Below are 323,101 nucleotides of genomic sequence, written 5' to 3' on the forward strand. Positions count from 1 at the left end.
ACGTCATGAAGGAGAAGAACGGCAGCAGCACGGCGCCGGTGGCGTACATGTGGTGAGCCCACACCGCGATCGACAGGGCCGCGATACCCATCGTGGCGTACACCAGGCCGCTGTAGCCGAAGATGGGCTTACGCGCGAAGACCGGGAAGATCTCCGAGACGATGCCGAAGAACGGCAGCGCGATGACGTACACCTCGGGGTGACCGAAGAACCAGAACAGGTGCTGCCACAACATCACTCCGCCCGTCGCCGGGTCGAACAGGTGCGCACCCAGATTCCGGTCCACCCACAGGCCGATCAGCGCGGCGGCCAGCAGCGGGAACACCAGCAGGATCAGCAGTGACGTGATGAAGATGTTCCACACGAAGATCGGCATCCGGAACATGGTCATTCCGGGGGCGCGCAGGCACACGATGGTGGTGATGAAGTTGACCGCACCGAGGATCGTGCCGACGCCGCCGAGCGCCAGGCCGATGATCCACAGGTCCGCGCCGACACCCGGGCTGTGCACACCGTTCGACAGCGGCACGTACGCCGTCCAGCCGAAGTCCGCGGCACCGCCGGGGGTGATGAAGCCGGCCGTCGCGATCAGTCCGCCGAACAGGTAGAACCAGTAGCTCAGCGCGTTCAGACGCGGGAAGCTCACGTCCGGCGCACCGATCTGCAGCGGGACGATATAGTTCGCGAAACCGAACACGACCGGGGTCGCGTACAGCAGCAGCATGATCGTGCCGTGCATCGTGAACAGCTGGTTGAACTGCTCGTTCGAGAGGAACTGCAGTCCCGGCACCGCGAGCTCGGTACGCATCAGCAGCGCCATCAGGCCACCGATGAGGAAGAACGCGAACGCCGTGACCAGGTACATGATCCCGAGCACCTTGGGGTCGGTGGTCGTGATCATCTTGTAGATGAACGAACCTTTCGACCCGGTGCGGGCAGGGGCCGGTCGCGACGCCGTCAGCGTTCGGGGTGGAGACAGTTCGATCTCGGGGTTGGCAACCATGCTGACATGGTCGGACGTCCGAGGGTTCCGTCACGAGGGCCTAAGGTCCCGACAGTTCCCGCCGACGGACACCAATTCTCCCGACCTCGGCGCGGACCGGGCCGCGATGTGCTCGCCGTCCGCGGGCTCGGGCACCTGGGGCTCGGGCACCTGGCCCGCTCACCCTCACGCGAGTGCCACCGCTTTGCGCGCGATCGCGAGTTCCTCGTCGGTGGGGATGACGAGCACCTCGACCGCGGAGTCCTCCGCGCTGATCCGTCGCTCGCCTCGCTGCGGCGACTCGTTGCGAGTGTCGTCGACCACAATACCCAGACGGCCCAGTCCCGCAAGGGCATCGCGCCGGACGTCGACGTTGTTCTCCCCGACCCCACCGGTGAACGTGATGACGTCGACGCCACCGAGTTCGACGAGATACGCGCCGATGTACCGGCGCAGCCGGTGCACGTACACGTCGTATGCGAGCTTCGCGTCCGGGCTGCCGTCCGCGACCATCTTCAGCACCGACCGGAAGTCGTTTTCACCGCAGAGTCCCTTCAACCCGGAGTGCCGGTTGAGCAGGTCGTCGATCTCGTCCACCGTCATGCCCGCATTCCGGTTGAGGTACAGCAGGATTCCCGGATCGAGGTCGCCGCTGCGGGTTCCCATCACCAGGCCCTCGAGCGGTGTCATGCCCATCGAGGTGTCGATCGCCCGGCCGCCACGGATGGCCGACGCCGACGCCCCGTTGCCCAGATGCAGGACGATCTGGTTCAGGTCCGCGAGGTCGCGGCCGAGGAACGCGGCGGTCCGGCCGCTCACGTACTCGTGCGAGGTTCCGTGGAACCCGTAGCGGCGCACCCGATTCGCGCGCGCCACTTCCGTGTCGATCGCGTAGGTCGCCGCGGCCTCGGGCAGTGTGTGGAAAAACGCCGTGTCGAACACCGCGACGTGCGGGACGTCGGGCAGTTGAGCCATCGCCACCTCGATGCCCACGACGTTCGGCGGGTTGTGCAGTGGCGCCAGCGTCGACAGTCGGCGCAGTTCACGCAGGACGCCGTCGTCGACGATCGTCGGTTCGTGGAACACCGCACCCCCGTGGACGACGCGGTGCCCGACGGCCACGATGCCGCGCTCGCGCAGCGGCGGCCCGGTCTCGGCGATCACGTCCTCGGCCGCGTGCAGGCCGGCCGTGTGGTCGGCGATGCGCAGTTCGCGGTCGATCTCCCCACCCGGGTAGCGGTACACGATGCGGCCGGCGGACTCACCGATCCGTTCCACCAGGCCGGTGCCGACCGATTCGCCCGCGACCGGGTGCACCAGCTGGAACTTGATCGACGAAGAACCCGAGTTGATCACCAGCACAACGGGTTCGGTCACGACAGTTCCTCCTGCGCCTGGATCGCGGTGATCGCGACGGTGTTGACGATGTCCTGGACCAACGCGCCGCGCGACAGATCGTTCACCGGCTTGTTCAGTCCCTGCAGCACCGGTCCCACCGCCACCGCACCGGCGCTGCGCTGCACGGCCTTGTAAGTGTTGTTGCCGGTGTTGAGATCCGGGAACACGAACACCGTGGCCCGGCCGGCCACCTCCGAGCCCGGCAGTTTCGCGTCGGCCACCGACGGCTCCACCGCCGCGTCGTACTGAATGGGACCCTCCACCAGCAGGTCCGGGCGCCGCTCGCGAACGAGTGCGGTCGCGGTGCGCACCTTGTCGACGTCGACTCCCGATCCGGAGTCCCCCGTCGAGTACGACAGCATCGCCACGCGGGGGTCGATCCCGAAGCGGGCGGCCGTCGCAGCCGACGAGATCGCGATGTCCGCGAGCTGCTCCGCCGTCGGATCGGGCACGACGGCGCAGTCGCCGTAGGCGAGGACCCGGTCCGACAGGCACATGAGGAAGATGCTCGACACCGTCGACACTCCCGGCTGGGTCTTGATGATCTCGAGCGCCGGACGGATGGTGTGCGCCGTGGTGTGCGCCGCACCGGACACCATGCCGTCGGCAATACCCCTGTGCACCATCATGGTTCCGAAGTACGAGATGTCGGTCATGATCTCTCGGGCCCGGTCGACGGTCATGCCCTTGTGCGCCCGCAGCTCCGCGTACTCGGCGGCGAAGTCCGTCACGTGGTCGGATCGGGCGGGGTCGAGCACCTCCGCCGTCGAGAGATCGACCCCGAGTTCGGCGGCTCGGCCGCGGACCTTGGCCTCGTCACCGAGAATCGTCAGGTCCACCACCTGGCGGCGGAGCAGACGGCCGGCGGCCCGCAGGATGCGGTCGTCCGATCCTTCCGGCAACACGATGTGCTTGCGGTCCGCGCGGGCGCGGTCGATCAGCTGGTACTCGAACATCTGCGGTGTCGTGACCGACGGGATCTGCAGGCGCAGGCGCTCGATCAGCGTCGGGGCGTCCACCCGGCGCTCCACCAGGCTCAGCGCGGTGTCCACCTTGCGCAGCGAGCCCACGGCGACCCTGCCGCGTGTCTGCGCCGCGGTGTGTGCGGTGTCGAAGGTCCCCATCTCCGTGCTCAGGATCGGCAGCCGCGGCTTGAGCCCCGCCATGAGTTTCGCGATGGCCGGGTGCGGGGCGATCCCGCCGTTCATGATGATCCCGGCGAGAGACGGAAATCCTTCGGCATCATGCGCGTTCATCATCGAGAGCAGAACGTCGGACCGGTCACCGGGCACGATCACGACGGCGCCCTCGACGAGCCGCTCGAGGATGTGCTCGGCGGTCATGCCGCCCACCATCACCTTCAGCGCCTCCCGCTGCAGCAGCGCCGTGTCACCGCTGTACAGCTCGCCGTCGACGGCGTCCAGCAGTTCGGCCATCGTCGGCGCCACCAGCAGCGGGATCTCCGGCAGGCTCCACGCCGGTACCCCCAGTGGCTCGAGGGCCGTGGCGTACTCGTCGAGCAGCTCCGGCGCGCACCGGTTCGCGACGATCGCCACGAGGTGCGCGTGCTGCGACGCCAGTTCCACCGCACACATCTGCGCCAGCTGCCGCACCTCGTCGGGGCTGCGGTGCAGGCCGCGCAGGGTCAGCAGTACCGGGGCCTCGAGGTTCGCGGCGATGCGCGCGTTGTAGCCGAGTTCGCTGGGGCTCGCGACGTCGGTGTAGTCGCTGCCGACGACCACCACCGCGTCGCACTCGGCGGCCACCTCGTGGTAGCGCGAGACGATGTCGCTCAGGGCGCCGTCCGGATCGGCGTGCACCTGCTCGTACGTCACGCCGAGGCACTGTTCGTAGCTCAGATCGGCCGTCGTGTGCTCGATCAGAAGTTCCAGGATGTGGTCCGTCTGGTCGGCGGCGCGCGCGATGGGACGGAACACTCCCACCCGCGCCGTCGACGCGCACAGCATCTGCAACACCCCCAGCGCCACCGTCGACTTGCCCGTGTCTCCCTCCGGGGAGGCGATGTAGACGCTCGACACCGTGCCCGAAACAGCCATGAGCGACAGCCTAGTGAGGATCGCGCATAATCGGCGTCCATGAACGACTCGGTCAGTGATTCGGCCTTCCCGGACGTCCGGTGGGGCTCGGACACCAGCTTCCTGCGCCGGCCCGCGACGGCCTTCGCCGCGACCCGGCTGGGGTCGTGGACCATCCGCTCCCTCGCCGGGGTGGACCGGCGGCTGCTCACGCGCAGCAAGGGCCGCTTCACCGTCCTCGGGCCGATCGGGGCGCCCACCGTGCTGCTCAACACCGTCGGCCGCAAGTCCGGGCAACGCCGCACCAGCCCGCTGCTCTACGTCCGCGACACCGACCGACTGGTCGTCGTCGGCAGCAATTTCGGGCAGCAGCACCACCCGGCGTGGACGTCGAACCTGCTCGCGCAGCCCGAGGCCAGTGTGACCATGGCCGGACGCGAGATCCCCGTCCTGGCCACGCCGGTGACCGGCGCCGAGAAGGACCGGCTGTACCGGCGGTTCGTCGAACTGGCCGGCGCCTACGCCGTCTACCGGGGCCGCACCGATCGCGACCTCCGGATGTTCGTACTCACGCGCCGCTGAGCAGCGCCGCTGTGTGGCTGTGTGAGGTCAGACCACCGACGGACGGTCGATGTCGGAGACGTCCGCGCCCGCGGCTTCGAGTCGCTCGAACAGTTCGTCGGTGCTGTACTTCGAGGCGAACTGCAGCTCGGCGTCGGTGATCGGCACGGCCTGCAGCCACGTGGTCACGTCCTCCTCGCGGTCGACGAGGATCTCGAGCGTGGCCCAGATGAACGGCACGACGAGCAGCACGTGCCGGGTGGACCGACCGGGATCCGCCGCGTGAACGGCGTTGGGAACGATGGTGTTCGGGGTGACGTGCAGCGATCCGGACGCCACTTGGAACGCGCACTGCGCCAGCACGTCGGACAGCAGCCGGTAGTCGGCGCGGCCGACGGTGATCAGTTCGGTGCGGATCGGACGGCCGTCGTCGGTGGTGACGTTGGTCGGGAAGCGCACCATGTCGAGCGTCGCGTACGACGCGTAGCCCGGGCCGGGGCAGCCGTCGCCGACCGCGATCGACACCTCCGCCGGCTCCTCGCCGTCGCCGTCCGGATCGACGGGTGCCCGGAACCGCAACACCTGCGGCGACACACCGAAGACCTCACCGATTCGGTGTGCCGCCGCCCGGACTTCTTCACTCGCTTCCATGGGAACGAGCCTAGAGGCCGCTCCCGGCGGAACCGGCGTCAGGCCAGCGCGCGCAGACGCGGCGCGAGATCCCGCTCGAACAGGTCGAGGAAGCGCTTCTGGTCGTGGCCCGGCGCGTGGAAGACCAGGTGGTTGAGGCCCGCATCGAGGTACGGCTTGATCATCTCGACGGCCTCGTCTGGATCCGACGAGACGATCCACCGCTTGGCGACCTGCTCGATCGGCAGCGCGTCGGCGGCGGCCTCCATCTCGATCGGGTCGTCGATGCTGTGCTTCTGCTCCGCGGTCAGCGACAGCGGTGCCCAGAATCGGGTGTTCTCCAGTGCCGCCGCCGGATCGGTGTCGTACGAGATCTTGATCTCGATCATCCGGTCGATGTCCGCGAAGTTGCGGGCCGCCTTCTCGGCGCCCTCCTTCACCGCAGGGATCAGCTTCTCGGTGTACAGGTCCATGCCCTTGCCGGACGTGCAGATGAAGCCCTCGCCCGCGCGGCCCGCGTACCGCGCGACCACGGGGCCGCCGGCCGCGATGTAGACCGGAATGCCGCCCTCCGGCACGTCGTAGATCGACGCGCCCTTGGTGCTGTAGTACTCGCCCTCGAAATCGACGCGGTCGCCGGTCCACAGATCGCGCATCAGCTGCACCGACTCGCGCAGCCGTGCGAACCGCTCCTTGAACTCCGGCCACTCGCCCTTGAAACCGGTGGCGATCTCGTTGAGCGCCTCACCCGTACCCACACCGAGCATGACGCGCCCCGGGTACAGGCAGCCCATCGTCGCGAACGCCTGCGCCACCACTGCCGGGTTGTAGCGGAACGTCGGGGTCATCACCGAGGTACCGAGCTGCAGCCGCTGGGTGCGCTCGCCGACCGCCGTCATCCACGCGATCGAGAACGGGGCATGACCACCGTTGTGCCGCCAGGGCTGGAAGTGGTCGCTGACGGTGACGCTGTCGAGGCCGTGTTCCTCGGCCATCACGCCGAGCTCGACCAGATCGCGCGGCCCGAACTGCTCCGCGGACGCCTTCAACCCCAACTTCAATCCCTGTACCACCGGTTCTCCGATCGTCTGCCCGATTCGCTGTGGCTTCGAGTATGCCCCGCGTCACTGCCGGGGCGCAGACTCCGGTGTCAGTGATGCTCGACGAGATGCGGATCCGGCTTCCAGTCGTAGACCACCGACGTCCGCAACGCGATGTCCTGCAGCGAGCGTCTCCTCCGGTCCACGGCCACCCAGAACAGCCCGAAGCCGAACAGCACGCACAGCACGGCGCGGGCCGCACACCGCGGGAAGCGGACGAGCTGTCCGTTGCGGCTGACCAGGCGCAGCCCCATGGCGACCGCCCCCACGGTGCGGCCACTGGTGGACCAGCACACCGTGAGATACAGCACGGACAGCGCCACGAACGTGGTCGCCGACAGCAGGAACTGCGCCTGCGGGAACCGAAACTCCTGCGGTGAGAACAACAATCGCGTGAAGATCAGCCCCATGTAGATGACGCCCATCAGGAACAGCACCACCCCGATGTCGATCAGCGCGGCCAGGCCACGCGTGACGATGCCCGCCGGCCGGTGCTCCGGATCAGGGCGACGGAGTTCGGTCATGCCTCGTCACCTGCACGACCCTCACGTTCCTCACGACCGAACAGGCGGCCGACGAAGCCGGCGACGGCGTCGTCGGCCGCCATTCCCTGCGAACGGGCGCCCCGCACCGCCTCGGTCGACATCGTGCTGGTCGATTCCCGGATGATCCGCGGCAGGTCGACGCCCTCGATGACCTCGTTGGACAGCCCGACCAGGTCGACCCGCCCGATCACGGCGTCGACGTCGACCGAGGCGGCGATCCGGTCCACGTCCACCTTGGCGGCGATAGCGTTCACGTCCACGCGGTCGACGATCCGCTCGATGTCCACGCGCGCGGCCACGGCGTCGACATCGACGCGGTCGAGGATCGGCGCGATGTCCACGCGGGCGGCGATCGCGTCGACGTCCACGCGGTCGACGATCCGCTCGATGTCCACGCGGTCGACGATCCGCTCGATATCGATGCCCTCCGCGATCGCATCGAGGTCGACGTGCTCGCGGACCACCGCGGTGATGTCCACTTCGGTGAGCGCCGCGGCGACCACCCGGCGCACCACCTCCCGCAGCACGCGGTCGACGACGGCGTCCGCCGCCCGGAGGGTTTCGGCGCCCCGCGACTCGAGGAGGGCCAGACCGGCGTCCACCCCGGGCACTCGGCGAGCGAGATCGAGCGTGGTGCCCGCCGCGTAGCGCAGCGCGTCGCCGAGGAATGCGACGGATCCGGCCACGACGCGGGCCGGATCGGGGGTTCGGTTGCCGTCCATATCGAACATCCAAGACCGAACGGGCGCAAAATGCACCCCCTCGGTCCCGCCGGGGCCCGGAAGCCCCGCGCCGACACGGCGTCCACGGATATGCTGTCGTGAGCTTCATTCAGCCAGAAAGCAATTCAGGCCTTTCGGCCGGAGGTGCGCGATGCGAAGCTCTGGGGCGAGGGACGGTGCCCAGCACCGAATCCTGCACTCACTCACTCTCGTCGGGGTGCTGGTGGCCTCGCTGCTCGGCGCGACGCTCACCGCGCGGGCCGCGCCGTCGAACGTCGCGTACGTGGCCGGGACGGTCCAGGTGAGCGATCGGGTGACCCGGATATCGGTGTACTCACCCTCGATGGACCGGGTGGTCACCAGCGACGTCATCCATCCCACCGGGGGCGGTCCCGCACCCACGTTCTACCTGCTCACCGGAATCACGGGCGGCGAGGACGGCGTGTCCTGGTACAACAACACCGACGTCACGAACTTCTTCGCGGACAAACACGTCAACGTGGTGCTGCCGGTGGGTGGCAAGTACTCGATGTACACCGACTGGGACGCCGACGACCCCGTGCTGGGGCGCAACAAGTGGCAGACGTTCCTCACCAGGGAGTTGCCGCCGGTGATCGACCGCCAGTTCGGGACCACCGGCGTCAACGCGCTCGGCGGAGTGTCCATGGCGGCCGGTCCGGTGCTGGACCTCGCGATCCAGGCACCCGACGTCTACCGCGCCGTCGGCTCGTACAGCGGGTGCGCGGGTACCAGCGACTTCAACGGGCAGGCGATGGTCCGCTCGATGGTCGAGGTGCGTGGCGGCGGCAACGTCAACAACATGTGGGGGCCGGGCGGCGGACCGCAATGGATCGAGCACGACCCGGTGGTGCAGGCAGAACGATTGCGCGGCAAGGTGTTGTTCCTGTCCGCCGCATCCGGGATGCCCGGTGCGATCGATCGCCTCGACCCACTGATCGCGATTCCGCAGGGCCTCGTCGGCGGCCTGCTGGAGTCGATCACGATGCGCTGCACCGCGGTGATGGACGCCCGGCTGCGCTCGCTCGGGATCCCCGCGACGGTCGTCTACCGGGACGTCGGTAGCCACACGTGGGGCGTGTTCGAGGCCGAGATGCGGGACTCGTGGGCAGTGCTCGGTCCGGCGATCGGGGCATGACGGATACTGGATCCGTGAGCACCGACGAGCGGAACCCCGGCTGGACGTACCTCATGGACATGGACGGAGTTCTCGTCCACGAAGAGCACATCATTCCCGGCGCCGACGCCTTCCTCACCGAGCTGCAGGAGGCCGGCACGCCGTTCATCGTGCTGACCAACAACTCGATCCGCACCCCCCGCGATCTGCGGGCGCGCCTGCTGCGCAGCGGACTCGATATCCCCGAGAAGTCGATCTGGACGTCGGCCCTGGCGACGGCGACCTTCCTGAAGAATCAGCGTCCCGGCGGAAGTGCCTACGTGGTGGGCGAATCGGGGCTCACGACCGCGCTGCACGAGATCGGTTACGTGCTCACCGACAACGACCCCGACTACGTCGTGCTCGGCGAGACCCGCACCTACTCGTTCGAGGCGATCACGACCGCGATCCGGCTCGTCGAGCGAGGCGCGCGGTTCATCGCCACCAACCCCGACGCCACCGGCCCGTCCCGCGAGGGTTCCCTCCCCGCAACAGGTTCGGTCGCGGCGCTGATCACCCGCGCGACGGGACGCGAACCGTACTACGTGGGCAAGCCGAATCCGCTCATGATGCGGTCGGCACTGCGAGCGATCGGGGCGCACTCGGAGAACACGCTGATGATCGGCGACCGGATGGACACCGACGTCGTCTCGGGCCTCGAGGCCGGTCTGCAGACCATCCTGGTACTGAGCGGCATCTCCACCCGGCAGACCGTCGAGACGTTCCCGTACCGCCCGACACTCGTGCTCGACTCGGTTGCCGACCTGGTGGGACGCACCGCGAATCCGTTCTGACCCCGGCGTCTCACGTGATCGCCGCATACGCGGCCTCGACCAGCCGGTGCGCCCGGCGGTCGCCCGCGAAGTAGTCGCGTTTGAGGTTCGGCACGAACGCGAACGCGAGCCCGCTGCCGGGATCGCCCAACCCGACAGCGCCACCCGCACCCGGGTGCCCGAACGCATCGGAAGCCACGTCCGGAAGTTCGAAACTCTGGGCGGGGCGCATGAACCCGAGCCCGTACGCACTGTCGGTGAGCAGCACCCGGTCGCGTCCGCGCACCCGAACCCGGATCGCGTCGTCCAGCGTCCGGTGACTCAACGTCACCCCGTGCACCAGATCCCGGTAGAAGCGGGCGAGGGCGCGGGCCGTGGTCACCATCCCGGCGGCCGGCCAACCGCCGCCGAGCAGCACCGGGTCGTTGTACGACGCGGCCGGATTCGCGGTGGCCCGGAAGATCAGCGAACCGGGCTCCGCGTACGCCGCGCCGATCCTGGTCTGGGTGGCGATGTCGGTCAGCTCGGATTTCGGCTCGCCCCGCTTCGGGACGCTGATCCGCGCGGCCCGCGCGATCGTCCCCGCCGGGGCCCCGATCCACAGATCCGAACCGAACTCCTCCTGCACGAACTGCCCCACCGTCGCACCGGTGTGCCGTCTGACCAGTTCGCCGAGCAGCCACCCGAACGTGAGCGCGTGGTAACCGAAGTCGGTGCCGGGCTCCCATTCCGGGTGCTGCCCGGCCAATCGGTCGGCCATCGCGACGGGGTCCGCGGCCTGCGCCACCGTCACCGGCCCGTCGAAGGCCGGTAGTCCCACCTGATGGGTCAACAGGTGTTCGAGGGTGGCGCCGCCCTTGCCGTGGCGGGCGAACTCCGGCCACCAGTCGGCGACGGGGTCGTCGAGGCTCGCGTAGCCGCGCTCGACGAGCAGCAGTGCCGCCGCCGACGTCACCGCCTTGGTGCACGAGAACACCACGCACGGGGTGTCCCACGACCACCTGCGCCCGGTCCGCCGATCGGCGACGCCGCCCCACAGATCGACAACGGGCCGGCCGTCGGCGTACACGGCCACTGCGGCGCCCAGGTTCTGCCCCTCCGCGAAGCTCTCCTCGAATACCTCGCGAACACCGCTGAACGCCGAATCACATTGACCCTGAACAGATGCCATGAACACCTCTAATCGGGCATCCCCCGGAGCGGCCCCGATGCCAGGCTATTGCGCGCGGCGGACCCGCGCATCCGGTTCGGCGTCAGCGCAGCGACGTCGGCACGCCCGCCACCATCAGCACCACCGACTCCGACTCGGCCGCGACCGCGGAGTTGACCTTCCCGAGCAGGTCCCGGAATCGTCGGCCCGCGGGTGTCGGCGGCACCACGCCGCTGCCCACCTCGTTGCTGACCGCGACGACGGGCATCGTCGCCCGGCGCAGCGCACCCAGCAGGTCCGTGATGTCGGCGTCGACGGCAGTCCAGTCGCCGCCGGTCCACACACCGTGGTAGTCCAGGCGCGCGGTCAGCCAGGTGCCGAGGCAGTCCAGCAGCACCGGCTCCCGGGCGTTTCGCAGCGTCGGCACGACATCCGAGGTCTCGACCGTTGTCCACCCCGGCGGCCGGCGGGCCCGGTGCAGCGCGATCCGCTGCGCCCACTCCCGGTCGCCCTCCCGGACACCCCCGGTCGCCAGGTAGGTGACGCGGGGTTCGGCGGCCAGCAGCGCCTCGGCGTACGTCGACTTGCCGGCACGCGCCCCGCCGAGGACCAGCGTGCGCGACGCATGCCCGGATCGCACGACGGGTTCGCCGACCGGTACGGTCGTTCCGTCGTCCACGACGCGAGCACCCCACGGCGCCAGTCGATCCGACAGTTCGGGCGTCGGCGGGTTGTAGTGGCTCAGGTGCACCGCGACGACGTCGGAGGTATCCGTGACCGCACCGGCCTCGCGCAACGCGGCGAGGGTGCGCGGGAACGTCGTCAGATCGTGGTGCCCGGCACCGAGATCGGTGCGCGTGCCGAAGGTCTCCTCCAGGAACACCGCATCGAAGCGGGCATCCCGGACCGCCTCCAGCGTCGACCCCGGCAGCGGCCCGGTGTCGGTGGCCCACAGCACGCGGTCGCCGTGAGGACCGGTGATGTCGTAGAGCACGCTGTCCCCGTCGCGGAACACCCGATGCGCGGCCGCGAGGACCCGGATCGTGTAGCCGTCCAGCACGATTCGGTCGCCGGGGACGACAGGGACGAACCGCACCGGATCGTCCGGCCCCACCCAGTCGCGGCACAGGTCGAGCGCATCGGCCGGGCCGACCACGTCGAGTGGGCGGTCGCGGCGCACCCACGAGCGGAACAGCAGCGCCGCCGGATTCAGGTGATCGGGGTGGGCGTGCGTGAGCAGGAGGTGTCGCACGTCGGCCAGCGAGCGTCCGGCGCGCACGGCGGCGCGGGGGACGTCCGGGCCGCAGTCGAGCAGGATCGCGTCGTCGATCAGGCCCGCGGTCTGCCCGCGGATCTCGCCGCGCTCGGCGGCGACGTGGCACGACGCGCACACGCAGAAGGGGTTGGGCCACCCGTCGGCACTGCCGGTGCCCAGCAGTACGACCTCGATGGTCCAACCCCTTCCGTGCGTGTCAGCGCAGCGCCTGCGCCAGGTCCTCCAGCAGATCCTCCGGATCCTCGAGGCCCACCGACAGGCGCACGACGCCGTCGGACAGGCCGATCGCGGCACGCCCCTCCGGCCCCATCGCGCGGTGCGTGGTGGTGGCCGGATGGGTGATGAGCGACTTGGAGTCGCCGAGGTTGTTCGAGATGTCGATGACGCGCAGCTTGTTCAGCAGCTCGAAGGCACGCTTCTTGCCCTCACCGTCGGCCGAATCGAGCTCGAACGTGACGACCGTGCCACCACCGCTCATCTGCGACGTCGCCAGCTCGTACTGCGGGTGCGACTCGAGGAACGGGTACTTCACCCAGCGGACCGCCGGGTCGGACTCCAGGAACCGTGCGATGCGCAGTGCGCTGTCCACCGAGTGACCCACGCGCAGTGGCATCGTCTCGAGGCCCTTGAGCAGGGTGTGCGCGTTGAACGGGCTCAGCGCCGGGCCGGTGTGCCGGATCAGCTGCTGCACCGGGCCGTCGATGTAGTCCTTCGGGCCCAGGATCGCGCCGCCGAGGACGCGGCCCTGACCGTCGATGTGCTTGGTACCCGAGTACACGACGACGTCGGCGCCCAGGTCGATGCTGCGCTGCAGCATCGGCGTCGCGAAGACGTTGTCGAGGACCACCTTGGCGCCCGCAGCGTGCGCCATCTCCGACACCTTGCGGACGTCGACGAGGGTCTGCATCGGGTTGGACGGCGTCTCGAAGAACACGGCCGTGGTCGGCACCGACAGCGCCCGCTCCCACTGGTCGAGGTCCTCACCGTCGACGAAGACAGTCTCGACGCCCCACCGCGGGAGGATCTCGTTGCACACCACGAAGCACGAACCGAAGAGACTGCGGGCCGCGACGAGGCGGTCACCCTGGCCGAGCAGCGCGGCCAGCGCGGTGAACACCGCGGACATGCCCGACGCGGTTGCGTAGCAGCCCTCGGCGCCGTCGAGCAGCCGCAGCCGCTCCTCGAACATCTTGACCGTGGGGTTGCCGTAGCGGGAGTAGACGAAGTGGTCGACCTCGCCGGTGAACGCCTGCTCCGCGGCCTCCGCGGACTCGTACACGAAGCCCGAGTTGAGGTAGATCGCCTCGGACGTCTCCTCGAAACCGGAGCGCAGTGTGCCGCCGCGGACGCCGAGGGTGGCCGGGCGGACGGACTCGGGAAGCTGCTTGCGGAAGGAGCCGCCCTGCGGGATCGCGCTCACGACTGCGTCCAGGGCAGGCCGACGGCCCGCCACCCGGAAGTGCCACGGCGGCCGTCCGGGCCGAGTCCACCCTCGAAGCCGTCGAGCACGTTGTACGACGGCCCGATCCCGGCGGCGGTCGCGGCCTCGGCGGCACCGATGGACCGCTGGCCGGAGCGACACAGGAAGATCACCGGTCGCGCGTCGGCGGTGCCGACAGTTCCGTCCTGGGCGCCGCCGACGATCCCGGCCTCGACGAGCTGGTCGACGAAGGACTCGTTGCGCGCACCCGTGGGGTAGCTCACCCATTCGATGAGCACGGTCCGGCGGTCGATGGCCGACGTGTCGGGGACCCCGACGTATCGCCATTCCGCGTCGGTCCGCACATCCACGAGCACGGCTTCCGGATGCTCGCGCAGCAGCTCCCAGGCTTGCTGCGGCGTTATGTCACCTGCGTAGCTCACCGCTCCAGCTTTCCACAGAGTCCGATCGGGGCTAGCACGCGGATCGTGCGAAACCCGTGAACCGGGCCGTCGGGCGCGTCAGTCGCAGACGAGCCAGCGGTCGTCGCCCAGCACGAACGTCCATGTGGAGGTCGTCGCGCCCTTGTCGTCCTTCGCGGAGATCCGGACGTCGGCGGTCGCGGAGTCGCCGTCGACGACGGCGTTGTCGAGCGCCTCGACGACCACCTCGCCCTCGCGCCCGGCGATCGGTGACCGGTCCTCGGCGAAACCGTCGCACACCATGCGGTCGAGTGCCTCGGCGTCGTCGTTGTTGCTCGCGCGGACGAAGTCGGTGGCCGACGCGTTGAGCCGGTCGGCGTCGGACCGGCTCTCGTCGGCGGGCCGCAGCAGCGCCGAGACGACAATTCCGATCATCAGGATCGCAACTATTGACACCGCGAGGATGAACGGCTTGGCCGTGGTCCGCGAGGGATCGTCGACAGGGGCGTGCTCGTCGCTCATACCTGCAAGTTTCGCGTGTCCGCACCCGCGGCGTGCACCCGGGTCCCACACAACGCGGGGCACAAATCTCGCTTGTGGCCCCTCAACCTCGAGCGCAGTACCGTCGGTGCGCCGACCCCCCGACCATGAGGTGCGAGCAGTCGTCGGGTTCTAGCATGAAGGCGGGGACACCGTGAACTCCCGGGAATTCACACCCGCCCCCGCTCCGCGACACCCCAAGTAAGGCGGGGCTCAGTTTAAGCTGGAGCCTCACGCATTCGTGTCGCAAGCACACGTACGTCCGTCCAATCGAAAAGGTAGTTCGCCTCAGATGACTGACCAGACTCGTCCACTGCGCGTGGCCATCGTCGGTGCCGGCCCCGCCGGAATCTATGCCGCCGATGCGCTCATGAAGTCCGACACCGAGGTGAGCATCGACCTGTTCGAGCGGATGCCGGCCCCGTTCGGGCTCATCCGGTACGGCGTCGCACCCGACCACCCGCGGATCAAGGGCATCATCACCGCCCTCCACAAGGTGCTCGACAAGGATGCGGTCCGCCTGCTCGGCAACATCGACTACGGCACCGACATCACCCTCGAGGACCTGCGCCGCTTCTACGACGCGGTGATCTTCTCGACCGGCGCCAACGCCGACCGCGCCCTGAACATCCCGGGCATCGATCTGGACGGCTCGTACGGCGCCGCGGACTTCGTGTCCTGGTACGACGGCCACCCGGACGTCCCGCGCACCTGGCCGCTCGAGGCCGAGAAGGTCGCGGTCCTCGGTGTCGGCAACGTCGCGCTCGACATCGCCCGCGTGCTCGCCAAGACGGGCGACGAACTGCTCCCCACCGAGATCCCCGCGAACGTCTACGAGGGCCTCAAGAACAACAAGGCCGTCGAGGTCCACGTGTTCGGCCGCCGTGGCCCGGCACAGGCCAAGTTCACGCCGCTGGAGCTGCGCGAACTCGACCACTCGCCCACGATCGAGGTCATCGTCGATCCCGAGGACATCGACTACGACGAGGGCTCCGAGATAGCTCGCCGCAGCTCCAAGCAGGTCGACATGGTCGCCAACACGCTGCAGGACTGGGCCATCCGCGACCAGGGCGACCGCCCGCACAAGCTGTTCCTGCACTTCTTCGAGTCCCCGCACGAGGTGCTCGGAGAGAACGGCAAGGTCGTCGGTCTGCGCACCGAGCGCACCGAACTCGACGGCACCGGCAACGTCCGCGGCACCGGCAAGTTCAACGACTGGGACGTCCAGGCCGTGTACCGCGCCGTCGGCTACCTGTCGCAGAACATCCCGTCGATCCCGTTCGACGACCAGGCCGGCACGGTGCCCAACGAGGCCGGACGCGTCATCGGCGACGACGGCAAGCACATGGACGGCACCTACGTCACCGGCTGGATCAAGCGCGGCCCCGTCGGCCTGATCGGCCACACCAAGGGCGACGCCAACGAGACCATCGCGTGCCTGCTCGAGGACGCCCCGAACTTCGCGGGTGCGGCCGAGCCGGCCGAGGACGCCATCATCGAGTTCCTCGAAGGCAAGGGTGTCCCGTACACCACGTGGCAGGGCTGGTACCGCCTCGACGCCCACGAGCGTTCCCTCGGCGAGCCCGAGGGCCGCGAGCGCATCAAGGTCGTCGAGCGCGAGGACATGCTCCGCGCCAGCGAGCCGCACAAGGCCTGATTTTTCGGGCCTCCAGCTGAAGGGTCCCTTCGTGCGCTGTCAGCGTACGAAGGGACCCTTCAGCTTTTCGCGGGGCATGATGAACACGTGTTTGACGCGCACGTGCACATCATCGACCCGCGGTTCCCGCTGGTGGAGAACAACGGCTACCTGCCCGATCCGTTCACGATCGACGACTACCGCGCCCGGATGGCCGGGTTCGGGGTGGACGGCGGTGCGGTGGTGACGGCGTCGTACCAGGGCACGCTCGGCGGTCCGCAGTTGCTGGCGGCGCTGCGCGAACTCGGCGAGGGCTGGGTGGGTGTCACCCATCTCGATCCCGACGCCACCGACGAGGACATCCTCGAACTCGACCGGGCCGGGGTGCGCGGCATCCGGTTCAACCTTCGGCGCAGCGCCACCGACGTGCAGGTCCTCACGACGCAGGCCCTGCGCGCGTACGAGCTGGCCGGTTGGCACGCCGAGTTCTACGTGGATGCGACGCTGCTGCTGTCGCTCGAACCGGTGTTCGCGAAGCTGCCGGCCGTCAGCATCGACCACCTGGGGATGTCGACACGCGGGCTGCGGTACCTGCTCAACCTCGTCGACCGCGGCGCCAAGGTGAAGGCCACCGGCTTCGGGCGGACCTCGATCGACGACGTCGGCGACGTCCTCCGGCAGATCCACGCCGTCAATCCGAAGGCGCTGATGTTCGGCACCGACCTGCCCGGCACCCGCGCCCGCCGCGCCTTCGAGGCCGCCGACGTCGACATCATCGCCGACGCCGTCGGGGACGATCTCGAGGCGGTGCTCGGCGGCAACGCACGCGAGTGGTACCGCTGCCCGGCCTGACTCACAGCGCCAGTACCGCGCCCAGCCACAGCCCGACGGCGAGCAGCGCCCCGAACAGCTCGACGAGGATCGATAGCCCCACGGCCTTCGTGGCGTGCACCGTCGAGGTCCACGCGTCGCGGTGGGTGCGGTGCCGAGCGGCCTCGGCGACGTAGGTTCCGAGCAGGAAACCGAGCAGCAGCCCGACGACCGGGACGACGAAGAACCCGACGATCCCCACCAGGCCGCCGAAGATCACCGACCGTCCCGGAACACCGGCGTCGCGCATGCGCCTGCCCGGCCACGCGTACTTCACCACACCCGACGCCACGAGCAGCAACATCGCGACCGCGAACACGGCCCATCCGGCGGCGGTGGCGTCGAGGATCGCCCACACCAGCAGGGCTCCGGCGATCAGCAGCGTGCCCGGCAGGATCGGCACCACGATGCCGACCAGCCCCACCAGCATCACCAGACCGAGCAGGACCAGGACCCCGGTGCTCACGCCGGCCCGCTCACTCCGGTACGACGACGCGCACCCGCGAGGCCGCCTCGCGGGCCCGCTCACGGGCCGTGTCGACGTCGGGTCCGGTGGACACCGCGACCCCCATCCGACGACGGGTGAACGCCTCGGGCTTGCCGAAAAGCCGCAGATCGGTCTCCGGTACCGCCAGCGCGTCGGCGACGCCCTCGAATGCCACGCCGACCGCTTCGACACCGCCGTAGATCACCGCGGACGCGCCGGGTGCGGCGAGCGTGGTGTCGACCGGCAGGCCGAGGATCGCGCGGGCGTGCAGTTCGAACTCGGAGAACCGCTGCGAGCGCAGCGTCACCAGACCGGTGTCGTGGGGGCGCGGGCTCACCTCGGAGAAGTAGACGTCGTCACCCTTGACGAACAGCTCGACGCCGAAGATGCCGCGGCCGCCGAGCGCGGTGGTGACCTTCTCGGCCACGTCGCGCGCGGCCGCGAGCGCGGCGGGGCTCATCGCCTGCGGTTGCCACGACTCGATGTAGTCGCCGGAGTCCTGCAGGTGCCCGATGGGCTCGCAGAAGTGGGTGCCGTCGACGGCGCGGACGGTGAGCAGGGTGATCTCGTAGTCGAAGTCGACGAAACCCTCGACGATCACGCGCCCCTTGTTCACGCGGCCACCCGAAAGGGCGTATTCCCACGACTTTTCGAGGTCGTCGGCGCTGCGGGCCACGGACTGCCCCTTGCCCGACGACGACATCACCGGCTTGATCACGCACGGGAAACCGATCCGCTCGGTGGCGGCCCGCACTTCGTCGAGGGAGTCGGCGAATGCGTACGGCGACGTCGGCAGACCCAGTTCCTCGGCGGCGAGACGGCGGATGCCCTCGCGGTTCATCGTCAGCTGCGTCGCGCGGGCGGTGGGGATGACGACGGCCAGACCGCGCTCCTCGACCTCCGCGAGGGCCTCCGTCGCGATGGCCTCGATCTCGGGCACCACGAAGTGCGGGCGCTCGTCCTCAACCAGCCGCAACAGTTGCTCGCGGTCACCCATGTCGACGGTGTGCGCGCGGTGCGCCACCTGGTGCCCCGGCGCATCGGCGTAGCGGTCGACGGCGATCACCTCGACACCCAGCCGCTGCAGCGCGATGATCACTTCCTTGCCCAGTTCGCCGGAGCCGAGCAGCATCACGCGGGTCGCGCTCGGGCTCAGCGGGGTGCCGATGCGGGCGGGGACGTCAGAAGGAATCTCGAGGGGCATGGCTCGGACTATATGCGGTCGACGCTGGGCATACTGTCGCGATGACCCTGGGACTCGACACCCGCCTGACGCTGCTCGCGGCGGGGCTGATCTTCCTGCTGGCCCTGCTGCTCGGTGTGTGGAAGTACCGGCAGATGGCGACGTCGCCCGATCATCTCGCGCACCCGTACGTCGACATCGCGCACCGCTCGGCACTGATGTATTCGTTTGCCACGCTGCTGGTGTCGGTCTTCGTCGAGCTCAGCGACTGGCCGACGGCCGTGAACGCGACGTGCGCGGGGATCCTGGTGTTCTTCTTCGTCGCGGCCATCGGCAGCTACATCGCACACGGCGCCCGCCGCGACACCACCAACCAGTTCGAGCGCCCCGACGCCGCGCTGCGTGTGGCGATGATCGCACTCGTCGTCGGCGAGGTGGGCGCGTTCGGGGTGCTGCTCGCGGGCTTCGTCGCGGCGCAGCTGCTGTAGCCGGTCAGTCGTGCGCCTCGACGTGCGCCAGGAAGTCGAGCACCGCCGCGTTGAACACCTCGGGTCGCTGCTCGGCGCACGCGTGTCCGGCGTCCGGGACGTACATCAGTTCGGCGTCGGGGATCGACCGCGCGATCAGCTCGGTGTGCCGGCGCGGGATCGCGTCGCGTTCCCCCACGATCACGAGCGTGGGGACCCCGATCGTGGAGAGCGCGTCGACCGGGATGTGCGGATGCCGAACCATCAGCTCGAGCAGTTCCCGGTGCCGCCGGACCTTCGCCGACAGCGGCGCGATCGCCCCCGCTGCCAGCCACGCGAGCGTCGCGGGAATCCGGAACCGGGCACCGAGCCCGTGCGGATCGAGGTTGGCGCCGTTGACGATCAGCGAACGCACCCGACGCGGGTCGCGCAGCGCCAGGGTGAGCGCGGTGTTCCCGCCGTCGCTGTACCCGAGGATGTGCGCGCTCTCGATACCGAGGGCGTCGAGCACCGCTTCCACGTCGTCGGACAGGCGTGCGAAATCGAGGGGCCCGTCGCCGCGGGTGGACTCGCCGTGCGCACGCGTGTCGAGCGCGAGCACCCGGTAGCGCTCGGCGAAGACGGGCACCTGCGCCGCGAAGTACCCGAGGTTCTCACTGTTGCCGTGCAGCAGCACCAGCGGTTCCCCGGCGCCGCGCTCCTCGTAGTGCAGCCGCGCGCCGGCGGCATCGACGAATCCCACCCGCTCAGCTCGGCGGCTGGTGGATCGAGAGCACGTTGCCGTGCGGATCGTGGAACCACGCGACCCGGGTGCCGTCGGGCGCGGTCCACGCGGCGTGATCGTCCTGATCCATGCCCTGATAGCGCAGGAAGTCGACGCCCTTCGCGCGGAGCTCGTCGACGGTCGCGGACAGATCCGCCGTGCGCCAGCCGAGGACGGTGTAGCCGGTGTCGGCCTTCGACTGCACGAGGGTGACGCGCAGTTCCGTTCCGCCGCCCCCGTCGACGACGAGTGCGAACGGGGTTCGCTCGGTGACCGTCAGACCCAGGGTGTCGACGTAGAACATCGACGACACGTCCAGATCGGTACTGGCCAGGAACGCGACGAGTTCTCCGGGGAAGGCCATGTCGTCAACTGTGCGCCTCGACGGCGGTCGGCGACAAGTCACCGCAGCTCCGTGACCCGGACCACAACCGGCGTACGGGACGGGTTACCGTCACAGGAACGGAGGTTCGACCATCACTCAGGAGGAATTACGTGACTACCGCAGGAGCTGAGCGGAAGGGCCCGTTGACGGGCATCCGCGTCGTCGAATTCGCCGGAATCGGACCGGGCCCGCACGCCGCGACGCTGCTCGCGGACCTGGGCGCCGACGTGGTGCGGGTCCAGCGCGCGGGGATGCTGCCGGCGGAGGGCCAGGTGGGTGATCAGACCGCGCGCAACCGCCGCGTCGTCGAGGCCGACCTGAAGAATCCTGCCGACGTCGAGAAGGTCGTCGAGCTGCTGGGGCGCGCCGACATCCTGATCGAGGGCTTCCGTCCGGGTGTCATGGAGCGCATGGGCCTGGGCCCCGACGTCGTCCTGGAACGCTGCCCGCGTCTGGTCTACGGCCGCATGACGGGCTGGGGCCAGGACGGTCCGCTCGCGCAGTCTGCGGGCCATGACCTCAACTACATCTCGCTGACGGGCGTCCTGCACGCGGTGGGACGCAAGGGCGAGCGCCCGGTGCCGCCGCTGAACATGGTCGGCGACTTCGGTGGCGGCTCCATGTTCCTGCTGTTCGGTCTCCTCGCGGCGCTCGTCGAGCGTCAGACGTCGGGCAAGGGGCAGGTCATCGATGCGGCGATGGTCGACGGCACCCTCGCGTTGTCGCACATCATCTGGAACTTCCGCCGCATCGGCATGTGGTCGGACGAGCGCGGCGTGAACTTCCTCGACGGCGGCGCCCCGTACTACGACACCTACGAGACCTCCGACGGCAAGTACATGGCGGTCGGCGCGATCGAGCCGCAGTTCTACGCCGAACTGCTGAAGGGCCTCGAGCTGGATCCGGCGGCCCTGCCCGGCCAGCAGGACGCGAGCCGCTGGCCCGAACTGCGCCAGATCCTCACCGACAAGTTCCTGAGCAAGACCCGCGACGAGTGGACCAAGATCTTCGACGGGACCGATGCCTGCACGACGCCGGTCCTCACGTTCACCGAGGCACCGAACGATCCGCACATCGCGGCCCGCGGCAGCATCATCGAACTCGAAGGGGTCACCCAGCACGCCCCGGCACCCCGCTTCTCGCGGACCCCCACGACCACGCCGCAGCCGCCCGCACGGGTGGCCACGGATGTCGACACTCTCTGGCGCTGAGCACCTTTCACGGCTCGGAGCCTCATCTCCGCCGATCGACCTTCGCCACCGACGGCAGTCACCACGGGCCGGACACCTCGAGTGTCCGGCCCGTCGGCGTTTCTGCAACTCGTTCTCGGATCGGGACGGACCCTGGCAGCCCTGCCACCTCCGTGGCGTCCCACTTCTTTTCTCCCGCTAATTACTCTCGAGTAACCCTCCGGCACAGTCGATTTCACAACAAACAATCCGGACGGTCGTTCAAGTTTCGCCTTGATCGATCAAGCGTAAATTCCGCTTATGCCGGGTTTCGAATGCGTGTTAGGTGAAACACGTTCCACTCCCCAATCGAGAACGTTCGCATTCCGAATCCAGGAGTCTCATCCATGACGAACCGATGGCGCCGAACAGCGCTCACGACGGCGGCCGCGGCTGCCGGCAGCCTGCTCTTCTTCACGGGAAGTGCCACGGCGGAACCCGCGCAGAACCCGCCGACCGGATCACCCGTCCTGCTCGCCGACGACCCCGGGCCGTCCGAGTTCGCGACCCGTGTCGATCTGACCATGCCGACCCAGATCAAGACCGGTATCGAGATCGACCTCAAGTCACAGACATTCGGCGTCGACGCCAACAAGGGTGTCAACGGCGGCATGGTCCAGTTCCTGGTCGACGGGGTCGAGACGGGGGCGCAGATCAAGGCCGGCAGCACCGGACTCGCCACCCTCAAGCACACGTTCACGACCGCCGGGCCGCACACCGTCTCCGTCCAGTACCTCGGCGGCGGCAAGATCACCGGCGTCACCGACACCGCCGCGGCGAGCAGCACCCAAGGGACCATCACGGCCGTCGAGCAGGACGTGGCCACGGTCGTCGAGATCCTGCCGAACGACACCCCGTCGAGACCGGCGTCCAGGCCACTCTCAAGGCCAAGGTGTCCCTGCAGTCCGGCGGGATTCTGCCGATCCGCACCAACGGCAAGGTGAGCTTCTACGACGGCGACGACCTGCTCGGCACGGCAACGTCGATCCTGACGGACGGCACCGCCAGCATCAAGGCGACCTTCCTGCACTCCGGCACCCGGACCGTCACCGCGCGGTTCTCCGGCAACACCGGGTTCGCCCCGTCCACCTCGGCGGACACCCCGCTGGAGGTGCAGCACAAGGATCTGGCCACCAGCACCACCCTGCTGGCACCCAACAGCGGCCGGGCCGGTCAGCCGGTCACGCTCACCGCGACCGTCACGGCGCAGCTGCCGGCCGACGGAACCGTCCAGTTCCTCTCGGGCAGCACGCCGCTCGGCGCACCGGTGCCGGTCGTCGACGGTGTCGCCACGGCCGCACACATCTTCGAGGAAGCCGGCGAACACTCGGTCACGGCGGTGTTCACGGGCACCGGCTTCGTCACGTCGACGTCTGCGCCTGCACCGCTGAGCATCTCGGCGGCCCAGCCCGGGGACACCACCACCACGGTCACCGCCCCGGCAGCCACGATCCCGGGTATCCCGGTGACCCTGACCGCGAACGTCGCCCCGGCGCCCTACGGAGGCACCGTGCAGTTCTACGTCGCCGACACCCCCGTCGGCGATCCGGTCTCGGTCGTGAACGGCTTCGCCTCGATCGGTCACTCCTTCACCGACGCCGGCACGTTCCAGGTCACTGCGCGCTACAGCGGCCACATCGCGGCCAACCCGTCGACGTCGGCAGCAGCCGCCGTCACGGTCGTCGGCCCCGGCGGCGGAACCGGCTCGGTGGAGCTGCCGTCGTTCGGCTCGCTCACGCTGCCGTTCGGCTCCTGACCGAACGGTCCCACTCCCTCCCCTACTTCGAATGTCAAGGAACGCAGCATGACCGAAAATTCGACCAGGCGATATCTCACCCCGTTGTGCGCGACCGGCCTCGCAGCCGGGCTCGTGCTGTCGGGATCCCCGGCATCGGCCGCCACCACGACCACCCCGTTCGACGCCCAGTGCCGCGCCGCGGCAATTCTCACCGTCGACAAGGTGGCACAGCACGTGTTCACCGTCGACGGCCCCGCCCGGGTCGATCCGGGTGAGACGTTCACCTACCGAATCCAGCCGGCGCCGTCCGCCTTCCCGGACAAGGAGAGCATCGCCACCACGACGAACGTCTCCCGCATGAAGATGGACTACCAGCTTCCGGACAACGCAACATTCGTCGGCGCAGAGGTGGTCCCGGGCAGCGGCATCGGCATCTCCGGCACCCCCGCGAACGTGCTGCGGATCAACGAGAGCGGCGAACCCGACCCGGCCGGCACGATCCTGCGCCTGTCCGGCGACAACGAGGTGATCGGCAACAGCCCCAAGGCCGACAAGAAGAGCCAGGGCGGCATCGTCGCCGAGAAGACGAAGAACTATCTGAACGGCACGCCCAGTTCCGACGGCTCGACGTGGTTCCAGTTGCCGGCGATCGACGTCACCCTCACCGCGGGCGCCGGTGGCGAGATCACCCCGAAGCTGCGGACCGGCGGCAGCGCAGCGAACCTGGGCGACGAGGGCAACTACAACACCTTCCTCGCTCTCGCGGTGGCTCTGGGCGGCAACCAGTGGGCACCCACGCGCTGTGTCCCCAAGGACGCCAAGGACGACTCCGCGCCGCTGAACCGCGGTGGCGGCCCGCTCGCCACGATTGCGGTCGGCGAGCAGACCGGCAACGTCACGACCACGCAGGTGACAGCTCCCGAGACGGCCGACGCCGGTGAGGCGGTGCAACTCTCGGCCACGGTCACCCCGAACCCGAACGGCGGCAACGTCGCGTTCCTCGTCGACAGTGTCGTGGTCGGTGAGGCTCCGGTGATCGACGGCACGGCGACCCTGTCCCACGTCTTCACCGGCGGATCGCACAACGTGGCCGCCCGGTACGTCGGTAACGGCACCTTCCGTCCGTCGCTGTCCGCGGATGCCACGATCGTGGTCGCCGGCGGTGGATCCGGGAGCGCGATCGGCTCCCTCGAACTGCCCTCGCCGGGCTCGCTGACGGCGCCGTTCGGCTCCTGATCGCCTGACCGGCACGGTGGTGGGTGGGGACCTCGGCGGCCCTGCCCACCACCGTCGTCACACCACCAGGGCCGGTTCCACGGCCTCGGTGCCGACACCCAGCGCCGAGTACGCCGCCGCCACACCGGCCACCGCCCGTCGGAGTTCGTCCACCGGGCGTGCGTACGGCAGCCGGATGAAGCGCTCGAAGGCACCCTCGACACCGAAGCGCGGGCCGGCCGCGAGCACCACGCCGTGACTCGGCGCGGTCGCAGCCAGCGCCGTCGACACCGCGGCGGGCATCCGCAGCCACAGCGACATGCCGCCGGACCCGACGGTCGGCGCCCAGTCCGGCAGCCGCGCCGACAACTCGTCGAGCATCGCGGCGCGCTGTACCCGCAGCAGTGCGCGGCGCTCCGCGATCGGCTCGTCGCCCAGCGCCAGCAGGTGGGCCGCGGCCAGCTGGTCCATCACCGGGGTGCCGAGGTCGAGGGCCGAGCGCGAGCCGGCGAGCCGGGCGATCAGCTCCGGATTCGCCCGAATCCACCCCACCCGCATGCCACCCCAGTGGGACTTGGAGATCGAGCCGACCGTCACCACGTCGGCACCGGACGTGTCGCGGGCCAGGGCGGCCACCGGCGGCGGCGGGGGCCCGTCGAGCCAGACGTCCACCATCGTCTCGTCCACCACCAGCGTCATCCGGGTCTCGCGGGCGATGCGCGCCAGTTCCGCCCGCCCCAGCTCGTCGAGGCACAGCCCGGTCGGGTTGTGGAAGTCCGGCAGCAGGTACGCCATCCGAGCGGCGGTCTGTCGCGCAGCCCCGCGAATCGCGTCGAGGTCCCAGCCACGCGACGTACCGCCCTCGGGACGCACGGGCACCGGGACCGGGCGTGCCCCGACCCGCCTGATCGCTTCCAGCGCGTTGGGGTAGGTCGGGTGATCGACGAGAACCCGCTCGCCCGGCGCGGTGAGCACTCCGAGCAGCAGCCGTAGCGCATGCTGCGCACCCGACGTGATCATGATCTGGTCGGTGGACGTCTCCAGACCGCGCGCACGGTACCGGGCCGCGACGGCCTCCCGGAGCACCGCGATGCCCACCGGCTCCATGCCGTGCGTCGACAGGAACGGGGGAAGCTCGTGCAGCGCAGCGCCGTAGGCTTCCTCGACCTCCGCGACGGGCGCCACCATGGCCGCGTAGCTGAGATCGACGAGCGGTTCGTCGGACGGCGGAAGGTGGCGTGGTCGCTGTTGCGCCGCAGCACGGTTCACCGAATCAGGCAATGCAACGGTGGTCCGCGACCCCTGCCGGCTCAGCACGTAGCCCTCGTCGCGCAGCACCGCGTACGCCGAGGTGACGGTGGTGCGGCTCAACTCGAGCTCGGCCGCGAGTTCCCGTTCGCTCGGCAGCGCCGACCCCAACGGAACCCGACCGTCGTGCACCAACAGCCGGATCCCGTCGGCGAGCGCACGGTACGCCGGACGGGACGCCCTCCGTCCCCCGTTGTCGTGCCAGGCCCCGAGATCACGAGCCAGCGACCGCGCGCTCAGTGCATGCATCATCATGCAGTCCAGCGTGCCCGTTCTGGCCCTTCATTTCAAAGCCAATCGTTTCCCAGACTGGTCGACATGAGCACCCTGATCACCTTCCTTGCCATCGCCGCTCTCGCCGCTTTCGTCTACCGCTACATGCCGAAGGAACGGCAGGGATCGCCGTTTCACCTCGAACAATTCCGGCCTGCAGCACCTTTGGCGGGAATCTTCGACGACGGCGCCTCCCCGGCCACAGCGGAGCGGCGCGCCGAGGCGGATTCGGCCCGACCGGGGGCCGAGCAGTCCAGCAACCGCGCACTGGACTGCTCGGGCTCGGACCGTGCGCCCCAGGATCCGGCGGACACCGGGAGCGATATCGTGGCGACGTGAGCGAGACCGGAACGGACGCGGTACTGGACGGTCTGCGTGACGTCCTGGTCGGCCGCCTCTCCGACATCGGACGCCGGTTCTCGGCCGTGCTGGCCGACGCCGTGCCGCACACCGCGCTGGTGATCTTCACTCGCGAATGCACGGGCCGTCCCCGCAAGGTCGCCGGCGATCCCGCGATCGTCGACCGGGTGACGATCGCCGAATTGGATTCCCTGCGAGCAGATCTCGATCACGGCCGGACGTTCCGCGGTCGCGCCGAGATCGCGGGACGTCCGCGCGAGGTGTACGCGATCCTCGACCGCACCGACACCCTGCTCGTGATCGTCCCGTCGGGCACGCTGTCACGGACCGCACCGCTCGAGTCCGTCCGGTCGATGTTCGGCATCGTCGCCACCGGCATCCAGTTGCAGGTGCAGGGCGCGAGCCCCGCGTATCTCGCGGAATCCCGCGCCGCTTCGGCCGAACGCGCCCGCACCGTCGCCGAACTCACCGAGGTGCATGCCACGACGCTCGAGACGCTGCTGGCGACGCTGCGGTCCGGCGACCTCGACGACACCCGGGCCCGGGCCGCGGCACGGGAGGCGGCGTCGGGCGCGCTCATCCGGTTGCGGACGACGGTCGACACGCATCGCGAGTTGGCCGAGGAATCCGTCGTCACCGCCTTCGCCCGTCTGCGCGGCGAACTCCGCGGACTGCTCCGGCACCGGGACCTCGAACTGGATCTCGTCGAGCCCGCGGTCGACGGCCGCGCCGTGCCCGGCGAGGTGGCGCACGGCGCCCGCGCGGTGGTGCGGGGCGCCGTCCTGTCGCTGTCCACGCAGACCGGACTCAGCCGGATCCGTGTGGCCTGGACCTGCTCGGAATCCGAACTGGTGGTGGACATCCGCGACGACGGGCGCGGACTGGCCGACACCACGGACCTCGAGCGTCAACTCCGTCCGCGGGTGGAGACCCTCGACGGCACACTGACGACCGAGTCGACGTCGGGCTGGGGTTCACGGGTCGTCGCGACCCTGCCGCTGCGCACCCGGACCACCGCGCCTCCGACGCACCACGCCCTCACCGACCTGGGCCCGCGAGAACTCGAGGTGCTCGGGCATCTGGTCGCCGGCCGGCGCAACCGGGCCATCGCCGAACGCCTCGGGGTCAGCGAGAGCACCGTGAAGTTCCACGTCGCCGGTGTTCTGCGCAAACTCGACGTCGCCACGCGCGCCGAGGCGGCCGCCCTGGCCGGCGAGGCCGGCATCCGGCCCGTCCCCTGACCGTTCGGCCAGGTCCACCTCCCCGATCGACCAGTCCCGGTACCGCCCGCCGGTGACTAGCCTCGTAGTCGGATGCGCACGCCAGCATGGGTGTGCCCGCGCGTTCACGTCGACCGAATTGGAGTGGAGAAACCATGCCGCAGCAGGTACGGGGCGTCATCGCCCGCTCGAAGGACGCCCCCGTCGAACTGGTGACCATCAACATCCCCGACCCCGGGCCGGGCGAGGCCGTCGTCGCGATCGCGGCGTGCGGCGTCTGCCACACCGACCTGACCTACCGTGACGGCGGCATCAACGACGAGTTCCCGTTCCTCCTGGGGCACGAGGCCGCGGGCATCGTCGAGGCCGTCGGTGAGGGCGTCGACACCGTCGAGGTCGGCGATTTCGTCGTCCTCAACTGGCGCGCGGTGTGCGGAAAGTGTCGCGCCTGCAAGCGTGGTCGTCCGCAGTACTGCTTCGACACCCACAACGCGAAGCAGAAAATGACGCTCGAGGACGGCACCGAACTGACCCCGGCACTGGGCATCGGCGCGTTCGCCGACAAGACCCTCGTCGCGGCCGGCCAGTGCACCAAGGTCGACCCCACCGCCGATCCGGCGGTCGTCGGACTGCTCGGCTGCGGCGTCATGGCCGGCATGGGTGCCGCGATGAACACCGGCAACGTCACCCGCGGCGACTCCGTCGCGGTCATCGGCTGCGGCGGCGTCGGTGACGCCGCCGTCATGGGCTCGCGCCTGGCCGGCGCCAACAAGATCGTCGCGATCGATCGGGACCCGAAGAAACTCGAGTGGGCCGTCGAGCTCGGCGCCACCCACACCATCGACGCGTCGAAGGTCGACGACGTGGTCGAGGCGATCCAGGACCTCACCGACGGCTTCGGCACCGACGTCGTGATCGACGCGGTGGGCCGCCCGGAAACCTGGAAGCAGGCGTTCTACGCCCGCGACCTGGCCGGCACCGTCGTCCTCGTGGGCGTCCCCACCCCGGACATGACCCTCGAGATGCCGCTGGTCGACTTCTTCTCGCGCGGCGGCTCGCTCAAGTCGTCGTGGTACGGCGACTGCCTGCCCGAGCGCGACTTCCCGATGCTCGTCGACCTGTACCAGCAGGGTCGGCTGCCGCTCGAGAAGTTCGTGACCGAGCGGATCAAGCTCGAGGACGTCGAGCAGGCCTTCGAGACCATGCACCGCGGCGAGGTGCTGCGCTCGGTGGTGGTCCTGTGAGCGGGGTCCTCAGGGTCGACCGCGTCGTCACGGCGGGCACGTTCGAGCTCGACGGCGGCAGCTGGGACGTCGACAACAACATCTGGCTCGTCGGCGACGACGACGAGGTACTGGTGATCGACGCCGCGCACACCGCGCAGCCGATCATCGACGCCGTCGGCGGCCGCAAGGTGGTCGGCATCGTGTGCACGCACGGGCACAACGACCACGTCACCGTCGCCCCGGAGCTGTCCAAGAAGCTCGATGCGCCGATCTACCTGAACCCGGCCGACGACGTGCTGTGGCAGATGACCCATCCGGGTGTCCGCCACCTCGCGCTCGAGGACGGTCAGCGGATCGCGGTGGCGGGCACGGATATCCAGGCCATCCACACCCCGGGCCACTCCCCCGGCTCGACGTGCCTGTACCTGCCGGAGGCGGGAGAGCTGTTCTCCGGCGACACCCTGTTCTCGGGTGGACCCGGCGCCACCGGACGCTCGTTCTCGGACTTCCCGACGATCATCGGCTCGATCCGCGACAAGCTGTTCGCACTACCCGCGGAAACCCGCGTCCACACCGGTCACGGCGACGACACCGCCCTGGGCACCGAGGCACCGCACCTCGAGGAGTGGATCGCCCGCGGTCACTGACCGCCCCCCCGACAGCTGAAGGGTCCCTTCATGCGCTCGCAGCGTATGAAGGGACCCTTCAGCTTGCACGTGCGCCAGCGCTCCCGCCTCCACGGCGAACGCCTGCGCCTGCAGCACCGTCACCGCGTCCCCGACGAGGGCGAGTCGCCAGCCGACGCGGGCGGCGACGAGTTCACGCGAGAGCACCGCCTCCACACCCGCCGTCCAGCCCGGCGACATGAGTAACCAGCTGACCCTGCGCCCTGACCGCCCTGCAACCAGCGCCCGCGCCCGCGGTTCGGCGGCGCCGCGAACGACCGCAGGCCGACGTGGAACGCAGCGTTCGATCGGGGGTCCTGCAGCGGATCCGCGACCCGGTCGGGAAGTTGATCGCATCTCCGACGATTACACGAGCACTTGAACCTTGTGACCGAATCCTCCTCGTGCCCAGCAATTCCCAGGACGTTCGCGAGCGGACTCACCCCGCCGGAAGGCGTCACCACATTCTCACCCGCCCGTAACGCATCCGTCACGGACGCTATGTTTCATGACATGCAACAGTGATTCACTCAATGAAACACAGTCGGACCACCGAGGAGTTCACATGGCGCTCGACCCCGCAGATCTGACCGTGATGTGCCTACCCGAGGCCGGCGCGCCGGATCGCCCGGATCTCGCGACCCTCGCCCGGACCACCGACACCCGTTTCGTCCTGGCGGTGTTCACCAACCTGGCCGGCAAGCCGTGCGCCAAGCTGGTGCCCGTCGAGGCGGTGGAGGAACTGCAGGAGGACGGCGTCGGCTTCGCCGGCTACGCCGCCGGAGCGATGGGTCAGGTGCCCGCGGATCCCGATCTCGTCGCCGTCCCCGACGCCGCGTCGTTCACCCCGATCCCGTTCGTGCGCCCCGGCCTCGCGCTGGTGCACTGCGACCCGCACGTGCAGGGCGAGCCGTGGCCCTTCGCCCCGCGCGTGATCCTGAAGAAGGTGCTGGGACAGGCCGGCGACCTCGGCCTCGAGGTCAACGTCGGCACCGAGATCGAGTACTTCCTCGTCGACCGCGACGGGGACGGTGGTTTGCGCACCGCCGATGCCCTCGACACCTCCCGGCGCCCCTGCTACGACGCTCGCGACGTCACCCGCATGTACGAGCACCTCACCGCGATCTCGGCCGCGATGAACCAGTTGGGTTGGGGCAACTACGCCAACGACCACGAGGACGGCAACGGTCAGTTCGAGCAGAACTTCCAGTACGCCGACGCCCTCACCACCGCCGACCGCGTCGTCACGTTGCGCTATCTCATCTCCGTACTCGCCGAACAGCGCGGTATGACGGCGACGTTCATGCCCAAGCCCTTCGCCGACCGGACCGGCAGCGGCATGCACATGCACCTGTCGCTGTGGCGAGACGGCGCACCGGTCTTCCCCGACCACACGGACCCGCGCGGACTGGGTCTCTCGCCCACCGCTTACGCGTTCATCGGCGGCATCCTCGAGCATGCCGGCGGATTGCAGGGTGTGCTCGCCCCGACGGTCAACTCCTACAAACGAACCGGGGCCACCTCGACGAGCAGCGGTGCGACGTGGTCGCCGCGAAGGCCGACGTACGGCGGCAACGACCGCACCCACTACCTGCGGGTGCCGGACGCCAGCCGCGTCGAGTTGCGCGGCGGCGACGGTTCCGCCAACCCGTATCTCGCGTCGGCGGTGACCGTCGCGGCCGGGCTGGACGGCATCCGCCGCGGCACCGACCCCGGCGAACCCGGCGGTGGCATCTGCCCCGACGACCTGCCGATGACCCTGCTGCACGCGATGGATGCGCTCGGGAAGGACGCCGTGGTCACCGGCGCCCTCGACGCCGCGGGTCCCGGCGTGGCCGACTACTTCACCGCCCTCAAGCGGGACGAGTTCTTCGAATGGCACAGCACGGTCACACCGTGGGAGGTCGACAGCTACCTCACCGCATTCTGACCGCCACCGCGAACAAAGGGAGACAACACATGTGCGGAATCGTCGGGCTTCATCTCCGGGAGCCCTCACTGTATCCGCGGCTCGGTGAACTACTCACCGGGATGCTCGGCCAGATGGTCGACCGCGGACCGGACTCTGCGGGGATGGCCATCTACGGCGACCCGGTCTGGTCACCGGCCGGGCACGCGACGGTGTCGCTGCTCGGCGCCGACGCCACCGCGCAGTCGTTGGCCGCCGCAGTCGGGAGCACACTGGGCGTCGTCGTCACCGGCGTCGACATCGGCCCGAACACGTTGCTGCACGCACCTGTTCCGGCGTCGGCGCTCGCCGACGCCGCACTCGGCGAAGCGCCCGGTGCGATCCTCATCGGATTCGGCGACGACGTCACGGTACTCAAGGGCATGGGCGACCCGGTGGACCTCGCACACCGATTCGGGCTGCCCGCCGCGTCGGGCCGGCAGGGCGTCGCGCACACGCGCATGGCCACCGAATCCGCCGTCACCGCAGCGGGTTCGCATCCGTTCGCCGTCGGACCGGACCAGTGTCTGGTGCACAACGGATCGTTCTCGAATCACCTGAGCGTCAAACGTGAACTCGAGGCCGAGGGCGTCGCGTTCGACAGTGAGAACGACACCGAGGTGGGCGCACGCTTCGTCGCGAAGCAGCTCGCGGAGGGTGTCGACCTGGAGAAGGCCCTGCGTCTGCTCGGCGAGCGGTTCGACGGCTTCTACACGCTGCTCGTGTCCACGCGGGACTCGTTCGCGGTGGTGCGCGACCCCATCGCGTGCAAGCCCGCGATCATCGCCGAGCACACCGGCTACGTCGCGATGGCGTCCGAGTACCGCGCGCTGGCCGGCCTGCCCGGCATCGAGAGCGCCCGCATCTTCGAACCCGAACCGGAAGAGGTTTACGTATGGCACCGCTGACCGCCACCCCGACCACCACGTACGACGTCTCCGACGTCGGGACCCGCGGGCTCAACGCCGCACTGCAGTCCACCGCGGCGCCGGCAACGGTGACGGTGGTGGAACCGGCCGGTGCGCATGCCCTCGCGTGCGGCCTGGACGCCCCGATCGACGTACGCATCGACGGGCACGTCGGCTACTACGCGGCCGGCATGAACCAGCGTGCGACCGTGACGATCGACGGCAATGCCGGTGTCGGCGTGGCCGAGAACATGATGTCGGGCACCGTCCGCGTCACCGGCGACGCATCGCAGTCGGCGGGCGCGACCGCGCACGGCGGCCTGCTCGTGATCGAGGGCAATGCCGCAGCGCGCTGCGGCATCTCGATGAAGGGCGTCGACATCGTCGTCGGCGGCAGCATCGGCCACATGAGCGCGTTCATGGGCCAGGCCGGACGGCTCGTCGTGCTCGGCGACGCCGGTGAGGCGCTGGGTGATTCGCTGTACGAGACCCGTATCTACGTGCGCGGAACCGTTGCCTCCCTCGGGGCCGACTGCATCGTGAAGGAGATGCGCGACGAACACCGGGCCGAACTTCGGGAACTGCTCGACGCCGCGGGTTTCGACGCCGACCCCACCGAGTTCACCCGTTACGGCTCGGCCCGCAGGCTCTACAACTTCCACGTCGACAACACCTCGTCCTACTGACGCGCGCCATTTCCAGGAGGCCCCATGACCACGCACACCCCCGGGCTGCGCGAATCCGCGACGTTCGACCGCGACGTCATCCACGAGATCCAGCGCGCCGCCGAGACCGGCATCTACGACATCCGAGGATGGGGCGCCAAACGAAAGCTCCCACACTTCGACGACCTGTTGTTCCTGGGCGCATCGATGTCCCGCTACCCACTCGAGGGTTATCGCGAGCGTTGTGACACCGACGTCGTGCTCGGTGACCGCCACGCGAAGTACCCACTGCACCTCGATATTCCGATCACCATCGCGGGCATGAGCTTCGGCGCGCTGTCCGGTCGGGCGAAGGAGGCCCTGGGCCGCGGCGCGAGCGAGGTGGGCACCTCCACCACGACCGGGGACGGCGGCATGACGACCGAGGAGCGCGGGCAGTCCAAGCACCTCGTCTACCAGTATCTGCCGTCGCGGTACGGCATGAACCCCGACGACCTGCGCAAGGCCGATGCGATCGAGATCGTGCTGGGCCAGGGCGCCAAGCCCGGCGGTGGCGGAATGCTGCTGGGCCAGAAGATCACCGACCGTGTCGCCGGGATGCGCACGTTGCCCGTGGGCGTCGACCAGCGCAGCGCGTGCCGACACCCGGACTGGACCGGCCCGGACGACCTCGCCATCAAGATCATCGAACTGCGGGAGATCACCGGGTGGGAGAAGCCGATCTACGTGAAGGTGGGCGCCACCCGCACGTACTACGACGTCAAGCTCGCCGTGAAGGCCGGAGCCGACGTGATCGTCGTCGACGGCATGCAGGGAGGCACCGCCGCGACGCAGGACGTGTTCATCGAGCACGTGGGCATCCCCACGCTCGCCGCGATCCCGCAGGCCGCGCAGGCGCTGCAGGAGTTGGGTGTGCACCGGACACCGGGCGGGGTGCAACTCGTCGTGTCGGGCGGCATCCGCTCGGGCGCCGACGTCGCGAAGGCCATGGCTCTGGGCGCGGATGCCGTCGCGATCGGCACCGCAGCGCTGATCGCGTTGGGCGACAACCATCCCCGCTTCCAGCAGCAGTACGAGGCGCTCGGCTCGGCGGCCGGCTTCTACGACGATTTCCAGGCCGGACTCGACCCCGCAGGCATCACGACACAGGATCCGGAACTGCAGAAGAACCTCGACCCGGTCGACGGCGGACGCCGCCTCGCGAACTACCTGCGCGTGCTGACGATGGAGGCACAGACCCTCGCCCGCGCGTGCGGCAAGTCCCACCTGCGCAACCTCGAACCACAGGACCTCGTCGCACTCACCGTCGAGGCGTCGGCGATGGCGCAGGTGCCGCTCGCGGGCACGAACTGGATTCCCGGCCGAATCTGATGCGGGACAGGGCGAGGCCGGGCCCCGCGTCGCGGGGACCCGGCCTTCGTACCCGGCGGCCGGTCAGGCCTGCGGGTCCGTGGGCGGGGTCTGCCCCTCACCCGACGATCCGAGGAACGCCAGCAGCTTGTTGATGATGCCGAGGAAGCCATCGAGTTCGGCCGACATGTTTTCTCCAATCTGTGTGGTGTTCAATGCATGTACCCCACGAAGGGGCACATCGATCTTGTACCCGGAGGCGGTGAAGATCTAAACCCCCCATCTCCACAAAAACTTTCGTGTTCCACGCAGGCCCAGGTGAGAGCGATGCCGAAGCCCGAGCGGCGGCCGGGGACACGCCCGGGAGCCCCCACCCTCCGGGTCGGGTCCACTGCCAGTGGACCGAACGCTACTGTGAGGCAATGAGCCCGTCCAAGCGCCCCGTCCACCACGACACCGCGCAACGCGAAGTGCCCGCCGACACCCCCACCGGCGTCGACCTCGAGCGCGTCATCGCGACCCAGGTCCGCAAACTCCGCCTGGCGAGCGGACTCTCGGTGGGCGACATGGCCGCGAAGGTCGGCATCTCCAAGGCGATGCTGTCCAAGATCGAGAACGCGCAGACGTCGTGCAGCCTGTCCACCCTCGCGCGCCTCGCTGCCGGCCTCGACGTGCCGGTGACGTCACTGTTCCGCGGTGCCGATTCCACGCGCGACGCCGTGTTCGTCGAGGCCGGCAGCGGCGCGGTGATCGTCGGACGCGGCACCCGCGTCGGCCACCACTACGAGCTGCTCGGCGCGCTGCGGGGACAGCACAAGCGGCTCGAACCGGTGCTCGTCACCCTCACCGACGCGAGTGAGGTGTTCCCGCTCTTCCAGCATCCGGGCACCGAGCTGATCTACATGCTCGAGGGCGAGATGGTCTACGGCCACGGCGAGAGCGAGTACCGACTGAAGCCCGGAGACTCGCTGCTTCTCGACGGTGAGGGCCTGCACGGGCCCAACGATCTGGTGCAGTTGCCGATCCGCTTCCTTGCGGTGACCGCCTATCCGGACAACCATCAGGAGTGAGGGGTTGCCTCCGGATCCACGGACGCAACCCGAACTTTCATTTGAGTTGAAATTTCATAGAAGGTAAGCCTATGCTCACCGCGCATCGTCGCCGTGTGGAAAGGCCCCTCCATGAGATCTGCTCGATCACGAACCGCTCGCCGGTCCGTCCTGCTGTCCGGCCTGGTAGCCGCGGCTCTCGTCGTCGCCGGCTGCGGTTCGAGCGAACCCTCCACGGAGTCCGCCGACAGCGACTTCGAAACCGTGACGATCGAGCACGCCCTCGGCACGGCCGTCATCACCGCCGAACCCGAACGCATCGTCACGCTGGGCCAGGGCTCCGCGGAGACCGCGATCGCCCTCGGCACCGTGCCGGTGGGCATCGAGGCCTACGAATGGGGCAGCGACGAGACCGGATACCTGCCGTGGATCCACGACGCGATCACCGACCGAGGCGCGCAATTGCCCGTGCAGTTCACCGGCGGCAGCGAGATCGACATCGAGGCCGTCGCAAAGCTCGACCCGGACCTCATCCTGGCACCGTGGTCGGGTGTCACCCAGCAGCAGTACGACGCCCTGAGTGCCCTGGCCCCCACCGTCGCGTACGCCGAGAAGGCGTGGACGACCACATGGGAGGACCAGATCAGGGTGATCGGGAAGGCGATGGGCAAGGCCCCCGAGGCCGATCAGGAGATCGCGAAGATCAAGGCGCAGTTCGCCGATGCCACGGCGGCACACCCCGAGTACGCGGACGTGTCGTTCTCGTTCGTCTACAACACCGGCCCCGGCACACTGGGCGTGTTCTTCCCGGACGAGCAGCGCGTAGCGATGGTGCGCGGCCTCGGATTGCAGGTCGACCCGATCGTGAACACCCTGCACGAGACCGAGGGCACCGACTCCGCGCTGATCGGTCTGGAGAACGCGCACCTGCTGAAGGACTCCGACCTGCTGTTCACGTTCTACTCCGACGACGCGAACCGCGCGGAGATCGAGGCTCAGCCCGTCTACCGTCAGATTCCCGCAATCGCACGCGGCTCGGTGGTGGCGCCCGAGGATCAGTCGTTCGTCACCGGGTCCTCGATGATCAATCCGCTGACCGTGCCGTGGTCGCTCGAGCGCTACGTCCCGATGATCGACGAGGCTGTCGCCCAGCTCGGCAACTGATCACTCGTCGTCTCCGCCGGATGCTCCGCCGGCGCGCGCCTGCCCGTCGCGTTCGGCCTTGAAGCGGTTCCACTCGCTGCGGAGCATCCGGTTGTCGATGATCCAGCCCATGTAGTCGCGCATGTTCAGCACCCGCTCGTACGCGGGCCCGTCGGGATCGGTGTGCGCGAGCGCCTCGGCCGCCAGCCGCCGCTGATTCTCCAGATACGCGTGCTCGTTCTCGAGAAAGCCACCCCACACATCCGAATCCATTGCGTAGTAGTGGGTTCGGTCGCGTGGTTTCCGGACCAGCTTGACGAATCCGCGGTCGATCAACCGGCGCACGTACGTCGACACCGAACCGCGGCTCGCACCCAGTTCGGTGGCCAGTTCCTCGGCCGTCACGCCGGGAGTGTCGTCGATGAGCAGGTACCCGGCGATCCGTCCCTCGATGCGCGAAGCGCCCGCCGACTGCCAGTAGTCGGCGAACCGCTCGACGAACCAGCGCGAGAAGTCCGCACCGGTCGCGGGGCCGCCGCCGTCGGTGTTCGTGCGCTCGCTCATGTACCGCCTCGAAATCCCGTCTCCCGAAACTCTTGCCGACGAACATTATGCCGACGGCAGAGCGGGCGACGCGACACGGCGACGCGGCCGCAGCCCGTCGGATGACGAACAGCGGCCGCGTGGACCGTTCGAGAATCTACGTGCGCTGCTCGGTGGTCGCGACGCGCGTCGCGAGCGCCTCGGCGGCGTCCGCGACGGCAACCGGATCCACCGGCCCCGAACCTGTCACCGTGACGGCCATCGTCTCGGTCACGTACGCGGTCTCGCCGTGCTCGGTGACGTCGAGACCCTCGTGCTCGTCCTCCGGGCGTACCCGCAGACCGATGGTGACCTGGATTGCCTTCGCGATGAGCCAGGTGACCGTGAACGAGTAGGCCAGCACCACGACGACCGCGAGCGCCTGCTTGCCCAGCAGCCCCAGGCCGCCGCCGTAGAACAGACCCGCGACACCGTTGGGGGCGTCCTCCGTCGCGAGCAGGCCGATCAGCAGCGTGCCCAGGATGCCGCCGACCAGGTGGATGCCGACTACGTCCAGGGCGTCGTCGTAGCCGAGACGGAACTTGAGCGACACCGCGAAGCAGCACAGCGCACCCGCGGCGGCGCCGATGACGAGCGCACCGATCGGCGACACCGCACCACACGCCGGCGTGATCGCGACCAACGCGGCGATGAGTCCGGACGCCGCGCCGAGCGAGGTCGGGCGTCCCTCCCGCACTCGCTCCACCAGCAGCCACCCGCAGATGCCGGCGCACGCAGCGGCCACGGTGTTGAGCACGACGACGGACGCGGCATTGTCGGCGGCGAGCGCGGAGCCGCCGTTGAAGCCGAACCAGCCGAACAGCAGGATGCCCGCACCCAGCAGCGTCAGAGGAAGGTTGTGCGGCCGAGGCATGTTCGGGAACGCGTGCCGCTTGCCGAGCACCAGGACCATCGCCAACGCGGCGATACCGGCGTTGATGTGGACGGCGGTGCCGCCCGCGAAGTCGATGGCTCCCAACTTGTTCGCGATCCAGCCGCCGACCACGCTGCCGTCGTCGGAGTCGAACGCGAACACCCAGTGGGCCACGGGGAAGTACACGAGCGTGACCCACAGGCCGGCGAAGAGCATCCACGCCCCGAACTTGATGCGGTCGGCCAGCGCACCCGAGATGAGCGCGACCGTGATGGCCGCGAACAACATCTGGAATCCCGCCACCAGCGCCGGCGGCAGGCCGGGCTCCGCGGACGGCTCGAGCAGTTGCCCGAGTCCGACGAACTCGAGCGGGTCGCCGAGAATACCCAAGCCGCCCAACGAGTTACCGAGAACCGTCGAGTAGCCGAACAGCACCCACAGCACACCGACGACGGCGAACGATCCGAACGTCATCATCATCATGTTGAGGGAGTTGCGGATGCTGACCATGCCGCCGTAGAACAGCGCGAGACCCGGGATCATCAACGCCACGAACGTGAATGCCGCCAATAACCATGCGGTGTCGGCGGCCGCGAGAGCCTGTTCCATATCTGCCCACCTTGCGTCGGCCCGTCTTACACGGGGAATCGAGGTCACCCGAGAGTGAACGGCGGCTGTAAGGCCTGCAAGTAGCTGCGGTGAACAGTGCGTAACGGGGTCCGCACAGGATCTGCGGGTTGCCATTGTTTCATTTCATGCAACACTGTCTCTCATCAAGAAACCCTGCGACTGGAGGTCTGAGATGACAGAAAAGGCGACGGAGCGCGCACGGATCGTGATCGTCGGAGGCGGGCTCGAGGGCCTGGCCATCGCGTGGCAACTCGCCGACCGCGGCGAGACCGACGTGCTCGTCCTCGAGCGGGACACCCTGTGCGGGGGCATGACGGGCAAGTCCAGCGGAATCGTGCGCTGCCACTACGGCGTTCCGTCGTTGGCCGCGATGGCGTGGTACGGCGTCGAGGTGTTCGGCCGGGCCGACGAGATCTTCGGCACCGACATCGGATTCCGACAGACCGGATACGTCGTCGGCGTGGGTGAGAACAACGTCGAACCCCTGCGCGCCAACATCGAGATGCACCGCACGCTCGGCGTTCCCGTCGACCTGGTCGACGCCGACGCGGTCCGCGCGCTGTGGCCCGGAATCCACCTCGACGACTTCGCGGGCTTCGCCTACGAGCCGCTCGGCGGTCACGGCGACGCCTACATGACCGGTATGGCGTACGGTGCCCGGGCCCGCGCACTCGGCGTACGGATTCGTCAGTCCACCAACGTTGTTCGCCTGATCTCCGACGACTTCGGAGCCGTCCGCGGCGTCCTGTGCGCCGACGGAACCGAGATTCTGTGCGATACCGTCGTACTCGCGACCGGGGTGTGGAGTCCTGCCCTCGCCGCAACCGCGGGCGTCCACCTGCCCATCCGGGCCCAGCGCGAGCAACTGGTGCTGGTGGATCAGGGTGCGCCCACCCCCGACGTCCCGACATTCTCGGATCTGGTGAACTTGCAGTACATTCGACGCGAACCCAACGGTCACCTACTGGTCGGCAACAGCGATCACTCGAATCCCGAGATCGCCGATCCGGACGCCTATCCCAACCGCGCTACCGAGGACTTCGTCGAGACCGCGATCGGCAGACTCGACCGCATCCTGCCCGACATGCCGGATCCGCGACTCGCGTCGTCGTACGCGGGCTGTTACGACATCACTCCCGACTACAACCCGATCATCGGGCCCTCGCCCGCCGCGGGCCTGTTCCTGGCCGTCGGCTTCAGCGGCCACGGCTTCAAGATCTCGCCGGCCGTGGGGCGTCTGGCGGCCGATCTACTGCTCGACGGGATCAGCAGCGACCCCGCCGTCGACGGGAACGACTTCCGCTACAGCCGCTTCGACGAGGGCAAACCACTCGCGAGCCTGCACCCGTACGCCGGGGCCGGCGAGATGCGCTGACCTCTCGGACGAATCAACGCAGCGTCGCGAGAACGCCTCGGCCACCGTCCCATTCGCCCAGCAGCGCGGGCCCGGTGGGCTCGCCGCCGACCGGCCGATGGTGCACGACCACGGTGGTCCCACCCGCCTCGATCACGGTGTCGGTGCCGTCCGCGGAGACCCGCACGTCGGACACGACGGGGACCGGGGCATCTGCGACGCCCGTCCCCCACGCGTGCGCGGAATTGTCGATCTTCCGGGGCTCGGCGTCGTCGACGTGCACGAACTGGTCCGCCTCGTGTCGGCCGCCGTGGACGGCATCGAGCAGTTGCTGCACGAACACCGGGTCGGTGGTCGCGTCGTAGACGTACCGGCGGCCGAGCACCGAGTGCTCCATCTCCCCGGCCGGGCGGGCGCCGGGCAGCGGCGCCGCGCGGTACGTCAACGGCACCTGCCAGAGCGTGCCGTCGGCGTCGCGCACCAGATGCACCTCGATGCCGACCTCGCCGTCCGGATCGTCGAACCGGTACGCGCCGATCGGCTCGATCGCCGGCGACGCACCGTCGTAGTACGGGGACGACGGGAGCCAGGCCGCGATCAGCTCCGGCTTGGTGGGTGACAGCTGTGCCGCGTAGAGGAGGGCCATGTCCCCGATGGTAACCGGCGTGCGCCTCCGCATCCCGAAACGCCGAATGTCACATGCGTTCAGTCGAACTGAACGCATGTGACATTCGGTCACACACGAGCGGGTGAGGTCAGGCCAGGATGTCGTGGCGGACGATGGTCTCGTCGCGGCCCGGGCCGACGCCGATGCACGAGATCCGCGCGCCCGACAGCTCCTCGAGCCGCAGCACGTAGTTCTGCGCGTTGACCGGCAGCTCCTCGAAGGTGCGGCAGTGCGAGATGTCCTCCCACCAGCCCGGCATCTCCTCGTAGATCGGCTTCGCGTGGTGGACGTCGGTCTGCGTCATCGGCATCTCGTCGACGCGCACGCCGTCCACGTCGTAGCCGACGCAGATCGGGATGGTGTCCAGGCTCGACAGCACGTCGAGCTTGGTGAGGAAGTAGTCGGTGATGCCGTTGACGCGGGTCGCGTAGCGGGCGATCACGGCGTCGAACCAGCCGGTGCGGCGGGCGCGGCCGGTGGTGACGCCCACCTCGCCGCCCTGCTTGGCCAGGTACTCGCCGTGGTTGTCGAACAGCTCCGTCGGGAACGGTCCCGAGCCGACACGCGTCGTGTACGCCTTGAGGATGCCGAGCACCGTCTCGATCTTGGTGGGGCCGATGCCCGAACCGACCGACGCGCCGCCCGACGTCGGGTTCGACGACGTCACGTACGGGTAGGTGCCGTGGTCGACGTCGAGCAGCGTGCCCTGCGAGCCCTCGAGCAGCACGGTCTCGCCGCGCTCGAGCGCCAGGTTGAGCTGCAGGCGGGTGTCGGCGATCCGGTGCTTGAAACCGGCGGCCTGCGTCAGCACCTCGTCGACCACCTGATGCGGGTCGAGAGCCTTGCGGTTGTAGATCTTGACGAGCACCTGGTTCTTGAACTCCAGGGCGGCCTCGACCTTCTGGGTGAGGATCTTCTCGTCCAGGACGTCGGCCACGCGGACACCGACACGCGCGATCTTGTCCTGGTAGCAGGGCCCGATACCGCGGCCCGTGGTGCCGATCTTCTTGGCGCCGAGGAAGCGCTCGGTGACCTTGTCGATGGCCACGTGGTACGGCATGATCAGGTGCGCATCGGCGCTGATCAGCAGCCCGCTGGTGTCGACGTTGCGCTCCTCGAGGCCCGCCAGCTCCTGCAGCAGCACACCCGGGTCCACCACGACGCCGTTGCCGATCACGTTGGTGACGCCCGGGGTGAGGATGCCCGACGGAATCAGATGCAGCGCGAACTTGTCGCCGTTCGGCAGCACCACGGTGTGTCCGGCATTGTTGCCGCCCTGGTACCGCACGACCCACTGCAGGCGTCCGCCCAGTAGATCGGTAGCTTTGCCCTTACCCTCGTCGCCCCACTGGGCACCGATGAGGACGATTGCCGGCATTTCGCTGTCTCCTACGGTCGACGTACAGCCATGTACGACTGCATGGTCCTGCCGTGCTGTAGGCAGTGGCCGGACGCACAGTCTAGCCGAGACCGACCGTCGTCCAGCCCCCGAGGTGTCCCGACGCGCACCGAAACCACTTCCGACCACCCAGACTGTTTGCAGCGGCCGCGTCGGTTCGGGTAGACATCGAAATGCCCTTGCGTGCGGTGGTCGCGTCGTGCTCGCCCACCCTCCGCAACGCCACGATCCGAACCGCCGCGTCGGAGACAAGCAAGGAGTGTCATGGTTCCCGTAGTGCTCAAGTGCGGCAACGCGCCGCTACCGCTGGCGCTGCGGTCGCTCGACGTCCTGAGCGTCCCGGCCCTGCCCGACAAGGACGACTTCGACGAGGCATTCGCCAAGATCGAGACGTCCGAGAAGCCGCGACTGATCGTCGTCGGCGACGACGCCGCGTTCGCGGCCGCGCTGACCCGGCTGATGCGGACCGATCGGCTCCACGTCGAACTCGCCTACGTGCCCGAGGAACGAACCGACGCCACCCACGCCTACGGACTGCGCACCGGCTCCAAGGCCGCGACGATCGCCGTGTCCGGTGTCGCCCGTTCCACGCCGCTGATCCGCGACGACGCCGGCATCGCGCTCGTCGGCGAGGCCCTCGTCTACGGCTCCGAGCACGCGGGCGAGCTGGTCGGCGAGGCCTACGTCGACGACGAGCGCCTGTTCTCCGGCACCGTGCCCGGCATGCGGATCGTGCCCACCCCCGAACTGCCGGGCCTGCGTGCCACCGTCGACAAGCGCCGCTGGTTCGGTGGCCACCGGTGGCTGACCGGACGCGCCGTCCAGCTCGGCTCACCGGCCGCAGTGCTCACCCGCGACGGCGTCCGCACCCCGCGCGCGGTCAAGCGTTCGACGTTCTACCGGCACGACCAGGACTGGCTGCTCGTCTGCGCCGCCTGAGCCCCGTCCGCCTGGATACTGGGGTCATGTACTCCGACGCGCGTCCCCGCGCCAGCCTCGTCCGCCCGAGCCCGGTGTTCCTGGGCATCGTGGCGATCGCCGCCGTCGGCGGGGTCCTCGCGTGGCGGGCGACCGGCAACGAGATGTCGGGCCGCATCGGGGTGTTCCTGCTCGTCGTCGCCGGCTGGGTCGTCACTCTCTGCCTGCACGAGTTCGCGCACGCCTTCGTGGCGTGGCGGAACGGCGACCGCGACGTCGTGATGCGCGGCTATCTGACGCTCGACCCGCGCAAGTACACCCAGCCGCTGCTGTCGATCGGCCTGCCGGTGGTGTTCCTCGCGCTCGGTGGCATAGGTCTGCCCGGCGGCGCGGTGTACCTGCAGACCGGACTGATGCCGCCGCGGACGCAGACCCGCGTCAGCCTCGCCGGCCCGGCGGTGAACGCGGTGGCCGCGATCGTGCTGCTGGCGGTCATACGGCTGTTCGGCCTCGACGGCGACCATCAGGTGTTCTGGTGGGGACTGAGCTTCCTGGCATTCCTGCAGGTGATGGCGACCGTACTGAATCTGCTGCCGGTGCCCGGGCTGGACGGCTACGGCGCCCTCGAACCACACCTGCAGCCGAGCACGCGGGCCTCGCTCGACAAGGTCAAGCCGTTCGGGTTGCTCCTGCTGATCGCCCTGCTGTTCGTCCCGCAGATCAACACCGTCTTCTTCGACGCGATCTACTGGTTGTTCGAACTGTCCGGTGTACCCGACGTCTTCGCGATGTTCGGCAACTACCTCATGCAGTTCTGGCGCAGCTGAGTCGCCACGTCACGAACGCGACCGCACCGACCCCGATCGGTTCCTGATCGGGGTCGGCCGGTCACATGGCATGACCCAGACGCCCCCGCCCGAGCCGGAGGAGCAACAGCGCGAGTGTGTGGCCCTCCGGTCCCAGGTCGTCGAAACGCGACAACACCCTCATTTCTCGGGTGTGCACCAAGCGGGTGCCGCCGCCGAGCATGCGTACCTCACCGATCAGGCGGGAGAGTTCGGTGCGCTGCTGAATCGCCGCGAGAATCTGTGCGTCCAGGCGGTCGATCTCGCTGCGAAGCTGCTCGATGTCGACGTCCGATCGACGGTCTGCCGAGGGGGTGGCCGACATGTTCGTTGCCTGTGCGCTGGTCATGCCGTAAACGCTAGGTACACGTCCGCGTAGGCACGTAGGTAGTTCACTACCCGATCTCGCCCGGCGCACATCACCGCAGGTAGGACACCCATCCGCGGCCGTCGTCCGAGCGCAGCGCCGCCGCGTGCCGCTTGCGCAGCACCTCGCACACCGGTCCCGGCACACCCTCCCCGACGGTCCGCCCGTCCACCTCCACCACCGGCGCCACCCCGGCCGACGTCCCGGTCGCGAACACCTCGTCGGCGATGTAGAGCTCGGTGAGGTCGACGGCCCGTTCCACGACGGGGATGCCCTCCTCCGCGGCGAGGGTGAGCACCGAGCGCCGGTTGATGCCGTCGAGGATGTCGCACGAGACGTCGGGGGTGATCAGGGTGCCGCCGCGCACCAGGAAGATGTTGGCCGCACTCAGCTCGCACACGTGCCCCGCGCCGTCGAGGAAGATCGCGTCGTCGTAGCCGGCGTCGATCGCGCCCTGCTTGGCCAGCACCGAGTTCACGTACGCGCCGTTGACCTTGGCCCGCGACGGGATCGCGTAGTCGGGGATCCGCCGCCACGTGCTGGTCCCGAGCCGCATCCCGTCCTGCGGCACGATCGGCACCGCGTCGTAGACGAACATCGACACGACGGTGCGGCAGCCGCGCACCCGGGTGCCCGGGATCGACTCGTCGACGTGCACGGTGGCGCGGACGAAGACGTCGGATGTGGGCGCGTTCGCCGCGACCAGTTCCCCGGCCACCGCCACGAACCGGTCGAAGCTCCACTCGTCGGCGAAGCGGTCGATGCCGATGATCCGGCAGGACTCGACGAGCCGCCGGTAGTGGTCCCGCAACCGGAACGCCGAGCGCACGCCGGCGTCCACGTGGACCGGGAACACCGTGTAGACACTGAGCCCGTAGAGGACCGCCGAGGTCGCGACACCGAGGGTGGCCTCGGCGGCCGGGACGAGTCGATCACCGAAATACACGTGGGGATGCGGATCAGCCATGCCCCGAGATCGTAGGGAACGGCGCTCGGACGCGACAGCGAGTTTCGGCGTGGGGGTCCACTGCTCGTGCCCCGGCGCGCAAACACCGCTGCGGCCGTCGGGAACGGGCGCCCACGCTACGTCGAGTTGAGTCGCAGCACCTCCCGGGCCGCGGTCGCCAGCGCCGCGCGCAGGGTCGCCGGGGCCAGCACCTCGACGCCGGGCGCGAGGGTGAACAGCTGGTCGGCCGCGACGTCCTCGGCCTCGAGCCTCAGATCGACCGTCACCCAGCCCTGTTCGTCCGGATCGGAGGCCGGCACCTTGGCGGCCTCCTCGCCCACCACCGCGGGCAGCCGACGCCACGCGTACGGGGAGAGCCGCACCCGGCACGGAAAGCGCAGCAACGCCCGGTCGAACTCCGCGGTCGACGCCGACCACCAGGCGGCGAGGTCGAACGACTCCGGCCGGCGCGCGCGTTCGTCCAGCATCTGCGCGGCGTCGATCCGCGACACCCGGTACGAGAGCGTGCGATCACGATGCCGGGCAACGAGATACCAGACGCCGGCCTTGGCGACCAGGCCGAGCGGGTCGAGCGTGCGCGACGTCTCCCGCGCGCCCTTGCGATAGCGGATCCGCAGGCGTCGGCCCTCGAGCACCGCCGCTGCGACAGCCGCCAACTCGCCCGTGTCCGACGTCCTCGCGAACCAGCCCGGCGCGTCGACGTGCAGGCGCTCGCGCCACAGCAACGCACCCGTCCGCAGCGGAAGTGGCAGCGCGCCCAGCAGTTTCGACTCCGCGCGGGCCGTGACGTCCGCCAGACCCAGATCGTCGGCGAGCCCGGGGATACCCAGCAGCATCAGCGCCGACGTCTCCGCCCCGGTCATCCCGCTGAGCTTGGACTGCCAGCCGTCGAGCAGGCGGATGCCACCGCCCGGGCCGCTCTCGGTCCACACCGGCACACCGGCGGCCTGCAGCGCCGCGACGTCGCGGTAGACCGTGCGGACCGAGACGTCGAGCTGCTGCGCCAGCCGTGCCGCAGTGGCGCCGGGACTGCCCTGCAGACGCAGCATCAGGTCGAGGAGCCGGCTCGAGCGCATGCCCGCAGCCTACGGAAAATCACTGACACAAGATGTCAGTGATGCGGTCGCACACTGAAGGCATGGCAACCTGGCAGGAGTTCACCGAAGCGGCGCCGGCACTGGCCGACGCCGTCCGCGCGCGGCTCACCGCGCACAGACACCACGTCCTGGCGACGCTGCGCGCCGACGGCTCGCCGCGCGTGAGCGGCACCGAGGTCGAGACCTTCCGCGGTCTACTGGTCCTCGGATCGATGCCGGGCGCGCGGAAGGTCCGGGATCTGCACCGGGATCCGCGGTACGCGCTGCACTCGAATCCCGGCCACCACACCATGGAGGGCGGCGACGCCAAGATCTCCGGCCGGGCTCGCGAGCTGACCGGCGAAGAGAAGCGAGCGATCCTCGACTCCTATCCGGAGAATCCCGGCGACGACGCACAGATCTTCGAGCTCGGCATCGACGACGTCGTGCTCACCACCGTCTCGGACGACCGCCTGCACGTCGACCTCTGGCGTCCCGGCGCCGACGTCGTGAGGACCAGCCGGTGAGCGCGCCGGATCTCACCGGGAAGGTCGCGCTGGTCGCCGGGGCGACGCGCGGCGCGGGCCGGGCCATCGCCGTCGAACTGGCCCGCGCGGGCGCCACCGTCTACGCGACCGGACGCAGCAGCCGGGTCGACGGCCGGTCCGAGATCGGCCGACCCGAGACCATCGAGGAGACCGGCGAGCTCATCGCGGCCGCCGGCGGGAACGGCGTCGCGCTGCGCGTCGACCACCTCGAACCCGATCAGGTGCTCGCCCTGGTCGAACGCATCGACGCCGACCACGGCCGCCTCGACATCCTCGTCAACGACATCTTCGGCGGCGACCGCTACGCCCAGTTCGGCACCACACTGTGGGAGCACGACCTGGACGGCGGTCTGCGGATGCTGCGGATGGGAATCGACACCCACGTGATCACGAGTCACTTCGCGCTCCCGCTGCTCATCCGCCGGCCGGGAGGACTGGTCGTCGAGATGACCGACGGCACCGCCGAGTACAACGTCGCCTACCGGCACCAGGTCGGGTTCTTCTACGACCTCGTCAAAGCGGCCGTCCAGCGGATGACCACCGCGCAGGCGTACGAGCTGGCCCCGCACGGCGGCGCGGCCGTCGCGGTGACGCCGGGCTGGCTGCGGTCGGAGAACATGCTCGACGCCTTCGGCGTCACCGAGGACAACTGGCGCGACGCCCTCGATCAGGTGCCGCACTTCGCGATCTCGGAGACACCGACGTTCGTCGGCCGGGCGGTGACCGCGCTGGCCGGGGACCCGGATGTCGGCGAGTTCAGCGGCCGGGTCGTCTCGAGCGGGCAACTGGCGCAGCGGTACGGCGTCACCGACGTCGACGGCTCCCGGCCCGACTGTTGGCGGTACCTCGTCGAGGTGCAGGACCCCGACCTGCCGGCGAACACCGACGGCTACCGCTGAGCGACCGCCGGTCCGCAGGCCGTCACCACGTCAGGTCCTCCTGGCACCGCGATCCCTCGACACACGATTCGACCTGAACGGTGGCGTGGCCGAGGCCGTGCGCATCGAGCACGGTCTTGGCCGCCGCCAGCACCCGCTGCGAATCGGAATCGGTCGTGAGGTGCACCGTCGCGACGTCCATGCCGGTGGTCAGCGTCCACACGTGCAGGTCGTGCACGTCGGAGACGCCGGGGACGGCACGCAGATCGGCCCGGACGGCGTCGACGTCGACGTTGGCGGGTGAGGCCTGCGTGAGGATCCGCAGCGCCGATCCGGCCAGCTTGAGCGCGCGGGGGACCACCCACAGCGAGATCAGGACACCGACGACGATGTCGGCGTAGCTCCAGTCGAACAGCACCAGCGCGGCGCCGGCGATCAGGACCCCGACGCTGCCGACGGCGTCGGCGAGCACCTCGAGGTACGCGCCGCGGACGGCGAGCGAGTCCTTGGCGTCGCCGCGCAGCATCAGCATCACGACGATGTTGGCGGCGAGTCCCGCGGCGGCCGTCAACATGAGCGGGACGCCGGGGATCTCCGGCGCGTGGCCGATGCGGCCGATGGCCTCGTACATGACGAACGCGGCGACGCCGAGCAGCAGGACGGCGTTCGCCATCGCGGTGAGCACCTCGGCGCGATGCCACCCGAACGTGCGGGCCGCCGCCTTGGAACCCTGCTTCGCCAGCAGCAGCGCGACCAGCCCCATCGACATGCCGACGACGTCGGTGAGCATGTGGCCGGCGTCCGCGAGCAGGGACAGGGAGCCGATGGCGAGCGCGACGACCGTCTCGAGGACCAGGAAGCCGACGAGGATGGCCAGGGCGATCACCATCTTGCGGATGCGGGTGGGCGTGGGCCCTACCCCGTTCGCGGCGGCGGTGTTGCCGTGGCTGTGCCCGTGACCGGCTCCCATGATGGACCTCCTCGTCGGTTCGGCCCATCATATGCATGTATTCGCATATATGAAAAGGCTGTCAGAGGTCCGGCCGGTAGGCGGGTCTGGGCACGGTCGGCGGCAACGTCGCGATCGCCGAGATCCGTTCGAGCCCCGCGACCCGCAACAGGTCGACGATGAGCGAACGGATCTGCGCGAACACCACCGTCGCGGAAATGCCCGCACCCTCGACCAGTTCGGGTTTCAGGCCCGACGCCGCCGTCCGCAGCACCCGCGCGGCCTCCGCCTGGTCCGGCTGCTCCCCCGGTTCCGCGAGAATCATCCGGCGCAGCACGTCGAGGGCCTGAGAGAGCTTCTCGATCTCGTCGACCAGGCGCGGGTCGAGAATCTCGTCGTCGCGCACCAGCGTGAGCGATCGGCGCGACAGGACGCGGATGTTACGCATCGCGTTGTCGATCGGGTCGGCGGTCGCGGTGAGCCTGGCGAGCCGGGCCCGGCTGCCCCAGTAGAGCGGGGAGATCCGGCTGATCTCCTTGCCGCCGGACAGGTTGCTGCGAAGGGAATCGATCGCCGGCTGCGTCTCCCGGGCCTTGCGCAGGGCCTTCTCGATCGGCTTGGCATCGTTCGCGATGAGCCCGTCGGCCACCAGTTGCAGGACCTCGCTCGCGGTCGCGAGGATGCCGGCGGCGTCGCGTCGGGCTCGCCGCACCGGATGCGTCGGCACCACCGCGACGACCGCGATACCCACGAGCCCTCCGACGAGGGCGTCGACCATCCGCTCGAACCCGGCGGCGTCACCGGGCGGAAGCAGCGTCGCGACGAGCACCGCCGACGTGCCGGCCTGCATCGAGAAGATCGGGCCGGACCCGATCAGCACGGCGGTACCCATCGCGAGCGTGACGACCAGCGTGATCTGCCACGCGCCGGTACCGATCAGCGAGATCAGCAGGTCACCGATACCGATCCCGACGGTGACACCACACACCAGTTCCACCGACCGGCGCATCCGCGCACCGAGCGACAGTCCCAGCGAGACGACGGCGGCGATCGGCGCGAAGAACGGTCTCGTGTGCCCCACGACCTCGGTCGCGAACCACCACGCGAAACCGGCCGCCAGACCGCACTGCAGGATCGGCAACGCCGACGCGCGCAGACGACGGACGTTCGCCGCTGCGCGCGCTCGGCCCGCCGCCGGGCTGGGAACGAAGCGGCTAGCCGAGACCAAGTGCTTCGGCTGCCCGCGGATCGCTGTCCTCGAGCAGGTCCAGGCAGCGGGCGTACTCGTCGTTCTCACCGATGGCCTGCGCGGCCTTCGCGAGGACGGCGACACAGCGCAGGAAACCGCGATTGGGCTCGTGGCTGTAGGGAACGGCACCGAAGCCCTTCCACCCGTTGCGGCGCAACTGGTCGAGTCCACGGTGGTAGCCGGTACGCGCGTACGCGTACGCCGTGATGGTCTGCCCCTGCTCGAGCGCCGCCTCCGCGAGATACGCCCACGCGATGGACGCGGTGGGGTGCTCGGCGGCGACCTTCGCCGGGTCCTCGTGGTTGAGCAGCGCCGATTCCGCGTCCTCGTCGCCGGGGAGCAGGGTGGGCTGTGGTCCGAGAAGATCACCGAATGACGTCATGGCGTCCATTGTGCCGCCATCGGCCGGAAGGCCGATAGGCTGCCCACCAGTTGATCTCGCTCCCGGACCGAGAGGCGTCACGTGCCCGACCAGAACGACAATCCGACCAGCCCGGCCGCCGGTCCGCAGCGCATCCGGCCGACGGCGCCGAGCACGAAGAAGGATCGGCGGCGCGGGGGCAACCGCGGTTGGATCGTCGCGTCGACGTTGGCGGTGGTCGGCGTCCTGGCCGCGCTCGGCGTGACCGGGTTCGTCATCGCCCGCACCGGCGCCCAGGACCCTGACGAGTCCCGCGTCCGGAACGCCGTCGACACCTTCGCGCAGGCCCTCGACTCCGGCAACCTGGGCGCCCTGCAGTCGTCGACGTGCGGCACGCTGGCGGACTTCTACCGCGACATCCCGCCCACCGACTTCGCCGGCGTGCACCGCGACGTGGTCGCGCACGGCGGTGTCCCGGTGGTCACGAGCGTCGACACCGTCCAGATCACCGGGGACACCGCGATCGCTCAGGTCACCGCGCACACCGAGGCCGATCCGTCCGATGCGTCGCCGCGCACACTCGACCTCGAGCGAGTCGACGGCACCTGGAAGGTGTGCGACCGCGAGTAGCGCACCGCCCCCGAAACGCGTTTTGCGCACTTATCGCGGGTTTCCCGTCCCGGGAACTGCGATAAGTGCGCAAAACGCGAAAAGGGTGACTAGCCGGCGGAGACGGAGCGTCCCGCGGACTTGAGGTCGTTGCAGGCCTCGATGACGCGGGCGGTCATACCGGCCTCGGCCTTCTTGAGGTAGCTGCGCGGGTCGTAGACCTTCTTGTTGCCGACCTCGCCGTCGATCTTCAGGACGCCGTCGTAGTTCGAGAACATGTGGCCGGCGATCGGACGCGAGAACGCGTACTGCGTGTCGGTGTCGACGTTCATCTTCACGACGCCGTAGCGCAGCGAGTCCTCGATCTCCGACTTCAGCGATCCCGAACCGCCGTGGAAGACGAAGTCGAACGGCTTCGAGCCCGCGGACAGACCCAGCTTGGCGACGGCCGTCTCCTGGCCCTCCTTGAGCACCTCGGGCTTGAGGACGACGTTGCCCGGCTTGTAGACGCCGTGGACGTTGCCGAACGTCGCGGCCAGCAGGTACTTGCCGTTCTCGCCGACACCGAGCGCGTCGACCGTCTTCTCGAAGTCCTCACGCGACGTGTACAGCTTGTCGTTGATCTCGGCCTCGACGCCGTCCTCTTCACCGCCGACGACGCCGATCTCGACCTCGAGGATGATGTTCGCGGCCTTCGACAGCTTCAGCAGCTCCTGCGCGATCTCGAGGTTCTCGTCGATCGGCACCGCCGAGCCGTCCCACATGTGCGACTGGAACAGCGGGTTCCGACCGTTGTTCACGCGCTCCTGCGAGATCGCGAGCAGCGGGCGCACGAAGGTGTCCAGCTTGTCCTTGGGGCAGTGGTCGGTGTGCAGCGCGATCGTCACGTCGTATTTGGCGGCGACGACGTGCGCGAACTCGGCGAGCGCGACCGCACCCGTCACCATGTCCTTGACGCCCAGGCCCGAGCCGAACTCCGCGCCACCGGTCGAGAACTGGATGATGCCGTCACTGCCTGCGTCCGCGAAACCCTTGATCGCGGCGTTGATCGTCTCCGACGACGTGCAGTTGATGGCGGGGAAGGCGAAGGAGTGCTCCTTGGCGCGGCCGAGCATCTCGGCGTAGACCTCGGGAGTTGCGATAGGCACGGCGGCTGTCCTCCATGTGACGGTTGATGGCGCGGCCGACTGTGACGGCGCGCCGGTTCTCTATGCAGTATGGCAACCCGTACGCGCCCCCGCCTCCCTTGGTGTCCGGACCGTGTCGGCTCACCCGGCCCGGTGGACTCAGCGGTCTCTCAGCGGCCGCCGGTAGTCTGGTGCGCGTGAATGTGCTGGCAGCCTCGGAGCCCGTGACCACGAATCTCGCATTGCTGCCGGGATTCCTCGATCCAGTGAATCTGCTGAACTCGTTCGGCACCTGGATGCTGATCGGCCTCCTACTGGTCGTCTTCATCGAGTCGGGTCTGCTGTTCCCGCTCCTGCCGGGCGACTCGCTCCTGTTCACCGCCGGTCTCATCGCGGCGTCGAAGTCGGCGGAGGTGGAACCGTTCGCGCCGCTGTGGGTGCTGATGGTGACCATCCCGATCGCCGCGGTCCTCGGCGACCAGGTGGGCTACCTGATCGGCGCGAAGGGCGGCTCGGCCCTGTTCAAGTCGAACGACGCGAAGGTCTTCAAGAAGAGCTACATCGACGAGGCGCACGCCTTCTTCGAGAAGCACGGCCCGGCCACCATCTTCCTGGCCCGCTTCGTGCCGATCGTGCGCACCTACGCGCCGCTCGTCGCGGGCGCGTCGAAGATGAAGTACTCGACGTTCATCACCTACAACGTCATCGGTGGCATCGTGTGGGGCGCCGGCGTCACGCTCCTCGGTTTCTGGCTCGGCCAGATCCAGTTCATCGCCGACAACATCGACTACATCTTCATCGGCATCGTCCTGGTGTCGGTGGTCCCCATCATCGTCGAGGTGGGTAAGCGCTACTTCGGTTCCCGCAAGGCGCCGAAGACCTCTGTCGAGGGCGTCGAGCCCGTCGAGCCCGTGCGGACCCCGAACGACCCCACCGCTTGACGATGACCATTGCGGCCGGCTCCTTCGGCCCGCTCGAATCGGCCGGTCCCGCACTGGTCTGGATCATCGTTCTCACGTTCGTCTTCCTGGAGTGCGCACTGATCATCGGGCTGTTCCTGCCCGGTGACTCGCTGCTGGTGACGGCGGGCATCGTGCTCGCGACGCACGAGGCGGGCGCGCAGCACACGTGGGCGCTGTCAGCCGGCGCGATGGGCGCCGCGATCGCCGGCAACCAGGTGGGCTACGCGATCGGAAAGCGCAGCGGCCACCATCTCGTGGCCCGCCGCAACGGCAAGTACGTCAATGCGGCGAACCTGCACAAGGTGAACGTGCTCCTCGACCGGCACGGCTTCTGGGCGGTCCTGGTCGCCCGCTGGATTCCCTGGGTCCGGACGCTGTGCCCGATGGTTGCGGGTGCCGCGAACATGGACCATCGGCGCTACACGATCGCCAGCAGCATCGGTGCGGTCGTGTGGGCGCCGGTGCTGCTGATGATCGGCTTCTACTGCGGTTCCCTGCTCGAACGGGTGCCGTGGCTGATGCCGCTGGTACTCGGGCTCCTGGTGACGCTGCTCGTGATCGGCACCGCCGCGGGAGTGTGGAGCTATCGCCGCGAGATGGCGAAGCCGGCCGAGGACGTCGAAGTCGACGACGTCCACAACTGACGCTCGGTCACCGACGCTTCGGGTATCCGGCCGCCGACACCAGGTACGCCGATTCCATCAGCAGCCAGCCGCCCAACTGCACCGACAGGTCCCGTTCGGCGATGTCCGACGGATGCACCGACCCGTCGGAGAACGTCGCGATCCCCGAACCGAGGCCCGGTAGCTGCGCGGGAATGCTCCAGTCCTTGCCGAACAGCGGCAGCTCCTCGACCTGGAGCCGGTTCTCCCACGCCGCCTCCGCCGAGCCGAGCACCAACTGCGCGGCGAGTTGCCGGGCGCGGACGTCCTCCGGGGCATCGCCGGGCAGCATGAGCGCCACCAGCGCCAGGTATCGGGCGAGCAGCCCGTTGAACAGGCCGCCGTCGCCACCTCCCCCGTCGCGGATCACCCCGCCGCGCGTGAGTCGCTCGTCGATCGCGTCGACCAGACGGTGCACCCTCGACAGGTGCCGGGGTGCACCCATCCGGACCGCCAGCTCCGTCTCGAGGCTGAGTACCGTGCCCTGGCAGTACGAGTAGATGTTGCGTTCGATCGTGCCGTCGGACCGGATGCCGTCGAAGATCAGTCCCGTCTCCGGATCGCGGAGCGTCTCGTCGATCCAGTCCGCGATCGCCTGCGCCCGCCACAACCGGCCGAGCCGGGCGAGTACCAGTCCGGCCGGCCCGTTCGCCGGGGTGTTGAAGAAATCGGAGTTCCTACGCCACGGGATCCCGCCGCCGGAATCGGGTGACCAGGCATCGAACAGTTGCGACTCGAGTGTCGACAGCGCTTTGCGGCTGTCGATCAACTGCATCCGCTGCGCACGTTCGAGCGCGAGCGCGAGCCACGCCATGTCGTCGTAGTAGTTGTTGGTCCAGCCCGAGATGTTCCGGAAGCGGTGACCGCGAATGAGCCGCGCGAGCCGACGCCGGCGGCGTGCGGTGGGGTTTCGTTCCGCGGCGTCGACGGTGCAGTTGATGAGGTTCGCCTGCCACCAGTAGTGCCAGTTGACGAACATCCGTTCGCGCCGCACCGCGGGCCACGCCACCACCGCGAGCGCGGTCCCCGGCATCCCCCACACGCGGCGAATGTGCCGGGTCATGACCGCCTCCTCGGCGGCGTCCGCCCGGGCAGACCATTCGCGCTGCATGCCCCGATCTTGCCTGGGCGCCGGTACTTTTGCTACCGGACTCGCTGGTATGTGCCGCGCGGTCCGGTCACCACGCCCGGCCGAGATCCGCGTGCTGACGGATCCAGGTGTGCATCGCGATTCCCGCCGCGACTCCGGCGTTGATGCTGCGGGTGGACCCGAACTGAGCGATCGACACCGTCATCGACGCGACCGCGTGCCCCTGCTCGGTGACGCCGGGCCCCTCCTGCCCGAACAGCAGCAGGCAGTCCCGCGGCAACTCGACCGTCTCGATCGGTACCGACCCCGGGGTGTTGTCGACCGCGACGACCGTCAGCCCGTTCTCCCGCGCGAACGCGGCCAACTCGTCGAGATCGGTGTGGTGGACCAGGTGCTGGTAGCGGTCGGTGACCATGGCGCCGCGCCGATTCCAGCGTCGACGCCCGACGATGTGGACCGCGGCGGCCGCGAACGCGTTCGCGGTGCGCACCACCGTCCCGATGTTCGAGTCGTGCGCGAAGTTCTCGATCGCCACGTGCAGCGGGTGCCGTCGGGAGTCGATGTCGGCGACGATCGCTTCCCGCGTCCAGTAGCGGTACGCGTCGACGACGTTGCGGCGGTCGCCGTCGACGAGCAACTGCGGGTCGTAGCGCTCGTCGGTCGGCATCGGCGTCTCGTGCTCGTCCGCCCACGGGCCGACGCCGTGCGGGTGCTCGCCCCACTCGGTGGGACCCGCCGCGTCTGCGTCGTCGGCGAGCGGGGTGTGCATCTTCGGTTCCTCGGTGGTCAAAACGTCTCGTTCGAATCGGGGGCGACGGTGAACCCGTGCCCGGTCTCGTCGTTGGTGCACGTCACCGACGACGCCGTCGTCGCGCAGGTGTACCCGAGCTTCGCGAGCGGGGTACCCGGCGCGAGGACCGGTTCGGTGCCGGAGCCGGACGTGTAGAGCTGCCCGCCCGAGCACATGAATGCGCCGCGTCCGGTGTCCTCGACGCGGATCCCGTTCCCCCAGCTGACCATGCAGTCCTCGGGCCGCGGCGGCACCGGTGTGGTGACGCCCTCGCACCCGGCCTCGGTGCGGCCCGGCAGCCGCACGATCCCGCACGTGAAGGTGCCGTCGGGCGAGGAGAAGAAGTACGACTCGTTGCGCTGGAACTGCACGTCGGTGAGCGTCGTGGTGGCCGCCGCGGTGGTCGTGGGCGCCGTCGTGGTGGTCGTCGGGGCCGTCGTCGTCGTGGTGGTGGGCGGGGCCTCGGATGTCGTGGTCGTCGGCGCTGCGACGGTAGTGGTGGGTTCGGCCGCCGGTGTCTGCGCCGAACTTCCGCACCCGGCAAGCGCCGGCACGGCGGTCAGCGCCGCGGCCACTCCCAGCCACGGCAGAAATCCCCGACGCACACCCACTCCTGACCGATTTCTCGACGCCATCCGCCGTCACCGAACTCTAGTCGTCCACACCGGCACTCGATTCAGGCGCGGCTGAGTACCTTGTTCGACAGCCGCGCCAGCCACGAGGGCGAGATCCCCGATGCCGCGGCGAGGACCCGGGCCTGAGCGCCGACAGGGAAGTGCACCTTCGGGAACCGTCCCCGATTCCGGGTGGCGTCGAACACAGCCCGCGCGACGTGCTCCGGGGTGAGCCGCACGCCCAGCGACCGGGTGCTGCCGATGGACATCCCGCGGATCATCCCGGTCCGCACGAACAGCGGCCACACGTCGAGCACCCGGATGTCGTGGCCGCGCCACTCCAGTTCGAGTGCCTCCGTGAGTCCGCGCACCGCGAACTTGGTGGCGCTGTACGTCGCGAGTTCGGGCTGGCCGTAGATCGCCGACGCCGACGCCAGGTTCACCACCTGCGCTCCCGGCGTCTCCTTCAGGTACGGAAACGCCGTGTACATGCCGTTCATCATGCCGACGACGTTGATGTCCACCATCCGCCGCTGTGTCTCCAGGGGAATGTCCTCGAAGTGCCCCGACGCCAGGACACCGGCATTGTTGACGAGGACGTCGAGTCGACCGTTCCCCGCGGTGAACTCGGCCAGACGCAGCCGCCACTCGTCGGCGTCGGTGACGTCCAGGACGCCGGTGCGGGCCCGGCCGCCCTGCGCGACGATCTCCTCGCGCAGGGAGCCGAGCCCGTCCTCGTCGATGTCGTATGCGCCCACGAAGTACCCGCGGCGCGCGAACTCGAGGGCGGTCGCGCGGCCGATCCCCGCCGCGGCGCCGGTGACGAACACGGTGGGCCGAGATGTCGCTGCCATGCCGTCAGGCTAGGCGCTGCGGGACGAAACCGTGTGCACTCAGGCCGAGTTGGTCACCGGACGCTCGTCGGGGGCCGTGTCCCGGTCGGCGGTCGGGCGCGGCACGGTGAACGTCGCGGCGACGCACGCGATCGCGACGGCGAAGCATGCGATCGTGTACCAGATGTTGCCGATCGGATCACCGTTCGTGGTGACGCCGTCGACCGCCCCGAAGAAGTCGGGCAGGGCGCTCAGCCACAACCCGCCCATCACCACGAGGTACACGACGGCGTAGATGCGGACGAAGTCGTTGGAGTAGGCGGGAACGTCGGAGGTCCTCGACCGCAATCGGGACCACTGCTTGACCAGCAGCGGCACCGCGACCACCGTGACGGCGACGAGTTCGGCCGCGTAGAGGACGCCGCGGACCGTGTCGCTGCCCATGCCGAAGACCGTGGCCGGGAGCGGCAGAACGAACACCCCGACCGACGCCACGAGGCCGACCACGACAGTGCGCCACACCAATTCGAGCCCGGAGAAGTGCCGTCCCCCGTCCACGTGCCGGCCGACGAAGAACTGGACGCACAGCGCCAGCGACATCGGCCACAGCGCGGCGAACACCACCACACTCGGCAGCGGCACCGAGTCGAAGAACGGCAGGTTGACCTTGTTGTCGAGCATCCACTCCCACCACCGCAGCTGCGGTCCGAGCTGGTCGAAGATCTCGTAGAACGCGTGGTGGACGAAGCCGACGCACACCGCGCCGAGGAACACCCCGTAGCGCCGGAACACGCCGAGCATGCGGACGAGCTCGAACGCCAGCGTGGCCATCAACGGATAGATCGCGATGATGTACAGCGGCAGTCTGCCCCACAGGAAGTCGACGGTGAACACGTTGTGCGCGAACATCGTGCCGAGGTATTCCTCGGTACCGAACGTGCCCGGGAAGTAGATGGGCGGCTCGATCACGAACAGGAACGCGGTGGCGCCGAACCACAGCACCAGGTTGGTGGGATCGCCGTGCCGGCGCAGCCGCACGATCGCGTACACGAGCGCCAGGACCGAACCGAGGACGATGGTCAGCTCGAGGACGGGCAGCGTCCAGTTCTCCAACGCCGCCGGGTTACGCAGCTCGAAGAAGCCGCCGGCCTCCTCGCACGAGAAGCCGAGCCGGGTCGCCAGGTCCTCGAACGTGGGCGTACACAGGTCCGACATCAGTTCACCCCCGACGACACCGGCGCGGCCGAGTACCAACGGGTGCAGTCGTCACCGGCGTCGTAGCGGGTGAACCACTCGTCGGCCAGCACCGGCAGGTTCTCGTGCGTCGGGTTGTGGCCGGGCATCTGGCTGCGGACGGCGCCGCGCAGCGCGGTGAGCTGCTCGCCGATGGGGAGGCCGTCGAACGCGCGCGGCATCGGACCCTTGGTCAGGTACGGCGCGAGGGTGGTGAGCACCCGCTGCTTGACCCGGTGCCGCGCGAACATCGACAGCGAGTCGACCTTCCGCTCGGACAGCGGAACATGCTGGTTGAAGCCGGCACACGCGATGCGGATGGACTTCATGACGTGCGCGAAGATCGACGGCGCCATCCGCATCCGGTACAGCTCGTTGCCGACGATCGAGTTGTAGATGATCAGTGCCGAACTGCGGTGCTCGACCTCCTCGACGAAGTGCCACAGGAACAGCGACGCGACCCGGTCGTCGCCGGGCCGGAACAGGGTGGCCTCGTTGTCGAGCATGAGCTTGAAGACGGGCGTGAACGTCGCCTCGAGGTCGGCGGTGTACGCGAGCCGGTAGTTGATCGAAGTGCGCTCGGTCAGCAGATCGAACTCGCCGACGACCGCGTCGAGGGTGTTCTGCAGGCCCGGGTAGCTGCGGATCAGCCCGTTCACGTGCTGGCGGTGTGCAGTCGAGTGGTGGCCCTCCTGCCTCATGAACGCCACCGCCTCCTCCGCGACCTCGGGGTCGGTGATGAGGGGCTTGGCCTGCAGGATCAGCTTCACGATCATCTTCTCGAAGCCGATGGCCAGGAACGACACCGCGTTCGACATGCTCGACCAGGCCGGGTTGTCGGGGTTCCACAGGAACGGGACGTCCCCGTCGTCGAAGCCGAAATCCATCTTCCGGGGCTTGAGATCCGTCATGCGCACTTACCTCGTTCGTCGTCGGTGCGGGCCCGTCCGGGCAGGCCGGGGCCACGATCGCCGCAATCATACGATCGACTTGTCATTTGTATGATTGGTTTCGACGAAATCGTCGCCACCTGCGCGGGGACCGGCCGCACGGCTGGTACGGTCCGGCCGTGGCACGCAGACGCGGATGGGGCGGCAAGCCGCCGGTCGACGACGACGAGGCCGCGCGGCGGATCGTCGCCGCCGCGGTCGAGGGGATCTCCCGCACCGGATCGGCCGTCAGCATCGCGGACGTCGCCGAATCGCTGGGCGTGATCCGGCAGACGGTGTACCGCTACTTCCCGAGCGCCGACGCGCTGATGCGGGCGTCCGCGATCGCGTCGGTCGGCGACTTCCTCGATCGCCTCACCGACCACGTGCAGGGGCGCCGCGATCCCGCCGACGCCCTGGTCGAGGCCGTCGTCTACACGCTCGACGACGTCCGCCGGACTCCGCACCTGGGCATCATGCTCTCGGGCGCGCACTCCCACACGGACGGCATCACGTCCGACGAGGCGCAGGCCTTCGGGCTCACCATGATCAGGCGCTTCGACGTCGACTGGGAGCGGCACGGCTACGACGACGCGGCCCTGAGTGAACTCGTCGAGCATCTGTTGCGGACGATGCAGTCGTTCTTCGTCTCCCCCGGCAACCCGCAGCGCCCGGACGCCGAACTACGCCGTTACCTGCAGCGATGGCTCGCTCCGGTGATCGTCGCGCAGCCCGGTTACGACGCTGCCGGGCGCACTTCGGACGACTAGGCTGGGTGGCGTCAAGAAGAGAAGGCCATGAATCACCCACGCATCGTTCGCACCGTCTGCTTCATCACCGTCGGCTACCTCATCGTGCTGTCGGCCTGGCTCGGCTGGCTCGTCGAGCACACTCCCGAGGGCACGATCCCGTACCAGATCGGCGGTCTTCTCGCGGCGTACGGCTCCATCCTCGGGCTGGGCATGATGTGGGCCGACCGCCCCACCCGGTCCGAGCGCAAACTGGCCAGGCACGGGATCGAGGGATGGGCGACCATCCGCCGCGCGCAACCGCTGCGCCGGACGGTCGACAACGGCCAGCTCACCGAACTCGATCTGGCGCTGACGGTGCCCGGATCCGAGTCGTACACCGGCACCGTGGTTTACGAGGTCGCGCGCGAGTTCCGCGAGCGCTTCCTCCCGGGCGAGACGATCTCGATCCGCGTCGACCCGCGCAATCGCGATCGAATCCTGATCTACCCCTAGCCCATTCGCTTCCGGGCGTGTCGGCCCAACTCGATCATCCCCTCGACGAGCAGCAGTTGCGCGGCCGCGTACGAGGCGAGGATCGCGCCCTCGGCCACGGCCCGCGTCTTCTCGCCGCGCAGGAAGAGCTTGCGCACCACGATCGTTCCGTCGGAGCCGGTGAAGAGGAGCCCGCCGAGGCCGAGCCAGCTGCGGCGGTCGCCGCGGTTGGGCATCGGCAGTCCCGCGACGTCCGAGGCGCCGGGCGCGAGCGCGGGATCGGCGGCGAGCGTCGCGGTGGTGCCGAGCAGCGCCCCGTACCCGGTGAGGGTCTTCGCGACGGCGGGAGCTTTCGCGTGCAACAGGGTTGACGCGCCCGCCCAGGCACCGAGTCGCGGGAGAACCGCCGCCCGCCGCGGCTTGGCGCCCCGACGGACCAGCAACGACGAATACGTCGTCTGCATGACGCCGAACGACGTGGCGCCGCGGCGCAGGCGGGCGTCGACGTCGGGGTCGATCATGAACACGTCACCGACGGTGGCGGCGGCCAGGCCCGCCACGAGCAGCGCGGCGTCGGCGGTGTCCAGGTCGTCGCGCCGGCGCAGGACCCGGGTCGCGAGCGCGGGCGCGATCAACGGCTTCGCCACCTGCTGGACCCGCTCCCGTCCGGTGACCGCACCGAAGATCGTCGCCGCCGTCGCCCCGGCGAACACCGCGTGCTCGAGTCCCCACTTCTTGCCGCTCGCGAATGCCATGCCCACTCCTCGTGTCCGATCCGGCACGACGGCCTTCGCTGGGAGCGCCGTGTCCGATTTCGCACGACCGTACCGCCGCGCCTCTCCCTTCCCTGCCTTTCCCCTCCCCGCGTTTTGCGCACTTGTCGCGGTTTCCGGGGCGCCGAACCCGCGACAAGTGCGCAAAACGCGAGGGGTAGACATAGATAGTTAGCTTATGTAATTATTATCTTCCGTGAGTTCCACCGATCCGCAGTTCCGAGACCTGCTCGTCGAGCTGGTGAGCAACGCCCACCGGTTCACCCGACTCGCGTCGGCACTCTCCGTCGACGACCGCCCCCGGCCGTGGATGCGGGCACTGTCACTACTCGAGGAGCAGGGCCCCATCCGGATCAGCACCTTCGCGCGCCTCGACCGCTGTTCCCAGCCGTCGGCGACGGCGCTGCTCAAGCGCCTCGGCGAGGAGGGGCTGGTATCGCGCCAGACGGATCCCGACGACTGCCGGGCCGTCCTCGTCGGCATCAGCGACGACGGACGACGCTGGCTCGCCGAGGCCCGCCACGAGGTCGCCGACGCGCTGACGCCACACTTCGCGCACCTCGAGCCGGAGCAGGTAGCCCGCATCTCGGACGGACTGGGTGAACTCCGGGCGATCATCCGGACCGCCGCAGCAGAGCGCTGACCACCACGACATCACCCGAGGAGGGATACGTGAGCACCACGACCGCACCGGCCGCGAGCAAGCCGAGCATCCTGCATCAACCGAAAGCGGTGTGGGCCGTCGCCTTCGCCAGCGTCATCGCCTTCATGGGCATCGGGCTCGTCGACCCGATCCTCAAGCCCATCGCCGAACAGCTCGACGCCACCCCGTCGCAGGTGTCGCTGCTGTTCACCAGCTACATGCTGGTCACGGGCGTCGCCATGCTGTTCACCGGCATGATCTCGAGCCGCATCGGAGCCAAGAAGACGCTGCTGTGGGGCCTGGCGATCATCGTGGTGTTCGCGGCGGCGGCCGGCACGTCGGACACCATCAACCAGATCGTCGGCTTCCGTGCCGGCTGGGGTCTGGGCAACGCACTGTTCATCGCGACCGCCCTCGCGGCGATCGTCGGCGCTGCCAGTGGCGGTGTCGCACAGGCGATCATCCTGTACGAGGCGGCGCTCGGCATCGGTATCGCCGTCGGACCGCTGGTCGGTGGAGTGCTCGGCAACATCAGCTGGCGCGCACCGTTCTTCGGTGTCGCGACGCTCATGGCCATCGCCTTCATCCTGATCATGGTGATGCTGCCCAAGGCGCCCAAGCCGACGCACCGGACCTCGCTGGCCGCACCGTTCCTCGCGTTGCGCCACCGCGGTCTGCTGACGGTCGCGATCACCGCGCTGCTCTACAACTACGGCTTCTTCACGCTGCTCGCCTACACCCCGTTCCCGCTGGACATGGGCGCGTACTCGATCGGCTTCATCTTCTTCGGCTGGGGTGTGGCGCTGGCGATCGCGTCGGTGTTCCTGGCCCCGCGCCTACAGCGCCGCTTCGGCACGCTGCCGATGATGATCGCCGCCCTCAGCCTGTTCGCCGTCGACCTCGCGGCGATGGCACTGTTCACCGACTCCAAGCCGGCACTGGTGGTGTGCGTCGTCCTGGCGGGACTGTTCCTGGGCGTCAACAACACCCTCATCACCGAGACCGTGATGATCTCGGCGCCGGTCGAACGTTCGACGGCGTCGGCCGCGTACAGCTTCGTCCGCTTCGTCGGCGGCGCAGCGGCTCCGTACGTCGCCGGCAAGCTCGGCGAGCACAACGTGCACGTGCCGTTCTGGGTGGGCGCCGGATGCACCGTCCTGGGCATCCTGGTCCTCGCCACGGGACGAAAGGTGCTGGCGCACGTCGACGATCACGATCCCGAACCGCACAGCGTCGAGGAGGCCGTCGCCGTCACGGTCGGCGACGCCGACTGAGGTCGGTACCCTTCCCCCTCCCCCTCCCTGTCCCCCTCCCCCTCGCGTTTTGCGCACTTGTCGCGGAAATCCCGGTGCCCCGGGCGCGACAAGTGCGCAAAACGCGTTCGGGGGTCAGGTGGCCGGGGTGTGCACCAGGTCGACGTACTCCTGCGGCAACTCCTCGAACGACAGCTTGGTGACGCTCGACGGGCCGGAGTGGTACGAGTCCTCGCCCTGGATGAGCCCGTCCTCGTCCACCGGCCACAGGATCAGCTGACGGAAGACGACGAGATAGTCGGCCGCCTCGTCGTCGACCGGGATGCCGATCTGCGCGGCATACGAGCCGGGGTAGATCTGCTTGAGGAAACCCTCGGTGACCAGGCAGTGGTCGTCGACGACGAGCCGGTCGAGCTCGTACTCGAGGATGTTGGTGCGGGTCGCGAGGAAGTCGATGTAATACGTCTTCACACCCTCGGTGCCCTTCGGCCCGACGTCCTGGCCGCCGTTCCAGAAGTGGTAGTCGGGAGCGGGATTCAGCGTCGCCATCAGCCGATCCAGGTCCGGGGCGGCCTCCGCCCGCATGTGCTCGATCACCGCGCCGAGAACGACTCGGTGGCGGGCATCGGTGGTGACGGCGAGGCGCTGCTCGAGCAGTTCCCACGTGCGATTCGGGTCGATCACGGCCATGTGCGAATTCCTTTCCGGTGAAACGAACTTCGCGACGATCGTCACCCATCGGACCCGTACCGGTCACCCGACGCGCGTCGACCGTTCCGCCCGTCGGGTCCGACGAGCGTCGGGCGCCGGTATCGGGCGTCGGGCTCAGAAGCCCGAACCGAACACCTCGGACGCCGCCAACTCGGTAGACGACAAGGCCATCCGCCGGATCATCAGCACCAGCGTCGCCGTGAACCGGTCCACCGAGTCCTCGAGGTTCCAGCCCATCTCAGCCTCGAGGTGCGCCAGTCGAGCGGCGACGGTGCTGTGATGGACGTGCAGTTCGGCGGCTGTGCGTCGTAGGGACTCCGTTCCTCGACTGGACCGAGCATGCCCGGGCCCCGCCGGGAGGGGATCCCCGTCTCCCGGTCCACGGGATCCCGGCTCCCCGCGTTTTGCGCACTTATCGCGCCCCGGGCACCCCGGAAGGCGCGATAAGTGCGCAAAACGCGAGAGGAGGGGGCGTCAGAGCAGGCGGCGCGCGGGGGCCGAAGCGGCGACGACGGCGAAGGCCGGTTCGGGCAGGCCTCGGTCCGCGGCCAGGCGGCGGGCGGTGTCGATCGCGTCGTCGACCTTCTCTGCGGGGAGCAGTGCGATCGCGGAACCACCGAACCCGCCACCGGTCATGCGCGCACCGAGCGCCCCGGCGACCATCGCGGCCTCGACGGCGGTGTCGAGCTCGGGGCACGAGACCTCGAAGTCGCGGTGCAACGACATGTGCGACGCGTACAGCAGTCGGCCGAACTCCGCGAAGTCCCCGGATTCCGCTGCCGCCACCGCGAGCCGGACGCGGGCGATCTCGCTGATCACGTGCCACGCCCGACGCCGCAGGACGTCGTCCTTCAGCGACCGGACCGCGTCCGCGCGCTCCCGCCCCCGATCGGCCAGTACGCGCAACGACGCCACCCCGAGCCGACGCGTCGCCCGCTCCACCGCCGCCCGACGTTGCGCGTACTGCCCGTCCGCCAACCGGTGCGGCGCCCGGGTGTCGATCACCAACAGCGACAAATCCTCCGGAACGAACGGCACGTGCGACACTTCACCCGACGCCGAATCCAGCAGCAGCGCAGCCCCTTCCGATGCACGCAGCGACGCCGCCTGGTCCATTCCGCCGGTGGGGGCGAGGGCGACGTCGTTCTCGGCCCGCACGCACGCCGCTGCCAGATCCGCCCGATCGGCGTCCGGAACCAGCGCGAGCGCGAGCGAACATTCGAGCGCCGACGAACTCGACAGCCCCGCGCCGATCGGCACGGTGGACACGCACACGGCATCCACTCCGCCGAAATCGCCAGTGAGCAAGCCCTTCTCGCGCAGTGCCCAGATCACGCCAGCCGGGTACGACGCCCACCCCGCCGGCCGTCCGGGGCCGATGTCGGCGAGCCGGCCGGCCCACGGGTCGCCGTTCGACGACCGCAGCCGGATCAGCCCGTCGGTACGACGCGTCACCGCGACCGCGGTGCTGTGCGGCAACGCGATCGGCAGGCACAGCCCGCCCGCGTAGTCCACGTGCTCGCCGATCAGGTTGACCCGACCGGGTGCCGCCCACACGCCGTCCGCGCCCACGCCGAACTCGTGGCGGAACGAATCCGTCACCGCCGCAGCGAGTTCGGCGTCGGAACGGGCGTCGAACCAGACCGTCACGGCGCGACCTCCCGGAATCGTGCGGCGATCCGCTCGGGCGTGGTGTCACTGATCCACGCGCCCATCCCGGATTCGGAACCGGCGAGGAACTTCATCCGGTGTGGCGAACGCATCAGCGAGAACACCTGCAGGTACAGCCGTCCCAGGTCACGGCCTGCGCCGATCGGAGCCTGGTGCCACCCTGCGATGTACGGCAGCCGATCGACGCCGTCGAAGAAGCGGTCCAGCCGACCGAGCACGTCGAGGTAGAGGTGCGAGAGCTCGTCGAGTTCGGCGTCGTCGAGCTCGGTGAGATCGGCGACATCCCGGTGCGGCGCGACATGCAGTTCGACGGGCCACCGCGCCGCAGCGGGCACGTACGCGGTCCAGTGCTCGCCCTCGACCACCACGCGGGTACCGGCGCGCCGCTCGGCGTCGAGGACGTCGCGTAGAAGCGAACGGCCCGTGCGCTTTCGGTGCTCCTCGGCCTGACGCAGCAGCGTGGTGGTGCGCGGCGGCAGCGTCGGATACGCGTAGATCTGACCGTGCGGGTGCGACAGCGTCACCCCGATCTCCTCGCCGCGGTTCTCGAAGCAGTACACCTGCGCGACGGACGGCAGCGCCGACAGCTCGTGTGTCCGGTCCCGCAGCGCCTCGAGCACGGTCCGCACGCGGGAGACCGGCAACTGCGCGAAGCCGCGGTCGTGGTCGCCGGTGAAGCACACCACCTCGCACCGGCCGTCGGCGGCGCGCTGCGGCCAAAGACGCTCGCCGTCAACGAGTCCCGGAACCTCCTCCGCTGCCGAACCCAGCGACGGGAAGCGGTTCTCGAACACCGCGACGTCGTAGTCGCCGGCCGGGATCTCGGTCGCCGGACGTCCGGGCCGCGTCGGGCACAGCGGGCACTCGTCGGTCGCCGGCAGGAAGGTGCGGTTCATCCGGTGCGCGGCGAGCGTCACCCACTCCCCCGTCAGCACGTCGAAGCGCATCGTCGACGCCGCCTCGACCGGTGCCAGGTCACGGCCGTCGTGCAACTCGCGTGTCACTACCCCACTTGCGTACGGCTCGGTGTCGTCGAAATAGATCAGCTCGCGCCCGTCGGACAGGCGTGTCCGCGTCTTCCGGATCGGCATCGGAACACGATATGCGACAGCCACTGTTCCGTCGCCGACCATCCGGTTTGGTGTCGCCGCGGGTTGTGTGTGAGCATGCTCGAGGCTGTTGCACCGTGACGGGGAGTCACGGGACGGCCGGGGGAACGAAACACATCGAAAAACGGGGGATTCACATGAAGCTTCGCAGCTTTGCCGTGCGCGCATTCGGCGCCGCGGCCATCGCGACCGCCACCATCACGGGCGTCGCCACCACCGCGGGCGCCGCACCGGCACCGGCGCCGCTCGTGCACACGACGATCAACGGACCCACCCTTCCGGTGCTGGGGCAGAACGACTTCTGCAACGGCCTCATCGACACCGTCGTCGAGACCGATCCGGCGCGACCGGGTCTCGCGACCATCGCGTTCACGCCGCGTGTCCTGAACGGTGTCGGGCCGGGCTGGGCCCAGAACCCGGTCTGCCGGATGAAGGTCGCCGTCGGATGGAATTTCGGGATCTTCACCGGGCAGCTCAGAGATGTCGAACTCCTCGCACGCCAAGGCGAGACCGTCCGAACCGAGATCAATCCCGGTTCCGGGCTCGCGAGGCTGACGATGCAGGTGAGCCCGATCGGCCCCTGGTACAACGAACTGCGCCCGCAGGCGGGATACGGCGTCGTCAGCGCGTTCCTCCTCGTCCCCTGACCGGACGCACTTACAGCTGAAGGGACCCTTCATGCGCCGCGAGCGCACGAAGGGTCCCTTCAGCTGTTGAGAAAAGGCGCTTACCTCAGACCCAGATCGTCGAGGCCCAGGAGCGAGCGGTACTCGAGGCCCTCGGCGGCGATGACGGCGTCGGCGCCGGTGGCGCGGTCGACGACGGTGGCGACACCGACGACGATGGCGCCGGCGTCACGCAGTGCCTTGACGGCGGTGAGCGGCGAGTTGCCGGTGGTGGTGGTGTCCTCGACGACCAGGACGCGCTTGCCGACGACGTCGGGGCCTTCGATCTGACGCTGCATGCCGTGTGCCTTGGCGGCCTTGCGGACGACGAACGCGTCGATCGGCCGGCCCTCGGCGTGCATGACGGCCATCGCGACCGGGTCGGCGCCCATCGTGAGGCCACCGACGGAGGCGAAGTCCCAGTCGGCGACCAGTTCGCGCAGCAGCTTGCCGATCAGCGGTCCGGCCCGGTGATGCAGGGTCGCGCGGCGCAGGTCCACGTAGTAGTCGGCTTCCTTGCCGGAGGACAAGGTGACCTTTCCGTGCACCACCGCCAGCTCGCGCACCAGCGCGGCGAGCTCGTCGCGATCCGTCATCGGCCGCTCCCATCATCGTTCGAAGTCAGTGACTTTTCGTCGTGTCGAGCCTAGCGAGGCGGCCAGGTCACGGCGCTGGCGGCCCTATGCGGCCTGCTCGGCGGCGGACGCGTCGTCCGCGCTCGTGGGCATCTGGAGTGTCGCCGCCTCGAACAGCGGTGCCGCGGCGATTCCCGCGGGCCGCGCGAGCAGCGACGCGGGGAACGTGCGCAGCGAGTCGTTCAGTTTGCGGGCCAGATCGTTGTAGACGGTGACGGCGCCGGCGAGACGCGTCTCGGTCTGGTCGATCTCGTGTGCCGGGCGGACGAACGCCCAGTCGCGGCGCAGCGCGGGATAGCTGCGCGCGGTCCCCATCAACGACGCCAGCGCGGCGGAGAGAGCGTTCTCGGCGCCGGCCTGTCGGCCGAGGTCCAGATTCTCCTCGCGGACCCGCATCGCCAGGGAACGCGCCCCGGTGACCGTGCTGACCAGTTCGCGGCCCACGGTGTCCGCGACGGCGAGCACGAGACCGGGCACGTACTCGCAGCGACGGTCCTGTTCCACGTGGATCAACGACAGCGCGGTGCGCAGATTGGCGTCGAGGCGGCGCAGGTTCCGGTTCACCGACGCCAGCCAGGCCACAAGAATCACAACAACAACAAGAACAACACCCGACACAGCAACCACAGCTGCGGAATCTACTGAAACAGGATCCGAGCCGCTATTCGGGAACGGGTTCAGGGGCGATCGGACGGCCGGGATCGTGCGCGGCGGGCTGCATCGCCGGCGGTTCGACGGCCGGCGGCAGCACACGCAGCATCCCCGACAGCCGGGCCACGACCTCGATCGCGGCGTCCCAGTCGCGGCCGGTACTGCCGATCGGGAGCGAACCGAGCGTCCATTCCCCCTCGCTCCACAGCATCTGCAGCTGCGGCGGCACCGACTCGGTGAACGCCACCATGCGCTGATCGCACACGCGGCGCGCGATCTCGAGATCGGTCGCGAACACGACGCGCGGGCCGATCGCGCCCAGCAGGTTCAGGTCGCTGTCGCGCGGCGGAGGCGTCGACTTCAGGCGCAGATCGATGTCGACGTCGGAGCCCACCTCCCGGTGCACCGCGACGATCGTCGCCGTGTCCTCGAGGTCGAACAGCACGAACTGCTCGCCGCGGCGGACGCCGCGCACGACGTCCACGGCGCCCAGGTACTCCTGCTTGGCGAGGGCCGCCCGATGCCACTGCGACGGCAGATGCTCGTCCGCGGTGTTGTAGGTGTACCCCTGCGCCTTCGCCCAGATCTGCCGCACCCGACCGGTCTGGTCACGACGCGAACGATCGACATAGAGCAGCACGACAGCACCCGCGAGCGCTATCACTGCCAATCCGAACCACATAGCCGTCATCGAGGGTCAGCCTAGCCACTCCCGGCGCACTTCCGGGCATCCGGTGCCGCGAGTCAGTTACCGAACTCGGGAAGCGTGGTGCCGATGATCAACTTCGCGGTGAGGGTGCCGTCCTTCACCTTGTCGCCCTGCACCAGCACCGACTCGCCGGGCTTCAGTTCGGCGATGCTGTTCGCGGTCAACGAGATGAGCGAGGTGTCGGGCGTGGTCTTGACGGTGATCGTGGTTCCGCCGAGCCCGTCGATGGTGAGAGTGCCACCGTCGTTGGCGGTGATCGTGCCCATCGCCGTCCCGGCGTTGCCGATGACGTCACCGATGCCACCGGGCAGGTTCTCGAAGGGCGAGGTGGTCTCGGGTTCCGTCGTCGGCGCACCCGCACGGGGCGGGACGGCAGGCGCCGAGGTCCGCGGCGAGGGCGCGGCCGCGGTGTCGCTCTCGTCGGAGTTCCCGTTCAGCATCAACCCGACGATCAGGCCCAGCGCCAGCAGCACCACGCCGGCGCCGACCGCCGCCCACAGTCCCACCCGGCGTCCGGGCTTGTTGCCCGGACCGTTCTCGAGTGGCGGGACCTCACCGGTGGGTGGCTGTCCGGGCGGCGGGTAGCCGCCCGGCGGGTAGCCACCTGCGCCGTAGTAGGTCGGATACGCCTGTGTCGCGTTCGGCGGCGCGGCCTGCGGGTCGTAGCGCGGGTCGTACGCCGGATACGCCTGCGTCGGGTACGCCTGCGTCGCCTCGGGGGCCTGCGCGCCGTACGCCTGGTACGGGTCGGCCGTGTAGTACTGCTCGGTCGGCTGCTCCGGGGCCGGCGTCCCGACCGGCCCGAGCTGCTGGGTCGGGCCGTCCGCGGGGCGGGCCCACTGGACGGTCTCGTCCGGCGCCTGCTGCTCGGCCGGGTCGTATGCGCGTTCCTGCGGAGTGCGCGGATCCTCGGGGTTGGTCATGGGGCGGGCCTGCTCTCTTCCGTCCGGGCGCCGACAGTTCAGGGTAGATCCGGATTCTGAGATCCGTCTGAAGCCCGCGAGCCGCGGAATTTCTCCATGTCCCGGCGCTCGCGTTTGGTGGGCCGGCCCGCGCCCCGGTCACGCCGCGGGATCGACGCGATCAACTCCGGCGACGGCGGCGGCGGGCTGTTGTCCTGCAGGCACTCGGCCGCGATCGGCGGGCCGACCCGTTTCGCGACCGGCCGGACCACGACGACGATCCGTTCGCGCCCGGCGATCCGCACCCGCACCTCATCCCCCGGCTTGACCTGCACCGACGCCTTCGCGGCCGTCCCGTTCACCCGGACATGACCGGAACGGCACGCCGACGCGGATTGCGAACGCGTCTTGAACAGCCGCACCGCCCACATCCAGCTGTCGAGGCGGGCACTCGTCGGATCGGGGTTCGGGGTCGGCACGTCGCCCAGGCTACCGAGGCTCCCGTGGGCCGGAATCGTCCCTCGTGGTGGGAGCCTGCCGCGCCTGCACCGGGGCGGCATCCGCCCTGCAAGAAGCCGGTTTCGTCGCTCGCCGAAAGTCCCTGTTCCAGGGAAACGACCCGCTGGGCGGGACGGTCCGCTGTCACGTGGTTCACACGGCCATAGCGTGAATTCATCGCAAGAACCGTGAGGTCTGGTCCGATCCGGGCCGGCAGCTCACGCTCGTGGAAGGACAGTTTTCGTGAACGGACAGGATTCGGCACTGGGGACCACCGCTTCGTTCGACGTCGTCGTGGTCGGCGCGGGCGTCGCGGGACTCTACGCGGTACACCGGTTCCGTCAGCAGGGTCTGACGGTCCGCGCCTTCGAGGCCGCGTCCGGCGTCGGCGGCGTCTGGTACTGGAACCGCTACCCCGGCGCCCGCTGCGACGTCGAGTCCGTGGACTACTCGTACTCGTTCTCCCCGGAGCTCGAGCAGGAATGGGACTGGAGCGAGAAGTACGCCACCCAGCCGGAGATCCTCGCCTACCTCGAGCACGTCGCCGATCGCTTCGATCTGCGCCGCGACATCCAGTTCGACACCCGCGTCACGTCCGCGACCCTCGACGAGGAGACGCTGCGCTGGACCGTCCGCACCAACCGCGGCGACGTCGTCTCGGCGCGCTTCTTCGTCGTCGCCGCGGGTCCGCTGTCGAACGCCAACACCCCCGACTTCGACGGCCTCGACACCTTCGCCGGCGACGTCTTCCACACCGCGCACTGGCCCCACGACGGCGTCGACTTCAACGGCAAGCGGGTAGGGGTGATCGGCACCGGCTCGTCGGGCATCCAGTCGATCCCGCACATCGCCGAGCAGGCCGACAAGCTGTTCGTGTTCCAGCGGTCGGCGAACTACAGCGTCCCCGCCGGCAACGCCCCGCTCGACGACGCCACCCGCGCCGAGCAGAAGGCCAACTACGCGGAACGACGCCGGCTGTCGTGGGAGTCCGGTGGCGGCTCGCCGCACCGCGCGCACCCCAAGCTGACGCTCGAGGCAACCGAGGAGGAACGCCGCGCCGCGTACGAGGAGCGCTGGAAGCTCGGCGGTGTCCTCTACTCCAAGACGTTCCCCGACCAGCTGACCGACCAGGCCGCGAACGACGCCGCCCGCGAGTTCTGGGAGGAGAAGGTCCGCGCCGTCATCGACGATCCCGCGATCGCCGATCTGCTCATCCCCGACGACCACGCGATCGGCGCCAAGCGCATCGTCACCGACAGCGGCTACTACGAGACCTACAACCGCGACAACGTCGAATTGGTCAATCTCAAGGCCACCCCGATCGTCGGCATGGACGCCGCGGGTGTCAACACCACCGAGGCCCACTACGACCTCGACGCGATCGTCCTCGCCACCGGGTTCGACGCCATGACCGGCTCGCTCGACAAGCTCGACATCGTCGGCCGCGGCGGGCAGTCGCTGAAGGAGAAGTGGGCTGCCGGCCCCGAAACCTACCTCGGTCTCGGCATCGACGGCTTCCCCAACTTCTTCAACCTCACCGGGCCCGGTAGCCCGTCGGTGCTGGCGAACATGGTGCTGCACTCCGAACTCCACGTCGACTGGGTCGCCGACGCGATCGCCTACCTCGACGACCGCGGTGCCGCGGCGATCGAGGGCACACCGGAGGCCGTGGCCGACTGGGTCGAGGAATGCCGCACCCGCGCCGAGGCATCGCTGCTGAACACCGCGAACTCGTGGTACCTCGGCGCCAACATCCCCGGCCGCCCGCGGGTGTTCATGCCGTTCCTCGGCGGCTTCGCCGGCTACCGCCAGATCATCACGGAGGTCGCCGATTCCGGCTACAAGGGCTTCGCGATCCTGGAGGGGTGATCGCTGCATGACGGCGGAGGCCCGGCACCTGTGGTGAGGTGCCGGGCCTTCGCCGTATCCATTACTTCGACAGGTTCAGCTGCACAGCAGCCCGCACGAGGGCCGCGAACGCCGCACCGTCGATCTCGTCGTCCTCGTGGAAATCGATGGCACGTCGGGTGTTTCCCTCGAGGCTCGAATTGAACATCCCCGTCGGGTCGTCCAGCGATGCACCCTTGGCGAACGTGACCTTGACGATCTTCTTGTACGTCTCGCCGGTGCAGATCATCCCGGCGTGGGACCACGTCGGGACCCCGCGCCACTTCCATTCCTCGACGACCTCGGGATCCGCGCGGTGCACCAGTTCCCGGATCTCGGCGAGCTTCTCGCCGCGCCAGTCACCCAGTTCCTCGATGCGCTGATCGATCAGGTCGGACGGCGCGAGCACACCGTCGGCGTTCTTCGAACTGTTCGTGGCCATGTCGCGGTCGCTCTCTGCGCGTGGGGTTCTCCGGTCACCCGAGTATCGACGACGGCGGGGCAGACCGCACCACGAATCGGAGCGAAAGCGGTTGTCAGAAAGGATGCCCCGTGATGAGACCCAGAAGCTGGAGTGGCATCGCCAGGAACATCGAGCCGACGTAGAGCGGATACCGGATCGGGTCACCCGCGAGGTACCCCTCCGCCAGCCAGGACGTGATATCTGCAGCCGATCCCATTCGTGCACCCCTCCAGTAGTCGGTTCACCCTGCCTGTCGGCGATGCGGGTCCGAACGTTTCAGTCCACGCATTTCACGTTACGGCCGGTACCGCTCGTGCTAGGTTCCCCCGAGCGGTCGGGACGTCACACCGAGACAGGGAGCTCACGTGCGAAAGTTGTTCGCAGGACTTGCAATAGCAGCCTCGACCATACTCCTGGCAGCGGGTACCGCGCAGGCCGCGCCGACCCCGCCGCTCGCTGTGCCCGACGGCTTCTTCTCCGGCATCCCGCCGGAGCTGATCAATCCGGCCGGCTCGCTACCCGGCTCCAACGACTTCTCGTGCAAGCCCACCGCCGAGCATCCCGAACCGGTGATCCTGGTACACGGCACCGGCGGTGGGCAGCAGACCAACTGGGGCAAGTACGCGCCGCTGCTCGCCAACGAGGGCTACTGCGTGTTCGCCCTGACCTACGGTGGGGTGCCCGGGATGCCGTGGCCGGTGAGCGCGATCGGCGGGATGCTGCCGATCGAGCAGAGCGCGCAGCAGTTCGGGCAGTTCGTCGACCGGGTGCTCGCCGCGACCGGGGCGTCGAAGGTGAATGTCGTCGGACACTCACAGGGCACGTTGATGCCCAGCTACTACCTCAAGTTCCTGGGCGGTGCCGACAAGGTGGACAAGTACGTATCGCTGGCGCCCCTGTGGAAGGGCGTCGACGCGCTCGGTGTCTCGCAGCTGGCACCGGCCGTCAAGCGTGCGGGGCTCGAGCAGGTGCAGGCCGACACGGTCGAGAAGCTGTGCGGGGCATGCTTCCAGATGGCGGCCGGTACCGACTTCATGAACAAGATGAACGAAGGTGGGCCGTACGTGCCGCAGGTGACGTACACCAACATCATGACCCGCTACGACGAGGCCGTCGTCCCGTACACCGCCGGGTTCGTCGAGGCCCCGAACGCCACCAACATCGTCGTGCAGGACGGCTGCGCACTCGACTACGCCGAGCACGCGGGCATCGCCGCCGACCCGATCGCAGCCACGCACGTGCTCAATGCGCTGGACCCGGCGAATCCGCGTCCGGTGCCGTGCTTCTTCGTCCCGCCGTTCACGGGCTGAGGCCTTCGGCCCGTGCGCCTTTTCGGTAGTGCGTACTACCGAAAAGGCGCACGGGCGCGCAGCGCCTAGCCCAGCACCAGACGATCCCCGTCCTCGGAGACGGTCACCGGCACGGTGTCGCCGTCCCGGACGGTGCCCGCGAGGAGCAGCTTGGCGAGCTGGTCGCCGATCGCCTGCTGGATGAGGCGCCGCAGCGGACGGGCGCCGTACAGCGGGTCGTAGCCGCGCACCGCGAGCCACAGCCGCGCCCCGTCCGACACCTCCAGCGTGAGTCGGCGCGCCGCGAGACGGGTTGCCAGCTGGTCGAGCTGGATGTCGACGATCGACTCGAGCTGCTCCTCCGAGAGCGGGTCGAAGACGACGACGTCGTCGAGCCGGTTGACGAACTCCGGCTTGAACGCCGACCGCACCGCCGCCATCACCTGGTCCCGGTCACCGCCCGCACCGAGGTTGGAGGTGAGGATCAGGATGGTGTTGCGGAAGTCGACCGTGCGCCCCTGGCCGTCGGTGAGGCGGCCGTCGTCGAGCACCTGCAGCAGGATGTCGAAGACGTCCGGGTGCGCCTTCTCGACCTCGTCGAACAGCACCACGGTGTACGGCCGGCGTCGCACCGCCTCGGTGAGCTGCCCGCCCGACTCGTAGCCGACGTAGCCGGGAGGGGCGCCGACGAGCCGAGCCACCGAGTGCTTCTCGCTGTACTCCGACATGTCGATGCGCACCATCGCGCGTTCGTCGTCGAACAGGAAGTCCGCCAACCCCTTCGCGAGCTCGGTCTTGCCGACACCGGTGGGGCCGAGGAACAGGAACGATCCGGTGGGCCGGTTCGGATCGGCGACGCCGGCCCGGGCGCGGCGCACCGCGTCCGACACAGCCTGCACCGCTTCGGTCTGCCCGACGACCCGCTTGGCGAGTTCGGTCTCCATGCGCAGCAGCTTGGCGGTCTCGCCTTCCATCATGCGGCCGGCGGGGATGCCGGTCCATGCGGCGACGACGTCGGCGACGTCGTCCGGGCCGACCTCCTCCTTGAGCATGACGGCTCCGTCGGACGCCCCGTCCGACACGGCCGCGGCGGCCTCGAGCTGCTTCTCCAGCTCGGGGATCCGGCCGTAGCGCAGCTCGGCGACCTTGCCGAGGTCGCCGTCGCGTTCGGCGCGTTCCTCCTCGCCGCGCAGCGCCTCGAGCTGCTCCTTGACCTCGCGCACCGAGTCGATGGCGTTCTTCTCGTTCTGCCAGCGGGCGGTGAGCTGACGCAGCTTCTCCCGGTCGTCCGCGAGTTCCTCGCGCAGCTTCTCGAGCCGCTCCTTGGACGCGGCGTCGGTCTCCTTGGTCAGCGCCATCTCCTCGATCTCGAGGCGGCGCACGGTGCGTTCCACCTCGTCGATCTCGACGGGACGCGAGTCGATCTCCATGCGGAGGCGCGACGCGGCCTCGTCGACGAGGTCGATCGCCTTGTCGGGGAGGAAGCGCGAGGTGATGTAGCGGTCCGACAGCGTCGCGGCGGCGACCAGCGCCGAGTCGGTGATGCGCACGCCGTGGTGCACCTCGTAGCGTTCCTTGAGGCCGCGCAGGATGCCGACGGTGTCCTCGACGGACGGCTCCCCGACCAGCACCTGCTGGAACCGGCGTTCGAGCGCGGCGTCCTTCTCGATGTACTGGCGGTACTCCTCGAGCGTGGTGGCACCGACCAGCCGCAGCTCACCGCGGGCGAGCATCGGCTTGATCATGTTGCCGGCGTCCATCGCCGACTCGCCCGTCGCGCCGGCACCGACGATGGTGTGCAGTTCGTCGATGAACGTGATGACCTGGCCGGCCGAGTTCTTGATGTCATCGAGCACGGCCTTGAGGCGTTCCTCGAACTCGCCGCGGTACTTGGCGCCGGCCACCATCGACCCGAGGTCGAGGGAGATGACGGTCTTGCCGCGCAGCGACTCCGGGACGTCACCGGCGACGATGCGCTGTGCGAGCCCCTCGACGATCGCGGTCTTGCCGACGCCGGGTTCGCCGATGAGCACCGGGTTGTTCTTGGTGCGCCGGCTCAGCACCTGCACGACGCGGCGAATCTCCGTGTCGCGGCCGATCACCGGGTCGAGCTTGCCCTCGCGGGCGCGGGCGGTGAGGTCGGTCGAGTACTTCTCGAGCGCCTGGTAGCTGCCCTCCGGGTCGGGGCTGGTGACGCGCGCGCTACCGCGGACGGCGGTGAACGCGTCGCGCAGCGCCTCCGGGGTGGCGCCGTGCCCGACGAGCAGCTTCGCGACGTCCGAGTCCTCGGCGGCGAGCCCCACCATGACGTGCTCGGTGGAGACGTACTCGTCGTCGAGTTCGGTGGCCAGGTGCTGCGCCGACGTGATGGCGGCGAGGGCCTCGCGGCCGAGTTGCGGCTGGGTGGTGGCACCGGTGGCCCGCGGCAGCCGGTCGACGATGACCTGCGCCTCGCGCCGCACCACCGTCGGATCGACCCCGACGGCCTTGAGCAGCGGCGCAGCGATGCCGTCGGTCTGGTCGAGCAGCGCCACGAGCAGGTGCGCGGGCCGGATGTCCGGATTGCCCGCCGCGGCCGCGGACTGCAACGCAGCCGTCAGCGCGGCCTGGGTCTTGGTGGTGGGAGAGAACGAGTCCACTGGTCACCTTCCTTGCGACGAACGAACGTAAGCATTGTGCCGCGGCGGACGGATCCGTACGGCTGTCGTTACCCTCAACGAACGAAACCTTGAGTCTGTTCCGCTCAACTTCGACAATATCGAAGAGATTTCCCCCACGGTCGGCGAGGCCACCACCGGGACACCGTCCGGCGCGGTGCACACTGGTATGCGGTGCCGGTCGGTTTCCCACGCCCGGGCCAGGAACACGCGAGGGAGGACGACGTGGACACGGCCGAGATCGGGCTCATCCGCTCACTTTTCACTACCGTCACCGCGTCCCCCGGCCACCGCGACCGCTTCGCCCGCACCTTCTACACGCAGTTCTTCGGACGGCTCCCGCAGTGCCGGTCGCTGTTCCCGGCCGGGATGGACGCGCAGCGCGCGAAGCTGGTCTCCGCGGTCGAGTTCATCGTGCGCGGGCTCGACGACACCGATCGCCTGCTACCGTTCCTCGCCCAGCTCGGTCGCGACCACCGCAAGTACGGTGTCGAGCGCGAGCACTACGCCGCCGCCGGCAACGCCCTGCTGGACGCGGCTCGCGACGTCGACTCGGACGAGCCGTGGAGCCCGGAGAGCGACGCCGCGTGGCGGGAGATGATCGCGCTGATCACCACCACGATGTCCGACGCCGCCGACGCCGACGACTTCCCGGCCCTCTGGGGTGCCACCGTCGTCGGTCACGAGCGGGTGCTGCGCGACCTCGCCATCATCCGCCTCGAGTGCGACTCACCGATCCCGTACGCGGCCGGCCAGTACGTGAGCGTGCAGATTCCGCAGCGGCCGCAGATGTGGCGCTATCTCTCGCCCGCGATCCCGACGAACCCGTTCGGCCAGATCGAGTTCCACGTGCGGCGGGTCTCCGGCGGGTGGGTGAGCCCGGCGATGGTGAACGAGACGGCGGTCGGGGACCGCTGGCAGATCAGCTCTCCGCTCGGCGGCCTGCACGTGGACCTCGCGAGCGACCGGGACGTGCTGATGATCGCGGGCGGCACCGGCCTGGCCCCGCTGCGCGCCCAGGTGATGGACATGGCGCACCGGGGGATCAATCCGCGCGTACACCTGTTCGTCGGCGGCGCCTACCCGTGCGACCTGTACGACATCGAGACGCTCTGGCATCTGTCGCTGAGCAACCCGTGGCTCACCATCGTCCCGGTCACCGAGGAGGACGAGAACCCGTGGTGGCACCCGTATCCGGTGCTCGAACCGCCACACGGCTTGCACCAGCGACTGCGCGGGCCGATCGGCGCCGTGGTGAGCCGCTTCGGATCGTGGGCCGACCGGCAGGTCCAGATCTGCGGTTCGCCGTCGATGGTCAAGACCACCGCGTACGCGTTGCAGCGGGCGGGCACTCCGGTCGAGGCCATCTCGCACGACCCGCTGCGCTGAAACGGCCCACCCAGCGGGAGCACCCGTGGAATCCGTCGCCCGACCGGACTAGTGGACTCGAAACACACTGTCGCGCAGATTCATTCGACACGCGCACGGTGAGCCGAGGTCGTTGACGCGACCCGTGTCACACCCCTAGTGTCGGCGCATCCAAGCATCCGCTTGCCATCCGTCGTGTCTCCACTGGAGGTAACTGGCATGAAGTTTCGGCACTCAGCGCTCGTGGCGTCGATCGCCGTGTCCGCGTTGACCCTCGCGGGCTGTTCGAGTTCGGCGGCCGACGACGAGGCGTCCGACAGCGGGCCGTTCCGCGTCCTGGTGACCGGGGCGATCAGCGGTCAGGGATCGTTGGCCGCGAACGCGCAGACCTCGATCCTCGCCGCCAAGGCCGGCGTCGAGCAGGTCAACAAGGACGGCGGAATCGGCGGCCGCCAGGTGGAACTCACCGTCACCGACGACGGCGGCGACGCGACCAAGGCCGTGTCCAACCTGCGCGACGCGATCAATTCCGGCAAGAGGCCGGACCTGTACCTCAACTCGGGTCCGTCCACGGTGTCCGCGGCGACGCTCCCGATCCTGAAGCAGAACAAGATCCTCTCCTTCAATGTCGGTCCCACCAACGACTCCTCGGACCCGGCGCAGTTCCCGCTCAACTTCGACCTGTCCCCGTCGCCCACCGAGTACGCGGTGTCGATCGCCCGGTACGCGAAGAGCAAGAACTACCAGCAGGTGGGCGTCATCCACGGCAGCAGCGCCTACGGTGAGGCCTTCGGCCAGGCGATGGACGACGCGCTGTCCGCCGAGGGCGTCAGCGCATCGGGCGCCGAGGAGTACGACGTTGCGGCCCTCGACATGACGGCGCAGCTGCAGGCGCTCACGAACAAGGGGACGCAGGCACTAGTCATCGACGCCTACGGTGCGCCGTTGGGCTATCTGCTCTCGAGCCTCGAGCGTCTCGACTGGAACATCCCGCTGATCGGCAACACGTCCGTCTCCGGCACGGCGCTGATCGCGAAGCCGGCCCCCGAGGGCGCGCTCGGTACCCGGGCGGCGTCCAATCTCGTGATGCAGGTGTTCCCGAGCACCGTCTACGACGCGTCCGACGCCGCCGTCAACACGATGGTCGACGCGATGGCCTCGATGGGATCGATTCCCTCGACGCTGATCCTGGCCGACAACTACGACCCGTTCGGCCTCGTCGCCGCCGCCGCGAAGAAGGTCGGATCCACCACGGACGCCACCGAACTCGCGAAGGCACTCGAGGATCAGGACGTGCTCGACGACGCGAAGACCGCGTTCCTGCCGCGCTACCACTACTCGGCGCAGTCGCACGCCCCCAACCTCGCCGACGACGGCTACCGCTTCGTGCCGCCGAGCAAGGTGGTCAACGGCCAGTACGGCAATCCGGCAGCCGCGTGAACGAAGGACTCCGACCATGACGACGACATCACCGCTGCACGCACCGAGTCCGCCACCGGGCGGTTCGGTCGAGGACCGGCTGCGGGCGGTCGAGGACACCCTCGCCGTCCTGCAGTTGGAGGGCGCCTACTCGCCGGCGTGGGATTCCGGCGACGCCGACGCGTGGGCGGCGCTGTTCACCGTGGACGGAGTGTTCGAACTCGCGCAGGTCGGGGCGGTCCCCGGCACCACGGTCCGGGGACGCGACGCTCTCCGACAGTTCTGCGTCGACTTCACCGCCACGACGTCCGGGATCCATCTGCTCAACACTCCCTCGATCGTGCTGGACGGCGACGAGGCTACGGCGCGAGTACATTTCGAGTTCCGGTCGGGCGCCTCGTCCGACACCGAGACCCGCCACGCCCACGTCGCGGGCCACTACACGGTGCAGTATCGGCGAACGCCGGAAGGCTGGCGAATCGCGCATCGACGGGAGGTGGCGGTGCGGCGCGACCGAGGCTGGTTCCACTCGTACTGACCCCGGCCCGGATGTAGGCTCGCGTCGGCAGCACCCCGTGTCCGCGACCGGAGGAGATCCGATGCCCGACCACCCGATTCTCGTGCTCGCTGCCACCGGCGGGCAGGGACGTGCGGTGTGCACCGCACTGCTCGAGCGTGGTGCACCGCTGCGCGCCCTGGTCCGGAACCCGAACTCGTCCGGCGCCCGGGCCCTCGCCGAGCGTGGCGCCGAGATCGTCACCGGGTCGCTCGACGACGCGAACTCGTTGGCCGCCGCGATGACGGACGTCGCGGCGGTCTTCGCGATGACGACCCCGTTCGAGTCCGGTGTCGACGCCGAGATCGATCAGGGACGCACGATCATCACCGCGGCCGGGCGGGCGCGGGTGCCGCACCTGGTGTTCAGTTCCGTCGCGGGCGCGGACCAGGACAGCGGTGTCCCGCATTTCGAGAGCAAGCGGGTGATCGAGGCGGATCTGAGGTCGAGCGGTCTGGCGCACACGATCCTCGGGCCCACCTACTTCTACGACAACGCGCTCGGCGGCGAGGACCGGATCCGCACCGAGGGGGTGCTCGACCTGCCGCTGCCGCAGGACCGCCCGCTGCAGCAACTCGATCGTCGTGATCTGGGCGCCTTCGCCGCGCACGTCCTGCTCTCCCCCGAGTCCTTCTCCGGACGCCGCATCGAACTGGCAAGCGACGCGCCGACTCCCGAGGCCATGGCCGCGGCACTCACCGCCGCGATCGGGTCGCCGGTCCGGTTCGAACAGGTGCCCCTCGGCGCGATCGAGAGCCCCGACATGCACGCGATGTGGTGGTTCCTCAACGGCCCCGGCTACCGGGTCGACCTGGACGCATTGCACGCGGAATTCCCGGACGTCGGCTGGACGTCGTTCGCGGACTGGGCCACCCGCACGTTCGGGACGGCGAGCTGACGGCGTGCACCACATCCCACCCATGCGACCGGTCGACCGCGGTCGCCCCGACACTCCCCCGCCCCAACGGGGTTGGGTCGTGGGGGTCTGGTTCGTCGTAATCGTGTCCGCGGGCGTCGCACTGAGCGTCGCACCACCGTCCACCGGCCTCGCAGTCGTCAGCGCCCTGGTGACGTGCGTCGGCGGGGCACTCGCTGCGGCGGCGACGGCCCGCACGCTGCGGGAGAACCGCGGGCTGCGGCTGCCGTGGTCGGGTCGGCCCCCGGTTCGTCCCCGGCGATGGGACCTGCTGTCGGGTAGCGGAGCACCCATGGTGGCGTTCGGAGCGGGCGTCTTCGGCCGCACCGTGGGAAGCCCCACTACGGCTGTGGTGCTGCCGATCGCCGTCGTAGCCGTACTCACCGGCGTCCTGTGCGCCGCCCAGTGGCGGCACAACCGCCGCGTCGTCACCTCGTGACCTGACATTCACACGGTTCCACCGAACCGGGGACAATATCGGCATGCAGCAGGATTCCTGGACCGCGACCGTCGTCGAACACCACCGTCTCCGCAACGATCTGGCGGTGGTGCGTCTGATCGGCGACCCCGTTCCGTTCCGTGCCGGACAGTACGTCGACGTCGCTGTGCCGCAGCACCCGCGGTTGCCGCGCCGGTTGTCCCCGGCTTTGCCGCCGTCGCTCGACGGCAAGCTGGAGTTCCATGTGCGGACGGTGCCGGGCGGTTGGGTGAGCCGCAGCATCGTCGAGGACACTCGGCCCGGCGATCGGTGGCAGATCTCCTCGCCGCGCGGCGATCTCCGCATCGACGAGGACGGCCCCGCCGTGGTGGTGATGGTCGCGGGCGGCACGGGCCTGGCCCCGCTGCGGGCGCTCATCCTGGATCTGCTGCAGGTCGAGAATCCGCCGCAGGTGTACCTGTTCGTCGGGGGCCGCACCGCCACCGATCTGTATGCGTCGGACATGCTGTGGGTTCTCACGCAGCAACTGCCGTGGCTCACCACGGTTCCGATCGTCGAGGACGTCACCGATCCGGGCGGGCCCGACGAGTGGTACGACCGCATCGTCGCCGAGGTGGGGCCGGTCAACTTCCACGAGGACGATCTGCTCGAGGGCACCCTCGCCGACGTCGTCGCCGATCACGGCGCCTTCGTCGACCACCAGGTGCTGCTGTGTGGTTCGCCGGCGATGGTGCAGACCACCCGGGAGCGGCTGATCGCCACAGGAACCCCCGCCGAGGCCATCCGCGCCGACCCGTTCTGACGGATCGGCGCGGGCGGCGTTCGGATCACACCGAGCGCGCGGCGCCCTCCCAGAACTGTGCGCGCAGGGCCTTCTTGTCGAGCTTGCCGAGCGGGGTCAGCGGCAGCGCGTCGACGAAGTCCACCGACTTGGGTGCATGCACGGAACCCTTTGCCGACCGGACGCGTTCGACGAGTTCGGCCGCCTCCACCGTCTGCCCGTCGCGCAGCACGACGCACGCCTTGACGGCCTCGCCCCACTTCTCGTCGGGCACTCCGACGACCGCGACGGACGCGACCGCGGGGTGCCCGGAGATGACGTCCTCGATCTCGCGCGGGAACACGTTGAAGCCGCCGGTGACGATCATGTCCTTCTTGCGGTCGACGATGTAGAGGAAGCCGTCCTTGTCGGCGCGGGCGATGTCACCGGTGTGCAGCCACCCGCCGCGCAGCGCCTCGGCTGTCTCCTGCGGCTTGCGCCAGTACTCCTTCATCACCAGCGGCCCGCGCACGCAGATCTCGCCGAGTTCGCCCTGCGCCACCTCGTTCAGGTCGTCGTCGAGCAGGCGGACGTCGAGCCACGGCACGGGGCGGCCGCACGACGCGAGTCGCTCGACGTTCTCCGGGTCGTGCTCCTCCTTGCGCATGACGGTGATCGTCATGCCGCACTCGCTCTGCCCGAAGTACTGGAAGAAGATCGGTCCGAGCTTCGCGATGCCCTCCTGCAGTCGCGACGGCGACATCGCGGCGGCGCCGTAGAACAGTGTCTGCAGGCTCGAGACGTCGCGGGTCTCGAGATCCGGGTGGTCGAGCAGCATGTAGATCATGGTGGGCACCAACATGGTCGAGGTGATCTTGTACTTCTCGATCGCCTCGAGGACGGCGCCGGGCTCGAACGCCGGCAGCACCACCAGCGAGCCACCGCGCATCAGCGTCGGCACGAAGAACGCCATGCCCGCGTGCGACAGTGGCGTGCACGCGAGGAACCGCATCTCGTCCGGGAACTGCCATTCGGCCATCTGGATCTGCGGCAGCGTCACGCCGGAGCGGAACGTGTTGACCACGCCCTTCGGCTTACCGGTGGTGCCGCCCGTGTAGACCATGCTCGACGGGTCGTCGCCGTCCACGGCCGCGGCCACCAGCCGCTGCGGCGCGAACGTCTTCGCCAGTTCGAGGATGTCGACGCCCACCTCGGAGGGGCCGAGCGAGAACAGATTCTTCAGCGTCGGCACCGTGGCCTTCAGCTCCGCCGCCCGGCCCTCGAAGGCCGTCGGGTCGAAGATGAGGGTCTCGATCTCGGCGTCGCCCAGGATGTAGCTGTGGTCGTCGAGCGAACCCATCGGGGCGAGCGCGGTGTTGCGGCAGCCGAGGATCATCTGCGAGCCCACACTGATGAGGACCTCGGGGCGGTTCTTCGACAGCATCGCGACGGTCGAGCCCTTGCCGACGCCCAGCGATTCGAGGGCCTGCCCGAAACTGCTGATCTGGTCGCGCATCTGGCCGCCGGTGAGCACGACGTCACCGAGGTAGAGCGCCGGCCGGTCGGCGTTGCGCTCGAGCGCGGTGATCAGCAGGTCAGCCAGGAAACGCGGGCGGTGGAGAAGGTCGTCGAACTCGTCGGTCATGTGTGTTCCTTCTGCGTGCACGGATCCGACGGCAGCGCTGCGCGCGCCCGTCGCGCCGGGTCGGCCAGTGTGGCCCGGGTCACCGACACGATAACCGCATTACGGCAGAACTGGAACCTGTTACACCTTCCCGCCCGGCCCCGCACCCCTCAGTTCCGGCCGTCGAACAGCGCGTCGGGACGTAGCTTCTCGCCGAGCACCCGGGCGCGCTTGGACGCGAGCCGCTCGAACGACTCGGGGTGCGTGAGGATCCAGAAGTCGTCGCGGGCGATGCCGTCGAACAGCAGCTTCGCGGCCTCGTCCGCGGTCATGCCTTCCCGGATCTGGTCGCGCCAGAATCCGGCGTCGGCCGCGGTCTGCTCGTGTACCGGGGCGTCCTCGAAGATCCGCGTGGCCACCTGGCCCGGACTGAACACCGACACCGCGATCTGCGGGAACGCCTCGGCGCATTCGAGATACACGCTCTCGGTGAGCGCCTGGACGCCGTGCTTGGACGCCGCGTACGCGGTCATCCGCGGGGTGATCGCGATGCCGCCCACCGAGCACGTGTTGACGATGTGCGACGGCCGCGGGTCGGCGCCCATCCGCGGAACGAACGACCGGATGCCGTGGAAGACGCCGAGCAGGTTCACATCGATCACCCGCCGCCACTCGTCGGCGGGCACCTCCCACGTGAAACCGAGCGACTCGAGACCGGCGTTGTTGAGCAGCACCGTCACCTCGCCGAACTCGGCATAGGCGGCTTCGGCGAGCGCGTCGACCGCGGCGGCGTCGCGGACATCGGTCGGCATCGCGAGCACGGCGGCTCCGTCGGCCCGCAGGTCGGCGGCGACGGCGTCCAACCGCTCGGCCGCGACGTCGGCGAGCACCACGTTCATGCCGAGCGACGCCGCGTACCGCGCGGCGCCCTCCCCGATCCCGCTGCCCGCACCGGTCACGACCGCGGTGCGGCCTCGCAGATCCTCGAGCCTCACAGGTCTCCTCCTACTTCACGCAGTGGCCGGCATCGACCGGCAACGTCACGCCGGTGATGTAGCGGGATTCGTCGGACGCGAGGAACAGGCTCGCGTTGGCGATGTCCTCGGGTTCGATCATCGCGACGGGCAGCAGGTGCATCGACTGCGTTCCCGCCTCGAACTGTTCCTGCGTCGGCTCGTCGACACCGGGGCAGAACGTCCGCATCGTGGACTCGTTCTGGATCATCGTGGTCCGCGTGTTCGCGGGATGGATCGTGTTGACCCGCACGCTGTGCGGCGCAAGCTCGTTCGCCAGCGACTTCATCAGGCCGACGACGCCGTGCTTGGCGGCCGTGTAGTGCCCGACGCTCACCAGTCCGCGCAGACCCGCGATGGAGCTGATCAGGATGATCGAGCCACCGCGGCCGCCGTCGACGATGTGCGGGATGCCGGCCTTGCAGGTGCGCCACACGCCGGTGAGGTTCACGTCGAGCATGGTCTGCCAACGCTCGGCGCCCATCTCGACGGCGGCACCGGACGAGCTGATACCGGCGGTCGCGCAGATGACGTCGAGCCGCCCGAGCGCCTCGACACCGGCGTCGACCGCGGACGTCAGCGCCTGCTGGTCCCGGACGTCGGCCTCGAACGCGCAGATCTTGCGGCCCAGCGACTCCACCTGCCGCACGGTCTCGGCGAGATCCTCCGGCGACGCTCCGGGGGTGGTCGAATGTTCGACGGGCGCGCACACGTCGACGGCGATGATGTCGGCGCCCTCCTGCGCGAAGCGCACCGCCTGCGCGCGCCCCATTCCCCGCGCGGCGCCGGTGATCAGCGCGACCTTGCCTTCGAGACGTCCGCTCATCACGCCACCTTCTGGGTCTGACCGGCATCGATGACCATCTGCAGGCCTGTGACGTACCGGGATTCGTCCGATGCCAGGAACAGCACCGCATTGCTCACGTCGATCGACTCCACCCACGGCACCGGCAGCAGCATCCGCTGCGACAGCACCTCGGCGACGTCGGCCTCGGTCGGGTTCTCGAGGTCGGGACGCAGACGGGCGAACGTCGTCGGATTGATCGTCATCGGCGTCGCGACGGCGCCGGGGTGAATCGTGTTGACGCGGATCGACCGCTTGCCCAGTTCGTTCGCGAGAGTCTTGGACAGACCGGTGATCGCGTGCTTGGCCGCCGAGTAGTGCGACGCGCCGGGCACGGCCTTGATCGCGGCGGTGGAACTGACGATGACGACCGAACCGCCGTCCGGGTTCAGTTCGGCGACACCCGCCTTGACGGTGTGCCACGTGCCGGTGACGTTGACGTCGATCGACCGGTTCCAGATGTCGTCGTCGATCGTCCACGACGGTCCGGGGTTGTCGCAGATACCGGCGTTGGCGACGACGGTGTCGAGCGGGCCCAGCTCGCGCACGCCCGCCTGCACGGCCGCGGTGAGCGCGTCGAGGTCCCGGATGTCCGCGGTGCCGGTGACCGCGCGGCGGCCCAGTTCCCGCACGAGGCGCGCGGTCTCGGCCAGGTCGGCCTCCGACCGCTCCCCGGGGAGGTCGATCGCGAGGATGTCGGCGCCCTCCTCCGCGAGACGGACCGCGTGCGTGCGTCCCATTCCCTTGCCTGCGCCCGTGATGAGCACGACCTTGCCGGCCATTCGTGTCATGGTCAGTCCTTTCGCCCTTCGCGACGCTAACCAGCGCGACCGAGCCGGCGGCAGGGTTCGTCCCGTGTGGTGGGAGGCCCCCGTGGTGTCCGGCCGTCCCGCATCTCACGCACTGCGTGAGCAACGGGACGACGTGGTGCTATACCACAGCTACCAGGGTGTTCCACCCAGCGGGAGAAGCCCTTCCCGCGCGACACGCCGCCGAGTTCTATGAGGCGCATCACAGGACGGCGACCCCTCACTGCACGGAGGAACACATGGCATTCGACGCTGCCCCCACCAACGACACCGACGAGATCCGCGAGATCGTGGCCGCTGCGGCGCCCACCCGTTTCGCGCGCGGCTGGCACTGCCTCGGTCTCATCCGGGACTTCAAGGACGGCAAGCCGCACTCGATCGAGGCGTTCGGCACCAAGCTGGTCGTGTTCGCCGACAGCAAGGGCGAGCTCAACGTCCTCGACGCGTACTGCCGCCACATGGGCGGCGACCTGAGCCAGGGCGAGATCAAGGGCGACACCATCGCCTGTCCGTTCCACGACTGGCGCTGGAACGGCAAGGGCAAGTGCACCGACATTCCCTACGCCCGGCGCGTTCCCCCGGTCGCCAAGACCCGCGCGTGGACCACGCTCGAGCGCAACGGCCAGCTGTACGTCTGGAACGACCCGCAGGGCAACCCGCCGCCGGCCGACGTCACGATCCCCGAGATCGCGGGCTACGGCACCGACGAGTGGACCGACTGGAGCTGGAAGACCCTGCGCATCAAGGGTTCGCACTGCCGCGAGATCGTCGACAACGTCGTCGACATGGCGCACTTCTTCTACATCCACTACTCGTTCCCGCGCTACTTCAAGAACGTCTTCGAGGGCCACACCGCCACGCAGTACATGCACTCGACCGGCCGTGAGGACATCGTCTCGGGCACCAACTACGACGACCCCAACGCCGAGCTGCGTTCGGAGGCCACGTACTTCGGCCCGTCGTACATGATCGACTGGCTCGAGTCGGACGCCAACGGCCAGACCATCGAGACCGTCCTCATCAACTGCCACTACCCGGTGAGCAACAACGAGTTCGTGCTGCAGTACGGCGCGATCGTCAAGAAGCTGCCGGGCCTGTCGGAGGAGGAGTCGACCGGCATGGCGGCGCAGTTCGCCGAGGGTGTCGAGATGGGCTTCGAGCAGGACGTCGAGATCTGGAAGAACAAGGCGCCCATCGACAACCCGCTGCTGTCGGAGGAGGACGGGCCGGTCTACCAGCTGCGCCGCTGGTACCAGCAGTTCTACGTCGATGTCGAAGACATCACGGAAGACATGACCAAGCGCTTCGAGTTCGAGATCGACACCACCCGGGCGGTCGCGAGCTGGGAGCAGGAAGTCGCCGAGAACATGGCCAAGCAGGCCCCGAACTCGCCCGCGAACTCCTAGCCTCCGGTTCGCCGAACCACACCACCCAGAAGGAAATCCAGATGAGTTACGAAGTCCTGTCCCGCATCGAGGCCGCCGCCGACGACATCTTCGTCGAGGGCGTGGAGGCCGAGCGGATCGGCAAGGTGGCCGATGCGACCGCCAAGCGCATGAAGGAGGCCGGCTCGATCCGGATGCTCCAGCCGAAGGAGCACGGAGGCCTCGAGGTCCATCCGCGCGAGTTCGCGGAGACCGTCATGCGCACGGCGTCGCTGAATCCGTCGGCCGGCTGGGTCCACGGCATCGTCGGCGTGCACCCGTGGCAGCTGGCCTTCGCCGACCCCAAGGTCCAGCAGGAGGTCTGGGGCGAGGATCAGGACACGTGGCTCGCGTCGCCGTACATGCCCGGCGGCATGTGCGTGCCGGTCGACGGCGGATACAAGTTCTCCGGCAAGTGGTCGTTCTCCTCGGGAACGGACCACTGCGACTGGGCCTTCCTGGGGGCCTTCGCCTGCAACCCGGACGGCAGCATGGAGATGCCGCCCCGGATGCTGCACGTGATCATCCCGCGCACCGACTACGAGATCATCGAGGACTCGTGGGACGTCGTGGGTCTGCGCGGCACCGGCTCCAAGGACGTCGTCGTCAAGGACGCGTTCGTGCCGGATTACCGCGTCATGGACTGCGACGAGGTCATCGACGGCACCGCGGTGCGCAAGTACGGCCGCACCGAGACGCTGTACCTGATGCCGTGGTCCAACATGTTCCCGCTCGGCATCACGTCGGCCACGATCGGCATCTGCGAGGGCGTGCTGCACCACGCCAACGAGTACCAGCGCGAGCGGATCAACCCGCAGGGCACCGCGGTCAAGGACGACCCGTACACGATGTTCGCGGTGGGCGAGGCCACCGCGAAGCTGCGTGCGGCCCGGGACTCGCTGCTGGCCAACGTCGATCGCATGTGGGATCTGGTGGACGCCGGCAAGACTCCGACGTTCGAGCAGCGCGCGCTCGGCCGCGAGACCCAGGTCAACGCCGCCTGGCAGGCCGTCACGGCGATCGACCAGGTCTACGCCCGCTGCGGCGGCAACGCACTGCGCATGGACAAGCCGATGCAGCGCTTCTGGCGTGACGCACACGCGGGTCTGCACCACGCGATCCACGTCCCCGGCACCGTGTACCACGCGGCGACGCTGAGCAGCCTCGGCGTGGATCCGCAGGGTCCGCTGCGTTCCATGATCTGATCCGCTGGATTACCACTACTTCGAATTCACAACGGAGACAAACCATGACGAACCCCAATGTCGGCGGCTTCGGCACCGACATCCGCGCTCTGGGCTACGTGAAGGTCCAGACCAACGACATCGAGCGCTGGCGCACCTTCGCGTTCGACGTGCTCGGCTTCGCACAGGGCTCCGGCCCGGACCCCGATGCCCTCTACCTGCGCGTGGACGAGCGGGCCGCCCGCATCGTCGTCGTGCCGGGTGAGACCGACGAGGTCGTCACCGTCGGCTGGGAGGTCCGCGACCACGCCGCCCTGGTCCGGGTAAAGGAGGCCGTCGAGCGCGCCGGCATCGCGGTCAAGCCGCTCTCACTCGAGGAGGCGGACGCGCGCCGCGTCGAGGAGGTCATCACCTTCCAGGATCCGGCCGGCACCACGCTCGAGGTCTTCCACGGCGCGGTCCTCGACCACAGCCCGGTCGTCACCCCGTTCGGCGCCAAGTTCGTCACCGGCGCACAGGGTCTCGGCCACGTCGTGCTGCCCACGATGGATCCGAACGGCACGTTCGACTTCTACACCGACGTCCTCGGCTTCCTGCCGCGCGGCGCCTTCCGGATCCCGGCACCGCCGGAGTTCGGTCCGCTGCGGGTGCGCTTCCTGGGTGTCAACCAGCGTCACCACAGCCTGGCGCTGTGCCCGGCCCCGCACGGCGGAGCCCCCGGCCTGGTGCACATCATGGTCGAGGTCGACACGCTCGACGCCGTCGGCCAGGCGCTCGACCGCGTGATGAAGGACGGTTTCTCGGTGTCCTCGACGCTGGGCCGCCACACCAACGACAAGATGGTGTCCTTCTACGTCCGCGCCCCCGGTGGTTGGGACATCGAGTTCGGCACCGAAGGCAGCCTGGTCGACGAGGCGTTCTACACGTCCGAGGAGATCACCGCCGACAGCTACTGGGGCCACGACTGGTCCGGTAGCGAGCCGCTCGCCGCGATGTAAGACCGCTCCACAACTGCACGGTAAGACCGCTCCACAACTGCACACCGCTCCCGTCAGGGGGAACCCCGTCCCACCAGGGACAGCCGGGTTCCCCCTTTCGGCGTTTACCGATCTTGGTGATCCACTTCACAAATCTCGAATCGTGTGCGATTATTTCTAATCGAAACACCCACGTCAGATGGGTCTCGCCGCGATGCTCGACAACAGTGAGGGAGACATCGATGACCGCACACGACTCCACGGACGCGGCTCCGACCGCAATTCTCGAGCGAGTCTCGCTCGTCCTGGACACGTTCGACGGCCCCGGCCGCCTCACGCTCGCCCAGGTCGTCAAGCGCACCGGACTGCCGCGCTCGTCGGCGCACCGGATCCTCGAACGACTCGTCGACATGCGGTGGCTGCGACGCGAGGGTCGCGACTACGAGCTGGGGACGCGGCTGATGGAGCTCGGCTCGATCGCCGTCCACCAGAACCGCCTGCACACCGCGGCGGCCCCGATTCTCCAGGAACTGCACCGCGTCACCGGGTACGTCGTCCACCTCGGCGTGCTCGACGGCACCGACGTGCTCTACCTCGACAAGGTCGGCGGTCGCCTCGCCGCCGAGCTACCGACCCGCGTGGGCAGCCGCTACCCGGCCCGCAACTCCGCGATCGGCAAGGCCCTGCTCGCGTACACGCCGGGCGGCAGCGAGGACCTCCTCGACTTCACGCCGGAACTGCACAAGGTCCGCGAGATGGGGGTCGCGTACGAGGTCAGCCAGATCTCCGGCGGCATCGGCATGATCGCGGTCCCGGTCGGACCCATCGGAGGGGTCACCGCCGCCATCTCGATCTGCGGGCCGACCACCCATCTCAAGTTCGACCACCGGCACACCGCGCCGGTGCGAATGGCCGCCGCCTCGATCCTCCAGGCGATGACCGGACGCACCCGCGGCGCCGCACCGATCACGCACCGCAATCGTCTGCAGAGCCTGCCCACGGCGGCGCCGCGCACCCGACTGCAGTACGCCTGAGTTCCGATCAGACCGGCCCGAGGGAGGGTAGGGCAGTCAGCCCTGCTCGCCCTTCCCCAGGCCCTGGACGAAATCCTCGACATCACGCCAGGATCCGGCCACCTCCGGGATCGGGTTGCCGAGTTCGTCGCGTTCGCGCACCCGCGAGAGCGTCTCGGCGGCGTCGTCGATGTCGGCGAGCAGTTCCTTCGCGAGGTCGATCTCCGACTGGTAGTAGCGCTGCGCCCACTTCAAGCTCATCTTGGAGAACGCCCACGCCGGCTCGCGCGTGGCGTGGTCGCCGTGCAGCTGCGCGCGCTGCCGGAGGTCCTCCATGTTGTCGATGTGCGACTGCACCAACGCCTTCAGCTGCTCGGGCTCGTTGAGATGGCCCATCCACAACCGGAGTAGTAAACCGTGCTTGAGCACCGGCTGCTCGACCGGCGCGTCACGGGACCAGTTCCGCACGGCACGGGTCCCGCGCGCGGTGATCGTGTAGACGCGACGTCCGCGCTCGCCGGGCTCGGAGACCATCTCGGACTCCACCAACCCGGAGGCCTCGAGCTTCTTGAGTTCGCCGTACACCTGGCTGATCGACGGGCTCCAGTAGAAGAACCCGATGCTCCAGTCGGCCCACTTCTTGAGGTCGTATCCGGTGAGCCCCTCGCCCAGGGTCAGCATCCCCAGAACCGCCCAGCTGGTCGCGGGCAGCGACGGGTAGCCGGCGTCGTCGGCGTCGGTGACGGGCTCGGTGTCGGACATGGCCGAAGCCTAACAGCCCAGGTAGAAGCGGGTTACAGGCGAGTAGCACATGCCCACTCACCGGGAGCGAGCCTCCCGCTCGGTGGGAGAACCGCACGCGCGGGGCCCGATAAGTGACTACCGTCACCGGAGGAATCAGGAGGTCCGTCCATGGAAAGCGTCAACTGCAACACCTGCGGTAACCGAGTGCTCGTCGAGAAGTACAGCGATGCCCACACCAGCATCCAGTGGCTCGACGACGCCGACAACGCGTGCCCCCAGTTCGCCGAGTCGCGGACCCAGGACGGTCGCGCATGGGTCCCCACCTGCCACAAGCTGCAGGAGACGATCGACGACCTGATCATCTCCGGCCAGCTCGGCCTGTCGCTGCGCAGCTACCCGGTGCCCGGACGCCTCGAGTGATCGGTCGGCGTGGCAGTCCCTGCTACCGGGATTGTCACGCCCCCAGCTCGATTCGTGCCCTACGTTCGAACGATGAAGTGGGCATTGCCGGGCGCGATGATCGCGACCCCAGAGCTGATCGAACTGGCGCGCGTGGCCGACGAGTGCGGCTACGACGCGATCGCCATGCCGGATTCGGTGTTCTATCCCGAACACGTCTCGGCCGACTACCCGTACTCGCCCGACGGCAAGCGGATGTGGTCCCCCGAGACCCCGATGCCGGACCCGTTCATCGCAATGACCGCGATGGCCGCCGTCACCACGCGAATCGGCTTCTACACCAACGTCCTGAAACTGCCGCTGCGTGACCCGCTGCTCACCGCCAAGCAGGTCTCGACGATGGCGGTGATGTCCGGCAACCGGATCGCGATCGGCGTCGGACTGTCGTGGATTCCCGAGGAGTTCCGTTTCACCGGCACCGAGATGCGCACCCGCGGCGCCCGGACCGACGAGGCCATCCAGATCCTGCGAGCCGTCTGCGCCGGCAACGGACCCCAATGGGTCGAGTTCCACGGCAAGCACTACGACTTCGACCGGTTGATGATCAGCCCCGCGCCGGATCGTCCCGTGCCCGTCTACGGCGGCGGCCACAGCGAGGCCGGACTGCGCCGTGCCGCACGCTTCGCCGACGGCTGGATCTCCGTCAACACCGACACCGTGCAACTGCAGGACGCGATCGCGCGCCTGACCGAACTGCGCACCGAAAACGGCCGGGAGAACGAGCCGTTCGAGATCGACGTCTCCCCCACCGACGTCTCCGACATCGACGGCTATCGCGCCCTGGCCGACATCGGCGTCACCCGGTGCCGGGTCACGCCGTGGCGGCTGTACGACGTCGACCCGTCGGATCCGCGGGGGCGCCTCGACGCCGTCCGCCGCTTCGCGGACGACGCCGCGCGCGTCTGAGACGTCAGTCCCGGCGTCCGTCGAGTCCCACCGTCCAGGTGAGAAATTCGTCGAGGTCGTCGGCGCCGATGTCCAGCGCCGACGGCCGCACCAGCACGGTGTCGACGCCGAGGTCCCGGGCTTCGCGCGCCGACGCCTTCATCGCGTCGAAGCCGCGGGCCGTCGGCAGCATCATCTGGACCTCGGCCTCGGCCGGGTCGCGGCCCTGTTCCTCGAAGCAGGTGCGCAGCAGCGTGATGCTCTCCGCGAGCCGGACCGTGTCGGCGGGTGCCGCGGTCCAGCCGTCGCCGACGCGCGCGATCCGGTCGAAGTTCCGCTTGGACGGCGCCATCCCGAAGATGATCGGGACCCGGGTCTGCACGGGCCGGGGCAGGCTGTGGAAGTCGTCGAACGCGAATCCGCTGCCGGTGAACGACGCCGGCGGCGCGTCCCACAGTTCGCGGCACGCGGCCACCGTCTCCTCGAGTCGGCCGAACCGACGCTCGAACGGAATGCCCGCCGCCGCGTACTCGGCCTGCTGCCAGCCCACCCCCACCCCGATCCGGGTGCGGCCGCGGGACAACACGTCCAGCGTCGCGATCTGTTTGGCCAGCAGCAGTGCCGGGCGCAGCGGGGCCACCAGCACGTACACCCCGAGGTCCACCCGCTCGGTCACCGCGGCCACCGCCGACAGCAGCGACATCGGTTCGAGCCACGGCTGCCCCAGTTCGAACGGGAAGCCGTTGTCCCGCACCCGTTCGGCGTGCGCCTGCCGCGAGAACCCGAGATGGTCCGACGTCGTGATCAGGTCGACGCCCCGCCGGTCGGCCTCGGCCGCCAGATCGAGCAGCCCGCGGTGGTCGCCGTCGTAGAAGCGCTCGGCGCCGAAGACGTCCAGTCCGATCCGCATGTGTTCCTCTCCTCGTATCCGTGAAATGCCGTATCCGTGTTCGGCGGGGTGTGTCAGACGCGCCCGAAGTACGCGTCCTTGAGGACCGCGATGTCGTCGATCTCCGACGCCGGCGAGTCCATGACGACCTTGCCGATGTCGAGGACGGTGACGTGGTCGGCGACGCTCATCGCCGCCTCGACGGCCTGCTCGACGAGGAGCACGGCCAGGCCGGTCTCCTTGAGCAGCTGCACCCGCTCCATCACCTCGTTGACGATGACGGGGGCGAGACCGCCGGACGGCTCGTCGAGCAGCAGCAGCGTCGGGTTCGACATCAGTGCCGCACCGATCGCAAGCATCTGCTGCTGGCCACCGGACATCGAGCCCGCCAGCAGGTTCCGCTTCTCACCCAGGATCGGGAACATCTCGTAGATGCGCTCGACGTCGGGCTTGAGCGCGCTGCGCCGCATCTTCCGGGTGTAGCCGCCGAGCAGCAGGTTCTGCTCGATGGTCTGCTTGTGGAAGACCCGTTTGCCCTCCTGCACGTACGCCATCCCGCGGCGCACCCGCTGGTGCGCGGCGACACCGGAGATGTCCTGTCCGTCCATCTCGATGGTGCCGCCGTGGACCTTGTTCAGGCCCGAGACGGCGCGCAGCGTGCTGGTCTTGCCGGCGCCGTTGCGACCCAGCAGTGCCGTGACCTGCCCCGGGTAGACGTCGAACGAGACGTCCCACACCACCCGCAGGTCACCGTAACCGGACTGCAGATTCCGAACGCTCAGAACCGGTTTCATCACTCCACCTTCTCCAGCTCGGAGGCCGTGCCGCTGTCGGGATCGACACCGAGGTACTCGCTGAGCACCCGAGGGTGATGCTCGATCTCCGCGGGCGGGCCGGACGCGATGACCTGTCCCTGTGCCAGCACGACGATGGTGTCGGCGAGCGAGAGGACCAGTCGGAAGTTGTGCTCCACCAGGAGCACGGTGGCTCCGGCGTCGCGCAGTGCCTGGATCAGCACCGACAACCGCACCAGTTCGTCCTCGTCCATGCCGGACGCGATCTCGTCGAGCAGCAGCACGCGCGGTTCGGCGATCACCGCGCGGGCCACCTCGAGCATGCGCCGCATGCCCAGCGGCAGCGACGTGGCGACCTCGTTGCGCAGGTGCGACATACCGACGAGCTCGAGAACCCGCTCGGCCTCGGCGATGTCCGCCTTGGCGACCTTGCGGAAGCTCGGCAGCCGCAGGATCGCGGAGATCATCGACGCCCGGTCGGTCATGTACCGACCCGACGCGACCGCCTCGAGCACGGTGACGTTCTCGGGGATGTTCGGGGTCTGGAACGTGCGGGCCACGCCCTCCCGTGCCACCCGGTGCGACGAGAACTTCTGAACCTCGGTGTCGCCGATGACGATCCGGCCCGCGTCCGCGGTGTAGAAGCCGCAGATCATGTTCAGCATCGTCGTCTTGCCCGAACCGTTCGGGCCGATCAACGCCGTCACCTGCCCCGGCTCGGCGCGCAGCGTCGCCGACTTCAGCGCCTGGTTGCCGCCGAACGCCTTCGAGATGCCGTCGACGACCAGGGTGGACCCGGAGATCGGCGCCACGACCGGGATCTCGTTCGGATCCCGTGGCTCCGGCCGCTCCATCGCCCCGATGCCGGACTTGCGGTCCAGTTTGGTCGCCAGGGCGCGGAACACCTTGGTCAGACCGCCCGAGAGCAGCACCCCACCGAGGATCAGGAAGCCGCCGTAGAACAGCAGCGAATACTCCTGGAACGCGGTGGACTGGTTGGGGCCGAACTGCATGATGGCCGCACCGATGACCGCGCCGTACACGCTGGCCGAGCCACCGAGGATCGACGCCGCCAGCACCGCGGTGGCGAACGTGAACCCGAACGCCTCCGGGGAGATGAACAGGTCGGTGTTCGCGAACAGGGCACCCGCCAGACCGGCCGGCAGGGCACCGATCGCGTAGCCGAGCAGCTTCATCCGGTACACGGACACGCCCTGGGACTGGGCGAGGACCGGCGACTGCTTGAGCGTGCGGAACGCGATGCCGTGACGCGAGACCACCAGGTTGCGCATCACCACGAACCACAGGATCGTCACGCCGACGACGAGGTAGTAGAAGTCCTTGTCGATGTCCTGCCCGAAGAGCGTCGGAGGCTCCATGCCGGACAGGCCGTTACGGCCACCGGTGTTGCCACCGAAGATCGCTAGGATGTCGGGCACCAACAGGATCAGGAAAAACGACGTCATCGCCAGTGACCAACTGCCCAGGCGCAGACCCGGGATACCGGTGATGATGCCGACCAGGAGCGCGACCGCACCGGCGGCCACCAGTTGCAGCAGGATCTCGGTGTGCCCGGCCTGTGACAGCAGCCCGGCCGTGTACGCGCCGGCCGCGTACATCGCGGCCTGACCGAGTGCGAGTTCGCCTGCGTAGCCGAGGCTGAGGTTCAGACCACTGACCACCAGGGCGAGGATGCAGGCGAGCTGCAGCTGACGGGTGTTGGTGGCGTCCATGCCGAGCATGGGCGCGAAGAACACCGCGGCACCGAAGACGAGCGCGAAGATCCAGCTGGGGATCGCGCGGAGAGTCCGCCAGATCTGCATGGCTACACCACCCGTTCCTTCACCGTGCCGAACAGTCCGGCCGGCTTGACCATCAGGATGACGATCAGCACCACGAACACGGCGATGTTGCTGTACTGGCTGCCGAACCACAGCGCGGTGAACGACTCGACCAGTCCGACCGTCAGGCCACCGATGAGAGCGCCCGGCAGCGAACCGAATCCACCGATCGCCAGTGCGACGAAGCCCTTGAGGGCGAGTGCCGCGCCGAGCGTCGCGACCGCGAATGTCTTCGGGCCGACGAACAGGCCGAGGACGCCGGCGAGCGCACCGGAGAAGGCGAACGCGCCCATCGCGATCCGGCGCACGTTCACGCCACGGAGCATCGCGGCCTCGCGGTCCTCCGAGACACCCATCAGCGCCAGACCGGTCATGGTCCGCTTGCTCAGCTGTCCCAGCGCGATCACGAGCACGATCGACAGCACCAGCAGCGCGATCTCCACCGGATACGTGCGCCCACCCAGCAGGGTGATGGGATCGTTCGATCCGAAGAACGGAACCGTCAGCGGCTCGCTGCCCCAGATCAACTGCGTCGCGCCGTTGAGCAGGGTCGCCGCGCCCAATGTCGTCACCAATTGGTTCTGGTGGTCGGCGACCGGTCTGATCGCGACCACCTCCTCGATCGCGGCGAGGACCATCACCGTCACCGTCGCCATGACGGCGACGACCAGCACGGGAAGCTTCAGGGTCACCAGACCCGTGTAAGCGACGAACGTGCCGACCATCATCAACTGCGCCTGCGCGAAGTTGAAGGTGTTCGACGAGACGAACACGATGTTGTACCCGATGGCGACGAGCACGTACACAGCGCCGAGGGCGAGCCCCGACCACAGAATCGTCACTGCGAGAACCTCCTTCGCGTCGCGGAGGGAGCGTTGGTCAGGGAACTCATGCCGCCGGGTTACCGAACTGGCCGTTGACGACCTTGGTGGGCGCGATGAACTTCATCTCGTCCTGGTTCGGGTTGGGGCCGTGGTTGTCGGCGGTGAAGTTGTAGCGCGACAGGAACGCGGTCTTGGCGTTCGCCTGGACCTCTTCGGTCTCGAGTGCCTGCGCGAGCTTCTCGGCGTCAGTGGTTGTGCCGGCCTTCTCCGCGGCCGCGGCGACGAGCGGGAATGCGTCGTAGTTGTCGGCGATGATGAGCGTCGACGGGATGGTGCCCAGAGAGGCCATGGTGTCGACCATCTGGTTCACGGCCGCGTTGTCCGGGTCGTACACGGTGCTCGTGAAGACCTGCGCGACAAGGTTCTTGACCTCAGGGGTGCCCAGGACACCGTTCGGCGGCTCGTTCGCGACGAGGCTGGTGCTGGCCACCGAGGTGTTACCGACCAGCGGCACGTCCCAGCCCAGACGCTGCATGCTCTGCAGGAGGTAGCCGAGCGGGGCACCGTAGGCGTCCACCGCGAGGGCCTTGGCACCGGCGTTCTTGAGCGCCTGCAGCTGGGCGGTCATGTCGAGGGCGGTGGCCTCGTACTCCTCGTTGCCGGCCTGCTTCAGACCTGCCGACTCGAGCGCGGTCGTCATCTCCTTGCCGAACAGCTCGCCGTAGGCGGTGCTGCCGTGGATGACGCCGATGCTGTCGTAGCCCTTCTCCTTCGCGTGGCCGACGATGCCGCGAGCATTGTCGGCGGCACCGGGCGCCAGGTCGAAGTTGAGCGGGAACTTCGACGGATCCGTCGAGTCCTGCGTCGGCGCAACGTTGAACGAGAGGATCTTGTTCTGCTTGAGGATCGGCAGGACGGCCGCGCCGACGGACGACGGGCCGGAGTTGAGGACCAGGTCCGGCTTCTGCTTGTTGATCGCCTCGCGCACCTTGGTGACCGCGATCGTGGCGTCGCCGGCGTCGTCGACGACGGTCAGCTCGATCTTGCGGCCGCCGATGCCGCCCGCCTGGTTCTGCACCTCGACGCCGGCCTTGGTCGCGAGGATCGACGTGTCCGCGTTGGCCTTGAGGACACCCTGCGCGCTGATGCCGCCGGTGACGAGCACGCGGTACGGCTGATCGGCACCGCCGGCCTCGGCGGAATCCGCACTTCCACACCCGGCCATCGTCAACACCGACGCGGCCACTGCCGCGACGAGAACTGGACGCCGACTCTTCATGACTGCCCTCCTAGAACACCCGCTACGTACAAAACCAAGCGCTCGCTTGGCGTCTTGGGACGCAGAAATGCCCGGCCGACGACCACGAGGGCCCTACCTTGACAACCGGTAGTGGCGCAGCAGACGCCCCGACACGTCGAACTGCACTGTCTCACCGACCGAGCACTTCCCATCAAGCACTTGCTTGATTCACCAAGCACTTGATTGAGTGGGAGCATATGGGTGTGACATAGGTAACGTCAACCGGGAGCCCCACGGGGTGGGAAGCGGCCAACGGGAAGCCCCGGCACGGATCCCGGGCCACCGCGTGTCCTGAACTCCCGTTCGCCGACCGGCGGAGGAGTTGTCCACAGCTCCCGGCAATTCCACAACGATTCTCGAACGCGTCTCCCGAACCGACTTCCCGTCGGATCACGCGGCAACGGTTTCGGCATGACCGCACTCCTGGAACCTTTCCGTGGCGCCGTGGCGCTCGACCGGGGGTTGGTGAGTCGACGCGGCCTGCGTCGCCACTACACCCGCCTCTACCCGGACACCTACGTACGCAACGATCTCGACGTCGACGCCTGCCTGCGCGCCCGAGCGGTGTGGTGTTGGGCCGGCGGCCGCGGCGCGCTCGCGGGACACTCCGCCGCGGCCCTGTGGGGCACCAAATGGATAGACGGCGCTGCGCCTGGCGCGCTCGCGTCCACCGACCACCTTCGTCCGCCACCCGGCATCGCGCTCTACCGCGACGCGATCCCGGCGGCCGAGATCGCCTCCCGCGGCGGCGTCGCGCTGACGAGCCCGCTGCGTACGGCATTCGATCTGGGACGTCGACTCGAGTTCGACCGGGCAGTGGAGATCGTGGACGCGCTCTACCAGTCGACGGGAACCACCCGCGCCGAACTCGCGTCGTTTGCCGAACGGCACCCGGGTGCTCGCGGAATCGTGCAGTTGCGCTCCGTGATCGACGCCTCCGACGAGGGCGCCGAATCACCGTGGGAGACCAGGACCCGGCTGACGCTCGTCCGGGCCGGCCTCCCCCGCCCGGGCACTCAGTTGGCGATCCGGGACCGTGGCCGCTTCGTCGGCCGAGTCGACATGGTGTGGGAACAGTGGGGCGTCATCGTCGAGTACGACGGTGATCACCACTTCGAACCCGAGCAGCGCAACCGCGACGTCGAACGCTGGAACGCGCTCGAGGCAGCGGGGTGGCGGGTGATCCGGGTGAAGGCCCGGCAGTTGATCCACGGCCGGGCCACGCTGATCGCGCAGGTGACCCGCGTTCTACGCGACGCCGGCGCCCCGGTGTGAAAAGCCGAACGGGAATCCACGGCACGCTTCCGGGCGGAAGGTGTGCCGTGGATTCCCGTTGGAGGCCCGAAATCAGCGCTGGTTGCGCGGTTTCCAGACGACGAGGGCGTTGCTGCGCGGAATGGGTACGAGTTCGCGGCGGTAGCTCGCGTGGACGCGCGCGATCTCGGCGGCCATCTCGTCGACGCGGTTCTGCAGCGCCTCCACCTGGTTGGTCAGCTCGATGATGCGCTTGATGCCGGCGAGGTTGACGCCCTCGTCCTGGGACAGGCGCTGCACTTCACGCAGCAGCGCCACGTCCCGCGGCGAGTACCGGCGTCCACCACCGGTGGTGCGGTGCGGGGTGACCAGTCCGAGCCGGTCGTAGTTGCGCAGCGTCTGCGCGTGCATGCCGGCGAGTTCGGCGGCCACCGAGATGACGAACACCCGCGCGTCGGGGTCCGCGGGGACCTCCGATTTCTTGCGTGGCTTGTCGCTCATGATGGTTCACCTGTCCGATCGGTTCGGAGCCGGTCAGGCCCCGGCCCATCCTGCTCGCGGATCGAATCCGCTGGCCTTCTCCGCCTCCAGGTACGTCCGGAGGGCTTCGATGGCGGGATCGTCGAGTTTCTGCGGAACCGCCACCTTCACGGTGACGAGCAGATCTCCGGCGCCTCCGCCGCGCTTGGGCACACCGCGCCCTCGCACCCTGAGAATTCGTCCGTCCGCGGTACCGGCGGGAACCTTCACGCCCACCCGGCCGTCCAGCGTCGGAACGGACAGCGTGGTGCCGAGTACCAGTTCGCCGTAGCTCACGGGAACCACGAGCGTCAGGTCGTCGCCGTTGCGCCCGAACACCTTGTCGGGGCGGACGTGGACGGTCACGTACAGGTCGCCGGACGGCGCGCCGCGCAGACCGGCCTCGCCCTGACCGGCGAGACGGATCTTCTGACCGTCACTCACCCCGGAGGGGACGCGGACGGTGATGGTGCGGGTCCGGTTGGTGACACCGTTGCCGTGGCAGTCGCTGCACGGCTCGTCGATGATCGATCCGGTGCCGCGGCAGTCGTCGCACGGTTCACTGAATCCGAATGCACCCTGGTTGCGGCTCACGACACCGGTGCCGTTGCAGCGCGGGCACACTCGCGGGCTGGTACCCGGCTTGGCGCCACTGCCGTGGCAGGTGGTGCAGGCGGACGGGCTCGTGAGGCGCAGCGGGACGGTCACACCCTGCGCGGCCTCGCGGAAGTCCAGGGTGGTCTCGGTCTCGACATCGCTGCCGCGGCGCGGTCGTGTGCTCGAGGCGGATCGGCCGCCGCTCCGGTTGAACAGCCCGCCGAAGATGTCGCCGAGTCCACCGTCGCCGCCGGCGGCGCCGCCACCGAACAGGTCGCCCAAGTCGAAGCCGCCGCCAGCGAATCCACCACCGCCGGTGGAGTACCCGGCGCCGGGGCCGAATCCGCCGCTCGCGAAGAGCCGACGGGCCTCGTCGTACTCCTTCTTCTTGGCCGGATCGGAGAGAACCGCGTTGGCCTCACTGACCGCCTTGAACCGCTCCTCCGCCTTGGTGTCGCCGGGGTTGGCGTCGGGATGCAGATCCCGCGCCAGCTTCCGGTACGCCTTCTTGATGTCGTCGGCGGACGCGTCGGAGGAGACGCCCAGTTCCTTGTAGAAGTCCTTCTCGATCCACTCCCGTTGGCTCACTGGGCGCCTCCTCCTTTCACTGTTGTGTGTCTATCTACTCGGCTGCCGCATCGGCTGCAGGCTCGCCGTCGGTGACGGTGACCATCGCCGTGCGGAGAACCCGGTCTCCGAGGCGGTAGCCCTTGCGCAGCACGTTCCCGAGCACGGGGTTGTCGCCGTTGCCCTCCATCTGCACAGCCTCGTGCAGATCCGGGGAGAACGGGTCGCCCTCCTCGCCGAACCCGGCCAGGCCGAGCCCGTCGAGCACTCCGGAGAGCTTGTCCGACAGCGCCTTCAGCGGACCCGTCTCCAGGTCGCCGTGGGCGCGCGCCCGGTCGAGGTCGTCGACGAGGTCGAGGAACTTCGACACCACCGACACCCGCTCGTCCTCGACGGCCCGATCGATCCGGGCGAGGGCGTTGCGGCGGATGTTGGCGATCTCCGCCTTCGCGTAGCCCAGCTCGGTGCTGGCCTTCTCGAGTTCGGCGGTGATGGCGCTCAGGTCGTCGGACTCCGTCGCGCCGGCCTCGGCCGCCTCCGGAGAGGCGGCCGCGGCGGTGGCGTCGGCGGTGTCCGTGACCTGGTCGTCGGCGGTCACCTCGCGCTCGGGGTTCTCCGCCGTCACTTCTTGTCCTGATCGGTCGGCTCGTCCACGACCTCGGCGTCGACGACGTCGCCGTCCTGGGCCTGTCCGGCGCCGTCACCGGCGGCGGAATCGGCGGCCTGGGCGTCGTAGATCGCCTGGCCCAGGGCCTGCGACTCGGTCGACAGCTTCTCCACCGCAGCCTTGACGGCGGCGATGTCGGTCCCGGCGAGAGCGGTCTTGACCTCGGTGATCGCGGCCTCGACCTTCTCCTTGACGTCGGCGGGCACCTTGTCCTCGTTGTCCTTGATGAACTTCTCGGTCTGGTGCACCAGCGAATCGGCCTGGTTGCGGACCTCGGCCTCCTCGCGGCGGTTCTTGTCCTCCTCCGCGTGCGCCTCGGCGTCCTTGATCATCCGATCAATCTCTTCCTTGGACAGACCGGAGCCGTCCTGGATCTTGATCGTGTTCTCCTTGCCCGTGCCCTTGTCCTTCGCGGTCACGTGCACGATGCCGTTGGCGTCGATGTCGAAGGTGACCTCGATCTGCGGCACACCGCGCGGGGCCGGCGGGATGCCGGACAGCTCGAACGATCCGAGGAGCTTGTTGTGCGAGGCGATCTCGCGCTCACCCTGGAACACCTGGATCTGCACCGACGGCTGGTTGTCGTCCGCCGTGGTGAAGGTCTCCGACCGCTTGGTGGGGATCGTGGTGTTGCGCTCGATGAGCTTGGTCATCACGCCACCCTTGGTCTCGATGCCGAGGGACAGCGGGGTGACGTCGAGCAGCAGGACGTCCTTGACCTCACCCTTGAGGACACCGGCCTGGAGCGCGGCACCGACGGCCACGACCTCGTCCGGGTTGACGCCCTTGTTGGGCTCACGGCCACCGGTGAGCTCGCGAACCAGGTCGGAGACCGCCGGCATACGGGTGGAGCCACCGACGAGCACGACGTGGTCGATGTCCTTGACGGCGATGCCCGAGTCCTTGACCACGGCCTGGAACGGCGCGCGGGTGCGGTCCAGCAGATCGGAGGTGATCTTCTGGAACTCGCTGCGGGTGAGCTGCTCGTCGAGGAACAGCGGGTTCTTGTCCGCGTCGACGGTGATGTACGGGAGGTTGATGGAGGTGCTCTGCGAGCTGGACAGCTCGATCTTGGCCTTCTCCGCAGCCTCACGCAGACGCTGCAGGGCCATCTTGTCCTTGGTGAGGTCGATGCCGTTCTGCGCCTTGAACTTGTCGACGAGCCACGACACGACGCGCTCGTCCCAGTCGTCGCCACCGAGGTGGTTGTCACCGGAGGTCGCCCGGACCTCGACGACGCCGTCGCCGATCTCCAGCAGGGACACGTCGAAGGTGCCGCCACCGAGGTCGAAGACCAGGATGGTCTGTTCCTTCTCGCCCTTGTCGAGGCCGTAAGCCAGCGCGGCCGCAGTGGGCTCGTTGACGATGCGCAGGACGTTCAGGCCTGCGATCTGTCCGGCCTCCTTGGTGGCCTGGCGCTGCGCGTCCTCGAAGTAGGCGGGGACGGTGATGACCGCGTCGGTGATCTCCTCACCGAGGTAGGCCTCGGCGTCACGCTTGAGCTTCATCAGCGTGCGGGCGCTGATCTCCTGCGGCGTGTACTTCTTGTCGTCGATCTCGACGGTCCAGTCGGTGCCGATGTGGCGCTTGACCGAGCGGATGGTGCGGTCGACGTTGGTGACCGCCTGATTCTTGGCGGGCTGACCGACGAGCACTTCACCGTTCTTGGCAAAGGCGACGATCGACGGGGTGGTGCGCGAGCCCTCGGCGTTGGCGACCACTACAGCTTCGCCGCCTTCGAGCACAGACACGACCGAGTTGGTGGTCCCGAGGTCGATTCCGACCGCACGAGCCATAGTGATCCCTCACTTCCCTCTGTTGCAGCTTTGTGAGCTGCGGTTTCCGATCCGTACACTGACCTGACGAACCTCAGATGAGCGTATTCGGCTCAAGTTTGCATCCGACCTCGATCGAAGTCAACTCCAAAGTTGAGTCTCTTACACTCAGGTTCTCGATAGGCTCAACGGGCGCGGTGGCGAGTTTGTTCCCGGCCCGTCGAACGTTCCGGTTCCGCCGATTCGTTCCCCACGCTGGATACGATTCGGACGTGGACACCACCGGCGAACCCGAGGCCACCGCGCACCGCCCCCGACCGCCCCGTCCGGACGTAGCGGTCGCGCCGCTGCACGTCCGCGCGGTCGATCCGGGTACCGCACCGCGGAGCCTGCGCGCGGCGGTCACCACCTGGGCCCTCTCGGTCGCGGCGTTCGCGATCCTGGCCGGTGCCCTCGGAATCGAGTACGACGCCGTCGTCGACGCCCTCGCCTCCGGGCTCGGCTCACGCAACCCGACGGCCGACCCGACCACGGTCGACCAGGTGGCGGGACTCACCGTGCTGGGAGTCGGCGGCGTCGGACTGCTGTTGGTCCTCGCCGCCGTGCTCGGCATCGTGCGACTGCGCAGCGGTCGCGGCCGGGTGTGGCTCACCGCGGTCGCCGTCCTCACCGCCGCCGGGGCGGTGACGGCGTGGAGTGTGCTCGCCGATGCCGGCGACCTCACACTCCACGCGCTCACCTGGGCGCCGCTGCTGCAGGCCGGACTGGCCGCCGTGGGGACGGCCCTGCTCTACACGGGGGCCGCCTCGGCATGGCTCCGTCAGCGGGGTGACGCGGTCCGATGACCGAGGGAGTCGTCGTCGGCGCCGGCCCCAACGGACTGGCCGCGGCGGTGACGCTCGCGCTGCGCGGGGTGCGGGTCACCGTCTACGAGGCCGCCGACACGATCGGGGGCGGCACCCGCACCACCGAGCGACTGGCCCCGGGCCTGCTGCACGACGACTGTTCGGCAGTCCACCCGATGGGGGTGGCGTCGCCCTTCTTCCGCTCCCTCGACCTCGCCGCGCACGGGCTCGAATGGTGTTACCCCGAAATCGATCTGGCGCACCCGCTCGACGACGCGGTCGCGGCCGTGTTCGTGCGGTCCCTCGAACAGACGGCCGGCCGCCTGGGGCCCGACGGCCGGGCGTGGGCGAAACTGTTCGGCCCCATCGCCGATCGCTTCGACGACATCGCCGCCGAGGTGCTCCGTCCGATCGCCCACCTGCCCCGCCATCCGATCGCACTGGCCGGTTTCGGAATCGGCGCGCTCGCGCCCGCGACGCTCACGGCCCGACGTTGGCGCACCGACCAGGCCCGCGCCCTGTTCGCCGGGGTGGCCGCGCACGCCTACTACCCCCTCACCCGTCCCACGACGGCGGCCGCGGGGCTGCTGATGCTCGGCGCCGGCCACCGCTACGGGTGGCCCGTCGCCAAGGGCGGGTCCCGCGCCGTCACCGACGCGCTGGCGTCGTTACTGCGGGCACACGGCGGCCGTATCGAGACGGGCCGACGCGTCCGCTCGCTGGGCGAGTTGCCCCGCGCCGACGTCACGCTGCTCGACCTGTCCCCCACCGGTGTCGTGGACCTGGCCGGCGACCTCCTGCCCGGCCGGGTCGCGCGGGCGTACCGCCGCTTCCGGTACGGCCCGGCGGCGTTCAAGCTCGATCTCGCGGTGGAGGGTGGCGTCCCGTGGCGCGATCCGGCGTGCCGCCGGGCCGGCACCGTGCATGTGGGCGGCACCCTCGAGGAGATCACGGCCGCCGAACGCGACGTGCACCGCGGCCGGATGCCGGAGCGGCCGTTCGTTCTGGTCGCTCAGCAGTATCTCGCCGATCCGTCCCGCTCCGCGGGCGATGTGCACCCGGTGTGGGCCTACGCGCATGTACCGCACGGCTATCCCGGGGACGCCACCGAGGCGATCCTGCGTCAGCTCGAGCGTTTCGCACCGGGCGTGCGCGACCGGATCGTGGGCGCCTTCGCCCGGTCGGCTACCGAGATGCCCCGCTACAACCCGAATTACGTGGGCGGCGACATTGCGTCGGGTGCCAACGATCCGGTGCAGATGCTGTCCCGGCCGCGGATCGCGCTCGATCCGTACTCGACGGGCATTCCCGGCGTCTACATCTGTTCCGCATCGACACCGCCCGGCGGCGGAGTGCACGGCATGGGTGGGCACAACGCGGCACTGTCGGCGCTGCGCAGGCTGCAGCGATAGTCCGTTCCCTACTTCTCGAGAACGGGTTCGTATCAGTCGCGCTCGTCCCTCGAGTCGGGGCCGGCGTCCGTCGCCGGTCCCTGCGGGGTCGCGCCGCCCTCTTCCGCCCAGGTCCCGCGCCCACCCGGATCGGACTCGACGTCTTCTCGCGCTGTTTCACGGTTCTTCTCGTCAGGGGTCATTCGTCTCGTTCCTCCGTTCGTGTCGGGTACGGCTACGTGTACTGCGCAACCAGTCGGTCGAACTCGTCGGCGTCGACCAGCCCGGGTTGACCGATGTCGTATGCCGTCAGGAACTTGTGCACCAATCCGAAGTCCCGGCGCAGGTCCGCGCCCGAGACGCCGGCGGCCTTCGAGCTCGCGCCGCTGCCGATCATCGCGTCCAGACTCGCCGCGATCGCGTTCAACGTGACTCGGTCGGCCTCGTTGCGACTTCCCGTTCCTCGAGTCGTCATCAGATCTCCACCTCGTTTCCGCCTGTTAGTCGTTCGCAAGGTTTCCGGCCGGATCTCCATCATGACGGCTGGCGGAGTGTTCTGCTGGACAGCACTTCTCCGGCAAGGCTCGGAAACCGACCACTCACACCTGTGGACAGCTCTGTGAATGATTCACGGCTGCGGCAGGACTCGTCGGTTCTCGAGAACGTTTCCGCCACTCGAGTTGACGGGGCGAGGATTTCGCGGACCGGGTGCCGGTGCCCGCCCGATCAGACCAACTTGCGCAGTTCCGCGATCGCGGTGCGGGCCGCCTGCCCGATCGCCGCATCGGCCCTGGGCAACAACGCGTCCGCGCGAGCGGCACGCGTGAACACCGCGACCGCGAACGCGTCGCCGTCGGGAAATTCGATGACACCCACCTCGTTTCGGACCGCACCGAGCGTTCCGGTCTTTCCCGCCACCACGACGTCGGCGAACGGGAACCCGGACCGTAGGCGCGCCGTGAAGATCTGACTCGCCATCACCGCGCGCACGAAAGCCGTCTGGTCCGCGGACAGCACGGCACCGCTCCACACCGCCGACAGCAGCGTGGTCATGTCCCGCGGCGTCGTCGCGCTCGACAGCACCGGATCGTAGCCACGGGGGAACACGACGCTGTCGTTGTCGCCGATCGCGGCGAACGCCTCGGCGGGCGAACGCGTGCCGGTGTCGGCCACCAGCGACTCGAGAATGTCCGACGTGCCACCGACGATCCGGGTGGACGACAGCCCGAGGGACCGCATGGTTTCGTTCACCCGGTCCACGCCGACGCGGCGGAGCAGTTCGTCGGCGGCCGCATTGTCGGACATCGCCATCATCGACCGCGCCATGTCGCGTAGCGACATTCGCACCGGATCCGACATCTGCGAGATGCCGGTGGGTCCGGTGGTCCGGGTCGACGGGTCGAGCGTCACCTGTTCCCGCGGGTCGAGGTCGCCGGCGTCGACGAGGCGGCAGAACGCGACGACGAGCGGCAACTTGTACACCGACGCCGTGACCACCGGGTCGTCGGCGCCGACCCCGACGTCCACCCCGGCGCGACCGCCCGGCACCGGGACGGCGTGCATCCAACCGCGGACTGCGGCGTCGGCGAACACATCCGCGACGCGGCCGGTGGCCGTCACGATGTCACCTGCCCACCCGCCGCGTAGACGGCGATCCGGGTGGCGACGGCGTCGAGCACGCCGTCCGGCACGTCCGCCGACGATGACCGCAGACAGCGCAGGCGTAGCCGGATCGAGTCGTCGCCCGGACGGACCCGCGCCACTCCGGTCGCATCGAGGGTGCGGTCCGCGGTGAGCGCGAAGGCCTGGCCGGCCGCGACGAGCGCGAGGGCCCATCGGTCGTCGGGCGCGTTGACGACGTCGAGGTCGGCGCCGACGCGCGCGAACGCGTCGTCCAGCAGGTCGTACGCGGCAGGCCCGTCGGATCGTGGTGGCGACGCGAACCGCAGGCCCGTGAGCCGGGACAGCCCGCACGGGTCCTGCGCGGCGGCCGGATGCGACGCCGGGACCAGCAGCGTCAGCGGCAGCGATACGACGTCGGTACCGGTGAGCGGGTCCACCAGCGCCGGATGTTCGATGACCCCGAGGTCGAGCGCGCCCGCGGCCAGTTGGTCGACGAGGTCGGTGCTGGGCGCGATGCTCACCTCGACCCGCGCCGGCTCGTCGAACGTCCGGAGGGTCGCGGCGACATCGGCGACGAGGGGGGTCGGCACCTTCGGCATCACCCCGACCCGCAGCGTGCGGTCCTGGACCCTGCGGCGTCTGGCGGTGTCGGTGAACCGCCCCGCCTGCCGCACCAGGTCGATCGCGTCGGGAAGCAGCGCGTGCCCGCTCGCGGTGAGCACGACACCCTTCGATCCTCGGTGGAAGAGGGTGACGCCCAGCTCGCGCTCGAGCTTCTTCACGCCCTGGCTGAGCGGCGGCTGCGTCATCCCGAGGCGCGCGGCCGCGCGGCCGAAGTGTTGTTCCTCGGCCACCGCGACGAAGAATTCGAGATGTAGCAGCAGGTTCATTACGACTCTGAACTGCAATTATTCTGATCGACTATCACGCTCACCCCGATAGCATATTGGACTGGACCTGGGCGTCGATGCTTCGCTGCCACTCGGTATCGACGTCGAGCGAGCGGAGTGACGATGACCCCCATCGGGACGAACCCGGTCGGTCCGGTCGGATGGAGGCGCGGAGCGCTGGTGCTCTCCGCGGCGCTGACGCTGACGTCGTGCGGCATGCTGGGCGGGCCGGACTCCGGTGAGAAGGTGGCGAAGAAGTTCGTCGGTGCCCTCGGCGGCGCCGACGTGGCAGCGGCCGCGGCTCTCACCGACGACCCGGACGGCGCGAGCGACGTGCTGCGCCGGACGTTCGACGGCCTCGGCGAGGAGACCGACGCCGACTTCACCGTCGAGCACGCCGACGACACCGCGTTCACGTACCGCTCCGACTGGGACTTCGGCGGGGGCCGGACGTGGAGCTATTCGACGACGGTGCCACTCACCACCGCCGACGGGTCCCGGCGCGTCGACTGGTCCGCCTCGGTGGTCAACGAACGACTCCGCGGCGACCAGGCGTTGCAGTACACGCCGGTCACCGACACCCGGGCGGTGCTGGACGCCAACGGCATGGCGTTGATGGAACCGCGGACGGTCACGGTGGTCGCCGTCGAGTCGAGCGCGCTCGTGCCCACGGTCCGCACCCGCCTGGGCGCACTGCTCGCGAAGGCCGTGCCGGGATTCGAACTCGCGCCGCCCGACCCCGGTGCGCCGACCGCGCCGGACGCGCGGATCGACCTGGTGACGCTGCGCCAGGAGGACGTCGAACCGATCCGCGCGGAACTCGAACGAATTCCCGGCATCCACCTGTCCGACCAGCTGCGGCTGCTCACCGTCGATCGGGAGATGACGTCCCCGGTCGTGGCCGGGCTGCGGGCGACATGGGAGGCCCGGCAGAAGGATTCGGCGGGCTGGCGGGTCCAGGCCGTCGACGCCGACGGCGGCGTGACCGGCACCCTCGCCGGCGGCGATCCGCCCGCCGGGACGGCGATGCGCACGACTCTCGATCCCCGGCTGCAGTATCTCGCCCAGCGGGCGGTGGACACCGAGCCTCGTGCGGCCGCGCTGGTCGCCCTCGATTCCGGGAACGGCCAGGTGCTCGCGGTGGCCCAGAACGAACCCGCCGACAGGTCCGGGCCGATCGCCCTCACCGGCCTGTATCCGCCGGGCTCGACGTTCAAGACCGTCACGACGATGGCGGCACTGCAGAGCGGCGCCGTGAACGCCGACAGCGTCGTCGACTGCCCGGGCACCGCGAACATCTCCGGGCGCGTCATCCCCAACGAGAACGAGTTCGATCTGGGCCGGGTTCCGCTGCACACCGCGTTCGCGCACTCGTGCAACACCACGATGGGCCGGCTCGCGGTCGACCTGCCCGCCGACGCGCTGCAGAACCAGGCGCGCGAGTTCGGCCTGGGCGTCGACTACGTGACCCCGGGGCTGACGACCGTCACCGGTTCGGTGCCGTCGGCGGACACCCCGGCGCAGCGGGTGGAGGCCGCGATCGGCCAGGGCGAGAATCTCGCGAGCCCGTTCGGGATGGCGATGGTGGCCGCGGCGATCGCCCGCGGCAGCGCCCCGCTGCCGCAGTTCATCGGCGGCGAGACCACCACCGCCGACCACGAGCCCGACAAGCTCGACCCCGCGCACGTGCGGGATCTGAAGGCCATGATGACCGAGGCCGTCCGCAGCGGCACCGCCACGAGCCTCTCCGACATCTCCGGGCTGATGGGTAAGACCGGGACCGCGGAGTTCGGCGACGGCAAGCACTCCCACGGCTGGTTCGTCGGGATCCGCGGCACCGTCGCGTTCGCGGTGCTGGTGGTCTCGGGGGAGAGTTCCGGTCCCGCCCTCGACATCGCCGGGCACTTCCTGCGGCCGCTCGACGAGCAGTAGCTAGGCGGGCGTCACCCGCACCGAACCGGTGTCGAGGTCCAGCCGCATCGCCCCGCCATAGCCCCCGGCGCCGCCGACACCGCCCAGGTCCGCCAGCACACCCTCGGCGCTGCGGGCCGCGACGCGGCAGGCGCGCGCCGTGAACTGGTCGACCAGGGGGTGTGCGGCCCGCTCGCGCCACTTGCGCACCGCGGTGAGCCCGGCCTCCCGGCCGTCCTCGATCGACGCGTCCGCCGCCAGGCCCAGACGCTGCGCCGGATCGATGCCGAACCCGCCGATGAGCCGCTGCAATTCGGTGAGGTCCTCGGCGGAGAGCCCGGTCTCGGCGCTGCGCAGCCGTCCCAGCATCCGTAGTTCCTGGAACCCGTGGACGTCGGCGAGCAGGCGTCCGACCTCGTCGAGCAGGCGCGTCGTCGCGTCCGACGGGTGCACGGTGAGCACCCGTTCGAGCGCCACCAGCGCGGAGTGCGTCTTCAACTGTTCGGCGCGCTGACCGAACTGGACGTCGATCACCTGCCGCAGCTCGTCGAGTCCGCTGCGGGCGACCAGTTCCGCTGCCAGGCCCGGGGAATCGTTCACACCGAGCCGGATGAGCATGATCGCGAGGCGGATACCGAAGAGCCCGAACCGGTCCGCGAGCTGACGTCGCATCGCGGCGTCCACCGGGAGCGCGGCGTCGTCGCGGCAGAAGCGGTCGGCGGACAGCATCGCGAGCTGCAAATCGGCGTCGGGCACCCGGGCGAGCGCCTCGAAGGCCGCGAACTCGCTCTGCCGCAACGTGCGTGCTCCCAGCGCCAGCAGCCCGGCGACCGGAACCACGGCCTGGCACAGTCCGGTGAGCTCGAGTTCGTCGGTGAATCGCGCCGCGACCTCCTGCGCCGACATCATCGCGTCGGCCCGGCCGGCACCCACCTCGTCGGCCCGGGAGACCACACCGACCACACCGAGCGGCCCCGACTCGCCGCCCACGTGCGCACCGATCCGGCCCAGGAACTGGACGTCGGACGCGCTGAGGCTGCGCAGCAGGTAGACCACGGCGTCGGCCCCGGACACCGCGTTCTCGGGGGTGAGCATCCGAAAGGTGCGGGCCGAGACGTCCTTCGACAGCGACGACGTGCCCGGTGTGTCGATGATCGTGGTCTGCGCCAGCGCGCTGGCCGGCCATTCCACGTCCAGTCGGTCGACGCGGTCCGCGGTGAGGTCGCCGAGGTCGAACGTCAGACGTCCCTCGTGTCTGCGTACCGCCACGTTGGCCGACGCGTCGCCGTCGTAGCGGGCGGTGACCGTCGGGGTGGTACCGCTGCGGTACCACGTGACGACCCGGGTGCACTCGGTCGCGTCGGTGGGGGCGATGTCCTGCCCCACGAAGGCGTTGAGCAGCGTCGACTTCCCGGCCTTGAGCGAGCCGGCCAACGCGACGCGCAGCGGCTCCTCGAGCCGGGCCGCGCACTCGGCCAGTTGCGCGCGCGCGTCCGGGTTGTCGGAGTAGGCGGCCTTGGCGGCGGCGATCAGGTCCCGCGCGCGCCCCAGCGTCATCGCGGCGGTCATGCGGACAACTCCTCGTTCGCGGCGGAATCGACCGGAAACAGCTGCGCCGCACGGCCCTTCAAGGTCTCGAGCACGGCCATCTGCTGTTCCACCTCGCCGGCGCGTCGGGTCCGCCCGGTCGATTCGACTTTCGCCGCCTCCTGCGCGGCCCGCAACGAGTCCCCGAGCGAACGCAGCGTCTGTTCCGCGATGGCCGTGAAGTGGTCGCGCAGCAGGCGCTGGATCAGCCGCAGCCGGTCCTTGGACTCCTTGCCCACCTGGAAGCTCACGTCGTCGGTGAAACGCCGGATCGCGACCTTCGCGTCGGCCCTCCGTTTCACGACCCGGGTCTCCCGGTCGTCGCGATAGGCCTTGGTACCGAGCAGAACTCCCGCACCCACCGAGATCGGGTTGAGCAGGGTCATGCCCATCAGCGTCGTGATGAGACCGAACATCAGCACGCCGCCGTACGAGCCGCGCATCCCGACCAGCACCTTCTGGGCGATGCCGATGCGGCCCGACTCGAGATCGGAGAGCGCGGCGACGGGATCGAGCACGCTGTCGAGATCCCCGACGTCCAGGTGTGGCAGTTCCACGGTGCCCGCGTCCGCGAAGTGCTCGGCCACCACCTCCGCGAGCCACAGCGCACGCTCGTGCGCCCACACGAAGTTGTCACCCACCGACTGCGCGATCTGCTGCTCGAGCCACTCCCCCAGCTCGTCCCACTCCTTGCCCGGATCGCATTCGTCCACGGCGCGTTCGGCCTCCCGCGTCACCTGCCGAAGCCGGTCGCGCAGGTCGTGATCGATGTCCGACGCGAGATCGGCGATCCCGTCGGCGAGGGTCTGCTGCCAGCGCGACGTCTTCTTCTGCAGTTCCTCGGTGACGGCCTTCGCGCGCTGCAGCTCGGCGACGGCCGCGGCGCCCTTCGCGGGATCGCGCAGCGCCGCGAGCTCGCTGCCGAGGGAGAGCATGAGGTGCTCGACGACGGCATGGACGTCGAGCGAAACGGCCCGGCGCAGTCCACCCGCCGCATGGTCGACGACCCGTTCCCGGAGGAAGTCGTACAGCGCCGCGAAACCCGACTCGTCGTGCAGCGACCGGTCGTCGAGGCGCATCGCGTGCGAGCGCAGCAGCGACGAGACGGGCAGCAGCGGGACGTCGATGCCGGCCCGCGTCAGATGTCCGGCGTCCGCCTCGACGATCCGCCGCCAGTGCGGGTACAGGTCGGTCTTGGTGATCAGGCACGCGACGGCCGGGCACAGACCCGTCACCTGTCGGAGGAACGCCAGCTCCGGTTCGGTGAACTCCTGGCTGGCGTCGGAGAGCACGAGGACCGCGTCGGCCCCCGGCAGCAGACCCAGAGTGGCTGCCGCGTGCGGGTTTCCGTGACCGCCCACCCCGGGGGTGTCGACGAACACCAGCCCGTCGGCGAGCAGCGGGCTGGGCACACCCACCTCGAGGCGCAGCACCTCCCGGCCCTGCGCGAGCGGCGTCGACGGCGTCACCGAGTCCAGTTCCGCGAGCGGCACCTCCACCCGGCGCGTCTCCCCACCGGGCTCGGCCAGAACCAGCTCGGCGGACGCCTGTTCGGCGTGCTGCACCACCGTCGGTACCGCCGTGGTCTCGTCGTCGCCGACCGAGCACACCGAAAGGTTGAGCAACGAGTTCACGAACTGGCTCTTGCCCTGTTTGAGCTGACCGACCACCACGACCCGGAAGCGTGGGTCGACGACGCGGCGCCGGACCACTGCGAGGCGATCCACCAGATCCGCTCTGCCCGCGGACGACGCGATCTCCGACGTCCGATCGAGCAGGCTCGTGAGAGCCGATTCCGAGGTGGCGCTACCGACGTTGTCCATGAGTCCCGCTGCCCCGCTTCTCTTCCGACCTGCACGCGCACCGACGTCCACGTGCTGACTGATCCGCCGGTCCGCTGGATGCGAATCGGGGCCCCGTTCGCCTTAGCGCGCACGGGGCCCCGTTCGTTACAGACCGTGTCCTGCCGTCACGGCAGCAGATCGTGTCCCGGATCCAGCGCCGCCGCGGGATCGACCACGACCGGATCGATGTGCCCGCCCAGGTCACCGAGACCGTTCGCGAACAGGCCGGCGTCCGACTGACCCGAACCGAACGCGTCGACGTCGATCGAGGACCACGCGTTTCCGGCAGCGTCGAGCGCGCCCTGCAGCGCCGAGTTCACGCCACCGGTGAGGTCGGCCACGATGTCGCCGGTTCCTGCGATGCCCGCACCGGTCGCCGCGCCGACGCCGGTCTCGAACCCGGTGTCGAGCCCGGCGTCGAAGCCTGCGCTCGAACCGAAGTCGCCGCCGATCTGGGCATTCCCGATCGCCGACGTCGCGGCGTCCACCGCGCCGCCGAGGGCGCCGTCGAGAGCACCGGAGACGTCGCCCAGGATGTTCCCGCCGAGGTCGAGCCCACCGCCCAGGCCCGCGCCGAGCTCACCGGTGGAACCGAGACCGCCACCCACCTGGCCGCCCGGATCGACGGTCGAACCGAGACCGCCACCGGCCCCGATCGCCGCATCGAGTGCCGCGCCCAGGTCGCCGCCGAGCGAGCCGCCCGCACCGAGCAGACCGCTCAACGCACCACCCAGCTCGGTGCCGAAGCCGCCGTCGCCGGCGAGCACGCTGCCCAGGTCGAGGGAGCCACCGGACTCGAGGCCGCCGCCGAGCACGCCGCCCAACGCGGCGCCGAGATCTGCGCCCGCGGAACCGCCCACACCGAACGCGCCCTCGAGCAGGCCACCGAGGTCGGCGCCCGCACCCACTTCGAGGCTGCCGCCGAGCGCAAGTGCGCTGTCCAGCGCCGTGCCCAGCGTCGTGGTGAGCGCGCCGTCGACGCCGAGGGCGCTGCCCAGCGCGGCACTGATCGCGGCACCCAGATCACCGCCCGCACCGATCAGGCCGTCGAGGTCGAGACTTCCGCCGATTCCGCCCTCGAGCGCTCCTCCCAGTGCGGCACCGAGATCCGCACCGACCGAACCGCCTGCGGCGAGCACGGATTCGAGGGCACCGCTGAGCGCAGCCGTCAGATCGCCGCCGATGTTGCCGGCCAGCTCGGTCCCCAGGCTGCCGCCCACCGACAGCGCCGACTCGAGCGCGCCGTTCAGCGCCGCCGACAGGTCACCACCGATGCCGAGGGCACCACCGAGCGCGGTTTCCAACGAGCCACCGAGACCACCGGCGGCCTCGACCACACCGTCGAGAACGCCACCGAAGGCCGCTCCGAGCTGTGCCCCGAGGTCGCCGCCGATCCCGAACGCGCTCTCGAGTGCCGCCGTCAGACCGCCGCCGGTCGCGAGCAGGCCGGTCAGATCGAGGCTGCCCAGACCGTCCAGAGCGGCGCCGAGGGCCGCGGCGAGTTCCGTGCTGAGAGCGCCGTCCACACCGAGCGAGCCGCCCAGCAGGGCGCCGAGCGAGGCGCCGAGGTCCAGGGCCCCGTCGATGTTCACGAGGTCGGCGATGTCGATCATGCCGCCCAGTTCGAGGGCGCCGCCCAGCGCGGCACCGAGGTCGCCGCCGATCGACCCGCCGATCGACAGCGCCGATTCCAACAGGCCGCTCAGCGACGTACCCAGCTGGGCGGCGAGGTCGCCGCCCAGCGCTCCACCCAGGCTGCCGCCCAGCGCCAGGGCGCTGTCGAGTGCCGCGTCGAAGCCGGCACCGAGCCCCCCACCGAGCTCGGCGCCGGCCTCGACTGCCGCGCCCAGGAGCGCACCGAGGGCGGCGCCGAGCTCCCCACCCAGCGCACCTCCGATCCCGAATGCGCTCTCGAGCGCGGCGCTCAACCCGCCGTCGACCGACAGGAGTCCATCCAGATCCAAGCTGCCCACGCCCGCGAACGCCGCGTTCAGGGCGGCACCGAGATCGGTGACGAGCGAACCGTTGACGTCGAGCACCCCACCCAGTGCCGTGGCCAGCGCCCCACCGAGGTCGATCGAGCCGCCGATGTCCGCCAGGCCGCCCAGGTCCAGTCCGCCGCCCAGTCCCAGAGCGGCCTCGAAGGCGCCGCCCAGCGCCGCACCCAACTGCGCGCCGATCGAGCCACCGGCCGCCAGCGCCGCCCCGAGGGCAGCGGCGATGTCGCCGCCGAAGTCGAAGTCGCCGGTGAAGCCGCCCCCTGCCGCGGCGCCCAGGCCGAGACCTGCCCCGGCACCGAGTCCGAGACCGGCGCTGCCGCCGAGTCCGCCGCCGAGTCCGAGGCCGCCACCGGCGGTCGCACCGATGGTGCCGGCCGCGGTGGTGCCCGCCGCGAGGATTGCGCCGAGGTCGCCGGCCGCGCTTCCGAAGAGTCCGGACTCGGCGACCATGGGGGCGACGGCCGCGATGTCTGCGTGGCACAGGTCGCCGAGGCCCGCCGCCGCGAGCGACGCCTGCGGATTCGCGCAGTACGCAGCGGCGGCCTCCTCGTCACGAAGAAGCCGGAGGATGAAGTCGAGTACCGCGTTGCTGGCCATGGGAAAGCTCCTGACAGTAGAAAAGCAGGCTGCCACAGATTCCGTGAAGTCCGACGAGGAACCGCGGCGAGAGTGCCTTCCACGCTACGAATTCGGCGGCCGGCGGGTAACGGGGCAGATCCCCCCGACCGCCGCGAGGGGGACCCCGTCGACCCCGTATAGGGGATCGCCGGAGGATAGGGGGAGAGCCCCCAACCTGCGATGTCCGCAGACGTTTCCCGTAACGCTCGGTGCGGCGCCGCCGACAATCGGCATACCACCGGCGGTGCCGTGCCCCGCCCCGAACGCATCGGAGATGGACATGACCGCAGGGCTCGGAATTGCTGTCGGAACGGCCAATTCGGACGCCGCGGTCACCCGCGCCGGAGACGTGGGAGAAGACGGTACCGCCTCGGTGATCGCGTCCCGCTCCACGATCGTCCAACTGTCGCCCGACGGCACCGCAACGCTCGGTTCCTCGGGGACAGGCCGGGCAGGCCTCACCGGCTTCGTCGAACGGGTGGCCGATCCGGTCGGCCTCCTCGGTCCCGACGGTCGAGCGCATTCCGGAGAAGACCTGTTCGCGGCGGCCGTCACGTGCCTCGTCGACGAGGTCCGCGCGGACACCGAGTCCGCCCCCGACGAGCGGACGCCGATCGTCGTCACCCATCCGACGCCGTGGAACAGCCACACGGTTCGAGCTCTCGAGTCCGCGCTCGAACGCATCGGGCTGCCGCCGGTGATCCTGGCGTCCGAGGCCACCGCGTGCCTGCGATGGCTCGAATCCGCACGCGGCCCGCAGGACGACGGTGTCGTCGTCGTGTACGACCTGGGGGCCGCGTCGCTCGACGTCTCGGTGATGCGCACCGGCGCCGAGGCGGGCTTGCTCGGGCGGACGCTGCGGTCCGAGGACGTGACCGGCGCGCAGTTCGACCATCTGGTCACCCGGCACGTGCTCGACGACCTCACCGGGAGGACACCCGGATTCGACCCGTTCGATCCGGCCGTCCTCGAGGCTCTGACGATGTTGCGGCGCAACTGTTCCGCAGCCAAGGAGGCCCTGTCAACCGACACCGAGGCCGTCATCCCGGTCGCTCTGCCCGACCTCGAGACGGATGTACGACTCGTCCGCTCCGAACTCGAAGACCTCGTCCGGGCACCACTGACCACGTCCCTGGACCTGATCCGCGAAGCGCTGCGCTCCGCCGACGTCGAACCCGGCGACGTCCACCACGTGCTGCTCGCCGGTGGCGGCGGCGCGATCCCCCTGCTCGCCGAACTCGTCTCCTCCGAACTGGGAATGACCGTGGTCGCGGCGCCGAACCCGGCGCACACGGCAGCCCTCGGCGCCGCGCTTCTCGCCGCCGACGCCGAGGCCCACGTCGCCGCGCCGGCCGTCCCCACGGCACCGGCGGGGATCACGCGGGGCAGCGACTCCACCGAACCACTGACGCCGGTGTTCCCGTCGCGCCTGCACTCCACCCGCAGCGGCACGAACGTCCGGCGCCGCATCGCGATCATCGCGGCGTCCGCGGCAGCCATCGGTGTGCTCGCCGCCGGGGGTCTGTCCCTCGGAACCGCCGCCGATCCCGCTCCCGAACAGTCCACTCCCCCGGCATCGTCGGTGCCGCTCGCCGAGAACGCCGCGACCGGCGCGGGCCCGACCGGCGAAGGCTCGCCGACGGGGACCGTGACCGTCGTCGGCAGCACCGGCGGAAACTCGACGAATCCCGCGACGGTCGCGGCGCGTGGTGGGTCCACCGCGACGGGCGTCGATCCGACCGGGCGGGCGCTGCCGCAGGGCGTCGCATCCCCGGCCCCCTTCTCCGAGGCGGCCCCCGCCCCCACCGCGGACAACCCCGCGCCGGGCGAGACCCCGACCCAGCCCGTCTACACCCCGCCGCCGGCGGCCGGTGGAGGCACCGCACCCGCTCCGGTCCAGGGCCCCTCCCCCGCGCAGATCGGCACCGGATTCGGTAATGCCGCAGAGGGAGTCGGCAACGGTGTCGGCGCGGTCCTGAACGGCGTCGGTGGAGTCGTCGGCGGTGTCGTCGGTGCGGTCGTGGATCCGGTGACCGGCCTGCTGATCGGGAAGTAGCCGATGCGGACCGGACCCACCACCAGCCCGCCGGGCGCCGACGTCCTGGCCGGAGTGCGCGGGGCGCAGGGCCTCCTCGATACCGCCGGCTCGGACCCGTCCGCACTCGTGCTCGTCCGCGGCCGCTCCGGGAGCGGTAAATCGCTCGTACTCAACGTGATTCGTGAACACCTGATCGCGCACGGACACGACGTGGTCACCACTGTCGCCGCCGCGGAGACCGTTGACGCGGTCCTCGTGATCGACGGCGCACACACCCTACCCGCCGACGACCTCGCCGCTCTGCACCGTCTCGTGCAGCGCAATGATCGCGGCGTCGTCGTCGCCGTCGAACCGCGCCCGCACGATCCGGCGCTGTGCGCCCTCGGCACCACGATGCAGACACTCGGTTCGGTGTTCGACCTCGGAGCCCTCACTCCGGCCGACATAGCCGACCGGGCCCGCGCCCGCGGCATCGAGCCGACGCCCTCGCTCGCGCGGTCGCTGCACGAGTGGACCGGCGGCGCGCTCGCCCATGTCGACGCGGGGCTGGCGGCGGCGCGGCACGGGGAGGCCGGCGTGCGCGCTGCGGTGATCGCGCACCTGCAGGACGTGCTGCAGCACCTCGACGGCGATGTCGTCGCCGCGCTGGCACTGCACCTGTACGGGGGCGGCACGGACGCCGGCGACCTGGCGCCGGCTCTGGACATCTCACCCGGACAGGCGCAGGCGCTGGCCGACCGGGTCCGCGCGAGCTCCGTCGTGACGCGCTCGGGTTCCGTCCTGCCGCTCGCGCGCCAGCTGCTGACGTCCGCTGTCGGAGTGACGCGTCTGCGCGACCTGCAGTCCCGCCTGCTGGCGACGCGCCTCGACGCCGGCACACTGGATACGCGAACCGCCTGCACGCTCGCCGAATCCGGGTTGGACGATCCCCGCCTCGCCGAGTTCCTCTGCACCCGAGCGCATTCGGCCGATCCGTCGGAGGCGTACACGATCTACGACTGCGCCATCCTGGCCGGCGCGGACGCCGACGCCCTGGCCCTGCACCGCTGCGAGGCCGGCGCGCTGAGCGGCAACCTCGACACCGCGCACGCACTGGCCGACGCCCTGCTCACGCGGGCCGACGACCTCGATCCTGCCGAAGTATGTGCCGCCGTGCGTATCTCGTCGAGCATCGCCGCCCAACGCGGCGAGCTGGGGCACAGCGCCGACCTGTACGAGTGGCTGGGCCCGGACCGTGCCGGCGTCGACGCGCCCATCGCCGCCACCGTCCTGCTCGCCGCCGGGCGTCCGGAGCCGGCCGAGGCGATGCTGGCGCGCGGACGCCAGGGTCCGCCCACGTCCGCGGCGGCGGGCACCGCACTGCTCGCCGACGGCCTCGCCCAGTCGATCGCCGGATCCGGTGCCGTGGCGATGAATTCGCTCACCCGCGCGATGGCCATGCTGTCGAGTAGCGCCCGCAGCCGCATCCTGCCGGACACCGCACCTGCCGTCACGGCACTGCTGTGCCTGCATTCGGGTGAACTCGCCCACGCCGAGGCGGTGCTGCGGCAGGCCCTCGAACTCGACCCGGCCGCCGGGATCACCCGATCCCGCCACCTCGTCCTGTCGGCCTGGACCGCGATGATCGGCGGCGACCTCGCCGGTGCCGGGACGATCCTCGACGGCCTGCCCACCGACCGGGCACTACCCGCCCGGGAAGCGTTCTTCCTGCACGGCCTCCGGATCGGGCTCGCCCGGCGCCGGGGCGACGTCGGAGCACTGCAACGCGAATGGACGCAGGCGCAGCCGGTCGTCGCCGGGTACTCGGCCGATCTCTTCGGACTGCTGCCGCTGGGTGAACTGTGGCTGGCCGCGGTTCGCCTGGGCGACGAGCAACGCATCCTGCATCTCGTCGAGCAGGCACAGGACCTGCTCGTCCGGCTCGGCGAGCCCGCGCTGTGGGGTGCCACGCTGCACTGGTACGGGGTACAGGCCGCGATCCTCGGCGAGAATCCGGCGGCACTGCTCCCGCACGCGCGGGCACTGGCAGCGTCGGCCGAGGTCAGTTCGTACGCCGCCGGTCTCGCCGCCGCGGGCCGCGTGTGGCTGCGGGTGCTCCGCGAGGAGGCGGAGGCGGCCGAGGTGGAGGCCGCGGCGCGCACGCTCGACCGCATCGGACTTCCTTGGGACGGAGCACGACTCGCAGGAGAGGCGGCCCTGCGCGTGTCCGACACCCGCGGCGCGACCGCGCTGCTCCAGGTGGCGCGCTCGCTACGCGGCGCCGCGGCGGCACAGTCCGGCGGCGAGATCACCGCCACCGATCCGGCGGTGGGCACCCTCACCGACCGGGAGGCCGACGTCGCGGAACTGCTCGTCCTCGGCCTCACCCACCGTGAGATCGGCGCCCGCCTCTACATCGCACCCAAGACCGTCGAGCATCACGTCGCGCGCATCCGGCGACGTCTCGGCGCCAACTCTCGCTCGGAGCTGCTGTCGATGCTGCGGGCGCTCGGCCACGGAGGCCCGGAAACCTCTGCTTCGTGAACTTCGGGACTTTGTTCTCCGGCGGGTCGGCCGCAACGTGCCCTATTGTTGACAGCTGATCCCGAAGACCCGAAGGAATTCAATGCGTATCCCGCTGGCGCCGCGCGCCGCTGTGCATTCGTTCGCCCGCCGCGTCGCCGTCGTCGGATCGTCTGCGCTCCTGGTACTCGTACCGCTGTCCGCCTCCGCACAGGCCGAACCCGCCGCGTCGGGTTCGCAGGTCTCCCAGCTGTCGGCGGACCAACTGCCGGACGAACTGGTCGAGGCCATCACCCGGGATCTGAGGATCACCCCGCAGGAATACCTGGACCGTGCCGCCCGCGCCCAGGAACTCGTCTCGTATGCCGACGACTTCCGCGCCGAACGGCCCCACGAGTTCGCGGGCGCATGGATGGCACTCGACGGCCACCCCGTGGTCTCGGTGACCACCGCGGAGGCGGCGCTGACCGCAGCCCGGGACGGGTACCGCACGCAGATGGCCGCCGTGTCGTCGGAGGGCCTGGAGAAGTCCCTCGCCGACTTCAACCACTGGGTCACCGAGCTGCCCCGCGAGATCTCCTCCCAGATCGGCCGCGCCACTGTCGACGTCCTCAACAACCAGATCGTCGTCGACGTCGCCAACAGCCCCGTCGGCCGGGCACTCGACCTGCCGACCCTGCTGGCCAACATCAAGGTGCAGGTGCAGTCGTTCGGCCCGGTGCCGGTCGCGAGCGGACCGCTCGGCGGCGACACGTACATCACCTCCCCGCAGCGCCTGGTGGACACCCCCGAGGGCGGCATCAGCGTGTGTTCCTTCGGCTTCAACGGCGTCGACCGCGGCGGCAACGCCGTCAACATCAGTGCGGGCCACTGCGACCCCGCACCCGGCCGCAACGCCGCCGTGTTCCTGCCCAACCGGGCGAACGTCCCCGACAGCCTCGAGGTGGGCCGGTTCGCGCGCTCCGAGGTGGGCGACGTCGACGGCCTCGACTACTCGCTGATCCGCCTCAACGACGCGGGTGTCCGCGCCGGCCTGGACCGCCCGGTCATCCGCGGCGCCGGCGGCAGCGCGCTCACCGTCACCGGCACGGCCGTCCCGGTCGTGGGAGCACCGATCTGCAAGTCGGGTCAGACTTCGTCGTTCACGTGCGGCGTCGTGACGGCCGAGCGGGTCGAGGCTCTGCTGGCGGTCGCCCCCAACGACATCCGGGTGGTCCGCGGCTTCTCCGGCACCGCCTGCACGCTCGGCGGCGACAGCGGTGGCGCGATCGTCACGGGCACGCTGGCCCTCGGCATCACCAGTGGCTCCAACAGCACCGATGCGCCGTCGTGCGGCGAGGCCAACATCGTCTACGCCTTCGACGGCGGCGCCAGCAATCTCGGCATCCCGATCCAGAGCATCCTCGACTCGGCGAACGCCACGTCGGGCGGCGGCCTCGGTGCCGGGCTGACGGTGCGCACCGGAACCGCCGCCCACTGACCGACATCGGTGAATTTCCGGCGTCAATCGGGCGAATCGGGTGGGCACTCCGCTTGCCGGACCATATAGTCGTACGCGACTCGGAACACCCGCACCGCCGGGTGTTCCTCTCTGCGTGCCTCGGGGTCCACGGCCGTAGGGCGGACGATAGAAAGGCCCACATGCGAAGCTCGCTCGCACGTCGTGCTGCGGTGTTCGGTTCCGCTGCACTTCTTCTCGTCGCTCCTGCCGTCGCCCAGGCGGCTCCCGGGCCCGACACCTCCGGCGTCTCCGACCAGGCGGCGCACCTGCCGATCCAACTGATCGACGCGTTGCAGCGGGATCTGCAGCTCACGCCCGGCCAGTACCTCGAACGGTCGGAGGCCGCACAGAAACTCGCCGAGTTCGCGGCGATGGCCGGCGTCGAGTTCCCCGACGCGTTCGGCGGGACCTGGCTCGATACGGCGGGCGTCCCCGTCGTCGGCGTCGCGGGTCCGGACGGCGCCGCGCTCCGGGACGCGGCAGCGCAGGCCGGTTTCACGCCTCAGGAGGTCGCGCGCAGCGCGCAGCGCCTCGACGCCGACCACACCGCGCTCACCCACTGGATCGCGACGCTGCCGCCGGAGATCGCGAACCTCGTGAACGGCGTCTCCGTCGACATCGCCGCCAACACGGTCGTCCTCCGCACCGAGAACGCTGCCGAACCGCTGCTCGATCTGCTGCCGCCGGGTCTCCGGGAGGCGGCGCGTGTGGTCCTCGGGCCGGCGCTCGGCTCGCTCGAGCCCGCGCCCACCGGTCTCCAGACCGCCTACTTCAGCACCGACGCCCTCCTCGGCGGCGACTCGTACGAGGCCCGCAGCGGCGGAAACGGCCTGCGCTGCTCGCTCGGCTTCAACGCCGTCGACCAGGCCGGCGCGCCCGTGAACATCAGCGCCGGACACTGCGATCCCAGCCCGGCGTCGGCGGGAACCCCGTCCGCCTCCGTCGCCAACACCATGGTGGGCGGCCTGACGGGACCGACCGTCGGTACCTTCGAGAAGACCGTGCTGCGCGGAATGGACTACTCGATCATCCGGCCCAACCGCACGTCGGCGTCGCTGCTCGCGAACAACATGGTCCGCGTCCCCAACGCCGAGGCGCTGCGCATCACCGGCACCGCGAACCCCGTCGTCGGCGCCCCCGTCTGCAAGGCCGGTAGCACCACGGGCTTCAACTGCGGCGTCGTGACCAACGTCGGCCGGAGCATCACGGTCGGCGACCGCGTCATCGACAACGGATTCGACACCGACATCTGCGCGCTCCGCGGCGACAGCGGCGGCCCGGTCGTCACCGGCACCCAGGCCCTGGGTATCTCCAGCGCCTCGAACCTTGCTGCCGTGGCCACGTGCGACGCCACCGCGGTGCAGCAGGCCACCGGCGGAATGGGACCGATGCTGTCGGCCACGCCGATCAACTCCATCCTGGGTGCCAACCCGGGGCTGGCGGTTCGCACCTCGTAACTCCGAACGGACAAGAGAAGGGGTTCGCTTCCTCCGAGTAATTCGGAGGAAGCGAACCCCTTCTTCTTGTTCGGTGCCCGCTTCTCGTTAGGTGCCCGATCAGCCCGCGGCGGGCGCCGGGGTGTTCATCGTCTGGTACACCTGCCAGCCGTTGTAGGCGAGGACGGGTCCGGCGGCGACGATGGTGCCGATGATTCCGCCGGCTCCGGCACCCGTCGCGATTGCGGCCGGGCACGCCGCGATTGTGGAACCCGCAAGGCCACAGCCGACGACCGCTCCGATGATCGTGCCGATCAGCGAACCCACCGTGACCGCCGAGTCCACGCCCTCGGCCAGTTTGTCGAGCATCGACAGGTCGATGGGCAGCGGCGGCAGGGCCGGGCCGGCGACGTCGGCCATCGTGGCCTTCGCCGGATCGGTCTCGGGAGTGAGCGTGAGCTGACGGCCTTCGACGACGGGGGCGATCGAGAACTCGCGGTCGCCGAGGCGGTAGGTCAACGGCAGCGTCTGGATGACCTGTCCCGCATCGTTGCGGATCTCGACGAACCTGCCGTCGGAGGTGACGTGGAATCCACCGGCGTCGAGGACGGTCACGACGCTGCGCCCGTCGATGTGCGCCTGGTAGCCGACTCCGTCCTGGGCGGGTGCCGGCTGTGCGTACGCGGTGCCCGCGCCCACGCCCATCGCGGCGATCACGAGGGCCGACGTGGCGGCGAATTTCCGAAGCTTCATTGGCTTTCGTTCCGTTCTGTGACTGCCACGAATGGCCCCCCGAATTATTCGATTTTCGAAACCCGAGCCGTTCTCGCTACGCAGGTACCGGCTTCTACCAGCCGAAACGGGCGAGGAATGCAACCCGGGTCGCGGCGAATCATATCCCAGCCGGACATTGATCCGTCGCAGGATGAACCCGTCAAATTGCTAAACATACGTCCAATTGAATGTGTCCCGAATATGACCACGGGCGAGTTAGGACATCCTGTGCGACACCAGCCACATAGCACCGCATACCGTTAACTGAATACGACTCCGAGTCGCGACGGCCAGCCCCCGCCGCGACCCCGGATCGAAGGCTCCAACGGCCACGGCGCGCCGCATCGAGGAACCAGAAGATGCAGGAAACGACGCTTCGCGCTATGTTACCGGTTAGTAGATGTTGCAAGTTACCGGCGAGTAACTTGTGAGCGGTTACGATCTGTGGGCTGACCCACAGGCGGCACGCGTGCTGCCCCGAAACGAAAGGCTTCGACATGAATGCCCTGACGATTACGTTGGGCACCGTCGGCGTACTGCTGAGCCTCGTCTGTTGGGCCTCGTTCCTCAGCGGAGCTTGGCGGATGGCGAAGACCGTGCAGATCGGGCAGTCCGCGCCCGACCGCTGGCGCCCGTTCTTCCCCCGCTTCAAGCAGATGATCGTCGAGTTCATCGCGCACACCCGGATGCAGAAGTTCCGCACCGTGGGCTGGGCGCACTGGCTCGTCATGATCGGCTTCCTCGGCGGCGCAGCCCTGTGGTTCGAGGCGTACGGCCAGACCTTCGACCCGACGTTCCACTGGCCGCTGTTCGGCAACACGTGGGTGTGGCACCTGTGGGACGAGATCCTGGGTATCGGCACCGTGGTCGGCATCCTGACGCTGATCGTGATCCGTCAGCTCAACCATCCGCGCATCCCCGAGCGGCTGTCGCGCTTCGCCGGTTCCAAGTTCACGCCGGCGTACTTCGTCGAGGTCGTCGTCCTGCTCGAGGGCCTGGGCATGATCCTGGTGAAGGCCGGCCGCATCGCGATGACCGGCCACTCCAACCCGTGGACCGACTTCTTCACGATGCAGGTCGCCAAGCTGCTGCCCGCCAGCGCCGTGATGGTCTCGATCTTCGCGTTCGTCAAGCTGATGTCGGGCATGATCTGGCTCTTCGTCGTCGGCCGCAACATCACGTGGGGCGTCGCGTGGCACCGCTTCTCGGCGTTCCCGAACATCTACTTCAAGCGTGAGGACGACGGCGGCGTCGCCCTGGGCGCTGCCAAGCCGATGATGTCCAAGGGCCGCGCCCTCGACATGGAGAACGTCGATCCCGACACCGACACGCTCGGCGCCGGGCGCGTCGAGGACTTCTCGTGGAAGGGCTGGCTGGACTTCACGACGTGCACCGAGTGCGGTCGCTGCCAGTCGCAGTGCCCCGCGTGGAACACCGGCAAGCCGCTGTCCCCGAAGCTGCTCATCATGTCGCTGCGCGACCACGGCTACGCCAAGGCCCCGTACCTGCTGGCCGGTGGCCGCAAGGACATGGGCGGCGACGAGGTCGGCCTGGTCGACGCCGAGGGCAATGCCGACGAGGCCGCGCTCGCCAAGATTCCCGAAGCTGCCCGCGCCGAGGCCGAGCGTCCGCTGGTGGGCGAGTCGGTAGAGGGCGAACTCGGCGGCATCATCGACCCCGAGACGCTGTGGTCGTGCACCACGTGTGGCGCGTGCGTCGAGCAGTGCCCGGTCGACATCGAGCACGTCGACCACATCATCGACATGCGTCGCTACCAGGTGCTGATCGAGTCGGAGTTCCCGTCCGAGCTCGCGGGTCTGTTCAAGAACCTCGAGAACAAGGGCAATCCGTGGGGCCAGAACTCCAAGGACCGGCTCAACTGGATCAACGAGATGGACTTCGAGATCCCGGTCTACGGCCAGGACGCGGATTCCTTCGAGGATTACGAGTACCTGTTCTGGGTCGGCTGCGCCGGCGCCTACGAGGACCGTGCGAAGAAGACCACCAAGGCCGTCGCCGAGCTGCTCGCGACCGCCGGCGTGAAGTTCATGGTCCTCGGTGCCGAGGAGACCTGTACCGGTGACTCCGCTCGCCGTGCCGGTAACGAGTTCCTCTTCCAGCAGCTCGCGATGCAGAACATCGAGACCCTGAACGCGGTGTTCGACGGCACCCCGGAGAGCAAGCGCAAGATCGTCGTCACGTGTGCGCACTGCTTCAACGCGCTCGGCAACGAGTACCCCCAGGTCGGCGGCGTCTACGAGGTGGTCCACCACACGCAGCTGCTCAACCGCCTGGTCCGGGCCAAGAAGCTGGTTCCGGTCGCCAAGCTGAACGAGGACGTCACCTACCACGACCCGTGCTACCTGGGCCGTCACAACAAGGTGTACGACGCGCCGCGTGAGCTGATGGAGGCGTCCGGCGCCAAGCTCAACGAGATGCCGCGTCACGGCGAGCGGTCCATGTGCTGTGGTGCCGGTGGCGCCCGCATGTGGATGGAAGAGCAGCTCGGCAAGCGCATCAACATCGATCGCGTCGACGAGGCGCTGACGACCTCGCCGAAGAAGATCGCGACGGGTTGCCCGTTCTGCCGCGTCATGCTCACCGACGGCGTCACCGCCCGTCAGGAGCAGGGCCAGGGCGAGGGCGTCGAGGTTGTCGACGTCGCGCAGATGATGCTCGAGACCGTCACGCGCCTCGATTCCACGCAGCTCACCGCGAACCTCAAGGTCGAGCAGCGTGAGAAGGCGCCGGTCGCTGCCGCACCGGCGGCAGCCGAGGCCGTCGCCGAGGTCAAGGAAGCCGAGCGGGTGCAGGAGGTCGAGGAGGCTGCGGCCACCCCGTCCGCGCAGACAGCTCCCGCCGGCAAGGGCCTGCAGATGAAGGGCCTCGCCAAGGCTCCCGGCGCGAAGGCACCGGGCGGCAAGGGCCTCCAGATGAAGGGCGCCGCCAAGGCTCCGGGTGCCAAGGCCGAGGCCGCTGCACCTGCCGCCGACGCTGCTCCCGCTGCCGAAGCGCCGGCGACGCCGACCGCCAAGCCCGGCGGACTGGGCATGAAGGGCGGGGCCAAGGCACCCGGCGGCAAGGGCCTCCAGATGAAGGGCGCCGCCAAGGCTCCCGGCGCGAAGGCACCTGCGGCTCCCGCTGCTCCCGCGGCCGAGGCACCCGCCGCCGAAGCACCGGCTGCACCCGCAGCACCGGCCGCCAAGCCCGGCGGACTCGCCATGAAGGGCGGAGCCAAGGCACCCGGCGGCAAGGGCCTCCAGATGAAGGGTGGGGCGAAGGCTCCGGGCGCGAAGGCACCTGCTGCTGCGGCCGCTCCGGCAGCCGAGCCCGAGGCACCTGAAGCTTCGACCGCTCCGGCAGCCGAGGCACCGGCGGCGCCCGCCGAGGCCAAGCCGGTCCCGCAGGCGAAGGCAGGCGGACTGGGCTTCAAGTCCGGCGCGAAGGCTCCGGGCGCCCGCAAGGCCGCCCCGGCCGCACCGGCTCCGGCTGCCCCGGCGGCTGAGCCGGCCACCGAGCCCGAGCCCGCCGAGCCCCAGGCCGAGGCCGCACCGGTCGAGGCACCTGCTGCCGAGACTCCCGCTGCCGAGGCGCCCGCGCCGAAGCAGGAGGAGTCGACTCCGCCTCCGCCGCAGGCCAAGCCCGGTGCACTGGGCTTCAAGGCCGGCGCGAAGGCTCCCGGCCGCAAGAAGTAGTTCCCCACGTCAGCGCCCCCACCGTTCGCGGTGGGGGCGCTTTCGTGTCCGCGCTCCCCCCAGCACCACACACCTTTTCCTGGCGTCACACACGGTTTCGCTGCGGAAGGCCTGTGTGAACCCGGCAGAACGTGTGTGGGTCCACGCTGTGCACAGCTCCGCGCCTATCCACAGGCTCGCCCGGGAACCCGCACGGACGGCCGTTCTACCGGCCGCGTCGACGGCACGATGCCGGAGTGGACTCACACATCATTCGACGTTCCGAGGCCCTGCAACGCGGGGCAGCCGACCATCAACTGCAACGGCAGTGCCGCACCGGGGCGTGGCGGCGGATCCGGCCGGGCCGATACGCGTCGGCGGACGCGTTCGACGCTCTCGACACTCACGAGCGACACCGGCTCCGGGCGGTGGAAACCCTGCGCGCGGCGTCCGCCGACGCTGTCCTCAGCCACCAATCGGCGGCGGTCGTCCACGGCCTGGACCTGTGGAACACACCACTGTCCGTCACACATCTGACTCGTAACCGTCCCACCGGTGGGCGACGCACCCGGCATCGTCATGTCCACTCCGCGGTGCTTCGACCCGAGGAGATCGCGGACGTCGACGGACTGCCCGTCACGACCGTGGGCCGGACGGTGGCAGACCTCGCACGAACGTTGCCGTTCGAGCAGGCCGTCGTCGCCGGCGATCATGCGCTCCACGCGGCGGGACTGACTTCCGAGGACGTTGCTGCTGCGGCGAACTCGCTGCCCCCCCACGCGGGACGGCAGCGCGTTCACCGCATCCTCGCGCAACTCGACGGCCGGTCCGAGAGCGTCGGCGAATCCCGCAGCCGGGTGTTGATGCTGCGCGAGCAGTTGCCGGTCCCCGAGTGGCAGCCCAACCTCTACTCGGCCGACGGCGATCATCTGGGACGTGTGGACTTCCTGTTCGAGGAGTGCGCTGTCGTGGGCGAGTTCGACGGCCGCGGCAAGTACGGCCGGCTGGTCCCCGACGGACAGGTCCCGGCGGACGTGGTGTGGGCGGAGAAGGTTCGCGAGGACGCCATCCGGGACGCCGGCTGGCAGGTGGCGTGGCGCGGTGGACCTGGGACGAGCTCGAGGTCCCCGGCGTGGTGGCCCGCCGGATCCTCGACGCCGTTCGCCGGGCCCGGCTCTCACCGCCACCCACTGGACGCGTCGAACACACGCCGAGGCGCTGACCGGATCACACACATCCTGCCCGCACCACACACCGCTTCACCATCGAATGCACGTGTGATGCCGACAAAGAGTGTGTGCAGCGGCGGTGATCACCCCCGACCTACGGCCGCCACAGCTCCAGCCGCGGCACCCCGGGCGTCTCGAAGCCCATCACCTGCCCGTAGAAGGACAGCTCGGCCTCGCGGGCGCTGACGATCGTCTCGACGCGCCGGAATCCGTGCGCCTCACCCTCGTAGGCGAGGTATGCGTGCGGAATCTTCTTGTCCAGCAAAGCGGTACGGAATCGCTCGGCCTGCGACGGCGGGACGATCGGGTCGGACAGGCCCTGCAGCAGCAGTACCGGACACGACAGACCGTCGACGTTGTTGACGGGCGCGCGCCGGACGTACAGGTCGGCGGCGTCGGGCAGCGGACCGATGAGGCCGTCGATGTACCGGGATTCGAAGTCGTGGGTCTCCTTGACGAACTCCATCAGTTCGGCGACGCCGTAGTACGACACGCCGCACGCGAAGACGTCGGAGGTGGTGAGCGCCGACAGTACCGTCCATCCTCCGGCCGAGCCGCCCTCGATCGCGAGACGGTCGGGGTCGGCCAGGCCCGCGTCGGCGAGGCCGCGGACGGCCGCGACGGTGTCCTCGACGTCGACGATACCCCACTGCCCGCGCAGCCGGTTACGGTACTCGCGCCCGAAGCCGCTGGACCCGCCGTAGTTGACGTCGACAACGCCGATACCCCGGCTGGTGAAGTAGGCGTACACCAGATGCACCGCGGGCGCGACGTGCGCGGTGGGGCCGCCGTGCACGAACGCGACGTACGGCGGCAGTTCACCCTCGGGTGCAACGAAGTTCGGGTTGCGCGGGGCGTAGACGAGCGCATGGACCTCGCGTTCGGGGCCCTCGAAGGTGAGTGCCTGCGCTTCCGGGAGGTACTCGACGTCCGGCAGGTCGTCGACCGACAGCCGGACGTCGGTGAGCGTGCCGACACCGAGGTCGAGCAGTCGCAGACCCGAGGCGACGCGGGCGCCGCCGCAGCGCAACAGGATCCGACGTCCGTCGGTGTCGCAGATCTGCACCGACGAGATGTCCTCGAGTTCGATGTCGCGCAGCGCACCGGTGGCCGGGTCGAGCAACGCGAGCGTGTCCGTCCCGACGGTCCGCGTGGTCAGGACGGTGCCGGCGTCGAGCTCGACGTGCCACACCGCCCCCAACTGCCACAGTGGCGCACCGAAGTCCGCATCGATGGGGCGGACCGGCGCGACCTCACCGAACAGATTGACGCGGTACAGGTTCCACCATCCACTGCGGTCGCTGATCACGCGCAGCGTCTCGTCGTCGATCCACTCGGGTTGCAGCACCGATTCCTCGGTCCCACCGAGGAGCACGTCGACCTCACCGGTGTCGAGGCGGAGCACGCGCAGTTCGGTTCCGTCCCAAGGCATCTGCGGGTGGTTCCATGCGATCCATGCGAGGTGCGAGCGGTCCGGCGACAGCCTCGGGTAGGCGAGGAAGTCGGAGCCGCCGACGATCGACCGCACAGCCGCCGTATCGACCGCGGCCGATCCGTCGAGCGGCACCGCGCAGATGTCGCGCACCGGTGACGCCGACACCCCGTGGCGCTCGCGCACGCACCACACCTCGTCGCCGACGATCGCGAGGTCCCCGTAGCGATCCGACGCCGGGACGGACGGGAGCGGCGTGATCGGGACCGGGGCGACGTCGGTGCGCGGGTCGAATCGGTACAGCCGCTGGTCGCTGAACTCGGCGAACACCAGCACCCCGTCGCCGGTGACGGTCCACGCGCCGCCGCCGTACTCGTGGACGCGGGTGCGCGCGTTCCACGGTGCGGGCAGGACGTCGACGACATCGCCGTCGTCGCTGCGCCGCCGGATCGCGGTGCGTCCCCCCTCGGTGGGGCGCAGTTCCGACCACCACACCTGCTCGCCGACGAACCGACCACCGTCCACCGGGTGTCCGCTGGCAGCTAGGTCGGCGGCGCTGATCGGCGAGATCCAGGATCCGTAGGGAGCAGTTGCGGCTGCGGCAGACGTCATGTGCACAACCCTAGCCACGAGCGTGCCTCCACCACGTAGCGTTTCCACATGGCTCCCGAGATGCCCGGGCCCCTGCCCTCACGGTTCGTGGACGCACCGGTCGCGCGGATGGCGACGGTGTCGGCGGACGGCGGCCCGCACCTGGTGCCGGTGGTGTTCGCCGCGGTCGGGGACGTCGTGTTCACGGCGGTGGACGACAAGCCGAAGTCCACCCGACGCCTGCGTCGGCTGGCGAACATCGCGGCAACGGGCCGGGTCAGCCTGCTCGTGGACCACTACGACGACGACTGGTCGCGGCTGTGGTGGATCCGCGTGGACGGGACCGGCGAGGTGCTGGAACCCGATTCGGACGTCGGGGTCGCGGCGATCGACGCGCTGGTGGCGAAGTACCACCAGTACGCGTCGATGCGACCGACCGGCCCCGTGATCGAAGTGCGGGTGTCCGGTTGGCGTGAATGGTCGGCGTCCTGACCCATTCGGGCATCGCACGCCCTTGTGACACAGGGCACATCGGGTTCACGATGGAAGGACCCTGTCTGTATTTCGTCCTGGAAGGACGGTCTTCTCATGACACGCAGGATTGCCGGAATTCTCGCCGCGCTCGCGATGATGCTCTCGCTCGCCGCGTTCGCCGCACCGGCTGCATCGGCAGAGGAAGCGACACCCGCGCAGGGGTCGGTGGGGCTGTGCCTCGTCATCCCGCTGGGATCGCTGGTGTATCCCATCTGCATCTGACCCCGACCGCGTCGCACCTGCGACGTTTGTGACGTTCCCGACGGCGCCCGAACGCACCCTCCGATATCCGTTTGCGCTCGAGTGGAAGTATGGAGGCCGTGAGCACTCCAGAACCCGCCCGTCCCCGCCGGCCGCATCGCGCTCTCGAGCAGTCCACCAAGCTGCAGAACGTGCTGTACGAGATCCGCGGGCCGGTACACGCGCACGCCGCGCGGCTGGAGGCGGAGGGGCACCGGATCCTCAAGCTCAACATCGGCAACCCGGCGCCGTTCGGCTTCGAGGCCCCCGACGTGATCATGCGCGACATGATCGCGGCTCTGCCTTACGCGCAGGGCTATTCGGAGTCGAAGGGCATCCTCTCGGCGCGCCGTGCGATCGTCACGCGCTACGAGCTGGTGCCCGGGTTCCCGGAGCTGGATGTCGACGACATCTACCTGGGCAACGGCGTCTCCGAGCTCATCACGATGACGATGCAGGCCCTGCTCGACGACGGCGACGAGGTGCTCATCCCCGCGCCGGACTACCCGCTGTGGACGGCCATGACGAGCCTGTCCGGCGGCACACCGGTGCACTACCTGTGTGACGAGCAGAACGACTGGAACCCGGACATCGCGGACATCGAGTCCAAGATCACCGACAAGACCAAGGCGCTGCTGGTCATCAATCCGAACAACCCGACGGGCGCGGTGTACTCGGCGGAGGTCCTCACACAGCTCGTCGACCTGGCCCGCAGGCACCAGCTGCTGCTGCTGGCGGACGAGATCTACGACAAGATCCTCTACGACGACGCCAAGCACATCTCGTTGGCCACGCTCGCTCCCGATCTGCTCTGTCTGACGTTCAACGGGCTGTCGAAGGCGTACCGCGTCGCCGGCTACCGCTCGGGCTGGGTCGCGATCACCGGACCCAAGGAACACGCGGCCGGCTTCCTCGAGGGCCTGGACCTGCTCGCGTCGACGCGCCTGTGCCCCAACGTCCCCGGTCAGCACGCGATCCAGGTGGCGCTCGGCGGGCACCAGAGCATCGAGGATCTGATCCTGCCGGGCGGGCGTCTGCTCGAGCAGCGAGACGTCGCGTTCGAGCGGCTCAACATGATCCCCGGCGTCTCGTGCGTGAAGCCGCGCGGTGCGCTGTACGCGTTCCCGCGCCTCGACCCGAACGTGTACGAGATCCACGACGACGAGAAGCTGGTCCAGGACCTGCTGCTGCAGGAGAAGATCCTGATGGTCCAGGGCACCGGCTTCAACTGGCCGAACCACGACCACCTGCGCATCGTCACGCTGCCGTGGGCGCGTGACCTCGCGGTGGCGATCGAGCGGTTCGGCAACTTCCTGTCGAGCTACAAGCAGTAACAGCCGCGCCGCACGTCCCGTCCGGGCCCGATCCCGGGCGGGAGGTCCGCGGCGTTTCGTTACACGCTGACACGACACGAAAAAACGACCCCCCAATACTGCAGGATTGCTGCGGTATAGGTAGATTGACCGATTGGCACCCTCGGGTGCCCGTAAGCGCCTCGTCTTGCCCCCTCCCCCCCCTGGGCGACGAGGTACCGGTGGCGGGGACGACCCCCCCTGCTCCCCGCCACCGACGCTTACCGACGTCCTCGCTAGCCTGGTGCGGTGCGGAGACGAATTCGATGACCCCCGAACTGTTCTCCCGTCGTGACCGGAGTCCCGACCGTGGCCACGGACACGGGCATGGGCACTTCGACGGCCCGGCCCCAGTCGGGCCGACCGCGGCGCGCGTAGTCGTCGGCCTGCTCGCCGCCATCGCGATCGCCGCCGTCGCCGGGGCCGTCCTCCTGTGGCCGAACAAACAACAGATCGACATCCCGCTGCCCTTCCAGAACGCGGGCGGCGGCGCCGTGACCACGGAAGCCGGCACCGTCGTCGCACAGGACATCGCACCGTGCGGCAGCCCGTCCGCCGGACGGGCGTTCCCGGGCGATCCCGCCCCGGCACCGGACGCGGGCGCCGGGTTCGACTGCCACCGCAGCGTGGTGACGATCGACTCCGGCCCCCACGCCGGCACCCGCACACTCCTCGAGATCGTGCCCGGACCCGGACAACCGAATCTGAATGTGGGCGAACACCTCCGCCTGGTGCGACAGACGGATTCGTCGGGTGCGCCGATCTATTCGTTCAACGACTACGCCCGGGGTTTCCCGCTGCTCCTGATCGTCGCCGCGTTCGTCGTCGCGATCGTCGCCGTCGCGCGATGGCGGGGCGTGCGCGCGCTGCTGGGCCTGGGTATCGCGTTCGGCGTCTTGGTGGTGTTCACCCTCCCGGCACTGCTCGACGGCAAACCTGCCATGCCGGTGGCCCTCGTATCGGGGGCCGCGATCCTGTTCGCGGTGCTCTACCTGGCCCACGGGGTGAACCTACGGACGAGTTCCGCCCTCCTCGGCACGCTCGCATCCATGCTCGTCGCGGCGGTGCTCTCGGTGATCGCGATCCGGATGACGCACCTGACCGGTCTCTCGGAGCAGCAGAACGCCGACGTCCAGGCCTACATCCAGCACGTGAGTATCACCGGGCTCCTGCTGGCCGGGTTCATCATCGGATCGCTGGGCGTCCTCAACGACGTCACGATCACACAGGCCTCCGCCGCGTTCGAGATCGCGTCGATGGACGAATCCGCCACGCGACGAACCATCTTCGCGTCGGCGATGCGGGTCGGACGCGACCACATCGCGAGTACCGTCTACACGCTCGTGCTCGCGTACGCCGGTGGCGCGCTCCCCCTGCTACTGCTCTTCAGCGTGGCCGGCGGCTCGATGGGGGACGTGCTGACGGGTGACGCCGTCGCGATCGAGATCGTTCGCTCGTCGGTGGGTGGCATCGCGCTCGCCCTCTCGGTGCCGCTCACGACCGCGATCGCGGCGCTACTTGCTCGCCCGCGCAGCGCGGCGAGCCCATCCGAACGACGCCGCGGCGGACGCCACGCACGCTGACCGTCGAGCGTCAGAGCCCCGGGATCTGCGGGATCGGCGGCAGCGGCAACGATTCGAGCGGCGGTAGCGCATCGAGCGGGGGAAGCGGCGGCAGGTTCGGCAGCCCGGGGAGGGCGTCGAGCACGGTCCCCAGCGGATCCGGAGCCGGTTGCGCGGACGGGCTCTGCCGGGGTGCGCCGTTCGCAACCGGCCGACTGCCGGCCGGCGGCGCGAGGAGCGGCGCCTCCACCGGGAGGGATTCGGGGGTGGCCACCGGGCTCGACGGAGGCGCCGACGGCGGTGCACTCGCGATCGTCACCGACGAGGTCACCGGCTTGCCCGCCGATTCGTCCGGCGCGGACCCGAAAAGGGTTCTGCCGTAGCCCAGCCCGAAACCGATGACGGCGAGGAGGGCGAGCATTACCCCGGCCGCCCCGGCGCTGCGCACCTGACGGCGGGACACGGCGCGGCGAGAGCCGCGGCGACGCGCGCCGGGTCGGTGCCCTGTCCGTCGATGCGCTGTCGGTCGCAGCGACGACTCCGCCGGGGCCTGGGCGCTGCTCGCGACCATCGCGGCGCCCGACGCCGCCGACAACTCGGGGTCCTCCGGCACGACGACGGGAAGCCCCGCCAGGTCGGCCACGCGCTCGCGGATCGCAGCGGCGGTGGCCCCGCCGCCGACGAGTACCACCGCGTCGGCGCCGCACCCCGTCTGCGTCAGCAGTTCGTCGGCGAGGTCGACCACTCCCCCGATTTCCGCGACGCACAGGGCGGTCCGCTCGGTGGCGCGGACGGTGCCGGACTCCACGTCGACGACGCTCACCGTCGATCCCGCGTACCCCAGGTCGAGCACCACGACGGCACCCAGCCCGGACAGCAACCCGGTCGCGGCCAACTGCTCGAGAACGGCGGACAGCTCAGGGATCAGCCGGTAGTCGGCGACGCCCTCGCGCCGCATCGCGGCGTCCAAGGCGGCGGCCTGCGACTCGTCGGTGTAGGCGATGGCGACGGCGTCCGCCGAACCGGGGTCCTCGTCGCCCGCCAGCAGCACGCCGACCGCTTCCGCAGCCAGCTTCTCCGGGTCGTGGTCGCCCACGACGAGCGTCCGGCACTCGCGCAGACCGGCAGCGCTGTGGGCACCGGGCGACGGGCGGCGCACGATCCGGACGAACCCGGATCCCACCGACACTCCCAGAACCCCACCCATGAGCCGCCTTCGATCGAGGGCGCACCCGGTGGACGCTCGAACCCGGTGCGAACTGAACGAGCCGAGTCTATACAGTCGGACCTACACTCAGCGTCATGCAGTTGCTCTTCGTGTGTACCGGAAACATCTGCCGGTCGCCCATCGCCGAGAGGCTCGCTTCGGCGTGGTCCGCACGTTCCGACACCATCGACCTCACCGTGGCCAGCGCAGGTACCCGCGCGGTCGTCGGATCGCCGATGGAACCCAAAGCCGCGCAGGTTCTTTCCGATCTGGGGGGATCGCCCGACGGTTTCGTTGCACGGCAGATCAATCCGGCCGTGGCGTCGTCGGCGGATCTGGTCCTCACGATGACGGAAGAGCATCGCGACGCCGTCCTCAAACTGAGCCCGCGTCACCTCAAACGCACGTTCACGCTGCTGGAGGCGGCGCACATCGCCCGAGCCCTCGGCCGGGGAACGGTAGCCGAGCTGTCGGCAGCGCGGGGGTCCGTCGGCCGGCCCGAAACGACCGACGTCCCCGATCCGATCGGCCGCAGCGCGATCGTGTTCGGGGACGTCGGTAGCCGGATCGAGTCGGCGCTACTGGACCTGCTTCCCCGCCTGGACGGGTAGCGGAGCCGGACTGACCTGCGTCGCAGGGCTTTCGATCTTCTGGACCGGTGCATCCGAGTCGTAATAGTACGAGTACTCGTAGGCGCCCTTGCCCTTCGACGGGGTCATCGTGAGGATCGTGCCCAGTACCGTCGCACCCACACTGCGCAGGTTTCCGACCGCTCGGGTCACCTGCTCCTTCTTCGTCTGCCCGTGCCTGACCACCACGAGTGCACCGTCGACCTTGACCGCGAGGACCGCGGCGTCGGTGACGGGCAGCAGCGGCGACGCATCGATCACGACGAAGTCGAAACGGGAGCGCAGATCGGCGATCAGCTTCTCGGCATGCGTGGAGCCGAGCAGCTCGCTCGGGTTCGGCGGCAGAGCACCGGACGCGAGAACCGAGACGTTCGGGTAGGCGGACGACTGCAGGACGTCGTCCAGGTCCGCCTGACCGGCGAGGACGGTGCTGAGTCCGACCGAGCCGATGAGGTCCAGGTACTTGGCCACCCGGGGGCGACGCAGGTCGGCATCGACCAGAGCCACCGAGTAGCCAGCCTCTGCGATGGCGAGCGACAGGTTGATGGCGGTGGTCGTCTTGCCCTCGCCCGGAAGCGAACTGGTGATCGCGAGAACTCGCGGCGGATTGTCGACCTCGAGGAACTGCAGGTTCGTGCGCAGTTCGCGGAACGCTTCCGCACTGCCCGAGTAGCCGTCGTGGAAGGCGATGGCCGCCTTCTGCTCACGCTCCTTGTCGAACGGCACCGAGCCCACCAGCCCGACGCCGGCGAGGTCGTCCAGCACCTCGCGGGACTTGACGGTGTTGTCGAGACGATCGCGGACGATCGCCAGGGCGATACCGGCGAGCAGACCCACGACGAAGCCCAGGGCCACGTTCCGCTTCGTCTTGGGGCTCACGGCGCTCGAAGGGGTCTTCGCCGCTTCGACGACCGTGGCTCGCGCGACCGGTTCGACGCCGGCTGCCGGCGCTTCGAGACCCTCGATCTTCACGACCAGCTGCGCGGCGATGGCGTCCGCCAGATCCCGGGCGAGCTCCGGCTTCGCGTCGAGGACGGAGATGTCGAACAGCACGGTGTCCGGAACTGCGGTGGCCTTCACACGTCCACCGAGGTCCGACGGAGTCAGATCGAGACCGCGCGATTCGATGGCGTCCTGCAGGACATCCTCGCCCGTTGCGAGCTTGGTGTACGACGCGACGCGCTGCTGCGAGAACAGGTTTCCCTGGTACGCCTCGTTGACCGAGGCGCCTGCCGCCGTCGAGACGAACAGGCGGGAGGACGCCTGATACATCGGGGTCGACACGAGTGAGGCCGCCAGCGCCGCGAGTAGACCGACGACTGTCGCCAGCGCGATGATCCTCCACCGTGACTGCACGATGCGTACGTAGTCCTGTACTTCCATGAGCTCGATTCCCCGTCCTGTTCCTTTGCCAAGCTTTCGATAACTTTATGCGCGAGCGGATGTCACGGCTCGCCTCCCGTCGCGCCCTCCAGAAACTTCCCCACGCGATCGAGGACGGCGGCGGAACTCATGTCCGCGTGCGCGCAGTCCACCAGCTGCTCCGCCACCGTTCCCCTGACGAACGGCTCCCACAGCTTGCCCAGTGCAGGACGCCCCTCGGACTCCCGCGTGGCGACGAACAGCGTCACATCGCCGTCGAATACGCGGGGTCGGTGGCGGTACGCCATCGTCTCGAGGGCCGCGCCGGTGCGCAGCACTCGCTCGGCGGTCCCCGGGTCCAGCCCGTCCGGCAGCTCCGTGACCGGCGCGGTGTCGGGTGCGCCGGCATCGGGGACGGCGGTGGCCGGCATCGCGTCCAGGATGGTCAGGCTCGCCACGTCCTCTCCGATGTCTTGCAACCGCACCGCCATCTCGTGCGCGATGTTTCCGCCCAGCGACCATCCCAGCAGGTGGTAGGGGCCCTGCGGCTGGATCGCCCGCACGCGGTCGACGTAGCGCGCCGCGAGCTCGCCGATCCCGTCGGGCATTCCGTCCTCACCCGTGGCCTGCAAGCCGTACAGCGGCCGACCGCCGGTCGACCCCGCCAGGCCCGCATAGGACCATGCGAGTCCGCTGAGGGGATGCACGCAGAACAGCGGTGGCTCAGCCGGATTCACAGGATCGTTGAGGGCCACTACGGTCGCGAGCGGATCCGCCTCGACACTGCCGGCGACGACTCGATCCGCGATCGAGGCGACGGACGGATCAGCGAGAAGTTCGCGCAGCGCCACGTCGTAGCCGTGGTCGTCGCGCAGTCGCGCCGCCAATCGTACGATGCCCAGGGAGGTTCCGCCGAGTTCGAAGAAGTTCCTGTCCCGGGGAACGGAACCACGGCCCAACACGTCGGCCATCGCAGCAGCCACCGCCCGTTCCACGGGCCCTTGCGGGGGCGTCGTCTCCTGATCGAGGACGCCCAGGTAGGGATCGGGGAGTGCGGCCCGGTCCACCTTGCCGCCGGGCGTCGTCGGAATCCGCTCCACGTTCACCACGACGCTCGGAACGAGATGGCGCGGCAGGAGTCTCGCGAGATCGGCTCGGACCTGCGTCGCGTCGAGGTCGGCGCCGGCCCGTGCCACCACGTAGGAGACAAGTGTGCGTTCACCGTTCGACTGCCGGATCGGCACGGTGGCCGACGTACGGATCGACGGGGCGGCGGCGAGGGCCGCGTCGACTTCGGACGGTTCCACTCGCACCCCGTTGATCTGTACCTGATCGTCGCTGCGTCCCACGTACTCCACGGAGCCGTCCGCCCGCACCCGGGCGAGGTCGCCGGTCCGGAAGAGGCGCGCACCCGGGGCGAACGGGTCCGCCACGAACCTTCCCGCCGTTGCCGCGGGCGCACCGTGGTACCCACGAGCCAGTCCGGCACCGCCCACATACAGCTCCCCGACGACACCGGTGGGCACCGGCCGCAGTCGCGGGTCGAGAATCCGAACGGTCTTGCCCGCCATGGGTAGTCCGATGGTGACCGGCCCGCGGTGAGCGACCGGACCGAGCGTCGCTCCGACAGTGCACTCCGTGGGACCGTACCCGTTGTACAGGCGGTGACCGGCCCACGCGGCGGCCGTCCTCTCCGAGAGGACCTCGCCCGCCGACACCACCGTCAGCGATCGGCTGAACGCGGCGGGGTCCAGTGTGGCGAGCACAGTCGGTGTCAGATTGACGTGGGTGACGCCCTCGCGTTCGACGAATCCCTGCAGGTCGGTGCCGGCGTAGATCGACGCGGGCGCGCAGACCAGGGTGGCGCCGTGGGCGTGAGCCGCCAGCAGTTCGAACACGCACGCGTCGAACGTCGGCGTGGCGGCCTGGAGCACCACTGCTTCCGGCGTGACGTCGAGTTCCCGTCGCTGCACGTCCACGAGTGTCGAGAGTCCCCCGTGGGTGACGGCGACACCCTTCGGGACGCCGGTGCTGCCCGACGTGAAGAGCAGGTACGCGAGGCCGTCACCCGACGCGCTCGCGGCGCCGTCGAGCAGATTGCGACGACGTTGCTCGGGGTGCGACGGATCGATCGGCACCCAGGCCGCCCCCAGCCGGCTCAGCGCCCACACCTCGACCACCCAGCGCGCTCCGCGGACCGCGTCGACGGGCACGATGTCGCCGGCCTGCACTCCGCGAGCCTTCAGTTCTTGCGAGCGATCCTCGGCTGCGGCAGCCAGTTCGGTGTAGGTCCAGCTTTCGTCGCCACAGCGGAGCGCCTCCCGGTCCGGGTACCGCTGCACGGTCTCGGCGAGAATCTCGGCCAGACCCAGCTCCGGCGGCGCCGTGTCCACGGTGAGCGGCGGGTGCTCCGGCAACGCCAGGTCGCCTACCGCCGTCGACATATCGGCCGCGGCCTGCTCGAGCAGCCCGACCCAGGCCGCTGCGAGACCGTCGACGGTGGCGGCGTCGAACAGATCGGTGGCGTACACGACGCGGACGTCGACGCCTTGCCCGTCGGCGCGCTCGGTCGTGTCCCACACCAGGTCGAACTGCGCGGGCGGCGCACCCGGTCCGGCGTCGGCGAGGTCGAGGCCCGGTAGGTCGGGCAGTTCGGGTACGGCTGCCGAGTGCGCCAGCAGAACCTGGAACAGTGGATGGTGCGCGCGGTTTCGGTGGGGTGCGACCCGCGCGACGACGTCGTCGAACGGGACGTCGGCGTGCGCGAGAGCACCCAGGTCGACGTCGCGGACCCGGCGGAGGAACTCGCCGAACGATTCGGCGCGGTCGACCACCGTGCGCAGCGCGAGCGTGCCGACGAACATGCCGACCACCGAGTCCAGGCGCGCGTCGGGGCGTCCGCTGACGACGGTGCCGATCGTGACGTCGTCGCGGCCGCCGTACCGCGCCAGCAGCGCGGCGAGGGCCGCGTGCAGGATCATGAACACCGTGACGCCCTGGCGGCGCGCGGAATCGACGAGCGCCGCGTGGAGTTCGGGGCCGACGACGGCGTGCACGGTGCCGCCGACGTGGGTGGGAACCGCGGGACGCGGACGGTCGAAGGGGAGCGCGAGCGGGCCGTCGGGTGCGCCGGTCAGGGCGCGCGCCCAGTACGCCAACTGCCGGCCGCCCACACTGTCCGGGTCGTCGAGGTCGCCGAGCAGTCGCACCTGCCAGTGCGCGAAATCGCGGTACCGCAACGGCAGGGACTCCCACTGTGGTGCGACTCCGCCTGCTCTCGCCGCGTACGCTCGCGCTCCGTCACCGAGCAGCGGGGTCACGGAGGCTCCGTCCACGGCGATGTGGTGCGTCACGACGACGAGAATCCACTCGGCCGACTCCGCCAGCAGCAGTGCCGCGCGCAGTGGCGGCCTCGACGTCAGGTCGAACGGCCGGGATGCCATCCGTGCGATCCATCGGTCGAGCTCGTTGCGGGACAAGGGCTCGTGGACGATCGCGACCTCGACGTCCCCGCTGCTCGCGACCGCCTGACGCGTCTCGTCCGGGTAGTACGTCCGCAGCGCTTCGTGCCGATCCACCACGTCGCGGACGGCCGCGGCGAGCGCGCGCGGGTCGAGGGATTCGCCGAACCGGACGACGATCGGCATGACGTAGTCGGCACTGTCGGGTTCGGCGCGATGGAGCAGCCACAACCGGCGCTGTGCCGGAGCGATCGGCACCGGCTCCGTGTCGGTCCGGACGAGTTCGGAACGGGCGGAGGCGGCCCCGGTGTCGATCGTGCGGGCCAGCGCGGCGAGCGTGGGCGCCTCGAGCACTGCACGCGGCGCGACGTCCCGGCCGAGCGACTGCGCCAGGCGTCCGGCGACCTCGACGGCAGCGAGCGAATGCCCGCCGACTGCGAAGAACCCGGCGTCGACGTCGACACAGTGCCCGAGGACGTCGGAGACTACCGCGGCGACGACCGACTCCGTGCCGGAGAGCGGGCGATCGCTGGACGTGTCCGCGAGTTCGCGTGCGAGTTCGGTCAGCGACCGGAAGTCGGTCTTGCCGTTGCTCGTCGTCGGGAGCCGATCCAGTACGTGCAGACGTGACGGCACCGACGTCGGCGGCAACGTCCGAGTGACCGCGCGCAGCACTTCTTCGGGATCGATCCGGTCGCCACAGACGAAGGCGACGAGGGCGCCGTCCACCGCCGTCACCGCCGCCCGCCGGACCGCGCTGTCCTGCAACAGTGCCGACTCGACCATCGCCGGCTCCACGCGTGCGCCGCGAATCTTGAGTTGGCGGTCGACGCGGCCGAGGAAGCGAAGCCGTCCGTCGAAGCCCACCCGAACCCGGTCGCCCGTTCGGTACATCCGTCCGGTTCCGTGCGTCGAGGCCACGAACCGCGCCGCCGTCTCCCCCGGGGCGCCCAGGTAGCCGCGAGCCAGACCGTCGCCGGTGAGGTACATCTCGCCGACGCCTCCGAGCGGAACCGGATGCAGAGCGGTGTCGAGCACCAGCACCCCGGTGCCGGGGATGGGCTCCCCCAGAAGGATCTCGTCACCGATATCGGCGAGCAGGGCGACGACGGTCGACTCCGTCGGTCCGTACGCGTCGAGCATCCGGCGGCCGGTGCGCCAGGCCCGTACCGTCTCCGGCGCCAGGCTCTCACCGCCGCTGGCCACGACCTGCAAGTGGTCGAGGCCGTCGGCGTCGAGCGTCGCGAGTACCGCGGGGGTGGAAAGGAAGTGAGTGACCTGCTGTCGGCCCAGAAGATCGTGCAGCGGCGCTCCCGCGAACACGTCCGGCGGCGCGACGACCAGTGTCGCACCCGACGTGTGGGCGAGCAGCATCTCGAGCAGCGCGGCGTCGAAGGCCGGATCGTAGCCGTGCAGCACACGGTCGCCGGGGCCGACGCGGTAACGCCGGCGAGCCTCGGCGGCGAGCGCCGCCAGACCCCGGTGTGTCACGGCGACCTGCTTGGGGGTGCCGGTGGAGCCGGACGTCGTGATGACGTAGGCGAGCGTGTCGACGGCCGACGCAGCATCCACGAGTGACTTGCTGCCCATGCTGGAACGGTGGTCGTGTGCGCCGAACGCCGCCCCCGTCTTCGCCACCGCCCACAGTTGCACCACACGCTCGATCGACCGTGTCGGTGGAAGCGCGACGACGTCCTCGGGACCGATCCCCTCCTCGTCGGACATTCGACGAGCCGACGCGTCGGATCGCTCGTCGAGTTCGCGGTACGTGAGCGTGTTCTCACCGTCGGTCACCGCGTGCCGATCCGGAAACGCCGCCGCGGTGGCCCGCAGCATCGAGGCCAGGGTCGTCGGCTCGCAGTCGGCCTCGGACACCCGCGCCGGCGCGGTGAGCAACGGCAGATGCCCCACGGTGGTACCGGGAGCTGCGGCGGCAGCACCGACGACCGCGGTGAACTGCCGCGCCAGCAGCTCCGCGTCCGGGCGGGCGAAACGCGAGACGTCGTGCAGCAGTCGGCCCGTCAGACTACCGGATTCGTTGTGCCACAGCGTGAAGCGGATGTCGAAGTCGGCGGTGGCCGGTTCGGTTTCGTGTGCCTCGATGCTCAGATCACCCACGTGCAGCGCGGGGATCGTGAAGTCCTGGAGAGCGAGCGCCACCTGGGGTGTCGACAGTCCGGTCGACCGGAGCACGTCCTCGATCGGGGCCGCGGCGCGGTCCAGCGCCGCGACGTCGAAGTCGCGCACCTGTCCCAGCAGCCCGGCGAACGGCATCCCCGGTTCCACCCGGGCGCGCAAGACGACGGTGTCCACGAACGGCCCGACGACCGGAATCAGTTGCGGGTACCGGCGACCCGACACGACTGCGGCGATCCCCACGTCCGTCTGCCCCGAGAGGCGGGCCACGGTGGCCGCGAGTGCCGCGTGCAGGACCATGAACTCGGTCGCTCCACGCGAGGCTGCCAGGTGTGCCAGGTGTGCAGTGACGTCGGCGTCGATCTCGAAGTCGATCGAGCCGACCGGGCCCGGTTCCGTCCCGGGGGTGGTCACCGAGGGAAGCAGAGCCGGATCGAAGTCCGCGAGAGCATGCGTCCAGAATTCGGTGTCCCGGCCACGGGACGCCGTGTCGCGTTCCCACAGCGCGTAGTCGACATACTGCACCGGCAACGGCGCCCAACGCGGCGCGTCGCCGACGAGCCGTGCCTCGTACGCCGTCACGAGGTCGGTCACCAGGATCGCGACCGACGCACCGTCCGCGGCAAGGTGATCGAGTTCGACCTCGAGCGTGTGGGTCCGGGGGCCATCGGCTCGGAGGGCCACACGCAACGGGACCGCGTCGTCGTGCGAGTCGGTACGTCCCGCGGTCCCGATCGACGCGTACGGGCCGGCGGCGTCGTGGGAGTAGAAGGTGCGCAGAATTTCGTGACGTTCCACGACGTCCGTCAATGCGGCGTGCAAGGCGTCCGGAACCAGCGGACCGCGCAGTTCCACCCGCGCCCCCAGCCGATACCGTTCGACGCCGCCGGTCCGACGCTGGGTCCACATCCGTTGCTGGGCCCGGCTGAGCGGCAGACGCTCCGGCCGGTTGCCCGCGACGGGTCCGCCGTCGGCTGCCGCGAACCGGCCGCCCTCGATCGCGGCGGCGAGGCCCGCGACGGTCGGCTCGTCGAACAGCAGACGCAGCGGGACCTCGCGTCCGAGCCGTGCCCGCAGCTGGGACACGACGGCCGTCGCGAGCAGGGAATCGCCTCCGACGACGAAGAAGTCGTCCAGACGGTCCACGTCGGTCCCGAGCGCCACGGAGTACGCCTCCGCGACCAGGGCCTCGATGGGATTCGTCGGCGCGCCGCTTCGCTCCCGCACCGGCTTGGGGAGCCGACCGGCGTCGACCTTCCCGTTCGCGGTCAGCGGGATCGAGTCCGTCGTGAGGATGGCGGTGGGGATCATCGGCGCGGGCAACCGGTCGACGAGCGCCGCACGCAATCGTGCCGGATCGCAACTCTCCGGCACGACATACGAGTACAGGGCATGCCCGTCACCGTGCTCGCGCGGGACGGTGACGGCGCTCCGCACGCCGGGCAGGCTCCGGAGTACGGCGTCGACCTCGGCGGGTTCGACACGCACTCCGCGAATCTTGACCTGGTCGTCGCTCCGTCCGCGGAAGTCGAGCATCGCACCGGCCGGTGTCTCGATCCACCGCACGAGGTCTCCGGTCCGGTACAGGCGGCGGCCACCCGGCGCCGCAACGAACCGCTCCGCTGTCCGAGCACCGTCGCCGTCGTATCCGGCGGCGAGGCGGTCACCGGCCAGGTACAGCTCGCCGGTCACCCCCGGCGGCACAGGCTGCAGGCGTCGATCGAGCACGACGGCATCGATGCCGCGGGCGGGCCGTCCGATCAGCGGTCGGTCGGACGGGGCCAGTGGACCCGCCCACGTCGCGAAGGCCGTCGCCTCGGCCGGGCCGTACCCGATGAAGAGCCTGCGTCCCTCACCCCACCGTGCCGACACATCGTCGGTGACCCGCTCGCCGCCGAGCATCAGCGTCGCAAGGTTCGGGAACGATCCGGCGGCGACGCTCGACGCGACGGACGGCGTCAGGCAGGCGTGGGTGACGCGTTCGGCGGCAATCAACTCGGTGAGTTCCGGCCCGCCGTAGGCCGATCCGGGAGCCACCACGAGTCGGGCGCCCGACATACCCGCCAGCAGCATCTCGAGCAGCGCCATGTCGAACCCGGGTCCTGCGACGTGCAGGACCCTCGAATCGGCGTCCGCAGCGAAGATCTCGGCGAGGTCGTCACCGAACGCGCCGAGGCCGCGCGCCGTGAGGACGACCGCTTTGGGGTGGCCGGTCGTGCCCGAGGTGAACACCACGTAGGCCGCGTCGTCCGGGTGAATTGCCGGCTCTCCCAGGACACCGGTGCCGGACGCAGCGACGTCGACCCATTCGACGCGCGACGGCAGGCTCACGACGCCCTCGGCGGTCGTCACACCTGTGCGTACACCGCACGCCTCGAGCATCAGCTGGATCCGAGCGGCCGGATGCTCCGGGTCGATCATCACCGGAGCTGCACCGGTGCGAGCGATCGCCCACACCGCCGTCACCGAGTCGAGCGAGCGCGGCACCGCACAGGCCACCCGGACGCCGGGTCCCGCGCCTCGGGCGACCAGCTCGCGGGCGAGTGACTCCGCGCGCACGACGAGTTGGCGATAGGTCACGGTGCGGTCGCCGGCAGCCACCGCCACGCGGTCGGGGTGTTCGGCGGCACCGGCCGCCAGGACCTGCCACAGCCCGGCGACGGATCCGTCGGCGCCGGACGCCGGCACCAGACCGCGGCGCTCCGTTGCGGTCAGTAGGCCCACGTCACCGATCGGCAGGCCGGGATCCGCGGTGACATGGTCGAGGAAGAGGATCAGGCGCGCGGCGAAAGCCTCGATCGTGGCAGCTTCGTACAGGTCGCTGCGGTAGGCGAATTCGAAGTCGAGACCGTCGGGGTTCTCGGTCACGGTGACGTGCAGGTCGAACTGCGTGCTCGCCGACTCGATCGGAGCCGCGGAGACCTCGAGACCCGGGAGGGTGAATCGCAGGCTCCCCGGCCGGCGGACGGCGAGCGCCACCTGGAAGATCGGGTGGCGCGCCGAATACCGTTCCGGTGCGACGCGTTCGACGATGCGCTCGAACGGGGTGTCGACCCGCGCGAAGGCCTCGATGTCCCGCTCCCGCACGTGCCCTAGCAGGTCCGCGAACGTCTGCCCGGCCGCGACGTCGGTGCGCAGAGGCAGCGTCGAGGCGAACATGCCCACGAGCGAATCCAGTCGCGGATCGCCGCGACCGGCGACGGCCGTGCCGATCACTATGTCGTCGGTGTCGTTGTGCCGGGCCAGGACTGCGGCCAGTGCGGCGTGGATCGTCATGAACGTGGTCGAGCGATGTCGGCGAGCCGTCGCGGCGACCCGCTCGGCGGGTTCACCGTGAAGCGCGACGTGAACCGCGCCGACCTCGGGGTTCACCGTCTCCGATCGGACCCGGTCCGGCGGCAGCGACGATTCGGTGGGGGCGCCGTCGAGGATCTCCACCCAGTCGTCGAGGTTCGCGTCGACGCGTGTGTTCTGCCACCGCGCGTGGTCGAGATAGTCGAGCGGTAGCGGTGACCACTGCGGGCACCGCCCCTCGACGCGCGCGCGGTAGGCCTCCGCGAGGTCGGTCGACAACGGATCGAGGGACCATCCGTCGGCCACGATGTGATGGACGACTATCGCCAGGACGTGCTCGGTGTCCGCAGTGCGATACAGCCGAAATCGCAGGGGCGCAGATGCTTCGAGGTCGAACGGCGTCCGGGCGAGAGAGCGCACGAAATCGTCCAGGCCGCCGCGCGGGACCGCAACCGGTGTCAGATCGACGGCGGGGCCGTCGCCCACGCGCTGCAGCGGGCCGTCGGGTCCCGTCGTGTACGTGGTCCGCAGGACTCGGTGCCGGCGCAGGACGTCGCGCACCGCTTCCTCCAGCGCGCCGATCACCAGGTCACCCGAGAAGCGCAGCGTGAAGGCCAGGTTGTACACGTCGGACGCGGGATCGAGGAGATGCTGGAACCACAGCCGGCGCTGGGCCGGAGAGAGCGGACCGGCGTCGAGCGGCGTTGTGCTCGCGCGCAGCTCGGAGCTGCCCACAGGCCGTGCCACCCGGGTCTCGATCGTCCTCGCCAGGTCCGCGGCGGTGGCGGCGTCGAAGACGTCGCGGACGCCGATCTCGATACCGGTCGTCGATGTCAGCCGGCCGGCGACCTGAGTTGCGAGCAGGGAGTTGCCACCGACGTCGAAGAAGTCGTCGTCGCGGCCGAAATCGGGGGCGCCGAGCAGGTCACTCCAGACGTCGAGCACCACCGCCTCGAGCGGGCTGCGCGCGCCGCCGGTCACGACGGACGGGACCGTGGCATCGACCGGGTCCGGCAGGGCCGCGGCGTCGACCTTGCCGTTCGCATTGAGCGGCAGCGTCTCCATCGTCACGACGGTCGCGGGGACCATGTAGTCGGGCAGCACGCGCCGGAGGGCCTGGATGATCGCCCGGTGCGCGAGGCTGTGCTCCGTACGGGCCGCGCCGACGACGTAGGCCACCAACCGCCCGCCGCGCACTGCCACTGCGGCATCGACGACGCCGGTGGTACCTCGTAGTGCCCGCACGATCTCGCCGGGTTCGATCCGGTGCCCACGCACCTGCAACTGGTCGTCCGACCGGCCGCGGTACTCGTAGGTTCCGTCGTTGCGCAGACGCGCGAGATCGCCGGTCCGGTAACGGATTCTTCCATCCGGGGCGGCCACGAAACGCCCCGCGGTGAGTCCCGGTCGTCCACGGTAACCACGGGCCACCTGCGGGCCGCCGACGTACATCTCGCCGACGACTCCGGGCGGCACGGGGCGCAGCGATCGGTCCAGCAGGTCGACTTGCAGCCCCGGCAGCGGCACACCGATGACGCTGCGGTCGGCGGGTTCGGCCGGTGCGATGTCGGTCCACGTCGCGTGCACCGTGGTCTCGGTGATGCCGAACATGTTGACTGCGCGAACCGTCGGGTGTTTGTCGAGCCACGGCGACACCCTGCGGACGTCGAGGGCCTCGCCTCCGAAGATCAGCAGTCGGAGAGCGAGATCGTCGGCCTCCCCCGCCATGTCGACCAGTTGGGCGAACGCGGTCGGCGTCTGATTGAGGACCGATACCCGCTCCCGCACCAGTAGTTCACGTAGTTCCCGGGGGCTCCTCGCCACGAAATGATCGACCACCACGATGCTGCCACCCGTGCCGAGCGGACCCCAGATCTCCCACACCGAGAAGTCGAACGCCGGCGAGTGGAACATCGTCCAGACGTCCGACGGACCGAACCCGAAGCCTGCAAACGTGTTCGCCAGCAACGCCAGGACGTTCGCATGGGACACCGTCACGCCCTTGGGCCTGCCCGTAGACCCACTCGTGTAGATCACGTAGGCCGCCTGATCGTCCCGGACCGCAACGTCGAGCGGTCCGCATCGATCAAGATCCGGCCGCCCCGGTGGGGATGCGATCTCGAGCGAAGGACCGTCGCCGCCGAAGCCGCCGTCGTGCAGGATCAGTGCTGCCCCGACCTGGTCGATCAGCATGTCGAGGCGATCGCGAGGCTGGGTGCTGTCGAGCGGCAGGTAGGCGGCACCCGCACGAACGACCGCGATCATCGCGACGATCAAGTCCACCGAACGTGGCAGAACCAACGCCACCACATCCTCGGTGGCTACCCCGGCCTCCGCGAGTCTGCCCGCGAGCAACCGTGACCGGGCATCGAGTTCGGCGTAGGTGATGCGTTCGTCGCCCGCCACCACCGCCACCGCATCGGGATGTTCGGCTGCACGCTGGACGAACAACTCGCCCAGCGACGTCACCCCGGCACACACCCCACTGCGAGATTCGGTCACAGCCTCGGGTCGCCCACCGAGCACGCCACCGCGCGCGACCGGATCGATCGCGTCGACCACGACGGTCGGATCGTCGGTGACCGTCTCGAGCACCCGCACGAGCCAAGCCGCCCACCGGGCCACGGTCTCGTGATCGAACAGGTCCCGAGAGTACGTCAGCACGCCGTCGATCCCGGCCGCCTCACCCATACGGAGGTCTCGCTCGCGAAGGGTGACCTCGAGATCGAAACGTGTTTGTCCGCTGTGGATTTCATGGACACGAATGTCGAGTCCCGGCACCGGGAGCTCGGCGGGCACGAAGTTCTCGTACGCGAGCATCACCTGGAACAGAGGGTGGTGCGCACCCGAGGTTCGCGGTGCCACGCGTGCGACGACCTGGTCGAACGGCGTCTCCGCATGAGCGAGCGCGTCGAGGTCGTCGCGGCGGATCCCGCCGAGCAGATCGACGAAGGAACGAGTCTGATCGACGGTGGCGCGCAGCACGACCGTGCCGACCAGCATTCCCACCAGGTCGTGCAGGCCGGGTCCGCTGCGTCCCGACACCGGGGTTCCGACGCTGACGTCGTCGCTCCCCGAGAGTCGGGCGAGCAGCACCACGAGCGCTGCGTGCACCACCATGAAGGGGGTGGCGTCGTACTCCAACGCCACCTTCTCCAGCGCGGCATGCAGTTCCGCCGGAATCGTGAAGGTCACCGTTCCGGCGGCGGCAGAACCGTACTCGCGGCTTCTCGATCGATCGGACGGCAGTTCGAGGACCTGCGGCGCCGTCTCGAGACGCTCGGTCCAGTACGCAAGATCCTCGTGCGCCCGGCTTCCCGGCTCCGACGAATCGCCGAGCAACTCCCGCTGCCACCGCGCGTAGTCGGTGTAGCGCATCCGGACAGGGCTCCAGCCCGGTTCGGTGCCGCGCCGTCGAGCCTCGAACGCCTCCGTCAGATCGCGGTACAGCGGCACCACCGACAGCCCGTCCAGCACCGCGTGGTGCGCGACGACGGCCAGAGTGTGGGACGTGTTCCCCGTGCGGTACAGGGCCAGGCGCACCGGCGCGGTCGAGGTGATGTCGATCGGACGGGCTGCCAACTCCTGCAACCGGTCCGCGCAGCCGTTCGGCGCCTCGATGACCTCGGGTACCGATGCTGCGGACTCGACCACCTGGACCGGACGTCCGTCGATCTCCCGGAAGACGGTGCGGAGCGCCTCGTGGCGTTCGAGCACGTCCGACACCGCGGTCCGCAGGACGCCGGTGTCGAGTTCTCCCTCGATCTCGAGTGCGAACGCGATGTTGTCCGCTGCGGACGTGTGCCGGCGCGCCAGCACCCACATCCGTTGCTGCGCCGGCGACAGCGGGGCCGGCTCGTCACTGTCACTCGGTTGCCACGGAACCGGTGAACCGTCGATCCCGTCGAGTATCCCGGCGAGGCCCGCGACGGTCGGGTTCTCGAACACGTCCCGCACGTCGATGCGCACGCCCGTCTCCGAGCCGATCCGGGACACGAGTTGCGTCGCGAGCAGCGAATTGCCGCCGTACACGAAGAAGTCGGAGTCACGTCCGAGGGCGTCGCCACCGAGCACCTCGGACATGAGTCGGGCCACCGTGCGCTGGCCTGCCGTGTGAAACTCCCTGGCGTCGGGACGGGGAGCGGCCGGAGCCGGCAGCGCGGCACGGTCGATCTTGCCCGCGACGGTCAACGGAACAGTGTCCAGCACGGTCACCACACCGGGCACCATGTGCCGCGGTAGCCGCGCGGCAGCAAACCCCCGGAGACGTTCGACATCGAGGTGCCCCCGTCCGTGGACGAAAGCCGCGACCGTGCCCGCGTGTTCGACCGCGACCGCGGTGTCGACATCCGGGTGGGCGGTGAGCACGGCCTCCACCTCGCCGAGTTCCACGCGGAAGCCGCGGATCTGGATCTGACGGTCGGATCGGCCGACGTACTCGTACTGGCCGTCGACCCGTCGGCGAACCAGATCACCTGTGCGGTACATGCGCCCGGGACCGAGCACCGAGGCGACGAATCGTTCGGCGGTGAGGCCGGGTCGGCCCAGGTATCCACGGGCCAGGCCGGGGCCTGCGAGGTACAACTCGCCGACCGCACCGACGCCGACCGGACGCAACTCGGCGTCGAGCACGGCCACGGTCGACCCGTCGACGGGCACACCGATGGGCGGATTCGACAGCCCGTCGAGCGGGCGGCTGATCGTTGCGACGATGGACGACTCGGTAGGCCCGTACAGATTCAGCAGCGTCCGTCCGGGCGCCCATCGGGCGGCGGTGTCCCACGCCCACGCCTCTCCGCCGAGGCCCAGGACGCGCAGGTCGTCGAGGTCGTCGGGATCGATCTGCGCGGGCACCGCGGGGGTCGAGAACCAGTGGGTGACTCGTTGAGTCCGAACGATGTCGGCGATCTCGTCGGGTCCGTACACGCCGTCCGGCACCACGACCAGGGTGGCGCCGGATCCGAGTACGAGCAGGTACTCGAGAATCGATGCATCGAACGCAGGAGACGCGGCGTGCAGCACGCGGGATCGTTCGGTGATCGCGAACGCGCGCCGCAGGGTTGTCGTGAGCGGCCCGAGACCGCGGTGCGTGACGACCACACCCTTGGGTGTGCCGGACGAGCCCGAGGTGTAGATCGCATACGCCGCGGAGTCCGGGTGCGGAGTCGGAAAGGGCTCATGCTCCGCATGATTCGCGTCCACCAGCGCATCGGGATCGATCCGGTGGACACCGTCGGGCAGGTCCGCGTCCGCTCGGGCGATCACGAACCGCGCGCCACTGTCGGCGAGGATTGTCGCGATGCGGTGCGCTGGCTGGTGCGGATCGATCGGCACGAAGGCGGCTCCCGCACGCGCGACCGCGACAACAGCGGTGACGGCCTCGACGGAACGGGGCAGCAGGATACCGACGAACTCCCCGCTCGCGACTCCCCGCGCTGACAAATGCCGGGCCAGCGCCTCCGCCGCGGGAGCGATGTTGCGTGCAGGCCCTTCCGCGTCCACGACGCGAGTGGCTCCGTTCGCGATCTCGGACAGCGTGACCGGCGTTCGAGGCGCGACGGGCCCGACGTCGGGAGTGCCGCCCGTCACCAGGTCCGCGATGCGCCGATGCGGGTCCACGGCCACGCGGTCGAGGATGGTCCCGAGCAAGCTCGCCCAGCCCTGCACGGTTCGCCGGTCCAGGACGGACGAGTCGTACACGAACCCGATCTCGAGGCCGGCTGCCGTCTCGCGCACCGCGATCTCGAGATCCGACCGGGCGTCCGTTCCGGGCACGGCCCGCCCTCGCACTTCCAGGCCCGGCCACACGAGGGCCGGATCGGCGAAGCTCTCGTACGCGAGCATCGCCTGCAGCCGTACTCCCCCGCATCGCTCCTGGACGACGTCGAACGGCGTGGTGGCGTGGACGAAGGCGTCGATGTCGGACGCCCGGACTGCGTCGACGAGGTCCGGGAAGGTCGCATCGCCGTGCACGTGCGCGCGCAGGGCCACGGTGCCCACGAACATTCCGACCAACTCGTCGAGCAGCGGATCGTTGCGGCCGGACTCCGCAGTCCCCACCAGGGTGTCCGGCGTGCCGGTGATCGCCGACAGCAGCACCGCGACCGCCGAATGCAACACCATGAAGGGCGTCGCGTCGATGCCCCTGGCCACGGCGCCGAGCGCCGTCCACACCTCACTGTCGAGGCTGGCCGTGACCCGCTCCGCGCGGCCGCGGACTGCCGACCGGGATCGATCCAGCGGCACACCGGGAACGGCTGGAGCCCCCTCGAGCACGCCTTCCCAGAACGCGAGATCGCTGTCACGGATCCCCGAGTCCAGCAGTTCGTGCTGCCAGCGCGCGTAGTCCGCGTAATCCACCGGCAGAGGGGCCCACGGGGGCGTCCCGCCTGCGCGTCGCGCGGTGTAGGCCGCGGTGAGATCGGCGATCAGCGGCGCGAACGAGAGTCCGTCGAGAGCGATGTGATGCGCCACGACGACGAGTTCGTGACACCGGTCGCCGATTCGGTGCAGCGCGAACCGGATCGGCACGTCGGTCGCGAGGTCGAACGGTTCGGACACGAAGTCGTCGATCAACCGCTGGGATTCGTCACGATCGCGTACGTCCCGCGTACCGAGCACAGCGGCCCGGTCGACTTCCACGAGACGCGGCCGTGGTTCCCCGTCGGCGTTCTCGGTCAGCACCGTGCGCAACGGTGCGTGCCGCCGGAGGACGTCACCCAGAGCGTCCCGCAGCGCCTCCTCCGACAGCTCGCCCACGAGTTCGACGACGAACGGCACGTGGTAGGCAGTGCTCGAAGGATCGAGCTTGTGCTGCAACCACAATCGTCGCTGCGCCGGGGCGAGCGGTGCAGAGCGGTCATCGGCCGCAACGAGTGCCGGGCGCTCGGCCGCGCCCGCGACGACGGCAGCCAGACCCGCGGCGGTCCGACGGGTGAAGACGTCACGAACGGACACGCTGCGTCCGGTGACCGCGGAGACCCGCGCGGCGAGACGGGTGGCGCTCAGGGAGTTGCCGCCGTGGTCGAAGAAGTCCGTCGACGCGTTCACCTCGATACCGAGGATGCGCTGCATCTCGTCGGCGACGAGTTCCTCCACCACACCGTGCACCGATCGACCGTGGGCGCCGTCCGGTGTGGGTGCTCGGTCGACGAGCACGGCACGGTCGACCTTCCCACTCGCGGTGAGCGGCAGCGAGTCGAGCAACACCACTCGGGACGGAACGGCATGGGCGGGCAAGCGTTCCGCGAGCCACTCGCGCAGTCGATCCGGCCGCAGTCCGTCACCGCACGCGAAGGTCACCAGCCGTTCGTCGATGGCTACGGTCGTCGCGGCGCGGACACCCCGGTGGGTGACGAGGAGCGCATCGACCTCGCCTGGTTCGACGCGGATCCCGCGCAACTGGATCTGATGGTCGACCCGTCCGACGATGTCGAGGGTCCCATTCGCGCGCCACCGGGCCAGGTCGCCGGTGCGGTACATCCGGCCGCCACCGAAGGGCGAGGCCACGAAGCGTCCCGCGGTCGATCCGGCGTCGCGGGCGTACCCGCGGGCGAGCGACGGGCCCAGCACGTAGACCTCGCCGACGACGCCCGGCGGGCAGGCGCGTAGCCGCGGATCGAGGACGACGATCGACGAACCGTCCACCGGCCGGCCCACCGGAACCGACGTCGTCCCGGCCAGCATCGCGTCGTCGATGCGGCCGCTCACGGCCGCGAGAATCGTGGTCTCGGTCGGTCCGTACGCGTTGACCATCGCCCGGTTCTCGGACCACCGCCGAGCCACGGGCACCGGCAGCACTTCGCCGCCGGAATCCAGCATGCGCAGTGTCGGCACGGTGTCCGACGGCGTCGCCGCCAGCACGGCCGGTGACGACACGACGTGCGTCACGCCCTCCGCCGCAATCAGCTGCGCCAGCGGATCGCCCGCGACGACGTCGCCGTCGGCGATCACGAGGGTGGCACCGGCGTCGGCGGCGGTCAGGATCTCCTGGATCGAGGCGTCGAACGACAGCGACGCGACGTGCAGCACGCGTGAGTCGGGAGTCGCCGCATACGTGGTCCGGAGCGTCGAGAGCAGACCCGCGATACCGCGGTGTGACACCACCACGGCCTTGGGCTGTCCCGTCGACCCGGACGTGTGCACGATCCATGCGGGGTTCTCCGCACGGAGCGGTCGCAGCCGCTCGGCATCGGTGATCGGGGCGGTCGAGAAGCCCGGTGCGTCCGGGTCCACGAGCAGGACGCTTCCGGGCAGTTCCACCCCGCGGCCGATCGCGAAACCGACGACATCCAGGTGTTGCGCCAACCGCAGCGGCGGAAGTTCCGGGTCGACCGGTACGTAGGCGGCTCCGGTCTTGGCGATGGCCCACAAGGCCACGACGGAATCGATCGACCGAGGCAGCAACACCGCGACCGCTTCCTCGGGTCCACACCCCAAGGAGATGAGACGCCGCGCGAGCGCCGACGAGCGAGCGTCGAGTTCGGCGTACGTGATCTCCACGCCGGCCGCGCGCACCGCAACACCACCGGATCCCGCGTGGCGGATCAGAACGTTCGGAAGCAACTCCTCCCGGCCCGGTACCGGCCGCCCCGCCGCAGGGGTCAGTCCCGCCGTCTCGCCGGGGAGGCCGAACGGCACATCGGACACGAGTTGAGCGCCGGACGCCGCGAACTCGGTGAGGAAGGCGAGCAGTCGGCTGTGATGCCGGTGCAGGGACTCGGTCGAGTAGCGGGACGGGTTCGCTTCGAAATCCAGGCGCGTGACCCTATCCGCGCCACCCGGGTAGACCGTCAGCGACAGGTCCTCGACCGGCCCGGTCGACAGGACGAACAGCTCTCCGGTGACCGGGCCGAACTCGACCGTCTGCGGGAACTGCAGGATGTTCACGACGGGCCCGAACACTCCGCCGAGCCCCGTGCGGCCCTCGCCGTCGGGCAGTTCGCGGAGCATGTCCTCGTAGCGGAACCGTTGGTGCCGCAGCGCACCCGTCATCTCGATCTGCACACGTCGCACGAGGTCTGCGACCGTGTCCGACGGATCCACCCGCACTCTCAGCGGTACGACGTTCGACACCGAACCCGCCGATCGACGCAGCAATGCCGTCGTGCGCGCGGACACCGGCAAGCTCAACACGATGTCGCCCACGCCCAGTACCCGTGACAGATATGCGGCGAAGCCGGCGACGATCACAGGCACGTCGGGCATCGCCGAACCGCTGCCACTTCCGGTGAGAGTGCCGGCGGGCAGTTCGCCGGGCGACCGCAGCGCGGGCGTCGTCACCGGGCCGGGACGATCTGCGATCGAGACGGACGGCGGCAGGTCGCGCAGGCGCTCCCGCCAGTACTCGCGATCCGAGGCCTCCCTGGTGCTCCCGTTGTAGGCGACGACGCTGCGCCACACCTCTTCGACAGGTGCCGTCGAAGTCGGCGGCGGCGCGACGCCCTCGACCAGGGCGCCGTAGACCTCGGAGATGCGGTCGGTGAGAACCTGCGCCGCCGAACCGTCCATGACGATGTGGTGGGCGAAGTAGTGCAGGTAGTGGAGGTCGTCGCGCAGCCGGATCAGCGTCATTTCCGCGAGGCGGTCCGAGAACGGGTCGATCGGTCGGGCCGTCCGCTCGGTCATCCAGGTGAGCGCGGCAGCATGCGGATCATGGGCCCCCGACAGGTCGAGGAAGTGCGGACGATCGTCGATGTCCGGCACCGGGGTCTGCAGCACCTCGTCGTCGACCTCGACGAGAACCACGGTCCCCGAACCGATGTCGCGAGCTGCCTGATCACAGGCCTCGATGAACATTTCACTGTCGATTCCGCCGCGAACCTCCAGGTACTCCGCGACGGTCATGGCGATATTGGGCAACAGCTGCTGCGCGACCAGAAGCGCGTTCTGTGCCGGCGCAAGCGGGAACGGACGCACGCCGACCCCCTCTGAATTCAACAGGCATCCCGACAACCCCGTCCGCGAACTGCCTTGCCGCCCCGACGAAGCCCATCCGACCCAACCTGCGGGAATCGGACAGAACCAACTTACTGTGCGCGAGAAGCGTTCACCACTTGAACGCTCGATCAGTCCGGATACGGGATAGCCTGCCAAACACACCACGAGCGAAGGGGGCTCACCGAGTGGAGCAGACCAAGTCCGAGGAGTCGTCCGTCGAAACCGCGACGGAAGCACCGTCACGACGGCGCACGAATCGGCGCAGAACCGTTCAACCTGCAGCGACACAAAGGAAGCGCCGACGACGAATCGTCATCGGGACCGCATCCGCGGCGGCAGTCGCGGTCGCCTGGGGCGGCTACGTCGCATACGAGGCCACTCAGATCAAGTTGAATCTTGAAGAGGCTGCCGAGTTCGCGACGCAGACGAAAGATGCTCTACTGGCGGGTAACTCGGAGGAGGCGGTCCGTTCCGCCGACGACGCCGCTCGCTACGCCGGGCGAGCCAAGGACGCCACCGATTCGGTGAGCTGGCGGATTGCGGCAGCGATCCCCGGTATCGGCGGTCCGTTCGACACCACCCGACAGATTTCCGACGTCGTCCAGGGCCTCGCGTCGGACGTGCTCAGGCCCGCCGTCGAAGCCGGCTCGGCCCTGTCTCCCGACCAACTACTGCTGGACGGCGCGCGCATCGACCTCACCGGGCTACGGGACGCAGCCCCAGTGCTTGCCGAGACGGCAGCCGCGGCCGACGAACTGGCCGTGCGAGCATCGGAGATCGACAGCACGTTCGTGAGCCAGATCGACGGCCCACGACAAGAACTCGTGGGGCAGACCACGGACCTGTCGTCACTGCTCGGCAACGTATCGACCGCGGCGGAGATCGCGCCCGCGATGCTCGGCGCCGATGGGCCCCGCAGCTACTTCATCGGATTCCAGACCAATGCCGAGGCTCGCGGAACCGGCGGGCTCCTCGGAGGGTTCGGCGAACTGCACGCGGTAGACGGCGCTGTCCGCGTCGACGAACTCGCGAGCAACCGCGAACTGTCGCTCGCCGGGCGGCAGGGCATCGACCTCGGTCCCGACTTCGAGCGTCAGTACGGTCAGAGCCGCCCCACCACCGACTTCCGCAACAGCAATGCCAGTTCACATTTCCCGTACGCCGCGCAGATCTGGCGATCACTGTGGGCCCAGGAGTCGGGAACGCAGGTCGACGGCGTCATCGCCACCGACCCCGTCGCGCTCAGCTACGTACTGAAAGTCGTCGGGCCGGTCGTCATGCCAGACGGCGAGAAGGTGACCGCCGACAACGTGGTGGAGTTGACGGAGTCGACGGCCTACACCCGGTTCGGCACCGACAACAACGCGCGAAAGCAGTACTTGCAGAACATTGCCGGCAAGGTTGTCGAACGCATGACCGGCAAGATCTCCCAGCCGCAAGCCTTGCTGGAAGCTCTCGGACGGGCCGCGAGTGAAGGCCGCCTCGCGGTGTGGAGTTCGCAGCCCGACGAGCAGGACGTGCTGGCCGATACGCCACTGGGGCACATCGTTCCGGACGACGACGCACCGTACGCCGGTGTCGTGGTCAACAACCTCGGCGGCAACAAGCTCGACTACTACCTGCAGCGCGAAATCGACTACACGGCAGACAGTTGCTCCGGAGACACCCGAGCAACCACCGTGAAGGTCCGGCTGACCAACACACTGCCGCCGGGCGACTACACGAAGTACGTCGCCGGGATGTTCGACAATCCGATGGGCGCACCGGCCGGAACCAACCTGACCAACCTGTCGCTCGTCGCCACCCAGGGCGCCAAGCTCGGCAAGGTGACCGTGGACGGCAAGCCGGCCTTCGCATTCACCGGGGCAGAGCGCGGCCACCCCGTCTTCGATCTCCAGTTCCCGATTCCGCAGGGCAAGACCGTCGAGGTGGTCTACCAGCTCACCGAGCCGGCGTCGGCGAAGGCGCCGGTCGTGCCGGTGCAGCCGCTTGTCGACGCGCCGGCGGTCAGCGTCCGAGTTCCACCCTGCTGACGAATACCGCCGAATACGCACGAGACATGCGACGAATGAGCCGCTGCACCCGAGCCCAGGGGCAGCGGCTCTATTCCGGTCGGAACCAATGTGCTCGAAGTCCGATTTTCGGAGCACTTTCCGGCCTGGTCGCCGAGTATGCCGAAGCGATGCACCCTCGGCACGAAGCTCGCTGTTGTCAGTGGTCGATCTCGAGCGCGGAGTACAAGCTGGCGGACATTGCCTGCGACGCTTCGACCGTGATGTGATGGTTGTCGCGGTACATTGCGACATCGCCCCTCACAACGGAGCACAATCCTGCTGGGCAGTACCATTCCCTGGTATCGATGAAGCGCCCGCCGGCCGTAACGGTCGCTTTCCGCACTTCATCCAATGCGACAAGATCCACGACATTCTCGATGGGTTCCGCACATTCCGCAGTCGCCTCGAGGTGCGCGGACAGACATACCGCTGGTTCGACGGGAAATGTCGGCCCGTCTCCTACAACGACCACGTCCGCCGTGGACGTGAGGCGCCGAACAGTGGTCTCGATTCCTTCTGCCCACAGGGACGAGGCATCGCCGGCCTGAGCGGGACGCTGCTTTCGATAGTCGGACATGACAATCAGATCCGGGTCAAGGGCAACAATCCTATTGAGCACTTTTTCGCGCCAAACATCACACGCGGTGTACGGCTGCTGAAGGTTCGAGTTCCAGGTCGTAATGTCCGCTGCCGGGCAGGACGACTTCGTGAAGGAGACAAGTCGAGATCCGGATTGGAGCGCGATCGCCTCGAGTGCAGGAAACCATTGGGCCGCATGAGAATCACCAAAAAGAACGATAGTTCTTCCGAACTCCTTAGCACCGTATGAGCAATCTTGCGGCTCGGTGACCGAGAAGCCCACGTGGCAGCCATCTGCATAGATGGGGGGCACACTATCGAGCGTGTCCTTTAGCGCGGGACGGAGATTGGAGGGGACGAATCCCGGGTCCGCAACCTCGGTAGCGAGTACACCCTCTGTCCACTGCCCTGCCGTGCGATCCGAGGTCAGTCGCGGGGTGACACCGGACGCCAGTGACAACGCGATCGCGGTGACAGTGGCAGCCGCGGCGGTGAGGTAGGTGCGAGCGTTCGTCGACGTGAGCCACCGACCACTGCGGAATGGCTTTTCGACGTAACGCTCGGTTAGCCAGGCCAGCAACACAGCCACCACAACCAGACCTGCTCGTTCCATCACCGAGAGTTCTGCTCGGTACATTGCGGGGATCACGAGAAGCGGCCAATGCCACAGGTACAGGGAATAGGATATGGTCCCGAAGAACTGGAATGGCTGGAGTTGTAGGAGAGCAACAGGACCCGTGGAAGCCCTGGTAGCCCCGCCGAAGATCATCATTGCAGCACCGAGCGTCGGAAGCACTGCCGCATACCCCGGAAATACCGTCTCCTTTGTGTAGACGACGGCTGCCGCCAACACCATCGCGAGCCCAACCCAGCCGACGACCGCAGCAAAGCGGGGCGACAATCGACCTGCGTACATCGCAGCCAAAGCAACAAGCCCCCCGATACCCAATTCCCATGCTCGCGCCGGCAGGGTGAAGAACGCGATCGGCTGACTGATCGATGTCATGGCGAGACCGAAAACAAAGGAGGCCGAGACGATCACACCGAGTGCGATCAACAAGGAACTTCTAGATTTAAAGAATCTGACGAGAACAATCAAAATAAGTGGCCACACCAGATAGAATTGCTCTTCGAGCGCGAGTGACCAATAGTGCTGAAACACCGAAGGATCCGCGTTGGCGAGATAATCAGTCCCCGTATACGCGAACCACATATTAGCCAGGTAGGTCGCCGTAAAGGCAGCGTCGAGAGAGACCTCGCCCATAGCGAGGGGTGGGAGCATCACACGAGCGAGGATGAGCGTCGCGACGAGGACGAGGAGCGACGCTGGAAGCAACCTGCGCATACGTCGCGCCCAGAACGAACCCAATTGTATGGTTCCGCGCTTCTCGAGTTCGCCGATCAGGTGGCTCGTTATCAAGTAGCCCGATATGACGAAGAATACGTCGACTCCCACGTAACCACCGGGAATGAACGTTGCGCCCGCATGGTAGACCAGCACCAGAAGAATCGCAACAGCACGCATTCCTTGAATGTCTGGCCTGAATTTCCCACTAATGGCCGCGGCGTTCTTCATTACACTCCTCGAGAATGTTCAGCTAAATTCCACAAACAGGGCGGCGTATCTATTCGGTGTCCCGCGCCCGGTTGGGGCTCCTGAGCCTTCAAGACTGGCCCCGACCTGGCCCCCCCAGCGCCGCGCTGTTACACCGCATTGACAGTCCACAAATCCCATGGGAATGCGGCGAGCAGTTCGTCCTCCGACCAAGCAAGCGGCGTCTCACCGCCCATGCGAACGGCATCCTCGATGGAGCGCGCAGCCGAGAAACCCTCCCGCCCACTGCCGCGGTAGTAGTCCTCGTACTTGAACGAGGGTTCGTGCTCGGAAGAGATGAGGCGGGAAGGCACACCGAACGAGTCCGCAAGAACCATCGCGTGAAGCGAGCTGCCAACCACGAAGTCACTCGTGGCGATCCGTGCGATCGTCTCGAGCAGGGGACTGCAAGGGTGCCAGAAACCCGGATGTGATTGGTAGCGCATCACATCGTTCAGATTTGGTATAACGGTCAGCGGCACGGGTGCCATGGAGCCGACGAAGCTTTCTCGCGGCCAGAACCGGGCGACGAGGAGCCCCGGGTCACCGTAGATCGGGGGCACGTGAACACCCCGTTTCCTAAGGAATTCAGCGGTGAGCGGCCCTCTCACCGCGCGCACATCTACGTCTGCAACGTCGTGTCGCAAGTGAAGACTCTTCCCATTCACTCCAGATCCCCAGACCACGTCCCCGGGGCGAGCGAAATGAAGGATCGAACCAACCGCCAAGAGTCGTCGATCGATACCGTTGCCGGCGGGATCGACGGCTCTCTCAGCCAGAATCTCGTCGACGATCCGAGGGCCGAGGAGATCACCAAAATTGTTTACGGGAGGGAGCTTCGGAAGGAGTCGACCGAGAATCCCCTTCATTCTCCGCTTCCTGGGGTTCCAGTTCACAACCTCTACAGACAACGTCTACCCCTTCGAAAAATCGGAACTGTCTTCCTTCGAGCACACAGCTCCCACTGCAACGACCACTCCGAACAGGATCCAGATCCCGATCGGCAAACCTCGGTTGGTGAATACGGGGACAGTCAACGAAGCTGTGATCGCGCTGACCAGAAGCGCGACCATCGGAATACGCCATCGCCCGCCCGCCTCGCAGGCGCCGCGAGAGATCATTCGCAGTGCGACGAGCAGTGCCAAGGCCAGAAGCGCAGTAACGACTACGCCGGATGCCACTGCGCTACCGAACCATTGAGACTCCGGAGATGTCCACCGCAAGATCGACGGCCGATCGGCCCTGGTCGCACTCGAGTAGATGTTCGTGCCCCACCCCGTCAACATTCGTTCCTCGATAGCGGGAATTGTCTGCTCGACCCATATCTCCCACCGGTATGCGATCGTGTTCGGCACCCAGGACGGCACGTACACCGAGCTGAAGCGTGTTGTCTGCTGGTCGACTCGATCACTCAACTGCTCGCCGAACTGGAAGTACAGAAGGCCGCACAAAGCGACCAACGCAGCAATTCGACCGACCTTGGCCCCAACCGCGAAAACTGTTGCAACGCCGACGACCAACGCCGTGGCGACTACCGAGATCGTCAGCGAGGACACCGCACCGAGCGCAGAGGCTGCAAGAATGCACTGGACAGACACAGGCGGCCTCCGGCCGGCACGCAAGAACAAGACGAGCGCGGTACAAGCCGCCGCCAGTACCACGCAGAAGTAGAACCCCAGGCCGGTCCAGTGCCCGACGAATCCGGTCGCCCGAATCAGCCGGCCGTCAACGAGTCGACCCTCCAGCCCCGAACTCGGCGCGATACGCAGGAGCACTTCGTTCACAGACGGTGACCAGATCTGCAGAGCCGATATCAGTGCGATTGGAACAGCCGGAAGTCCGAACGCGATTAGAAGAGTCCTTGCCGACGAAAGGCTGCTGACAGCCAAACGCGCCGAGTAGAACCCGGCCAACATGAGGAACGGACTGAGGGCCGCAGCAGGCTCGAGGCGGAAGCCGAGATCACCAGCGTTGAAGTACTCCACCAGCAGGAAGGCCGAAGCGTAGACGAGAACCGAGATGTCCAGCGCTGTCACACGGAGACGCCGTAGACGCTGATCGGGGGCATCGACGACCGTGATGACCAGCGCGACTAGCACGAAAACGTGCCAGGGCCGAATCCCCAGTGACGGCACGAGCGAGGCAACGCCGGGTGTGGCCGCGGCGAGCCCGAGCAACAGACCAACAGCTGCGGACGAGCGCGGCCGGAACTCGTCGTCGACGCGCTGCTCCGCAGACAGAATCGCTTGCCCGTTCGACATAGTGTTAACGCTCACGACATCCACCACCCCATCGAGTCAACGTGCCGCGGCCGCGAGCACCTGCGCCGCGCGCGTGCGCCACGAATGATCCCGCACCACCGACTGCCGACTCTCCTCGATCTCGGAATTGCTCCGCCGCTCCTCGCTGAGCACCGTGTCGAGCAGCCTCTCGAAGTCCTCCTTTCCGGAGAAAATCCGAACATCCGCTCCCGATCGAGCGATCGCACGAGCGTCCTGCGAATCCGTGCAGAGCACACTCATGCCCAGCGCTGTGTACTCGTAAAGTTTGAGTGGACTGTGATACATCGTGTCGCTGGAGGACTTTTGGTGGCTGGCAATACCGATGTCCCAGCCCGTCATGATGTCGAACGCATCGGAGGGTGCCACACGCCCCCTGAAGCGAACGAGGTCCGACAGGCCCTCCCGTTCGACCATCGCACGCAGATTCGGCAGATCGGCGCCGTCCCCGACAATTTCGAATCGCAGGTCGGTTCCTCGCCTGTTCGCCACTGCGGCGATCGACTCGATGATCTCGTCAAGACGGTGCCACTTGACGACCGATCCGACGAATCCGATAACTCGTACCGAATCCGGCTTCCGCGGATACTCGGCCAGGTCGGCCCGCACACCGTTCGGAATAACGATGATCTTGTCGGGTTCTATGGACGCAAACTTGACCAGCTCGTCAGCCAAGTTCTGGCTCACGGCCACAACGATGTCGGCGCGGCGGAGCACACGCCGCTCGAGATAAGCCGCCAGACGCTCCGCTTTGAGAACATTACGATCGCGCGCGGTCTCACGCGAGAGTACGCCATTCGCCTCGACGATTCGCACCGCCTGGCGCTTTCCGAAATGGAAGCTGGTAAGAGACTGCAGCACCGCAAGCCGCTCATAAATGATTTCAGGTCGAGGTGCAACCAACGACCGACAGAACACATTGAGCCCGCACCACACCGCAGCAGCCAGTCTCACTGCGTCCGCGAGCCAAACCTTCGACTCACTCGCCTTGGCATAGTCGGTCTGCTTGATCTGAGCGAATCTCTTCATGAAAGGAAATCCCGATGCAAGGAATATCCTGGTTGTACAGCCATTCTCGTCCAACCCGCGAACGAAGTTGACAATATGCGTGCGGGGGCCCGGTGTGGCCGACTCGGCACCGAGCGAAATCCGGAAGCCCCCCACGAGGTAGTGGACCTGAAGTTTCGTCATTTTTTCACCTGCGCTGCATCATTGTCGGCGTCCATCGTCGGATTATGCGAAATATTGACGAAGTCGATCGGTTCGTCCTTCCGAACCTGGAGACTTTTACTGGTCGGTTTGATAAAATCTGCTCGGCCACTAAAGGAATGGACGCTCAACGTCGCCTCCTTGAAGGTCCAGAATATCGACGCGCACTCATACCTTGGACCTCACGAGCTCGACCACACCTCGAATGTCCCGCACATCCTGGCGATAGGTAGGAAATAGCGCTGCGGCGGCAACCAGCACCGCAACCATCGCGAGTCCCCCCGCGGCGATCTGACCAAGCCCTCCGAAACCCACGTAGCGTCCCATCCAGTACGCGACGAGCGCACTGGCCCCGTAGAGCCCCAAGGTTCGAAGTCCACTGATGAACATTTTTCGAGCCGGAGCATCCGAAATTCGAGAGATCCAGAAGATGCCGAGCGGCCACGTCAGCGCAACTCCCAGCGCAAACGCCCCGGCGACGGCGGTTACTCCAATAAATGCGCCACCGACCAACAACGAGATGGACAATGTCCTTGCCACCACCGCGTACCTGAGCATGGACCTAGTGAGGCCTTTGGACAGGAACACCCAGTACGTTGCATAGCTGGCGCCTTGGAACGCCGCGCCGATCGCGATAAGCCGGAAGATCTCAGTCGACGCCAACCAGTTGTTGCCAAGGAGCACTTCGACGAAGGCGTCGGCCTGACTGGCCAAGAATAGGAAGCCCGCTACCACGACACTCATCAGCGTCGTCTGTCCGCGAAGAATGAAGCGATCATATCGCGGCTTATCGTCCTGGAGACGGGACAAGATCGGTAGGGCCACCGTTGTCGCCGGCACATTGATTTGGTTCAGCGGGCCGTTGACAATCTGGGTTGCGCGATTGTAGTACCCGAGATCCGTTGCACCGTACCGGCTACCGACCAGCACGGAGTCGATGTTCTTGCTGAGATACTGCAGCAGTTGGGTTGCCATCAAGTTCCAGCCGAACGACATCAACCCCCTCATCGATTCGCCACGCGCCGGCAGACTCGGGACCCAGCGAGAGAATGCGGCGGTAAGAACCAGGGTCAATCCCGACTGAACAATCTGTTGCCAAACAATGGACCAATAGCCGAAACCATTGGAAGCGAGGGCAATTCCTACGCCCAGGCCGGCGGATTGGGCCAGAACATCCGCGACCGCCAATTGGCCGAAACGCATTTCTCTGCTCAGGTGAGCGCGAAACTGAGTGGTCAATCCATTCATGAGGAAGGTAATGGCCAGAACCCGCGTCACAGCCACCAGTCGGTCGTCGTTGTACAGGCCTGCAATGAGCGGCGCCGACGCGGCGAACCCGACAGCGAGTAGGCCGCCGATGGAGGTATTGATCCAGAACAAGTTGCTGCGCTGACCTTGCGTCAGCGACTTCGCCTGGATTGCCGCCGAGGAAAGTCCGAAGTCGCGCAGGACTTCACCGACGCCCACGATTGCTGTAACCATGGCGACCAGTCCGAACGCCTCCGGTGTCAGCAACCGGGCGAGAATGAGGATCCCGCCGAACTGGATGACAAACTTGGCAACCTGCCCGACAAGCGTGACTGCCGCACCTCGCGCTGCAACAGACCCGAGTCGACTCTTCGACTCGACAAGACTCTCAGCCACCGCAGTCGACCGTTCCACGTGTCTCGGCCGTTACCGGTATGCCGAGTAGTTCGGCGTATGCAGCGTAGTGCTTCTCGCCTATTCGATCCCAGTCTCGTGCCGAAAGGTCGGGACTGGAGGGGCGATCATCGGTCGCCACCATGTCGAGCGCCTGCCTGAGCGTGGCCGCGTCGATGACGGGATCGTCGTACAGGTAGATCCAGCCGGGACCGACCTCATCTCTCAGGGCCCGGTTTGCGGGGGTATCAGGGACCAGCACCGGACGATTCATCGACAGGGCGAGGATCACGGAACCCGAGTTGTGCATTTCCCGATAGGGGAGGACGACGAGGGCCGAACGCGCAATTTCTTCTGCCAGCTCCGAATCTGGCACGTACGCAAGCTTGGTCGAGATCGAAGGGTTGTCGCAGCACAGTGAGCGGATTTCATTTGCCAATTCGTCGCTTTGAGGCTTGCCAACGATGCGCAGGTTCAAGTCGTCCGCACCGAGCGAGCCGAAAGCGGAAATGAGATCCTCGATGCCCTTGTAGGGACGAATGAGCCCAAAGTACAGCAGCCGATTCGGTTCGGACGGGGATGTGCTCTGGTAGTCGGGCCGATCACGGTAGTGGCCGTGGAGAATTACCGAATGTGGTTTTCCCTCCGGCACCTGTGTCGTGACGTTGAGGCAGATGAAGTGATCCGTCTTTCGATCACACCACCGCAGCAGAGCGGCCTCTATCGAGCTACCTGTCTCATGGGGTTCGATGTTGTGCGCTGTCCGGACGATCGGCGTACGCGTCATTCGGAGCCGAGCCACCAGGGCGACGAACAGGATCTTCTTGGCCACCCGGGCTGGAACCGTTTTCGCTCGGACCAGGTACTCGGGCCAATGAATGTGGAAGACATCGTACTTTCCGATCAGTGCGGTCTTCCACGACATCGGCAAGACCTCGAGCCCGGCCGGGGCGCTCTCGATCATGTGGTCGACGTAGCCTGTCGTGCCGTCCGGCTTCCGCAATGAATGCAGGACCGAAATTTTCGGTCGGAATTCAGTTTCGGTCATGCTGACGCTCCCATTAATTTGTTCCGCAGCGGACACGCATGAATCGACGGTGGCAAGCTTTTCCATGTTGTTGTCGCTGCTCCACACAGAACCAGACTTCTCGCCGTTCACGCCGGTACAGTGACGGCACCGCACGAGGCGGAACGGACGAACGTCTCACGGGACGGCCGCGCCAAGTCCAACTCGAAGGCGAGGCCGCGAGACGTCATGGCTTCGGCGATCTGCCGCTGGTGATCGTCGACATGTTCCGCATGGGCTTGAGATCGGACGACGATGGCCGGGGAAATACCCATGTCGAGGAGTTCCAGAATGCTCCCGACTCCGGCGTGCGTGATTGTCACATCGGACTCCTCCGCTAGTTTGCGGAAGTCAGCGGGAGTCAGCTCCCGGTGAACCGAGCCGGGCAGGTCGTCACGCTCACTACATCCCACTTGCCACGTCACTTCGTCGCCCGGCTCCAGGACGGCGAGGATAGCGTCGATCGCTCGGTCGAACCGATACGGTCGAATCGTCCCGAGGGTCACGAAGAAGCGCCGGGGCTCGCGCCGCGTCCGCCGCTCTTCAGCGGCCCAGCTGTCGAGGATTGAGCCCTTCCACTGCCACTTCTCCGACGACCACCTTTCGTGCTGGGTGTAAGTGCGGATACGCGGAACGCGGCGTAGCAGCTTCCCGCTGAGCGATGGACCGTCCACCCGCGAGATACTCTCCACGTAGACGGTATCGATGCCGCGTGAAGCGGCGATCGGGAGGACTGAAACTGCAAGCGCAGCACCAGTGCTGATGCACAGGTCGTACTTTTCGTTCCTCAAGTGACCGGCCGCCCACCGTGCCGCCTTCGCGGCATTCCGGACATCCCGCGGTGCCACGTAGTCGACGAAGTGCGCACGCTTTCCTTCGAGCGCGCCCAATGTCTGAGGATTCTCGAACGTCACCCAATCAGATTCGGGTGCCGCGTCAGCGGCGTTCGCTATGCGCATGAGCTGAGCGAAATGACCGCCCGAAGACGCCACCCACAACACACGCGCTTGGTGTGGAACGAGCTCAGCGAGTGGATGCTTACCGGTCACAAGGTCTCCTCGTCAGCGATGCGAATTGGTCGTCAGTCCCAGCACTGGGACGACTGTCCGACAGTCAGCTCCGCCCCATTCCCCGGTAGCTCCAGCCGGCATCTCGCCACATGCTCGGCTGCAGGCAATTTCGCCCATCGATGATCGTCTTCTGGCGCACGAGCTTGCCCAGTCGGGCAGGCTTCAGCTCACAGAATTGCTTCCACTCGGTGAGCACCAAGATGACATCAGCTCCCTCAACGGCCTCGTTCACGTCTGCGGCGTAGTTGAGCGTGGGGAAGATTCGTCGGGAGTTCTCGATGGCCTTCGGGTCGTAGACCGTGACGGTCGCGCCCTGGAGCTGGATCTGTCCCGCGACGTTGAGCGCGGGAGAGTCTCGCACGTCGTCGGATTCCGGTTTGAACGCCGCGCCGAGGATAGCGACACGCGTCCCCAGAAGCGTTCCGCCACAGGCCTCGCGAGCCATCTCAACCATCCGGGTGCGCCGGCGCATGTTCACCGCATCCACCTCCCGAAGGAAGGTCAACGCATGATCCGCTCCGAGTTCGCCTGCGCGAGCCATGAAGGCGCGGATGTCCTTGGGGAGGCATCCCCCGCCAAAACCCAGCCCGGCATTGAGGAACCTACGACCGATACGGGCATCGTGGCCGATCGCGTCCGCGAGGACGGTGACATCAGCATCGACAGCTTCACAGACCTCTGCCATCGCATTGATGAAGGAGATCTTCGTGGCAAGGAAGGCATTGGCGGAAGTCTTGACCAGTTCTGCAGTCGCGAGGTCGGTCACCAGGAAGGGAATACGCTCGTCGAGAAGCTGAGCATAGATCTCGCGGGCGACTTCCTCGGCCCGTCCGGGCCGGTCACGATCGAGGCCCAGTACGAGGCGGTCGGGATGCAGAGTGTCCTGCACCGCAAATCCCTCGCGAAGGAACTCAGGATTCCAGGCCACCTCCACGTCGACGCCGGCCGGCGCCAATGCACGCGCTCGATGGCCGAGACGAGCTGCCGTTCCGACGGGAACCGTCGACTTACCGAAGATGACCGCCGGGCGCTTCAGAAGGGGCGCCAACCTGTCGATCACCGCGTCGACATATGACAGGTCTGCCGCGAACTCGCCCTTCTTCTGCGGGGTTCCGACGCCGATGAAATGAACATCGGCGAACTCCGCGGCCTCCTCGTAACTGGAGGTGAAGCGAAGTCGTCCCGCCTCGAGGTTCCGCTTGAGAACTTCTTCGAGCCCGGGCTCGTAGAAGGGAACCTCACCGGCCTCGAGCTTTGCCAACTTCGATTCGTCGACGTCCACTCCGAGAACCTGGTGCCCAAGCTCCGCCATGCACGCGGCGTGGGTTGCGCCAAGGTAGCCGGTGCCGAATACCGCCATGGGAGTGCCCATTTGATCTTCCTCAATCCTCGTAGAGTGGGGTCGACGAAGTACTGCTTCCGACGCAGAAGCAGTTCGCCTTCCAGTGGTCGTTCGGGCCGAAGCTGTCAGTAAGCTCCGCTGCCCGCCGTTACGGCACGGACCGTCTTGCCGACGATCAGGACGTCCTGCATCATCGACCAGTTCTCGACGTACGAAAGGTCGAGTCGCACGGTCTCATCCCAAGACAGATCGCTGCGGCCGCTTACCTGCCACAGTCCGGTGAGGCCTGGCTTGACGAGCATCCGCCGACGGACGGTGCCGTCGTAGGCTTCCACCTCGCGGCGCAACGGAGGCCGGGGGCCGACGACACTCATCTCACGCCGCAGGACGTTCACGAACTGGGGAAGCTCGTCGAGGCTATACTTGCGCAGGAACTTTCCGACGGGGGTGATCCGAGGGTCGTCCTTCATTTTGAACAGGACCCCCGCGCCTTCGTTCTGGCCGAGCAGAGCCGAGACCTGCTTGTCGGCGCCGTCGACCATGGTGCGGAACTTCAGCATCGGGAACGGTCGGCCGTTGATGCCCATTCGCTCGGACTTGTAGAGGACCGGGCCCTTGCTCGTGGTCTTGACCGCGATCGCGGCGATCAGCATGACAGGAGAGAGCGCGATCAGAGCTGCGAGGGCGAAGCACATGTCGAAGGCGGTCTTACCGAAGCGCTTCGCGCCGTGGTAACGCGGCTTCTCGACGTGGATCAGCGGGAATCCGGCAACGGGGCGCATCACGAGGCGCGGGCCGGCGACATCGACGACACCGGGTGCGACGACGAGATCGACATTGAGCGGTTCCAGATCCCATACGAGGCCACGGATTCCGTCGTGCCCCAACTGCTCGGTAGCAGTTACCACGACGGTGTCGGCGCCACACGAACGCAGCGCGTCCACCACGGAGTACTCGTTGCCGAGCACCGGGATCGCGCGGCCGTCGACGACAACGTGCTCTTCCTCGCGGTGTCCGTAACCCGGCACACAGACTCCGACGACGCGGTACCCGGAAGCCGAGTCACGCTCGAAGTTGCGTGTCATCGTCAGCACCGACTCACGGTTACCTACGACGAGCACCGATGTGTGGCAGTCGCCCTGGCGCCGCTTGTGGGTGACGACCTTGCGCATGGACCACCGGCCAAGCATGAGGCCGACCAATCCGACCGGGAAAGCGATCGCCAGGTAACCACGCGCGATGTCGATACGGAACAGCAGGCTGATCATCGCGATGAGGCCGAACAGTTGGAAGGTGGCAACACCGATCCGCCGGTATTCCTCGGCGCCGGCACCGATGACTCGGGTCGACCGAGTGCGGTGGATGACCAGCATCGCGATCCACAGCCCCGCCAGCGCGACGGACATCATGGTGTAGCTGAAACCCGAGATGGTGTTCGTCGCGACCGACTGCGCCTCGGTCCCGAAGCGCACGACCTGAGCGGCGGCGACCGCACCCGCGACGACCACCGCATCGATGATCCGCAGACGACTGACGTAGCAGTGCTCCCACTTGCTCCGCGAATTATGTTGGGGAGAAACTTCATCCACCAAGCGAAGCTGAGAGGACGACTCGTCCCCCGCTTCCAGCCCGGCACCTGTTTCCAGGTAACGCGAAGCCGTCACGCCTTCACCTCCATCGACCATTCACACGAAATGACCCCCGACGGGTCGATACGTTGTCGAACTCGGGCCCGCGTCCAACCGAAGTCGAACCGCTAACCCGACTCATCCGTTCCGGTCCCCCCGGCCCGGCGCCCGAAGGCGACGACACCGGTGGATGCCTCCACCACCAGACTCCGAGCGAGGCTGGGAAGGCAGTGAATTCATCCCCGGAACAGATGCGCATCAGGTGCGAGATCGCTTTGCACCGTCCGCTGTACGCAAACGTTCTAACACGCCCTGGTGCCCGCCAAAAGTCGAACGAGCCTGGTCCGGAAGTTGGGCGTTCGTCCGGTTCGACGACGACGCGGATTGGACAAACGTCCACAATGACCCTCGGAAAGAGCACTAGGCCCCGCCCGAAAATAACGGGGAGGCTGACCTTTTAAGAAAACAGGTACGGCAGTACTACTACTGAGTAACCAGACCGACCTGCGGCGACCATCCGCACTCGGTGCCTGATCCACCGTCGCCCACTACCGAGAACGCACTACCGGAACCGCCGAGCGCACACCTGACGGGACCTTCGACTAGGCCCGCAGCCGTCTGAATCGATGCACAGAGTTCCAGAATCTCCGCAGGCGGAGACCACTTCTGGACACCTGTCAATGTGACGGAAAACACAAGAGCGGACTTGGTTGACCGACCGGTCACCGAACCCGCGGATCGACCGCAGCGGCCGATACCTGAAACTTAAACTATGACAACGGAGCTCGCCCGCGAATGCTCACCGACCCGCTCAGTTGGCGCGTCGACCGGGATGCGTGGGGAAGTTCAGGTATGCGCGCGACGGCGTCGGGCCGCGCTGCCCCTGATACTTGGATCCAACAGCCGAACTGCCGTAGGGATTCTCGGCGGCGCTGGTGAGCCGCAGCAGACAGAGCTGACCGATCTTCATCCCGGGCCACAACGTGATGGGCAGGTTGGCGACGTTGGACAGTTCGAGTGTGATGTGCCCGCTGAAGCCAGGATCGATGAAACCGGCAGTGGAATGGGTGAGCAGGCCCAACCTGCCGAGGCTCGACTTGCCTTCGAGGCGACCGGCCAGGTCGTCGGGAAGCGTGCACACCTCGAGCGTCGAACCGAGAACGAACTCGCCGGGGTGAAGCACGAACGGCTCCCCCGCGGCCGGCTCGACGAGTGACGTCAGTTCGTCCTGCTGCAGCGCCGGGTCGATGTGGGTGTACTTCGTGTTGTCGAAGACGCGGAACAGGCTGTCGAGCCGTACGTCCACGCTCGAGGGCTGCACCATCTCGGAAACGAACGGGTCGATCCCGAGTCGTCCGGATGAAACCTCGGCGCGGATGTCACGATCAGAGAGCAGCACAGCACGAGGCTACCGGGACGATGAGAGTGATCGGCGCGGACCTCGCATTCCGACTCACAACCAGCAAGCCACCGAAGGGGCGAACACGCCCGTGTGAGGTTCTGCTACAGTTGCCGCTTGCAGGGTCCGAATCGCCAGATCTCGGCAAAAGCCCTGCTCGCCGATGTAGTTCAATGGTAGAACATCAGCTTCCCAAGCTGAATACGCGGGTTCGATTCCCGTCATCGGCTCCACACCGAGCGCCCTGTCCCGCCGATCACGCGGTCAGGGCGTTTTGTTCTATTCGCTCGCAGCAACGTCCGCCGGCAGAGAATTAAAAGTGGCGGCGGGGACGGGGCCGCTATTCCTCGATGGGGGCGTACCAGTCGGCGTTCTTCAGCAAAACCCGCGTACCCAGGTCCCGGTTCCACTGTGGCTCGATGCCGTGGCGACGCAGCACAGGGAAGACGGCGTCGTCGAGTAGGCGCGTCACATCGGCCGAGTAGAGGGCTTCCTTCGCCTTCTCGCTGAGCGCGTCGTAGGCGGCCTGGTCGAAGGTCTCGGGCGGAAACGCGCCGTAACCGATGTGGGTGCAGCCGTCCTCCACCAGGCGGGCGGTGTCCTGCTGGTGGAAGTACACGTACCCCGCCCAGTGACGGGTGTCGTCGCGCTCGTCCCAGATCTCACCGGACGCACAAGTCCCGCAGCAGGTGAAGTCGGCGCGTGCCACCACACCGTTGGCGTTGAGCTCCGCGAAAGCGGCGGCCGTGCGCGACGTGCGGGTTCCGATCTCCGCCTGCTGACGCAAGCGAGCCGTGCGCAGCGCCTCGAACGCCGACTCGAGCTGTTCCTCGGTGAGTTCGTAGTCGTCGCCGTGGAAATCGATGAAGTCGTCGACATCGCCACGCCCGGTGATTAACAGGCTCCAGATGTCCCGGCAGAGATCGGTGCGCTCGTCCTCGTCGAGCGGGAGATCGGGTAGAACTGCGTACGGCGGGAACGCGTTCGGGTCGGACCACGCACTCACTGCGCTACCTCCAGACAAAAGCGGAACCGGGCAGAGCACCCGCTGGCGAGAGCCTACCGAGCGGGTGTCCGGGGTCGGACGCGCAGGCGGATGCCTGCGGCCCGCGACTGTCGTTCGCACCCGGGTACGACGAATCTGCGCTCGGGGTAATGAAAACGGCACACGGCACGATGTTCCGGGCATGAAAACTTCACATCGACTCGTTTCAGCCGCAGCCGCCGGGACCCTCGGCGCTGCAATGTTCGTCGCGGCGCCGGGCGTGGCCAGTGCCGCCGATCCGTGCATGCTCGGATGGTCGAATGTGGGACCACGGACGTGCGCGATGACCGACGTCGGGATGGCCCCGGTCTGGACCCTCGGCGACGGATTGTGCGCCGGCATGCTGACAGCCTCGGGCAATGCGTTCGACGGCCCGTTGTGGGAGTACTCCTCCGCGCCGGGTGCCGTGCACTCCGTCGAACTCCGCATCGCGCAGGGCTTCTCGCCGCTGGGCGAGTGGGCGTCGACCACTCTCGCCTGCGACGTGACCGCCATCGTCGACTGGCAGAACTTCGACACCGGCCGCTCGGGCACGGTGAGTCGGTACGTACCGGCGAGCAACAACAGCACCAGCCCGGCGTTCGTTCAGGTGGACACCGGTCCGGGCCGGGTGCGCCTCACCATGCGGACCGACCATCCGAGTATCCCGGTCTCGACGGACATCGTCGTTCCCTGACAGGCACCGAGGATCGGTCGCACCGCGACGGGAGGGGCAGAGCACACATGCTCTGCCCCTCCCGCTCTCGGAACTACCGATCCGATCCGTCGGTGCCGGCCGACCGCCCCGCCAGCAGCGGCGGCCACGGCCAATGCCGACCGAGGGTGGACCGCGCCCGCAGGAAGCCGAGCCCCAACACCAGCCCGAAGATCAGGTGCCCGATCAGCGACAGCGTGACCGTCCTCGTCGTGAGGGGGAACATGTCGTGTTCCCCGCTCGGCGACAGGGCGACCGTTCCGATGAGCCCGGCCCAGACCGGGAAGACCGCGCCGGTGACGAACGCGGCCAGGACGGTGCGGCGGGACCGGTGCTGCAGTCCGAGCGCGAGGGCGATGAGGAAGAAGGCGATGCCGATGCCGCCGCCGTCGCCGAAGTAGCGCCACAGGTAGCCGACGATCGCGCCCGTCTGGGTGTCCGTGCCCGAGTGGAGCCAGGTGCCCATCTTCGGGATGAAGTCGTCCCACAGACCGAGCAGGTACACGGTGTCGAGCCGGAAGACGTCGTAGACCAGGCACGCGAACATCCCCCAACCCAGTCCGTGCCCGACGATGCGGTCGATCGGGTGCGGGGCGATGACGCACGCTACGACGAGGACGGCCGCGAGCGGAATGATCACCAGCGCACCCGTGGCGTTCATCGACACGACGCCGAACACCTGCGCGGAGATCGCGAGCAGCGGCAGCGACGCGAGCAGCAGGTACAACCCGATCCGGGCGAAGGTCCAGTGGTGACGTGTGGTCGTCCCGACGGGTTCGGCGGCGGTCGGAGGTCCGTGCTCGTGCAGGTCGGCGACGACGGTGGGGACGGAGATACCGAGAATGCGTGGCATGAGGGCGGGTCCTTTCGGTCGAGGAGCCTCTCTCGACATGTCGTCGAGTTCCGGCATCCAGCGTCCGTCGGGCCCCCTACCTGCGGATAGCCCCCCGAGGGGTGGTGAGCGCCCCCCATGCGCGTCCGGCTGCGGGCGTCGCGCCGCCCTCAGCAGTCGAACACCGACCAGCAGATGTCGTTCCGCACCCGCTGGTCGTCGATGACGAGCTCGCGAATCGGGTCCGGAAGCTGGTCGCGCTGCCACCGGCATTCGCGTCGGCCTGCCGCCTCGGCCGCACCGTCCGGTGCGGCGGCGCGGGCGGCCTTGATCGCGTACGCGGCCGCACCCAGATCGTGGGCGGCCACGTGGGCCACCGCTCCCGCCTGGCCGGCGGCGTAGGCGGCATGACGGGGCGCCCCGCGCAGGTCCCGGGCCGCGCCCATCGCGTGACCGCCCGCAGCGCGAGCCTGCATCATCGTCATCTCGCCGCGCACCCACGCCCGGGCCGCCTCGATCGCCTGCCGGGGCCGCGGGTCGTCCGGTCGGGCCGCCTCGAACAGGTCCAGGACATGCTCCGCGCACAACGCCGACCACAGCGCCAGGAGGTGGTGATCCGCATCGGTCAGAGTTCCGCCGCGGCGGATCGTCACGAGACGGGGGTCCCGGATCTTCGGGAGAATCATCGATCCGCGCTCCTTCCGCGCACGCTCGGGGCGAACATACCGCTCCCGACTCGGTGTGGGCTGCCGATCGACGGCTAGTGCATTTCGACGACACCCGGCACGAGTTCGCGCAGGATCGGATCCCAGATTTCACGACGTTCCGGAAAACAGGTGCCGAGAAGCTCGATCATGACCGCCGGCGCAATGGATGCACCCGGCGATGCTCCGAGTAGGCCTGCGATGGACCCTTCTGCGCCGGTGACGATCTCGGTCCCGAAGGTCAGGACGCCGAGCTTGCGCGGATGGGGTCTTATCAGCTGGGCACGCTGTCCCGCCTGCACCAGCTCCCAATCGGCAAGGTTCACCTCGGGATAGAACCGCTGCAACTGAGCGAACTTCTGCTTCTTCGACGCCGTCAGCTCACCGATCAGGTAGCGAACCAACGACAGGTTCCGGATGCCGACGGCCAACAGAGGCGCGACGTTGTGGGGCCGGATCGTGGTGAACAGATCAGACAGTCGCCCGCGTTTGAGCAACCTGGTGCTGAAGGTCGCGTAGGGCCCGAACATCAACGCCGGCTTACCGTCGACGACACGTCGGTCCAGATGAGGCACCGACATCGGCGGAGCACCAACGGCGGACTGGCCGTACACCTTCGCATCGTGCTTGGCGACGACGCCGGGGGCCGCCGTCCGTAGGAACTGTGCCCCGATGGGGAACACCGCATAGCCGCGCACCTCCGGGATTCGAGCCCTCTGAAGCAGTTTGAGCGCACACCCTCCGGCACCCACGAACACGAATCGTGCCGAGATCTCGAACCGCTGTCCCCCAACACGTTTCCGCCCCGTAACCGTCCACCGACCGTCGACTGTCCGCCGCAGCCGAGTCACCTCGTGACCTAATCGAACGTCGGCGCCGTGCGCGGCGGGCACACCGATCAAGGTCTTGGTCAGCGCGCCGAAATCCACATCGGATGCTCCTTCGTAGCGTGTCGCGGCCATCGGCACGGACCGGTCCCGCCCACCCATCACCAGTGGCGCCCACTCACGGATCACGTCGGGGTCCTCGCTGAACTCCATCGCGGAGAACAACGGCAGACGTCGCAGAGTGGCGAACCTGCGCCGCAGGTAGGCCACGTCACGATCGCCGAACACGACGTCCATGTGCGGCGTCGGGTTGACGAAGGACGCCGCGACCGGGATGTCACCGGAATCGACAAGCGACGCCCAAAGCTGGCGAGAGAGTTGAAACTGCCGCGCGATTTCCTCCGCTCTGCTCGGATCTTCCGGGTCGGGCATGTAGTTGAGTTCGCACAGGCCCGCATGCCCGGTGCCGGCGTTGTTCCACGAACCCGAACTCTCCTCCGCCAGCGCATCGAGCCGCTCGAGCACAATGATCGACCAATCGGGTTGCAGCTTGGCGATCAGGGCACCAAGCGTCGCCGACATGATGCCGCCGCCGATCAGGACGACGTCGACTGTTTCTCCCGCACTTGCCGATCCCTTGCCGCGCATCGGACCCACCTTCCTCGTCGGGGCGTTCGATCCCAGGGTCCCCGCATCACATTCATCCGTCCAATGAGTAGAACACCGCACTATGATCCGAATATGGAACGGTTCATCGGGGACGAAGCGGCGGCTGCCGCCCCTCTACTCGCGGCCTTCGACGCCGCCGCGCGCGAGGGCCACATCACCCGCGCAGCAGAGTCGCTCGGAGTACCGCAGTCATCGGTGAGCCGGAGACTGAAGTCCCTGGAGCAGATCGTCGGCGTTGCCCTGTTCCAGCCCGTCGGACGCCGCGTCGCATTGACCCCCGCCGGTCGTGAACTCCATGCGCGGACCCGTGACCTGGTGTGGACCCTGGACGACGCCATCAGCGCTGTACGTGGCCATGCAGATCCCGACAGCGGCCTGGTGCGCTTCGGATTCCCACTCACGCTCGGGCCCGTGAGCATCCCGTCCCTGCTAGCCGAGTTCCACCGGGCCGCACCGCGGATCCGCCTTCACCTCGTGCAGGCACACGGCGAGGCACTCACCGCGATGGTGCGCGACGGCCGACTCGATCTGGCGGTCGTCATCCCACCGCCCCACGATCTCCCAGTGACGGTCCTGGGTCACCAGCGGTTGCTGCTACACCTTGCACCCGGCCACCGGCTGGCCGGGCGGTCGCGGGTCGACCTCCACGAGCTGGAATCCGAGCAGTTCATCGCCAGCCCACGGTCGTTCCACCTGCGTCGCTATCTCGATTCATGTTGCGCCGAGGCCGGATTCGAGCCCCAGGTCGTGTTTGAGATCGGCGAGTTCGAGACGATCCGTGCCCTGGTCGCACAGGATCTCGGCGTCGCCGTGCTGCCCGACGCCGAAACACCGCATCCGGATCTGGTCGCCGTCCCGCTCGCCGGTGTCGGAGCACGCACGATCGGCCTGGTGACCGGAAACGTCCGGCACACGGGACCCGTTGCGCGCCTCCGGGAACACATCACCGATCATGGCTCGGACTACCTCACCGGCACGCTCCCGTCGCGTTGAACCGGGTAGGCCTCAGCTACCGAATGACAATGAGCCGGAGCCACTTTCGACACCGCAGCTCGCGAGGCCCGCGGTATTGGCGGCGGTGCGGAGCGTGACACAGCCGTTCGACGACTGATTCACCCTCGCGAGGACCGCCTGAATCGGGATGCCGAGACTCATGACGCCCTCGGGATTCTCGGCTGTCGCGGTGGCACAGTCCCTGTACTGCGCGACGCTCGATCCACTGGTGATGCCGAGCGCGAGCGTGCCGGTGACGATCGCGCCGCCGCTGTCGCCACCGAGGGTGCACGCGGTGGTCGAGAATCCACGCACGTTCCAGCTCTCGCCGTCGTCTCCGCCGAGAAGGGTGCTGTAGTCCGCGAAATCGATCGTCCCGCAGGTGTATCCGGACGTCTGACCCGACTTGCACACCGGGGCCCCGGCCACCGGAACCGCGGTCCCCGTGATGGTGAGCGTGCTGCCGTTCTCGCCGCGGACCGTCGGCTGTCCGAGACCGGTCGTCGGGACGACGTCGGCGACCAGCCCGATCACGGAGTAGTCCAGGTTCCCGCCCTCGTCTCCGATGCCCGACTCCGCGAAACTGCCCACCAATCTGCTGTTTCGCAGGTCTCCGATCTTCGGCTCGTACACTCCCGCCGCATTCGACGTGCCGGTCGCGGGCCGGTTCGGGTCGCAGTGACCGGCACTGAGCGCCAGGGGCTTGCCCGCCGAGTCGGCCGCAGCGAACCCGAACGAACACACGAGGTACGACGACGCCGACGCGATGGGCGCTGCGGCGGTGATGTAGGAGTCGCCGCCCATCGTGGACGGCGTCGTGCCGGTCGCGACGTGGAAGCTCGGCGGCGGCGTGGACCGCCGGTTCGGCACCGTCGGCGCCGACTCCAGACCGCTGGTCGAGAGCGGAACCATCTGGGCCCGATAGCCGGCGGCGGCAACTCGGTTGGCCGCCGCCTGCGTGGTGACCGCGACGGTCGGCGTCCCGTCCTGCGCGAGCCATGCGCCACCGACCCCAACCGAATCCGATCGGCGCTGCTCGCTCGCGTACGCGGCGACCCGTTGCGCAGCGGCAGCGCGGTCGAGGTACTCCTGCGGCGTCATGTTCAGGTCGCGTTGCAGTGCCACGGCGAGATCGTTCGGCAGAGGGGCCGACGACGGCTGAGCCGAATCGGGTGCGGCTTGGACACCTGCGGTGGCCGACAACGCTGCCGCCACGATCGTGGCGGGCACAACAACAGCGGAACGCATGAGCCTCGAACGCATATCGCCCCTCGGGTGGGTGCCGTCAATAGGTGACCGCACCCCGCCGCGGGTCGACGACCTGGGCGCCGAGCGGCATGGCAAAGATACGGCACGACACCGGGTCTGTACCGCGGTTCCGCGCAGTCAGTTCCGGGTAGGCCGCAACAGTTCCTCGGCCATCCGTCGACCGAGGTGGATCGGTTCCTCCGAATGCGTGAACTTGGAGCCGGCGAGCGCGCCGTCGTAGATCAGCTGGACCCGAGCCGCGACCGCCTCCGCATCCGGGACGGCAGCCTCCGCGAGGTTCTCGACGATCCGCCCGAGCACCCACTCCCGGTGCGCCTGCACCGGCGCGAGCATCGGGACCTCGTCGCCCGGGAACTCGGTTGCCGCGTTGAGGTACTGGCATCCGCGGAAGTTGCGCACCGGCGCGGACGCGGCAGCCAGGTCGAAGAAGGCGAGAACCCGATCCAGCGGCGCGGCGACGTCGGCGACCGCCCCCTCCCAGCGGGTGCGGTCCCGGAGGTCGAGTGCCTCGAGATAGGCGTGCACGAGGCCGTCCTTGGACCCGTACGAGGAATACAGGGTGGCCTTCGCCACCCCCGACTCGGCAAGGATGCGATCGATCCCGACCGCGCGGATCCCGTTGGCTGCGAACAGTTCCGTCGCGGCCGCGAGCAGTCGCTCGGCAGGCGACGCCACGTCCGTCGGGGTCGGTTTCCGCAGTTGCAGGGATGGAGACACCAGGACAGCGTAGCGACCCCGGTCGCGCCACCGTGCACGAGTAGACAGACAGGTCTGTCTATGCCTAGACTGCTGCCCGTGACCCGCAGTTTCCTCACCCGCCGCCTGCACCTTGATCTGGTGCGGGTCGCCGGCGCTGCGTGTCGTCGTCCCATGATGCGCTGATCTCAGCGACCCCGGACCCGCCTCTCTGCCATCGGCGTTCGCTCACGCCTGTCTGCAGCTGCCGTTCCTTCGGCTCTTCGCGCCACCGTCGCACGACCTCCGTCGGCGCGGCCCCGCGGCGGTGTCCACAACCCACTCCCGGAAGGTTCCGTCATGTCCTCGAAGGCCCTGTACCTGTACGAGATCGCCCCCAGCGCCGCGCGCCGGGACCAGATCGAGCAGATCATCAAGGAGTTCGACTCCTCCACCGCAGCTGCCGGCGGCGAGCTGATCGAGACCCAGGTGACCAAGGGCGGCGAACGCATCTTCGCCATCACCGAGTTCGACGGCTGCGCAGCGCCGCTGCTCGACGCCGACGCCCTCGACGCCGCAGAACTCGACGGCCCGCACCTGGTTCGCATCGTCGGCGCGGACATCGAGGAGATCAAGGCGGCCCGCCCCGACGCCGGCTACCTGGTCGAGTGGGACATCCCGGCCGAGATCGACATGGAGACCTACCTGACCCGCAAGAAGGAGAAGTCGCCGCTCTACGCGAACATCCCGGAGGTCAGCTTCCTGCGGACGTACGTCCGCGAGGACACCGCCAAGTGCCTGTGCTTCTACAACGCCCCCGACGAGGACGCCGTGCGCCGCGCCCGCGAGGTCGTCAGCACCCCCGTCAGCCGCCTGCACCAGCTCGACACCGAACGGTAGAACCTCCCATGACCGCGATCATCTCTTCCACGCACACCCCGCAACGGGTGCAGGCTCGTGCCTTCGTGCGCGATCGGGCCGTCCAGCTCGACCGGGGCGAGACCGACACCCGCGAGGATGTCGCGCTGCTCGGTTCCCTCGGGCTGCTCGACCTCGGATTCGGAGAAGGACCGCTCGCGGAGATGGTCGCGGTCATCGAGGACGTCGCCGCGGAGAGCCTGAGCGCCGGTTTCGGCGTGTGGGCGCACCGGATGTGCCTCGAGTACGTCGACCGGGGGCCGGCCGCCGTGCGTGAGCGGTACCGGGACCGCCTGGCATCCGGCAACACGATCGGTGTGACCGCGATGGCGGCCGGACTGCGGCAGGCCGCCGGCCTCGGCGACGTCCCGCTCATCGCCACGACGGTGGACGGCGGCATCGAAGTGAACGGCCCGATCCGCTGGGCGTCCAACGTGTTCGACGATGCCGTGATCGTGTTCCCGGCACGCGGCGACGACGGGTCCACGTACGTCGCGGTGGTCGATGCAGACTCGTCGGGGGTCTGCATCAATCCCGCGCCGGAGCTCCTCGCACTCGGCGCCACCGCCTCGACGTCCCTGGTCTTCGACCGGGTGTTCGTGCCCGCGTCGCAGATCATCAGCACCGAGCTGACCCCGTTCTGCCGGTCCATCCGGCCCACCTTCCTGGCGCTGCAGACGTCGTTCTGCAGTGGCATCGCGGGCACGTCGCTGACCGAGAGCGCGGCGCTGCTGACGGGCCTCGGCGAGGAGTTCGTCGACGAGCACGCGAGACTCGAGAACGACTGTCGTTCGCTGCGAAATCGGTTGTACGACTTCGCCACGCGAATCGACGACACTCCTGTTCGGGACCTGATCCAGCTCCGCCTGGACGGATCGCAGGTCGCGGTCGCGGCCACACGTCTGGAGGCGACGCTACGCGGCGGCGCCGGGTACGCCGCGAAGCACCCGACCAACCGGCGCTTCCGCGAAGCCGCCTTCCTGCCCATCCAGTCACCCTCGGAAGGACAACTGCGGTGGGAACTCGCGCAGTATCGATAGCCGACGGCCGCAAGAGTTTCCACGGTCGTCGCCGACCCGTCCTGGACGGGGTGAATCTCGACGTCGAATCGGGCGAGATCCTCGCGATCGTCGGCAGCAGTGGAAGCGGCAAGTCGACCCTGCTCCGGATCATCGCGGGGCTCGACGAATTCGACTCCGGCACGATCGACTGGGACGGAGTGCGCGGCGACACCCGTCCGCGCACCGGCGTCGTGTTCCAGAAGCCTCTCCTGATGCCGTGGCTCACGGTCCGCGAGAACGTCCGGCTGGGCGGAAGATTCGCCGCCAACGACGCCGTCTTCGATCCGTCGTACGCCGACGACCTCCTGGACCGTTTCGGACTCGCCGAGCTGGCCGACGCGTACCCGGACGAACTCTCGGGCGGTCAGGCGCAGCGTGTCGCGGTGATCCGCGCGGTGTCGATCCGCCCCCGCCTGCTGCTGCTGGACGAGCCGTTCAGCGCCCTCGATCCCGCGATCCGTGGCGATCTGCAGCACTGGCTCGCGGGCGTCGCCGAGGACCTCGGCTGCACCACGATCCTCGTCACGCACGACATCGACGAGGCGATCGTCCTGGGACACCGCATCGTCCTGATCGGGGAAGGCGGCACTGTTCGACGCGAATGGGACTGCGCGACAGCCACCGTCGACGATGACGCATTGCGGAGCGACATCCTGTCGGCCTACCGCACGTCCACACTGGTCGGGGCGCCCCGACCGTGAGCGGAGGAGCGCTGAGCCGGCGCACGCTGCTGCAGGGCGCGGTGGGACTGGCCGCGGCCGGCGGGATCGCCGGGATCGTCGACCTCGCGCGGACCGCCGGAACCAGCCGGGCGAACACCACCGGGCACCTACGGGTGGGTTACCTGCCCATCACCGACGCGGCCCCGTTGCTGATCGCTCACAACACCGGATCGTTCGACGGCAACCCGGTGAGCCCCACGCAACCGGTGATGTTCCGCAGCTGGTCGAGCCTTGCCGAGGCGTTCATGAGTCGGCACGTCGACGTCGTGCACCTGCTGATGCCGATGGCGGTGCAGTTGCGCTACTCGCTCGGCGGCGCGGCGCGTGTCCTGGGTTGGAACCACACCAACGGGTCCGCGCTGACCGTGGCGCCCGAGATCACCGAACTAGGTCAACTCGCAGGACGCCAGGTCGCGATCCCCTTCTGGTGGTCGATCCACAACATCGTGTTGCAGAAGTTGCTGCGCGCGGGCGGCCTCCGTCCGGTGGTGCGCACCGCCCCGTCGAGATCGGACGGCACGGTGGGTCTTGTCGTGATGAGCCCGTCCGACATGCTCCCCGCCCTGGCGAACGGTGCGATCGGCGGTTACACGGTGGCCGATCCGTTCAACGCGGCCGCAGAGATCAAGGGCGTCGGCCGAATCCACCGCTTCCTCGGCGACGTGTGGCGCGACCATGCCTGCTGCGCTCTGCTCGTGCACGAGGACGTGATCGACCGCGACCCCGCCGGCGTCCAACGCCTCACCGACGCCGTGACGTCGGCGCAACTGCGCATCGACGCCGACCGCAAGCACGCCGCCGAGACGTTGAAGACGGGACGCTATCTGCCGCAGCCGCTCCCGGCGATCACGAAGGCGCTCACCTACCCGGCCGACGCGTACCCCGTCAGCCACCAGGCCTGGCAGCCACAGCGCATCGGCTACCAGCCCTTCCCGTTCCCCAGCTTCACCCAGGCCCTGGTCGAAGCGATGCACGACACCGAGGTGGACGGCGATCGGCGCTTCCTGTCCCGACTCGATCCGGCCTCCGTCCACGCCGATCTGGTGGACGACCGTTTCGTGCGGCAGTCCCTGACGATCGCCGGCGGCCCGGCCACGTTCGGGCTCCCCGCACACCTGACCCGTACCGAGGAAGTGGATCCCACGTGAGCAGTCGGCAGCCCTCCCGTTCACGGTGGTCCGCATGGTGGCCGCCTCTCACCGCGATCGCCGTCGCGGTGCTCCTGTGGTGGTTCGCCACCACGATCCTGGCGTCGGACGACTCACTGATCCGCGAGTTCGCACCCCAGGAGGTGCTGCCCGCGCTCGGTGGCCTGATCGAACGCGGGGTGCTGCTGCCGGACACCGCCGCCAGCATGTGGCGTCTGCTCGTCGGATTGTCGATCGCCGCCGTGATCGGCATCCCGCTCGGTCTGCTCATCGGCCTCAATCCGACGGTAGACCGTGCCGTGCGGCCCGTCACGCAGTTCCTGCGGATGATCTCCCCACTGTCGTGGGCGCCGATCGCCGTGGCACTGTTCGGAATCGGGCACCGGCCCGTGTTCTTCCTCATCGCGGCGGCGGCTGTCTGGCCGATCGTCATCAACACCGCCGCGGGCGTGCACGCGATCGATCCCGGACACCTGCTGGTGGCCCGCTCGATGGGCGCGACGCGCACCGAACGGCTCACGGCCGTAGTCCTTCCTGCGATCCGCGGCCATCTGCAGACCGGGCTGCGCGTCGCGCTCGGCATCGCGTGGGTGGTGCTGGTGCCGGCCGAGATGCTCGGAGTGCAGTCGGGGCTGGGCTACCAGATCCTCAACGCCCGCGACCAGCTCGCGTACGACCAGGTCATGGCCGTCATCCTGGTGATCGGACTCCTCGGGTTCCTGCTCGACTCCGCGGCCCAGCGCCTGCTCACGACCAAGCGTCGTCGGCGCCCGGACACCGCATCCGCGCCCACCCCGGTCCCGATCGGCTGACGCCCGCCGCCGGCTGCCCCACGGTTCGCACACCGGCACACTTGACCGGTGCAGTGTGGCCGCCGACGAGCGAACCCACTCGCCGCGGCCTACCATTCGAGAACCTCACGCTCTGCGGGGCGGTCTCCGGTCGAGCACGCAAACCGATGTTCGACACCGGTACCGCGTTGCCACAAGTCGCCACAAGGAGTCCCATGAACCACGCACTCGACGATCAGGTCATCACCTCGATCAAGGGCGACGTCGTCTTCGTCGGCAGGTCCGCAGCGCTGGACGAGGCCCGCGAGCTGGCCCTCGCACTCGGCTACGGTCGGGCACAGACCGCCGACGCCGGCGTCGACTGCGCGGTGGTCGACGACGATGCCCTCGACGGAATCTGCAGCCCGGCCGACGCCCTGCTGCTGGCGCAGGTCCGCACCCTCGGAGTGCCCGTCCTGACCGTGAGCGAGGCCCGGAACCGCTTCCGCGTCGGCGCCCCGACGCTGTCCCTCGCGTGAGCTAGCTCTCAAGCAATACTTCAACTTTTCACAGGTCCCGGTGCTAGAAAAATAAACATGTCTTGGCTGTGGATCGCACTGAGCGTGTGGCTCGTGGTTGCCCTCGGTGCATCCGTGCTGATCGGACGCGGTATCCGACGCGCCGACCGCGAGGAACTCGGCTCCACCATGGACTGGGACGTCCGGACCATCACCCCCGAGGAAGCCCACCCTCGCGATTCGCGTCCGTGAGAACGTCCGGTCGTCGGCGCCGGTGACCTAAAGTCCGGACCAAACGGACGAACACTCGGACAGTTCCGACAAACTCCGAAAAACACCTATTTACCTGGACATTCGCACAGGTGGCGCGTCCGCCGAGGATCACGTACAACTGACTGCACACTGTGATCCATGACACTGCGGACGGCATCGGTCGGCCCGCCATTCCCGAAGGGCGACCCCGTATGCCGCTCCCCATGTCACCGGCCAGCTCCGTCTTCCTGCTCGGTGAATCACGGGAACATCCGCTGCACGTCGGTGGACTGGTACTGCTGCAACCGCCGGACGGCGCCGACGCCCGCAGCGTCCGCAGCATGCTGGACGACTCGATGTCCCGGCGCGAGGTGACCCCACTGCTGCGCAAGCGGGCCCGCCGCTCGGCCTCGTCACTCGGACAGTGGTTTTGGGACGACGACGACCAGTTCGACATCGGCCACCACATCCGGCACGATGCGCTGGCACATCCCGGCGGGATGACGGAACTGTCGGCCCTCGTCTCCCGCCTGCACGGCGGGCTGCTCGACCGGAACCGACCGCTGTGGGAGATGCACCTGATCGAGGGACTCGCGGACGGCCGCTTCGCGGTGTACACCAAGATTCACCACAGTGTGGCGGACGGTGTCGGCGCGATGCGCCTGTTACGCCGATCCCTGACAGTCGACGCCGACAAGCGGGACATGCCCGCGCCGTGGGAACCCCGTACGCGGATCCCACAGCGTCGCAACACGCCTGGACTTCTCGATCTTCCTGTTTCGGCGGTCCGCACCGCGATCGATGCCGCCGCGGAGGCGACCGGACTGGTCCCCGCGCTCGCCGGCAGCGTGCTGCGCGCGCTGCGCAACCAGGGCGGCCCGATGTCCTTCTCGGCGCCCCATTCCGCGCTCAACGTGCCGATCACCGGCGCTCGCCAATTCGTCGCTCGCAGTTGGGCACTCGACCGACTACGTCTCGTCGCGAAGTACGCCGACGGCACCATCAACGACGTCGTGCTGGCGATGTCGTCGGGCGCGTTGCGCCGCTACCTGATCGAGCGCGACGCCCTTCCCACGCGACCCCTGGTGGCGATGGTCCCGGTGTCACTGCGCAGCGACAAGACCCGCCCAGAGCCGATCGGGGACCCGAACGAGGCGGGCGGCAACGAGATCGGCACTCTCATGTGCAACCTCGGCACCGACCTCGCCGACCCCGGCGACCGGCTCGCGACGGTGCGACGGTCGATGGCCGAAGGCAAGGCCGCCCTGCGCGGGATGAGTACCGCGCAGGTGATCGCCCTCAGCGCGCTCGGTTCCGCTCCGCTGGCCCTCGACATGCTCTTCGGTCGCCACGGGCCGGTACGGCCGCCGTTCAACATCGTCATCTCCAACGTGCCGGGCCCGAGCGCCCCGCTCTACTGGAACGGCTGCCGCCTCGACGCCCTCTACCCGCTGTCGGTCACGCTCGACGGCCAAGCGCTCAACATCACCTGCACCAGCACCGATCACGCGATCTCCTTCGGACTCACCGGCTGCCGCCGCGCCGTCCCGAACCTGGAGCCGATCCTCGACCACTTCGACGACGAACTGGCCGCGCTCGAGGCCGCGGTCGGGATCTGACCGCAGGACCTACTCGCAGGCCACCCCGTCTCCGTCGCTGTCCATCGCGGCGCGGTAGCCGGGCTGCCCGCGGTGCAGTGGTGCGGCGCCCGCGGTGCGTGCCGCCTTGCAGTTCGCGTAGTACACGTCGCCGGACGGCATCCCCGCACCCGCGGGCGAGACGTCGGCCGGTTCGGGGATCGGAACGGGCGCGGGATCCGCGGACTCCGTTGCGCCGCAGGCGGCGAGCTCACGAGCCATCGCGTCGTGCTCGGCCTGCGTCACCCACAACCCGTACGCCGCCTTGACCTCGATCTGACGGGTCACGTACGTGCACCGGTACGCCAGGTTCGGCGGCAGCCACGCCGAGGCATCGGCGTCGCTCTTCCCCTGGTTGGTGGGCCCGTCCACGGCCTGCAGGTTGCGCGGATCGTTGGCGAGGTTGCGCCGGGTGGCCTCGTCGAGTTGCTGTGCGCCCTTCTGCCACGCGTCGGAGAGGGCGACGACGTGGTCGATCTGCACCGCACTCGACGTCTCGACACCGCGGACGAAGCGGATCGTCTTGCCGGTGTAGACGTCGTCGAGCGTGCCCGACAGCACCGTGCAGTCGCGGCTCATCGGATCGGTGGTGATGTAGATCAGGTCCCGCTTGAGGATGTCGTTGCGGGTATCGCAGCCGTTGTGTCCGCCCTCGATCGTGACGTTGTCGGTCCAGGCCTGGCCGAACTGCGATCGGTCGTAACCGTTCTTGGGTGCCCGCTCACGGATCGGCAGGGCCGCCAGTCCGGCCAGCGCCCCGTCGGCGACCACAGGATCGACGGCAGGCTCACCAACCGTTTGTTCGCCCGTGACCTGCGTGGTGCCGCTCGGGCCCGGTTCGGGATCCGTCGCCGACCCCGACGACGGCTGCGCGATCGCGGTGCACCCTCCGGCGAACAGCACGGCGACGGTGGCGAATCCCGCCACCCAGGACTTGTCGATCTTCACAGCACTCACGGGCGACGCGGTTCCTCATCTCTCGTACATATGTTCGCAAAGGCGAATCCTAGCCGGGCGATACCGCACACCGGAATTCGCTCTCGCGGGCCACGGCACGTTCGGCGTAATCTCCGAAATCGGGCAGCTCACCGGCCCACCCGAGTGCCAGCGTCAGGAGTTCGATGTCCACACACATGCAGTACACGACCCTCCCCGGAACCGATCTCGTCGTCTCGACGGTGTCCTTGGGCTGCAACAACTTCGGCTCCAGGATCGACGCGCAGGAGTCGCGGGCGGTGGTCGACGCGGCATTCGAGCACGGCATCACCTTCTTCGACACCGCCGACGTCTACACCACCGGCGAATCGGAGAAGATCCTCGGTGCAGCGCTGGCGGGTCGGCGCGAGGACGCCGTGATCGCAACGAAGTTCGGTGCGCCGATGAGCGAGACGGAGCGCGGATCTGCGCCCGGCTACGTGCGCCAGGCCTGCGACGCGAGCCTGCGCCGGCTCGGCGTCGACCACATCGACCTCTACTACCAGCACGCACCGGACCCGTCGGTGCCGATCGAGGACACCCTCGGCGCGCTCGACGAACTGGTCCGGGCGGGCAAGGTTCGCCACGTCGCCTGCTCCAACAGTTCACCCGAGCAGATCGACCGCGCCACCCAGGCCTCGACCGAGGGCGCCCTGCCGCGTTTCGTCGCCGCCCAGATCGAGTGGAACCTGCTCGAGCGCGGAGTGGAGGCCGAGATCGTGCCGGCGTGCGAGCGCGGCAATCTCGCGGTGATCCCCTACTACCCGCTGGCTGCGGGGCTACTCACCGGCAAGTACCGTCGGAACACCCAGTTCCCCAAGGGTTCCCGATTCGACAAGTCCGAGTACTTCGCGGCGACCGCCACCGAGGAAGCCCTCGCACGTGTCGAGGACCTGCTCTCGCTCGCGAGCAAGCTCGACCGGCAGTTGTCCGAACTGGCCGTCGCCTGGCTCGACGCGAAGCCGCAGGTGGCGTCGGTCCTCATCGGTTCGTCGACGCCCGCGCAGGTGGCGCGCAACGTCTCCCATCTGCGTCGCCCCCTCGACGAGGACGAACTGGCGATGATCGACGACTTCCTCGAAGGCCGCTGACGTAGACGAACGGCGGGCCCGCCGGAAAGCGGGCCCGCCGTTCGTTCGTCTGCCTGGGTGTCAGTCCTGCGCGAGCGGCGGGAGGATGACGACCTGGCCCGCGTACGACAGGCCGGCACCGAAACCGACCAGCAGCGCCAGCTCGCCCGGCTTCGCCTTGCCCGTGCGGATCACTTCCTCCATCGCCAGCGGGATCGAGGCCGCCGACGTGTTGCCGGTCTCGGCGATGTCGTCCGACACCGGCACCGACTCGGGAAGCTTGATGCTGCGGGCGATGACCTCGTTGATGCGGCCGTTCGCCTGGTGCGGGATGAACGCGCCGAGATCCTCCATCGCGACACCGGCACGCTCGAGGGCCTGCGTGGCGACCTTGCCCATCTCGAAGGCGGCCCAACGGAAGACCGAGGTGCCCTCCATCTTGATCCAGGGGCGCTGCGACGGATCGTCGGCGAACGCGAGCCAGTCCGGCTCCTGGCGGATGGCCTGCGACTGCGAGCCGTCCGACCCCCACACGACCGGACCGATGCCGGTGACGTCGCTCGGGCCGACGACGACGGCGCCGGCGCCGTCACCGAAGATGAAGCGCACGCTGCGGTCCGTCGGCTCGGTGCTGTCGCTCATGCGCTCGACGCCGATGACCAGGACGTAGTCCTCGGTGCCGAGGCGGACCATGTCGGACGCGATCGACAGCGCGTAGCAGAAGCCCGCACAGCCGGCGGTGACGTCGAACGCCGCCGGCCCGCCCGTGCCGAGGGCGTCGGCGACGACGGCGGCACACTGCGGAGTCTGCGAGGGGTAGGTGGAGGTCGCCACGACGACGGCGCCGACCTGCTCGGGCTCGATGCCGCTGGCCGCGAGGGCCTTGCGACCCGAGGCGATCGCCATCGCGAGGACCGATTCGTCGGCGTTCGCGAAGCGGCGGTTCTTGATGCCCGAGCGCGACTGGATCCACTCGTCGGTGGAATCGATCGTCTCGCAGATCTCGGCGTTGCTCACGACCCGCTCCGGGCGGTAAACCCCCAAACCGAGGATGGCGGATTGCCTGACCTCGGCAGAGTTCGAGATCTGCGCACCCATGTTTGGTCTCCTCTACTGCACTGTTCGCGGCCCGAGCCGCCACGTGGCGGGACCCACCTGGCCCCGTCTTCCCACGACACGGTACTTCGCCAGGTAGAGGCCGGGTGTTACTCGGGTACCGAGTTCGCCGCGACGCACTGCGCCGCTGCCCCGCGGGCGCCGGGGCGGAGTGCCCGGGTGCGACATTCCGGCCGCACGAATCACGTTTTCCACCATCCATTCGCGTCAATTCAGACAATTGGACGAAGCGAATGCGACAAACACGTTAACCCCGGAATCCCTGCAATTCCGATCAACGATCCTGCTAGCGTGTTATCCGCCCTAAAAGACGCCGCGAGCAGCGCAATTACCGCCGACGCCCGGTCGAATGCCACCGCAGATGGGGACTTTCGTGAAATGGAATCGAGTTCATACGATCGCCGGATCGATACTGTGCACCGGCACCGCAATTCTCGCATTCATCGTTCCGGCCGCGGCTGATCCCAACACGGTCAATCCCATTCCGGTCTTGAACGGCACCAACGGGGTGCCCTCACTGCAGGGCCGAAGCCGAGCCGTGGCTCAGGCGACCGGGCTTCTGAGCGCCAATCGCACCCAGGACTCCAACGTCCTCGGCACGGACCTCGGCATCATGTGGGACAACGGGAACGGACAGGTCCTCACCGCGTTCGGCGACACCGCGGGGCTCGGCATCCCCAACCTGCTCGTCGGCAGCCTGTGGTCGTGGCGCAGCAACGTCCTCTTCCGCAGTTCCGACCGAGATCTCGCCGACGGCATGACCTTCGACAGCACCCCCCGCGACATCGTCGGCCAGTCCAAGGAATTGATTCCCAGCCCCAAGATCCCGTTCGTCGAGATCAGCCGAATCCCCACCGCCGGCATCGCCGCGGACGGAATGCAGTACATGAGCATCATGTCCGTCAAGAACTGGGGCGAGCCCGGCAAGTGGGAGACCAACTATTCGAGCCTGGCATTCTCCACCGACAACGGCGAGAACTGGGTGGAGGCCACCGAGACCCGGCGTCCACCCGTCGGCGGGAACCTCAACTTCCAGATGGGTGCGTTCGTCAAGGACGGCGAGTTCGTCTACCAGTACGGCACCCCGCCGGGCCGCGGCGGCCTCGTGTACCTCACCCGCGTCCCCGAGAAGCAGATGCGCGACCTGAACGCCTACGAGTACTGGGACGGCGGCAAGTGGGTGCCGAAGAACCCCGACGTCGCCGCCCCGATCGTCTTCGGCGGCGTCGGCGAGATCTCGGTCCAGTACAACTCCTACCTGGGTCAGTACCTGATGCTCACCACCGACGACCACAACTCGGTGGTGATGCGACGAGCCCCGTCCCCGACCGGGCCGTGGAGTGCGCCGGAAGTGTTGATCGCCGGCCCCGAACTCCCGTCGATGTACGGCGCGTACATCCACCCGTGGTCGTCCGGGCCCGACCTCTACTTCCTGACCACCGTGCACTCGAACTACAACGTGCTGTTGATGCACACCACCCTGTAGCGCTGAGAACGTCGGCGCGCGGTGCCCCTCCGCTGCTACCGTCCCGAGCAAACACTTGGTTTGCACCTCGAGGAGACGACATGGAGCAGCAGACGAGCACCGACCCGCGTGGCGAGGTCCAGGACCTCCTGGCCCGCATCGCCCAACTCGCCGACGACGGCACCGTCGAGGAGTACCTCGAGCACTTCACCGCCGACGCGATCTGGGAATCGCAGGCCAACCCGGTGACCGGCATGGCCGCACAGATGCGCAAGGGTGTCGAGGCGATCGAGGAAGGGGTGCGGGAGCGCCGCGCGGGCGGCGTGCAGGGGCCCGGCACGTCGAGCCGCCACGTCATCACCACCGTCGCGGTGTCGCTCGACTCGGACGTCGAGGCGTCGTCGACGGCGTACTGGCTGTTCTTCCGCGACACCACCAGCGAGCCGCGCCTGGCTGGGGTGGGCCGCTACGACGACACCCACCGGTACGAGGGTGGGCGGTGGAAGTTGGCCCACCGCCGGATCACCGTCGGCTGACCTCCCCGCGTTTTGCGCACTTGTCGCGGTTTTTCGGGCCTCCCGAGCGCGACAAGTGCGCAAAACGCGAGAGGGGGCGGGACGGGGCGGGCGGGGATACCGTCATAGCCATGGAGGCTGAGGACTGGGACGCGCGGTATTCACAGGCGGAGACGGTGTGGGGCACGCCGCCGAATCCGGTGGTCGTGGAGTTCGCGACGTCGCTGCCGGCGGGCCGGGCGCTCGATCTGGCGTGCGGTGAGGGCAGGCACGCGCTGTGGCTGGCGACGCGCGGATGGGAGACGACGGGCGTCGACTTCTCCACGGTCGCGATCGAGAAGGCCCGCGAGATCGCCACGCAGGCCCCGCGCCGGGTGCGCGATCGCCTCACGTACGTCGTGGACGACATCACGACCACCGACGTCTCGGACTACGACCTGATCCTCATGATCTTCGTCCACCTCGATCCGGCGCAGCGGCGAGCGCTTGTGAGGCGAATCATCGACGGTTTGAAACCCGAGGGAATCCTCATGATTCTCGGCCACGACTCGATCAACGCGACCGAGGGCGCCGGCGGTCCCGCCGACGTCGAAATCCTCTACACACCAGACGATTTGAAGTCCGACCTGGACGGACGTCTCGACGTCCAGGTCGCGGAAAGGCGGTATCGCGACACCGAGTCGGGTACCGCGATCGACGCGCTCCTCGTCGCGCGCAAACCCGATCCTTGGCAGCTAACTTAATCACGAGTAACATCGGCTAAGTTACCGACGAGTAGCTACTTGGGCGGTACTCGACGGAAAGACAGACCGCACCACGCAGTGCCACTTCAGGGAGAGAACATGGGCCACTACAAGAGCAACGTCCGAGACCTCGAGTTCAACCTTTTCGAGGTACTGGGTCTGGACAAGCCGCTGAGTGAGGGCGTGTGGGGAGATCTCGACGCCGACACCGTCAAGGACATGCTGTCCGAGGTCGCACGTCTGGCCGAGGGACCGCTCGGCGAGGCGTTCGCCGACGCCGACCGCAACCCGCCGGTGTTCGACCCCGAGAAGCACGAAGCGACCCTGCCGGAGTCCTTCAAGAAGTCGTTCAAGGCGATGTGGGACGCCGAGTGGTACCGCATGGGCCTGAGCGAAGAGGTCGGCGGTGTCCCCGTCCCCCGCGCGGTGGTGTGGGCCATCGCCGAGATGCTGCTCGGCTCGCAGCCGGCCGCGTTCATGTACGCCGCCGGCCCGTCGTTCGCGGATGTGCTCTTCAAGAACGGCACCGACGAGCAGAAGCAGTGGGCCGCCACGCTGGTCGAGCGCGGCTGGGGCGCCACGATGGTGCTCACCGAGCCGGACGCCGGCTCCGACGTGGGCGCCGGCCGCACCAAGGCCGTCCAGCAGGACGACGGCACCTGGCACATCGAGGGCGTCAAGCGCTTCATCACGTCCGCCACGTCGGACGACCTGTTCGAGAACATCTTCCACCTGGTCCTGGCCCGTCCCGAGGGCGCCGGCCCGGGCACCAAGGGCCTGTCGCTGTTCTTCGTGCCGAAGTTCCACTTCGACTTCGAGAAGAACGAGCTGGGCGAGCGCAACGGCGTCTTCGTCACCAACGTCGAGCACAAGATGGGCCTCAAGGCGTCCGCGACCTGTGAGCTCACCTTCGGTGGCCACGGCACCCCGGCCGTCGGCTGGCTGGTCGGCGAGGTCCACAACGGCATCGCGCAGATGTTCGACGTCATCGAGCACGCCCGCATGATGGTGGGCACCAAGGCCATCTCGACGCTGTCGACCGGCTACCTCAACGCACTCGACTACGCCAAGCAGCGCGTCCAGGGCTCGGACCTGACGCAGATGACGGACAAGACCGCCCCCCGCGTCACCATCACCCACCACCCGGACGTGCGCCGCAGCCTGGCGCTGCAGAAGGCGTACGCCGAGGGCATGCGCGCGGTGTACCTGTACACCGCAGCGCACCAGGAGCCGGAGATGGCGCAGCTGGTCTCGGGCGCCGACGAGCAGCTCGCGCACCGCGTCAACGACCTGCTGCTGCCGATCGTCAAGGGTGTGGGCTCCGAGCGGGCGTACCAGTACCTGACCGAGAGCCTGCAGACCCTGGGCGGCTCGGGCTTCCTGCAGGACTACCCGATCGAGCAGTACATCCGCGACTCGAAGATCGACTCGCTGTACGAGGGCACCACGGCCATCCAGGCGCAGGACTTCTTCTTCCGCAAGATCGCTCGCGACCGCGGCGTCGCGCTGGCCCACGTGGCCGGCGAGATCAAGAAGTTCATCGACAGCGAGGCCGGCAACGGCCGCCTCAAGGCCGAACGGGCCCTGCTCTCCACGGCCCTCGAGGACGTGCAGGCGATGGCGGCGGTCCTGACCGGCCACCTCATGGGTGCGCAGGAGCAGCCCACCGAGCTGTACAAGGTGGGCCTGGGCTCGGTCCGCTTCCTGATGTCGGTCGGCGACCTGCTCATCGGCTGGCAGCTGCTGCGCCAGTCCGAGATCGCGATCAAGGCGCTCGACGAGGGTGCGTCCGACAAGGACAAGCCGTTCTACGAGGGCAAGGTCGCGACGGCGTCGTTCTTCGTCAAGAACGTCCTGCCCGAGCTCACCGCGACGCGCACCGTCCTCTCGCACCTCGACAACGACATCATGGAGATGGACGAGGCCGCCTTCTAGGCCCCGGCCACCCGCGACACGTTCGCGGATTCGATCGAACGCCGATGCCGCACAACGTCTTCGTTGTGCGGCATCGGCGTTTCCGCGGAACGGTCGGGGTTGACAACAGTCATTGTCAGATCCAGGCTGTAGGTGTGACGCACACCACGGAGTACCCGACGCGGTACATGCGCGACCGCGCCCGCGCCGCGCGGACCACCGCGCCACTGCGACCGTTCGCCTGGCCGTCACCGGACGCCACCGAATCGGAAGCGCGGGAACTGCGCCGGGCGCTGCTCGAACGCGACGAGCCCAGCGCCACGCTGGTGAAGGCCATCCGCGAGGACCGCACCGTGACCCTCGGACAGTTCCGTAGGGCACTCGCCGAGGGCATCGACGCGGTGCCCGACGCTCCGGAACCGCTGCGGGCCTACTTCGCGATGCTCGAAGCCACCCCGGACTGGGTGGACCGAGATCTTCTCGCCCTCGGTGCCCGCACGCTGCGCCGCGTCGGATCGGACGTCGGAGACGTGCTCGCCTACGGTTCGCTGCTGGGCGGCTACAACAACTCCGGACCGCTGCCGGTGCTGACGTCGTCGGGACGGCTGACCGGCGAACGCACCCGGCGCCGGATCGCCGAGACCGGCACGTGGTGGAACGGGTGCGTGGCCGACGGCGGGCTGGACCGCTTCGGGGAGGGGTTCCGGCTCTCGGTGCACGTACGCCTGATGCACGCGTTCGTCGGCTACCACCACGAGCACGAGACCGACTGGGACAGCGGCGCGCGGGGCCTTCCCGTCAACCAGTTCGACCAGGCCGGGACGCTGGGACTGTTCTCGATCACGTTCCTGCTGCACACCCGGGTGCTCGGCGTCCGCTACACGCGCCGCGAGGCCGACGCCGTGCTGCACCTGTGGTGCTACGTCGGCTGGCTGATGGGCGTCGACCGGCGCTGGCTGCCGTTCGACGAACGCGCCGGGCTGCGGATGATGTACCAGATCGGCGCGTCCTCCCCCGCAGCCGACGAACACAGCTACGCGCTGGCCGCCTCCCTCGTGGACCTGCCGCTGCACACCCACTACCCCCGGTTCCAGCGGCTGCGCCGCCGCTACCAGTACGAGCGGGGCCTGTCGCTGGCCACCACGCTGCTGGGGCCGGCCGGGGTGCGGGCGCTGCGGGTGCCGGCGCGCCCGCCCTGGTACCCGCTGGCCCGGCTCGCCGTGAACGTCCCCAAACATCATGTGCTCGCCCGCTTCCCGGCGGGCAGGCAGTGGGTGCAGCGGCTCGGCGAACGCCGGCTGGAGCAGGCCGCGCAGCGCATCCTCGACGGCGAGATCCCGGACGTGGTGGCGCTGCCGGACTAGCCGCCCCGGCGGGTGCGAACCGATTCGCGCCATACCCGGCGCAGACCACTCGGTTGTGTTTGGCTTGACGGGTCGATTCCGCCGCCGAACCGAGGTTGGTGAGCCGCTGTGACCAGCATGGACGAACACACCGGGTTCTCGGAGCCCTCCGGGCACGCGCTCGCGGTGCGCGCCGACGGGCTCACGCGCAGCGGATCGCTGGGGCCGGTGTTCGGCCCGGTGAACCTGCGCATCCCGTTCGGCGGACTCGCGGTGATCCAGGGCTTCGCCGGATCGGGCCGGACATCGCTGCTGTTGACGCTCAGCGGTCGGATGAAACCCTCGTCGGGGACGCTGCGCGTACTCGGTCGCACCGCACCGGCGGGGATCCGGGCCGTGTCCGCGATCGCGGGGTTCCAGGGCATCGACAACATCTCCGAGTCGGTGACGGTGCGGGACCTCATCACCGAGCAGATCCGTTGGGACGCCACGTGGTACCTGCTGATCCGCCGGGCCGGACAGCGGGAACTCGAGCAAGTGTGCGCGCCGGTGTTCGGCGATCGCCCGCTGCCGAACCTCACCGACTACGTCAGCGATCTCGGCGAACTCGACAACCTGCTGCTGCGGATCGCGGTGGCCAACACCCGGACACCACCACTGCTGCTGGTCGACGACCTCGAACAGGTCCGCGACGAGTACGACCGCGCGCGCCTCGTCGAACACCTCGCGATGCTCGGGGCCCGACAGACGGTGATCGCGTCCGCGGTGAACCCGCTGCCGCCCGGTTCACCCGCCCACGAATTCCACCCGCTGACGGACGCCACACCGGAAGGCCAGGAGTAGCCATGCTCGCAGGGATGTCGCTCGGCACCGAGCTCAAGCGGTTCTCGCGCGGGCTGATGCCGCGAGTAGCGCTCGTGACGATCGTGCTGATGCCGCTGCTGTACGGCGCGCTGTACCTGTGGGCGTTCTGGGATCCGTTCAGCGCGGCGAACAAGATCCCCGTCGCCCTTGTCAACAGCGACCACGGCACCGTCGTCGACGGCAAACCGCTCAACGCCGGCGACCAGGTGGCGCAGGGGCTGATGGACTCCGGCGAACTCGACTTCCACGAGGTGACCGCATACGAGGCGTCCACCGGAGTCGCGGACGGCCGCTACTACTTCTCCGTGACACTGCCCGGCGACTTCAGCCAGTCGGTGGCCTCCCCCACCGGGCCGGATCCACAGAAGGCCCGAATCATCTTCACGTACAACGACGCCAACAACTACCTCGGCACCATCATCGGGCAGAACGCGGCGCAGCAGATTCTCAACGCCGTGAGTGCGCAGATCGGCGAGCAGTCCGTCGACCAGGTGCTCGTCGGTCTCGGCGAGGCGGGTGACGGTCTCCGCCGCGCCGCGGACGGCGCCGGTCAGCTCTCCACCGGCGCCCAGGCCGCCGACGCCGGCGCCCAGCAGTTGGCCGGTGGCTCCCGCACACTCGCCGACGGACTGGGCACCGCGAAGGCCGGTTCGGCGGCCCTCGCCGACGGCACCGCACAGCTCTCGGCCGGGATCGACACGGCGTCGGGTGGGGCGGGCGCACTGGCCGGCGGACTCGACCAGTTGTCCAGCGCCACCACCCAGCTCGGCGACGGCGCGGGTCAGGTCAGCGCCGGGGTGAACCAGCTCGTCGACCAGGTCACCGGCGCCCTCGGCGCCGTCCTCGACCCGGCCACCCGGGCGCAACTGGCCCAACTACGGGACGGCGCCCAGCAACTCGCCTTCCAGCTGGGCGATCCGTCGAGCCCGTACCGGGCCGGCATGACGCAGGCCGTCGGCGGCGCCGGCCAACTGCGCGACGGCCTGACCCAGCTGCAGGCAGGCGGACAGCAGGCGGCCTCCGGCGCGCGCACCCTCGACGACGGTCTCGGCCAGCTGTCGAGCGGCGGCGAGACGTTGGCGCAGGGCGCCGGCCAACTCGCCGACGGCACCACACAGCTCAAGGACGGCTCCGGCGAACTCGCATCGCAGCTGAAGGAAGGCAGCGAGCAGGTCCCGCAATGGGATCCGCAGCAGCGCACGGCCGTCGCGCAGACGCTGTCGGCGCCCGTCGCGCTCGACCAGGACCACGAGAACCGCGCCAAGACGTTCGGCACCGGCTTCGCCCCGTTCTTCCTGCCGCTGGCCCTGTTCGTCGGCGGCATCATCACGTGGATGCTGTTGCGTCCCATCCAGAACAGGCCGATCTCGACCGGGCTGGGTGCGATGCGGGTGGTGCTCGCGTCGTACTGGCCGGCCGCGCTCATCGCGATCGCGCAGGTGCTGGTGATGTACGTCGTCGTGCACTTCGGCGTCGGACTCGTGCCGGTGTACGTGTTCGGCACCATCGCGTTCCTCGGCCTCGTCGGGCTCACCTACATGGCGCTGATCCAGGCGTTCAACGCGATCTTCGGCCCCGCCGTGGGCCGCGTCGTGACGCTCGCGTTCCTCATGCTGCAACTGGTGTCCGCGGGTGGCATCTACCCGGTGGAGACCACCGCGAAACCGTTCCAGATCCTGCACCCGTTCGACCCCATGACCTACGCCGTCAACGGCCTGCGTCAGCTCACCGTCGGCGGCATCGACTCCCGGCTGTGGATCTCGATCGCCGTCCTGCTGGGTCTGCTGCTCGCCTCCCTCGGCGCCAGCGCCCTCGCGGTCCGGCGCGACCGCGCCTGGACGCTGATGCGCCTGCACCCGCCGATCGAGGTGTGAGCGTCTCGTCGGCGCCCGGCTGAGAGCTGAAGGGACCGTTCATGCGCCGGCAGCGTACGAACGGTCCCTTCAGCTCGTAACGGGAGACGGGCCGGACTAACCGCCCGGCGTGCTTTCCGGCTTCGGCGCCGGCTCGTTCGACACGCACTTGACGATCGGCACCGGGTCGTAGCGCACGGTCCGGGTGTTGCGGGAGATCTCCGCGCCGGTGTTCGCGTCCGTGATGATGCGGGTGTCGCTCGTGGTGAATCCCGGTGCGCCGCTGGAGGGCACGCAGTGCGGGCCGGCCGGCAGGGTGATCGTGTTCGGCGACGTCTGGTTGGTTCGGCCACCGGTGACGGATTCGACGTCGACGGTCTTGGTACCCCAGATGCGCACCGTGATGTTGGAGCTGGTGCCGATCGCCTGGATCATCACGCCCGTCTTCGACGGGTTACGGAACTTCAGGTCGATCGCGCCCTCGAACACCGTCGCCTCGCGGGCTGCCGGGTACCGCGAGATGTAGTAGCTGTGCTCGGTGTGCTCGACGTCCTCCATGCCCGCGAAGTACGTGGCGTTGTAGAGGGTGGTCGCGAGCTGGCTGATGCCACCGCCGACCGCCTTGTCGGGGCGGCCGTTGTTGATGATGCCCGAGTCCACGTAGCCCTGGGCCGAGCCGCGGGGCCCGGTCTGGGCGTCGAACGAGAACGTCTCGCCCGGCTTGACGATCGCTCCGTTGATCGCGCTCGCCGCGAGCCGGATGTTCACACCCGACGCGTATTCGAAGCCGCCCGTGGTGAACTCGCCGATCACCTCGCGGATCCCGAGCGCCTTGGCGCCGTCGGTGGTGAGCGCGGGCTCGGCCGGCTCGTAGATCGCGGGCGTGGTGCGCGGCGCCGGCGCCGACAGCAGCGCGGGCAGTGGTTCGAGGGTCTTGGGCCACTGCACCATCTCGCCGGTGACCGACGGGATCACCTCGGGTGAGCCGCTCGACAGGCTGATCTGCGCGTCCTTGGGCTTGGTCTCGGTGCCGGCGAGCTGCGGCGACAGGATCGCGGTCGCCGCCTCGACGTTGTACTGCGGCGACAGCCCGCCGTCGCCGTCCGGCACGAAGCTCAGGACCTTGCCGATCTGGTCGGCGGGCAGCGTCGCGACCGCACCGTTCTTGCCGGTCACCTCGACGTTCGCCGACACGGCGGGTGTCGCGACATCCCGGACCGCGGCGTCGACGCCGGCCTGCGTGACCGCGACGTCGACGGTATCCACCGGCAGGTCGACCGTGGTGCCGTCGGCCCACTGGGCGACGAACGTGTCCTTCGCGGGCTCCACCTGCAGGTTCTGTCCGGGCAGCGGCGCGACCGGCACCACGGTGGCGCCCTCGAACACGACGTTGCCCTCGCGGGGCGCCCGATCGGACTGCTGCTGCACGCCGACGATCGCGGCGGTCAACGCGGCGTCGTCCACCGTGGAGACCACACCGATCTCCTGGTTGGTGAACAACGACGCCAGCCGGGTGAACGGGTTGATCGGCTGTTCGCCGGCGCGCTCGACGGTCGCGGCCCAGTCGATGTCCACCCCGGCCTGCGCCGGAACGATCGAGCTGTCGGTGGTCCCGGCACGCACCGGCACCGGTTGGCCCACACGGGGTCCGAGTGCGGCCCGCAGCGTCGCCTCGGCGTCCTGGTCGTTCTGCCCGCCGATCTCGACACCGGCCACGGTCACGCCGCGCGGCACCCGATCCGACGAGACCGCGAAATCCACGGCGTACGCGACGACGGCCACCGCCGCGACCCCGCCCGCGACGGCGGCGTACTTCACCCAGCGGCGGCCGCCGGACGCGTCCGGGGCAGCCACCGACTCGGGCACCGGCTCCGGTTCCGGCTCGGCTACCGGCTCCGGTGCCGGCTGCGGCTCGTCAGCGGTGGGAGGGTGCGAAGCGGCGGAGGTGGCTGCGAAGACCTCGGTGGGCGCGTCCGAGACATCGTCCGACCCATCGTCCGAGGCCTGCGGGGGCACCACCGGCATGATCTCGGTGGGGTTCTCGTCCGGCTGGGGGCCTTCCGCACCGTTCTCCCGGCCGTTTCCCTGGTCGTTGACGCGGTCGCGCTCGTCGCTCATGAAAAGGGCCCTCCTGCCGAACCGACACCGTGCTGGGCCGTCGCATTACGTGTTCTCCCGTGAGGATAGTCGCGGTGACACGAACGCCCGGTCGGGATTTCCACCTGACGGTGGCGAGAGAATCATTCCACGTGGTCTGCCGACCCTCGAACGCAGAGTGGCTCCGCGTCGTTGCCAGGTCGGGGGTCAGGCAACAACGCGGAGCCAACTGGGATATCGGCCTCTTGTCGGAGGCGTTACAGCCGAATTGCGGGTCGGCCGGTTCGCTCGACCCCGGTCACGGCCGTCAGACCTCGACGATGGCCGTGACGCCCTGACCGCCGGCGGCGCAGATCGAGATCAGGCCGCGGCCCGAACCCTTCTCTGCCAGCATCTTCGCGAGCGAGGCGACGATCCGGCCGCCCGTGGCCGCGAACGGGTGCCCGGCCGCGAGCGACGACCCGTTGACGTTGAGCTTGGATCGGTCGATGGACCCGAGCGCACCGTCGAGGCCGAGGCGCTCCTTGCAGTACTCGTCGGACTCGAACGCCTGCAGCGTCGCGAGCACGACGGACGCGAACGCCTCGTGGAACTCGTAGAAGTCGAAATCCTGCAGAGTGAGACCGTTGCGCTCGAGCAGGCGCGGGATCGCATACGTCGGCGCCATGAGCAGCCCGTCGCCGCCGTGGATGTAGTCGACGGCCGCCGTCTCCGAGTCGACGAGATGCGCGAGCACCGGCAGGTTCCGCTCGGCCGCCCACTCGTCGGTGGACAGCAGGACCGCGGACGCGCCGTCGGTGAGCGGCGTGGAGTTGCCGGCCGTCATGGTCGCGTCGCCCAGCTTGGTGCCGAACACGGGCTTGAGCGTCGCCAGCTTGTCGACGTTCGAGTCGGGACGCAGGTTGTCGTCGCGGGTCAGCCCGAGGAACGGGGTGACCAGGTCGTCGAAGAAGCCTCGGTCGTACGCGGCGGCCATGTTGCGGTGGCTCGCGGCGGCCAGCTCGTCCTGATCCTCGCGGCGGACGCCGAACTCCTTCGCCGTGATCGCGGCGTGGTCACCCATCGACAGCCCGGTGCGCGGCTCCCCGTTGCGCGGGATCTCGATGCCCAGCATCGACGGCCGCACCTGGCCGAGCAGCTTGACCCGGTCCGCCGCGGAGCGCGCGCGGTTCATCGACAGCAGGAACTCGCGCAGCTCGTTGTTCACACCGATCGGCGCGTCCGACGTCGTGTCCACACCGCCGCCGACGCCCGCGTCGATCCGTCCGGCCGCGATGGCGTCGCCGACGGCGATGATCGACTGCAGGCCGGTGCCGCACGCCTGCTGGAGGTCGTAGGCCGGGGTGTAGGGGCTGAGCGCGCTGCCCAGGACGCACTCGCGCATGAGGTTGAAGTCGCGGCTGTGCTTGAGCACCGCGCCGCCGACGACCATGCCGAGCCGCTCGCCCTGCAGCCCGAAGCGGCTGACCAGCCCGTCGAGCGTCGCCGTGAACATGTCCTGGTTGGACGCGTGGGCGTACGCCCGGTCCGAACGCGCGAACGGAATGCGGTTGCCGCCGACGATGGCGACGCGGCGTTGCTGCCGACCACCGGACTGCGGTGCGGATGCCGGCTTGGCGCTGCGGGTACGGGCTTTGCTGGTCACGTCGGTCTCCATGTAGCTGGGGGATCTGCTCGAGATCCGCACGGTCGATCCGCCTCGGCGGTGGTTCCTACACTCGACATCAAACTTACTGCAGAGTAAGTTCAATGTCGACACCGCACCCGGATGTACGGGTGCCCGATTGCGACAAAGAAGGTGGACCGTGGCAGCCAGCAAGGGCGCTCCCGACCTCTACTCACAGTTCCTCTCGTCCGCGCCGGGCGCATTCATCGCCAAGCAGGCCGGGTTGCCGCAGCCGGAGAAGCTGCGCCGCTACAAGGCCGGCGAGCCCCCACTGGCCGGCCCCGTCCTCATCGGCGGCAAGGGCCGCTTGGTCGAGCCGGTTCGGGAACTGCTGTCGGACTACCCGGCCGCGCAGCCGCACGACGATCGTTACGGCGCGCTCGTGTTCGACGCCACCGGCATCGGTCAGGTCACCGAGCTCGTCCAGCTGTTCGAGTTCTTCCAACCCGTCATCCGCAACCTCGCGTCGTGCGCTCGCGTAGTCGTCCTCGGCACGACGCCCGAGCTCACGTCGGGTGTCGACGAGCAGATCGTCCAGCGCGCGCTCGAAGGCTTCACCCGCAGCGTCGGCAAGGAGATCAAGCGCGGCTCCACCGCGCAGCTGGTCTACGTATCCCCCGACGCCGCGCCGGGTCTGTCCGGCCTCGAGTCGACCCTGCGCTTCCTGCTGTCGGCCAAGTCCGCGTTCGTCGACGGCCAGGTCATCCGCGTCGGCGCGCAGGATTCCGTCGCCCCCGCCAGCTGGGACCGCCCACTCGAGGGCAAGGTCGCCGTCGTCACCGGCGCCGCCCGGGGCATCGGCGCCACCATCGCCGAAGTGCTCTCCCGCGACGGCGCGCACGTCGTGTGCGCCGACATCCCCGCCGCCGGTCAGGCGCTGTCGGAGACGGCGAACAAGGTGGGCGGCACATCGCTGGCCCTCGACGTCACCGCCGCCGACGCGGCCGACAAGCTGGCCGAGCACCTCACCGAGCGCCACGGCGGCGCCGACATCATCGTCCACAACGCCGGCATCACCCGCGACAAGACGCTCGCCAACATGGACGAGGCCCGCTGGAACAGCGTGCTCGGCGTCAACCTCCTCGCTCCGCAGAAGATCACCGAGGCACTCGTCGCCAAGGGCGTGCTGCGCGAAGGTGGACGCGTGATCGACGTGTCGTCCATCGCGGGCATCGCGGGCAACCGCGGCCAGACCAACTACGGCACCTCGAAGGCGGGCGTCATCGGCCTGGTCCAGGCCACCGCTCCCGTGCTGGCCGAGAAGAAGATCACCATCAACGCCGTCGCCCCGGGCTTCATCGAGACCGCGATGACCGCGGCCATCCCCTTCGCCACCCGCGAGGCCGGACGCCGGATGAGTTCGCTGCTGCAGGGCGGCCAGACCGTGGACGTCGCCGAACTGGTGTCGTACTTCGCGAGCCCCGCCTCCAACGCCGTCACCGGCCAGATCGTCCGGGTGTGCGGCCAGTCCCTGCTGGGTGCGTGATGACGGGCCGCAAGAGCACCCTCGTGCAGCTGCGTGAGCAGCCCGGCACCCTCGACAACTACGCCCGCGCCGCGTTCGGCGCGCTGCCGTTCGTCAAGCCGTCCGGGCGCCGCAGCCTGCCGACGGAGACGCTGGCGCTGTCGGGTCTGCGCGTCGATCCGGACAACCTGGCCGCCTACGCGAAGGTGTGCGGGCTGCGGTTCGGCGACACGCTCCCGATCACGTACCCGTTCACGCTCGTGTTCCCGACCGTGATGCGGTTGCTCACCTCGCGCGAGTTCCCCTTCCCGGCAATCGGTTCCGTACACACCGACAACACGATCGAGCAGCTGCGCCCCATCTCGGTGAGCGAGCCGCTGGATCTGCGGGTCCACGCCGAGAACCTACGGCCGCACGCCAAGGGCACACAGGTGGACCTGGTCAGCGAGGTCTCGGTGGGTCGCGAGCTCGTGTGGCGTCAGGTCAGCACGTTCCTGAAGATGCACCCCACCGGGGCGCCGAAGGAAGCCAAGGCCGAACACAAGGACGAGGTCCCGCCGCGGCCCACCCGCACCCTGCGGGTGGATCAGAAGATCATCAGCCGGTACGCGGCGGTGTCGGGCGACCGCAACCCGATCCACGTCTCGTCGCTGGGCGCCAAGGCATTCGGGTTCCCCAGCACGATCGCGCACGGTATGTGGAGCGCCGCGGCGGCGCTGCAGCCGCTCGAGGGAAGGGTGGCCGACGCGGTCACCTACACCGTCCGCTTCGGTAAGCCGATCGTGCTGCCGGCCACGGTGAACCTGTACGCCGACCGGACGGCCGAGGGTTGGGATCTGTCCCTGAAGAACCCCAAGAAGGGCTATCCGCACCTGAGCGCGACCCTGCGCTAGGCGCTTCGCACCTGTGCGCCTTTTCGGTACCAGTAGCTACCGAAAAGGCGCACAGGTGCCGCAGGCGCCTACTGCCCGAGTTCCGTTCGCAGCCGCTCGTTCTCCGCCGCCAGCTCCGCGTTCGTCGCCTCGAGATCGAGGATCTGCCGGATACCTGTGAGATTGACGCCGGCCTCGACCAGTTCCGACACCCGCGACAGCCGGTAGATGTCGTCCTCGCTGTAGCGGCGTGTGCCGCCACCGGTGCGGGACGGGTTGATCAGCCCACGCCGCTCGTACAGCCGCAGAGTCTGCGGACCGATTCCGGTCAGTTCCGAGGTGACCGAAATTCCGTAGACTCCGCGGGTCGAGCGGGGCGGAGACTGTTGCGTCATCGTGGCCTTCATATCGCGTCGAGTTCGGTCGCGTGGGAACGCGTACGCGGGCAGTTCACCCGGGCCGTCGAGAAGTTCCGGGCCTCGTCTGCGTACCGTCCGCGAGCTTGTGCTGACAACTCACCGTAGCACCGACCCTGCATCGAATGTGCGGCGGTGGACGAAGATTCCCTGTGCCGCAGGTTACGGGGAAACGGCGGCGGGAATCACACCTCGCTCGGCGGGCTCAGCTCTCCCAACTCCATGTCCGCCTCGATCCGGTTGCCGGTGCGGTCCAGTTCCGCGATCGCCCGGTCGAAGGCGTCCACCAACCACTCGCACTCGACCGACACGAGCTCCTCGGCGCCGCCGTCCGCCACCGCCTGGAAGAACCGCACGGTCCAGCGCTCGACGGACGCGTGATCGTCCGAGAGCCCGTCTACCTCGTGATTCGTCGCCAACAGGAAGCGGTTGTACTCGAAATCCACGCGGATCGCGTAGCCGGCGCCCGTATTGACCACGTTCGCCGGACGATGCGTCGCGGCAGCGAGCGCGGTGAGCGCGTCGGCGTAGTGGTCGGCGTGTTCGCGGGTACGTGGCACTGGTGTCACCTCTGTCGGAAAGACCACCGCAGGGCATGCGGCGGCAGGGCGCGACGAGCCGCGGCAGGAAGCCCGCTCGATCACATCCCTGCAACGAACGTTACGCGTCCTCCCTTCCCCCGCGGCGCACGAGCCGCCACAAATTTCACGGATCCGACACACGCCACCAATCGCCTCCCACCTGCACGGAAGATCCGATCCACGCTCGGTTTCAATTAATCTGCTTTGACGGACACAGATTTTGTTGTACGGTTCAGAGGTCAAAGCTTCCAGATGCAAGCGAAGAAGAGTGAGACGGAGATGTCAGACCAGGCCGCGTCAGCGGCGGACGGATGCACTCCCCCCACCGGTCTTCCGAACCTGGGCAGCGAGCCGAGAGGCCTCGCCCCGCACCGGGTGGGCCGTGTCAGAAGAAAGGATGACCACACGTGAGTGCACACCGCTCGGCCGCCGCAGGCCGCGCCTCGGCGACCTGGTCGCTGAGCACCGAAGAGCTCAAGCGCCGCCTCGACGGCATGTTCGCCGACGTCCACCGCCCGGAGGACGCACCCGAACTCAGCGCCGCCTGACGGCCCCAGACGCGATCGACAGTCCACGAAGAATCACGAGGAGCATTCGATGACCGGAATCAGCCCGAACCTCGCACCCCTGGCCGACACCTGGGAATGGCAGCAGCACGGCCGCTGCCAGGGCATGGACGAGTCGATCTTCTTTCCCCCGACCGGCGAGCGTGGCAACGCCCGCATGATGCGTGAGCGGCGCGCGAAGGCAATCTGCGCGACCTGCCCCGTCATGAAGAAGTGCCTCGAGCACTCCCTCGCCCTCCCCGAACCCTTCGGCGTGTGGGGCGGCATGGGCGAATCCGAGCGGGCGATCGCCCTGCGCGGACGCCGCGTCCGGCACCGCCCCGCGGCCTGACCGCCACCAAATCTCTCCCCTACCGAAAGACCTCTCCCCCACCGGAGAGACCGCTCCCCTACCGAAAGCGCAAGGTACACAACATGATCACTCTCGGCATCATCCTGCTCGTCATCGGCCTGCTCATCAAGATCCCGATCCTGTGGACGCTGGGCATCATCGCGCTCGTGGTCGGTGCGGTGCTGCTGATCCTGGGTGCCGCAGGACGCGCGGTCGGTGGTCGCAAACACTGGTACTGATCCGCAGACGCGAGTGGCCCCGGGCAGCACGCCCGGGGCCACTCGTCTGTCGGTACTACTACAACTACAACTACTACTGCTTCTTCTTGCTCGTGCCCGCCAGGCCGCGCCACGCGAGATTCTCGAGCAGGTCGACGGCAGCATCGACGTCGATCTCACCACCGGCCACCCGGTCCGCGACGGCCTCGCCGGCCCCGACCAGCGCTACCGCCATGATCGAGAAGTCGGTACCCGGCTCGGGATCCTTGGTGCTCGACTCCAGTAACTTCGCCGTCAGTTCGATCAACCGGTCACGGCTGCTGCTGACCTGCGACGCGAACGTCTGCTGCCCGATCGCCTGCCGGTACAGCACCATCCACGAGCGCCGGTTCGCGTCGACGAACCCGAGAAAACCGGCCAGCGCGGCACGCAACTGCTCGCGCGGGGGAAGGTTGGGGTCGCCCGCAGGCGAGATGGCCTCGACGAACCGCACGCCCTCCCGGTGGATGCACGCCGCGAACAGTTCGTCCTTGGACCCGTAGTACAGGTAGAGCATCGGCTTCGAGATGTTCGCCCGGGCGGCGATCGCATCCATCGAGGCGTCGTGGAAGCCGTTGTCGGAGAAGACCTCGATGGCGGCGTCCAGCATCTGCTGCTCACGCACAGCCCTCGGCAGCCGCTTGGTGCCTCCAGCCATCATTCCTCCAACCACAGGTAAGAGATGCCATCTTACTCTACGGTAAGAAGATCAACGGTCACTTCATTGTGACCCAGGCGATCCTCAGCAGCTCACAGCGCCCTTCGCGCGCGCCACCGTCAGCACCGACTCGTCCACCTGCGACTGCGGCAACCGTCCCTTCGCGACCGCGTCCTCGAGATGGTCCAGCACCCGCGGCACGTCGTCGGTCGTGAGCCACAGCGCCGACGTCACGCCGGACTTCAGGGCCTGCTCCACCGCGTCGGCGATGTCGAACCGATCGGTGATCGCCTTCATCCCGCTCAGGTCGTCGGTGAAGATCACCCCTTCGAACGGGGGCGCGTCGTAGCCCGTCCCCTTCCGGAGCAGGTCGACGGCCTGCGGGCTCAGGCTCGCCGGCAGCCCGTCGGTGGTGAGACCAGGAACGCTGAGATGACCCAACATCACGCCGACCTCGGTGTCGACCAGGTTCCGGAACGGCACGAGGTCGGTGTTCTGCAACTGGTCGAGGGGCGGCGTGGTGACGGCGCCGGTGTGCGAATCACCGGACGCCGATCCGTGGCCCGGGAAGTGCTTGATGACCGGCAGGATCCCGGCGTCCCGCATGCCACGGGCGTACGCGTCGGCGTACCGGGTGACCACCTCCGGATCGTCCGAGAACGATCGGTCGCCGATCACCGAGTCGTCCGGCTGGCTGCTCACGTCGACGTCGGGGGCGAAGTTGACGGTGATCCCGACACTGCGCAGCTTGCGGCCGCGCTCGAGCGCCATCTCGTAGGCCTGGTCCGTCGTCATGGTGCGCGCGACCTCCCGCGCCGACGGGTCCGGCCCGAACAGCTGGTCGACACGGGACACCCGGCCGCCCTCCTCGTCGATGGTCACCATGAGCGGCACCGCGCTGGCTTCCGCGACCTGCGCGGCCTCCCCGTTCGCGAGCATCGACTCGTCGGTCCAGCTGCCGATGAAGATGCCACCGATGCCCTCGGACTTCACGACGTCGAGGGCGTCCGCGGTACCCGTGACGCCCACCGTGAGCAGCTGCGCCAGCTTCTGCCGCTCCGTGAGCGACTTCAGGAAACCGGGTCCGCACACCGCGGAGCCGAACGGTCCCGGCGCCGCCGCCTGCGAGGTGGTCGACGTCGACGACGCCGCTGATTCGGACGTCGACGGCTGGGACGTCGCGGTGGTGTCGGTCCCGTTCCCGGACGAGCACCCGGCCGCGAGACCGGCGCACAGGACGAGGGCGAACGCATGTCGGATTCGCATGGTTCCGACCGTAGTCGACATCGATCCGAGCGGTTTCCGAGCCGGACACCCCGGGTAATGGCAAGGTAATCTTCAAGAACGGAAGCCGAAGGCCGCCCCGGGCGGTCGACCCCGATTCCAGGAGGTCACAGTGCCTGCAGATCTCATGCTCATCGCTTACGACGGCTCCGACAACGCCAAGCGTGCGATCCAGCACGCCGGCCGATTCCTGGCCGCGAACCGCGCCGTGGTGGTCACCGCGTGGGAACCCATGGTCCGGCAGGCGGCTCGGATGTCCGGACTGTCCGGGGTCATGCAGCCCGAATGGGTGCCCGACGAGCAGTCCGAGGACGTCGCCCTCATCGACGCCCGCACCACCAACGACGAGGGTGTCGACCTCGCGCTGGCCGCCGGACTCAACGCCGAGGGCCGCTGCTGCGAGTCGTCGACCGCCATCTGGGCCGCGATCGTCGAATGCGCCGACGAACTGGACGCCGACATCATCGTCACCGGCACCCGGGGCACCACGGGGCTGCGGTCGCTGCTGCAGAGCAGCGTCGCCGACCACGTCCTGCGGCACAGTCACCGGCCGGTGCTGATCGTTCCGCCGGGCAAGTAGAGGCGCGAACCTGAGGGCGGCCGTCCACGGTGCCACGACTATCGTCGGCAACATCATGGACGGCTTCCTGCTCTCGCGTTCCGATCGGACTCTCCGCACCGCCGGGACGCGGGACCGCTACGACACCGTCGCCGCGGCGGCCGCAGCGCTCGCCGACGGTCGCGTCGAGCTGGTGGTGGGCGCGCTGCCGTTCGATCCGTCCGCACCCACCGCGCTCACGGCGCCCGCGTCCGCGGCGTGGACCGACGGGCCGTGGCGCCCGGACACCGTCGTACCGCTGCCGCGCGTGACGATCGCCGGCGAGGTTCCGAGCCCGGCCGAACACGTCGCTCGTGTGCGCCGACTGGTCGACCGGCTGCGCGGCGGCGAGTTCGACAAGGTGGTGGCGGCGCGGGCCGTGCGGCTGACGGCCGACGCACCGATCGATCCCGAGGCGCTCGCGGCGCGCATGATCCGCCGCCACGAGACGGCCAACGGGTTCGCCGTGGACCTCACGGCGTCGGGCGAGGCCTACCGCGGCCACGCCCTCGTCGGCGCCAGCCCGGAAATCCTGCTCGGTCGCCGCGGCGACGTCGTCACGTGCCGCCCGCTCGCGGGATCGGCGCCGCGCCGCGCCGACCCGGACGCCGACCAGGCGGAGGGCGCGGAACTGCTGGCATCGGCGAAGAACCTCGCCGAACACGCGTACGTCGTCGAGTGGATCCGCGAGGTGCTCGCTCCGCTGTGCGCCGAACTGGATGTGCCGGCATCCCCCGAACTGACCCGCACCGGCGAACTGTGGCACCTGGCGAGCCCGATCCGCGGTCGACTGCTCGACGGTTCGGTGTCCTCGCTCGAGCTCGCGCGGCGCCTGCACCCCACGCCCGCGGTGTGCGGCACCCCCACCGACCGGGCGTTGGACGCGATCCGCGACGTCGAGGGCGACCGCCGCTTCTACGGTGGGGCCGTCGGCTGGTGTGACCGCGTCGGCGACGGCGACTGGGTGGTCGCGATCCGGTGCGCCGAGATCGACGCGGACGGCACGTCGGCGCTGGCGTGGGCCGGGGGCGGGATCGTCGCGGCGTCGGATCCCGACACCGAACTCGCCGAGACCACCACGAAACTCGGCACCCTGCTCGGAGCACTCGGCGTGGACGCCCACGCCGCCGCCCCCGCAGGTGATACCTTGACCCGGACATCACGTACGCACGAGTAGGACTCGCGTACCCGGCGGCTTGACCATGGGAGATCCGAGATGGCGAAGTTCCTTGTCCCCGGCGTTGCCAGCGCTGTGATCGGTGCAGTGGTCGGCGCCGGTGCCGTTCTCGGCGTCACCGCGGCCGCGCAGGACAACACGCTCCCGGACATCGACCGCTCCGGCAACGCGAACTCGTCGATCCTCAACCAGGTTGAGTACGGCAGCCGCTGAGCCCGCAGGCATCGCGCGTTCCCGCACGTCCCCCTCGTCCGGCGGTCCCGTCGACGGGGGGCTTTCCGTCGAACCCTCGACCCAACCACTGACCCGGCGCTGGCTGTACGGCGCCGGGTTCGTCGCGTTGGTCCTGAGCCTGCTGCAGTCGCCGGGCCTGGTCGTCGCCGACACCAAGTACGACCTCACCGAGAACCCGATCGGATTCCTCACCCGAGCCGCCCACCAGTGGAGCAGCATCGCGCCGCTCGGCCAGGTGCAGAACCAGGCCTACGGCTACTTCTTCCCGCACGGGCTGTTCTTCGCGGCCGGTGAGTTCCTGCACGTCCCGCCGTGGATCACGCAACGCGTGTGGTGGGCGCTGCTGATCGTCGCCGGATTCTGGGGCGTCATCCGCGTCGCCGAGGCCCTCGGCATCGGCAGCCGCTCGTCCCGGATCGTCGCGGCCGTCGCGTTCGCGTTGTCGCCGCGTGTGCTCACCACGATCGGTTCCATCTCGTCGGAGTCACTGCCGATGATGCTGGCGCCGTGGGTGCTGTTGCCGGTGGTCCTGGCGACTTCGTCGCCCGTGCGCCTTTCCGGTGGGCCGAGCTACCAAAAAGGCGCACGGGTGCTCGCCGCCCAGTCCGCCCTCGCCGTCGCCCTCATGGGCGCGGTCAACGCCGTCGCCACGGCAGCGGCCTGCCTCGTCGCGGGCCTGTGGTGGATCGCGCACCGCCCCAACCGCCGCTGGTGGGTGTTCACCGCGTGGTGGATCCCGTCGCTGCTGCTCGCGACACTGTGGTGGATCGTCCCGCTGCTGCTCCTCGGCCGGGTGAGCCCGCCGTTCCTCGACTACATCGAATCCTCCGGCGTCACCACGCAGTGGACGTCGCTGACCGAGGTGCTGCGCGGAACCGACAGCTGGACGCCGTTCGTCTCCCCCGAGCGCGTCGCCGGCACGGTTCTGGTGACGCAGCCCGTCGCGGTCGTCGCCACCGGCCTGATCGCCGCGGCCGGCCTGGCCGGGCTGTGCATGCGCCGGATGCCGGCGAAGGGTCGGCTGACGCTGATCCTGCTGGTCGGCATCGCCGGACTCGGCGCCGGTTACATCGGCGAACTCGGGTCCCCGATCGCCGACCAGGTCCGCGCGTTCCTCGACGGCACCGGCGCGCCGCTGCGCAACGTGCACAAGCTCGAGCCGCTGGTCCGGCTTCCGCTGGTCCTGGGGCTGGCGCACCTGCTCGCGAAGGTGCCGCTCCCCGGGTCGGTGCCCGTCCGCCGCTGGCGCAGCGCGTTCGCGCATCCCGAACGTGAACCGCTGGTCGCGGTGACGACGCTGATCCTCGTCGCGCTCACGCTCACGACGTCACTCGCGTGGTCCGGCCGGCTGGCCCCGCGCGGCGCGTACGACGAGGTGCCGGCGTACTGGCACGAGGCGGCGCAGTGGCTCGAGGACAACGCCGCCGGATCCGGGTCGGGCGCGGACGCCGAACGCGCGCTGGTGGTGCCCGGCGCCCCGTTCGGCGCGCAGGTGTGGGGCCTGACGCGCGACGAGCCGCTGCAGGCGCTCGCCTCCACACCGTGGGCGGTGCGCGACGCCGTCCCGCTCGTGCCGCCCGGTGCCATCCGGGCGCTCGACTCGGTGCAGCGCACCATCTCCGACGGTCGACCGTCCGCGGGCCTCGCCGACACCCTGCTCGGTCAGGGCATCCGCTACGTCGTCGTGCGCAACGACCTGGACCCCGACACGTCCCGGTCGACGCGTCCGCTGCTGGTCCACCAGACGGTCGACGGCTCACCCGGACTCGAGAAGGTGGCCGAGTTCGGCGAGGAGATCGTCCCGGACACCGTCGACGACGTCGTGATCGACAGCGACCTGCGCCCCGGTTACCCGGCCGTCGAGATCTACCGCGTCACCTCACCCGACGGCGCGACCCCGGCCGCCGGTCCGTACGCCGTCGACCTGGACCGGGTGCCCGTCGTGCAGGGCGGCTCCGAGTCGCTGCTGCGCCTGGCCGAGAACGGCACCGTGACCGGGCCCGCACTGCTCGCGTCGGATGCGGCCCGTGCCGGCATCGACGCCACGTCGGTGACGGTCACCGACACCCCGACGAACCGCGAGACCGACTTCGGTCAGGTCGACAATCACAGCTCCGCGCTGCGCGGCCCCGACGACGAGCGCCGCACCTACAACGCGGTTCCCGACTACCCCGTCCCCGGCGCCGCGCTGGTGGAGGGCGAGTGGTCCGGTGCGACGCTCAGCGTGTCGAGCGCCGCCTCCGACGCCACACAGCTCGGCGGGACCGCCCCCGGCAGCGGGCCCGCCGCGACCGTCGACGGCGACCCGGCCACGGCGTGGCTGAGCAACGGCCTCGAGACCGCGCGCGGGCAGTGGCTGCGCCTGGACTTCGACACCCCGATCACCCGCGGCATGCTGCACCTGACCACGAGCCCCGCCGCGTTCGGTCCGCCGGTGAAGTGGATCCGCGTGGAGACCCCGAACGGCTCGACGTCGGTCCGCGTCGACGAACCCGGAAAACCCGTCGACGTGTCGCTGCCGTCGGGCACGACGCCGTGGCTGCGGATCCTCGCCACCCACACCGAGGACGGCTCCCCCGGCTACCAGTTCGGCATCAGCGAGATCTCCGTCGACGACTACTCCACCGGCACCGCGCTGCCCGTGCCGATCGTCCACCGCACCGTGCTGCCGGCGACGCCCGCCGGTGCGCAGGTCCGCGGCTGGGACCTGGGACAGGAACTGCCGGGACGTGCGGGCTGCGCCGACGGTCCGGACCGCGTGCACTGCAGCGGCTCGCTGGTGCTGCCCCCCGAGGAACCCGGCACGTTCACCCGCACCCTGTCGGTGCCCGAATCGACCTCCGTCACGCCGCAACTGACGCTGCGGCCACGTCCGGGCGCCGCGCTGGAGGGCCTCGTCACCGACCCGGCTGCGGTGTCCGCGACCGGCGCCGCCGACGGCGTCGAACTGCGTGGCACGGCCGCGGCGGCCGTCGACGGGGACGTCGCGACGTCGTGGACGGCGCCCACCGACAGCGCCCAGCGCAAGGGCGGGTTGCCGACGCTGACGATCCGGTTGCCGCAGCCGACGCTGGTGACCGGACTGCAGCTCACCCCGAGCCCCGGCAGCCTGCCCGCCGCCCCCAGCCGAGTCGCTGTCAACCTCGGCAACGGCCCGCAGACCCGCGACCTCGATACCGAAGGCGCTGCCCCACAGACCGTTCCGCTCGATCCGCACGTCACCGACACGATCGTGCTGAGCCTCGTGCAGTGGGACGACGTCCTCGACCGCACCGCGCTCGGATTCCTGCAACGTCAGCCCGCCGGACTGTCCGAGGTGGCCGTGCTCGGCGACGGCGGCCGACCCGTCCCGGGGACCGCCACCGCCACCACGGACCGCACCGTCACCGTCGGCTGCGACATCGGCCCCACGATCTCCGTCGGCGGCACCGTCGTCCGGACGTCGGTGACCGCGACCGCGCGCCAACTGGCGTCCGGGCAGCCGGTGACCGCGACCGTCTGCGACCCCGCGCCGGCGCCGCTGCCCACCGGCCGCCAGGACGTCGTGGTCGCGCCCGGGCCGGCGTTCACGGTCGACAACCTGCGCCTCGATGCGGCGCCCGCACCCGCCGCCGCCCCGGTGTCGTCGCCGGCCGTCGGCCGCTGGACCGAGAACCTGCGCGAACTCGACGTCGCGGCGTCCGACGCCGATCAGCTGCTGGTGGTCCCCGAGAGCACCAACATCGGCTGGGTGGCGACCGCGCCCGACGGCACCGAACTGCAACCCGTCGTCGTGGGCGGCTGGCAGCAGGGCTGGATCGTGCCCGCCGGCACCGACGGCGTCGTGACGCTGACCTTCCCGTCGGACCGCTGGTACCGCGCGGGCATCGCGTTCGGGCTGCTGCTGTTGATCCCGCTCGCGCTGCTGGCGCTGGTACCGCGCCGACGCGACCGCGAACCCGAGCCGGAGGGATCGGCGGCACCTCCGCGCCCGTGGCACAGCGTCGTCGCCGCGGCCCTCGGCGTGACGGCCGTGGCGACCGTCGTGGCGGGACCCGTCGGAACAGGTGTCACGCTGCTCGTCGCCGCGACCGCGTTCGGACTGGCGAGGTGGCGCGGTGACGCGTTCGCCTCCCGCTTCCTCGTCGGGACCGCCGGGGTGTCACTGGTGATCGCGTCGGTACTGCTGTCGACCGGGCCGTGGCGCGCCGCCGACGGCTACGTCGGGCATTCGTTCCTGATTCAGCTGTTCGCGCTGATCGGCGTCGTCTGTGTCGGCGTCTCGGCACTACCGCTGCGGCGTTCGCCGATGTGGCGGCGCTTCTCCCAGCGTTTGACGGCGCGGCGGGCCGGTTCCTCGACGAGCGCGTAGCTGGCCGACGCCACCGCGATGCTGAGCACGCTCGTGACGGCGAGGACGAACCAGAAGTTGCCGTTGAACGGGACGATGCCGAACATCGGGAACACGATCGTCAGCACCGCGAGATGCCAGATGAACAGGCCGTACGACCACCGTCCGACGGCCAGCGCCACCGGGCTCGCCAGGATCCGGTGCCGGTGCCCGGCGAGAACCAGCGGCGCCAGCAACGCGAAACTCATGACCGCGCCGAGGGCGATCTTCGTGGCGTACTGCCACGGCTCGGCGCGGACCAGTCCCTCGGGCCCGGCCAGCCATGTCGTCGACAACCCGAAGGCCACGACCGCGATCACCGCCATCCATACCCGCCGCTCGGCCAGGCGGTGCACCCACGTCCCGCCCACCATCGCCAGTTCGGCGAGCAACATGCCGGCAGCGAACCACGGGATGTAGCCGGGCAGCCAGTTGTCGTGGTGGATGCCGTCCGGGGCGGGGACGGGCAGGAAAGCCCACGTGAGGCTGACGATCGCCGCGGCCAGCAGCACCGGCACCCGGAACCGGGCGCTGTCGCCGCGCAACTTCACCAGTGCCAGCGCGAGAATCGGCAGCACCAGGTAGAAGGCCACCTCGACCGACAGACTCCACATCTGCGTCAGACCCTCGGTGAGGGTGAGCGGCACGAACACCTGCAGCAACGCCAGGTTCGACATCCACACCTTCCAGCCGCCGCCGGCCGCCGGCAGGAACGCCAGCACCAGCACAACCAGCACCCAGTAGGCCGGCAGGATGCGCGCGGCGCGGTTGAGCCAGTACCGGGCGACGGTCGGCGGACGCCCGAGACCGCGGGCCGCGGCCGCGTGCGGACGCCACAGCAGGAAGCCGGACAGTGCGAAGAAGACCGCGACCGCCAGATCGAACCGCCCCCAGATCCGGCCGATCACGGCATCGCCGGTGGCGCCGGTCTGGAACGCCACGTGGGTCACCAGGACGCCGAAGGCGGCGAACCCGCGCATCCCCTCGAGCGCCGGGACGAACGCCCTCGGATTGCCGACGGGGGCGGGCGTGGCGAGGTGTTCGCTGTTCATCGTCGTCAAGTGTGCCCGGGTCGTTGCGGAACCGAAAGAGCGACGTGAACGATCCGGAACTCCGGTGCTGACGCAAATGGGACAACGAGACTGTTAGTGTCTGGGCTCACGTGGTGTCACGAAACGTCAGGCACCGTGCGACCCGTGCAGCGGGCACGCTGCCGGTGGGGGTATCTCAATTCAAGAACATTGAGTTAGGAGACAGCATGGCCGAGCGCTCAGGCCCGAGCCGGATACTTGCGTGCATTCTGGTGGGCCTCGGGACCTTCCTGCTCGCCGTGGCGGTCCTCATTCCCACGTACACCGTCGACAAGCTGAAGAAGACGCCGCTGGACCTCGAGGTCACCACCGTCGCCACCGGCAACGGCGACGTGCTCGACTCCAAGGCGCTGCTCGCGGGCAAGGCCGAGGTCAACACCAACGTGCCGATCGTCGCGCAGCGGTACGTGATCACCGAGCAGCCGTCCGACGCCGACGTCATCTCGCTGCAGGCCGGGCAGACGCTGATCCGCACCGACAAGCAGGGCGAGAGCGGCCTGCTCACCGCGACGGTGGACCGGTTGACCGCCGACCGTGTCAGCTCGATGCCGGTGGAGCCGCCCGTCGGCACCATCCAGACGTCGTCGACCGAGCCCGCCGAAGAGGTGTCGCACACCGGCCTGCAGTACAAGTGGCCGTTCGACGCGGAGAAGAAGAGCTACCCCTACTTCGACCTGAACTCGCGCACCACGCAGGACATCAATTTCGTTGAGGAAACCGAGATCAACGGAATGAAGGTGTACCACTACAACCAGGTGATCGAGCCCGTCGACCTGTCCAAGGTCGTCCCGTCGGCGCCCACCAACAAGCTGACGCTGCCCGCCAAGACGTGGGGCGTGCCCGGCGACGACCAGCCGGTCACGATGATCCGCTGGTACGCCAACGAGCGCGACGTCTGGGTCGACCCGATCACCGGCGTCGTCATCAAGGGCCAGGAGAAGCTGTACCAGTACTACGCCCGCGACAAGGCCAAGCCCGAGGTGACGGTCCTCAAGGCGACCCTCCCGTTCGACGAGAACACCATCGAGTACCAGATCGGCCAGGCCAAGGACGGCCAGGACAAGCTGTCGCTGTTCGGGCGCACCCTGCCGATCGTCGCCGGCATCGTCGGCGTCATCGCGCTGATCGCCGGCATCTTCCTCGGCCTGCGCGGCGGCCGCGGCAACAAGGGCGCGACCGCCGGCGGCCCGGCGAACCCGCCCGCCGGATCCGCCGGCAACGACTGGACCACCGACAAGACCGAGGAATTCCCCACGGTCAACATGGACAAGGGCGGCTTCACCGAACCGCCCCGCCAGCAGTAGTCGGCTGACAGACCACGAACCCCCGCACGGATCACCGTGCGGGGTTCGTCGTTCCCGGCTCCGTCCCCGCGCTTTGCGCACTTATCGCGGGATCCTGGGCCCACCCCTCGCGTTTTGCGCACTTATCGCAGGATCCGGGGGCCGCCCCTCGCGCTTTGCGCACTTATCGCCGGATCCCGGGGCCCCTTTCCCGCGCTTTGCGCACTTATCGCGCGACGTCGGCGGCGCGGGCACTGCGCACCGCCAGCCCCGCGGCCGTCGCGGCGGTCACCGTGGCCACGCACATCGCGGCGGTGACGAACGCGCGGACCGTGTCGGCGACGGTGAAGAACAGCACCACCTCGACGGCGAGGCCCACCCACGCGACGATCGCGAGTTGCGTGCGCTCGCCCGCGATCGCGGACAACAGCGCGCCCTGCAGCACCGCGAGCGCGGCGCCGTTCCACGCGAACATCCACAGGATGCCCTGGACGGGCGTGTACACCTCGCCGAACAGGACCGGCGCGAGCGGAGCCGCCAGGGCAGCTCCGACGACGAGGACGACGCCGAGCGCCACCAGCACACCGAGTGCCGACCGGACGGCCGCGGCCGAGTGTTCCGGGTTCGCCATCTTGGGATAGAGCACGACGCCGATCGCCTGCGGAAGCCAGAACGCAGCCTTGGTCGCGACGGCCCCCGCCGCGTAGAGACCGGCGTCGTGGGAGTCGAGCACCATGCGGGCGACGACGAGATCCACCGACGTCAGCGCGATGAGCGCCAGCTGCACCTGCGACGCCCGCAGGACCGTCGCGACCCCGATCGCCGCGGCGTCCGCCCGCGCGCCGGTTGCGGACGCTCGTCGGCTCGCGATCAGGTGCGCCACGAACGCCATCACCCCGGTGCCGGCCGCGCCCGCGAGCAGCGTCGGTCCCGGCCCGCCGCCGACCGCCAGCACCGCCACGGAGGGTGCCACCTTGACGATCCCTGCACCGGCCAGCACGACGCTCAGTTCCGCAAAGCGGCCGGCGCCCTGCAGGATCCCCTGTTCGGTGCCGAGCAACACCAGCAGCGGCGCGGCGACGAGGGCCGATGCCGTCGCGGCGAGGCTCGTGTCGAGCGCCCACGACATGATCGGGACGAGCACCAGCGCGATCACGCCGACGATCGCCGCGCAGCGGTAGCCCAGCGCCCGTAGGACCGGGACCGGCTTGCCGTGCACCACTTCCCGAGCCACGACGGTCTGCAACGCGAGCGCCGGCACCGCGAGCACCAACTGGGCGGCGAGCAGGGCCGCGAACTCGCCGTAGCCCGCCGGGCCGAGCCACCGCACCGCGGGCAGCGCGAGCAGGTAGGCGGCGATGTTCGCCGTCATCGATCCGACGGTCACCATCGTCATACCGGCGACCGTGGAGCCGGTGAGCGATTGGCGTGGCATCCGCTCATGATGCACCACGTAAGGTGCCGCTCATGACGCCACGGCACCCGAGTCTCGCGCGCGCCGTCCCGTCGCTGTACAGCCTGGTGTTGGCCGTGCTGATCCTCGGACCGCTCCTCGGCCCCGGCTATCTGCTGCTCCGCGACGCGGTGAGCACGCCGCGGTCGTACGTCACCGATTCGGCGCTGGGGCTCACCGACGCCGCGGCCCGCGCGGTGCCGCAGGACTGGTTGATCGCGGTGCTCAGCTCCGTCGTCGACGGCGGTGTCGTGGTGAAGGCGATCCTGGTCGCGGCGCTGTGGCTGGCCGGGTGGGGCACGGCCCGCATGGTGGCGGTGCTGTTGCCCGGTGTCGGGTTGGGGCCGCAGTTGGTGGCGTCGACGGTGATGCTCTGGAATCCGTACGTCGCCGAACGTCTGCTGCAGGGGCATTGGAGTCTGCTCACCGGATATGCGGCGTTGCCGTGGGTGGTGTGCGCGGCCGTCGCAATCCGGCGGGGGCGCCCGGGCGGGTGGGCGGCACTGACGCTGTGCCTCGCCGCGGCGGGTCTGACGCCGACCGGCGCGATCCTCGCGGCCGTCCTGGCAGCTGCGCTACTCGTGCGCCTTTCTGGTAGCTGGGACTACCGAAAAGGCGCACGGGCAGCTTGCTGCCTCCTCGCCCTTTTCCTGGCCGCGTCGGCGCCGTGGCTGGCGGCGACCGTCCTGTCCGGGGGCGGCGGGACGTCGGATCCCGCCGGGGTCGCAGCATTCGCGGCCCGCGCCGAACCAGGACTGGGCACGATCGGCAGCCTCGCGGGACTGGGCGGGGTGTGGAACTCGACCGCGGTGCCCGGCTCGCGGACGTCGCTGTGGGCGCTCGCCGGGACGGCACTGCTGCTCGTCGTCGTCGCGTGCGGGCTGCCCGCGCTGTGGCGCCGACGCCGCCACCCGGTGATCGGTACGCTCGCGGTCCTCGCCGGGCTCGCGGTGCTGCTGCCGGCGCTCGGCGCGACCGGGTGGGGACTGTCGGTCGGCGAGTGGGCCGTGGTGCACGTGCCCGGTGCGGGACTGCTGCGCGACAGCCAGAAGTGGGTGGCCCTCGCCGCGCCGCTGTACGCGCTGGCCGCGGCGGCCGGGGTCCGGGCGTTGTCGAAGCGAGTGTCCGTGCCGGGTGCGGTTCCCGTCGCGGCGATCGCCGCGGTCGTGCTGGCGCTGCCCGACCTGGTGTGGGGTGTCGCCGGCGCGTTGAAGCCCGTGCAGTATCCGCCGGCCTGGCGGCAGGTCGCGCAGCATCTGGAGCTGTCGAAGGAGGCCGGCGACGTCGCGGTGCTGCCCGCCGGCATGTTCCGCAGGTTCCCGTACAGCGGCGACGCGCCCGTCCTGGACCCGGCGCCCCGGATGCTGCCGCGGGACGTGCTGCAGACCGGGCAGCTCGTTGTCGGGCAGGCCGCAACCGTCGGCGGCGAGGGCGCCCGCGCGACCCGTGTCGAGCAGTTTCTGCTCGCGGGCGCCGGCCCGCAGTCACTCGCCGAGGAAGACGTCCGGTGGGTGTTGGTCGAGCGCACCACCCCGGGCCCACTCGGGGATTCGCAGCGCACCCTGGACCAGCTCGAGCCGATCTTCGCGGACGACGAACTGGCGCTCTACCGGGTCCCGGGGGGCATCCCACCGGATCCCCGGGAAGGTCGCGGCGAGGCCCTAGCGGCCCACCTGCTGTGGGCGGCGCTGCTGGCGGGCGGCGGGCTAGGCGTCCTGCAGGCCCGGCGACGGCGTCGTCGCGGCTTCGACGCCGGAGATCAGCCCCGACACGTGCCGTCCCGCGGCTGACGACGCCAGCACCGCGTACACACCGGACGCGGTCTGCTCCCACGAGAACTCGTTGGCCCGCAGCCGCGCCTTGCGGCCGAGGTCGGCGCGCAGCTCGGCGTCGAGGAGAAGAGACTCGACGGCCGACGCCAGCGCCGGGACGGCGGCGGCCTGGTCGGCGACGGCATCCCCGCCGACCAGCAGCCCGGTCACGCCGTCGATGATCGAATCGGTGAGGCCCTTGGAGCTGCGGTAGCCGACCGTGGGGACGCCGTGCTGCGCAGCCTCGATCACCGCGAGGCCCCACCCTTCCTTGCGGGAGGGCATCACGTGCACCCACGAGCGGGCGAGCAGTTCGTGCTTGCGCGGCTCCGGGACGTGGCCGTGGAAGGTGACGGCGTCGCCGATACCGAGTTCGTGGGCGCGCTCGCGCAGGTTCTGCTCCCACCAGCCGCCGCCGATGACGTCGAGGTGCAGCTCCGGGATGGTGCGGCGCAGTTGCGCGACCGCGGCGAGGGCGTCCTCGATCTGCTTGTGGGGCACCAGCCGCGACAGCACGCACACGCTCGGATGCGGGGTGCGCGTCGCGTCGCCCCCCGGGTCCACCCCGGCCGGGATCGCGTCGGCGCCGTTGCGCACCACGGCGATCCGATCCCGCTCGACGCCCAGGTCGGTGAGTTCGTCGGCCGACGGCAGCGACACCGTCAGGTACTGGCTGTCGCGGTGCACGCGCGGCGACAGCCAGGATTCGATCCACCAGCCCACGTGCCCCATGAGCCGTCCCGCGACGGGCCACTGCTCCCGGTGGCAGTGGTGGACCAGCACCGTGACCGGCGCACCCGCGACCGCACGGGAGAAGAACGGGATGCCGTTCTGGGTGTCGACCACGGCGTCGGGGCGCAGCCCGGCGAGCGGGCCCAGGCCGACGCGTCCGGCGAGGATCGCACCGAGCGCCCGCGGATACACCGTGAGCCGGCCGCCGCCACGCACGATGCGGACGCCGTCGACCGTCTCCTCGCGGGGGGCGCCGGGATACCCGGCGGTGCGGAGGGTGACCTTGACACCGCGACGGGCGAGACCGGCCCCGACCTCCTCGAGGTACCGCTCGCTGCCGCCGCCCTGGGGATGCCCCGTGTCGCGCCAGCACAGCAGGAGAACCTCTCGCACGTGCGTGCCCCCTCACCGGCTCGGACGGTCGCCTGCGACACACCTTATCGGCTGGACGCGGCGCGCCCTACCGTCAAGTAGCGGAAACCGGCGAACGCGGCGGCGGTATGTCCGATCGTTAAGGTTCCTCCCGTGAACCGTGCCCGATCGCCTCGCGTGACCCGCTACTTCGCCCGCCGCGCCACCCTGAGACGGTCGGTCGGGCTGCTGAGCGATTTCCGGTACGAACAGACCGACCCCGATCTGTTCTACGGCGCGCTCGCGCGTGACTCCGTCGAACTGATCGGCGACCTGCATCGTGGACTCACCGACACCGACCTCACCGGCACCATCGTCCTCGACGTCGGCGGCGGACCCGGCTACTTCGCGGACGCGTTCTCCCGTGCGGGGGCGCGCTACGTCCCGGTCGAACCGGACCCGTCGGAGATGCACGCGGCCGGACTGAGCGTCGGCGATTCCATCCGCGGATCCGGCCTGGCGCTGCCGATCCGCTCCGACGCCGTCGACGTGTGCTTCTCGTCGAACGTCGCCGAACACGTCGCGCAGCCGTGGGTGATGGCCGAGGAGATGCTGCGGGTGACCAAACCCGGCGGCCTGATGGTGCTGTCGTACACGCTGTGGTGGGGCCCGTTCGGCGGGCACGAGACCGGACCGTGGCACTACCTCGGCGGCGAGTACGCGGCCCGCCGCTACCAGCGCAAACACGGCAAGGAGCCGAAGAACCGGTTCGGCGTCTCCCTGTTCGACATCGGCGCGGAGGACGGTCTGCGCTGGGCGAAGGCGCAGACCGGCGGCGACGTCCTCGCCGCGTTCCCCCGCTACCACCCACGCTGGGCGTGGTGGATGGTGAAGATCCCGGTGCTGCGGGAACTACTGGTCAGCAACCTGGTCCTGGTGATCCGAAAGCGCTGATCCCGCGGACTCGTCCGGTATGCCGCCGCCGCGCAGCAGCAGGCCGAGCGCGTCCGCGAGCGCCACAGCGCCGGCCTCGCCGTCGTCGGACTCGACGTACTCACTGGGCGAGTGCGAAATCCCCGTGGGGTTGCGGACGAAGAGCATGGCGGTAGGGACGTGGTCCTTGAGCACACCCGCGTCGTGACCCGCGCCGGTGCCCAGTACGGGCGCGTCCGAGAGTGCGGAGGCGAGGAGGTCCCGGAGCGAGGCGTCGAAGTCGACGGTCGGACTGAACGACTCCTCCGTCATCGCCGCCGTGCAGCCTTCCTCCGCGGCAAGGATGGCCGCCGCCTGGCGGATCTGTTCCACCAGCACCGTCGTGACCGTGTCGTCGGGATGACGCACGTCGACCCACAGATCCACCCGGGAAGCGATGACATTGGTGCCACCCGGTGTGGGAACCAACCGGCCGACTGTGGCCCGGGCCGCGGACTGCCCGCGCGCAAGATCCCGGATTCGTGACACCAGCCGGCCGGCAGCCACCATCGGATCGCTGCGATCACACATCAGCGTGGTGCCGGCATGGTTGCCCTCACCGGTGAGACTCACCCGCCACCGCCCGTGACCCAGGATGGACGAGGCGACCGCGATCGGCCGGTCGAGGTCGACGAGTCCGCGCCCCTGTTCCACGTGCAACTCCACGAACACCGCCATCCGAGCCAGCGCGTCCGGGTCGGGACCCAGTCGAAACGGATCGAGTCCGCCGCGGACGGCGATGTCCGCAAAGGTGTTTCCGTCGACGTCGGTCAACGCACGGGCCCGATCAGGATCGATGGCGCCGGTGAGCAGTCGCGATCCCAGGCAGGCGACACCGAACCGGGAGCCCTCCTCTTCGGGGAACACCACGATCGCGAGCGGTCGCGGCCCCAGCGCGTCGCGGGAACGGAGCACATCGAACGCGACGAGCGCCGACGCGACGCCGAGCGGTCCGTCGAAAGCACCGCCACCGGGCACCGAATCCAGATGGCTGCCGGTCACGACCGCATCGGTGTGGGTGCCGTCCGGTGCGTGCCAGGCCCAGATCGCGCCGTTGCGATCGACCTCCACCTCCAGACCCCGCTTCTCGGCGTGTGCGACGAACCACTCCCGAAGTTGGTGTTCGGCTGCCGAATACACCGGCCGCGAGTACCCGCCACGCTGCGGGTCCCGCCCGATGTCCTCGATCTCCGCCAGCAGACCCGAAACGGTGTCACGCGCAACTGCTGTCGCTTTGTCGCTCATCGCATCTCACCCGCGCCCACGTACGGGTGAAGGCTGGACAGCAGTTGCCCCTCGGCGAACCGTTCGAGCCGGAAGTCCGCTGCCGGGACGTCCGGGTCCCGGCTGTCCCCGTCGACGATCAGATCGGCCATCAGATCGCCGACGGCCGGGCTGATCTTGAATCCGTGACCACTGAACCCGGCAGCGAGGAACAGTCCGTCGATCGCGACGGGGGCGATGACGGGATTCCAGTCGGGGGTGATGTCGTAGCAGCCGGCGTAGGTGTGTGCCACCGCCGCGTCCGGGAAGTCGAAGCGGTGCAACATCTTTGTTGCCGCCCTTTCGATCCCCTGCTCACCGGCCTGGTTGGAGTACGCGTCCGGATCGGCGTACCTGGGCGTGCTGTGGTCACTGTTCCCGACCAGCAACTCACCCGAGCCTTCGATCCGCACGTACTGGAGACTCACCAGATCCGACAGTGCCGGCAGGCCACGAAGGGGTTCGCCGGTGTCGACCAGGAGCAGTTCGGAGCGCAACGACTCGATCGGCAGGTCGATGCCGACGTCCGCCATGAGCTTGCCCGACCACCAACCCGAGGCGACGACGACGGTGTCCGCCTCGAGAACTTCTCCACTCACCAGTTCCACGCCGGTGGTGCGGCCCTCGGACGTCAGCACCCGCGCGACCGGGGTGTTCTGCCGAACCTTCGCACCGGCCGAGCGAGCCACCGCCCCGAAGTGCAGGGCGAGCTGGGACGCGTCGGCATACCCGCCGCGCGCCTCGTAGGAGAAGGCCGCCACGTCGGCGACGTTGAGCTGCGGCCACAATCGACCGGCCCGTTCGTGGTCGATCATCTCCGCTTCGATACCGAGGCCCTGGTGTACGGCGGTGTTGGCGCGCAACGCCTCCTCGTTCTCCGCTCCGACGGCGACCATGTAGCCGACCTGACGGAAGCCGACCTCGTCACCCAGCCGCTCGAACGTCGGCAGGCTTCGCCACGCCATAGCGGCGATCGACGGCACCCCGTAGTGGCACCGCACGATCCCACTCGACTTGCCGGTGCCGCCGCTGGCGAGGCTGTGACGTTCGAGGACCAGCACCTCGCTGATGCCGCGTTCGGTGAGGGCTCGGGCGATCGAGAGCCCGATCAACCCGCCCCCCACCACGATCACGCGCCGACCGGTCATGACAGGACTCCCTTCGAGACCACGGGCCCGCCGGCTCCGACCGGTGCGGTTCGGTCGCCCGGCTTCGGCATCCTGGGCACGAGTTCGCGGACGTCGCCTGCGAGGTACACGAGCGGCTGGCGATCCGCATCGACGTCGAGTCCGACCACCCGGAGCAGGACGATGGTGTGATCGCCTGCAGGCAAAAGGCTTTGGACCTCGCAGTCGAGCCACACGCCCGCTCCACGCACGAATACGGCGTCCTCCGGGCTCACCGCCGTGTCGATGCCCGCGAACCGGTCCACCCGCCTCCTCCCGATGGCGGCGCACACAGCCCCTTGATCCGCCGCCAGGATGCTGACGCCGAGCCGGGCCGAACCGCGCAGCCGCTGCCAGGTGCGCGAGGTGTTCATCACGCACACGGACACCAGTGGAGGATCCAGTGATACCGCCGTGAACGAACTCGCGGCCATACCGATCAGCTCGCCGCCCGACTGCGCGCAAACCGCGGCCACGCCGGTCGGGAAGCTCGCGTACGCGGCTTTGAGGGTGGTCGGGTCGGTGCCGGTCGTCGTAGGTGTCATGTCCTGCTCCCCTGGTGATCGTGGTGGCGAAAGATGCTGCTGCAGGCGAAAAGTCAGGCCTGGACGGGGGTCAGGCCGCCGTTGCCGTTGACCGAGAACCCCTGCGCGAGCAGGGACGCCCCGAGGTTGCGGGTGTAGTTGTCCACCCGGTAGTGCAGCGAGAACGCGCGGGTGTCGCGGTAGAAGCGCTCGAGCGGGTAGGTCTTGAACATCGAGCGCGATCCGCAGATGTCGAGGCAGCGCTGCGTGACCTCGAGGGCAACCGCCTTGGCGACGGTGAGGGCGTGGACTCCACGGAACTCGCCCTCCGATCGCCGACCGGCGTCCCACGCCTCCGCCGCATGGAAGAGCCCGGCGCGGGCGGTGGAGAGCTTGGCGGCCAGTTCGCCCAACTGGAATTGGATCAGCTCGCTGCCTGCCAGCTGCGGACGTTCCCGCACCCAGTCGACGGTGAAGTCGAAGGCGCCGCGCGCGGCCCCGAGATGGTTGGCGGCGAAGGCCAGCGTGAACGTGCGGGTGTCGTCGGTTTCCCACCATCCCGGCTCCCCGAAGATCGCGTCGTCGGGCAGCACGTAGTCGGTCACCTTGACGGCCCAGCTGACCGTCGACCGCATGCCGAGCACGTCCCAGTTGTCGATGAGCTCGACCTCGGGGACGTCGCGGGGCACGAGCACGGCGACGGTCCGGTAGTCGTAGTCCTCCGTTCCCGGCATGGCCAGCCAGATGATGAAGTGTGATGCACCCGGACCGAGGGAGGCAAAGTGCTTGGTGCAGTTGAGCACCCAGTGGCCCTGCTCGTTGCGGACCAGCTGGCTGCTGGAAGTGCCGAGATTGTTCTTGCCCGGGACCGACTCACTGCCGACCGATGCAACCAGCTCACCGGCCTCGGCGATCGGGACGACGTACTTGCGCATCTGCTCGTCGGTGGCCGCATGCGCCAGCATGCCGAGGGCGTGCGAGTGGACCTGGAACAGCTGCGCGGTCGGGGCATCGATCGTTGCCATCCGCTCGATGAGCTCGTAGTACTCGGCGAAGCCGCCCTCGCTCCACAGTCCGGCGCCGCCCCACTTCTCGGGAAGCGTCAGCGTGAGCAGATCCGCCTCGTTCAGCTCGGCGAAATTCTCGGTCGGGAAGATCGCCTCGTCGTCGTAGCGACGAGCGCGGTCACGGAAGCCTTGGGCCAGGGCGTCGATGGCGGCCAGGCGCTTGGCCTGCTCGGGGGAGTTCATGGTTTCTCCTTCGGTGGTGGAAAGCGGAAAAGTCAGCGCGGACAGCGGATCGGAAGCTGTCAGGTCGCGGGTCGTGAAAGTCCGTGGCTCGGGGTCGAAGGCGGCCCAGTGTTCATCGGAGACGGCGGGAAACTTGGCCCGCACCACGTCCTCCCAGCACGGATCGTCGGCATCCCCCGCTGCGGCGCGCAGGCCGCTGTCGAGCACGCGGCCGTCGGCCATCGTCACGGTGAGCCCGCTGCGGCGGACGGCGGGGAACCCGGCTTCGAGGGCGGGGTCCACGACGACCTCGACGAGGCTCGCCATCCGTGCGATCACCGGGTCGCCGAGATCACTTGTGACGGAGTCGAGTCCGAACCCGCCCGTCGTGAGGTACGCGGCCAGCGGCCAGACCAGGTTGAACTGGGCCTCCTCGCTGGTCGACGGCACCATCCGCGCCAGATCGGCTGCGGCCCGGAAGGTCCGGACCTGCACGCCGGTCACGTCGGCAGGGTCGAGCCGCTCGCGGCCGAGCATGCGCAGCACCTGCGCGGCACCGGCCAGGGCCGGGTGCACCCAACGGCAGCACGGGAACGGCTTGACGTAGGTACGCATCACGTGCCACTGGGTGCCGAGATCGGTGTCGTCGCCGCACGGACGTCCGGCGACGAACTCGGAGCGGTGTGCGGTGAAGCCGGCGGCCGCGAGTTGGGCGCTGGTGACGCCGACGTGCGCTCCCCAGCCCATGGCGTCTTTCGCCATGGTGGGCTCGGCGACTGCCCGCATGATCAGGTCGACCGGCGCGTGGTACTCCGCCAACCCGAGGGCGGCGTCCACCTGAGCCGGCGACAGCTTCAGCAGGCGGGCGCACGCCGCTGCGGCACCGACGGCCCCCCAGGTGCCGCTGCTGTGGAACAGCGGCCACCGGTCGTGCTGCGCGATGGCCGCCCGGATACCGACCTCGTAGCCGATCAGCGTGGCGAGGAGGAACTCCTCGTGGCCGGCGCCGGTCGCCTCGGCCGCCGCGAGCGCCGCCGGGATGATCACCGCGCCGGGGTGCCCCTTGGCGAGAGCGTGGCCGTCGTCGTAGTCGACGGCGTTCATCACGGTGCCGTTCGCGAGCGCGGCGCCGGACGCCGAGACACGGCGCCCGTCGAGCAGACACGTGGCCTCGTCGCCCCCCATCGCGGTGGCGACGTAGTCGGTGATGATGTGAGCGGCGCTCAGCAGCGTTCCGGCGCGGGCCGCGGCCGAAGCGTCGAGCGTCAGCATGCCCAGGCGACGTCGCACGTGCACCGGCACCTGCGACCAACTGAGTCCTACGACGAACTCCAGCACATCACTGACCGGCGTAGTTGCGTCAGTGCCATCTGCTGTCGTCATATTTGCAACATCATGAAGATGTGTGGGCGCCTCGAGTGTCATCAATGGTCCTTTCCGTTCGGCAGGTGCGCGGCGAGCCGACCCGCGTGGCCGATGAGTGCCGCCAGCAACGCCGTGCGTGGGACGACGGAGTCCCGCACCACCGTCTCGGCACGGCTGCACTGGTCGAACGCGGTGGGCCCGAGCCCGTCCAACACCAATGGCGCGAATTTTCCGACCAGACTGGCGTCCGAGCCGCCCATCTCGGCGACGGGACGCAACTCCGACCCTCCGGCGGCGGCCAGCTCCTCGGCGAGCGCGTAGACGGGGTCGGTGACCGAACGCGAAAGCGCTGGACGGGTGATTCCTCCGGAGATCTCGATCCTGACCCCGTCCACCGCGCGGGCCTCGGCGCGACGACGGATCTCGGCAACCAGAGCCTGGCCCGCCGCGTCGCCGGGAGCCCGCAGATCGACGTGGAGTTCCGCCTGATCGGGGACGACCTGACGCGCCGTGCCGGAACGCAGGATGCCGACACTGCAGATGGTGCGCTGCGCGCGGTCGGTGAGCGATTCGAGTTCCTCGACGAGCGGTGCCAGTGCACGCAAAGCACTCGCCCCGGTGTCGTCGGTGCAGTGCGCCGTGCGGCCGTGCGCGGTGATGAGCATGGCGCCGACCGCGCCCCGGGAGACGATCACGCCCCCGTCGACGAGACCGGCTTCGAGGGCCAGACACACATCCGTGCGGCGCCCCAGGTCGGCGAGCCAACCGCGACTGTCGACGCTGCCCAACTCCTCGTCGGGGACCAGCGCGTAGGTGATCGACGCGACGCCCGGCACCGCCGTCTCGAGCGCCGCCTCGATCGCGTGGACGGCCATCGCGAGAGCACACTTCATGTCACCGAGACCGGGCCCGGACATGGTGGGCGCGTTCGTCACGATGGGCCAGTCGGCCGTCGCTCCCTCGGGCCAGACCGTGTCGGCGTGTCCCAGCACGAGGAGCCGAAGTCCCGGGCTGCCGGTTTCGAGTGTGGCCTCGAATGCTCGGCCCCGGCCCGAGGCGATCGTGTGTCGGCGTGAGGTGAACCCCAGCGCCGCGAGCCGCTCGGCGACCAGGTCGCTCACCCGGTCGACGCCCGCGGGAAGGAATGATCCGCTCTCGACCTCGGTGAGTCGGGTTGCCAGGTCGAGAATGTCCGGCAGCCGCGGCGCGAGAAGGGCGGCCAACTCGGGGACGGAGGCCGGCGTTCGTGTCAGTTCAGGCATCGGCTTCCTCCGCTCCTGGGGCGACACCACGTGCGGCGTCGGGATCGATTGCGCGGCTGACATACTCGCCAGCCGCCGGACCGTACAGCTCCCAGAGCCGGCGAAGCTCACGTAGCGGATCCGGGTGCTCGTCGACTCGCAGGTCGACGAGCGGAAACTGCTCACTGCCGTGCACCCGCAGGCAAGCCGACCGCAGCGGCTCCGGCTCACCGCCGGCCGCGAGGCCGGCCTCGAGCGCACGCACCAGTCGCTCGCCCAGCTCCAGCCCCACGCTGCTGTCGAAGGCCGCGCTCGCGGCCCGGCCCACGATGTCACCGACGAGGATGTTGCCGGCCACGACGTGGTCTGGGGCGGTGACGACGGAAACCCCCACCGGGTCGACATACGCACCCGTCCAGGCGATTCCGGGTCCGTGAGTGCCGATGGCCGCGAGCTGACGCCAGTCCGCATGCACGCTCGAATGCCGCACACCCTCGACGGCCTCGGCGGCGGTGGCTCCGCCGGCCATCAGGTCGAGCAGGCGGGGCCCGAGTCGCGGATCGGTGCGGTGCTGGGTGACGACCGCGCCGACCCCGGTACGCAGCCACGGCACCCGGGCTCCGACGGCGACGTCGGAGGTGGCGGTCGCGACACCGAGCTGCCCTGTGCGGTCACACCGGGCGACGACGGAGTAGGTCATCGGGTCACCGCCCACATGTCGGCGCTGCGCCACGAAACCCGGCACGGCGCATCGACGGTGACGTCGGCGGGGACGGTGCGGCTCGCGAGGTCCGCGCTGATCACCCTGCCGTCGGCGAGTTCGACGCGCACCGACGTGCGCGCACCGAGGAACGCAATGTCCCGCACGATGCCCTCGGCGCGGAAGTCGGTGCTCTCGGCAGACTGGAGACCGACGACCTCCGGACGCAGGATCAGCGTGACGTTCCTGTCGGCCGGAACCTCACCGGACCCGTCGACTCGGCCCTCGCCCACACCGGGTATCGCCACGTCGTACCAGCCCGGGCCGGCTCCCGTGACGACGCCGTCCAAACTGTTGGAGGCGCCGACGAATCCGGCGGCGAAGCGGGTGGCGGGCTGATGGTAGACCTCGGCGGGTGTCGCCACCTGGACCAGATCGCCGTTCTGCATGAGACCGACGCGGTCGGACATCGCGAACGCCTCCTCCTGGTCGTGCGTGACATAGACGAACGTGATGCCCAGCTCGTGCTGCACCGACTTGAGCAGCACCTGCATCTGGCGGCGCATCCGCAGGTCGAGCGCGCCGAGCGGCTCGTCCAGCAGAAGAACCCGGGGACCGAGGACGAGGGACCGTGCCAACGCGACGCGCTGCTGCATGCCACCGCTGAGTTGGCGCGGCCGGTGATCCTCCTTGCCACTCAGCTCGACCAGGTCCAGGAACCTGGACACCTTCTCCACGACGGCCTGCTTGCTCTCCTTACGCTCGCGCAGTCCGAAGGCCACGTTCTCGAAGACGGTCAGGTGCGGGAACAGCGCATAGTTCTGAAAGACGGTGTGCACGGGCCGCTTGTGTGGTGGGGCCCCTTGGATCTCCTTGTCGTCCACGAGGATGCGACCCGCATCGGACTGCTCGAGACCGGCGATCATCCGCAGTGTGGTGGTCTTGCCGCAGCCGCTGGGACCGAGGAGCGAGAAGAACTCGCCTCCCTTGATATCGAGGTTGATGCCCTTCACGACGTGGTGGTCGCCGAAGGAGCACGCGAGATTCTCGAGCCGCAGCGAAGCCGGGCTGTAACCGGGTTCGGCGATGGTTGTCATGCTTCTTCTTCTTCCGAGGTAACGCTGCGTGTCCGCTTCGAAGGCCAGAAGGAGGCCAACGCCACCAGACACATCAGGACGAGCGAGACGAACATGAAGGCGACGGCGATCGCGTTGATCTCCGGGGACGTGCCGTGGCGCGACAGGCTGAGGATGAGGACCGGTAGCGTCTCGGTCTCCGGTCCCGCCAGGAAGACGGTGCTGACGACGTCGTCGAACGAGAACGTGAAGGACAGCAGCGCGGCGATGACGACCGCGGGCATCATCATCGGCCACAGCACCTTCAGGAAGACCCGGCGCGGCGGGGCACCCAGATCCGCCGCGGCCTCGTCGTACGTACCCGTCAGGGTCGCGAAGCGCGACTGGAGCACCAATGTGGCGTAGGCGGAACAGAACACGATGTGTCCGGCCACTACCGACCACGTACCGGTGCTGAGCCCCAGACGCTGGATGACCACCAGGATTCCCGCGGCGATGACGACCTCGGGGATCATGAGCCGGGCGTAGGTGAGGGTCTGCAACACCGCGCCCGCTCGCTTGGGCAGGCGGGAGACCGCCATCACCGCGGCCAACGAGAGAGCGACCGCGACCACGGTGGACAGCAACGCGATCAGACAACTGGTGAGGAAGTCCGCACGCACCCGCTCGTCGGCGAACGCTCCGGTGATCCACTCGAGTGTCGCGCCACCCCAGCCGACGAGGCTCTCGTCGGCGTTGAACGCGTTGACGATCACCATGCCGATGGGCAGGTAGAGGAAGGCGAGGACGGCAACCGTCACAGCCGCCGCGGGGCTGACCCGGCGCTTCATGTGATGTCCCCCAATCGATCCAGGCGCTTGCGCGAGGCGAAGAGCACGGCGAGCATGACGACCATCAGCGTCGTTGCGATGGCGGCGCCGAACGGGTAGTTGCCGGTGGCGAGGAATTGCTCGGCCTCGACATTGCCGACCATGAGGGTCTTGGAACCGCCGAGGATGGCAGGGATCGTGTACTCCCCGGTCGCCGGGATACCGACCAGGAGCACACCTGCGATGCTTCCGGGCATGGCGAGCTTGACCGTGACCTTCCAGAACGCTCGGCGCCTGCTCAACCCCATGTCGGCGGCAGCTTCGTGCAGAGCCGGGTCGATCCGGTCCAGTGCCATGAACATCGGCAGGATCATCAGGGGCAGGTAGCCCGCGACCATGCCGACCCCGATCGCGAAGGTGGAGTAGCCGAGTTGGGCACCCTCCGGAACGATCCCGAAGAACGCGGCAACCTTGGAGACGACACCGGTCGGCGACAGCAGTTCCAGCCAGGCGTAGGTGCGCACGACGAAACTGATCCAGTACGGCACGATGACCGCGACCAGGAGCAGAGCCTTCGTCCTGCCGCTGGCACGGGCGATGGTGAGCGCGACCGGGAATCCGAGCACCACGCACACCACTGTCATGACGAGCGTCATTGCGAGCGAACGCAACACCGCACCGACATAGGTGCCGCTGAAGAGTTCTCGGTAGTTCTCGAGGGTGAAGCCGGAGCGCACCTGGAAGGTGAGCAGGTCGAACTTCATGACGCTGTACACCGCGAGGAGCACGAGCGGGGCGATGAAGAAGACCGCGACATACGCCGTCATCGGCGCCGCGAGCAGGATTCCGGACCAGCGCCGGCGGCGCCGGGCCACGCCTACGTTCTCGGGTGCGGGCTCCTCCACCCGGCGTGGCGGGGCGCCGGGAGGAGCCACTGGTGGTGCCTGGATCATCAGGAGGCCTTGATCCGGTTCCACATCTTGGCGCGCGCCTCGGTGTCCTCGGCCGACAAGAACTTCTCGACCACGAACTTCGACCCCGTGTCCTGGCGGAGTGCGGGATTGTCGAGGATGCGCGGCTCGATGAACTGTTCGGCCGACGGCATCAGGTAGGAGGCACCGGTGTTGTTGATGAACCCGCCGTAGGTTTCCGGTTCGAGGCGGAAGTCGAGGAACTTCAACGCTTCCGCGGAGTGCTTGCTGTCGGGCAGCAGCGCGACGCCCTCGATGTAGCCCGGCGTGCCCTCCGCCGGCGAGACCCACCCCAGTGACGGATCGTCGGCGCCGGCGAACGCATAGTCGTAGCCGACCGCGACGAGCGCCGACCCGTCGGCCACCGACTTCGCCTGACCCGTGCGCTGGAACGCGAGCAGATGCGGCTTGATCTCCTTGATCTTCGCCTCGGCCTCGTCCAGTTCACCGCTGTCGGTGGTGTTGATGTCGTAGCCGAGGGCGAGGAGCGCGATCGCCTGGACGTCGAGGTCGTAGTCCGGCAGCACGATCTTGCCCGTCCACTGGGAGGCGTTGTCGAACAACTCCTTCCACGAGGCCGGCGGATTCGGGACCTTCTCCTTGTCGTAGATGATCCCGACCTTGCCGAGGTCGGTCGGGATGCCCCACGGGAACTCGTCGCGGTATTCCTGCGGAAGGTTCGCCAGGTTCGGAACCGACGCGGGATCGAAGTCGGCGAGCAGGTTACCCGCCTCCAGTCGGGCCGCCGTGGCATTACCCACGGCGACCAGGTCGTAGACGCCCTTGTCCTTGGCCAACTGGGCAGCCAGAGCAGAAGATCCACCGTCCGGCAACGCGAACTGTTCGATCTCGATCCCGGGGTTGGCGGCCTCGAAGTCGGCGATCTCCGTCTCCCCGACCCAGTCACCGTAGTTGAGGAACTTCAGGGTCACGGTGTCGGAATCGCCGGATCCCCCACCACACGCCGACAGTGCGGCCCCGAGAGCCACGCACGTGCCGGTCGCTACCAGTACTCGCCAGGTCTTGACACGCATGACCCCTCATTTCTGTTGTCAGTATCGCAACATCAGTTGCCGTATGGACATGTGAAGTATTGGGCGGCGGTGTGCCCGACCGGTGTCGTGACCGTTACAAGTTCGTTTCTTATGTTGCGAATGAGCCAATTTGTGTTGTGCCAGTTGCAATTCATGGCCAAGCTCTTCGCATGCCCCCCACACGCGACACCAGCATTCGCCGCGGTCTGGAAGTTCTGATGACCCTCCAGACCCGCCGCGCCCGCGAGAGCGGCGGACTCGGCGTCACCCAACTCGCCGAGATCCTCGACATGGACAAGAGCCAGGTCTCACGCAGCCTCAAGGTCCTCACCGAGTACGGAATGGTCGACCGCGACCCCAAGACGCGCGCCTTCCGACTGGGATGGCGAATCTTCAACATGGCGCAGGTCAGCGGCGACCAGCGACTGCTGGAATGCGCGGGCGGCGTCCTCGACGGACTGCTCAACCGCCTGGACGAATCCGTCTACCTCTCGGTGCGTTCCGGCTACGACGCGCTGACCGTGGCCGAGCGGACGGCCAATCACTCGATTCAGGCGATGCCGGCGCACTGGTCGCTGTACTCGACCTCGGTGGGACGCGTCCTCCTCACCGACAAGACCTCCGCCGAGATCCGCGAGATGTACTCCGGGCAGAAGCTACGCAGCGCTCGGGTGGACGGCGTGGGCTCCGTCGACGACCTCGTGGAGGCCGTCACCCGAGCGCGCGAGGACGGGCATTCCATCGTCGTGGACGAGTTCGAGGTGGGACTCGCGGCCGTCGGCGTACCCGTGCGCGACTATCGCGGCGTTCTCGTCGCCTCGCTCGGGGTCTCGGGGCCGACGTTCCGTCTGGAGCCGAAGATCGACCGCGCGGTCACCGATCTGAAGGAGGCCGCACAGGAACTCGAGGACCTCCTCTCGCTGCGGAACGGCGAGCGATACTCGCTCGGGCGGGAAGCATGACGGGGCGGGCGCACGTGGCAGTGACACAGTTGGCGCCGCGCCTTCTCGATTTCGACGCCAACGCGGACATGACCGTCGACGCCATCGCGTCCGCTCGTGAGCGCGGAGCCGACATCGTCGTCCTCCCCGAACTCTGCCTGAGCGGCTACATGTTCGACACGATGGACGAAGCTCGTTCCTGCGCAATCACTCCCGAGCATCCCGTCTTCGCCCGATGGGCGCGGGCACTGGCCGGGTCACACGGTCTGGTCGTGGGTGGCTTTGCAGAGCGATCGGGTTCCCGACTTCACATCAGCGCCGCCGTCGTTGGAGCGACGGGCGTCCAGGCCGTCTATCGGAAGACCCATCTCTGGAACCGGGAGAAGCGGTTCTTCACCGCCGGCACCGAGGCCCCTCCGGTCGTCGACACCGCCTTCGGTCGGGTGGGTGTGCTGATCTGCTACGACTTGGAATTCCCGGAAATGGCAAGGAGTCTCGCGATGCGAGGCGCGGATCTGATCGCCGTGCCGACCAACTGGGCACTCGACGCCCGCCCGTACGGGGACGAACCGCCACAGGTCATGCTGGCCCGCGCGGCCGCTCGGACGAACCACGTCCACGTCGCGTGCGCGGACCGCGCGGGCCGAGAGCGAGACCAGGACTTCACCGGCGGCTCGGCCGTCATCGACACCGCCGGTTGGGTGCTGGACACACCGGACGCGACCGGGTTCGCCGGTGCCGTCCTGACGTTGACCACGGCGCGGGATCGACAGATTTCCGGCGTCAACCACGTGTTCGGGGACCGCAGACCCGAACTGTACGACGGGGTGTACCGAACAGCCGAGACCGCATGAGTTGCCCGGTTCCGCGGCGGACTCGGCGCGGACCGTTCCGCGACCGGCGGAGCCACTAGTCTCGGAACATGACCGCACTCGCCCTCGACGTCGGCGGCACCAAGATGGCGGCGGCGCTCGTCGGCGCGGACGGCCGCCCGCTCGATACGCGCACCGTCTCGACGCCCGAGTCGGGCGTGTGGGACGCGTGCGCGGCCCTGCTCCGCAAGGTGGCGGGGGGCACCGAGGTGCGCGGCGTCGGCATCGCGTCGGCCGGCCCCGTCGACCTCGCGTCCGGCACGGTCGCGCCCGTCAACATCGGCGAGTGGCGCGACGGCTTCCCGATCGTCGACGCCGTCGGCGCGCTGTTCCCCTCGGCGACCGTGCGCCTCGCACTGGACGGCGCGGCTGCGGCGCTCGCCGAGCACCGGCAGGGCGCAGGCCGCGGCGTCCCCGACCTGCTCGGTGTCGTGGTGTCGACGGGTGTGGGCGGCGGGCTGATCCGCGGCGGACGAATCGAGAGCGGACGCACCGGCAACGCGGGCCACATCGGGCACATGGTGGTCGCGGGCGGCGAAGAGCTGTGCGGATGTGGCGCCGTGGGATGCCTGGAGACCGTCGCGAGCGGGTCCGCGGCGATGCGGTGGGCGCGCGCCCACGGCTGGACCGGTGCGACAGGGGCCGACCTGGCCGTCGACGCCGAACTGGGCGAACCGACCGCCGCCGCGGCACTCGAGCGGGCCGGCGTCGCGCTGGGGCGGGCGTTCGCCTCGGCGGCCGCACTGCTCGACGTCGACCTCGTCGTGGTGGGCGGCGGCTTCGCACAGTCGGGGCCCGCGCTGTGGCGCCCGATGACGGCGACGGCGGCCGCACACGCGCAGCTGTCGTTCGTGCGCGAACTGCGACTGGTCCCCGCCGAACTCGGCGTTCTGGGCACCCTCACCGGCGCCGGGCTGATCGCGATCGACGCCGTGTGACCGCTCGATCGCACCTCACCTATTCCCACTCGCTGTAACGTGTTCTAGTGTGACCCAGGGCACTCCACAAGAGCGAGGATGAACTGATGACCGACTACGACAAACTCTTCATCGGCGGACGATGGGTCGCGCCGGCCACCGACCAGCGGTTGGAGGTGTTCTCCCCCGCCACCGAGGAGCGCGTCGGCAGTGTTCCCGTCGCCGCACCCGCGGACATCGACGCCGCCGTCGCCGCGGCCCGGGCCGCGTTCGAGTCCGGCGCATGGGCCGAGACCACCCCGGCCCAGCGCGGCGAGATCCTGGCCAAGGCCGCCAAGCTCATCGAGGAGCGCAGCGCCGAACTGATCTCCACCATCTCCGACGAGATGGGCGCGCCGGCGTCCGGCGTCGAGACGATGCAGAAGATCATGTCGCTGGCGACGCTCAACTACTACGCGAACCTGGCGAACGAGTTCGCGTGGGAGGAGACCCGCAACGGCGCGTTCGGGCAGACCAAGGTCTACCGCGAGCCGGTCGGTGTCGTCGGCGCCGTCGTCGCGTGGAACGTTCCCCTGTTCCTCGCCGTGAACAAGCTGGCCCCGGCCCTGCTCGCAGGTTGCACCGTGGTGCTCAAGCCGGCGCCGGAGACCCCGCTCAACGCGAACATGCTCGCCGACATCTTCACCGAGGCCGGTCTGCCCGAGGGCGTCCTGTCGGTGGTTCCGGGCGGCGCCGAGACCGGCGAGTACCTCGTCTCGCACCCGGACATCGACAAGGTCACCTTCACCGGCAGCACCGCCGTGGGCCGCAAGATCGGCGCCATCGCCGCCGAGCAGCTCAAGCGCTGCTCGCTCGAGCTCGGCGGCAAGTCCGCCGCGATCCTGCTCGAGGACATGGACGTCGCCGCGACCATGCCGATGCTGGTGATGTCGGGCCTGATGAACACCGGTCAGGCGTGCGTCGGCCAGACCCGCATCCTCGCGCCGCGTTCGCGCTACGACGAGATCATCGAGGCCATGGTCCAGTTCGCCGGGTTCATGCCCGTCGGCATGCCGGACGATCCGGGCGCCCAGCTCGGCCCGATCATCACCGAGAAGCAGCGCGACAAGGTCCTCGGCTACATCGAGAAGGGCAAGGCCGAGGGTGCGCGCGTCGTGCTCGGCGGCGGCGTCCCGGCCGGACTGGAGAAGGGCTGGTTCGTCGAGCCGACCATCTTCGCCGACGTCGACAACTCGATGACGATCGCCCGCGAGGAGATCTTCGGACCCGTGCTGGCGGTGATTCCGTACGACACCGTCGACGAGGCCGTGAAGATCGCGAACGACTCGGATTACGGCCTTGCCGGTTCGGTGTACACCACCGACATCGAGAAGGGTCTCGAGGTCGCCAAGCAGATCCGCACCGGCACGTACGCGATCAACTGGTACGCGTTCGATCCGGGTTCGCCGTTCGGCGGCTACAAGAACTCCGGCATCGGCCGCGAGAGCGGCCCCGAGGGACTCGAGGCGTACTGCGAGCTCAAGTCCGTCCTGATGCCCCCCGGCTACACCGGCTAGAAGGCACCGCTTCCCCGTCGGGCGCGGCTCTCGATCACGTCGAGGGCCGCGCCCGACGCGGTTCACCCAGCCGGGTCGCGTCGCGCCGCATAGCCTGAGGCGATGGCGACGTCCCCAGCGAGGACCGGCGGCGGCGAGAGCACCCTCACCGTCGTCGTGGCGTTCGCGGCCAATGCCCTGATCGCGCTGGCGAAGTCGGTGGCCGCCGTGATCACCGGATCGGCGTCGATGGTCGCGGAGGCCACCCACTCGTGGGCCGACACCGGCAACGAGGTCCTGCTGCTGGTGGCCGACCGCCGCGCCCGCAAGGCGCCCGACCACGCGCATCCCCTGGGATTCGGGCGCGAAGCCTACATCTGGTCGCTGTTCGCGGCGCTCGGGTTATTCGCCGTCGGCGCCGGAGTGTCCATCACGCACGGCATCCAGGAACTGGCGCACCCGGAGCCGGCGAGCGACTTCGGCGTCGCGTACGCGGTGCTCGGCATCGCGTTCGTACTCGAGGCGATCTCGTTCCGGCAGGCGTTCAAGCAGTTGCGCGGCGAGGCGCACGACGCGCACCGCGATGTCCTCGAACACGCGCTGCTGACGTCGGATCCGACGGTGCGGGCCGTGTTCGCCGAGGACGCCGCCGCGCTGATCGGCCTCGTGATCGCCTTCGCGGGTGTGCTCGCGCACCAGCTCACCGGCTCGCCGATCCCCGACGCGATCGGTTCCATCGCGGTCGGTGTCCTGCTCGGCGTCATCGCGCTCGTTCTGCTCGACCGCAATCGACGCTTCCTCGTCGGCGAGCCCGGCACCCCGGAACTGCGGACGCAGGCGATCAGGAAACTGCTCACCTACGACGAGGTCGAACGGGTGACCTACCTGCGCATGGAGTTCCTGGGCCCGCACCAGGTGTACCTAGTGGCGAGCGTCGACCTCGTCGGGGACTACGCCGAATCCCGCATCGCACACACCCTGCGGGCGCTCGAGGACCGGATCACCGGCGAGACCTCCGCGGTCCGCCGGGCGGTGCTCACGCTCTCGACAGCGGAGGAACCGGACCTCACCGTCTGATCGTCTGACGACGCCCGCCGCCGCGAGTAGAACTGGAAGGAGCGTGGCCGAAACGGACGGAGCAGCCGTGGATCCTCCCGACAGTGCGACGTCGCGAGACGCGGAGACGAGCGGCCGCCTCGAACCCGTCCTGCCGGAGCGGCTCGGCTACCGGATCAAGTGCCGGCTCCTCGGCCCGCCGCTGACCAGCGCCCGCCTGCACCAGGAGCGGCTGTCGAAGACCACCGCGCTGGGAGTGCTCTCCCCCGACTGCATCTCGTCGTCGGCATACGGTCCGGAGCAGGTACTCATCGAACTGCTGCCGTTCGCCGCGCTCGCCGCGTTCACGCTGCTGCTGCCGATCACCGGCGTCATCCTCGTCATCCTGCTGTTGCTGACACTGTCGTACCGGCAGGTGGTGATGCTCTACACGCACGCCGGTGGCTCCTATGTGGTGGCGCGGGACAACTTCGGTCCCCGAACCGCGCAGATCGCGGCGGTCGCGCTGCTGATCGACTACGTCGTGACCGTCGCGGTCCAGTCCGCAGCCGGCACCGTCGCGGTCGTGTCCGCGGTCCCGGCACTCGGCCCGTACAGCCTCGAGATCACCATCGGCGCCGTACTGCTGCTCGCGTACGGCAACCTGCGCGGGCTCAAGGAAGCCGGACGCGCCTTCGCCTTCCCGATGTACTTCTTCGCCGCGTCGATCGGGGTGGTGATCGTGGTCGGCGTGATCCAGGCGCTCACCGGCAGTCTCGATCGGATCGACCCGACGACGCTCGACGGCACCGTCGACATCGCACACGGCGACGGCCTCGTGATGGGCGCGACGGTGCTGGTGATCCTGCGCGCCTTCGCGAACGGCGGCACATCGCTCACCGGTCTCGAAGCGATCAGCAACGGCGTCAGCGCATTCCAGAAGCCCGAGGGTGCCAACGCGCGTCGGGCGCTGGTGATCATGGCGTCGATCCTGGCGTTCCTGGTCTCCGGAGTGTCACTGCTCGCCTATCTGACGCACGCAACCCCGTACGCGGCCGGCTACCCGTCGGTGATCAGCCAGGAGGCGCGGATCGTCTTCGGCTCGGGCGCACTCGGCAACGTCCTGTTCATCGTGGTGCAGGCCGCGACCGCGCTGATCCTGTTCACCGGCGCCAACACGAGTTTCAACGGTTTCCCGTTCCTCGCCAGTTTCGTCGCCGACGACGCCTTCCTCCCCCGCCAACTCCGCCGACGCGGCCACCGTCTGGTGTTCTCGAACGCCATCGTCACACTCACCGCCATCGCGGTCGTCCTGCTGATCGCCACCGACGCCAAGGTCAACTCGCTGGTGCCGTTCTACGCCATCGGCGTCTTCACCGGCTTCACGATGGCCGGACTCGGCATGGCGCGGCACTACCAGCGGGAGAAGGGCCGCAACTGGCGGCGCAACATGACGCTCAACCTGGCGGCCGGGATCACGTCGGCGATCGTGGTGGGCATCTTCGCGATCGCGAAGTTCACCGAGGGCGCGTGGGTCGTCGTGATCGTGTTCCCGACCCTCGTGTTCGTGCTGATCCGGCTCAACCGCGAATACCGCGAGGAGGCAGCCGAACTGCGAGAACTCGGCGACGCCGAGGCCGATGCGGAGGCCGTCTACTCACACCACATCGTCATCGTGATGGTCGACGCCTTCGACCTCGCGACGATCGAGGCACTGCGCTACGGGCGCAGCCTGCGGCCCAGCGAACTGCGAGCCGTGCACTTCGTCCTCGACGACGCCCACGCCGCGCACCTCAAACGCGAGTGGGAGGCCAGCGATCTCGAAGTGCCGCTCGAACTGATCGAATGCCCCGATCGGCGCCTCGGCCACGCCACGCTCCAGATGATCGCCCGCGCCGGCGCGCCTCGCACCGAGATCAGCATCCTGCTTCCGCGCCGCATCTACCGAGCACCGCTGGGCCGGGTCCTGCACGACCGCACGGCCGACCACATCGCCCGGATCGTCAGCGACCTCCCGCACGCCGTGGCGATCATCGTCCCCTACGACACCTCGAGCCGCCGCGGCGTGTTGCGTTCCCCGCCCCCGCCGCCCGCCTCGAGCTGAAGGGTCCGTTCATGCGCTGCGAGCGTACGAACGGACCCTTCAGCTCTCGGGGCGGAGTGCCGCTAGCTGCCCGCACCGCCGCCGACGGACCCGAGCAGCGGGAGCAGGCTCGCGAGGTCGACGCCGGCCTCGAGTGCGGTACTCCCGAAGGTCAGGGCCGGCGACAGGCTGCCGATGCCGTCCGGCACGATCAGCACCTGCATCGACACGCCGACGTTGCTCGGATCCAGCACCGAGTTCCAACCGCCGCAGGTACCCAGGTAGATGTAGACGCCCTCGGCGACCTGGACAGTCTTCGAATTGCTGTTCGGCCCGGGGCTGATCAGGTTGTTGCTCGCCGCCGGACCGAGGTGCAGATTGGGCGACGTCATGATCGAGATCAACTTGCCGTAGTCCTTGGCGTTGAATGCGATGAAGGCGTCGAGGCCCTGCTGTCCGTCGAGCAGCGCCGACGTACACGTGGTTTCGCTGAACGCACCCACGGCCCTCTTCGGGTTGGTGAGCGTCAACTCGACGTTCTTACCGTTGAAATCGCCCTGCGCGGTCTCCAACGTCGGACCGTCGTACCGGTCGGCCGCGACCGCCGTCCCGGTTCCCGCCGCGAGACCCAGCACCAGCGCGGCCGAAGCCACCACGCCCCCGGCAACCTTCTTCATCCTGCGAACGTTCACGTGTCCCCTCCCATGTCGGATGTGACATTCCGCCGCCGCGGCACAAGTGCGACGATCGGCATCATCCTGACTCGAGAGGCGCTGCGGCGGAGCCGAATCGGGGGCAGTTCCGACTATTCGGCCGTTTACCGGTTGCCGCGGAAGCCGAGGAACTTCCGGACATACGGGACCAGTCGGGTGACCGGCACGGTGCGCGGCCACGCGTCGGGACGGAAGTAGGCGTCCGAACCGCCGTCCACGAAGACGACGCTGCCGCACAGGAAGTTCGCGGCGTCGGACAGCATGAACACCACCCAGTCCGCGAGCTGACCCGCATCGCCGAAGCCGCCGACCGGAACGGGGAAACGCTTGATCATCTTGGCCTCGGCGGGCGTCGCCAACTGCTTCTCGAGCAGCGGCGTCATGATTGCGCCGGGCGCGAGAACGTTGAGCCGGATTCCGGCGCCCGCCCAGTCGCGGGTCACCGCGTTCCGGCGCACCCAACGAGAGACGGCGATCTTCGAGCCGGCGTACATCATCGGCGCCGCACCCTTACCGAACAGTCGCACCGAGCGGGCGGCCTTCGCGACGTCACGGGCCAGCAGGGCCCGGACCGTGCGTCCGGGCACGGCGGGCGTCGTGGTCGTCGAGTTACTGCCGAAGACAACTACTTTGGCACTACCCGACGCGGCCAGCGCGGTACGCCATCCGTCGAGCAGTTCGACGACACCCAGGTAGTTCACGGACGCGATCAGCGGCAGCTTCTCGGCACCGGGCAGCGGCCCCACCCCCGCCGCGAGGACCGCGCCGTCGAGCGTGCCGCCTGCCCGCGACAACACGTCGCGGATCGCCTGCCTACGCCCGGCTTCGGTCGACAGGTCCGCGACGACGTCGGCGCCCTGGATGTCGACACCGATGACGGTGTGCCCCGCCGCCGTCAGCTTGTCCACCACCGCCCGTCCCATGCCCGACGCCGAACCGGTGACCGCATAGACGCCCATGTACGCCCTCCCCACACGGCGACGCACGAACGCCGAGGACCGTCCTAGGCGGGGCTGCCACCAAGATCGACACGGTACGCCCACACCCGCAAAAGCTGAAGGGTCCGTTCGTGCGCTGTCAGCGTATGAACGGACCCTTCAGCTGGGATCCCGGACTCAGATGTACATCGCCGGATCGATGTACGACGTCGGATCGACCAGCTGCTCGTGCTGCTTGCGCGGCCGCACCGACGCCGGGATACCCGTCGCGATGTGGTCCGACGGCACGTCGCGGGTGACGACGGCGTTGGCGCCGATCGCGCTGTCGTCGCCGATCAGCAGCGGCCCGAGGACCTTGGCGCCCGCGCCGATCGTGACCCGGTTACCGATCGTGGGGTGCCGCTTGGCCTTCGCGAGCGACCGACCGCCGAGCGTGACGCCGTGGTAGATCATGACGTCGTCGCCGATCTCCGTGGTCTCCCCGATCACGACACCCATGCCGTGGTCGATGAAGAACCGCCGCCCGATCGTCGCGCCCGGATGGATCTCGACGCCCGTGAGGAACCGGGTGAACTGGGCCAGCACTCGGGCCGGGCCCCGCAGAGCGGGCTTGGCCCACATGCGGTGCGCCACCCGGTGCGACCAGATGGCGTGCAGTCCCGAGTAGACGACGGCGTTCTCGGCGTTGCTGCGCGCGGCCGGATCCTGGCCTCTTGCTGCCTGGAGATCCTCCCGGATCGTGCGCAGGACACTCACAATTCTCAGCCTCGGATGTGCTCGAAGAGCGGGGTGGAGATGTAGCGCTCACCGAAATCGCACACCACGGCGACGATCAGCTTGCCGGCGTTCTCGGGACGCTTGGCCAGCTCGAGAGCCGCCCACACGATGGCGCCCGACGAGATGCCGCCGAGGATGCCTTCCTGCGTGCCGAGGTCGCGCGCCACGCGGATCGCGTCGTCGAACTCGACGTCGACGATCTCGTCGTAGATCTCGCGGTCGAGGACGTCGGGCACGAAGTTGGCGCCGATGCCCTGGATCTTGTGCGGGCCGGGCTGACCGCCGTTGAGGATCGGCGAGTCGGCCGGCTCGACGCCGACGATCTTGACGTCGGGGTTGTACTTGCGCAGGGTGCGGCCGGCGCCGGTGATGGTGCCGCCGGTGCCGATGCCCGCGACGAAGATGTCGACGTTGCCGTCGGTGTCGGCCCAGATCTCCTCGCCCGTGGTGCGCGCGTGGATCTCGGGGTTGGCGGCGTTCGCGAACTGCCGCGCCAGGACGGCGTTCTCGTTCTGCGCGACGATCTCCTCGGCCTTCGCGACCGCACCGGCCATCCCCTCGGAGCCGGGGGTCAGGACGATCTCGGCGCCGAAGGCGCGCAGCATGACGCGACGTTCGGTGGACATCGTCTCGGGCATCGTCAGGATGACCTTGTAGCCGCGGGCCGCACCGACCATGGCGAGCGCGATACCGGTGTTGCCCGAGGTGCCCTCGACGATCGTGCCGCCCGGCTTCAGTTCACCGGACGCTTCGGCGGCGTCGATGATCGCGACGCCGATGCGGTCCTTGACGCTGTTGGCCGGGTTGTAGAACTCGAGCTTCGTCACGACCTGGGCGTCGAGGCCCTCGGTGAGACGGTTCAGGCGCACCAGCGGGGTGCGTCCGACCAGCTCGGTGACGTTGTTGTAGATCCCCATGCCGGATCCTCCTCGCGGCCACGTCGGCAGCCGGGTCGATGTCTGTTGCTGTCAGGTTGGTTTATTGCACCATCATGCCGTGAACGGAACTCCACCGGGTCCACACAGGTACGAACGTATACGCACGTCGACGATATTCCGTGGGTCCGTCCTCGCACCATCGCCCCCGAAACGACGAATGTCACATCGGTTCAGTCGAACTGAACCGATGTGACATTCGGTCGAAGCAAGAGGCGATCAGCCCAGGCGCTGCTTCAGGGCCTCGAACTCGTCGCGGATACCCGACGGCACCTTCTCGCCGAGGAACTCGAGCCACTCCTCGATGAGCGGGATCTCGGCCTTCCACTCCTCGACGTCCACGGCCAGGGCCTCCTCGACGTCAGCGGCGTCGACGTCCAGGCCGTCCAGCGTGAGGTCGGCAGCCGTCGGCACGAGACCGATCGGGGTGCTGACGGCGTCCGCCTTGTGCTCGATGCGGTCGATGATCCACTTGAGCACGCGGGAGTTCTCACCGAAACCGGGCCACAGGAAGCGGCCGTCCTCGCCGCGACGGAACCAGTTCACGTAGAAGATCTTGGGGAGCTTCTCCGAGTCGGCGTTCTTGCCGAGGTTGATCCAGTGGTTCAGGTAGTCGCCGGCGTTGTAGCCGAGGAACGGCAGCATCGCCATCGGGTCGCGGCGCACGGCGCCGACCTTGCCCTCTGCGGCAGCGGTCTGCTCGGACGACAGCGTCGCACCGAGGAAGGTGCCGTGCTGCCAGTCGAAGGACTCGCTGACCAGCGGAACCGTCGTCTTACGACGTCCACCGAACAGGATCGCCGAGATCGGCACACCCTGCGGGTCGTCCCACTCGGGGGCCAGGATCGGGCACTGCGACATCGGGGTGCAGTAACGCGAGTTCGGGTGGGCGGCGTTGGTGCCGGACTCGGGGGTCCAGTCGTTGCCCTTCCAGTCGATCAGGTGCGCGGGGGTGTCCTCGAGACCCTCCCACCACACGTCACCGTCGTCGGTCAGGCCGACGTTGGTGTACAGGGTGTTGCCCGCCTCGACCGTCTTCATGGCGTTGGGGTTGGAGCCGTGGTTGGTGCCCGGCGCGACGCCGAAGAAACCGAACTCCGGGTTGACGGCGTACAGGCGGCCGTCCTCACCGAAGCGCATCCACGCGATGTCGTCACCGAGGGTCTCGGCGCGCCAGCCCGGGATGGTCGGCTGGATCATCGCGAGGTTGGTCTTGCCGCACGCCGACGGGAACGCGGCCGCGACGTAGTAGTTCTTGTTCTCCGGCGAGATCAGCTTGAGGATGAGCATGTGCTCGGCCAGCCAGCCCTCGTCGTGGGCCATCGCCGACGCGATGCGCAGCGAGTAGCACTTCTTGCCGAGCAGCGCGTTGCCGCCGTAGCCGGAGCCGTAGCTCCAGATCTCACGGGTCTCGGGGAAGTGGGTGATGTACTTGGTGTCGTTGCACGGCCACGGCACATCGGCCTGGCCCTCGGCGAGCGGCGCACCCACGGAGTGCAGGGCCTTGACGAACGGACGGTCCGTGCCCATCTTCTCGAGCGCGGCCTTGCCCATGCGGGTCATGATGCGCATGGAGACGACGACGTACTCGGAGTCGGTGATCTCGACGCCCAGCTTCGGGTCCTCGGCACCGAGGGGGCCCATGCAGAAGGGCACCACGTACATGGTGCGACCACGCATGCTGCCGCGGTACAGATCCGTCATGAGAGCCCGCATCTCGGCCGGGTCCATCCAGTTGTTGGTGGGGCCGGCGTCGATCTGCTTCTCGGAGCAGATGTAGGTGCGGGACTCGACGCGCGCGACGTCGGACGGATCGGAGTTGCCGAGGAACGAGTTCGGCTTCTTCTCCTCGTTGAGACGGGTGAACGTCCCGGCCTCGACGAGCTGATCCGTCAGGCGCTCCCACTCCTCGTCGGAGCCGTCGGCGAAGACGACCCGGTCGGGCTGGGTCAGCTCGGCAACCTCGCGAACCCAAGCGAGCAGCTCGCTGTGCTCCGTGGGGGGCGTGCCGTCAGTTCCGTTCAGACCGGGAATGGTCGCTGAGGTCATCAAACTCTCCTGGGGTGGGGCCGGGAACCGGAGCGACCACATCAGCCCCGCACATCGCGGGGCTGAGAGGTTGAACCGATTTCCCCCTCTCGGCGGGGTGCAGCCCGCCCACTCCGTCCCGCCCACGTACGTCACCGCGGACAACGAACGAAGGACACGGGTGCCGGGTGTCCTAGCTATAGAGGTTAACGCCGGGCGTCCGTGTTGGGGGAACCGGGTGTCGTCGGTTAGGTCACAGGAACGATTCAGACGGTGCAGCCCGGGCGTACCCGGCCGGAACCTGCGGGTTTACGCCCCGCCGAGGGTGCCCGAATCGGTGCGTTCCCACCGTTCGCGGCCGTCGGCGTCCCGATGGAACTCCCAGGCCGAGAAGTCGCCGTCCCCCTCGACGATCGTCACGTGGTCGGCATCGCCGTCACCGTCCGTGTCGGTTGCGACGACGAGGGCGTCGTCCACCTCGAACGTGCGGGTGTCGAGCACCCCGTCGTCGTCGATGTCGAAGACGGCATCGGTGAGGGGCGCGGCCGGCGAGTCGGCGCCGAACGTGTCGGGGTCGATCTCCGGTCCGGGCATTCCCTGCAGGTCCGCTGTGCTGATCACGTTGTCTCCTCCGCAATGGCCGTACAACAGTCGTCACGGCGTTGGACGCGGCACCGGCCCGTTCGGTTCCCTCGTCGTACCGACCGCGACCCGGCCCTCGAGAACGCGGCCTTCGAGTGCCGCGAGCGCCTCCATCAGCACGCCGTGGTCGCGCTCGCACGACGCCAGCCGTCCGCTGCGCTGGGCCGCGACCCGTCTGATCTCGGCATCGACGGCCGCGATCTCGGCGTCGACGGCCGCTGTCGCGGCGCGGCCGTCGGCCAGCACCCGCTGCCCCACCGCGGCTTCCGTCTCGAGCAGACGAGCGAGCACCCGCTGTTCGAGCTGTGCACGCAGGCCGGTGGTGGCGTCCGCGGCCCACTGCCGCAGGTGCGCCCGATCGGCGAGGTGCCGGCGGGAGCGGGCGAGCCACCATGCGGCCGCTCCGCCCAGGGTGAGGGTGACGGGGATGGTCGCGATGTCTAGGGCCGGCACCATCGACAGCGGCGCCACCGCCAGCCGGCCGAGTCCCACCCCCGCCGAGGCGCCGACGATCACCATCATCCGGTCCTCCACCCCACGGTGCCGCGGCTCCGGCGCCGACACCGAGACTTCCGTGGGCTCGGGCGGACGGGCCGGCAGATGCGTCAGCCCGGCCCGCACGACGAGATCGTCGAGTCGATGCCCCGCGACCGTGTCCACCTCGGCGGTGAGCGCGTCGGCGAGCTGCGCGAAGCGGTCGGGGTACGTCGCCAGCTCGCGGCGGCCGGCCCGGTCGATCTCGGAGCGCACCAACGTCGACAACTCCCGGATGCGCACGCCCACCGTGTGCACCAGTTCGATCCGCGCACGCTGGACGTCGGAGCGAACCAGCGCCGAAAGTTCCGCCCGGTCGCCCCCGCGGTTCGACGTCAGCCGGGTCCGTCGCTGCCTCAGCGGGGCAATGTCGTCGGCGCGGACCGACTCGGCGGTCGTGGTGATCATCCGGCACGTCTCCTCGACGAGGGACAGCGCGGCGCGGCGCCGGTTCCGTTCGACGATCACACCCGGGGGTGCATCGAGCGCGGCCCGCACCGCCCTGTGCAGTTCGGCGCCGTTCAGGATCCGGGCGTCGGCGTGCCGCGGCGAGTGTGCCCGCAGCAGCGCCTCGTCACGCTCGCGCAGCGCCCCGGGCGCGTCCGTCGGCGTCGTGAACAGAACGCGCTCGACGTGCGCGCCGACGACGTCGAGCGCGGACAACTCGTCGCGACCGAGCACGGACAGCGCGTCCAGGACGAACACCACCGCCGCCGCATCGCCCGGCCGGTCGGTGACCAGCACGTGCGCGGCCAGACCGTCCCGGACACCGGTCGCGTCGATGCCCGGCACCGTCGTGACGTGGACCGTCCGGGCGCCGCCCCCGCTCTCCCGCCACCGGGCGATGCCGGCGGGGTTCCAGCGCTCGACGATCCGCTGTGCCTCGGGGGTGAGCCCGGGGACGACGTTCATCGGCGCGTCCCCGCGGCGACGGCCCGACGCGTCCGGGCCCGACGCTGCGCCCGTTCTTGCCGCCGCCGGTCGCCGGCACGGTCGCCGCCGAGCACTGCCGCGGCCTCCGCCGCCGCGAACACCGCCGGATCGGACCGGAGGAAGGCCTCGATCCCGTCACGGGTCGGGCCGTGCACGTCCCGCGCGGCGGCCACGGCGAGGGCGTCGAGCGTCTCCCGGACCCGGCGGGCCCGCACCACCCGGGCACAGTCCTCGACGGCCGTCACCAGCGCGCCGGCATCGGCGGATGCGCTCGTCGGGATCACCCGCACGCCGGTCTTCGCGGCGGCCGTGGCGGCTGCGCGCACCGCGTCGTCCCGCGACCCGAGGGCGTCCGCCTTGGCGAGCACGGCGACCGTCGACCCGCGGGGCGCGTTCGTGAGGACCCGCATGTCGGGGGTGCGCAGGGCGCCGGTGAAGACGTGAACCACGACGTCGGGGCCGATGTCCGGGTCGGGCCGCCCCGGCGCGTCCACGGCCGGGGCCTCGGCGACGTTCGTGCACCCGGATCGTTCGAGCAGCGAGACCAGCGTGCTGCGACCGGCCCCGGCACGGCCCAGCACCTGGATGCCGATGGGTGAACTCAACTCGTCGAGCACGCGGGTGGGCACGCCCACGACGTCGCCGACCGACCGTGTGAACGCCTCGAACTCGTCCGCCCCGTACCCGTCCCCCACCGCGCATTCCTCCCCTGATGTCCCCCGACCCGGATGCCGATCCGGGTCCCGATTGTGGCAGTGCGGCGATTTCGACGGCAAGGGTGCGTGAACTCACGGAATGCGGCCGAGGAGGAGCGACTACCAGCAGGAACGCACTCGCCGGGGGCAGCGCCAGGCAGAAGTCGATCAAAGAGTCCATAGTATCTGCCGACCGAGTCGGCCCGTGATCACGCCGATACGTGACAATGGTCGGGTGAACGACGCCGATCAGGACACTCCCGACACCTCGAACGACGACCTCGAGACCCTCGACATCTCCGCCGCGGACGACGCAGTCGACTCCGACGACTCTGCCGGCGCATCGAAGGGCTCGCGTCTGTACCCGCGGGTGACGAGTTTCCGCTCCCGCCGCGGCTCGCTCACCACCCCGCAGCAGGACGCCTGGGACCGCATGTGGCCGAAGATCGGCCGCGACGTCGGCGACGATCTGATCGACACCACCGCGTGGTTCGAGCGCGACGCGCCGTTGATCGTCGAGATCGGTTCCGGCACCGGCACCGCGACCGCCGCGATGGCGAAGGCCGAGCCGCACGTGAACCTGATCGCGGTCGAGGTCTACCGCCCCGGTCTGGCGCAGCTGTTGCAGCTCGTCGAGCGGAACGAACTCACGAACGTGCGGGTGCTGCGCGGCGACGCCGTCGAGGTGCTCGAGCACATGGTTGCGCCCGAGTCGCTCACGGGTGTGCGCGTGTTCTTCCCGGATCCGTGGCCCAAGGCCCGCCACCACAAGCGACGGCTGCTGCAGGGCCCGACGTTCGCGCTGATCGCGAGCCGGTTGAAGCCGGGCGGAGTGCTGCACGTGGCCACCGATCACGCCGAGTACGCCGAGGCCATCCGGGAAGCCGGCGACGCCGAGCCGCTGCTCACCGAGCTCGACTGGGAGTCGCCGATGACCCACGAGCGTCCGGTGACGAAGTTCGAGGACAAGGCGCACAGGGTCGGAAGCACGATCAACGAACTCATCTGGGGGAAGATCAAGCCATGAGTCTCAGCGAAGGCACATCCGGTACCGATCTGGCACGCGGCTCCGCCGACGGCGGAGGGCGTGACGTCCAGGAGCACAAGCGCGTGCTCCTCGTCTGGGACGCCCCGAACCTCGACATGGGCCTGGGCGCGATCCTGGGCGGACGCCCCACGGCCGCCTACCGCCCCCGGTTCGACGCCCTGGGCCGGTGGCTGCTCTCGCGGACGACCGAGCTCTCGGCCACCGAGACCGCCACCCTCGAGCCCGAAGCCACCGTCTTCACCAACATCGCCCCAGGTAGCGCGGATGTCGTCCGCCCCTGGGTCGAGGCCTTGCGTAATGTGGGTTTCGCGGTGTTCGCCAAGCCGAAGGTGGAGGAGGACAGCGACGTCGATGCCGACATGCTCCACCACATCGAGCTCCGCCGTGGTGAGGGTCTGGCCGGGGTCATGGTCGCCTCCGCCGACGGTCAGGCGTTCCGTGAGCCGTTGGAGGACATCGCAGCAGCCGGCGTGCCGGTGCAGGTTCTCGGGTTCCGCGAGCACGCCAGCTGGGCGGTCTCGTCCGACATCCTGGACTTCGTCGATCTCGAGGACATCCCCGGCGTCTTCCGTGAGCCGCTCCCACGGGTGAGCCTCGAGTCCCTGCCCGACGAGGGCGCCTGGCTGCAGCCGTTCCGTCCACTGTCTGCCCTGCTCGTCGGGCGCTGAGGAGTCCATACGTGTTCGCTCGCTGGGGAGATCTGGTCTACCGAGCCCGCTTCACCGTCATCGCGGTGATGGTGGCCGGGCTGTTGGCGCTGGGCGCCTACGGCTCGGGTGTCGGTTCCCACCTCAGTCAGAGCGGCTGGGACGATCCCGGCTCCGAATCGGTGGCCGCCGCGAAGCTCGCGGACGGCACGTTCGGCCGCGACACCAACGGCGACGTCGTGGCGATGTACACGGCACCCGAGGGCAAGACGGTCGACGACCCGGCGTTCGCGGCTCAGGTCTCCGACAGCTTGCAGAGACTGTTGCAGGAGCATCCGGATCAGGTCGCGAAGGTCAACGGCAGCTATTTCCAGCTGCCGAACACCCCGCGTCTGCCGGCGATGGCCACGGCGGACCGGACGCACGCGATCGCGAGTATCGCGCTGAAGGGCGACGACGACACCGCGATCACCAACAACTTCCGGGAGATCAAGGACGCCTTCGCGATCGACGGCGTCGAGGTGCAGCTCGCCGGCATGCAGCCGGTCGCGTCCGCGATCAACGACACGATGGCCAACGACCTGCACCGCATGGAGATCATCGCGATCCCCGCGGTCGCGGTGCTGCTGTTCTTCGTGTTCGGCGGTGTCATCGCCGCCGCGCTACCGCTGGTCGTCGGCGGCCTGACCATCCTCGGCGCCAACGGCATCGTCCGGGTGATCACCCACTTCACCGATGTCAACGCGTTCGTCGCGTCGGTGGTGTCGTTGATCGGTCTGGGTCTGGCGATCGACTACGGGCTGTTCATCGTCAGCCGGTTCCGTGAGGAACTCGGCGACGGCTACGACACACGGACCGCAGTGCGCCGCAGTGTGATGACCGCGGGTCGGACGGTCCTGTTCTCCGCGACGATGATCGCGGTGAGCCTCGGCGGACTGATCCTCTTCCCGCAGGGCTTCCTCAAGTCCGTCGCCTACGGCGCGATCGCCACCGTCCTGTTGGCGGCGTTCACGTCGGTGACCGTGCTGCCCGCGATCCTGAGCATCCTCGGCAGACGCATCGACAAATTCGGCCTCAAACGGTTCGGGCAGATCAAGTCGACCGAGGAGATCGAGAACAGCATCTGGGGTCGACTCACCCGCTGGGTGATGCGCAACCCGCTGAAGGTGACGATCCCGATCGTCGTCGGACTGTTGTTGCTCATCATCCCGATGACGGGCATCAAGTTCGGTGGCATCAACGAGGACTATCTGCCGCCGGACAACACGACGCGCGTCGCGCAGGAGCAGTTCGACGAACTGTTCCCCGGCAACCGCACCGAACCCGTGAAACTCGTCATCGACGGCGCCCAGGGCACGCAGGTCGGCCAGATCCTCAAGACCGCGAGCGAGGCCCCCGGCCTGGTCGAGAAGTTCACGATCACGGGTCCCGCGAAGGACGGCGTCCAGGTCCTCAAGGCCGGGCTCGTCGATCGCAACAACTCCGCGGAAACCATCGACTACCTGCGCTCGATGCCCGTTCCCGACGGCGTCCAGGTCCTGGTCGGCGGCACGCCCGCGATCGAGCAGGACAGCATCAGCGCTCTGCTCGACAATCTGCCCCTGATGGTCGCCTCCGTCCTGATCGTCACCACGCTGCTGATGTTCCTGGCGTTCGGTTCGATCGTGCTGCCCATCAAGGCCGTGTTGATGAGCGCGCTCGGCCTGGGCTCGACACTCGGCATCCTGACGTGGATCTTCATCGACGGCCACGGCGCCGACGCGCTGGGCTTCACGCCCGGACCGATCACCTCACCGGTGTTGGTGCTGATCGTGGCGATCATCTACGGCTTGTCGATCGACTACGAGGTGTTCCTGCTCTCCCGCATGGTCGAGGCCAGATCGCAGGGAGCCTCCACCACCGAGGCCATCCGGATCGGCACCGCGCACACCGGACGCATCATCACCGCGGCCGCGTTGATCCTCATCGTCGTCACCGGCGCGTTCGGCTTCTCCGAGCTGGTGATGATGAAGTACATCGCGTACGGCATGATCGCCGCGCTGATCATCGACGCGACGCTGATCCGGATGTTCCTGGTGCCGGCCGTCATGAAACTGCTCGGCGACGACTGCTGGTGGGCACCCGCCTGGATGAAGCGCATCCAGCAGAAGATCGGACTCGGCGAGCCGATCCTCGACAGTGAACTGTCCGGAGACGACGTTCCCGATCTGACGGCCACCGACGCGCCGGTCCCGGCGCCCACGGAGGCGGCGGGCGCTCCGGCGATCGCGCCGCGCGGCGCGGCCACCGCCGTCGCCGATCGGGTTCCGGAGCCGGAACCGCTCACGATGCCGCTCCCCCGCGTCACCGCCGCTCCGCGTGCCCGTTCGGTGTCCCAGCGGCCTGCCCCCGACCGTCCGGAGCCGGCACCCAAGCCCGACGTGCGCCCGAAGCCCGACGTGCGTCCGCGGGCCGAGGCGCCCGTCTCCCGCGCCGACGGCGAAGAAGTCGCGTGGCTCGCGGCGCTCCGGGCCCCGAACACGGCGGCGATGCCGGCAGTGCAGGTGCCGCCGCAGCCGGAGAAGACACCGACCGAGAACTCGGCAGCGCCACGGTCCGAGACACCGGCGGAGTCCGGCCCCGACGAGGCCGATCCGGAGAACCCCGGTCGGCATCGCAGCGGCGACAAGGCCGTCAGCGTCAGCGAGCTCCTGGCCCGCCACCGCGACGACGACTGATCAGCCCAGCATCCTGCGCAGCGTGGTGCCGAACGGGTAGCGCGCGGTGATCGAGCCGAATCGCACCCGTCCGCGCACGACGAGGTGCAGCGGGCCGTACGGGGGGCCGGTGCGGACCTTGTTCGACACCGAACCGCCGACGGTGTCGATGGCGTTGAGATCGGCCGTCGCCTGGTCCGGCAGGACGAGCGTGACCGATCCGCAGAAGTCGTCGACGGTGAGGTGGACCACCTGGGTCTGCATGACGGCCTCGGTGAAGTCGAGGGTCGTGCTGCCCATCCGCGAGTCGAGGACCAACGCGGGCGGCACCTGCCAGCGTCCCTTGCGGGTCACGGTCGACATGCGACCTCGGATCACGAGCGGCTGCGCCGCAGGGTAGCCGCCGATCCCGGGCGGCGGAGCCACTTCCGGTGACGGTGCGGGCGCCGGAGGGGCCGGGGGAATCTGCCCGGGCACCGGATAGCCGCCGGCCACGTAGCCCGGATCGATCTGCATGCCCGGAAGATCCACGAGGACGGCGTTGAGTTCCCCGCGTGTCTTGGCGGCGAGGGCCGTGTCCATGCGCTCGGTGAACTCTCCGAGGGAGAGCATTCCCTGCCCCACCGCGCGCTGGAGCAGGGCACCGACGTGTTCACGCTCGGCATCGGACACTCGAAGATCTCTCGCCTCCATGCGCACCACGATAAATCAGTCGGGCGGGCGCGCATCTCCGGCGCTCGGCGGACCGTCCTCCTCGTCGGGCGTGGCGGGGAACATCGGGATCGACGGGTCGGCGCCGGTGAGGGATTCGTAGACCTCCTCGGCCTCGTCGGTGTCGCCGGCGCACAGCGACCGGATCGCAGTGTTGAGGAAGGCCACGATCGGCACGGCGAGCAGACCGCCGACGATTCCGGCGAGCACGATGCCCGTGGTGATGGCCAGCACCACGGCGAGCGGGTGCAGACGAACGGCACGGCCGAGGAGCAGCGGCTGCAGGACGTGCCCCTCCAACTGCATGATGCCGACGATGATGCCCAGCACGATCAGCGCGGTGAGCAGGCCCTTGGTGACGAGCGCGACGAGTACCGCGAGGAATCCGGTCACGAAGGCGCCGACGATGGGGATGAACGCGCCGACGAAGACGAGCGACGCGAGCGGTAGCGCGAGTGGGACGCCGAGAATCGCGAGTCCGGCACCGATTCCGATCGCGTCCACCGCGGCGACCGCGACGGTCGCGCGGGTGTAGTGGACCAGCGAATTGAAGCCCTGGCGACCGGCCAGCCGAACTCGGCCGCGGGTGTTCTTCGGGATGATCCGGGTGACGAACTCCCACACCTGATTGCCGCCGTAGAGGAAGAACACGAGGGTGAACAGCGTGAGGAAGGCGCCCGCGAAGATCTCGCCGATCACGGTCGCGGTGGTGAGCGCACCGCTGGTGAGGGCTTCCTGGTTGGACTGGATGGCCTTGACGACGTTGTCGCCCGCGTGCCGGATTTGGTCCTCGCTGAAGTGCAGTGGGCCTTGGGTCAGCCACTCCTGCGCCTTGGTGACGCTCGTCGTGAACTGGTCGCTGAGGTCGGGCAGACCCTCGACGAACTGCTGCACGACGAAGGACAGGATCGCGCCGACGATGCCGATCGTGCCGACGACGGCGACCAGCACCGCGGCGGATCGCGGGACCCCGCGCCGGTGCAGGTTGTCGACGGCGGGCATGAGGAACGCCGCGAACAGGAGCGCGAGCGCGACCGGGATGACGACGGACTCGAGCTTGGAGACGACGTATCCCAGCGCGAGCAGCCCGGCGAACAGGACGAGCAGGCGCCACGTCCAGGCGGCGCCGACGCGGACGAGTGGGTGCACGGACTCCGCCGAGCCCTGCTGCGCTGTGGCCTCCCCCGGCCGGCTGTCGCTCACCGCGCGAGCCTATCCGGACCTGCGCCGCCGACGGCGGAGAAACGACCGCCGACCGCGGCAACCGTGTGCGCTGCCGAGTCGCGAACTATGTCCCGCTAAATTATGAGATCGTGTGGGCCTCGTACCGAGCAGTGACGCTGACGATTCGTAGTCGTTGGCCTCTCTACATGCTCTCGATGGCCGGGGCGAACCTGATCGGCGCCGTGCTGGTGTTCGCCTTCGTCCGCTACGGCATTCCGATCCCGGAGTCGGCGGACATCATCAACGACCATGTCCGCAACTTCGCGGTCTTCAGTGTCTATCTCGTGTTCGCCGGACTGGTCAGCCTCACCGCGGCGGCGATGATGCTGCGATCGGTGATCCGGTGGCAGCTGCGCGGCGGCCCGCCGACGCGGGCCGAACAGATGGCGGCGCTGCACGCACCGCTGCGCCAGGCCATCGTGCATCTGGTGCTGTGGTTCCTCGGCGGCGTGATCTTCGTGTTCCTCACGGTCGAGGAGATGCCGGAGCTGGCGATCGCCGTCATCGTCACGGTCGGGATGGCCGCCACCACCACGTTCGGCTTCACGTACATGCTCGGCGAGCGGATCCTGCGTCCGGTCGCCGCGCAGGCCCTCAGCGAAGGCCAGTTCGACCGGACGATGGCTCCCGGTGTGGGCACCCGCATGGCGATGACGTGGGGCCTGGGCACGCTGATGCCGGTGATCGGCATCATCCTGCTGTGCGTCACGCAGCTGACGACCGACCTGGAGTTCGCGCCGAGCGCGCTCGCGTGGGCGATCCTGCTGCTGTCGATCATGGCGATCGGGCAGGCCTTCGCGTTGTCGATGCTGACGGCGAGCCAGATCTCGGATCCGATCCGGCAGCTGCGGCGCGCGATCGAACGGGCGCAGCGGGGCGAGACGGACGTCCGCGTCGAGGTGTTCGACGGCTCCGAAATCGGGCGCCTGCAGGTGGGCTTCAACCGGATGATGCGCGAGGCCGACGAGCGACGGCTGCTGCGCGAGTTGTTCGGTCAGCACGTCGGCGAGGACGTCGCCCGGCGCGCGCTGCAGTTCGGCACCGAACTGGGCGGCGAGACCCGCTTCGTTGCGGTGCTGTTCGTCGACATGGTCGGCTCGACGGGCGCGGCCGCGGAGCGCCCGCCCAGCGAGGTTGTCGAATTGCTCAACGAGTTCTTCCGCGTCGTCGTCGACGTCGTCGACCGGCACCACGGCTTCGTCAACAAGTTCATGGGCGATGCGGCGCTCGCGATCTTCGGCGCCCCGCTCGACCGGCCCGACGCACCCACCGCGGCGCTCGCCGCGGCCCGCGAGCTGCGGTTCGCGCTCAACGAGATCACCGGCCTCGACATCGGTATCGGCGTGTCCGCGGGACTGGCGGTCGCGGGCAACATCGGTGCGGCCGAGCGTTTCGAGTACACCGTGATCGGTGATCCGGTGAACGAGGCGTCGCGTCTGACCGAGCTCGCGAAGCTGCGGCCCAGCCGTGTTCTCGCGTCGACCAGCGCGCTGTACTTCGCGGACGACGAGGAGCAGGCGCACTGGGAACTGGGCGATCAGGTGCAGCTGCGGGGTCGTCGGCGCAACACCCACCTGGCATGGCCGGTGTTGTATCCGGAGTGACGTGAGGAATCTTCGTTACCCTGAGCTCGTGGCACAGCCGGAGCCCGCCCCTCGAGGCGGTCACACAGATCGGCCCCGTGGTCGATTCTGGTGGCTCAAGTGGGTCGCCGGCACCCTCCTCGTGGCGTTGCTCGTCGGCGAGGGCATCTATCTGTGGCCGCGGCTGCACGAGTCGTGGCAGGCGCTGGCGGAAATCCACTGGGGCTGGGTCGCGGTGTGCGTGGTGGCGCAGGCCGTCTCTCTGAGCGGCTACGGGCGGGTGCAGAAGCAACTGCTGCACGCCGGTGGCGTCTCGGTGAGCCAGCGCAAGTCGGTCGCGGTGATCTACGGGTCGACGGCGATGGCGTTGACGCTTCCCGCGGGCCAGGTGTTCTCCACGGCATTCACGTACAAGGAGACCCGGCGCTGGGGCGCGAGCCCGGTCGTCGCGTCGTGGCAGCTGGCGATCTCCGGCGTGATCGCCGCCGCCGGCCTGGCGCTGGTCGGAGTGACGGGCGCGTTGCTGGTCGGCGGCTCGGTGAGCCCGTTCACGTTGCTCTTCTCGGTGGCGGGCCTGGTCGCGCTGCTGTACGCGGGGCGGTACGTCTCGTCGCATCCGGAGTCCATCGAGAAAGCAGCCGGGTGGGTGCTGGCGCGCGTGAACGGGGTGCTGGGCAAGCCGGCGGACACCGGCATGGACGCGGTCCGGACCACGATCTCCCAACTCGATTCGGTGCAGCTCGGCAAGGGGGACGCCGCCCTGACGCTGGGCTGGTCTGCGGTGCATCGGCTCGCCGACATCGTGTGCCTGGCCGCGGCGTGTTTCGCGATCGGCGCCGAACCGGTGCCGGCAGGTCTGTTGATCGCCTTCGCGGCGGGCAAGGCCGTCGCGACGATCCCGGGCGCACCGGGCGGCCTGGTGTACGTGGACGCGACGCTCATCGCGGCACTGACGACCGCGGCGAGCATCAGTGCGTCGCAGGCGGTGGCGGCGGCGTTCGTCTACCGCGGGGTCAGCTTCATCCTGGTCGCGATCGTCGGCTGGATCGTCTTCGGCTTCCTGTTCCGCGGGCACGGGCGGGCGTCCGACGTCGAATTGGAGGCCACCGACGTCCCGGAGTTGGAGCAGCGCCGTGCGGTGCCCGACCCGACGACGGTGCGATCCGACGTCGAGGACCGGATTCCGCGCAGCGACTGAGCGGCCGGGTCACCTGCCGAGGTCGGCCACCATCGCTTCGAGATGTGCCCGCGCGATTCGGGCGGCGTCGTCGACGTTCCCCTCCGCGATCGCGTCCACGAGCGCGCCGTGTTCGTCGGCGTTCGGTTCCCCGTCCCGGTCCCGCAACCCGAGCAGCCCGATCATGTCGACCATCGCGGTGGCGACGCGGGGCACGAACGTCTCGAACAGTTCGGACAGGACCGGGTTGTGCGCGCCGGCCACGATCGCACGGTGCACCGCGGTGTCGGCGTCGACGAATTCACGGTCCGCCGCGCCGGCCGCCGCCGCGCGCATTTCCAGGGCACGGCGCATCGCCGCGACGTCGTCGGCGGTGGCGCGCACGGCGGCCAGCCGGGCCGCCTCGATCTCGATCGCGGCGCGGGCCTCGACGACGGCCACGACGGCCTCGCGCTGCAGCACGGCCTCCCAACCGTCGGTTTCCGGCTCCACACGCTCGACGAACACCCCGGCACCCTGCCGTGGCCGCAGCAGACCCTGACCGGCGAGCATCCGCAACGCCTCACGAATCGTCGACCGTCCCACCCCGAGTTCCGCGGCCAGCGTCGTCTCGCCCGGCAACTTCGTTCCGACCTCCCACTCCCCCGCCTGTAGACGACGTCGTAGCTGGTCAGCCGCCTGATCGGCGAGCAGGTTCCGGCTGAGCGCGGTGGTCAATCGATCTCCTCAGGTTGTCAGACAAGTGATTTTCCTCTAGCTTAACCGGCATGACGTTCCGCGGACTGCTTCTCGGTCGCCGCGGCGGGGTCTGACCGGACCGGCACCCCGCCGCGGGGTTCCGCTGTGCCGGTCGACCGCTTCGATCCGCACAGGAGTCCGCACGTCATGCACTGGAATCGTCAACGCCCGTCGTCCATGCCCAGCCACCGCTACCGCCCGCACTTCGAGCGGGTCCCGGTGCCGCTCGTCGAACGCTCGTGGCCCACCGCCCACACCACCGTGGCACCGCTGTGGGTGCCGGTCGATCTGCGCGACGGCAACCAGGCCCTCGCCGAACCCATGGACCCCGTCCGCAAGCGCACGTTCTTCGAGCTGATGGTCCGCATGGGCTACAAGGAGATCGAGGTCGGCTACCCGTCCGCCAGCCGGACCGACTTCGACTTCGTCCGCGACCTGGCGGAACAGGATCTGGTGCCCGACGACGTCACGATCGTCGTGTTCACCGCTGCCCGTACCGACCTGATCGAGCGCACCTTCGAGTCGGTGCGCGGACTGCCGAACGTCGTGGTGCACATGTACACCGCGACCGCACCGACGTGGCGCGACGTCGTACTGGGACACGATCGGGAGGCGCTGCACCGCTTGATCTTCGACGCCGCCACGGACGTCGCGCGCGGCGGCGACCGGCAGCCGGGCGTGCGCTTCGAGTTCTCCCCCGAGGTGTTCAACCTGACCGAACCCGACTACGTGCTGCAGGTGTGCGACAGCCTCACCGAGCTGTGGGACGCGTCCCCGGACCGTCCGGTGATCCACAACCTGCCTGCGACCGTGGAGATCTCGACGCCCAATGTGTATGCGGACCAGATCGAGTACATGCACCGCAACCTGACCCGCCGCGAATCGGTGATCCTGTCGGTGCATCCGCACAACGACCGGGGCACCGGTGTCGCGTGCGCCGAACTGGCGGTGCTGGCCGGCGCGCAGCGCGTCGAGGGCTGCCTGTTCGGCAACGGCGAGCGGACCGGCAACGTCGACCTGGTGACGCTCGCGCTGAACCTGCATGCGCAGGGCGTCGATCCGATGATCGACTTCTCCGACATCGACGACGTTCGCCGAACGGTGGAGCACTGCAACAGGATCGATGTGCACGCCCGCCATCCGTACGGCGGCGACCTGGTGTACACGGCGTTCTCCGGCACCCACCAGGATGCGATCAAGAAGGGATTCGCGCACCACCACGCGCAGGCCGACGCCGCCGGACTCGATCCGGCGCAGGCGCCGTGGGACGTGCCGTACCTGCCGATCGATCCGCGCGACGTGGGTCGTGACTACGAGGCGGTGATTCGGGTGAACAGCCAGTCCGGCAAGGGCGGAATCGCGTACCTGTTGCAGACCGGGTACGGCATCGATCTGCCCCGGCCGCTGCAGATCGACTTCGCCGGCCGCGTGCAACGCGCCACCGACGACAGTGGCGCCGAGATCACCGCGGAGCAGTTGTGGCAGTTGCTGTTCGACGAGTACGGGTTCGACGACAAACTGGGTCCGTGGTCGGTCGAGCACCGCGAGGGCGGCGAGCACCTGCGGGTGCGGGCGGAGTTCGACGACGTGGTGATCGACGGCGAGGCGTTCGCCGGTGGACCCGTCGAGGCGCTCACCAAGATCCTGGCCGACCACGGCCGCCCGGTCGAGGTGCTCTCGTTCGTGCAGCAGGCCGTCGGCACGGGCAGCGCCGGAAGGGCCGTGACGTTCGCGCTGTGCCGCAGCGGCGGCATCCAGCACTGGGGCGTCGGATTCGATCAGTCGGTGACGGCGTCGGCGCTGCACGCCGTCCTGGCCGCAGCAGCCAGGGTGTCCGCCACCGAGTGACCGGCCGGGTGCCGGCCGGAACACCCCCACCCGAGTGTGTTCCGGCCGGCCCCCGCGTCAGCTCAGGTTGGCGAACAGCATGCTGCTGCCGGCGCCGCTCTTCAGCAGATCGGCGATGACGGCGCTGCCGCCGTCCATGTTGATGGTGGCGCTGCCGAGATCCAGCGCCTGGCCCAGGCTTCCGAAGCCGCCCGGGGAGAAGACGACCTGGTAGCTGTAGGACAGAACAGCATCCTGGGCATCCTTGTCGAAGCACGCTCCGACGACGGCGTAGGCGCCCGGAGTGATGGGCTTGAGCAGTCCGGGGTTGAAGTCGTTCTCGTCGAGCGCGGTGCTGCTGTCGGCCACCGGCGCCGCGTCCGACGTGGGGTTGCCGATGTAGTAGACCTTGCTCACGAGTTCGCCGAACCCGGGCCACTGATCGGTCGGCAGCGCCGCGAGGGGCAGCGCGTCGGTGGCGTTCAGGACGATCGGCAGACAGAGAGCATTCTGGCCCGTGCTCGTCTGAGTGACGGTCATGTCGATGACGTCGCCGTCCACACCGGCCGACACCTTGGGGGCGGGGACGGCGGCGGTGGGTTCGGCAGAGGCGACGCCCGGCGCAACCAGGGCGATAGTTCCGGCGACGGCGGCGGCGGTACCCGCACAGCGGGCGATGGTCGACTTCTTGGACAACGGCTTCTCCTTGCTTCATGAGGTGGCGCACTGTTCACGACAGTCCTGCCGGACCCGAGATCACGGTTGGCAGAACCGGATTCGAAACACCCCGCCGTCACCGGAGGGGGGGCAAAGCAGACAAGCAGGGCGAACGTAGCACGGAAACTTACTGAACGGTAGTAAGAATTCCGGTCATCGAGACCGGCCCGAGCACCCCCATAAGGAGTGATGGACGTCACTACCGGTTGCGGAATCACGGCGGCGGTGCCACCGTTGTAACCACAGTCTTTGAAGTTTCAACTACTTTCCTCTGGGAGTTCACATGACCACCGCCACCGCCCTGCCCAACCTGTCCGCCGGCACCTGGGCCATCGACCCCACGCACTCGACCGTCGGATTCATGGTCCGGCACCTCGTGGTGAGCAAGGTCCGCGGCACGTTCAACGACTTCAGCGGCTCGATCACGATCGCCGAGGACGGCACCCCGTCCGTGCAGGCCGAGATCCAGGTCGCGTCCATCGACACCAACAACGAGCAGCGTGACGGCCACATCAAGTCGGCCGACTTCTTCGACGTCGAGCAGTTCCCGACCGCCACCTTCGTCTCCACCGGCGTGCGCCCGGCCGGCTCGAACTTCGTCGTCGAGGGCGAGTTCACGCTCCACGGCGTCACCAAGCCCGTCGAGCTGGCACTCGAGTTCCTCGGCGTCAACCCGGGCATGGGCAACGGCCCGGTTGCCGGCTTCGAGGCCTCGACCACCATCAATCGCAAGGACTTCGGCATCAGCATCGAGATGCCGCTCGAGGGTGGCGGCGCCGTCGTCGGCGACAAGATCTCGATCAACCTCGAGATCGAGGCCGGCCTCCAGGCCTGATCCACCCCCATAGACGACGCACCCGCTGCGGCCCCCTCCCCCGATCGCAGCGGGTGCGTTTTCCATGTGGACCGACTGTCATCCCGCCGCCTCCCCGAACCACCGCGACACCTGGTCGGCGAGGTCTCGCTGATCGTCGCCGACCCACGCCACGTGCCCGTCCGGACGCAACAGCACCGCCGGTGCGCCCAGTTCCGCCTCCGGGTCGACGACGTGATCGACGCGATCGGCCCAGTCCGCCACCGAGAGTCGACCCGTGCGGTCGAGCAACAGGCCGCGGCCGGCGTGCATCAGCCGGTAGAGACGGCCCCGCCCCCACGGCACGTCCCGCATTCTGCGGCCCACCAGATCGTGGTCGTCACCGAAGTCGTAGCGGACGCCGATCGCGGTGATCTTCTCGATCAGGTACCGGTTGACGTCGTCGAACTCGATCAGTTCCTCGACCAACCGCCGAACCGCCTGGGCCCCGGGCTCGACGGACATCAGTTCCATCTGCGCGCGGGTGTTCTCGAGCACCGCGGCAGCCACCGGATGCCGCTCGTCGTGGTAGCTGTCCAGGAGCCCGTCCGGCGCCCAGCCGGCCACCGTCGCCGCCAGCTTCCATCCCAGGTTGAACGCATCCTGGATACCGAGGTTCAGGCCCTGCCCGCCGGTCGGCGGATGAATGTGGGCTGCGTCGCCCGCGAGCAGTACCCGGCCGGCCCGGTAGCGCTCGGCCAGCCTCGTCGCGTCGCCGAAGCGCGACAACCAGCGCGGTGAGTGCACTCCGAAGTCGCTGCCGGCGACGGCACGCAGTTGTGTTTCGAAGTCCGCGAGAGTCGGCGGCGCATCCCGGTCCTCCGCCACACCGGCCGCGGGAACGATGACGCGGTACATCCCCTCCCCCAGCGGCATGAAGCCGAATCGCTTGTGGGTCCGGCGAACCTCGGCCGTGACAGCGGCCAGGGTCTCCGGCGACGCGGACACCGCCATCTCGCCCAGTAGGGTCTCGACCCTGCTGGGCTCTCCGGGGAAGCCCACACCGAGCAGCCCGCGCACCGTGCTGCGGCCGCCGTCGCACCCGACCAGGTAGCGCGAGCGCAGACGCGTGCCGTCGGCCAGCACGGCGGTCACCCCGTCGTCGTCCTGCTCGATCTCGATCAGTTCGCTGCCGCGCCGGATCTCGGTCCCGAGTTCGAGTGCCCGCTCGGCCAGGATGCGGTCGGTGACGGGTTGCGGAATCCCGAGGACGTAGGAGTGGGCGGTGTCCAGGTCATCGGGCCACTTGCTGCTCAGGCCCGCGAAGAAGCCACCTACCGTGAATTGCTTTCCCTGCTCCAGGAACCGGTCGAGCAACCCACGCTGATCCATGATCTCGATGCTGCGCACGTGCAGACCGAGTGCACGGACGAACGCGGGTGGTTCTTCCTGCTTCTCCACCACCAGTGTGCGCACACCGTGCAGTCGCAACTCCGCGGCGAGCATCAGACCGGTCGGCCCTGCCCCGACAATGGTCACGTCGAACATGTTTTCCCTCCGCCGTTTTCGTTCCGGCGGACGATTCTGCGGCACAACCGGGGCCTTGCCGCAAGGCCCCCACTGCGCTATATGTTGAAAGTGGAAGGGATCCGTTTCCGATCCCGTGCTCCGGTCCCGTGAGTTCCCCATGCGCATCCACCGACGCCGGAACGGCGACGTCGTCGGCACGATCGCAGAGGACGTCGTAGTGGCGGGCAGGTCGGGTTCCACTGTCCTGCAGCGGCATCCGCTGCTGCTCGGGAGTCGCGGGCTTCCCGAACCGCTTCTCCAGGAACTGTGTGTTCGAGGTGTGGCGGACCCGAGGAGGCCGATTCGGGACGCCGGCCCGCGATGAGTTTCCCGAGCCGGTGCGGTCTGTATGGCTGAGGCTCCGCGCAACCGGCGGGAGCAGCCACAGAACGGGAGCTCGCCATGACCGCCGCATTCCCCCGCACCCGCACCGCGCCCGGGTCGGCCACCGTTTCGCCTCGGGCCCGCATCGCCGGCCTCGTCGTCACCGCGCTGGTGGTGGCGTTCCTGCTGTTCGACGCCGTCATCCACCTCGCGAACATCCAGCCGGTGAAGGACTCGATGGCCGAGTACGGCTTCCCGGAGTACGCGCCCTACGTCATGGGTGTGGTGATGCTGGTGTGCCTGGCGCTGTACCTGACGCCGCTCACGGCGATCCTCGGCGCCGTGCTGCTCACCGGGTACCTCGGTGGCGCGGTGGCCTGCAACATCCTCACCGAGCAGCCGCTGCTGTCGACGATCCTGTCGCCGGTGTACGTCGGCATCTTCGTGTGGGGCGGGCTGTACCTGCGCGACGCCCGCGTCCGGGCGATCATGCCGCTGGTGCGGGCGTGAACACCTGATCGGTCGACGAGGACCGGCGCGGCTCGAAGGGCTGGGTGCCGAGGGCGGTACCGCGCAGCCGACGACGGTGAGGACGGCCACTTGTCGGGTCGGCCTACGCTGGTCGGCGTGAAGAAATACCTGCCCGCCGCCGTCGTCGACGTCCTGCTCGTTCTGATCTTCGCCGCCCTCGGCCGGAGGAGCCATGAGGAGGCCTCGACGATCGGCGGCCTGCTCACCACGGCATGGCCGTTCCTGACCGGTCTCGCGGCGGGCTGGATCGTCACGCTCGGCCTGTACCGGAACAAGTTCGATTCGCGGCTGGCGGTACCGACCGGCGTGATCGTCTGGCTGTCGACTCTGGTGGTCGGCATGCTGCTGCGGGTGGTCAGCGATCAGGGCACCGCGTTCTCGTTCATCGTCGTCGCGGCGTCGTTCCTCGGGCTGTTCCTCATCGGCTGGCGTGCTCTGTACCAAGCGGTCCGTAAGCGTCGTACTCTCGCGTGATCCCGTCGCATGAACAACCGGCACGGAAGAGACACGCGGAGGGGCCGATGACGTCGAAGGTCGAATCCCAGGGAACCGAGTCCGACAGGGGATTCTTCGGACAACCGTTCGCACTCGCGAACCTGTTCGGCGTCGAGATGTGGGAGCGCTTCTCGTTCTACGGCATGCAGGGCATCCTGCTGTACTACCTGTACTACTCGGTGTCCGACGGCGGACTGGGGCTCGACAAGGCCGCGGCCACCAGCATCGTCGGCGCGTACGGCGGCACGGTGTACCTGTCGACGATCGTGGGGGCGTGGGTCGCCGATCGGCTTCTCGGCTCGGAGCGCACCCTCTTCTACAGCGCGTGCCTGATCATGCTGGGGCATATCAGCCTGGCAATCATCCCGGGTCTGGCGGGCGTGGGCGTCGGACTGTTGCTGATCGCCTTCGGCAGCGGCGGGCTCAAGGCCAACGCGACATCCCTCGTCGGCGATCTGTACACACCCGACGACGAACGCCGGGATGCGGGCTTCTCGATCTTCTACATGGGCATCAACCTCGGTGGCCTGATCGGTCCGCTGATCACCGGATGGGCGCAGAAGAACTGGGGCTTCCACGTCGGGTTCGCGCTTGCCGCAGTCGGAATGGCGCTCGGCCTCATCCAGTACACGCTGGGGCGCAAGCACCTGCACGGGGTCGGATCGGCGGCCCCCAACCCGCTGCCGGCGGCCGCGCGTCCTCGGGTCGCGGTGATCGCGATCGTGGCGATCGCCATCGCGTTCGCGTTCTCGTTCGCCGGGGTGATCACTGCCGCCAACCTCTCCGAGATCGTGGTGGCGCTGACCATCGTCGCCGCGGTGGCGTACTTCGCGGTGATCCTCACGAGCCGGCGGATCACCCCCGTCGAGCGCAGTCGCGTGGTGGCGTTCATCCCGATGTTCATCGCGAGTGCCGCCTTCTGGTCGCTGTTCCAGCAGCAGTTCACCACCGTCGCCATCTACGCCGACGCCCGCCTGGACCGCAATCTCTTCGGCTGGGAGTTCCCACCCACCTGGGTGCAGTCGATCAATCCGGTGTTCATCATCGTCTTCGCCGGTGCGTTCGCGGCGCTGTGGACCAAACTCGGCTCGCGCCAGCCGTCGTCGCCGATCAAGTTCGCGCTCGGCACCGGCATCATGGGCATTGCGTTCCTGTGCTTCATCCCGATGTCCGGCGGCGGCCCCAACAGTGCCCCGCTGCTCGGGCTCGCCGGGATCCTGCTGCTGTTCACCTTCGCCGAGCTGCTGCTCTCGCCCGTCGGGCTGTCGCTGTCCACCAAACTCGCCCCGGCCGCGTTCCACACCCAGATGGTGGCGCTGTTCTTCCTGTCGGTGGCGCTCGGTTCGAGCCTGGCCGGCACGCTGTCGCAGTTCTACGACGAGTCCCACGAGGTGTCGTACTTTGCGACCGTCGGCTTCGCATCGCTCGGCATCGGTGTACTTCTCGCTTTGCTGACGCCGTGGATCCGCCGCCTCATGCGCGGCGTCCAGTGAGTCCCTGAGCCCCCCACTGCCCTGCCCTCCCCCTCCCCCTCGCGTTTTGCGCACTTATCGCGCCGGATCGCGCCCCGAAACCGCGATAAGTGCGCAAAACGCGGGGGTGGAACAGGGGAGTGCGTGCGGGGGTGGGTCAGCGGACGAGAAGGTCTCGGACGTGGGCGGTCTCGTTCACCGAGGCCACCCGCCGGGCACCGTTGCGCGAGATGAGCACGCGGCTGAGCGACACGTAGTCGATCGGGAAGGTCAGCGGACGCGGCAGTTCCAGCATGTCCTGCAGCACGACGTTGATCACCCCGCCGTGCGCGACGACCACGACGGTGTCCGCATGATTCGACTGCGCGACAATTGCGTCCACAGCCTCCCGGGCCCGGCGGCGGAACGCGTCCTCGTCGACGAAGTCGGGCAGCAGCCCGGCCCGGATCCGTTCGAACGCCTCCGGCATCCGCTCGCGCGCCTCGTGGATCGGGATGTAGTACCGCTGATCGGCGTCGTACTCCGCGAGCCGCTCGTCGATCACCGGGCTCACACCCAGCGATTCGACGAGCGAGCCCGCGGTCTCGATCGCCCGGAGCTGCGAGCTGGTCACCACCCGCGCGACCGTGACGTCGGTCAACGCGGACGCCAACCGCCGGGCCTGCCGACGTCCCAGTTCGGTCAGACCCGGGTCGGCGCGTCCCTCGGCGACGGCGACGTGCTCGGGCAGCGCGTGCCGGACCAGGATCACCTGCACGGTCAGGCCCCGTAGCCCGACGCACCGGCCCGGGTGAGCACCATCTTCGACACCACCGCCCGGTTCGACAGCCGCAGCACCGCGTCGACGAGTTCGACGACGTCGCCGACGGTCAGCATCGTGTCGGCCGGAATGGTGTCCTTGGTCCACTCGGACATGTCGGTGTCGACGTAGGCCGGCGCGATCGCGGTGCCGGCGACACCGTTGCCGGACTCCTCGGCGTTGAGCGTTTCGACGAGGGAGAGCAGCGCTGCTTTCGTCGCCCCGTACACCGCGAGGTTCGCCTCCGCGTACACGCCGGTGATCGACGACACGGCAACCACTTTCGCACCGTTCTGCGGGTTCTCCGCGGCGCCTTCTCGTAGCAGCGGGAGTGCGCGTTGCAGGAGCGTGAACGGCGCCGTGAGGTTCACGGCGACGGTCTTCTCGAATCGCTTCATCGGGTACTCGCCGATCGGTCCGGCGGTGCCGACCCCGGCGTTGAGGACGAGCGCGCGCATCGACCCGAACCGCTCCTGGTGTGCACCGGTGAGCACCTGCGCTGCGTCGGGATCGGCCATGTCGGCGGCGATCGCGACGACGTCGGGCGCGCCGGCTGCCCGCAGTTTCTCGGCGACGGCGTCGAGCCGGGACGCGTCCCGCGCGGTGACGGTGAGCCCGTAGCCCTGCGCCGCAAGCCGCTCCGCGATGCCGAGTCCGATGCCGCGCGACGCGCCGGTGATCAGTGCGCTGGCCGTCACCGCTGTCCCTCCATCGCGGCGAGTCCGGCGGCGACGAGTGGGGGCACCGCTTCGCAGGCGTGCGCGAATCCCTCGCCCGTGGTGGCCCCCGCCAGATGCCGGTGGGTGATGCCCTCGGCGATCACGGCGAGCTTGAAATTCGCCAGGCCCAGGTAGAAACCCCAGTGGTCGAGGGGTGTTCCGGTCGCCTCCGAGTACATCTGGGCAATCGCGTCCGCCGACGGCAACCGCGGACTCGTCCACGCCGCCGGTTCACCCAGGATCACGTCCAACGCACGATGCCGATAAACGCACATCTGCGCGAGGTCGGCGAGTGGATCCCCGAGCGTCGACAACTCCCAATCCACCACCGCCACCACCCGACCGGGATCGTCGGCGGCGACGAGGGTGTTGTCGATCCGGTAGTCGCCGTGCACGATCGCCGTCCGCGACGTGGATGGCACCGCGTCCTGCAGCAACGCGTGCAGTCGCTCGAGGTCCGGGAGTTCTCGGGTCTTGACCCGCTCCCACTGCCGCGCCCACAGCGCCACCTGCCGCGACAGGTATCCCTCCGGCCGTCCGAAGGATTCGAGTCCCACCGCGCGGTGATCGACGGCGTGCAGCGCGGCGAGCACCCGCACCAATTCCCGCACGCACGAGTCGATCTCGGAGTCGGTGAGTGCGCCGAGCTCGTCGACGGTGCGGATCACGCGGCCGTCGACGAACCCGGTGACCGCGAACGGCGCACCCAGCACCGAGTCGTCCTCGCACAACACCACCGTGGGCGCGACCGGCACCGCCGCCCCCTGCAGCGCCGCGCACACCCGGTACTCGCGGGCGACGTCGTGCGCCGACGGCGTCAGCCCCGCGGTCGGTGGCCGCCGCAGCACCCAGCGGGAGACGCCGTCGGACACCTCGAACGTGAGGTTGGACTTGCCGCCCGAGATCAGCCGCGCCCGCAGCTCACCCGCCGTCGCCACACCCTGCTCGCCGAAGAAGCGTCGCAGCGCAACCAGGTCGAGGCCGTCGATGCCCGTGGCCGTCACGACCGGCCCTCCTCGCGTGCGGCCCGCTTCGCCTGACCGACGACTCGTTTCGCGAGCGCCCAGCGATGCACCTCGGACGGGCCGTCGTACACCCGGAACGGACGCACCTCCCGCGACAGCCGGGCCAGCGGCAGGTCACCCGAGACGCCCATGCCACCGCACATCTGGATCGACCGGTCCACGATCCGGAAGATCGCCTCCGCCCCGAAAGTCTTCGCGATCGACGTCGAATCCGACGCGGTCCCACCCTGGTCGAGTTCCCAGCACGCACGGGTGAGCAGCGCACGTGTGGCGGCGATGTCGATCTCGTTGTCCGCGACCATCTGCTGCACCATCCCGAGGTCGCCGAGCCGGGAACCGAATCCGTCGCGCCGTGCGACGTAGTCGACCGCGACGTCGTGCCCGCGGCGGGCGGCGCCGAGCCACCGCATCACGTGCGTCATCCGGGCCGGACCGAGCCGCACCTGTGCGTACGCAAAACCCTCGTCCACCGCACCCAGCACCGCGTCGTCCGGCACGAACAGATCCTCGAAGAACACCTCGCAGTGCCCACCGATCATCGCCCGGTCCAACGTGTCGATGTGCCGGCCCACCCGAATCCCGGGTGCCGACGCCGGAGCGAGGAACATCGTCGCACCGCCCCGGTCCCCCGGAGCACCGGACGTGCGGGCCATCACGATGAAGAATCCTGCGCCGTCGGCACCGGTGATGAACCACTTGTGGCCGTTGATCTTCCACCCGCCGGGCGCCTTCTCCGCGCGCGTCGTCAACGCCGAAGGGTCGGATCCCGCGCCCGGCGCCGGCTCGGTCATCGCGAACGCCGACCGCACCTCACCACGCGCGAGCGGGCCGAGGAACTCCTCCTTCTGCGCCGGGCTCGCGACGTGCGCGAGCAGATGCACATTGCCCTCGTCCGGGGCTGCGATGTTCAGCGCCGTCGGCCCGAACAGCGAGTACCCGGCCGCCTCGAACACCGGGGATCGATCGCTCATGTTCAGACCGAGACCACCGAACTCGACGGGCGCGTGCGGCGCCAGCAGACCCCGCCCCTTCGCCTCCGCCTGCATCTCGACCCGGATCGTGTCGCCGCCGGCCGCGGCGATGTCACCACCGTGCGCGTCCTCGATCGGCAACACCACGTCCCGCACGAATTCCCGCGTCCGTTCGACGAGGCTCAGCACCTCGGATGGATAGGACAGGTCGACAGCCATGTAGAGACCTCCTCAGCTCGCACCGACCGATCGATCGCTCGGTAGGCCACAGTGGCACGACGGTGCCCGCGGGGTCAATCCCCGCGCAACGGAAGCGGACAAACCAACCGATCGCTACCCTGGTCGGAGCCATCGACTAGGGAGGGACGATGACCACAAGTCCGGATCGCACGAGAATCGAGTTTCCCGGCATCAGCTCGCGGGCCTGGGAACACCCGGCAGACCGGGCAGCGCTCGTCACACTGCGCACCCTGAAAGGCTTCGACACGATCCTGCGGACCCTGTCGGGTCTGCTGCGCGAACGTCAGCACCGCCTCATGTACCTCGCCACGTCCATCCGTGTCGACGAACGTCAGTTCCCCGACCTCGACGACCTGCGGCGGGACTGCGTCGAGATCCTGGGCGCCGACGAGACACCGGAGCTCTTCGTCTTCCAGTCCCCCGCCGTGAACTCGTTCACGATCGGCATGGACAAGCCGTTCATCGTGGTCACCACCGGCCTGCTCGATGTGATGAACTACGAGGAGCAGCGCTTCGTCATCGGCCACGAACTGGGCCACGCGCTGTCGGGACACGCGGTGTACCGCACCATCCTGTTGCACCTCATGCGCCTCGCCGGAACCATCGGCTGGGTGCCCATCGGCGGCTGGGCCCTGCGCGCGATCATCGCGGGACTGATGGAGTGGCAGCGCAAATCGGAGCTCTCGGGGGATCGAGCGGGCCTGCTGTGCAGCCAGGACGTCCATACCGCGCTGCGGGTCCAGATGAAACTGGCCGGCGGACCGCGGGTCAGCGAGATCGACCCGGACGCGTTCCTGGCGCAGGCCGCGGAGTACGACGCGAGCGGCGATCTGCGCGACGGTGTTCTCAAACTCCTCAATATCGAGCTGCTCTCCCACCCGTTCTCGGTGCTCCGCGCAGCCGAGTTGAAGCGATGGGTGGACGACGGCGAGTACGCGCAGATCCTCCGGGGCGAGTATCCGCACCGGTCGGCCGACGACGACGCACGGATCGGCGACGAGTTCCGCAATGCCGCCCGGACTTACAAGCAGAACTTCGACCAGTCGGACGATCCGCTGATCCGGGTGCTGCGTGACGTCGGCAGCGGCTTGGGCGATGCCGTCGGCGCGGTAGGCCACGGTGTCGGCGAGGTCGCCGCGGACATCAAGGAGCGCTTCTCCCACTGGCGCAGGCACTCGGGCGACTGACGCGGGCGCGACCGCCGGCGTGCGTCACACCGCGCCGGCGGCGCCCCGAGCGATCACCAGGTACCGATCCACCAGCACCTCGGGGGTGAGCGGGCCGTCGGGCCGGTACCAACTCGCGACGGCGACGCACATCGTGGTCACCGCCCGGCTGGCGTCCTCCGGGTAGGGCGTGGAGAAGTCACCCGACCGCACGCCGTCCCGCACGATCTCGTCGAGCATCCGCTGCTGCTCGTCGCGCATGCCGACGAAGGCGTCCCGAGCCCCCGGCTCCATGCTGCGCATCTCGGTGGACGCGACGAACGCCTGCTCGCGCCGGAACATGTGGAACCGCAGCAGCGATTCGACGACGGCGTCGAACTGCTCACGCGGCGACGACCCCGCTTCCGCGAGCGCCTGCCGGCTGCGGCCGAGCAGGTCGACCATGCTCCCCTGCGTCAGCGCTACCAGCAGCGCATGCTTCGACGGATAGTGGTGGTAGAGACCGGGCACCGACAGTCCTGCACGCGAGGCGATCTCGCGGATCGATGTACCTTCGTAGCCCCGCTCCGCGAACAGGTCGAGGGCCGCCGCGAGCGGCCCCGGCAACGCGGCGTCGTCGTAGTGCCGCCACGAGCCGGGTATCTGGTCGGTTGTCATTCCCCCACCGTAAGCCAGACAGTTCTGCTCCCCTGCCGCAGCGTCACTGCGCCGGCGGCTTGGCCATTTCCCGCATCAGCAGATCGGTCATCTTGACGGCGCGGTCGCCGCCGTCGGCGTCGGCGACGAAGACTGCGAAAGCGAGGTCACCACGCGATCCGAAGAACCAGCGGTCGGTGTCGTTCCCGGACGCGACACCCATCAGGTCGGGATGCCCCTTCAGGAAGGAGGCGGATCCCTTCTGGACGTTGTCGCGCATCGTGTTACGCAGCTGGTCGGTGACGGCTGCCGGCAGCGCGTTCTCGGTGTTCTTCGCGGTGGCCTGTTGCCCTTCGACGATCATCGGCAGCGGGGCGCTGCCGCGCGCGACCGACGCGGCCATCATCGCGAGGCCGAACGGGCTCACCTTCTGCTCGGATCCGTTCTTCGACTTCATCACCTGGTCGACATTGGACTGCGACGCGGTCAGGACGGCGGTCTCGGGATCGAGACCGGGCATCTCGTAGTCGAGGCCGACGCCGAGTTGCCGGCCCGCCTTCTCGAGGTCGTCGTCGCTCACGTCCTCGGGTGCGACGCCGGCCTGGGCGGCGGCCGCGGTGCGGACGAGGTCCAGCGAGTTGCCCGCGGGATAGAGGCCGGTGAACGCGATGGGCCCCTGCTCGATCGCTTGATTGTTCTGTGCTGCAGCGACAACGGCACCGGTGGACGGCCGGATCGCGACGATCACCGAGGGGGTGCCGACGCTCACCACCGCGTTCTCGGCGGCCAGCTGCAGCTGCGAGTCGAGGGTGGCCTTGATGTCGGGGCCGGGCGGGCCCTGGTAGCCCACCTGCTGCTGCACGGTGCCGTCGGGATCGACGACGTTGACGGCCCACCCGGCCGTGGCGTCCCGGTTCGCCTGCCACACCTTGCGCAGCGGGTCGAGCAGCGGCGTCACGATGCGCCGGTCCGTCGTGATCAGCTTGGGCTGCTTGTCGACGATCACCCCGGGGATCCCGGTGAGGTCCTTTTCCAGGTACTGGAAGTCCTGGTCACGCAACAACACTGCAACGACTCGCTGCCCGGGCTTGGCGGCGAGATCCTGTCGCATCGACTCGCCGGTAACGAGTGGGGCAACGGGCTCGAGAGCCTTCGCGAGCCGATCGGTCGTGGCCACCGGGTCGGATATCGACGCCGGATCCAACGTGACCGCGTTGATCGTCTGTTCCGCCATCAGGGGGTTACCGGCGCCGTCGAGCACCTTCGGCGGCGCGGCGTCGGTGCGGTCGTAGCGCACGGTTCGGCCGTGGCCGAGGGCCGGCGCGAGCAGCGTGGGATCCCACGAGATGCGCCACCCCACGGCCAGCTTCTTGACGCCTCCGTCGACGAAGTAGCTCCAGTCCTTGCCCTCGCCGAAGTTCCACGCCGCGTCCACGGTGAAGAAACCGGAATCGCCGTTGAGTTCCATGAACTGGGCCAGGGTCCACGTGGATTCCTTGGCGTCGAGACCGTCGAACATCTGCTGGATCGATTCCTCGGCAGCGTTCGGGTACGACGTCAGCTCGGCGGCAGCCTCGGCGTCACGGTCGTTGAGGGCGTCGACGAACCCGGTGACGACCGACTGCGCGCTCGCGTCGGACTTGTCTCCCACGCAGGACACGAGCGTGACGGCCAGGACGGCCACGAGGCCGAGCGGCACGGCAATCGCACAGCTACGCCGGACGCGGGGCGAGGCTCGGAAACCCATGGTCACAATCCTCCCGATTGTCACATCAGTAACAAGCACGGATCGCGCACGAAGGGGTCACGATTGCGCCACTGTGGCGCTCGGCCGATACCCTCCCGTTACCACCGCACCGTGTCCGGGTGCGCCGCGGGACTACCGGAGGAACCGCCCGGCAGCTTCCAGCGCGGGACCCGAACTATCCGCTCGCGCAACGAAAACCGCGAAAGCGAGGTCTCCATCCATGCCCACGAACCAACCATGTGGGCGTGTGCCCTCACCGTACTCCGCAGTGCCGGTCTTGCCCTCGAGGTTCGGCAGATCGGCGAGCGTCCTGGCGGTCCCGTCCGTTACCGTCTCGCGCATCATCGACCGCAGAGCCGCGTCGACGTCCGCGGGCGTCGGGGTGACGCTGCGGCCGGCGACGCCCGGCTTCCCGACGATCATCGTCGGGGCCGGCGTCGTCCCGTTCGCGATGGACGCCGCGACCAGGGCCATCCCGAACGGTGATGCCGTCACCGCGCCCTGCCCGATCGCGGACTCGACCCTTTCGGCGGGCGTCTGCGCGGTCGGCACCGTCCCGGTGACCGTCGTCAGCCCCGGGGTCACGTAGTCGACGCCGAGACCGAACTGCAACGCGGCCTGTTGCAGCGCATCCGGCGGCAACGACACCGCCAGGCGCCCCATCGTGGTGTTGCACGAGTGCGCGAACGCCGAGTGCAGCGGCACCGACCCGAGATCGAAATTGTCGTCGTTCGGGATCTGCCGGCCCTCGATGTTCTCGGTGCCGGGGCACGGCAGGACGGTGTCCGGGGTGACCTTCCCGGCCTGCAGTGCCGCCGACGTCGTGACGGTCTTGAACGTCGACCCCGGCGGGTAGAGGCCCGTCAGCGCGATCGCGCCCTGGGCGTCGGCGGGCGCGTTCTGCGCGACGGCCAGCACCGCACCCGTGGACGGCCGCAGTGCGACGATCGCCGCCGGCTGCGGAACACTCGCGAGCGCATCCTCCGCCCTGGTCTGCAACCGCAGGTCCAGTGTGGTGTCGATGTCCGGGACCGGGGCCGCGTCCTGCCCGGCCAGACGACGCGCCGTCCCGTCTGCGTTCACCAGCTGCACGGCCCACCCGGCGGACTCGTCCTGCTGCTCCTGCCACACGGTGGTCAGGTCGGCGAGTACCGGCGACGACAACGCCCGGTCCACCGTGAGCAGCCGGGTCTGCTGCACGAGCTCCACCCCGGGAACGGCCGCGAGCTGGTCCCGAACGGGCTCGACGTCCTGTTCACGCAGCGCGACCGCGGTGATCGGCTTGCCGTCGGACTTTCCCAGGTCCGCGCCGAGTGACTCGGCGGTGATGGTGGGGACGATCGGATTCAGCAGTCGGGCCAGGGCGGCGGTGTCCGCGGGCGCTTGCACGTCGACGAGTGTCACCACCTGCTGCGTCATGATCGGCTGCCCGTCACTCGCGCGCACCTCGGCGGGCGTCCCCGACGTGGGGGTGAACCGGACCGTGGAGCCGGCGGCGAGTCCGGGCGCGAGCACCGCGGGATCCCACGCGATCACGTCGCCGTCCACGCGGCCATCGGTGGAGTACTGCCACTGCTTGCCGTCGCCGAAACTCCAGTCCGCGGCCAGGGTGAACGTGTCACCGTTCTCGGACACGGAGAACGACCGCCCCTGCGCGTTCAGACCGTCGAGCATCGCGGTGATGGCCGTCGACGCCGCCGCCGGGTCGCTCGTCAGATCTGCAGCCGCCTGGACGTCGCCGCTCGCGAGCGCGTCGGCGAACCGCTGTTCGGGTGAGGGGTCGCCGCCCCCGCAGCCGGACAGGACGAGTGCGGAAGCCACGGCCAGGACGGTCGCGGTGGTGCGGGGGCCGGGACGCGAGACAGACATGGACCCGATGATGCCCGAGAAACAGACTCCGCGGACGGTGGCGCCGCCGGAGCATCGGAGTAATCATGTAATCAGTGCGGTAGGTATTACCCCATCGACCCGAGGAGGACGATCATGGGAAGCACGCACGGCCACGGCGGGTTCGGAACCGGTGGCCACAGGTTCGGAAGACCCGGCGGCTGGCAACAGGCCGACGCGCCGGACGCCTCGGACGCCTCGGAGTGGTTTGCGGGACGCCTGCCCGACGACTGGTTCACCGGTCCCGCGACCGTGGAGGTCGACCGTGAGGAGATCGTCGTGTTCGGCGAACTTCCCGGCGACGACACCGAGAACTCCGCGGCCGCGGAGGAGGGCCGGGTCGCCCGCTTCCGGGAATCGACCCGCCCCGCGCGGATGCAGATCGCGGACGAGGCTCAGGCCCGGTACGGACGCAAGGTTGCGTGGGGTGTGACGATCGGCGATCGACGAATCCTGTTCACGCATTTGGCCGTTCCGGTGATGACGCGCCTGCGTCAGCCCGAACGCAAGGTGCTGGACACGCTCGTGGACGCCGGCGTCGCCCGGTCCCGGGCCGATGCCCTGGCGTGGACGGTCAAGCTCGCCGGACAGCACGCCGAGGAGTGGCTCGCGGAACTACGGGAGGCGATGCGCAAGGTCGACGACCTCAGATCGACCGGCCCGCAGATCTGACACTCCGTCAGAGCACGACCTCGTTCAGACGACCCGTGGCGACGTCGAACACGAAGCCGCGCAAAGACTCCGTGAGGGTCACGAACGGGCTGGCCTGGATTCGGCGCAGCGACTGGCGGACGTCCTCGTCGATGTCGGGGAACGCCTCGGCGGACCAGTTCGGCTTGATGCCGGTCTCGTCCTGGATGTCCCGCTTGAAGGCGTCGTCGGTGAAAGTGAGCATGCCGCAGTCGGTGTGGTGGATGAGGATGATCTCCCGGGTACCGAGCAGACGCTGGCTGATGGCGAGCGAACGGATCTCGTCGTCCGTCACGACGCCGCCCGCGTTGCGGATCACGTGCGCCTCGCCGGCGCCGAGTCCGAGGATCCGGTACACGTCCAGTCGCGCATCCATGCACGCGAGCACCGCGACGTGCTTGCTCGGGGGCAGCGGCAGCGGGCCGGTGAACGACTCGGCGTAGCGCTTGTTGTTCTCGAGGTAATCGTCGGTGACCGTCATCGGCGTCTCCCGGTTTCCTGAGGTGGGGCGGGGGTGGAACACCCACGCACACCTTCCATGATCGTCGCGGGCGCGGGCGGGCGGAAGCGTTCGACTCTTCCCGAGCGGAATAAACCGGTTGCATGCCGGTTGAACCGGTCATACCGTGGTCGACGTTCGTGTCTCCGATCGATAGGACAGGCCCTTGCTCCTGTAGAGGTGATCCCGCGCCCTGCGCGACGTGTGCCGAGGCATCCGTCTGCGCCTCGTCCGCACACCTCTCGGAGTTCTCATGGCACATCCGTCCGCGTCCGTCACCCTGTCCGATCTCACTTTCGCCTGGCCCGACGGTTCCCCCGCCCTCGACGGCCTCGACGCCGTCTTCGGGTCGGGACGCACCGGGCTCGTCGGGCTCAACGGCTGCGGCAAGTCCACCCTGCTGAAGCTGATCGCGGGCCGCCTGCAGCCGGCGCGAGGCTCGGTCACCGCCCACGGCACCGTCGGCTACCTTCCACAGGACCTGACGCTCGATCCGGGCGTACGGGTCGACGCGATCCTCGGCATCTCCGACATCCGACGTGCGCTGGCGCGCATCGAGTCCGGGGCCGGCACCGACGACGACTTCGACACCGTCGGTGCGGCGTGGGACATCGAGGAGCGCGCGGTGTCGATCCTGCACCGGCTGGGCCTACGACGCATCGTCGCCGACGTCACCGATCTGGATCGGACGGTCGGCGAATTGTCCGGTGGCGAGACCACACTGCTCGGGCTCACCGCACAACTGCTGGGTGAGCCGGACGTCCTGCTGCTCGACGAACCGACCAACAACCTCGACGGCGCCAGCCGCAGCCTGCTCGACGCCGCGGTCCGACAGTTCCCCGGCACCGTCCTGCTCGTGAGCCACGACCGCGATCTGCTCGCTTCGGTCGACACGATCGCCGAACTCCGCGACGGGCGAATCCGGCTGTTCGGCGGCAACTTCGGCGACTACCAACAGGCGATCGAGGCGGAGCAGCAGGCCGCGCTCGCCGCCGTGCGCGACGCGCGCAGCGATGTCCGCAAGCAGGGCCGCGAACTGATCGAGGCGCAGATCAAGCTGGATCGTCGCGCGCGCTACGGCAAGAAGATGTTCGAGAACAAGCGCGAGCCCAAGATCATCATGGGCATGCGCAAGCGGGCCGCCCAGGAATCGGCGGGCAAGCTGCGCGGCAACCACATCGAGAAGGTCGACGACGCGAAGAAGGCGCTCACCGAGGCGCAGGACCGGGTGCGCGACGACAGGGAGATCCGTATCGACCTCCCGGACACCGCGGTACACCCGGGACAGCAGGTGATCGAGCTCGAAGGCGTCCGCCTGCGCAGCGGGCAGAGTCTCGACCTGACGGTGACCGGACCCGAGCGGATAGCGCTCACCGGCCGCAACGGCATCGGCAAGACGACAGCGTTGCAGGAGATCGTGCGGGCCGGCGCGAAGGTGCCGTTCGGATTTCTACCCCAGCGCCTGGACATCTTCGACGAGCAGATGTCGGTTGCGGCGAACGTCGCGGCCGCGGCGCCGCACGCGACCCCCGAACGGATCCGGGGCAGTCTGGCCCGGTTCCTGTTCCGCGGGTCCGAGGCCGACGCGCCCGTCTCGACGCTGTCCGGCGGCGAGCGACTGCGCGCCGCGCTCGCACTACTGCTGACTGCGGAGCCACCGCCGCGCCTGCTGCTGCTCGACGAGCCGACCAACAACCTCGACCTACCCTCGCTGACCCACCTCGCGCAGGCGTTGAACGAGTACCGCGGCGCACTGATCGTCGTCAGCCACGACCGGCAGTTCCTGGCCGACATCGGCATCACGCGGTGCCTGGAACTGACCGAGGACGGGTTCGTCGACGCCTGACGCCGCCGGTATGACATCCGCCACAAATGAGGCGGTCCGTCCCGGCGGCTAGCACGGCAGGCATCGACGGCACTAGCGACGAACGTCCCGGATCGTCACCACACCCGCCACAGGGGCATCAAACGAACCGCTTGCGCTGCTTCGGTTTCCGACTCTCGAACGGCCTCGCTCAAGCGCGCCGGAAATCGCCGTAGCCTGGGGTAGACGAGCTGAGAGGTAGATGCCGTGAACGCCATCGAAACGACCCCGCCCGACCGCGCGAGGATCGACACGACGGATCACATCCGCGCGCAGTGGGAGGCTCGTTCCGTCACCACGGAAACGCGTGCGAAGCGGATACGCGTCCGGCGGATCCTGCTGGTGCTCGGCTCCGTGCTGGCCGTGGTCGGCCCGTCGATTCTCGCCGCGGCCATCGGCGTGCGAGCGGGTGAGGCCTTCCGCATCCTGCTCCTGACCGTCGTGCCGATCACCCTCGCGTTCTTGCTGTTGCGGCCGCGCTGACAGCGAACCGGACTATTCCGGAAAGCCTGTTCAGGTGTTCACATGACTCGATAAACTCGCTACCACCGATCCCCTCGCCCTCAGGAGGGCAGTGTGGCTGTCGAATACGCCGATGGGCAGAGTCAGATCGTCGCGATGCACATGAGCGACGGCATCATCGACGCCCCGACGTCGGCGATGTTCTGGGCCGTCGCGATCGTCGGTGTCGGCGTCGCGATCTGGCGGGCGCGCACCGAACTCACCGAACGCACCGCGCCGATGGCCGGACTGGTCGCGGCCTTCATCTTCGCCGTCCAGATGATCAACTTCCCGATCCTGCCCGGTGTGAGCGGTCATCTGCTCGGCGGCGGGCTCGCCGCGATCCTGGTCGGTCCGTACACCGGCGCTCTGTGCATCGCGATCGTCCTCACCGTGCAGGCCCTCCTGTTCGCCGACGGTGGACTCACCGCCCTCGGTGCCAACATCACCAACATGGCACTGGTCGGCACCGCCGTCGGATATGCGGTGGCCGTCGCGTTGCGCCCGCTGCTCGCGCGACACGGCGATGCCGGAATCGGCATTCTGGCGTTCGTCTCCGCTTGGTGTGCAACGGTTCTCGCGGCGTCGATGTTCGTGGTGGAGTACGCGGTCGGGGGCGACGCGGTGACTTCGCTGCACGCCGTCGCCGCGTACATGTTCGGTACCCACGCGCTGATCGGGATCGGCGAGGGCATCATCACCGCATTCACGGTGGTCGCGGTCGCGCGGGCGCGCCCCGACCTGGTGTACCTGTTGCGCGCCCGACCCGGCGTCGCGCACGCGAAGGGAGCGATGTCGACATGACGACCTCCATCCGCACCCGGTCCCGCTTCCTGGTCGGCTTCGCGATCGCCGCGCTGTTGATCGCCGGAGTCCTGTCGTATCTCGCCAGTTCCAGCCCGGACGGTCTGGACTCGACCACCCAGCGTGGCTGCGACGTGGTGCAGGTCGACGGCGGCGAGCAGTTGGTGGGCGACTGCATCGCTCAGGGCGCGACCGATCATCATCTGTCGTCGTCGCCGCTGGCCGACTATTCGGTCCGAGGTGACTCCGCGCTGACCGGGGTCGCCGGGGTACTGGGGGTCGTCGCGGTGTTCGTGGTGGCCGGCGTGTTGTTCCGAACTCTCGCGCACCGCCGCCGGGAACCCTGACGTGTCGGGTTCCCACACCCATCCGATGTACCTCGAAGGGTCGTCGCCGGTCCACCGATTACCTCCCGAGGTGAAGATCCTCGCCGCCCTCGTCGGCGTGTTCGCCGTGGTGGCCACCCCTCGCGACGCGTTCTGGGCGTTCGCCCTGTACCTGGCGATCCTGGTGCCGGTGTGGCAGATCGCGGGGATCACGCTGCGCTGGTTGGCGCCCCGCATGCTCATCGAACTCCCGTTCGTCGTCCTCGCGGTGCTGCTGCCGTTCGCGGAGGACGGCGATCGCGTGACCGTCCTCGGCCTGTCGCTGTCCGAGCCCGGCCTGCTGGCGGCGTGGAACATCCTCGCAAAGGGCACCCTGGGCGTGCTGGTCTCGCTCACGCTCGCGGCGACCACGCCGGTGCGATCGCTGCCGGCCGGGCTGTCGCGGCTGCGTCTGCCGGGCATCGTCGTCACCGTCGCGACGCTGATGCTCCGGTACGTGAATCTGCTTGCCGGCGAAATCGAACGGATGCGCATCGCACGCGTCTCCCGAGGTGACGACCCCCGGACCCTGCACCAGGTGGGGGCCACCGCGCGCGGCGTCGGCGGGGTGTTCCTCCGCTCGTACGAGCGGGGCGAGCGCGTTCACCTCGCGATGCTCTCCCGCGGGTTCACCGGCACCGTCCCGCTGTACGCGCCGCCGGCCCGGGGTCGCGACTGGTGCCTCGCGCTTGCGCCGGCCGTGTGCGCCGTCGCAGTCGCCGTCATGGCCTGGACGGTGTGAGATGCCAGTTCCAGCAATCCGAACCGACAGTCTCGTCTTCGAGTATCCGGATGGGCGCCGAGCGCTCGACGGCGTCGACTTCGAGGTCGCGGCGGGCGAACGCGTGGCGATCCTGGGACCGAACGGTGCCGGCAAGACCACACTGATCCTGCAGCTCAACGCCGTGCTGACGGCGACGTCGGGCACCGTGCAGATCGGTGACCTCGCCGTGGCCCGCGAGAACCTGCGGGAGATCCGGCGCCGGGTCGGGGTGGTGTTCCAGGACCCGGACGACCAGCTGTTCATGCCGACGGTCGCCGAGGACGTCGCGTTCGGCCCCGCCAACTTCGGGGTCCGCGGCGGCGAACTGGAGCGCCGGGTCGCCGAGGCGCTCGCGCAGGTCGACATGGCCGAGCACGCGCAGCGGAGCGCCGGTCATCTCTCCGGCGGTCAGCGTCGACGAGTCGCGCTCGCAACGGTTCTCGCGTGCCGGCCCGACGTACTGGTGCTCGACGAGCCGTCGAGCAATCTCGACCCGGTGGCGCGTCGCGAACTCGCCGACGTGCTCACAGGGCTCGACACGACGCTGTTGCTGGTCACCCACGACCTGCCGTACGCCGCCCAACTGTGCCGGCGTGCGGTGGTTCTCGACGAGGGTCGGGTTGTCGCGGACGACCGGATCGAGCGCATTCTCGGGGACACCGAACTGCTGGCGGCGCACCGCCTGGAACTGCCGTGGGGCTTCTCGGTTCCCGCTTCGGCCCCCGAGGGGTGACCGAAGCGACGCAGCAGGCCGTTCAGTCGGTGGTGCTGTCGCGCTCGGCCGCCTCACTCGGGTGCTGTTGCGCGCGGCGGAGTTCGGTGTTGATCCGCTGGGCTTCGCTGAGCTGGTCCTCGAGAACGATGATGCGGCAGGCGGCCTCGATAGGGGTGCCCTGATCGATCAGTTCACGCGCGCGGGCGGCGATGCGGAGTTGGTAGCGGGAATAGCGGCGGTGACCGCCCCCGGATCGCAACGGGGTGATCAGCTTCGCGGTGTCGAGGCTGCGGAGAAACGCCTGCGTGACACCGAGGATTTCGGCGGCACGGCCCATGCTGTACGCAGGGAAGTCCTCGTCGTCGAACTTGTCTCCCGGGCCGGCGGCGTCGGGGCTGTTGCTGTCTGACTTCGGCGGAATGTGCGTGTCGCCTTTCGTGTGCACGGACGGGGGCCCCGGCGCCTGTGCGGCGCCGGGGCCCGAGGGGATTTACTTACCTGTTCCCCGCCTCGGCGGACGGGACGCGATCTTGTAACAGCTGACCGTGCACCACCTCCCGGTTTGGGGATCTTCCTTCGATGTTCCGGGGCAGTGATCTCGCTACCGCCCCGGGTGCGGCGCCCAACTCACCGGCGCCGCAGGTCCTGCAACTACCTGTTCCCTGCACTACCGAGGCGATCGTGCTGCCCGGTAGATGGCGGGACGCATCGAGTACTTCCGAAACACATCAACACACCTTCTCGACGCGTCCCGCCCTACTCACCAGTTCTTTCCTTCACGCAGGTCTTCGTCCTCTTACCTGCCTTCTTGGATCCTTCTGTATCGACGAGAGAAACAGTACAACGGACACCGTCAATTGTCTACAGCGGCCGCTGTAGAATTTCACGTGATGGTCGTCACGCCCCGAACGCGCGGCCGACGCCCCCGACCGCAGACCCCCTACCGGCGGCAGGCCTCTCCGAGGAGCGCCCCAGGCGGGGATTGGTCTGCTGCAGTTGCCAATCGGTCCAATGCTCGAGACTTCCCGCCTCGTCGGCGTCGAGGCGGTCGCAGATCAGGTCCCAGTGCACCGCCACCCGGTCCCCGATCCGCAGGTCCGGGACGAAGGATCCGGAGCCCACGTTGCGCCGGGCCGGCCGGTCCTCGAGCGGTCCGAGGGCGAGTCGACGGCCGTCGAACTGCAGTCCGCGCGAGCGGACGGTCGCCGTCTGCGAGGTCAGGGCGACCACGACGCCGTTGCGGATGCGACACGAATCCAGCACGTGCATCGGCTGCGGCATGCCCGTGTCGAGCAGGCGCGTCCACGGGTAGACCCCGAATACGTGGAACGCATGCGTCGGTGCGGCCTCGGGCAGGAGATCGTCGGTGAGGTACTTCCAGTAGTGACCGGCCCGAGCCCCCAAGCGGGCCAGCAATTCCCGACCGAACCGCGCCCGGTCGACGGCCGCCGTCACCTCGTTGCCGGTCCAATAGCCGCGGACCACGCGCCCGTCGAGCGGATCATCGATGCCCGCGAGTTCGGCCAGCAACTCCTGGTACGGCCACGCGCCACTGAACTGTCGCGCGACGGCGTCCACCGCTGCCGACCCCGCGCCGACTCCCCCGCACGCCACCGTCTCGAGAGTCGCCGCGCCGGCGGGTCCGCAGTAGCCGAGAGCGTTGGGCGCGTACGCGTACCGCGCGAACAGTACGCGGCCGGCATCGACCCCGGTGGTCACTCGGGTCTCCGACCCACCAGCAGCGCCGTCTCCCGGTGCAGGCGCCCGAAGTTGTAATACGCCGCGCACGCCCCCTCCGGCGACACCATGCACGTGCCGATCGGGGTCTCCGGGGTGCAGGCGGTGCCGAACACCTTGCACTCCCACGGCTTGATGACGCCCTTGAGGACCTCGCCGCACTGGCACGCCTTGGGGTCCGCGACCCGCACGCCCGGCATCGAGAAACGCTCCTCGGCGTCGAACTCGGCGTAGTCGGGATGGATCTTGAGCGCGCTCTGCGAGATGAAGCCCAGTCCGCGCCATTCGAAATGCGGTCGCAACGCGAAGGTCTCACTCATCAGCTTCAGGGCCTGCGTGTTGCCCTCCGGCCGAACCACGCGGATGTACTGGTTCTCCACCTCGCAGCGGCCGTCACGGATCTGCTGCAGCAGCATGTGCACGGACGCGAGGATGTCGAGTGGTTCGAAACCCGCCACCACCATCGGCTTTCCGTACACCTCCGGGACGAAGCGGTACGGCCGCAGCCCCACGACGGTCGAGACGTGGCCCGGGCCGAGGAAGCCCGACAGCCGCAGATCCGGCGACTCGAGGATCGCCTTGATGGGCGGGACGATCGTCACGTGGTTGCAGAAGATGCTGAAGTTGGTCACCCCTGTCTGCCGCGCCCGCACCAGCGTCACCGCCGTCGACGGGGCCGTCGTCTCGAACCCGACGGCAAAGAACACGACCTGCTTGTCGGGGTTGTCGACGGCGATCTTGAGCGCGTCCAGCGGCGAGTAGACGAACCGCACGTCCGCGCCGCGGGCCTTCGCCTCGATGAGGTTTCCTCGGGAACCGGGCACGCGCATCATGTCGCCGAACGTCGTGAAGATGACGTTCGGCTGTTCGGCGAGGTACATCGCGTCGTCCACGCGCCCCATCGGGATGACACACACGGGGCACCCCGGTCCGTGCACCAGTTCCACCGACCGGGGCAGCAGGTGTTCGATCCCGTGCCGGTAGATGGTGTGGGTGTGCCCGCCGCACACCTCCATGAACTTGAACTCGTCGTCGCCGGCGAGTTCGGTGATGGACCGGACCAGCGCCCGTGCCGCCGCCGGATCCCGGAATTCGTCCACGAACTTCATGGTGCAACCTCCTCGGTGACCCGCTCGGTCAGTTGATGCTCGACGAGTTGAACGCGTCGATCTCGTTGACGTAGTCGGCGCCCATCTTCTGCACCTGGTCGAGCGTCAGCGCGGCCTCGGCCTCGTCGATCTTCGCCATCGCGAAGCCCACGTGGACGAGAACCCAATCGCCGACGACCAGACCCTCGTCGGCGAGCAGACGCACGCTGATGGTGCGTTGGACCCCGTTCACGTCCACCTTCGCCAGGCTCTGCTCGGTGTCCACCATCTGCACCACCTGGCCCGGAATGCCCAGACACATGGCCGGCTCCTTCCTCGCTCAACAGATCCGCGGCAGCGGGTCGCCGACGAGCATGTCGACGATCCGGCTGCCGCCGAACGCGGTTCGCAGGGCCACGATGCCCTCGGGTTCGGCGAGCACCTCGCCGACGATAGCGGCGTCCTGGCCGCCCGGGCATCCGCGGAGCGCCGCCAGTCCCGCCTCGGCCTCGCGCTCGGGCACGATCGCGACGAACTTGCCCTCGTTCGCGACGTACAGCGGATCGATACCGAGCAGATCGCACGCCCCCGCCACCTGCGGCAACACGGGGAGCGACGCCTCGTCGAGGATCACCGCGAGACCGGTGGACTGTGCCAGCTCGTTGCACACCGTCCCGACGCCGCCGCGGGTGGCGTCGCGCATCCACCGTGTCGACGGTGCCGCGTCGAGCAGCGCGTGCACCAGACCGTTGATCGGTGCCGTGTCCGATCGGATGTCGGCCTCGATCGCGAGTTCGCCCCGGGCGAGCATCACCGCCATCCCGTGCTCACCCATGGTGCCGGACAACAGGACCCGGTCCCCCGCCTGCACGTATTCGGGTCCCAGCCGCGTCGTCACCGGCAACGCCCCTACCCCGGCGGTGCAGATGTAGACGCCGTCCGCGGCGCCCTTGCCGACCACCTTGGTGTCACCGGTCACCACGTGGACACCGGCCTGGGCGGCCGAATCGGCTATGTCGGCGACGATCTCGCGCAGCAGCGCGATCTCGAAGCCCTCTTCGATGACGAACGCCGCCGACAACCACAAAGGCCGCGCCCCGGCCACCGACAGGTCGTTGACGGTGCCGTGCACCGCGAGGTTCCCGATCGACCCGCCCGGGAACTGCAACGGCTGCACCACGAACGAGTCGGTGGAGAACGCGATCCGCTCTCCCGACGGCAGGCTCAACGCCGCGGCATCACCGAGTTGTTCGAGCTGCGGGTTGCGCAGCGCCTCCACGAACACTGCGTCCACCAGCGCCGCGGAGGACTTTCCGCCCGCACCGTGCGCGAGCGTGACCACGTCCTCGAGCAGACGTGGGCGGCGCTTGCGGAACGATGCGATGCGTTCGAGGACTCGGTCCTCGCGGTCGGCGGCCGTGGTCGGGTCCGTCGTCATGGGCCTAGCCCTCCTGTCCGGTGGTCGCTTCGGGCGCCGCGGCTCCCCGCGACAGGTGGTCCTGGGCGGCCTCCCACAGCCGGTATCCGACCAGTGCGTGGCTCTCCTGGATGCGGTGGATGCTCTGGGAGCGGATGGTGAAGCAGTAGTCCAGGTCCTCGCTCACCGCCATCCGGCCCCCGTCGTGCCCGGCGAACCCGATTGTGAGCAGTCCACGCCGTCGCGCCTCGGCCAGCGCGATCATGAGGTCGTCGGAGTTGCCCGACGTCGACAGCGCGATCGCCATGTCGCGGTCGTGAGCGTGGGCGATGATCTGCCGGGAGAAGATGAGGTCGAATCCGACGTCGTTGCCGAGTGCGGTCACCACCGCCTGGTCCGCAGCGAGGGACCAGGCCGCGACGGGCCTACCGCGCGCCGGCCGACTGAACAGCGACGCGAGGGTAGCGGCATCGGTGGAACTGCCGCCGTTGCCGAAGGTGTAGAGGCGACCGCCCTGGGCGAATCGCTCCGCCATCCGGGCACCGGCCTCGCGGATCTCGCCGCCCCACTCGGCGATCGAGTCGTGCTGCAGCCGGGCACTTTCCGCTGCCTTCGAGCGCGCCGACGACGCCAGGTCGTCGAGCAGCGCCTCGGCGCCCTCCTCGTGGGCGTCGATGAAGGGGTACAGGAAGTCCGTCTCCTCCGAGCGTGGTCCGGGTGTGGTCACGGCCGTCCCTCCTCGTTCGGATCGATGCGGGTGATGGCGGCCCCGCCGTGGATCAGCAACAGGTCGCCCGCCGCGACGTCGGCGATCAGTGTGGTGTCGACACGTTCCTCTCCCGCTGCCGTGCGCACCAGCACCCCGTCGATCGAGTCGCCCGGCACGAGAACCACTTCCGCGAGACGCCCCTCGTCGCTGCACGTGACGCACACGTCGTCGGTGCACTCCTCCGCCGGCTCGTCGAGCAGGCCCGGGTGTTCGAAACAGACGTGGGTGAGTTCCCACAGCAGGTGGTACATCAGTACGAACCGGCCGGTCGCCGGGATCATCGGATCGTCGGAGTCGACCCAGAGGATATGGGTCGCGGCGCCCGCCTCCGGCCGCGGTCCCGAGCCGATCCAGACCGTGTCGACGCCCCATGCCGGTGCACGCCGCACGATGTCCCGGACCTGCGGCTGATCCGCGGACGCCACCGCCAGGATCACATCGCCGGGCCGCGCCGCCACGCGGCACTGGGCGACCGGATCGGGTTCGACGAGCGAGACCGACGGCAGCGCCCGTTTGCCCATGATCACCGGGTGCACGAACTCGACTGCGACGTGGTGCGCGTGTGGTTCCCACTGCGGCGAGACCACCCAGAGGGTCGCACCGTGCTGGAAGCGCCGCGCCAGGCCCAGGGCCGCGGAGGAGAGGTCGGCGGACAGTGCCCGGTCGATCAGTTCCACGGTGGTATCGCTCGTCGTCATGTCTGCACCTCGTCGATCGCTTCCGTTCGGCGCCTGGAACCGAGCAGCACCGCACCGAGCGCGGCCTGTCCCAGCGAGAGTCCACCGTCGTTGGGCGGCACCACGTGGTGGGTGAGTACTCGCCGCCCCTCGGCCTGCAGGCCGGCCCGGACGAGCGCGGTCAGTAGCCGGTTCTGGAACACTCCGCCGGTCAGTCCCACCGTCTCCACCCCGGACGCCGCCGTGACGTCGAGCGCGAGCCTCACCGTCGCGGAGGCCAGTGCCCGATGGAAGCCGAGCGCCAACGCCGACGGCGCGATGCCCGCCCGCACCCCCGAGACCAGACCGGCGAGCAGTTCGGCCAACCGCAACTGGCCGTCCGCGACTCGCATCTCGATCGAGGCGGGGTGTCCCGCCGTGCGCGCGAGCGCCTCCAGTTCCACGGCGGCCTGTGCCTCGTAGCTGACGCGGTGCCGCACCCCGAGGATCGACGCTGCGCCGTCGAACAGGCGCCCGACGCTGGTGCTGCGGACACATCCCGGCCCGGAATTCAATTGCGCTGTCACCAGGGCGCGTTCGTCCGCCGCGAGGGCGCGGACGCACGGCAGATCGTCGGCCTCGTCGAGCAGGCCCACCTCGCGCAGCAGCGCCAGCGCGACCCTGGCCGGATTGCGCACCGCGGCATCGCCGCCCGGCAGCGAGAACGCTTGCAGGTGACCGGCCCGGGTGGCGTCGTGCACGTCTGCGCCCACGAGCAGCATCTCGCCACCCCAGACGGTGCGATCGCACCCGTAGCCGGTGCCGTCGAACGCGATTCCCAGCATCGGCGTGCCGATCACCCGATGCTCCGCGGCGAGGGCCGCGACGTGCGCGTGGTGGTGTTGCACGGTCGCGAGCGGGACTCCGGTGCGGGCGCTGTAGTCCTCCGCCCAGTTCCGGGTCGAGTACCCGGGATGCTCGTCCGCCACCACCAGTTCGGGGCGCACATCGTGCAGCGCCGACATCTGCGCCACCGCGGTCTCGAACGCGCGGCGACTCTCGAGGGTTCCCATGTCTCCGAGATGCCCGGAGCAGAAGGCGAACTCCTGCCGGGTGAGGCAGAAGGTGTTCTTCACCTCGGCCCCCACCGCGAGCACCGACGGGCTCTGCCCGCCCAGCAGAACCGGCAGCGGCGCGTAGCCGCGGGAGCGCCGGATCGGCTGGACCGCGCCGGCCCCGACGGTGAGCACCGAATCCTCGCACGGCACCGCAATGTCCCGGTCGTGCATCAAGAACACGTCGGCGATGCCCGACAGGCGCTGCCGCGCATCGTCGTTGGTGAACGCCAGCGGTTCGCCGCCCCGATTTCCCGATGTCATCACCAGCAGTCGCGGCGGCGGCACCCGGCTCCCGGGCGTCGGCGCGAACAGCAGATGGTGCAGCGGCGCGTACGGCAGCAGGATGCCGACGTCGTCGAGACTCGGGGCCACCGCGGCCGCGACGACGTCCGTGGTCCTTCTGCGTAGCAACACGATCGGCCGGGCGGGGCCGGACAGCGCGGCCGCCTCGACGTCGTCGATCGAGCAGACCTCGCGCGCAGCCCGGATGTCCGCCGCCATGACGGCGAAGGGCTTCGCCGGGCGCGCCTTCCGCTCGCGCAGCAACTGCACGGCAGCGGGATTCGTGGCATCGCACACCAGGTGGAAGCCCCCGATACCCTTGACCGCGACGATGCCGCCCTCCACGATCGCCTGTTGGGCGATCCTGAGGACGTCGTCGTCGCCGTCGATCCGGGCGCCCCCCTGCTCGGCGAAGATGCGGGGACCGCAGTCCGGGCAGCAGATCGGCTGTGCGTGGTAGCGGCGGTCGGCGGGATCCTCGTACTCGCGCGCACATCGCGCGCACATCGGAAACGACGCCATCGTGGTGTACGGCCGGTCGTACGGCAGATCGGTGATCACCGTGTAGCGGGGCCCGCAGTTGGTGCAGTTGACGAACGGATGCCGGTAGCGGCGGTCCGTGGGGTCGGCCATCTCCCGGGCGCAATCCACGCAGATCCCGACGTCGGGCGGCACCAGGGTGCGGGCACCCGGGGTGCGCACGCTCGGCACGATCCGGAAGCCGGACGCACCCACGACCGGTTCGGACACGTGCTCGACCGTCACGTCGAGCACCACCGCCAGCGGAGGCGCGTCGCGTCGCACCCGCTCCGCGAACTCCGTGAGCACCCGCGGCGGGCCCTGCACCTCCACGAAGACGCTCACCTCGTCGTTGCCGCAGTGACCGGTGAGACCGAGTTCACCGGCCAGGCGCGACACGAACGGCCGGAAGCCCACGCCCTGCACCACCCCGCGCACGGTCAGCCGGTGCCGCTCCACCGCGACCCGGCCGACCCGCGTGTCCGACACGGCCGTCACGGCGACGCGCCCCCGTCGATCCGGGGTTCACGGGGGCGGCCCATCATCTCCAGGCCCGCCATCGCCCGCGCCGCCCCGTCCGCGTCGACCCGTTCCACCGCGAAACCCATGTGGATCACCACCCAGTCGCCGGACTCGAGCACGGTGTCCTCGAGCATGCCGACGTTGACCTTGCGTTCGCGGCCCTCGACGTCGACCAGCGCCAGCTGACCGCCGTAGCCGTCGAGCATCCGAACCACCCGTCCCGGAATTCCCAGACACATCGCTCAGCCCTCCGCACCGACGCCGGCACCGAACTCGGCCAGTGCTGCCCGCACCGCGGCCGCCGCCTCGGGCACGGCACGAGACACCGGCTCCGACAAACCGATCCGCTCGTCGACGTCGCGCACCTGGCAGCCGACCACGACGGTGCGCGGCAGCGTGCCACCCAGGGCCGCGAGGCTCGCGAACACCGACGCCGGATCCATCGCGTGGGCGTCGAGTCGCGGCGTCGTGTCCGGATTCTCGCGGTCCACCTCGAAGGCCCGCACCGCGCCGGGGGCGCCCCGGTCGGGAACCGCGTCGACCAGCACCAGTCCGTCCCAGCCGTCCAGCAGGTCGTACGCGAGGTGCATGCCGCGAATGCCGTAGTCGACCGCGCGTACCCCGTCCGGCAGCGGGCCGGCCGTCACCGCCCGCAGCGTCTCCGGCCCGAAGCCGTCGTCGCCGAGGAAGATGTTGCCAATTCCCGCGACCAGTACGCGGGGCGGTGGCCCGGCCGTCACGCGGTCACATCCTTCGCATCCGCAGGTACCGCTGCATGTCCGGGATCGAACGGATCGCGATCCACGCGCCGGCCGCGGCCACCGCGGCGAACAGCACGGTCGAGACCATTCCCACTACCCTCATGACTGACTCTCCTCTCGGTCGTCCGCCCCGCCGGCGACGGCGTCGAGTGGTTCCACCTCGTCGGGGGCGAAGTACAGGTAGCGGCCGTACCACTCGTGCAGCTCGGCCGCCGGGTCGTCGACCAGCACGACGCCGACGTGCGTGCCGCCGTCCACGTCGGCGTGCACGGTGGCGACGCGCGCGACCTGCCCGGCGAAGAACAGGTCCTGCGCGTCCGCCCGCCGCGACGGCTTCAGGCGGACCAGGCTGCCCTTCGCGACCCGCACCCCGCCGACCAGCACCCCGTCGGTCGCGGGGCGGACACTGGTGTCGGCGGCCGGATCCCACCACGGGACGTCGTCGGGCACCTCGGGGACGAGCCCGCCGGGGGTGACGAAAGTCGGGGGCTCGAACGCCCGCGGATCGCGCAACGCGCCGTGCAGCCGCTGCATCTCGTCGGGGGACATGTTGTCGCAGCGGTCGATGATCTCGGCGGCCCGCGGATCGGTGGCGCGCGCCTGCGCCTTCTCGTCGTCGGTGAGCGTCATGATCCGCAGCGTGAGGATCTCGTCGATCTCGGTGGCGTCGAACAGATCTCCGCCGCTCTCCTCCGCCACCTCGGGGTGGTCGTACAGGATGATCGGGGACGCGAGGATCACGTCGCACGTACCGGGCAGGGACGGGTCCGCTTCGCCCGCGAGCACCGGATGGCACCGGTACTGCCGGCACCCGTCGACCGCGGCCGCGAACTCCGCGGGCGGGTCGACGAGGGAGACGAAACGTGCGCCGGAGACCGACACGATCAGGTGCGCTCCGATGAGCGAGTGCCGGATCGCGGTGTCCTTCACCGCGACGTCCGGCCGGTCCAGGTCGCCCAGCGTCGCGGTGTTACGCACCTCGATACCCACCTGGACTCCGCCGCGGTCGGCCGTCGCCCGGAGGTCCGCCACGGCCCGCACCGGGAAGCGCTGCCGCACCAGCCTTGCCGTCGGCCCCAACTGTTCGACGTCCACACCGCCCGGCACGGCGACGTCGACGGTGGTGCCCGACAACAGTTCCGCGACGGTGACGGCGCCGAGAGGGATCTCGACCTCGACCGCCTCGTCCCAGCTCACCCAGGTGCGGCCGTCGAGGGTGAGTTCGGGGACGGATTCGTAGCCGGCCGGCCCGAGCGATTCGGCGGTGCGTACCTGTAACTGCAGGAAGCGCAGCACCGGTTCGACCACGGCGTCGTCCACGCCGCGGTCGAGCACGCACTCGACGCGCATCGCCGCGTCCTCACCCGCACCGCGGTCCGTGGCACCGACCGGACCGAGCACACCGAACTGCCAGCGTGACTGGTTCTTTCCCGACGTGGACCGGTACGGGTACAGCAGATAGCCCTCGTACAGCACCGCGTCCGCGACGGTCCGTACCCGTGTCAGGTCGTCGATCCCGGTCACGTCGCCACCTCTCCCGCGCTGTCGAGCAGTTCGGTGACGGCCTCGTCGAGACCGAGCAGTCCCCGGGCCGACTTGAACCGGGCCAGCGCCGCGATGGTGTCGTGGTCGAGGCGCACCCAGCCGCTGGACGGGAAGTTCTGCCGCACGACGTCCCGCCACACCTCGACGGGCATGTCGAACTGCGCCTCCCGGTCCCACGGAATCTGCTCCACCCCGAAACCGTTGGCGCCCTTGGTGAAGATCGTCCCGCTGAACAGGAATCCGAGGGGGACGCTGCCGTCGTCGAGCGCATGCAGGTACTTCGACGCCGCGACCTCGAAGTCGTACGTGCAGGGCATCACCAGTTCGGTGACGCACTCACCGGTGAAGCCGGGCACCACGGCGGTCGTGTGCAGCCACGGGAACGTCGACAGCGTGGACGACCAGCGTTCCCGCGGACCGAACAGGTCGAGCAGTCCGGACTCCTCCCGATCGCTGTACCGGCGCCGTCGCGGTTCGATCCGGATCTGACATCGGAGCGCCAGTGCATGGACGGCGGTGCCGGTGGTCTCGGCAATCCGTAGCCGCGCGAGCAGATTGGGGGACACCGCGAACGGTTCCGCGCCGATCGCCAGCACCGAGAAGTCCAGGGCGGTCACGACACACCTCCCGCGCGCATCGGGGTGCTGCGGCGCTGGACCCGCGCGAAGAAGTCGTCCAGTTCGCCGCGCGCGTCCTGGCCTCCGTCGAAGCCACGCCAGCACCGCCGCAACCGGCCCACCAGCTCGTAGCACGCGTCGATCGGCAGCAGATGGCACTCGGCCCCCGCCGGACCGCTCTTCGGGATCCGGATCAGCAGCGCCTCCACGTCGGGGACCGCCGTGGCGAGCACCGGGTTGTCGTCGAGGACCGCGGTCCACGCCTCGATCGCGAGTTCGGACTCGGTGGCGCCGGCCGGTCCCGGATAGAAGGCGACGGTGCGGCCCTGATCGGAGTTGCGGAAGAAGAACGCCAGTCCCACCGGAATCTCGAGCCCGTCCCAGCGTCCCGGCCCCAACGAGAAGTCCGGGAACGACAGGTACCGCTCGGGCACGGCCCGGTATTTCAGGTCCGCGCCCGGCTCGGCGAACAGCAGGTAGCAGGGCCGGCACACGCACAGCAGTTGCCGACTGACCGTGTTGACCACGTGTGGGTGTTCGTCGGCGACGGGCACCGCGCACATCTCGCACCGCTCCGACGTCACCGGGGCCGGCCGTTCGGCGGCGATCCGACGAAGCACCCCCAACGCCGATCCGCTGGGGGTGCGGCGCTCGAACGGCCCGCTCATCCCGTCACCGCCGCGGGCACCGCCACCGACAGGACGCCGTCGCGGGTGAGCACAGGAAGCGGGTCGAGGTGACCGCCCGGATCCTCCACGCCGGTCCCGGCGCGGCGGACGTCGTAGTGGGTACGGCACGTGGGGCACCGGAGCACCGCGTCGTTCACGTGTCCGCCTGCCCGGCGGTGCAGCGACGTGCCGGCCATCGAGTTCCCGCACGCGGGACACCGGTCCCGGTACGCGAACAACTCGTCGCCGATCCGGCACACCAGCATCGACAGGCCGCCGACCGTGAACCCTCCCACCTCTCCCGGCGCGAGTTCGGCGAACTCCTCGGCCGCCAACCAGGTGCCGCTTCGTGTCGGTTCCTCGCGTACGTGCGACATCAGGGAATCCACCGTGAACACACCGGCTGTGGGGGCGGTCTCCCGGTCTTCGGTCTCCACCTCGATCGCCATCGTCTCGGGAGCCGCGGCCTGCACGGCGCCTTCGACTGCCAGCTGCAGTGTCACCGCCGACGACGGGCACCCGTGGCAGCTGCCCAGCAGCCGCAGCCGCACCACGCCGTCGTCGGTCACATCCACCAGTTCGACGTCCCCGCCGTGGGATCCGAGATACGGGCGGACGCTGTCGAGCGCCGTCCGGACGCGGGTCTCGACGTCGTGCGGATGCAGTCCGCCGACCAGCAGCACGCTCGACACCAGTTCGTCCCGCGCGAGTTCGTCCACCAGCCCCGGGGCCCGCGCTGCTATCGTCAGCACCCGCCCGAGCGCCTCACCGTAGAGGTCCACCACCTCGCGGACGAGTTGCTCGGCACGCTCGCGAGCCACCGGACCGCCCGCCGACGTGGCATCCAGCAATGCCTCGATCCGATCGCCGGCCTGTCGCCAACGATCGGATTCGGGCGTCTCGTATCGGGTTTCGTCGTGTACCGACGCCATCCGTCACCTACTCCCCGGTCATCGACTGTGTCGGCGAGTGCAGTTTTTCGAGGGTCTTGCCGTCGCCGAGGTACATGTGGACACCGCAGGGCAGGCACGGGTCGAAGCTGCGCACGGTGCGCATGATGTCGATGCCCTTGAAGTGGTCGCGGTCGTTCTCCTCGTAGATGTTCAGGTTGGTGACGGCGTCCTCGTACGGACCGGGAACACCCTCGGCATCGCGGGGGCTGGCGTTCCACGGGGTCGGTGGATACGGGTGATAGTTCGCGATCTTGCCGTCCCGGATCACCATGTGGTGCGACAGCACCCCGCGGACGGCCTCGGTGAACCCGCAGCCGATGCCCTCGTCGGGCACCTCGAACGTCTCCCACGTCTTGGTCCGCCCGGCGTTGATCTCGACCAGCGCCTTGCGGGCGAAGTGCAGCGCCATCGCCGCCGCGTACGCCTGGAAGTAGGTGCGTGCACGATTGCGTTCGAGGGTGTTGCTCCACTGCGGGATCTTCCACTCGAATCGCGCCGGTCCTTTCAGCGCCGTCTTGGGGAAGTCGATCTCGACGCTGTGTCCGGTCGCCTTCACCTCGTCGGTCTCGACCAGTCCGGCGAGCGCGGTCGACCACATCCGGGCCAGCGCACCGCCACCGGTGTCGAGCGCGAGGTTGTCCTTGCCGTCGAACCAGCGCGGCGACATCACCCAGCTGTACTTGTCCTCGAGATCGCGCTTCTGGGGCTTGGGGTTGGTGTGCTGGTTCCACGGGTGCCGCCGGTCCACCGGGTTGCCCAACGGATCGGTGGTCACGAACATCTCCTGGTCGGACCAATCGTCGTAGTACGACGAACCGAGCATGATCCGGATGCCCAGGTTGATGTCGACCAGGTCGGTGGTCACCAGCTTCCCGTCCACCACCACGCCCGGGGTCACGAACATCTTCCGGCCCCAGTCGGTCATGTCCTTGTACGCGAAGTTGCACACCTCGGGATCCTGGAAGGCACCCCAGCAGCCGAGCAGCGTGCGCCGCTCCCCCACGTGCTCGTATCCCGGCAGCGCCTCGTAGAAGAAGTCGAACAGGTCGTCGTGCATCGGCACGACCTTCTTCATGAACTCGATGTAGCGCATCAGGCGCGTCGTGTAGTCGGTGATCAACTGCACGGTCGCGACGGTGCCGACACCACCCGGATACAGCGTCGACGGGTGGACGTGCCGACCCTCCATGAGACAGAACATCTCTCGGGTGAGTCGACTGATGAGCAACGCCTCGCGGTAGAACTCGCCCGTGAACGGGTTGAGTGCGCGCATGATGTCTGCGACCGTCCGGTACCCGTGTGCGTCCGAATGCGGTGCCGCGGTCTTCTCGGCCATCGCCAGCACGCCGGGATTGGTCTCGGAGACCATCTTCTCGCAGTAGTCGACGGCGACCAGGTTCTCCTGGAAGATGTTGTGGTCGAACATGTACTCGGCGGCCTCGCCGAGGTTCGCGATCCACTCACCGAGGTGTGGCGGTTGTACGCCGTACGCCATGTTCTGCGCGTAGCACGAGCAGGTCGCGTGGTTGTCGCCGCAGATGCCGCAGATTCGGCTGGTGATGAAGTGCGCGTCGCGCGGATCCTTGCCCTTCATGAACAGCGAGTAGCCCCGAAAGATCGACGACGTGCTGTGGCACTCGGCCACGGTCTTGTTCTTGAAGTCGACCTTCGTGTAGATCCCGAGGCTGCCGACGATCCGGGTGATCGGATCCCAGGCCATCTCGACGAGCCCCTTGTCGTCGGTCGCCCCCTGTTTCGGCTCGGGCACTGTGGAAGTCATCGAGAAGCCTTCTTTCCCTCGGCGATCACGCGAGTCCGCACTACCAGGTACGCACGGCCCCCGTCCTCAACAGGCGCCCTGGTGTGCGCCAGTGGGGTTCCTTGTCGAGCGTGCGTCCGGTGACGCTGCGCAACGTCCGAATGACCGACCCGTACACCTCGGACACCGAGCTCGACAGGATGCCGCCCGGCGGTTCGTCCATGAACGGCATGAACTTGTCGGGAAAACCGGGCATGGTGCAACCGATGCAGATGCCGCCGACATTGGGGCAGCCTCCGATACCGTTCATCCAACCCCGCTTGGGCACATTGCATTTGACGACCGGACCCCAACAACCGAGTTTCACGATGCATTTCGGGGAGCCGTACTCGGTCGCGAAGTCGCCCTGTTCGTAGTAGCCGGCCCGGTCGCACCCCTGGTGCACGGTCTGACCGAACAACCACTGCGGCCGCAGCATGTCGTCGAGCGGAATCATCGGCGCCTGATTCGTCACCTGATACAGCAGGTAGGTGAGGGTCTCCGACAGGTTGTCCGGCTGGATCGGACAGCCCGGAACACACACGATCGGCAGCCCGGCCTTGGACTTCCAGTCCCAACCCAGGTAGTCGGGCACACCCATCGCGCCCGTCGGATTGCCTGCCATCGCGTGGATGCCGCCGTAGGACGAGCAGGTGCCGGCCGTGACGATCGCCGTGGCCTTCGGTGCCAGTCGGTCGAGCCACTCACTCGTCGTGACCGGCTGACCCGTCTCCGGGTTGTTACCGAACCCGCACCAGTAGCCCTCGTCGTGCAGTTGCTCGTTCGGAATCGAGCCCTCCACAACCAGAACGAACGGTTCGAGTTCTCCCCGGTCGGCCTTCCAGAACCACTCGATGAAGTCGTCGGCCCCGCCCTGCGGCCCGCACTCGAAGTCGATCAGCGGCCAGTGCACCGCGATCTTCGGCAGTCCTGGCAGCGCTCCGAAGACGATCTCCTCCACGCTGGGCTGGCTGGCGGCGGTGAGTGCCACCGAATCTCCGTCGCAGCTGAGTCCCGCATTGATCCACAGGACGTGGATGACGCCCTCGTCGGTTTCGGCCTCCGGCGATGTGCCGGACTTCTCGGCTGCTCTCGTGGGTGTCGACATAACGGCCACTCCCCGGGGCGCACCGCCCCTGCGTCACCGGAGTCGACCCTCGGCCCACTTGCGTGACGCCCACCACAATTAAGGCGCGACAGCGGTCGGTCTGTCAACGCCGGATGATCATTCCTTCCGCCGATCCGAAAGCCACGCGTACCACCGCTCCAGCCCCTCACCGCTGGTCGCGGACAGATTGATCACGCGCACATCGGGATTCACCGAGCGCGCATTCTTCTCGCAGGCGTCTGGATCGAAATCGACATAAGGGAGCAGGTCGATCTTGTTGACGATCACGAGATCGGCCACTACGAAGATGTGCGGGTACTTCAGCGGCTTGTCGTCGCCCTCCGTGACGGATATGAGGACAACCTTGCCTTGCTCACCGAGGTCGAACAGCGCGGGGCACACGAGGTTTCCGACGTTCTCCACGAAAACGAGCGAATCTTCCGCGGGCCCGAGCGCGTCGAGGGCGTCCCGCACCATCTCGGAGTCGAGATGACACCCCGAACCCGTATTGACCTGTACCACTCGACATCCCGTCGACCGGATCCGATCGGCGTCGAGCAGGGTCTCCTGGTCGCCCTCGATCACCGAGACCGGTACGGAAGGCCGGAGCTCCCGAACCGTACGCTCGAGCAACGTCGTCTTGCCCGATCCCGGCGAACTCATGATGTTGATCGCCGCGATCCGCCGGTCCGTCAGCCAGGCCCGGTTGTCCTCCGCGAGGCGGTCGTTCTTGGCGAGGATCTTCTGTTCCAGCGTCAGGGTCTCGGTCGGTGCGTGCCCGTGATCGTCGGGATGCGCGTGCACGTGCTCATGACCGTGACCGTGCTCATGGCTGTGGCCGTGTTCGTGGCCGTGTTCGTGTTCGTGTTCGTGTTCGTGGGGCACGGTGCCCGCCGGTGCACTTATCCGCGTACCTGCCGGTTCGTCGAGTTTGCCGCATCCGCACGTCGCACACATGTTCAACTCACTTCCATCGACATGATCCGCAGTTCACGACCCGAGAGGACCTCGACGTCGGCACTCCCGCACGGACACAACAAGATCAAGTCCTGCAGGGGGAAATCGGTGTCGCAGCTCCGGCAGTGCGCCAGACCGGGCGGCTCCTCGATGTCGAGCCGAGCGCCCTGCGCGACCGTACCCTCGGTGACCAGTTCGAAGCAGAACTGCATCGCATCCGGCACCACCGCGCACAGCCGGCCCACCTGCAGCCGGATGCTGTGCACGGTTCGGCCGTCGGCGCGCTCGCACACCGCGTCGACGACGCTCTGGGTGATCGCCATCTCGTGCATTGCAGAGTCCGTCCGAGTGGAGGCTGTGCGAATTCACGATAGGACGCCCGCGCGCCGACGTCAGCAGATTCGGGAAGGCATCCGCCCACGGAGCCTGGGCGGCGGAGTCAGCCTCCCCTACCCGCCGGACGTGCTGTGGTCAGCCGGCTGGGTGCGGTCAGCGCCGCGACGCCCATGTCGATCAGATTGTTCATGAACTCGTTGTTGTCCAGCGAGTGGTCGACCCCGTCCTGGATGTCCTCGGCCCGGCTTGCCATCGCCCCCACGGCCATGTCGATCCAGACTCCGAGGCGCTCGGCGCGTAGCGCATCGGGGAGGTGGACCAGGCGCGCCTGAAGCTGCGAGTAAGCCCACTGAAGATCGTCGGTGCTGTCCGGGTTGAGCGAATGATGCGTGCGCATCTCGCTGCGGCGCCGCATGTGCACCAGGATTCGCAGATAGTTGCGCCCACTTTCGGTGTCCAACTGGAACCCGAGCGGCCACACCGCGACGACGAGGAGCTCCTCGATCGAAGGCTCCTTTCCACCGAGTTCCTCGACCAGCACTCGGCGTCGCGAGTCGATTGCGTCGCGATGCCGACGCACGACGGCCTGCAGCAGGGCCTCACGAGAGCCGAAGTGATAATGCAGTGCCGAATTGTTCGATTGCCCTGCTGCACGATTGATCTCGCGAAGATTCGCGTCCTCGATACCGAGAGAAGCGAACACGTGCTCAGCAGCATCCACCAGCCGTTCCCGAGTTGCACTGCCGTCGCGTCCCATGAGCGCATCCTATGTTCGGCTCGCCACGGGCCGGAACGGCGTCTCCGGTTCCAGGGGTTGACAATCCACGCCCCTCCCCGCAAATTAATCCCATCGGATTAGTTGAGACGAGCGAGGAGGGTTGGATGGCAATCGAGATATCGGCGCTGACAACTGCGATAGGTGCGGAAATCCGAGGGGTGGACCTGCGGACGTGTGACGAAGCGACCTTCGCGGACGTTCGGGACGCACTGCACGAGTACCAGGTGGTCTTCGTGCGCGGCGCCCATCTGGACGCCGACGATCATCTCGCGGTGGCCAGACGTTTCGGCGTGCCGAGCATCTTCCCGATCGCCAGGTTGCAGGGCGCCACGGAGCCGAGCCTGCAGGTGATCTCGGATGGACCGGACAGTCCGCCGACCGCCGAGATGTGGCACACGGATGTCACCTGGATCTCGACGCCACCGCGATACGCGCTCCTGTGCGCCGAGGTGATTCCCGACGCCGGCGGCGATACATTGTGGGCCTCGATGACCGCCGCTCACGACGCTCTCTCCCCGACGATGCAGAACATGCTCGCGGGTCTCGAGGTGGAGCACACCACCGACAGTTTCGTCGAGTCGATCCTCGAGCGCGGCCACGACAGCCCACAGGCGCAGGCCCTCGCCGATCGCCTCCGGGCGACGTACCCGCGGACCGTGGTGCATCCACTGATACGTACCCATCCCGAGAACGGCCGACGGATTCTGTTCATCGGCGGTCCGTCGATGCACCGCATCAAGGGCATGCGACGCGACGAGAGCGACGCCCTCCTCGGCTTCCTGCGGAACTACGTGACCGACGAGCGTTTTCAGTGCCGATGGCGTTGGAGTCCAGGCGATCTGGCGATCTGGGACGAACGCTCGACCATGCACCGGGCCGCCGCCGATCACTTCCCCAGGTACCGCACGGTCCGAAGGATCGAGATCGACGGCGACCGGCCCTACTTCGATCACTCGAACCGGTCCGACCGGGCAAGTTCGAAAGCGTCCTGACCGATGGGGAGAAGAATGACGATTCGATCCAAGCGGCCGTGGGCCGTGCTCGCGCTGGTCCTCAGTGCAACACTGCTGGCCGGCTGCGCCCCCGATGCGGGCGCGGGCGGAGGGTCGACGACCGCGGCGGACACGTTCGAGCCTGGACTTCGCGGCGACCAGGGCGACGGCGGCGCGCCTGTCGCCGGCGGAACCCTGTCGTTCGCGAGTTACGCGCCCGTGTCGAGTCTCGACCCGGTCCGCACCCAGCCCTCCGGCGCGACGGGTGGCACCGAGATGGCGGCAATCTACGACCTTCTCGTCCGCTACGACGCGGCTACCGGACGCTACGAACCGCAACTGGCCCGATCACTCGAACCGAACGCCGACGGCACGAGCTGGACCCTGACACTGCGGGACGGTCTCACCTTCAGCGACGGCACCCCCGTGAATGCTGCCGCCGTCATCGCCAGCATCGACCGCTACAACGCGAAACGCGGCGCCAACAACGAGATCTGGTCCCGAAACGTGGCGGCGGTGGAGTCGCCGAACCCGTCGACCGTGGTCTTCACACTCGCCCAGGCCTGGTCGGAGTTCCCGGCGCTCCTGGCATTCGGACACGGCATGATCGTGGCGCCGACCGCCGACCGCGGTGATCAGTTCGTTCCGATCGGAGCCGGCCCGTTCGAGGTGGAGAAGTTTGCGGCACAGGACGAACTCGTGCTCACGCCTCGCTCCGACTACTGGGGTGGAGCTCCACACCTGAGCAAACTGAAATTCGTCAGCGTCCAGGGCGAGCAGCCGAAGCTCGACACCCTGGCATCCGGCGGAATCCAGATGGCCTACCTGCGCAACGCCGAGACGGTACTCGCCGCCAAGGACCGGTTTCCCGGGTATGCCGACTTCATCAGCATGGCGATGATCGGGCAGATCAACCACCGGCCGGGGCATCCGGGCGCCGACGTTCGAGTCCGCCAGGCGATGGCCTACGCGATCGATCCCGCGACGATCGACCAACGAGCCCGCGGCGGACAGGGCATGCCGGGTGCCGAACTCTTCCAATCCTGGTCGAGGTGGCACAACGACGTGGCGCCGCTTCCGCCGGATCAGGCCAAGGCCCGGGAACTTCTGGAAGCCGCCAAGGCCGACGGGTACGACGGCGTCGTCCGCTATGTGGGTGTCCAGGACCCGAACGGCGAAGCCACGGGTCTCGCGGTGCAATCCATGCTGCAAGCCGTCGGCTTCGACGTGCAACTGAACTTCGTGCACAGCCCTACGGACATGGTGAAGCGACTGTACGTGGACCATGACTACGACGTCGCGCTCGGCGGGACCGGATTGCTCGACGCCGCGCCCTTCCTGCGTCTGTACTCGACGCTGTACAGCACCTCGACCAACAATTCGGCAGGCGTCCGAAGCCCTGCCGTCGACGCGTCGCTGGATGCTGTCATGGCCGCGGATTCGGACGACGCCAAGCGTGCAGCGCTCGCGAACGTCCAGCAGGTCTTCGACGACGAGGTCCCGATCCTGGTGTGGGGCGCCGGCGCCAATTTCGTCCCCTGGCAGGACAACGTCTTCGGAGTGAAACCGAGCCTCGACAGCATCATGCTGCTCGACAAGGTGTGGATCGCCCCGTGACGGCCGGAGCACGGCGCCGGTCGAACGTGATCAGCCGGCGTCGTGCTCGTGGAAGTGTGTCGCGCCGATCGTGTGGAGCAGTTCGTGCACGGTGTCGTCGACCAGGCGATAGCGGACCGTGCGGCCCGACCGCTGCGCTTCCACCCAGCCCTGCTGGCGCAGCAGGCGCAACGCGTGCGAGACCGCGGTGCCGGTCATGCCGAGCGCGGCCGCGAGATCGGTGACGCAGATCCCCGGCGCGTGGTGCAGACACAGCAGCAACCGCAACCGGTTCGGGTCGGACAGCAACTCGAAGCGCCCCGTCCACCCGGCGATGTCCGGCGTCACGAGCGCCTGCGCGGCGCGGCGGACGTGGTCCGGATCGATGGCGGATGTGTCGGGCACGGCCTCAGTGTAGGTCGGCGTGCCCGACACGGGACCTAACGTGGAGACGTGGTCATGCAACAGGCAGTCAATCCGGTCGACGGCGTCGGCATCGCGTATCGGGTGATCGGCGACGGCCCACCCCTGGTCCTCGCGCACGGCACGGCGCTGTCGAGCGCGATCTGGCGGGCGTTCGGGTATGTCGGGTCGCTCCGCGACGAATTCCAGCTGATCCTGCCCGACATGCGCGGACACGGCCGCAGCGACAAACCGCACGAGGCGTCGTCGTACGCGATGGACCTCGTCGTCGGCGACATCCTCGCGGTGCTCGACGACCTCGGGCACGATCGGGCGCACTACCTGGGCTACTCGTTCGGCGGTCGCGTGGGGCTCTCGCTCGCGACCGCCGCACCCGGGCGGCTGCGCACGCTCACCGTGGGCGGCGGCAGCAGCCGGCCCCAGGCCGGCTCGTTCGACAAGCTCTTCTTCCCCGGGTGTATCGACGTGCTCGATCACGAGGGCATGACGGCGTTCCTCGACAAGTGGAATGCGCACCGTCCGTGGCCGCTGGATCCGGCGACGCGGGCGGCGTTCGACGCCAACGACACCCGCGCCCTCGTCGCGTACCTGCGCCGCTCGGAGGAGGAACCGGGCGTGCCCGACACGTCGTTGCAGGCGCTGGACGTTCCGGCGCTGCTGTTCGTCGGGTCCGAGGACCGGCCGCGGCTGTCGGATACCAAGCGGCTCGCGGAGTTGATCCCCGGGTCCCGGCTCGTCGTGATCCCCGGTTTCGACCACGCCACCACCGTCGCGGCCTCACCCGAGGTGCTGGCGGTGGTGAGACCGTTCCTGTCCGAGAACGACTGAGGGGACCTCCCGATCCGGGAGGGCCCCTCGGCCTTCGTGACCTCAGCGGCTGAACGCGCCCTCGAGCCGGTTTCGCGAACCCGGGTGGATCAACCTGGCGGCACTCACCAGTCCGTGTTCGGACCAGGTCCGGCGACGGATGAGCAGGCACGGCTCGCCGCGGTCGATCTGCAGCAGGCGGCATTCCTCGGGGCTGGCGAGGACGGCTTCGACGACGTGCTCGCCGCGCACGAGCGGTGCCACGCGGCTGAGGTAGTCGTTGGGCGTGATCGTGGTGAAGTCCTGGTCGAGGTAGTCGGGTGCCTCGGCCGGGTTCACCAGGCGATCCTCCACCTGGATCGGCTTGTCGTCCTCGTAGTGCACGAGAACGGAGTGGAAGACTCTGGCCCCGACGGCATCCCGGAGGAACGCCTGCGAGTGGTCGGTCTCCTCCTCGCGGACGAAGATCACCTCGGTGCGGTGCCGATGGCCCCGCTCCTGGATCTCGTCCGCGATGTTCTTCACCTCGAACAGCGGCGACGGAGTCTTGGTGCTGGCGACGAAGGTGCCGATCCCCATCATCCGAATGATCAGGCCTTCGCCCGTCAGCTCCCGCAGTGCCCGGTTGATCGTCATACGGGACAGGCCGAGTGCGGCCACGAACTGGTTCTCGGACGGCAGCTGATCGCCTTCCGCCCAACGGCCCGAACGGATCTGCTCCGCGACCAGCTTCTTGACCCGCTCGTAGGCAGGCACGGACTCGCCACCGGCCTCGCCGAAGAGCGCGGCCAGTTCCGCGTCGACGTCAACCACTGCCATCCGCTGCCCCTGCATCTAGTGAAGTCCCACCGATTCGGCCCTCGACTCGGCCCACGAAGTCTACCGACCGGTGCGCTGCCGAAACGGCATGCCTGGTCATCGGCTCATCGACACGGGCGCCTCGTCGGCCGGGTCGATCCGGTACGTCCTGGCCCGCTCGAGCACCGCCTCGGCCGCCCGCAGGCGCGGAAGGTAGCTGCCGTCGATGCTTCCGCTGCGGTGCTCGAGAAGTTCCCTGGCGCCGCGCACCTGCGCCGGGCTCGGCGCGAACTCGGTGTTGATCGTGCGCACGTGGTCCGGCTTCACACACAGCATGCCGCCCAACCCGGTCGTGAGGGAGCGGCGGCAGTAGTCGCGCAGCCCGCTCACGTCGGGGGCGAGGGAGGGGCCGTCGATCGGCGCGGGGAGCCCGGCCGATCGACTGGCCAGCACGAGCTGCGCCCGAGCCCCCATCACCGTCGCCGAATCGTCTGTGGCCGCGGTGTCGTGTCGAAAGTCGCCGCTACCGAACGCCAAGCGGGTCAACGAGTTCGACCGCGCGATCGACACCGCCTCGAGAATTCCGGTCGCCGACTCGATCAGGGCGATCAGACCGCCGCCGAAGTCCCCCAGCGCAGCCGCGGTCGCGTCGACCTGAGCGGCCGACTCCGCCTTGGCGAGCACGACCCCGAGGATCCCCGGGCACCAAGCCGCGAACTCGAGGTCGACGCTCCAGTCCGCGGTGGTGGCCGCGTTCACCCGGATCCACGCCCGCCCGCCCCGGCTCGCCCACGCGTGGACCTCGTCGCGGGCACGCGCCCGGTCCTCGGGCGCGACCCCGTCCTCGAGATCGAGGACGACGGCGTCGGGGCCGCACCGACGGATCGTGTCGTCGAGGTCGTGCGTGCGGGTGCCGGGCACCAACAGCCACGAACGGGCGTCGCGCGGCGCGATCGCCACGGCAGGCTCACCGGTGTTGCAGGAGTTGACGATAGTGATGACTTTTCCTTTCGTGGATGAAGAACGGACCGGGGGTGCGGATCAGCCGACCATGCGGCGCAGCTGCCGGGACGCGACGGACAGTGCTGCCAGGTCCCGCTGACCGGACGCGGAGATCTCGGCGAGCGAGTTGCGGGCCCGGCGCAGGCGGGACGCGTTGCGCTCCTCCCAGTCCGCGATCATCCGGTCGGTGTCGTCGCCGGGAGTCGCGTGGGCGAGGACGTCCAGCGTCAGTGCCCGCGCGCTGTCGTACAGCTCGTCGCGCAACGCCAGCCGGGCGAGGGCATCCCAGCGGCTCGTCTTGCCGAGCGCCGAGACCCCGTTGAGCAGGGGAACCAGGCCGACGCGTTCACACAACCGGAAGTACAGCTCGCCGGCCACGGTCAGGTCGCATTCCGCGAGGTCCGCGATCTCGACGACGTCGAGCAGTCCGAACCGGTCGAGCGCCAGCTCCACCTCCCGGACCAGGTCCTCGGGCGCGCCCCGCTCCGCGATCGCGCGCGTGCGGTCCCGGAGGTTGGTGCGGTCGGCACCCACCAGCCACTCCTCGAGATGCGCCGCCGCGTCCTCGATCGGCCCGCGGAACCGTGCGACCTCCGCACCCACCGCGAGGGGCTGCGGCCGCCGGTGCAGCATCCAGCGCGACGCCCGGTCGAGCAGCCGCCGGGTGACGAGGACCAGCTCGTCGGCGACCTCGCTCGGCACGTCGGCAGCCGCGATCCGCGACCACAGCGCGGGGAGTCCGAACACGTCGCTGACCACGCTGAACGCCCGGACCGCGTCGTCCGCGGTGGCGCCCACCTCCTCGGCGAGCCGGAACACGTAGGAGATGCCGCCGCGATCGACGACGTCGTTGGTCAGTGCCGTCGCGACGATCTCGCGTCGCAGAGGGTGCCGGTCGACGGCCGCCTCGTGGTCCCGACGCAGCGGCGTCGGGAAGTACCCGCGCAGGACCGGCAGGAACACGTCGTGGTCGACCAGGTCACCGGCCAGCAGCGCGCCTTTCAGATCGAGCTTGACGTGCGCCATCAGCGTCGCCAGTTCGGGCGCCGACAGGCCCGCGCCGGCCGCCCGCAACGTGCCGATCGCCTTGGCGTCGGGCAGCACGTCGAGGGCACGGTCGACGGCGCCCGCCGCCTCCAGCGCCGAGATCAGCCGGCCGTGCACCCCGATCATCTCGGACGCATCGGCGAGCGCAGTGCCCATCAGCTCGTTCTGGGAGACGTTGTCCGCCAACACCAGCGCGGCCACCTCGTCGGTCATCTCGGCCAGCAGCCGCGGCCGCGCCCCCGGCGTCAGACCGCCCGCACCCACGAGGTCGTCGAGCAGGATCTTGATGTTCACCTCGTGATCGGAGCAGTCCACCCCGGCCGAGTTGTCGAGTGCGTCGGTGCCCACGCGTCCGCCCGTGCGGGCGAATTCGATCCGCGCGGCCTGCGTCAGACCGAGGTTGCCGCCCTCACCGACCACGCGGGCCCGCACGTCGCACCCGTCCACGCGCACAGCATCGTTCGCCTTGTCGCCGGCGTCCGCATGCGATTCGGTCGACGCCTTGACGTAGGTGCCGATGCCACCGTTCCACAGCAGGTCCACCGGGGCGCGCAGGATCGCGCGGATCAGCTCGGGTGGCGTCAGCTCCGTGACGTCGTCGGCGAGTCCGAGCACGCGCCGCGCCTGCTCACTGATCGGGACGGACTTCGTCGTTCGGTCCCACACGCCGCCGCCCGCGCTGACGAGGGACCGGTCGTAGTCGGCCCACGACGAGCGCGGCAGTGCGAACAGTCGCTCCCGCTCGGCGTACGACGTCGCGGGGTCCGGATCCGGGTCCAGGAAGACGTGCCGGTGGTCGAACGCCGCGACGAGGCGAATGTGCTTGCTGCACAACATCCCGTTGCCGAACACGTCACCGCTCATGTCCCCGATGCCGGCGACCGTGACGTCCTCGTTCTGGCAGTCGACACCCAGTTCGCGGAACCGGCGCTTGACGCTCTCCCACGCACCGCGAGCGGTGATGCCCATCGCCTTGTGGTCGTAGCCGACCGATCCACCGGACGCGAAGGCGTCACCGAGCCAGAAGTCGTACTCGGCGGCGACCTCGTTGGCGATGTCGGAGAACGACGCGGTGCCCTTGTCCGCCGCCACCACCAGGTACGTGTCGTCCCCGTCGTGGCGGACGACTCCCGACGCCGGCACCACGGCTCCGGTCCTGCGATCGATGTTGTCCGTCAGGTCCAGCAGACTGCGAATGAACATGCGGTATCCGGCGATTCCCGCTTCGCGGAGGGCCGCGCGGTCGGCGTCGGCGTCGCCGGTGGGCACCGGGGGCCGGCGCAGCACGAAGCCGCCCTTGGCGCCGACCGGCACGATCACGGCGTTCTTGACCGCCTGCGCCTTGACCAGGCCGAGCACCTCGGTGCGGAAGTCCTCACGCCGATCCGACCAGCGCAGACCGCCGCGTGCCACCGACCCGAAACGCATGTGCACGCCTGCCACGACCGGAGAGTAGACGAAGATCTCGTGCCGGGGCCGGGGCTCGGGCAGCTCCCCGATGTTCCGCGAATCGAGCTTCAGCGCCAGCGTTTCCCGCGCCGGGGCGGCGAAGTGGTTGGTGCGCACGGTGTTGCGGACCACGCCCAGCAGCGCCCGGAAGATCCGGTCCTCGTCGAGTCCCAGCACCGCCTCGATCAGCGTCGACGCTGCGGCGACGGATTCCGCGCCGCGGCCGTCGGAGGATGCGGACGGATCGGAGCGGGGATCGAACCGCGCGGAGAAGCACTCGACCAGTGCGGCCGCGATCTCCGGATGCCGGCACAGCGCGTCGGCCACATAGGCACTGCTGTAGGGGAATCCGGCCTGCCGCAGGAACTCCGCGTACGCGCGCAGCACGGTGACCTCCCGCCAGTGCAGACCCGCGCGCGCCACCAGTTCGTTCAGGCGGTCCGCCTCGGCCACGCCCCGCCACAACGCCTGGACGGCGCCCCCGAAGCGCTCGGCGAACTCGTCGAACCCGTCTTCCGGCGCGATCGTGTACCGAACGGTGAATTCGTAGATCCAGCACGGCATTCCGTCAGGAGAGGCGAGCGCGTAGGGTCGCTCGTCGAGCACCTCGACGCCCAGGCTCTGCAGCAGCGGCATGAGATCCCCGAGCGACGCGGGACGCCCGCCGACGTACAGCGACAGGCGGTGGGTACCGCGCGCGGTCGCGTCGGGAACGATCCGAACGTCGACCGCACCGTCGGACAGTTCACCGAGGATGGCGAGGTCGACGCGCGCGCGGTCGGGACGGATGTCCTGCTTGTAACCGGCGGGCAGGTCCGCGACGAACGCGGCGAGGCGCTCGCGCGCGGCAGGGTCGGCGCCGGCGAGCAGGCGCTCGTCCCAGCTGCGGAAGATTCGGGCGAGAGCATCGTCGATCTCGCTGGGGTTCGGGGTCGGATCGGGGTGGGTGGAGACGCTGTTCATCTGGGAACCTTCCGCCGGGTGCCACGCTGCACCGGGCTGGTCGTCGTGTCCGTTCATCGGGGTCGTACATCTCGCGACATCAGGGGCGGGACTTCCGGGTGCCCCTTGACATCAGCTTGTATAGACAGGAATATACAAGTCATAGTTGCAGAACGTGAGCCAGCGCACAACAGCTAGACCCACCCGGATTCGGGCGACAACGGCGTCGCACCGGAACCACTCGACACCCCGCGCCCTCACCGCCCGATTAGCTAGGAGTTACCCGATGGACATCACCTCACCCGGCCACGAGGCCCGCCCGGTCAGCGCCCCCCGCGGCTCCGAGCTGAACACCCTCGGGTGGCAGCAGGAGGGCGCGCTGCGCATGCTCATGAACAACCTCGATCCCGAGGTTGCCGAGCACCCCGACAACCTGGTCGTCTACGGCGGCACCGGCCGCGCCGCCCGCAGCTGGGCCGCGTTCGACGCGATGGTCGCCACCCTGAAGACCCTGAAGAACGACGAGACCATGCTGGTGCAGTCCGGCAAGCCGGTCGGCGTCTTCCGCACCAACGAGTGGGCGCCGCGCGTGCTGCTCGCCAACTCCAACCTCGTCGGCGACTGGGCCAACTGGGAGCAGTTCCGCAAGCTCGAGGCCGAGGGCCTGATGATGTACGGCCAGATGACGGCCGGTTCCTGGATCTACATCGGCACCCAGGGCATCCTGCAGGGCACGTACGAGACCTTCGGCGCGATCGCCCGCAAGCGCTTCGACGGCACCCTGGCCGGCACCATCACCCTCACCGCCGGCATGGGCGGCATGGGCGGTGCGCAGCCGCTGGCCGTCACCATGAACGACGGTGTCGCGATCTGCGTCGACTGCGACGTCACCCGCATCGACCGCCGCATCGCGCACAAGTACCTCGACACCAAGGCCGACAGCATCGAGCACGCGCTGCAGCTGGCCACCGAGGCCCGTGACGCCCGCAAGCCGCTGTCGATCGGCCTCGTCGGCAACGCCGCGGAGATCTTCCCGGCACTGCTGGCCATGGACGCCCCCATCGACATCGTCACCGACCAGACGTCGGCACACGACCCGCTGTCGTACCTGCCGCTCGGCGTCGACTTCGCCGACATGAAGGCGCTCGCCGCCAAGGACCCGGAGCACTTCACCGAGGAGTCCCGCAAGTCGATGGCCGCGCACGTCGAGGCGATGGTCGGCTTCATGGACAAGGGCGCCGAGGTCTTCGACTACGGCAACTCCATCCGCGACGAGGCCCGCAAGGCCGGCTACGACCGCGCCTTCGAGTTCCCCGGCTTCGTCCCGGCGTACATCCGCCCGCTCTTCGAGGAGGGCCTCGGCCCGTTCCGCTGGGCCGCGCTGTCCGGCGACCCCAAGGACATCGCCGCGACCGACAAGGCGATCCTCGAGCTCTTCCCCGAGAACGAGCACCTCAAGCGGTGGATCGAGATGGCCGGCGAGAAGGTTGCCTTCGAGGGCCTGCCCGCCCGCATCTGCTGGCTCGGCTACGGCGAGCGCCACAAGGCCGGCCTGAAGTTCAACGAGATGGTCGCCAGCGGCGAGCTGTCCGCGCCGATCGCCATCGGCCGTGACCACCTCGACTCCGGCTCCGTCGCCTCGCCGTACCGCGAGACCGAGGCCATGAAGGACGGCTCGGACGCGATCGCCGACTGGCCGCTGCTCAACGCCCTCGTCAACACCGCGTCGGGCGCTTCCTGGGTGTCGATCCACCACGGCGGCGGCGTCGGCATGGGCCGCTCGATCCACGCCGGCCAGGTGTGCATCGCCGACGGCTCCGAGCTGGCCGCGAAGAAGATCGAGGCCGTGCTCACCAACGACCCGGGCATGGGCGTCATCCGGCACGTGGACGCGGGCTACGAGCACGCGATCGACACCGCGCGCGAGCGTGGCGTGCGTATCCCGATGAGCGAGAACAACTGACCGGGAACGAGTGATCTCGACCCACTGATCCACCCACCGGTACGGACTCACGACGACCAGCGTGAGCCCGTACCGGTGGCGCTGACGTCGGCTCGGTGACGAGCGAACGACGTCGACCCCCGACGAGCGGCAACGCGCAGGACGATCCCCCCTGCGCGTTGCCGCTCGTCGTCGTTTCCGGGGTCGGAGGGACGGGACCTACTGCCTCTGGACAAACGCAGCGGCGGGATGCGATAGTCATCGCATGCCACTAGATGGCAATTGACTTCCACTAGATGAAATCTAGCGATTCCCCCTCTCGTTCCTCCAGGAGTTACCCGTGACCGCTCAGCCGCTCGACGACACCCTCGACCTGACCGAATTCCGCAGCACCGTGCGCGCTTTCGCGAACGCGGAGATCCTGCCCGGCGCCGCCGAGCGCGACGAGTCCAAGGAATTCCCCGCGCGCCTGATGCGCCGACTGGCCGAGCAGGACCTCATGGGCATCTCCGTCCCGGAGGAGTTCGGCGGCCTCGGCCTGTCGACCCGCGCCCAGCTGGTTGCCGTCGAGGAGGTCGCGCGCGCCGACGCCGCACTCGCGTCCATCTACACCGCCCACTACCTGGGCCTCGAGCCGATCCTCGTGGGCGGCACCGAGGAGCAGAAGAAGCGCTGGCTGCCCGGGCTGGCCTCCGGCGAGGTCCTCGCGGGCTTCGCCCTCACCGAGCCCGACGCGGGCTCGGACATCGCGTCGATGCGCACCGTGGCACGCCGCGAGGACGACGGCTGGCACCTGTCCGGCTCCAAGACCTTCATCTCCAACGCCCGCGAGGCCGACCTCGTCGTGCTGTTCGCCAAGACCGACCCCTCCGCCGGCTTCCGTGGCATCACCGCGTTCGCGGTGCCCAAGGGCACGCCCGGCATCAGCTACTCCGAGCCGCAGGACAAGATGGGCATCCGCTCGGCGCCCACCTACACCGTCTACCTCGACGACGTGGTCCTCCCGCACGACGCCGTGATCGGCACCGAGGGCCGCGGCGGCAACATCGCGCTCACCGCCCTCAACCGCGCCCGCATCGACGTCGCCGCGATGGCCAACGGAATCGCCCTGCGCGCTTGGGAACTCGGTCGTGAATACGCTTCCGAGCGCAAGCAGTTCGGGCACCCCATCTTCGAGTTCCAGGCCATCCAGCTGCTGCTGGGCGAGTGCGACGCCAAGCTCGTCGCCTCGCGCGTCACGGCCGACTGGGCGTCCGACGTCAAGGACGCGGGCCAGGACCTGCGCCGCGCCGCCTCGATCTCGAAGTACGTGGCCACCGAGGCCTGCTTCTCGATCGTCGACCAGGTCGTCCAGATCCACGGCGGCGCCGGGTTCATGCGCGAGTCCGAGATCGAGCGCCTCTACCGCGACTGCCGGATCCTGCGCATCTTCGAGGGCACCTCGCAGATCCAGCTGCTGACCATCGCGGGCAACGCCCCGTCGATCCGGTCCACCGAGTACTGAGAACGACTGGGAGACAACATCATGACCGCGCTTCCCCCGCTCGACGGCGTCCGCGTCGTCGACCTGTCCCGCGTGCTGGCGGGCCCGTTCTGCACCGCACTGCTCGCCGATGCCGGCGCCGACGTCGTGAAGATCGAGTCGAAGGCCGGCGAGGACTCGCGCCACCTCGGGCCGTTCCGCGACGGCGAGAGCATCTACTTCAACGTCCTCAACCGTGGCAAGCGCTCGATCGCGCTCGACCTCAAGGACCCCGAGGACCGAGAAGCGTTGCTGCAGTTGATCGAGGGCGCCGACGTCGTCGTCGAGAACTTCCGTCCCGGCGTCACCACCCGGCTCGGGATCGACTACGAGGCAGCCAAGGCACGCAACCCGAAGATCGTCTACGCGTCGATCTCCGGCTTCGGCCAGCAGGGCCCGATGGCGGGCGCCGCGGCCTACGACCTGGTGGTCCAGGCGCTCTCCGGCGTCATGAGCATCACCGGCACCGAGGAGTCCGGCCCCACCCGACTGGGCGAGTCGTTCGGCGACACCATCACCGGCGTCTTCGCTGCGTGGGGCATCAGCACCGCACTGCTGGCGGCCCGCACCACCGGCGAGGGCCAGCACCTCGACGTCGCGATGTTCGACAGCATGCTCGCGATGCTGCCCACCGCGCACAGCCAACTGCAGGCGTCCGGCGAGACCCCCAAGCGGGTCGGCAACCGGCACCCCGTGTCGACCCCGTTCGACACCTACCGCGCCGACGACGGCCTGTTCGTGCTCGCGATCGCCAGCGAAAAGGGCTTCCAGACGCTGGCCCGCACGATGGGTCGCGAGGAACTGATCACCGATCCCCGGTTCACCGAGGACGCGCTGCGCACCGAGAACGAACCCGCGCTCCGCAAGGAGATCGAGTCGTGGGCGGCCGGCCGCACGGTCACCGAGGTCCTCGATCTGCTCGACGCAGCCGGTCTGGCCGGCTCCGAGGTGTGGAACGTCCAGCAGGCACTCGGCTCGGACCAGGCCGGATACCGCGGCGTCGTAGAGACGTTCGAGCATCCCAAGGCCGGCCCGGTGTCGTACGTCCGGCAGCCCGTCGTCTTCGGCGACAGTGCGCGCCCGGCGGTGCGACGCAGCCCGCTCCTCGACGAGCACCACGACGAGATTCTCGGCGAGGCCCGCTCGCGATAGATTCTCGGGTGTCGACCGATCGGTCGACACCCTCGGCATGGGAGACACGCATGGCCCCCGGTGACGTGACGCGCAGTGTCAGTCGCACCTTCGAACTGCTCGGCGCGATCATCGAGCACGGCGGACTGACCCTCGCCGACGCCGCGAAGACCACCGACCTCGCGACCAGCACGGCGCTGCGGCTCATCCGCAGCCTCGAGCAGACCGAGTTCGTGCTCCGCGGCGAGGACAACGTCTACCGGGTGGGCCCACGGCTGCTGCAGATCGGTGCGAAAGCGATCGCCGACAACCAGTTGCTCCTGCGGGCGCAGCCCGCCATGGCCGAGATCGCCGAGATCACCCGGGAGTCGACGTACCTGTCGGCTCCCGGGCCCCGCGGCACAGCGCTGTACATGGGGCAGATCGAGGGCACCCACGCGATCCGGCACATGGGGTGGGTCGGCCAGACCGTCCCCCTCGTCGGAACCGCGGTGGGCGCGGCCCTGCTCGGCGAGGTGGGCTCCGACGGCTACGCCATCGCCCACGACACCATCGAGGACCACTCCACCGGCGTCGCCGCTCCGATCTACGACGCGATCGGCCGGATCGTGGGGGCACTGAGCGTCGTCGGGCCGACGTTCCGGCTCGACGACGACGTCTGCGCCCGGCACGGGCAGGTCCTCGTCGAGCGCTGCGCGCGACTGTCGGCCGAACTGGGACGCACGGTCTCGTCGTAGAACTCACGGTCCCGTCGTAGAAGTTTGGCACCGCAGTCTCGTATCCGAGACAATTGCGCGGCACGCCGGCCAGGACAATGGCGCGGCACGCCGGCCGTTCGGGCCGGGATCGGAAGGGGACGTTCGATGTCGACGAGCCGGGTCAAGTCCGCGGAGCGGGTACTCGACGTGCTCGACCTACTCGCCCGGCGAGGAGTGCCGATGGCCGCGACCGAGATCGCGAGTGCTCTCGACCTGCCCAAGAGCACGACGCACCACCTGCTCAACGTGATGCGAGACCGGCGGTTCGTCTCCTACTGGCCCGATCAGCGGGCCTGGACGCTCGGAGTGTCCGCGTTCGAGGTGGGCGCGTCGTACATGCGGTCCGGGCCGCTGCACCGCGAGGGGCAGCGCCACATGGTCGCGCTCACGAAGGCCGCGGACGAGACCTCGCACCTCGCGGTCCTGCAGGGCACCGACGTGATCTACCTGGACAAGCGCGAGCCGCTCAAGCCCGGCGTGCGTCTGGTGACCGAGGTCGGTACCCGGCTGCCCGCTCACCTGACGGCGGTCGGACGCGCGATCCTCGCACGCCTCGACCCCGAGCAGCTCAGCGCCCTGTACGCCGGATATACCTGGCCCACCCGCACCGGCGAGGGGCCGACGTCCCTCGACGACCTGCGCGCCCTGTCGAAGGCCGATCGGGAACTGGGGTACTCGGTGGAGCACGACTCGACCACCAACGGCGTCACGTGCATCGCGAGCCCGGTCGTCACCCGGGACGGACGTCCTGTCGCCGCGCTCGGTGTCGCATACCTGACGGGCGCGCGCAGCGATGCCGAGACCACCGAGCTGGCCCGGCTCGTCACGGACGCGGCCGCGCACTTCTCGGACAGCCTGAGCGACCGCATGATCGAGGAGTCCCTGGAAGCCTGAGCGCTCCGAGCCTTTCGAGGCTGACCGAACCCGGTCGATTCGACCGACACCCGCCTTCCCCTTGTCTTACATACGAGACTATGGTCTCGTATACGAGACACAATCTTCACGGCCGCCGCGTTCGCCGGGCCGCACCTTTCCTTCGGAGTCCCCCATGACGCTCACCACCCAATCCACCGATCTCGTCGAGGTCGGCCTCGGACCCGTCACGATCCAGGACGTCGTCGACGTCGCACGCCGCGGCCACGGGGTCCGCCTCACCGACGACGCCCTCGCCGAGATCGCGCGCTCGCGGGCGCGCATCGAGGACCTCGCCGCCGACCCCCGCCCGGTGTACGGCGTGTCGACCGGCTTCGGCGCGCTCGCCACCCGGCACATCCCGCAGGAGATGCGAACCCAGTTGCAGCGCAGCCTGGTCCGCTCGCACGCGGCGGGATCCGGTCCCGAGGTGGAGCGCGAGGTCGTCCGTGCGCTGATGCTGTTGCGCCTGTCCACGCTCGCCACGGGACGCACGGGTGTGCGGCCCGAGGTGGCGCAGGCGTACGCCGACCTGCTGACGGCGGGGATCACCCCGGTGGTCCACGAGTTCGGCAGCCTCGGTTGCTCGGGTGATCTGGCGCCGCTCGCGCACGTCGCGCTCGCGGTGACCGGTGAGGGCACTGTCCGTACCGCCGACGGACGGCTGTCGGGTGCCGCCGACGCCCTCGCCGAACACGGCCTCACCCCGGTCGTCCTCGCCGAGAAGGAGGGGCTGGCCCTCATCAACGGCACCGACGGCATGCTCGGCCAGCTCGCGCTCGCCGTCACCGACCTCGACCACCTGCTCAAGCTCGCCGACATCGCGGCCGCGATGAGCGTCGAGGGCCTGCTGGGCACCGATCGGGTGTTCGCCGCGGATCTGCAGGCGCTGCGCCCGCACCCGGGCCAGGCCACCGCTGCGGCCAACATGGCGCGGCTGCTGGCCGATTCGCCGATCGTGGCGAGCCACGCCGGCCCCGAGGACACCCGCGTGCAGGACGCCTACTCGCTGCGCTGCGCGCCGCAGGTGGCCGGTGGTGCCCGCGACACCGTCGAGCACGCCCGTACGGTCGCCAACCGTGAACTCGCTTCCGCCGTCGACAATCCCGTCGTCACGCTCGACGGCCGAGTGGAATCCAACGGCAACTTCCACGGCGCGCCGGTGGCGTACGTCCTCGATTTCCTCGCGATCGTCGCGGCCGACGTCGCGAGCATCAGCGAGCGCCGGACGGACCGGTTCCTCGACGTCGCCCGCAACCACGGACTGCCGCCCTTCCTCGCCGACGACCCGGGTGTGGACAGCGGCCTGATGATCGCGCAGTACACGCAGGCCGCGATCGTCTCCGAACTCAAGCGGCTGGCGGCGCCGGCGAGCGTCGACTCCATTCCGTCGTCGGCGATGCAGGAGGATCATGTGTCGATGGGCTGGTCGGGCGCCCGCAAGCTCCGCCGCGCCGTGGACGGACTCACCCGCGTCCTCGCGATCGAGATTCTCACCGCCGCACGAGGAATCGATCTGCGTTCCCCGCTGCAGCCCGCGCCGGGGACGGGTGCGGTGGTCCGCGCCGTGCGTGAGCAGGTGGCCGGGCCGGGCACCGATCGGTTCCTCGCACCGGAGATCGAGCAGGTGGTGACGTTGGCCGCCTCCGGCGCGCTGGTCGCCGCCGCCGAGCACGAGATCGGTGCCCTGCAGTGACCCGGACGATCGCGCTGCCCCGGGCCCGGCCCGAGATCGATGCGCTGCCCGCCTATTCGAAGGCGTCCGGCGCCGCGACGGTCCGCTGGCGGGCGTCGAGCAACGAATCCACGATCGCCCCCTCCCCCGCCGTCGTCGAGGCGATCGCCCGCGCGGGCGAGCACGGGCACCTGTATCCGACGCTGTTCGCGGACGACCTCGTCGCGGCACTCGCCGAGCGGTTGTCCGTTCCGGCCGACGCGGTGCTCACCGGTGCCGGTTCCCTGGCACTGCTGCAACAGGTCCTCACGGCGTACACGGGTCCGGGCACCGAGGTGGTGCACGCGTGGCGCAGCTACGAGGCGTATCCGATTCTCATCGGGATCGCCGGTGCCACAGCCGTTCCGGTACCACTGGACGCGCAGCACCGGCACGACGTCGACGCCATGATCGCCGCGGTGACGCCCCGCACCCGCGCGGTACTGGTGTGCAACCCGAACAATCCGACGGGCACCGAACTCACCGAGGCCGAGGTGCGTCGACTGTTGGACGGCGTGCCGTCGCACGTCCTGGTGATCCTCGACGAGGCGTACCGCGAGTTCGCCGAGGAACAGGTCGACGGCGTGGAACTGCTGCGCGAGTACCCGAACGTCGTGGTGCTGCGGACGTTCTCGAAGGCGTACGGCCTGGCGGGCCTACGCGTGGGCTACGCGATCGCCGACTCCGCCGTCGCCGCTCCCCTGCACGCCGCCGCCCCGCCGTTCGGCCTCAGTTCGGTCGCCGAGGCCGCGGCGTGCGCCGCGCTCACCGACGCCGGGCACACCGACCGGATCGTCGAGTCGGTGCGGGACGGTCGCCGGCACCTGCGCTCCGGGCTGGCCGACAGGGGCATCCGGACCCCCACCAGCGGAGGCAACTTCGTGTGGATCCCGATCGGAGACCGCGCAGCGGAACTCGAAGCGGCCTGCGTCGCGCACGGGGTGTCCGTGCGCGCCTTCGCGACCGAGGGCGTGCGCGTGACCGTCGGAGACCGGGACGCCGAGGACGCGGTGCTCGCCGCAGTCGACCACTTCACCGCTCAGCCGGCCGGCTGAACACCACGATCCGACCGATACGAGGAAACCCGATGTCTCTCAACGCCCTCGCCGACGCGCTCGGCTCGAGCCGGCTCGTCACCGACCCCGACGTCATGGACGCCTACACCCGGGACGAGGCGCACCTGGCCGTTCCCGGCCTGCCCCTGGCCGTGCTCGTCGCGGACTCCACCGAGGACGTTGCGGCGGCCCTGAAATGGGCCACGGCGCACAAGGTTCCGGTGGTGCCGCGCGGCGCAGGCAGCGGACTGGCCGGCGGCGCCACCGCGATCGACGGCTGCCTGGTGGTGTCCACCGCGGCCATGCGCGACATCGTCGAGCTGAATCCCGCGGATCAACTGGCGGTGGTGCAGGCCGGTGTCGTCAACGCCGATCTCGACCGGGCGGCCGCCGAGCACGGCCTGATGTACGCGCCCGATCCGAGCAGCTTCCAGATTTCCACGATCGGCGGCAACATCGCCACCAACGCGGGCGGGCTGCGCTGCGTCAAGTACGGCGTCACGCGGGACTCCGTCCTGGGCCTCGAGGTGGTGCTGGCCGACGGCCGCATCCTCCACACCGGCCACCGCACCGTCAAGGGCGTCGCGGGCTACGACCTCACCGGGCTCCTCGTCGGCTCCGAGGGAACGCTCGGCATCGTCACCGGCGCGACCGTGCGCCTGCGGCCGCGGCCGTCCCGGGAACCCGCGACGATCGTCGGCAGCTTCCCGTCGCTGCGGGCCGCCGCGGACGCAGTCGCCGCGGTGGTGCGCGCGGGGATCGGACCGAGCCTGCTCGAACTGATCGACCGGGCGACACTCGTCGCGATCGACGAGTGGAAGCGCATCGGTCTCGAGGCCGGCACCGAGGCGATGCTCATCGCACAGGCCGACGGCCCCGATGCCGACGAGGCGGCCGCCGCGATCGAACGGTTGTTCTCCGAGGCGGGTGCCGACTTCGTCGCGCTCTCCCAGGACCCCGCCGAGTCGGCCCAGTTGCTCGAGATCCGTCGGCTCGCGTACCCGGCGGCCGAACGCCTCGGACAGTGCCTGGTCGAGGACGTGGGGGTGCCGCGCTCCCGGCTGCCGGAGATGGTCGAGTCGATCGAGGAGATCTCGCGCCGGCACGACGTCACGGTGATGACGGTCGCGCACGCGGGCGACGGCAACGTGCACCCCACGTTCGTGTTCGACCGCCGCGCCGACGGGTCGGTCCCGGACGCCGTCTGGACCGCCGCCGACGAGGTGTTCCGGCGCGCGCTCGAACTGGGTGGCACCCTTACAGGTGAGCACGGCGTCGGGGTGTTGAAACGACGCTGGATGGCGCTCGAAGTGGGAGAGACAGGTTTGGACATCCATCGCGCGGTGAAGGCCGCGTTCGATCCGCTCGGTCTGATGAATCCCGGGAAGGGCTTCTGACCGGTTACCAGGACAAACAATCCGGATACAAACCTGGATGTTGACAGGCCTGTATATACAGGCCTATACATTTCCCATCGGCATGGCGTGATCCAGCGCACAAGCATCGAAGAAGGTGGGCATCACCCCCGGAAGTCGACCCCGCCGCAGGGTGCGGTCACCGCAGAAAGAGCAGACCCAATGACACACGACGACGGCAGCACTTCCGAGGTGCTCCTCACCCCGGAGCGGCGCACCATCGACGTCGTTCCCGACGACGAGCGCCACGGCACGCCCCGTAGCCAGTTCACGCTGTGGTTCGGCGCGAACATGCAGATCACCGCGATCGTGGACGGCGCCCTCGCGGTCGTCTTCGGCGCCGACGCCCTGTGGGCCATCATCGGCCTGCTGATCGGCAACGTCTTCGGCGGCGCCGTGATGGCCCTCCACTCGGCGCAGGGCCCCCGCATGGGCCTGCCGCAGATGATCTCGAGCCGCGCCCAGTTCGGCGTCAAGGGCGCGGTCATCCCGCTCGTGCTCGTGATCCTGATGTACCTCGGCTTCGCCGCCACCGGCACGGTCCTGGCGGGCCAGGCCGTGAACAAGGTCCTCGGCCTCGACAGCGCCTGGATCGGCATCGTGATCTTCGGATTGCTCACCGCGTTCGTCGCCGTCACCGGCTACAAGCTGATCCACATCGTCGGCAAGATCGCGACCGTCGTCGGCATCGTCGGCTTCACGTACCTGGCGATCCGCCTGTTCCTCGAGTACGACGTGCTCGACTACGTCGGCATCGTCGACTTCGACTTCGTGACCTTCCTGCTCGCGATCTCGCTCGGCGCCGGCTGGCAGCTGACCTTCGGCCCGTACGTCGCCGACTACTCCCGCTACCTGCCCCGCGAGACCAGCGAGCGCACCACATTCTGGTCGACCTTCCTCGGCAGCGTCATCGGATCGCAGTGGTCGATGACCTTCGGCGCCCTCGTCGCGGCCGTCGCCGGCGACGCCTTCCTCGGCAACCAGGTCGGCTTCATGGGCGACCTCGCCGGGCCCGCGATCATCGCGTTCCTGATCTACCTGGTGATCGTGACCGGCAAGCTGACGGTCAACGTCCTCAACGCGTACGGCGGCTTCATGTCGATCCTCACCACCGTCACCGCGTTCGACGGCCGTTCACAGATCTCGACCAAGGCCCGCTCGTTCTACATCCTCGGCTTCACCGTCATCTCGATGTTCATCGCGATCGCCGCGAGCGCCG

284 protein-coding genes, 1 tRNA gene and 2 pseudogenes are annotated in these 323,101 nt (G+C 69.0%); 129 read left to right on the plus strand and 158 right to left on the minus strand.

What is annotated here, in order from left to right; all coding sequences use genetic code 11:
- From A6I89_RS15575 to pta, 3 genes are all read right to left on the minus strand, one after another.
- Positions 1-1,003: cbb3-type cytochrome c oxidase subunit I (locus A6I89_RS15575; RefSeq protein ID WP_175272094.1), on the minus strand; the 1,003-nt coding region annotated here is incomplete at its 3' end.
- Positions 1,004-1,168: 165 nt separating this feature from the next.
- A complete protein-coding gene (locus tag A6I89_RS15580) occupies positions 1,169-2,359 on the minus strand; it encodes an acetate/propionate family kinase (protein WP_022597729.1) in 1,191 nt (396 codons plus the stop codon).
- A complete protein-coding gene (gene pta / locus A6I89_RS15585) occupies positions 2,356-4,437 on the minus strand; it encodes a phosphate acetyltransferase (RefSeq protein ID WP_022597730.1) in 2,082 nt (693 codons plus the stop codon). Before pta ends, A6I89_RS15580 begins: the two co-directional genes overlap by 4 nt.
- 39 nt (positions 4,438-4,476) lie before the next feature.
- Here pta and A6I89_RS15590 point away from each other — a divergent pair, with 39 nt between their 5' ends.
- Positions 4,477-4,998: a nitroreductase/quinone reductase family protein gene (locus tag A6I89_RS15590; protein ID WP_022597731.1), complete on the plus strand. Its 522-nt coding sequence runs from the start codon at positions 4,477-4,479 to the stop codon at positions 4,996-4,998.
- Positions 4,999-5,025: 27 nt separating this feature from the next.
- Here the strand turns inward: A6I89_RS15590 and A6I89_RS15595 are convergent, their stop codons facing one another.
- From A6I89_RS15595 to A6I89_RS15610, 4 genes are all read right to left on the minus strand, one after another.
- The gene (locus A6I89_RS15595; protein ID WP_022597732.1) at positions 5,026-5,628 is read right to left on the minus strand and encodes a suppressor of fused domain protein; all 603 of its coding nucleotides are present in this window, start codon (positions 5,626-5,628) and stop codon (positions 5,026-5,028) included.
- Between the two features lie 38 nt (positions 5,629-5,666).
- The gene (gene fgd, locus A6I89_RS15600; RefSeq protein ID WP_005517853.1) at positions 5,667-6,680 is read right to left on the minus strand and encodes a glucose-6-phosphate dehydrogenase (coenzyme-F420); all 1,014 of its coding nucleotides are present in this window, start codon (positions 6,678-6,680) and stop codon (positions 5,667-5,669) included.
- 77 nt (positions 6,681-6,757) lie between these two features.
- Positions 6,758-7,231 carry an RDD family protein gene (locus A6I89_RS15605; RefSeq protein ID WP_022597737.1) on the minus strand — a complete coding sequence of 158 codons (474 nt, stop codon included), beginning with the start codon at positions 7,229-7,231 and terminating at the stop codon, positions 6,758-6,760.
- Positions 7,228-7,974: a hypothetical protein gene (locus A6I89_RS15610; protein ID WP_022597739.1), complete on the minus strand. Its 747-nt coding sequence runs from the start codon at positions 7,972-7,974 to the stop codon at positions 7,228-7,230. The genes A6I89_RS15605 and A6I89_RS15610 overlap by 4 nt, the downstream gene beginning before the upstream one ends.
- Before the next feature lie 151 nt (positions 7,975-8,125).
- Here A6I89_RS15610 and A6I89_RS15615 point away from each other — a divergent pair, with 151 nt between their 5' ends.
- The gene (locus A6I89_RS15615) at positions 8,126-9,130 is read left to right on the plus strand and encodes an alpha/beta hydrolase (RefSeq protein ID WP_022597741.1); all 1,005 of its coding nucleotides are present in this window, start codon (positions 8,126-8,128) and stop codon (positions 9,128-9,130) included.
- Positions 9,127-9,942 (plus strand): HAD-IIA family hydrolase, encoded by an 816-nt coding sequence (locus A6I89_RS15620; RefSeq protein WP_005517846.1) that lies wholly within the window; start codon positions 9,127-9,129, stop codon positions 9,940-9,942. The genes A6I89_RS15615 and A6I89_RS15620 overlap by 4 nt, the downstream gene beginning before the upstream one ends.
- A 10-nt stretch (positions 9,943-9,952) precedes the next feature.
- On the opposite strand, the gene A6I89_RS15625 is transcribed toward A6I89_RS15620, so the two are convergent.
- The 5 genes from A6I89_RS15625 to A6I89_RS15645 all read right to left on the minus strand — a co-directional run bounded on the left by A6I89_RS15625 (position 9,953) and on the right by A6I89_RS15645 (position 14,711).
- Positions 9,953-11,092: a serine hydrolase domain-containing protein gene (locus A6I89_RS15625; protein WP_022597745.1), complete on the minus strand. Its 1,140-nt coding sequence runs from the start codon at positions 11,090-11,092 to the stop codon at positions 9,953-9,955.
- An 82-nt stretch (positions 11,093-11,174) separates the two neighbouring features.
- Entirely contained in the window at positions 11,175-12,521 is a 1,347-nt protein-coding gene (locus tag A6I89_RS15630; RefSeq protein ID WP_044991405.1) for a bifunctional adenosylcobinamide kinase/adenosylcobinamide-phosphate guanylyltransferase, read from the minus strand.
- Positions 12,522-12,543: 22 nt separating this feature from the next.
- Positions 12,544-13,767 (minus strand): O-succinylhomoserine sulfhydrylase, encoded by a 1,224-nt coding sequence (locus tag A6I89_RS15635; RefSeq protein WP_022597748.1) that lies wholly within the window; start codon positions 13,765-13,767, stop codon positions 12,544-12,546.
- A complete protein-coding gene (locus tag A6I89_RS15640; protein WP_005517842.1) occupies positions 13,764-14,210 on the minus strand; it encodes a rhodanese-like domain-containing protein in 447 nt (148 codons plus the stop codon). Before A6I89_RS15640 ends, A6I89_RS15635 begins: the two co-directional genes overlap by 4 nt.
- Before the next feature lie 78 nt (positions 14,211-14,288).
- Complete coding sequence (locus A6I89_RS15645) at positions 14,289-14,711, minus strand: Rv0361 family membrane protein (RefSeq protein ID WP_005517838.1); 423 nt, start codon at positions 14,709-14,711, stop codon at positions 14,289-14,291.
- Between the two features lie 310 nt (positions 14,712-15,021).
- Between A6I89_RS15645 and A6I89_RS15650 the strand changes: the two genes are divergently transcribed.
- Positions 15,022-16,386, plus strand: coding sequence for an FAD-dependent oxidoreductase (locus A6I89_RS15650; protein ID WP_005517822.1), 1,365 nt, complete (start codon positions 15,022-15,024; stop codon positions 16,384-16,386).
- An 87-nt stretch (positions 16,387-16,473) separates the two neighbouring features.
- Entirely contained in the window at positions 16,474-17,217 is a 744-nt protein-coding gene (locus tag A6I89_RS15655; protein ID WP_005517820.1) for an amidohydrolase family protein, read from the plus strand.
- 1 nt (position 17,218) lies between these two features.
- On the opposite strand, the gene A6I89_RS15660 is transcribed toward A6I89_RS15655, so the two are convergent.
- Both A6I89_RS15660 and purT read right to left on the minus strand, forming a co-directional pair.
- Positions 17,219-17,701, minus strand: coding sequence for a DUF456 domain-containing protein (locus A6I89_RS15660; protein ID WP_013417117.1), 483 nt, complete (start codon positions 17,699-17,701; stop codon positions 17,219-17,221).
- Positions 17,702-17,711: 10 nt separating this feature from the next.
- Positions 17,712-18,926 carry a formate-dependent phosphoribosylglycinamide formyltransferase gene (gene purT / locus A6I89_RS15665; protein ID WP_022597750.1) on the minus strand — a complete coding sequence of 405 codons (1,215 nt, stop codon included), beginning with the start codon at positions 18,924-18,926 and terminating at the stop codon, positions 17,712-17,714.
- A 41-nt stretch (positions 18,927-18,967) separates the two neighbouring features.
- Between purT and A6I89_RS15670 the strand changes: the two genes are divergently transcribed.
- The gene (locus A6I89_RS15670; protein WP_022597752.1) at positions 18,968-19,393 is read left to right on the plus strand and encodes a hypothetical protein; all 426 of its coding nucleotides are present in this window, start codon (positions 18,968-18,970) and stop codon (positions 19,391-19,393) included.
- A gap of 4 nt (positions 19,394-19,397) precedes the next feature.
- On the opposite strand, the gene A6I89_RS15675 is transcribed toward A6I89_RS15670, so the two are convergent.
- Both A6I89_RS15675 and A6I89_RS15680 read right to left on the minus strand, forming a co-directional pair.
- Positions 19,398-20,114 (minus strand): alpha/beta fold hydrolase, encoded by a 717-nt coding sequence (locus tag A6I89_RS15675; protein WP_022597754.1) that lies wholly within the window; start codon positions 20,112-20,114, stop codon positions 19,398-19,400.
- Positions 20,115-20,118: 4 nt separating this feature from the next.
- Positions 20,119-20,499 carry a VOC family protein gene (locus A6I89_RS15680; RefSeq protein ID WP_005517814.1) on the minus strand — a complete coding sequence of 127 codons (381 nt, stop codon included), beginning with the start codon at positions 20,497-20,499 and terminating at the stop codon, positions 20,119-20,121.
- A 131-nt stretch (positions 20,500-20,630) separates the two neighbouring features.
- Between A6I89_RS15680 and A6I89_RS15685 the strand changes: the two genes are divergently transcribed.
- The 4 genes from A6I89_RS15685 (at position 20,631) to A6I89_RS15695 (ending at position 24,723) form a co-directional block, all read left to right on the plus strand.
- Positions 20,631-21,731: a CaiB/BaiF CoA transferase family protein gene (locus A6I89_RS15685; protein ID WP_044991398.1), complete on the plus strand. Its 1,101-nt coding sequence runs from the start codon at positions 20,631-20,633 to the stop codon at positions 21,729-21,731.
- A gap of 365 nt (positions 21,732-22,096) precedes the next feature.
- Positions 22,097-22,693: an Ig-like domain-containing protein gene (locus A6I89_RS24420; RefSeq protein ID WP_022597758.1), complete on the plus strand. Its 597-nt coding sequence runs from the start codon at positions 22,097-22,099 to the stop codon at positions 22,691-22,693.
- On the plus strand, positions 22,642-23,505 hold the full coding sequence (locus A6I89_RS24745) for an Ig-like domain-containing protein (protein WP_022597760.1): 864 nt from the start codon (positions 22,642-22,644) through the stop codon (positions 23,503-23,505). The genes A6I89_RS24420 and A6I89_RS24745 overlap by 52 nt, the downstream gene beginning before the upstream one ends.
- Before the next feature lie 48 nt (positions 23,506-23,553).
- Positions 23,554-24,723, plus strand: a complete 1,170-nt coding sequence (locus tag A6I89_RS15695) for an Ig-like domain-containing protein (protein ID WP_022597762.1) — start codon at positions 23,554-23,556, stop codon at positions 24,721-24,723.
- A 57-nt stretch (positions 24,724-24,780) separates the two neighbouring features.
- Here the strand turns inward: A6I89_RS15695 and yczR are convergent, their stop codons facing one another.
- Complete coding sequence (gene yczR, locus A6I89_RS15700; protein WP_022597764.1) at positions 24,781-26,265, minus strand: MocR-like transcription factor YczR; 1,485 nt, start codon at positions 26,263-26,265, stop codon at positions 24,781-24,783.
- Positions 26,266-26,328: 63 nt separating this feature from the next.
- Between yczR and A6I89_RS15705 the strand changes: the two genes are divergently transcribed.
- The 10 genes from A6I89_RS15705 to A6I89_RS15755 all read left to right on the plus strand — a co-directional run bounded on the left by A6I89_RS15705 (position 26,329) and on the right by A6I89_RS15755 (position 36,838).
- Positions 26,329-26,622, plus strand: a complete 294-nt coding sequence (locus A6I89_RS15705; RefSeq protein ID WP_022597766.1) for a hypothetical protein — start codon at positions 26,329-26,331, stop codon at positions 26,620-26,622.
- On the plus strand, positions 26,619-27,884 hold the full coding sequence (locus A6I89_RS15710; RefSeq protein ID WP_022597768.1) for a helix-turn-helix transcriptional regulator: 1,266 nt from the start codon (positions 26,619-26,621) through the stop codon (positions 27,882-27,884). The genes A6I89_RS15705 and A6I89_RS15710 overlap by 4 nt, the downstream gene beginning before the upstream one ends.
- A gap of 134 nt (positions 27,885-28,018) precedes the next feature.
- Complete coding sequence (locus A6I89_RS15715) at positions 28,019-29,107, plus strand: S-(hydroxymethyl)mycothiol dehydrogenase (RefSeq protein ID WP_022597770.1); 1,089 nt, start codon at positions 28,019-28,021, stop codon at positions 29,105-29,107.
- Entirely contained in the window at positions 29,104-29,736 is a 633-nt protein-coding gene (locus tag A6I89_RS15720; protein WP_022597772.1) for an MBL fold metallo-hydrolase, read from the plus strand. The genes A6I89_RS15715 and A6I89_RS15720 overlap by 4 nt, the downstream gene beginning before the upstream one ends.
- 583 nt (positions 29,737-30,319) lie before the next feature.
- Positions 30,320-31,684, plus strand: coding sequence for a type III glutamate--ammonia ligase (glnT, locus tag A6I89_RS15730; protein WP_022597775.1), 1,365 nt, complete (start codon positions 30,320-30,322; stop codon positions 31,682-31,684).
- 29 nt (positions 31,685-31,713) lie between these two features.
- Entirely contained in the window at positions 31,714-32,610 is an 897-nt protein-coding gene (locus A6I89_RS15735) for a class II glutamine amidotransferase (RefSeq protein ID WP_013417125.1), read from the plus strand.
- The gene (locus A6I89_RS15740) at positions 32,598-33,296 is read left to right on the plus strand and encodes a GltB/FmdC/FwdC-like GXGXG domain-containing protein (RefSeq protein ID WP_005517790.1); all 699 of its coding nucleotides are present in this window, start codon (positions 32,598-32,600) and stop codon (positions 33,294-33,296) included. Before A6I89_RS15735 ends, A6I89_RS15740 begins: the two co-directional genes overlap by 13 nt.
- A 24-nt stretch (positions 33,297-33,320) precedes the next feature.
- Complete coding sequence (locus A6I89_RS15745; protein WP_022597778.1) at positions 33,321-34,646, plus strand: FMN-binding glutamate synthase family protein; 1,326 nt, start codon at positions 33,321-33,323, stop codon at positions 34,644-34,646.
- A gap of 401 nt (positions 34,647-35,047) precedes the next feature.
- Positions 35,048-35,695 (plus strand): helix-turn-helix domain-containing protein, encoded by a 648-nt coding sequence (locus A6I89_RS15750; protein WP_005517788.1) that lies wholly within the window; start codon positions 35,048-35,050, stop codon positions 35,693-35,695.
- 111 nt (positions 35,696-35,806) lie between these two features.
- Entirely contained in the window at positions 35,807-36,838 is a 1,032-nt protein-coding gene (locus A6I89_RS15755) for an iron-siderophore ABC transporter substrate-binding protein (protein WP_022597782.1), read from the plus strand.
- On the opposite strand, the gene A6I89_RS15760 is transcribed toward A6I89_RS15755, so the two are convergent.
- Together A6I89_RS15760 and A6I89_RS15765 are read right to left on the minus strand one after the other, a co-directional pair.
- Positions 36,839-37,381, minus strand: coding sequence for a GbsR/MarR family transcriptional regulator (locus A6I89_RS15760; protein WP_013417130.1), 543 nt, complete (start codon positions 37,379-37,381; stop codon positions 36,839-36,841).
- 136 nt (positions 37,382-37,517) lie between these two features.
- Complete coding sequence (locus A6I89_RS15765; RefSeq protein WP_022597784.1) at positions 37,518-38,882, minus strand: ammonium transporter; 1,365 nt, start codon at positions 38,880-38,882, stop codon at positions 37,518-37,520.
- A gap of 193 nt (positions 38,883-39,075) precedes the next feature.
- Between A6I89_RS15765 and A6I89_RS15770 the strand changes: the two genes are divergently transcribed.
- Positions 39,076-40,278: an NAD(P)/FAD-dependent oxidoreductase gene (locus A6I89_RS15770; protein WP_022597786.1), complete on the plus strand. Its 1,203-nt coding sequence runs from the start codon at positions 39,076-39,078 to the stop codon at positions 40,276-40,278.
- Positions 40,279-40,291: 13 nt separating this feature from the next.
- Here A6I89_RS15770 and A6I89_RS15775 read toward each other — a convergent pair whose 3' ends face one another.
- Both A6I89_RS15775 and A6I89_RS15780 read right to left on the minus strand, forming a co-directional pair.
- Entirely contained in the window at positions 40,292-40,903 is a 612-nt protein-coding gene (locus A6I89_RS15775) for a CG0192-related protein (RefSeq protein ID WP_013417133.1), read from the minus strand.
- A 109-nt stretch (positions 40,904-41,012) separates the two neighbouring features.
- A complete protein-coding gene (locus tag A6I89_RS15780) occupies positions 41,013-42,302 on the minus strand; it encodes an adenylosuccinate synthase (protein WP_005517780.1) in 1,290 nt (429 codons plus the stop codon).
- Between the two features lie 285 nt (positions 42,303-42,587).
- Here A6I89_RS15780 and A6I89_RS15785 point away from each other — a divergent pair, with 285 nt between their 5' ends.
- Entirely contained in the window at positions 42,588-43,262 is a 675-nt protein-coding gene (locus tag A6I89_RS15785; protein ID WP_005517777.1) for a hypothetical protein, read from the plus strand.
- Between the two features lie 26 nt (positions 43,263-43,288).
- The gene (locus A6I89_RS15790) at positions 43,289-44,068 is read left to right on the plus strand and encodes a site-2 protease family protein (RefSeq protein WP_022597793.1); all 780 of its coding nucleotides are present in this window, start codon (positions 43,289-43,291) and stop codon (positions 44,066-44,068) included.
- A 61-nt stretch (positions 44,069-44,129) separates the two neighbouring features.
- Here A6I89_RS15790 and A6I89_RS15795 read toward each other — a convergent pair whose 3' ends face one another.
- The 3 genes from A6I89_RS15795 to A6I89_RS15805 all read right to left on the minus strand — a co-directional run bounded on the left by A6I89_RS15795 (position 44,130) and on the right by A6I89_RS15805 (position 46,496).
- Positions 44,130-44,435: a chorismate mutase gene (locus A6I89_RS15795; protein WP_005517775.1), complete on the minus strand. Its 306-nt coding sequence runs from the start codon at positions 44,433-44,435 to the stop codon at positions 44,130-44,132.
- A 70-nt stretch (positions 44,436-44,505) separates the two neighbouring features.
- The gene (locus A6I89_RS15800; protein WP_022597797.1) at positions 44,506-45,420 is read right to left on the minus strand and encodes an aminotransferase class IV; all 915 of its coding nucleotides are present in this window, start codon (positions 45,418-45,420) and stop codon (positions 44,506-44,508) included.
- A 116-nt stretch (positions 45,421-45,536) separates the two neighbouring features.
- Entirely contained in the window at positions 45,537-46,496 is a 960-nt protein-coding gene (locus A6I89_RS15805) for a helix-turn-helix transcriptional regulator (RefSeq protein WP_022597799.1), read from the minus strand.
- A 62-nt stretch (positions 46,497-46,558) separates the two neighbouring features.
- On the opposite strand from A6I89_RS15805, the gene A6I89_RS15810 reads away from it, so the two are divergent.
- Both A6I89_RS15810 and A6I89_RS15815 read left to right on the plus strand, forming a co-directional pair.
- Positions 46,559-47,023 (plus strand): pyridoxamine 5'-phosphate oxidase family protein, encoded by a 465-nt coding sequence (locus tag A6I89_RS15810; protein ID WP_013417138.1) that lies wholly within the window; start codon positions 46,559-46,561, stop codon positions 47,021-47,023.
- The gene (locus A6I89_RS15815; protein ID WP_022597803.1) at positions 47,020-47,943 is read left to right on the plus strand and encodes an SDR family oxidoreductase; all 924 of its coding nucleotides are present in this window, start codon (positions 47,020-47,022) and stop codon (positions 47,941-47,943) included. Before A6I89_RS15810 ends, A6I89_RS15815 begins: the two co-directional genes overlap by 4 nt.
- A gap of 22 nt (positions 47,944-47,965) precedes the next feature.
- Here A6I89_RS15815 and A6I89_RS15820 read toward each other — a convergent pair whose 3' ends face one another.
- From A6I89_RS15820 to A6I89_RS15830, 3 genes are all read right to left on the minus strand, one after another.
- On the minus strand, positions 47,966-48,892 hold the full coding sequence (locus tag A6I89_RS15820; RefSeq protein WP_005517770.1) for a cation diffusion facilitator family transporter: 927 nt from the start codon (positions 48,890-48,892) through the stop codon (positions 47,966-47,968).
- 61 nt (positions 48,893-48,953) lie between these two features.
- Positions 48,954-50,027, minus strand: coding sequence for an FUSC family protein (locus A6I89_RS15825; RefSeq protein ID WP_372440037.1), 1,074 nt, complete (start codon positions 50,025-50,027; stop codon positions 48,954-48,956).
- Positions 50,028-50,085: 58 nt separating this feature from the next.
- Positions 50,086-50,502 (minus strand): DUF3151 domain-containing protein, encoded by a 417-nt coding sequence (locus A6I89_RS15830; RefSeq protein ID WP_022597808.1) that lies wholly within the window; start codon positions 50,500-50,502, stop codon positions 50,086-50,088.
- Between the two features lie 81 nt (positions 50,503-50,583).
- Here A6I89_RS15830 and A6I89_RS15835 point away from each other — a divergent pair, with 81 nt between their 5' ends.
- Positions 50,584-51,111, plus strand: coding sequence for an Rv0361 family membrane protein (locus A6I89_RS15835; protein ID WP_005517765.1), 528 nt, complete (start codon positions 50,584-50,586; stop codon positions 51,109-51,111).
- Positions 51,112-51,200: 89 nt separating this feature from the next.
- Here A6I89_RS15835 and fbaA read toward each other — a convergent pair whose 3' ends face one another.
- On the minus strand, positions 51,201-52,238 hold the full coding sequence (fbaA, locus tag A6I89_RS15840; protein WP_005517763.1) for a class II fructose-bisphosphate aldolase: 1,038 nt from the start codon (positions 52,236-52,238) through the stop codon (positions 51,201-51,203).
- Positions 52,239-52,414: 176 nt separating this feature from the next.
- Between fbaA and A6I89_RS15845 the strand changes: the two genes are divergently transcribed.
- Both A6I89_RS15845 and A6I89_RS15850 read left to right on the plus strand, forming a co-directional pair.
- Positions 52,415-53,158, plus strand: a complete 744-nt coding sequence (locus tag A6I89_RS15845) for a VTT domain-containing protein (protein ID WP_172504540.1) — start codon at positions 52,415-52,417, stop codon at positions 53,156-53,158.
- A gap of 2 nt (positions 53,159-53,160) precedes the next feature.
- Positions 53,161-53,823: a DedA family protein gene (locus A6I89_RS15850; RefSeq protein ID WP_013417141.1), complete on the plus strand. Its 663-nt coding sequence runs from the start codon at positions 53,161-53,163 to the stop codon at positions 53,821-53,823.
- Between the two features lie 7 nt (positions 53,824-53,830).
- On the opposite strand, the gene A6I89_RS15855 is transcribed toward A6I89_RS15850, so the two are convergent.
- The 6 genes from A6I89_RS15855 to A6I89_RS15880 all read right to left on the minus strand — a co-directional run bounded on the left by A6I89_RS15855 (position 53,831) and on the right by A6I89_RS15880 (position 59,312).
- Positions 53,831-54,952 (minus strand): glycoside hydrolase family 76 protein, encoded by a 1,122-nt coding sequence (locus A6I89_RS15855; RefSeq protein WP_022597810.1) that lies wholly within the window; start codon positions 54,950-54,952, stop codon positions 53,831-53,833.
- Between the two features lie 67 nt (positions 54,953-55,019).
- Positions 55,020-55,700: a TrmH family RNA methyltransferase gene (locus tag A6I89_RS15860; RefSeq protein WP_044991406.1), complete on the minus strand. Its 681-nt coding sequence runs from the start codon at positions 55,698-55,700 to the stop codon at positions 55,020-55,022.
- 17 nt (positions 55,701-55,717) lie between these two features.
- Positions 55,718-56,356, minus strand: coding sequence for a DUF6636 domain-containing protein (locus A6I89_RS15865; RefSeq protein ID WP_044991401.1), 639 nt, complete (start codon positions 56,354-56,356; stop codon positions 55,718-55,720).
- Between the two features lie 41 nt (positions 56,357-56,397).
- On the minus strand, positions 56,398-57,189 hold the full coding sequence (locus A6I89_RS15870) for an SDR family oxidoreductase (protein ID WP_044991402.1): 792 nt from the start codon (positions 57,187-57,189) through the stop codon (positions 56,398-56,400).
- A 39-nt stretch (positions 57,190-57,228) separates the two neighbouring features.
- Entirely contained in the window at positions 57,229-58,383 is a 1,155-nt protein-coding gene (locus A6I89_RS15875) for a hypothetical protein (protein ID WP_044991407.1), read from the minus strand.
- Positions 58,383-59,312, minus strand: a complete 930-nt coding sequence (locus A6I89_RS15880) for a metal-dependent hydrolase (protein WP_005517751.1) — start codon at positions 59,310-59,312, stop codon at positions 58,383-58,385. Before A6I89_RS15880 ends, A6I89_RS15875 begins: the two co-directional genes overlap by 1 nt.
- Positions 59,313-59,470: 158 nt before the next feature.
- Between A6I89_RS15880 and A6I89_RS15885 the strand changes: the two genes are divergently transcribed.
- The gene (locus A6I89_RS15885) at positions 59,471-60,100 is read left to right on the plus strand and encodes a TetR family transcriptional regulator (RefSeq protein WP_022597821.1); all 630 of its coding nucleotides are present in this window, start codon (positions 59,471-59,473) and stop codon (positions 60,098-60,100) included.
- A 27-nt stretch (positions 60,101-60,127) separates the two neighbouring features.
- Positions 60,128-60,574, plus strand: a complete 447-nt coding sequence (locus A6I89_RS15890; protein ID WP_005517749.1) for a hypothetical protein — start codon at positions 60,128-60,130, stop codon at positions 60,572-60,574.
- On the opposite strand, the gene A6I89_RS15895 is transcribed toward A6I89_RS15890, so the two are convergent.
- Complete coding sequence (locus tag A6I89_RS15895; RefSeq protein WP_005517747.1) at positions 60,571-61,308, minus strand: lysoplasmalogenase family protein; 738 nt, start codon at positions 61,306-61,308, stop codon at positions 60,571-60,573. The two genes, A6I89_RS15890 and A6I89_RS15895, sit on opposite strands and share 4 nt — an antisense overlap.
- Before the next feature lie 214 nt (positions 61,309-61,522).
- Between A6I89_RS15895 and A6I89_RS15900 the strand changes: the two genes are divergently transcribed.
- A complete protein-coding gene (locus A6I89_RS15900) occupies positions 61,523-61,969 on the plus strand; it encodes a MarR family winged helix-turn-helix transcriptional regulator (protein ID WP_013417147.1) in 447 nt (148 codons plus the stop codon).
- 29 nt (positions 61,970-61,998) lie between these two features.
- Positions 61,999-63,243 (plus strand): MFS transporter, encoded by a 1,245-nt coding sequence (locus A6I89_RS15905; RefSeq protein ID WP_005517745.1) that lies wholly within the window; start codon positions 61,999-62,001, stop codon positions 63,241-63,243.
- A 114-nt stretch (positions 63,244-63,357) separates the two neighbouring features.
- Here A6I89_RS15905 and A6I89_RS15910 read toward each other — a convergent pair whose 3' ends face one another.
- The 4 genes and pseudogenes from A6I89_RS15910 to galT form a co-directional block, all read right to left on the minus strand.
- The gene (locus A6I89_RS15910) at positions 63,358-63,912 is read right to left on the minus strand and encodes a nuclear transport factor 2 family protein (RefSeq protein WP_022597824.1); all 555 of its coding nucleotides are present in this window, start codon (positions 63,910-63,912) and stop codon (positions 63,358-63,360) included.
- 135 nt (positions 63,913-64,047) lie between these two features.
- A pseudogene (locus A6I89_RS15915) lies at positions 64,048-64,248 on the minus strand (helix-turn-helix domain-containing protein); the annotation flags it as partial.
- Positions 64,249-64,407: 159 nt separating this feature from the next.
- On the minus strand, positions 64,408-65,583 hold the full coding sequence (gene galK / locus A6I89_RS15920) for a galactokinase (protein WP_022597827.1): 1,176 nt from the start codon (positions 65,581-65,583) through the stop codon (positions 64,408-64,410).
- Entirely contained in the window at positions 65,580-66,695 is a 1,116-nt protein-coding gene (galT, locus tag A6I89_RS15925) for a galactose-1-phosphate uridylyltransferase (protein ID WP_232244788.1), read from the minus strand. The genes galK and galT overlap by 4 nt, the downstream gene beginning before the upstream one ends.
- A 155-nt stretch (positions 66,696-66,850) precedes the next feature.
- Between galT and A6I89_RS15930 the strand changes: the two genes are divergently transcribed.
- Entirely contained in the window at positions 66,851-67,360 is a 510-nt protein-coding gene (locus A6I89_RS15930) for a hypothetical protein (RefSeq protein WP_022597832.1), read from the plus strand.
- Between the two features lie 80 nt (positions 67,361-67,440).
- On the opposite strand, the gene pyrE is transcribed toward A6I89_RS15930, so the two are convergent.
- The 5 genes from pyrE to A6I89_RS15955 form a co-directional block, all read right to left on the minus strand.
- The gene (gene pyrE, locus A6I89_RS15935; protein ID WP_022597834.1) at positions 67,441-67,974 is read right to left on the minus strand and encodes an orotate phosphoribosyltransferase; all 534 of its coding nucleotides are present in this window, start codon (positions 67,972-67,974) and stop codon (positions 67,441-67,443) included.
- 84 nt (positions 67,975-68,058) lie between these two features.
- Positions 68,059-68,604 (minus strand): LemA family protein, encoded by a 546-nt coding sequence (locus tag A6I89_RS15940; protein ID WP_037084887.1) that lies wholly within the window; start codon positions 68,602-68,604, stop codon positions 68,059-68,061.
- Between the two features lie 70 nt (positions 68,605-68,674).
- Entirely contained in the window at positions 68,675-69,346 is a 672-nt protein-coding gene (locus tag A6I89_RS15945) for a type III secretion system chaperone family protein (RefSeq protein WP_013417154.1), read from the minus strand.
- Positions 69,347-69,408: 62 nt separating this feature from the next.
- On the minus strand, positions 69,409-70,296 hold the full coding sequence (locus tag A6I89_RS15950; protein ID WP_022597838.1) for a DUF5666 domain-containing protein: 888 nt from the start codon (positions 70,294-70,296) through the stop codon (positions 69,409-69,411).
- Between the two features lie 38 nt (positions 70,297-70,334).
- A complete protein-coding gene (locus A6I89_RS15955) occupies positions 70,335-70,754 on the minus strand; it encodes an RNA-binding S4 domain-containing protein (protein WP_005517730.1) in 420 nt (139 codons plus the stop codon).
- 262 nt (positions 70,755-71,016) lie between these two features.
- Between A6I89_RS15955 and A6I89_RS15960 the strand changes: the two genes are divergently transcribed.
- On the plus strand, positions 71,017-72,642 hold the full coding sequence (locus A6I89_RS15960) for a flavin-containing monooxygenase (protein ID WP_022597840.1): 1,626 nt from the start codon (positions 71,017-71,019) through the stop codon (positions 72,640-72,642).
- A 61-nt stretch (positions 72,643-72,703) separates the two neighbouring features.
- Here the strand turns inward: A6I89_RS15960 and A6I89_RS15965 are convergent, their stop codons facing one another.
- The gene (locus A6I89_RS15965; protein WP_005517727.1) at positions 72,704-73,102 is read right to left on the minus strand and encodes a DUF1801 domain-containing protein; all 399 of its coding nucleotides are present in this window, start codon (positions 73,100-73,102) and stop codon (positions 72,704-72,706) included.
- Between the two features lie 94 nt (positions 73,103-73,196).
- Positions 73,197-73,340: a hypothetical protein gene (locus A6I89_RS24660; protein WP_005517726.1), complete on the minus strand. Its 144-nt coding sequence runs from the start codon at positions 73,338-73,340 to the stop codon at positions 73,197-73,199.
- A 148-nt stretch (positions 73,341-73,488) separates the two neighbouring features.
- Between A6I89_RS24660 and A6I89_RS15970 the strand changes: the two genes are divergently transcribed.
- The gene (locus tag A6I89_RS15970) at positions 73,489-74,433 is read left to right on the plus strand and encodes an alpha/beta fold hydrolase (RefSeq protein WP_013417158.1); all 945 of its coding nucleotides are present in this window, start codon (positions 73,489-73,491) and stop codon (positions 74,431-74,433) included.
- A 65-nt stretch (positions 74,434-74,498) separates the two neighbouring features.
- On the opposite strand, the gene clpB is transcribed toward A6I89_RS15970, so the two are convergent.
- The gene (clpB, locus tag A6I89_RS15975) at positions 74,499-77,051 is read right to left on the minus strand and encodes an ATP-dependent chaperone ClpB (RefSeq protein ID WP_005517724.1); all 2,553 of its coding nucleotides are present in this window, start codon (positions 77,049-77,051) and stop codon (positions 74,499-74,501) included.
- A 243-nt stretch (positions 77,052-77,294) separates the two neighbouring features.
- Between clpB and A6I89_RS15980 the strand changes: the two genes are divergently transcribed.
- The 6 genes from A6I89_RS15980 to A6I89_RS16005 all read left to right on the plus strand — a co-directional run bounded on the left by A6I89_RS15980 (position 77,295) and on the right by A6I89_RS16005 (position 82,569).
- A complete protein-coding gene (locus tag A6I89_RS15980; protein ID WP_022597844.1) occupies positions 77,295-78,458 on the plus strand; it encodes an FAD-binding oxidoreductase in 1,164 nt (387 codons plus the stop codon).
- A gap of 198 nt (positions 78,459-78,656) precedes the next feature.
- A complete protein-coding gene (locus A6I89_RS15985; RefSeq protein ID WP_022597846.1) occupies positions 78,657-79,877 on the plus strand; it encodes an ABC transporter substrate-binding protein in 1,221 nt (406 codons plus the stop codon).
- 16 nt (positions 79,878-79,893) lie between these two features.
- Entirely contained in the window at positions 79,894-80,394 is a 501-nt protein-coding gene (locus A6I89_RS15990; protein ID WP_022597848.1) for a nuclear transport factor 2 family protein, read from the plus strand.
- A gap of 61 nt (positions 80,395-80,455) precedes the next feature.
- Positions 80,456-81,310: an NmrA/HSCARG family protein gene (locus tag A6I89_RS15995; RefSeq protein WP_022597850.1), complete on the plus strand. Its 855-nt coding sequence runs from the start codon at positions 80,456-80,458 to the stop codon at positions 81,308-81,310.
- 79 nt (positions 81,311-81,389) lie between these two features.
- Positions 81,390-81,767 (plus strand): hypothetical protein, encoded by a 378-nt coding sequence (locus A6I89_RS16000; protein ID WP_022597852.1) that lies wholly within the window; start codon positions 81,390-81,392, stop codon positions 81,765-81,767.
- Between the two features lie 43 nt (positions 81,768-81,810).
- Complete coding sequence (locus A6I89_RS16005; protein ID WP_005517716.1) at positions 81,811-82,569, plus strand: FAD-binding oxidoreductase; 759 nt, start codon at positions 81,811-81,813, stop codon at positions 82,567-82,569.
- A gap of 25 nt (positions 82,570-82,594) precedes the next feature.
- Here A6I89_RS16005 and A6I89_RS16010 read toward each other — a convergent pair whose 3' ends face one another.
- From A6I89_RS16010 to A6I89_RS16025, 4 genes are all read right to left on the minus strand, one after another.
- On the minus strand, positions 82,595-84,172 hold the full coding sequence (locus A6I89_RS16010; RefSeq protein ID WP_022597854.1) for an AMP-binding protein: 1,578 nt from the start codon (positions 84,170-84,172) through the stop codon (positions 82,595-82,597).
- Between the two features lie 149 nt (positions 84,173-84,321).
- Positions 84,322-85,146, minus strand: a complete 825-nt coding sequence (locus tag A6I89_RS16015) for an SDR family NAD(P)-dependent oxidoreductase (protein ID WP_022597856.1) — start codon at positions 85,144-85,146, stop codon at positions 84,322-84,324.
- Positions 85,147-85,156: 10 nt separating this feature from the next.
- A complete protein-coding gene (locus tag A6I89_RS16020; RefSeq protein WP_005517713.1) occupies positions 85,157-85,990 on the minus strand; it encodes a mycofactocin-coupled SDR family oxidoreductase in 834 nt (277 codons plus the stop codon).
- Positions 85,990-86,799, minus strand: a complete 810-nt coding sequence (locus A6I89_RS16025) for a mycofactocin-coupled SDR family oxidoreductase (protein WP_044991403.1) — start codon at positions 86,797-86,799, stop codon at positions 85,990-85,992. The genes A6I89_RS16020 and A6I89_RS16025 overlap by 1 nt, the downstream gene beginning before the upstream one ends.
- Positions 86,800-87,056: 257 nt before the next feature.
- On the opposite strand from A6I89_RS16025, the gene A6I89_RS16030 reads away from it, so the two are divergent.
- The 4 genes from A6I89_RS16030 (at position 87,057) to A6I89_RS16045 (ending at position 91,436) form a co-directional block, all read left to right on the plus strand.
- Complete coding sequence (locus tag A6I89_RS16030) at positions 87,057-88,223, plus strand: 3-ketosteroid-9-alpha-monooxygenase, oxygenase component (protein WP_005517710.1); 1,167 nt, start codon at positions 87,057-87,059, stop codon at positions 88,221-88,223.
- Positions 88,224-88,264: 41 nt separating this feature from the next.
- The gene (locus A6I89_RS16035; RefSeq protein ID WP_005517709.1) at positions 88,265-89,446 is read left to right on the plus strand and encodes an acyl-CoA dehydrogenase family protein; all 1,182 of its coding nucleotides are present in this window, start codon (positions 88,265-88,267) and stop codon (positions 89,444-89,446) included.
- Positions 89,447-89,490: 44 nt separating this feature from the next.
- The gene (gene bphC, locus A6I89_RS16040; protein WP_005517708.1) at positions 89,491-90,423 is read left to right on the plus strand and encodes a biphenyl-2,3-diol 1,2-dioxygenase; all 933 of its coding nucleotides are present in this window, start codon (positions 89,491-89,493) and stop codon (positions 90,421-90,423) included.
- Positions 90,424-90,644: 221 nt separating this feature from the next.
- Positions 90,645-91,436 (plus strand): IclR family transcriptional regulator, encoded by a 792-nt coding sequence (locus A6I89_RS16045; RefSeq protein ID WP_005517707.1) that lies wholly within the window; start codon positions 90,645-90,647, stop codon positions 91,434-91,436.
- Positions 91,437-91,472: 36 nt separating this feature from the next.
- On the opposite strand, the gene A6I89_RS16050 is transcribed toward A6I89_RS16045, so the two are convergent.
- On the minus strand, positions 91,473-92,177 hold the full coding sequence (locus tag A6I89_RS16050) for a PadR family transcriptional regulator (RefSeq protein ID WP_005517706.1): 705 nt from the start codon (positions 92,175-92,177) through the stop codon (positions 91,473-91,475).
- A 150-nt stretch (positions 92,178-92,327) separates the two neighbouring features.
- On the opposite strand from A6I89_RS16050, the gene A6I89_RS16055 reads away from it, so the two are divergent.
- Together A6I89_RS16055 and A6I89_RS16060 are read left to right on the plus strand one after the other, a co-directional pair.
- On the plus strand, positions 92,328-92,579 hold the full coding sequence (locus A6I89_RS16055; RefSeq protein ID WP_005517705.1) for a hypothetical protein: 252 nt from the start codon (positions 92,328-92,330) through the stop codon (positions 92,577-92,579).
- Positions 92,580-92,651: 72 nt separating this feature from the next.
- Positions 92,652-93,524 carry a TIGR03619 family F420-dependent LLM class oxidoreductase gene (locus tag A6I89_RS16060; RefSeq protein WP_044991404.1) on the plus strand — a complete coding sequence of 291 codons (873 nt, stop codon included), beginning with the start codon at positions 92,652-92,654 and terminating at the stop codon, positions 93,522-93,524.
- A 4-nt stretch (positions 93,525-93,528) separates the two neighbouring features.
- On the opposite strand, the gene A6I89_RS16065 is transcribed toward A6I89_RS16060, so the two are convergent.
- From A6I89_RS16065 to A6I89_RS16085, 5 genes are read right to left on the minus strand one after another with little or no spacing between them, the layout of a single operon-like run.
- Positions 93,529-94,413 carry a TIGR03619 family F420-dependent LLM class oxidoreductase gene (locus A6I89_RS16065; protein WP_022597862.1) on the minus strand — a complete coding sequence of 295 codons (885 nt, stop codon included), beginning with the start codon at positions 94,411-94,413 and terminating at the stop codon, positions 93,529-93,531.
- Between the two features lie 53 nt (positions 94,414-94,466).
- Positions 94,467-95,186, minus strand: a complete 720-nt coding sequence (locus A6I89_RS16070; protein WP_022597864.1) for an ABC transporter ATP-binding protein — start codon at positions 95,184-95,186, stop codon at positions 94,467-94,469.
- Entirely contained in the window at positions 95,186-97,009 is a 1,824-nt protein-coding gene (locus A6I89_RS16075; RefSeq protein ID WP_005517697.1) for a branched-chain amino acid ABC transporter ATP-binding protein/permease, read from the minus strand. Before A6I89_RS16075 ends, A6I89_RS16070 begins: the two co-directional genes overlap by 1 nt.
- A 2-nt stretch (positions 97,010-97,011) precedes the next feature.
- Entirely contained in the window at positions 97,012-97,869 is an 858-nt protein-coding gene (locus tag A6I89_RS16080; protein WP_005517696.1) for a branched-chain amino acid ABC transporter permease, read from the minus strand.
- A gap of 46 nt (positions 97,870-97,915) precedes the next feature.
- On the minus strand, positions 97,916-99,130 hold the full coding sequence (locus A6I89_RS16085) for an ABC transporter substrate-binding protein (RefSeq protein WP_005517695.1): 1,215 nt from the start codon (positions 99,128-99,130) through the stop codon (positions 97,916-97,918).
- A gap of 432 nt (positions 99,131-99,562) precedes the next feature.
- On the opposite strand from A6I89_RS16085, the gene A6I89_RS16090 reads away from it, so the two are divergent.
- Positions 99,563-100,426, plus strand: a complete 864-nt coding sequence (locus tag A6I89_RS16090; RefSeq protein WP_022597866.1) for an endonuclease domain-containing protein — start codon at positions 99,563-99,565, stop codon at positions 100,424-100,426.
- A 72-nt stretch (positions 100,427-100,498) separates the two neighbouring features.
- Here the strand turns inward: A6I89_RS16090 and A6I89_RS16095 are convergent, their stop codons facing one another.
- From A6I89_RS16095 to dnaK, 4 genes are read right to left on the minus strand one after another with little or no spacing between them, the layout of a single operon-like run.
- Positions 100,499-100,906 (minus strand): heat shock protein transcriptional repressor HspR, encoded by a 408-nt coding sequence (locus A6I89_RS16095; protein WP_005517693.1) that lies wholly within the window; start codon positions 100,904-100,906, stop codon positions 100,499-100,501.
- A 33-nt stretch (positions 100,907-100,939) separates the two neighbouring features.
- The gene (gene dnaJ, locus A6I89_RS16100) at positions 100,940-102,109 is read right to left on the minus strand and encodes a molecular chaperone DnaJ (RefSeq protein WP_022597868.1); all 1,170 of its coding nucleotides are present in this window, start codon (positions 102,107-102,109) and stop codon (positions 100,940-100,942) included.
- 34 nt (positions 102,110-102,143) lie between these two features.
- Positions 102,144-102,713 carry a nucleotide exchange factor GrpE gene (grpE, locus tag A6I89_RS16105; protein WP_005517691.1) on the minus strand — a complete coding sequence of 190 codons (570 nt, stop codon included), beginning with the start codon at positions 102,711-102,713 and terminating at the stop codon, positions 102,144-102,146.
- A complete protein-coding gene (dnaK, locus tag A6I89_RS16110; RefSeq protein ID WP_005517690.1) occupies positions 102,710-104,551 on the minus strand; it encodes a molecular chaperone DnaK in 1,842 nt (613 codons plus the stop codon). Before dnaK ends, grpE begins: the two co-directional genes overlap by 4 nt.
- Positions 104,552-104,802: 251 nt before the next feature.
- On the opposite strand from dnaK, the gene A6I89_RS16115 reads away from it, so the two are divergent.
- Together A6I89_RS16115 and A6I89_RS16120 are read left to right on the plus strand one after the other, a co-directional pair.
- Positions 104,803-105,375, plus strand: coding sequence for a hypothetical protein (locus A6I89_RS16115; protein ID WP_022597871.1), 573 nt, complete (start codon positions 104,803-104,805; stop codon positions 105,373-105,375).
- Positions 105,372-106,787: a phytoene desaturase family protein gene (locus A6I89_RS16120; RefSeq protein ID WP_013417176.1), complete on the plus strand. Its 1,416-nt coding sequence runs from the start codon at positions 105,372-105,374 to the stop codon at positions 106,785-106,787. Before A6I89_RS16115 ends, A6I89_RS16120 begins: the two co-directional genes overlap by 4 nt.
- Positions 106,788-106,819: 32 nt before the next feature.
- Here the strand turns inward: A6I89_RS16120 and A6I89_RS24665 are convergent, their stop codons facing one another.
- The 4 genes from A6I89_RS24665 to A6I89_RS16135 form a co-directional block, all read right to left on the minus strand.
- On the minus strand, positions 106,820-106,969 hold the full coding sequence (locus A6I89_RS24665) for a hypothetical protein (protein WP_005517686.1): 150 nt from the start codon (positions 106,967-106,969) through the stop codon (positions 106,820-106,822).
- Positions 106,970-107,001: 32 nt separating this feature from the next.
- Positions 107,002-107,241, minus strand: a complete 240-nt coding sequence (locus tag A6I89_RS16125; RefSeq protein ID WP_005517685.1) for a hypothetical protein — start codon at positions 107,239-107,241, stop codon at positions 107,002-107,004.
- A gap of 251 nt (positions 107,242-107,492) precedes the next feature.
- Positions 107,493-108,386 carry a serine hydrolase gene (locus tag A6I89_RS16130; RefSeq protein WP_022597873.1) on the minus strand — a complete coding sequence of 298 codons (894 nt, stop codon included), beginning with the start codon at positions 108,384-108,386 and terminating at the stop codon, positions 107,493-107,495.
- Positions 108,383-109,279: a LysR family transcriptional regulator gene (locus tag A6I89_RS16135; protein ID WP_022597874.1), complete on the minus strand. Its 897-nt coding sequence runs from the start codon at positions 109,277-109,279 to the stop codon at positions 108,383-108,385. Before A6I89_RS16135 ends, A6I89_RS16130 begins: the two co-directional genes overlap by 4 nt.
- Before the next feature lie 123 nt (positions 109,280-109,402).
- Here A6I89_RS16135 and A6I89_RS16140 point away from each other — a divergent pair, with 123 nt between their 5' ends.
- Complete coding sequence (locus A6I89_RS16140; RefSeq protein ID WP_044991410.1) at positions 109,403-111,211, plus strand: penicillin-binding transpeptidase domain-containing protein; 1,809 nt, start codon at positions 109,403-109,405, stop codon at positions 111,209-111,211.
- Here the strand turns inward: A6I89_RS16140 and A6I89_RS16145 are convergent, their stop codons facing one another.
- From A6I89_RS16145 to A6I89_RS16155, 3 genes are all read right to left on the minus strand, one after another.
- Positions 111,212-112,759: a dynamin family protein gene (locus tag A6I89_RS16145; RefSeq protein ID WP_022597876.1), complete on the minus strand. Its 1,548-nt coding sequence runs from the start codon at positions 112,757-112,759 to the stop codon at positions 111,212-111,214. It lies immediately after the preceding gene.
- The gene (locus A6I89_RS16150; RefSeq protein ID WP_022597877.1) at positions 112,756-114,600 is read right to left on the minus strand and encodes a dynamin family protein; all 1,845 of its coding nucleotides are present in this window, start codon (positions 114,598-114,600) and stop codon (positions 112,756-112,758) included. The genes A6I89_RS16145 and A6I89_RS16150 overlap by 4 nt, the downstream gene beginning before the upstream one ends.
- Before the next feature lie 146 nt (positions 114,601-114,746).
- Positions 114,747-117,218 (minus strand): IniB N-terminal domain-containing protein, encoded by a 2,472-nt coding sequence (locus A6I89_RS16155; protein ID WP_022597878.1) that lies wholly within the window; start codon positions 117,216-117,218, stop codon positions 114,747-114,749.
- 301 nt (positions 117,219-117,519) lie between these two features.
- Here A6I89_RS16155 and A6I89_RS16160 point away from each other — a divergent pair, with 301 nt between their 5' ends.
- From A6I89_RS16160 to A6I89_RS16175, 4 genes are all read left to right on the plus strand, one after another.
- Positions 117,520-119,295, plus strand: coding sequence for an Hsp70 family protein (locus A6I89_RS16160; protein ID WP_232244793.1), 1,776 nt, complete (start codon positions 117,520-117,522; stop codon positions 119,293-119,295).
- 3 nt (positions 119,296-119,298) lie between these two features.
- Positions 119,299-121,800 (plus strand): LuxR C-terminal-related transcriptional regulator, encoded by a 2,502-nt coding sequence (locus A6I89_RS16165; protein ID WP_022597879.1) that lies wholly within the window; start codon positions 119,299-119,301, stop codon positions 121,798-121,800.
- Positions 121,801-121,882: 82 nt separating this feature from the next.
- The gene (locus tag A6I89_RS16170) at positions 121,883-123,259 is read left to right on the plus strand and encodes a S1 family peptidase (protein ID WP_022597880.1); all 1,377 of its coding nucleotides are present in this window, start codon (positions 121,883-121,885) and stop codon (positions 123,257-123,259) included.
- 161 nt (positions 123,260-123,420) lie between these two features.
- Positions 123,421-124,737 carry a S1 family peptidase gene (locus A6I89_RS16175; RefSeq protein ID WP_022597881.1) on the plus strand — a complete coding sequence of 439 codons (1,317 nt, stop codon included), beginning with the start codon at positions 123,421-123,423 and terminating at the stop codon, positions 124,735-124,737.
- 99 nt (positions 124,738-124,836) lie between these two features.
- Here A6I89_RS16175 and A6I89_RS16180 read toward each other — a convergent pair whose 3' ends face one another.
- Positions 124,837-125,469 carry a DUF8020 domain-containing protein gene (locus tag A6I89_RS16180; protein WP_022597882.1) on the minus strand — a complete coding sequence of 211 codons (633 nt, stop codon included), beginning with the start codon at positions 125,467-125,469 and terminating at the stop codon, positions 124,837-124,839.
- Between the two features lie 518 nt (positions 125,470-125,987).
- Between A6I89_RS16180 and A6I89_RS16185 the strand changes: the two genes are divergently transcribed.
- Positions 125,988-129,185 (plus strand): (Fe-S)-binding protein, encoded by a 3,198-nt coding sequence (locus A6I89_RS16185; protein WP_060934511.1) that lies wholly within the window; start codon positions 125,988-125,990, stop codon positions 129,183-129,185.
- Between the two features lie 242 nt (positions 129,186-129,427).
- On the opposite strand, the gene A6I89_RS25035 is transcribed toward A6I89_RS16185, so the two are convergent.
- Positions 129,428-130,093 carry a hypothetical protein gene (locus A6I89_RS25035; protein WP_044991411.1) on the minus strand — a complete coding sequence of 222 codons (666 nt, stop codon included), beginning with the start codon at positions 130,091-130,093 and terminating at the stop codon, positions 129,428-129,430.
- A gap of 394 nt (positions 130,094-130,487) precedes the next feature.
- The gene (locus A6I89_RS16195; RefSeq protein ID WP_044991412.1) at positions 130,488-132,437 is read right to left on the minus strand and encodes a dipeptidyl-peptidase 5; all 1,950 of its coding nucleotides are present in this window, start codon (positions 132,435-132,437) and stop codon (positions 130,488-130,490) included.
- A gap of 48 nt (positions 132,438-132,485) precedes the next feature.
- On the opposite strand from A6I89_RS16195, the gene A6I89_RS16200 reads away from it, so the two are divergent.
- The 4 genes from A6I89_RS16200 to A6I89_RS16210 all read left to right on the plus strand — a co-directional run bounded on the left by A6I89_RS16200 (position 132,486) and on the right by A6I89_RS16210 (position 136,125).
- Entirely contained in the window at positions 132,486-132,908 is a 423-nt protein-coding gene (locus A6I89_RS16200; RefSeq protein WP_022597898.1) for a TIGR03668 family PPOX class F420-dependent oxidoreductase, read from the plus strand.
- A 96-nt stretch (positions 132,909-133,004) separates the two neighbouring features.
- Entirely contained in the window at positions 133,005-133,172 is a 168-nt protein-coding gene (locus tag A6I89_RS24675; RefSeq protein WP_005517660.1) for a hypothetical protein, read from the plus strand.
- Positions 133,173-133,261: 89 nt separating this feature from the next.
- Positions 133,262-134,524, plus strand: a complete 1,263-nt coding sequence (locus tag A6I89_RS16205; RefSeq protein ID WP_005517658.1) for a pyridoxal phosphate-dependent aminotransferase — start codon at positions 133,262-133,264, stop codon at positions 134,522-134,524.
- A 284-nt stretch (positions 134,525-134,808) separates the two neighbouring features.
- Positions 134,809-136,125 carry a YibE/F family protein gene (locus A6I89_RS16210; protein WP_022597899.1) on the plus strand — a complete coding sequence of 439 codons (1,317 nt, stop codon included), beginning with the start codon at positions 134,809-134,811 and terminating at the stop codon, positions 136,123-136,125.
- Between the two features lie 10 nt (positions 136,126-136,135).
- Here A6I89_RS16210 and A6I89_RS16215 read toward each other — a convergent pair whose 3' ends face one another.
- Entirely contained in the window at positions 136,136-137,311 is a 1,176-nt protein-coding gene (locus A6I89_RS16215) for a DUF7159 family protein (RefSeq protein ID WP_022597901.1), read from the minus strand.
- A gap of 95 nt (positions 137,312-137,406) precedes the next feature.
- On the opposite strand from A6I89_RS16215, the gene A6I89_RS16220 reads away from it, so the two are divergent.
- Entirely contained in the window at positions 137,407-137,922 is a 516-nt protein-coding gene (locus tag A6I89_RS16220; RefSeq protein ID WP_022597904.1) for an arsenate reductase/protein-tyrosine-phosphatase family protein, read from the plus strand.
- Here the strand turns inward: A6I89_RS16220 and A6I89_RS16225 are convergent.
- Together A6I89_RS16225 and A6I89_RS16230 are read right to left on the minus strand one after the other, a co-directional pair.
- A complete protein-coding gene (locus tag A6I89_RS16225; RefSeq protein WP_022597906.1) occupies positions 137,890-139,323 on the minus strand; it encodes a tyrosine-protein kinase domain-containing protein in 1,434 nt (477 codons plus the stop codon). The two genes, A6I89_RS16220 and A6I89_RS16225, sit on opposite strands and share 33 nt — an antisense overlap.
- A gap of 62 nt (positions 139,324-139,385) precedes the next feature.
- Positions 139,386-158,111 carry a non-ribosomal peptide synthetase gene (locus A6I89_RS16230; protein ID WP_060934512.1) on the minus strand — a complete coding sequence of 6,242 codons (18,726 nt, stop codon included), beginning with the start codon at positions 158,109-158,111 and terminating at the stop codon, positions 139,386-139,388.
- Positions 158,112-158,317: 206 nt separating this feature from the next.
- On the opposite strand from A6I89_RS16230, the gene A6I89_RS16235 reads away from it, so the two are divergent.
- Positions 158,318-160,165, plus strand: coding sequence for a DUF4012 domain-containing protein (locus A6I89_RS16235; RefSeq protein WP_022597915.1), 1,848 nt, complete (start codon positions 158,318-158,320; stop codon positions 160,163-160,165).
- Between the two features lie 178 nt (positions 160,166-160,343).
- Here A6I89_RS16235 and A6I89_RS16240 read toward each other — a convergent pair whose 3' ends face one another.
- From A6I89_RS16240 to dcd, 11 genes are all read right to left on the minus strand, one after another.
- Entirely contained in the window at positions 160,344-162,341 is a 1,998-nt protein-coding gene (locus tag A6I89_RS16240; RefSeq protein ID WP_022597916.1) for an acyltransferase family protein, read from the minus strand.
- 128 nt (positions 162,342-162,469) lie between these two features.
- Positions 162,470-163,270, minus strand: a complete 801-nt coding sequence (locus A6I89_RS16245; RefSeq protein WP_139811870.1) for a polysaccharide pyruvyl transferase family protein — start codon at positions 163,268-163,270, stop codon at positions 162,470-162,472.
- 3 nt (positions 163,271-163,273) lie between these two features.
- Positions 163,274-164,635 carry a hypothetical protein gene (locus A6I89_RS16250; RefSeq protein WP_139811871.1) on the minus strand — a complete coding sequence of 454 codons (1,362 nt, stop codon included), beginning with the start codon at positions 164,633-164,635 and terminating at the stop codon, positions 163,274-163,276.
- Between the two features lie 21 nt (positions 164,636-164,656).
- On the minus strand, positions 164,657-165,829 hold the full coding sequence (locus tag A6I89_RS16255) for a glycosyltransferase (RefSeq protein ID WP_080668431.1): 1,173 nt from the start codon (positions 165,827-165,829) through the stop codon (positions 164,657-164,659).
- Positions 165,826-165,978, minus strand: a complete 153-nt coding sequence (locus A6I89_RS24680) for a hypothetical protein (protein ID WP_157349034.1) — start codon at positions 165,976-165,978, stop codon at positions 165,826-165,828. Before A6I89_RS24680 ends, A6I89_RS16255 begins: the two co-directional genes overlap by 4 nt.
- A 37-nt stretch (positions 165,979-166,015) precedes the next feature.
- The gene (locus A6I89_RS16260) at positions 166,016-167,491 is read right to left on the minus strand and encodes a lipopolysaccharide biosynthesis protein (protein WP_022597920.1); all 1,476 of its coding nucleotides are present in this window, start codon (positions 167,489-167,491) and stop codon (positions 166,016-166,018) included.
- Positions 167,484-168,647: a glycosyltransferase gene (locus A6I89_RS16265; protein WP_084967894.1), complete on the minus strand. Its 1,164-nt coding sequence runs from the start codon at positions 168,645-168,647 to the stop codon at positions 167,484-167,486. Before A6I89_RS16265 ends, A6I89_RS16260 begins: the two co-directional genes overlap by 8 nt.
- Entirely contained in the window at positions 168,644-169,513 is an 870-nt protein-coding gene (locus A6I89_RS16270; protein ID WP_139811872.1) for a glycosyltransferase, read from the minus strand. Before A6I89_RS16270 ends, A6I89_RS16265 begins: the two co-directional genes overlap by 4 nt.
- A gap of 154 nt (positions 169,514-169,667) precedes the next feature.
- Positions 169,668-170,996, minus strand: coding sequence for a UDP-glucose dehydrogenase family protein (locus A6I89_RS16275; RefSeq protein ID WP_022597926.1), 1,329 nt, complete (start codon positions 170,994-170,996; stop codon positions 169,668-169,670).
- A 95-nt stretch (positions 170,997-171,091) separates the two neighbouring features.
- Positions 171,092-172,651, minus strand: a complete 1,560-nt coding sequence (locus A6I89_RS16280; protein WP_080668434.1) for a sugar transferase — start codon at positions 172,649-172,651, stop codon at positions 171,092-171,094.
- A 754-nt stretch (positions 172,652-173,405) separates the two neighbouring features.
- Positions 173,406-173,993 (minus strand): dCTP deaminase, encoded by a 588-nt coding sequence (dcd, locus tag A6I89_RS16285; protein WP_022597930.1) that lies wholly within the window; start codon positions 173,991-173,993, stop codon positions 173,406-173,408.
- Positions 173,994-174,152: 159 nt separating this feature from the next.
- Between dcd and A6I89_RS16290 the strand changes: the two genes are divergently transcribed.
- A tRNA-Gly gene (locus A6I89_RS16290) sits at positions 174,153-174,226 on the plus strand.
- Positions 174,227-174,333: 107 nt separating this feature from the next.
- Here the strand turns inward: A6I89_RS16290 and A6I89_RS16295 are convergent.
- A complete protein-coding gene (locus A6I89_RS16295) occupies positions 174,334-174,999 on the minus strand; it encodes a DUF6891 domain-containing protein (RefSeq protein WP_022597932.1) in 666 nt (221 codons plus the stop codon).
- A 322-nt stretch (positions 175,000-175,321) separates the two neighbouring features.
- On the opposite strand from A6I89_RS16295, the gene A6I89_RS16300 reads away from it, so the two are divergent.
- Positions 175,322-175,714: a hypothetical protein gene (locus tag A6I89_RS16300; RefSeq protein ID WP_044991447.1), complete on the plus strand. Its 393-nt coding sequence runs from the start codon at positions 175,322-175,324 to the stop codon at positions 175,712-175,714.
- A gap of 73 nt (positions 175,715-175,787) precedes the next feature.
- On the opposite strand, the gene A6I89_RS16305 is transcribed toward A6I89_RS16300, so the two are convergent.
- The 3 genes from A6I89_RS16305 to mqo all read right to left on the minus strand — a co-directional run bounded on the left by A6I89_RS16305 (position 175,788) and on the right by mqo (position 178,743).
- Positions 175,788-176,585, minus strand: coding sequence for a hypothetical protein (locus tag A6I89_RS16305; protein WP_022597936.1), 798 nt, complete (start codon positions 176,583-176,585; stop codon positions 175,788-175,790).
- Between the two features lie 149 nt (positions 176,586-176,734).
- A complete protein-coding gene (locus tag A6I89_RS16310) occupies positions 176,735-177,250 on the minus strand; it encodes a putative immunity protein (protein WP_022597938.1) in 516 nt (171 codons plus the stop codon).
- Between the two features lie 74 nt (positions 177,251-177,324).
- On the minus strand, positions 177,325-178,743 hold the full coding sequence (gene mqo / locus A6I89_RS16315) for a malate dehydrogenase (quinone) (protein ID WP_022597940.1): 1,419 nt from the start codon (positions 178,741-178,743) through the stop codon (positions 177,325-177,327).
- A 93-nt stretch (positions 178,744-178,836) separates the two neighbouring features.
- Here mqo and A6I89_RS16320 point away from each other — a divergent pair, with 93 nt between their 5' ends.
- The gene (locus tag A6I89_RS16320) at positions 178,837-179,757 is read left to right on the plus strand and encodes a LysR substrate-binding domain-containing protein (RefSeq protein ID WP_022597942.1); all 921 of its coding nucleotides are present in this window, start codon (positions 178,837-178,839) and stop codon (positions 179,755-179,757) included.
- Between the two features lie 12 nt (positions 179,758-179,769).
- Here the strand turns inward: A6I89_RS16320 and A6I89_RS16325 are convergent, their stop codons facing one another.
- Together A6I89_RS16325 and A6I89_RS16330 are read right to left on the minus strand one after the other, a co-directional pair.
- A complete protein-coding gene (locus tag A6I89_RS16325) occupies positions 179,770-180,987 on the minus strand; it encodes a S1 family peptidase (protein WP_022597944.1) in 1,218 nt (405 codons plus the stop codon).
- 156 nt (positions 180,988-181,143) lie between these two features.
- The gene (locus A6I89_RS16330) at positions 181,144-181,743 is read right to left on the minus strand and encodes a TetR/AcrR family transcriptional regulator (RefSeq protein ID WP_232244794.1); all 600 of its coding nucleotides are present in this window, start codon (positions 181,741-181,743) and stop codon (positions 181,144-181,146) included.
- Between the two features lie 318 nt (positions 181,744-182,061).
- Here A6I89_RS16330 and A6I89_RS16335 point away from each other — a divergent pair, with 318 nt between their 5' ends.
- From A6I89_RS16335 to A6I89_RS16365, 8 genes are all read left to right on the plus strand, one after another.
- On the plus strand, positions 182,062-182,601 hold the full coding sequence (locus tag A6I89_RS16335; protein ID WP_005517624.1) for a DUF4242 domain-containing protein: 540 nt from the start codon (positions 182,062-182,064) through the stop codon (positions 182,599-182,601).
- Positions 182,602-182,609: 8 nt separating this feature from the next.
- Entirely contained in the window at positions 182,610-183,659 is a 1,050-nt protein-coding gene (locus tag A6I89_RS16340) for an acyl-CoA dehydrogenase family protein (RefSeq protein WP_022597947.1), read from the plus strand.
- The gene (locus tag A6I89_RS16345; RefSeq protein WP_044991416.1) at positions 183,635-184,381 is read left to right on the plus strand and encodes an ABC transporter ATP-binding protein; all 747 of its coding nucleotides are present in this window, start codon (positions 183,635-183,637) and stop codon (positions 184,379-184,381) included. The genes A6I89_RS16340 and A6I89_RS16345 overlap by 25 nt, the downstream gene beginning before the upstream one ends.
- Positions 184,378-185,550, plus strand: a complete 1,173-nt coding sequence (locus tag A6I89_RS16350) for an ABC transporter substrate-binding protein (RefSeq protein WP_013417216.1) — start codon at positions 184,378-184,380, stop codon at positions 185,548-185,550. The genes A6I89_RS16345 and A6I89_RS16350 overlap by 4 nt, the downstream gene beginning before the upstream one ends.
- Entirely contained in the window at positions 185,547-186,362 is an 816-nt protein-coding gene (locus tag A6I89_RS16355) for an ABC transporter permease (RefSeq protein WP_022597951.1), read from the plus strand. Before A6I89_RS16350 ends, A6I89_RS16355 begins: the two co-directional genes overlap by 4 nt.
- A 194-nt stretch (positions 186,363-186,556) precedes the next feature.
- Positions 186,557-186,859, plus strand: a complete 303-nt coding sequence (locus tag A6I89_RS16360) for a hypothetical protein (protein WP_022597953.1) — start codon at positions 186,557-186,559, stop codon at positions 186,857-186,859.
- A gap of 57 nt (positions 186,860-186,916) precedes the next feature.
- The gene (locus tag A6I89_RS24685) at positions 186,917-187,090 is read left to right on the plus strand and encodes a hypothetical protein (protein WP_164490709.1); all 174 of its coding nucleotides are present in this window, start codon (positions 186,917-186,919) and stop codon (positions 187,088-187,090) included.
- A 212-nt stretch (positions 187,091-187,302) separates the two neighbouring features.
- Complete coding sequence (locus A6I89_RS16365; RefSeq protein ID WP_022597954.1) at positions 187,303-188,709, plus strand: WS/DGAT/MGAT family O-acyltransferase; 1,407 nt, start codon at positions 187,303-187,305, stop codon at positions 188,707-188,709.
- Between the two features lie 9 nt (positions 188,710-188,718).
- On the opposite strand, the gene A6I89_RS16370 is transcribed toward A6I89_RS16365, so the two are convergent.
- Positions 188,719-189,684 (minus strand): GmrSD restriction endonuclease domain-containing protein, encoded by a 966-nt coding sequence (locus tag A6I89_RS16370; protein ID WP_044991418.1) that lies wholly within the window; start codon positions 189,682-189,684, stop codon positions 188,719-188,721.
- 49 nt (positions 189,685-189,733) lie between these two features.
- The gene (locus A6I89_RS24970) at positions 189,734-189,856 is read right to left on the minus strand and encodes a hypothetical protein (RefSeq protein ID WP_255221267.1); all 123 of its coding nucleotides are present in this window, start codon (positions 189,854-189,856) and stop codon (positions 189,734-189,736) included.
- On the opposite strand from A6I89_RS24970, the gene A6I89_RS16375 reads away from it, so the two are divergent.
- Positions 189,849-190,793, plus strand: a complete 945-nt coding sequence (locus A6I89_RS16375; RefSeq protein WP_044991419.1) for an aldo/keto reductase — start codon at positions 189,849-189,851, stop codon at positions 190,791-190,793. The two genes, A6I89_RS24970 and A6I89_RS16375, sit on opposite strands and share 8 nt — an antisense overlap.
- A 60-nt stretch (positions 190,794-190,853) precedes the next feature.
- On the opposite strand, the gene A6I89_RS16380 is transcribed toward A6I89_RS16375, so the two are convergent.
- Positions 190,854-191,870, minus strand: coding sequence for a beta-ketoacyl-ACP synthase III (locus tag A6I89_RS16380; protein WP_005517609.1), 1,017 nt, complete (start codon positions 191,868-191,870; stop codon positions 190,854-190,856).
- 379 nt (positions 191,871-192,249) lie between these two features.
- Here A6I89_RS16380 and A6I89_RS16385 point away from each other — a divergent pair, with 379 nt between their 5' ends.
- The 7 genes from A6I89_RS16385 to A6I89_RS16415 all read left to right on the plus strand — a co-directional run bounded on the left by A6I89_RS16385 (position 192,250) and on the right by A6I89_RS16415 (position 200,606).
- A complete protein-coding gene (locus A6I89_RS16385) occupies positions 192,250-193,374 on the plus strand; it encodes a DUF4185 domain-containing protein (protein WP_022597960.1) in 1,125 nt (374 codons plus the stop codon).
- 80 nt (positions 193,375-193,454) lie between these two features.
- The gene (locus A6I89_RS16390; protein ID WP_005517605.1) at positions 193,455-193,889 is read left to right on the plus strand and encodes a nuclear transport factor 2 family protein; all 435 of its coding nucleotides are present in this window, start codon (positions 193,455-193,457) and stop codon (positions 193,887-193,889) included.
- A gap of 110 nt (positions 193,890-193,999) precedes the next feature.
- A complete protein-coding gene (locus tag A6I89_RS16395; RefSeq protein ID WP_022597963.1) occupies positions 194,000-194,611 on the plus strand; it encodes a class I SAM-dependent methyltransferase in 612 nt (203 codons plus the stop codon).
- Positions 194,612-194,710: 99 nt separating this feature from the next.
- Positions 194,711-196,546, plus strand: coding sequence for an acyl-CoA dehydrogenase (locus A6I89_RS16400; protein ID WP_022597965.1), 1,836 nt, complete (start codon positions 194,711-194,713; stop codon positions 196,544-196,546).
- Positions 196,547-196,680: 134 nt separating this feature from the next.
- On the plus strand, positions 196,681-197,889 hold the full coding sequence (locus A6I89_RS16405; RefSeq protein WP_022597966.1) for an oxygenase MpaB family protein: 1,209 nt from the start codon (positions 196,681-196,683) through the stop codon (positions 197,887-197,889).
- 117 nt (positions 197,890-198,006) lie between these two features.
- Positions 198,007-198,711, plus strand: coding sequence for an ATP-binding cassette domain-containing protein (locus A6I89_RS16410; RefSeq protein ID WP_044991450.1), 705 nt, complete (start codon positions 198,007-198,009; stop codon positions 198,709-198,711).
- Between the two features lie 2 nt (positions 198,712-198,713).
- Positions 198,714-200,606, plus strand: coding sequence for a YhgE/Pip domain-containing protein (locus tag A6I89_RS16415; protein WP_044991420.1), 1,893 nt, complete (start codon positions 198,714-198,716; stop codon positions 200,604-200,606).
- Positions 200,607-200,702: 96 nt separating this feature from the next.
- On the opposite strand, the gene A6I89_RS16420 is transcribed toward A6I89_RS16415, so the two are convergent.
- Together A6I89_RS16420 and A6I89_RS16425 are read right to left on the minus strand one after the other, a co-directional pair.
- The gene (locus A6I89_RS16420; protein ID WP_022597972.1) at positions 200,703-202,703 is read right to left on the minus strand and encodes a VanW family protein; all 2,001 of its coding nucleotides are present in this window, start codon (positions 202,701-202,703) and stop codon (positions 200,703-200,705) included.
- A 286-nt stretch (positions 202,704-202,989) separates the two neighbouring features.
- A complete protein-coding gene (locus tag A6I89_RS16425; protein WP_037085979.1) occupies positions 202,990-204,327 on the minus strand; it encodes an acetyl-CoA C-acetyltransferase in 1,338 nt (445 codons plus the stop codon).
- 160 nt (positions 204,328-204,487) lie between these two features.
- On the opposite strand from A6I89_RS16425, the gene A6I89_RS16430 reads away from it, so the two are divergent.
- Positions 204,488-205,834, plus strand: a complete 1,347-nt coding sequence (locus A6I89_RS16430) for a 3-oxoacyl-ACP reductase (protein WP_022597974.1) — start codon at positions 204,488-204,490, stop codon at positions 205,832-205,834.
- Entirely contained in the window at positions 205,834-206,706 is an 873-nt protein-coding gene (locus A6I89_RS16435; RefSeq protein ID WP_022597976.1) for a MaoC/PaaZ C-terminal domain-containing protein, read from the plus strand. Before A6I89_RS16430 ends, A6I89_RS16435 begins: the two co-directional genes overlap by 1 nt.
- A 68-nt stretch (positions 206,707-206,774) precedes the next feature.
- Here A6I89_RS16435 and A6I89_RS16440 read toward each other — a convergent pair whose 3' ends face one another.
- Together A6I89_RS16440 and A6I89_RS16445 are read right to left on the minus strand one after the other, a co-directional pair.
- Positions 206,775-207,080, minus strand: coding sequence for a MerR family transcriptional regulator (locus A6I89_RS16440; protein WP_226347514.1), 306 nt, complete (start codon positions 207,078-207,080; stop codon positions 206,775-206,777).
- A 206-nt stretch (positions 207,081-207,286) separates the two neighbouring features.
- Positions 207,287-207,661 carry a hypothetical protein gene (locus A6I89_RS16445; RefSeq protein ID WP_022597979.1) on the minus strand — a complete coding sequence of 125 codons (375 nt, stop codon included), beginning with the start codon at positions 207,659-207,661 and terminating at the stop codon, positions 207,287-207,289.
- 428 nt (positions 207,662-208,089) lie between these two features.
- Here A6I89_RS16445 and A6I89_RS24690 point away from each other — a divergent pair, with 428 nt between their 5' ends.
- The 3 genes from A6I89_RS24690 to A6I89_RS24695 all read left to right on the plus strand — a co-directional run bounded on the left by A6I89_RS24690 (position 208,090) and on the right by A6I89_RS24695 (position 208,818).
- Positions 208,090-208,230, plus strand: a complete 141-nt coding sequence (locus tag A6I89_RS24690) for a hypothetical protein (RefSeq protein ID WP_005517584.1) — start codon at positions 208,090-208,092, stop codon at positions 208,228-208,230.
- Between the two features lie 49 nt (positions 208,231-208,279).
- Positions 208,280-208,579 (plus strand): WhiB family transcriptional regulator, encoded by a 300-nt coding sequence (locus tag A6I89_RS16450; RefSeq protein WP_005517582.1) that lies wholly within the window; start codon positions 208,280-208,282, stop codon positions 208,577-208,579.
- Positions 208,580-208,662: 83 nt separating this feature from the next.
- The gene (locus tag A6I89_RS24695; protein WP_005517580.1) at positions 208,663-208,818 is read left to right on the plus strand and encodes a DUF6131 family protein; all 156 of its coding nucleotides are present in this window, start codon (positions 208,663-208,665) and stop codon (positions 208,816-208,818) included.
- A 73-nt stretch (positions 208,819-208,891) separates the two neighbouring features.
- Here A6I89_RS24695 and A6I89_RS16455 read toward each other — a convergent pair whose 3' ends face one another.
- Together A6I89_RS16455 and A6I89_RS16460 are read right to left on the minus strand one after the other, a co-directional pair.
- Positions 208,892-209,494 carry a TetR/AcrR family transcriptional regulator gene (locus A6I89_RS16455; RefSeq protein WP_013417232.1) on the minus strand — a complete coding sequence of 201 codons (603 nt, stop codon included), beginning with the start codon at positions 209,492-209,494 and terminating at the stop codon, positions 208,892-208,894.
- Between the two features lie 84 nt (positions 209,495-209,578).
- Complete coding sequence (locus tag A6I89_RS16460; RefSeq protein ID WP_022597982.1) at positions 209,579-210,760, minus strand: glycoside hydrolase family 3 N-terminal domain-containing protein; 1,182 nt, start codon at positions 210,758-210,760, stop codon at positions 209,579-209,581.
- A gap of 130 nt (positions 210,761-210,890) precedes the next feature.
- On the opposite strand from A6I89_RS16460, the gene A6I89_RS16465 reads away from it, so the two are divergent.
- The 4 genes from A6I89_RS16465 to A6I89_RS16480 all read left to right on the plus strand — a co-directional run bounded on the left by A6I89_RS16465 (position 210,891) and on the right by A6I89_RS16480 (position 217,138).
- Positions 210,891-211,358 carry a universal stress protein gene (locus tag A6I89_RS16465; protein ID WP_005517576.1) on the plus strand — a complete coding sequence of 156 codons (468 nt, stop codon included), beginning with the start codon at positions 210,891-210,893 and terminating at the stop codon, positions 211,356-211,358.
- Positions 211,359-211,413: 55 nt separating this feature from the next.
- A complete protein-coding gene (locus A6I89_RS16470) occupies positions 211,414-212,553 on the plus strand; it encodes an isochorismate synthase (RefSeq protein ID WP_022597985.1) in 1,140 nt (379 codons plus the stop codon).
- Between the two features lie 39 nt (positions 212,554-212,592).
- Complete coding sequence (locus tag A6I89_RS16475) at positions 212,593-212,766, plus strand: DUF2613 domain-containing protein (RefSeq protein WP_005517572.1); 174 nt, start codon at positions 212,593-212,595, stop codon at positions 212,764-212,766.
- 88 nt (positions 212,767-212,854) lie between these two features.
- The gene (locus A6I89_RS16480) at positions 212,855-217,138 is read left to right on the plus strand and encodes a DUF3367 domain-containing protein (protein WP_172504605.1); all 4,284 of its coding nucleotides are present in this window, start codon (positions 212,855-212,857) and stop codon (positions 217,136-217,138) included.
- A 20-nt stretch (positions 217,139-217,158) separates the two neighbouring features.
- Here A6I89_RS16480 and A6I89_RS16485 read toward each other — a convergent pair.
- A pseudogene (locus tag A6I89_RS16485) lies at positions 217,159-218,208 on the minus strand (acyltransferase family protein); the annotation flags it as partial.
- A gap of 206 nt (positions 218,209-218,414) precedes the next feature.
- Between A6I89_RS16485 and pgfA the strand changes: the two are divergent.
- The gene (gene pgfA, locus A6I89_RS16490; RefSeq protein ID WP_013417238.1) at positions 218,415-219,551 is read left to right on the plus strand and encodes a cell envelope lipid trafficking protein PgfA; all 1,137 of its coding nucleotides are present in this window, start codon (positions 218,415-218,417) and stop codon (positions 219,549-219,551) included.
- A 205-nt stretch (positions 219,552-219,756) separates the two neighbouring features.
- Here pgfA and A6I89_RS16495 read toward each other — a convergent pair whose 3' ends face one another.
- Complete coding sequence (locus A6I89_RS16495; protein ID WP_022597995.1) at positions 219,757-220,965, minus strand: hypothetical protein; 1,209 nt, start codon at positions 220,963-220,965, stop codon at positions 219,757-219,759.
- A 32-nt stretch (positions 220,966-220,997) separates the two neighbouring features.
- Between A6I89_RS16495 and A6I89_RS16500 the strand changes: the two genes are divergently transcribed.
- Complete coding sequence (locus A6I89_RS16500; protein ID WP_022597997.1) at positions 220,998-222,773, plus strand: MmpA family trehalose lipid delivery protein; 1,776 nt, start codon at positions 220,998-221,000, stop codon at positions 222,771-222,773.
- On the opposite strand, the gene A6I89_RS16505 is transcribed toward A6I89_RS16500, so the two are convergent.
- Positions 222,690-223,919, minus strand: a complete 1,230-nt coding sequence (locus tag A6I89_RS16505) for a glycosyltransferase family 4 protein (protein ID WP_022598000.1) — start codon at positions 223,917-223,919, stop codon at positions 222,690-222,692. The two genes, A6I89_RS16500 and A6I89_RS16505, sit on opposite strands and share 84 nt — an antisense overlap.
- Positions 223,920-224,075: 156 nt before the next feature.
- On the opposite strand from A6I89_RS16505, the gene A6I89_RS16510 reads away from it, so the two are divergent.
- Positions 224,076-224,831, plus strand: a complete 756-nt coding sequence (locus A6I89_RS16510) for a class I SAM-dependent methyltransferase (protein ID WP_037085975.1) — start codon at positions 224,076-224,078, stop codon at positions 224,829-224,831.
- On the opposite strand, the gene A6I89_RS16515 is transcribed toward A6I89_RS16510, so the two are convergent.
- The 10 genes from A6I89_RS16515 to A6I89_RS16560 are packed head-to-tail and all read right to left on the minus strand — an operon-like array spanning position 224,790 to position 236,227.
- Positions 224,790-226,094: an allantoate amidohydrolase gene (locus A6I89_RS16515; protein WP_022598002.1), complete on the minus strand. Its 1,305-nt coding sequence runs from the start codon at positions 226,092-226,094 to the stop codon at positions 224,790-224,792. The genes A6I89_RS16510 and A6I89_RS16515 overlap by 42 nt on opposite strands.
- Complete coding sequence (locus tag A6I89_RS16520) at positions 226,091-227,260, minus strand: NAD(P)/FAD-dependent oxidoreductase (RefSeq protein ID WP_060934513.1); 1,170 nt, start codon at positions 227,258-227,260, stop codon at positions 226,091-226,093. Before A6I89_RS16520 ends, A6I89_RS16515 begins: the two co-directional genes overlap by 4 nt.
- Entirely contained in the window at positions 227,257-227,823 is a 567-nt protein-coding gene (locus A6I89_RS16525; protein WP_022598005.1) for a flavin reductase family protein, read from the minus strand. The genes A6I89_RS16520 and A6I89_RS16525 overlap by 4 nt, the downstream gene beginning before the upstream one ends.
- Positions 227,824-227,876: 53 nt before the next feature.
- Positions 227,877-230,414, minus strand: coding sequence for an MmgE/PrpD family protein (locus tag A6I89_RS16530; RefSeq protein WP_162149956.1), 2,538 nt, complete (start codon positions 230,412-230,414; stop codon positions 227,877-227,879).
- 41 nt (positions 230,415-230,455) lie between these two features.
- Positions 230,456-231,658: a M20/M25/M40 family metallo-hydrolase gene (locus tag A6I89_RS16535; RefSeq protein ID WP_022598007.1), complete on the minus strand. Its 1,203-nt coding sequence runs from the start codon at positions 231,656-231,658 to the stop codon at positions 230,456-230,458.
- Positions 231,651-232,337: a DUF1028 domain-containing protein gene (locus A6I89_RS16540; RefSeq protein WP_044991455.1), complete on the minus strand. Its 687-nt coding sequence runs from the start codon at positions 232,335-232,337 to the stop codon at positions 231,651-231,653. The genes A6I89_RS16535 and A6I89_RS16540 overlap by 8 nt, the downstream gene beginning before the upstream one ends.
- The gene (locus A6I89_RS16545; RefSeq protein WP_022598009.1) at positions 232,334-233,434 is read right to left on the minus strand and encodes an ABC transporter ATP-binding protein; all 1,101 of its coding nucleotides are present in this window, start codon (positions 233,432-233,434) and stop codon (positions 232,334-232,336) included. The genes A6I89_RS16540 and A6I89_RS16545 overlap by 4 nt, the downstream gene beginning before the upstream one ends.
- Entirely contained in the window at positions 233,431-234,243 is an 813-nt protein-coding gene (locus A6I89_RS16550; RefSeq protein WP_022598010.1) for an ABC transporter permease, read from the minus strand. The genes A6I89_RS16545 and A6I89_RS16550 overlap by 4 nt, the downstream gene beginning before the upstream one ends.
- Positions 234,240-235,157, minus strand: coding sequence for an ABC transporter permease (locus A6I89_RS16555; protein WP_157349035.1), 918 nt, complete (start codon positions 235,155-235,157; stop codon positions 234,240-234,242). Before A6I89_RS16555 ends, A6I89_RS16550 begins: the two co-directional genes overlap by 4 nt.
- 17 nt (positions 235,158-235,174) lie before the next feature.
- Positions 235,175-236,227, minus strand: coding sequence for a polyamine ABC transporter substrate-binding protein (locus A6I89_RS16560; RefSeq protein ID WP_005517544.1), 1,053 nt, complete (start codon positions 236,225-236,227; stop codon positions 235,175-235,177).
- A 170-nt stretch (positions 236,228-236,397) separates the two neighbouring features.
- Between A6I89_RS16560 and A6I89_RS16565 the strand changes: the two genes are divergently transcribed.
- The 6 genes from A6I89_RS16565 (at position 236,398) to A6I89_RS16590 (ending at position 243,631) form a co-directional block, all read left to right on the plus strand.
- The gene (locus A6I89_RS16565; protein ID WP_080668439.1) at positions 236,398-237,189 is read left to right on the plus strand and encodes an IclR family transcriptional regulator; all 792 of its coding nucleotides are present in this window, start codon (positions 236,398-236,400) and stop codon (positions 237,187-237,189) included.
- Between the two features lie 14 nt (positions 237,190-237,203).
- Positions 237,204-238,022: a nitrilase-related carbon-nitrogen hydrolase gene (locus A6I89_RS16570; protein ID WP_197939406.1), complete on the plus strand. Its 819-nt coding sequence runs from the start codon at positions 237,204-237,206 to the stop codon at positions 238,020-238,022.
- 68 nt (positions 238,023-238,090) lie between these two features.
- On the plus strand, positions 238,091-238,978 hold the full coding sequence (locus A6I89_RS16575; RefSeq protein WP_022598016.1) for an ROK family protein: 888 nt from the start codon (positions 238,091-238,093) through the stop codon (positions 238,976-238,978).
- Between the two features lie 86 nt (positions 238,979-239,064).
- A complete protein-coding gene (locus A6I89_RS16580) occupies positions 239,065-240,513 on the plus strand; it encodes an aldehyde dehydrogenase (RefSeq protein ID WP_013417244.1) in 1,449 nt (482 codons plus the stop codon).
- Between the two features lie 102 nt (positions 240,514-240,615).
- The gene (locus A6I89_RS16585; RefSeq protein ID WP_005517536.1) at positions 240,616-241,569 is read left to right on the plus strand and encodes a cation diffusion facilitator family transporter; all 954 of its coding nucleotides are present in this window, start codon (positions 240,616-240,618) and stop codon (positions 241,567-241,569) included.
- Between the two features lie 130 nt (positions 241,570-241,699).
- Positions 241,700-243,631, plus strand: coding sequence for an APC family permease (locus A6I89_RS16590; RefSeq protein ID WP_315851594.1), 1,932 nt, complete (start codon positions 241,700-241,702; stop codon positions 243,629-243,631).
- 62 nt (positions 243,632-243,693) lie between these two features.
- On the opposite strand, the gene A6I89_RS16595 is transcribed toward A6I89_RS16590, so the two are convergent.
- From A6I89_RS16595 to A6I89_RS16630, 8 genes are all read right to left on the minus strand, one after another.
- Positions 243,694-244,302: a hypothetical protein gene (locus tag A6I89_RS16595; protein WP_232244796.1), complete on the minus strand. Its 609-nt coding sequence runs from the start codon at positions 244,300-244,302 to the stop codon at positions 243,694-243,696.
- A 125-nt stretch (positions 244,303-244,427) separates the two neighbouring features.
- Complete coding sequence (locus A6I89_RS16600) at positions 244,428-245,282, minus strand: SDR family oxidoreductase (protein WP_013417248.1); 855 nt, start codon at positions 245,280-245,282, stop codon at positions 244,428-244,430.
- A 156-nt stretch (positions 245,283-245,438) separates the two neighbouring features.
- Complete coding sequence (gene epsC, locus A6I89_RS16605) at positions 245,439-246,017, minus strand: serine O-acetyltransferase EpsC (RefSeq protein ID WP_005517529.1); 579 nt, start codon at positions 246,015-246,017, stop codon at positions 245,439-245,441.
- A 5-nt stretch (positions 246,018-246,022) separates the two neighbouring features.
- On the minus strand, positions 246,023-246,955 hold the full coding sequence (gene cysK / locus A6I89_RS16610; protein ID WP_005517527.1) for a cysteine synthase A: 933 nt from the start codon (positions 246,953-246,955) through the stop codon (positions 246,023-246,025).
- A gap of 237 nt (positions 246,956-247,192) precedes the next feature.
- Entirely contained in the window at positions 247,193-249,022 is a 1,830-nt protein-coding gene (locus A6I89_RS16615; protein ID WP_022598022.1) for a phosphoenolpyruvate carboxykinase (GTP), read from the minus strand.
- Positions 249,023-249,310: 288 nt separating this feature from the next.
- A complete protein-coding gene (locus A6I89_RS16620) occupies positions 249,311-249,622 on the minus strand; it encodes a DUF6802 family protein (protein ID WP_022598024.1) in 312 nt (103 codons plus the stop codon).
- Positions 249,623-249,655: 33 nt separating this feature from the next.
- Positions 249,656-251,089, minus strand: a complete 1,434-nt coding sequence (locus A6I89_RS16625; protein WP_022598026.1) for a hypothetical protein — start codon at positions 251,087-251,089, stop codon at positions 249,656-249,658.
- Positions 251,086-251,805: a hypothetical protein gene (locus tag A6I89_RS16630; RefSeq protein ID WP_022598028.1), complete on the minus strand. Its 720-nt coding sequence runs from the start codon at positions 251,803-251,805 to the stop codon at positions 251,086-251,088. Before A6I89_RS16630 ends, A6I89_RS16625 begins: the two co-directional genes overlap by 4 nt.
- A 295-nt stretch (positions 251,806-252,100) precedes the next feature.
- On the opposite strand from A6I89_RS16630, the gene trmB reads away from it, so the two are divergent.
- Genes trmB through A6I89_RS16645 form a run of 3 tightly spaced genes read left to right on the plus strand, consistent with a single transcriptional unit; the run spans position 252,101 to position 256,217 of the window.
- The gene (trmB, locus tag A6I89_RS16635; RefSeq protein ID WP_044991460.1) at positions 252,101-252,832 is read left to right on the plus strand and encodes a tRNA (guanosine(46)-N7)-methyltransferase TrmB; all 732 of its coding nucleotides are present in this window, start codon (positions 252,101-252,103) and stop codon (positions 252,830-252,832) included.
- The gene (locus A6I89_RS16640) at positions 252,829-253,521 is read left to right on the plus strand and encodes an NYN domain-containing protein (protein WP_022598030.1); all 693 of its coding nucleotides are present in this window, start codon (positions 252,829-252,831) and stop codon (positions 253,519-253,521) included. The genes trmB and A6I89_RS16640 overlap by 4 nt, the downstream gene beginning before the upstream one ends.
- Positions 253,522-253,532: 11 nt before the next feature.
- Positions 253,533-256,217: an MMPL family transporter gene (locus A6I89_RS16645; protein ID WP_022598032.1), complete on the plus strand. Its 2,685-nt coding sequence runs from the start codon at positions 253,533-253,535 to the stop codon at positions 256,215-256,217.
- On the opposite strand, the gene A6I89_RS16650 is transcribed toward A6I89_RS16645, so the two are convergent.
- Both A6I89_RS16650 and A6I89_RS16655 read right to left on the minus strand, forming a co-directional pair.
- Positions 256,218-256,889, minus strand: coding sequence for a DUF1707 SHOCT-like domain-containing protein (locus A6I89_RS16650; RefSeq protein WP_041674448.1), 672 nt, complete (start codon positions 256,887-256,889; stop codon positions 256,218-256,220).
- Positions 256,890-256,904: 15 nt separating this feature from the next.
- The gene (locus tag A6I89_RS16655) at positions 256,905-258,110 is read right to left on the minus strand and encodes an AI-2E family transporter (protein ID WP_005517505.1); all 1,206 of its coding nucleotides are present in this window, start codon (positions 258,108-258,110) and stop codon (positions 256,905-256,907) included.
- Between the two features lie 167 nt (positions 258,111-258,277).
- Here A6I89_RS16655 and A6I89_RS16660 point away from each other — a divergent pair, with 167 nt between their 5' ends.
- Positions 258,278-259,735, plus strand: a complete 1,458-nt coding sequence (locus A6I89_RS16660) for an adenylate/guanylate cyclase domain-containing protein (RefSeq protein ID WP_005517504.1) — start codon at positions 258,278-258,280, stop codon at positions 259,733-259,735.
- Positions 259,736-259,763: 28 nt separating this feature from the next.
- Complete coding sequence (locus A6I89_RS16665) at positions 259,764-260,912, plus strand: lysylphosphatidylglycerol synthase transmembrane domain-containing protein (protein ID WP_022598036.1); 1,149 nt, start codon at positions 259,764-259,766, stop codon at positions 260,910-260,912.
- A 9-nt stretch (positions 260,913-260,921) separates the two neighbouring features.
- Here the strand turns inward: A6I89_RS16665 and A6I89_RS16670 are convergent, their stop codons facing one another.
- The gene (locus tag A6I89_RS16670; RefSeq protein ID WP_022598038.1) at positions 260,922-261,608 is read right to left on the minus strand and encodes a FadR/GntR family transcriptional regulator; all 687 of its coding nucleotides are present in this window, start codon (positions 261,606-261,608) and stop codon (positions 260,922-260,924) included.
- A gap of 168 nt (positions 261,609-261,776) precedes the next feature.
- On the opposite strand from A6I89_RS16670, the gene A6I89_RS16675 reads away from it, so the two are divergent.
- Positions 261,777-263,477, plus strand: a complete 1,701-nt coding sequence (locus A6I89_RS16675; protein ID WP_022598040.1) for a 2-isopropylmalate synthase — start codon at positions 261,777-261,779, stop codon at positions 263,475-263,477.
- A 57-nt stretch (positions 263,478-263,534) separates the two neighbouring features.
- Here the strand turns inward: A6I89_RS16675 and A6I89_RS16680 are convergent, their stop codons facing one another.
- Positions 263,535-264,152: a hypothetical protein gene (locus A6I89_RS16680; RefSeq protein WP_022598042.1), complete on the minus strand. Its 618-nt coding sequence runs from the start codon at positions 264,150-264,152 to the stop codon at positions 263,535-263,537.
- A 304-nt stretch (positions 264,153-264,456) separates the two neighbouring features.
- On the opposite strand from A6I89_RS16680, the gene A6I89_RS16685 reads away from it, so the two are divergent.
- Positions 264,457-265,008: a YceI family protein gene (locus A6I89_RS16685; RefSeq protein ID WP_022598044.1), complete on the plus strand. Its 552-nt coding sequence runs from the start codon at positions 264,457-264,459 to the stop codon at positions 265,006-265,008.
- Between the two features lie 78 nt (positions 265,009-265,086).
- Here the strand turns inward: A6I89_RS16685 and rox are convergent, their stop codons facing one another.
- Entirely contained in the window at positions 265,087-266,514 is a 1,428-nt protein-coding gene (gene rox, locus A6I89_RS16690; protein WP_022598046.1) for a rifampin monooxygenase, read from the minus strand.
- A 423-nt stretch (positions 266,515-266,937) separates the two neighbouring features.
- Here rox and A6I89_RS16695 point away from each other — a divergent pair, with 423 nt between their 5' ends.
- The 3 genes from A6I89_RS16695 (at position 266,938) to A6I89_RS16705 (ending at position 269,378) form a co-directional block, all read left to right on the plus strand.
- Positions 266,938-267,369, plus strand: coding sequence for a DoxX family protein (locus A6I89_RS16695; protein WP_022598048.1), 432 nt, complete (start codon positions 266,938-266,940; stop codon positions 267,367-267,369).
- A gap of 117 nt (positions 267,370-267,486) precedes the next feature.
- Complete coding sequence (locus A6I89_RS16700) at positions 267,487-267,864, plus strand: DUF3054 domain-containing protein (RefSeq protein WP_044991423.1); 378 nt, start codon at positions 267,487-267,489, stop codon at positions 267,862-267,864.
- 47 nt (positions 267,865-267,911) lie between these two features.
- On the plus strand, positions 267,912-269,378 hold the full coding sequence (locus A6I89_RS16705) for a peptide MFS transporter (RefSeq protein ID WP_022598052.1): 1,467 nt from the start codon (positions 267,912-267,914) through the stop codon (positions 269,376-269,378).
- Between the two features lie 136 nt (positions 269,379-269,514).
- On the opposite strand, the gene A6I89_RS16710 is transcribed toward A6I89_RS16705, so the two are convergent.
- The 4 genes from A6I89_RS16710 to A6I89_RS16725 are packed head-to-tail and all read right to left on the minus strand — an operon-like array spanning position 269,515 to position 273,090.
- A complete protein-coding gene (locus A6I89_RS16710) occupies positions 269,515-270,114 on the minus strand; it encodes a histidine phosphatase family protein (protein ID WP_022598054.1) in 600 nt (199 codons plus the stop codon).
- 2 nt (positions 270,115-270,116) lie between these two features.
- Entirely contained in the window at positions 270,117-270,854 is a 738-nt protein-coding gene (locus tag A6I89_RS16715) for an SDR family NAD(P)-dependent oxidoreductase (RefSeq protein ID WP_005517482.1), read from the minus strand.
- Positions 270,851-271,879, minus strand: a complete 1,029-nt coding sequence (locus A6I89_RS16720) for a phosphotransferase family protein (RefSeq protein WP_022598056.1) — start codon at positions 271,877-271,879, stop codon at positions 270,851-270,853. The genes A6I89_RS16715 and A6I89_RS16720 overlap by 4 nt, the downstream gene beginning before the upstream one ends.
- Positions 271,876-273,090 (minus strand): acyl-CoA dehydrogenase family protein, encoded by a 1,215-nt coding sequence (locus A6I89_RS16725; protein WP_022598058.1) that lies wholly within the window; start codon positions 273,088-273,090, stop codon positions 271,876-271,878. Before A6I89_RS16725 ends, A6I89_RS16720 begins: the two co-directional genes overlap by 4 nt.
- Before the next feature lie 149 nt (positions 273,091-273,239).
- Here A6I89_RS16725 and A6I89_RS16730 point away from each other — a divergent pair, with 149 nt between their 5' ends.
- Positions 273,240-274,298: a M48 family metallopeptidase gene (locus A6I89_RS16730; protein ID WP_022598060.1), complete on the plus strand. Its 1,059-nt coding sequence runs from the start codon at positions 273,240-273,242 to the stop codon at positions 274,296-274,298.
- Between the two features lie 24 nt (positions 274,299-274,322).
- Here A6I89_RS16730 and A6I89_RS16735 read toward each other — a convergent pair whose 3' ends face one another.
- The 3 genes from A6I89_RS16735 to A6I89_RS16745 all read right to left on the minus strand — a co-directional run bounded on the left by A6I89_RS16735 (position 274,323) and on the right by A6I89_RS16745 (position 278,529).
- Positions 274,323-274,934, minus strand: coding sequence for a TetR/AcrR family transcriptional regulator (locus A6I89_RS16735; RefSeq protein ID WP_005517473.1), 612 nt, complete (start codon positions 274,932-274,934; stop codon positions 274,323-274,325).
- Between the two features lie 43 nt (positions 274,935-274,977).
- The gene (locus A6I89_RS16740) at positions 274,978-276,660 is read right to left on the minus strand and encodes an NTF2-like N-terminal transpeptidase domain-containing protein (RefSeq protein ID WP_013417267.1); all 1,683 of its coding nucleotides are present in this window, start codon (positions 276,658-276,660) and stop codon (positions 274,978-274,980) included.
- A gap of 132 nt (positions 276,661-276,792) precedes the next feature.
- A complete protein-coding gene (locus A6I89_RS16745) occupies positions 276,793-278,529 on the minus strand; it encodes a penicillin-binding transpeptidase domain-containing protein (protein ID WP_022598063.1) in 1,737 nt (578 codons plus the stop codon).
- 114 nt (positions 278,530-278,643) lie between these two features.
- On the opposite strand from A6I89_RS16745, the gene A6I89_RS16750 reads away from it, so the two are divergent.
- Positions 278,644-279,219 carry a hypothetical protein gene (locus A6I89_RS16750; RefSeq protein WP_022598065.1) on the plus strand — a complete coding sequence of 192 codons (576 nt, stop codon included), beginning with the start codon at positions 278,644-278,646 and terminating at the stop codon, positions 279,217-279,219.
- 7 nt (positions 279,220-279,226) lie between these two features.
- On the opposite strand, the gene A6I89_RS16755 is transcribed toward A6I89_RS16750, so the two are convergent.
- Positions 279,227-279,718: a beta-class carbonic anhydrase gene (locus tag A6I89_RS16755; protein WP_013417270.1), complete on the minus strand. Its 492-nt coding sequence runs from the start codon at positions 279,716-279,718 to the stop codon at positions 279,227-279,229.
- Between the two features lie 271 nt (positions 279,719-279,989).
- Between A6I89_RS16755 and A6I89_RS16760 the strand changes: the two genes are divergently transcribed.
- The 6 genes from A6I89_RS16760 (at position 279,990) to A6I89_RS16785 (ending at position 284,766) form a co-directional block, all read left to right on the plus strand.
- Positions 279,990-281,582 carry an ABC-F family ATP-binding cassette domain-containing protein gene (locus A6I89_RS16760; RefSeq protein ID WP_022598067.1) on the plus strand — a complete coding sequence of 531 codons (1,593 nt, stop codon included), beginning with the start codon at positions 279,990-279,992 and terminating at the stop codon, positions 281,580-281,582.
- Between the two features lie 225 nt (positions 281,583-281,807).
- Positions 281,808-282,083, plus strand: coding sequence for a hypothetical protein (locus A6I89_RS16765; protein ID WP_005517466.1), 276 nt, complete (start codon positions 281,808-281,810; stop codon positions 282,081-282,083).
- Positions 282,084-282,218: 135 nt separating this feature from the next.
- Positions 282,219-282,905 (plus strand): energy-coupling factor ABC transporter permease, encoded by a 687-nt coding sequence (locus tag A6I89_RS16770; RefSeq protein WP_044991461.1) that lies wholly within the window; start codon positions 282,219-282,221, stop codon positions 282,903-282,905.
- The gene (locus A6I89_RS16775; protein WP_022598071.1) at positions 282,902-283,252 is read left to right on the plus strand and encodes a PDGLE domain-containing protein; all 351 of its coding nucleotides are present in this window, start codon (positions 282,902-282,904) and stop codon (positions 283,250-283,252) included. Before A6I89_RS16770 ends, A6I89_RS16775 begins: the two co-directional genes overlap by 4 nt.
- A gap of 1 nt (position 283,253) precedes the next feature.
- Positions 283,254-284,012: a cobalt ECF transporter T component CbiQ gene (gene cbiQ, locus A6I89_RS16780; protein WP_044991425.1), complete on the plus strand. Its 759-nt coding sequence runs from the start codon at positions 283,254-283,256 to the stop codon at positions 284,010-284,012.
- 1 nt (position 284,013) lies between these two features.
- Positions 284,014-284,766, plus strand: a complete 753-nt coding sequence (locus A6I89_RS16785) for an energy-coupling factor ABC transporter ATP-binding protein (RefSeq protein WP_005517460.1) — start codon at positions 284,014-284,016, stop codon at positions 284,764-284,766.
- 22 nt (positions 284,767-284,788) lie between these two features.
- Here the strand turns inward: A6I89_RS16785 and A6I89_RS16790 are convergent, their stop codons facing one another.
- From A6I89_RS16790 to A6I89_RS16880, 20 genes are all read right to left on the minus strand, one after another.
- Complete coding sequence (locus tag A6I89_RS16790; RefSeq protein WP_005517458.1) at positions 284,789-285,193, minus strand: MerR family transcriptional regulator; 405 nt, start codon at positions 285,191-285,193, stop codon at positions 284,789-284,791.
- Positions 285,194-285,645: 452 nt separating this feature from the next.
- Positions 285,646-286,467, minus strand: a complete 822-nt coding sequence (locus tag A6I89_RS16795) for a DUF6390 family protein (protein WP_022598076.1) — start codon at positions 286,465-286,467, stop codon at positions 285,646-285,648.
- Positions 286,464-287,594, minus strand: coding sequence for a hydrogenase formation protein HypD (gene hypD, locus A6I89_RS16800; protein WP_005517455.1), 1,131 nt, complete (start codon positions 287,592-287,594; stop codon positions 286,464-286,466). The genes A6I89_RS16795 and hypD overlap by 4 nt, the downstream gene beginning before the upstream one ends.
- Positions 287,595-287,622: 28 nt before the next feature.
- Positions 287,623-287,895 carry a HypC/HybG/HupF family hydrogenase formation chaperone gene (locus A6I89_RS16805; protein WP_005517454.1) on the minus strand — a complete coding sequence of 91 codons (273 nt, stop codon included), beginning with the start codon at positions 287,893-287,895 and terminating at the stop codon, positions 287,623-287,625.
- An 18-nt stretch (positions 287,896-287,913) separates the two neighbouring features.
- Positions 287,914-289,011 (minus strand): hydrogenase expression/formation protein HypE, encoded by a 1,098-nt coding sequence (hypE, locus tag A6I89_RS16810; protein WP_005517453.1) that lies wholly within the window; start codon positions 289,009-289,011, stop codon positions 287,914-287,916.
- A 4-nt stretch (positions 289,012-289,015) separates the two neighbouring features.
- Positions 289,016-289,717 (minus strand): D-sedoheptulose-7-phosphate isomerase, encoded by a 702-nt coding sequence (locus tag A6I89_RS16815; protein ID WP_005517452.1) that lies wholly within the window; start codon positions 289,715-289,717, stop codon positions 289,016-289,018.
- Positions 289,714-290,457, minus strand: a complete 744-nt coding sequence (locus tag A6I89_RS16820) for a hypothetical protein (RefSeq protein WP_022598077.1) — start codon at positions 290,455-290,457, stop codon at positions 289,714-289,716. Before A6I89_RS16820 ends, A6I89_RS16815 begins: the two co-directional genes overlap by 4 nt.
- On the minus strand, positions 290,454-292,832 hold the full coding sequence (hypF, locus tag A6I89_RS16825) for a carbamoyltransferase HypF (protein WP_022598078.1): 2,379 nt from the start codon (positions 292,830-292,832) through the stop codon (positions 290,454-290,456). The genes A6I89_RS16820 and hypF overlap by 4 nt, the downstream gene beginning before the upstream one ends.
- Entirely contained in the window at positions 292,829-293,095 is a 267-nt protein-coding gene (locus tag A6I89_RS16830) for a HypC/HybG/HupF family hydrogenase formation chaperone (protein ID WP_005517448.1), read from the minus strand. Before A6I89_RS16830 ends, hypF begins: the two co-directional genes overlap by 4 nt.
- 3 nt (positions 293,096-293,098) lie before the next feature.
- Positions 293,099-293,596, minus strand: a complete 498-nt coding sequence (locus A6I89_RS16835) for a hydrogenase maturation protease (RefSeq protein WP_022598080.1) — start codon at positions 293,594-293,596, stop codon at positions 293,099-293,101.
- A gap of 4 nt (positions 293,597-293,600) precedes the next feature.
- On the minus strand, positions 293,601-293,720 hold the full coding sequence (locus A6I89_RS25100; RefSeq protein ID WP_044991426.1) for a DUF6893 family small protein: 120 nt from the start codon (positions 293,718-293,720) through the stop codon (positions 293,601-293,603).
- The gene (locus tag A6I89_RS16840) at positions 293,717-295,141 is read right to left on the minus strand and encodes a hypothetical protein (RefSeq protein WP_022598082.1); all 1,425 of its coding nucleotides are present in this window, start codon (positions 295,139-295,141) and stop codon (positions 293,717-293,719) included. The genes A6I89_RS25100 and A6I89_RS16840 overlap by 4 nt, the downstream gene beginning before the upstream one ends.
- Positions 295,138-295,779, minus strand: a complete 642-nt coding sequence (locus A6I89_RS16845) for a DUF6084 family protein (protein WP_005517444.1) — start codon at positions 295,777-295,779, stop codon at positions 295,138-295,140. The genes A6I89_RS16840 and A6I89_RS16845 overlap by 4 nt, the downstream gene beginning before the upstream one ends.
- Positions 295,776-296,447 carry a DUF5947 family protein gene (locus A6I89_RS16850; protein ID WP_044991427.1) on the minus strand — a complete coding sequence of 224 codons (672 nt, stop codon included), beginning with the start codon at positions 296,445-296,447 and terminating at the stop codon, positions 295,776-295,778. Before A6I89_RS16850 ends, A6I89_RS16845 begins: the two co-directional genes overlap by 4 nt.
- Positions 296,444-297,379 carry a NifU family protein gene (locus A6I89_RS16855; RefSeq protein WP_022598084.1) on the minus strand — a complete coding sequence of 312 codons (936 nt, stop codon included), beginning with the start codon at positions 297,377-297,379 and terminating at the stop codon, positions 296,444-296,446. The genes A6I89_RS16850 and A6I89_RS16855 overlap by 4 nt, the downstream gene beginning before the upstream one ends.
- Before the next feature lie 7 nt (positions 297,380-297,386).
- On the minus strand, positions 297,387-299,180 hold the full coding sequence (locus A6I89_RS16860) for a nickel-dependent hydrogenase large subunit (protein WP_005517441.1): 1,794 nt from the start codon (positions 299,178-299,180) through the stop codon (positions 297,387-297,389).
- A 40-nt stretch (positions 299,181-299,220) separates the two neighbouring features.
- Positions 299,221-300,306 (minus strand): NADH-quinone oxidoreductase subunit B family protein, encoded by a 1,086-nt coding sequence (locus tag A6I89_RS16865; protein ID WP_005517440.1) that lies wholly within the window; start codon positions 300,304-300,306, stop codon positions 299,221-299,223.
- A 117-nt stretch (positions 300,307-300,423) separates the two neighbouring features.
- Positions 300,424-301,263, minus strand: coding sequence for a hydrogenase nickel incorporation protein HypB (gene hypB / locus A6I89_RS16870; RefSeq protein ID WP_044991428.1), 840 nt, complete (start codon positions 301,261-301,263; stop codon positions 300,424-300,426).
- Between the two features lie 2 nt (positions 301,264-301,265).
- Entirely contained in the window at positions 301,266-301,595 is a 330-nt protein-coding gene (locus A6I89_RS16875) for a hydrogenase maturation nickel metallochaperone HypA/HybF (RefSeq protein WP_005517438.1), read from the minus strand.
- Between the two features lie 107 nt (positions 301,596-301,702).
- Positions 301,703-302,356, minus strand: a complete 654-nt coding sequence (locus tag A6I89_RS16880; RefSeq protein WP_022598086.1) for a TetR/AcrR family transcriptional regulator — start codon at positions 302,354-302,356, stop codon at positions 301,703-301,705.
- A gap of 125 nt (positions 302,357-302,481) precedes the next feature.
- Between A6I89_RS16880 and A6I89_RS16885 the strand changes: the two genes are divergently transcribed.
- Together A6I89_RS16885 and A6I89_RS16890 are read left to right on the plus strand one after the other, a co-directional pair.
- Positions 302,482-303,369, plus strand: a complete 888-nt coding sequence (locus A6I89_RS16885) for a TauD/TfdA dioxygenase family protein (protein ID WP_044991430.1) — start codon at positions 302,482-302,484, stop codon at positions 303,367-303,369.
- A 15-nt stretch (positions 303,370-303,384) separates the two neighbouring features.
- Positions 303,385-304,986, plus strand: a complete 1,602-nt coding sequence (locus A6I89_RS16890; protein ID WP_013417291.1) for an ABC transporter substrate-binding protein — start codon at positions 303,385-303,387, stop codon at positions 304,984-304,986.
- Positions 304,987-305,016: 30 nt separating this feature from the next.
- Here A6I89_RS16890 and A6I89_RS16895 read toward each other — a convergent pair whose 3' ends face one another.
- Positions 305,017-305,370, minus strand: a complete 354-nt coding sequence (locus A6I89_RS16895; RefSeq protein WP_013417292.1) for an ArsR/SmtB family transcription factor — start codon at positions 305,368-305,370, stop codon at positions 305,017-305,019.
- 54 nt (positions 305,371-305,424) lie between these two features.
- Between A6I89_RS16895 and A6I89_RS16900 the strand changes: the two genes are divergently transcribed.
- Positions 305,425-306,216: an alpha/beta fold hydrolase gene (locus A6I89_RS16900; RefSeq protein WP_060934516.1), complete on the plus strand. Its 792-nt coding sequence runs from the start codon at positions 305,425-305,427 to the stop codon at positions 306,214-306,216.
- Between the two features lie 42 nt (positions 306,217-306,258).
- Here the strand turns inward: A6I89_RS16900 and hutC are convergent, their stop codons facing one another.
- From hutC to A6I89_RS16915, 3 genes are all read right to left on the minus strand, one after another.
- Positions 306,259-307,014, minus strand: a complete 756-nt coding sequence (gene hutC / locus A6I89_RS16905) for a histidine utilization repressor (RefSeq protein WP_013417294.1) — start codon at positions 307,012-307,014, stop codon at positions 306,259-306,261.
- A 96-nt stretch (positions 307,015-307,110) separates the two neighbouring features.
- Complete coding sequence (locus tag A6I89_RS16910; RefSeq protein WP_022598091.1) at positions 307,111-307,953, minus strand: HpcH/HpaI aldolase/citrate lyase family protein; 843 nt, start codon at positions 307,951-307,953, stop codon at positions 307,111-307,113.
- Between the two features lie 81 nt (positions 307,954-308,034).
- Complete coding sequence (locus A6I89_RS16915; RefSeq protein ID WP_044991463.1) at positions 308,035-311,454, minus strand: NAD-glutamate dehydrogenase domain-containing protein; 3,420 nt, start codon at positions 311,452-311,454, stop codon at positions 308,035-308,037.
- Between the two features lie 265 nt (positions 311,455-311,719).
- Here A6I89_RS16915 and hutU point away from each other — a divergent pair, with 265 nt between their 5' ends.
- The 9 genes from hutU to A6I89_RS16960 form a co-directional block, all read left to right on the plus strand.
- Positions 311,720-313,396, plus strand: coding sequence for a urocanate hydratase (hutU, locus tag A6I89_RS16920; RefSeq protein WP_022598093.1), 1,677 nt, complete (start codon positions 311,720-311,722; stop codon positions 313,394-313,396).
- 319 nt (positions 313,397-313,715) lie between these two features.
- On the plus strand, positions 313,716-314,879 hold the full coding sequence (locus tag A6I89_RS16925) for an acyl-CoA dehydrogenase family protein (protein ID WP_005517413.1): 1,164 nt from the start codon (positions 313,716-313,718) through the stop codon (positions 314,877-314,879).
- Positions 314,880-314,900: 21 nt separating this feature from the next.
- Complete coding sequence (locus tag A6I89_RS16930; protein WP_022598094.1) at positions 314,901-316,049, plus strand: CaiB/BaiF CoA transferase family protein; 1,149 nt, start codon at positions 314,901-314,903, stop codon at positions 316,047-316,049.
- A 50-nt stretch (positions 316,050-316,099) separates the two neighbouring features.
- Positions 316,100-316,765, plus strand: a complete 666-nt coding sequence (locus tag A6I89_RS16935; RefSeq protein ID WP_005517411.1) for an IclR family transcriptional regulator — start codon at positions 316,100-316,102, stop codon at positions 316,763-316,765.
- Between the two features lie 126 nt (positions 316,766-316,891).
- The gene (locus tag A6I89_RS16940) at positions 316,892-317,680 is read left to right on the plus strand and encodes an IclR family transcriptional regulator (RefSeq protein WP_005517410.1); all 789 of its coding nucleotides are present in this window, start codon (positions 316,892-316,894) and stop codon (positions 317,678-317,680) included.
- A 154-nt stretch (positions 317,681-317,834) separates the two neighbouring features.
- Positions 317,835-319,394, plus strand: a complete 1,560-nt coding sequence (hutH, locus tag A6I89_RS16945) for a histidine ammonia-lyase (RefSeq protein ID WP_013417300.1) — start codon at positions 317,835-317,837, stop codon at positions 319,392-319,394.
- Positions 319,391-320,467, plus strand: a complete 1,077-nt coding sequence (locus A6I89_RS16950; protein WP_060934515.1) for a histidinol-phosphate transaminase — start codon at positions 319,391-319,393, stop codon at positions 320,465-320,467. The genes hutH and A6I89_RS16950 overlap by 4 nt, the downstream gene beginning before the upstream one ends.
- A gap of 32 nt (positions 320,468-320,499) precedes the next feature.
- Positions 320,500-321,864 (plus strand): FAD-binding oxidoreductase, encoded by a 1,365-nt coding sequence (locus A6I89_RS16955; protein ID WP_022598096.1) that lies wholly within the window; start codon positions 320,500-320,502, stop codon positions 321,862-321,864.
- A 180-nt stretch (positions 321,865-322,044) separates the two neighbouring features.
- A partial coding sequence (locus tag A6I89_RS16960; RefSeq protein WP_084978815.1) for a purine-cytosine permease family protein occupies positions 322,045-323,101 on the plus strand: 1,057 nt, incomplete at its 3' end.

It is taken from the genome of Prescottella equi (assembly GCF_002094305.1).
Taxonomy (GTDB): domain Bacteria; phylum Actinomycetota; class Actinomycetes; order Mycobacteriales; family Mycobacteriaceae; genus Prescottella; species Prescottella equi.

Bases quoted from the DNA above. Each gene is read 5' to 3' on its own strand.
- A6I89_RS15620 (WP_005517846.1), top strand. From the start codon at position 9,127: ATGACGGATACTGGATCCGTGAGCACCGACGAGCGGAACCCCGGCTGG.
- A6I89_RS15650 (WP_005517822.1), top strand. From the start codon at position 15,022: ATGACTGACCAGACTCGTCCACTGCGCGTGGCCATCGTCGGTGCCGGC.
- A6I89_RS15670 (WP_022597752.1), top strand. From the start codon at position 18,968: ATGACCCTGGGACTCGACACCCGCCTGACGCTGCTCGCGGCGGGGCTG.
- A6I89_RS16145 (WP_022597876.1), bottom strand. From the start codon at position 112,759: ATGACCGCCGCGATGACGCTGGGGCGCGCGCGGGACCTGATCGCCGCC.
- purT (WP_022597750.1), bottom strand. From the start codon at position 18,926: ATGCCCCTCGAGATTCCTTCTGACGTCCCCGCCCGCATCGGCACCCCG.
- A6I89_RS16820 (WP_022598077.1), bottom strand. From the start codon at position 290,457: ATGACGACGAGCGATACCACCGTGGAACTGATCGACCGGGCACTGTCC.
- hutH (WP_013417300.1), top strand. From the start codon at position 317,835: ATGACGCTCACCACCCAATCCACCGATCTCGTCGAGGTCGGCCTCGGA.
- A6I89_RS16785 (WP_005517460.1), top strand. From the start codon at position 284,014: ATGCCAGTTCCAGCAATCCGAACCGACAGTCTCGTCTTCGAGTATCCG.
- A6I89_RS16025 (WP_044991403.1), bottom strand. From the start codon at position 86,799: ATGACACGAATGGCCGGCAAGGTCGTGCTCATCACGGGCGCAGGCAAG.
- A6I89_RS16030 (WP_005517710.1), top strand. From the start codon at position 87,057: ATGGCATTCGACGCTGCCCCCACCAACGACACCGACGAGATCCGCGAG.
- A6I89_RS16755 (WP_013417270.1), bottom strand. From the start codon at position 279,718: ATGACGGTCACCGACGATTACCTCGAGAACAACAAGCGCTACGCCGAG.
- A6I89_RS16300 (WP_044991447.1), top strand. From the start codon at position 175,322: ATGACCGACGTCGGGATGGCCCCGGTCTGGACCCTCGGCGACGGATTG.
- A6I89_RS16215 (WP_022597901.1), bottom strand. From the start codon at position 137,311: ATGGGTGGGGTTCTGGGAGTGTCGGTGGGATCCGGGTTCGTCCGGATC.
- A6I89_RS15715 (WP_022597770.1), top strand. From the start codon at position 28,019: ATGCCGCAGCAGGTACGGGGCGTCATCGCCCGCTCGAAGGACGCCCCC.
- A6I89_RS15795 (WP_005517775.1), bottom strand. From the start codon at position 44,435: ATGACCAGCGCACAGGCAACGAACATGTCGGCCACCCCCTCGGCAGAC.
- A6I89_RS25035 (WP_044991411.1), bottom strand. From the start codon at position 130,093: ATGATCGCCGTCGGCCGAGTAGAGGTTGGGCTGCCACTCGGGGACCGG.
- A6I89_RS16360 (WP_022597953.1), top strand. From the start codon at position 186,557: ATGAACCACGCACTCGACGATCAGGTCATCACCTCGATCAAGGGCGAC.
- A6I89_RS15755 (WP_022597782.1), top strand. From the start codon at position 35,807: ATGAGATCTGCTCGATCACGAACCGCTCGCCGGTCCGTCCTGCTGTCC.
- A6I89_RS25100 (WP_044991426.1), bottom strand. From the start codon at position 293,720: ATGAGGGTAGTGGGAATGGTCTCGACCGTGCTGTTCGCCGCGGTGGCC.
- A6I89_RS16855 (WP_022598084.1), bottom strand. From the start codon at position 297,379: ATGGCGTCGGTACACGACGAAACCCGATACGAGACGCCCGAATCCGAT.
- A6I89_RS15805 (WP_022597799.1), bottom strand. From the start codon at position 46,496: ATGCGCTCGAGCCGGCTCCTCGACCTGATGCTGCGTCTGCAGGGCAGT.
- A6I89_RS24420 (WP_022597758.1), top strand. From the start codon at position 22,097: ATGACGAACCGATGGCGCCGAACAGCGCTCACGACGGCGGCCGCGGCT.
- A6I89_RS16900 (WP_060934516.1), top strand. From the start codon at position 305,425: ATGCAACAGGCAGTCAATCCGGTCGACGGCGTCGGCATCGCGTATCGG.
- mqo (WP_022597940.1), bottom strand. From the start codon at position 178,743: ATGCGCGGCAAGGGATCGGCAAGTGCGGGAGAAACAGTCGACGTCGTC.
- A6I89_RS16200 (WP_022597898.1), top strand. From the start codon at position 132,486: ATGGCTCCCGAGATGCCCGGGCCCCTGCCCTCACGGTTCGTGGACGCA.
- A6I89_RS16830 (WP_005517448.1), bottom strand. From the start codon at position 293,095: ATGTGTCTGGGAATTCCGGGACGGGTGGTTCGGATGCTCGACGGCTAC.
- cysK (WP_005517527.1), bottom strand. From the start codon at position 246,955: ATGGGGATCTACAACAACGTCACCGAGCTGGTCGGACGCACCCCGCTG.
- A6I89_RS16090 (WP_022597866.1), top strand. From the start codon at position 99,563: ATGACCGCACTCCTGGAACCTTTCCGTGGCGCCGTGGCGCTCGACCGG.
- A6I89_RS15785 (WP_005517777.1), top strand. From the start codon at position 42,588: ATGGTTCCCGTAGTGCTCAAGTGCGGCAACGCGCCGCTACCGCTGGCG.
- A6I89_RS16055 (WP_005517705.1), top strand. From the start codon at position 92,328: ATGGAAAGCGTCAACTGCAACACCTGCGGTAACCGAGTGCTCGTCGAG.
- A6I89_RS16775 (WP_022598071.1), top strand. From the start codon at position 282,902: ATGACGACCTCCATCCGCACCCGGTCCCGCTTCCTGGTCGGCTTCGCG.
- hypB (WP_044991428.1), bottom strand. From the start codon at position 301,263: ATGTGTGCGACGTGCGGATGCGGCAAACTCGACGAACCGGCAGGTACG.
- A6I89_RS16185 (WP_060934511.1), top strand. From the start codon at position 125,988: ATGAATGCCCTGACGATTACGTTGGGCACCGTCGGCGTACTGCTGAGC.
- A6I89_RS16530 (WP_162149956.1), bottom strand. From the start codon at position 230,414: ATGACGACAGCAGATGGCACTGACGCAACTACGCCGGTCAGTGATGTG.
- A6I89_RS16735 (WP_005517473.1), bottom strand. From the start codon at position 274,934: ATGACAACCGACCAGATACCCGGCTCGTGGCGGCACTACGACGACGCC.
- A6I89_RS24660 (WP_005517726.1), bottom strand. From the start codon at position 73,340: ATGGGATCGGCTGCAGATATCACGTCCTGGCTGGCGGAGGGGTACCTC.
- pyrE (WP_022597834.1), bottom strand. From the start codon at position 67,974: ATGACGGATCGCGACGAGCTCGCCGCGCTGGTGCGCGAGCTGGCGGTG.
- A6I89_RS16165 (WP_022597879.1), top strand. From the start codon at position 119,299: ATGCGGACCGGACCCACCACCAGCCCGCCGGGCGCCGACGTCCTGGCC.
- A6I89_RS16525 (WP_022598005.1), bottom strand. From the start codon at position 227,823: ATGACACCTACGACGACCGGCACCGACCCGACCACCCTCAAAGCCGCG.
- A6I89_RS16475 (WP_005517572.1), top strand. From the start codon at position 212,593: ATGGCGAAGTTCCTTGTCCCCGGCGTTGCCAGCGCTGTGATCGGTGCA.
- A6I89_RS16435 (WP_022597976.1), top strand. From the start codon at position 205,834: ATGACGGGCCGCAAGAGCACCCTCGTGCAGCTGCGTGAGCAGCCCGGC.
- A6I89_RS15890 (WP_005517749.1), top strand. From the start codon at position 60,128: ATGAATCACCCACGCATCGTTCGCACCGTCTGCTTCATCACCGTCGGC.
- A6I89_RS16020 (WP_005517713.1), bottom strand. From the start codon at position 85,990: ATGAGCGGACGTCTCGAAGGCAAGGTCGCGCTGATCACCGGCGCCGCG.
- A6I89_RS16650 (WP_041674448.1), bottom strand. From the start codon at position 256,889: ATGGAGGCGAGAGATCTTCGAGTGTCCGATGCCGAGCGTGAACACGTC.
- A6I89_RS16060 (WP_044991404.1), top strand. From the start codon at position 92,652: ATGAAGTGGGCATTGCCGGGCGCGATGATCGCGACCCCAGAGCTGATC.
- A6I89_RS16135 (WP_022597874.1), bottom strand. From the start codon at position 109,279: ATGAACCTGCTGCTACATCTCGAATTCTTCGTCGCGGTGGCCGAGGAA.
- A6I89_RS16150 (WP_022597877.1), bottom strand. From the start codon at position 114,600: ATGGACAACGTCGGTAGCGCCACCTCGGAATCGGCTCTCACGAGCCTG.
- glnT (WP_022597775.1), top strand. From the start codon at position 30,320: ATGGCGCTCGACCCCGCAGATCTGACCGTGATGTGCCTACCCGAGGCC.
- A6I89_RS16615 (WP_022598022.1), bottom strand. From the start codon at position 249,022: ATGACCTCAGCGACCATTCCCGGTCTGAACGGAACTGACGGCACGCCC.
- A6I89_RS16175 (WP_022597881.1), top strand. From the start codon at position 123,421: ATGCGAAGCTCGCTCGCACGTCGTGCTGCGGTGTTCGGTTCCGCTGCA.
- A6I89_RS16540 (WP_044991455.1), bottom strand. From the start codon at position 232,337: ATGACCTACTCCGTCGTCGCCCGGTGTGACCGCACAGGGCAGCTCGGT.
- A6I89_RS16385 (WP_022597960.1), top strand. From the start codon at position 192,250: ATGGGGACTTTCGTGAAATGGAATCGAGTTCATACGATCGCCGGATCG.
- A6I89_RS15850 (WP_013417141.1), top strand. From the start codon at position 53,161: ATGACCATTGCGGCCGGCTCCTTCGGCCCGCTCGAATCGGCCGGTCCC.
- A6I89_RS16085 (WP_005517695.1), bottom strand. From the start codon at position 99,130: ATGAAGAGTCGGCGTCCAGTTCTCGTCGCGGCAGTGGCCGCGTCGGTG.
- A6I89_RS16565 (WP_080668439.1), top strand. From the start codon at position 236,398: ATGCCCCCCACACGCGACACCAGCATTCGCCGCGGTCTGGAAGTTCTG.
- A6I89_RS15910 (WP_022597824.1), bottom strand. From the start codon at position 63,912: ATGGCCGTGATCGACCCGAATCGCACGTGGGAACTGCTCGAGCAGCGC.
- A6I89_RS16195 (WP_044991412.1), bottom strand. From the start codon at position 132,437: ATGACGTCTGCCGCAGCCGCAACTGCTCCCTACGGATCCTGGATCTCG.
- A6I89_RS16600 (WP_013417248.1), bottom strand. From the start codon at position 245,282: ATGGGCGTCTATGCGGTCACCGGTTCGGCGTCGGGCATGGGACGGGCG.
- A6I89_RS16045 (WP_005517707.1), top strand. From the start codon at position 90,645: ATGACCGCACACGACTCCACGGACGCGGCTCCGACCGCAATTCTCGAG.
- A6I89_RS15775 (WP_013417133.1), bottom strand. From the start codon at position 40,903: ATGGCCCTCCTCTACGCGGCACAGCTGTCACCCACCAAGCCGGAGCTG.
- A6I89_RS16640 (WP_022598030.1), top strand. From the start codon at position 252,829: ATGAGTCTCAGCGAAGGCACATCCGGTACCGATCTGGCACGCGGCTCC.
- A6I89_RS15870 (WP_044991402.1), bottom strand. From the start codon at position 57,189: ATGGCAGCGACATCTCGGCCCACCGTGTTCGTCACCGGCGCCGCGGCG.
- hutU (WP_022598093.1), top strand. From the start codon at position 311,720: ATGGACATCACCTCACCCGGCCACGAGGCCCGCCCGGTCAGCGCCCCC.
- A6I89_RS15990 (WP_022597848.1), top strand. From the start codon at position 79,894: ATGACGACGACATCACCGCTGCACGCACCGAGTCCGCCACCGGGCGGT.
- A6I89_RS15945 (WP_013417154.1), bottom strand. From the start codon at position 69,346: ATGTGGTTCGGATTGGCAGTGATAGCGCTCGCGGGTGCTGTCGTGCTG.
- A6I89_RS16660 (WP_005517504.1), top strand. From the start codon at position 258,278: ATGCTCTCGATGGCCGGGGCGAACCTGATCGGCGCCGTGCTGGTGTTC.
- A6I89_RS16035 (WP_005517709.1), top strand. From the start codon at position 88,265: ATGAGTTACGAAGTCCTGTCCCGCATCGAGGCCGCCGCCGACGACATC.
- A6I89_RS15745 (WP_022597778.1), top strand. From the start codon at position 33,321: ATGACCACGCACACCCCCGGGCTGCGCGAATCCGCGACGTTCGACCGC.
- A6I89_RS16580 (WP_013417244.1), top strand. From the start codon at position 239,065: ATGACCGACTACGACAAACTCTTCATCGGCGGACGATGGGTCGCGCCG.
- A6I89_RS15765 (WP_022597784.1), bottom strand. From the start codon at position 38,882: ATGGAACAGGCTCTCGCGGCCGCCGACACCGCATGGTTATTGGCGGCA.
- A6I89_RS16395 (WP_022597963.1), top strand. From the start codon at position 194,000: ATGGAGGCTGAGGACTGGGACGCGCGGTATTCACAGGCGGAGACGGTG.
- A6I89_RS16545 (WP_022598009.1), bottom strand. From the start codon at position 233,434: ATGACAACCATCGCCGAACCCGGTTACAGCCCGGCTTCGCTGCGGCTC.
- A6I89_RS15995 (WP_022597850.1), top strand. From the start codon at position 80,456: ATGCCCGACCACCCGATTCTCGTGCTCGCTGCCACCGGCGGGCAGGGA.
- A6I89_RS16865 (WP_005517440.1), bottom strand. From the start codon at position 300,306: ATGTCGACACCCACGAGAGCAGCCGAGAAGTCCGGCACATCGCCGGAG.
- A6I89_RS16470 (WP_022597985.1), top strand. From the start codon at position 211,414: ATGGACGGCTTCCTGCTCTCGCGTTCCGATCGGACTCTCCGCACCGCC.
- A6I89_RS16695 (WP_022598048.1), top strand. From the start codon at position 266,938: ATGACCGCCGCATTCCCCCGCACCCGCACCGCGCCCGGGTCGGCCACC.
- A6I89_RS15705 (WP_022597766.1), top strand. From the start codon at position 26,329: ATGAGCACCCTGATCACCTTCCTTGCCATCGCCGCTCTCGCCGCTTTC.
- A6I89_RS15740 (WP_005517790.1), top strand. From the start codon at position 32,598: ATGGCACCGCTGACCGCCACCCCGACCACCACGTACGACGTCTCCGAC.
- hypE (WP_005517453.1), bottom strand. From the start codon at position 289,011: ATGACGACGGACCCGACCACGGCCGCCGACCGCGAGGACCGAGTCCTC.
- A6I89_RS16070 (WP_022597864.1), bottom strand. From the start codon at position 95,186: ATGAAACCGGTTCTGAGCGTTCGGAATCTGCAGTCCGGTTACGGTGAC.
- A6I89_RS16155 (WP_022597878.1), bottom strand. From the start codon at position 117,218: ATGGCCAGCAACGCGGTACTCGACTTCATCCTCCGGCTTCTTCGTGAC.
- A6I89_RS16400 (WP_022597965.1), top strand. From the start codon at position 194,711: ATGGGCCACTACAAGAGCAACGTCCGAGACCTCGAGTTCAACCTTTTC.
- A6I89_RS15610 (WP_022597739.1), bottom strand. From the start codon at position 7,974: ATGGACGGCAACCGAACCCCCGATCCGGCCCGCGTCGTGGCCGGATCC.
- pgfA (WP_013417238.1), top strand. From the start codon at position 218,415: ATGGCCGAGCGCTCAGGCCCGAGCCGGATACTTGCGTGCATTCTGGTG.
- A6I89_RS15735 (WP_013417125.1), top strand. From the start codon at position 31,714: ATGTGCGGAATCGTCGGGCTTCATCTCCGGGAGCCCTCACTGTATCCG.
- rox (WP_022598046.1), bottom strand. From the start codon at position 266,514: ATGTTCGACGTGACCATTGTCGGGGCAGGGCCGACCGGTCTGATGCTC.
- A6I89_RS16740 (WP_013417267.1), bottom strand. From the start codon at position 276,660: ATGGGTTTCCGAGCCTCGCCCCGCGTCCGGCGTAGCTGTGCGATTGCC.
- A6I89_RS16005 (WP_005517716.1), top strand. From the start codon at position 81,811: ATGCAGCAGGATTCCTGGACCGCGACCGTCGTCGAACACCACCGTCTC.
- A6I89_RS16890 (WP_013417291.1), top strand. From the start codon at position 303,385: ATGACGATTCGATCCAAGCGGCCGTGGGCCGTGCTCGCGCTGGTCCTC.
- A6I89_RS15875 (WP_044991407.1), bottom strand. From the start codon at position 58,383: ATGTCGGACCTGTGTACGCCCACGTTCGAGGACCTGGCGACCCGGCTC.
- A6I89_RS16940 (WP_005517410.1), top strand. From the start codon at position 316,892: ATGTCGACGAGCCGGGTCAAGTCCGCGGAGCGGGTACTCGACGTGCTC.
- A6I89_RS16270 (WP_139811872.1), bottom strand. From the start codon at position 169,513: ATGCGCATAGCGAACGCCGCTGACGCGGCACCCGAATCTGATTGGGTG.
- A6I89_RS16275 (WP_022597926.1), bottom strand. From the start codon at position 170,996: ATGGGCACTCCCATGGCGGTATTCGGCACCGGCTACCTTGGCGCAACC.
- hypD (WP_005517455.1), bottom strand. From the start codon at position 287,594: ATGAAGTTCGTGGACGAATTCCGGGATCCGGCGGCGGCACGGGCGCTG.
- A6I89_RS16120 (WP_013417176.1), top strand. From the start codon at position 105,372: ATGACCGAGGGAGTCGTCGTCGGCGCCGGCCCCAACGGACTGGCCGCG.
- A6I89_RS16170 (WP_022597880.1), top strand. From the start codon at position 121,883: ATGCGTATCCCGCTGGCGCCGCGCGCCGCTGTGCATTCGTTCGCCCGC.
- A6I89_RS16730 (WP_022598060.1), top strand. From the start codon at position 273,240: ATGACCACAAGTCCGGATCGCACGAGAATCGAGTTTCCCGGCATCAGC.
- A6I89_RS16160 (WP_232244793.1), top strand. From the start codon at position 117,520: ATGACCGCAGGGCTCGGAATTGCTGTCGGAACGGCCAATTCGGACGCC.
- A6I89_RS16320 (WP_022597942.1), top strand. From the start codon at position 178,837: ATGGAACGGTTCATCGGGGACGAAGCGGCGGCTGCCGCCCCTCTACTC.
- A6I89_RS16410 (WP_044991450.1), top strand. From the start codon at position 198,007: ATGGACGAACACACCGGGTTCTCGGAGCCCTCCGGGCACGCGCTCGCG.
- A6I89_RS16390 (WP_005517605.1), top strand. From the start codon at position 193,455: ATGGAGCAGCAGACGAGCACCGACCCGCGTGGCGAGGTCCAGGACCTC.
- A6I89_RS15780 (WP_005517780.1), bottom strand. From the start codon at position 42,302: ATGCCGGCAATCGTCCTCATCGGTGCCCAGTGGGGCGACGAGGGTAAG.
- A6I89_RS15880 (WP_005517751.1), bottom strand. From the start codon at position 59,312: ATGACGGATCTCAAGCCCCGGAAGATGGATTTCGGCTTCGACGACGGG.
- A6I89_RS16520 (WP_060934513.1), bottom strand. From the start codon at position 227,260: ATGACCGGTCGGCGCGTGATCGTGGTGGGGGGCGGGTTGATCGGGCTC.
- A6I89_RS15595 (WP_022597732.1), bottom strand. From the start codon at position 5,628: ATGGAAGCGAGTGAAGAAGTCCGGGCGGCGGCACACCGAATCGGTGAG.
- A6I89_RS16280 (WP_080668434.1), bottom strand. From the start codon at position 172,651: ATGGTCGATGGAGGTGAAGGCGTGACGGCTTCGCGTTACCTGGAAACA.
- A6I89_RS15770 (WP_022597786.1), top strand. From the start codon at position 39,076: ATGACAGAAAAGGCGACGGAGCGCGCACGGATCGTGATCGTCGGAGGC.
- A6I89_RS16860 (WP_005517441.1), bottom strand. From the start codon at position 299,180: ATGACTTCCACAGTGCCCGAGCCGAAACAGGGGGCGACCGACGACAAG.
- A6I89_RS16365 (WP_022597954.1), top strand. From the start codon at position 187,303: ATGCCGCTCCCCATGTCACCGGCCAGCTCCGTCTTCCTGCTCGGTGAA.
- A6I89_RS16455 (WP_013417232.1), bottom strand. From the start codon at position 209,494: ATGGCTGGAGGCACCAAGCGGCTGCCGAGGGCTGTGCGTGAGCAGCAG.
- A6I89_RS16220 (WP_022597904.1), top strand. From the start codon at position 137,407: ATGCAGTTGCTCTTCGTGTGTACCGGAAACATCTGCCGGTCGCCCATC.
- A6I89_RS16065 (WP_022597862.1), bottom strand. From the start codon at position 94,413: ATGCGGATCGGACTGGACGTCTTCGGCGCCGAGCGCTTCTACGACGGC.
- A6I89_RS15950 (WP_022597838.1), bottom strand. From the start codon at position 70,296: ATGACCAACCCCGAGGATCCGCGCACTCCGCAGGAACGCGCATACGAC.
- A6I89_RS16415 (WP_044991420.1), top strand. From the start codon at position 198,714: ATGCTCGCAGGGATGTCGCTCGGCACCGAGCTCAAGCGGTTCTCGCGC.
- yczR (WP_022597764.1), bottom strand. From the start codon at position 26,265: ATGATGATGCATGCACTGAGCGCGCGGTCGCTGGCTCGTGATCTCGGG.
- A6I89_RS16550 (WP_022598010.1), bottom strand. From the start codon at position 234,243: ATGAAGCGCCGGGTCAGCCCCGCGGCGGCTGTGACGGTTGCCGTCCTC.
- A6I89_RS16255 (WP_080668431.1), bottom strand. From the start codon at position 165,829: ATGACGAAACTTCAGGTCCACTACCTCGTGGGGGGCTTCCGGATTTCG.
- A6I89_RS16935 (WP_005517411.1), top strand. From the start codon at position 316,100: ATGGCCCCCGGTGACGTGACGCGCAGTGTCAGTCGCACCTTCGAACTG.
- A6I89_RS16010 (WP_022597854.1), bottom strand. From the start codon at position 84,172: ATGACCGACGAGTTCGACGACCTTCTCCACCGCCCGCGTTTCCTGGCT.
- A6I89_RS15625 (WP_022597745.1), bottom strand. From the start codon at position 11,092: ATGGCATCTGTTCAGGGTCAATGTGATTCGGCGTTCAGCGGTGTTCGC.
- A6I89_RS16305 (WP_022597936.1), bottom strand. From the start codon at position 176,585: ATGCCACGCATTCTCGGTATCTCCGTCCCCACCGTCGTCGCCGACCTG.
- hutC (WP_013417294.1), bottom strand. From the start codon at position 307,014: ATGGCAGTGGTTGACGTCGACGCGGAACTGGCCGCGCTCTTCGGCGAG.
- A6I89_RS16770 (WP_044991461.1), top strand. From the start codon at position 282,219: ATGCACATGAGCGACGGCATCATCGACGCCCCGACGTCGGCGATGTTC.
- A6I89_RS16440 (WP_226347514.1), bottom strand. From the start codon at position 207,080: ATGACGCAACAGTCTCCGCCCCGCTCGACCCGCGGAGTCTACGGAATT.
- A6I89_RS16225 (WP_022597906.1), bottom strand. From the start codon at position 139,323: ATGGAAGTACAGGACTACGTACGCATCGTGCAGTCACGGTGGAGGATC.
- A6I89_RS16140 (WP_044991410.1), top strand. From the start codon at position 109,403: ATGACCCCCATCGGGACGAACCCGGTCGGTCCGGTCGGATGGAGGCGC.
- A6I89_RS15930 (WP_022597832.1), top strand. From the start codon at position 66,851: ATGAAGCTTCGCAGCTTTGCCGTGCGCGCATTCGGCGCCGCGGCCATC.
- A6I89_RS16205 (WP_005517658.1), top strand. From the start codon at position 133,262: ATGGAGGCCGTGAGCACTCCAGAACCCGCCCGTCCCCGCCGGCCGCAT.
- A6I89_RS15790 (WP_022597793.1), top strand. From the start codon at position 43,289: ATGTACTCCGACGCGCGTCCCCGCGCCAGCCTCGTCCGCCCGAGCCCG.
- A6I89_RS16875 (WP_005517438.1), bottom strand. From the start codon at position 301,595: ATGCACGAGATGGCGATCACCCAGAGCGTCGTCGACGCGGTGTGCGAG.
- A6I89_RS16095 (WP_005517693.1), bottom strand. From the start codon at position 100,906: ATGAGCGACAAGCCACGCAAGAAATCGGAGGTCCCCGCGGACCCCGAC.
- A6I89_RS16930 (WP_022598094.1), top strand. From the start codon at position 314,901: ATGACCGCGCTTCCCCCGCTCGACGGCGTCCGCGTCGTCGACCTGTCC.
- A6I89_RS16210 (WP_022597899.1), top strand. From the start codon at position 134,809: ATGACCCCCGAACTGTTCTCCCGTCGTGACCGGAGTCCCGACCGTGGC.
- A6I89_RS15615 (WP_022597741.1), top strand. From the start codon at position 8,126: ATGCGAAGCTCTGGGGCGAGGGACGGTGCCCAGCACCGAATCCTGCAC.
- A6I89_RS16050 (WP_005517706.1), bottom strand. From the start codon at position 92,177: ATGTCCGACACCGAGCCCGTCACCGACGCCGACGACGCCGGCTACCCG.
- A6I89_RS15605 (WP_022597737.1), bottom strand. From the start codon at position 7,231: ATGACCGAACTCCGTCGCCCTGATCCGGAGCACCGGCCGGCGGGCATC.
- A6I89_RS16915 (WP_044991463.1), bottom strand. From the start codon at position 311,454: ATGAACAGCGTCTCCACCCACCCCGATCCGACCCCGAACCCCAGCGAG.
- A6I89_RS16805 (WP_005517454.1), bottom strand. From the start codon at position 287,895: ATGTGTCTGGGCATTCCGGGCCAGGTGGTGCAGATGGTGGACACCGAG.
- A6I89_RS16575 (WP_022598016.1), top strand. From the start codon at position 238,091: ATGACCGCACTCGCCCTCGACGTCGGCGGCACCAAGATGGCGGCGGCG.
- A6I89_RS16885 (WP_044991430.1), top strand. From the start codon at position 302,482: ATGGCAATCGAGATATCGGCGCTGACAACTGCGATAGGTGCGGAAATC.
- A6I89_RS16705 (WP_022598052.1), top strand. From the start codon at position 267,912: ATGACGTCGAAGGTCGAATCCCAGGGAACCGAGTCCGACAGGGGATTC.
- A6I89_RS16760 (WP_022598067.1), top strand. From the start codon at position 279,990: ATGGCACATCCGTCCGCGTCCGTCACCCTGTCCGATCTCACTTTCGCC.
- A6I89_RS15750 (WP_005517788.1), top strand. From the start codon at position 35,048: ATGAGCCCGTCCAAGCGCCCCGTCCACCACGACACCGCGCAACGCGAA.
- A6I89_RS16075 (WP_005517697.1), bottom strand. From the start codon at position 97,009: ATGCAGATCTGGCGGACTCTCCGCGCGATCCCCAGCTGGATCTTCGCG.
- A6I89_RS15800 (WP_022597797.1), bottom strand. From the start codon at position 45,420: ATGGCTGATCCGCATCCCCACGTGTATTTCGGTGATCGACTCGTCCCG.
- A6I89_RS16850 (WP_044991427.1), bottom strand. From the start codon at position 296,447: ATGAGCGGGCCGTTCGAGCGCCGCACCCCCAGCGGATCGGCGTTGGGG.
- A6I89_RS16240 (WP_022597916.1), bottom strand. From the start codon at position 162,341: ATGAAGAACGCCGCGGCCATTAGTGGGAAATTCAGGCCAGACATTCAA.
- A6I89_RS16420 (WP_022597972.1), bottom strand. From the start codon at position 202,703: ATGAGCGACGAGCGCGACCGCGTCAACGACCAGGGAAACGGCCGGGAG.
- A6I89_RS16750 (WP_022598065.1), top strand. From the start codon at position 278,644: ATGGGAAGCACGCACGGCCACGGCGGGTTCGGAACCGGTGGCCACAGG.
- bphC (WP_005517708.1), top strand. From the start codon at position 89,491: ATGACGAACCCCAATGTCGGCGGCTTCGGCACCGACATCCGCGCTCTG.
- A6I89_RS16500 (WP_022597997.1), top strand. From the start codon at position 220,998: ATGACGCCACGGCACCCGAGTCTCGCGCGCGCCGTCCCGTCGCTGTAC.
- A6I89_RS15855 (WP_022597810.1), bottom strand. From the start codon at position 54,952: ATGCAGCGCGAATGGTCTGCCCGGGCGGACGCCGCCGAGGAGGCGGTC.
- A6I89_RS16560 (WP_005517544.1), bottom strand. From the start codon at position 236,227: ATGCGTGTCAAGACCTGGCGAGTACTGGTAGCGACCGGCACGTGCGTG.
- A6I89_RS15590 (WP_022597731.1), top strand. From the start codon at position 4,477: ATGAACGACTCGGTCAGTGATTCGGCCTTCCCGGACGTCCGGTGGGGC.
- A6I89_RS24675 (WP_005517660.1), top strand. From the start codon at position 133,005: ATGACACGCAGGATTGCCGGAATTCTCGCCGCGCTCGCGATGATGCTC.
- A6I89_RS16495 (WP_022597995.1), bottom strand. From the start codon at position 220,965: ATGCCACGCCAATCGCTCACCGGCTCCACGGTCGCCGGTATGACGATG.
- A6I89_RS16585 (WP_005517536.1), top strand. From the start codon at position 240,616: ATGGCGACGTCCCCAGCGAGGACCGGCGGCGGCGAGAGCACCCTCACC.
- A6I89_RS15965 (WP_005517727.1), bottom strand. From the start codon at position 73,102: ATGGCCACGAACAGTTCGAAGAACGCCGACGGTGTGCTCGCGCCGTCC.
- A6I89_RS16725 (WP_022598058.1), bottom strand. From the start codon at position 273,090: ATGGCTGTCGACCTGTCCTATCCATCCGAGGTGCTGAGCCTCGTCGAA.
- A6I89_RS15860 (WP_044991406.1), bottom strand. From the start codon at position 55,700: ATGCACACCCCGCTCGCCGACGACGCAGACGCGGCGGGTCCCACCGAG.
- A6I89_RS15695 (WP_022597762.1), top strand. From the start codon at position 23,554: ATGACCGAAAATTCGACCAGGCGATATCTCACCCCGTTGTGCGCGACC.
- A6I89_RS16375 (WP_044991419.1), top strand. From the start codon at position 189,849: ATGTCCACACACATGCAGTACACGACCCTCCCCGGAACCGATCTCGTC.
- A6I89_RS24685 (WP_164490709.1), top strand. From the start codon at position 186,917: ATGTCTTGGCTGTGGATCGCACTGAGCGTGTGGCTCGTGGTTGCCCTC.
- A6I89_RS16380 (WP_005517609.1), bottom strand. From the start codon at position 191,870: ATGGGTGCGCAGATCTCGAACTCTGCCGAGGTCAGGCAATCCGCCATC.
- pta (WP_022597730.1), bottom strand. From the start codon at position 4,437: ATGGCTGTTTCGGGCACGGTGTCGAGCGTCTACATCGCCTCCCCGGAG.
- A6I89_RS15985 (WP_022597846.1), top strand. From the start codon at position 78,657: ATGAAGTTTCGGCACTCAGCGCTCGTGGCGTCGATCGCCGTGTCCGCG.
- A6I89_RS16955 (WP_022598096.1), top strand. From the start codon at position 320,500: ATGTCTCTCAACGCCCTCGCCGACGCGCTCGGCTCGAGCCGGCTCGTC.
- A6I89_RS16340 (WP_022597947.1), top strand. From the start codon at position 182,610: ATGACCGCGATCATCTCTTCCACGCACACCCCGCAACGGGTGCAGGCT.
- A6I89_RS16535 (WP_022598007.1), bottom strand. From the start codon at position 231,658: ATGCCTGAACTGACACGAACGCCGGCCTCCGTCCCCGAGTTGGCCGCC.
- A6I89_RS16125 (WP_005517685.1), bottom strand. From the start codon at position 107,241: ATGACGACTCGAGGAACGGGAAGTCGCAACGAGGCCGACCGAGTCACG.
- dnaK (WP_005517690.1), bottom strand. From the start codon at position 104,551: ATGGCTCGTGCGGTCGGAATCGACCTCGGGACCACCAACTCGGTCGTG.
- A6I89_RS24665 (WP_005517686.1), bottom strand. From the start codon at position 106,969: ATGACCCCTGACGAGAAGAACCGTGAAACAGCGCGAGAAGACGTCGAG.
- A6I89_RS16335 (WP_005517624.1), top strand. From the start codon at position 182,062: ATGTCCTCGAAGGCCCTGTACCTGTACGAGATCGCCCCCAGCGCCGCG.
- A6I89_RS16675 (WP_022598040.1), top strand. From the start codon at position 261,777: ATGCACTGGAATCGTCAACGCCCGTCGTCCATGCCCAGCCACCGCTAC.
- A6I89_RS15865 (WP_044991401.1), bottom strand. From the start codon at position 56,356: ATGGCGTCGAGAAATCGGTCAGGAGTGGGTGTGCGTCGGGGATTTCTG.
- A6I89_RS15760 (WP_013417130.1), bottom strand. From the start codon at position 37,381: ATGAGCGAGCGCACGAACACCGACGGCGGCGGCCCCGCGACCGGTGCG.
- A6I89_RS15680 (WP_005517814.1), bottom strand. From the start codon at position 20,499: ATGGCCTTCCCCGGAGAACTCGTCGCGTTCCTGGCCAGTACCGATCTG.
- galT (WP_232244788.1), bottom strand. From the start codon at position 66,695: ATGCCGATCCGGAAGACGCGGACACGCCTGTCCGACGGGCGCGAGCTG.
- A6I89_RS15830 (WP_022597808.1), bottom strand. From the start codon at position 50,502: ATGACGTCATTCGGTGATCTTCTCGGACCACAGCCCACCCTGCTCCCC.
- A6I89_RS15645 (WP_005517838.1), bottom strand. From the start codon at position 14,711: ATGAGCGACGAGCACGCCCCTGTCGACGATCCCTCGCGGACCACGGCC.
- A6I89_RS15895 (WP_005517747.1), bottom strand. From the start codon at position 61,308: ATGGCATTCGCGAGCGGCAAGAAGTGGGGACTCGAGCACGCGGTGTTC.
- A6I89_RS15820 (WP_005517770.1), bottom strand. From the start codon at position 48,892: ATGGGAGCCGGTCACGGGCACAGCCACGGCAACACCGCCGCCGCGAAC.
- A6I89_RS16515 (WP_022598002.1), bottom strand. From the start codon at position 226,094: ATGAGCGACAAAGCGACAGCAGTTGCGCGTGACACCGTTTCGGGTCTG.
- A6I89_RS15810 (WP_013417138.1), top strand. From the start codon at position 46,559: ATGGCAACCTGGCAGGAGTTCACCGAAGCGGCGCCGGCACTGGCCGAC.
- A6I89_RS16625 (WP_022598026.1), bottom strand. From the start codon at position 251,089: ATGAACGTCGTCCCCGGGCTCACCCCCGAGGCACAGCGGATCGTCGAG.
- A6I89_RS16180 (WP_022597882.1), bottom strand. From the start codon at position 125,469: ATGAAGCTTCGGAAATTCGCCGCCACGTCGGCCCTCGTGATCGCCGCG.
- A6I89_RS16310 (WP_022597938.1), bottom strand. From the start codon at position 177,250: ATGATTCTCCCGAAGATCCGGGACCCCCGTCTCGTGACGATCCGCCGC.
- A6I89_RS16745 (WP_022598063.1), bottom strand. From the start codon at position 278,529: ATGTCTGTCTCGCGTCCCGGCCCCCGCACCACCGCGACCGTCCTGGCC.
- A6I89_RS16450 (WP_005517582.1), top strand. From the start codon at position 208,280: ATGACCGGAATCAGCCCGAACCTCGCACCCCTGGCCGACACCTGGGAA.
- A6I89_RS16460 (WP_022597982.1), bottom strand. From the start codon at position 210,760: ATGCGAATCCGACATGCGTTCGCCCTCGTCCTGTGCGCCGGTCTCGCG.
- A6I89_RS24695 (WP_005517580.1), top strand. From the start codon at position 208,663: ATGATCACTCTCGGCATCATCCTGCTCGTCATCGGCCTGCTCATCAAG.
- A6I89_RS16880 (WP_022598086.1), bottom strand. From the start codon at position 302,356: ATGGGACGCGACGGCAGTGCAACTCGGGAACGGCTGGTGGATGCTGCT.
- A6I89_RS16685 (WP_022598044.1), top strand. From the start codon at position 264,457: ATGACCACCGCCACCGCCCTGCCCAACCTGTCCGCCGGCACCTGGGCC.